Raw genomic sequence first — 457,502 nt, 5'->3', positions numbered from 1 at the left:
CCCGCGCACGTGCGGGCCACGGCGCGCAGCACCCACGTCTTCCCCTGCGTCTCCAGGAGCGAGTCCACGAGGTCGTCCATGGTGGGGAATCCGGTGAACATGTTGGCGAGCTGGCTGTGGTACTCACCGTCGAGGAAGATGACGTCGACGGGCATGCCGTCCAACCGGAGATCGACGCCGCCGCTCTCCGCTTCCCCGATGTGGACGTCCACCCCCCGGCTCATGTAGCGGCGGCTCTCTGGCCGCCGTGCATCACTGTTTGAGGGCACGAGGGACTCTCCTTTACCGGCCGTCCGGCCGTTGACGGGGACATGTCTCTGTCGTCACCATGCGTGATGATAGGTGACGCACTGTCATGGCGCACCGTCGGGCGCACAGGGATTCACCCGAGCGCGCGGTGGAGGGTGTCCAATCGGGGCACGGGGGATGGCAGGACCAATCCTGGGGTTCATCACTGCCGTGCCGTCTTCCTCAGCATCGCCTCGGCGACCCTCGGGTCCACCGGGGTGGTGGCGTTGTAGTCCAGGTAGACCGGGCCGTCGGCGAAGGCGGGCTGCGCGGGGATCATACGGCGGCCCCGCTGTCCACGGGCAGCTCGGCCAGTCGCCACTCCAGCATCCCGTCGGTCAGCCGGGCCGCCTTGCGGCCGTGGGCGTGCAGGAGGCGTGAGGCGTCGTGGGCGAGGACGCAGTAGGCCCCGCGACAGTATGAGACCACCTCGACGTCAGCGGGCAACTCTGCGATCCGCTCGGCGAGTTCCTCGACGGGAATGGACAGGGCTCCGGGGGCGTGCCCGGCCGCGTACTCCTCCGCTGGGCGGACGTCGAGGACGGCGACCTCCCCCGCCTCGGCGCGGGCCAGCAGTTGCTCGCGGTCGACCTCCTCCGCGTTGTCGGAGCCGAGGTAGGCGGTACGGGCGGGCTCGCAGCAGGGCGTACAGGGCGGCGACGTCGTTGCCGGCGAGGTGGTAGTGGATGAGTACACCGTCCTGGCGGGTTGCCACGAGCCCTGCCTGCTTGAGGGTCTGCAGGTGGGCGGAGGCGGTGGTCAGGTTGAGCCCGGCCGCCTTGGCGAGCGCGTCGACGGGGCGCTCGCCCTGCGCCAGCAGATCGAGCAGTTCCAGGCGCTTTCCACTGCTCAGCGCCTTGCCGGTCCGGGTGAAGGCGGTCTCGCACGAGAAGGCCGCGCCCGTCGCCCGCGCGGAACGAGACGACGGCTACGACCTTCTCGGTTTGTCTGTCAACAGCGCGTGCTGTGCGCGACGCAGACAGTCAGAGCGCTGTGCGCGGCGCTTCACGCGGCTTTGGACAGGGTGGACCGGTCCGTCCTGGGCGCGTGCCGGGCGGGTGTCGCGGGGCTGGTCATCGCTTCGCGTCCGTCGTGGCGCGGCCACAGGAGGAGGGCACCGATCGCTCCCACTCCGGCAAGGGCCACGAGGACGGACCAGGCAAGGGTGAAGCCGACGTTCGTGCCGAGCCATCCCGCGACGGGATAGGTGATCAGCCAGGCCAGGTGTGACAGAGAGAACTGGGCCGCGAATGCCTCGGGGATCGCGTTCCGTCCCACGGTGGCGCGCAGGACCTTGCCGGTCGGCGTGATGATCAGTGCCATACCGACACCGATCACGGTCCAGATGATCGCCGTACCGGTCCATGTGGTCAGGCCAGCCGCGATGAACGTCACCGCAGCGGTTGTGCCGCCGACGAGGACCCCGGCGCCGGTCATCATGACGGTGCGGGCGGCGATCCGGTCGAGAACGCGGGGCAGCACGAGGGCGGCCAGGAGGGTTCCGGTGCCGGAGGCGGCGAGCATCCAGGCGACGTCCGATTGCGAGCCGCCGAGCTCGTCACGGACGTAGTTGACGGTGTTGACGACGACGATCGACCCTGCCGCCGCAACCACGAGGTTGAGCGCCATGATGCCGCGGAGCCGCGGCGTCCTGAGGAAGGTCCTGATCCCCGCTGCCGCCTTGTCCCATGCCTTGGTGTGGGTACTGGGGCGGGCGTCGGGGATGCGCGTCGACAAGACGAGCAGGGCGGAGATGAGGAATCCGGCGGAGGTGCCCAGGAACAGCCAGTTGAAGCTCATGAACGTCAGGGCGACGGCTGCCAGCACGGGGCTGAGCAGGCTCTCCATGGTGGAGGCGACCTGGGACGCGGACAGCGCACGCGTGTAGTCGGACTCGCCGGTGACGATGTCGGGGATGACGGCCTGAAACGTCGGGGTGAACGCGGCGGAGCCGGCCTGGAGCAGGCCGATCAGGACGTAGATGTGCCAGACCTCGGAGACCAGCGGCAGTGCCAGGACCACCACGCCGCGGACCACGTCGAGGAGGACCAGAAGAGTTCTCCTGGGGAGCCGGTCGACGTACGCGGCAGCCAGAGGGGCTATGGCTACGTACATGACCATCTTGATGGTCAGGGCGGTGCCGAGGACCATGCCGGCGCGCCGTCCTGCGAGGTCGTAGGCGAGCAGCCCGAGGGCCACTGTGGTCAGCCCGGTACCGAACAGGGCGATGACCTGGGCGCTGAACAGATGGCGGTAGTCGCGGATGGCGAACAGACGCATGGCGGGTTCCTTCCGTGTCCATGCGGCGGGGCACGGCCCTGGGGTGGAGGCCGTGCCCCGCGAGTGCAGGCGGGGGTGTCTCTACGCACCGGTGTCGCTCCCCGGTGTGAGGCCGGCGAGCAGGTTGAAGGCGCCGGTGAGGATGTTGAGCGAGACGACGCCGACGACATCGGCTATCGCGCGGTCGCTGTAGCCGTGCTCACGCAGCGCGCTGACCTGTTCGTCGGTGATCGACGTCGGCTCGCGATAGACCTGGAGGGCGAGGGTGATGATCGCCGCGATCGCGGGATCGGCCGAGGTGCCCGCGTGGGCGCGCTCGATCTCTTCCTCGTCCACTCCCATGGAGCGGGCTGCACTGACGTGCGCGTCGAGGCAGAGCCCGCAGCCCTGGAGTGCCTGGACGGCGATCGAGATCCGTTCGCTGATTTTGCGGTCGAGTTTGGCTCGTCCCATGGCCCTGCTGAGCTGGAGGTATCCGCCCAGCACGGCCGGTGAGTGCGCCATCGTGGAGACCATGTCGCCGATCTGGCCATGGCGGGTGACCAGGTCGGCGAGGAGGTCGCGCGAGGCGCCGACGGCCGTGTCGGGCGTGAGTCGGGTCAGGCGGGGCATGACGCTCCTTCCGATGTGGCTGTGTTCATGCGGTCAGTGGTGTGCGTGGTGGCCGTGGTGGTGGCCGCTGTGCTCGGGTGCGGCCGGGGCTGTCGCGTCCAAGTGGGGAGCGGCCGTGGCGGTCCGCACCGTGAACTCGGCTGTCCGGACGACGTCGTTGTGCTGGAAGTCCAGGTACAGGCGGTAGGTGCCGGCCGACGGCGCGACGGCCATGAAGGCGATCTCGGGCCCCGGTGTGGTGGTGCCGTCACCGGGTTCGCCCTCCGGGTGGACGTGGAGGTAGCCCAGGTCTCCGACCCGCAGGGCCACCAGGTGTCCGTACGCGGCCAGGTAGGGCTGCAGGTCGGTGACGGGGCTGCCGTTCCTGCTGACTGTGAGGGTCAACGCCCTCGCCTCGCCGGGCACGAGCTCGCCGTCGAGTGCGACCGTGTACTCGCCGATCTGCGCGATCCCCGTGGGCTCGGGGAGTGGCCGCGGGTCGTACGGTCCGGCGACCGCGACGTCGATCCCCAGCGTCATGGTCCCGTCGTGGCCGGCCGGGTGGATGTCGGCGAAGAACTTCCAGTCGCCCGGCTCCAGGGCCAGTTCGGTGCTCCAAGTTCCCTTCTCGTCCCTCACCGGGTGCACGTGCTGGAACCCGGTCGTGTCACGCCGGACGGCGATGAAGTGCAGTTCCTTCTCGTGCTCAGGGGTGAACTCCGTCGCTGCCTGCCCGTCGGGGCCGATCACCCGGAAGCTGACCGGCTGCACGCCGGCGGTGAGGATCGTCGAGTCGATCTCGAGGGTGTACCCGTTCTCGGAGACCGACAGCCCACCGGGCTGGGCTCCGCCGTGGCCAACGTGGCCGCTGTGGACTCCGTGGTTGGTCTGGTCGTGGCTGGCGTGATTCCTCATGGCATCTCCACTGGTGTGATGCGCCTTCTGGTGTTGTCCGTTCAGGACGTTGATCAGAACCATATACCCCCCGGGGGTATTCCGGGTGCCCTCGATGGCGGAAGTCTGGCGAGGGGCATGCGAAGTCGATCTACCAGGTTGAGTCGCCCACCTGCCAAGCTCGTGGCACCGGTGTGTCGGCACGGCTGCCCCGGCGGTGGCTGCCGCGACCGCGCGGCGTGAACGGGTCAGTGCATCTGCCGATGCGGCAGGCGAACGGGCACCGCCGACGCGCAAGCCGGTACACGCGTCCGCGCCAAGGGGGCGAAGACGGGAACGTCGAGAGAAGGAAGTCGGGGACGCCGTCCCCCGCCTCGTGCGCTCGTGACGCGTGAATCCCATCCCGTTGTCCAACTGGCCACCCGGTGGACATCGCCGATGGGAAGGGAGGTGAGGTTGGGAACCCACAGGGCCACGTACGGATCCTGTTCGCCTGGGGCAGACAGGAAGGATCCAGGAAAGACTGGCCAACGGGTGCAGGGGCATGTCAACGTAGACGACCTTCCCGGAAAACCCACAGGTCAGTGAGGTGAAGGCCCATGACCGCGGCTCCTGTGAGCCCCGGATTCTCCACCACCATCCAGGCCCTGCGACTGCGCGAGTGGCAGCTCGGCCCGGGCCAGCCCATGTTCGTGATGGACCAATTCTCCGCGGCCGACTTTCACGTGGTCGTGGACGACCGGGCCGATGTGCACGTCAGCTCGAAGGACGGACGCTTCTACCTCGGCTGGTATCCGCTCGGTCGCCCCGGTACCGATGGGGAGGGATGGAAGATCGCCGTCACCGGAACCGCCAAGGTCCCCGGTTACAGCATCGCCTTCGACACCCAGACGCCGGCCGACGTTGTCGCCGCCGCTGTGGCTCGTGTGCTGGAGACGTCCCGGCCTCTGTGAGCGTGAGCCTCGAGTCCCCCGCACATCAGGCGGTTCGAGAGTCCGCCTTCCCCAAGACGCCCCTGAGCTCAAGGAGACTTCCCCCGTGGAGCGACCGGAGATGACCGTCGGCGACCTCATCAATCGCCTTTCCGCGTGTGATCACAGCGCGCCGTTGCTGCTGGCGATGAACCCCTTCTTCCCCATGGCCCACCGGGTATCGCGGATCGTCGAGGCCCTGGACGAGCAGGAGAAGCCCGTCGTCTACCTGGCCGAGGGGCGGGACGAGAGTAGCCAGTTGGGTCCTCTCCCGCCCGAGGTGGCCGTCGCTCTCACCTGGCAGGCACCCGTACTGGCGCCCCCGCGTCGCCCCCGCCGTTCTGCTTGCCGGTCCGGCGGGCAGTAGCCCCGTACACAGCCCTTGGAGGCGCCCCTGAACCGCAACTCCCCGCTCGATTCATCAACCCCTGGCAGCGCCCAGACCCGCTACTGGGTCGGCCCTCGCCACTTGGCCGGTGACGACGGTCGTCTCTACGACACCGTCGCGGACACGCTCGCCGCCCTCGGCTGGACGAGCCTCGCGATCGTTCGCGGACGCCAGGAGCCGGACGAGGCACCGGAGGACCGGCAGGTCCTGCGCAGCACCGTCCTTCACATCAGCCCCGACACCCTCCGGTGGGCCCAATGGGCCCTGCCGGACGAGCCGTTCCACCTGGGCGAGCTTCCGGTCGCCTGGCAGGTGTCCGCCCGCGCGGACACCGACAGTCCGCTCGCGCAGTGGTCGGCCTATTTCACCACCGACGTCCCGGGCGAAGTCCTGGCAGAATTCCTCGTCGCGCTCGACGCCCGAGAAGCAACCGCCACCGCGTTCACCGGGCCCGACCTGGTCCTCGACGCTGTCACGGCGCATGGCTGGCTTCGTGACATCGACCAGCCCGACGCAGGGGCGACGGACCCCACCTTCACCTCGCACCTCAGCCTCGGCGAGGTTCCGCCCCTCATCCAGGACGCCGACCCGCGGGCCCTGACTGCTGGGGCCGACGTCGCCGGTCCGGCCGGATGGCAGGCGTGGGCGGAACCCGCCCTTGGGGAGACCTGCCTGTGGGCCGCGTCCTTCAGCGCCAGCGTGCCGCACGACCTCGTCGCGCGCTTCGCCGCCTCGCTCAGCTCCACCGCACCAGTCCTGCGCGGCGTGCTCCCCGAAAGCACCCAGGACAGGCTCCTGCGCGCGCCGGCGGGCTGAACGCTTCCACATGGAACGAAGCCCGGACTCCCAATTCAGGGAGCCGGGCTCGTACCTCCCCGATCGCACCGACCTGTCCCCGCCAGACCCGCGAACAGCTCGCCGCGGTCGCCAACGAGCGCAACGGCCGGCTGCGGAAGACGCTCGGTTGGAGTCCTTACCGAGCGCTGTCCAGACCGCTCGCGGCGTGGCCGACAGAACGGTGGGCTCCGCGCCTCCAGGTACGAGGTGCGTCGCACCATCACCAATCCAGGATTCCCTGAATTCAGATTCCTGTGTACTGTCATGGTGTGCTGACTGTTGCCTCCGACATCGAGGTGCTGGCCCGGTTCGGCCGCGCGCTCGCCGACCCAATCCGTTGCCGCATCCTGCTCATCCTGCGCGATGCCCCTGCCTACCCGTCCGACCTCGCTGACGCTCTCGGCGTCTCTCGGACCCGTCTGTCGAACCACCTGGCATGCCTTCGTGACTGTGGTCTGGTCGTTACCGTGCCCAACGGCCGCCGCACCCTTTACGAGCTCGCGGACGAACGCCTCGGCCACGCGCTGGACGACCTGCGCACCGCCGTGGTGGCCGTGGAGACCGATCGGACCTGCATCGATGCCGACGAGAAGGGTTGCTGCTGACCATGACCGCCGAGATATCGATATCCCTCGGTCCCTCCCCGGCCCGCCGCGACGCACTCACCCGACGCATACGCCTGCTGGTCGCGGCCACGATCACCTACAACGTCATCGAGGCGATCGTCGCCCTCACCGCCGGCACGATCGCCTCCTCCACCGCCCTGATCGGCTTCGGCCTCGACTCCATCATCGAGGTCTCCTCCGCTGCCGCCGTCGCCTGGCAGTTCTCCGCCCGTGACCACGCCGTCCGGGAGGCACGCGAGCACCGCACCCTGCGGATCATCGCTGTCTCCTTCTTCGCGCTCGCCGCGTACGTCTCCTTCGACGCCGTTCGCGCGCTGACCGGCACCGGCGAGGCCGAACGCTCCATCCCCGGCATCGTCATCGCTGCCCTCTCGCTCGCGATCATGCCCTTCCTGTCCGCCGCCCAGCGTCGCGCGGGCCGCGAACTCGGCTCCGCCTCCGCGGTCGCCGATTCCAAGCAGACCCTGCTGTGCACCTACCTCTCGGCCGTGCTCCTGCTCGGCCTGGTGCTCAACGCCACCCTCGGCTGGTCCTGGGCCGACCCCATCGCCGCCCTCGTCATCGCCGCCATCGCCATGAAGGAAGGCCGCGACGCCTGGCAGGGGAAGGGCTGCTGCGCGCCCACGTCCACCACCCTGGCCCCGTCGTCGGCCGATGCCGAAGTGGACGCCTGCGGTTGCCGTCCTGGCTGCGACTGCTGCAACTGACCGCTGACAACGCGGAGCGGGCCCCGGCATCACACCGGGGCCCGCTCTTTCATGTTCACGATCTGGCACTTCGCGCCCATAGTCTTCCGCCACTCCCGAAGACCCGCTGAGCCCCATCCAGGCCGCTCGCTGTACGGCCAGATCAACTGCGATGTACCGACGACCCCTGGAATTCGCCCTCTGGCGGAGGGCAACGTTGTACGGAGAGCGAACGTCAGCGGGCGGATGTCACCTTGGAAAGCGCCTTGCTGACGTGTCGGTCGACGAGGGCCGGCGAGCCGGAGACGACCACCAAGACGGTCCCGGTGCGGATCGCGGTCTGCTTGACGACCGAGTCCCGTCCGCCGGCGGAGAAGGTCAGGAGCTGGCTCCACCGCTCGTCGCCGAACCGGGGCGCTGTCGCGATCTGCGTCGTGATGTCGACGGCGGTGCTGCCGGTGAGGACCTGGTACTCGGGGCAGCCGGTCATGGCGTCGAAGATCCGGCCGACGCTGTCCGACAGCTTGTCGGCCGAGTCGCTGTACAGCTCCTCGGACACTTCCGAGCCGCCGCCTGCGTAGGTGAAGGACGCCTTCGCCTTGTGGGGGAGGGCGAGCCAGCCGCCGGTGGCGGCCATGCCGCCGAGTTCGTCGAGGGCCGAGCAGCCCAGGACGGTCACGTCGTCGTAGCGGCTGGGCTGCTCGCTCTTGCGGGTGTAGTCGCTGCCGAGGTCGCCTTCGTCGAGCAGGAGCGGCTCCAGCGCCGCCGAGGGCAGCGGTGCCTCGCCGCTGGCCCGCGCACCGATGGGAGCGACGGTGGCGGAGGGAGACGCCGTGGGGTTGTGGGAGCTGCTGGAGCAGGCGGGCGTCGAGAGGACGGTGATGGCCGTGAGGCCGAGGATGGAGACGACGCGAACGCGCATGGGGACCCCTGTGTTGTCGGTGACAGGTCGAACAGTGCGGGCCAGCGGGCCCGGTGGGGTCGAAGGGAAAGAGGTCAGTGGCCGAGGTGCCGCAGGCAGTCCTCGAACGTGGCGTGCGTCGCGTCCGCGGGGCCGGCTGCGCGGTTGTACCAGGCGGTGTCGAGGCGAGGCTCGACCTGCTGGTGTCCGGCACGGCAGCGCAGCCAGATCTCGTCGTGGGTGGAGAGGATGAGCCAGTCCCGGTACTCCCCGCACTCTGCGCAGGCGACGACCTCATCCTCGATGACGAGGGGGTGAGGCCGGGGCATCATGCGGCCGTCGAGCTGATCGTGGCTGGGCACCCGGAGGTCCGCCGGCAGGAAGTCGTCCGCCGTGGCCGTCGGGCCGGTGACCGGGCCCGTGCAGGCCGCGGTCAGCTGGGAGGAGCCGACGGGCGGCACCTGGACGGCCAACCACGCCGCGATTCCTGCCTGCTGCCGCTGTATCGCGGTGATCTCCTGCTCCGTGCGGCGCCGGCGCATCCGGTGAAACACCCGTGATCCTCCCTCGTCTCGTCCTGCAGGCATCATGACCGTGCCACAAGCCCCTGACCAGGTTCTATTCACAGAGTCGATAGTCATTTCTTGCGGCGCGGAGCTCCCGACGGGCCGCGCGCCGATCCCTTCGTACGGTGCGCTGACGTCCCCTCGGCGTGACCGGCCGGCACCTGGTCGGTGGTGTCGGCCGGCAGGTCCGCGGAGCGGCGCAGGCGCCACACGAGCACGTCGCTGACCGATTCCGCGCTCGTCAGCTCCCGCCGCCCCGCGGCCTCGGTGAGCAAGGAGGCCCGGTCGTGGCCTACGGCCTCGGCGTCGTTGAGCGTGGCGGCGAGCGCGTACCAGCCGGGCTCGGAGAGGATCTGTTCGGCCAGTTCCGGCAGCGTCTTGCGCAGCAGCGTCGCCTGTCGCTGTCGCACGGGATGGGCGAGATGCCGGCCGCGCTGGTAGAGCGCGCCGAGGGGCTGGGTGGCTGCGGCCTCGTATGCGGCTCGCAGGTGAGCGGCGGCCTGGTGTGCGGCGGCGGCCTGTTGGGTGTGGTTCTTCCTCGCGTGCCAGTGAGCGGCGGCGGTGATCAGGAAGAACAGCATGTCGATGGCCATCGCCGTGGTCGCACCGTCTTCCCCGCGACCGAGGGCAGGGCCGCTGTGGACGAGCTCGCGGGCGGCTTGTCGCAGGGCGCGGTCGTGTCCGCGTTCGGCCCGGACGTGCGAGCGGGAGGCGCGCTCGAACGCGAAGGCTGCTTCGCACAGTTCGCTCCGGGTGTGTGCGGCGGAGGTCTTGGCGAGCGCGTCGAGGACCTCTCCGGCCGACGCGATGTGGGCGGCGGCGACCGTGTCGTCTCCGCCTTCGACGATCAGCATTGCCTGCCAGGCGGCCGAGGCTGTCTGCCGGCGAGCCGACGCCGGACCGCTCGCCACCGGGCTCTTCGACGGCTCCGCGCTCGCGGGCTCGGGGCCGAGAGGACCGGCGGCCCAGCGCTCACGGACGCGGGGCAGGGACAGATCCGGCGCGAGCCGAGCACCGGGGTAGAACACCGGCTCGTCTTGGGCGTTGCGGTCGTCGGGGAGAGCGACCTTGTACCCGAGCAGGTCCCCGGACGGGGCGATTCGCTTGCGGATCAGCAGGCCGGCGGAGGCCAGCCGGTCGAAGAACTCGGCCTCGCTCGTCGCTCCGGCGACCGATTGGCGCACGGTCTCGCGTAGTTCCTCCCGCGCGGTGCGCTCGCGCCCCTGACGCTCCGCCTTGTGGCGTTCTGCGCTGGTGGGCCGCTGCGCGGCGGTGCCGTCGCCCTTGTTGAGGCGGCGCAGCCCCAGCTCCACCTCCAGGGCTCGGGCGGTGGCCTGGACGCGGGACGCGTCGTTGTTGAGGTCGGGCTTGTAACCGTCCTCCCGGACGAGGGTGGCGACGATATGGATGTGATCATCGGCGTGCCGTACCGCTGCCCATCGGCATCCCACCCCGCCCCGTCCGGGGTCGTCGATTCCGGCGGCGGCGACCATGCGGTGGGCGATGGAGCCCCACTCCTCGTCCGAGAGGAGCCGATCCTCGGCCGCGTTACGAATGGACAGGTGCCACACGTGCCTCGTCGGTCGCTCGGAGGCATCGATGTTCTCCAGGGGCTGGTCCAAGAGCTGCTGGAGCTGCTTGAGGGTGGCGGCCTCGTGGCGCCCCGGGTCGGGGGCGTTGTCGTCCCAGGAAGCGACCAGGTGCGGGTCGGTGTGCTCCTCGTACTTGCCCGGCCCGTACAGGTAATACAGGAGGCCGAGGGTGCGCTGCCCGCGCTTCTGGATCCTGGGGATCATGCCTGTCGTGTGTTCCTAGTTCTGGGCGAGAAGCCGATCGGTGGCGTGCTGGACGCGCTGGACGGCCCGTTCGGTGACAGCGAGGACGGTGTCGAGCTCGGGCGGGTGCGCTCCGGCGTTGATCGCGCGGGTGAGCTGGTTCAGGTTGTTGCCGACGTGGCCGAGGTGTCGCCGGGCGGCGAAGAACTCGGCGATGACCTCTCGCTCTCCGGCGACCGCGCTGGCGGTTCGGTCGAGGTCGCGAGCGGCGCTGAGGGCTGCGCGGGCGAGGAAGCCGGCGACGGTGAGACCGGCGGCGCCAGCGCCGGCGGTAACCCGGGCGAGCTCGTCGTCGCTGAATCGCGTGTTGCGCACATGGGGACGCTGGCGGCGCTGGTATTTACGGCGACGGGTACGGGGTTTCGTCGGCGGGACGAGATCGGGCTCGGCACGGTCTGTGCCGCGTTCCTGTCCTCCTGGCTGCGATCCGCCCTCGGTCGCAGCTTCTTCGTCTGGCGTCCCCCGGCGCCGGACGTCCCCCTGCCCCGGAGGGGTCGCGGAACCCTTGGATACTCCGCTCAAGGCGGAGTATCCAAGGGGATAACTTGCTCGCCCCGAGACTGAGTTGTGGTTATGAACGGGACCCGGGGTGCTGTCGTTCTCGTACGGATGCGTCATCGGATTCAGTGCCTCGTGGAGCGGATACGGTGCTGAATCGAGGCGGCCAGCTCGACGACGTCGGCGGGTCCCGCGAGGACAAGAAGGGGACCGTCGGGCTCGTGCTGGACGAGCCACTGGCCGGTCGGGGCCTGGACTGCGGCGTGCAGAAACTGTCGGCGGACGAGTACGTCCGCCCAGGTGCTTGCCTCGGCGGTCGTGGCAGCGGAAGAGCGGTTGCGGAGTGCGTCGATGGGGGCCTCCGGAAGTGGGGCGGTGGCCCGGCGCGGTGCCGGGCCACCGGATCGGGATGGGGGCTGCGGGCTGCGGTTTCGCTGGGTCAGCCGCATTCGAGGCAACGCTCGACGTGGCTGCTCAGGGCTCTGGCCATGCGGGACTTCGCCGAGAGTGCGTGATGCGCACTGGACTTGGCAGATGGCCTGCCGGCATACCGCTGGGAGTGGGCGCTCAGGAAGCCGATCTCCCGCTCGTACCCCCTGCGGATGACGTCGAAGCGGTGGCAGGTCTTCATCGGGCGGTGCTCCTTGTAGTAGCGCTGCTCTCCTCACTCCGCAGTTGCTGGAGGACGAGGCTGAGTCGTTCGTTCCGGCCGCCCTGGAGGCCCTCACGGCGGAGGATCTCGCGCAGCTGGACTCGGGTGAGGGTTTCGTTGCCGTCCCGCGCCAGCAGGGCGGGGACGTGAGGCTGAACCTGCTTCACGAGCTGGTCGACAGCCACTTCCAGCTCGCGCGACGGGCGCTGGACCGGGCGGCTGCGGGTCCGGCCAACGCCGCTGCCTGTGGGCTTGGCCCTGGTGGTCGGCTTTCGCCGACGGGCGACCTTGTGTCCCCGGTCCCCGGGACTGGTCCCCGACTCGGCGTCGGTCGGTCCCCGGTCCCGGTGGTTGTCGGTCCCCGGCTCGGTGCCCGTCGGTCCCCGGTCCCCATGGGTGGCGGTCCCCGCTTCGGTGTCGGTCAGAACCCGGTCCCCGATCCGTTCGATGCCGGCGACCTGGCTGTGGTGCGGCGGGGACCAGGGGGAGGGGAGGGGGACCGTAGCGAGGGTGAGGGCGTGCCGGCGTGCGGCGAGCTGCTTGAGGAGGTCGGCCCGCTGCGCTGGGTCGGTGCCGACTGCGGAGCCGCCGATCGCCCTCGACAGACGCCGTGCGAGGCGCCGACCGTGCCGGCCTTGCTGCCGCTGGGGGGTGAGCTCGGCGAGGCGGGCGGCGAGGGTGACCGCGCGGGCCGTGGCTCGGTCACGGGTGATCTGTGCGGCGTCGCGGTCTCGCGCTGCGATGCCGAGACGGGACAGCAGCCGTTCCCGCACCTCTCGACCAAGAGTCGCGAGGAGACCGTGGGAGGCGGCACCAGGCGTGCGCAGGCGCAGCTCGATGCCCATGGCGAGGTGCCACAGCATCGCTGCCATGACCGGGCCGACGAAGGCCCGGACGGTGCCGCCCACGGGCCCGCTCTCGGCGTACGCCGGAATCACCTGGACTCCGGTGATGACCCAGACCAGGGTGCCCGGCAGGCCGGGCGCTCCCCGTGTGGCCAGGTTCTGCCGAGCCATCAGGGCTGTTGCGAACAGGGCGAGTTCGGCGGCGGCGAACATGCCAGCGCGCTCGGCGGTGCCGGCCATGTCGAGGTAGTCGGCGGCGAACCGCCAGCTCGTGTCCGCGCTGTAGGCGGTGCAGCCGAGGGCCGCGATGGCTGCGACCTTCACCGCGGGACTGCCGGACCGTCGGATCCGGCGCATGGAGCCCCGGCGCCGCATCCCCCAGCCCAGAGCGACGGCAGCGGCACCGGGAATGACGATCGCGAGGAGAAGGGGCAGGTCGGGGACGACGCCGAACGACAGATCGGGGCTCATGCGGCCTTTCCGAGCGAGGTGGTCAGGGAGGTTGTGCGGACCGACCGGGACACCGGCTGGATCGTCGCGGGTGAGCTGGTCTCGGGCTTGCGCGCCGCTCGCTTTTTCCGCGACTGGGGTACTTCGTGGTAGCGGTCGCGGTCGGCAACGGCGTTGGCGGCCTGAGTCAGTAGGTCGCGGGCATGCTGGTGGCTGACCTGCAGGGCCAATGCAAGGCGGTCTGCGCGCCAGCCCCGGGCGTAGGCGTGATTGACGACGACGTGGCGCTCGGCGGCTGTGAGGTGAACGTCGCGGCCGTGGAAGACGGCGATCACGCGGCTGTAGTCGATCCGCTGATGCAGGCCGTCGTGCCAGGGGCGGCGCTCCGACTCGGTCAGGCCGCCCCAGATGCCTTCCTTGAGGCTGTTCTCGAGGGCGTAGTTGAAGCAGTCGCGCAGCACTGGGCACTGTGCGCACAGGGTCTTGGCCTCGTCGATGGCCTCGCGATCCCGGGGCAGCGGGAAGAAGGTGGCGTCGGCGTCGTGAGGGTCCATGCCGTGGCACACGCCGCGCGTGTGCCAGCTGGTGTCGGCGATCCCGCGCAGGGAGGTCGCGGGTGCTTCGTGGGTGGTGATGGTGCGCAAGTTGAGTCTCCGAGGTCACTCGCGTCGGCCGGCGGGAGGCGGGGCCGAGGGTGGCCGGACGCGGTAATGAGGGCGGCTACGGCGTGCAGGGTGGCCGGATCCGCCCGGGTCGGGTGGAGGTTGGGGCAGCGGGCATCGCCGGGGGCGTCGTACGGCACCTGATCCGGCGCCTAGTGTGCCGCCGGTGGGCGGCTAGGCGACCACGGCCGGTTGCCGGGCCTGCATGGTTGCGAGCTCGATTCGGCTGGGGTGCGGCGTGGCGCGCGGGGCGTTGCCGCGTGCGCCTCCATCGGGGCCGACTCGCCGACTGCGGCAGAGTTCGCCCGCCTGTGCGTGGCACCAACTGCACCGGACACTGAGGTAGTCCGCGTGGCCTTGGGCGATGGCTGCCTCACGTGCTGCGCGGGCGGGCCGGTAAGGGGCCAGTTCCGTGCGGACGGCCGGTGGGATGCACGAGCCGATTGCGCGAAGCCGGGTCTCCAGGTCGGGCTGGACGCGACCGCTGGTGATCTGCTGGTGGGTCGAGGGCGCGGCGGTGCCGGTGGCAACGGCATCTCGACGGCCTGCGAGTTCAGCCCGCCAGGCGGAGACGTTGTCCGGATCCGTGGCCGGCGTCGGGTCGGTGTGCCGGCCGAGGCGGTCGCGTCGATGGGAGCGCCACTTGCGGGCGACGTCGACCGGGAGGATCGGAAACGGCGAGTCGAGGATGTGCGCCCTGATCGCGGCGCGGGCGTCCCACCCGTGCTCTGTGGCCAGGGGCACGTCGGCGAGCAGTTCGTGCCACTGCGCGATCTGATCTCGGGCCTCGCCGGTCTCGGTGCGGATGGTGCGGGGGTCGAGTCGGCCGATGTAGGCCAGGACTGCGGCGACTTCTCGTCGGTCCACGGGGTGCTACTCCGTTCCGGTCGGCTCTTCGAGGGCTGCGAGGAGGGCGGCGGTGTGAGCCTCCGCTCGGGTCATCCGGCCTGCTGGAGCGGGCCCGGCACCGCTCCCCGGCAGCGCGTAGAGGTTCGGGCGGCCCGAACGCTCCCGGGCGACCCAGGCCCGCCAGTCGGCGGCCCAGACATCCGCCGAACGGCGTGACCAGGCGGCTCGGTGCGCGCGCCACTTCTCGTCGGCCGCCTGCAGTCCGTGCTCGCCGAGTCGGGCGAGGTGGCCCTCCTGAAGAGCCCAGGTGTGCGAGGCGGGGTCGATCTGCCACTCGCCGGCCGTGGTGACGGCAGTGGAACTGCTGTTCCTAGGGTTTACCTTCGGTTCACTACGGTTCTGGGGGTCGGAATCCGTTCCTTCCGGGGGCCGGATTCCGACCCGTCGGGGGGTCGGTTTCCGGCTGGAGGGGGCGGAATCCGTACGTGCCGAGATCCGGGATGAGGGGTCGGAATCGGTCCCGTTCCTGGGCCGGATGCCGTACCGCCGGAGGGCCGAGAGGTGGAGGGGCCGCTCGGGGATCGCCTCGTCCGCAGGCAAGGCGTCGGCCATGGGCTCGCCCTGAGTCAGAGCCTTGGCCGCGAGAGGCAGGCGGTAGACGGTGCTCCGCTGCGGGCCTTCGAGGTCGACGAGCTCCTCCAGCTCGTCCCCGGCCAGGAGCCGGTCCAGGGCCTCCCGCACCGCAGTCCGCGAGGCGTTCGTACGCCTTACGAGGCTGGCCACGGAGGCGAAGGCGACACACTGCTCGTCGGCGACCCGGTCGCTGATCGAGAGGAGGACCAGACGCGCGGTGCCCTTGCTCTCGCTGCTCTCCCACACCCACTCGCGTGCTTCCCCGCTCATCGGCCGCTCCCGCGCGACGGGCGGGAGCATGCCGGCAGGCTGGCCGGGCCGCGGGTGGATCCAGGCCGTATGAGGCCCGGTGGGAAGGGGGTGGCCGCGCAGACCGGACTTTCGGGCCTTTCGCGCAGGGAAGAGGGCATGCCAGAATCTCCTTTGCAGTGTTGCCGTGCTGGCGCGCCCCGTCGGAAGGGACCAGCGCGGTGATGGTGGGCAATCTCCGCCCTTGCCGGGGCGGGTTTGCGCAGTGAGGCGTCCGGCGTCCGGGAGTTCCCGCTCCTGGACGCCGCCGCTGTTTGAGGACCTAAACTGTCCGGTTGCTGCTCACCCTGCTCCTCGTGCTCACTACTCCCGGTGCGGCCGCCGCGGGGACGATGAACATACGCAGGGGCCTCGTCAAGATCCAGACTTGGCTCAAGAACTCTCTACTAATCGCAACGCGCCTGCCGGGATATACGGCCTGCAACGTGACGCGGGATTGCGCCAGCGATGGAGCGGCAGTCGTGTGGCCGGTGCCACATTTTGATCAGACCCCTGTGTCGCGTGTCACGAACAAGCTGTTGAACTAGCTGGTCAGAAGGATTTAAGCCCTCCCGTCGCATCTCCGTCAACGAGCCAGACACAAGGGTGTGACGCGCGTAGAACGGGAGGAGTGAAGGGCCCACGTTCTCCTTCGCGTGCCCAACTCCGTTGACCCTGCTGGTGATGTGATGGGCCGTCTGAGATGGCGATGGGTGGTAGGAATCGGAAGCGCGGGGTCAGGTGTGTCCCAAGCGAAAAAGCGGCAATCTTTTTCCGGTTTCGAAACCGGAAATTATCTGCCGGTCGAATGCCCGATTCGCCGCGAAGGCGCACTCGTTGTGGTTTACCTGTAAACAACCTTCACTGGCGGAAGTGGCGCCCGCCACAGGGATTCGATCTTGGTCCAGCGGCCCGGAAATGATCACGTACTCTTGAGTAGGGAGATCGAGGGCGGGGTCGGCGCATATTGCGGCGGCCCCTTTTTGGTGCGCCTTGATCTAGGCAGTGTCGCCTTCTCGGACAAGTACACGTGTAGATGGAGAGGGGACAGCTCAGATGAGCACGAAGGGGAGCCGGTCCGGCGGCTACGGAGCCGAAAGCCAGGAGACCCCCCTCGGTGACGCGCAGGGAACGCCGACCGCCGGCCAGGTGATGGGGTTCGGTGGTCAGCTCCGCGCCTGGCGCAAGGCTGCCGGCCGACGGCGAGGGCGCGTCGTCACCCAGGAAGAGGTCGCCCGGGCGATCCTCAAGTCGGAGCGCTGGTACCGCGACCTGGAGCGAGGAGCCACCGCCCGCCGCTTGGACCGCGAGCAGTGCGACAACCTGGCTGACCTGCTGCAGCTCGACCGCGACGAGCATCACGCCCTGCTCCTGTACAACCAGCTCAACACCGCTGACCCGGACGCCGGCGGCGACTCCCGGGTGCGCAGCGCTCTGCGCCTGTTGGTGGACAAGCAGATGCCCGACCCCACCTACCTGTGCGACGCGAAGTGGAACATCCTTGCTTACAACCAAGCCATGGCTGAGTGGTGGCCCTGGGTGATGGAGCCGGGTGCGAACCTCATGCGCTGGGCTCTGACCAGCCAGGAGGCCCGTGTCCAGTACCACGACTGGCACCAGCACGTCGCCGCCTACGTACGCATGCTCAAGTACGCGCTCGCCGGGCACGGCGACGACCCGGAGCTGCTCGGGCTGATCGGCGACGTTTGCAAGGATGCTGACGTGGCGCGCATATGGGAGGGGGACGCCGGTCACTCCGTCAACCGGGACGGGCACGTATTCAAGATGTCTCTGCCCGCGCTCGGTTGGGAGACTGTCGACGTCGTCTCCCACGTCCTCTACCCGGCGAGTCTGCCCGACTGCCGACTCGTTGTGATCACGTGGTGGAGCGACGAGGGAGACACCGAGACGGACCCGCTTGGCGGGGCACGCAACGCTTGGACCGAGAACGCGAATCCTGAGATGCCCACCTCGACGCCGGCGGAGTCCCTTGACGACGCCTCCAGGCGCCGGATCGCCAACTCGCTGACCAAGAGGCCGTCGGTCGTCACCGCGGAAGAGGCAGCTGCTCTCGCAGGCGACGACGGAGTCCACCTTCCGGTGCTGAGCGCCATGATCGGCCCCGACACGCAGCTGACCCTCTCCCCGTCGACCCACTCCGTGATCTGGGCCGTCAGGGATGCCGACGGGCAGTGGGGGATCTCCGAGGTCGACGCTTACACCGTCATCGTGCGTGTGCCGCATGCAGCCATCAACAAGGACGCCAGGAGGGAGATGATGCTGCTGACACGCACTGTCCTCCCTGCCGAGCCGAAGGAAGCGATCGACCGGATTCAGCAACTGGTACCGCAGCTGAAGCAGCGCATCCAGCTGCTTGAGGCCATTCACCGGGACCTGTGGGAAGCCGACAACACCCTGCCGTACGTGTGGGATCCGACCGACGAGCTCTGACGGAGATTTCCGACTCGGTGCGTTGGGCGTAGCGCACCGAGCCGGACGCCGGCGGACGAAAGCCGATGCGGCTATGCGCCCTCAGCGGCACCGGCCGAGCCGGGCAGAAACTTCGCCGCCTTCCTCGCGAGTACGGCGGCGAAGTAGTCCGGGGCGTCGTCGGGACGCATGCGTGCCAGGGCGACCATGCCGGTGATCACGCAGTCGGTGACCTCTTCCTGCACGTCGTCCCAGGTGTGGCTGTGTCCTTTCCTGGGGTTGGTCGCCCGGGCGCCGATGACGGCCTGGGCGGCTTCACCGACCTCCTCGGAGATCTTCAGGACCTGCAGGGTCCACTGCTCTTCCGGAGTCATACCGCGTTCGCCGTCGAGCTGGGTGAAGAGCGCGGCAAGCGTGCGGATGGTGTTCCACGGGTCGTTGCTCATCAAGGTTCCTCATGTGCGTAGGGACTGGAGGATGGCGTCGGCCCTCACCAGATCCTCCGGCGTGTCGACCGCCACGCCGCCGTTCACGACGGCGACCATCTGTACGCCGTGGCCGTGCTCGACGAAGCGCAGCATTTCCACGCCTTCAGTTCGTTCGAGTGGCCCTTGCGGGAGGTGGCGGAAGAGACTGAGAGCCTCGCGCGTGAAGCCGTAGAGCCCCAGCTGACGGAGGTATGTCGGGCGGCCCGCTCGCGGGTAGGGGATCGCGTTCCGGGAGAACATCAGGGCGTTCCCGCCGGTCCCGACGACGACCTTGACGACGTTGTGGTCGAGCACGGCGCCGGTGCTGTCCAGCTGCGTGTACGCGTTCACCGCGAGTGTGTCAGGGGGCAGGTGGTCCAGCGCCTGGGAGACGGCGTCGATCGCGGCCGGGGCGATGAACGGCTCGTCGCCCTGGACGTTGATGTAGGCGTTGGCGGCCAGGTGTTCGGCGCACTCCGCGACGCGGTCGGTGCCGGTGAGGTGTTCTCCCGTGCGTACGCACTCGATGCCCAGCTGGTGGCACACCTCCTCGATGCGCTCGTCGTCCGTGGCGACCACCACGCCGTCGAGACGTTTCGCCTCCAAGCAGCGTTGGTGGACGTGCCAGAGCAGGGGCCTGCCTCCGAGTTGGGCCAGGGGCTTGCCCGGAAACCGGGAAGAGCCCCACCGGCAAGGGATGATGGCGATGTGGTGGCGTGGTGTCGTCTGCTGCGCTGTGGTGCCGGCCACGGCGATCTCCTTCTCCTTTTGGCTGGTTATGCCGCGCGGCCGTACACGGCCGGCTCGGCGGCGAGGGCCTGCATGTGGGAGCGCATGCCGCTGTGGAGGTCGACTTGTGGCTGCCACCCCAGGTCCTCGTGGGCGCGTCCGGGGTTGGCGCGGGTCGTGAGGACGTCGCCGCTGCGAGGGTTCTCCTGGTGCACCTCGATCTCGCGGCCGACGAGGCTTCGCGCGATGCCGATGACTTCGAGCAGTGAGGCGCTGGAGCCGCCGCCCACGTTGATCACGTCCCTCGCGTTCGACGTTGTGGCGGCCGCGATCGTGGCGGAGACCGCGTCGTCGATGTAGGTGAAGTCCCGGCGCTGGTGTCCGTCTCCGTACAGGCGCAGCGGCCGGCCGGTCAGGGCGGCCTGCAGGGCGCGGTGCGTGAACATGTCGGAGCGCTGCCGGGGGCCGTAGACGGTGAAGTACCGCAGGGCGACGACGCTTGTGGCGCAGTGGGCCTGCGCGGCGTGCGCCAGGCAGAGCTGCTCCTCGGCGAGCTTGGTGACCGCGTAGGGCGACGAGGGCCGCGGCTGATCCGTCTCCATGCTCGCACCGCCGCTGGTGGGGCCGTACACACTGGAGGAGGAGGCGACCACCAGTCGCGGCACGCCGATCCGTGTGGCGGCCTCCATCACGCGCTGGGTGGCCAGGATGTTGGAGGCGACGTACTCGCCGAACTGCGGTCCCCACGACGGGCGGACGCCGGGAATCCCGGCCAGATGGAAGACGACGTCCGCGTCGATCAGGAGCGGGTCGATGGCGCAGTTCAGCAGGTCGGCGGTGATGTGCACGTATCCGGGGATCCCGTGCAGCGGGACGAGGTTGGCGGCGGCCGTGTGGTCGACGGCCGGGTTCCGGCGGTCGACGCCGATGACGACGGTCCCCGCCTGGGCGAGGGCGTGGGCGAGGTGGGAGCCGATGAAGCCGGCGGCGCCGGTCACCACCGCTCGTCGTGGGAAGGCGGCGGCGACGTGGGGCAGGTGTTGTGACACGGAGGTCTCCTGAGTGAAGGGAGGGGGATGTCAGGTCAGCCGGGCCAGGACGGTGCGGCCGTGGGTGCTGAGGGCGAGGTCGTCTTGCTCGTGTCCGCGTACGAGGGAGGTGACCGCCTCGATGGCGCCGAACGACTCCAGCAGGCGCTGCTCGGTATCGGTCAGCGGAGTGCCGTAGCCGGCGAAGAACGCCTTCCGGAGCTGGGGCGCCGCTTGCCAGCGGCGGAACTCGAGCCGCGCGAAGTCGCGGATACGGGCGTCACGGCGCATGTGCTCGAAGTCGCAGAGCCCGAAGGCGGCACCGACGAGCCAGTTCCGGGGCTGGTAGTCGAGGTGGCACACCGCACTGTCCATGAGGGTGTTCGCCAGGACGTCCGCACTGTGACGCAGGCGGTTGTGCTCGGCCGCGGAGATGAGGTCGGCCCGGTCCGCCCGGGCGATCCACGAACCCAGACGCTGTGCCAGTTCCGCACCGATGGCACCGGTACGCGGGATCACGGTGGTGTGATGGAGAGTCCCCAGGACTCGCCCGGCCTCGTAGTGGGCTTGCTCCTCCTCGGGCGATCCCGGTGCCAGGGTGTCCGCACTCGCGCCGGGGAAGGCCGTGAGCAGCAGCGTGCACGTCGCGTCCCGGCGAGCGACCATCCTGGGAGCATGGCCGTTCAGGTAGGTCACCCACTCGCCGTAGGAGTGGACCTCCCGCAAGTAGCGCTCCCGCTCGCTGTGGTGCTTGGCGAAGAACTCTCGTCCGCGGGTGTCCGTCAGGCGAAGGAGGCGGGGTGGGAGCTTGGGGTCGGCGAGTACCCGGACGGCTCCGACCGTCTCGCGGGCCAGTTCGATGCGCGGGTCGTCGAAGGCCGCGATCACGAGTCGGTCTCCGCTGCGGTCAGAGTCGTCAGGTGCTCGATGTCGTTGTGCCGGTCGAGCATCCACCGCCATTGCCCCAGCCGGTTGAGATGACGCTGCCACCTCGTGATGGAGCCGTGGGACACGGCGAACCCCGCCGGCGAGCCGATCGGAACTCCCAGGAGCAGGGTATTCGCGGCGATCACCGTCTCGCCGTGGGCCGCGAACAGGACACGGTCGCCCTCATGCCGTTCGAGGAGTTGCTGGAGGAAGCCCCCGGCGCGCTCCAGATAGCCGTTCCAGGTGTCGGATCCCTCGGCCCACGGTGTGTCGGGGTGGGCATGAGGCCCGCCGTCGGCGGCGTTCTTCACCTCCCTCCAGGGCAGGCCGTCGGCGGCGCCGTGCACCGGGCCGTCGAGGTGCTCGTCCACGAGCATCGGGATCCGGAGGGCCTGACTGATGATCTCGGCGGTCTGGCGCAGGCGGATGCGCGGGCCGGCGTAGAGCGCGTCGAAGGGCCTCTCCCGGTGCTCGGCGACGAGCCGTAACGCGACCCGCTCGGCCTGTGCATAGCCGAGGTTGGTCAGTCCGGTGCACGTGCGCGGCCCTCCCACCACGCCATCGATGTTGCACTGGGCCTCGCCGTGGCGGACGAAGACGAGTTCGGTCGTGATCATGCGGAACCTCGGGGTCTGTGAATGCCGGGCAGCCAGCCGTGCTGGTAGCCGTTGAGCCCGGCGTACGGGGCTGTGAGGACGGCGTGCAGTGCGACGAAGTCGTCGAGCCGTTCACGGCCCGTCGCGCCGAGTCGGACGTCATGGCATGCGGCGGCTCGGTTGTAAGTCGCCAGGGCTTCGTCGACAGCACCCTCGGACAGCGGTCCGTACGTCGCGATCAACGTCACGATCAGTTTGGCCAGGTCGTACGCCAGCGGGGCGAGTGTGAGGTCGTCGGTGTCGACCGTGTAGACGGCACCGGTCTCCGTGATGAGGAAGTTCCGGGGGTTGCTGTCCTTGTAGAAGGAGGTGGGCCCCTCGGCGGTCTTCTCCAGCAGAGTGAGCATCCCGTGCAGGGCGAACTCGTCCGGCAGATACCCCTGCTCAAGCCGCCGCTGTAGGGCTGCTTGGCGGGGGCCCAGGTAGCCGTCGAGCGTGGTGCCGTCCTGGAAGTGGTGCGGCGCAGTCAGCGGGGCCGACCTGAGATCGCTGGTCCAAGCGGCCCCATGGGCATCGCCCAGCAGCTCCGCCAGAAGCGGCAGGTCCTCCGGCCTGGCCGGACGGCCCTCGACGCGCTCGAACGTCACGCTGGTCGACCCAACGGCAGTCACGGCCGGCTGCCGGAGCGGAGACGCGTGCTCGGCGATCCAGGCGTGGTGGCGGACAGCGGCGGTGACCCGTGCGGGAGTCTCGTAGTGCTTGATGAAGCAGCCGGCCGTCATGATCGGCCCCTCGTCGGCCGGGCCACGACGAACGTGACGACGGACCGTGTGGTCAGCGGCCGATCGGGCAGGACGTCGCGCAGAGCTGCCGCCACCGCACCCGGGTTGCCGTACAGACCACGAGGCAGGTGGTACTTCGGGTTGGTGGCGAGGTACTCGGCCACGTGGTCGTGGCCGTCGAAGGTGAAGCTGTGTTCCTCGTCCTCTGTGCGCAGGACGTCTAGCGACGGGGAGACCAGGTCGGCGAGGTTGCCGCTGTGCGCCGAGACGTAGAGGCTCTCGTGCCCGGTGGCCCGTAGATCGAGGCCGGCGGTGGCAACCAGCTCGTCCATCTCCCGGTAGCTGTGGAGGTCCTTCGTGACGAGCACGGCCAGACCCTCGGGGAGGAGAACCCGGTCCAGCTCCGCGATCACCGTCTCCGGGTGCGTCGAGTGGTATAGGCAGAACGCGGCGACGGCGAGATCGCACGAGCTGGTCGGCAGGGGGACCTGGTGGAAATCACCTCGGAGGAAGCTCAGTTGGAGGCCGGGCACGTGACGGGCGCGCCGGCGAGCCTGCTCGATCAGAGCCGGGGCGGCATCGAGCCCGATGACGTGCTGCGGCCGGAGCTGCTGGGCGAGGGCCATGCTGCTCGTGCCGCGGCCACAGCCGACGTCCAGCACCAGACCCAGACGATCCGGCCGATCGTGGTGCGCTCGTACCAGCTGGACGATCGCGTCCGGTACAGGTCGACCGGCGGTCTTGGCCCGCAGCAGGGCGTTGGATCGCCCGGCCAGGCGGGAGGCGTGGCCGTACAACTCCGCCTGACGGGTGGGGTCCAGGAAGGGGTTGGTGATGTTCACGCCGCACCCTCCCCTCGAGGGCGCGGAGTGCTCAGCGGTGCTCGGCGGCAACCTTCCGCAGCCAGCGCCGCGTCTGACCTCGACTGGTCAGCAGCACCACTTCGGCCCGGCCGGAGGCGAACTCCTCGATCTTGGACATGACGCGCGGGCGCATCTTGCTGCGGTACGTGGCCACGTACTTGATCACGCCCCAGTTGATGCGGTTGTGCACCCCGTTGCCCTTGTGCCCGGCCCCGTGCCGGATCTGCCGGGAGAAGATCCCGTACAGCGCCGCCACGGTCGACACGTCCATCAGGACGACGGTGTCGCACGCGTCGAGTCGGATCTGCAGCGTCGAGTTGTAGTTCCCGTCGATCACCCACCGCGGCTGCGCGACCAGCTCCCGCTGCAGGTCGGCGAACTTGTCCAAGGGCAGCGCGTTCCACTCGTCGTCGTAGAACGCGGCGTCCAGGTGCGTCACCGGGGCGTCGAGAATCCTGCCCAGCTCGCGAGCCAGGAACGACTTGCCGCTGCCTCCGCAGCCGACGATGGCGACCTTCTTCATGGTGCTCCAGCGTAGAGTCGATCGGATGCCCGGCCGGACCGCCCGGCGGGACACGTTCGGATGATCCAGGCGCCACGGCCTGGGTGGTCAGCCGCATTAGGCCGCTCCCCGCCCCACAGCGACGGGACCGACGGCCGTCTCCAGGACGGCCTCCAGAGCATCGACCTGCCTGCTCAGCCGGAACGGGTCCAGGCGGTCCAGACATGCAGCGATCAAGTCGGCGTGCTCCTGGGTGCCGGCGATCCGCCGCAGGTAGGACAGTCGCTCGATCGCTTCACGGCCCGACCTGACAATCAGCTCCGTGGGCACGAACCGATCGACGTGCAGGATGTCAGCCGGGGCGAGCGGGAGGCAGCCGGCGAGTACTGCCTCGAAGATGCGCTGTGTCATCTGCCCGACGGTGGTGTACCGCTCGGGAAGCATGAGCACCGTGGCCAGGGATCTGCCGTAGACGCCCTGAGCTGCCTCGAAGGGGATTCTGCCGAGGAAGCGGACGTGCGGCCAGCGGCTCGTCCTCGTCCATTTGCCGGCGACCAGGTGGTCGAAGCATGCGGCGGCGGGGGAGAAGAAGCGGTCGAAGTGCTGGTCCCGGTCGTACTGGTTGCCTACATACCCGAGCACGATGTCCCGGTGCTTCGATGCCAACGCGGTCGGATCCGCCTGCTCCAGGAGGCGGTCCTCGACCGGGAAGAGCAGACGGTGGGCGCCCGGCGCCGGTTCGAGGGCCGCTTCGCACACCGTGGTGCGCGGGGAACGGCGCCACATGCTGTCCGGCCGGAGCTTGCGGTCCTTGTCCCAGATCACGGTCGGAGTCCCGCGCTGCACGGTGTACCGCATGATGAGCTCGGCCTGGCGATGCAGGTCGCAGGTGTGGTCCTCGGCGTCGCAAGCGGTGGTGTTGCGGCCGTCGACGGCCCAGCGCCATTCCAGGAACAGGGCGTCGATGTCCGGCCGGCCGCTGTCGAAGGCGTAGGCGCCGCCGAGGTCGTCGCCGGCTTCGAGCAGGTCGCGGTTGGGCTGCAGGAAGACGATCTCGTGCCCGCGGTCGAGGAGGGCGTCGATCAGCGGGCGGCGGTGGCTGCGGCCCCCGTCCGGTGTGTCGGTGATCCCGTTGCCGAGGAAGCCCCAGAAGCTGTATCCGATCTTCACTTGGTGATCCACCGCCCTTCCAGCAGCAGGGCGTCCAGCCCGGAGTCGACCAGGCAGTCCAGGGCCATGGCCGGCGTCCCGCAGATCGGCTTGCCCTTGACGTTGAGCGAGGTGTTGATCAGCACCGGCACCCCGGTTCGGCGCGCGAAGGCGTTCAGGACCTCGTGCATGAACGGGTTCTGCGACCGGGTGACGATCTGAAGGCGCGAGGTGCCGTTGGCATGCACGATGGCGGGGACGTGTTCGCGCGCCTTGTCGGTCACGCCAGACGCCATCGACATGTACGGCGCCTCCTGGCCCAGGGTGAAGAACTCGGTGGCGCGTTCGGCCAGGACCATGGGGGCGAAGGGGCGGAACGGCTCCCGGAACTTCACGGTCGCGTTCAGCCGCTGGACGACCCCGGACTCCAGCGGAGAGGCAAGGATCGAACGGTTCCCTAGCGCGCGGGGTCCAGCCTCGACTCGGCCCTGGAAGAGTCCGACGATCATGCCGTGGGCGAGCTGGTCGGCGAGGAACTCGGCGGTCTCGACGCCCAGCGTCTTCTGCTGGAGCCCGGGCCACGGCGTGAGGTCGAGGGCCTGGTACTGGTACGACGGGCCTAGGTAGCAGGCCCCGGCGACACCGGACACCGGCCGTCGGCTCCGGCTGTCGGTGTGCACGGCGATCGCGGCCCCGATCGCGGTCCCGGCGTCACCGGGGGCCGGCGGGACGAAGACCTCGTCGAAGATGCCGGCTTCGATGATCCGGCCGATGCTCACGCAGTTCGTGGCGACTCCGCCGCCGACGCACAGACGGCGCGATCCGGTGATCATCCGCGCCCGGCGGGCAAGGCGCAGCATCACCTGCTCGGTGCGCTCCTGGAGGGCCGCGGCCAGATCGCGGTGGACGTCCAGGAGCGGCTCGCTCGGGTGGCGTTCGGCGCAGGTCTCGTCGACGAAACGGCGAGACGTCCTCGGGTAGCCGGACGTCAGCACGCGCGGGGGGAAGTAGGCCGGGTCCAGGAAGAAGCCGGTCGGCGTGGTGCGGACGGCCGACGCGAAAAGGGGCCGGAATCGCTCGGGATCGCCGAGGGCGGCGAGCGCCATCACGGTGCCCTCCTCGTCACCGCGGCGCCACCCCAGATGCTCGGTGACCGCGCCGTATACGTACCCCAGTGAGGCGGGATCGTTGATCGCTTCCAGGGTGCGAGTGGAAGGGCGGAGCACGTCGAGCCCGCGTGCGATGGTCGTGGTCTGCCGCTCGCCCAGGCTGTCCACGACGAGGACGGCGGACTCATCCCACCCGGACGCAGCGAAAGCCGCCAGCTGGTGGGCTCGGTGATGCAGGACGGGCGAGACGCGGGCGGTGGGGAACCGCCGGCCGAGGGCGCGCGTGCGCAGCTGGGTGCGCACGGCCACCCTGGCGAAGCCGCGAGCCCGCGGAAGCGCGCGGTCGCGCGTCGTCGCGGACAGTGCCAGGCGCAGCGCTGCCGGGGACTCGACGAGGTAGCGGGCGGGCTGGAAGTTGTACGCGATGGCGTCCACGTCGGCGGCGGAGAGCCCGGCCTCGCTCAGCAGCCATTCGACGGCGTGGCGCGGGTACTCCTTGGTGTGCTTCTGCTGGGAGAGCCGTTCCTCCTCGACGAAGCCGATCAGCTTCCCGTCCACCAGCAGGGCGGCGGAGGAGTCGTGCGTGTACGAGCACAGTCCGAGGATCACCGAGGGCACACGGGTGACGGCGGCCATCACCACGTCCCCGCCTTCTCGCGCGCAGGGGAGGTCCTGGTCCGGCTGCTCAGCTCGCCGTACCAAGCGGTCAGCGCCTGACCGAGAGGTCCCTCGATCTTGTCGGCCAGCCGTCCCGCGTCGTCACGTCGGCCGTCCTTCCAGAGCCGATAACTGCGCAGCGTCTCGGCCATCGTGTCCCAGCCAGGGTGGCCGGTCACGTCCCGGGCCCGGACCTGGTCGAGGAGGTCATCGAAGCCCTTCCACGGCGTGGTGAGGTCCGGCATCGACGCGCTCGCGGTGACGTCGGACAGCTCATCGGCCTGGTCGAGGTGGTTCTCGTAGATGTGCAGGGAACCGACGTGGTGGTGGAACTCGCCCAGCTCGGCGCCGAGCCAGCCGGCGACCAACTCGTGCAGCGTGGTGTAGAAGAACAGGTCGTACGGCATACCGATCCACACGTCCTGACCCCGCATCGTGGTCGACATGTGCAGGCGGCCGGCGCGCAGGTAGAAGCGGAAGCCGAGCGTGCAGGGCACGTCCTTGTGACCGGCGGCGTCCTGGGCCGGGTCGTAGAGCTGGATCAGGGCCCGGCGGGAGTCGGGGTCCTCCTTGAGGATCTCGACGACGCGGCGCAGCTGGTCGACCGTGCCGGCCCACCTCCGCATCCGCGGCCCGTACGCGCCGCGCAGGACACCGTCGTCGGCGTACTGCCGAAGGCGCGAGTTGTAGTCGAAGATCCACGGGGCATCCGAACCGGAGAGGTGCCAGACGGTCTCCGCCACCGCGAACGCGGGATTGATGACGCGCGCCGGAGGCGCGTAGAGCAGGCGGGCCCGCGGCTGCGTCAGGCGCATGTGGACGTCGAGGACCTCGCGGGTCGCCATGCCCCGCGGGCTGATTCGCTCGCCGGACTTGGCCAGGGCGACGGCACCGACGAAGAGCTCGGCGATGCTGTCGGCGGTCAGATGTGTCATCGGGCAGGAACTCCTTCGCCCCGCGGCACACCGGAATCGGTGCCGTGGGCCTCGTCGCGTACAGGGGTGTGGCGCATGGCGTGGCTGGCGCGGCGCAGGACGAGCTGTGCGACCTGAGCGGCGCTGTCGCCGCGCCAGCGGCACACGCCGTCCTTCGCCGCCTGAGTGGCCGGATGGTGCGGTTTCAGGAGCTCGGAGGCTGCGTCGGCGACGTCGTCGGCGCTGTTGCAGCGCCGCGCGAGGCCGTGCTCCGCGAGTCCGAGCGTGTGTTCTCCGGGCGAGCCGATTTCGAGGACGGGCACATCGAGCAGGGCGGCTTCGATGCCGCACGTCGAGTAGGTGCTCACCACAGCGTCGGCGCCGGCAAGAAGGTCTCGTGCACCGACCCTTGGATCGGCCACGGCCACGAGAGGCTTGCCGTCCCGACGGAGGAGTGAGGCGAATACATCGATGCTCTGAGCGGGATGCGGGGCGATGACGAGACCCCAATCGCCTTCGGCCCTCCACAGGCCGTCCAGGAGAAGGTCCGCCTGGGCCGAGAGCCGATCGGGTCCGAAGGGCTGGCAGGCCCACACCGCCACGTGGGCGGGGCGTTTGCCCGTTCCGGGGGCCAGCAGGTTCTCCAGATAACGCCGTTGAGCCTCTCGGTCGAGGCCGGCGAGCGCATCGAAGCGGGGCTGGCCCAGGACGTGGACCTCGGCATGCGGATGGCGTGCCCAGGCTTTCGCGAGGGGGACGTCACGCTTGCCCATGACGACGATGTCGCGGCTGTGCAGTGCCGGCCACGCGACCGACTCCGCCGTCCACGCGCCGTGCTGGACGTGGACCGTGTTGATGCCGTGGCGGCCTGCGGCATGCACGCCGACTGCACCCAGGGGGCTGGTGTCGTTGCTGACCAGCACCGTGTGCGGCCGGACCGTGGAGAGGACTCCGTCCAGCCACGTCTCCGTTCGGATGACCGAACGCCACGACGGCTGGGTGCATCCCCCGCTCGTCTCCAGGACTACCGACACGAGCCGGATCAGTCGCGCCAGCTGAACGCTGTGCTCCTCCACCTGGACGACGTGACCGTCGTCCGGGAGGCGAAGGTGGTCTACGTTGCCGGAGACGTTGAGGAGTGCGGCCGGGGGCGAGTAGAGGCTCACGCCCTTGGCTTCGGGCGCCGGACATCGTTCCGTGGGATCGGTGGCCAGGTCGATCACGAGACTCGTCCGGCCGGCGCGCGCCAGCTCATCGAGAACGGGCAGCAGGGTGCCCACGTGACGGGAGGACCACGACAAGGCGACGACGTCGCTCTCCGGAAGCCCCGAAGGTGGTGGACTCGGCGTCGTGGTGGCCAAGGAGACAGGTGGAAGGCCGCGTAACTGCGCTGAACGCAGCGGGTTGTACGGCGCCGCTGCTCCCAGTACGTACGCGACGCCGGACCACGTGACGGTGTAGGCCCGGTACTCCCGGGAGCTACTCGACCGCAATCCGACGAAACCCTCGTACGGTGCCAGCCCCAGCGGTCCCGGAGCCTTCGCGAAGGGCTCCCAGGTGCTGAGAGCCAGCAACTTGCGTACGAGCTGTGTCACCAGGCGCCGCGCCGGCACGTGCTGCGCGTACAACCACCCGGCACCGCCCGGTGTACTCGCGAGGTCGGCGCCGTACGCCTCAAGCTCCCTCATCACGTGGTCGACCAGCGTCTCCACGCGGTGCGCGTCGAGCGGCAGGGCCTCCAGATCACCCGTGGTGATTCCCTCGGCCCGCATGCTCCCGAGGGCACCCTCGCCGACCAGCGCCCACAGCGGCCGGCCACGGAACTCGGTGCGGACGATGCCGAGAGCGCTGCCTCCAGGAGTCTTCACAGCAGGCTCCCTTCGAGGAACGGAGCCCTGCGCCCGGCGGTTTCGAGGAACCGCAGCAGGTCCTCCGGGGATTCGGCGACCTCGGGGGTAGGGGTGCTCGGACGGCCGTAGCCCCAGCCCGCGTGCACGAACGCGACACCAGCGCGGTGGGCCGCTTCCTGGTCGACCGCCATGTCGCCCACGAACGTCGCGTCGGCCGGGTCGGCACCGAGGTCGATCAGAGCGAGCAGGATCGGATCCGGCGCGGGCTTGCCGCGCCCGACCCCGTTCGGCGTCCGCACCGTGGCGAACGGGACGCCGAGCTGGGCCAGGAGCGGGGCCGCGCGGTCCAGGGGCTTGGACGTGACGATCCCGAGCAGCCAGCCGGCGGCGGCGAAGGCGTGGAGTACCTCCGCGACGCCCTCGAACTGCCGGGCGAGGTGAGACGCAGCCGTGGATGCTTCTGCGTACGTCCGGTGAATCAGCTCGGCGTCCACGAGTCCGAGCTGCTCCATGATGTCGCCGAAGGGCCGGCCCAGGTGGCGCTCGTACGCCTCGAATGGCACGTCGAGGCCGTGAGCTTGCTGGACTCGGCGCCAGGCGCTCTCCATGACGGGGCGCGTGTCGACAAGCACACCGTCCAGGTCGAGCAGCAGCACGCGCGTTGCCTCGGAGCAGGGATTCGACGGCCCCCCACCGGCGTGAGGTGCGGTCGGGGGCGTAGGCCGTGATGGCATGACGAAGATCTCCAGGGGAGTGGGGTCAGGAAGTGACGGTGGCCTTGTGGCGCCGTACGAAGGCGATCACCCGCTTACCGCTGCCGTCCTTCTTGGGACAGGCGGTCCAGGCGTCGGCCGTCGCGGTGACCAGGCCCAGGCCGCGGCCGCTGGTCGCGTAGAGGGAGGGGATTCTCGGGGCCGGGGGCTCCGGGGAGTTGTCCTCCACCTCGATCCCCACGACGCCGGCCTGGACGGCGAGAGTCAGCGTGATCTCATCGGCCGCCTCGCCCTCCACCCCCGGTCGAACCTCGGCGTTCTCTGCCGGAGCTCGACCGTGGCGCTCGGCGTTGGTGGTGAGTTCGCTGACGATCAGCACGGCGTCGTCCATGAGGTCCTCCACCCCCCACGCCCTCAGCGTCTGGCGGGTGAACGATCGGGCCCTGCCGGGTGCGCGGTCGTTGGCGACCAGGGTCAAACTCTGCTGATGCTCAGGGGCGTTGATGACGCTTCCGAGGCTTTCGATGGGCTCCATGCTCGCCTTCTCACAGCTCGTGCCGGAGTCCCCGAAGGACTCGACCGGCGGTGGTGTCGGAGGTGTCGAAATGGCGGAAGTTCTCGACGAGCACGGCAGCCGCAGGAAGGTAGCCGGCGCTCGGCTCCTCGGATGCGGAGGAGCGGGAGCCGAGGCTGCCCGGAGCCGTCCGGGCCTCGGCGCGTGTCGAGTGGCTGGGAATCACCGGATTCCTCTCGGGCAGCGGCAGTTGGTGGTTTCGTTGACCACGAGCGAACCGTGAATCCCATGGAGGCGGTATCTCCGGACGGCGCCGGAGGCCGTCAAACCCGTCAAAGATCGTTTTGGTGAACCGAGGTAGACGATGGCGCGCGAGCGGAACGTGAAGCTGGCCGACGCGATTGCGGAAACGCGCTGGTCTCAGCCCAAGGTCGCGGCCGCCTTCGTGAGGGTGGCGGCCGAGGTCGGAGCACAGGAACTCTTGGGAACGAGCCGCTCGCACATCGCCATGTGGGTGGCAGGGACGCACCCTTCGGGCAGAGCGCCCGCTATCTTGTGCGAGACGTTGTCCCGACGACTTCAACGCCCCGTCACGCCGACCGAGATCGGACTCTCGACGCCCGGCGAAGGCGCGGCACAGGCATCCGAATGGCACGTGGATACGCTGAGCGCGCTGGTGGACCTTGGGAGGAGCGACGTGGACCTGGAACGCCGCCAACTGCTCGCAGGCGCTGCCTACTCTGTGGGCGGTCTGGCCTTGCCCGGACAGCAATGGTGGGACGAGGCCCCTCAGCGGGCGAGGTCTCGCCACAGTGCCACGGGTCGCAGAGTCGGCCTCGCCGAGGTCGGCAACGTCCGTGAGATGACGGAGTTCTTCTCCCGGCGAGACCAGCGACATGGAGGGATGGACGGCCGTACGGCTCTTCACCAGTACCTCGTGGACGACGTTGCGAGATACGCCGGCGGCGTCTTCACCAGTGAGGAGACGCGCCGTGACCTCCTGGCCGCCGCCTCCGAGGCGGTGTACGTTGCCGGCTGGATGAGCTTCGACGCCTCCCACCACGAGGCCGCGCGACGCTACTTCAGCCTGGCGCTCAAACTGGCGGCCGAAGCTGACGACGCCCCGCTGGCAGGACACATCCTGAGAGCGATGGCGCACCAGGCGACCGACCTCGGACACCCGCGAGCGGCCGTGGACCTCGCCACCGCTTCCGTGGAGCGCAAGCGGTACACCCTGGCAACGCCCCGCGAGCGGGCTCTGCTCTGCGTGGTGCAGGCGCGCAGCCTGGCCGCAAACGGGCAGAGGCAGGAAGCGATCGCCGCGCTCCTCCGGGCTGAGGACGACCTCGCTGCTGCGGCACCCGATGACGGAGACCCGCATCGGGTCTGGTTCTTCCAGCGAGCTTCCTTGGCCCACGAGACCGCCCGCACTCTGTGGACGCTGGGCGATCTCGAAGGGGCGCTCAGGGAGTTCGACAACAGCGTCCTGACCCGGAAGGCGGACACCTTCAGCCGAACCCACGCCGTGACGCTGGGGTACATGGGAACTGTCCAGGCCAGAAGGGGCAATGTGGAAGCCGCCTGCACCACGTGGGCACAGGCCCTGGACGCCATGGAAGGGGTTCAGTCGGGTCGAGCCCGCGACGCCGTCGTGAACATGCGTCGGGTGCTTTCCCCTTTCCGTCACCGCGGAATCAGCGCCGTGACGGAGATCGACGAGCGCGCCAAGGCCGTACTCGAACGAGTAGCCTGACGGCGTGATCGCGGCGAACCGAGGCATCGTACGAGTGCCCGAGTCGCCCTGCTGCGAGCCGAGAAGAGGGAGTCCGTGTCCACAGAGTCCATCGAGGTTCCGGTGATCGCCGATGTGGTCGGAGGTCACACAGGGAAACTCGACGACTTCAAGGGGGGAGTGGAGTCGATCATCCGGCTCCGCCCGGAGTTCCCGGTGGAGACGCTGCAGGGGATCGAGGAGTTCTCGCATCTCCAAGTCACCTGGTTCTTCAACCTGGGCTCGCCCGAGGACGTCGCACTGCACGCGCGCAGCCCACGCGACAATCCGGCGTGGCCGGCGACCGGCACCTTCGTGCACCACAATCACCGGCGCCCGGCGAGGCTCGGCGTCTCGTTCCCGCGGCTGCTCCGCGTGGACGGACGAGACCTGTACGTCACCGATCTGGACGCGGACGAGGGCACGCTCGTGATCGACCTGGTGGCCGTCTTCAAGGAGTTCCTCCCGCGCGGCCCCGTCACGCAGCCTTCGTGGCCCGGCGAGATGTTGACGGACTACTGGCGGGACTCCGGCGAGCGCTGACGAAGCACCGGAGCCTGGTCGGAGGCTTGCTGCGAGCAGCCAGGTCTTCATGGCGGTCGGTGCCGGCACGAGCTGGTTCTGGGAGGCGTTCACGACGAGGCACGCCCTGCGGCAGGTGCCGGCGCTGAACCACTCGTTGCCGTGGACTGAGCGCCCCGGACGAGGAGGATCTGAGCTCCCGCGGCGGCGAGTCGACTCCGACGGTCAGGCGCTATGTCCCTGGGCCCCAGGTGGGACGGTGCGGGGATCACGATGCCGTACGGTCGCGTGACCACGAGGGCGTCGAGCATCCCGACGAAGGCCGAGGACGTCGAAGAACAACGTTCCATGTATACGGCGGCCAGGGTCAGTTCGTGCCGACGACAGTAGTCGCTGACAGTCGTCGCCAGTGCCTGCTGCCGACGGGCGGAGACTCCCACGAGCCGGAGGAATCCGAACACGAGCGGCCCCGTGACGTTCCGCTGCTCCGTGAGGAGTTCCATGATCATGACCGTCCATCGGGCTCGGGTGAAGTGACACTCCGAGCCTGGCCGTGACGTGGCGATCGGGGAATCCACGCCCGTCCCACTTCTGTCCCACAACTGCCCCTCCCGCCGTGGCCCGCGTGCTTCGATGGCAACGGAAGGGAGAGGCATGTGGCGACCGTTCACGAATGGACCGGGCTGGAGGCGCTTGCCCTCCGCAAAGCCCTCCGGTTGAGCGTGCGCGCCTACTCCGAGCACCTGGGCGTTGCGGTCAACACGATCAGCAACTGGGAGAAGCACCGGGCGACGCGCCGCCCCAACACGGAGAGCCAGGCCATCCTCGACACCGCGCTCGCCCAGGCGGATGCCACGACTCATGTCCGATTCGAGACGGAGCTCGCGAATCTCGGCGAGGCAGGCGACCCCGCCGCGAGCGTCGCGCGAGTCACCATTCCCCGCCCGCGGGCATGGGAGTACGAGTCGTGGTCCGAGGACATCGAGCGCACCGTCGTCGCTCTGTCACACCAGAACTTCGCTTTCGCCACGGACCTGCTTCACCGGTGGACGTCTCGCTACAGCACGTCAGACCTTGATGAACGGGGTTTGTATCTCCTGGCCCGGGCTACTGCTCTCCAGGGCGACCTGAAACGGGACCAAGGCGCCGTGGTCGGGCCGCTCTCGGCCCAGCGCTCGTATGCCGGCGCCCGCTCGCTCTACACCCAGCTGCAGATTCCGCGCCGGGTGGCGCAGCTCGACCTCTCGCTCGCGGTGGTCACCGAGATGGCCGGCGATCTGGAGCCTGCGGCCCGTCAGTATGAGGACCTCTCCGGCGACGAACGCCTCGCTGCTCGCGACCGGGCCCGTGCCCGACTGTGGGTGGGTACGGCGCTGAGCAAGGACGGGCACCACGACTACGCGGCGCGCGTGATGGAAACGGCGATCCGCGAGTTCGAAGACCTCTCCGAGCAGGAGGACTGGTCGGTCGCACAGCAGAAGCTCGCACTCGCCCACCGCGGGTCCGGCAACCTCGACGCCGCGCTGCGCCTCATCGACGTCGCCCGCAGCACGGGCGTGACGGAATCCCCCATGCAGCGGGTACGTCTGGACACCGCGTACGGCCACATCCTGCTCTCCGACCCGGCCACCCTGGATGATGGGTTACACGTCCTCGATGACGCCGCCAAGCGGGCGGCCCAGTACGGGCTCACCCACCAGCTACGCAGCATCACGGAGATCCGGAGGACGGCCGACGGGGCATCCAGCCCCACACGACGGTGATCAGGGAGACGAGCGAGTGACCGACAACCAGCCGGCCATCAACGACGAGCAGATCCACAACGCCAAGCTGGTCTGGGACTTCCACCAGATGCGACACGACGTTCGCCCCGTCGACGTCGCGATCGGTCTCGGCAGCCACGACCTCGGCGTCGCCGCCTTCACAGCGGAGCTCTACCGTGCCGGCCTCTTTCCCACCGTGGTGTTCACCGGCGGCAACAGCCCCACCACTGCCAAGGTCTTCCCCCGCGGAGAAGCCGTCCACTTCCGCGAGCACGCCCTGACGCTCGGTGTCCCGGACAGCGCGATTCTGGTGGAGCCGAACGCCGGCAACACCGGCCAGAACATCGACTTCTCCCGGACGCTGCTCGCCGCCGACGGCATCCACCCGAAGTCCGTGCTCCTCGTCTCCAAGCCGTACATGGAGCGCCGCTCCTACGCCACGGCCCGCAAGCTATGGCCCGAGGTCGAGGTGCTCTGCGCCTCGGAGCCCATGGAGTTCGACGACTACCTCAAGAGCATCGGCGACGAGAAGCTCGTCATCGACATGCTCGTCGGCGACCTCCAACGCATCATCGAGTACCCGAAGCTCGGTTTCGCCATCGAGCAGCATGTCCCGGAGGACGTACATGCCGCGTACGAGTCCCTCGTCCACGCCGGCTTCACCAGCCGACTCATCGGCGCTTGACAAGCCTCCGTCGGGCGGCCTGTGCGCGATTCACCAGCCCAACTTCTTCCCACGGCTGAGCACCTTGGCCAAAATCTTCGCGGCGGACTACTGGATCGTCCTCGACGACGTCCAGTTCGCCCGCCGCGACTACCAGCACCGCGCCCGCCTGGGCAGCACGTCCGACCCCGTGCAGCACCAGTGGCTCTCGATCCCCACCCACCTCCCTCGCGGCCGTTCGACCCTGATGAGGGAAGCCGTGCTGGCCGACCCGGAGCGGTCCCGTCGGCGAGTCATGCTCCTGCTCGCGCAGCACTACGGGGACTGCCCCGACTGGCCGCTGTTCCGCCACGCGCTGGAATCCGTGCTCCTCCGATTCAGGCGGGCTGGCAGGACGGCCGATGTGGCCGAGGAGTCCACGCGGATGCTCCTCCGCCTCCTGGGGTGGAGGGGCCGCGTTCTGCACAGCAGCCGGCTCCCTGCGAGGGCCGAGCGATCGCAGCGTCTCGCCGACCTCACCGCCGTCACTGGCGCGAGCGGCTACCTCTGCGGCACTGGTGGCATGCGCTACCTCGAATTCGCGCCGTTCGCGGCCCGAGGAGTCGACGTCCTTCCCTTCAGTACGTCGACGGCCGGAATCTGGGAACACGGCCGAGAGGTGAGCGCCGTTCGCCCCATCATGACCTACGGCCTTCGGGCGGTATCGGAGGAGCTGCAAGCCGTCGCATCCCGGCATGAGATGACCACTCGCTGTGTGTAGAGCGCAGACGCAGTCCCCGTCAGTTGCCGGTCGGGCGTTTGGGGACCAAAGTTGGGGACCAGTGCGCACTACACCGATCTCAGGTGGAGTGTTCAAGTGCCGTCCGGAGAAGTTCGCTCTTGCGTGAGCCCCCACGCATCTGTGCAACAGTGCCCCGCCGGCTGTCACATCGAGGTCGACGGTCCTCAATTAATCGGACCAGGCGCTAACTTCATGCGAGTCTGAGCCCATGGGTACACCAGATACTGTCCGTAAGGGCATGGAGTTCGAAGCCGCCCACCTGGCGATCCAGGAACTGGTGCGGGCGTTCGAAGAGGTCGCAGGCTCGAGTGCTGAAGTGCGGGAGGAATACCGCGCGCTCTTCTGGGCCGCGTACGGCTGGTGGGCCAAGATCACTCGCACGAGTCAGGCCATCTCCATGATGACCAAGGCGGGCCTCGGAGTTGAGGCCGACCCTCTCGCCCGGGTTGTCATCGAACACACTCTGACCCTGCACTGGCTTGTCGACGAGGCGCCCGAGTCAATGGCCGCGCTGGAGGAGGAAGGAGCGGAGAGCAGGGACAAGCTTCGGACCGAAGCGATCGAGGCCGAGTGGAAGGTTCCGGCGGGGATCGAGGAGCCTGAGCTTCCGCCGAAGGGCGACGAGCATCCCTTGCGGGCCGACATCGTTACCTTCAAGGGGCTGACTCAGCTCTACGGCGAGAAGGACGACTATGTGGCGTACCGGATCTTGTCTGGCCACGTGCACGCGTCCGAACTCGGCTCGAAGGCGTACCTGGAGGCAGGCGATGATGGATCTGTCTCGCTGCGATCGTCTGCCGGGGGTGACGCCCTGGCCCCCCTCACCCACGCCGCTTACTGCCTCATTCAGGCGGCGAGGCTCGTGGAGGCCATGTTGATCAGCGATAGGTTGTCCCGCGCTGTGTCCAGGGCTCCAATCCTCTTGGGCCACAACCCTCCCCGGCCGCAGCTGACACGGAGGCCGCCGAAGGAGGAGAAGCCGCTGCCCCGCCTGACTCTTACAGCAGGAGAACTTGCAGATGCCGAGAGGCTTGCGGAGGTCGCCTGCGCCGCACTGCGAGATGCCGGGGCTACCTTGAGTACCCCGATGAAGTCCCAGAAAAGGCGGCGGGTCATGGTTGACGTGACGGCTATGCCCAGGCCGCCCGAGACTCACTCCTGACAAAGTGGGCGGCAAGCTCGGATCCTGGTCACCGGCCCCTTAGCGGCCCGGTTCCTCGGGCACTTCTTCCGTGATCCATTCGCGGGGTACAAGTGCGTCGCCGTTGCTGCGCCTCCAACGCGCTTGGACTGCACTGCGGAAGGGCTCGTCGTCGAGGTCGGCGTGTTCCATGACGATGACTTGGAAGTCGCTCTGCAAGGCGTCGACGGTCCGCTGGATCGTCTCGTACAGGTTCAGTAGGGCGGCCCGGTCGGTTACCGGCGTGCCGTCCTGGGCGTCCTCCGGGTAGTAGACCTGGGAGGGCTGGTCGAGAAAGAGGAAGCGGGGGACGGGCCTGCTCTGTTCGGAGAACCATTCGTGGAGGCTCAGCATGGTGGCCACGTGATAGCCCATGGCGTTCTCCCCGCCGCCGATGTCGGACAAGCGCATCGGCCTGCGAGGTGTATCCGCCACGATCGTCAGAGCGCGAGGATCCAGTCGGATCGGATCCTCACAATGGTCGAGTTCGAGCATGACGGCCTTGTCCTTGATCTTCGCGCTCACCAAGGAGATGAAGCTGCTCAACCGGTCGTCCTGGACGGCCGAGCCGAGTTGCTCCTCCAGTGCTGTGATCTGCGCGACGATGTCTTCCCGTCGGTCGACGACCTGAGGCACTTGCTCGTGCCGGACGAACGTCTCCAGGTAAAGACTGATACGACCTTGGACCAGGGCTGCCTGCCGCAGGGGATCTTCCTGCGTGGCGGCTACCCGTCGGCCCGCGGTGAGGACGTCGATCTCGTCCTGGTTGCCAGCAAGGGCGGTTCGGAGGTCTGCCAGGTGGTTCTGCTCCTCGGCGATCATCGCGTTGATGTCCGGCGTGCTGCTCCCGATGGAGGTCAACTCTGCATTGAGCCGGACCAGATCCTCTGTGATGACCTCGGCGATGCGGCCCGCATCAGGGGCGGCGCCGCCGCATACGGGGCAGTGTCGTGCGTGGGGGAGTTCGACATCTCCGGGATCCGGGAGAAGGCCGAGCGTGGCAAGGCGGGCTTGGTGTTGAGCAGCCTGGTCGAGGAACTCGTCATTTTCTCGCGCGGCCTGCTTGAGGTTGGAGATCCGCGCCCGGATACGAGCGTGGGCCTGGCGCAGCTGTCGGCGTGACTCGGTGAGAGCGGTGAGCGGATCCTCGAGCCCCTGGGTACCCGCTTCGACGGATCTGGTGAAGGCGGCTCGGCGTAGACCCGCGACGACTTCCTGGGCCGTCAGCTGCCGGCCGGTCGGCGGCATTGGCAGCAGGCCAGCTTCGATGGCCTCGGTGAGCAGTGCACGTGCCTGACCGGACGCGGTTCCCGTGATGCGTGCGGCGGCGAGAATGCTCTCCATTTCGGTCAGCTGTCGTCGCAACATCCGCAGCTGGTGCTCGCGAAGGGCTCGCTCGGGGTCAATCGCGCCCAGGAAGTACGGCAGCATCGCTCTCAGCGCCGTGCGGTGGAAGTCTTCGTTTTGTCCGTGGAAGAGCAGGTCCTCGTTGGCGACCTCGTTCTGTTTCTGGAGGCACAGGAACATGGCGTGGCGAACCGAGGGTGGAATGGGCTTGGCACTGCGTACCGCCGGGATCCGCAAGGTGTGATCGATGCCGGCGAAGTCGGAGAGCAGTCCCTTCGCTATGTCGAGAGGGGTGGTGAAGGTCAGAGCGTCGAGAGCCGGAGGCTGCGCACCGTGAGCCTGAGACACGACGCACATCGTGGTCGTCGTCGCTGCTTTGTCGGCGGGGGCCGGGCGAGCGACGAACAGCTGCTGCTGTCCCTTGACGAGGGTGATGGCGAAGACATGGACGAAGTTACGGAGAATGGCGCCCTTGATGACGTAGTCGTCGCTTGCGAGGCAATAGTCGACGATGTTCAACAGGGCGCTCTTCCCGAGCCGGGAGTCGCCGGTGATGATGTTCATCCGCCCGGGCCGGAGCGGCACAGTGCGGATCCGACCGTCTCGGTTGTAGATCGAGATGGCGCTGATCTGGAAGGTCACGGCCGAACTCCTAGCAGGGTCATCACTGTGCTCATGCTGCCGGTGCTGGGCAGCCATCGCCCCAGCATGTGGGCAGCCTTCTGGATGGCGACCACCTCTTCGGTCGGCCCTGTGATCACTTTCTTCAGCCGTCCGGTCGGCAGGTTGAGCAGCCCCTGATCTGTGCAGCTCAGCAGAGTGGTCTGCAGGGCGAACAGCAGGCCGGGCCGGACGACAGCGGCCAGTGCGGTGGCATTCTGCGTCATCGCCACCTTCACCGTCCGGTTTTCCTCGACCCAGCGGCTCACCCCCGCGTTGGTGTTCCTGGGCAGTCGGTCTCGAACGGCAGGCTGCAGCGCCATCACTGCTCCGAGCACGGCGAGCGCCACGGGACAAGGCTGACCGAACTGCGTCCGGTGCCCCTGAACCGTCCGGGCGGTGAGCACCGCCGTGAACGCCGGGTTGTACAGTGCCCGCTCCTCACGGCTCAGGTTCACGAATTCACTCACGGCGTTGTTGCCTCCGTGGGCTCCAGCATGGACATGAGCCGGGTCGTGAAGTCGATGTGCCAGCCGACCCTGTGATCGTCAGCCAGCATGTGGAAGGAACCCTTCACGACGAACGGCTCGTCGCAGTCCGGGCGGATCCGCCTCTGCACCTGGCTCATAGCCCATCGGTAGATGTCTCGTGCTGCAGCTACCTTGGCGACCTCTGCCGCTTCGTCGCCCAATTCCTCCCGCATCTCGTCGAAGAGTTCTCCCCACTCCTCGACGAGCCGTCGTTCGAAACGGCTGATCTCTCCGGGCAGCAGCAGGTTCTCGTCAGACCACCGTGATCGCTGGGTGAAGGCGCGCATGTAGTCCCGGACTGCCTTGCCGACCCTGGGGGCGCTGATGTTGAGCAGGTTCAATTGGCGTACGAAGGCGTGGTCGCTGTACGTGGCGAGGTTCGGTTCGAGGTCAGCAATGTCCTCGTCGATCGGGAGGTTTTCCGGGCGAAACTGATTGCGGTAGTCAGTGAAGACCTGATCGAACTCGTTCCCGCTGATCGCATCAACGTCCCGCGCTCGCAACTGCCGGATCGTGCGCTGGAAGAACCAGCCTTCAAGGCGAATCAAGAAGGGTTGCGCGTACGCGTGTCCGACCGCCGTGACCGCCCGCTCCAGCAGGAGGTCTCCCACAGCTTCTACATCGGGGGCACGGCCCAGCACCTGAATGCGGCTGACCATGCCCTGCCGTTGCTCTTCCGTGAGCGTGTCGAACGACGCGAAGGCTTTCTTGAGGTCCTTGTTTGTCGATGCTTTCCGGGCCTCTGTCAGAGCCTTCAGCGCGCCGGCTTCGTCTCTGCAGCCTGCGACCACCGGTTGCAACAAGCTGGCCGCGGAGCCGCTGGGGAGTTCGGCCGTCGTCATGAGGACCAGATCCGTCTCCTCCAGGTCCAGCTGATGGCCGGCGATGGCATGCGCCCAGATACGTAGCGTCTTCCACAGGTCCGTGCTGGCGTCCGTCAGGCTGACGCCCGGCGCCCTGTGCTTCAGCTGGTAGTAGACAGTGCTGTCCTTGTGGACCTCTTCGATGTCGTCCCCGGCTTCGATCGCCACCGACCAGTCGATGCCCTGCCCGTGGCGCTCGACGCAGAGGTGCAGCGCCTTACGCAGCTGGTACACGTAGCCGATCGCAGAGGCCGATGCCTCAAACGGGTCCGCTTTCTCTGCCACGACGCCCCCTGGTGCAGCGAAGCTCACTGAACGTGACCTCGATCTTGGCACGGCACATCCGGTCAGGACAGCCCCTTGGAGTGAATCGGCTTCCGGGCGAGTGCGTGCGAGTCGGTCCCCTGCCCGTGGTGCTGACCAGAAGCCGCAGAGGGATGATGATGGACACACTTCTACGACGTACTACGCAGGGGGAACGATGGGGCTTCCTGAGGTTGCCTTTTCGCGGATCCGTCCGCTGTCACCTGAAGGGCAGAGGTCGGGCTTCGAACAGTTCGTCTGCGAGCTGGCGGCTGAGGACCCTCCACACCCCGAAGCTGAGTTCGTGAGCCTTCATGGAGCGGGCGGGGACGGTGGAGTCGAGTGCTTCTGGCGATCGCCCGACGGAACAGAGGTGGGCTGGCAGGCGAAGTTTTGGCTCTCCAAGGAGCAGGTGGATGCCGCCAAGGGGCAGCTAGACAAGTCGGTGCAAGCAGCTCTGACACAGCACCCCACGCTGGTTCGGTATGTCGTTGCTCTGCCGCTTGATCCCACTGGCCCGACGGGTGGCAGGGGCATGTCTCTGTACGAGAAGGTCCTGGGTGAGGAGGGGTGGCGCGAGGGCTGGAGAAGGATCGCCGCTGAACGCGGCATGCAGGTCGACTTTCAGGTCGAGTGGGCAACGAACCTCATCACGCGCTTCAGGACCGTCGACACCACGGGTGTGCGGACCCGCTATTGGTTCGACGCGGAGGTTCTTGCCGACCAATGGTGGCAGCACCGTCTGGAGGAGGCCGTGCAGGCGGCACGTCCCCGCTACATGCCAGAGCTGAGTGTGCGCGTCCCGGTGACCCAGCATGCGTTGGGGGCACTGTGTGGTGACGACGAGTGGCACAGGCGCGTTGAAGCCGATATCTCCGAGCTCGAAGGGCTCCTCAAGAACTTGCGCGTGGACCCCTTCGGCAGTCAGCAACTGGCTGGCTCGCCATCTGCTGACCTCGAATCCGTACGTCAGCGGGGTGCGGACCTGGTGACCGCGCTGGCGCAGTGGCAGCACGGGCCGTGCGACGCTTCTATCGATGCGCTGCGCATCGCCTTGGCCGCAGTTCAGCAAGCAAGCAACGATGCCGAGGGCGCCGAGGCCGATGCCTTGACCGCAGCGCATGGGACGGGTTGGGACACACCCTCGTGGCGGCAGTGGCAGGCCGAGTACATGGTGTCGTTTCCATCAGCGGCCGCTGACGCCCTGCGCAAGTTGAACGGCCTTCTGGCAGACGTAGCGGCGTGGATCACGGGCCCTATGGAGCGCCTGCGCACCGCACATAGCGTCCTGCTTACCAGCGCCGCAGGTATGGGCAAGACGTTTGTCACCCTGGACTATGTGTCACAGCGTTTGCGATCCGGCTGCCCCAGTCTGTTGGTTCATGGTCGCCACTTCCGGGAAGGTCCCCTACTTGAACAACTCCGCGTCCGCCTGGACTTGCCGGCCGATCTCACCGGCGACGATTTTCTGGGCCTTCTCAATCAGGCAGGGCGCAGCGCCGGGAGCCCAGTGCTGCTGGTGATCGACGCGCTCAACGAGTCACGGCCACGGACCATTTGGCGTGACGAGCTTGATACGCTGATCACCAAGATCGGGCGGTTCGAGCACCTTCGTGTTGTGTTCACCTTCCGCTCTCACTATCGGTTTCAGGTCCTGCCCGACGAGGCTGACATGCCCGAGATCGTGCATCGCGGCTTCGAAGAAGTCGAGTACGACGCAATCCAGGAGTACGCCGACTTCTATCAGCTGGAACCACCGACCGCACCCCCTGTCCAAGCCGAGTTCAGCAGCCCGCTGTTCTTGCGACTCCTGTGTGAGGCCCTCAAAGATCAGGGACGCCGCTCCCTCGACAAGGCGTCCATGGGCCTAGACGACCTGGCGGACTTGCTCTTGGAGCAAACCAATCGTCGCATCAGCGCCCAGTTGAACGCCCCGGTCGCCGATCAAATCGTGCACCAAGCGATGTTGGGCATCGCCGAGCGAATGGGCGGCCACACCCGACCCTGGATCGACCGTGGCAGCGCCCACAACCTGCTAAGGGGCATCTGGCCCGACCGCAGCGCGGAGACGTCCCTGCTCGAAGCCTTGGTGGGCGAGGGCCTACTGGCAGAGGATATCGACCCAGCATCGACCGGGCCGCAGCGCCACGTCGTGGCGATGGCCTTCGAACGACTCGGCCAGCACCTCATCATCGTCGCCGCCACGTCCGCGCTCAACCGGAAGGACGATGTACGTCAGGCCCTCACATCAGGCTCGCTGAGGCAGCTCCTGGGCCTGGACGCCTTGCCCGACCCGGGTCTGCTGGAAGCACTCTCCGTCATCCTCGGCCACCGAGGCATGGAGCTGACCGACTTCCGGGATGAGATCGGCGATGAGCAAGCCATCGCCGCAGTCATCGCGGGCCTGCCTTGGCGATCGGACACGAGCATCAGCGCGGACACCGTCGACTGTGTGGACGACGCGCTGCGCGCGCAGGAGACCTTCGATGAGGCCATGAACATGCTCTTCCGGCTCGCGACGCGCCCTGACCATGCACTGAATGCCGATCACCTGGACGCCTTGCTTTCCGCGCGCCGGATGGCAGATATCGACGCCGTCCTCACACCGTGGCTCTACGCCACCCGGGATGAGGGCGGCGCAGCGCACCGACTGATCTCCTGGGCTCGAGAGCAAGACATCACCCACACCGGCCGAGAGACAAGCCGCTTGTGGGTGACCGCGCTGCTGTGGTGCACCGGTTGCTCGGATCGACGCGTGCGTGACGACGCTACCCTCGCAGCTGCTCGCCTGTTGACCGTCCATCCCGAGCACGCCCCGGCCATGCTGGCCCACTTCCTCGACGTTGAGGATGACTGGATCATCGAGCGGACGTGCTATGCCGCGTACACCGCGTTGCTGCGTTCGGGCTCGGTTGCCGATTGGCATGCGGCAGCTCAGGCTGCCTGGGAGGTGATGGCTTCTGAAGCGTCGCCTCTCAACGCCGCCCTGCGTGACGAGTTGCGCCGCATCGTTGAAGCTGCGGCCGAGCGGAAGGCCCTGCCGGCGGGCGTGGACCTAGATCGCGTCCGGCCGCCCTACAGCACCTCATGGCCCATCTCCTGGCCGAAACCCGAGGACGTGGAGCCCTACAAGGAGAATCGCGGCGACTATCCCAAGCTGCATTTCAGCTGCACGGCTGACGACTTTTTCACCTATGTAATCAAGTCGACGTTGCGTAAGCGGACCGGAATCGACCCGCAGGCAGCGGCCCGTCGTGTTCTCCTCGATGCGGTCCAACTCGGCTACTCACCTCACCTCCACGCGTCCTTCGACCAGCATGTCATGGACACCTACGGCGGCGGCCGGGGTAAACCCAAGTGGATCGAGCGAATTAGTAAGAAGTACCAGTGGATTGCTTTCGCCCGGGTGCTGGGACAGATCAATGATCACGTGTCTCAGGCATGCGGCCGGTGGGATCCGCCACCACCCTCCGTCCCTGGGCCGCAGGCAACTCAACTTCGTCAGATGGACCCCACGGTCTGCGACGCCCAGCCGGACGACACCGCCCTCGCCCGACCCCACGTGCCGAGCTACGACTGGGAATCCTTCGATCAGGCGGCGTCCCCCGGGGAGTGGATCGCCGACGAAGGTGATCTCCCCGAAATCCCCGTCGACGTCAATGCCAGCCTCACACCAAAGGTGGTCCTCGCAGGCACTTACGAGTGGCGGCGAGAAGGGGAGCCCAAGAACAACTGCCCCACGATCTGGGCCCACCTTGTGTCCCTTCTCGTCAAGAAGCAGGACCTCGACGTGCTCTTGGCCGAACTGACTGGAGAGGACTTGGCCGAGTACGTCAGCAGTGCGAGTGGGGCGATGTACACCGACGGATTCGTCGGCGAGTACCCCTTCGGGCAGCACTACGTGGCGGAGGCACACGTTCGCGCACACGAGCACGAAGAGCCCTTCAGCGTGGTTACGCTGCCCACTACTTTCGCTCTCCTCGGCGAGTACGAGTACTCACCCACGTCACAGATCTCGTTGATCGCCCCTTCGCCGCGTCTGTTTGGTCCGGCACCTGGGCAGCTGCGATGGGACGGCGCACGAACTTGGCGAGATGCCGCAGGCCAGAGCATTGCCACCGTGCGCAAGGTGTTCGGTGGCGGGCAAAACGAACTCCTCATCGATCGCGCATGGCTGGATGCGTGGCTGGGTGATCAGGACATGACCCTGGTCTGGCTTGAGCTCCTAGGTAAGGACATCCTGAGGACAAGCCTCAATGATGAGAGCCCTGGTCGACTCGTGCGCTCCCAAGCTCGTTATCGAACGGATGACGGCCAGGTCGATTTTCTCCCATCCTCCTACGATCGGATCGAGCCCTGGCCCTCGAACGGTGAACGCGGTGCTTCACGCACAATTGCTTGATCGACGATGGGGGAGCGGCTGGCCCCGGCACCGGAGCGCGACATGGATACCGTTGAAGACACAGGAAGTCGCGCCGCTGGTAAACGCCGCAGTTGAAGTGCCGGCTGTCGCGGGGTGGTGGGTGGTCCACTTGGCCACGCCGTTAATCCGACAGTGCCACGAACGGCGCGAGGGCCAGAACCATCGACCTGGCCCTCGGGCCGATTCGGTTGTTCAGCCGGATCCGGCCGCACCGGTCACCAGGCGGGCTCCCTACTCCCCGTCCCCCGGTGTGTTCTCGGGGAATGCCGCCTTCAGTAGGTCCGCCATGCGCCGGATCTCCGCAGGGTCCTCCGTCCCGGTGACGGTTATCCTCTGGGATCCCAGGCGAATGTCGACACCGTCCGTGGTACCGCGGGACCCGCACCATCGTCTGACAGCCTCGATCGCCGACGGCAGGGCGAGCGTGCTGGTCACCACCAGCGTCAGAACGTCGAGGGCGTCCCCGAGCGTGCCTTCCTTCGGTGCCTCCGAGGTCCACCGGGCCCGACCGACGCCGCGCAGTTCGGCGTCCCGGGTGAGGAAGGTCCGGAGTCCGTCCGGAACCTTCGCGCCAGTATCCGTGACGATGCGGAGTTGGACTTCGGTCATGACTGCCCCCATCTGTTGACCAAGAGTTCCATGTGGTCTCCGTCCCGCCCGATTTGTCGCGACGGGACGGGCCAGCCTCGTGCCAGGCAACTGGCCCGCACATGACGGAAGAGTGCGTCAGCGTTGATCACCGGCGGACCGCCCTCGATTCCGTCGGTAAGCGAGCGGATGATTTCGCCGGAGAAGCTCGTGAACTGGTCGCCTCGTGGAGCGCGTGACGCGTTGGTGGCGTCGGAGGACGTCATCACGTAGGTGCCCTCGATCCGTGAGGCACTGCTCAGACCCGCGGAGAGGGTGTCGAGCGCCGCCCCGCTGTAGCAGCTGTCGAGAACCAGCAGCCGCGAGCCGACCGGGGAGTCCGCGACCTGCTCGCGGATCCGGTCGAACTCCATGGCGGTCCATGCTTTCTGCTGGTTCGAGTCGACCAGACCGAGCAAGAGGCGTCCGTTCCGGGGATCGGTCCAGCCATGCCCGGCGTAGTAGATGAAGAGACCGCCGGAGAGAGGGTCGGCGGCCTCCATGGCGAGGTCGATCTTCTCGTGTACCTGCGCCGCCGACGTCGGATTCTCCACAGTGTGCACGTTGTCCGGCGGGATCCCGAGCGCCGTCAGGGCGACCTCGGTGAGCGCCGACAGATTGTTCTTGATGGAGGGCACGCAGGGCAGGTGCGTGTAGTCAGACACGCCGATCAGAACCGCAGCTCCGCTCCTCCACCGTTCTAGAGGGCCGAATCGCCGTATTTCCGCCGGAGCGGTACGCCCTTCCTCGAAGGCCAGTGCCGGGTCCTGAGGAGCCATCCCTTCGAGGAACTTGACGATGTATCGTCGGGTATCGCTTCGTGGCTCCGCGCGGCCCGTGATCCATGCGCTGACCGCGGCCCTGGTCAGGCCCAGCTCCGTAGCCAGATCCGACTGGGTCAGACCGGCCCGTCGCAACTGCCTGGCCAGCCAAGGCCCGAACGGGTCTATAGGTCCTGTTGACGGGCGGGGTGGGGTACCCGGGACGTCGCGCCTGGGCGCCCGCGGCGGGGGCGTGGAATTAATGCGCCTGGATGCTGGCGGTGGCGGCTTTGGGGTGCTGAGTCCGGACACCGGCGGCGTGGCAGTGGGGTCAACCGCCCTGACCACGGCGTCTTCCTCGGTACTCTCGCGCTGTGCTCGGTCCAGAAGACCCAGCCACTCCGACTCGTTCAGCTCCTCGCCCGCCCACTCCTTCCATACGGTGACCACGGTGAGCGCCTCGCGCGTACGGTCTCGTGGGGGAACGCGGTAGTCGGAGTACCGGGGAGGTGCCCAGTCCCGTATGCGGTGCGCCTTGAGGTCCCGTGCGCCGGGCAGGCTTCGGGCCAGGGCCTCGAGGGCCAGAGAGTCGAGGCCGACCAGTTCGCCATGACCGCGCCGAGCGCGTTCCGCTCGCTCCCGGAGTCCCCGCAATTCCGTGTACAGGTCAGCCCGTGCCGACACCCTCCACCCCCGTACCTTCGTGGCGTCTGATCTTCATTCTGCCACCGGGACGGACCTGCCCACGCCGCCGTCCGACCGAGTCAGTTGGTGGCCGACGGTCGATTGGCTACACCGACGTCTAGTTTGATGCCGGCTTCCAAATCGGCATCGCGACTGTCTACCGCTACCTACCTGATCGTCGGCATCGTCAAGGCCGTCCACATCCTTAACTACGCCTCAACCAGATTCTGAGAAAAGCTCGGTGTGCGCGGATCGCTGGCGTGGGTTGCGGAGCTTTTTCACCAGCTCGGCGCAGTGGTCGGGCCATCACGATGCCTACAGGCTGCCACGGCAGGGCACGAGAGGCGAGGGGCGTTTCGGCGGTCTTGTGGTCCCAACCGACCCGGCCGCGAGCTACTTCTTCCACAAGCAGAATCTCTCGCCGTGCGTCACGCGCCTTCGCTGGATGGGAGGTCGATCTGCCAGATCGAGGCTGCCGACCGCGGTCCCGCATGGGACCTTGTGGAATTGGCCTTTGCCTGGCGCCGCTTGCAAGCGGCCAGAACGGACGTGCGCAAGCAGGTGCCTGGCCGGCTAGCACCTGCCATTTGGGGACCAGTTGGGGACCACACGGTGTGCGCGATGGTGAACGACCTGGGCGTTCAGGCACAACTCGCGCCCATAATTAATCTGTTATGTCACGATAATATCCTTGCCCCCCACTCCTGGGGGTCAAGGGGTCGCAGGTTCAAATCCTGTCGTCCCGACTCGAAAGAGTCGCAGATCAAGGGGCCGTTTCAGAGCAATCTGAAACGGCCCCTTGATCGTTTTTGGGCACCGCTTGGGGACCGGCGCACTTGACGGACCGGAGCGCACCTTGACGGGGTCGAGGCGCGCTCCGGGAGGCGTGGCCGTTGGTGCCGCTCGGTTCTGCTGTGCCGCGGCGAGTTCGCGCTTGCCGATGTCGCCGGCGCGGAACCGGCCCTGCACGTCGATCGCCTCGGCCGCAGGTGGGGTCAGGGCTTCGGGACGGTGTTGATGTAGTCGGTGCCGGTGCTGTGGAAGCCGTCCACCGTCTTCTGGACGTCCGCCTGGGAGACGGCCTCGTCGGCCTTGTAGTAGACCCAGTCGACCTTCATGTCCCAGGTGCGCGGGCCGCCGGTGAAGGGGAGGTCGATGAGCCAGTTGCTGAAGTGGATGTCCATCTGCTCGCGCGGGACGTACTTGCCGGAGCTGGTGAAGAGCTCCTTGCCGTCCAGGGAGTAGGTGACCTTTCCGTCCATGGCGGTGATCATCATGGTGTGCCAGCCCTCGAGGCGCCGCTTGAGGGTGTTGTGCACCCGGTCCGGCGGGTCGGCCTTGTACCAGCTGACGTTGTCGAGCTGCGGACCCACCGAACCCCAGCCGCCGTTCGGCAGGTACTCGAAGTCGAGTTCGCTGTAGTTCTCCGAGGAGTCCGAGGGGGAGATCGGGAAGAAGGCCTGGACGACGTGGTCGCCGTCACGTCCGCTCGTCGGCTTGTCGCCGAGGTGGACCCGGGCGGCGAAGGTTCCCGTGAAGAAGTTCCGGCTCGTGGTCTGGACCTCGACCTGCGTGGTGCCCTGCTCGGTGCCGTCGGTGGAGGAGCGCAGTCGTAGGACCTTGCCCCCCTCGGCCGTCGGGTCGGAGGGGAAGGCCGCGCCGTCGGCGCTCCAGGTGTCCTTGATCCCGGGGCCGCCCCCGCCGGTACGGATCTCCCAGCCGTGCGCGGCGAGGGAAGGGTCGTCGGCGCCGGTGTAGTCGAAGTTGTCGAACAGGGTTCCCGGCGGTCCGGTGGGGGTCGGCGAGGCGTCCCGCGCGGGCCCGGCGGCGTCGTCGGCGCCCCCGCCGGCCGCGGGGTCGGCGGAACACGCGGCGAGGACGCACAGGAGGGCGGGCAGCGTGAGCGCGGTCCACGCTCGGCGACGAGAGGTGCGGCGGGGCTGGCTCACACAGGCTCCTTGGGGCGTAGAGGCGGTGACTGGACACGCCCGTTGCATGCGGATCAATCGCTGACGGCATGAATCGAGCGGTCATCCTAGCGAAGGATTCAAGCCATACCGCCCCGTGCTCACGACCCGGTCATCCAGGTGCCGGGAGGTGCCCGTTGGCATACCGATCCGGTTACGACGTGCGATCGGACTGTGCCAAATACGCACATCACACACCAATCGCTTCAGGTGATGCGCTACGGTCCGCTCTACGCTTCAGCGGTCTCCACACCCTGCACAAAAAGGCCACAAAAGATGCGGCAAGTCGCCACACCCTCCAGGCGCGGACCGGTCCACTCGGTACAGCCCGGCGTGGCTGAATCACCTCCCTGGGAGCCGGCTCCGGCACCGGTGTTCGTCGACCAGTCGGGTCTGCGCAGCCGTCTGCTGCGGCGCTTCGGCTGGCCGGTCTCCGTGGTCGGCGCGATCCTGGCGGCCGCCATGGGCAGCAGCCTGATCGGTATGCAGTCGGACGCCCCGGCGATGGAGATACCACCGAAGCCCTCGTACTTGCCCGCCAGGGGGCCCTTGTTGCCCTCCTGACCCTGGAGGGCGCGGTCTGCGACGCCTCACCCGGACGTTCGGCCATCACGCCGAGCACCGTGACATTCCCTGACATACCGCGGCCATCGTGCCGCCAGAGCAACGCCTGCGGGCCGGCCGAGCGTGGCTGATCGTCCGCACCACCCATCTCCAGGAGCGCCCTTGTCCCGCCACCAGCGTCGTCGGCAGTCCCTGCTGAGACCACGCCGACTGGCTGCGCCGCCGCTGCGCTTCTTCATGCCGCTGTCCCTGCTGGCCTGCTTGCTCGCGCTCCTCGTCCTCCGCGGCCTCGCCACCAACGAGGCGTTCCACGACACCCGGATCGCGACCTCGGTCGACAAGACGACCGTGCCGGAGAACCTTCTCAAGGGCGGCCCGATCATCGACGCGCGCGGCGACAAGAACGAGCGCCCCGTGAGCTATCGGATCCCCGACCGCACCGTGGTCCTGACCTTCGACGACGGCCCCTCGCCGGAGTGGACCCCGAAGATCCTGGACGTGCTCGCGGCCCACGACGTCCGCGCGGACTTCTTCGTGACCGGCGCGATGACCACGCGCCACCCGGAGCTGATCCGGCAGATCGTCGCGGGCGGCCACGAGATCGGCGTGCACAGCTTCACCCACCCCGATCTGGTGTACCAGTCCGAAGCCCGGATCAGCTGGGAGCTGGCGCAGACACAGCTGGCGCTGGCCGGCGTCGCAGGCGTCCACAGCGCGCTGTTCCGCCCGCCGTACTCCTCCGACGCCTCGGCGCTCGACGACTGGAACTACCCGGTGATCAAGTACGTGGGTTCCCACGGCTACCTCACCGCGTTCATCGACCGGGACACCCACGACTGGAAGCGTCCTGGCGTCGACGCGATCGTCAAGGCGGCGATGCCGCGCAAGCCCGGCGCGGGCGAGGTGATCCTGCTGCACGACGCGGGTGGCGACCGTACCGAGACCCTTGCCGCGCTCGAGCAGATCATCGTGAAGCTGAAGGGCGAGGGGTACCGCTTCGCCACCGTCTCCGAGGCGCTCGGCGCCACCGACGCCACCGTCCCGGTGCACGGCTACCAGCTGTGGGCGGGCAAGTGCTTCATCTGGGCCACCCAGGCGGCCGTGCTCACCCTGCCGGTTCTCGTCGCGCTGCTGGCTGTCGTCGGCTTCCTCAACTTCGGCCGGTTCGCGCTGATGCTCGTCCTCGCACCGCTCCACGCCCGACGCGCCCGGCGGCGGGACGCATGGGGACCACCCGTCACCGAGCCGGTCACCGTCCTCGTCCCGGCCTACAACGAACGCGAGTGCATCGCGAACACCCTCAACTCGCTGGCCGCCAGTGACTACCCGATCGAGGTCATCGTCATCGACGACGGCTCCACGGACGGCACGGCGGACATCGTCGAGGCGATGGCCATGCCGTTCGTCCGGCTGATCCGCCAGGCCAACGGCGGCAAGTCCACCGCGCTCAACACCGGTATCGCGGCCGCGTCGCACGACATCGTCGTGATGATGGACGGCGACACCGTCTTCGAGCCGTCCACCGTGCGCGAGCTGGTCCAGCCGTTCGGCGACGGGACGATCGGCGCGGTCGCGGGCAACGCCAAGGTCGGCAACCGCGAGAGCCTGATCGGCGCCTGGCAGCACATCGAGTACGTCCTCGGCCACAACCTGGACCGCCGGATGTACGACATGCTCAACGTCATCCCGACCATCCCCGGAGCGGTCGGCGCCTTCCGCAAGGAGGCCCTGCGGCGGGTCGGCGGGATGAGCGACGACACCCTCGCCGAGGACACCGACATCACCATGGCGGTGCTCTGCGACGGCTGGCGGATCGTCTACGCCGAGCGCGCCCGCGCCTGGACCGAGGCCCCCGCCAGCCTCCAGCAGCTCTGGTCCCAGCGGTACCGCTGGAGCTACGGCAGCATGCAGGCGATGTGGAAGCACCGCCGCGCCGTGACCTCCCGCGGCCCGGCCGGACGCTTCGGCCGGCTCGGGCTGCCGCTCGTCGTGATGTTCGGCGTGGTCGCCCCGCTGCTCGCGCCGCTGGTCGACATGTTCCTGCTGTACGGCGTGCTGTTCGGGGACGCCCCGATCACCCTCGCCAGCTGGGGCGGCTTCATCCTGCTCCAGGCCGTGCTGTCCTGGTACGCCTTCCGGCTCGACGGCGAGAAGCCCCTGCATCTGATCAGCCTGCCGATCCAGCAACTGGTCTACCGGCAGCTGATGTACATCGTCCTGTTGCAGTCCACGATCACGGCGCTGACCGGTGGCCGACTGCGCTGGCAGAAGCTCCGGCGCACCGGCGAGGTCGCCGCACCGGTGGAGGCCTGACCATGACCGCATCCTTCGAGTTCGGGGGAACCCAGGAGACCCTCAGGCTGAGGATCCCCGCCGCTCTGCGACGGGAGTCCCAGCCGGAGCCGGACCCTGAGCCGTCGACACCGGCCCCGCGCAAGGGCGGCCGAGACCGCTATCTCGACCTGCTGCGCGCGCTGGCACTGGTCCGTGTGGTGATCTACCACAACTTCGGCTGGTTCTGGCTGCCCGTCGTCTTCCCGTCGATGGGCGTGATGTTCGCGCTGGCCGGGGTGCTGATGGCACGCTCGCTCAGCCGTCCCGCCCTGGGTGTCATCCGGGGGCGTCTGCGCCGGCTGCTGCCGCCGATGTGGCTGTTCGGCGCGGTCATCCTCACCCTCGAGATCATCGACGGCTGGGGGCCCGACGCCGAGGGACATCCCCACTGGTGGTGGGGCAAGCTGCTCTTCTGGCTCGTGCCGCTGAGCACTCCGCCGTACGCCGAATCGCTGAACGGTTTCGACCACCTCGTGGGGCAGGGCTGGGCGGTGCAGGTCGTCGTCCCGCTCTGGTACCTCCGCGCGTACCTCTGGTACGTCCTGCTCTCCCCGTTGATGCTGTGGGCGCTGCGGCGGATGCCGGTGGTGACACTGTCCGTGCCGCTCGCGGTGACGATCGTGATGAACGCGTTCTTCATCGACCAGGAGTTCCTCTACGGCCGGGTCTGGGAGAACCTCAGCGACTTCGCCATGTTCGGCTCCTGCTGGATCCTCGGCATGGCTCACCAGGAGGGCCTGCTCAAGAAGATCCCGCAGTACGTCGTGCCGTCCGTCGCGCCGCTGATCATGGTGGCCGGCTGGTGGTACCTGCAGACCCGGCCGGTCGATCCGACCGTGCCCACCGACATCGAGAGCTGGCCGATCGCCCAGGCGCTGTGGTCCTTCGGCTTCGTCGCGATCCTGCTCCACGTCAGTCCCTCCTGGGAACAGTGGCCCCGACCGCTGGAACGCTGGAACGGCCTGATCAGCCTGCTCAACACACGGGCGGTCAGCGTCTACCTCTGGCACCAGGTTGCTTTGGTGGCCGCCATCCCGCTGATCGACCCCCTCTGGTCCGTCGGCTTCTTCTACGAGCACTTCCGGTGGCTGCTGGCCAGCCAGTGGTTTCCGCTGATGGTGGCGATCCCGCTGACCGGACTGCTGGTGCTGACCTTCGGCTGGATCGAGGACGTGGCCGCGAAGCGCTCTCCGCGGCTCTTCCCGTACCCGCGCCGCGTGCGGGGCAGGCGCCGGGCCGGCGCCTGACTTCGGGGGGCCGGGCGTTCGAGGCGCGATGTGCGCGAACCACTCGTCAGCGCGGGCATGGCCGTCCTTGCGCGTGCGACGGGAGCGGCAGCCCGTTCCGCCCCTGACCGGAGTCGGGGCGGATGGCTGCCGGCGGCCGAGTGGCTGATCGCACACTCATGGGCACGGGAGCGTGACAGTGTTGCTCCACAAGACGCCCGTGAGATCATTTTGGTCTGGTCGACCGTCAGTCGCCGAGACGTGCAACGCAAGGCCAGATATGCACGAGATGCTCTGACGCATATGCAGTTCGCCTCCAGAATCGGAGGTCTGCTGGAAGTTGAGTTCCGCAAGTGCGTTGTCGACCACCCTGACGGTCACGATGGCCTCGCTGACGAATCGAACGCCGTCGACGACGAAGACAGCGGAATCGCCGGACCCTTCAGACCGCACCGTGATTTCCGGCCTCGTGGCCGCCGGGGGCGGTTCTACCGGAGGATCCTGAGGATCTATGTGCAGACTGTCCAGGAACGCAATGAGGTGACGTGTGGAGATCGGTGCCTGCATATCCAGGCGACGTACGAGCTCACGTACATTTCCATCCGGCCTGTACTGAGGCAGCACGCCTCGATCGCGGGCACTGTGGATTGCCATTCGAAGTCTTGACATTGTCGGATGTCCCGTCCGTTCGACACGAATCCGTACACTCTCGCCCCAGGCTCTCGGCTCGACCGGGGCGCCCGGCGGCCCACTGTTCCGTTGGCGGGAAATCCGGGTCAGCCGAGGCCGACGAGGACGAGGACCAGTCCTGTGCCCGAAGCCAGTGGGGTCAGTGCTTTCCCCAGGACGGCGCCGAAGGCTGCGTCTCTGTCGACGGCGGCCATCGCGTGACCAGGAGTCGAGGACGTCGTGAGGAGGTTGCCGACACGGATGGGCCGAGCAGAGGCATCCGCCTGGCACCAGACCTTGCCTGTGACGGCGACAGCCGATCGGCAGGCTCCGTCGTTCTCTTCACGCGGGTGACGATCGAGAACGAGAGCCGGGGCGCGGTCCCCCGCGCCGGCGACGGCACCCGCGACGCTGGTGTCGTAGTCGTGTTCGCACGGGGCCAACGACCCACCACTGTCCAGGACCACCACCGTGCCGGGGCCGACCTCGGCAGGGCCGTCCGCTTGCTCGGAGACATCGAACTCTTCGGCTACGTCTCCACCCGTCAGGATCAAGTCGCCGGTGACCTCAACGTCTCCCTGGAATACACCGGCCTTTCCCCCGGGCGGGTTGGTCAGGGCTATTGCGACTATGCCGTTGTGGCCCCTGGCGTACATGCCGTTTCCGCCGTTGTCGTTCACTCCGGCGACGCCGGCCTTGGCGGAACTAGTCCCTACTCCCAGAACACCGTCTTCGGTATCGCTCACACCGTAGATACCGTTCCCGCTCTTGCCTTCTCCCGCTACGCCGACCCGGCCTCTGCCGTAAAGGCCGTTTCCGCCGTGGTCGTTCACTCCGGCTACGCCGGACTTGGCGGCGGTTTCGGTCAGTCCCAGGACACCGTCACCTCCCTTTCCGTGTCCCCAGAGGCCGTTGAGGCCACGGCCGTATATTCCGTTGCCGCCGTTTTCGCAGACTCCGGCGACGCCAGCCTTCCCCTGGGCCTGACTGACTCCGAGAACTCCGTCATCCGTGTCGCTCGTTCCGACTATCTTGGCCATGACTGCTCCCTGGTCCTGGTGCAGTTGCCGATTGCGTTCGTCAAGGGGGGTTCCCCGGGAGGACGAGGCGGACGGGCGCCCTCAGTTGTCGTGAGAGAGCCACCTGCGTCCAGTTCACGCCCGGCCGGCGAAGGGAACTGCCGCTTCTGCGTACTGAGCCGGGAAACGTGATGTATTTCCTCTCCCAATCCTTGTCCCCCAGCCCGGCAGGCGCAAGTTGGATGGCCAAGGTCACTGATATTGAACAGGTGGAGTCGTACGGGCTGACAGTTCGTGGGTTGTGCGGTAGCGCCATGGGCATGACGGTATCCACAGGGTGGCGGGCCGACCGCCGAACGGCAGAGGTTTCGCGAGGAGTTACGGCTTCAGACGGCCGAGGAGCTTGCCCGGGGTGAGGCGAGACCGCTGACAGCCGAGGAGTGCGGAAGACTCGCGGCAGCCCGCGGAGTCTTGCTCGTCTTCGAGGACGAAGCCGGATTCTCCATGCTGTCGCCGCACGCCAAGACCTGGTCGCAGAGAGGCCGCACGCCAGTGGTGCGGGTCCGTGGCCGTTCCCGCAGACGGACGTCCATCACCACGCTGACCTGCTACAAACCCGGCATCCTGCGGGAGTTCGCGGCGTCACGCGACTTTCCAGCGCCGCCTTCAGCCCCCCGAACACCTCGTCCAGCGCATCCGGCGCGGCTTACGGCCGATCCAGTACCGCAGCAACCTCAGAGACGGCTGCCTCGCCGCGACGGGCTTGACCGTCAACCCCTGACCGCAGCCACGAGTTCAGTCCCAGTCGCTGCGTGTGGTGCCGCCGTCGCGAGATGAAAGCCCGGGACGTGCGCACTGGCATACGAGGCAGATCCCAGGCCGGGGCGGTGCGCAGCATGAATCCCCGATGGCGGTGGCCGGCTGGACGCGCGGCTTGCCAGGTGCTATGCGAGCATGAAAGGAGGGGGAGTTGACAGTTCTGGTCGGGGGCGGCGTGTCCCCTACTGTCCATCCCTTCCGCCAAGTGGTCGTGTCCTCTCGCCGAGGGCCGACCGGACGCGAACGAGTCCGCGACCACTGGCGAGGGGAGCGAATGCCTTGCCGATTGTGGCGCCAACGCTGAGCAACAGATGAGGCAGACGACATGACTGGTCTACGGAGTGCAATCGATGGTGCTCGACAGAGCGGAGTACTCCCGGCCCACACGCCGGGAAGCACACGAGACCTGGCACGAAAGCTCGGCCTTGACGTTCCCGTTTCTGTACGGCGAATTATCAGGACACTCAACGAGTTGCACGTCCCCGGTCCCACGCTGGCGGAGTTCGGGCACGGAAGCATCCAGGTCTCCGGGCGCAAGGCGCTGGGGCCGCGCCCGCTGGTCGTCGTCCTGCTGGAGTGGGCCGACGACGGCGCAAACGGCTTTCCGGAGATCTCCTCCGTCCATCCGCTCGACTACTACGAGCAGTTGGCCTTCGGCCACCCGTCCCCGCCCTTCACCACCGACCCGGTCAACCCGGCGGGCCTGGCCGAGTACGTCCAGGAGTGCTCCAACGGGCGGTTCTGGTTCACCCGCGCCGGCGTGCTCGGGCCCGAGCCGATGGGGCTGTTCGGCAATCCCAGCGAGACGGAGCACATGGGGAAGGTGGCCGAGCGGATGGCCGGTCTCTTCCCGGACCTGCTCCACTCGATGGACGTGGACGTGGATTCGCTGATCACGGCCGACGAACTCGTCGTCCTCGTCGTGGAGAACCACCGCGACCGCTATCCGGCCAACCGCGGCACGCAGTCGGTTCCCGTCACCCTGGGGGACGTCACCAAGACCATGGACCTCCGGATCGCGTTCGCGGGACCATTCACGCCCTTCTACCAGATCGGCCACGAGGTGGCTCACTCGCTCGGTGCCGTGGACATGTACAACCCGGGCACCATGAACTACCTGCTCACGCTCATGAGCGCCTACTCCTTCACCGGCAACGACCAGGGCACGGTCCACCTGGACGCCTGGCACAAGATGGCCCTCGGCTGGTGTGAGCCGGGCCGGGTGCAGCTGTCGGCGGACGGCTCCGCTTCGGTCGTGGAGATCTCCGCCGAGCGCCCCGACGGCGCCGTGATCCTCTGGCATCCGAGTCGCGGTGCCACGGAGTACTTCCTCGTCGAGCGGCGCAACCGGGCGGGCGGCCGCAAGTACGACGTCGACTTCCCCGACGACGGTGTGCTCCTCTGGCACATCGACCCGTCGAGGGCGCCCATGAACCGAGGCGCCCCCGACCTCTCCCCGGGCTCCAGCGGCGTCTGGCGGGCCGGCATGCGGACGCCGCCACTGACGTGGACGGACGGCACGGTGGCCGTCGGCGGTATCGACATCACTACCGGTCCCGAACCGGGCTCGATCCGGCTCGACTGGTGACGAGCGCAACGCCAGCGTTTGCTGCACGTCATCGAGGGGCCGTTTCAGAGTGATCTGAAACGGCCCCTCGATCGCTCTTCGTTGTCCCCGCGCTGTTCGTGCGGCGGTGCGGGTCTCACCAGGTGGGGCCGAGGCGCAGGAGGTGGTCGCGGACCCGGGTGGTGTGCGGGTTGCCGGGGAGTCCCGGCCGCTGGACGAGGTAGGCGGTGTTGATGGGCGGGTCGTCGGTCTCGTGCAGGGTGACCAGTGCGCCGGAGGCCAGTTCGTCCTGGCAGAGGTAGCGGGGCAGGACCGTGAAGCCGGCGCCCGCGACGACCGCCGCCAGGACTCCGCGCAGGTCGGGCACGGTGACGGCGGCGCGGCGGGTCAGACGCCGGTCGAAGACGTGGCGCCAGTAGCGGCGGGCGATGGGGAGGTCCTCCGCGTACGTGACGAGGGGGACGGTGTGCAGGACGCCGGGGCCTTCCGTGGTCACCCGGCCGTCGAGGCGCTCGGCCCACGCGGGCGCGGCGACCAGGACGAACTCCTCGTCGAGCAGCGGTACGGCCGTCAGGGTCCGGCCGCGCGGGCGGCTGGTGGCGATGGCCAGGTCGTGGCGGCCGGCGCGGAGTTCGTCCAGGAGAGGCTCGGTCAGCCCGGTCGTCACCCGGAGCTGGACGCCGTCCGCCACGAGTGGCGCGAGGGCGGGGAGGACACGCGTGCACAGCAACTCGGCGGGGCCCGCCAGGTGTACGGGCGTCGCCGCGCCCTCCGCCGCCGGGCCGTGGCCGGTGGCCGCCATCAGGGCGTCGAGCGGGTCCATGACCCGTGCCGCCAGATCGTGCGCGTACTCCGTCGGGGTGACGCCCCGCGGCAGCCGGGCGAACAGCTCCCGGCCCGCCTGCCGCTCCAGCGTGCGGACCTGTGTGGTCACCGTGGGCTGCGAGATGCCGAGCAGCTGTCCGGCGGCGGTGAAGGAGCCGGAGCGGTAGACCGCGAGGAACGTGCGCACGAGGTTCAGGTCCAGTGGTGACGAGCGCGGGGGAGCGGAGGGGGAAGGAAGCGGATCCGACGCCGCCTCCTGGCCATCGGGATTCCTATGGTTCACGTGAGTGAGCATAGTCAGGGGAATGGCCTGAGGAGGGGCGGCGTGTTCGGGCGGTGGCGCGGTCAGGCCAGCTTCTTGAGGACCTCCGTCGCGAGCGGGGCGGAGGAGGACGGGTTCTGGCCGGTGACCAGGTTGCGGTCGACGACGATGTTCGGCACCCACGGTTCGCCGACCTGGACGTCCACTCCGGCCTCGACGAGGCGGGTCTCCAGGAGCCACTTGGCCTTGTCGGCGAAGCCGGCCTGGGTCTCCTCGGCGTTCGTGAAGGCGGCGACCTTGTAGCCGGCGAAGGCGTTGCTGCCGTCGTCCTTCGTGGCGGCGAGCATCGCGGCGGGCGCGTGGCAGACGACGGCGAGAGGCTTGCCCGAGGCGAGGGCGTCGACCAGGATCCGGCCGGAGACCGGGTCGACGGCGAGGTCCTCCATGGGGCCGTGGCCGCCGGGGTAGAAGACGGCCGCGTAGTCGTCGAGGCGCACGTCCTCCAGGGTGATCGGGTGCTTGATCTCGTCGATGGAGGCGAGGGTGGCGGCGATCTTGTCGGCGCCCTCCTGGCCGCCGTTGACCTCGGGGGCGAGGCTGCCCCGGTCGACCGTGGGGACGACGCCGCCGGGCGTGGCCACGACGACCTCGTGGCCGGCGGCCTTGAACACCTCGTACGGCGCCACGGCCTCTTCCGCCCAGAAGCCGGTGGGGTGCTTGGTGCCGTCGGCGAGCGTCCAGTGGTCGGCGCCGGTCATCACGAAAAGGATCTTGGACATGCGAGGGGCTCCCAGGGTCGTCGGTGCTGCGATGTCTTCGACGCTATGCCCGCCGCCGAGAGGTTTCCAATGGAGAATCCGATGTCCGGCATGGGAAGTCCGATGGCTCCGGGGGAATAGCCTCTCGGCGGCTCCGACCTGCGGATTCGTGCATCCCGTGGTGGGTCAGGGAGTGGTGGCCGGGGCGGTGAGCCCCGCGAGGGCCAGGGCCCTGGCGACTGCCGGGAGGTCGAGGGGTTCGCCGTCCGGGTCGGTGGGGCGCAGCCGCTCAAGGAGCAGGTCCGGCTCCAGCCGGTGCGCCTCGGCCGCGGCCAGGAGCGTGTCCGGGCCGGGTCCGTCGGTGGTGCCGTCGATGCGGTCGGAGAGGTCGGACACCACCCGGTCCCGGTCGACGAAGTCGCTCATGCCGCAGTCCAGGCCGTCGTCGCCGAGGTCGTCGGGGTACGCCGCGCGGGCCCAGGCCCCGTGCTCGTACCAGTAGACGCAGCCCAGCTCGTTGCCTTCGAGCCGGTCGTGCAGCTCGTCGTACGGGAGCCATTCGGGGCCGCCCGCGAGCATGTCGATCGGCGGCTCGTGCCACTTGACCTCGCTCGACTCGTCCTCGCCGTAGAGCACGAACCGGCCTTCGCCCATCCGGGACATGGTCCACCACGTGCAGCCGGCGTCGTCGTAGTGCAGGCCCTCGGCGTCGATCCAGACGCCGGTGCGGTAGCCGCTCCGGCGCTGCTCGTCCTCGGTGGTCGCGCCGACCGCGGCGAGCAGTGCCCACCGGGCCCACAGCGCCTCGCCCGTCGGAAGGTCCTCCGGCAGTCCCGGACGGTGAATGGTCATTTCTGCCCCCGTGTGTCGTCGTTGATCGGAGACCGTATCGGAGGGGTCCGACACGGTCTCCGATCACCTGGGGCGGTCCGTCAGTCCGTCGTGGCTGGAGCCGTGCGGGCGAAGTGGCGGGCCGTGGGGGTCAGTGCCGCCGCTGCCGGTACGAGGAAGCAGGCGGCGGCGCAGACGCCGAGCACGGGCGTGACCCCGAAGGCGTCGATGGCCGGGGCGATCAGTGCCAGGCCGACCGGTGCGAGGCCGTACGACACGAGGAAGTCCAGCGAGGAGACGCGGGCCAGCTTGTCCGGGGCGACCTCGCGCTGGGTGGCCGTGAACCAGGGCACGTTGAACAGCTCGATCCCGATCCCGGCTACGGCGTACGCGGCGACGACCACGAGCGGGTGCACGGGCAGCATCAGACTCAGCGGCGCGACGCCGTACGCGGCGAGGCCGGCGAAGGCGGCCCAGCCCTGCGAGCGCGGGCGCAGACGGGCGATGACCAGCGCTCCGGCGAGCGCGCCCACGGTGTACGCGGTCATGGCCGCGGCCAGCACCCACTGGGTGTCGTAGCGGTCCCTGCTGATCAGGGGCAGCGCGACGCTGGTGGCGGAGTAGCCGAGGGCGATGACCGCGACGAGGGCGGCCAGTCCGGCGAGGAACCACGGGTGGCGCCGCGCCTCGCGTATGCCCTCCAGGAACTCGGCGCGGAAGCCCGCGCGCGGCGCCGGTTCGGCGGCCGGGTCCGTCGTGGTCGCCGAGCCGGTCGCGGCGGCGCCCTTGCCGGGGACGAGTGCGGCGACCAGCCAGAGCAGGCCGATGCCGAGCAGCAGCGTCCCGATGTCCAGGAAGGCGGCGAGCAGTGCGGTCAGGGCGGGGCCGGCGAGGGTGGAACCGCGTACGGCCATGGTCATGGCGGCGTTGGCCTGCTGGCGCCGCTCGGGGTCGACGGTCTCGGCGGTGAGCGCCTGGAACGCCGGGCGGCACGCGCCCTGTCCGGCGCCCGCGAGGGCGGCGGCGGCCGTCATCAGTACGAGCGAGCGGCCGAGTCCGGCGGCGAGGAGAGGTGCGGCGGCCGCCGCCGCGAGGGCGGACCAGAGGACGACCGCGCGGCGGGAGTGCCGGTCGGCGAGCACACCGCCGACGGCGACGGCGGCGAGGAAGCCGGCGGTGCGTGCGGCGAGGACCAGGCCGAGACCGGCGGCGCCGAGGTCGCGGTGCAGCACGGCCAGCCCGAGGACGAAGGGCAGGGCCCAGGTCGCGAGCCCGGAGGCGGTCGTGCCCGCCCACAGACGCAGGAACGCGGCGTCGCGGAGGATCGAACGCGGGGGCAGGGTCTCGGACTTGGTCGCTGTGGGCGTGGGTGTGGTCGCCACGGTGTGGGTGCTCCTCGGAGGCAGGGATGGGTGGGTGCGGGGGCTGGAGCGCTCCGTGGAGCGCACCCCCGGGGTCGTTAATGAAAATGAATACCATTACAGTACCCTTCGAACGCGGCACTCCTGCCCGGTGCACGACAACACCCACGCCTTATCCAGGCCCCCGCAGACCGGAGACCTTCCATGCGCCACCCCACCCGCCTCGGCATCGCCCTGGCCGTCCTCCTCGCCACCGCGGGCTGCTCGACGGCGAGCGGCGACGGCTCCGCGCCGGGCGCCAAGCCCGCCGACGCCGCGTCCGCCGTGGCGAGTTCCGTCACCAGCTGCGGCCGCCAGATGTCCTTCTCCGAGCCGCCGAAGCGGGCCGTCGCCCTGGACCAGTCCTCGACCGAGACCCTGCTCGAACTCGGCCTCCAGGACCGGATGGCGGGAACGGCCAACCTCAAGACGAAGATCCCGGCGCGGTACCAGGCCGCGTACGCCGAGGTCCCCGTCATCGCCCCGAAGATCGCCACGGCCGAGCAACTCCGCGCGGCCACGCCCGACTTCGTCCTCGCCGGCTCCGCCGACCTGTTCACCAAGGACCGGGCCGGCACCCGGGAGGAGCTGGACGCCCTCAAGGTCCCGACCTTCGTCAGTGCCGTGGACTGCCCGGAGCGGAACCAGACCGGCAAGACCGCCTTCGAGCTTCTGTTCTCCGACTACGAGAACCTCGGCAAGGTCTTCGGGGCCGAGAAGCGGGCCGGCGCGCTCGCCGCCGGCCAGCGGGCCGCCGTCGCCAAGGCCGGGGCGACCGCCTCCAAGCTCCCCGAGGGCGCGGACCGGCCGACCGTCGTCTACCTCTACTCCGTCTTCAACGGCATGCCGTACGTGGCCGGCGGAACCGGCCTGCCCAGCGAGATGAGCCGGATCGTTGGCGCGAAGAACGCCTTCGACGACGTCGACGAGGACTGGCCGGAGGTCTCCTGGGAGGAAGTCGCCAAGCGCGACCCGGACTTCATCGTGATCGGCGACCTTTCCGAGCGCGGCCGGCCCGGCGACAGCGCCGCCGAGAAGCGCGCCTCGATGGCGGCGCACCCGGTGGTCTCGCGGCTGGCCGCCGTCCGCGACGACAAGATCCTCGAAGTGCCGGGCATCGAGCTGGATCCCTCGGTGCGCTCGGTGCACACCCTGGGACTGCTCGCGGACGGGATGAAGGACCTCGGGTATGCGCGCTGACCCGGTCGGTCGCGGGGAGGTGGCGGACCCCCTGGCCGTCGGGTCCGCGGAGCGGGACGGCGCTGCCGGCCACGTGGGCCACGTGGGCCGAGTCGGCACCGACAGACCTGTGGGGTCAGCCGGCTCCGCCGGTTCCGTCGGGTCCGTCCGGACCGCCCGTCGGTCCGTGGCTGCCCGGGTGGTGATCTCCCTCCTCGCCGCGGGCGTCCTCGTCGGCTCGGCGGCGGTCGCCGTTCGCATCGGCACCGCCGATGTGGGCTGGGCCGGCCTCGGTCGCGTCCTCGGTACCCGTCTCGGCCTGGACGTCGAGCCGTTGCCCCCGCTGATGGACTCCCTCGTCTGGGACCTGCGGCTGCCGCGCGTGCTGATGGCCGCCCTCGTCGGCGCCTCGCTCGCCGTGTGCGGCACGGTGCTCCAGGCGGTCACCCGCAACGCGCTCGCCGACCCCTACCTGCTCGGCGTCTCCTCGGGCGCCTCGACCGGAGCCGTCGCCGTCGTCGTCCTCGGCGTGGGCGCGAGCACGCTCGGGGTCACCGGCGGGGCCCTCGTCGGCGCCCTGCTGTCCTTCGCGCTGCTCCTCCTGCTGCTGCGCCGCAGCGGGCTGGACTCGGTCCGCATCGTCCTCACCGGTGTGGTCGTCGGCCAGCTGTTCACCGCCCTGACCTCCCTCGTCCTGATGGCCTCGGCGGACGCCGACACCACGCGGGCCGTCACCCACTGGCTGCTGGGCTCGATGGCCCCCGCCCGCTGGAACACCGTCGTGGTCTGCGCGATCGTCACCCCGCTCGGTCTCGCGGTCGCATGGCTCTGCTCCACCGCCCTCGACGGACTCTCCTTCGGAACCGACACCGCGGCCTCCCTGGGGATCGGCGTACGGCACACCCGGACGCTGCTCCTCGTGGTCACGGCCGCACTGACCGCCGTGGCGGTGGCCACCGTCGGAGCCATCGGCTTCGTCGGGCTGATCGTCCCGCACGGGGTGCGGTTCCTCGTCGGTCCCCTGCACCGGGTGCTCCTGCCCTGGGCGGCGCTCGCCGGAGCGGTGTTCCTGGTCTGGACGGACGCCCTGGCACGGATCGCCTTCGCGCCCCGCGAGGTTCCGGTGGGCGTCATCACCGCCCTCCTCGGCGTACCGCTCTTCCTCCTCGTCCTGCGCAGGAGGGGGGAGCTGTGAGGATCACCGCCGAAGCGCTCAGCTGGTCCGTGGGCGGCACGCCGGTCGTCCGCGAGGTCGGCGTGGACATCGCCCCCGGCGAGACCGTGGGACTGCTCGGCCCGAACGGCTCCGGCAAGTCGTCGCTGCTGCGCTGCCTGGCCGGCCTCCGGGTCCCCGACGCGGGCGCGGTCCGCTACGACGGGGAGTCCGTACGCGACTGGAGCGCGCGCCGCATCGCCCGCCGAGTCGCCTTCGTCGCACAGGACTCGGGCGCGGACACCGACCTGAGGGTCGGCGACGTCGTGGGCCTGGGGCGGACCCCGTACCGCGACCGCTGGAGTGGACCGGACGCCACCGACCGGGCCGTGATCGCCGCCGCGCTCGAACGGCTCGGACTCACCGCGCTCGCCGACCGCTCCTGGAAGGCCCTCTCGGGCGGCGAGCGGCAGCGCGCCCACATCGCCCGCGCGCTCGCCCAGCAGCCGCAGGCACTCCTGCTCGACGAGCCCACCAACCACCTCGACGTGAAGCACCAGTTGGAACTGATGGAGCTGCTGTCCGGCACCGGCCGGACGGTCCTCGTCGCGATGCACGACCTGTCGCTCGCCGCCCGGTACTGCGACCGGCTGCTGCTCCTGCACCACGGCCGGCTGATCGCCGCCGGCCCGCCCACCACCGTACTGACCGCCGACCGACTCGCCGAGGTCTTCGAGGTGGACGCCGAACTCACCGTCGACGCATGGGGGCAGCCCCACGTCGCGTACCGCGGACCGCTCAGCGCCGCGGTGCCCGCGCCGGCAATCGAACCCGTTCTCTGAAAAGGAAAGCCATGACCCGGACGATCCCCACCCCTTCCACCCCTTCCACCCCTTCCACCCCTTCCACCCCTTCCGCCCCTTCCGCCCCTTCCGCGTCTTTCGCGACGTCCGTCGACGGCCTCGTCGAGGCCGTCCTCGCCGGTGAGCACGGGCCGCTGCCCTCCCGGCTCGTCGCGACCAGCGTCTTCTGGATCCACCACGGCACCCGCCTCGCCGGCGGCGACACCACCTACCTCAACCAGTACGTCCTCGTCCGCCTCGGCGGCTCGTTCGGCGGCTGCGCCTTCGAGGCCGGGGAGATCGACCCGTCGATCTGCCGCGACTCCTCCGGCACCCCGCTCGACGTACTCCTCCGCGAGGCCCCGCGCCCGCTGCGGATCGCCGCCCTCGACGCCTACCTCTCCGAGGTACGCCCGCACCGGACGGCCGGCGAGGCGGGCGACGCCGAGCCGGTCACCCTCCCCGCCGGAACCCCTGAGGTCCGGGCGAAGGCCCGCGACGCGGCCATCGCCGGCCTGCTGGACATCGAGGAGGGCGCCGAGGTGGGCCTCATCGGCGTCGTCAACCCACTCGTCGCGGCGATCCGCGAGCGCGGCGGCCGGCCGCTGCCCTGCGACCTCAACCTCAGGACCACCCAGTGGGGCGACCCCGTCACCGCCGACATGCACGAGGTGCTCGACCGGGCCGAGGCCGTCGTCGCCACCGGAATGACCCTGAGCAACGGCTCGTTCGACACGATCCTCGACCGCTGCCGCTCCCGCGGCATCCCGCTCGTCGTCTACGCGCAGACCGGCAGCGCCGTCGCCCGGGCCTTCCTCGGCTCCGGCGTCACCGCGCTCTCCGCGGAGCCCTTCCCCTTCTCCCAGTTCAGCGCCGAGGAGACGGTCCTGTACCGCTACCGGACGGTGAGCGGCGCGTGATCCCCGGCCCCGGCCTCCGGTCCCGGGCCGGCGACACCGCCGTCACGGGCACCGGGGCCGCCCTCTGTCACCACGGCGAGATCCTCCAAGGAGTCTTCCTCGACGACGACGGGCGACGGTGCGCCGGACTGGTCACCCTCCCCATGGCCGGACCGGGCAGCAGCGCCGAGTTCGTCCGCGCCCCCGACACGCCGCCCGAGGCGCTCACCGTCGTCCCCGCAGGCCGGAGCAAGGCCGTGCGGGGCGCCGCCCTCGCCGTGGCCGCGTGCGCGGAACGGTCCGGACATCCGCCCTGCGGAGGCGAGTTGCGCCTCACCGGCGAGATACCGGTGGGTCTGGGCATGGGCAGCTCCACCAGCGACGTCATCGCAGCGATCCGCGCGGTCGCGGACTCGTACGGTACGCGCCTGACACCCGGAGCGGTCGCCCGGCTTGCGGTCCGCGCCGAGACGGCCTGCGATCCGCTGATGCTGGACGGCGGCGGCCCCGTGCTCTTCGCCCAGCGGGAGGGCCGGATCCTGGAAGTCCTCGGCCCCGCCCTTCCGCCGCTGGTCGTGGTGGGGTGCGTGCTCGGCGGCGGAGCGCCCGTGGACACGCTCGCCCTGCCCGCGTACGAGCCCGACGCCGGTGACGTGCGGACCTGTGAGCGGCTGCGCGCGCGGCTGCGCCTGGCCGTGGCGACCGGCGACGCCGCACTGCTGGGTGAGGTCGCCACCGCCAGCGCCCGGCGCGGCCAACAGGTTCTCGGGCACCCCGAGTTCGAGGCCCTGACCGGCATCGCCCGCCGGGTCGGAGCGGTGGGTGTGCAGATCGCGCACAGCGGCGCGGTGGCGGGCGTGCTCTTCGACCCGGCCTCGCCGGGCGTGCGGCACGGCGTCCGCGACTGCCTGCGCGCCCTGGAGGCCCACGGCATCCCCGCCACCTGGACCTTCACGACCCCTACGACCGTCACCACCACCAAGGAGCTCCGGAATGGACCAGCACGTCGCGGAGTCGATCGGCCGGCCGGACCTGATACGTCTCGACGACCGGCTCGTCTGCCTGCGCTTTGAGACGATGAAGGTGGTCTCCGCGCTCGCGGCGGTACGCCACCTCCTGGACACCGGCGCCGTACGCCGCGGGGACACCCTGCTGGACAGCTCCAGCGGCATCTACGCGTACGCCCTCGCCCTGGCCTGTCATCGGTACGGGATGCGCTGTCACATCGTCGGCTCGACCACCGTGGACCACACTCTGCGTACGCAACTCGCCGTGCTGGGGGCGACGTTGGAGCAGATGGAGCCGTGCAGCGACCTCAAGCTCGACCAGAAGCGACGCGTCGAGCGGATCCACGAGATCCTCGCCGAGCACCCCGAGTACCACTGGATGCGGCAGTACCACGACGACATCCACTACCTCGGCTACCGCGCGATCGCCGACCGGATCCGGGAGGCGATCGGAGCGGACGGCGTGGTCGGGGCTGACGGAGCGGAGGGCGCGGACGGAGCGGGCGGGCTCACCGTCGTCGGCGGGGTGGGGTCGGGCGCCTCGACCGGCGCCCTGGCCCGCTATCTGCGCGCGGCCCCGAGCGGCCCGGCCGACGTCCGGCTCGTCGGCGTCCAGCCGTACGGCAGTGTCACGTTCGGGGCCGAGCACGTCTCCGATCCCGAGATCATCATCGCCGGGATCGGCAGCTCCATCCCCTTCGGGAACGTCTCCCACGACCTGTACGACACCCTGCACTGGATCTCCTTCGACGCGGCCCTGGCCGGAAGCGTCGACCTGCTGCGCCGGCACGCGGTCTTCGCGGGCCTCTCGACCGGTGCCGGCTACCTCGCCGCCCGCCACGAACGCGAGCGCACCCCCGGCCGGACGGTCCTCTTCATCGCCGCCGACACCGGCCACCGCTACGTCGACACCGTCTACGCACGCCACCGCGAGGCGGTGCCCCTCGCGGCCCTCGCCCCGCGTGACGTGACCGACCGGAGCGAACTGGCGCTGCCGTGGTCGCGGATGGAGTGGAACCGCGCCCCCGCGGACGCCGGTGCGGTGGACTCGTACGTGCCAGCGAGATGATCACTCGTTGGTGAGTTCGTCCGCCCCGACCACCGGTCCGGCGCGAGCCTGGGGGGAGGAGTGGCAGTGATCGTGCGGCCGGGACGTGCCGCGGTCAGGGGAGCGGTGTGACGAGGGAAGCGGGATCGCGCGAGGGCCTGGACGAGCGGGCGGTGCTGCTGGCGGCGGGGCTCGCGGACCTGGCGGTGAGCACGCTGAGTACGGGACTCGGCCTCGTCCGGGGCCTGTTGAGGCGCTCGGACGTCGCCGAGGTGGCGGCGGGGGCCGAGCGGGACCTGGAGGCGCGCGGTCGCCTCCTCCTCGACAGGTACGCCTCGCCGCCACCGGCCCACCTGGAGGTCCTCGCCCGGCACGTGCTGGCCCGGCGGGCCGGCCATGACGTCTGACCGCTGGGAGCCGGCCGCCTTCAAGGCGCGGGTCGACGACGTACTCCGGCGGTACGTCTCCGAGGAGGCCGACCAGCTGGCGGCGGTCGATCCCGCGCTGGGCCCCGTGGCCCAGCAGCTGGAGACCGCGGTCGCGGACGGCAAGCGGCTGCGCGCGGCGTTCTGCTACTGGGGCTGGCGCGCGGTGGGACAGCCCGACAGCGAGGCGCTGCTGCGGGCGGCGGCCTCGATGGAGATCGTGCACGCGGCGGCTGTCGTCCACGACGACCTGATCGACGACAGCCCGCTGCGCCACGGCCGGCCCACCGCGCACTTGGCCCTGCGGGACGCGGTGGAGCACCACCCGCGGCCCGCCGCCGGCGCCCGGTCGCTGGCCATGCTCGTCGGCGACCTGCTCATGTCGCTCGCGGGCCAGCTGTTCGTCACCAGCGGGGTCCCGGCCGCCTACCTCGGCCGGGCCCGTCCGCTCTGGGCGGCCCTGGCCAGGGACCTGATCGCCGGCGAGTGCCTGGAGATCCTGCACACCGGCGCCGCCCCGGACACGGCGGCGTCGCTGAAGGTGATCCGCTACAAGACCGCCAAGTACACCGTCGAGCAGCCCCTGTTGATCGGCGGCGCCCTGGCCGGGGCCGGCCGTCGGCTGCGCGAGGGCTACTCCGCGTACGGGCTGCCGCTCGGGGAGGCGTTCCAGCTGCGGGACGACCTGCTCGGCCTCTTCGGGGACCCGGGGACCACCGGCAAGGCAGGCGCCGACGACGTCCACGGCCGGCGGCCCACGGCGCTGCTCGCGGAGACCTGGCGGCTCGCCGGGGACGAGGACCGTGCGCGCCTGCGCGACCTGCTCGGCCGGCCCGACCCCGACGGGGACGCGCTGGAGGCCGTACGCGCGCTGATGCGGCGGCTCAAGGCGCCCGACCGGGTCGAGGCGATGATCACCGTGCGGGTCGAGGAGTCCCTCCGCGCCCTCGACGCACTGAACCTGCCCGCGCCGCCCGCCGCCGCCCTCACCACCCTGGCGCACTCGGCGGCGGCCCGCCGTTCCTGACGGAGAACAAGGAGCCCTGCCCCATGACCCCGCCCGTGCCCCCGCCCCCGAATCGGCCCATGCCCCCGTCCCCGAATCGGCCCATGCCCCCGTCCCCGACCCCTTCCGTGCCCCGGACCGAGGCGTCGATGGACGCCCTGCGGCGGACCGGCGACGAACTCGCCGACGCCACGGTCGCCACCCTCTTCGAGCGGGGCGAGGTCGGCACGTTCAACACCCTGATGCGGTACGTCTCCACGGCCGGCGCCCCGCTCCCCGACGGGCTGCCCGACGTCGCCCGGGAGTACCTCCACGCCACGAGCACCCCGCCGTCCTGGGTGGACTGGGGGGAGATGGAGAAGGCCCGGCTGTTCTTCATCGACAACAACGTGCACATCTCCACCGCGCTGTCCTTCGCGTCCATGCCCGCCTGCTACCTCGTCCCGCACGTGGCGAAGCTGCTGTCGGCGACGCACGGTCTGAGCTACCCGTCCAAGCGCATGGCGGAGACCGGCCAGTTCACCGTCTACCTGATGCAGCCCGACGCCTTCGAGGCCGGCAGCCGTTTCATCCCCGCCGCGCAGAAGGTCCGCCTGCTGCACGCCTCCATCCGTCACCACCTCATCCGCGAGAACCGCTGGGACGCGGCGGCGCTGGGGGTGCCGATCTGTCAGGAGGACATGATCGGCGGGCAGATGTTCTTCTCGATGCTCGTCCTCGACAGCCTGCACCGCCTCGGCATCCACATGACCTCCGAGGGCGCGGACGCCTACTACTACGCCTGGCGCGTGGTCGGCGCCATGCTGGGCGTCGACCAGGACGCCGTACCGAAGAACCTCGGCGAGGCGCGGAGCTTCCTCGACCTTTACATGATCCGCCACATGGGGCCCTCCCCCGAGGGGTCCCATCTGACCCGGCAACTGATCGACCTCTACGAGGAGATCGTGCCCGGCACGCTCTTCGACCCGATCGTGTCCGCGCTCATCCGCTTCCTCGTCGGCGACACCTGCGCCGACTGGCTCGATGTGCCCCGCACCCGCTGGGACACCCTCGTCAAGTCGGTCCCCCACCTCCTCGGCGTCCTGGAGAGCATCGAGGACAGCTCCCCGCTCGGCGCCTGGGCCCTGGACCGCCTCGGCCACCTCACCACCGTCCTCGAACTGTCCTCCCTCACCCGCGGACGCGTCATGCACTACGCCATCCCCGAGCACCTCAGGAAGGACTACGGCCTCTCGTCCACCCCCGCCCGCACCCGCCGCTGGGCACCCCCGGCCGCCACGGTCTCCCCGTGACGGCCGGGTCGCGGTCACCTCGTCGTCAGGGAGCGAGGAGTTCGGACCGGACGGTGCGGGCCGCCGCCACCAGGTTCTCCAGTGACGTACGCGTCTCGGGCCAGCCGCGGGTCTTCAGACCGCAGTCGGGGTTGACCCAGAGCCGCTCGGCGGGGATGGCTTCGAGGCCCGTACGGAGCAGCTCCGCGGCCTCCGCGGCGCTCGGGACGCGCGGGGAGTGGATGTCGTAGACGCCGGGTCCCGCCTCGCGCGGGTAGCCGTGGGCCGCGAGCTCCCGGGCGACCTGCATGTGGGAGCGGGCGGCCTCCAGGCTGATGACGTCGGCGTCGAGGTCGTCGATGGCCCGGACGATGTCGCCGAACTCGGCGTAGCACATGTGGGTGTGGATCTGGGTCTCCGGCCGCACACCGGCGGTGGTGAGACGGAAGGCCTCCGTCGCCCAGGCCAGGTAGTCCGCGTGGTCGGCGGTGCGCAGAGGAAGGGTCTCGCGGAGGGCCGGCTCGTCCACCTGGATGACCGAAGTGCCCGCCGCCTCCAGGTCGTTCACCTCGTCGCGCAGGGCGAGCGCGAGCTGCCGGGCGGTGTCGGCGAGGGGCTGGTCGTCGCGGACGAACGACCAGGCGAGCATGGTGACGGGACCGGTGAGCATGCCCTTGACGGGCTTGGTGGTGAGGGACTGCGCGTACGTCGTCCAGCGGACCGTCATCGGCTCGGGCCGGGAGATGTCGCCCGCGAGGACGGGCGGCCGGACGTAGCGGGTGCCGTAGGACTGGACCCAGCCGTGCTGGGTGGCCAGATAGCCCGTGAGCCGTTCGGCGAAGTACTGGACCATGTCGTTGCGTTCGGGCTCGCCGTGGACGAGGACGTCCAGGCCGGCCTTCTCCTGGAAGGAGATCACCTCCTGGATCTCGGACCTGATGCGCTCCTCGTACCCGGCGGTGTCGATCCGGCCCGCCCGCAGGTCGGCCCGCGCGGTCCGCAGCTCCGCCGTCTGCGGGAACGAACCGATGGTCGTCGAGGGCAGCAACGGCAGTCGGAGAGAGGCGTGTTGGGTGACGGACCGGTCGGCATACGGCTGGGAGCGGCGGGTGTCGGAGGCGGAGACGGCGGACGCCCGGAAGCGCACGTCCGGGTCGTGGGTGAGGGGGGAGCGGGCGCGCGAGGCGAGGTCGGCGCGGTTGGCGGCCAGTTCGGCGGTGATGGCCCCGGTGCCCCGCGAGAGCCCCTTCGTGAGGGTGACGATCTCGGCGGTCTTCTGGCGGGCGAAGGCGAGCCAGCGCAGGATCTGCGGATCGGTGTCGCGTTCGGCCGCCGTGTCGAGCGGGACGTGCAGCAGGGAGCAGGAGGCCGCGACGTCGACGCGGTCGGCGAGGCCGAGGAGGGTGCCGAGCGTGGTGAGCGAGGCGGTCAGGTCGTTGACCCAGATGTTGCGGCCGTTGACCACCCCGGCGACGAGCCGCTTGCCCGGCAGGCCGCCGACGGCGGCGAGCGCGTCGAGATTGGCGGCCGCCCGCTCGGTGAAGTCGAGGGCAAGCCCCTCGACAGGGGTCTTGGCCAGCACCGGCAGGGCGTCGCCGAGCCGGTCGAAGTAGGAGGCGACCAGGAGCTTCGGCCGGTCAGTGAGCGCGCCGAGGTCGCGGTAGGCGCGGGCGGCGGCGTTCAGTTCGGCGGGGGTGCGGTCCTGGACGAGGGCGGGCTCGTCGAGCTGCGCCCACTCGGCTCCCGCCGCCCGGAGGTCGGCGAGGACCTCGGCGTACACGGGGAGGAGCCGGTCGAGGAGGGTGAGCGGATCGAAACCGGCCGCCACGCCGGGCGCGGGCTTGGCGAGCAGCAGGTAGGTGACGGGTCCGACCAGGACGGGGCGGGCGCCGAGCCCCTCGGCCAGGGCTTCGCCGAGGGCGGCGACCTGCCGGGAGGAGTCGGCCGTGAAGACCGTGTCGGGGCCCAACTCCGGGACGAGATAGTGGTAGTTGGTGTCGAACCACTTGGTCATCTCCAGCGGTGCCACGTCCTGGGTGCCGCGCGCCATGGCGAAGTACCCGTCGAGCGGATCCGCCGCGACGGCGGCGCGGTGGCGCTCGGGGATCGCGCCCACCATGACGGTGGTGTCGAGGACGTGGTCGTAGTACGAGAAGTCGCCGGTGGGGACCTCGTCGATGCCGGCGGCGGCGAGCTGCCGCCAGGTGGTACGGCGCAGGTCTGCTGCGGTGGCCCGGAGGGCGTCGGCGGTGACACGGCCCTTCCAGTAGCCCTCGACCGCCTTCTTCAGTTCCCGGTCGGGCCCCTGGCGGGGGTAGCCGTACAGGGTGGACTGCGCTGCCGCGGCTGCGGACTTGGTGGTCACGGAGATCTCCTTCGCGAGATGAATCCCTGAGATCCCGGAGACGGGACGGGGGCGAAGGGGTGACGGAACGGCCGGCGCGACCCGGCGCGGTGCCACGGGGTCGTCCGAGACGTTCTGTACGCCGACCCGCCCTCGAGGTCACCGGAATGTCCGCGCGCGGAATCGTCCGCGTGCGGGCAACGGGCAGGTCTTCGGACTCGCGGGCACGTCCTCAGGAAGGAGGACACCTAATGGCCGTCGCTTCCCAGACCCGTCCCGGGCCCAGTGCTGATGACGGCGGTCGTTCCCGCTCACCGCTGCGGGGCAGTCCCGGATTCCCACCGGGTTCCCTCTTACGACGCATCCCGTCCGGCTGACGGGGCGAACCAGCTGCACCGGCAGCGTAACCCGGCCTTACGGCTCTCCGCACGCAATGGGACTCCGGGACCCCACATGGCCCCGGAGTCCGTCATGTCACGAAGTCGCGGACTCAGGAGCCGCAGAAGGACGCGCTCCGCACGTAGCCGCCGAGGTTCTCGTCGTCCGTGCCCAGCAGGGTGTCCGCGGAGTCGGGGAGGCACTCCACCGCCTCGATCTTGTACTGGGGAAACGTCCCGAGCACGGCCGGGGAGGCCGCGAGCGCGACCCGTACCCGGCCCGCCGCCGAGACCGTCACGCGACCGGCGTCGCTCACCGCGGAGTCGAACGGGCCGTCGTCGCCGGCGTCCGCCGCCGAACCCACGACGATCCGGCCGGTGGCGGTCACCGCGAGGTCGGAGATGTGCCGCGTGCCGGCGTCGTCCGGGTACGTCTACCGGTAGGTCCGCTGAGTCACCGCGCCGAACAGCGGCTGGCCCCACGCGGCGAACGTCAGGGGCGCCGCGTACAGGGTGGCCGGACGGCCGGGGCCGGCGCCCCGGTCCGCCCAGAGGGCGGCGAGCTTTCCGTTCTGGGCGACGAGCGCGAAGCTCTCGAAGTCGTCACCCTCGCCGATCGCCGGCATCGGCGTGTAGTCGACGACCTTCGCCGACGTACCGGCGACCTTCAGACGGAAGAGGATGCCCCGGCTGGTGAGTGCCAGGTACTCGCCCGGCAGCCCCGGGATGGCCTCGACGGCCTCCAGGTCGACCGGCTCGGGTCCGTCCCACGTGAGCGGGGCGACGGTGACGGAGCCTTGCCGGTGGGTGATCCGGGACAAGCGCTGCTGACCGGACCGCTTGTTGTCGTGCACGGCCAGGACCTGCACGCCGGTCCCGTCCTCGGTGCGCCCCTCGTACGCGAGACCGCTGACACCGCTGCGGGCGTCGGTACCGACCTTCTGCCATGCGTCCGCGGCGCCTGCCGGTGCGGAGCCGAGGGTCGTCAGCAGTGCGGTCGCCGCGGTGAGCCCGGCCATGCGCCGCAGCATCGGATGTTTCACAGGATCGTCAGCCTTCTGTGTCCGGCAGACGCGAGGTCACGCGCCGGACGTCAGGCTATTGATCTTGGTCGGGACGCCCCCAGTGCCCGATGCCCCGTTCGCCGGAGCGCTCGGTCGGACGCGGACGGCGCACGCATCCTGGCGTACGCCCCCTCCCGGAGCGTTCCTCGTCGAGCGATCAGGAGCGGTCCGTCAGCTGCCGGTCGGGCTCGGCGGGGATTCCGGGGCCGGGGCCGGGAGGTCGTAGACGTTGTCCGGGGTCACGACGGTGGTGATGGCCTTCCCGAAGAGGGTGCTGGGTGCCGTGCCGTCCAGGGTGACGTCGGTGTTCATCAGGACGACGAGAGTCGCCTGCGCCTCGGGCAGATAGATCGTCAACGACTGGTATCCCGGCAGGGAGCCGTTGTGCCCGATCCAGCCCTGGATGTCGAAGATGCCGAGACCGTATCCCGAGCCGTCGGGGGAGCCCGGGGGGATCTTGAGGCGTTCGGCCTGGGTCTCGGGCGTGAGCAGTGTGCCCGTGGCGACGGTCCTGGCCCAGGAGCGCATGTCCTGGAGGTTCGAGATCATCGCGCCGGCCGCCCAGCCCCAGGACGGATTCCAGTCGGTGGCGTCCTCGACCCGGCCCGAAGCGGTCTGCTCGGTGTAGCCGTGGGCGTGCGGACGGGGGAAGGCGGCGTCCGTCGGGAAGCTGGTGTGCCGCAGGCCCGCGGGTTCCACGACGTTCTTCCCGATGTACTCGTGCAGGGGCATGCCCCCGACCTTCTCGATGACGAGACCGAGCAGGACCGTGTTCGTGTTGGAGTACTGGAACTCCTCGCCCGGCGGGAACTCCACCGGGTGCGCGAACGCGTGGTCCAGCAACTGCCGGGGGGTGAAGTGGCGTTCGGGATTCGTGGTGAGCGCCTTGTAGAAGTCCTCGTCCGCCGTGTAGTTGAACAGCCCGCTGCGCATGCCCGCGAGGTCGCGCAGGGTGATCGTGTCGCCGTTCGGCACGCCGTCGACGTAGTCGGAGATCGGGTCGTCCAGGCCGACCTTGCCGTCGTCGACGAGCTGGAGCACGGCGGTCACCGTGAACGTCTTGGTCTCGCTGCCGATCCGCATGTAGAGACTCGGGCTCATGGGTGTGCCGGTCCCGGTGTCCGCCTCGCCGAAGGCCCGGATGTACGTGCCCTTGTCCGGTGCCGACAGGGCGACCGTCACGCCCGGGACGTCCGCCTCCCGCATGACGTCGCGGATCGCCTTGTCCAGCTCGGCGGCCACGGCCGGGGTGAGCTCCGGGAACTCGGTATCCGCCGAAGCGGGCGGAGAGGACGTCACGAACACGGCCGGGCCCGGAGGCTCGGTGGCGACCGCGGTGCCCGCGCCCAGCGGGGCAGCGAAGATCCCGAGCGCCGCGAGGCCGGCGCACACACGCCGCCGACGGCTGGACGAGTACGTCACGGCGGGCCTCCTGCCGACCGGGGACAGCACACCACCTTCCAGGCTAGGTCCGGAGGGTCGGGCCCGCACGGTGGTGGTTCGGCGGGCGGCCCGGGCCCGCACGGTGATGGGTTCGGCGGGCGCCGGAGTGCCGGGGGCCGTCTGTTAGGTTCCGGAGGGCCAGGGGTTCCCGGACGGACGGGGACCGCGCGCCCCGGGCTCCCGTCGAGAGGAAGAGTCGCACGATGGCCGTCATCCACCACACCACGATGCAGCCCACCAAGCTGGAGCTGCTCGCCTCGTGGCTGCCCACCCGTGACTGGTACGCCGGCCGGGAGGGCGGGCCGAGCCCGGCCAAGGCGGGAGGCTTCCGGCTCGACGACCCGGCCGGTGAAGTGGGCATCGAGTTCATGGTGGTGACCGACGGCACCGAGCCGGGCGCCGCCGCCTATCTGGTGCCCATGACCTACCGCGGGGCCCCGCTGGAAGGCGCCGAGCACGCGCTCATCGGCACGTCCGAGCACGGGGTCCTGGGCACGCGCTGGATCTACGACGGCGCCCACGACCCCGTACTCGTCGGGGAGTTGCACGCCCTGCTGCGGGGGAACGCGGTGGCGCAGCACCAGTCCGTGGACGACACGCCGGACCCGACGGTCTCCGTCACCGCCCCGGCCGGGGACGGGGCCGCGGCAGGCGCGGAGCTCGTACGGGTCGTGGACGGGGCCGACCACACCGCTGTGGTCGTGCGGGCGGCCGGCGCGCCCGAGGAACTGACGCTGCGCGTACGGCGCGTCCTGCGGGCCGCCGAGGAGGGTGGCGCCCCGGGCGCGGGCCGGGTCACCGCCGAGTGGACGCTGCCGGACGGGAGCACCGCCCGCGGCCCGTACGTCACGGCGTAGGGCGCTCCTCAGACCCAGTTGACCTCGGCCTTGGCGAGCAGCGGGTCGTCGATCAGCTCCCACAGCGGGACCGCGAGGTTCCCGCTGCGGTAGCGGCCGCCGAAGTGCAGGCCGAGGACGCGGTGGTCGGTGAGGTCGAAGACGGGGGAGCCGCTGTTGCCGCCCAGCGTCGAGCAGTCGTGCTTCATCACCAGGCTGCCCGGGGTGAACTCGGTGGCCGCGCCCGGCTGGAGCCGCTTCACGTTGTACACGTCCATGAAGATCCGGCGCATCGACTCGGGCTCGTTGCGCCGGCCGTCCCAGGCCGGGTAGCCGACCACGTACACCGGGCGGCCCGGCAGGCTCGCGGGGGCGTCCGCGGCCACCGCGAGCGGAGTGGGCAGCCCGTCGGAGGCCGGGGGCTCGATCCGCAACAGGGCCATGTCGACGTCCGGGTGGATGCCGATGATCTCCGTGATCTCGTACGTGACCGAGGGCGGAGCCGCGACCGGGGCGTCGCCGTCCACGGGCAGCTCCTCCGCCGGGTCCACCCGTGCCGACATGCCGAACTCGAACGTCCAGCGGTCGCGGTCCGCCTCAAAACGGCTGAACTCCGCCGCCACGTGACGGTTCGTCATCACCGTGCGCGGTCCGACGAGGAACGCCGTGCCCACCCAGTCCAGACTGGGGTGGCCGGTCAGCTCGACCCGGCCCACTCGGGCCAAGGACTCCTTGATGGCGGCCCGTTGACCGTCGAGGACCGCCCACTCGTCCCGCTGCGAGGCGAAGTCCTGGCGCTGGACGAGGATCGCGGGGCGGCCCTGGAGGAGGACTATCGCCTCCACGCCGAAGTACTCGTCCTCGCCGATCTCGTCCTCGCGGTGCGCCGCCAGCTTCTCCAGACCGCTGACCCCCGCCTCCAGGACCCGTGCCCGCTCCTCGTGGGCGAAGCGGGAGATCTCGGCCGCGGGCGCCACGTCGGCGGGCAGTTCGAGCGCCGACTCGGCGATCTCCGCCTCCAGATCCGCCCGGACGCGGTCGGCGACCGCCCGCAGGTCCCCGAAGATCTGCTCGGCGCCGGTCGCGACCGGCGACCCGTTCCGTGCTCCGTTCGGCATGGTCACTCACCTCCGCTGCCCGTGCGTCCGCCCGGGGCGGGCCGCCCCGATTGGCCGGCCACGATCTCGTCGTACAACTCCGGTCGGGACTCCCGCAGATGGGACATGATGCTGCTCATCTGGGTGCCGACGTTCACGAACTTCGTCTTCTGGCCCTGGAATTCGACCTCGTCCACCTTCTTCGTGGCGCGGTGCAGTCCCACCACCGTCCAGTCGTCGAGGCAGACGGGCGAGCCGGACGAGCCGCCGCGCGTGTCGGTGAAGTACATGATGTCCCGCTCGTCCGCCCGGTAGACCAGGTTGTTGCGCAGGGCGACGCGCTTCGGCAGACCGCTCGGATGCTGGATGATGTTGACCGGTACGCGCTGGCGCTCCCGGACCAGCAGCGGCCGGGTGGCGACCTTGAGCGTCGGCCGCGGGGCCTGCTCGGCGGCGAGCCGCACGATGGCGTAGTCGAGCGACTCGTCCCAGGCGGCCAGTTCGCCGGCGGTCACCTCGGGGGAGGCCGTCGCGTTCTCGACGAAGTCGAAGCGGGAGCGGGACATCAGCGCCTGCAGCCGCAGGTCGTCGTCGCTCACGAACGGCCGCACCCCCGACTCCCACGAACGCGCCATCACCACATGGTGGTTGGTGATCAGCAGCCCGGGAGCGACCATCCACCCCGTGCCGCCGTGCGGGTACGACGGGAGGAGCGGCGACCCCGACTCGTACGGCGGGATCCTCAGCAGGGCGACGGAGGCCCCGGCCCGGATGCCACCTTGGAGGAACTCGTACGGCACGGTGTCGTCCTGGAGGACGATCTCCTCCTTGAACTCCCCGGGCATCATCTCCGGCGGCAGTGCCGCCTCGCCGGTGATCTCCCGGGCCACGGTGTCGAGCGCCCCCTGGAGGACGGCGCGCGGGCCCTGCTCGCGGGTCTGCTCGATCGCGTTGTGCAGCCAGATCTCCAGGGGCACGAGGCCGTCGATGAGGCGCTCGACCTGGTTCATCGCGTTCAGGTCGGCATGAGCCTGCTCCAGCGGGTCGTTGAGGGGCGGCAGAGTGGCCGTGAAGTGCGCGGGGATGCCCTTGAGCAGGGCGGGGCGCAGCGCCCGGTCGGCGAGCCCCGCCTCCATCGCGGCGGTGCGGACCCGGACGAGCTCCTCCTGGGCCAGGAAGGGCTCCTTGCGGAGTGCGGCACCCGCGGCGTCGGGCGGCGGCTGCGTCCACAGCCCGACGCCCCCGCGCCGGGGACGGCCGGCCGTGCGGGGAGTCGCCCAGGAGCGCGTCACGGAATCGGGGAGCGGGTGAGGAGTCGCGGCGTGGTGACCGGGAGGGGGAGGGGGCGGAGCGGGACGTGTACGGGTGGGGTCGCGCGGGTCGGGGGTGGTGACGGCGGCGTCGGGCGGGTCGGGCGGATACGGGGCGGGTTCGTACCAGCCCGGGGCATACGCGGTGGGGCCGGGCGTCGCCGGGCCGGCGTCCATGGCGGAGGCGACCCCGAGGAGCAGGTCCCCGCTGCCGTCGCGGAGCGTGAGCGCCTGGCGGGCGACGCTGTCCAGCGTCCCGCGCCGCCGTGCCTCCCGGAGCGCCCGCTCGATCCGCTCGCGCCCCATGCGGGTGGGCGCCGCCGTCGCCGGGGTGATGTCCGGTGGCTCGCCGGCCGCCGTGTCCAGGATGCGGGCCAGGGGCTCGCGCAGCCGGGGCTCGTCGGTCATCGTCGTATCGATCCAGTGGGCGAGCTCGCCCACGACCGCGTCCTCGTCCGCCGGGAGCCCCACCAGCCGCAGCGTGTGCTCCAGGAGCTGGGGGTCCGCACGGCAGGCCGTCGCCGCCGCCGTGCGGGCGAGGGACGGCTGCCGGGCCAGCTCCGCGTCGGGCATCCCGCGCAGAGTCCGGGCGAGCCGTGCCTCCGCCGGAGCGGCGTCGCCGTCCGCGAGGGCCGCGAGCCGGGACCGGGCGACCAGCACGCCCAGGGACTCGTACCGCAGGCCGAGACCGGCGGCGATCTCCTCGGCCTCCTGGAGGTCCCGGTCCGCGTCGGCGAAGTCGCCCGCGTCCTGCGCGAGCCGCGCCGACAGCTGGAGCAGTTCGAGCTGGGTCTCCGCGCAGCCCGCCTCCGCCGCCCCGGCCACGGCGCGCTCGGCGCCCTCGCGTGCCTCCGCGCTCCGCCCCGAGCGGGCGAGCGCCTCCGCGAGCAGGGCGTGGAGCCTGCTGCACGGCGTCCACGGCCGCCGCTCGGACAGCCGCTGCGCCGCCGCCTCCACGTACCCCTGGGTGAGCAGGTCCTCGACCTCGCGCGCGGCGATCCGCTCCCAGTCCTCCTGCTCGGCCTCCGTCATGATCTGGTCGGGGACGTGGCCGCCGATCAGGCCGAGGAGGAAGGCCGCCGACCGGTCCGGCATCTCGCGGTGGGTCGAGCCGCCCAGGTACGCGCTGACGCCCTGCTCCCAACGCGCCTCCACCGTACGGGGGTTCTCGCCGAGCCGGAGCCGGTGGTAGATCTCCTCGGCGCGGTCCCTCGGCCCCTCGCGGGCCGCGTAGTACGCGACGGCGCTCCGGTCCACGGCCCGCATCAGATCGGTGCGCGCACGGTCCGACAGGCGCAGCATGATGGCCCGCAGGTCGGTCCGGTGCCGGATGGCCTCGGGACCTGCCGACTCCATCAGGTCGACCCGGGAGGTGAGCAGCCCGTAGAGACGGCGGGCCTCCGCCGGTGTGTCGACCCGGAGCCCGGCCGGCCCTGCGAGGACGTGCCGGACCAGGTCCGGGGTGATGAAGCGGAGCGCGAGCCCCGCCTGCACCAGGGCCCGGACGTCGTCCTCCACGATGTGCTTGAGGATGCGGTCGTACAGCGTGCCCTGGATGAGCATCTGGTCGACCTGGCGGTCGAAGTAGCGGCGCCGGTACGGCAGTCCGCGCAGCAGCTCGCCGAGTGAGGCGGAGTCGCCGCCCAGGGCGACCGCGGTGCGCGCCGCCAGCTTCAGGCTCAGCGGATGGCCGCCGATCCGGTCCACGAGGCTCTCGGCGACCGCCTCGTCCTGCACCCCGGAGGACATCAGCAGCTCGACGGAGGCCTGTGGGTCCAGCTCGGTGAGCTCCATCGTCCGGGGGGTGAGGACGCGGGCCGGGTGGTCGACGGGCGCGCGTCCGGCGACGACGAAGCGCAGGCGCGAGTACGCGGCGCGCAGCGCCGTCCAGATCGCCCACATGCGGCCCATCACCGGCGAACCCCGGTACTGGGCCTCCTCGAAGGAGTCCATGACGATCAGGAAGGGCGGGGCCTGGGCCGCCCCGCCGTCCGGGGGCCGGACGGCATCGGCGACGAGAGCCGCGATCCGGCGGGCGAGCTCCTGCTCCCGGGCGCTGGCCCGGGCGTGGAAGTCCGCCGAGTAGTCGCGGCCGATCGTCGCCCGCGTGGTGGAGAGCTTGTAGAGATCGTCCAGTTCGTTGCGCTCGCCCCGCTGCACCGCCGCCGTCCGCTCGCACTCGTCCGCGAGGGCGTCGAAGGCGGCGCGGTGCCCGGGGTGCTGGATGCCGAGCTGGCGCGCCGTCTCCGCGATCACGGTGGCGGGTTCGTGGATGGAGAGCGTCGGCCGCTCGAAGTCGAGGTAGGCGAAGGGGAACCGGGTGGGGGCGTCGGCCAGCGCGTCGACGAGGAATCTGGCGAGCAGCATGCTCTTGCCGATGCCTCCCACGCCGTGGATGAGGACGGGGGGCTCCGCCGGCTCCTCGGGAAGCGCGAGATAGGCGTGCAGGGAGTCGAGTTCGGCGGCGCGGCCGTGGAAGGTCCCCTGCAGGAGGCGGTGCATCGGCTGCAGCAGCCGGGCCTCCTCCAGGCGGTGCTGGACGTCCTCGACCCGCGGGAGCCCCGTGACGCCGGGGACCCGGCCGAGCCAGAGGACGGCCTGGAGGGTGTCGCAGAGCTCGTCGACGTCCGGCCGGCCGGTGAGGGTGTCGAGGCCGGTGCCCGTGAGGAGGGCGAGGGCCGTGCGTTCGGGGCCGGCGCCCTCCGGGCGCAGGCCGATGTTGGTCCGCAGGGCGCGCAGTGCGGCGCCGGGACCCGCGAGGCCCGCGAGGGCCGTCTCGCGGATTTCGGGCTGCAGCGTCCAGAGCGTGGCCTCGGGGGAGGGCAGCGCCGTGCAGTCGTCGACGAGCTCCAGGACCGCCCGGCCGGTGGACCGCTCCTCGTCGGGCAGCCGCAGCAGCGCGGGGTCGAACTCCTGGAGGAGGCAGGCCGCTTCACGGTAGGACCTGCGCAGGTCGGGCAGGGCGGGGGCGGGCGCCGAGAGGCTCGTGCGCAGGGCGTCGCGCAGCTGATGTCCGGCGTCACCGGGCGAGGGAGGCAGCGGGGCGAACGCCCGGTGGAGCCGTACGACGTCCTCCACGGCCGTGCACAGCCGGCGCATGTAACTGTCCTCCGCGTCGGGGCGGTCGACGGCGCGCAGGACCTCGGAGACGGCAGTCTCCGTGAGGTCGTGGACCACCTCGTCGTCCTCGGCCTCCCGGTGCACGGCGGTGAACTCGCCGAAGAACTCCCGGAAGAACGCCCGGAGATCGTCCTCGTCCAGCAGGCGCGTGGTGTCACGGCACTCGTTCTTGCGCACCTCGTACGGGAGTTGACGCATCGTGGTGGAGTAGCCGAGGAGGACGAGGCGGGGCACGGTCTCCTTCCGTACCGGGGTGTGCTCGTAGACCGCGCGGGCGAGGACGCCGACGCAGTCCCACACGTCCGAGTTGGGGTCGAGCCGGTCGCAGTCGTCGAGGACGATCCAGAAGCTCTCCTCGGCGGCGGTCGCCCGGCTGACGATCCGGTGCGCGGCGTCCTCGAAGGACGGCAGTGGATCGTTCAACCGTGTCGGGTTCAACGACACTTCGTCCGCCCCGTGGCCCGCGACGAAGGCGGAGAGGCGCTCCATCAGCCGCGCCGCCGTCGACGTACGGGACAGCGTGACCCGTACCGGCCGGAAGCCGTAGTGCTGGCCGAGATGCCGGATGAACTCGTACGTGTAGGACCGGCCGCTGTCCGGGGGGCCGTCGACGACCATGACCGTCTGCTCCGGGTCGGCCAGGAAGCCCCGGAGCTTCTCGCGCAGCTCCGTGCGGCCGAGGAACGCCTCGGTGCCGTGCTTCAGGAGCATGCTGTCGAACGGGTCCCGCGGGGAGCGGTCGAGACGCTCGTCCTCCCGGAGCCGGGTGAGGAGGTTCCGCGCCTCCGCGCCCTGCTCGAAGGCGTGCGGATGGTCGATCGCGGCCAGCGCGTCGAGCCCGGAGAGGACCGCGAGCAGGCGGCGCTGATGGGCGATGTCCCGGCGGGCCGACCCGACCACGAGCAGCGCGTTGCGGTCGGGGTCCGGGGTGAGCGGCAGGTCCTGGACGAAGTCGGCGGGCAGCCCCGCGCGCAGCAGACTCTCCCGCGGCTCGGGTGTGTCCAGGAGATGGGCCCGTACCCAACTGGCGACGAGCCCCCACTCCGTCTCGGTGAGCGGCATACCGCACCTGTCCGGCGAACTGGCTGGTCCTTCTCATCGTTTCACCGGGCGGTAGCGGTCGCAATCGCTGGTCGGCTGCGCCGAGGCACCCCGCCGACCAGCCGAAGCACTCCCCGCCGATCAGCGGAAGCACCCACGCCGATCAGCCGAAGCTCCCCTGGCGATCAGCCGCCGCACCCCCGCTGATCAGGCGTGCAGCACGATGTCCCCGTACGACTCCAGGCGCCGCCAGCGGTCCTCGGGCCCCCGCGCCGGCGGCAGGACGTCCACGTCCGGCAGCGGCCCGAACTCCAGCTCGGTGATCTCCGCGACGTCGGAGACCGGGACCTGGTACGTACGGAAGGGACCCAGCGGCGGCGGCGCGCCGGCCTGCGCCCCCGCGAGCGCCCGCTCGGCGTCCCGGCTCAGGTCGGGGCTCTGGTCGAGGACGTACGCGGCGGCGGCGAGCGCCCCGTCCTGCATGAACGCCGCCACCTTCCAGAAGCGCATCGGCACCTGGATCCCCCGGTAGGGCGGGTCGGAGTCCTGGAGGACCGGGCCCGTGAGGACCGTCAGCTTCCGGTCGAATTCGGCGGCGTGGTCGAGAAGGTAGTTCTCCAGGCCCTGCCAGAGCTGCTTGCCCTGGTTGAAGACGTCCGCCTGCGGGGCGGCGTTGGTGAAGTGGAAGGTGTCGGTATTGGCCTGTGCCGCCACGGCCGACGGCCCCCAGACCGGGTCGAGGCGGCGGACCAGATGGCCGCGGTCGAGACTGTTGTTCCGGTAGACCGCGTCGCCGGCCTGCTGCTCCTCGGGCAGCCGGGGATCGAACTCCCAGACGTCGTCCCGGGGTACGTCCTCCTGGAGCTCCCGTCCCTCGATGCAGACCGCGGTCGAGGCGGCGAGCCGCCGGTCGGGCCGGAAGACGACCGTGAAGTGCGTGTACGGCAGGATCACCGTCGCGATCGTGTCCCTCACCGGGAGCGGGAGCGGTACGGCGGGGCCGAGGAAGGTCTCGTCGTAGCCGGCGCGGCCGGCGAGCGCGCCGCTGCGAGGACCGCCGGAGGAGGACGCGCCGGCTCCCGGAGTGCCTGCGGCGGAGGGCGGGGGATCGGAAGGGTTCATACGATGTAAGTACCGCGTGGAGCGTGTCGCGCTCGGCGCCGGACCGCAGGCCACTCGATCAGCCGCCTCGGCAGCCGCCCCCGGCAGCCGCACCGGCATCCTCTCCCGTGCCGGCCCCTCCCGTTCGATCCTCTCCTGTCCGACCCCCTCCCGTTCGATCCCCATCCATCCCTCCCTCCGCACCAGGAGGCACCCCATGGCCACCGGACTCTCCCTGCACGTAGGACTCAACGAGGTCGACCCCGCCCGCTACGAGGGCTGGGCGGGCACCCTGGTCGCCTGCGAGAACGACGCCCACGACATGGCGCGGATCGCCCGCACCGCCGGATTCGAGACCACCGTCCTCCTCACCCCGGACGGCACCGTCGCCAACGTCACCTCGGTCCTCGGCGAGGCCGCCTCCCGGCTCGGCCCCGGCGACATCCTGCTCTTCACCTATTCGGGCCACGGCGGGCAGGTGCCCGACGAGTCCGGTACGGACGACGAGCCGGACGCCCTCGACGAGACCCTGGTCCTCTACGACCGCCAGTTCCTCGATGACGAGGTGCAGCGGGCCTTCCGCGCCTTCGCCGACGACGTACGGATCGTCGCGCTCTTCGACTGCTGCCACAGCGGCAGCAGCATCGAGGTCCCCGGCGGCGCGGACGGCGACCGGGGCCGCTACCTGCCCGAACCGCAGCAGCGACAGCTGTACGACCGAGACCGGGACTTCCTGGACGAGCTGCGGCGCTCGCTCGCCGAGGACGCCCCCGAGAACGGGGCCGAGCCGGACGCCCTGCTCGTCGGGGCCTGCCAGGACAACCAGACCGCCTCCGACGGCGACGTCAACGGAGCCTTCACCGCGGCCCTGCTGGAGGTGTGGGACGGGGGCGCCTTCCAGGGCGGCTACCGGGAGTTCCACCGGGCGATCCAGCGCAGACTGCCCCCGACCCAGAGTCCGAACCTCCATCTGACCGGCTCGCCGGGCCCGGACTTCGTCAATCAGCGGCCGTTCACGGTCTGAGCGCCGTCGCCAGCTGGGCGCGCGAGCGCACGTCGAGCTTCTGGTAGATCCGGGTCAGCCGTGCCTCCACCGTCTTCACGCTCAGGTACAGCTTCGCCGCCGCCTCCTGGTTGCTGGCCCCCTGGCCCACCAGCCGGGCGAGCCGGAGCTCGGCCTCCGTGAGCGTGGAGAGCGCGGGCAGCGTCTCCTCGCCGCCCGAGCCGCCGCCGGGACTCTCGCCCGCCGCGCCCGCCGGGGTCTCGCCCGCCAGGGCCAGCCACGGCGCCGCTCCCGCCCGCTCGAACACCGAGGCGGCCTCGTGCAGGGCGCTCTGCGCCGCCGACCTGCGCCGTCTGCGGCGCTCCACCCGGGCCAGCGCGATCAGCGCCCGGCCGCGTTCCAGCGGAAGCCCGGCGCGGCCGAAGCGCTCGGCCGTCCCGGTGAGCAGCTCGGCCGCCGCGTCCGTACGCCCCTCCGCCGCGAGGCAGAGGGCGTGCACCCGGTCGCAGCCCAGGAGGACGGTGTCGCGCCCGAGCCGCTCCGCCACCGGGCGCACCTCGGCGAGGACCGCGAGGGCCTCGTCGACGGCGTCGGTGGCGAGCAGGGCCTCGGCCAGCTCCTCGTGCCAGCGCAGCATCGACGGGTCGACGGTCGACTGGGCGCGCTCGTCGGCCTGGACGCGTCGGAGGGTCTCCAGGGCGGCGGCCACGTCCCCGTTGACGAGCTGGACCCGGCCGAGCGCGTACCGGCTGCGGGAGAGGAAGACCCGGTCGCCCTCCTCCTCCGAGGCCTGCACGCTGCGGCGGGCATAGCTCGCCGCCCGCGCGAAGCTGCCGCCCGCGGTCTCCGCGAGCGCCAGCGCGTACCAGGCGGGACCGGGGGAGAGCCCCGCCTCCAGGGTGAGGGCGAGCGACTGCCCGGCGTGCGCCAGGGCCGCCGCGCACGGGCCGAGCCGGGACTCGATCTCGGCGAGGGTGCTGAGGAGCTCGATGGCGTCCTCCACCGTGCCGCGCCGCTGCACCAGCGGGAGGAGGGCGTTCAGCTCGTCACGGGCGTCCGTCAGCCGGCCGTCGAAGAGGGCGTGGCGGATCGTCAGGATCTGTGCGGCGTTGCGGATGCCGAGCGGCCGCTCGGCCAACTCCAGCGCCCGGGCCTGGGCGAGTACGGCATCGGTGTCCGGTGAGCCGAGCGCCCGCTCCATCCGCGCCTGCACGGTCAGCGCCTGCGCGGCCGTGCGCGGATCGCCCATCGAGGCGGCCAGCGCGGCCGATTCGGCGGCGGCCGTCCGTGAGCGCTCCGGATCGCCGTCCGCGAGCACGTACTTGACGGCGAGCCGGAGCTGTACGGCGGCCCGCAGCGCGGTGTCCCCCTCGGAGTCCTCCATGGCGTGCACGTACATCTCGTCGAGCCCGGTCAGCCCCTGGCCCGCCGTGTCGAGGACGGCGAGCCGTGCCCTCACCCGGTCGGCCGGTGCCGCGTCCCGGGCGAGGAGGTCGGTGGCGGCCCGCATCGCGAGGTCGGCGCGCGCCGCGCGGGCGGCCTCCTCGGCGGCGTCGACGAGCCGGGCGATCCGCCGCGTGCCGTGCCGGCCCGGCGTCGACTCGGCGGCGAGCAGGGCCAGTTCGGCGGCGAGCGCGCTGTTCCCGCGCCCCCGGGCCAGATCGGCGGCGGCGGCGACCTCGGCGGCGAGGTCCTCGTCGGGGCTGTCGGTCGCGAGGGCCCGGTGGCGTACGGCCTCCACCGGGTCGTCGACGACCTCGGCGAGAGCCGCGTGCCCGGCGCTCCGCTCCGCCCAGCAGGCGTCGTGCACCAGGGTCGAGGGCAGCAGCCCGGCGGTGAACGTCACCGAGCCGTCCTCGGCGAGCGACACCAGACCGGCCCGCTCCGCGGCCGTCAGGTCCGCCTCGGCGGTCGGCCGGCCGGCCCGGCGCACGAGGGTCGCCGAGGGGCGCAGCGCCAGCGCCGCGAGCAGCAGCGTCTCGCGTACGGGGAGGGGCGCGGCGCCCAGGAGCTGACGGGCCAGGTCGCGGGCGCGCCCGGACAGGGTGAGCGCCTCCGCGTGGTGGACCGGGGTACGGGCGTCGGCGAGGGAGCGGCCCACGGCGAGCGCGAGCCGCGGATTGCCGCCGCTGGCGCGGTGGATGCGGCCGGCCATCCGGGAGGGCAGGCGGTGGTGGATGAGGAGTTCGGCGATCTCGTCGGCGTGCAGCGGGGGGACGAGCAGGACGTCCGCCTCCGAGGGCACCCAGAGGTGCGTGGCGTGCGGGTCCTCGGGGCGGAAGGCCGCCCGATGGCTCTCGCCGTACGGCTCGTGGTCCCCGCCGTACGGCTCGGGCGTCTCGACGGCGACCACCCGCAGCGCGGGCGGGGCCAGATGGAGCGCGAAGCGCAGCAGGTCGGCGCTGTCCGCGTCGATGTACTGCACGCCGTCGACGACGAGCAGGACGGGCCCGCGGCAGGCGAGGGCGCGCAGGATCCGGGCGATGCCGAGGCGCAGGGCGATCGGGTCCCAGCCGCCCGCGTCGATCGGCGCCTCGCGGCAGAGCATGGCGACGGCGGTGCGCTGGGGTCCGGGCAGTTCGTCGAAGACGCCGGAGGCGAGCACGCCGGGCGAGAACCGTCCGGCGGGTGCCGAAGGATCCGACGTATCGAACTGATCGGGCCAGTCGGACCGGTCGGGGCGGTCGGACGGATCGGACGGCTCGGGTACGGGAGAGCCGAGGCCCGGCCAGTTCACCGTCGCCGCCACGGAGGCGACGAGCGCGGCGGCCGCTGCACCGGGTATCTCGCGGTCGGACGGCAGGGTCGCGAGCCACAGGACGGTCTCGCCGCGCGCCTCCGCGCGGGCGGCCTCGGCGAGCGCGAGCTCGGTCTTGCCGACGCCGGCGGGTCCGGTGAGCAGGGCGCGGCCCCGTGTATGCAGGACGCGTTCCAGCCGGGCGAGGAGTTCCTCGCGGCCCACGGGTGCCGGTGGTCCCCCCACGCCGGCGGGGCGCAGGGGGCGCTGCGGTGCTGTCGTCACTGTCCACACCTCCGGCGCTCGGGCCCCCGGCCCAAGAGCCCCGTGGGCAGAGGATACGGAGCCCCGCCGTGGAGTCCAGGCCCCTTGTCCGGCATACGGACACGGCGTCCCCGGCCGGTGAGGCCGCGACACGCCAGAACGCGCCCGTGGTATAGACCACGAGCGCGTCGCTGACCAGCAAGAATGCTGATGTGGGGGGTGGTTCGGAAGGGGATCCGTGCTACATCAGAAGGTGAGGTTCCACGAGTCGATGTAGCCGGTGTCACCCGAGGCCACATCGCGGACCTGAAGCTTCCAGGTGCCGTTCGCGACCTCGCTCGACGCGTCGACCGTGTAGGTCGCCACGACGTTGTCGGCGCTGTCCGAGGACGAGGACGCCTTCAGGTTGCGCACCGTGCCGTCGGGAGCGACCAGGTCGATGACCAGGTCCCCGCGCCAGGTGTGCTTGATGTCCACGCCGACCTTGAGGGCGGCGGGAGCGTTGCCGGTGCGGCCGGTGACGGCGATCGAGGACGACACGGTGGTGTTGTCGGAGATCGTCACGTTCGTCGCGTTCGTGAAGACGGTGCCGGTCGGCGGGGTGGTGGTGCCGGTGACGGCGTCCACGGTCTTCGCGGTGTCGGCGATGCCGGTGCCGCAGCCGCCGGTGCAGGTGCCGGGCAGCGGACGGGCGTTGGTCTTGATCGCGGACTCGATCTCGGCCGGGGTGAGGGTGCTCTTGGCCGACTTGAGCAGCGCGGCGAGGCCGGCGATGTGCGGCGCGGCCATCGAGGTGCCCTGGTAGGGCTTGTAGTTCTCGGCCGACTGGGTCGTCGTGCCCGAGTTCAGCGTGGAGTAGATGCCGTTCTCGGGGGTGGTGACGGTGCCGGGCGTGTCGGTGGCGCGGCGGGTCTCGCCACCGGGCGCGGCCACGTCGATGTTGGTGCCGAAGTTGGAGTAGTACGACCGGTTGCCCTCACGGCTGGTCGACGCCACGTTGATGACGTTCGAGCAGTTCGCGGGGGTGAAGCCGGAGGCGTTGGCGTTGCTGTTGCCCGCGGCGACGACGACGGTGGTACCGCGCGAGACGGCGCCGTTGATGGCGGTCTGGTAGACGCTCGGGCAGGTGGCGCTGGCGCCGCCCAGGCTGAGGTTGATGACCTTCGACGGGTTCGCGTTGGCCGGGACGCCCGGCACGCTGCCGCCGGAGGCCCAGGTGATGGCGTCGGCGATGTCGGCGGACGAGCCGCCGCACTTGCCGAGGACGCGGATGGGCTGGATCTTCGCGTTGTACGCGATGCCCGCGATGCCCTTGGTGTTGTTCGTGACGGCGCCGATGGTGCCGGCCACGTGGGTGCCGTGCCAGGAGGAGTTGGAGGCGCGCGAGCCGGTGCCGCACTCGCCGTCCGTGGCGTTCCAGTCGCCCTCGTCCTTCGGGTCCGCGTCGCGGCCGTTGCCGTCGCGGGCGTCGGCGGACGTGGAGATGAAGTCGTAACCGGAGACGATGTTGGTCGCCAGGTCCGAGTGGGCGGCGTAGCCGGTGTCGATGACGGCGACGGTGACGCCGGAGCCCGTGGTCTTGTCCCAGGCCGCAGGAACGTTCATGCCGCCGGTGGGCTCGAAGAGGTCCCACTGCTTGGCGTAGTCGGTGTCGTTCGGCGCGACGGCCATCGCGTAGGCACGGATGTCGGGCTCGACCGAGGCGACGGACGGGTCGGCGCGGAACGCGTCCATGACCTCCGTCACGTCCTGCTTGGTGGCGCTGTCGCCCAGGTCGACCAGGGCGCCACCGCCGGCGAGGCGGCGCTCGAAGGAGAGCGTCTCGCCCGTCTTCGCGGCCTTCTCGGCCGTGTCGCTCTTCGCGGCGGTGTTGGAACCGGCCTCGGCGGCCTGGCTCTTGTAGGTGACGATGACCTTCTCGACCGGGGCGCTCGGGAGCGCCCCCATCGTCTGCGAAGCCGGGGCCGGCTTCGGGGTGGCAGCGCCCGGGGCGGCGGCGAACGCCCCGGTGGTGGCAGCGGCGCCGAGGATCGCGGCGCTCGCGACCACGGATATGACTCTCCGCCTGGAACCGTTCAAGGTGTGGCCCTTTCGAGTACGACGTAACTGCGGAGCAGTGGCGGCGGCGCGGGACACACGGCGCGAAGTGGGGTCGCTGTCCGTCGGTCCCTGGGCTTGGGGAAGCCCGTGCGCCGCCACCGGCGCGACGGCCCGGGTCAAGGCCGTCCCCGGCGGACACCACCCTCCGCATGCACCTGTCAGGGTGCGGTCGGGGGATGATATCTGCCGGTGCGGAGGACAGTAGGGAACGGGGGAGTGAACCCGATACGGGGAAAACCCTTGTCACCCCTCACCGGGCGGCGGGGGGTCCGGGGGAGGGGGTCCGGGAGAGGGCGAGGGGGACCGGCGGGGCGGGCGCACGGCGGGTGCGCGTCAGGCCCTCCTCGGTACGACGTTTCCGCTGGTGGAGGCGGTGCGGACGCATCGGAGGACGCGCGCGCCGGGACGGCCGGCGCGGGCCGGGGAAGGCCGGTCCACCCCTTGGGGGTGGCCTGCGCATCACGGGGGCGAGCAGGGGCTGAGCGAGGGGCGAATGAGGGGTGAGCGAGGGGCGAGGGGCGAGGGGGAGCGAGCGGGGAGTGAGGGGCGAGCGGGGAGCGAGCGGGCTAGAGGCGTCAGCCGAGTTCGAGCGTCGTGACGCCGAAGACCCGCTCCCGCGCCACCGGCCGGACCGGCCCCGTGTACATCCTGGCCGTCTCGAACGTCGGCTCCAGACCCCGCTCCAGCGCCAGCCGCGCCGCCGCCGGGTTCGCCTCGGGCATGTCGACGGCGATCCGCGCCGCGCCGAAGTCCCGCGCCTCCGCGGCGAGCGCGTCGAGCAGGGCCGCCGCGTCCGCCGGGGTGTCGGCGAACAGCGGTCCGACGCGCGCCTCGTCCCGCGCGGGGCGGACGACCCCGTACCCCACGGGCCGGCCGTCGACGACCCGGACCAGCGCGCGGTGACCGGGCGTGGCGAGCCAGGCGGAGAGGAAACGCGGCCGGTCGGCATGGTGGCAGGCGCTGTCGTACGCGGCCAGGGCGGCCGGGTCGACCTGCTCGGCGGGCACCACTCCGGTCACCGGACGGTCGGGCGCCGGGACCTCGCCCACGAAGCGCGCCGTGCGGTACGCCGTGCTGAAGCCGGAGCGCCGGTAGTTGTCCTGCTGGGCCGGCACCCCGTCGAGCCCGACGGACCGGTCGCCGGCGTGGGCGAGGGCGGCCCGCCAGGTGGCCAGGCCGTGGCCGAGGCCGCGGAAACCGGGGCGGACGAGGTAGAAGCCGAGGAAGGCGTACGTGTCGCTGTAGTTGACGACCGAGATGGCGGACACCGGCTCCCCGTCGACGCGGCCGAGGAAGAAGCCGTCCGGATCCTGCGCGAAGAAGGCGGGGACGTCGGAGCGTCCGGGATTCCACCCCTCCTCGGCCGCCCAGGAGCACACGAGCGCCCAGTCCTCGGGCGTGGCGGGGGCGACGGACAGCGAACCGGAGGAGGCGGGTGCCATGGAGTTCCTTCGGGCAGCGGAGCCGGGTGAGCACCGGAGGCGGGCCAGGGGTGGGGCGAGCATAGTGCCGCCGTGAGGCTGCTCCGGCACGCGCCGATCGATTCCGGCCGCGCCCGGAGCGGTGGGTCGACGGACCGGCCGACTGCCGGGTCCGGCGCCCGTCAGCCCACGAGCCGGAGACGGTCCTCCGCAGCCGCGAGCCGGACCGTCTGGCCCCACGTCAGGTGCAGGGCGTCCGACTCGACGCCGTCGCCGAAGGCCACCAGGCGGTCCGACTCGACGGTGAGGCGCAGGCCCTGGCCCGCGTCGAGGAGACCCTCGACACGGCTCGTTCCGGTCGTCGGCGAGGGCCAGGCCTCGCGGACGAACCACGCCAGCCGGGCGTCGGCCGGCGCGGGCAGGACGAGCGCGCTGGACCGCTGCTCCCACAGGGAGCGCAGCCAGCCGGTGGCCCCGGTGCCGGTGCCGACGAGGACACCCGACGAGGCCTGCGCCTCGGACTCCTGAGCCTGGTCCTGGGCCTTCGGGCGGCCCTGGGTCTTCGGGCCGGTCTGTGTCTTCGGGCCGGCCGGGGTCTCCGGGCCGGTCTGTGTCTTCGGGCCGTCGAGCCCCAGGGTGTAGCGCGCGGTCTGGTGGCCGGGCGGGCCGACGTAGATCTCGTTCAGCGCGAGGAGCCGCTGCGCGTCGTCGGTCACCGCCTCCACCATCGTCAGCTCGTCGACCGCGGCCCCCGCCCCCACCGCGTACGGCAGCAGCCGCCGCGCCTGCGCCGCGCGGTGGCGGACCAGGACGCCCGCGTTTTGGCCGGGGTCCGCGTCGATGCCGATCACCGGCTGCCCCGTCAGGTACTTCGCCGCGTTGGCGACGAGACCGTCCTGGCCGACCACGACGACCACATCCTCGGGCCCGAAGAGGAACCGGTCCAGGTCGGCGCGTTCCACCCGGGTCTGCCGCCACGACAGCGGGACCGCGCCCGCCACTTCGGCGAGCGCCCGGTGGACGCGCTCGTGCCGTTCCCGTACCGCCTCGACCGAACGGCCGCGCGCGGAGAGGAAGAACGCCGCCTGGCCGTGCGTGCCGTGCCGGGCGAGCAGCTCCTCGTACTCCGTGGTCCGGTGCACGAGAACCGCGCGCGGCGCGAGGCTCACGACCGGGCCCCGCCCTCGCCGCCGGCCAGCTTCGCGAGGAGCCCGGTCAGCACGTCGGGGGAGAGCGTCAGGTGCTCGATGCGGGGCAGGTTCTCCGCGGCCCGGGTCACGGCCAGGGCGTGCAGCGTCGCCGGATCCGCCTCCCCGTGCGCCCGCAGCCACGCCGACTGCGCGCCCGCGCGCGCCTCGCCGACCACGCGCGCCGCCTCGGCCTCGGCCTGAGCGAGCCGGACCTGGCGTGCGGCCTCGGCCTCGGCCCGTACGGCGTCGGCGGCGGCGCTCTCCTCCGCCTCACGGCGTGCGTTGGTGCCACGCTGCTCGACGAGCCGCTCCTCCTGGCGGGCCAGCTCGATCTTGCTGGCGAGCTCGTTCTCGGCGATCGCGCGCTCGCGCTCGACCGCCACGGCCCGGCGCTCGTACGTCGCGCGGTCCGCCTCCTGCTGGATCTGCTCACGGGCGGGCGTGCGCAGGGCTCGCTCGACCTCCGGCTCGGGGCGGATCGCCACCACCCGGACCGCGACCAGTTCGATACCGGTGTCCGGCAGGCGCGGCTCGGCCGCGAGGCCCGCCGAGATCCGGTCGCGCACGGCCGCCACCCCGTCGACGAGCGCCGCCGCGAGGGTGGTGCGGGCGAGCACGTCGAGGGCGTGCTGCTGGGCGGTCTCGGTGAGGAGGGTGGCGATCTGCTCCAGCGGCGTGCCGCGCCAGGCGCCGGTGTCGGGGTCGATCGAGAAGTCGAGCCGGGTGGCCGCCGCGCCCGGGTCGCCGATCCGGTACGTGACGGTGGACTGCACGCTCACGTCCTGGAAGTCGGCCGTGCGGGCGTGGAAGGCCATCGCCAGCTCGCGGTCGTTCACGGGCACTTCGGAGAGGGCGGCGGTGCGCGGCCGGAACCAGAAGCTCAGCCCTTCGCCGTCGTGGACGAGCTGTCCGCGGCGCTGGTGGCGGATGTGGGCGGTGGGCGCGGAGCGCAGATGCCGCCAGCCGGACCGCCGGGTGATGTCAGCCATGGGAACCCCCTTGTCGTCATGCTGACGATAGGGGGTTCTCCGGCTTTTCGTCAATGTGACGTAAGCGAGGTCTCGGGGAGAGGTGACGGGAGGGGCGGGGGGAGAGGAAGGGGGAGAGGGGAGGGGAGGGCCGAGGGGAGTTCGGTGCCCCGGGGCGGCGGCACCGGCAGCGATCCCGCCACGACTGTGGACGGGGAGGCCGAGGGTGTCTCGGGGACGGGTGCGCCGCCCTTCGTCAGGAGCACCACGCCGCGCGCCGCGACCAGCGACGCCGCTGCCGCGACCGGCCAGCCCCAGGCGCCCGCCCGGAAGGTCTCGCCGAGCAGGGCCACCCCGATGATCGCGGCGGCCGCGGGATTGGAGAGGTTGACGACGGCCAGCGGCGCCGCGAGCCCGCCGCGGTAGGCGGCCTGGGAGAGCAGGAGGCCGCCCACGGCGAAGCCCGAGATGAGGACCGCGAGCAGCGCGGTCTGCCACCAGACCGGTTCCCGTCCGGGCAGTTCGAGCGCGAGCGCCGCCGTCAGGGTCTGCGTCAGGGCGGAGCCGACGCCGGACGCGATGCCGGAGGCCGTCGCGTGCCCGAGCCCGCGGCCCCGCCTTCCGCCTCCGCCTCCGACGGCGCCGGGTGCGCCGCCGCGGCCGGGGGGCAGCCGGCCCGAGGCCAGCGCGGTGATCAGGAGGGCCGTCGCCGCGGCGACGATCAGGGCCTCGCGCAGACTGAGGGCCTCGCCGGGCTCCGCCGGTCCGGTCATCGCGACCAGGCCGACGAGCCCGCCCAGGGTCAGCAGCGCGCCGCGCCACTCGGTCCGGGTCACGCGCCGGCGCGCGCAGTACGCGCCCAGCGGCAGCGCCGCCACGAGCGTCAGGGCGCCGAGCGGCTGGACCAGGGTCAGCGGCCCGTAGTGCAGGGCGGCCACATGGGCGAGGGCGCCGGCGGCGTTGAGCCCGACCGCCCACCACCACTGCCCGCGGGCGAGGAGTGCGCGGAGCGCCCCGCGTCCGTCCGGCGCCGAGGAGGCGGCCAGCCGGGACTGCGCAACGGCGGCGAGCGCGTATCCGGCGGCCGATACGAGGGAGAGGAGCACCGCGAGGACGGTGCCGGCGGCGGGGCTCATCGCAGGACTCCCGCCGGGAGGGCGGTCGTGTCGCGCTGCCGGGGCAGGGGTGGCGGCGCCGTCCTGCCGTGGCCCGGGGCCCGGACGGCGAACAGCGCGAGGCAGAGGAGCGCGGCGGCGGCCAGCGCGTCGAACCAGTAGTGGTTCGCGGTGCCGACGATGACGAGCAGGGTCAGCAGCGGGTGCAGCAGCCACAGCACGCGCCACCGGGAGCGGGTGGCGGCGATCAGGCCGATCGCGACCATCAGGGCCCAGCCGAAGTGCAGCGACGGCATGGCGGCGAACTGGTTCGCCATCGAGTCCGCCTCGGGAGTGGCCCCGTACACGGACGGGCCGTACACCCGCGCCGTGTCGACGAGGCCGGTGGCGGCGAGCATGCGCGGCGGGGCGAGCGGTATCAGCAGGTGCAGGGCGAGCGCGGCGCCGGTGAGGAGCGCGAGGGCGCGGCGCGACCACAGGTAGTGGGCGGGGCGGCGCCAGTACAGCCAGCCGAGGAAGGCGACGGTGGCGGGGAAGTGCACGGCCGCGTAGTAGGTGTTGGCGGCCCGGATCAACGGCTCGCCGTGCATCAGCAGCTGCTGGATCGTTCCCTCGCCAGGGAGGTGGAGCGCGCGCTCGGCGTCCCAGACGAGGTCGGCGTTGCGGAAGGCGCGGGCCTCGTGGCCGTTGGCGACGAGCCGGCCGAACTTGTAGACGAGGAAGAGGGCGGTGACGAGCACGAATTCGCGCAGGAGCGGCGGTCTGACGGCGGCTTCGCGGCCTTCGCCGTCTGCGCTGGGCTCGGGTCCCTCGGGTCCCTCGGGTTCATCGGGGCCGGGGGTAGCCGTCGTCCCCGGTCCTGGAGGACGTCGTCCTCGTGTCCCGCGTATCCCGGCAGCCATCGCGAGGCCCCTCTAATCCGTCAAATCGCCAGCAAACGGAGTGAGCCTAGATCCGAATTCATCGAGACGCAAGCGTCTCGATACGTTTGCGTCTCGATTGTGCACCCCCTACTCTCGTATGTGCAGAGAAAGAGGCGTCCGGGAGGATTCGATGTCCACACAGGCCGCGACCGCCGCAGCCCGTCGCAGCAAGATCACGCCGGAGCGTGAGACGGAGCTCTACGACGCGGTGATCTGCCTCCTCAGGGAGGGCGGCTACGACTCGGTGACCATGGAGGGCGTCGCGGCCCGCACCAAGTGCGGCAAGGCCACCCTCTACCGCCAGTGGGGCACGAAACCGCAGCTCGTCACCGCCGCCCTCGCCCAGCGCCGCTGCACCGTCTTCACCGGCATCGACACCGGCTCCCTCGCCGGGGACCTGCGCGAGGCCGCCCGTATCGCCGCCTCCCACCGCGAGCGCGACGCGGAGCTCATGGAGGCCGTCGCCCAGGCCTTCATCCAGCACCCCGACCTGCGCGCCGCGCTGCGCGAGACCGTCATCGCGCCCGAGGTAGCGGCCATCGACGCGGTCGTGGCGCGCGCGGTCGAGCGCGGCGAGGTCGCCGCCGACAACCCCGCCATCGCCTTCGTCGCGCCCTGCTTCATGGGCATGCTCCGCATCGAGCGGATCTTCGAGGAGCGGTTCGCCGAGTCCTCGACCATGAGTGGCTTCGTGGACGCCGTCCTCCTTCCGGCGCTGCGCGCCGAGAGGTGACCCACCGGTCCGTCCGGCACCCTGGAGGCATGCCTCCGAGCAACCCCCACGTCCACGTCCGCCGGATCTACGACACCCCGTCGCCGGACGACGGGGTGCGCGTCCTCGTCGACCGGCTCTGGCCCCGCGGGCTCGCCAAGACGGACGCCCACATCGACGAGTGGCCCAAGGCCCTGACGCCCTCCACCGAGCTGCGCCGCTGGTACCACGGGCCCGAGGGGGAGTACGTGGAGTTCTGCCGGCGGTACGAGGCCGAGCTCGCCGCCCCCGACGCCGCCGCGGCCCTCGACCGGCTCCGGGAGATCGCGGCCCGGGAGACCGTCACGCTGCTCACGGCCGCAAAGGACCCCTCGGCCAGCCACACGTCCGTACTGGAACGCGAACTCGCCGCGCGGGCAGGGGAGTAGCGGGTCTCAGGCGCCAGGTCTGCGCAACCGGGGCGCCTCGGCGGCGGCGTCGACCGCGACGGGGGACGCCTCGGCCCGACCGGCCAACTCCCGCGCCCACGCGACGAGTCCGCCGAGATCGATGCCGTACGGGGACTCGCCCGGACGTGAAGTCTCGTACGGGGCCTGGGTGTCGTACGGGCTCTCGTGCGCGGCCTCTTGCGACGCCGCTTTTCGCGACGCGGTCTCCTCCGCGGTCCCGTTGGTGGTGTCGTCCGCATCGGAAGCCCGCTCCCACGACCGGCTGGTGAGGCGGTCGGCGCCCCTGCGCAGCAACCGCGCCCCACCCTCCCGGTTCCCGCGCGCCGCGTGCGTCAGGCCGACGGCGAGCTGCGCGAGCCCCTGCCACAGATCGCGTTCCGCCGCCGGGCCCGACTTCCAGGCGTCCTCGAAGACCTCGTGGGCGTGGAAGGGCATCCCGGCGTCGAGGAGCCGCTGCGCCTCGCGCACGGTCTCCCCGGGGGTGCGCACGACGCCCTCGGGCTGCCGGGGCACTCCCTCGGCCCCGTACGGCAAGGGCCGGCCGAGCCCGTCACGGGGGCGGGCGCTCCGCGCCCGGCCCTCCTCGTCGCGATCCCGCGTCGTCCCGTCCACCCGCCCATTGTCGCCCCCGGGACGATCAGGAGCGGTAGGCTCGTCGGCCCGACGCTTCCCGGGGCCGTGCGGGTCGCACGGACCAGGCGGGCCGCGTCGTGACCGTAGCTCTTGTGGGGGGAGTGAGTCACCGGTGCCGTCGGAACCCGAACAGCCGCGGCCCGCAGGGTCGTCGGGGGCGTTCCCGGCCCTCGCCCGCCCGGAGCGGGGCGCCCTGCTCGAGCGCGGCCCGGAGCTCGCCGCCGCCCGTCACGCCGTCGACGCGCTCGTCGCCGCGGCCACGGCCGGCCGGCCCGCCGGGGGCGGCGTCCTCGTCCTCAGGGGCGACCCGGGCGTCGGGAAGACGACCCTCCTCGCCGAGATCCACCGCATGGCCCGGGACCGGTGCACGGTCCTCACCGCACGCGGCGGCGAGACCCTCACCCAGGTCCCCTTCCACCTCACCCGCCGGCTCCTCCAGCCCGCCCTGGACGGCTACGGCTCCGACGGCGTCCGGCACCTCTTCGGCGAGCACTTCGACCTCGTCGCCCCGGCTCTCGGCCTCGCCCCGCCACCCTCGCCGTCGGCCGCGCCGGCCGACCCGCAGGGCGTACGGGACGGACTGGTCCGGCTGCTCGACCGCCTCGCGGACGGCCTGCGGGACAGGCCCCCGGTCCTCCTCGTGGACGACGCGCACTGGGCCGACACCGAGACGCTGACCTGGCTCGACGCCTTCACGCGCACGCGACAGGACCACGGACTGCCGGTCCTGGTCGTCCTCGCCCACCGCCCGCTGCCGAGCGAAGCCGGCGACAGGGCGGACGGCACCGACCCGCTCGCCGCACTGGCGGACCGCGCCCTCCTGACGCTCGGCCTCTGCGCCCTCACCAGCGAGGCCACCGCGGAGCTCGCCCGCGAGACGCTCGGCGACCACGCGGACGAGCCGTTCTGCCAGGAGCTGTGGACGGTGACCGCGGGCAACCCGTACGAGACGGTCGAACTCCTCGCCAAGGTCCGCGACCGGACGCTCGAACCCGTCGCCGGCACGGCGGGCCTCCTCCGGGGCCTCGCCGCGGGCGCCCGGGGCGGCGGCCTCGTCGCCCGCCTCGAAGCGCTCGGCAGCGGCCCGACCCGCCTCGCCTGGGCGGTCGCCGTCCTCGGCGCGGACAGCACGCCGGAGCTCCTCGCGCAGCTCACCGGCATGGACGCGCGGGAGCTCGCCGACCACACGGAACGCCTCCGCGGGGCCAGGATCGTCACCGCGCCGCCCGCCCGGAACGCACCCGACGGCCGCCCGCTGGAGTTCGCGCACCCGCTCATCGCCAGCGCCGTCTACGGCTCGGTGCCGACGGGCGTCCGCACCGCCCTGCACGGGCGCGCCGCCTGGGCGCTCACCGAAGCGGGCCACGGACCGGTGGCCGCCTCCCGCCACCTCCTCGAAGTCCACCCGGACGACGACGAGGAGGTCGTCGACCGGCTCCGGGCAGCCGCCGTCGAGCACCTGGCCGTCGGTGCGCCCGACGCGGCCCGCCGCTGCCTGGAACGGGCCCTCGCCGAGCCGCCCGGCCCCGCCACGTACGCCAGGGTCCTGTACGAACTCGGCTGTGCGTCCCTCCTCACGGCACCGGCCGCGACCGTGCTGCACCTGCGCTCCGCGCTCGACCTGCCCGGCCTCGACGACACGCTGCGCACCGACGCGACGTACCGGCTCGCGCAGGCCCTCGCCCACAACAACCAGCTCCAGGACGCGGCGCGGGCCGTCGCCGCCGAGGCGGCCCGCACCCCGCCGGGCACCGGCCGGCGCCGCCTGCAGGCGGCCCACTTCATGTACGAGGGGTTCCAGGCCGCGGAAGAGGACGGCCCGGGCCGCTCCCGCCGCCTCGTCGAGCTCACCGCGGGCTTCACCGGCGCCGACAACTCCGAACGGGCGCTGCTCGCCGTCCGGGGCTTCGACGCGATGCTCCGCGGCGAGCCCGCCGCCGAGGTCGTACGCCTCTGCGACCGCGCCCTCGTCGACGGCCGGCCGGCCCGCGGCCTCGGCTGGACGGACCCCACCTGGGGCTTCGAGATCCCGGCCCTCACCGGCATCGCGTACGTGTTCGCCGACCGGCCCGACCGGGCACGGGCCCTCTTCACCGAGGCGGTCCGGGCCTTCGAGATCTCCGGCTGGAGCGGCGCCCACCTCGCCTTCGCCCACGCGCTCCTCGGCCTGGTCCACCGACGCCGCGGCGACCTGCCCCGCGCCCAGCACCACCTGGAGGAGGCGCTGCGCCTGGCCGACCGGGTCGGGGACGGCCTCCCCGTCCACTGGGACACCGCCTGCCTCCTGATCGACACCCTCCTCGCCCGCGGCCGCACCGCCGAGGCGCGGAGCGTGGCCGACCGCCACGCCTTCGGCCCGCCCTGGCCGGGCGCGATCGTGCTGCCCGACGGCCCCAGCGTCCTCGGCCGGCTGCTGCTCGCGGAGGGCCGCGCCGAGGAAGCCGTACGCACTCTCGAAGAGGCCGCGGAGGCACTGACCACCCGAGGCCGGCACCACGTCGTCTGGGCCCCCTGGCCCTTCGACCTCGCGAGGGCCCTCGCCCCGGTCGACCCGGCCCGCGCGGCCGGGATCGCCGCCGACGCCATGGCCCACGCCGAACGCCTCGGCACCCCCACGGCCCTCGGTGAGGCCCTGCGCTGCGCCGCCCTCTTCGCCGACCCACCGAAGGCCCGCGACCTCCTCACCCGCGCCGTCGCCCACCTCGCCGCCTCCCCGTCCCGCTACGAGGAGGCCCGCGCCCACCTCGACCTCGCCCACGCCACCGGCTCCCCCGCCGCCCTCGCCCGAGCGGCCACCCTGGCCGCCACCTGCGGCGCAGACACCCTCGCCGCGACAGGGGTGACAGCCCGTGCGTCAGCCCACCCCCCGGAGTGAGGTAGTGTTTCTCCTGCACGCCGACGCGGGGAAAACCCGCGGACGACGAGCACCGGGACGTGGCGCAGCTTGGTAGCGCACTTGACTGGGGGTCAAGGGGTCGCAGGTTCAAATCCTGTCGTCCCGACTCGAAAGAGTCGCAGGTCAGGGGCCGTTTCAGAGCAATCTGAAACGGCCCCTGACTCGTTTTTGGGGACCACTTGGGGTCCGACTCGCCTTCACCGGTCAGCGAGCGGCCGCGATCGGGCTAGGTAGCGTCCGGGGCCCGGGGCAGTCACCGGCCATCGGTGACGAGCCCCCCGGCCGAAGAGGCGGATCTGCCGTCCGCGACGGTCGCCGCCCGTCTGTCTGTGGCGCGGGTGGAGGGTCTGGCCGAGCCGACACCGTCGAGCCTGGCGGAGGGCGTGGTTCTGGGGTGCGGCTTGCGCGGGTTTACGCCAACCCCACTGATTCGAAGTCGAGTTGAGACGTTCTGACCTACGTTCTAGGGGCCCGTAGCGCTTCACGGTTCGCCCAGGAGGTCCGATTGCAGTCCAGACGCTTCCGCACCCTTGCCGGAGTGTTCCGCCGCTCTCCTCTGCTCATCGCCTTCGCCCTCGGCTCGCTGCTCGTCGGGCTCACCCCCTGGCTCGGAGTGGCGAGTACGGGGCCGGGCGGTCGCGGGCCGACGCCCCGGCCGGCGCCGGGGGCCTTCGAGCAGCAGACGGCGAAGGTGTCGCCGCACCACGGCGTGGCCCCGGCGAACGCCATGGAGCCGGCGGCGCCCGTGCTCGACCGGACCGGATGGACCGCCACGGCGAGCGACGAGGAGTCCGTCGGCGAGGACGGGCGCGCGGCCAACGTCCTCGACGGCAACCCGGCCACCATCTGGCACAGCAAGTGGACGGGCACCCCCGCCCCGCTGCCGCACAGCATCACCGTCGACATGCACCGCACGGCGGTGGTCTCGGCGCTCGTCTACCGGCCCCGCTCGGTCGGGGTCAACGGGCGCGTCGGGGAGTACCGCATCAGCGTGAGCGCCGACGGCCGGAACTGGGGCAGTCCGGTCGCCACCGGCACGCTCGCGGACGACGGCGGTGCCAAGACCCTCGGATTCGCCCCGCAGGGCGCGCGGTTCGTCCGGCTCACCGCCGTCACCGAGGCCGGCAACCGCGGACCGTGGAGCTCTGCCGCGGAACTCGACCTCCTCGGCGACCCCGGAACCCCGGCGGCCACCGTCGACCTGCCCCGGACAGGATGGACGGCCACGGCGAGCGACGAGGAGACCGTCAAGGAGAACGGACGCGCGGCCAACGTCCTCGACGGCGACGCCACCACCATCTGGCACAGCAGGTGGTCGGGGACGCCCCCGGCCCCGCTGCCGCACAGCATCACCATAGACATGCACCGCACGACGGCCGTCTCCGCTCTCGTCTACCAGCCCCGCAGGGATGGCATGAATGGGCGCGCAGGCGCGTACACCGTCACCACCAGCACCGACGGCACCACCTTCGGCGCACCGGTCTCCGTCGGTACCTGGCGCGATGACGACACCGTCAAGACCGCCACCTTCACCCGCACCGGCAGCGCCCGGTACATACGCCTGACCGTGACGGGCGAGGCCGGCAATCGTGGGCCCTGGGCCTCCGCCGCCGAAATACGGCTGAGCGGACCGGCCGACCCGGCCGCCCACGGTTCCTGGAGCCGGATCACCGGCTTCCCCCTGGTCCCGGTGGCCACCGCCGTCCTGCCGGGCGACAAACTCCTGGCCTGGTCGGCGTACGCGGTCGACCGCTTCGGCGGCAGCAACGGCTACACCCAGACCGCGATCCTGGACCTGAAGACGGGCAAGGTCACCCAGCGCCGCATCGACGACATCGGCCACGACATGTTCTGCCCGGGCATAGCGATGCTCGCCGACGGCCGGGTCCTGGTCACCGGCGGCAGCAACGCGGAGAAGGCGAGCATCTACGACCCGGCCACCGACGCCTGGTCCGTGACCACCAGCATGAACATCGCCCGCGGCTACCAGGCCATGACCCTGCTCTCCACCGGCGAGGCCTTCGTCCTCGGCGGATCCTGGAGCGGAGCCACGGGCGACAAGGCCGGCGAGGTCTGGTCCCCGGGCACCCGCACCTGGCGCAAGCTCCCCGGAGTCCCCGCCGGCCCGGCGCTGACGGCCGACCCGGCCGGCGCCTACCGCGCCGACAACCACATGTGGCTGTATGCCACCTCGGGCGGCAAGGTGCTCCAGCTGGGCCCGAGCAAGCAGATGAACTGGATCACGACCGGCGGGAACGGGAGCATCACCTCCGCCGGCACCCGGGCCGACAGCCAGGACGCCATGACCGGCAACGCCGTCGCGTACGACGTCGGCAAGCTGCTCACCCTGGGCGGTTCGCCCGCGTACGAGAGGACGCCCGCCACCCGGCGCGCGTACACCGTGAGCATCGACGGTGATCAGGTCCGGTCCCTGCGCACGGGTGACATGGACAACGCCCGCGCCTTCGGCAACAGCGTCGTCCTGCCCGACGGCAAGGTCGCGGTGTTCGGCGGGCAGTCGTACCCCGTGCCGTTCAGCGATGCCACGTCCGTGCTGACACCCGAGCTGTGGGACCCGGCGACCGGACGCTTCACCCCGCTCGCCACCATGGCCATCCCGCGCAACTACCACAGCGTGGCGAACCTGCTGCCCGACGGCCGGATCTTCTCCGGCGGCGGCGGCCTGTGCGGAGACTGCGCCACCAACCACGCCGACGGGTCCGTGTTCACACCGCCGTACCTGCTCAACGCGGACGGCTCGCCCAGGCCGCGTCCCGTCATCACCGGCGGCGTACCGCCACGGGCCGCCGCCGGTACCTCGCTCACCGTCGGTGCCGAGGGGCCGGTAGCCTCCTTCGTCCTGATGAGGGCCGCGGCCGCGACGCACTCCACGGACAACGACCAGCGGCGCGTCCCGCTGGTGTCCGAGGCCGCGGGGACCGGCACGTACACGGTGTCCATCCCGGCCGACAAGGGCGTGGTCCTGCCGGGCACCTACATGCTCTTCGCCCTGGATGCCCGAGGAGTGCCGAGCACCGCCCGGTTCATCACCGTCTCCTGACGACGCGACCTCGGCGTCCGCCACCGGCCCGGAGCGTGGGCCGGGGGCGGGCGCCCGCGGCCGGGCGCGACCCGTGGCGGCAGCCTGATGGCGATGTCGCCTGGCTTCCTTGGGCCCTCTCGCCCGGACGCCGAGAACGAAGGACACTTGCGTCGACCAGGCACTCGTCATGAATCGGGGGAGTCATGTCGCGCAGGCTCAGGTTCGGTCAGCAGGTGCGGCCCGGTCTGCTCGTCGGGCGCCGGCGCCCCGCTCCGCGGCCGCGGGCGGCCGACCTCCTGGTCGTCGGTGCCGGTGGCATGGGGCGCGCCATCGCCTCGTTGTGTGCCCAGGACGTCGACGAGGCGGGGCGTCGGCGGTGGAACGTGCTGGGCTTCATCGACGAGGACACGGCCCTCCACGGCTCGCTGGTCGACGGCCTGCCCGTCCTCGGATGTCTGCGGGCCGTCGACCGGTATCCCACGGCGCAGCTGGTCGTCTCGATCTGCCACATCGACCATCACGGAGCGCGCCGCAGAGTCGTGGAGGCGCTGGGGCTGGACGACCGTCGCTACGCGACGGTCGTCCACAGCACGGCGGTGATCGACCCCAGTTGCACGGTCGGGCGCGGCGCGGTCGTGATGCCCATGGTGTGCGCGCTCCCGGGGGTCTCCATCGGCGACCACGTGATCGTGCGGCCCCAGGCGATGATGGCCGCGGACGTCGGGCTGGGCGACTACTCCACCATCGGCGCCCAGGTGTTCCTCGGGCGCGGGGTGGTGGTGGCGGAGGACGGCTACGTCGGGGCCGGTGTCGAGGTGCGGGAGCGCACTCGTGTGGGACCGTCGGCCGTCGTCGGCATGGGATCACTCGTCCTGGACGATGTTCCGGGACATCAGATCTGGGCAGGCAGACCGCCGCGCTACCTGGGGCCGGCCCCCGTGGAGCGCCCGCGTGCGTGCTCCGGGGAGCCGGGGGAGGCGGCTGCCCGGTGAGTGATCGGCCGCGTCAGGGCCGGCCTGGCGGGGGCGGGCCCGTCACGCGCGCAACCCGCTCACAGGTTCCTGGCCGCGATGACTTCCTGTTCGGCCCTCTCGACCAGGAAGCGGGCGGCGGGGTCGCCCCCCTCGCGGCGTACGGCACCGCGGACCAGCGCGAGGTAGAAGAGGGCCGGTGCGCAGGGGGACCACCGGTCCTCCGGCTGGTCGGCGATGAAACCGAGTACGGAGACCGGGTCGGCGGGGACGAACTCGAAGCGGTCGTGCTCCCACTTGTCGGTGACGCCCCGCGTCCAGCGGAGCCGCAGGGCCTCCTCGTCGAGGTCGGGCAGCACCGCGCGGAAGAAGGCCGCCCACTGGTGGTTGTCCAGATCCAGGCCGAAGCCGAGGAGTTCGAGGTCGAGCGCGTCGGTGGCGTGGACGGCGAGTTCTTCCTGGAGGGCCCGCCGGGCCACGGCGTGGAGGCTGATCGGACGGGCGTCCTCGGGGAGGTCGTGCTTGCGGGCCAGGCCTTCGTTGGCGGAAGAGTTCCACCGCGAACTGTTAGGCCCGGCCACATGGCTGCTGCGACGGGAGAACAGCATCTTCCCGTCCTTGCCGGTCTCCACCGCCACGTTGACCCCGAAGCTGCAGTTCATCCAGGCCGGCGCGTGGACCGGGTCCTGGCTCTCCAGGTACTGCTCGCGCAGGGTCCGGCCGTTCTCCTGCCGGCGCCCGAGGTTGAGGGACGTGGTGAGGAAGTCGTAGTAGTCGGCGTCCTGGAGGGAGAGGGAGACCACGGCGACCTCCTCCACATGGGTCCGCGTCAGGACCACCCGCTCCACGGCGAATCGGTCGTTGTTCCAGCGATGCGGCAACCCGCGCGCGGCCTTGCGCAGTTCCTCCGCCTCGATGGCGTGCCGCCAGTCGGCGATCTCCACGGGGAACTCCACGCGCTGCGGCCGGTACTTGACGCGGACGTTCTCCTCCAGGATGGGACGGGTGCCGTCACCCTCGTAGATGTGACAGCCGGTCTCCCGGGAGACCACGGTGAACCTGTCCCTGTTCATCGTCAACTTCCCCTCAAGTAAGCTCCATTGGCACAGGCCAGAGCCATTGCCGCAGACACCTTCATGATACGGAGTGATGTGGGAACCCACCTGTCGATGGTCAAGTCCGCGCGCCGGCACGCGTCGTTGGTGGGCACCGTGGCGGTGTCCGCCTACGCGCATCCCGAGGAGGGCAGGCGGCAGGAGCTGGGGCGGCCGTATCTGGCGGACGTCCGCGACGAGTTCGCCGGCATCGCCCGTGAGCAGCTGGGCTTCGGGGACCACCTCGCCCTCGACCGGGGAGGGGCCACGCGTAGGCGACTCGGGGACGGTCTTGCGGACTTCCTCGCCCACGACGCCGAGCGCAAGATCCTCTACTGGACGGGCCACGGCGTCCACCGGGGACCCGGGGGGTACTTCCTCGCCTGCGCCGACAGCTGGGAGTCCGGCCGCTTCGATCCGGAACGGGCCCTGCCGCTCACCGATCTGGTGGACCGTCTGCTGCGTCCCGACTGCGAGACCGACACCCTGCTGATCATCGACGCCTGCTCCTCCCACGACAACCTCACCGCCGCTCTGCGTCACGCGCTCGGTCTGGAGCAGCGGAGCGTGAACTGGGCGCGGCAGCACCGGCAGGCCGGCTTCGCCGTCATCGGCACCTCGGGGTTCGATGCGCAGGTCGCCGAAGGCCGCTGGGTGAAGTGGCTGAAGGAGGCCCTGGTCAAGCCGGAGTTCGTCGCACCGGACCACGCCCGCCCCTTCGAGACCTCGGCCCTCTACCTGCCCCTGCCGTACCTGCGGGACGCGGTGGACGCCGAAGCGGCGGCCTCCGGCCTGGACGAGCCCGCGCAGCGCCCGGGCTTCACCGAGGTCCGCTCGCTCCCCAACAGCTTCCTCCTCAACCCGCACTTCCGGGACGGCGAGCGCCGCATCTACACCCCCGCGACGCTCGTGGGACGCAAACCCTGGGACGAGACCGACCAGTTCGGGCTCGGCGAGGACGGGCATCTCCGCCGCCACTTCGCGGGCAGGCAGCGCGCCCTGGCGCGGATCGTCCGGTGGATGGACACCCACCCGCAGGGGCTGCTCGCCGTGACGGGCCTGGCGGGGACGGGGAAGACCGCTCTGCTCGGGCGCATCGCCCTGACCTCGACGTCGGAACGGCGGGAGACCCTCGGTGCGGAGACCGATCCCGCGACCCTGCCGAGGACCGGCACGGTGCACGCCGCCCTGAGCTGCCGGGGCCGCTCGGTCCACTCGCTGACCACCGCCCTGTGGCAGGTGCTGTCGCACTTCGAGGAGATGGAGGCGCCACCGTCCTCGGAAGGGCCGGTCACCCCGGAGCAGTGCTGCCGCGCCGTCGACACCCTCGTGACCAGGGTCGGCTCCCTCAACCTGCTCTTCGACGCTCTCGACGAGGCGCTGCCGGACCAGGCGCACGAGATCGCCCGGCACCTGCTCAACCCGCTGGCAGGCCTCGCGGGCGTCCGCGTCGTCGTGGGCACCCGGGCGCAGCCCAGGAGACGTACCACCGCGCCCACCGACGAGGAGTCGCTCCTGGACACGCTGGACCAGAGCGTCGGCCCCGTGGTCCTCGGGGACGACGAGGAGGCACGCCGGAGCATCACCGACATGGCCCTGTCGGTGCTCGACACGGAAGGCTCCCCCTACCAGGGGCGCGACAGGACCGAGAGCAGGGACACGACCGCCCGGCTCATCGCCGACGGCAGCCACGGCTCGTTCCTCGTGGCACGGCTGGCCGCGGCGGAACTCGCCCGCCGGTCCCGGGCCGTCACCGAGCAGGAGGCGGCCTCCTGGATGAGGTCCGGCGGCATGGACCTGCACGAGCGGCTCACCGAGGAGGTGCGCCACCTCCAGGGGCAGCGGGGCGCGGGACGCGCGCACGAAGTCCTCCGCGCCCTGGCCGTGCTCCAAGGACCGGGCCTGCCACCGGGGCGGACCTGGCTGTCCATGGCCAACGCCCTGCGGGACCCGGACACTTCGGAGCTCACCCTCGGCGACCTGCGGGAGGTGTGCGGGAGAGCCGGCGGCGGCATCGTCACCGTACAGACGGCTCGGCACGGTGACAGCAGGGCGTACACGATCCATCAGCTGGCCCACCCGAGCTACGGTGAGTTCTTCCTCACCGGCGCGGGGCTCAGTACCAAGGAAGCCCACCGGAAGGTCCTTGAGGCACTGCGCGCCCAGGTCACGGGCGACTGGAGCGACGCGGACGCGTACACCGCCGCCTACCTGGGATCCCATGCCGCGCAGGCAGGGCCGGATGAGCTGTACGGCCTCTTCGAGGACGTGGACTTCCTGCTGCGGACCGACCCGGACGTGATGCTCCCCTTCGCGGCCGCCCTCGCCAGGGACTGCGACGAGGCCGCCCTCTACGGGCGGGTCGCCGGCTCCTTCGGCTCGTCGTCGTTCCCGCCCTCCCCGGACGCCCTGCTGGCCCGCAAGGCGCTGATGAGGGCCACCGCCTTCGTCAGCCATCGGGACGGGGCCTACCGGGCGCTGGCGGGGACCGACGGATTCCTCCCGTGGCAGGAGTACTGGACGGACCTGAGTCCCGAGCCGGTGGAATGGCGGCGCGCCGCTCCCCAGGGCGGGGCCGTGGCGCTGAGCTGGCGCGCCCGTACGGGGGCGGCCGACCCCCTGCTCGGGGACACGCTGACCGCGGGCGGACGCGGGGAACTCCTGGTCCTGCACCCGGAGACGGGCGCCCGGCTGATGACCCGCCGTGCCCGGGGACCGTCGGGCGAACGGGAGAGCGCCCTGACCGAGGCCCGGGAGGTGGGGACGGGACAGCACCGGACGACCGTCGCCCGGGACGCCGGGGCCGTCTACTTCTGGAGCTCCGGATCCCGGCTGCCCGACCACGTCTACCGCTGGGGCGGCGCGGTGGGAGCCCTGGCCGCCGGCGAGCGCGCTTCGGAGACCGTCGTCCTCGCGGCGGACGGGCGGCGGATGTGGATGTGGTCCTGGAAGAGCGACCTGCCCCGGCACGGCAGTCCCCTGACGGACATCCGCCACCTGGACGTCGACCGGCTCGCCGCCCTGCCCATGGGCTCCCGGCTGTTCGTCCTGGCCGCCGGAAGCGGCGCCGAGCTGTTCGAGGTGCAGCCGGCCGCCACGGGGGCCGACAGGCTCCTTCGGACACCGACGGATCTCGGGACACTCGACGCCCCCGCCCGGGCCGCCACGGCGTTCGCCGAGCCGTTGCCCTCCGGGGCAGGACACGGACCGTCGGCAGAACGGACTCACGGCGAGGCGCGGCGCGGCTGGATCGCGGTCGCCGACGGACGGCGCATACGGGTCTGGCGCTGCGAGACGGACCCGGCGGCGCCCCTCGCGCCACCCACGGTACGGCTCGTCCGGGAACTCGAATCCCCTGCCCGGGGGCTCGCCTTCGGGCGCCATGACGACGACCTCCTCATCGCCGGCTACGAGGAGGTGACCGTCCGCGTCTGGGCCGTCGGCGGGACGCGGCGGGAAGCCGCCTTCCAGCTGGCCGCGCCCCGCGACGGAGCCATGGCCTTCGAGCCCCACGGCCGGGGGCTTCTCGCCGTCGCCGACGGCCCCGACATCCGCATGCTCGACGTGGCCTCGGCGCTGGACACCGGCCACGGGACCCGGCGGCGCGCGAGCAACCAGAGACCGGCGGTCGTGCTGGCCGAGGCGCCGCACGGGCCACCGCTCCTGTGCCGCACCTGGGGCGACCGCGTCCTGGTGTCCCGTCCGGTCCCGGGCGCCCCGGCCGTCGCCCCCGTCACCACGCTCACCCACCAGAAGCTCGTGACGGCCGTGGCGGCGGTGCATACCGAGGGCGGGTGGGCGGTCGTCGCCGCCGCGGAGCGCACCGTGCGGATGTGGCGGCTGTCCGAGGTGGACCTGTCCGTCGAGGCCCGGTACGACCTCCGGCTCGGAGGGGACACCGGGGAGCAGGTGCGGTCCCTCGGGCTCGTCGTCGACCCCTCGTCGGCCAGGATCCGGCTCTGTGTCCCGGACGGAGGGAGCGTCGTCCACGCCCAGATGCCGGCGGACGGCTCCGGCGGCTGGAGCGACGGGAAACCGGCGTGGGTGGGGCTGCAGTGCGTCGGCGTCGACGCCGGAGTCATGCGGGACGGGACGTACTGGCTGGCCACCGACCTCAGCGACGGCCTGCGGCTGTGGAGGGACGGCGACGAGCGCCGTGCGACGGAGCATCCCCTCACGTCCATGCGCGAGGCCCATCTGACGCTGGGGGAGCGGTACGACCCCGAGGACGAGGAGTCGTTCCCCGTCCTGGCCTGGGCGGACGGCGGCGTCTACGTGAAGGACTGCTCGGCCGGATTCGGGCTGGCCCCCCTGCGGCTGCCGGGCGAGGTCTCCAAGGTGACGGCGCTGGCCTTCGCCGGGCCTCCGGAGCGCCCCGTCCTGCTGGTGTGCGACGAACGGACGGCCCTGCGGGTCTGGGACGTGACGACCCGGAGGTGGCTGCACGGGCAGACCGTCCCGTGGCGGGGATACACGGTGCACGCGGTGGACGCCGCCCTGGATGCCACGGGCCTGGTCGTCGCGCTCCAGGGCAGGGACCGCTGCGATCTGATCCGGCTGCCCGGCCCCCTGTTGCCCGGCTAGACCACCGCACCCGCACCGCACCCGTACCGCACACAGGATCGAGGAGGACACGTTGGAGCACGACCTCGTGGTTTTCGTACCGGGCTTTCTCGGCACCAGGCTGCGCAGGGACGGCAGGGACGTCTGGGGCGAGGGAGGTGACGCCCTGCTCGGTCCCGGAACTTCCGCGCCGGCCCTGGCCGAACTGGCCCTCCCCGCGGGCCTCGGCGACGCGCTGCCCGACGAGCGGTTCCGGCTGGCGGCGGACGAGCTGCTGACCGTACCGGACGCGATGCCCGGGCTCCTCTCCTGCATGGGGTATCCGGACCTGCGCGCCGCGCTCGGCGATCCCGTCGAGGACCAGTACGTCCCCTTCCCGTACGACTGGCGCCTGTCCCACCGCCTCGTCGCCGGGCTGCTGAGGACACGGGTCCAGCGGGAGCTCGCCCGATGGTGCGAGCAGGTCGACCGGTACTACCCGGACCGCCCGGACGACCCGAAGGTCCTGCTCGTCTGCCACTCCACGGGAGGGCTGATCGGACGCCACTACCTGGAGTGCGCGGGCGGGCGGGAGACCACCCGCGCACTGGTCACGCTGGGGACGCCCCAGCGGGGCCTGGCGCAGGCCGTCCGGCTCCTGACCGGCCACGCGGTCGGGGACGACGAGGCTCCGGGCGGGACTGCCGGACCGCTGAACGAGGCCTTGCGCGACCTCGCCCTCACGCTGCCGTCGGTGGCCCAGCTCCTGCCGGTCTACGAAGCGGTGCGCGTCGAAGGGAAGAGCCGGTCCCGCACCGTCGACGACCGGCGGTATCCCGTTCCCGATCTGCCCACCGCCCTGGTCGAGGACGCCCTGTCCCTGGACCGGCACTTCCGGGAGGCGCGCGAGGCGCATCGCCACACCGACACCGACGGCCGCCTCCCCTACGAGGTCCATGTGGTGGGCAGCCGGGCGTTCCCCACCGTACGGACCGTGCAACTCTCCTCCGACGGAGCACGGTTGGTCACACGGCCCGATGACACCCTCGTCGCGCCCGGCGACGGAACCGTTCCCGAGGATTCGGCCGTCGCGGACTGGGCCCTCCAGGACGAGACGGCCATGCGCTGGATCGAGTGCCGGCACGCCGACCTGGCGAGCGCCGCCGCTGTCGGGGAGATCCTCACCGCCATCCGGAAAGGCGATCCGCCGGGCGGCATGCTCGCCGGAGACGAACAGATCTCCCTCTTCGCCCCCGACACGGCACTCGCCGGCGAACCGTTCAAGGTCTCCGTCGTGGGCACCGGCCTCCAGGAGCGGAACGTGCGCGCGGAGTGGTGGCGCGTCGGGCGGCCGGGCAAGCAGCCGGTCGTCTTCACCGCGACCGGGTCGGACCTGTTCCGGGCGGAACTGGAAGCCGGCCCGGGGAAATGGGTGGTGCAGGCCATGGCGGACGGACCGCACCGGGCCGACCGCAAAGTCGTGACCCTCTTCGCCCGCTGAGTCGCCACCCGCAGCCGAAGGAGCGCAGACATCGCCACGCCACCCGACGCCACGCCGTCGATCGCCACGGCTCCGATCGCCACGGCTCCGAACGTCACGCCGTCGATTGCCATGCCGTCGAATGCCGCGGCGACCGAGGGGCCCGACTGGCCGCAGTGCGACCACCTCGACGCCACGGGCCGGTGCCGCGGACGCAGGACCGAACCCCACACGGCGTGCCTGGCGCACCTCGACGCCGCCCAGCGCGCAGCGCACCACGCCGCGCTGTCCCCCGGCGCGGACCTGGACCACCGGGGCACGCCCTTCACGCAGGCCCTTCTGGACGAACTCCTCGCCGCCCTTCGGGACCCGGCGAGCGGCCGGCACCTCGTGGGTCGTGCCGATTTCGACGAGGCGCAGTTCAGCGGGGACGTGCTGTTCGACCAGGTCGACTTCGCCGATGAGGCGTCCTTCGGAGGAGCGCGCTTCGACGGCGGCGTCTGCTTCCGTGCGACCCGCTTCGGGGCGGACGCCCGCTTCGGGGAGACGGTGGTCGCGGAAGACTTCCGGTTCGAAGGATCGGACATGCGTGCCGGAGTCTGGTTCCGCCGGGCCACCCTCGGTGCCGCCCTGCATTTCCAGGTGGCGGAGGTCGGCGGCCGCGCGGTCTTCGACGGGCTGACCACCGGCGGGAACGCCGAGTTCACCGGCGTCGCATTCCAGGAATTGGCCGGGTTCACCGGGGTGGACGTCGCGGGCGAAGGCTGGTTCGACGGGACGGTGTTCCACCGCGAGGTCTCGTTCGCGAAGGCGGGCATCGCCCGGAAGGCGTGGTTCGACGGGGCGGTGTTCCAGGACACCGCCGACTTCGGCGGGGCCAGGCTGGGGCAGGACGTCTCCTTCAACGACGCGCACTTCGAGCTCGGTGCGGGGTTCCGCGACGTGACGATCGGGGGAGACGCGGAGTTCCACCGGACGGAGATACTGGGTGACGTCGTCTTCCGGAAGGCGACCTTCCTGCGCACGGCGCAACTGGGACCTCTGGTCTTCCCGGGACTGCTCGACCTGTCCGAGGCCGTCTTCCAGTCCGCGGTGACGATCGAGGCGGCGACGAAGCATCTGCGCTGCCGCCGGACACGATGGGCATCCACGGCGGCGCTCCGGCTCCGTCATGCCGACGTGGACCTCGAGGACGCCGTCCTGGAGTTCCCGGTGAGCGTCGCGGGCCGTTCCCGGCCGTTCGTCACGGACGACGGCACACAGCCGGACGAGACCGGTCTCACCGCCTCCCGGGTGCGCGTCACCTCCCTCCGGGGGGCCGACGCCGCACACCTGCTGCTCGCGGACGTCGACCTGACCGACTGCCTGTTCGTGGAGACCGTGCACCTCGACCAGCTGAGACTGGAAGGGCATTGCCCCCTCCCCGAAGCGCCCCCGGGAGTACGCCTCCGTCGATGGCTGCCCGTGCACTGGACCCGCCGCAGGACCCTGATCGAGGAACACCACTGGCGCGCCGCCGAGCGGTACACGGGCGGCTGGACGTCGGCACCCGCGGGCACCGACGTACGCGAACCCGCGGCCCTGGCACCGGTCTACCGTCAGCTGCGCAAGGCCCTCGAGGACGGGAAGAACGAGCCCGGAGCGGCCGACTTCTACTACGGCGAGATGGAGATGCGGCGCCACGACCGCCGATCGCCCTGGGGCGAACGGGCCCTCCTGCTGCTGTACTGGGCGGCCTCCGGATACGGCCTGCGGGCGACTCGCGCCGTCTGCTGGCTGCTGCTGGCCATGACCGCGACCGTACTGGCGATGATGGTGTGGGGCGTACCGAAGAACGACCCCAAACCGCGGAGCACCGGGCAGGTCACCGGCACCAGCATCACCCTGACCGCGGACAAGGCGGAGCCCGTCAATCCGGAAGGCCCGTACCGCCGGCGCCTGTCGGACGAGCGGTTCGAGAAGGCCCTGAGGGTGGTCATCAATTCCGTCGTGTTCCGCTCCTCCGGCCAGGACCTGACCACCGCCGGAACGTACATCGAGATGAGCTCCCGCATCCTCGAACCCGCTTTGATCGGCCTCACGGTGCTCGCGGTCCGCAGCCGCGTGAAGCGGTAGAGCCGGGGCAGTGGCAGACGCCAGGGGGGGGCGAACCGGCGGAAGGGCAGCACGGCTGCGGTGTCAGACCGCTGGGCTATTCTTCCGGCCACCGCACACCGACTGTAGGGACCACGAGAATTGACCGGCCTGTCTGCTTTCCCGCTGCCCTTCCACACCTCCCGTACAGCGTTCGCGACACCTCGAACGCTGCGGGAGCTTCAGATGATGCAGTGCAGCGCGCACATCCGGGCGAAGCCGGGGTGGTTCGAGAAGATGAACGATGCCGACATCGCCGCCAGATGGACGGCGGAAGCGGTCGCCCAGGGCCTCACCGAGGCGCAGGTTCGCTATGTGCTCGCCGAACTCGTGCACTATGCCGCGCTGCGGGACGGCGACACGGGTGTCGAGGTGTCCGCCGTCGACGGGGTGTGGCAGTCGGACTCCCTGGTCGACGACAAGCTCACGTCCCGGCTGAGCGAGGCGGTCCGGGTTCTGGAAGAGGTCCCCGAAGCGGAGCGGGACTGGCATCCCGGATCCGGCGGTCAGGTGCTGGATCTGGTGCATCCGTCGCTGTTCTGCCTGGTGAGAGAGGTGAGCGGCGGGCCCGAGCGGGCTTGGAGCAACCAGGCGGACCGGTACGCGAAGTACGAGTTCTCGGAGAAGTTCCAGTGGCTGCCGACGGACGTCGACGTCAGTGACGACGGCGAGGTCGCCTTCCGTTCGTACGTCAACAACGTCCACCCCGAGAACCATCACGAACTGGCCGCCGTCCTCCCGGACTTGTTCGCGCGCATGCGCCCGCTGCTGGAGAACGTACTCACCGATCTGCGCCATCCGCGGCCCCTGCGGATCAAGGCCGATCCCTACGGGTGGTACGACTCGGAGCCGAAGTATCCGGAGAAGTCCTCCTTCAGCGACGAAGGGGCCTTCATGGAGGCCGTTCATCTCTGGGGAGAGGCCCAGGACGAATGGTGGGAGAACCGCCGTCCGGTCGTTCCGGACGCCCCGGTCTTCACCCCGCCCGAGTCGCCCGACGCATCCGCCCGGGTCGATCTGCGCGGCCGCGGGCTGCAGGTCATCGTCAAGCTCGCGACCATCCATCTCACCCCGGACAAGCCCGAGTACGCGGGCGGTTCCTGGCACGTCGAGGGGATGCTGAACGAGCGGATCGTGTCGACCGGCATCTACTACTGGGACAGCGAGAACATCACCGAGAGCCGGCTGAGCTTCCGGGCGGCGCTCGACGACCCGGACTACGAGCAGAACGACGACAACGGTCTGCGTGAGGTCTACGGCCTGGAGGACGAGGACGCGCTGAACCAGATGCTCGGCTCGGCGTCGACACCGGCGGGACGCTGCCTGGCGTTCCCGAACGTCCTGCAGCACCGCGTCGGCTCGTTCCGCCTCGTGGACCCCACCCGTTCGGGGCACCGCAAGATCCTCGCGTTCTTCCTGGTCGACCCGTCGGAGAAGATCGTCTCGACATCCGACGTGCCGCCGCAGCAGCCGTGGGCCGACACCTCGACCATGACGTTCGAGCAGGCCAAGGACTTCCGCGAACAGCTCATGCAGGAGCGCAAGTTCTTCGTCGACGAACACAACGAGCAGCTCTACGAGCGGGAATTCTCCCTCTGCGAGCACTGACCCGTTTCTGTCCGGCCGGGGCCGGGGCCGGGGGGCCGGGCCGGACCGTACCGGGGCCTTGGGTTCCGGACGATCATGAGTGGGTACGGGCGGTCCAATCTCGAACGTCTTTCCGTGACGGCGCAGGTCAGCGGATCGTTCGAGCTTGGACCGCCTGTGACGTCCGGGTCCAAGGGGGCGGGGTGAAGTGTCGCGGCACCGCCTCCCAACTGCCCGAACGACCAGTCGGTAGGGGCCTGTCGGGGGCCACGGCCGGAAAGGTGCGACCGCGTGTGCGATCACCCTCCGCGTCGACAAGACTCCGGTGCGCAGCCGATCGGCTCGCATCACCCCCGTCACCCGCGAAGGGACACCCCCGTGCGCTACTTCCGTACTCTCGGCGCCACCGCGTTCGCCACCGCGACCGGTCTCGCACTCGTCGGAGCCGCCTTCACCGGCACCGCCACGGCGGCGCCCGAGAGCCTCTACGCTCCGTCGGCGCTCGTGCTGACCATCGGCGAGGGCGCGGACACGTCGTCCGACACCGTCGTCCGCGCGGTCACCCTGACCTGCGCCCCGACCTCCTCCGGCAGTCACCCCGCGCCGGAGGCGGCCTGTGCGGAACTGGCGGCCGCGGACGGTGACTTCGCGCACCTGACGGACTTACGGGAAGGCCGCTCCTGTACGCGTGAGTGGAACCCGGTCACGGTCACCGGTGACGGGGTCTGGCAGGGCCGGCGCGTGAGCTGGTCGGCGACCTACGGCAACCCGTGCGAACTGCGGGCCCGCACGGCGGCGGGCGCGGTCTTCGCGTTCTGACGGAACCCCCGGGAACGGCCTTCCCCGGGGACGCCCACCCGCCGCCGTCATCGTGTCCTCTCCGCGAGGGCGAGGGCTGCTGCCCGTTCGGCAGGGAACCGTGGGCTCAAGCCACGTGCGTGTTCGAGGCGGAATAATTCAGGAACACGGTGGAATGAGTCCCCCGCTTCTCGTCTGAACAGCAGCGAACGGAGAACGCTCGTGATTGTCGGAGTCCTCAAGGAAGCGCGGGCAGGTGAGAATCGGGTGTCGGCGACGCCGGCCACGATCGAACAGATCCGCAAACTGGGGTACGACGTGGTCGTCGACCCGGGCGCGGGCGTCGCGGCCGGCTTCACCGACAGCGCCTACGAGGCCGCCGGTGCGACCATCGGCGACGCGGCGGCCGAGGACGTGGTGCTGGGGGTCAACGCCCCGGCCCCGGCCCAGCTCGACCGGGTGCGGCCGGAGGCGACGGTGATCGCCCTCTTCGCGCCGGCCTTCGACCCCGCGATGGTCGAGGAGCTGGGCCGGCGGCCCTTCACCGTGCTGTCGATGGACGCCGTGCCCCGTATCAGCCGGGCGCAGTCGATGGACGTCCTGTCGTCCATGGCGAACATCGCCGGATACCGGGCCGTCGTCGAGGCGGCGCACGAGTTCGGGCGGTTCTTCACCGGCCAGGTGACGGCGGCGGGCAAGGTGCCCCCGGCGAGGGTGCTCGTCGCGGGCGCCGGCGTCGCCGGTCTCGCGGCGATCGGCGCGGCGGGCTCGCTCGGCGCCATCGTGCGGGCGACCGACCCGCGGCCCGAGGTCGCCGACCAGGTCCGCTCGCTGGGCGGTGAGTACCTGTCGATCGAGTCCGCCGAGGTCGAGGTATCGAAGACCGGCTACGCCAAGGAGATGGGCGACGACTACAAGGCGCGCGAGGTGGAGCTGTACGCCGCGCAGTGCCGCGAGGTCGACATCGTCATCACCACCGCCCTGATCCCGGGCCGCCCCGCGCCGACGCTGGTCACCGCGGAGATGGTGGCGAGCATGAAACCGGGCTCGGTGATCGTCGACATGGCGGCCGCGAACGGCGGCAACGTCGTGGGCACGGTGAAGGGCGAGAAGACCGTCACGGAGAACGGCGTGACGATCATCGGCTACACCGACCTCGCGGGCCGGCTGCCCGCGCAGGCCTCGCAGATGTACGGCACGAACCTGGTCAACCTGCTGAAGCTGATGACACCGGACAAGGACGCCCGCCTCGTCCTCGACTGGGACGACCCGGTGCAGCGCTCGATCACCGTCGTGCGCAAGGGCGAGTCGGCCTGGCCGCCCCCGCCGGTCCAGGTCTCGGCCGCCCCGGCCACCGTACCCGCGACGGCCGTGCGCGAGCCGGCGCCGAAGAAGCCGCCCATGACGGCGAAGCAGAAGTTCGGCGGCGTGGCCGTCGCCGCCCTGGCGCTGTTCCTCGCCGCAGGGTTCGCGCCGGCGGCGCTGCTGCCGCATGTGACGGTCTTCGTCCTCGCGATCGTCATCGGCTACTACGTGATCGGCTATGTGCACCACGCGCTGCACACACCGCTGATGTCGGTGACGAACGCGATCTCCGGGATCATCGTCGTCGGCGCGCTGCTCCAGATCGGGCACGGAAGCGCGGCGGTCACGGTCCTGTCGGCCGTGGCGATCCTGCTGGCCAGTATCAATGTCTTCGGCGGCTTCGCGGTGACGCGTCGCATGCTCGCGATGTTCAACCGGAGCTGACATGTCTGCGACCATCGCCGCTCAGGCGGCCTACCTTGTCGCCGCGCTGCTGTTCATCCTGGCGCTGGCGGGACTCTCCAAGCACGAGACGGCACGCCTCGGCAACGCCTTCGGCATGCTCGGCATGGGCGTCGCGCTCGTCGCGACGGTCGTGCTCGCGGTCGACGGCGACGTCAGCACCGCCGGCCTCGCCCTGATGGGCGTCGCGATGCTGATCGGCGCGCTGATCGGCCTCCAGCGGGCCCGCGGCGTCGAGATGACCGGCATGCCCGAACTGATCGCGCTGCTGCACTCCTTCGTCGGTCTCGCGGCCGTCCTGGTCAGCTGGAACGGCTTCCTGGAGGTCGAGAACCACCCGGACGGCCACGAGGCCCGGGCCCTGGACGCGCTCGGCACCCTGGGCATCCACCACGCCGAGGTGTTCATCGGACTGTTCATCGGCGCCGTGACCTTCACCGGTTCCATCGTGGCGTACCTGAAGCTCGCCGCGAAGATCAGCTCCAAGCCGCTGATGCTGCCGGGCAAGAACGTCCTGAACCTCGGTGCGCTGGGCCTGTTCGTCGCCCTGACGGTGTGGTTCGTGATCACGCCGGAGCTGTGGCTGCTGATCACCGTGACCGTCGTGGCGCTGGCGCTCGGCTGGCACCTCGTGGCCTCGATCGGCGGCGGCGACATGCCGGTCGTCGTCTCCATGCTCAACAGCTACTCCGGCTGGGCCGCGGCCGCCTCGGGCTTCCTCCTCGGCAACGACCTGCTGATCATCACCGGCGCGCTGGTCGGCTCCTCCGGTGCCTACCTGAGCTACATCATGTGCAAGGCGATGAACCGCTCCTTCCTCTCCGTCATCGCCGGCGGCTTCGGTATCGAGGCGCCGTCGGGCTCGGACGTCGACTACGGCGAGCACACGGAGATCACCGCCGAGACCGCCGCCGAGCTGCTCGGGTCCGCCCGCACCGTGGTCATCACGCCCGGGTACGGCATGGCCGTCGCCCAGGCGCAGTACCCGGTCGCCGAACTCACCTCGAAGCTGCGCGCGAAGGGCGTCGACGTACGTTTCGGCATCCACCCGGTCGCCGGCCGCCTGCCCGGCCACATGAACGTCCTCCTCGCCGAGGCCAAGGTGCCGTACGACATCGTCCTGGAGATGGACGAGATCAACGACGACTTCGCCGAGACAGACGTCGTCCTCGTGATCGGAGCCAACGACACGGTCAACCCGGCCGGGGCGGAGGACCCGTCCAGCCCGCTCGCCGGCATGCCGGTGCTCACGGTCTGGGAGGCCGGCAAGGTCATCGTCTTCAAGCGGTCGATGGCCTCGGGTTACGCGGGCGTCCAGAACCCGCTGTTCTTCAAGGAGAACACCTCGATGCTCTTCGGCGACGCGAAGGCCCGCGTCGAGGACATCGTCGGAGCACTCTGAGCCCGTCGGCCCCGTCGGCCCCGTCGGCCCCGTCGGCCCGGTCGATTCGGGGGCGGACCGGGTCGACTCAGCGGAGCCCCTCCGCGGCGCAGGTGACGCGGACGCGGGGGCCCTGGGCGGGGTCGGCCGGGTCTCCGTACGGCGCGAGGAAGACGGTGGAAGGGCGCCTCCCGCCGGCTCGTCACCGGTCGCGCGGTACCGGCCCCGGATCAGGACGAAACCCTGCCGGCCGGTGATGCGACGGGTGCCGGCCGGTGCGCCGCGACGCCGGCGTATCGGTGAGATGACCGATGTGCCGGTCACCGGGTCGCGGCCATAGTCCTCGGGAGATCGTTTACGGGCCGCCCAGGTGCGCGCCCGGGTGGGAAAGGAACTTCTGTGGACACGTACGCGGATCTGGTGTTTGTCGGTGGACGGGTGGTCACGGTCGACGCGGAGTTCTCCGTCGCCTCGGCCCTGGCGGTGACCGGCGGGATCATCAGCGCCGTCGGCGGACGGGACGACATGGCGCCGTTCATCGGGCCCGCCACCCGCGTCGTCGACCTGCGGGGGGCGACGCTCCTTCCCGGGATCAACGACTCCCACCTGCACGGATGCGCCTTCGGCATGGCGAGCCCGCCGCTCTCCCTCGACGTCGCCCACCCCGCCGTGTCCTCCCTCGTGGATGTGGCCGAGGTCGTCCGCGAGGCCGTCGGACGGGTCCCGGACGGGCAGTGGATCACCGGGCACGGCTGGGACACCGGCTATCTCGACGAGTGCGTCACCGACCCCTCGCGGCAGCCCTCGCTCCACGACCTCGACGCCGTCAGCCCGGACCACCCCGTCGTCCTGTACTCCTTCTCCGGGCACGCCACCTGGGTCAACTCCAAGGCGCTGGACCTCATCGGGATCGACCGGGACACCGTCGCACCGCCCGGCGGGGCCATCGTCGTGGACGAGGCGGGGGAGCCGACCGGGCTGCTCCACGAGGGCGCCCAGGCCCTCGTCCAGAACGCGCTGCCGCCGCTCAGCCGCCAGGAGCGGACCGACGCGATCAGGTCGACCCTCGCCACGCTCGCCCGGCTCGGCGTGACCAGCTACACCGAGCCCGGGCTCGGCCCCGGCGGCGACGGCATCATGCGGGGCGCACTCGGCGGGGAGACCCTCGACGTCTACCGCCGACTGCTCGCAGACGGCGAACTGACCGCCCGCGTCGGCGTCCTGCTCCTGCCCACCGGCATGGCGAGCACGGCGGAGGAGTTCGCGCGAGGCCTCGACGCCCTCGGCGGTCCCGGCGGCCTCGCGGGCCCCGAAGCCTCCGGCGAGGCCGATCCGCGCCGCCTCACGATCCACGGCGTCAAGATCTTCGGCGACGGCATCGTCCCCAACAGGACGGCCTGGATGCACGAGCCGTACGTCGGCGGCGGCTGCGGCTCCCTCTGCGTCGGCGGCGAGACCGACGCCGAGCGGATCGCCGAGATCGGCGCCATGATCCGGTACGCCCACGCCGCCGGACACCAGCTCGGCGTCCACGTCACCGGCGACCGGGCCGGCGACACCGTCGTGGAGGCCTTCGCCGCGGCCGTGGCCGAGCACCCGAGGCCCGATGCCCGCCACTACGCCATCCACGGCGACTTCCTCACCGCCCACAGCATGAAGGTGCTCGCCGCGCACGGCTTCGGCGTCAACATGAACCCCACCATCAAGTGGACCGTCGCCGACATGGAGGAGGAGTTCGTCGGCACCGGACGCGCCGCCTACGCGTGGCCCTACCGAGACGCCCTCGACGCCGGCGTGCGCGTCGCGAGCGGCTCCGACGCCCCCGTCACCCACCCGGACTGGCGCCAGGGCGTCGCCACCATGATGCTGCGCGAGTCGAAGGCCACCGGCCGGGTCAGCGGCCCCGAGCAGCGCATCGGACTGGCCGAGGCGATCCGTACGTACACGATCGACGCCGCCTGGCAGGACTTCGCCGACGACTGGAAGGGCTCCCTGGAGCCGGGCAAGGCCGCCGACCTCTGCGTGCTCGACGGGGACCTGCTCACCGCCGACCCGCACGACATCCCCGGGATGCCCGTCGTCCTCACCGTCGTCGACGGACGTGTCGTGCACGACACCCTGCGCGATTGACGTATTCCGGGCGGATGATCATCCTGGAGGGATGGCAGCGGAACGGACCACGGCGGACATCCTGGACGCGGCCGTCCACGTCCGTGAGGCCGCGAGGAGCGCCACCAGCGGCGCGACCGGCGTCGACACGGTCCTGGCGGCCCTGTCCGAGGTGATGGAGTACGACCACGCCTCCCTGGCCCGGTGGGACCCCCTGCGCCGGCGCCACACCACCCTGGCCGGGAGCTACCCGGACGACGCCACGGTCTACATCGAGACCCGCCTCCACCGCGACCCGGTGTTCCCCGTGCTCCGCGGCCCGGACCGGGGCGGGCTCTGGCTCAGGGACGTGCCCCGGCAGCTCCTCGACGTGTCGCCGGGCTTCCAGGAGGTGCTGAGCCCCCTGGGGATCGAGGACGGCGTGGCCCAGTGCCTCTTCGCCGCCGACGGCCGGTACGTCGGCATGCTCAACGTCAGCACCCGTGGACCACGGCGCACGCCCGATCCGGCGCGCGCCGTGGTCACCCTGCTCACCGAGGCCCTCGCCGCCGCCGTCGACGCCCGCGACCGCCCGCGGTCGGGCGGGCTCTCCCCCCGGGAGCTCCAGGTGCTCGCCGAGCTGACCGCGGGCCGCACCAACCGGGAGATCGCCGAACGCCTGTTCATCACCCCGCGCACCGTGGGCACCCACATCGAGCACATCCTCGCCAAACTGGATCTCCCCAACCGCGCGGCCGCCGCGGCCCGGGCCGCCGCCTGGGGAATCGAACCCTCGACCTGACGCGGTCCCGCCTGGGCGGTGATGCGCTAACCTCCCGGCTGATCGTCCGGGCCGTGTACGGCCCGAAGAGGCAGCCGGGAGAGACAGTTGACGCAGTTCGAGGACCAAGTCCCCTTCGTGGCACGCCTGGACACCGAGGACCGGCACGCGCTCTTCCGCTGCGGCGGCCATCTCGCCTTCCCCGCACGGCAGGTGCTGCTCCGCGAGCACGAGCCCTCGACCCACGTCCTCGTGATCCTCTCGGGGTGGGCCAAGGTGACCTCGGCCGCGCCCAACGGATACGAGGCGCTCCTCGCGCTCCGGGGGCCCGGCGACATCGTCGGCGAACAGGCCCTCCTCAGCGGCCGGCCGCGCGGCGCGACCGTCACCGCGCTCGAAGCCGTCGAGGCACTCGCCGTCGATGCCGAGCGGTTCGGCGCCATGCTCGACGAACGGCCCTCCATCGCCCGTAAGTTGCTCGCGCTGACCGCCGACCGCACGCGCGACAGCGACCGGCGGCGCGTGCAGTTCGCCTCGCTCGCCGTGCAGGAGCGGCTCGCCCTGCTCCTCCTCGAACTGATCCGCACCCACGGCGAGGAGTCGGAGGACGGCGTCCAGCTCACCGCAGGGCTCAGCCAGAGTGAGCTCGCGGGCTCGGTCGGGGCCTCGCGCGAGGCGGTCGCGCGCCTGCTCAAGCAGTTACGGGAGCGGGGCATCGTGCGGACCGGACGGCGCGGGATCGTCGTCGTACGGCCGGACGCACTGCGGCAGATGGCGCGTTCGGGGAACGGCTGACCGGAGCCGACGGACCGGCCGGCGCGAGATCCGTTCTGTGTACACGGTCACATGGCGATTGTGCTAGGTTCCGTCGCCTCGAACCCCCCTCCCCTGACATCTTCTTGATGTCCAGAAGGCCCCGAGCGGGCCGAGCAACGAGCGGAAGGCGGCCATGCGCGAGCCTGTCAACCGGACCATCCTGCTGATCGACGTCGAGCGGTTCAGCCGTCGCGACGACGTGGTGCAGGCCGTCCTGCGGCGCACCTTCAACAAGATCGTGGACCAGACGCTCGAAGCCGCCGGCGTCGAGGCCACCCAGCAGTACCGCGAGGACCGGGGGGACGGTCTGATCGTGCTGCTCAGCGGGGACGTGGCGAAGACCGTGATCCTGCGGTCGCTGCTGACCACGACCCCCGAACTCCTGCACGAGCACAACCTGCTGGCCTCGGAGAGCGCCCAGATGCGGATGAGGATCGTCCTCGCCGCCGGCGAGGTCGCCCACGACCCGCACGCCGGGACGACCGGCGGACTCGTCGGCCACGACCTCAACCAGGCCTGTCGGCTGCTCGACGCGGACGTCCTGCGGTCCGCGCTCGCCGAGCGCGGGGACGAGCACTGCGTCCTCGCGGTGAGCGCACCGGTCTACGAGGGCGTGGTGCGGCACGGCCACCGAGGGGTACGACCGGAGCTCTTCCGGCGGGCGGACGTCATCGTGAAGGACGGGGTGCTGTCCGCCTGGATCCACCAGGGCGCCGCGCCGGGCCGGGGTGTCGAGGCCGCGGGGGCGGCCGAGCCCGCCGGGACCTCTCGGACCGCTCAGACGTCCCGGACAGCTCAGACCTCTCGGACCGCGGAGGCTCCCGCCGAACCCCCCGCCGCAGCTCCTGCCGCCGCTCCGCCCGCGGCTCCGGCTCCGCAGCAGCCGTCCGCCGGAGCCGTCTTCCACTTCCACGGCGGGGCGCCCGTGATCCACGGCTCCCTCGTCGGCGGCGACCAGCACGGCGTGAGCGGCGGTCAGGTCACCGGAGACGTCGTGCTCGGCGGCACCCGCGCCGCGGACGACACCGCCGACGGGAGCCGGTCGTGACCACACCCCAGGAGCACCAGGACGGCCCGGACGGTCAGGGGCCGTACCCCGAGCGGGCCGAGGCGGACCCGCACACCGCGGAGGGGACCGGCGACGCGGCCACCGCCACCGAGGACCCGGCGGACACCGAGAACGAGACGGAGTACGCCTGGGACTCCCGCCGTGACCTCTACCGGCACAGCCCCGGCATCATGCTCGGCCACTCCGCCCGCGTCGGCGGCTCCCTCGTCGGCGGCGACCAGCACGGCGTGAGCGGCGGCCAGGTCACCGGAGACGTCATCCTCGGCGGCAGCAAGGTGGAGTACCACCTCGGCGGCGACACCGAGGAACGCTCGGGAGAGATCCCCGTCTCCGAAGTCGAAGCGCTCGCACGGAACTTCGTCCACCCCGTGACCGCGGGGGAGCCGGGGGCGGCGTACGACGGTGCGGCCGCCCCGGGTGTCCCGGCCGGTGACGGCCACGACGGGGACTTACCCCACGAACCGTGGCAGCCCGGCAGCCCCTTCGCCCTCGCCCTCGCCGGACTCCGGGAACACCGCGTCGCCATCCTCTCCGGACCCGCCACCACGGGCCGCCGCGCCGCCGCCCTCATGCTGCTCCGCGCCGTCGGCTCCCGCTCCTACCGGGCCCTCGACCCGGCGCTCCCGCCGGGCCGGCTCGCCGGAGAGCTCCGCGAAGGCTGCGGACACCTCGTCGCCGACTTCGCCACCACCGCCGAACGCCCCCTGCGCGAGCACCACATCCGCGCCCTCAGCGAGCGGCTCCACGCCACCGGCGGCCACCTCGTCGTGGTCGTCGGACCCCATCCCGTCGTCCACGGCAGCCTGAGCCCGGTCCCCTGGGAGCCGCCCGAGCCCGCGGCCCTGCTCGCCGGACACCTCCGGCACAAGGACCTGGCAGGGCGGAGCGTCGACGAACTCCTCGCCCTCGCCGAGGTACGGGCCGTCCTCGCCCACCACCGGCCCGTCGCCGACACGGCCCGCTTCGCCGAACGCGTCGCCGGCCACGCGCGGGGCACCGTGTCCTTGGCCGAGCTCGGCGCGTTCGGCCACTACGCCGCCGAACGCCAGGTCAGGGAGTGGTTCGACAGCGCGGACCACAGCCTGCACGACAAGGCCTTCCTCATCGCCCTCGCCACCTTCGACGAGGCGCCCTACCCCCTCACCGCCGAACTGAGCGACGTCCTCTTCGCTCTCCTCCAGCGCATCGAGAACCCCGGGGAGCCGGCCCGCATCCCCGTCTTCGGCACCTCCAGCGCCCAGCGCGTCGAGCAGGCGCTCGCCGACCGCTACCAGGAGCCGGAGGAGACCGAGTGGGGTCCGGTGCTCCAGACGAAGGTGCAGTTCAGGGACCGGCTGACCGCCATCACCCTGCTGCGCGAGGTCTGGACGGGCCACCCCTCCGCCCGGCCCGCGCTCGTCGCGTGGCTCCGTCGCCTCGCCGACGACCCCCGGCCCGTCGTCCGCACCCGCGCCGCCGCCACCGCCGCCGTCATGGCCGCGGCCGACCTGCCGTCCGCGATGGCCCTCCTCATCCGCTCCTGGGCGGCGGACCGCCGGCTGCGCGCCCGCCTCGCGGCAGCCAACGCCCTGGCCCTCGCCCACCACTTGGGCGCCCCGCACGTCTCCCGCATCCTCGCGGAGTGGTGCGTCGCCCCCGACCACCGGCTCCGCTGGACGGCCGTACGCGGCTACGCCCTGGTCGGGGACGCCTTCCCCGAGGAGGCGCTCGCCGCGCTCACCGAGGCCGTACGGGGCCTGGAGGGCCGAGGCGGGCCCGGCCAGGGCTGGTCGAACGAACGCGACGACCTCGCCCAGTCGGCCGCGGCCCTGCTGCTCGCGGCGGGACAGGAGGCGGCAGCGCGAGACGACTGGGACACCGTCGCCCGCCTGTGGAGCGCGCTCCCGCCCCAACTGCGCGGCACGACGAGGGACTTCGTCCTGCGTGCCACGGTCCACGCCGGCGGACCCACCGACGGGCCCGCCGGCACGGGACGCGCCCTGCTGCTCGACCTGTTCGCCCGGGCCGATGCGACACCCGGCACGGACGGAGCGGTCCTGCGGCACGCCCTCGCCGCCCTGTTGCGCGGAGTCCTCAACGACCCCGTGTGCTCGGCGTCCGGGCTCAACACCCTGCGTCAATGGGTCCGTGCCGCCGAGGACGACCGGGGCGCCGAGGCCGCGCTGGCCGAGCTGCTGCCCCTGCTCGCGGTCTCCACCGAGGACCACAAGCGGCTCGTCTACCTTCTGGAGAACCTGCGGAGCGCGGGCGAATCGACCCCGCCCTCCGTCGCCCTCCGGTTGCGCGCCCTCGTCCTGGTGTCCGGGCCGCCGCTCGCGGACGCCCATGCCCGGCGTCCGTCCCCGGCGTAGTGCCCGGGCGCGGATCCCCGGCGCGCACCCGCCGCGTACACCACCGGTGCAAGCCACAGCCGTACACCACAGCCGTACACCACCGCCGTATACCCCCGGCGTGAGCTTCGTGCGCACGCCACCAGAACGGTCCCAAGGAGCCACGTCACCATGATGAGCCAGCCGCCCCAGTGGCAGCAGGACGCGAACCGCCACACCGCACTCGTCGACCCGGTGGTCACGATCCAGGAGCTGTCCCGCTTCAAGCCGCTGCGCGCCACGCGCATCGACCACGCCCTCGTGTTCACGACGGCCCAGGGAAGCCGCGACACCTATCTGCCGCCGAGCCGGCCGAGCCGTACGGAACTCGCCACCAAGCGCTGGACCAGCGTGTACGAGGTGGACATGGGCCGGCACGAGGCCGCCACCCTCCTCGCCGTCCCCAGCCGGCGCGACGCCTTCCTGTTCGAGGTGACCCTGAGCTGCACCTGGCAGGTCGTCGACCCGGCCGCCTTCGTGGCGAGCGGCGAGCGGAACGTCCCGGCCATGGTGCAGCGCCTCGTCGAGGACGCCGTCCGGCCCGTGCTCCGGGGCTTCGACATGGAGGAGAGCGCGGCGGCCGAGTCCCACGCCCGCAAGGCCGTCGAGGCCGCCGGGCCGCTGGGCGTACGAGCCGGACTCGACGTCCGCTGCGGCCTCCAGATCCGCCGGGACGAGGCGGCCCTCGAACAGGAACGCCAGATGCGCGAGATCGCGTTCGCGCGCGAGAAACTCGAACCGCAGCACGCCCTGCTCATGCGGGAGGACGAACTGGCCGCGGAGCGCGCGCTCGTCCAGGGCCGGCAGCAGCACCGCATCGACTTCCAGCAGCAGGAGCTCGACCACGAGCGCAACCTCGCCCGCGGGCGGCAGGAGCTGGAGCTCCAGGAGATCGAGGCCAAGAAGATCGAGTACTACGCCTACTACCTGGAGCGCGGCGGCCCGGCCGCGATGGCCTTCCAGCTGGCCCGGCACCCCGAGGACGCCCGGCTCGTGATGGAGAACCTGCGCCAGGACCAGTTGCTGGCGATGAAGAACCAGCTGACGGTCGCCATCCAGGCGCTCGGCGGCGGCCCGGGCGGGCTGGAGGAACACCAGATGGACGAGCCCCGCCGACTCGCGGCGAACGTCATCAAGGAGGTCCTGGGGGCGAAGCTGACCCCGGGCCCCGCACAGTCGCAGCCCGCGGTCGACGCGGCAGCGGTCGAGGGGGCCGGGGCCCCGGCCGCCGCCCCCGTCGAGGACCGGGTACCCGGGGCGCCCGAGACCGCGTCGGCCCCGCCCCCGCCGGAGGACGGGCCGGTCTTCGGCTACCGCACGCCTCCGCAGCCGCCCCGATGAGTACGCCGGCTCCCGAAGGGGGTACCGGAGCGGATCAGCGGGCCCCGCACCTGTCGCCGGGCGCGGCCGAGCGGCTCCTGGGCGAACTCCGGCAGGAGGCGGTCCGCGCCGACACCAAGGGCTCCATCCTGGTGGCGGCGCAGGGCATGGCCGCCGCCGCGCTCGTCGGCGTGCTCGCCGCGCGCGGCTGGCACCCCACCGACCTCTCGGGTCTCGGCCAGGTGCTGTGGTGGGCGGGGGCCGCGTGCTTCCTCGTCTCGCTCACGGCCCTGCTCATGGCCGTCGTACCCCGCTACCGGACCGTCGGCTGGCAGCCCGGCGACCCCCTCACCCACTTCGCGGACATCCGTGGCGCGGCCCGTCGAGGACAGGACGTCCTGGAGGAGGCGCTGCGGGAGACCGACCGTGCGCCGAGGGCCGCGGTCGTCGCCTCGCTCTTGGAGAACAGCCGGATCGTCTCGATCAAGTACGCCTGGCTGCGGGTGGGCATCGCCGGGTTCACGGTCGCCCTGGTCCTGCTGCCCGGCGCGCTGCTCGCCGGCTGAGACGGCGGCGCCGCCGCGCGGGCGGACGACGCCGTCGCCGATTCGTCACGCACAACCGTCAGGAGACACATCGCCATGCCCGACCACGAGGACGTCCCACCACCGCCGTACCCGGGGGAGGAAGTCCCGCCGCCTCCGTATCCGGGGGAGGAAGTCCCGCCACCGCACTACCCGGGGGAGGAGGTCCCGCCACCGCACTACCCGGGAGGGCAGGCCCCGCCCCCGTACCCGGGCGAGCGGGAATCAGCCCCGCCCTACCCGGGCGAGACCCCGGCATCGCCCACGCCGCCGGCGTACCCGGGGGAGACGGCTGCGCCGGCGCCCCCGGGGGATCCCATGGCTCCGGCCTCCCCCGGGGAGGTGACCGCGCCCGCGTATCCGGGCGAGCCCGGTCCGCCGGCCTACCCGGCAGAGACGGCCGCGCCCCCGTACCCAGGGGAGACTGCCCCGCCCGAGTACCCGCTGGACGGCGGCGCGCCCCCGTACCCGGGCGATCCCGCACCCGCGTACCCCGGTGAGTCCACGTCCGCCCCACTGAACGACGCTCCTCCCGCGTGCCCGGGAGAGATCCCCCCGCCCGCCTACCCGGGTGATGCGGCACCCCCCGCCTGCCCGGGCGACTCGGCACCCCCCGCCTATCCCGAGGCGGTCCCGCCCTCCGCCCCCGCGGGTGCCGCCGTGCCCTCGTACCCCGCGGACGTACGGACCGCCTTACGGGACGAGGCGCCGTCGCCGCACGGTGTCGAGGGCTTGTCGCCCGCGGTGCCCGCGCCCCGGTCAGGGGGAGACCTGGCGCCGGCCGCCGCCTCCCATGACGACCTGGCCCTGGACCAAGGTCGCCGGATGGTGAAGTCCGTACAGCGGGGGATCGACGGAGCCGCGTTGTCCCACCTTCTGGTGACGCTGCCCATCGGGGTCATCAGTCTGGGCGTCGTCGTCTTCCTGTCCGCCCTGGTCAACCCCGTCCTCGCGGTGGTCGTGCCGGTGGTCTGGCTGCTCTCCGGGCCGCTGGTCTTCCACCGCAAGGTCGAATCGGCCATCGCCCGGCGCCTGTTCGGCATGCGCAGGCCCACCCCCGAGGAGGAGCAGCGGCTGGACCTGGTGTGGGAGCAGGTGACGCGGCGCGCGGGCGTGGACCGGGAGACGTACGAGCTCTGGATCCAGGAGCGCACCGAGCTGAACGCGACGGCCGCCGCCGGGCACATCGTCGCCGTCACCCGGCACGCGATGGACCGGCTGCCCAACTCCCGTCTCGGTGCCGTGCTCGCGCACGAGCTCGGCCACCACGTGGGCGGTCACACCTGGGCGGCGATGCTGGCCGACTGGTACGCCCTGCCGGCTCGGGCGGCCGGACGGGCCATTGTCGTTCTTCTCTTCGTCCTCTTCCGGACGAAGCACTGGGCCGGCATCGCCTGCGGGGGCTGCCTCACCCTGATGATCGTCCAGTTCCTCTTCGTCTTCACGTTCGTGCAGGGGTACTGGTGGTTCGTCCTTCCGGTGGCGGCCGGTCCGCTGCTCGTCGCCTGGCTCCACCGCCGGGCCGAGTTCAAGGCCGACGCGTACGCCGTGGGGCTCGGATTCGGCCAGGCGCTGGAGACGGTCCTCGTGGAGGAGGCCCAGGCGGCGGTGCAGGGCCTTACGGCGCAGGTGCCCCCGTCGATGCCCGCGGCCGTGCCGACGGCTCTGCCTCCGGGGGCGCCGTTCCCCCAGCAGCACCCGGGACAGCAGTACCCCGGGCAGCAGTACCCCGGGTCGTACCTCCCGCAGCAGCCGTATCCCGGTCAGCCCCATCCCGTACCGCCGGGCCCCGGGGCCGAGAAGGCCGCGAGGGGCGGGCGCATCGCGGCCAGGGCCGCGCACACGAACACCGAGGCGCGCCTGCGGAACGTGCGGCTCGTCATGTCGCAGCAGGGCCGGCGCTCGGCCCCGTAGGACCCCGGGCTCAGCCCAGCTGGATGTCGTCGCCCGAGTGCGCCACGCGCAGGAGCGCCGTCGTGATCACGGCGGCCTCCTCGTCCGTGAGGTACCGGCCGAAGTGCTCCCGGATGCCGCGCATATAGGCCGGTGCGGTCGCGCGCAGGGCGGAGCGGCCCTCGTCGGTGATGACCGCCCAGGTCACGCGCTTGTCCGTGGCGTCGGGCTCCTTGGTCACGAGGCCGGAGCGGGCCATCTCGTCGACGAGCCGGCTCACCCGCGTCCTGCTGAGCACCACGCGCTCGGCGACCTCCTGCATGCGCAGGCCTTGCTCGCCGGCGCCGCGGAGCTCCAGGAGCACGTCGTACCAAGTGAGCGGAATCCGGCCGTTGCGCTGCACATCGCTCTCGATGGCGCGCACGGCGGCGTTGTGGGCCAGCAGCAGGGCTCGCCACGCTTCGACCCGGTACTCACCTTCTCTCATGACCATGACGAGAAGTATAGCTTGTGTGCGCACGCACGGACTATTAGAGTGTGTGCAGACGCACGGACTATTTCCTCATGAAGGAGAACAGCCATGGCTCAGCGGATCTCGCGTGACGAGCTCAAGAAGAAGATCGACGAGAACCTGGTGACGGTGCTCGAGGCGCTGCCGGCGCAGTACTACAACGACAAGCATCTGCCCGGAGCGCTCAACCTGCCGCACGACCAGGTGGACGAGCTCGCCCCGTCGCTGCTGCCGGACAAGGACGCCGAGATCGCCGTCTACTGCGCCAACAGCCCCTGCCCCAACTCGGGCATCGCGGCCGACCGTCTGGTCGAGCTGGGCTACACCAACGTGTACGAGTACTACGAGGGCAAGGACGACTGGGTCGAGGCGGGTCTGCCGACCGAGTCCGTCGCCTGACCGAAGGAGCGCACGGACATGACCACTGCACCGACCCGTACCGTCGACGGCGTGGAACTGCCCGCCGCCGGCCCGTGGAAGATCGACCCCGGTCACGCCGAGGTCGGCTTCGTCGGGCGTCACTTCATGCTGACGAAGGTCCGCGGGCGCTTCACCGGAGTCGAGGCCACCCTCGTCATCGGTGAGCGGCCGGAGGACAGCAAGGTCACCGCGGTCATCGACGTGGCGAGCGTCGACAGCGGTGACGCCACGCGCGACGAGCACCTGCGCTCCGCGGACCTCTTCGACGTGGAGAAGTACCCGAAGGCCACCTTCGCGTCCACCTCGGTGACGTGGGACGGCAAGCGCGGCACGCTCGTCGGGGACCTGACCATCAAGGACGTCACCCGTCCGGTGACACTCGCGGTGGACTACCTCGGCTACGCGCGCGACCCGTGGGGCAACGACCGCACGGTCTTCTCCGCCCACGGCAAGGTCAACCGTGAGGACTGGGGTCTGACCTGGAACATGGTCCTGGAATCCGGCGGCATCCTCGTCTCCAAGGAGATCGAGCTGTCCCTCGAGTTCGAGGCGATCAGGGAGAGCTGACCCGCTCTCACGGGAGCCCCGGTGCGGCGCACATGCCCGCACCGGGGCGCCTTCGGCGTACCCGGCGTGCGCAGGCGTGCGCGGTGTGACCCGGCGCGCACCGCTGCGCGCCGGGGCGCTTGCGCGCGCCCGCGCGTGGCCGCAGGGCCGTGTCAGCCGGCGATGACTCGTTTCACCAGCGTGAGCAGCGTGCTTCTGATGCGTTCGGGGCTGAACTGCCCCTGGCGCAGGGCGTGCTGGAGGTCGGAGTCCAGCGGCGCGAGCAGCAGGTGGGCCGTGCAGTCCGCGTCGAGGTCCGGGCAGGCCTCCCGGAGCATCAGTGCCAGGTGGACGCGCCAGAAGCCGTACGAACCTATCCGGTAGCGCGCGCCCGGCGCGGCCGTCTCGGAGAGCCTCAGCAGCTCCAGGTTGTCGTCCACGAGGTCCAGGTACGCGTCGAAGAACGCCAGGATCCGGTCGGCGGCCGGTGCGTCGGGGCCCAGCGGGGGCGGGCCGAAGAGGATGCGCTCCTGGAGCCGGCTGTCCTGGGTGTCCAGAAGGGCGGCCGCGAGGCCCGCCTTGCTCCCGAACCTGCGGAAGAGCGTGCCCTTGCCCACGCCCGCCTCCGCCGCGATGCGGTCCATGGACACACTCTCGACCCCGTGGGTGTCGAAGAGCGCCTGGGCCGCGGCCAGGATGCGCAGCCGGTTGCGTGCGGCGTCCGACCGCTCCGGTGGCGCCTCGGGGGCGGCGAGGGGACAGCTGTCCGGCGAAACGTGCTGCACCTGGGGGGCCTCTCGGTTCACGCTCCGTGGGGGTCCCGGTGGGGGGCCGGGTGGCGTCTGCGCAGTTTACGGGCAGGGGCCCTGATGCGGCCCTCGACGGCCGCGACATGCCCTGCTCTGGATCGCTTGTCCCGTCGCCGCCGCATGTGGCAGAGTCGCCCCCAATCGGACCGCAGTCCGTTTACGGGGGAGATACATGTCTGGAACTGGTTTCCGATATTGCATCGCAGCCGACGTTGAGCGCCTCGGCCACTGCCCGTAGAGGCAGTCCCCCCACCGTCGATCCGAGACGGTCTTCCGTGTGCCCTGGGGGCGCGGCCAGCCGCGGCGGCCCTCCGGGACACGTAGCAAAAGACGAGCAAAATCCGTGACGCCCACGCGTCACGCCGGCACTTCCGCACGCGCTCACCCGTATGCCCTTCGCATGGAGGAACCATGACCGCGCACGCCGGCACGACCCTGAGCAGCCAGGCACTCCTCGACCTGACGCAGCACGAGATCCAGGCCCTGCTCACCGAGTTCAACCTGGCCGACGCCCACACCCACCAGCGCCAGTCCGCCGCCCAGCACAAGATCGTCGAGCGGCTGCCCGAGCTCTGGTACGAGGCCGAAGAGGGCCTTCAGGCCACCTACGAGCAGCGGTTCATCGAGGCGTTCTTCCGCCTCCACCGCCAGCCCACGGCGCTCGCCAAGAACAAGACACTGCTGTCCTACGCGGCCTCCATCTCCACGATGGTCGTGGCGATGTACCTCAAGCAGCAGCGCATGGCCGTGACCCTCGTCGAGCCCTGCTTCGACAACCTGCACGACGTCCTGTCGAACATGGGCGTCCCGCTGTACCCCGTCGAGGAGTCGGCGCTGCACGACCCCGACCGGATCTACGCCGAGCTCAAGCGCCGGGTCCGCACCGACGCGCTCTTCCTCGTCGACCCCAACAACCCCACGGGGTTCAGCCTGATGCACTCCGGGCGCAAGGGCTTCGAGGAGGTCGTCCGGTTCTGCAAGGACCACAACAAGCTGCTGATCATCGACTTCTGCTTCGCCTCCTTCACCCTCTACGACCCGGAGCTCGCGCGGTTCGACGTATACGAACTGCTCGAGGAGTCCGGGGTGCGGTATCTGGCCATCGAGGACACCGGGAAGACCTGGCCGGTGCAGGACGCGAAGGCGGCCATGCTCACGGCCAGCGACGACATCAAGGAGGAGGTGTACAACCTCCACACCAGCGTCCTGCTGAACGTCTCGCCGTTCGTCCTCAACATGCTGACCCAGTACGTGGAGAACTCGGAGGCGGACGACCTCGCGTCCATCCGCGACGTCCTCGACGTCAACCGGGCGGCCGTCAAGGAGGCCCTCCAGGGCACGATCCTCGAATACCAGGAGCCGATCGCGAAGACCAGCGTGGCCTGGGCCAGGATCCAGCACCCCGACCTCACCGCGACCGAACTCCAGCGGGAACTGCGGGAGGTGGGCGTCTACGTCCTGCCGGGGCGGTTCTTCTACTGGAGCCAGCCGGGCCGCGGCGAGCCGTTCGTCCGGATGGCCCTCGCGCGCGAGCCGGAGATGTTCGCCGGCGCCATGAAGCGCCTTCGGGAGGTGCTGGACCGCCATGAGCGCTGACGACACCGGTACCGGCCGGGACGACTTCATCGACGCGGCGCTCTTCCTCGGCATGCACAGCGCCGACGACACCGTGCGCGTCGCCGCCAAGGCCTTCTTCGTACGGCGCCTCGACGGGCGCGTCGTGATGAGCCTGGAGCAGGTCGGCCGCTGCGACGACGTGATCTGGGGCTACTCGCGCGAACTCCAGGACCTCTACTACCCGTTCATGGACCACCTCCACACGGTCATGGACATCAGCCGGGAGGGGTACGACCCGGCGGACGTCCACCTGGCCCTCTCCGAGGCCGACACACCCCGGCACCTCCCCTTCGTCGACCGCCTGCTGCTCGGTCAGGTGATCAACCGGAAGGGACTGCTGCATACCGTCGGTCCCCGGTCGGACGCCTTCGACGGACTGTCCGTCCGCGCCGTGGCCGACTGGCCGGCCGGTCAGCCGGAACCAGCCTTCCCCGAGCCGCTGGAGCGGCTCTACCGTGAATCGCTCGCGCTGCGCCTGCCCGTCGGCGCCGGCGCCCTGTCCGAGGGAGCCTGAGTTGAACCAGGGAGTGATCGCGGCCCTGGTGACCCCCTTCTCGGAGACCGGCGAGGTCTCGGAGAGCGGAGTCGCCCGGCTGCTCGACACCCTCCGCCCCCACGTCGACGCCCTGCTGCCCAACCTCAGCACCGGCGAAGGACGTTGGCTCACGGACGGCCAGTGGGAGGCCATGCTCCGGGCCACCGTGAAGCACGCCGGCGAACTGCCCGTCCTCGCGGGCGTCCTGCGGCCCACCACGGAACAGGTCCTCGAACGGGCCCGGGTCGCGGCCGACCTCGGCGCCCACGGACTGGTCGCGACCAGCCCGTACGGCGCCGGAGTCACCCAGGGCGAGATCTACCGCCACTTCGCGGACCTCGCCGAGCAGAGCGGCCTGCCCGTGGTCGTCTACCACGGCACCGAAGTCTCCGGAAACGCCGCCGACTTCGACACGCTGCTCAGGATCTGCGAGCTGCCCTCGGTGGTGGGTGTCAAGGACTCCTCGGGCAGTGCCGACTTCACCCGGCGGCTCGTCGAGGCCCGCCCCGGCGCACGCGTCCTCGCCGGCCTCGAACACCTGCTGCTCGAATCCGGCCCGGTCGACGGGTACGTGGTCGCGCTCGCCAACGTCGAACCGGCGCTGTGCGCCGACCTGTTCGCCGGCCGTCTGACGGACCCGGAGGGCGCCCTCACCGAGGCCTGTGAGCGCTACGGCCTGGAGAAGGACGACTGGTACCGCTGGGTCAAGACCGAGCTGTTCCGCCGCGGAGTGCTGGAGACCGACAGGACAGTCGACACCGGGGAGGTTCCGTCGTGACCGCCGCGACGAGCACCGCGGTCCCCGCCGCCCGGACCGCGGGCACGCAGCCGGAGGCGGAGTCGGTGCACCGGGAGCTGTTCCGCCACAACCGCGGCCTCCTGGACTCCCGGCTGCTCGCCCGGGTCGAGGAGATCGAGCGGGGCTGGATCGTCCCGCTCGTGGACTCCCTCGACTCCACCGGCGAACCGGTCCCCGACCGGGCCGCCTGGCAGCGGCTCCTCGACGGCCTGCTGGCGGACGAGCGGGCCGGCAGCCCGTCCGGCGCCTATCTCGCCGACCATGCCAGCCGGGAGGAATTCACCTTCGTCGTGAGGGAGTTCGCGCTCGACGGGCTCACCGAGGCGCAGAACTTCTTCCCGGCCGTCCCCCGGCTCCCCATCAAGGCCCAGATGGCCGTGATGCGGGTCCTGATCGACGAGTTCGGCTGCGGCAACCTCCAGCAGGCGCACTCCCAGCTCTACCGGCTGCTCCTCGCCGAGCTGGGCCTGCCGCAGGAGCCCGAGGGCTTCCTCGACACCACCGGAGACGAGACCTTCCAGTTCCTGAACGTCTTCTACTGGCTCACCCAACGCGCCCCGCACGTCGAGTACTTCCTCGGCGCCCTCGCCTACCTGGAGGCGTCCATCCCGGACGCCTTCACCCACCAGGCGCGGGCCTGCGAGCGGCTCGGCATCCGGCAGGGCCGCTACTACACCGAGCACCTGCACATCGACACCTTCCACATGCAGGAGATGCAGCTGGCCATCAAGGAGTACGAGACGGCGCACGGCCTCGACCCGGCCCGGCTGTGGACCGGGGCCCGGCTCCTCTCCGCACTGATCGGCGACGCGTTCGACGCCGCCGTGGCGCGGGCCAGGGAACTCGCCGGCCGGGCGGCGGCATGACGGGCCGCGACCCCGCCGCCGAGCCGCCGTCCCTCACGGAGCTCCCCGGCGACCGGCTGCGCGTCCGCGCCGCCGGCCAGGAGTTCGTGATCGACGCCTCCTGCCCGCACCGCAAGGGGCGCCTCGTCCACGGCTACGTGAACCCCGGCACCCTGCGCATCAGCTGTCCGCTCCACCACAGCAGCTTCGATCTGGCGACCGGCTGCGCCGTCCGCGGCCCCGGCGACGACCCGCTGACCGTGTACCGGGCGGGCGTCTGGCCCGGCTACTACGGCTCCGAGCAGGTCTGGCTCCCCGCTTCCGAGCAACTGCTGGAATGGGGAGAGGAGTTCCACGAGCTGATGCTCGGCGACGAGCTCCGGATGACGGCCTTCAGGACCGCCATCGCCGAGGCTGTACGGCCCGGGGACGTCGTCCTCGACCTCGGCACCGGCACCGGCATCCTGGCCCGCTGGGCCCTGGAGGCCGGCGCGGCCCGGGTGTACGGGATCGACCTCAACGAGAAGGTGCTCGCCACGGCGGCCGAGCGCCTCGACGAAGCGGGCTTCGCCGACTGCTTCGTCCCGCTGTCCGGCCTCTCCTTCGACCTGGAGCTGCCCGAGCGCGTCGACATCGTGATCTCCGAGATCATGGGGAACCTCGCCGACAACGAGAACTTCTCCGCGATCCTCGACGACGCCCGCGAGCGCTTCCTGCGGCCCGGCGGCACGATGCTCCCCGGCCTGGTGGACAGCTTCCTGGTGCCGGTGACCGCCGAGACCGCCCACGCGCAGCTCAGCGGCGCGGGGCCCCGGGACGCCGGAGGCCCGGAGGCGTTCGCGGCGCTGCTCGCCGCCCGTGGCGCGAAGGACCCCTTCTCGCTGTACTACGACACCGTCCTCCCGATCGCGGGCCACCTCGCCTCGCCCCGGCTGATCCGGCGCTACGACCCGGCGCCGGCCGCGGCGGCCGGGACGGAGACCTCGTACCGCGTACCGCTGGCGTTCACGGCGCAGAGGGACGGCGTGTTCACCGGCTTCAAGGGCTACTTCGTCGCCCAGCTCTCGGAGTCCGTCGCCCTCGACATCTCCGGGGACGACATCGAGGGACGCACCACGTCCGACAGCTGGAAGCACTGCTACCTGCCGATAGAGCGGCCCGTACGGGTGCGGCGCGGCGACCGCATCGCGCTGACCTTCAGCCGCCGGGGCGGCCGCGACGGCAATCCCTTCGGCCAGACCTACAGCTGGGAGGGGCAGGTCCTCTCCGGCACCCGGGTGGTGGACCGGTTCGCCCACAGCACCGGTCCCGCCGCCGACTGATCCACCGCAACAGGAACCGATCGAGCACGGGGGAGTACAGCGATCATGAACAGCACCACAGTGTTACCGGCCGAGCGCCACGGCGACGGCAGGCCCGTCCGGACGTACGACGTCGTCGCGCTCCACGTACCCATCGCGTACAACGAGTTCGGCGACCACGACCGCAACGGCACCCTGTACGTCCTGGCCTCGGACGCGCCGGAACTGAGGGAGGTCGCGGCCACCTGGCCCCAGCCCTTCCCCAGCTATCTGGAGCACCCCGAGCTCGTACCGGGACCGAACCCGCTCGCCCGCCCGCTGGTCCTGCGGGTCCGGCGGGGCGAGCGGCTTCGGGTCCGGCTGACCAACGAGCTCGCGCGGCCCGTCGGCATCACCCTCCAGGGCGTCCGGTACGACGTCCGCACCATGGACGGACTCGCGGCGGGCGCCAACCCCGACAGCAGCGTCCCGCCGGGCGGCACCCGCGTCTACGAGTGGGTGTGCGAGCACGAGGGGGTGTTCCACTTCGGGGACATGTCCGACGCCCGGGGCGAGGGTTCGCAGAGCCACGGCATGGTCGGCGCGGTGGTCGTCGAGGAACCCGAGGCCACCTGGACCGACCCGGAGACCGGAGACCCGCTCGCGACGGGCCTGTACGCGGACATCCATCTGCCGGACCGCAGCTTCCGCGAGTTCGTGATCTTCATGATGGAGTACCCGAGCAACGACAACCCGGCGGTCCCGCCGCCGATGCCCGGCCACGGCCACGGCGGTGGACACGGCGCGGCCCACGGCGGCGCCCAGCCGGCCGCCGAGGCCGCGGCGGCCGGGATCCACCGGCCCACCGCCACCGCCTCCGCCACCGGCTCCCCGGCGGCCGGTCCCGGCACCTCGGACACCGTCGACGACCTGACACCGCCCAACATGGCGATGCTCCCGGTCAACCACCGCATCGAGCCCATGGAATGGCGGATGCACCGCTACCGGCAGCTCCTCGACGAGGGCCGCATCGACCCCGTACGGGACGCGGTCCTCGGCGAGGAGGTGCACCACAGCTCCTGGCTCTTCGGCGACCCCTCCACGCCCGTCCTGCGTGGCTACTCCGGCGACCCCACGGTCATCCGGCTCGTCCACGGCGGCATGCGCGACACCCATGTCTTCCACACCCACCTGCACCAGTGGCGGCTGCGGCCGGACGACGACAGCGCCCCGATCGTCGACTCCGTCAGCATCGGCCCGCAGGAGGCCATGACCCTCGAACTGATCGGCGGCCTCGGCTCCACGCAGGGCGCGGTCGGCGACTCCATCTGGCACTGCCACATGTACGTCCACTTCCACATGGGCATGTGGGGCATGTTCCGGATCTTCGACACCCTCCAGGACGGCACCGGCGGCTACCCCGACGGCCGGCCGATCCAGCGGCTCGTCCCGCTGCCGCACCGGGAGGCCCCGCCGGTCCCGACGCCCGAACGCCCCGGATTCCCGGGCTTCCTGGCCGAGGCGGCCACCTTCCCGCAGAAGAACCCCCGCCCGCCGCGGACCCCGCTCCAGCCGCCGGGCATGGGCCGCGAGCCCACCCCGCTGGAAGCGGCCGCCTTCGTGGACGACCCGCAGCCCGGCGAGGCCTTCATCAAGATCGCCCCGCCGGACGCGCCCGTACGCCGCTACGACCTGGTCGTCACCAACGGCACCCTGCACTACCACGGCGACCCGACCGACGAGCACGCCGCGACCTGGCACGACCACAACGCCCACTTCTACGTCCTCGCCGAGGAGATCGAGGAAGCGGGCGGCCTCGCGGAGTTCAAGCGCCGGCTGGCCAAGGGCGAGAGGAGCCTCGAACCCCTCGTCATCCGGGCCAACAAGGGGGAGGTGCTCGAACTCACCCTGACCAACTCCCTGCCGACCGGCCCCCAGAAGGAATCCGCCTTCGACCCGAAGCTCCCCTTCCAGCCCGAGTGCGGACTCCACACCCACCTCGTCAAGTACGACCCGCTCATCTCCGACGGCTCCGCCGTGGGCTGGAACTACCTGTCGGCGACCACCACCGCCGACCAGGGAGCCGAGGCGAACGGCCAGTACAACTCCTGGACTTACCGCTGGTACGTGGACGAGGACTTCGGCACCGTCCTCTTCCACGACCACCTCCTCGCCAACTACCGTCAGCGGCACGGCCTGTTCGGCGCTCTCATGACCGAACCGGAGGGCGCCGTCTGGGTGTCGCCGGAGGATCACACCAAGGAACTCCGGCGCGGCGCCCAGGCCGTCATCAAGACCGCCGACGGCAAGGCCCACCGCGAAATGGTCCTGGCCATCGGCGACTTCGTCCCCATGGTCAAGCACGGCCACCACGACCACGGCGGCCCCATCAACCCGCCGCCGTTCCCCGGAGCCCCCGACGACCAGGGCTCGATGGGCGTCAACTACCGCAGCGCACCGCTCTCCGAGCGGGGCGGCGACCCCGCCCACTGGTTCTCCAGCACCGTCCACGGCGACCCCGGGACCCCGCTGCTCCGCGGCTACCCCGGCGAGGACCTCCGGGTCCACGTCCTCCAGGGCTCCCACGACCTCCAGCACAGCTTCACGCTCTCGGGCGCCCGCTGGCGCGAGTGGCCCGACCGCGAGGACACCGCCTGGCGCAACCAGCAGACCCTCGGCATCTCCAACGTCGCCGAGCTCGCCCTCGCCCCCACCCTGGGGCCCGGCGACCACCTGTGGTCGTTCGGCGCGGGCAACGACCTGTGGCTCGGCTGCTGGGGACTGCTGCGGCTGTACGGCCGTCCGCAGGCCGACCTGCCGCCCCTGCCCGGAGGGACCCCGGACGCCCCGCCGAGGCCCCCGCGCCGCCGGGTCCGCCGGCACACCGTCCGCGCCCGCGCCGAGGTCGTCACGTACAGCCCGCTGCGCACCGACCCGTACGGTCTCGTCTTCACTGCCGACGGCGACGGCGGCCCCGAGGAAGGCCCGCTGGTCCTGCGCTGCCGGGCCGGTGAATGGGTGGAGGTCACCCTGATCAACGAGCTGGTCGGGCCGCCGCCCGCCAGCCCGCTGGACCCGCGGCTGATGAACGAGGCCGACAGCGGGGCCCGGACGATCTCCGGCCGCGTCTCCCTCCACCCCACCCTGCTCGACTTCGACGTCCGCACCGACGACGGCGCCCACGTCGGCCGCAACGCCGACACCACCGTCAAGCCGGGCGCCTCCCGCACGTACCGCTGGTTCGCGGCCGAGCCGGGCGTGGTGCTGCTGCGCTCCCACGCCGACGTGATCTCCCACCCGCGCCGCGGCCTGGCCGGCGTGCTCGTGGTGGAGGAGGCCGACGCCACCCCGTACGACCCCGACACCGGCCTGGAGCGGTGGACCGGCGAGCGGGCCGTGGTCCGCAGGCCGGACGCCGAGCCCGTACGGGAACTCGTCCTGGTCTCCCAGGACGGCCTGCGGCTCTACCACGACGGGGACCTGACCCAACCGGTCACCGACCTCTTCTCGGACAGCCCCGACGACGCCGGCCAGAAGGCCTACAACTACCGCAGCGCCGCCCTGCACCCGCTGGACCCGGTCCTTTCCGACCCGCAGCCGCCGACCCCGCTGCTCACCTGTCGCGCCGGCGACCAGGTGGCCGTCCACCTGGCCGTCGCCTCGCACCGGATGCGCAACCAGGGCTTCACCGTGCACGGCCAGGTATGGGACGCCTCGGAGACCGGCCTCGGCTGGTACGTGTCGACCCTCGGCGCCCTGGCCTCCGGAAGCACCCGGACGGTGCGCTTCCGCGCCCAGCACCCGGGCGACCACGTATACCGCACCGGGAACCTCCACTGGGGTGTCAGTGAGGGCTGGTGGGGACTGATCCGCGTCGAGGAGGCACCATGACCGACACGACCACCGACGGCACGGCCACGGAGCGGGGGACGGCAGCCGACCCCCGGCTGCCCGCCGCACCCGACACCATCGCCGTCTACACCGACCTCAACTGCTCCTTCGCTCACGTCGCCGTGCACCGCCTGCACGAGACCCGGCGCCGCCTCGGCCTCGAAGGGCGCGTCTGGTTCGACCTGCGGGCCTTCCCCCTGGAGCTGTTCAACCGGGAGGTCAACGCCCGCCCCGGGGTGGACTCGGAGATCTCCGTCCTCGGCGCCCTGGAGCCGGAGGCCGGCTGGCGGCTGTGGCAGGGCCCGGACTGGACCTACCCGGTGACCACCCTGCCGGCCCTGGAGGCGGTCCACGCCGCGAAGGACCAGAGCTGGCACGCCAGCGAACAGCTCGACCGGGCGCTGCGCCGCGCCTTCTGGGCCGAGGGCCGGTGCATCTCGCAGCGCCACGTGATCCTCGACGTGGCCGAGGAGACGGGCGCGGTCGACGTGGCGGCCCTCGCCGAGGCCTTCGACAGCGGCGCCGCCCGCCCGGCGGTCATGGCCCAGTACGCGTCGGCACGGGACGGCCGGGTCAACTGCAGCCCGCACCTCTTCCTGCACGACGGCACGGACAGCGCCAACCCGGGCATCCGGGCGCGCTGGGTCAACGGCGACTTCGGCACCGGCTTCCCCGTCATCGACGAGGACCGGCCGGAGATCTACGAGAAGCTGCTGACCCAGGCGGCGGACCTGCTCTAGCACCGGCCGGCGCCGGCGGTCCCGCGACCCGGGACCGCCGGCGCCCGCCTCTCCGCTCTCCGCCTTGTCCACAGGTTCCGGCGGACGGCGCCGAGGTGTCGGCGGGGGCCGCTAGGCTTCACGAATGGTCCTTTCCGACGAATCCGCCCAGCTCTCCGACGCCTCGGAGGTGCTCCACCGCGTCTTCGGGTACAGCTCCTTCCGCGGGGAGCAGCAGGAGATCATCGAGCAGGTCGTCGGCGGCGGCGACGCGCTCGTCCTGATGCCGACCGGCGGCGGCAAGTCGCTCTGCTACCAGATCCCCGCGCTCGTCAGGGACGGCACGGGCGTCGTGATCTCGCCGCTCATCGCGCTGATGCAGGACCAGGTGGACGCGCTCCGCGCCCTCGGCGTGCGAGCCGGATTCCTGAACTCGACGCAGGACCCGTACGAGCGGCAGTCCGTCGAGCAGGCCTTCCTCGCGGACGAGCTGGACCTCCTCTACCTGGCCCCCGAGCGGCTGCGCACCGAGGGCACGCAGCGGCTGCTCGACCGGGGCAAGGTGTCGCTCTTCGCGATCGACGAGGCGCACTGCGTCGCCCAGTGGGGCCACGACTTCCGGCCCGACTACCTGGCGCTCTCGATGCTCCACGAGCGCTGGCCCAAGGTGCCGCGGATCGCGCTCACCGCGACGGCCACCGAGGCCACCCACGCCGAGATCGCGGCCCGCCTGGGTCTGGAAGAGGCCAAGCACTTCGTCGCCGGCTTCGACCGGCCGAACATCCAGTACCGCATCGTCGGGAAGAACAACCCGCTCAAGCAGCTCCTGGAGCTGATCAGGACCGAGCACGACGGAGACGCCGGAGTCGTCTACTGCCTCTCGCGGTCCTCGGTGGAGAAGACCGCCGCGGCCCTCGTGGAGCAGGGCATCGACGCCGTGCCGTACCACGCGGGCATGGACGCCCGCGCGCGTGCCGCGAACCAGTCCCGGTTCCTCCGCGAGGACGGCGTCGTGGTGGTCGCGACGATCGCCTTCGGCATGGGCATCGACAAGCCCGACGTCCGCTTCGTGGCCCACCTCGACCTGCCGAAGTCGGTCGAGGGCTACTACCAGGAGACCGGCCGCGCAGGCCGTGACGGCGAACCGGCCACGGCCTGGCTGGCGTACGGCCTCCAGGACGTCGTCCAGCAGCGCAAGCTCATCGACGGCTCCGAGGGCGACGAGGCCCACCGCCGCTCCCTCGGCATGCACCTGGACGCGATGCTCGCGCTCTGCGAGACGGTCGACTGCCGCCGTGTCCGGCTCCTCGCCTATTTCGGGCAGTCGGGCGAGCCGTGCGGCAACTGCGACACCTGTCTGACCCCGGCCGAGTCCTGGGACGGCACGGTCGCCGCGCAGAAGCTGCTGTCCACGGTGTGGCGGCTGGCGAAGGAACGGCGCCAGAAGTTCGGCGCCGGCCAGATCATCGACATCCTCCAGGGCAAGAAGACGGCCAAGGTCATCCAGTTCGACCACGACGCCCTCTCGGTGTTCGGCGTCGGGTCGGACCTGGGGACCGCGGAGTGGCGCGGCGTCGTCCGGCAGCTCCTCGCCCAGGGCCTGCTCACGGTGGAGGGCGACTACGGCACGCTCGTCCTGACGGAGAACAGCGGCGAAGTGCTCGGTGGCCGGCGCGCCGTCCCGATGCGCAAGGAGAAGGCGCCCGCCGCCGCGTCCCGCAAGGAGTCCGGGGCGCGACCCGGTGCGCGCTCCGGGAAGGGTGCCCGCGTGCCGGTCGACCTGCCGGCCGCGGCCGTGCCGGTCTTCGAGGCCCTCAGGGCCTGGCGGGGGGCGACGGCCCGCGAGCAGGGCGTCCCGGCATACGTCGTCTTCCACGACGCGACCCTGCGCGAGATCGCGACGCTGTTCCCCACCACGGCCGAGGAGCTGGGCACGGTCGGCGGAGTCGGCGAGGCCAAGCTCACCAAGTACGCCGAGGGCGTCCTCGCCACCCTCGCGGAGTGCGGGGCCCCGGCCCCGGCTCCTGACCCGGCCCCGGCTCCTGACCCGGCCCCGGCTCCTGACCCGGCACCGGGCCAGGCCCCGGCGACCGGGACCGCCCCCGCGAGCTCCGCCGCGCCCGCACGAGCCGGCTCCGGCTTTGCCGGCCGGGCCCCCGCGCCCCGCGCGGCAGCGGCGGCCCCCCGGCAGTCGCCGTACGACGACGGACCGCCCTTCGACCTGGACGAGCCGCCCGCCGACATGGACGAGTTCGAGCCGCCCTGGGACGAGTGACGCCTTCCCCGGTTCCGGCGCCCGCGCGCCGGAACCGGGCTCACCCGCCGGGCAGTTCCTTCGCCCGGCGGGCGTAGCAGAAGACGTGCTCCTCCGGTCCCGCCTTCTCGTCGTCCGGCTGGAAGACGGAGACGGCGTGGTGCAGGACGTCGAGCCCGCACTCCTCGCGGACCTGGCGCACGTACTCCTCGGCGGAGAAGCTGGAGACCCTGACCCGGCGCCCCATCCACTCGATCTCCACGTCCTCGACGTCCGCCGGGACGGTGGCCGTCACCAGATAGCCGCCGGGCGCCAGCCAGCCGGCCATCCGCCGCAGCGCGGCGGACACCTCCGCCCGGCTCATGACGAGCAGCGGGAAGAACGCGCACACGGCGTCGAAGCTGCCCTCGGGCGCCTCGAAGTCGTTGACGCCACACTGCTCGAACCGGGCCCCCGGCACCTGGTCGCGGGCCAGCTCGACCATCGTCCGGGACACGTCGATCCCCGTCACGTCACAGCCGGACCTGACCAGCAGGTCGGCGACCGGCCGGCCGGTGCCACTGCCGACGTCCAGGACCCGCGCCCCCTCGCCCAGCCGGTCCGTGAGCCATCCGACCGCCTCCAGCTGTGCCGGCAGCCGCCCGAAGGCCCGCTCGTAGTCGATGCCCATGCCGTCGAACAGCTCCGCCGCCGACAAGGCCCGTCCCTCCGCCTCGTGTTCCCGCACGCCGCTTCCCTTCGCTCGCGCCCTCGGTCCCGCCGGACGGCCCGACACGAGGCCGTCCGGCGGACCCACTACCCTTCTGGGGCGATCCCTACCACCGGGACCGCCGGTGCCGACATCGGAGGCTGTGAATGACGGGGAACGGGCGAAGGGTCCTGCGAGGGATCGCCGCGACGGCGCTCGTCGGCGTCCTGGGCGCCGGAGCCGCCGCCTGCGGCGACGACTCGGCGGACTCGGCCGGCGGCTCGCCGACCGGACTCACCGCCGTGCTCGGGACCGTGCCCGAGGCGGACGCCGGCGCGGTCCTCACCTACACGGACGTGACGGCGACCCGACGGCTCGTGACGCAGGACAAGAAGCTGTACGGAGGCCTCTCCACGTACGGAATCCCCGAGGTGGCGCAGGCGGGATACGAGAACCGCCCCCTCAAGGACACCCACGGGTTCGACGAGAACGACGTGACCACCGCGCTCCAGATCGGCTCCGACCGGTGGCGGCTCACCGGCGGCTTCGACGTCGGCGCCGTCACCGGCGGCATGAAGAAGCTCGGCTTCACCGAGAGCGCGACCGACGGCGGAGCGCTCCTGAAGGACCCCGACGGCGGACAGGTCGCCGTCTCCGCGTCCGTGCGCTCCGTGTCCCTCTCGCCGGACACGCCCCCGCCCGCGCTCGCCGCGCCGAAGGAATCGGTCGCGGACGACCCCGCCTACCAGGCCGTCGCCCGCTGCATCGGCGACGCCACGTACTTCGCGACCTTCTTCGGCAAGAGCAGCGAGCGCCGGACGCCGGACGTCACGCTGTACGCCATCGGCGCCACCGAGGCGGACGGCACCTCGCGCGAGCGGCTCTGCGCGCTGACCGTCTCCGCCGACGGGGCCCGGCGCACGGCCGACAAGCTGCGGGCGGCCACCGCCTCCGGCGAGCGCTTCGCGGGAGCCACCGTCGACGCGGGCAGCGGCGACACCCCCATGGTCACGATGGAGTGGGCCAACGGTCCCCGGACGCTCCCCGGCGACCAGAACCGCACGATGCAGCTGCCGAAGCTGCTCATGAGCGGGCGGTGAGACGGGGATGACGACACTCGCGGAGGTCGACGCACTCGCTGCCCGCGCGCACGCCGGCCAGGTCGACCTGATCGGCGTCCCGTACGTCGAGCACGTCCGGGCCGTCGCCGCCGGACTCGAACCCTTCGGCGAGGAGCTGGTGATGGCCGGCCTCCTGCACGACGTCATCGAGGACACCGCGTGGACGGCCGAGCGGCTCAGGGCCGCCGGCATCCCGGACCGGGTCGTCGCCGTCGTCGAAGCCGTCACCAACCGGCCGGACCTGTCCTACGAGGCGAAGCTCCACCTCATCGCGCGGGACCCCGACGCCACCCTCGTCAAGATCGCCGACAACGCGCACAACAGCCGCCAGGACCGCGCCGCCGAGCTGCCGCCCGCCAGGCGCGAGCGGCTCGCCGCCAAGTACCGGGGCGCGCGGGACATCCTGTGGGCGGGCGTCGACGCCGAGCGCATCGCGACGATCCTGACCGTGGTCAACCCCGACCTCCTGACCGAACTGCGCGCCCGGACCGCCGACGGGATGTGACCCGGATCACGGGAACCCGCCCCGTGAGCCGGACAGACGACAGTCGTGAACACCGACACACGCGCACGGATCCGGGCCGGGGACCCCTCGGCCTTCGCCGAACTCTTCGACTCCCACGCCCGGAGCGTCTACAACCATGCCTTCCGGCTGACCGGCGACTGGTCGGTCGCCGAGGACGTCATGGCGGCGACCTACCTGGAGGCCTGGCGGCTGCGGCAGAAGGTCGACCCCGAAGGGGGCTCGCTCCGGCCCTGGCTCCTGGGCGTCGCCACCAATGTCGCCCGCAACCACTGCCGGGGCAACCGGCGCTACCGGCGGGCCGCCTCCGCGTACGCCGCGGCCGGCGCCGCCGAGGCGGCCATGCCCGACCACGCCTCCGAGGTCGCGGGCCGGCTCGACGACCGGCGCCGCATCGCGGCCACGCTGCGGGCGCTGGGCACGCTGCGCCGTACCGAACGCGAAGTCCTCGTGCTCTGCCTCTGGGAAGGCCTCGCCTACACCGAGGTCGCCGCCGCCCTCGGCGTCCCGGTCGGCACCGTCCGCTCCCGCCTCTCGCGCGCCCGCGCCAAGCTCCGTACCGGAGCGGAGGAGGAACTCGCCCGTGACATGGGGCAATCCGCCCGCGACACCCGGCAACCCGCCCGCGACATCAGGAAATCCGTCCCGGAAATCCGGGAACCCGCCCCTCGCACCCGACAGACAACAGGTGATCGCGTGAACGCGGTCCGGCCCGCACAGGAGGGAATCCGATGAACCCCGACCCGAACGACGCCCGCACGGCACCCCGGCACGAGGCCGGTGACCTTCCGGCGATCGAGGAGCGCGAACTTCCTCCGGGCCGTCACCAGTTCCACAAGGAGCGCCTGATGAGCCAGATCCACGACGACCGCCGCACCATCGCCGAGGAGCGCGCCGCGCACACCGCGCGCGCCCGCAACCCCTTCCTGCGGAAGGCGATCCTCCTGCCCGCCGTGACCGCCCTCGCGGGCGCGCTCGCGGCCGGCGCCCTCGTCCTCCTCCCGGGCGACCTCACCGGAACCGGGGAGGACCGTGCCACCGGCCCCGCGCTCACCACGCGGATCGGCGCCGTCGACCCGAAGGGAGCCCCTGAGCTCCTCGACCGCATCTCCCTGGCCGCCGCCGACGCGGACGCCCCGAAGCCCGCCGCGGCGGGGCAGTACGTCTACATCGAGTCCCGCTCCGCCGGCACGCACGTGCGGACCGACAGCGGCGTGAGCAGCCTCGTCAGCGTGCCCCTGCACACCCGGCAGGTCTGGAGGTCCCCCGACGGCAGCGACGGCTGGCTGATCGAACCGGGCAACACCGAGCCCGAGGGCATCACCCTCGCGGGCCCCGACGAGCAGGGCAACGACCCGAAGCCGCACCTGGGCGCGCCCTCGCACGACTACCTCGCCACGCTCCCCACCGACCCCGACGCCCTGCTGCGGAAGATCTACAAGGAGACCGAGGGACAGGGCAACGGCCCGGACCAGCAGGCCTTCACCACCATCGGCGACCTCCTCGTCGAGAGCTGGCCGTCGCCGCAGCTCACCGCCGCGCTCTACCGGGCCGCCGCGAAGATCCCGGGGGTGGTCACGGTGGACAGCGCCACCGACGCCGTCGGCCGCCAGGGCGTCGCGGTCGCGCGGCTCGACGAGGCCGGCGGCCAGCGCACCGAGTGGATCTTCGACCGCAAGACCCTCACCTTCCTGGGGGAGCGGTCGGTCCAGGTCAAGGGCGAAAGCGGTGAGGACGGACTGATCAAGCCCGGGACCGTCGTCTCCACCCGCGCGATCCTCGTCAGGGCCTTCGTCGACGACATGAAGGTCACCCCGTAGCAGCCGCGGGGGTCCTTCCCGCGAGCCAGCCGGTCAGCTCGGCCGGCCGGTTGGTGATGATCCCGTCCACACCGAGGGCGTCCAGTGCCTTCCAGCGGGCGGGACTGTCCACCGTCCAGACGTTCACGGCCACGCCCGCGGCGTGCAGGTCACGGACCAGCCCGGGCCGGGTGGCGAGCGCGGTGTCCGAGACGTTGTACGCCGTGAGGCCCAGGTCCTCGGCGAGCCCGACCGGGTCCGCGTCGAGCGTGGAGCGCAGCAGCCCGATCGGCAGCTCGGGCGCGAGGTCGCGGGTGTACTTGAGGGTCGGGATGTCGAAGCTCTGCACGAAGACCCGGCCGCTCATGGACTGCTCCCGGACGTCCCGGACGATCCGGGCCACCTCGGCGTGGCTGTGGCGGCCCTTGATCTCCAGGAGGAGGTTCCCGCCGCGCTCGCGCAGGTCCGCCAACTGCGCGGCCAGCGTCGGGACCCGGGCCCCGGCGTAGGCGGGGGCGAACCACGACCCGGCGTCCAGCTCGTCGAGCCGGGCGGAGGTGAGGGAGCGGATCGGGCCCGTACCGTCGGTCGTCCGGTCGACGGTCGCGTCGTGCAGGATGTACGGCACGCCGTCGCTGCTGGGCTGGACGTCGTTCTCGATCCACCTCGCCCCGCCCCGCCGGGCGACCTCGTCGGAGACCAGGGTGTTCTCGGGGGCGGCGGAGGAGGCGCCCCGATGGGCGATGACCGTCGGCGCGGCCCGGGCCGCCGTCTGTCCCTCGACCCGGGCCGCCGGATCGGCGAGGAGCGTGGAGGGAGCGGCCAGTACCAGCACGGTGGCGAGCGCCGCCGAGCCGTAGGTGACGCGTCCCGGGCGCCGGGACCGGAGCGCGTTCGATCGTCCGTCGTTCATGAACGCACAGCATAGATACGGAGGGTGACGCCCCAGGGACCACACACCGGCCCGCACGTGACGATTCGTCGACACCCGTCCGGCCCCGGCGGCAGGGCCGGGCACAAGGGTGGGGGCCGGGAGCTCACGGGCCGGGACCTCACCCCAGCTGTCGCAGATACGCCTCCAGCTCCGCCGCCCCGGTCAGCATCGCCCGCCCGCGGGCGGACAGCCGGCCCTGCCAGTCGCCCAGCGCCGCCTCCAGCGGCTCCGGACCGCCGGCCGCCCGCACCTGGGCGATCAGCGGGGCGATCCGCTCCAGCGGATAGCCGCCCCGCCTGAGCTGGTGCGCCAGTCGCGCGTCCCGCACGTCGGCCGCGTCGTAGACGCGGTAGCCGGTCAGCGGGTCGCGGCGTGGGCTCACCACACCGGCCCGCTCCCACGCGCGCAGCGTCGCGGGCCGGATGCCGAGCCTCCTCGCCAGCGACCCGATGAACGCACCCCCGGGACCGGAGGCCGTGACGGGCTCCGGGTCGTGGACGGCGGGCGCGAGGTCGCGGAGCGCGCTCTCCACGTCCTGGAGCGTCCGCCGGTCGTCGAGCAGCTGCAGGTGGCTCTCGTCGATGAGGCGCAACCCCTCGTCGACCGTGCCCTCGTTCACGGCCCGCATGACCGCCGCCGCCGTCCCGTGGCCGTGGCCGGGCACCAGGGCCAGGAACGCGCGCAGGGCCCCCGCGTGCAGCGGGGTGTACGTGCGGTAGCCGTGGGCCGTGCGGTCGGCGGCCGGGAGGATGCCGGCCTCCTCGTAGTTCCGGACGGCCTGCGTGGACAGACCGTGCCCGCGCGCCAGATCGACCGGCCTCAGCCGATCCCGGCTTTGAAGGTTTCTCCCCATGAGGCCGACGATATCGGGGAAAAGTCTCAACCGATGCTTCAACGATAGCGTTGAAGGCATGGCGACTGACATCACGGACGACATCAAGGGCACCATCCATCCCGTCGAGGCCGCCGCCGTCCTGCGGCTGCTCCCGAACCGGCCCCGGCTGCTCGCCCTGGGCGAGCCCACCCACGGCGAGGACACCCTCCTCGACCTCCGCAACGAACTCTTCCGGCAGCTCGTCGAGCAGGAGGGCTACCGGACCCTCGCGATCGAGACCGACTGCCTGGCGGGCCTCCTCGTGGACGAATACGTCACCTCGGGCACCGGCGGCACCCTCGACGAGGCCATGGAGCACGGATTCAGCCACGGCTGGGGTGCGTCCGCGGCCAACCGAGAGCTGATCCGCTGGATGCGTGCCCACAACGACGGCCGGCCCGCGTCCGAGCAGGTCCGCTTCGCCGGTTTCGACGGCCCGCTGGAGATCACCGCCGCCGCGAGCCCCCGGCAGGCCCTCACCGCACTCCACGCCTACCTCGCGGCCCGGCTCGACGCGGACCTGCTCCCCGGCACGGCGGAAACGCTCGACCGCCTGCTCGGCCCCGACGACCGCTGGACCGAACCCGCCGCGATGCGGGACCCCGCCCGGTCCGTGGGGCAGTCGGCCGAGGCCCGCGAACTGCGCCTGTTCGCCGACGACTCGGCGGCCCTCCTCGACGCCGGACGACCCCACTTGCTCGCGGTCTCCTCGCCGGAGGAGTGGGACAGGGCGTGCCTCTACGGGCGCACCGCCGTCGGCCTCCTGCGCTACCACCACTGGATGGCCGACACCTCTCCGGCCCGCCTGAGCCGACTGGCGGGCCTGCGGGACCAGATGATGGCCGACAACCTCCTCGCCCTCGCCGCCCGGGGCCCGGTGTTCGTCCACACCCACAACGCCCATCTCCAGCGGGAGAAGAGCTCGATGACCATGGGGGGCGAGCGGCTGGAGTGGTGGAGCGCCGGAGCGCTGGTGAGCGCCCGGCTCGGCGGGGAGTACGCCTTCGTGGCCACGGCCCTCGGCACCATCCGGCACCAGGGCGTCGGCACACCCCCGGCGGACACCGTCGAAGGGCTCCTGTACGCGCTCCCGGAGGACCGCTGCGTCGTCGACGCCCGGCGGCTCGCGGCCGTCCTCGGCGATCCGCCGCCCGTGCCGCGCGTCTCCCCCTGGTTCGGCTACGCCCCGCTCGACCCGGCGCACTTGGCGGGCAGCGACGGGCTCGTGTTCGTCAAGGACATGCCGTCGCCACAGAACTAGGCTGCTCCGGTGACATGCCGATCGGGCCGTGCCGGTGGTCCGGCAGGGCCCGATCGCGTTGTCGCCTCAGTCTCTACGGGGCGTGCAGCTCGCCCGTCCGCGCCACCCGCGCGTACCAGCGGGCGCTGGACTTCGGGGTGCGTTCCAGGGTGTCGTAGTCGACCCGGACCGCGCCGAACCGCTTCGCGTAGCCGTACGCCCACTCGAAGTTGTCGAGCAGCGACCACAGGAAGTAGCCGCGCACGTCCACCCCGTCCGCGAGCGCGCGGTGCACGGCCTCCAGATGCGCGTGCACATAGGCCGCGCGCTCCGGGTCGTGCACCGAGCCGTCCTCGCCGACCTCGTCCTCGTACGCGGCGCCGTTCTCGCTGATCACCAGCGGCAGGTCCGGGTACGCGGCGGAGACCCGGCTCAGCAGGTCGTACAGTGCGCTCGCGTCGACCGGCCAGCCCATCGCCGTCCGCTCGCCGGGCGCGCGGTGGAAGGCGACGGAGTCCGCGCCGGGCCACGGCGAGTGCTCGCTGTTGCCGTGCCCGTCGTCCTGAGGCTTCTCCGCGCCCGCCGGGACGTGCGAGACCAGCGTCGGCGTGTAGTAGTTGACGGCCAGCAGGTCCAGCGGCTGCCGTACCGCCACCGTGTCGCCGTCGCGGACGAAGGACCAGTCGGTGAGGTGCGCGGTGTCGGCGAGAAGGTCCTCGGGATAGGCGCCGTCCAGCATCGGGCCCAGCCAGATCCGGTTGCCGACGGCGTCGATGCGGCGGGCCGCGTCCCGGTCCTCGGCGGAGTCCGTCATCGGGCGCACCTCGTGGAGGTTGAGGGAGACCGCGAGCTGCCGGTCCGCCGGGAGGGCGGCCCGCAGGGCCTGGACGGCGAGGCCGTGCCCGAGGTTGAGGTGGTGGGCGGCCCGCAGGGAGTCGACCGGGTCCGTGCGGCCCGGGGCGTGGACGCCGGAGCCGTACCCCAGGAAGGCGCTGCACCAGGGTTCGTTCAGCGTGGTCCACCGGGTGACCCGGTCGCCGAGGGCGTCGGCGACGATCCCGGCGTACTCGGCGAACCGCTCGGCGGTCGCCCGCTCGGGCCAGCCGCCGGCGTCCTCCAGCTCCTGGGGCAGGTCCCAGTGGTAGAGCGTCAGGGCCGGCGCGATCCCGGCGGCGAGCAGCTCGTCGACGAGGGCCCGGTAGAAGTCCAGGCCCTTCTGGACGGCGGGCCCTCTGCCGGTGGGCTGGACGCGGGACCAGGAGACGGAGAACCGGTAGGCGTTCAGGCCCAGTTCGGACATGATGCCGACGTCCTCGCGGAACCGGTGGTAGTGGTCGACGGCCACATCGCCGGTGTGGCCCTCGAAGACCTTGCCGGGGGTGTGCGAGAAGGTGTCCCAGATGGACGGTGTGCGGCCGTCCGCCGCCGCCGCCCCTTCGATCTGGTACGCGGCGGTGGCGGCGCCCCAGAGGAAGTCGGACGGGAACGAGCGGGTGGCGGTGAGCGGCCGGGTTTCGGACGCGGTCATAGGAGAGCGCTCCCAACGCGGGTACGGGGTCGGTACGTTCGGAAAGTGCGGTGCGCAGCAGGTGCGGCTGCTCAGCTCTTGACGGCGCCTGCCGTGATGCCGCCGACGATGTGCTTGCCGAGGAAGGCGAAGACGAGCAGCAGCGGCACCGTGGATATGAGGGCGCCCGTCAGGACGACGGCGTGGTCCACGGTGTGGTTGCCCGCGCCGAGGCCGGCGAGGGCCACCTGGAGGGTGGGGTTGCCGTCCTGGGTCAGCGCGATGAACGGCCAGAAGAAGTCGTTCCACGCCTGGACGAAGACGAGCATGCCGAGCACGGCCATCGCGGGCCGGGCCACGGGGAAGACCACGTGCCAGATCACCCGGAGGCTGTGCGCGCCGTCCATGCGGGCCGCCTCGACCAGTTCGACGGGCAGGGCCTCGACGAGGAACTGGCGCATGAAGAACACGCCGAAGGCGGCGACGAGCGAGGGCAGGACGACGGACTGGAGCTGGTCGAACCAGCCGAGGTCGGTGATGATCTGGTACAGCGGGATGACGCTGAGCTGCGGCGGGATCGTCATGGTGGCGACCACGAGCGAGAGCAGCATGCCGCGGCCCCGGAACGGCAGCTTGGCGAAGGCGAAGCCGGCGAGCGTGGAGAAGACGACGGTGGACGCGGCCACCAGACCGGCGACGACGGTGGTGTTGATCAGCGCCTCGCCCATGTGGACCTGGTTCCAGGCGAAGCTGAGGTTGTCCAGGAGGCGGGGGCCGGGCAGGAGCGGCGCCGGCGCCTGGACGACGCGCTCACCGCTGTGCGAGGCGGCGACCAGGTTCCAGTACAGCGGGAAGAGCGAGACCACGGCGGCCACGGCCAGCAGGACGTAGGTCAGGGGGCCGGCGTGGTGCTGCCGGCCGGCCGTCTGGCGGAACCGGCGCCCGGACCGGGGCGCCTCCCTGTCGAGAGTGCGGGCCATGGGGTCAGCCTCCCAGCTTCTTGCGGTTGTGACGGGAGACGAGCGCCTGGACGCCGCCGACGATCAGGAGGAGCAGCAGCATGATCCAGGCGATGGCGGAGGCCTGGCCCAGCGCGTTGTTCACCCATCCCTTCTCGTACATCAGCAGGCTCAGCGTCTGGAACTGGTTGCCGCTGCCGCCGCTGATGCCGACGCTGCCGCCGTAGAGCATCGGCTCGCCGAAGAGCTGGGTGGCGCCGATGGTGGAGACGACGACGGTGAAGAGGATGGTCGGCCGGATCGACGGGATGGTGACGCTGATGAACTGGCGCCAGCGCGACGCCCCGTCGAGAGAGGCGGCCTCGTAGAGGTCCTGGGGCACGGCCTGCATGGCGGCCAGGTAGATCAGGGCGTTGTAGCCGGTCCAGCGCCAGGTGACGATCACGGAGATCGCGATCTGCGCCGGCCATTTGGAGGACTCCCACTGGACGGGGTCGAAGCCGGCCCAGCCGAGGACGGTGTTGATCATCCCGTAGTCGGTGTTGAAGAGCTGGGCGAAGACCAGGGTCGCCGCCGCGATCGACGTGGCGTACGGGGCGAGGACCGCGATCCGGAAGAAGCCGCGGCCGCGGAGCTTGTAGTTGAGCAGGTGTGCCAGGCCCAGGGCCATGAGCAGCTGGGGGACGGTCGAGATGACCCCGATGGTGAAGGTGTTGGCGAGGGCGTTCCAGAAGAACTCGCTGGTCGCGAGATCGGTGTAGTTCTCCAGGCCCTTCCACTGCGGGTCACCGCCGAGCTCCACCCGGTTGAGCGAGAGCCAGCCCGTGTAGATCAGCGGGAAGAGGCCGAAGGCGGCGAACGTGAGGAAGAAGGGGGCGATGAAGAGGTACGGGGTCGCCTTGATGTCCCAGCGGTAGAGGGTGCTGCGCCGGCGGCCGGGGGCGGAGCGGCGGCTCCGGGAGCCGGAGGAGGAGGGCGGTGCGGCGGGCGGCGGGGAGCCGTCAGGCCTCGCCCGAACGGAGGTGGCCACGGGGGCGTCCTTCCAGGTCGATGCGTGCGGTGGTGCGGACGGTGCCGGTCCGCGCCGCCCGCGGGCGGCGCGGACCGGCAGGCGCCCCCGCTACTGGTCGATCTTGTCGTCGACCAGCTTCTTGACGTTCTCCCAGGCCTTGGCCGGGTCGGTGCCGCGCTGCTCGATGTCGAGGATGCCGTTGTCGGTGAGGAAGGTCTTCACCTGACCGTCCCAGCGGCTGATGACGGCGGGCGTGATCCCGGCGGCGGCGGACGAGAAGATCTTGCCGACCGGGGTCTCGCCGAAGTACGGCAGCTTGGCGTCCTGGACCGCCGAGGAGGTGAGCGTGTCCTTGGACGAGGGGATGTTGCCGTTGACCGCGAAGACCTTGGCGTGCTGCTCGGGGGCGGTCAGCCAGGCGGCGAGCTCGGCCGCCTCCTTGGTGTGCTTCCCGGACTTCGGCACGGCGAGGAAGGCGCCGCCCCAGTTGCCGGAGACCGGCGGCGCGGCGATGTCCCACTTGCCCTGGTTGGCGGGGCCCGCCTGGTCCTTGATGATGCCGGTCATCCAGCTGGGGCAGGCGACCGTGGCGAACTTGGAGTTCTTGAAGGCGGCGTTCCAGGTGCCCTTCTCGTCGAACTGGCGGAGCTTGGCGGTGAGTCCGCCCTCGCTCGCCGCGACGGCGGTCTCCCAGGCCTTCTTCACGCCGGGGCTGTTCTCCCAGTCGAGCTTGCCGCTCGCGTCGGCGTACTGGACGGGGTCGCTGGAGACCACGGCGTTGAAGAGGCCGCTCGCCGAGTCGTGGAAGGCGGTGCCGGCGGGCGCGTTCTTCTTGTACGTGTTCCCGGTCTCGAGGAACTTGGACCAGTCGCCGGCCCACAGCCTGGCGACGGCGTCGCGCTCGGTCGGCAGCTTGGCCTTGGCGAAGAGCTCCTTGTTGTAGCAGACGGCCATGGGGCCGATGTCGGTGCCGAGGCCGATGACGCTGCCGCTCGCCGTCGTCGCCTGCTTGACCTTCCAGTCGAGGAAGGCGCCGATGTCCGCGCCGCCCTCCTTGCTCAGGTCGACCCACTTGTCCGCCATGGTCTCGCCGGTCGCCTCGGCGATGTAGCCGACCTCGACGGCCTGGATGTCGGCGAGACCGTTGTTCTGGGCGAGGCGCAGCTTCAGCGTGTCCCAGTACTTCTGGCCGTCGGAGACGTTCGTCTCCTCGATCTTGATGTTGGGGTGGGCCTTCTCGTACTCGGCGTAGAGCTTGGCGCCGGTCTTGTTGTCGTAGCCGAAGGAACCGAAGGTCCCGACCCGCAGGGTGATCTTGCCGCCGCCCTGGGCGTCGCCGCCCTTGTCGTCGCTGTCACTGCCGCAACCGGTGAGCAGGGTCGTACCGGTCACGACGACGGCGACCGCCGCGATCGCCGCACGGCGTCCGCGTCTGCTGCTGGAAGTGCGCATTCCACTCTCCTCGTCCCAAGGTGGTGCTCGTTGTGCGCCGAGAGGTCCGGCCGGCTGATCGCGGCTCGGCGGCTGCCCGCCAGGACCTGATGCAGGCTGTGTGCGCCCCGATGGGAGCGCTCCCACGTCGTTGCCGGAAGGTTGCTGCCTGGCGGGTGCGGGTGTCAAGACATGAACACGGATTCGTTACCGGAAGGTGCCCGGGGGGTTTCGCCGGGGCCGGGCGGGGGCGGGGCCGTCATCTCCTGAACGCATGCGCGTGGCGCGGAAGGAGGGCGGTGAACTAGTGTGGGAGCGCTCCCATTCCCGTAGTGGTCTTGGTGGGCTGCGCGATGTCCTACGAGGGGAGCTCGGCGATTGTGAACGGACGGCAGAACGGCAGACCGACCCTGGAACAGGTCGCGGCCAGGGCCGGCGTCGGCCGGGGCACGGTCTCCCGGGTGATCAACGGCTCCCCCCGGGTGAGCGAGCAGACCAGAACGGCCGTCGCCAGAGCCGTCGCCGAACTCGGCTACGTACCCAACCAGGCCGCCCGCGCTCTCGCCGGCAGCCGCACCGACGCCATCGCTCTCGTCATCCCCGAGGCCGAGGCCCGGCTCTTCGCGGAGCCGTACTTCCTCGACCTGATCCGCGGGGTCAGCGCCGCACTGGCCGACGCCGACAAGCAGCTGCTGCTCACGCTGGTCCGCAGCGAGCAGGAGCGCCAGCGCTTCGAGCAGTACCTCGCCGCGCAGCGCGTCGACGGCGTCCTGCTCGCCTCCGTCCACGGCGACGACCCGCTGCCCGACCGGATCCGCGAGCTCGGCCTGCCGGTCGTCATGAACGGGCGCCGCTCGGAGGCCGAGCCCGTGCCGTACGTCGACTCCGACAACATCGGGGCCGGGCGCGCGGCCGTCGCGCACCTCGTGGGCGGCGGCCGGAGCCGTATCGCGACCGTCACCGGGCCGCTCGACATGTACGTGGCCCGCGCCCGGCTCGGCGGATACCGCGCCGGGCTCGCCGAGGCGGGGCACGCGCCGGACGAGGCCCTCGTCTCCGCGGGCGACTTCACCGAGGAGGGCGGCCGGCGGGCCATGCGGGTGCTGCTCGACCGCAGGCCGGACCTGGACGCCGTCTTCGCCGCCTCCGACGTGATGGCGGCGGGGGCGCGCGGGGTGCTCCGGGAGGCCGGGCGGCGGGTGCCCGAGGACGTGGCACTGGTGGGGGTGGACGACTCGGCGGTGGCGCGGCTGATGGATCCGCCGCTGACGAGCGTGCGGCAGCCCATCGAGGAGATGGGGCGGACGATGGCGCGGATGCTGATCCGGGAGATCCAGGGGAGTGGGGCGGCGCCGGAGGAGCCGCGGCGGCACGTCCTGCCGACGGAGCTGATCGTGCGCGATTCCTGCTGAATCCCGTGCGCAGGGGGAGTCTCCCCGGCGTACGGGAAGACTCCTGCGGCCGGCCGGGACCCTGGGGATCCGGCCGGCCGCAGGCCTCGGGCGAGAGGTCTCGCGAGGGGTGTTACAGCGCCGGGTGGGCGTTCTTCAGGAGCTCCTGGAACTGGGCCGAGAACCACTTGCCCGCGAGCGGGGCGTCCGGCAGCGAGCCCGACATGCTGTTTCCGTTACGGATGTTGCCCGTGTACGTCGGGTCGCACATCCGGTCGAAGCCCTTGCCCTCGTCGTTCGGGATCTCCTTGGAAGCGCCGTCGGACTCGCCCGGGGGCTTCATCCAGACGTACGCGTCGATGCCCGCGGCGGGCGCCGCCTGGGGCCGTTCGCCGAGACCGGCACCGGACTGGTTGCACCAGTTGCCGGGGTTGAGGCGACGGTCGAAGCGGCCGCCGTTGACGTACGTGTCGACGTTGGTGAGCGCGCCGGGGCCGGTGGGCCGCTGGGTGCCGCCCCAGCCGTTGCGGGAGGTGTCGATCAGCATGCCGAGGTTGCTGTTGAAGCCGATGGAGACCAGCTTGGCGCGCATGGCCTGGGCGTAGGACAGCTCGTCGGTGTACCGGTTCCAGTCGATCCACTTCGACTGGCGCACGGAGGTGCCGTTGACGGAGTCCTCGATCTTGAAGTGGTCCTCCTTCAGGGCGCTGTAGTTGGCGGTGTTGACGATGAAGCCGTGCACGTTGTCGACCGTGGAGCCCTCGGCCGAGGCGGCCTGCTTGAACAGCTCCGCGGAGGGGCCGAAGTTGTCGTCCCAGCCCAGCCAGCCGTGGTGGCCGGCGTCGATGTAGTTGTAGACGTTGGCGATGGCGCCGAGCTTCTTGAGCGCGTAGCCGACACCGGTGATGTAGTTGCCGTTGGCCTTCATGACGTCGCAGTTGGGGGTGGCCGTCGGACGCCCGGAGACGTTGGTGACCAGGTTGGGCAGCGAGTCGATCTCGACCGTGGTGACGATCCGCAGGCCGGCGTACTTGGAGTCGGCGAGGATCGCCGCGAGCGGGTCGATGTACTCGGTCTTGTAGCGGCCGATCTCCGTCGGGCCGAGCTCGCCGTTGGAGGCGAGGGCGGCACAGTCGCGGCCGGGCAGGTTGTAGACGACCAGCTGGACGACGAGCTCTCCGGTGCCCTTCTGCTTCAGGGCCTCGTCGAGGTGGGCGCGCAGGCCCATGGAGGTGGCGGAGCCGTTGACGGCGGCGATGCGGTCCAGCCAGATGCCGGTGGGCTGGTTGGACACCTTGGAGCCGCCCGGCTCGGCCGCCGCCTTCGCGGACCACTCGGGGTTCACGTAGACCTTGGCGCCGGCGTACGGGTTGTCGGCCTTGGTCCCCGGCGGCGTGGTGGGAGGCGTGGTCGGGGGAGTCGTGGGCGGGGTGGTGGGCGGCGTCGTCGGGGTGGCGCCGTTGCAGACGACCCCGTTCAGCGTGAAGGTGGCCGGCACCGCGTTCGTACCGCTGTAGGAGCCGTTGAAGCCGAAGGAGGCGGAGCCGCCCGTGGCGAGCGTCCCGTTGTAGGAGACGTTCTTGGCGGTGACGGCGGCGCCGGACTGGGTGATGGTGGCGTTCCAGCCCTGCGTGACCTGCTGGTTGCCGGCGTAGGACCATTCGAGGGTCCAGGAGGACAACGCGTCACCGGTGTTGGTGACGGTCACGTTCGTGCCGAAGCCGGTGCTCCACTGGTTGGTGATCTGGTAGTCCACCTTGCAGCCGGGGGCTGCGGCGCCGGCGGTGGCGGTGCCGAGGACGGTGGCGGTCGCGCCGGTGGCCGTGATGAGGCCGAGTGCCGCCAGGAGGGCGGTACGGCTGGTGCTTCTGGTGCGGCTCATGCGGGTGGGGGTCCTTTCAGGGGGTGAGGCTGCGCAGGTGGTCGCGCAGCCCGGTGCCGAATGCGGTGGGAGTGCCGTCGTACGAACTGATCAGCGCGGGACCGGAGTTGCAGTTCCAGGTGTTCCAGGTCCAGCCCAGGTACGAGAGGCCGCGGTCGTCGAACCACTTCATGACGCGGTCGATGAATGCGTGTCCGCAGGTGTTCTCACCGATCTCGCCGGCGAGGAGAGGAACCTCGGCGGCCACGGGGGCGAGGGTGTTGTTCCAGCACGTCTCGTCGGCGCAGGTGTTGAAGTTGTAGACGTGCCAGGCGGCGGCCAGATTGCCCGCCGGGTCAGTGGGTTTGTACGCGCGCCACTGGCTCAGGTCGTTGGAGTACGCGATGCCCGGGACGAGAACGAGGTTCTTCGCCCCCGTGGCGCGGACCGCGTCCACCAGGGCCTGCATGCCGGCGACCTCGTAGCCGATGCCGGGGCAGGTGCCGCCGTCGCGCCAGCAGGACCAGGCCTGGGTCGCGGTGGAGGTCGCCCGGTCCGGATAGGGCTCGTTGAACAGGTCGAAGACGACCCGCTTGTCGTTCTTGAAGGTGTTCGCCACCGAGGTCCAGAACGCCGGCGTGTACCGGGCGCCCGGCATCGGCTTCTGGCAGGAGGCGTGCACGTCGGAGCAGCCCGCCGAGTTGCCCGTGTACTGGCCGTGCGTCCAGTGCAGTTCGACGACCGGGGTCATGCCGTGGGCGAGGACCTTGGTCACCAGGTCCTTGACCGCGTCGATGTAGTTCGTGCCCCGGTACTCGGGCTTGATGTTGTCCAGGCCGAGCCAGCATTCCTCGTTGAGGGGGATGCGGACCGTGTTGGCCTTCCAGTCGGCGATGGCCTTGACCGAGGCGTCGTCGACGGGACCGTCGAAGAAGCCGTGGCCCTGGACGCACATGAACTCGCCGCCGGAGCGGTTGACGCCGAGGAGGCGGCGGACCGCGCCGTTCTGGTCGGTGAACTTGTTTCCCGTGACGCCGAGTTCGGGCGCGCCGGTGACGGGAGTCGGCGGCGAGGTCGGGGGAGTGGTGGGCGGGGTGGTCGGGGGAGTGGTGGGCGGAGTCGTCGGGGCGGTAGGGGTCGGCGTCGGGGTCGACGGCGTGGGCGTCGGGGTCGGCGGCACGCCCGTGTCGCACGGCGTGCCGTTCAGCGTGAAGGCGGTGGGTGCCGTGTTGGCACCCGTCCAGGAGGCGATGAAGCCGCCCGTCACCTTGGCGCCCGTGCCGAGCGCCGCGTTCCAGCTCTCGTTCACGACCGTGACGGAGGCCCCGGACTGGGACCACTTGCCGCCCCAGCCCTGACTGACGGCCTGGCCGGCCGGGAAGTCGAAGCCGAGGCTCCAACTGCTCAGCGCAGCACTGTTGTTGGTGACAGTGACGGCGCCCTGGTAGCCGCCGCCCCACTGGCCGACGACCGAGTACTCCACTGTGCAGACGGATGCGGCCGCGGCTCCTGAGGCCGTACCCATGACGGCGAACGCGGTGCTCGCCATCGTGAGCGCCGCTCCTGCGAGCAGCGCGGAAAGACGTGGGGGATGTCGCATGAGCGAGTCCTCGCAGCGAGGGCACACCACGGGTGATGCGCCGGCCGGACGGATTCGCTCCCACTGGTCGGGCAGACCGTAGCGTCAACTGTCCCCAAGGAAAAGAGGGGTTGGGTAAATTTCCTCGTCATTCGCCTTCGACTCTTCGCACGTCTTGACGCCGATGCGGCCCAACTGCACAGTGGGAGCGCTCCCACTGGTTCAGGGCTTGTCCCTACAGGCCCATCCGCTCTTCGCACCCCCATCCTCCCGAGCCGCGAGGAGAACCACCCGCATGCATCGACTACGACCACGTCGGCCACTGACCGCGCTGGCCGCGGCCTTCTCCCTCCCCCTGGGTCTCACGGCCTTCGGCGCCGTCTCCACCGCCCAGGCCGCATCCGTGCAGTGCAGCGTCGACTACAGGACGAACGACTGGGGTTCGGGCTTCACCGCCGAACTCACGCTCACCAACCGGGCGGCCGAAGCCCTCAACGGCTGGACGCTGACCTACTCCTACGCCGGTGACCAGAAGCTCACCAACGGCTGGAGCGGCAACTGGTCCCAGTCCGGCAAGAACGTCACGGTGACCAACGCGTCCTGGAACGGAACCCTCGCCGCCGGCGCCGCCACCACCACCGGCGCCCAGTTCACCTACAGCGGTGCCAACGCCGCCCCCACCGCCTTCGCGGTCAACGGCACCCCCTGCACCGGCGCCCACCAGCCACCGGTCGCCGTCCTGACCAGCCCCACCGCGGGCGCCGTCTTCACCGCGGGCGACGCGGTCCCGCTGGCCGCCACCGCCGCGGCGGCCGACGGAGCCACCGTCGGCAAGGTGGAGTTCTACAGCGACACCACGCTCCTCGGTACGGACACCACCGCGCCGTTCACCTTCAGCGCGGCGGGTCTCGCCGCCGGCTCCCACTCCCTGTACGCCAAGGCCTACGACAGCCTCGGCGCCTCCGCCGAGTCGGCGCCCGTCGGCATCACCGTCGCCGCGGGGGCCGCGCTCGTCGCCTCCCCGAGCCAGCTCGGCGTCCGCCAGGGCGCGACCGGCACCTTCGACCTGAAGCTCTCCACCGCCCCCACCGCGAACGTCACGGTGAGTGTCGCCCGTACCTCCGGCAACACCAACCTCACCGCGACCCCCGCGACCCTCACCTTCACCCCGGCGAACTGGAACACCGCCCAGAAGGTGACCGTCGCCGCCGCGGCCACCGGCACCGGCTCGGCCGTCTTCACCGCGACCGCCCCCGGCCACGCCAAGGCCGAGGTCACCGTCGCCCAGCTGGCCGCGAACTCCACGTACGACGCCCGCTTCCTCGACCTCCACGGGAAGATCACCAACCCGGCCAACGGCTACTTCTCGCCCGAGGGCATCCCGTACCACTCCGTCGAGACCCTGATCGTCGAGGCCCCCGACCACGGGCACGAGACGACCTCGGAGGCGTACAGCTACCTCATCTGGCTCCAGGCCATGTACGGCAAGATCACCGGCGACTGGACCAAGTTCAACGGCGCCTGGGAGACCATGGAGAAATTCATGATCCCCACTCACGCCGACACGCCCACCACCGGTTCGTACAACGCCTCCAAGCCGGCGACCTACGCTCCCGAGTGGGACCTGCCCTCGCAGTACCCGGCCCGGCTCGACGGCGGCGTGACCTCGGGCTCCGACCCGATCGCCGGCGAGCTCAAGGGCGCCTACGGCACCGACGACATCTACGGCATGCACTGGATCCAGGACGTCGACAACGTCTACGGCTTCGGCAACGAGCCCGGGAAGTGCTCCGCCGGACCGACGGCGACCGGCCCCTCCTACATCAACACCTTCCAGCGCGGACCGCAGGAGTCCGTCTGGGAGACCGTCACCCACCCCACCTGCGACAACTTCTCCTACGGCGGGCGGAACGGCTATCTGGACCTCTTCACCGGGGACGCCTCCTACGCCAAGCAGTGGAAGTTCACCAACGCCCCCGACGCCGACGCCCGTGCCGTCCAGGCCGCCTACTGGGCCGACCTCTGGGCCAAGCAGCAGGGCAAGGGTGCCCAGGTGTCCGCGACCGTCGGCAAGGCCGCCAAGATGGGCGACTACCTGCGGTACGCGATGTTCGACAAGTACTTCAAGAAGGCCGGCAACTGCGTCGGACCGACCGCCTGCCCCGCGGGCACCGGCAAGGACAGCGCCACCTACCTGCTCTCCTGGTACTACGCCTGGGGCGGTGCCACCGACACCTCCGCCGGCTGGTCCTGGCGCATCGGCTCCAGCCACAACCACAGCGGCTACCAGAACCCGCTCGCCGCGTACGCTCTCAGCTCCTACGCCCCCCTCAAGCCCAAGTCCGCGACGGGCCAGGCCGACTGGGCGACCAGCCTCGACCGCCAGCTGGAGTTCTACCGCTGGCTCCAGTCCGACGAGGGCGCCATCGCCGGCGGTGCCACCAACAGCTGGCAGGGCCGCTACGCCACCCCGCCGGCCGGCACGCCCACCTTCCACGGCCTCTTCTACGACGAGAAGCCCGTCTACCACGACCCGGCGTCCAACCAGTGGTTCGGCTTCCAGGCCTGGTCCATGGAGCGGGTCGCCGAGTACTACCAGCAGACCGGTGACGCCGAGGCGAAGACCGTCCTCGACAAGTGGGTCTCCTGGGCGCTGTCCAAGACCACGATCAACCCGGACGGCACCTATCGCATCCCCTCCACCCTCCAGTGGTCCGGTGCGCCCGACACCTGGAACGCGGCGAACCCCGGCGCCAACGCCGGCCTGCACGTCACCGTCGCCGACTACACGAACGACGTCGGTGTCGCCGCCGCCTACGCCAAGACCCTCACCTACTACGCGGCCAAGTCCGGCCACGCCGAGGCCAAGCGCGTCGCCAAGGCCCTGCTCGACGGCATGTGGGACCACCACCAGGACCCGCTGGGCATCGCCGTCGAGGAGACCCGCGCCGACTACAACCGCTTCGACGACCCGGTGTTCGTCCCGAGCGGCTGGACAGGCGTCATGCCGAACGGCGACACGGTGAACGCCTCCTCCACCTTCGCCTCGATGCGCAGCTTCTACCAGGACGACCCGGCCTGGCCGAAGATCGAGGCCTACCTGGCGGGCGGCGCGGCCCCCGTCTTCACCTACCACCGGTTCTGGGCCCAGGCGGACATCGCCCTGGCCATGGGCTCGTACGCGGAGCTGCTCGAGTAGCAGCCCGCCCCGCATGGAGACGGCTCCGCGTGCGACGAGGCCGGGTGGACCCCGAGAGGGGGCCGCCCGGCCTTCACGCGTGCCCGGCCCCTTCGGTGATCCATTGACGCCCGAAGTCCCTGCTCCTACCTTCTCGTTCGGACACACGACCAGTGGTCGATATTTCGAACGAAAGGGATCCGCGTGTCACTCCCCGAGCGCACCGCCCGCTTCACCCTCGACCCCGACTTCACCGTCGCCCCCGTCGACCCCCGCCTCTTCGGCTCCTTCGTCGAGCACCTCGGGCGCTGCGTCTACACCGGCATCCACGAGCCCGGCCACCCGGCCGCCGACGAGGACGGTCTGCGCACCGACGTCCTGGAGCTCGTCCGTGAACTGGGCGTCACCGCGATCCGCTACCCCGGCGGCAACTTCGTCTCCGGCCACCGCTGGGAGGACGGCGTCGGCCCGGTCGACGAGCGGCCGCGCCGGCTCGACGTCGCCTGGCGGTCCACCGAGACCAACCGCTTCGGCCTGAGCGAGTTCATGACCTTCCTGCGGAAGGCCGGACCCCAGACCGAGCCGATGATGGCGATCAACCTCGGCACCCGCGGCATCACCGAGGCCATGGACCTCGTCGAGTACGCCAACCACCCCGGCGGCACCGAGCTCTCCGACCGCCGCGTCGCCCACGGCGACAAGGACCCCTTCGGCATCCGCCTGTGGTGCCTGGGCAACGAGATGGACGGCACCTGGCAGACCGGCCAGAAGACCGCCGAGGAGTACGGCAGGCTCGCCGCGCAGACCGCGCGCGCCCTGCGGAGCATCGACCCGGACCTCGAACTCGTCGCCTGCGGCAGCTCCGCGCGCGGGCTGCCGACCTTCGCCGCCTGGGAGGCGACGGTCCTGGCGGAGACGTACGAGGTCGTGGACCACGTCTCGCTGCACGCGTACTACGAGGAGGTGGACGGCGACCGCGACTCCTTCCTCGCCTCCGCCGTCGAGATGGAGGCCTTCATCGAGGAGGTTGTCGCGACCTGCGACCATGTCGGCGCCCGGCTGAAGTCCGCGAAGAAGCTGACGCTCTCCTTCGACGAGTGGAACGTCTGGTACCAGCGCCGGCCCAACCCGCACGCGGTGGAGGACTGGCAGGAGGCCCCACGGCTCCTGGAGGACGTCTACACCGTCGCCGACGCCGTCGTCCTCGGCAGCCTCGTCATCACGCTGCTGCGCCATGCCGACCGGGTCGCGGTGGCCTGCCTCGCCCAGCTCGTCAATGTGATCGCCCCGATCATGACCGAGCCCGGCGGCCCCGCCTGGCGGCAGACCACCTTCTTCCCCTTCGCCCAGGCCTCCCGGCACGGCCGGGGCACGGTCCTCGACGTCCGCGTGGACTCGCCCGCGTACCCCACGGCGAAGTACGGGGAGGTTCCCCTGCTCCACGCCACGGCGGTACGCGCCGAGGACGGCACCGTGACGGTCTTCGCCGTCAACCGCGACCGGGAATCGCCCCTGCCGCTGGAGGTGACCCTGCGCGGGCTAGGTCTCGACCGGGTCGTCGAGCACAGCGCGCTCGCCGACGCGGACCCCGAGGCCCGCAACACGGCGGCGGAACCGGAGCGGGTCCTGCCGCACACGGTGGACGGCTCGACGCTCGACGACGGGCTGCTGCGGGCGGTCCTGGAGCCGATGTCCTGGAACGTCATCCGGCTGGCCTGACAGAGCTCCTGTTGAATCCTTTCACAAGCGTCCTCACCTCGCTCGATTCGAAGCGCTTCGGAAGATCCGGTCGCAAGCGTTGACGTGGCTGGCCGGCGACCCTACTTTGTCCCAGCAAGCGCTTTCCTGAAACGTTCCATTAACGCGCGGAGGACGAACTGTGCGCACTCAAGGCACTGTTGACCGTCGGAGCATGCTGAAGGTCGCCGGCGGCTCCCTTGCGGCCCTCGGCCTGACCGCGGCGGGCTGTGGCACCGGCTCGGGCTCCGGAGACGGCACCGTCACCCTTCGGTACAGCTGGTGGGGCTCGGAGGACCGGGCCAAGCGGATCAACCAGTCGATCGCGCTCTTCGAGAAGAAGTTCCCGAAGATCAAGATCAAGACCGACTTCCAGCCCTACGCCGACTTCTGGAAGAAGTTCAACACCCAGGCGTCCGGCGGCAACGCGCCGGACGTCTTCCAGAACGCCATCGGCTTCCTGCGCAAGTACGACGCGAAGAACGTCCTTCTCGACCTGCGCGAGCAGGCCGGGGCGGGGAACCTCCGCCTCGACGGCTTCCGGGCCGGCCTGGAGAAGTTCGGCGAGGTCGACGGCAAGCTGCTCGGCGTCCCCGTCGGCAGCAACTCGATGGCCCTCGTCGTCGACCAGGCCGTCTTCACCAAGGCCGGGGTCAGCCCGAAGCCCGGCTGGACCTGGGACGAGTACCACGAGGCCCTCGCCAGGATCCGGCAGACCCAGGGCCGGGCCGGCGACGCGGGTCCGTACGGGATCATGTACCTGTACGACCTCTACCTGCGCCAGCAGGGCAAGGCCTTCTTCACCACCTCCGGCCTCGGCTTCACCGAGGCGGACCTGACGGACTGGTGGACCAAGGCCGCGGCGCGGGTGAAGTCCGGCGTCTACGCCGACCCGAAGAAGACCATCCCGGCCAAGCCCAAGTCGGCCGTGACCGCCGAACTCGCCGGCTGCGAGTTCACCTGGGACAACTTCGCCGTCCGCTACACCGCCGAGGGCAAGAGCCGGTACGGCCTGGCCCCCATCCCCACCACGGACGGCCGCAAGACCGGCCAGTACCTCGGCTCCCTCATGCTCAGCGCCTCCAAGCGCACCGAGCACCCCAAGGAGGCCGCCCAGTTCATCGACTTCATGGTCCACGACCCCGAGGTCGGGAAGATCATGGGGTACGACCGGGGCGTCCCGGCCACCGAGGCCCAGTACCAGGCGTACGTACCGACCGACGAGGTCGGCAAGCAGATCGCCGCGTACGAGAAGCAGCTCGTCGAGTCCCGCGTCCTGGAGCCGATCACACCGCACCCGGCCGGCGCCGACGTCTGCGAGGCCGCGTTCATGCGGCTCGCCGAGGAGATGTCCCTCGGGGAGCGGCCGGTCGCCGACGCGGTGAAGCAGTACTTCACCGAGGCGAAGACGGCGCTCTCCTCCTGATGGACGCCGCCGTGACCTCCGCACCGACCCCCGTGCCGGTGACCCGCACCGCCGGGGAAGCCGCCTCCGCGGACTCCCCGGCCGGCGGCGGGCGCCCGCCCCGGGCGGCGGGCCGCACGCCCCGCCCCCACCGGGCCCGCCGCGAGAACCTCGCGGGCTATCTCTTCATGTCCCCCTGGATCGCGGGCTTCCTCCTGCTCACCGCCGGTCCCATGGTGGCCTCGCTCTACTTCGCCTTCACCGACTACAACCTCTTCGACGCCCCGAAGTGGATCGGCCTCGACAACTTCACCGAGATGTTCGGCGACCCCCGCTGGCGCACCTCCGTCGAGATCACCGGCTGGTACGTGGTGATCGGCACCCCGCTGAAACTGGCCGCCGCGCTCGGCGTCGCCCTGCTGCTCAACCAGAGCCGGCGCGGACAGGGCTTCTACCGGGCCGCGTTCTACGCGCCCTCGCTCATCGGCGCGAGCGTCTCCATCGCCATCGTCTGGCGCGCGATCTTCTCCGACGGCGCCGCCGTCGACCGCGCCCAGCGGGTCTTCGGCCTGGACGCCGGCGGCTGGATCGGCGACCCCGACCGCATCATCTACGCCCTGGTCGCGCTGACCGTCTGGCAGTTCGGCGCCCCCATGGTCATCTTCCTGGCCGGACTCAAGCAGGTGCCAAGGGAGTTGTACGAGGCGGCACAGGTCGACGGGGCGAGCCCGTGGCGGAGGTTCTGGCACATCACGCTGCCGATGATCTCCCCGGTGCTCTTCTTCAACGTCCTCCTGGAGACCATCCACTCCTTCCAGATCTTCGGCTCCGCCTACATCATCGGCAGCCAGGGCAACGCCTGCGGGCCGGCCGACGGCACGCTCGTCTACACCTGCTACCTCTACATCCAGGGCTTCGAGAACAGCCGGATGGGTCTCGCCTCGGCGATGGCCTGGATGCTTCTGCTCGCCGTCGGCCTGGTCACCGCGGTGCTGTTCTGGTCCCAGCGGCGCTGGGTGCACTACGAGGAGGGGGCCCGATGAGCCTCACGCGCATCGACAAGGCCTCGGTCGCCTGGCACCTCGGGTCCCTGGCCGTGCTCGCCGTCATCCTCTACCCCGTGGTGTGGGTGATCGGTGGCTCCTTCAAGCCGAACGACGAGATCGTCGGCAGCCTGACCCTCTTCCCCGCCGACCCCATCACCGACAACTACCGGCGGCTCGCCGACGGCATCGCCGACATCCCCATCTCCACCTTCTTCGGCAACTCCCTCTTCCTGGCCGTCGGTTCGGTGGTGGGCGTGCTGATCTCCAGCTCGCTCGCCGCGTACGCCTTCGCCAAGATCGGCTTCGCCGGACGCGGAGTGCTCTTCACCCTGATGATCGGCACGCTGCTCCTGCCGTACCATGTGCTGCTCATCCCGCAGTACGTGCTCTTCCAGAAGCTCGAACTGATCAACACCTACACGCCGTTGCTGCTCGGCAAGTACCTGGCGACGGACGCCTTCTTCGTCTTCCTGATGCTCCAGTTCATGCGCGGACTGCCGAAGGAGCTCGACGAGGCCGCCCGCCTCGACGGCTGCGGGCACCTGCGGACGTACTGGTCGATCGTGCTGCCGCTGTGCCGGCCCGCCCTCATCACCAGCGCGATCTTCACGTTCATCAACGCGTGGAACGACTTCATGGGCCCGCTGATCTACCTCAACGAACCCGAGAAGTACACGGTCTCGCTCGGCCTGAAGATGTTCGTCGACCAGGACGGCGTCGCCAACTACGGCGGCATGATCGCGATGTCGCTGGTGGCGCTGCTCCCGGTGGTCGCCTTCTTCCTCGCCTTCCAGCGCTACCTCATCGACGGCATGGCCACGTCGGGCCTCAAGGGATGAGCGCGCGCGGCCGTGGTCCGAAGGGCCGGTTCCTGGCGGGGTTCGGGGTCTTCGCCGAGTGCCTCCTGGTGGGGGTGTGGATCGCCGTCGCCGCGCTGCCCCTGGTGACGCTGCCGGCTGCGCTCGCCGCCGGCGCGGGGCACCTGCGGCGCTGGACCGGCGACGAGCAGGCGGGCCTGCGGTTCTTCGCGGCCGATCTGCGGGCCGCCCTGCGGGGCGGGGGCTGGGCCGCGGGGGTCGCCTACGGGGCGGCGCTCGCCCTGGCGGGCGCCGACCTCGCTCTCGTACGGGCGCTGCCCGTGCCCGGGGGAAAGGCGGCCGGCACCCTCGCGATCCTCGCGGCGATCTGGCTGACGGTCACCGTCCTGCGGGCGGCAACGGCCTGGCGGCCGGGGCTGCGCTGGCGGGCCCTCCTCGGCCCGGCGGCCCGCCGGGCGTTGCGCGACCCCGCGGGCTCCCTGCTCGTGGTGTGCGGTCTGGCGGTGATCGCCGCGTCGGCCTGGTTCTCCGCCCCTCTGGCCCTGCCGGCCGTCGGCATCCTCGTCGCCGCCACGACGGCAGCCGAACACCGGAGGGCGGTCCCGGCCTGACCTCGACTCCAGGGGCCGCGACCCTTCCCGGTCGCGCCAGGCCGCGGCCCCGGTCCCTGGGTCCACCCCGGCACCAGTTCCGCCGGCTGGGAGCCCGCCCGCTGGGGCGGCACCCCACCCCCCCCCATTGTGGGCAGTCGTTCCGCGGGGTCGGGTCCCGCCCGCCACGGCGGTGCCCCACCCCCGTTGTGGGCAGTGTGCTGCCGGGTCGGGTCCCGTTCACTACGGCGGTGCCCCACCCCCGTTGTGGGCAGTCGTTCCGCTGGGGATGGGGTCCCCCCTCTGGGGGAGGGTGGGCACAACGGGACGGCGCCCCTGCCGGCGCCAGAGGCTTCCGCGCCTGGACCCGCACCCGGTGCTCGGCTCGCTGGTGGCGCGGGCCGGTGCAGGGGGCGGAGGCGCCCGCGAAGGGCGCCGTCCCGTGAGCCCACCCTCCCCCAGAGGGGACCCCCAGCCCCAGCGGGACGAATGCCCACACGGGGGCCCGCGTGTCCCGCCCGTGTGGGCCGGGTTCCCCGTGCTCGTACGGGGGTGGGCCCAGGTGTCCCCAGCTCCGCCGCCCCGTGCCGCCACGGCCGCGCCGTCCGAGGCGGCCCCCATCCCCCCGCTTCCGCAGGCACGCCCTCGGGCGTGCCCCTGAAAGGAGATTCCGTGTCCTCTCTACCTCGTCGCTCCCTCCTCAAGGCCGCCGCCGTCGCCGGTGCCGCCGCGCAGTTCAGTTGGGCTCTCGGGCGCGGGGACGCCCAGGCCGCCGCCGTGCCCGCCGAGACCCCCGCGGCCGACCGGCCCTCCACCGTCGCGTGGCTGGAGCCCGGTGGGCTCGGGGCGGCGGCCGGGTCGACCTTCGGGGCCGCCTGGCCCCAGGGCGTCCACCCCGGCGACCAGGCCTTCGCGCTCACCACCGCCGACGGCGCCGCCGTCCCCGTGCAGACCTGGACCACCGCCCGCTGGCCCGACGGCTCCCTCAAGTGGACCGCGCACGCCGTCGGGCCCGAGGCCGCCGGGGCCGAGCGGTTCACCCTCGCCCCCGGGACCCCCGCCACCGCCACGAAGACCGTCTCCGTCACCGAGACGGGTCGCCGGATCACCGTCGACACCGGCACCGTCCGGGCCGTCGTCTCCAAGGACGGCGGCAAGCTCGTCGAGTCCGTCACCCGCGACGGAGTGAAGATCGCCACCGACGGCCGGCTCGTCCTGCTCCGCCAGAGCGACCTCGACGACGGCGACCAGGGCAACGCCAAGTGGGAGCGGTTCGACGGCGAGATCTCCGGCGCCACCGTCGAGCAGAACGGTCCCGTCCGGGCCGTGGTCCGCATCGACGGCAAGCACCGCAAGGGCAGCCGCAGTTGGCTGCCGTTCTCCGTGCGCCTCTACTTCTACGCGGGCTCCGAGTCCTTCCGCATGGTCCACACCATCACCTACGACGGCGACCAGAACAAGGACTTCATCCGCGGGCTCGGCGTCCGCTTCACCGTCCCCATGCGCGACGCCGCCTACGACCGGCACGTCCGCCTCGCCGGCGAGGGCGCGGGCTTCCTCACCGAGGCCGTCCAGGGCATCACGGGCCTGCGCCGCGACCCCGGCGCCGCCGTCCGCACGGCCCAGGTCAAGGGCGAGAAGCTGCCCGACCCCGCCACCTGGGACCAGCGCGTCACGACCCGGATGCAGTACGTCCCCACCTGGGGCGACTACACCCTCTCGCAGCTCTCCGCCGACGGCTTCGCCCTGCGCAAGCGGACCAAGGCAGGACACGGCTGGATCCCGGCCGGCGGCGGCCGCCGAGCGAACGGCTTCGGCTACGTCGGCGGCGTGACCGGCGGACTCTCCTTCGGCCTGCGGGACTTCTGGCAGAAGCACCCCGCCCAGCTCGACATCCGGGGAGCCGCGGGGGACGAGGCCGAGGTCACCCTCTGGCTCTGGTCGCCCGAGGCCCAGCCCATGGACCTGCGCTTCTACCACGACGGCATGGGCCAGGACGCCTTCCCCGAGCAGCTCGAAGGGCTGAACATCACCTACGAGGACTACCAGCCCGGGTTCGGCACCCCGTACGGCATCGCCCGCACCAGCGAGCTCATGTTCTGGGCCAACGCCGCCACCCCCGCCGCCGAGACCCTCGTCGCCCAGTCCGCCGCCGTCGGCACCCCGCCGCAGCTCGCCGTCGCCCCCGAAGACCTCGTCCGCGCACGGGTGTTCGGCGGACTCTTCTCGCCCGTCGACCGCTCCACCCCCGCCAAGGCGAAGATCGAGGACCACCTCGACTACCTCTTCACCTACTACAAGGACCAGGCGGAGCAGCGCCGTTGGTACGGCTTCTGGGACTACGGCGACATCATGCACACCTACGACGAGGACCGGCACCAGTGGCGGTACGACGTCGGCGGCTACGCCTGGGACAACTCCGAGCTGTCGCCCGACCTCTGGCTCTGGTACGCCTACCTGCGCTCCGGCCGCGCCGACGTCTTCCGCTTCGCCGAGGCGATGACCCGCCACACCGGCGAGGTCGACGTCTACCACATCGGACAGTGGGCGGGACTCGGCACCCGCCACGGCGTCCAGCACTTCGCCTGCAGCGCCAAGCAGCAGCGCATCTCCACCGCCGTGTACCGGCGTCCGTACTACTTCCTCACCGCCGACGAACGCGTCGGCGACCTCATGCACGACCTCGTCGACTCCGACGAGACCTTCCTCGTCCTCGACCCCATCCGCAAGATCCGCACCGAGCCGTACACGCCCGACCGCCACGCCCTCTCCATCGGCTTCGGCACCGACTGGAGCGGTCTCGCCGCCGCCTGGCTCACCGAGTGGGAGCGGGGCGGCCCCAAGGCCGCCAAGGCCGAGGCCCGGCTGCGCTCCACCATGGAGACCATCGCCGCCCAGCCCAACGGCTTCGTCCAGGGCACCGGTCTCTACGACCTCGACACCGGCCGCTTCGCCGTCGCGACCGAACCCGTCGTCGGCGTCTCCCACCTCTCCGCCATGTTCGGCCTCGTCGAGATGTGCGCCGAGCTCATCGACCTCGTCGACATGCCGCAGTTCAAGGCCGCCTGGCTCGACTACTGCCGCTACTTCAACGCCTCCAAGACCGAACAGGCCGCCCGCTACGGCAAGAACTTCGGCACCCTCCTCCTCTTCCAGGGCCACTCACGCCAGGACGCCTACGCAGCAGCCCAGTTGGGCGATGCCAAGCTCGCCGCGCGCGCCTGGGCCAAGTTCGACAGGAGCGACGGCTACACGGCGGCCATGGTCTGGGACAAGACGCCCGTCCAGGGCTCCGCCGCACTCGAACCCGGCTACGAGAACCTGTGGATCAGCACCAACACCACGGCCCTGTACGGCCTGGCCGCCATCCAGAACCTCGCCCTGGTCGGCGACCACCTCCCCGCCTGAGACCCGAGAGGACCACCATGCGAAGGACCGCGCTCCTCGCCGCCGCCGCGACTCTCCTCGGGTCGCTCGCCGCCGCCCCCGCAGCCCACGCCGACGGCCCGTACGGCCAGGGCCTCGACCACTGCGCCGCCACCGCCACCGGCGCGCTCGCCTGCCACTTCGACGTCGCCCCCGGCACCTACGACGTCACCGTCACCCTCGGCGGCGGGACCGCCGGCTCCACCGCCGTCACCGGCGAGACCCGGCGCGCCCTGCTCGCCGAGACCGCCACCGCGGCGGGGGAGAGCGTCCGGCGCTCGTTCACCGTCGACGTCCGTGAGCCGGAGGGCGAGCCCACCGGGCCCGCCGGCAGCCCCGGCCTCGACCTGATCCTCGGCGGCGCCGCCCCGCGCGTCACCGCGCTCCGCGTCACCCCCGCCCCCGCCGCCCGGCGGCTCTTCCTCGTGGGCGACTCCACCGTCTGCGACCAGCCGGGCGACCCGTACACCGGCTGGGGGCAGCAGCTCCCCGTCCACCTGGGGCGCGGGATCGCCGTCGCCAACCACGCCGACTCCGGCGAGAGCACCGTCACCTTCCTGGCGAACCCGGCGCTCTTCGACACGGTCGAGGCGGCGGTCCGCCCCGGCGACCCCGTCCTGATCCAGCTCGCCCACAACGACAAGCAGACCGACGCGGCCACCTACCGCGCCCATCTGACGACCCTGGTCGAGCGGGTACGGGCCCGGGGCGGCGAACCCGTCCTGGTCACCCCGATCGTCCGCCGCTGGTTCAACTCCGACGGCACCCTGGACAACGGCATCGCGCTGCTCGTCAACGGCCTCGGCGTCGACCACCCGGCCGAGATCCGCGCCCTCGCGGCCTCCCTCGGCACCCCGCTGATCGACCTCACCGCCCTCACGAAGGCGCGGGTCGAGCAGCTGGGGCCCGAGGCCTCCAAGGCGCTCTACCTGACGGCCGAGAAGCGGGACAACACCCACACCTCGGTCCGCGGGGCCACGGAGTACGCGGCCCTCGTCGCCGAGGAGCTGCGGGTCCGGGACATCGTCCCGGACCGGCTGCTCCGCTGAGGTCTAACCGGCCAAGGGGGTGAAGGTCAGGGCGAACGTCGCCGCGGCCGCGTCCAGCCGGTACTCCGGCAGCACACCCGGTCCGCAGGACTGGGAGCCGATGCCGTGCTGGGCGTGGTCCAGGTGCAGCCAGAGCGTGTCGCCCGCGACCAGGTCGGTGTCGTGGGCGGCGGCGTCCAGCTGCTCGGTGGTCCAGCGGCGGGCGGTGAACGCGAAGGCGGGATCCCCCTCCACCCGTACGCCCCCCGTCGCCCCGTCGAGCTCCAGCCAACGGGTGTCGATCCGGGCCCCGTTCTCCTGCGGTCGCAGGTACGGGGTCCGGAGCGCGTCCACCGCGGACTCCCAGCGGCCGAGCCGCGCGGCGGCCCGGGTGTCGGGGTATGCCTCGCCCGGCCCGGCGCCGTACCAGACGGCCCGGTCCAGGGCGGCCGGCAGACCGAGCCGGACCCCGAGCCGGGGCAGCGGCACCCGCCACTCGCCCTCGGGGACGACCTCGACACCGAGCCGCAGCGCGGTGCCGTCCGAGGTCCAGCGGTACGTGGTGCGCAGCCCGACGTCCCGGGCGGCCGGCGCCACCCGTGTCCGTACGGTCAAGGAGTCGTCGTCCAGGGAGACTTCGTCGATGCGGTGCCGCATCCGGTGCAGCCCGAGCTCGCGCCAGAGCCGCCCGTGGCGCTCGTCCGGCTGCCAGGGCGCGCCCTCGTCGTTGTCCGTCGGTGCCCGCCACACGTCGAGGCGCGGCCCGGTGACGGGGAGGGGGCCCAGGGTGAGGGGCTCGCCGGTGCGGGCGTCGAAGACCGCGGGGCCGAGGGTGATCCGGTCGGCCGAGCGGGCGGGCCGTGCACGGGCCGCCTTCCGCGGCGAGGGGGCCGGCGCGGAGACGGGGATCTGCCCCCAGGCCACCTCGTGCCCGGCCGGCGCCCACGCCGTGTCGCGCGCGAGCAACACGCGGACGGCCCACAGGGTTTCGGCGCCCGCCGGGTGTGCGGGCGCGTCCGGCAGGGACACCCGCGCGCTCGCTCCGGCGGCGAGCGGCGGGACGTCGAGCGGGCCGGTGGCGAGGGTCTCGCCGTCGGCCAGGAAGGACCAGGTGAAGGCGAGATGCGCCAGATCGACGACGTCGTGGCCGTTGGCCACCCGCACCGAGTTCTCCGGGCCGGGGGTGATCCGTACCGGCTCGATCACCTTCTTGTACTCCACGAGCCCCGGCGACGGCGTCCGGTCGGGGAAGAGCAGCCCGTCGCAGACGAAGTTCCCGTCGTGCACCTCCTCCCCGAAGTCGCCGCCGTAGCCGTGGCCGTGCACCGGGTGGACGAGACCGTGGTCGATCCACTCCCAGACGAAGCCGCCCTGGCAGCGCTCGTAGGTCTCGAACAGCCGCTGGTACTCGGAGAGTCCGCCCGGGCCGTTGCCCATCGCGTGCGCGTACTCGCAGAGGATGAAGGGGAGTTCGCGCCGTTCCTCGGGTCCTTCGTCGGCCCGGCGGCCGATCTCGTCGACCTCCGCGTGCGTCGGGTACATCCGCGAGTAGAGGTCGGTGTCCGCGCAGGAGCGGTCGCCCTCGTAGTGGACGAGCCGGGACGGGTCGCGGTCGCGGATCCACCGGGCCGTCGCGGTCAGTCCCGCGCCGGTGCCGCATTCGTTGCCGAGCGACCAGACGATCACCGACGGGTGGTTCTTGTCCCGCTCGACGAGCCGGGCCGCCCGGTCGAGCAGGGCAGGGGTCCAGCGCTCGTCGTCGACCGGATTGCCCCGCCAGGCCAGGTCCTCGAAGCCGTGGGTCTCCAGGTCGCCCTCGTCGATCACCCACAGCCCGTACGTGTCGCACAGGTCGAGGAAGGCCGGGTGCGGCGGATAGTGGGACGTGCGGACGGCGTTGATGTTGTGACGCTTCATCAGCTCCACGTCCTCGCGCATGGTCGCGAGGTCCAGGCTCCGGCCGTGCTCCGGGTGGAACTCGTGGCGGTTCACGCCACGGAAGAGGATCCGGCGGCCGTTGACCTTCATGACGCCACCCTCCACGGCCACGGTCCGGAAGCCGATCCGCAGCGGGATCCGCTCCCCGCCGGCCGTGAGCACGCCCTCGTACAGCCGGGGCGCCTCGGCGCTCCACGGCTCGACCGGCACGTTCGCCGCCTCCCCGGTGGCGAGGTCGAGACCGAGCTCGGGCACGGTGACGCGGCCGGCCACGTCGCACTCGACGCGCAGGGTGCCGGTGCCGGTGGCGTGCTCGTACGAGGCGTGCGTGAAGAAGTCGCCGGGGGCGCCCGCCGGCCGGTGCAGCAGGGTCACGTCACGGAACACGCCCGGCAGCCACCACTGGTCCTGGTCCTCCAGGTAGGAGCCGGAGGACCACTGGTGGACGCGGAGTGCGAGGACGTTGTCCCGGTCCCTCAGGAGGTGTCCCACGGCGAACTCGTGGGCCAGCCGCGAGCCCTTGAACTCGCCGAGCTCCGTGCCGTTGAGCCAGACCCGGGCGCAGGACTCGACCCCGTCGAGGCGGAGGACGGCCCCGCCGCCCGCCGGCCAGTCCTCGGGCAGGTCGAAGCGGCGCAGATGGTCGCCGGTCGGGTTCTCGGTGGGGACACGGGGCGGGTCGACGGGGAAGGGGTACTGCACATTGGTGTACGCGGGACCGCCGTACTCCTTCTCCTTGCCCTGGAGCACCCAGTGGCCCGGGACGGTGATCGCGCTCCAGCCGCTCGCGTCGAAGTCCGGGGCGGCGAAGGAGTCGTCCTCGGCGTCGGCGGTGGGGGAGAGGCGGAAGCCCCAGGAACCGTTCAGGGAGAGGGTGGCGGCGTCGGAACCGGCGTACCAGGCGCGGGGCGGGAGCGTGCCGCGGCCGGGGGAGAGGTCTTCGTACCAGGGCAGGGCGTCCATGGTGCTCCTGACGGAGTGAGTGAGAGACGTGTGCGGGAGGGAAAAGAGAGGTCAGTGATGCAGAAAGCGCTTTCCGTCCGAGATCCATCCCATCGCGCTGCAGGCCGGCGCACAACCCCGCGCGGCCGTCGGGCCCTTGGACTCTTCACGACCCGCCTGGACAGCTCGTCGAGCAGCCGCTTAGGGTCGGGACCCGGATCAACGGGCGGCCGCCCGAAACCACCACCGTCGGGCGGATGCCCGGAACACCGGGAACTGCCGAGGAGCGCGCACGTGGTCACCCTCGCCGATGTCGCCCGCCATGCCGGGGTGTCGGCCAGCACCGTCAGCTACGTGCTCAGCGGCAAACGCTCCATATCCGCCCCCACGCGCGAGCGGATCCAGGACAGCATCGACGCCCTCGGCTACCGGCCGCACGCCGGCGCCCGCGCGCTCGCCAGCAGCCGGACCGGCATCCTCGCCCTGATGATGCCGCTCCGCACCGGCCTCTACGTGCCGGTGATGATGGAGATCGCGATGGCCGTCACCACCACCGCCCGCTCCCACGGCTACGACGTGCTGCTGCTCACCGGCGAGGAGGGCCCCGAGGCCGTCCGCCGGGTGGAGGGCAGCGCCATCGCCGACGCCATGATCGTCATGGACGTCGAACTCGACGACCCCCGGCTGCCCTGTCTCCAGGAGGCCGAGCGCCCCTCCGTCCTCATCGGGCTCCCCGCCGCGTCCGCCGACGCCTGCTCCTCGACCGGGCTCGACTGCGTCGACCTCGACTTCGAGGCGGCCGGCGCGCGCTGCGTCGAGCACCTAGCGGGCCTCGGCCACAGCGGCATCGCCGTCCTCGGCGAGCCGCCCGCCGTCTACGCGCGCGGCACCGGCTTCGCCGCCCGCACGCTCACCGGGCTGCAGGCCGCCGCCGACGCGCACGGCGTCGGACTGCTCCACCGGCCCGTCGAGGGCACCTACGCGGCCGTCGCCGCCGCCGTGACCCGGGTCTTCGAGGAACGCCCCGGCACCACGGCCCTCGTCGTCCAGAACGAGGCCGCCGTCGAACCGCTGCTCGCGCTCCTGCGCCACCAGGGCCGCGCGGTCCCCGAGGACGTCTCCGTCGCCGCCATCTGCCCCGACCAGGTCGCGGTCCACGCCTCCGTCCCGCTCACCGCCGTCTCCGTACCCGCCCAGGAGATGGGCCGGCTCGCCGTGGAACGGCTCGTCGCCCGCCTCGGGGGAGAGGCCGCGCGCGGTACGGAACTGATCCCGCCCCGCCTGACCCAGCGCGCGAGCACGGGGCCGTCCCCGGCCCACCGGTCCGCCGGGACCGAATCTCCGGTCGCTTCCGCCGAGGGCCGTCGTGGTCACGGTGGACGCTGACGCCGACGACAGCGCGACGGAGTTCCGGGCCTTCTTCGCGCGCCACTACGCCGAACTCGCCCGCCTCGCGCACCTGCTGACCGGCGAGACCGACGCGGCCGACGACCTCGCCGCCGACGCCATGCTCGCCCTGTGGCACCGCTGGGACCGGGTCCGCGCGGCCGACCACCCCGCCGCCTACGCCCGCGGTGTCGTCACCAACCTCGTCCGCACCCGGATCCGGGGCACCGTGCGCGAGCGGCGCCGGATCGCCGCCTTCTGGGACCGGCGCCCGGACCACGTCGAGGACCCCGACGTCCCGGCCGTCCTCGACGTGCGGACGGCGCTGCGCTCCCTGCCCTTCCGCAAGCGCGCCTGTGTGGTGCTGCGGCACGCCTTCGACCTCTCCGAGCGCGACACCGCGCTCGCCCTGGGGATCTCGGTCGGTACGGTCAAGAGCCAGACAGCCAAGGGGATGGCCGAGCTCCAGCGCCTCCTGGGCGACCGGGCCGCCGCCGAACTCGTCGCGGGGAGGCGTTGATGGACGAGGAGCAGCTGCGCCGCGAGCTGCGCGAGGCCGGGCTCGCCCACCAGCCCGACCACGCCCGCATGCTCGCCCGGGTGGAGCGGGGCCTCGCCGTCCCGTCGCGGGCGTCCCGGCGGCCCCGGGCGGCCGGCCCGAGGGCCGTCCCGTGGGGCGGCAGGCGCTGGACGGCCGCCGTGGCCGTGGCGGTGGCCGTCGCCGGGGTGGTGGGCGTCGGCGGACTCGCCGTGACCCAGCTGGACCGGGGGCCGGCCGCGCCCGCGTCGCCCTTGCTCGCTCCGGGGCCGGTGGCCGCCGCGGCGGGCACCATCGACCCCGGCAGCAACCGCTGGTGGGCGCAGGGCGATCTCGCCGTGACGACGGAGACGCCGGTGTCGGGCCTCGTCGTCGACGTGCGGGTCGCCCGCACGGCCGGCGTCGTGAGCACGGGCCACTGGCGTACGCGCCCGGCCGAGGACTTCACCGTCACGGTCACCGAGGAGCCGGGGGCCCTGCTCTACCGGTGGACCCTCAAGCCGGGCCGCACGGTCCCGCCGGGCCGCCACGTCTTCGCGGTCCAGTACAACCACGCCGAGGGGGTACGGGACGCCTCGGCCGACACGTACACCGTCGTCCTGACGGGCGGCGACGGCGGCCGGGCCACCCTCCGCGGCGGCTTCGGAGGCGCGACCCCCGCGAAGTGACGGCCCTTGCGAGGTCCCCTGCTCCTCCGGGCGTACCGCCGTCCCGGCCGTGCGGGGGAGCGGGTTCGGTCCGGGGTGTGATTCCCGGGCGGAGCCCGTCCGGGATCGTCGGGAGCGAACGGGCCGCCCGGCGGCCCACCGCCCCGGAGGGCCCGGCATGCAGCAGCAGCGAATCAGGCAACCCGAAGTGCCGTCCCCCGGCCACGCCGGCGACCCGGGCCGGTTCCGGGCCGCCTGGAGGTCGGCCCACGCGCCTGCGCCGGGGGTGTCCCGGCGGACGCGGCTCCTCGCCTGCGCCGTGCCGTTCACCGTCCTCCCGGCGAGCCTCTGGCGGCTCCCCGCGGCCTTCGACGCCGGGATCGGGATCGGGGAACGGCTGTACATCGTCTTCCTTTCCGTCTTCTCCGAGGCCGTCGCCTTCACCGCGATCGGGCTGATCGCCCGCTGGGGCGAAGTGGTCCCCGGCTGGGTCCCGTTCGTGCGGGGCCGCCGGATCCCCCCGGCTGCGGTGCTCGTCCCGGCGGCCCTCGGCGCCACGGCCCTCACGCTCCTGTGGACCGTGCTCACCGCCTTCACCGAGGTCATGGGCACCACGATCCGGGGCGACGCCCTCCCCGCGGACTTCCCGAGCGAGGCCGGCGGCTGGGAGGCCGCCTCCTACTACGTCTGCTACACCCCGCTCGTCCTGTGGGGCCCGCTGCTCGCCGTCCTCACCGTCGCGTACGGCAAGCGCCGGCTGCGGACCCGTGGGTGACGTGTGGCCCGGGGTCAGACGCCCGTCGTGGAGCCGGGGCGGACGATCATCAGGACGACCACGACCGCCCACAGGAGGTTGAACACCCCGGTGAGCATGGCCAGTCGGGTCGCCACCGGCCGGGCCTCCGCCTCGGGGGCCGCGCCCTCGGCCAGGGCGAGCAGACGCCGCTGGCCGGGCAGGACGGCCGTGCCCAGGAGGCCGGCGGCGAGCGTGGTCAGCACCATCGACACGATCAGCCAGGCATCGGTCAGGACGCCGAGCTGGGCGCCGGTCGCCACGCCGAAGACCGGGACGACGACACCGGCGACGGCGTATGCGGTGCAGACGCGGTGCAGGACCACGGCCGTCCCGGTTCCCCCGGACGGCCCCTCCTCCCGCTCCCCGCCGCCACAGGCCCGGAGCGCGACGCGGGGGAACATCGAGGCGGCCACGGTGATCGCCCCGACCGTGACGATCGCCACCAGGACGTGGACGGACAACAGGAATTCGGTCACGGCGCATGCCTCCGCACACAGGAGCTGGAGCTGGATGAGACCGGCAGTCGCCCGATATGTTGGCTGCCAATACGTTGACCCCCTATGCATACACTGCCTACCGGTCTCTTGGGTAGGCTGCCTACCTATGAAGGCGGATGCGGTACGAGGGCACCTGGACGGGCTGCTGCTCGCGGTGCTCGAAGAGGGCCCGCTGCACGGATACGCGATCATCTCCGCGGTCCAGCAGCGCAGCGGCGGCGTGCTCGAACTGCGTACGGGCACGATCTATCCGGCGCTCCAGCGGCTGGAGCGGCTCGGACTCCTCAGCAGCAGCTGGCAGTCCACCGGCGAGCGGCGCCGGCGCTGCTACGAGCTCACCGAGGCCGGCCGGGAGACCCTGGCGGGCGAGCGGACGGCGTGGAGCGAGTTCACCGCCGCCATCGGCTCGGTCCTGAACCCGACCACGCCGCCGCCCGGGCTCGCCACATGACCGCCCCCGGCACCGACCCGCGTGACCCGCTCGACCCGGGTGACCCGCTCCACGCGTACGCCGCCGAGCTCGCCGCCGCCCTGCACGGACCGGCCCGTGCGAAGGCCCGGCTGGTCGAGGAGATCCGCGGCGGACTCGCCGACACGGCGGACGCCCACGCCGAGCGGGGCGGCCCGTACCCGGACGCGGTCCGCGCGGCGGTGCGGGAGTTCGGGACGGTCGAGGAGCTCGTACCGAGCTGCCAGCGGGAGCTGACCCTCGCCCAGGCCCGCCACACCGCCCTGGCCGTCACGCTCACCGCGCCCTTCCTCATCGCCTGCCGGTACCTGGCCGTCACCCCCGCCGCCGACCCGACGGGGTTCGTCCCCCGCACCGCGCAGCTGCTCGCCGCACATCTGGCAGGAGTCGCGATCGGCGCCGCACTGCTCTCCGCCGCGACGCTGGCCGTCACCGGCACGCTCGCCCGCCGGCTGCCCACCCCGCCCCGGCTGCCGCTCCTCGTCGCCTGGGCCGGCACCACCGCCGGGGTCGCCATGGCCGTCACGACGCTCGCGCTCGCCGTCGCCTCCGCCCTCGCCACGAACTGGCCGCTGCTCGCCTGCGCCGGAGCTCTCGCGGCGGCCTCGCACGCGGTCGTGGCGACCTCGGCCCGCGCCTGCCGCCGTTGCGCCCGCCTCCCGGTCTCCCGGACGGCGCGCACCGCCTGACTCCGGCGTCGTACGGGGGCAACCCTTCCGCGGCCGGTGGCGACCTAGGGACAACCGGGAGCCGCCCCGTACCCCCTCGTACCGAAGGAGCCGCACGCCGATGCGCTCGTACGACGACACCACTTCCCCGCACCCCGTCCGCCGCCGCACCCTCCTCGGCGCAGCGGCCGCAGGCGCTGCCCTCTCCGCCGTCGAAGGCACCGCCGTGGCAGCGGGCTTCGGCTGGAGCGACGACGGCACGCAGTACATCGTCGACACCGGCGCCGGACTCGTCTTCAAGGTCTCGAAGTCGACCGGGGACCTCACGTCCCTCGTCTACAAGGGCACGGAGTACGAGGGCTACGGCGGCAAGCACTCGCACGTCGAGTCCGGCCTCGGCGCCTCCACCGTCACCCTCGCCCAGACCGGGTCGACCGTCCTCGTCACCGTCGTCCACGGCACGCTCCGCCACTACATCGCGGCCCGCTCCGGCCTGAACAACGTCTACCTGTGGACCGACAAGGCCGACACGTCCTTCACCGCGACCCGCTTCATCGCCCGCCTCAAGCCGGGGATCTTCCCCAACGCGGGCCCCGACTCCTGGGTCGAGGGCGCGGACACCGTCATCGAGGCGGGGGACGTCTGGCAGCGCGCCGACGGCCACACCCGCTCCAAGCACTACTCCGGCGTCCGGGTCATGGACTACGACACCGTCGGGTACACCACCGGCTCGGTCGGCCTCTGGATGGTCCGCTCCAACCACGAGAAGGCCTCGGGCGGCCCGTTCTACCGCTCCCTCCTCCGCCACTCCAACGAACTCGGCGTCGGCCTGTACGAGATCCTCCACTACAACCAGTCCCAGACGGAGGCGATGCGCTTCGGCCTCCAGGGCCCCTACCTGCTGGCCTTCACCGACGGGGGGACGCCCTCCCCGGCGCTCTTCGCCGCGAACCACGACACGTCCTGGGTCGACGACCTCGGCATCCCCGGCTGGGTCGGCGCCGCGGGCCGCGGCAGGGTCGCGGGCGTCGGCCTCGCCGGCATGGACGCGGACCACCCGTACACCGTCGGCTTCGCCAACGCCGCCGCCCAGTACTGGACCCGTGCCACCGCAGGCACCGGCGCCTTCTCCTGCCGGGGGATGCTCCCCGGCACCTACACCCTCACCGTCTACAAGGGCGAACTCGCCGTCCACACGGGCACGGTGACCGTCACCGCGGGCGCCGCCACGGCGCTCCACACCCTCACCCTCACCAACGACCCGAGCACCGCCCCCGCGATCTGGCGGATCGGCGACTGGGACGGCACACCAGGCGGGTTCAAGAACGCCGCCCTCATGACGTACGCCCACCCCGCGGACGTCCGGGCCGCCTCCTGGACCGGGAACGTCGTCCTGGGAGCCGGCGACGTCGCCGCCTCCTTCCCCTGCTACCTCTGGAAGGACGTCAACGACGGCCTACTCGTGTACTTCAGGCTCACCGCCGCCCAGGCAGCCGCCGCGCACACCCTCCGGATCGGCGTCACCACCGCCTTCCTCAACGGACGGCCCCAGGTCACCGTCAACGACTGGGTCTCCGCGATCCCCTCGCCCCCGGCCCAGCCGTCGACCCGCTCGCTGACCACCGGCTCGTACCGGGGCAACAACCACACCTTCACCTACGTCGTTCCGGCAAGCGCCTGGAAGACCGACCCGAGCCAGTACAACGTCCTCAGGCTGAGCGTCGTCAGCGGCTCCACCGGCACCGGCTTCCTGAGTGCGGGCACCGCGTTCGACTGCGTCGACCTGCTGCCCTGAGGAGCGGGCGCCCGCATTGACATCAGCGATGTGTGAATCGTCATGATCTTGGTGTTGGTGCGGGCGAGGGGCCGGATGACACGCTTGACCCATGGACATCTTCAAGACGACACACGGTGCGGTACGGGGCTTCCGGGCCTCCGCCGACGTCGTCGCCGTGCTCGGAATCCCCTACGCCGCACCGCCGTTCGGTACCCACCGGTTCCGGGAGCCGGCCCCGGCGGCCCCGTGGACCGGCGTACGGGACGGCACGGCCTTCGGCCCCGTCGCCCCCCAGTCGGCGGAACTGCCCGGCTCGCCCGTCTGGTCGCCGGGGGACGAGGACATCCTCACCGTCAACGTCTGGACCCCGGCGCCGGACGGCGGTTCCCTGCCCGTCCTCGTCTGGATCCACGGGGGCGCCTACACCTTCGGATCCTCGGCCCAGCCCGACTTCGACGGCGATGCCCTCGCCCGCGCCGGACTCGTCGTCGTGACCGTCAACTACCGGCTCGGCTTCGAGGGGTTCGGGCACGTCCCCGCCGCCGGCGGAACCGCCCACCCCGACAACCGGGGCCTGCTCGACCAGGTCGCGGCCCTGCGGTGGGTGCGGGAGAACATCGCCGCGTTCGGCGGCGACCCCGGCAACGTCACGGTCGCCGGCCACTCCTCCGGGGCAGCCTCGATCGCCTGCCTCATGGTGATGGACCGAGCACGCGGGCTGTTCCACCGCGCCGTCCTCCACAGCCCCGCCAGCCCCTGCTACACACCCGGCATCGCCGCCGCGACCACGCGCGAGGTCGCCGCCGCGGCGGGCCGCCCCGCCACCGCCGAGGGCCTGACGGCGGCGACGCCGCAGGACCTCGTCACCGCGTCCGACCGGGTGGTCGAGGACTACCGGCGCGATCCCGCCTCCGGGTCCCGCCACTACGACCCCTCGCTGTACGCCCCCGTCCTCGACGGGGACATCCTGCCCACCGACCCCCTCACCGGCATCGGGGAGGGCGTGGGCCGGGACGTGGACCTCCTCGTCTGCCACACCACGGAGGAGTACTGGCTGTTCGATGCCGTCGGCAGCTGCGCGAAGGTCACCACCGGAGAGCAACTGGACCGCTTCGCCGAGGACTTCGGCATACCCGCAGGACTGGTTGCCGGCTATCGCGCCGCGATGCCGGACGCGCCGGTGCTCGACGTCTACCTGACGGTCTTCGGCGACCTCCTGTTCGGGGAGTACGCCTGCCGGCTCGCCGAGCGGCACGCCCGGACCGGCGGCAGGACGTTCCTGGCACGCTTCGACCGCCGGCGCACCGGGCCCGGAGGAGCCGTCCGGGCCTGGCACTGCGCGGACGTCCCCTTCGCCTTCGGCGCCGTCGACAAGGACTGCGCGGCTTTCCTCATCGGCGGCGCCCCCACCTCCGCCGACCGCGACCTCGCGGACCGGATGGTGGGCGCCTGGGCCGGCTTCGCCGCGACCGGAGAGCCGGGCTGGCCGTTGTTCGACGGCTCCACCGGGCGGGCCGAGGTGTGGCGGACCGACGACACCGACGAAGGCGACGGGCCCGCCCCCCTTCGCACGCTCTGGGCCGGGGCGGACTTTCCCCTCCTGCGTCCGTGAACGACGAAGCACCCGGGCCCCGTCCGGGCCCGGGTGCTTCGCGTGTCCCCGTCAGGTGCGGGGCCTGCGGGGGATCCAGTCGCCCAGATACGTCTCCCGGGTCGCCGTCGCGGCCGCGACGGCGTCGAGCTGGGGGCGGTTCTCGGGGACGGTGACCGTCGCGCCCCGGCCGGTGTTGCGGTACTCGGCGAAGCGCTGCGCCTGCCACGGGTGGGCGTCGCGCATGTTCGCGTACGGGGCGACGGCGTCGATCCCGGGGCCGAGGACACTGTCCCGGACCACGAGCGACGGCCGGGCGGTCGTGTCCGAGCTCGGCACCCAGGGCCTGGCCAGCTTGTAGTAGCCGCCGGGTGCCTCGCTGGTGATCCGGCAGCGCGAGGCCAGGAAGCCGTACGGGTTGGGGCCCGCCGTCGACGGGGCGAACACGAAACCGTACGGGGCGCCCGCCAGATCGGTGCGGACCAGCGTACGGAAGTGGCAGTGCTCGAAGACCGCCCGGGCCCGTCCGAAGACGAAGTCGACGTCACCCTCGACGTAGCAGTGCGCGAAGTACTGCCGGGCGAAGGACGCCAGGGACGTCGAGTCCGCGTACAGCGTGTCCTGGTGGCCGAGGAACCGGCAGTGGAAGAACGCCGAGCGGTCGCCCTGCGCCTTCAGCGCGACGGCCTGTGTGCCGGCGTTCCCGGGGAGGTCGGTGCGGAGGAAGTCGTTGGCGAACGTCACGCCCTGGGCGGTGAAGCCGTCCGCCTGCACGGTGGTCGTCGCGGAGCCGCTCGTGCCGTAGGTGCCGCCCTCGGGGCGGGGCGTGCCCGCCGCGTTGTCGTACACCACGACGACGTCCCGGGGATCCCCGCTCGCGCCGATCCAGGTCATGCCGGTGCGGGCGGCGCTCACGAGGACCGTCTCCCGGTACGCCCCGGGCGCCAGGACCAGTGTCCAGCCGGCGCCGCTCGCGGCGGTGACCGCGGCCTGGACGGTGGTGTGGTCGCCGCTGCCGCCGGGGTGCACGTACAGCGTCCGCTCGGTGAGGCGGGCGGCGGGCGAACCGAAGCGGCCGAAGGGCCTGTTCGACGGCGGGGAGGCGCTCGCGGTCGTGGCGGGCAGGGCCAGGGCGACGGCGGCGCCGAGACCGGCGGTGAGCAGGGCGCGGCGGCCGGGGGCTGCGGTACCGGGGGCGGCGCTTTCGGGGGTGGCGCTTGCGGGGTGGTGCGAGGGCATGCGGGTGCTCCTTCGCGGTGCGGGAAGGGGAGGGGGCACAGGAGGAAGGAGGCCGGGGAGGCGCGTCGGCCCCGGCCCCCTTCCGCTCGGGGGTCAGCGCAGGCGGCCGGCGCCCGCGCGGTGGTCGACGAGGGCCGGGACGGCCCTGGGGTGGTCGACACGCGTGCGCAGCGCCGGCGTCCAGCCCGCGTCGCCGCGCAGGATCTCCCCGGGGAACTGCTCGTTGTGGACGGCGAGCAGGTCGACCGGGCGGCCGTCGACGTAGTTGCCGGAGGTCGTGACCGGTGCGTCCTTCCACTTCTTCAGGATCTGCCCGGCGGGCACGTCGGCGGCGAGCGTGAACGCGTTCTTCTCGGCGACGAGCTGGGACTCCTGGCCGATGCCGAGGCTGTAGACGTAGGGCGGGCCCGCCACCACGAAGTGGTTGTTGTAGGCGTCGACCTGACCGAAGCGCACCCGGGGCGCCCGCTCCACGACCTTGTCGAAGAGGTTGTGGTGGAGGGTGACGCGGAGCTTGCCGCGGTCCGTGGCGCCCGCGCTGTCGCTGTTGCCGATCATCAGGGTCTTGTCGTGGTCGGTGAAGACGTTCCACGAGGCCGTGACGAGGTCCGCGCCGCGCACGACGTCCAGCTCGCCGTCGTGCTGCTGGTAGACCTCCCCGTAGTACGAGGGCAGCGAACTGTCCGGGTGGGCCCCGTCGGTGAAGGTGTTGTGGTCGATCCAGACGTGTGTGGAGCCGTACACGACGAGGCTGTCGTACTCGGAGTTCCACGCCCCGGTCGCGCCGTCCGTCGGGTCCCACTGCGGGAAGCAGTCGAGGGGGCTCTCCAGGGTGAGGTTGCGGACGATGACGTTGTCCACGCCCTGCACCTGGAGGCTGCCGCCGGTGATCCCCGCGTGCCTCCCGACACCCACGATCGTGGTGTTCGCCGGCACCTTCACCTTGATCGCCTTGCCCTGCGCGGTGGCCGAGGCGGCCCGCAGGTCCTCCTGGGGGCCGGTGACCTCGTTCTCGTACCCCCAGACCGCCGGATCGTAGGCGGCGAGGTAGCGGGCGAAGTCGTAGCCGGGGGCCTCGAAGGCGGCGCAGCCGTCGGCGGTGGCGTTCAGCGTGCCCCGTACCTTCACGATCCGGGGCTCGGTGCCGGGCGCTTCGAGCGCGGTGCGGAACTCCGCCCAGGTGGTGACGGTGAAGACCCGGGACGCGTCGGCGGCGGACCCGCCGGTGGTGCCGGCGCCCTCGGCCGCCCAGCCGTCGCCGGCCGGCAGGGTCGCCCTGGCCGGGTCGACGGCGGGGCGGTGGCCGGTGTGGGCGCCGGCGGCGGGCGCGGTGACCGTCAGGGCGAGGGCGGTCGCGGCCACCACTCCCAGCTGCTTGCTTCGGTTCACGGTCAGCTCTCCTCGGAAACGGGCCAGGTGATCCGGTCGGTGGGGACGGAGTCGTCCAGGCGGCACGTCTCGCGCGGTGCGAGGACGTGTGTACGGAGCAGCTCGGCGGTGACGAGGCGGGCCACCTCGATCGCGCCGGGCGGGTTGAAGTGGGTGTTGTCCTGCTCGGTCGCGGTCCAGTTGAAGTAGGTCTTCGTGGCCTCGGGGCCGAGCTCCTGCCACAGGGCGAGGGACAGCGCCTCGATGTCGAGGAGCGGGACGTCCGACTCCACGGCGGCCTCCCGCATCGCCGCCGGATAGGCGCCGTGCGTGCGCAGCGCCGTGCCGTCGGCGGCGAACTTCCGCCGCTCGACGGAGGTCGCGAGCACCGGGAGGGCGCCCCTGGCCCGCGCGCCCTCGACGAAGACCCGCAGGTTGTCCTGGTAGGTGGTCCACGGCTCGGTGTAGCGGGTGGGGTCGGCGGTCTTGGCGTCGTTGTGGCCGAACTGGACCAGGAGCAGGTCGCCGGGGCGGATCGCCGTCAGGATCGCGTCGAGCCGGCCCTCGTCGAGGAAGCTCTTGGTGCTGCGTCCGTTGACCGCGTGGTTGGCGACGGTCATTCCCTTGTGCAGGAAGAAAGGGAGTGCCATGCCCCAGCCGGTCTCGGGCGCGGCGTCGGCGTACTTCTGGGCGGCCGTGGAGTCGCCCGCGAGGAACACGGTGCGCATACGGGGGCGTCCTTTGGGAGGGAGTCCTGGGTCAGGGAGTCCTTGGGAACGGGCGCTGGACGCCCCGGCCAGGGCGAGCGCGAGGCCCGCCCCGGCCGTGACCACCGCGCGGCGGCCGACGCTCACTTCTTCTGCTGCTTCCACTCGGCCTGGGCCGCGTTCAGCTGCTCGGCGAGACCGTCGAGGAACTCCTTGGCCGTGGCCTTCCCGAGCAGGACCTTCTGGAAGCCGGCCTCGTTGTCGGCCTTGGAGATGGTGTTCCAGTCGGGCAGGTAGTACGGCAGCTGCACGATCGCGGCCTTGCCGCTGAAGAGGACGTCGGCGGCGAGCTTGGTCGGCTCGGCCTCCTGGAGCCACGCGTCCTTCGCGGCCTCTGTGTTGGCGGGGATCGCGCCGGCCGACTTGTTCCACTTGCTGTTGGACTCGTGGGAGGCGGCGAACTCGATGAACTTCCAGGCGGCGGCCTTGTTCTTGCTGGACGAGAAGAGGCCGAGGCCGTCGACCGGGTTGGAGACCTGTACGCGGGTGCCGTCGTCCAGGGTCGGGTTCGGTATGCCCCGGAACTTCTCGGTGCCGAGGGCCTTCACGTGGTCCTGGTACGAGCCCAGATTGTGGTTCAGCATGCCGATCTCGCCGCTGTCCCACTGCGCGACCATCTTGGTGAAGTCGTTGTTGACGTCGGCGGCCGGCGTCGTCCTCTTGAACAGGCCGGCGTACTTCTCCAGGGCCGCGACGTTCTTCGGGTCGTTGACCGTGGTCCTGTCGCCGTTCCAGAAGTCCGTGATGCCGCTCTGGCCGTACATCGCGTCCAGGGCCTGCGCGATGGAGCCGGCGCCGCCGCGGATCGTGTAGCCGAAACGGTTCTTGTCCTTCTGCGTGAGCTTCTCCGCCGCCGCGTAGAACGCCGACCAGGTGGTGGGCTCGGCCAGGCCGGCCGCCTTGAACAGGTCGGTGCGGTAGTAGAGGACGCCGTTGCTGGCGGAGGTCGGGACGGTGAACAGCTTGTCCTGGCCGCCGGCGGCCTTGACGCTGTCGACCATGCCGGTGTTCAGCTTGCCCTTGAGCGCGCTGTCCTCGACCCGGGCGTCCAGCGGCTCCAGGGCGTCCTGGGCGGCGATCCCGGCGAGCATGGCCGCGCCGACGCCGCCGACGTCCGGCAGGGCGCCGCCCTGGATGGCGGTGTCGTACTTGGACTGCACCTCCTTGGAGGCCACGCCGACGTACTCGACGTCGATGTCCGGGTTCGCCTTCTCGAAGTCGGCGATGATCTCCTTCCAGACATCGGTGCGGACGCCGCCGTTGTTGTCCCAGAAGGTGATCTTGCCCTTGCCCGATCCCTCCGTGCCCTGGTCGCCGCCCGCGCCGCTGCCGTCGTCACCGCAGGCGGTGGCGGTCAGGGCGAGGACACCGGACAGGGCGAGGGAGACGGCGGCTCTGCGCCGTCCGCCGGGGAAGATGGTCATCGTCGGCTCTCTTCTCTCGGGGTCTTGCGGGGATGGGGATGTGGGGGAGCTCAGAGGGGGGCAGGGGGGTGTTCAGCCGGTGACGCGGAAGTCGGAGAAGACGGCCGTCCCGGCGTCTCCCGAGCCCTCAGGCGCGCCGGCGAACAGGCCGAGCAGCGCACCGACCCAGCGCCAGGGGGTGGCGGCGAACTCCGGGCCCAGCGGGACCGGACCGTCATCGGTGCCGTGGGAGGAGTACGAGAACCGGCAGCGCGCGTCCGCCGTGACCTCGATCCGCAGCAGGACCCGGTCCCCGGCCACCGGCCGGGAGCGGGCCGCGTCCCGCTCGCGGTCGGCGTTGGCCGGGGCGAAGCGGTGCGTCAGCCGGACCGTGCCGTCCGGGGCACGCTCCAGGCCGATCCAGGCGTACGCGTCGCCCAGGACCACGAGCCCCGCGCGGGCACCGGGGGCCTCGCCGTCCAGCCGCAGCCCGACCTCGACCGCGCACGCCCCGGCCGGCAGCCGCTGTGTGAGCACGTGCGGGACGCTCCGCAGGTCGTCGAGCCGATCCGTCCGCACACAGCCGAGGCGCAGGCCGTCGCCCGCGTGCTGGGTCGCCCAGCCCTCCTCCGGGTTGGCGGTCCACTGCCACTGGCGGCCGAACCGCCCGCCGGGGAAGGTGTCGTCGACCGCGGGCCGCGACGGCGGCTGCTCCGGCAGGGCCGGCTTGCGGTGGACGCGGACGGGTGCGCCGCCGTCGCCGAGCACCGGCCAGCCGTCCGCGCCCCAGCGCATCGGCTGGAGGTGGACGAGCCGGCCGTGCGCGCCCGACTGCTGGAAGTGAAGGAACCAGTCCTCGCCGTGCGGGGTGCGCACCCAGCCGCCCTGGTGGGGGCCGTTGACGTCGGTGTCGCCCTGAGCGAGGACGGTCCGCTCCTCGTACGGGCCGTGGAACGACCGCGACCGGAAGGCGCCCTGCCAGCCCGTCGCCACGCCCCCGGCCGGGGCGAGGATCCAGAACCAGCCGTCGTGCCGGTAGAGCTTCGGGCCCTCCAGGGTGAACCAGCCCGGGATCAGGTCGGCGTCGACGAGGACCCGGCCCTCGTCGAGGACCTTCGTGCCGTCGGGGCTCATCCGGTGCCCGGTGAGCCGGTTGTTGAACCCGGCCCGGGACTTCGCCCACCCGTGGACGAGGTACGCCTCGCCGGACTCCTCGTCCCACAGCGGGCAGGCGTCGATCAGTCCGAGCCCCGACTTCACCAGGTGCGGGGCGGTCCACGGCCCGCGTACCGAGGGGGCGTTGACCTGGTAGATCCCGTGGTCGGGATCGCCCCAGAAGATCCAGAACCGGCCGTCGTGGTGCCTGAGCGAGGGGGCCCACACCCCGCGGTCGTGCCGGGGCGCGGTGAACGCCGGCGCCGGTTCGAGCCGCTCCAGGGCGTGGCCCACGATCGTCCAGTTGACCAGGTCCCGGGAGTGCAGCAGCGGCAGACCGGGCGCGCGGCCGAAGCTGGACGCCGTCAGGTAGAAGTCCTCGCCGACGCGGACGACGTCCGGGTCCGACCAGTCGGCCGCCAGGACCGGATTGCGGTACGTGCCGTCGCCCAGGTCGCCCGTGGGGGCCGGGCCGGCCGGCCGGGTCACGAGGCCACCGCCTTGCGGATCAGGGCGGCCGCGCCGGACTTGTCGAGCCGGCCGTCGGCCACGACGGTCACCACGCGCCGTACGAAGGTCTCCCCGGCGGGCACCGGCAGCCGGCCGTCGTGGGCCAGGGACGAACCCACGCCCGGGTACTCGGCGGCCCGCACGAACCACGGGTCGCGCCGGGTCGTCTCCGTCGCCCCGGCGAAGACCAGGGTCCAGCCCTCGCCCGCGAGCGCCACCCAGTCGGCGCGGGCCCCGTGCACCGACTCCTCGTCGTCGGCGCCGGGGTCCGCGCCGAAGACCACGGGCGCCGCCGCCTCCTTGGGCGCGCGCCAGAAGAACCCGCCGTACGCGGCCCCCGGCCGGCCGTTCGTCGCGGGGCTGCCGACCGACAGGTCCCGCCCCGACACGTTCACGAGGGAGAAGGTGAGGTCGAGCGCCCAGGCGGTGTCCGTGAGGGCGACGGCCGCCACGGTCCGGTGCTCGCGCAGGAGCCGCTCACCCGCCGCCCACCAGGTCAGCTCCTCGACGAAGCCGTCCGGGTCGCACAGCTTGAACCCGTCGTGGCGCTGCACGCCGTGGTTGTCGAGCTCGACCGATCCGCGGCCCCGGACGAAGGTGCGCCCGCCCCAGAAGTTGTGGCCCGCCACGTCGGGGACGGCGACCCCCGCCCCCAGGTGGTGCGGATGGTCCTCGGGCGCGGTCTCGGTCACGACCCGCCCGCCGAGGGTCGTCACGGGGTGCAGGTACGGCCGGGGCGCGTGGTCGAGGGCCAGCGGGGGCCGGGTGGTGTAACGGGCGACGGTGCGGCCCGCGCAGCGCAGGAGGGTCGGCCGCTCGGTGCTCATCGGGCCCCCGCCCGGGCCGACGGCGCCCAGGCGGCGCCGAGTTCGGAGAAGAGCCTCAGCTCGTCGGCGCTGGCGTCGACCAGGGCGTCGATCCCGTCGACGACCCGGCGGGGCGCGCTCTCGCCGGGCTCGGCGTGCCAGTGCCCGGCGGGCACCTCCAGCGGATCCGGAGCGGTCCGAACCGCCTCGACGACCCGCATGAACGCACCGGTCTCCGCCGGGGGCACCCACAGCGGCTCGCCGTCCGTCACATGGGCGACGAGGTTCTCCAGGAGGTCGGTCCGCCCGTACTCGGTCTCCACGGGGCCGTGCCCCGCCCGCTGCACGAGGACCCGGTCCTGCCGGTACCAGAAGGTGATGCGGCCCTGGCTGCCGTGGACCACGACGTACGGCTCCGAGGACCGCTCGGCGCAGAGCGTCGCCGCCACGGTCACCTGGGTGCCGGCCGCCGTCACGACCCGTACGCAGGAGGTGTCGTCGGACTCGATCGCGTTGGCGTGGTGCAGTTCGGTCTCGATGTGCTCGACGTCCTCGGCCCGGGTGGAGCCGGAGAGCGCGAGCGCGGTGGCGACGGCGTGCGCGAGGGGGTTGGTGAGCGCCCCGTCGACGACGTCGACGCCGCCGAGGCGCCGGTGACCCGCCCAGGGCGCGCGCCGGAAGTAGGCCTCGTCGCGGACCCAGGCACCGGCGGCACCGACCCCGAGGAGTTCGCCGATAGCGCCCTCCTCGACCATCCGGCGGATCGCGGGCACCGCGTGCGAGCCGAGCGACTGGAAGCCGATCTGACAGGCCACCCCGGCCTCGGCGACCCCGTCGGCCATCCTGCGGAACTCCGCGAGCGACGGGGCGGGCGGCTTCTCCAGGAGGATGTGCGCCCCGTGCCGGGCGGCGGCGAGCGTCATGTCGGTGTGGGTCTGGATGGGCGTGCTGAGCACGGCCATCCGGGCGCCGGTCGAGGCGAGGAGCGCCTCGAAGTCGGCGGACTGCTCCGGGTCCCCGATGCCGTCCAGCTCGGCCGCGTCCAGCGGGCGCAGCTCGCAGACCCCGGCGAGGCGGACGAGGCCGCGCTCCTCGAGGCGGCGGATGTTGAGGAGGTGGCTGCGGCCGTGGCCGCGGGCGCCGGCGAGGACGACGGGCAACGGGGTACGTGCGGTGTTCATGTCTTCCTTGTGCGGGGTCGTGTGTATGCCGTTCATCCCTTCACCGCCCCGGCGCTGAAGCCGGTGACCAGCCACTTCTGGATGAAGGCGAAGACGATGACGACGGGGACGGCGGCGATGACCCCGCCCGCCGCGAGCGCGCCGAGGTCGACGCTGTCGGCGCCCATCAGGGTGTTGAGGCCGACCGGGATCGTCTGCTTGGACTGGCTGCTCAGGAACATCAGGGCGAAGAGGAAGTGGTTCCAGGCGTGGACGAAGGCGAAGGAGCCGACGGCGACGAGCCCGGGCCGCAGGAGCGGCAGGACGACGATCCGGAACGCGGAGAAGCGGTTGCAGCCGTCGACCCAGGCGGCCTCCTCCAGGGAGTACGGCACGTTCCTGATGAAGCCGCTGATGAGGATCATCGACAGCGGGAGCTGGAAGACGGTCTCGGCGATGATGACGGAGCCGAGGGAGTTGATCATCCGCAGCTCGGCGAAGATCTGGAAGAGCGGGACGAGCAGCAGGGCGCCCGGCACGAACTGCGAGCAGAGCAGGGCCAGCATGAAGCCCTTCTTGATCCGGAAGTCGAAGCGGGCGAGCGCGTAACCCCCGGCCAGGGCGACGACCGTGGTCATGACGAGCACCGCGATGCCGATGAGCAGGCTGTTCTGGAAGAAGACGCCGAAGCTGCGCTCCGTCCACACCTTCTCGAAGTGCGCGGTGGTCATCGGCCAGGGCAGGAGCGAGGTGGAACCGGCCGGCCGCACCGCGAACAGCAGGATCCAGTAGAAGGGGACCAGCGTGAAGACGAGGTAGATCCCGAGGGGCAGGTAGATCTGCCAGCGGGGGACCTCGTCCCAGGCCGGGCGGCGCTTGCGACCGGCCGCCGGCGGGGTCCGGTCGGGGGGCGGGGGGGCCTGCGCGGCCCCGGGGGCGGGGGCGGCGGTCAGGGTGGACTCGGCTGTCACTTGCCGTCGCCTCCGAACTTGCTCAGGCGCAGATAGACCATGGAGCAGAAGAGAAGGATCACGAACGCCACCGTGGTGAGGGCGGAGGCGTATCCGAAGTTGTGGGCGTCGACGCTGGTGTGGGCGATGTACAGGGGGAGGGTGGTCGTCTCGCCCGCGGGGCCGCCGCCGGTCAGCGTGTAGAGCAGGTCGACGTTGTTGAACTCCCATACCGCGCGCAGCAGCGTGGACAGCACGATCGCGTCCCGGATGTGGGGCAGCGTGATGTGCAGGAACTGGCGGATCCGGCCCGCCCCGTCGACCTCGGCCGCCTCGTACAGGTCCTTCGGTACGGACTGGAGGTCGGCCAGGATGAGGATGGCGAAGAAGGGCACCCCGCGCCAGAGGTCGGCGACGATCGCCGCGGGGAAGACGGTCGCGGTGTCGGAGAGCAGGGACGTGCCGTACTCGCCGATGCCCAGGTCCGCCAGGTAACGCGTGATGCCGGTCTGGGAGTTGTAGAGCAGCACCCAGATCGCGGAGGTGAGCACGCCGGAGACGGCCCACGGCGAGAAGACGAGGGCCCGGCCCAGGGCGCGGCCCACGAAGGTCTGGTTCACGATCAGGGCGAGGGCGAGGCCGAAGAGGAGCTGGAGCGTCACCTCGACCACGACCCACTTCAGGCTGAAGGACAGCGTCCCCCAGAAGTGCGGGTCGTCGGTGAAGATCCGGGTGAAGTTGTCGAGGCCGGCGAAGCCGTTCCGCCAGGGCTTGGTGGGGTTGTAGTGCTGGAGGCTGTAGTAGAAGACGCTGAGCACCGGGTAGGCGATGAAGCCCAGCATCAGCAGTCCGGCGGGGGCGATCAGGAGATACGGCAGTCGGCGGGGGGCCGCTCCCGTGCGGCGGCGCCTCCGTGCCGGATCGGCCTGGGGCGTTCCGGCCTGGGGCGGTGAGGTCACAGCTGAGGCCATGACGGCGGCTCCGTTCTCGGTGAAGCGCTTCGCGAACGACGTTCGAGATTTCGGACAGGTGGGGCGAGGGGGAGTTCCGGACGGGTCGGCGGGTGGGTGGCGCTGGTGCTCCGGGCGGCGGGCTCAGCCCGCGTACGGATCGGGGGTGGTCCCCGGCCTGGCCAGGAACGCGAAGTCGCAGCCGGTGTCGGCCTGGGAGATCTGCTCCATGTAGAGCGCGCCGTAGCCGCGCTCGTACCGGGCCGGAGGAGGCGTCCACGCGGCCCTGCGGCGGTCCATCTCCTCGTCCGTGACGTGCAGATGGAGGGAGCGTGCCGTGACGTCGAGGGTGATCGTATCGCCCGTACGGACGAGGGCAAGGGGTCCGCCGACATGGGACTCGGGCGCCACGTGCAGCACACACGCCCCGTAGCTCGTCCCGCTCATCCGGGCATCGGAGATCCGGACCATGTCCTTCACCCCCTGCTCCAGGAGGTACGAGGGGATCGGCAGCATCCCGTACTCCGGCATGCCGGGACCGCCCTTGGGGCCCGCCCCGCGCAGCACGAGCACATGGTCGGCGGTGATGCCGAGCGCCGGGTCGTCGATGGTCCGCTGCATGGTCCGGTAGTCGTCGAAGACGACCGCGGGGCCCGTGTGCTTCAGCAGCCGCGGCTCGGCCGCGATGTGCTTGATCACCGCACCGTCCGGACAGAGGTTGCCGCGCAGCACGGCCACCCCGCCCTCCGCGGCCAACGGCCTGCCCCGGTCCCGGATCACGTCCTCGTCGTGGACGAGCGCGCCGGCGAGCTGCTCGCGCAGGGTGGCGTGCGAGACCGTCGGACGGTCCAGGTGCAGCACGTCCGTGAGCCGCGACAGGAACCCCGGCATCCCGCCCGCGAAGTGGAAGTCCTCCATGAGGTACCGGCCGCCGGGCCGGAGGTTCGCCAGGACCGGGACGGTCCGCGCGATCCGGTCGAAGTCGTCGAGCGTGAGCTTCACCCCGGAGCGCCCCGCCATCGCGATCAGATGGATCACCGCGTTCGTCGAGCCACCGAGCGCCAGGACGGCGGCGACCGCGTCCTCGTACGCCTCCCGGGTCAGCAGCCGCGACAGCCGCAGGTCCTGCCGTACGAGCTCCACGATCCGCAGCCCCGAGGCCGCGGCCATCCGGTCGTGGCCCGAGTCCACCGCCGGCACCGAGGAGGCGCCCGGCACGGTCACGCCCAGGGTCTCCGCGGCGGCCGTGAGCGTGGAAGCCGTCCCCATCGTCATGCAGTGGCCCGGGGAGCGGGCCAGGCCGCTCTCCAGCTCGGCCATCTCGCAGTCGCCGATCCGCCCCGCCCGCTTCTCGTCCCAGTACTTCCACATGTCCGTACCGGAGCCGAGGGTCTCGCCTCGCCAGTGGCCGGGCAGCATCGGACCGGCCGGTACGAAGACGGTCGGCAGGTCGACGGAGGCGGCGCCCATGAGCAGCGCCGGGGTCGTCTTGTCGCAACCGCCCATCAGGACCGCCCCGTCCACCGGGTAGGAGCGGAGCAGCTCCTCCGTCTCCAGGGCGAGGAGATTGCGGTAGAGCATCGGCGTCGGCTTCTGGAAGGTCTCCGAGAGGGTGGAGACCGGGAACTCCAGCGGGAAGCCGCCCGCCTGCCACACCCCGCGCTTCACGGCCTGCGCGCGGTCGCGGAGGTGGACGTGACACGGATTGATGTCGGACCAGGTGTTGAGGATCGCGATCACCGGCTTGCCGAGGTGCTCCTCGGGCAGGTAGCCGAGCTGGCGGGTGCGGGCACGGTGGCTGAACGAGCGGAGCCCGTCCGTGCCGTACCACTGGTGGCTGCGCAGGTCCTCGGGACTCCGGCTCATACAGGCCACCCGGCGGCTATCGCGGCGACCTCGGCCCGCTCGCTCTCCGGGAGTTCCCGGCTCGGCGGGCGGATGTCGCGGCGGCACAGGCCGAGGGAGGCGAGGGCCTCCTTGACGACGGTCACGTTGTCGGCGCTGCCGTTCGCGGCGCGCAGCTCCTCGAAGCGGCGGATCCGCTCCCACACCTTCATCGCGGTCGGGTAGTCGCCCGCCCGCAGCGCGTGCAGCATCTCCAGGGAGAGCGCGGGGGAGACGTTGACGAGGCCGGAGGTGAAGCCGGTGGCGCCGCTCGCGAAGTACGAGGGGGCGTACGGCTCGGCGAGTCCCGCGACCCACACGAAGCGGTCGAGGCCCGCGTCCCGGGCGAAGCCGGCGAACCGGGACGCGTCCGGGACGGCGTACTTCACGCCGACGACGTTGGGGCAGGCCGCGCCGAGCTCGGCGAGCCGGGCGCCGGTCAGGAGCGGGTTGCGGATGTAGGGGACGACGCCGAGCTCCGGTACGGCCTCGGCGATGGCCCGGTGGTAGTCGACCCAGCCGCTCTCGGAGACGTACGGGTGCACGGGCTGGTGCACCATCACCATGTGGGCCCCGGCGGAGCGGGCGTGCCGGGCGGCCTCGACGGCCGTCGGCACGTCGTGGCCGACTCCGACCAGGATCACGGCGCGGTCGCCGGCCTCCTCGACGGTCGCCTCGGTGAGGGAGCGGCGCTCCTCGGGGGTCAGGGCGTAGAACTCGCCGGTGTTGCCGTTCGGCGTGAGGGTGCGGACGCCGCCGTCGAGAAGCCGGCGCAGCAGCGCCCGGTGGGCGACGGTGTCGACCGAGCCGTCCTCGGCGAACGGGGTGACGGGGATGGCCACCACGTCGGCGAGGGCGGCCCTCAGGGTCTCGGAATCCATGGTCACTCGCTGTTCGCTCATTCGCTGATCAGAGGGGAGTGGGGGAAGGCACGCTCGACGAACGAGGCGATGTGGTCGTGCACGGCCCGGCCGGCTCCCTCGACATCGCCCGCGGCGGCGAGCCGCAGGATCTCCTCGTGCTCGGAGGCCTCGCGCTCCCAGGAGGGGACGGAGGCCCAGGCGACGGTGGAGACCAGGGCGGCCTGGTCGCGGACCTCGTCGAGCATCCGGCCGAGCAGCGGATTGCCGCAGGGCAGGTAGAGCGCGCGGTGGAAGTCGCGGTTGGCCAGGGACCGTTCGGCCGGGTCCTCGGCCCCGGCGGCCCGGCGCAGCGCCTCGTGCGCCGCGTCGAGCGGGGCGGCGGAGGCGACGGCGCGACGGACCGCCTCGGGCTCCAGGAGCAGGCGCACGTCGTAGACCGCGCGGGCCATGTCCGCGTCGACCATCCGGACCGTGACGCCCTTGTACTGGCTCATCACCACGAGCCCGCTGCCCGCGAGGGTCTTGAGCGCCTCGCGCACCGGGGTCTTCGACACCCCGAAGCGCGCGGCGAGTTCGGTCTCCACGAGCGCCTGGCCGGGTCTGAGCCCTCCGGTGAGGATGTCGTGCTTGATCGCCTCCAGGACGTACTGGGTGCGGGACGGGATGGGGCTGGGGGCGAAGGCCATGGAGCACTCTCAGATCTCGTGTATCGCGTCTCATATATGACGTACGAAGTGCAACGGGCATGAAGCTAGGGGGGCGTTCGTGTTTCGTCAATGCTTCGCACAGGGTTCGTGAAAGCGTTTTCTACGCGAAGGGGCCGGCGGCCCGGCCTGCCGGCCCCCGGACCGGCAGTACATGCTCGGCAGTCCGCCCCGGTGCGGTCCTGCCCCTGGGCGCGGACGACGCCCGCCCGGACGACGCCCGCCCGGACGGCGACTGGCTCGACGGCGACGGCCGCGGGGACCGATCTGCCGTACGAGGTACGGATCCTGGGGCCGGGAGTATGGAGGACGGAAGCCGACCTGGATGCGGCCTAGCGTGGCCGCATGAGCGACGACACCACGCCCGCAACCCCCGTCCGGGCCGTCCCCGAGGGCTACACGACCGTGACGCCCTGGATCATCGGAGCCGACACCGCCGGTCTCATCGACTACCTGGAGCGGGCCTTCGGGGCCGAGGACCTGGGCCGGTTCGAGCTGGAGGACGGCACGATCGGCCACGCCGAACTGCGGATCGGCAACGGCCGGATCATGGCCTTCGACAGCCCGCCCGGCTGGGCGCCGACCCCGGCGTTCGTCCGGCTGTACGTGGACGACGCGCGCGCTGTCCACCGGCGCGCGGTCGAGGCGGGCGGCACCTCGGTCACCGAGGTCACCCACCTCTTCTTCGGCGACCTCGTCGGCCGCGTCCGCGACCCCTTCGGCAACCTCTGGTGGATCCAGACGCACATCGAGGACGTCGACGAGGCGGAGGCGGCCCGCCGCCTCACCGACCCCGTCTTCACGAAGGCCATGGAGTACGTCCAAGGGGCGCTGTACTCCCCTGGCCCCGGCGGCGGCGAACCCGATGCCTAGCCGGCCGGCCGCCGGCGGGCTCGTCGGGCGGGGTTCGCCGTACCTATGATCCGGCCATGACGACAGCGACGAACGCCACCCGCCCGTGCGCCTGCGGGAGTTACTCCTACCTGGTGCTCCTCCACGAGACGCCGCACGGCGACCGGACCTGGGAGCCCCGGACGACCCGCTGCACCAGCACGACCCAGTCCACGTACGCCCAGGGGCACGACGCGAAGCTGCGGAAGTTCCTCGTCGAGGCGGGGGTGGCCGGGGTGCAGGTCCGCAAGAGCGAGGAGAAGGTCGTCGTCGAGCGGGACGCGGTGCGGATCGCCGACGACCTCGGGTGGGGGGACGACGTCCGCAAGGCCGTCGAGAAGGGGCGGGGCGAGGCCTGAGCCTCGCGCCCGTACGGATGTGACAGGGGCCCGGCACCGCGGGAACGCGGTGCCGGGCCCCTCGGTACGTGCGCTCTCCGCAGCGCGGGGGATTTGACGTGTTCAGGTGGAGGGCGCGAGGGATGCCGAAGCGCTTCGGCGTCGGGATCACGCCTCCATCGATTGAACTGTTCAGTCTTGACAGTGAACTGATCGGTATAGTTCAGTGCTGCCGAGGGCGGTTCGATCGCCGTCGCCGTGACGAGAGAGGCGGAGCGATGTTCGCGTTGGTGTACCGGTGGCGGGTGCGACCGGGCAAGGAGCAGCTGCTCATCGACGGCTGGCACCGGGTGACCATGGCGATCCACCAGGAGTGCGGAAGCTACGGTTCCCGGCTCCACAAGGCGGACGACGGCACCTGGGTGGCGTACGCCCGCTGGCCCGACCGGGAGACCCGCGAGAAGTGCGGAACCCCCGACCCGGAGGGCGAGGCGATGATGCGCGAGGCGATCCTCGAGTACTTCCCCGAGACCCGCCTCACCATCGTCGACGACCTCCTCGCCGAGCCGGAGCCCGAGGTCGTCGGCTGAACGACGGGGCCTCAGACGGTGTCGGCCGGGAAGCGGACGAGCGGGCCCGGGCTCCTGGCGCCCAGGGGGGCCCAGGTCGTCCGGGCCTCGACGTGCAGGTCCAAGGGTGCCCGGCTGACCCGGTGGACGGGGACGTCCAGCCGCTCGCTCTCGGCGAGGACGGCGCCGAGCGCCTCGGGGCCCTCGAAGGAGGGCGGTTCGGTCCGCCAGGGCCCGCCGTCGGGGAAGGTGTGCGGGGAGGTGGCGGCGAGGCCGTCCGCCTGGACGGGGTGGCCGATGCGGCGGAGCGCGTCGCCGCCGGGACGTCGTGGTGCCGGGCGCGTGGTCATCGGGATCGATCCATTGGTCGGGAGGTCGGTGAGCTGCGGAGGAGGGGGCGTACGGGCCTGTCAGGGGTGCAGGAGGACCTTCCCGGTCCCCGGGGCGCCGCCGCCCACCAGGGCGAGCGCCTCGCCGAACCGCTCCAGCGGGAACACATGGGTGACGAGCGGCGCGGGGTCGAGCAGCCCGGCCGAGAAGGCGCGTACCGCGTCCGCCCAGGCGGCGGAGGGCGCGCCGAACACGGAGCGGAGCTCCAGCTGGCTCACCGACAGGTGGACCGGGTCGATCCCGGTGGCCCCCGCCGCGAACATGCCGGTCAGCACCACCCGGCCGCCCCGCCGCGCGAGCAGGCAGGAGGACGCCGCCGTCGTCGGCGCCCCGGCGGTCTCCACGACCAGGTCGTAGCGCCCGGAGGCACCGTCCGCCTCCGCAGGGGACAGCTCCCGGTCCGCGCCGAAGTCCAGGGCCTGCGCGGCCCGTTCCTTGCGCGGGTCGACGACGGCCAGCTCGGCGGGGGAGGAGGCCGCGAGCCACTGGACGGCGAGCAGCCCGAGCGTCCCGGCACCGACGACGGCGACCCGCTCGCCCGGGCGCGGCCGCCCGGCCCGTACCGCCGCGGCGACGACGGCGGCCGGTTCGAGGAGCGCCGCGGCCCGCAGGTCCACGCCCTCGGGGAGTGGGTGCAGCAGGCGCGCGGGCACCACCAGGTGGTCGGCGAAGGCGCCCGGCTCGGTGAAGCCGGTCTCCGCGTACCCGGCCGTGCAGAGGCTGGTCTCCCCGTACCGGCACCGCTCGCACGTGCCGCAGGACCGGAAGCCCTCGGCGACGCACGGCCGGCCGACGAGCCCGGGGTCTACCCCGGCGCCGACGGCCTCCACGGTGCCGGACCACTCGTGCCCGGGGACCACCGGGTAGCGGACGTAGCCCGGGGCACGATGGCCGTCGTACAGCTCGCGGTCGCTCATGCAGATCCCGGCGGCCGCGACCCGTACGCGTACCTCACCCGGCCCGGGTTCGGGCAACTCCCTTTCCATGAGACGGTGTTCACCGGGTCGTTCGACGACGATCGCGCGGCTTCGGCGCGCCGGACCGCCGCTCACCGGGGACGCCTCTTCTCCCAGTCCTCGGCCCACAGGTCGAACCGGGCGCGCTGCTGCGGGAATTCGGCCGCCGCGTCCACGTCGAGCTCGACGCCCAGGCCCGGAGCGTGCGAGACCGCGAAGCAGCCCGTCTCCGGATCGACCTCCGGAGCCCCGCGCACGACCTTCTTGATCTCGGCGTCCGCGAAGTCGTTGAAGTGCTCCAGAACCTTGAAGTTCGGGGTGCAGGCTGCGAGTTGGAGGGAGGCGGCGGTGAGGACGGAGCCGCCGACGTTGTGCGGGGCGACGAGCACGTCATGCGTCTCGGCGGTGGCGGCGAGCTTCCTGGCCTCCAGGATGCCGCCGATGTGGCCGACGTCGGGCTGGACGATGTCGGCGGCCTGCGACTCGAACAGCTCGCGGAACTCGATCCGGTCGTGGATCCGCTCCCCGGTGGCGATCGGCAGGTCGACCTTCTCTGCCACCTTCCGCAGGGCCTTGAGGTTCTCCGGCGGCACCGGCTCCTCCAGCCACGCGGGACGGAACGGCGCCAGGTCGTGGGCGAGCCGGACCGCGGTCGCGGGGGAGAAGCGGCCGTGCATCTCCACCATCAGCTCGGTGTCCGGGCCGATCGCGTCCCGTACGGCCTCGATGAGCGAGACCGCGTACCGCGACCGCTCGGCGTCCAGCTCGAACCGGCCGTTGCCGAACGGGTCGATCTTCAGCGCCCGGTAGCCGCGCGCCACGACCTCGCGGGCCGCCGCGTGGTAGGCCTCCGGGGTGCGCTCGGTGGTGTACCAGCCGTTCGCGTACGCCGGTACGCGGTCGGTCACCTGCCCGCCGAGCAGCTGCCACACGGGCACGCCGAGGGCCTTGCCCTTGATGTCCCAGCAGGCCGTCTCCACGACGGCGATGCCCGACATCACGATCTCGCCGGCCCGCCCGAAGTCGCCGTACTTCATGCGGCGGACGAGATCCTCGACGGCGAAGGGGTCGGAGCCGGCGATGTGGTTCGCCTCCGCCTCGCGGAGATAGCCGATCAGGGCGTCGGTGTGCCCGAGCATCCGGGTCTCGCCGACACCGGTCAGCCCCTCGTCGGTGTGGACCAGGACGTAGGTCAGATCGCGCCACGGCGTTCCGACGACATGCGTGGTGATTCCCGTGATGCGCACGATGGTTGCTCCCGGGGGCGCTGGCGTGATGTTCGGTATCTCGAATACTGTTCGGTGGACCGGCGAGACCGTAGGCAGCGGCCCGTCGGCATGTCAATGGGAGCGCGTCCCCGCCGCGGGGCCCCGGCCGGCCGTTGCCCGCCCCGTGGTCCACGGCTAGTCTCTGTCCGCGATTTCGGTCGTGGTACGGGATATCGAACGAGCAGAGGGTGGGGTGGGCCCCGTGGGACGACTCGTTCCGGCGGTGACCAGGGCATTCGACATACTGGAGCTCTTCCTCCAGGGCGACGGGACGCTCTCCGCGCCCGAGATCACCCGCAGGCTCCAGCTGCCGCGCACGACCACGCACGAGCTGGTCACGACCCTGACCGCCCGCAACTACCTCGTCCCGGTGCCGGAGCAGCCCGGCCGCTACCGGCTCGGCGTCCGCACGTACCAGCTCGGCAGCCGGTACGCGGAACAGCTCGACCTCGCGGCCGAGGGCCACCAGGTCGCCCGCGAGGTGGCCGACACCTGCGGCGAGACCGTCCATGTGGCCCTCCTGGAGGACATGGACGTCATCTACATCGCCAAGGTCGACTCGACGCACGCGGTACGGATGGTCTCCGCGACCGGGCGCCGCCTGCCCGCCCACTGCACCGCCGTCGGCAAGATGCTCCTCGCCTCCCTCCCCGCCGCCGAGCTCGAAGCACGGCTCGAAGAGCGCCTGGAGGAGGGGCCGTTGGAGGCGATGACGCCGAACAGCCTCAGTGACCCGGACGTGCTGCGGGCCGCGCTCGCCGAGATCCGGATCCTCGGCGTCGCCGTCGAACTCCAGGAGTCCAACCCGGACGTCAGCTGCGTCGCCGCGCCCGTGCGGGACCGGTCCGGCCGGGTCGTCGCGGCGCTGTCCGTCTCGGTGCCGGTCCACCGCTGGAGCGAGGACCGGGAGAACGAACTCACCGCCCTCGCCACGAAGGGCGCCGCCGAGCTCTCGGCCCGGCTGGGGCACCACGGCGGGCAACAGGGCGGACGCTGAGCACGGGGCGAGCGGCAGGGCGGGAGCCGAGTGCGGGTCAGGCAGCGGGCCGGGCGCTGAGCGCAGGTCAGGCGGCAGGGCGGGCGCGGGGCGCCCGTCACCCCTCCGCATCGGCGGGCCCGGCGCGGCGCCCGTCCCGGCGCTCCCGGGGCTGACGCATCCGGCTGACCGGCCCGAAGACCTCCCGGTCGTTGAGGAACCCTTCCAGTGCGAAGGTGGCGGCGCCCCGGGTCACCGCGTTGTGCGGGACCGCGCTGCGCCGCAGGGTCGCGGCCCGGTGCGGCAGCGGCAGGGCGTGCCGGGGCACGGCCTCGTACGCGGCGGTCAGCAGGCGCTCACCGAGCAGGTCCACGACCTCGTTGCCGAGGACGAGCACGCGCGGGTTGAACAGATTGACCAGATTGGCCACCGCCGCGCCCAGGTAGCGCCCGGTCGCGTCGATGACGGCGGCGGCCGTCGTGTCCCCCTCCGCCTCCGCGCGCGCCAGGGCCGCGACCGTCGCCGCGTCGTCCGCGCCCGCCGCCCGCTCGTCGCCCGGGGCCAGCTCGCGCCAGGTCTGCGCGATCCCCCGGGTGCTCACGTACGCCTCGACACAGCCCCGGTTGCCGCAGGTGCACAGGCGGCCGTCGAGGGCGAGGCAGGTGTGGCCCCATTCGCCCGCGCTGTTGGTGAAGCCCCGGTACAGCTGCCCGCCGATCGCGATCCCGGCGCCGACACCGGCCCGCAGCGTCAGCACCACCAGGTCGTCGGCCTCGCGCCCGGCGCCGAACCACAGCTCGGCGACCGTGCTGGCCCGCAGCGGGTTGTCGAGCCACAGGGGCAGTCCGAGACGCTCGTCGAGCAGGGCGCGCAGCGGTACCTCGTGCCAGGACCAGTACGGCGAGAAGGACGAGACGCCGCCCTCGCGCTCCACCATGCCCGGCACGCTGACCCCGGCACCGAGCACCCGCTCGCGGGGCGTGCCGGAGGCGGCCAGCAGCTCCTCCACGCAGCCGGCGAGGACGTCGACGACGTCGGAGGGACGGACCTCACCCGGCGGGAGGGGGCGCTCGACGGAGTGCCGGACCGCCAGGGCCAGGTCGAAGAGCTCGGCGTGCACCGAGGTCTCGGCGATGTCGACGCCGATCAGGGCGCCCCGCCCGGCGTTCACGGCGAGGCGCGCACGGGGGCGGCCGCCGCTGGAGTCCTCGTGGCCCGCCTCGACGAGCACCCCGGCCTCCAGGAGCTCGGAGGTGAGGTTGGCGACGGTGGCGAAGGAGAGCCCGGTCGCCGTCGCGATGTCCTGACGGCTCATCGCGCCGGGGCCCGCGTAGACCCGCCGCAGGACCTCGAAGCGGTTCAGGCGTCGGATGTCCTGCGACGTCCGCTTGATCATCTGTGCTGTCCTCCGGTCGGCCACGCTGTCCCGATGATGTTATTCGAAGGGTTGGAAGAAGGGGAGGGCGGGATATTTACAACCGTTAGACGAAGCCCTACTTTTTGAGGAGCCAACCGAGGAGGACAGATGCTTCACCTCAGGGCCGTGCCCTGCTCCCCCCTGCCCGGACGTCTCGCGGAAGGGCCCCTCTGGGACGACCGGCGCCAGGAGGTCCTCTGGGTGGACATCCCGGAAGGGCTGGTCCACCGGGCCGCCCTGACCGACGGAGCCGGCGGACCGGACCTCGCGCCCGTCGCCACCCTCCGCTTCGACCGCCCCGTCGGCGCTGTCGCCCTCTGCGCCTCCGGCGCCGTCCTCGCCGCCGCGGGCACCTCCGTCCTGCGCCTGGACGAGGGCCGCCCGGTCGCCGAGGCGGTCGAACTCGCCGCGCCCGCCCTCCCCGACGACGGCCTGCCGCGCCGGATGAACGACGCGGCCGTCGACCCAGCGGGCCGGCTCCTCGCCGGCACCATGGCGTACGACGAGAGCCCCGGCGCGGGCGCCCTCTACCGCCTCGACGGCGACCGGCTCGTCACCCTGATCGACTCCGTCGGCATCTCGAACGGCCTCGGCTGGAGCCTCGACGGCAGCCTCCTCTACTACGCCGACAGCCAGACCGGCCGCGTCGACGTCCTCGCCTACGACACGGAGAGCGGCGCCCTCGGTGACCGCCGCCCCTTCGCCGTGCTCGACCGGGGCGCCCCCGACGGGCTCACCGTCGACAGCGCGGGGCGCGTCTGGGTCGCGGTCTGGGGAGCCGGCGAGGTCCTCGCCTTCGAGCCCGACGGCACCCTCCACGCGCGCGTGGAGGTACCCGCCTCGCACGTGACGAGCTGCGCCTTCGCCGGGCCCGCGCGGGACGTCCTCGTCATCACCACGGCGACCGAGGGCCTCGACGAGGAACGGCGCCGCGCCGAGCCCGACGCGGGCCGCCTCTTCGTCTGCCGCCCCGGCGCCACGGGCCTGCCCACCCCGCTGTACGCCGACCGCTGACCGCTGAAACCCGCAGGCCGATCACCGACCCCGTAAGCCGATCACGGATCCCGATCACGGATCCCGAGCGCCGATCCCGTACGCCGATCACCGACCCGGTACGCCGCCGCCCTCCCGGCGGAACGCGCTCCGACCCGCAAGGAAGCCCCGCACCGTGACCACTCCGCACGAGACCGCCGCTCCGCCCACCCCCGGCACCGCCCACGCAGGGCTGTCCGCCGCACTGGCCGCCGCCCCCGTCATCGCGATCCTCCGTTCCACGGCCGCCACCCACTTCGCCGAAGTCACCGACACGCTCAGGGCGTCCGGCGTCCGCGCCGCCGAGTTCACCCTCACCACCCCCGGAGTCCTCGACGCGCTCCGCGAGTACGCCGCCGACGCCCCGCCCGGGCTCGCGCTCGGCGCGGGCACGGTGACCACGCCCGCCGAGGCCCACGCCGCCGTCGAGGCGGGAGCCACCTACCTCATCACCCCGACCACCTCCACCGAGGTCATCGCCGAAGCCGTGCGCCTGGACGTCCCGGTGCTCCCCGGCGCCTACACGCCCACCGAGATCCTCACCGCCTGGCGGGCCGGCGCCGCCATGGTCAAACTCTTCCCCGCCGCGACCGGCGGACCGGAGTACCTCCGCGCCGTACGTGCCCCGCTCCCCGACGTCCCCCTCGTCCCGACCGGGGGCATCGGCGCCGCCGACGCCCCCGCCTACCTCGCCGCGGGCGCCGCCGCCCTCGGCGTCGGCGGCCCCCTCGTCGGGGACGCCTGCGAGGGCGGCTCCCTGGCGGCCCTCGCCGAGCGGGCGGCCGCCTTCCTCGACGGGATACGGCGATGAACTCCCCGGCACCCGCCGCTCACCCCGAACTCGTCACCCTCGGCGAGGTCATGGCCGTCGCCGCCGCCACCACGCCCGGCCCGCTCGCCACGGGAGCACCCCTGCGCCTCGGCTGGGCGGGTGCCGAGGCGACCGTCGCCGTCGGCGTGAGCCGGCTCGGCCACAGCGCCGCCTGGACCGGCCGCGTCGGGGAGGACGCGACGGGTGCGATGGTCCTCGCCGGACTGCGCGCCGAGGGTGTCGACGTCTCCGGCGCCCGTATGGACCCGGCGGCCCCCACAGGCCTGATGCTCCGCGAACGGCGCACCGCCGACCGGCTCCGCGTCACCTACTACCGCGCCGGACTCGCAGGCTCCCGGCTCGCCCCCCAGGACCTGGACGAGGCGCGGATCGCCGGCGCCCGGATCCTTCATGTCACCGGCATCACCCCGGCGTTGAGCCCCACCGCCCGCGCCGCCGTCGAGCGCGCCGTCACGGTCGCCCGCGCCGCCGGCGTCACCGTCTCCTTCGACGTCAACCACCGCGAGCGCCTCTGGAGCCGCGCCGAGGCCGCCGACGTGCTCGGCCGCCTCCTCCCGTACGCCGACATCGTCTTCGCAGGCCCCGAGGAGGCGTCCCTCTTCGTGCCCGAGGACGAGCCGGAGCGGATGGCCCGCGTCCTCACCGGACTCGGCCCGGCACAGGCCGTCCTCAAGCTCGGCGCGGAGGGTGCCCTCGCGGTCGCCGACGGCGAGCTGCACCTCCGACCGGCCGTACGCGTCACCGCCGTCGACCCCGTCGGCGCGGGCGACGCCTTCGTCTCCGGCTACCTCGCCGCAGCCCTCGACGGCTCCCCGGTCCCGGACCGCCTCCGACTCGCCGCGCTCTGCGGCGCGTTCGCCGTCTCCGTCCCCGGCGACTGGGAGGGCCTCCCACGCCGCGCCGAACTCGGCCTGCTCGCCGCCCAGGACATCAGCCGCTGAGGCCACGAGCCCGGCAGCACCGTCTCCGTACCAGCACACAGGAACCCCGCCCATGAACCGATTCTCCGGACGGACCGCCGTCGTCACCGGCGCGGCCTCGGGCATCGGCGCCGCCAGCGCCGCCCGCCTCGCCGCCGAGGGCGCCTCGGTCCTCGTCTCCGACATCGCCGACGAGGCCGGCGAGGCCGTCGCCGCCGCGATCCGCGCCGACGGCGGCCGCGCCGCCTACGTCCACTGCGACGTCTCCTCCGAGGAGGACTGGACCGCCCTCCGCGAGGAGGCCCACGCCCGCTTCGGCCCGGTGGGCGTCCTCCACAGCAACGCCTTCACCCACACCGCCGGCGCCGCCCACGAACTCCCCGTCGCCACCTGGGACCGGGAGATGGCCGTCAACCTGCGGGCCCTCTACCTCGCCACCCGCACCTTCCTCGACGACCTGCGCGCCGAGCGCGGCAGCCTCGTCGCCACCTCCAGCGTGCACGCCGACTTCGGCCTGCCCGGCTACCCCGCGTACGCCGCAGCGAAGGGCGGAATGTGCGCCCTGGTAAGGCAGTTCGCCGTCGAGTACGGGCCAGACGTCCGCTTCAACTCCGTCCTGCCCGGACCGATCCTCACCGACGTGTGGAACGACGTCGACGAGGAAGGACGGCGGATCTCCGCCGACGCCACCGCCCTCGCCCGCCTCGGCCGCCCCGAGGAGGTGGCGTCCGCCGTCGCCTTCCTCGCCTCCGCCGACGCCACCTACATCACCGGAACGAACCTGGTCGTCGACGGCGGCTGGACCGTGAAGAAGGACTCCAAGTGAAGATCACCTCCCTGCGCACCCACCTCGTCGCCCCGCGCTGGTGCTTCCTGCGCATCGACACCGACGAGGGCATCACGGGCTGGGGCGAGCCCGTCGTCGAGGGCCGCGCCCACACCGTCGCCGCCGCGGTCGAGGAGCTCTCCGACTACCTGATCGGCCAGGACCCGATGAAGATCGAGGACCACTGGCAGGTCCTCACCAAGGGAGGCTTCTACCGCGGCGGCCCGGTCCTCTCCAGCGCCGTCGCCGGCATCGACCAGGCCCTCTGGGACATCACGGGCAAGGCCCTCGGCGTCCCCGTCTGGCAGCTCCTCGGCGGCAACGTCCGCGACCGGGTCCGCGTCTACAGCTGGATCGGCGGCGACCGGCCGGACGAGGTCGCCTCGGAGGCCCTGGCCCGCAGGAACGAGGGCTTCACCGCGATCAAGATGAACGCCTCCGCACAGCTGCGGCTCATCGACACCCCCGCCGCCACCCAGGCGATCGTGGACCGGGTCGCCTCCGTCCGGGAGGCCGTCGGCGACGAGTTCGACATCGCGATCGACTTCCACGGCCGCCTCACCGCGCCCATGGCCCGCCGGGTCCTGCCGCTCCTGGAGCCGTACCTGCCCTTCTTCGTGGAGGAGCCGGTCGTCCCGGAGATGAGCGACCACATCGGCGACATCGTGCGCTCCACGTCCATCCCCATCGCGACCGGCGAACGCCTCTACTCCCGCTGGGACTTCAAGAAGGTCCTCGACCAGGGCATCGCCGTCGCACAGCCCGACCTCTCGCACGCGGGAGGCATCTCGGAGGTGCGCAGGATCGCCGCGATGGCCGAGGCGTACGACGTCTCCCTCGCCCCGCACTGCCCGCTGGGCCCGATCGCGCTCGCCTCCTGCCTCCAGGTCGGCTTCGCCGCACCGAACCTGCTGATCCAGGAGCAGAGCCTCGGCATCCACTACAACACCGGCTCCGACCTGCTCGACTACCTCGTGGACCCGGCGGTCTTCCGGTACGAGGACGGGCACGTGGCCCTGCCGACCGGGCCGGGCCTCGGCATCGAGGTCGACGAGAAGGCGGTCGAGCGGGCCGCCGAGGTGGGCCACCGCTGGCGCAACCCGGCGTGGCGCCGGGACGACGGCTCCCTGGCCGAGTGGTGACCAGGACGCACGTAAGGGGCGGGCTCGTACACGAGCCCGCCCCTCGGGGTCACGCGCCGCCGTGGCCGGGATGCCTCCTTCGGACCGCCCTCAGGCGGCGGCCGCTTCGGCGCTCAGGGCGACCACGACCTCCTCGTCCTCGAAGTCGCCGGTGGGCGTGAACCCGAGAGCCGTGTACAGGGCGGCGGCGGGCTTGTTCTCCGGGTGGTACGAGAGCCGGATCTCCCGGCAGGAGGGCAGCGCGGCGAGACGTCGCAGCAGGGCGCGCATCGAGGCGCGGCCCACTCCCTTGCCCTGTTCGCCGGCATCGACGACCATGCCGCCGACCCAGTGGGTCCCGTCCTCCTCGTCGTACGCCCACATGACATGACCCACGATCTCGTCGCCGGCCCGGACGGCCAGGGAGTTCCAGAGCCCTCCGCGCATCGAGAGCAGCAGGTAGCGCGCACCGAGTGCGGCCACGAACCGGCGTTGGTCGTCGGCGGGGGCCACATCGGCGACGGCGCGCCAGTTCTCGTCCGTGATCTCCTCGAGCACCACGGGCCGGTCCTGGCGGTCGGTGTCTTCCTTCGGCATCGGTCCTGATCTCTCTTCTGCTGGTCGCGTCGGTCCCGCCGTGAAGGTATCCGCCCGCGCCGGCCGGCACGCGGCCGGGGCCCGACGAACGGGGCCCGGCCGACGACGCGCCGGACAGGTCCTAGCGGTGGGCCAGCCAGGCCGCCGCCGGGAGCAGCTTGCTGTCGTAGTCGAACAGGGCCTGGTTCTCCCAGCCGTTGCCGGAGGAGGAGTCCGTGGGATCCCAGCCGTTGCCGGTGACGGCGGTCCACGCCGGCTCCCAGTAGACGACCCCGAGACCGCGGCCGTTCGGCACGGCCTCGACGACGTTCATGATGTCCCGCAGCCAGGCCGACTGCCCGGCGCTGCTCGCCGGGTAGCCGGAGACCAGTTCGCTCGACAGGTCGATGATGTTCTCGTGGCTGTCCTCGCTGTCGAGGCGGAACGGGTAGGCGGTCTCCACGACCATGACCTTCTTGCCGTAACGGGCGGAGATGTCGTCGAGGTTGGTCTGCAGCGCGGAGAGAGCGCCGTGCCAGTAGCCGTAGAAGGACAGCGCGATGACGTCGTAACTCACGCCCTGCGCGGCGGCGTTGTCGAACCAGTTGCGGTAGAGGGCGTTGTCGCCGCCGTTGGCGAGGTGCAGCGCGATCTGCGTGCTCGACGACACGGCCTTGGCCGCCGAGATGCCGGACTTGAGCAGCCCCCCGAGCTGTGACCAGTTGGAGGTCGAGCCCTCGGGCCACAGCATGCCGGTGTTGATCTCGTTGCCGATCTGCACCATGTCGGCCGTGGTGCCCTGCGCCTTCAGGGCGTTGAGGACGTCGTAGGTGTGGTTGTAGACGTCCGTGGTGAGCTGGGAGTACGAGTGGCCCGACCAGGCCGCGGGCTTGCTCTGGGCGCCCGGGTCGGCCCAGATGTCGGAGTAGTGGAAGTCGACGAGGAGCTTCATGCCCTGGGCCTTGATGCGCTGGGCCGTGGCGAGGACGCGCGCCTTGGTGTTGTAGCCGTCGGCGGGGTTCACCCACACCTTGAGGCGGCCGTAGTTGGCGCCCGCGTTCTTCAGGATCGCGACCGGGTCACCGGTCGCGCCGGCACTCGTTCTGTACGTCCCGCCCAGGTCCTCGCTCTTCTTCAGCGCGGAGAGGTCGACGCCCTTGACCGCGAGCCCGGTCGAACCGGAGGTGAAGGTGAGGTCGTCGACGTTCAGCCAGTTGCCCGCGTTCGCATCGGAGTTGATGCTGATCGTGCAGGCACCCGAGGTGACGTTCACCGAGGTGACGAGGCGTATCCAGGAACCGTTGGACGTCACCGGCAGGTCGGTGCGCTGCTCGGCGGAGCCGCAGTTGCGCAGGGCCAGGTAGGCCGAGTTCTGCCCGCCGCCGGAGCGGACCCAGGCGCTGAGCGTGTACGTGCCGTTGGTGAGACCGGAGAGGTACTGGTACGTCTCCACCTTGTACGCGGAGGCCGACCAGTGGCTGAGGCGGTAGCTGCCGCCGTGGCCCCCCGCCTCGGTGAACGAGGCGGCGTTCTGGCCGGCGGCCGAGTAGGTGGACCAGCCGGCGGGGGTGGCGGTCCCGGCGCCGCCGCTCTCGAACCCGGCGTTGGTGAGGGTCGAGGCCGCCTCGGCCTGCGGGGCGGCGGGCAGCGGGGCCAGGAGCAGGGCGCCCAGCGCGGCGGCGATTGCCGCGGCCCGCAGGCGGATGCGGCTTCTGGTGGGGGTGAGGTGCATCGTCGAGTCCCTTCGACGGTGGCGGATGTGAGAAGTGGTGCGTTCCTAACGGGTGGTGCGGGTGGTGCGATTTCGTCCGGTGGTGCGATTTCGTCCGGTGGTGCGGGTGGTGCGGCTCACCCGGGGGCGGTGCAGCGGGGCGCGGCCGCCCCCGGGGAGATCGGGGGCCCCGGTGGCAGGCCGGGGGAGGGGGAGCGGTGTGGTGCGCGGGTGTTGCGGTCAGGCGTCGAGGCGGACGACCCTGACGGCACCGGCCGGGACGGTGAGCTTCCCGTCGACCGGCGTACCGCCGACAGGACCGCCCTCCGTGGCGCCCAGCAGCTCCGTCCCGGAGCCGTCGAGCGGCACCCCGGCGTCCTCGGCGGAGTGGTTGAGCGCGAAGAGGTACCGCCGCCCGCCGTCCCCGGCGCGGCGCACGACCTCCACGTCACGCGGGAGCGCGGCACGCTCCGCGACCCCCGCGTCCTCGCAGGCGGCGGCCACGATCGCGTCCAGCGAGGCCGCGTCGAGTCGGGTGGAGACGTACCAGGCGGAGCCCCGGCCGAGCCGGTGCCGGGTGACGGCGGGCCCGCCGGCGGCCGGTCCGTCGGCGTACGACCACACGGTCTCGGCGCCGCGCGGCCGGACGAACTCCGTCCACACGTCGCCGGTGAGCGAGGCGCCGTCCGGTCCCTCGATCCGTACGCGCTGCTCGTCGAGGAGCGGCGACCACTCCTCCACGGTCAGACCGAGGACGTCCCGCAGGGCGCCCGGGTAGGCGCCGGGGTGCACGGCGTCGTGCTCGTCGACGATCCCGGAGAAGTACGAGACGACGAGCGTGCCGCCGTTCTCGACGTACTCGCGGAGGTTCTGCCCGGCGGCCTCGGTCATGAGGTAGAGCGCGGGCACGACGACCAGCGGGTAGGCCGACAGGTCGGCCTCGGGGTGCGCGAAGTCGACGGTGAGGTGCCGGTCGTACAGGGTCTCGTAGAAGCTGTCGGCACGCTCGCGCGCGTCGTGGGCCTCGTTCGGCCGCCACTCCAGGCTCTGTGCCCACCAGGAGTGCCAGTCCCAGAGCACGGCGACGTCCGGGACGGTCCGGGTGCCGCGCACCTCCTCCAGGGCCTCCAGGCCGGCCCCGAGGGCGACGACCTCGCGCCAGACGCGGGTGTCGGTGCCGCCGTGCGGGACCATCGCGGAGTGGAACTTCTCGGCGCCGCGCCGGGACTGGCGCCACTGGAAGAACATGGCGCCCTCGGAGCCGCGGGCCACATGGGCGAGGGAGTTGCGGGCCATCTCGCCCGGCCGCTTGGCGGGGTTGCGGGCCTGCCAGTTCACGCCGGACGTGGAGTGCTCCAGGAGCAGCCAGGGCGCGCCGCCGGCGACGGAGCGGGTGAGGTCGGCGGCCATCGCGAGGTTGACATGGGTGCGGCGGCCGTCGGTCATCAGATAGTGGTCGTTGGTGACGAGGTCGACCTCGCGGCCCCAGGCCCAGTAGTCGATCGAGTCGCACTGGCTGAGTGCGGTCATGAAGTTGGTGGTGACGGGGATGCCGGGGGCCAGTTCGTGCAGGATGTCCCGCTCCATCCGGAAGTTCTCCCGGATGGTGGCGTCGGCGAAGCGCCGGTAGTCGAGCTGCTGGGCCGGGTTGCCGACGGTCGGGGTGACGCGGGGCGGGTCGATCTCCTCGTACGAGCCGTAGCGCTGGCCCCAGAAGGCCGTGCCCCAGGCCTCGTTGACGGCCTCCACCGACCCGTAGGTCTCGTGGAGCCAGCGGCGGAAGTGGGCGGCGCAGCCTTCGCAGTAGCAGGCGCTGACGGGTACGCCGTACTCGTTGTGGACGTGCCAGAGGGCGAGGGCCGGGTGGCTGCCGTAGCGGCGGGCGAGCTCGGTGGTGATGCCGGCGGCGGCCGCGCGGTACGCGGACGAACTGTGGCAGATCGCTCCACGTGAACCGTACGAGTAGCGCACGCCCTCGGCGGTGACGGGCAGTGCCTCGGGGTGGGCGCGGTAGAACCAGGCGGGCGGTGCCACGGTGGGCGTGCCCAGGTCCACCCGGATGCCGTGGGTGTGCAGCAGGTCGAGGAGCCGGTCCAGCCAGCCGAAGTCGTGGCGGCCGCTCTCGGGTTCCAGGAGGGCCCAGGAGAAGATCCCGACGCTCACCATGGTGACGCCGGCCTCTCGCATCAGCCGAACGTCCTCCTGCCAGACGCTTTCCGGCCATTGCTCGGGGTTGTAGTCGCCCCCGAACGCGAGCCGCTGCAGGCCCTTGGGAGTGGTCTGCGGCATGAGTCTCTCCTGAAAGCTCGGAAGATGGAAGCTTTGTTCGTTTGGGAACGTGCACACACTCGATCTCGATGTGGCAACGCAACATAAGCGCACACGAACAACCATTGACAAGTGTCCGGAACGTTTCTCTACTGTGAACGCTCACAGATGCATGGACGGCCTCTCCGTCTGAGAGAGAGGCCCCTTTCGGTCAGGGAGAAGTACCCCATGCCACACCTCACGCGCCGCAGCCTCGCCGCCGCCACCGCCGTGCTCCTCGGCGCCACCGCGCTCACCGCCTGTGGATCCGCCGACTCCGACTCCGGCGACAAGGCGGGCGCCGAGTCCGGCCCGGTCTCGCTCACCTACTGGGCCTGGGCGCCCGGCATGGACAAGGTCGCGGCCCTCTGGAACGCCAAGCACCCCGACATCAAGGTCACCGTGCAGAAGCAGGCGTCCGGCGACGACCTCGTCACCAAGATCATCACCGCGGCGAAGGCGCACAAGGCCCCCGACCTGGTCCAGGCCGAGTACCAGGCCCTGCCGACGCTCGTCAGCAACGACGCCCTCGCCGACATCGCCCAGGAGGTCCACGGCGTCAAGGGCAAGTTCGCGCCCGGCATCTGGCAGCAGACCACCTTCGGCGGCGAGGCCGTCTACGCCCTGCCGCAGGACTCGGGCCCGCTGATGTTCTTCTACCGCGAGGACCTCTTCAAGCAGTACGGCCTGACCGTCCCCACCACCTGGGACGAGTTCGCCGAGACCGCCCGCGCCGTCAAGAAGAAGTCTCCCAAGAAGTCCCTGACCACCTTCTCCGCCAACGACTCGGGCCTCTTCGCCGGCCTCTCCCAGCAGGCCGGCGCCAAGTGGTGGACCTTCGAGGGCGAAGCCTGGAAGGTCGCCATCGACGACGCCGCCACCAAGAAGGTCACCGACTTCTGGGGCGGCCTGGTCGCCGAGGGAGCCGTCGACAACCAGCCGATGTACACGCCCGCCTGGAACAAGGCGCTCAACACCGGCGAACAGCTCGCCTGGGTCAGCGCCGTCTGGGCGCCCGGCACCCTCACCACCGCCGCACCCGACACCAAGGGCAAGTGGGCCATGGCCCCCCTCCCGCAGTGGAACAAGGGCGAGAACGCCACCGGCAGCTGGGGCGGCTCCTCCACCGCCGTCACCACCGACTCGAAGCACAAGGCCGCCGCCGCCAAGTTCGCCACCTGGCTGAACACCGACCCGGAGGCCCTCGCCGCCCTCGTCAAGGAGAGCGGCATCTACCCCGCGGCCACCGCCGCCCAGACCAGCGGAGCCCTCGCCAAGGCCCCCGACTACTTCGCCAACCAGCCCGACTTCTACACCCGTGCCGCCCAGATAGCGAAGACCACCGCGCCCGCGGCCTGGGGCCCCAACGTGAACGTCGCCTACACCTCCTTCAAGGACCAGTTCGGCAAGGCCGCCAAGTCCAAGAGCGGCTTCCCCGCGGCCCTCACCGCCATGCAGGACGCCACCGTCGCGGACCTGAAGAAGCAGGGCTTCGAGGTCGCCAAGTGACGCAGCCCCCCAAGGGCGTGCGCCGGTCGTACGGGGTCAAGGCGGCCCCGTACGGCTTCCTCCTGCCCGCCGCCGTACTCTTCACCCTCTTCTTCGCCCTGCCCATCGGCTACGCGGTCTGGCTCAGCTTCCACAAGGTCCGGATCAAGGGTCTCGGCCTCGGCAAGGGCGCGAAGACCGAGGTCTGGGCCGGACTGGAGAACTACACCTCCGCCCTCGCCGACTCCGAACTCCTCGCGAGCGCCCTGCGCGTCCTCGGCTACGGCGCCATCGTCGTCCCCGTCATGCTCGGCCTCGCCCTCTTCTTCGCGCTCCTGCTCGACTCCGAGCGCGTCCGGGGCCGTTCCTTCGCCCGTCTCGCGATCTTCCTCCCGTACGCCGTCCCCGGCGTCATCGCGGCCGTCCTCTGGGGCTTTCTCTACCTCCCCGACGTCAGCCCCTTCCACTACCTCCTCGACAAGGCCGGCCTCCCGCAGCCCGACCTCATGGACGGCGGACCCCTCTACCTGGCGATGTCCAACATCGCCGTCTGGGGCGGAACCGGCTTCAACATGATCGTCATCTACACCGCGCTGCGCGCCCTGCCCGCCGAGGTGTACGAGGCGGCCAAGCTCGACGGCTGCTCCGAACTCCAGATCGCGCTCCGCATCAAGATCCCGATGGTGGTGCCCTCGCTGGTGCTCACCTTCTTCTTCTCGATCATCGCGACCCTCCAGGTCTTCAACGAGCCCATGACGCTCAAGCCGCTCACCAACGGCATCCCGTCCACCTGGAGCCCCCTCATGAAGGTCTACAGCGACGCCTTCACCGGCGGGAACATCCACGCGGCCTCGGCCACCGCCGTCGTGCTCGCCCTCGCCACCTTCGCGCTGTCCTTCGCGCTCCTCAGGATCTCCAACCGCCGCACCACACAAGGAGCAGGCCGATGACCGGGCTCGCCTCCCCCAGGCTCCGCAAAGCGGCCCCCGCGGCCGGCAGCACCCCCGGCACCTCCCAGGGGCCTCCCGCCGCCTCCCGAGGAGACATTCCCGGCGGTGGCACCGGCAGCCCCCGCCGCACCGCCCTGCTGCCGACGACCGCCCTCGTCCTCGGCGCGCTCTACTGCCTGCTGCCCGTCGCCTGGGTCCTCGTCGCCGCCACCAAGGCCGACGACGAACTCTTCTCCACCTTCACCTTCCTGCCCGGCAGCGGCCTCACCGACAACATCGGCGAGCTCACCGGATACCGCGACGGCATCTACTGGCGCTGGATGGCCAACTCCGTGCTGTACGCGGGCCTCGGCGGCGTCCTGTCCACGGTGGTCTCCGCGTTCGCCGGCTACGCCCTCGCCGTCTACCGCTTCCGCGGCCGCGAGGCGTTCTTCAACATCATGCTCGCGGGCGTCCTCATGCCCCCCGTCATCCTCGCCATCCCGCAGTACCTGCTGATGGCCGAGGCCGACCTCACGGACACATACGCCTCCGTCCTCCTGCCGCTGGTCCTCTCCCCGTACGGCGTCTACCTCGGCCGCATCTACGCCGAGGCCGCCGTCCCGATGGAGCTCGTCGAGGCCGGCCGCATGGACGGCGCCGGCGAGTGGCGGATCTTCCTCAGGATCGCCGTCCCCATGATGTCCCCGGGCCTGGTGACGATCTTCCTCTTCCAGTTCGTCGCGATCTGGAACAACTTCCTCCTGCCGTTCATCATGCTCGGCGACGACGAGAAGTTCCCGATGACCGTCGGCCTGTTCACCCTCCTCAAGCAGGGCGCGAGCCAGCCCGCCCTCTACACCCTGGTCATCACCGGCGCGCTCCTCGCGATCGTTCCGCTCATCGCCCTCTTCCTTCTCATCCAGCGCTTCTGGAGCCTCGATCTGCTCTCCGGCGCCGTAAAGTCCTGAACCACAGGGGATCGAGGGGAAACACACAGCATGGGCACAGCAACATGAGCACAGCAGCGGGAAGGCGCCGCCCTGCGACCATCCACGACGTGGCCCGCGAGGCCGGGGTCTCGCGCGGCACCGTCTCCCGTGTCCTCAACGGCGGCCACTACGTCAGCCCGTCGGCGAAGGCCGCCGTCGACGCGGCGATCCGCAGAACGGGATACGTCGTCAACCGGCACGCCCGCTCGCTGATCACCGGCAAGTCCGACTCGGTCGCCTTCCTCCTGACCGAGCCGCAGGAGCGGTTCTTCGAGGACCCCAACTTCAACGTCCTGCTGCGCGCCTGCACCCAGGCCCTCGCCGCCCAGGACATCCCGCTCCTCCTGATGATCGCGGGCACCGAGGACGAACGCCGCCGCAACCTCCGCTACATCGAGGCCGGCCACGTCGACGGCGTCCTCCTCGTCTCCAGCCACTCCGGCGACCCCGTCGTGGCCCGGCTGCACGAGGCCGGTGTGCCCGTCGTCGCCTGCGGAAAGCCGCTCGGCCAGACCGCCAAGATCGGCTACGTCGCCGCCGACGACCGTGACGGCGCCCGCGACATGGTGCGTCACCTCCACGCCTCGGGGCGGCGGCGGATCGCCACCGTCACCGGCCCGCTCGACACCCCGGGCGGCGTCGAGCGCCTCGCCGGCTACCGCGAGACGCTCGCCGAGGTCGGACTCCCCGTCGACGAGAACCTCGTCGCCACCGGCGACTACAGCCGGGCGAGCGGTGAGGACGCGGCCCGCGTCCTCCTGGAGCGCGCTCCCGACATCGACGCCGTCTTCGTCGCCTCCGACCTGATGGCGCAGGGCGTCCTCGACACCCTGGCCCGCGCGGGCCGGCGCGTCCCCGAGGACATCGCCGTGGGCGGCTTCGACGACTCCCCGGCGGCCCTCTCCAGCCGCCCCTCGCTCACCACGATCCGCCAGCCGTGGGACCGCATCAGCACCGAGATGGTGCGGACGCTCCTCGCCCGGATAGCGGGCGAGGAACCCGCGGCGGTCATCCTGCCCACGGAGCTCGTCCGCCGGGAATCGGCGTAGCGAACGGACGTGGAGAACGGGCGCGACGAACGGTCGTGGCGAACGGTCGTGGCGAACGGGAACGGCCTGGCTCCTTCGGGGGCCCGGCCGTTCGGCGTCAGTCGCCGGTCACCAGGATCACTTCCAGGGTGCGCGGGCCGTGGACGCCTTCGACCCGGTCGAGCTCGATGTCGCTCGTCGCGGACGGCCCGGAGATCCAGGTGAGCGGACGCCCCGGGTCGAGCCGGGGGAGCGCCAGCGGCACCGAGGCCACCACCTGCTCCGGCGCCAGGACCACGCAGACGTGCAGGTCGGGGACGAGGGTGAGGGCGCGGCGGCCCTGCCCGGGACCGCCGTCGAGGACGATCGTGCCGGTCTCGGCGATCGCCAGCGCGCAGCCCGTGACCACGGCGTCGACGCCGTCGAGTTCGTACGGGGTGAGCCGGGGCTCGTCGGGCCGCCGGACGGCGTCCGTGGCGGCGAGCCACGCCTCGGGCAGCCCGGGCGGGACGGCGATGCTCCGGGCACCGCGCTCCGCGAGCCGCTCGGCGACCAGGGCGGCGAGGTCGGCGGGGGCCGTGCGGTGGACGTGGGCGCGGTAGTCGGCGAGGTTCTCGTGGAGCAGGCCGAGGACGGCCGCGGGGTCGTCCGCGGTGTGGCTCGTCCGGTAGTCGCGGGCGACGGCGGGGGCCTCGGGCGCGTTCGCGACGGCCGCGCGGACCCGGGCGAGGATCCGCTCGCGTGCGGAGACGGCGTCGGTCATGAGCGGTTCTTCCTCCACCAGTCGCGGAACGGTTCGGCGGGCAGTTCGGGCAGGTCCCGGTGGTCGGACCACTGCCGGGCGCCGGGGCCCGGCAGGCGCTTCGGGTGGACCTTGCGGGTCGCGGACGCCAGCCGCTCACCGGCGGCCAGGACGTTCGGACGGTCGAGGATCCAGGAGGCGGCCTTGATCGCGGCCTTCTCCAGCCGGTGGCCGCTCCCGCCCTCCTCGGCGACCCGCTCGCGCAGGTGCACCAGGACCTCGGGGATGTCGATGGCGACCGGGCACACTTCGTAGCAGGCGCCGCACAGCGAGGAGGCGTACGGCAGTGACGCGTCGATCTCGCTGCTGGTGCCCCGGAGTTGGGGGGTGAGGATGGCGCCGATCGGCCCGGGGTAGACCGAGCCGTACGCGTGGCCGCCGGCCCGCTCGTACACCGGGCAGACGTTGAGGCAGGCCGAGCAGCGGATGCAGCGCAGCGCCTGGCGCCCCACCTCGTCGGCCAGGGCGTCCGTACGGCCGTTGTCGAGGAGCACCAGATGGAAGGCGCGCGGCCCGTCCTCGTCGGCCGTGCCGGTCCACATGCTGGTGTACGGGTTCATGCGCTCGGCCGTCGACGAGCGGGGCAGCGTCTGGAGGAACACCTCCAGGTCCCGCCAGGTCGGCACCACCTTCTCGATCCCGACGACGGAGATGAGGGTCTCGGGCAGGGTCAGGCACATGCGGCCGTTGCCCTCGGACTCGACGACGACCAGGGTGCCGGTCTCGGCGACCATGAAGTTCGCCCCCGAGATCCCCACCTTGGCCCGCAGGAACTTCTCCCGCAGGTGCAGGCGGGCCGCCTCCGCGAGCTCGGCCGGGGTGTCGCTCAGCCCCTCCGGTGCCGGGCGGCCCCAACTCCCCATCTTCTCCTTGAAGATGTCGCGGATCTCGCCACGGTTGCGGTGGATGGCCGGGACCAGGATGTGCGAGGGGCGGTCCTCGCCGAGCTGCACGATGAGCTCGGCGAGGTCCGTCTCGTAGGCGGCGATGCCCTCGGCCTCCAGGTGTTCGTTGAGCCGGATCTCCTGGGTGGCCATCGACTTGACCTTGACGACCTCCGTCTCGCCCGTGGCCCTGACCAGAGCGGCGACGATCCGGTTGGCCTCCGCCGCGTCCGCGGCCCAGTGCACGGTGCCGCCCGCGGCCGTCACCGCCGCCTCCAACCGGACCAGATACGTGTCCAGACGGCGGAGCGTCTCGTCCTTGATCCGCTTCCCTGCCTCCCGCAGCGCGGCCCAGTCGTCGAGCTCGGCCACTGCCCGCGCCCGCTTGTCCCGGATCGTGTGTGTCGCGTGCCGCAGGTTCGCGCGGAGGGTCGTGTCACCGACCGCGTCGTGCGCCGCCTTCGGAAAGGACGGCATCCCCATGAACGCCCTCCCGTCACCCGACCGCCGCCCCTCATCGAGCGCTGACGCGCGCACCTTCTTGTCACTCACCGCCAGGGCTCCTCTTCCGTGCTCGCCAGGATCTCCGCCAAGTGCAGGGCGCGCAGCGGGTCTTCCCGCCGTCTCAGCATGCCGCCGAGATGCAGCAGGCAGGAGTTGTCCGCGCCGCACAGCACCTCCGCCCCCGTGGACAGCGCGTTCGTGATCTTGTCGGCGCCCATGGCGGCCGACACGTCCGGGTTCTTCACCGCGAAGGTCCCGCCGAAGCCGCAGCACTCCTCCGCCCCCGGCAGCTCCACGAGCTCCAGACCCTTCACCGCCTCCAGGAGCCGCCGGGGCCGCTCGCCGAGCCCGAGCATCCGGAGCCCGTGACAGGACGGGTGGTACGTCACCTTGTGCGGGAAGTACGCGCCCACGTCCGTCACACCGAGCACGTCCACCAGGAACTCCGTCAGCTCGTACACGCGCGGACCGAGGGCCGCCGCCTCCGTGCCGAACGACGGGTAGTGGTGCCGCACCATCGCCGCGCAGGAGCCGGACGGGACGACGACGTACTCGTACCCCTCGAAGGCCCGGACCGTGCGCCGCACCAGCGGACCGGTCTCCTCCCGGTAGCCGGTGTTGAACTGCGGTTGCCCGCAACAGGTCTGCGCGGCGGGGAAGTCGACCTCCACGCCGAGCCGTTCGAGGAGCCGGACCGTCGCCACGCCCGTCGCGGGGAAGACGGCGTCGTTGACGCAGGTGACGAAGAGGGCGACGCGCATCACGGGTTCCTCGGGGACGGTTCGATTCGGGCGGCGGCCGCGTCCCAGGCGGCGCGGCCGGCGGGGTCCTTCCGCGGTACGTAGTGTCGCAGGGGCTGCGTCGCCGCGACGAGCCGACGCGTCGAGGGCAGGTCGCCGACGAGCCCCGCGGCCCGCGCCTGCACGAGGACGTTGCCGAGGGCCGTGGCCTCGACCGGGCCGGCGGCCACCGGCAGCCCGGTGGCGTCCGCCGTCCACTGGCACAGCAGCTCGTTGCGCGCCCCGCCGCCCACGAGATGGACCCGTGTGATCTCCCGGCCGGCCAGCTCGGCGGCCTGCCGCAGCGTCCTCCGGTGGGCCAGCGCCAGGCTCTCCAGGACGCAGCGGACCACCGCTCCCGGGCTCTCGGGTGCCCGCTGCCCGGACCCGCGGCAGTGGGCCCGTATCCGCTCCGGCATGTCGCCCGGGGCCAGGAACTCCGGTGCGTCCGGGTCGACGAGCGCCGCGAAAGGCTCCGCCCGCGCCGCCGCCGCGAGCAGGTCGGGCAGGCCGGATGGCGCCTGCCCCTGCCCCTGTGACGCCCACGCCCGGCGGCACTCCTCCAGGAGCCACAGGCCCATGATGTTCCGGAGGAATCGGACGGTGCCGTCGACACCGCGCTCGTTGGTGAAGTTGGCGGCCCGGGACTCCTCGGTGAGCACCGGGCCGTCCAGCTCCAGTCCCGCGAGCGACCAGGTGCCGCAGGACAGATAGGCGAAGTCCGGGGCGGTGGCCGGGACGGCGACCACGGCCGACGCCGTGTCGTGCGAAGCGACCGTCGTCACCCGGGTCCGGGCGTCGAGCCCGGTGAACTCTACGACGTGAGGGAGGAGTTCGCCCGCCGGGTCGCCGGGGGAGCGGAGCGGCGGCAGCAGCCCGGCATCCACCCCGAGCCTGCCGAGCAGCTCCGTGGACCAGGTGCCCGCGCGGGCGTCGAAGAGGCCCGTGGTGGAGGCGTTGGTCTCCTCGGCCCCGAGCGTCCCCGTCAGCCAGTGGACCATCAGGTCCGGCATCAGCAACAGCGTTCCCGCCGCCGCCAGTTGGGTGCTGCCGGTGGCGGCGGCGAGCTGGAAGACGGTGTTGAACGGCAGGTGCTGGAGGCCGGTGACCCGGTACATCTCCGCCGGGCCGACCCGCGCCCACACGGCCTCGGCGGCTCCCTCGGTGCGCGCGTCGCGGTAGTGGTACGGAACGCCGAGGAGGGCGCCGTCCGCGTCGAGGAGCCCGTAGTCCACGCCCCAGGTGTCGACGCCGACGGAGGCGACCCCGCCGGAGCGGGCGGCCGCGCGCAGTCCGTCCAGGACGCCCCGGTAGAGGCCGAGGACGTCCCAGCGCAGCCCGTCCGGCAGACGGACCGGCGTGTTGGGGAAGCGGTGCGCCTCGGTGAGGTCGAGGGTCCCGGGGCCGACGCGGCCGAGCATCACCCGCCCGCTGGTGGCCCCGAGATCCACGGCAGCGAAGACGTCGCGGGGCCGGGTGGTCGACCCGCTCACCGGAGGAACGCGGCGGCCACGCCCGCGTCCACCGGGACGTGCAGGCCGGTCGTATGGCTGAGGTCGCCGCCGGTGAGCGCGAACACCGCGTTGGCGACGTGCTCGGGCAGCACCTCCCGCTTCAGCAGCGTCCGCTGGGCGTAGAAGGCACCCAGATCCTCCTCCGCGATGCCGTACGTGGCGGCCCGCCGGGCTCCCCAGCCGCCGGCGAAGATGCCCGATCCGCGTACCACACCGTCCGGGTTGACGCCGTTGACCCGGATGCCGTGCTCACCCAGCTCGGCTGCCAGGAGCCGCACTTGATGGGCCTGGTCGGCCTTCGTGGCGGAGTAGGCGATGTTGTTCGGGCCGGCGAAGACCGCGTTCTTGGAGACGATGTAGACGATGTCGCCGCCCAGCCCCTGGGCCGTCATCACCCGTGCCGCCTCCCGGGAGACGAGGAACGAACCCCGCGCCATGACGTCGTGCTGGACGTCCCAGTCCTTCGCCGTCGTCTCCAGGAGCGACTTGGAGAGGGAGATGCCCGCGTTGTTCACGACCAGGTCCACCCCGCCGAAGGCGAGCAGCGCCGACCGGAAGGCCGCGCCGATCCGCTCCTCCGACGTCACGTCCACGGCGACCGCCACCGCCTTGTCCGGCCCGCCCAACTCCTCCGCCACGACAGCCGCGTTGGCGGCGTCGAGGTCGGCGACCACCACGCACGCGCCCTCCGCGACCAGCCGGTGTGCGATCGCCCGGCCGATGCCACTGCCCGCGCCCGTCACGAGCGCGACCCTGGTCGCGAGCGGCTTCGGTCGCGGCATCCTCCGCAGCTTCGCCTCCTCCAGCTCCCAGTACTCGATGCGGAACTTCTCCGACTCCTCGATCGGCGCGTACGCCGAGACCGCCTCCGCCCCGCGCATCACGTTGATCGCGTTGACGTAGAACTCGCCCGCCACCCGTGCCGTCTGCTTGTCGCGCCCGAAGGAGAACATGCCGACGCCCGGGACGAGGACGATCGCCGGGTCGGCGCCCCGCATGGCGGGGGAGTCCGCGGCGGCGTGGCGCGCGTAGTACGCCGCGTACTCCTCGCGATAGGCGGTGTGCAGCTCCCGCAGTCGCTCGACCGCCAGGTCGAGGGGCGCGTCGGCCGGCAGGTCGAGGACGAGCGGCCGGACCTTCGTCCGCAGGAAGTGGTCGGGGCAGGACGTGCCGAGGGCGGCGAGCCGCGGGTGCTCGGCACGGGCGAGGAAGTCGAGGACCGCGTCGGAGTCCGTGAAGTGCCCGACCTGCGGACGGTCCTGCGAGGCGAGCCCCCGGACGTACGGGGCGAGCGCGGCGGCCCGCTCCCGCCGCTCGGCCTCGGGCAGCGGCGCGTACCCCTCGACGGCCGGGCCGAAGGGCTCCGGGCGGCCCCGCTCGACGAGGAAGGCCTCGGCGGTGCGGATGATGTGCAGCGCGTTGCGCTCGCACTCCTCGGAGGTCTCGCCCCAGGCGGTGATGCCGTGGCCGCCGAGGACGACGCCGATCGCCGCCGGGTGGGCCGCCTTCACCGCGGCGATGTCCAGGCCCAGCTGGAATCCGGGGCGCCGCCACGGCACCCACACCACCGTGTCGCCGAAGCACTCGGCGGTCAGCTTCTCCCCGTCGGCCGCGCAGGCGAGCGCGATCCCCGCGTCCGGGTGGAGGTGGTCGACGTGGGCCGCGGGCACCAGGCCGTGCATGGCGGTGTCGATGGACGGGGCCGCGCCCCCCTTCCCGTACAGGCAGTGGTCGAAGGCGGCGACCATCTCGTCCTCGCGCTCGACGCCCGGGTAGACGTCGACGAGCGCGCGCAGCCGGTCGAGCCGCAGCACCGCGAGCCCGTCCTCGGTGAGCGTGCCCAGGTCGCCGCCGGATCCCTTGACCCACATGAGGTCGGTCGGGCCGCCGGTCACGGGATCGGTGACGGAGCCCTTCGCGGAGGCGTTGCCGCCGGCGTAGTTGGTGGTACGGGGGTCGGCGCCGAGCCGGTGCGCACGTCCCAGGAGAGAGGTGACGGCGAGGGGTGTGGCCGGGGTCATGTGGTCTTCCTTCGGGCGGGAGGTGAACGGAGAGCGAGGGGGGCTACGCGCCCCAGCCGGCCTGGTCCCCGCCGACGCGCTCGGCGGCGATCCGCTCCTGCCGTCCGGAGCGGAGGTAGGCGGCGACCGGGTCCGGGTCGAGGCCCCGCTCCTCGCGCAGCGCGCGCAGCAGGGGCCGTACGTCGGTGTCGTAGGCGTCCATCAGGACGGCGTTGGCGGCGAGCACGTCCCCGTCCCGCTGGGCGGCGGCCAGGGCGTCGCCGTCGACGAGCAGTGCCTTGGCCGTGGCCTCCTGGACGTTGGCCACCGAGCGGATCACCGCGGGCACCTTCGCCTCGATGTTGTGGCACTGGTCGAGCATGAAGGCGACGTTCGCCGCCGGTGCGAGGCCGCCGTTGCGGACGACCTCGTGCATGATCCGGAAGAGCTGGAAGGGGTCGGCCGCGCCGGCCATCAGGTCGTCGTCCGCGTAGAAGCGCGAGTTGAAGTCGAAGCCGCCGAGCCTCCCCTCCCGCAGCAGCAGGGCGACGATGAACTCGATGTTGGTGCCGGGCGCGTGGTGGCCGGTGTCCACGACCACCTGCGCCCTGGGACCCAGCTTGAGGCAGTGCGCGTAGGCCGTGCCCCAGTCCGGCACGTCGGTCGTGTAGAAGGCCGGCTCGAAGAACTTGTACTCCAGGAGCATCCGCTGCCCCTCGCCGAGCCGCTCGTACACCTCGGCGAGGCATTCCGCGAGCCGCTCCTGCCGGGCGGTGACGTCGTCCTGCCCGGGGTAGTTCGTGCCGTCCGCGAACCACAGCTTCAGATCGGCCGAGCCGGTCGCGTCCATGATGTCGACGCAGTCGAGGAGATGGTCCACGGCGCTGCGGCGCACGGCGGCGTCCGGGTGGCAGACACTGCCGAGCCTGTACGTGTCGTCCTGGAAGGTGTTGGAGTTGATCGCGCCCAGTTCGAGCCCGCGCTCCTTCGCGTACGAGGCGAGGGCCACGTAGTCGTCGACCCGGTCCCACGGGATGTGCAGCGACACCTTCGGGGCGACGCCCGTGAACGTCTGGACCTGGGCCGCGTCGTCGAGCTTCTCGTAAGGGGTCCGGGGCACGCCCGGCTGCGCGAAGACCTTGAACCGGGTCCCGGAGTTGCCGTAGCCCCAGGAGGGCGTTTCGATCCGCTGGGCGGCGAGTGCGGCCTTCACGGCAGCGATGTCGGGCATGTCCACCTCAGAGTCCTCGGAGCCATGAAATGAATCGATTCATTATGGGGGGGAAGCTAGCCATAGCCCGGTGTGTCGTCAAGACTCTTGACCATGGAGGCGCTCACGTCCTAGCGTCGCGATCCTGAGAAATGAAACATTTCAGTCACACGAGGAGCGGAGGGTGAACATGCAGCGGGTCTGTTTCCTGCTGAAGGTCCGGGCCGAGCGGGCGGACGAGTACCGCGCACGCCACGAGCACGTCTGGGCCGACATGCTCGCGGCGCTCTCCGCCGCCGGCTGGCACAACTACTCCCTCTTCCTGCGCGAGGACGGGCTGCTCGTCGGCTACCTGGAGACCCCGGACTTCGACCGGGCGCGCGCGGCGATGGAGGCCGCCGAGGTCAACGCCCGCTGGCAGGCCGAGATGGCGGAGTTCTTCGAGGAACCGGACGGGCGGGCGCCCGACGCGGCGATGCGCCCGCTGACCGAGGTCTTCCACCTCGCGTGAGCGGAGGGGGAGGGCGGGCAGGTGGGGCCGCATAGGATGAAACGCGGGGCGGAAGCCCACCCGGACCGGGTGGCGGCAGGGGCAGGACGGACCAGGTGGGACGGATGACGGACACCGCGCGGACGGTCGGGACCGTCGGCATCAAAGACGTGGCACGCGAGGCGGGCGTCTCCGTCGGCACCGTCTCCAATGTGATCAACCAGCCGGACCGGGTCTCGCCCGCGACGCTCCAGCACGTGCGGCGGGTCATCGCCCGCCTCGGCTACGTCCGCAGCGAGTCGGCCCGCCAGCTGCGCGCCGGGCGCAGCAGGATCATGGCCCTGCTCGTCCTCGACATGGGCAACCCCTTCTTCGTCGACATCGCCCGGGGAGCCGAGCGCACCGCCCGCGCCGCCGGCCTCGGCGTCATGGTCTGCAACAGCGACCAGAACCCGGCCGACGAGGCCGACTACCTCTCCCTCTTCGCCGAGCAGCGCGTCCGGGGCGTCCTCGTCACGCCCGCCGACCCCAGCGGCGCGAACCTCCGGGAGTTCCGCCGCCACGGCATCCCCTCCGTGCTCGTCGACCGCGTCGCGGGCGACGGCGCCGGCTGCTCGGTCTCCGTCGACGACGTCGTCGGCGGCACCCTCGCGATCCGCCACCTCGCGGCGGCGGGACACCGCTCCTTCGCCTATGTCAGCGGCCCGTCCCACCTCCAGCAGATCCGCGACCGGCGCGAGGGCGCCCTCCTCGCGCTCGCCGAGGCCGGCCTGCCCGCCTCGGCCCTCCGGGAGCTCCCGGCCGAGCGCCTCGACGTGGCCTCCGGGCGCGACGCCGGCGCCCGCCTGCTCGGCCTCTCCGAGCGGCCGACCGCCGTCTTCTGCGCCAACGACCTGCTGGCCCTCGGGGTCCTCCAGTCGCTGTACGCGGCCGGGGTCCGGGTCCCGGAGGACATGGCCATCGTCGGCTACGACGACATCGAGTTCGCGGCGGCCGCGACCGTACCCCTGACCTCCGTGCGGCAGCCGGCGGTCACCCTCGGGGCGAAGGCCGCCGAACTGCTCCTGGAGGAGACCGGCGAGCGGGCGGACGAGCACCGGCACGAACACGTGGTGCTCCAGCCGGAGCTGGTCGTCCGCCGCTCGACTCTCGCCACGCGCTGACGCCCGCCCGCTCCTCGGAGGCTCAGCGGACGCCGAGGAGGTGCTCCAGGGCCAGCTGGTCGAGGTGCTCGAAGGCCATCGAGCGGGCGGCCGCCGCGTCCGCGTCGAAGGTCTCGTACGCCGTGGGGTCGGCGAGCAGCGCGGCGAGGCCGTCGGCGGCCGTGGGCACGGCGAGCTCGGGCAGTCGTGAGGCGGTCAGCGCCCCCTGGACGTCGGGGTCGGCGCGGAAGGCGGCCGCGCGCTCCTTCAGGATCAGGTAGTTGCGCATGCAGTTCTTCGCGGACTCCCACACCCCGTCGAAGCCGTCCGTGCGGACGGGCTTGAAGTCGAAGTGGCGCGGGCCCGTGTACCCGGCCGTCTCCAGGAGGTCCACCAGCCAGAAGGCCTGGCGCAGATCGCCGGCCCCGAAGCGGAAGTCCTGGTCGTACTTGATGCCCGACTGGCCGTTGAGGTCGATGTGGAAGAGCTTGCCCGCCCACAGCGCCTGCGCGATGCCGTGCGGGAAGTTGAGCCCGGCCATCTGCTCGTGACCCGTCTCGGGGTTCACGCCGACGAGCTCGGGGCGCTCCAGGCGCTCGATGAAGGCGAGGGCGTGCCCGATGGTGGGCAGCAGGATGTCGCCGCGCGGCTCGTTCGGCTTGGGCTCGATCGCGAAGCGCAGGTCGTAGCCCTGCTCGGTGACGTACTCCCCGAGGAGGTCGAAGGCCTCCTTCATCCGGTCGAGCGCGACCCGGACGTCCTTGGCGGCACCGGACTCGGCGCCCTCCCGGCCGCCCCAGGCCACGTACACGGTCGCGCCGAGCTCGACGGCCAGGTCGATGTTGCGGAGGGTCTTGCGCAGGGCGAAGCGGCGCACGTCCCGGTCGTTGGCGGTGAAGGCGCCGTCCTTGAAGACGGGGTGGGTGAAGAGATTGGTCGTCGCCATGGGGACCGCGAGCCCGGTCCGCTCCAGCGCCGCGCGGAAACGCTTGACGGCGGTGTCGCGCTCATCCTCCGAGGCGCCGAAGGGGATGAGGTCGTCGTCGTGGAACGTGATGCCGTACGCGCCGAGGGCGGCGAGCCGTTCGACGGCCTCGACCGGGTCCAGGGCGGGGCGGGTGGCCTCGCCGAAGGGGTCGCGGCCCTGCCAGCCGACGGTCCAGAGGCCGAAGGTGAAGCGGTCCTCGGGGGTGGGGGAGAAGAGCTCCGGCACGATGTGTCCTTCCCTTGCTCTCGTGATTTGTTATCTGAGATAACTAATACGGGATGAGGGTGCCGCGACGCCAGACCCGCATCCGGGGCAATCAGCGAAAAACACGAGAAGACGACCCAGAGAGATGAGGTGAGGGCGTGCCCACGCGCACCAGCCGCTCCGTCGTGATCGGCGTGGACAGCTCGACGCAGTCCACCAAGGCCGTTGCCGTCGACACCGTGACCGGTGAGCTCCTCGCCGTCGGCCGCGCCCCGCACACCGTCACCGGGGAGGGCGGCGCGCGGGAGAGCGACCCCGAGGAGTGGTGGACCGCCCTCACGACGGCCGTCCGTGCGGCGGTACGGGACGCGGGCGTCCCGGCGTCCGCCGTCACCGGCATCGCGGTCGCCGGACAGCAGCACGGCCTCGTCACGCTCGGCGCCGACGGCCGGCCCCTGCGCCCGGCGCTGCTCTGGAACGACACCCGCTCCGCGCCGGAGGCCGCCGCCCTCGCCGCCGGGCTCGGCGGGCCGAAGTCCTGGCTGGAGCGCACCGGTTCGGTGCCCGTCGCCTCCATGACCGCCGCGAAGTGGCAGTGGCTGTGCGAGCACGAGCCGGCGCACGCCGCCGCGGCCACCGGGGTCCGCCTCCCGCACGACTACCTCACCGAACGCCTGACGGGCCACGCGGTCACGGACCCCGGGGACGCGTCGGGGACGTGCTGGTACGGAAGCGGTGGCGGCGCCGAAAGCGGCGGGGTCAGGGGAAGCGCCAGGGGCACAGGAAGCGGCGGCGGCTACGACCCCGAGATCCTGGACCTCCTCGCTCTCGACCCGGCCCTCCTGCCCGCCGTCGCCCCCTCCGGCGCCACCCGCGTCGGCACCCTCACCGCGGCCGCGGCGGAGGCCCTCGGACTGCCCCGTACGGTCGTCGTCGCCGCCGGCACCGGCGACAACATGGCGGCGGCCGTCGGCCTCGGCCTCGGCGGCGCGGGCCTGCTCGACCACCCGGTGGTCAGCCTCGGCACCTCCGGCACGGTCTTCGCCGCCACCCGCACCAGGCCGGCCGACCCCGGGCTGGCCGGCTTCGCAGCCACCGACGGCACGTACCTTCCGCTCGGCTGCACCCTCAACTGCACGCTCGCCGTCGACCGGTTCGCCGCCCTCTTCGGCCTCGACCGCGAGGACGCGGTGCCGGGCGGCGACGCGGGGGTCGTGGTCCTGCCGTACCTGGACGGCGAACGCACCCCCGACCTGCCGCACGCCGCCGGTCTCGTCACCGGCCTGCGCCACACCACCGACCCGCGCGCGATCCTCGGCGCCGCCTACGAGGGCGCGGCCTTCACCGTCCTGCGCGCCCTCGACGGACTCCTCGCCGCCTGCGGCCTCGACCTGACGGACTCCGCGGTACGTGACCGTCCGCTGCGCCTGATCGGGGGCGGCGCGCGCGGCAGGACCTGGACCGACACCGTACGCAGGCTCTCCGGGCGGCCCCTGGTCGTCCCCGCCGCCGAGGAACTCGTCGCCCTCGGCGCCGCCGCCCTGGCCGGGGGCGCGGTGACCGGCGAGGACCCTGTGGCTCTGGCCCACGCCTGGGGCACGGGCGCGGGTGAACTCCTGCCGCCGCTGGCACGCTCCGCGGAGACGTGGGACCGGATCGCCGGAGTCCTCACGGCGGCGAGCCCGGGCCCTCTGCGCTGACCTGCCGGGAACAGGAGTTCTGCAAGGTCGGCGGTTTCCACGATCAGCAGACCAAGGGGGAGTCGTATGTCCCAGTTCTCGGCACCGGGCGCGGTGGCGGTGGCCGTGGCCCTGGCCGTACTCGGTGTGGGCTGCGGTGCCGACGACGCGAGCGGCACGCGTGAGACGGCCCGCGCGGCCGGGTCGCCCGGGTCGGCCGGGACGACGGCTTCGGCTTCGGCTTCGGCCGACGAGGAGCCCGGCGCATCGCCCGCGGAGGGGTCCGGGTCCGGGACAGGTGCTCCGGACGCCTCCTCGACCCCCGGGGACACGCCCCCCCGAACGGGTCCGCGACGCCTTCGCCGGGCTCCAGGCGACCCTGAACGACTCGTGCGGCACCCCGGCAACTGCGAGTCCTTCCTGGGAAGGGTCCATGACGAACTCCACCGCCTGGACCGGGCCATGAAGGCGGACCCGAAGGGGCCCGGGCACTTCCCCGAGCCGATCGCGCTGATCGAGAAGCTCGACGGAGAGCTGGACGGCGACCGTTCCTTCGAGAACCTGAAGAAGCACCGGAGCCTGTTGACCGGCACGCGCGACCGGATCACCACCTGGATGCAGGACCACCCCGACGACTACCGCTGACGCCGGGCTGCGACGAGCCCTGAGAACGACGATCGGTGCCGACAATTCCACGGCCCTCTCCTTAGACTGACGGCATGGCATGCCGCATCAGCGAACTGGTCGTCGACTGCGTGGACCCGGCCCGGCTCGCCGTGTTCTGGAGCGAGGTCCTCGGCTACGTCGAACTCGGCCGGGAGGACGACGGAAGCATCGAGATCGGGCCGCCGGACACCGGCTTCGGGGGCCCGCAGCCCACCATGATCCTCAGCCCGAGCAGCGACCCGCGCACCGGGAAGCTCCGCCTGCACATCGACGTCAACCCCACGGACCGGGACCAGGACGCCGAGCTGGCGCGCCTGCTCGCGCTCGGCGCCAGACCCGCCGACGTGGGCCAGGACGGCACCGAGAACTGGCACGTCCTGGCCGACCCGGAAGGCAACGAGTTCTGTCTCCTGCGCGCCCGGATCCCGACCGTGTGACCACACCGGAGTCGCACCGAGCACTTGATCGTCGACTTCCCGACCTGCATGATCATCTGGCTCCGGCACGGCCGGACCCGAACCACCTTCCAGAACGGGGATCCCACACATGCGAGTCAAAGCCTTCGACCACCTCGTACTCAACGTGACCGACGTCGACAAGGCGCTCGACTTCTACACCGGTGCGCTGGGCCTCGCTCCCGAGCGGGTCGAGGAGTGGCGGGCCGGCAAGGTCCCCTTCCCGTCCGTGCGCATCGACGAGGGCACGGTCATCGACCTCTTCTCGCGTCCGCGCGGCGAGTCCAACGTCGACCACATCTGCCTGGTCGTGGATCCCCTTGACTGGCAGGAGGTCATCGACTCCGGGACGTTCGACGTCCTGGAGGGCCCCGTCCCGCGCTGGGGCGCGCGCGGTTCGGCCCAGTCGGTCTACGTGAAGGACCCGGACGGCAACACGGTCGAACTGCGCTGGTACCCGCAGGACGCCGAGGCCTGAGGGCCGGGCGAGACGGAAGCAGGCGGCTGCCACCTCGCCGGGGGACCGGCGAGGTGGCAGCGGTGCAAACGGCTGGACAGCGCGCGGGCGCCGAGGGCGCGCCCTACGACGCCTGCCGGCACCGGTCCCGGACCTCGGGGGCTTTGCGGAAGCCGGCCGACTCGTAGGTGGCGACGGCGCCGGTGTTCGCGCTCGGGGTGCAGACGAGCGCGGTCGACGCGCCCAGCTCCCGGAGGGCGGCCGCCGCGGCGAGGCTGATCGCCCGGCCGTGGCCGCGGCCCCGATGGGCCCGGTGCACGCCCAGCGGTTCGAGCAGTCCGGGCCTGCCCGGGCCGGCCGACCACACCGTCACCGCCGCCACGGCCTCTCCCTCGTCGTCGTACGCGACGAGGCACCGGGCGTCGGCGAACGGCAGTCCGGCCGCCATCGCGTGCCAACGGTCCTCCGTGAACGGCGACCCGTCGAACGCCGCCCGGTGGACGGCGGCGTACACGTGCGCCTGCTCCGGCCGGGCCACCTCGATCCGTACGCCCGGGTCGGGCACCCGTTCGGAGAGGTCACGGCGCAGGGGCGTCCACGGCTCGTCGGTGTTCCAGCCGCGTTCGGACAGCAGCTCCTGGACCAGGGCATCCGTCGGTGTGTCGATGCTCGCCCGCCCCTCGGGCAGTACCCCGCGCTCCGGCGCGGTCACGTCCTCGACCAGGCGCCGCGCCAGCTCCTCGTCCCGCCGTGCGTCCGGCGCGATCGTCAGGCGCAGCAGCCCGGGGCCGTCCAGCAGCCCGACGGCGAGAATCCGTCCGTCCCGGCTCCACGTCCTGACCGCGGCGGCGGTCGCTTCCCCACCCGACCGCCAGAACCAGCCCACGTCCCCCGGATGCAGCTGGAACGGCGCACCGTCGTCCTGCCATTCCCGCAGCGCGCCCACAGCGCGACCCAGTCCGTCGACTTCCGGCGTACCCGACACGATTCCCATGCCCCGATCACACCGCACGGCACCGTCGGTCCGCACCCCGGTTTCCGCCGGGCCGCCTCCGCGTGACGTTGCGTCCGAACGGCGTCAGGCGTCTGCCCCGCACGGGCGCGTCCGGCGTCGTGTGCGGAGTGTTCCGGCAGGCGCCGACCGTGATCCGGACATGGTGCGGCCCATGACACGCACCCCCTTCCGTACCCGGACGCTGCCCCGTACGCGTCCCCGGGCGGGCGCCCGCAGGGCCCTGCTCGGCGCCGCCCTCCTCGCCGTCACCGTCCAGACGACCGCCGCCGCGCCCGTGTCCGCCGAGGAGCCCGGCGGCCGTTCCGGACACGGTGGGCGCGACTGCGTGCGGACCGAGGACCCCCGCGACGACCGGGCCCGCCGGATCCTGGCCGTCACCCGCAAGGCCAAGAAGGACCTCCGCCTGAAGGCCGTGCAGCTGCGGGTCACCGTCGACGGGCGCGAGGTCGTCACCGACGCGCTGGGCGAGTCCATGACGGGTGTCCCGGCCGAGCCGGACATGCACTTCCGCGCCGGCTCCGTCGCCTTCGCCCACATCGGAACGGCCCTCCTCCGGCTCGTCGAGGAGAAGAGGGTCCGGCTCGACGACACCGTGGAGCGCTGGCTGCCCGACCTGCCCAAGGCCGACAGGATCACCCTGCGGATGCTGGCCACCAACACCACCGGCCTCCACGACTACGTCACGGACCCGGCCTTCCTCGCCGAACTGGAGGCCCACCCCTTCCGCGCCTGGACCCCGGAGGAGCTGGTCGCGTACCCCCTCCGCCACTCGTTCTGGTACGAGCCGGGGGCCAGTTGGAGCTACTCCCACGCCAACTACGTACTCCTGGTAGCCGCGTTGGAGAAGATCACCGGAGTACGGATCGACCGGCTCGTGAGGGAGAAGGTCACCGGCCCCCTCGAACTGCGCGACACGCAGAACAACTTCACCCCCGACACCCCGCGACCCGCCCTCCACGCCTTCACCTCGGACCGGGGCTTCTACGAGGAGTCCACCTTCTGGAACCCCTCGTGGACCACCGCGCCCGGCGCCGTCATCACCACCCACATCTGCGACCTGGCCCGCTCGGCCCAGGCCATCGGCAGCGGCGAGCTCCTCTCGCCCCGCTCCTACCGCACCCTGCTCGACCCCGGCACGGTCGGCCTCGGCGGCGCGACCGAGAAGTGCCCCGCCTCGATCTGCCTGAAGCAGACCGAGGCCAAGCACTTCGGCCTCGGCGTCATCGTGATCAACGGCTGGGTGATCCAGAACCCGTCCTTCTCGGGGTACGCGGCGATCCAGGCATACCTCCCGTCCGAACGTCTCGCCATCGCGGTCTCCGCCACGAAGACCGCGACCACGCCCGACGGCAACATGGCCCAGGCGGTCGCCGAGCTCATCGCGGCGGAACTCGCGCCGGGCACGCCGCTGGACGACCTCGCCTGACGGCGCGGCGCCCAGGCCGACGGGCCCGGCCCGTCGGCCTGGCCCGTCGGCCCGGGGATTCGGCCTACTGGCCGGCCGCCGACGCGCCGACCCGGCGCTGGTGGACCCGCAGGTGCAGGGTCGCCAGGTCGAGCAGCGGGGTCGCCACACCGAAGTCGCGCGCACGGCCGGTCAGATCGCCGAAGAGGTGCTCGACCTCGGTGGGGTGCCCCGCCGTCAGATCGCGGTAAAGGGACGGCACCATCGGCGAGCCCGGCGCGGACACCACGGCGAGCGTCGCCGCCCGCTCCGCCTCCGGTACGGGATGGCCCGCCGCGGCGGCGACCGCGGCGGCCTCGTCCAGGACCGCGGGTCCGAGCGCGGGCCCGCCCGGGGTGTCGTACACCTCGCCGACGGTGCCGCGCATCAGGCTCGTCACGGCGCCGAAGGTCGTGATGAAGACCCACTTGTGCCACATCGCCGTCACGACCCGCTCCGGCACCGGCGCGTCGATCCCCGCCGCTTCGAGGACGGCCCTGATCCGCTCCACGCGCGGGGAGACCGTGCCGTCCTGCTCACCGAAGGCCAGATGGGCGAGCGGGGCCAGCCGCCGGATGTCACCGGTCGCGTCGAGCGTCGTGACGACCTTGGCCACCCCGCCGAGGACGGCGGGCGCGCCGAACCGGGCGTTGAGGACGTCGATGTGGGCGAGGCCGTTGAGGAGCGGGACGACGGCGGTGTGGGGGCCGACGGCCGGCGCGACGTCCTCGACGGCCCGGTCGAGCCCGGTGGACTTCACCGAGAGCAGGACGAGGTCGTACGGGCCGGTCAGTTCGTCGGCCGTGACGAGCCGCGGAGCGACGACCCACTCCTCGTCCCTGCCGACGACCCGCAGCCCGCGCTCACGCAGCGCGGCGGCGCGGGCCGGGCGGACCAGGAAGGTGACGTCCTGCCCGGACCGGGCGAGCAGTGCGCCGAAGTAGCCACCGGTGGCACCGGCGCCGACGACCAGGATCTTCATGGGTGCGAACCTCTCGTGGTGCGCCGCTGGGGCGCGGTGGTGAGCAGGGGGGTGAGCAGCCGGTGCGGGCGGGCGAGCGCCGCCGTCACCGGGTCGGCGCCCTCGGCCGGGGGCGGGAGCCCCGGACCGGGGGCGACCAGGACGTCTCCGACGGGTACGGCCGTTCCGCAGCCGGTGCAGTGGCCCTCGGGGCCGATGGGGGCCTCGTCGCCGACGTGCCGGAAGACGCGGCGCGGGCCGCCCTCCGCCGCGTAGAACTCCTCGCCCCAGGCGGTGAGCGCGCGGACGGCCGGCCAGAGGGCGATCCCCTTGGGTGTCAGGACGTAGACCTCGCGGCGGCCGGCGCCCGTCTCGGGCCGCCGGTCCAGGACGCCTGCCTCGACGAGGGCGGCGAGCCGGTCGGTGAGGACGGCCCGGGGGACCGCGAGGTGCGCCGCGAACTCCCCGAACCTCCGGACCCCGTAGAAGGCGTCGCGCAGGATGAGCAGCGTCCAGCGCTCGCCGACGATCTCCATGGAGCGGGAGAGGGCGCAGGTCTGGCCGCGGTAGTCGCGCGGAAGCGTCATGGGGAGACCGTAACCGAAAACAGTTCGGTCACCGAACTGTTTTCGGGTGAGCGAAAGGGACGACTAGGCTTTTGCTCACCATGAACCAGCCCACGGAACCCAAGGCCGACAAGTCGGGAGTGCGCCGGCACAACCTGAGTCTCGTCCTGCGGACCGTCCACGAGGCGGGCGAGACGACCAGGGCCGCCGTCGCCGCCCGCGTCGGACTCACCCGGCCCGCGGTCTCCTCGCTCGTCGAGCAGCTCCTCGACCTCGGCTTCCTCGTCGAGTCGGGCAAGACGTTCAGCGGGCAGGCGGGCCGGCCGGGCACCGTGCTGAAACCGGCGGACACCGGTCCCGCGGGACTCGGCGTCGAGGTCAACATCGACTACGTGACGGTCTGCGTCGCCGACCTGACCGGCACCGACCGCGTCCGGCGCAGCGAGCGCCTCGACAACCGCGCGGCCGACGCGGCCGAGGTCCTGGACCGGGCCGCCCGCATCGCGGCGGAAGCCCTCGACGAGGCGGCAGCAGTGGGGCTGGTTCCGGCCGGAGCCGGGCTCGCCCTGCCCGGGCTCGTCACCCGCGGGACCGTCCGGCAGGCGCCCAACCTCGGCTGGAACGAGGTGGCCGCCGAGCGCCTCTTCGGCGAGGCCCTCGCCGCGCGGCGCCCCGGCACCGGCGGCCCGGCGGGCCTGGCCCTGACCTCCGACAACGAGGCCAACATGGCGGCCCTCGCCGAGCTGTGGTTCGGCGCGCTCGGCGACCTGCGGACCTTCCTGCACCTGACCGGCGAGATCGGCGTCGGCGGCGCGATCGTCGTCCGCGGTGAACTCCTGCGCGGCGCACACGGCTTCGCCGGCGAGATCGGCCACCTGGTCGTCGACGCCGAGGGCCCCCGCTGCCGCTGCGGATCACGCGGCTGCCTGGAGCAGTACGCGGGCCAGGCCGCGCTGCTGCGGGCGGCGGAGGCCTCCGACGTCGCGGAGCTCGTACGCCGTGCCGAGACCGGGGACCCGCGCACGCTCGGCGCGCTCGCCGAGGCGGGCCGCATGCTCGGCCGCGCCCTGTCGGGCGCCGTGAACCTCCTCGACCCCGAGGCCGTCGTCCTCGGCGGCATCTACCCGCTGCTCATGCCCTGGCTCGCCCCGGCCGTCGCCGAGGAACTCTCCGCCCGCGTCGTCTCGGGCCTCTGGCCCCCGGACTCCGCCCGCCTCCGCGCCGCCTCCCCGACGTCCGACGCGGCCCGGGGCGCGGCGGCCCTCGTCCTCCACGACGTCCTGTCGGACCCGCTCGCCTACGCCACGACGGTCGCCTGACGCTCCTCAAGGAGGGACTCGGCGGGTGACCGGGACACCGCCGGTGATCAGGACCCGGACGGTTCGACGAACGGGCGGGTCAGGTGGGCCGTCGCCAGCACCGCGCCGCGTTCGACGGCCCGCGCGAGCAGCTTCTCGCGGGAGGCCCGCGCCGTCGCGGGATCGCGTTCGTGGGCGTACGCGACGGCCGGTGCGGCGAGCTGGACGGCGTGGACGAGGAGGTCGCCGGTGACCAGGACGTCCCGGCCGTCGGCGTGCTCGACGAGGACCGACTGGTGGCCGGGTGTGTGCCCCGGCGTGGGCAGCAGCGTGACACCCGGGCGGAGCCGGTGCACGCCGTCGACCTCGTGCAACCGACCGGCGGCCCGCAGTGGTTCGACGACCCAGGACCACACCGGGTCGCTCCGGTCGAGCGCGGCCGTCTCCGCGCTCTGGACGACGTACCGGGCGTCCGGGAAGAAGGGCCGCCCCGAGGCCTCGGCGGCCCAGCCCGTGTGGTCCTCGTGCAGGTGCGTCAGGACCACGGTGTGGATGTCGCGCCGGTCGATCCCGGCCTCCGCGAGCAGGTCCGGCAGCCGGCCCGGGACGGGGCACCAGGGCGCTCCGGGACCCTCCGCGGGGCCCACGCCCGCGTCGATCAGGGTCCAGCCCGTGCCGCCAGGGTCGGCGACGGCGAAGCACCGGAAGTCCAGCCGCCAGGCTCCGTCGGGCCCGACCGAGCCCGGGTCCAGGGCGGCGGCGGCCGCCCAGTCGGCCGGGCGCGCCCCGGGGAACGCGTCCCGCGCCGGCTTGAAGAACATCCCGGTGGCGTCGAGCAGCGCGGTCACCGGACCCTGCCGTGCCGCGTCCGGCGGCACCGGCCGCATCGGACCCTCGTGCGCCGTTCCCGGCCTGACCGTTCCCCCGTTGTCGGACATGGCGCCGACTCTGCCACCGGGAGGTCCGGCCTGCCCAGGGAACCGGCCGATTCCCTGGGCAGGCCCACGAGGCTGACGTGCTCTCATCCGGCTCTCACGCGGGCCTTATCCCACCATCACACGCCGCTCCTACCTTCGCGCCATGTTCTTCACCTACCTCCGGCGCGAGCTGCGCCGCCGCAGAAAGGCGGCGCTCGTCGTCGCCTCCGGGCTCGCGCTCGGGATCGCGCTGGTCATCGTCGTCAACTCCGTCTCCTCCGGCATGAAGGTCGCCCAGGGCAAGGTGCTCGAGTCCCTGTACGGGCTCGGTACGGACCTGACGGTGACCAAGGCCCAGGAGCAGCTCCAGGAGGGAGCGCGGCCGCAGCGACCCCGGTTCGAGTTCGAGGGCCAGGAGGAGGGGGAGGAGAAGCAGAGCAGCGACCGCCTGATGGTCCAGGGCTTCCAGACCCTCGCGGACTCCACCGTCGCCACGGTCGCGAAGCAGCAGGGTGTCGACCGGGCGGTGGGCGGTCTGAGCCTCGTCAACCTCAAGATCGACGGCGAGTTCACGCGCGGCCGGATCCAGCGCGGCGAGCAGCAGCCCGGGCAGCAGGCGCAGCCCGCCCAGCCCGGCCCGTCCGTTCAGCCGGGTGATGCCACCGGCGGCGGCTCGGGCGGTCCCGGCGACACGGTCACCGGCGGCGGCGCCGCCTTCGACGTCGACTCCTTCACGATCTACGGCACCGACGTCACGGCCCCCGACCTCGGCCCCCTCACCACCTCCACCGTCTCCACGGGCCGCACCTTCAAGACCACCGAGACCGACGCGAAGGTCGCCGTCCTCGACAGTGCCTACGCCCAGCAGGAGGGGCTCGCGGTCGGCGGGAAGCTGGCGGTCAAGGGCGTGTCGTTCGAGATCATCGGGATCGCGACCGCCGACAGCGGCCAGTCGGCCGCCCAGGTCTACCTGCCCCTGAAGCAGGCGCAGACGCTCTCCGCCTCCACCGGCAAGATCACCACGATCTACGTGAAGGCCACGGATTCGACGAAGATCGAGGCGGTCAAGACGGCCATCCAGAAGAACGTCTCCGGCACGACCGTCACCACCTCGGCCGACCTCGCCCAGACGGTCTCCGGCTCCCTGGACACCGCCGCGAACCTCGCCTCCACCATGGGCAAGTGGCTCTCGTACGCGGTGCTCCTCGCCGCGGTCGTCGTCGCCGGCCTGCTCACCTCCTCGGCGGTCGGCCGCCGCGTCCGCGAGTTCGGCACGCTCAAGGCGCTCGGCTGGACGAGCGCCCGCGTCACGCGCCAGGTCGTCGGCGAGGCCCTCGTCAACGGCGTCGTCGGCGGCGCCCTCGGCATCGCGGCCGGCCTCGCCGGAGCGTACGCGGTCACCGCCGTCAGCCCGAACCTCACTGCCGAACTCGGCGCGAGCGTCGGCGGCTTCGCCGGGCGGGGCGGCGGCGGGATGGTCTTCGGCGGAGCCGCCGGCGGCCCCGGCGGAGCCCGTACGGCCGTCGGCAAGACCATCGACATCGCCCTCACCGCCCCCGTCGGCGTGGCCACCGTCGGTCTCGCCGTGCTCCTGGCCCTCGGCGGCGGTCTCGTCGCGGGCGGCTTCGGCGCGTGGCGCGCCTCGCGCCTGCGCCCCGCCGACGCGCTGCGCCGCGTCGAGTAGTCGCCCGCCCGCACCGCACCACCTCACACAGGAGTCCCACCATGTACGAACTCATCGGCGTCACCAAGCAGTACCGGCGCGGCCGGACCAGAGTCGACGCACTCGCCGGCGTCGACCTCGCCATCGGACAGGGGGACCGACTGGTCATCCAGGGCCCCACGGGCGGCGGCAAGTCCACCCTGCTCCAGATGCTCGGCGGCCTCGACCGCCCCACCTCCGGCAGCGTCCTCCTCGACGGCACCGACCTGGCGCAGCTCTCGGAGCGCCGCCTGACGGCCGTACGCGGCCAGAACATCGGCTTCGTCTTCCAGAGCTTCAACCTCATCCCCACCCTCACCGCCCTGGAGAACGTGGAGACCGCGCTGGTCCCGCTCGGTGTCAAGGCCGCCGACCGCCGCGACAGGGCGGCCGAGGCTCTGGACTCGGTCGGGCTCGGCGAGCGCCTCGGGCATCTGCCGTCCGAGCTCTCCGGCGGCCAGCAGCAGCGCGTGGCCATCGCCCGCGCCCTGGTGAAGCGGCCGAAGGTGCTGCTCGCCGACGAACCGACGGGCAATCTCGACGAGTCGATGCGCGACGAGATCGTCGACCTCCTCGAAGGGCTCTGCGAGGAGCACGGTCTGACCTTCGTCATGGTCACGCACGACAGCGCTGTCGCCCGCCGCGCGCCCCGCCTGGCCACGATCCGCAAGGGCCGGATCACCGTGAAGGAGAACCGCCCGGTGGGCCGAGCGGTGGAGTGACCGGGTGAGCGGCTGAGACGGGGATCACCCCACCGTAGCGGTGTTCGGCATTGCCGAACACCGTTACGGTGTCCGGGCGTCAGTGTCCGGAGTGCGCAGTCACGAGTCACACGGTCACGATTCACGAGTCACGCGTTTCGCGTTACGAGTCAGGAGCCGCGATGTTCACCTTCACCTCCCGCGACGGGATCGCCATCCACGTCCACACGTGGCTCCCCGAGGGGGAGGCGCGGGGCGTCGTGCAGATCGCGCACGGCATGGGCGAGCACGCCGCCCGTTACGCCCCGCTCGCCGAGCATCTCACCGGCCTCGGCTTCGTCGTCTACGCGGGGGACCACCGCGGCCACGGACTCTCGATGCACGCGGGCGCGGGCCACTTCGGCGAGGACGGCTGGAACCTCCTCGTCGAGGACATCGCCGCCCTCACCCGGATCGCGCGCGACCGGCACCCCGGGGTGCCGGTGATCCTCCTGGGACACAGCATGGGCTCCTTCGCCGCCCAGCAGTACCTCCTGGACCACGCCGCCCTCGTCGACGGCGTCGCCCTCTCCGGGACGACGGCCGTGGACGGGCTGCTCGCGGGACTCGCGGAGGCCGCCCGGCAGGCCGCGGAGGCGGGCGTCGATGGAGGCGGGGTCTTCGACGCCTTCAACGCCGCCTTCGCGCCCAACCGTACGGAGGCGGACTGGCTCAGCCGTGACGAGAAGCAGGTCGACGCGTACCTCGCCGACCCGCTCTGCGGCTTCGCCGCCGACGACCGGGGGATGGCCGACATGGGGGCCGCGGCGGGCCGGCTCGCCGTACCCGAGGGCATCCCGGCGGGCCTGCCGGTCTACGTACTGGTCGGCGACCACGACCCGCTCAACGCCCGCCTCGCCCTCTCCGACCTGCTGGTCGCCCGCTACCGCGAGGCCGGGCTCACCGACCTCACGTACCGCAGCTACGAGGGCGCACGCCACGAGGTCCTCAACGAGACCAACCGGGACGAGGTCGTCGCCGACCTCACCGCCTGGATCGAACGCGTGGCGGGCTGATCCCGCTTCTCGTCCTCCCGCAGCTCCCTATACGCGCACGCCGTGACCGCGCAGATAGGCCAGCGGGTTGACGTCCGAGCCGAAGTACGGCGTGGTCCGCACCTCGAAGTGGAGGTGCGGACCCGTCACCCGCCCCGTCCTCCCGGACCGCGCGATCCGCTGACCGGCCGACACGCTCTGCCGGGCGGACACGTCGATCCGTGAGAGATGGGCGTACTGGGTGTAACGGCCGTCGGGGTGGCGGATCACCACCTCGTAGCCGTACGAGCGGCTGTACTGGGCCGTCACCACGCGCCCCGGGCCGACCGAGCGGACCGTCGTCCCCGTCGGGACCGCGAGGTCCTGGCCCGTGTGATAGCCCCTCGACCAGGCGCCCGGCTGCCCGTAGTACCCCGTGAAGACGTACGAGGAGACCGGCGCCGTCCAGCCTCGCGAGGAGGGAGCGGTCGGGGTCGTGGGTCCGGCCGGCTTCGAGGTGTTCCCCGAGGTGCCCGTCCGCTGCTCGTACTTCGACCGGTGACCGGTCCAGTACCAGTGGCCGCGGGACTCGTACCAGTAGACGCGGTCCTGGGCGTCCCAGCCCTGCCGCCCCCGGAAGACGGGCTCGCCGGTGCGGCCACCGTCGGTGCCGCCCGTGCGCTGGACGTACGTGGAGTGATGGCTGGTCCAGCGCCACTCGCCCGCCGCGTTCCGGAACCAGTACTTCGAGCCGTCCCAGCCGGCGTGCGCCGGGGCCGGTTCGGCGAGCGCCGTTCCGCTTCCGGCGCCCACCAGGGCGACCGCGCCGACGGTCGCGACGACGGCACGGCGTACCCCGTGCAGGGCCGCCGCACCCGAGCGCACACCGTCCGCGCCCAGGATCCGGGCGGCTTCGGTGCAGCCCGCGCAGGCGCAGTCGAGAGGAATCTCGTCGGTGAAGCCGGGTGCAGGGAGTTCGGGTGCAGTGAGTTCGGGTGCGGTGAAGCCGGGGGTGTTCACGATCCTCGTCACTCCTGATCCTGTGGGGCCGGCCCGCCACGCCGGGTGTAGAAGGCCACGGTCAAGTCCTTGACCAGGGCCTGGCGTTCGAAGTCGTCGAGTTCGACGAGTCCGCGTGTGGTCAGCCGGGTCACCGTGTCGTCCACGGCGTCGATCACGCCGGTGAGGACGGTGTCCCGGTGCTTGGCGTCGAGTGCCGCGATCTGTCGCCGCTGCATCGCGGCGGCCACCTCGGGTGCGTACTCGATGTGTGTCGGCTGGGCGGAGAAGACCGCGATGCCGACCGGCCGGCACTCGGCCGCGAGCATGCGGGTGAGGGCGTCGCCGACGGCCTCGGCGTTCCGCAGGGTCGGTGCGTCACCGCGGAAGGCGTCGGCCGGCAGCTGGGAGAGGACACGAGCCGCTGCCGCCTCCACCTGCTCCCGCAGATAGCCGAGATGGTCGTCGACGGCGTAGAGCGCCCGGGCGGTGTCCCGAACCGACCAGACCACCAGGACCACGACGCGGAGCGCCGAACCCTCGGCGTCGACGACGGAGATCGGTTCGCTGCGCCAGTGCCGCAGCCTGATGTCGATCCGGCGGCGCAGCACGAACGGGCTGACCCAGGCGAGGCCGGTGCGCCGCACGGTGCCGCGGTAGCGGCCGAAGAGCGACAGCACCCAGGCGGAGCCCGTACGTCCGCGGGTCAGGCCGCCGAAGGCGACGACGGTGACGACGGCGCAGCCGGCGAGCACGGCCCACTGCCAGGGCGGCAGCTGCGCGCCGCCGAGGGGGCGGGCCCGCCACAGCGTCGCCGCGGCCCCGGCGAGCGCGGTGAGGCCGGCGAGCACGGCGAGCCAGCCGGGGACGGCGGGCCCGCGGCGCTCGACGAGATCGGGGTCGGGATCCGAGGGCGGCGGCCGCCGGGAGACGGCGACCGGTGGAACGGACTGCGGGGGCTGTGGTGCCTGCGGTGATTGCAGGGACTGCGGGGGCTGTGGGGACTCCAGCGCCTGCGGAGACGGAGGGGACTCCTGGGTGTGCACGGGTGTCCGTACGGCCGTGATCCGGCCGGTCCGTTCACCGGGCTCTGCCGGCTGTGTCCATGCTGCTGGTTCTGTCAGTTCCGCCGCCTCCGGCCGGTGGTCGGGCTTGAGCAGGGTGCCGGTCGGTCGCGCGGGATCCGACCGAAAGAGGTCGTCCATCGGTATGCCGTCGGGATGACGGCGCACTCGGACGGGCAGGGGCCGCTTCTGTGGCTCGGTCATGAGGCCCTTCCGGCCGTCGTCCGGAGATGACGGCACGTCGGATGATCTTCAAAGACCATCGTCACAGGGGTGAATGTCCGAAATGCCGCGACGAAGGTCCCGAATGTCGGGGACTTTGGTCCCTTGGCCAAGGGTTCACGGTGGGCGGTTGTCAGTGGCGGCGCCTACCGTTTTCGTATGACGACGACGAGCGGTGGGGGAACGTTCGAGGCGGCGACGGGTGACGGTCCGCCGCTGCCCGGGGCCGAGGCCGAGCAGCGTTCGCGGGAGGTCCGGGCGGCCAGGGACGGGCTGCTCCAGATCAGACGGCTGACGAACGGTCAGGGAGGCGACCCGAGGGCGGTACCCGCCGAGTGGGAGCGCGGCAGACCGGTCCGCGCGGTGGCCCTGGCCCTGGAGGCCGGCGGGCTCGCCCCCTCGTCCGTGGACGCCTCGGGCGCGCGCGTCGCCACCGGCTACCGGGTCCGGGCGGGGGACCGCCCGGCCACCGCCGTGGTGGAGTGGCTGGGCCCGCCGGGCTCGGGCGCCGCTCAGGAGGAACCGGAGGCGCTGGCCGCCTGCATGACCGCGCTCACCCGCCTGGGCTGGGACGCGCTGCTCTACCGGGGTCCGCGGGGCCGCCGCTTCCTGGAGGTGGAGCCCATGACCCCGTGACGGGAGCGGATGCGCCACCCGTCTTCGAGGCCGAGCGCCTCAAGGATGTGCGGCCAGGCCGCCGCTCCCAGAAGTGCGTCGGCTTCGGGCGTGCCTCCGTGGTGGAAGCGCGGGGAAGCAGGCGCCGGGCCCTCCCCCGGGAGACGGGGCCGGTGGCCGGCATCGTGGCGGGTGATCAGTCGCACCGGGGCACCGGCCGAACGCCGGCGTTCGGCCAACCGTTCGGCGAACGGCAGGGACGGCCACATCGCGTCGTCGCCGCCCGCGACGAGCAGCAGTTCGGCCCTGGTCTTCTCCACCGGTATCTCCGCCGGGGCAACCAGACGGCCGAAGGTGCTCTCGCTGAGTTCGTACCATCCACGGATGGCGACCGGACCGCTCGACGGCTGTGCGGCCGACCAGGAATCGTCCATCGGCACAAAGGGGAGCGGCCGTTCCCGCCACGTCCAGGACGATCGGTACGGCTGCTGTTCGCCGTCGCGGCCCGGTCCGACGTTGCACCAGACGTGCGAGGTCGGCGACAGCGCGATCACCACGTCCACGCGCGGATCGTGCACCGCGGTGAGCAGGGCCGCTTCGGCCCCCTTCGAGGCGCCGAGGATGCCGATGTGGACCGCCCCGCTCGCGCGGAGGAGATCGACGGCGGCGGTGAAGGTCTCCAAGGGGACCTCGCAGATTCCCGGAGACTGCCCGGGCCCGCCGAACCAGCGGATCGCCAGGGCCGCGACGCCCCGTCCGGCGAGAAGGCGCGCTCGCTCGCGTTCGATACGGCCGCTGGAGCCCGCCAGGACCAGCACGCCGACGTCGGTACCGCCGGCGGGAGCGATCAGAACGCCTTGCCACGGATCGGTCAGCTCACGCTCCGTCAGTTCCACGCGCTCTCCCGGTGATCCGTCTTCCTCCGCTGCCTCGGCGCGTGCCCCGTGCCGATCGAAAATCGCGAGGAGAGACCATCGGCGGCATGCCAGAATCCCGCGCATGCCGATCCGTTACCCCGCCCCCCTGCGCCCCGGTGACCGTATAGGTGTCACCTCCCCTTCCAGCGGAGTGCCGAAGAACATGCGGGCGCGCCTCGACGTGGCGATCCGTGACGTCGAGGCCCGGGGGTACGAGGTGGTCGTGGGCGACTGCATGGACGGCGAAGGTCACCTCAGTGCGCCCGTCGCCGACCGCGCGGCCGAGCTGATGGCGATGCTGACGGACCCCGGCATCAGAGCCGTCGTGCCGCCGTGGGGCGGCGAGACCGCCGTCGACCTGCTGCCGCACCTCGACTGGGACCGGCTGCGCGACGCCGAGCCGACCTGGCTCGTCGGGTTCTCCGACATGACGACGGTCCTCACGCCGCTGACGCTCCTCACCGGGACGGCGACCGTGCACGGCAACAACCTCATGGACACGCCCTACCGCGCGCCGGACGGGCTCCTGTCCTGGCTCGACATCGTCGCCGCCCCCCAAGGGCACCGGTTCACACAGGTCCCGCCGAACCGCTACCGAGCCGCCGGTTGGGACGACTACACCGTCCACTCCGAGGTGCGCGAGTTCACACTCGACACCCCGGGCCGGTGGACCCGCCTGGACGGCGACGGGGACGTGGACGTCGAGGGGCGCCTCATCGGGGGCTGCATCGAGATGCTGTGCAACCTCACCGGAACGCCCTACCTGGACGCCTCGGCATTCGCGCGGGCCGAGGCCCCCGAAGGACTCCTCGTCTACGTCGAGGCGTGCGGCGACGACTCGTTCGCCATCTGCCGGTACCTGCACGGCATGCGGATGGCGGGCTTCTTCGACGAGGCGAACGCGGTCCTCGTCGGACGGACATCGGCCCCCGGCCGCGAGTCGCTCAGCCAGCACGAGGCCGTGCTCGACGCGCTCGCGCCGCTGAACGTGCCGATCATCGCCGACGTCGAGTGCGGGCACGTGGCGCCCTACCTGCCGCTCGTCAACGGAGCGCGCGGCCGGGTCGTCCACACGGCGACGCACAGCGAACTGACCCAGTCGCTGGACTGAGACGCCCGGCGCTCGGACGGCGCCCAGCCCGGCGCGCGGCCTGACCGACGCACGGAGGACGCGGCCCGAATCGGGCCGCGTCCTCCGTGCGCGCACGACGACGGGCTTCAGGCGATCGAGGCCGAGAGGATCGCCGAGACCGCGAGGTTGCAGGAGGCCGTCACCCACACCGCCGGGTGCGGCTCCGGGTCGACGAGCGTCGCGCCGAGCTTGCCCGGCGTCACCAGGTCCAGGACGAGGAAGGCGATCGCCATCATCACGAGGCCGAGCAGGCCGAACGCGGCCGTGGAGACGAGGCCCTTGCCGAAGTTGTCGTACGTCGTCCAGATCGAGGTGAAGACGATGCCGCCTATGCCGAGGAGCGCGGAGCTCAGCAGGATCGCGGCGTTGCGGTTGCGCTCTTCCCAGATCTGTCGGCCGAGCTTCCCCGGCGTCAGCAGATCCACGAGCACGATGCCGAGGATCAGCAGGACCACGCCGAGGGCGCCGTAGGCACCTGCGCGGCCCAGACCGTTGACGATGTCGCTCATGGGATGCCGGCTCCGAAAGGTTGCGATCGCGGGGGATCGGTGGTCAAGGACCGGCAAAATGTAGCGCACAGGTCAAGTGCGCCCGCCGCCCGCCCGGGAAATCGGACGGACGGCGGGTGCGGCGGGACTGTGGTGAGGCGGGAGACAGGGGGCAGACGGGCGTTCCGTCAGGCCCCAGCCGGCAGGTTCCTGGCGCGCGAGCGGATCATGAAGGCGGTGACGACCTCGGCCACGCCGACCATGAGCAGCCAGATCCCGGCGAGGACGGTGAGGACCTCCGCCGACTCCAGCGGCGACACGATGAGCACCACACCGGCCACCGCGCTCACCGCGCCGAGGAAGATCTGCCAGCCGCGCGCCGGCATCGTGGGGTCGGACGCCGCGGCCACGGTCTGCGTGATGCCCCGGAAGAGCCAGCCGATGCCGATCCAGAGCGCGAGCAGCAGGGTCGACTGCATCGCGCCCCGGAAGCAGAACAGACCGAGCAGGATCGAGAGCGCGCCGCTGATGAAGGCCATGACCCGCAGCGCGGTCGTCGCGTGCGTACCGAAGGCCGCGACCAGCTGCATCACGCCGCTGAAGAGCAGGTAGAGGCCGAAGAGCACACCGGCCACGCGCAGGGAGGCATCGGGCCAGACGAGCACCATGATGCCCAGGGCCAGCGAGACGAGTCCGGCCACGAGCAGCGCCTGCCAGGCCGCGCCCGCCAGTACGCCGAGCGGACCGGGCGGCACGTCGTGCCGCGCGGGTCCGTCATGAGTCTGTGTCATGGAACCATCGGTCCCTTTCCGTTCGGGGGCTTCGGAGGCTTAAGGGCCGTCGGAGTCGTCGGAGTCGTCGGAGTCGTCGGAGTCGTCGCGGTCATCGGGCCGCCGACCCGTAGCCGCTCAGGAACAGCGCCTCGGCCAGCGCCATGTGCTCGATCTCCGAGGGGTCCACGCTCTCGTTGGGCGCGTGGATGAGGCAGCCGGGCTCCTCGACGCCGATCAGCGCGATCTCCGCCTCCGGGAAGTGGTCCGCGAGCACGTTGCACAGCGGGATCGACCCGCCCTGCCCCGACTGGACCATCTCCTTCCCGTACGCCTTGCGCAGCGCCGACGCCAGCGCCCGGTAGGCCGGGCCGTCGGTGCGCGCCCGGAAGGGCTGTCCGCCGCTCTCCGCGTCCACCTCGACCCGGGCGCCCCAGGGCGTGACCGCGAGGAGATGGTCGGTGAGCGCGCGGAGCGCGTCGTCCGCGTCGATGCCCGGCGGGACCCGCAGGCTGACCCTGGCCCGTACCTTCGCCTGGATCGCGGCCGAGGAGCCCACGACCGGGGGGCAGTCGATGCCGAGGACGGTGACGGCGGGCCGGGCCCAGAGCTCGTCGGCGACCGAGCCCGTACCGACGAGGGACACGCCGTCCAGGACGCCCACGTCGGTGCGGAACTGCTCGGCCGGGTAGTCCACACCGTCCCAGGAGCCGTCGCCCGGGAGGCCCTTGATCGCGGTGTTGCCGTCCTCGTCGCGCAGGCTGTCGAGGATCCGTACGAGCGCCGCCAGCGCGTCGGGTGCCGGGCCGCCGAACATGCCGGAGTGCATCTCGCCCTTGAGAGTGGAGACGGTGACCACCACATTGGTGAGCCCCCGCAGCGAGGTGGTCGCGGTGGGCAGCCCGAGCGCGAAGTTGCCGGTGTCGCAGATCAGCAGGGTGTCGGCGGCGAAGAGGTCGGGCTGGAGCGGCACCAGCTGTTCCAGGCCGCCCGTGCCCTGCTCCTCCGAACCCTCCGCCACGAACTTGATGTTCACGGGGAAGCCCTTGCCCTCCGGCCCGCCGAGCGCGCGCAGGGCCGTCAGGTGCATGGCGATGTTGCCCTTGCAGTCGGCGGAGCCCCGCCCGTACCAGCGGCCGTCGTGTTCGCTGAGCTCGAAGGGCGGTGTCCGCCAGGCCGCGTCGTCCAGCGGGGGCTGGACGTCGTAGTGGCAGTAGAGCAGCACCGTGGGCGCCCCTTCGGGACCCGGCGCGTGGCCGACGACCGCGTCCGTGCCGTCCGGGGTCGTGACCCGGCGCATGTCACGGAGCCCGGCCTCGGTGAAGGCCCGTACGAGGAAATCGGCGGTCCTCGCACACTCCTCGGGAGGGAACTGCCGGGGATCCGCGACGGAGCGCATCGCCACCAGCTCGGTGAGGTCCTCCTTCGCCCGGGGCATCAGGGTCCGGACCTTCTCCCGCAGAGCGGCGGTCTCGGGGGACTCGGCGGTCATGCGTACCCACTTTCATCGGGACGGCCACAGCCCCCTCACTTAAGCAACGGAGGACAAACGCCGCAAAAGATGACTCCGATGGAGCACTGGATCACGGTCCCGGGCGGCGCGTCCGGGTGAGGAGGCCGAGAGTGGACGGCGTACGAGCTCCCAAGGGCCCGTACGAGTCCGCTTCCCCGCACCACCCCCGCCCTGCACCACCCCCGCACGTTACGGAGACCTCCTCATGGCCGACCTCAACCGACGCGACCTCGGGCTGCTCGTGCTGCGGGTCGGCACCGGCGCCGTCCTCGCCGCGCACGGCACGCAGAAGCTCTTCGGCTGGTTCGGCGGCGGTGGCATCGAGGGCACCGCCAAGGGCATGGAGGCGATGGGCTTCTCGCCCGGCCGCCAGAGCGCGATCGCCGCCGGACTCGGCGAGGCGGGCGGCGGCGTCCTCCTCGCCCTCGGCCTCGCCACCCCGGCAGCCGGCGCCGCCGCGGCCGGTGCCATGACGGGAGCCGTCGCCGTGCACGCCCCGGCCGGCTTCTTCGCCCAGGCCGGCGGATACGAGTACCCGGCCTTCCTCGGCTTCACGGCCGCGGGGATCGGGATCGCGGGCGCCGGACGGTACTCCCTCGACCACGCCACCTGCCACGTCCTCGACCGGCCGTGGGTGGTGGCGACCGCCTTCATCGGCACGGCGCTCGCGGCGGCGGCCGTGGTCGGACGCCGGGCCCAGGACCAGAGGTCGCCGTCGGACGACGAACCGGCCGACACCGCGCCGGGCGAGGAGCGTTAGGCTCGCCGCAGAGGAAGGGACGGGCGCCGCGCATGAAGATCGATCTGACGGACACCAACTCCAGCAAGATCAACAAGGCGATCCTGGAGGGCCGGCGGGCCGTCGGCACACCCGCCGTCGGCGTCGTGCTCACCCTCCTCGTCGTCACCGACGAGGAGAACGCCTACGACGCGGTCAAGGCCGCCAACGAAGCCTCCCGGGAGCACCCCTCCCGGACCCTCGTCGTCATCAAGCGCCATGCCCGCACGCCCCGCGAGCGGCACGAGAACCGGCTCGACGCCGAGGTCAGGCTCGGCAGCGACGCCGGCTCGGGCGAGACGGTGCTGCTCCGCTTCCACGGCGAACTCGCCGCCCGCGCCGACTCCGTGGTCCTGCCGCTGCTCCTGCCGGACGCGCCGGTCGTCGTCTGGTGGCCCGTCGACGCCCCGGAGGTCCCCTCCCGGGACCCGCTCGGCGCCCTCGCGCAGCGCCGCATCACCGACATGTACGCGGTCGAGGACCCGCTCGCCGCGCTGGAGGCCCGCGCCGTCTCGTACGCCCCAGGCGACACGGACCTCGCCTGGACCAGGCTCACCCCCTGGCGCTCGATGCTGGCCGCCGCGCTCGACCAGGCCCCGTCGACCGTGACCTCCGCCGCCGTCGAGAGCGAGGCGGAGAACCCCAGCGCCGAACTCCTCGCCCGCTGGTTCGAGGTCAGGCTCGGCGTCCCCGTCGACCGCGTCGTCACCGACGGCCCGGTCGTCACGGCCGTCCGCATGGGCACGCCCGACGGGGAGATCCGCATCGACCGGCCGGAGGGCCCGGTGGCCCGGCTCGCCATCCCCGGCCAGCCCAGCCGGGTCCTCGCCCTCAAGGTCCGGACCACCGCCGAGCTGATCGCCGAGGAACTGCGCCGTCTCGACCCCGACGAGGCGTACGCGGCCGCCCTGCGCGGCAGCGCCTGACGGCCGGAGCGGCAGCACGTGAGCGGCCGGCCTGAGCGGACCTGAGCCGGCCTGAGCGGCCGGCCTGAGGCGACCTGAGCGGCCGCACCGACGCACTCCGGTCCGCGCTGGTTCAGCCCTCCGGAGTGAAGGCCACCGGCAGCGTCGCCATGCCCCGCAGGATGCCCTCGCGCCGCGACAGATCCGCGTCCGGGTCCGCGAGCCGCAGGTCCGGGAAGCGGCGGAGCAGGGTGCCGATGGCGATCCGGGCCTCCGCCCGGGCCAGCGGGGCACCCAGGCAGAAATGCACACCATGGCCGAAAGCGAGCTGTTGCGGCACCTCGCGGCGTGCCACGTCGAGGATGTCGGCGCGGTCGTAGCGGGCCGGGTCGCGGTTGGCCGCGGCGAGCCCGATGATGATCATCTCGCCCGCCGGGATGGTCACCCCGCCGATCTCGTACGTGTCGACGGTGAAGCGCGCGACACCCCGGCTCACGGGCCCCTCGTAGCGCAGCAGTTCCTCGATCGCCCCGGGCAGCAGCGAGGGGTCGTCGCGGAGCGCCGCGAACTGCTCCGGGTGGCGCAGGAGCGCATGGACGCCGTTGGCGATGAGGCTCGCCGTCGTCTCGTGTCCGGCCAGCGTGAGCAGGATCGTCATGGCCGTCAGCTCGCGGTCGCTGATCCGCTCCTCGGCCTGTGCGGCGCACAGCGCGCTCAGCAGGTCGTCCTTCGGGTCCGCCTTGCGCTGGGCGATCAACGGCTCGAAGAACTCGGTGAGTTCGGCCCGTGCCTGGGCCCCCTTGGCGAGGCGCTCGGGGGTGTTGGGCGGCATGATGAGGCCGACCGCGAGGCGGGCGAAGTCGGGCTGTCCCTCGGCCGGGATGCCGATGAGTTCGCTGAGTACGGCCATGGGCAGCGGGAGGGCGAACTCCGATACGAGATCGGCCGATCCGCGCGCCGCGAAGGCGTCGATGAAGGCGTCGGTGTGCGCCTGGACGCGGGGTGCCATCTGCTCCACGCGGCGGAAGGTGAAGGCCTTCGAGACGAGGTTGCGCAGCCGCGTGTGGTCCTCGCCGTTCGCGACGAGCATGCTGCCCATCAGGACGTTGGTGCGCTCCTGGTGGGCCATCTCCTCCTCAAGTCCGTTGACCCCGACCGGACTACTGCTGAGGCGGGGGTCGGTGAGCGCCGCCACCGCCTCGTCGTAGCCCGTCACCATCCAGACTTCAAGGGTGGGATTCAGCCGGACGCGCTGGACGACTCCGTGCTCGCGGATCCGCTCGAAGAGGGGGTAGGGGTTGGGCTGTTGGGCAACGTTCACGGGAACATCGTGAACAATCGTCTGGTCCTGGCCGGTCATCTTCCGTAACTCCCCGCAGCTTTGTGAAAGATCTGAGGCAGGTAGTCATACCAGCCACCTCAGTTGCGTGGTAGCGTCACCGGCGCTCGGCTCGAATGATGTACGGGGAGCGACCGGCAAACCGCCGGTGGCACACCAGCGAGACACTCCGCCCACCGGCGGATCGGCGTCTCGCACAGCTCGACTCGTCAGCAGGTAAGGCCTCGACCAGGCCCTGTGCGAAGGGGGAGATGTTTCGTGGAGCAAGCGGCAGGCGTGGACCCGATCCTGGACCTGGTCCGTCCGTCGAACCTGCGGAACCCGTACCCCGCCTACGCCCGGATGAGGGAGTCCGCCCCCGTCCTCTGGCACGAACTGCTCGGCTCCTGGGTGCTGACCCGGCATGCCGACTGCCTCGCCGTACTCACCGACAGTCATCGCTTCGCCTCCGACTGGCGCCGCGCCGGTGAGGACATCCCCGCGCCGCTGCTGAGCGTGCAGACCCTCGACCCGCCGGAGCACACGGCCATCCGGCACCTGCTCCTCGACGGTTTCCGGGCACAGGACCGGCGGGCGCTGCACGACGGTCTGGACCTCCAGATCGACGACCTGCTCGCGGAGCTGGCCGAGCGTCCTTCGTTCGACTTCGTCGGAGAGCTGGCCGAACCGGTCGCGCTGCGCTTCGTCACCGCCTTCCTCGGCGTCCCGGCCCCCGAGCTCGACTGGTTCGTGCCCATGTCCCGTACCGTCGTCGACGGCATGGACGCAGGCCTGTGGCCCGAGAAGCACGAGCCCGCCGTCGCCGCCCGGGCACGGCTCGCCGAGTACGCGGGCGGCTGGCTCGCGGATCCGCCGAAGGAAGGGCTCATCGCGTACGTCGCCGAGCACGCGGCGGACAGCGGCGTAGAGGAAACGATTCTTCGAAACAGTCTGCGCGCGGTCCTGCACGCCGGCTACGAATCCGCCTCACGGCTCCTCGGCAACGCCGCGGCGGCCCTCCTGACCACTCCCGGCGCGATGGCCGCCTTCCCGGCGAGCCCGGCCTCCGCCGTGGACGAACTCATCCGGTACGACGCACCAGTCCAGGCGGACGCCCGGGTCTGCGTCACCGACACCGAACTGGGTGGCGTCACGATGAGAGCGGGTGATCCGGTCACGCTCTTCCTGGGCGCGGCCAACCACGACCCGCTCCGCTTCGACCACCCCACAGAGCTGCGACTCGACCGCGCCCCGAACCCGCACCTCGGGTTCGGACGCGGGGCCCATGCCTGTCTGGGCGCGTCCATGGCGATCCGGCTCGCCGGATCGGTCCTGGGGGCCTTGGCCAGGGACTACCCGGACGCACGGGGAGTCGCGGAACCGGAACACCGGCGCAATCTGACACTCCGCGGTCTCGACCGCTTCGAGGTCACTCTGCGCCCGAGAGCGGGGGAGGGGGTACGACCATGAAGTACTGGCACTGAAACCAGTGAGCGGGGCGCCCGTCCGGGAGGCGCGCGCCACGCCTCGTGCACGACCGTGCACGACCTGAAGCCCGAGCCTGTTGTACGGCTCGGGCTTCAGCCCTGTCCGGACCGGGACGGAACGGACGGGGACGGGGCCGGAACGGCTTCGGTCCCGTCCCGTCCCAGGGCGCCGCCTCAGCCGCGACGCAGCCTCCCCGGCAGCCAGCGGAGCTGGGCCGCCTGCTGGAAGGAGCCGCCGCCCTCGTGGTCGTTGAAGTCGTAGACCTCGATCTCCTTGTCCTCCTCCGCGTACGCGTTGAAGGCCGCGAACACCGTGGACGGCGGGCACGTCAGGTCCTCGAGGGCCGTCGAGAACAGCGCCGGAGCGGTGGCGCGCGCGGCGAAGTGGACCCCGTCGAAGTACGCCAGGGTGTCCCGCGCCCGCTGGACTCGGCCCCGGTGGGCCTTGAGGTAGTTGCCGATCTCGCGGTACGGCATGCGGTCCGTGAGGGTCGTCGCGCGCGGGAAGTCGCAGAGGAACGGCACATCGGGGGCGACGGCCACCAGGTCCCGTACCAGCCCGGCCACCGCGAGGGTGATGCCGCCGCCCTGGCTCCCCCCGGTCACCGCCGTGCGGCTCGCGTCCACCAGCGGGTGCGAGCGCGCCGCCTCCACGGCGCGGACCGCGTCCGTGAAGAGCCGCCGGTAGTAGTAGGTGTCCGGATTCTCGATGCCCCGGGTCATGAAACCGGGGGCGGCGGGCGCGCTGCCGACCGGGTCGGGGGTGTCGCCGGTGGCCCATCCGCTGCCCTGCCCCCGGGTGTCCATCACGAATTGCCCGAAGCCCGCGGAGGCCCAGAGCAGGTGCGTGTGCGGCAGGCCGCGCCCGCCTCCGTACCCGAGGAACTCGACGACCACGGGCAGCGGTTCGGAGGTGCCCGCCGGCAGGGCGAGCCAGCCCTTGACCGGCTGGCCGTCGAACCCGGCGAACGTCACGTCGTACGTCTCCACCGTCGTGAGTCCCGTGGCGACGCGCTCGAAGCGCGCGTCGAGCGGGTGGGCGCGCGCCTCGTCGAGGGTCTTCGCCCAGAAGGCGTCGAAGTCCTCCGGCTCCACGGACGCGCTGCGGTACGTGCGGAGTTGGTCGACGGGAAGATCGAACTGGCTCATGAGAACCGCCTGGTGAGTGAGGGTCGCGTTCGAAATCTCGACCGGTCACCCCGGTCCTCCCCACCCTAGTCGGACCCCGCTGCCGATTCATATACGTGAATCCCGGGAGGAGGCCCTCGAACGGGGCCGCACCGACACATCACACGGAGCGAGCCACGAGAACGCCCACGGAGCGCTCCCCGTGGCATCCTCGGACGATGCCCCACCGCGTTCGGCTGCGGGCCTTCGTCGTCCTGCGCGGAGGAACACCATGCTCATCAGCCATACCGTTCGCCACCACGTCCTGCACGTGGCTCTCCACCGCGACCTGGACGTCACCAACAGGGCCGCGGCCGCCCTCCAGATCCAGGCCCTGGTCCAGACCCACAGCCCGACCCGCGTGGTCATCGCCCTCCCGGCGGCCGACCCCACCCCCGCCACCCTCAGCGCCCTCGCCCGCGCCCACCGCATGTGCGGAAGCCTCGGCATCCCCCTCACTCTGACGGGCGCGAGCACCCGCACGAGCCGGCTCCTGGAGGCGAACACCCCCTAGGGGGTGTCCGACGGATCATGGCCGGGGCCGGGGTGCCTCGGGAAGGCCGCCTGACCGCCGGTCGAACGGGGGCTACGCTCGCACCGTGACTGCCGCATGGGAACCCACGACCCCGGGCGTGATGCGCCTGCCCTCAGGCCGGCTGGTGCGCGGCCGGGGGCTGAACCGGCCACTCCCGCAGGGCCCGGAGCCCACCTTCGCGCTCTACCTGCTGGGCCACCGGCCACCGCCGGTAGCCTGGGAAAGCCGCTGGCTCCGCTGGCCCGATTTCCGGCTGCCGTCCGACCGCGCCACAGCCGCCGCCGCGCTGCGTGAGGCATGGACACGCGCCGAGGACGAACGCGTCGAGATCGCCTGCGCCGGTGGACGCGGACGAACCGGCACCGCACTGGCGTGCCTCGCCGTGCTCGACGGGGTGCCCCACCGAGAGGCCGTCGCCTACGTCCGGGAGCACTACGCTCCGCGCGCCGTCGAGACCCCCTGGCAACGCCGTTACGTCTCCCGCTTCCCGTAGCGCCCCGCTCATCCGCTGCACACATCGGCCGACGTGACCGACAGGCGGTAGGCGGAGCCCGAGGTGAGCTCGGGGCCGGGTTCGTGTTCCTCGTGGGCGAGGTTCTCGGCGGTCAGGAAGTAGACGTCCAGCCGCACCTCCTCCCCGCCTTCGGCACGCGTGAAGCACAGGCTTTCCGCCTGCCCGGGGGGTGGCACGGGAGCGGGGCCCGGGGGCACGTGCCAGCCGTCGCGCTCCGCCGCCGTCCGGTAGTGCCGGAGCACCTCGGCCCGGGTGCCGGGAAACGCGTACGTCCGGTCGGCGTACACCACGACGTCCCCGCTGTCCGACCAGCACCCTGCGTCGACGTTCTCGTAGTGAACGGGGCTGGTTGCCCCCACGGGCCGGGAGCCGAGGATCGCGAGCGACTCCAGTTCCCTCACACGCTCTTCCGTGCCCTCGCAGTCCGCGAAGAGATCGAACGCCGAGCAGCCGGTGAGGCTCCCGGCCGCGAGCACTGCCGACAACAGCAGAGCGGTCGGGCGGATCCGTATCGGCAACGTCGGCTCCCGGGCGTACGTCGAGGTCGGTGAGTGGCGCACGCCATCCGCCGAGCAGGCTATCCCCTTGCCCGCATGTGGGGCGGGCGTCGCTCATGACCGGTCGTCGGCGGTCCGGACGAGGTGGCGCTCGTATGCGGAGGGGGTGAAGAACGAGGGAAGGTGGGTCGCGAGCGTCGTCTCGGTCAACAGGTCCGTACCTCGTCGAGCGCGGCCCGAGGGAACTCGGCGCCGAGTGAGGCGAGTTCCTCCTCCAGGATCCGCAGGACGGTCTCCCGCTCCACCACCCGGTGGCGGAGCCACTGCCAGATCTGGACCCGGGCGATCTCGGCGGTGGCGGCCTGGGCCGCCCTGCCGCCGATGGCGTTCGCGCCGCGCTCGTGGCAGGTGCGGACGAGGAGTTCGGTCTACGCCCGGAGGAAGGGGGCCGGCATGGTGACCTCGGCCCGCCCGAGCTGGAGGAAGCGGGTTTGACGGCGGTGGAGACCAGGCCGAAAGTGGCCCGTACCGACCTCGTGTTGGCGGCTGACGGCGGTGAAGACCTGCGCCTGGCGGCGAACTCCCGCTCCTGTAGGTCCACATGGGCCGTCCCGTGGAAGCCGGCCAGCGTGATGAACGGGAACTTCTAGCCCCATGGCGCCGAGTCCACGCTGGAAGTGGCGATCCGGTCGTCGTCCAGGGCGCAGGTCAGACCGCGGGCGATGACGGGGCCCATGCCGTTGCGGACCCGGTGGAAGCCCTCGGCCGTGCGTTCTCCGGTGACGAACTCGGCGTCCCGCTCGTCGACGTCGCTCGTGAGCAACATGTCCAAGCGGCAGTCCGCCACCGGATTCCCCTTCTCCCGCGTCGTCGGCACCTGCCACCTGTGGAACGTGTACGAGCGAACGCCTCGACTGCACCCAGCGCGCGCTGCCGCCCGTGGGCCGCGCACTCGCCGTGGACGCGAACGTGGGCAGCTTCGTGCCGTACGTCGTGGAGGACACCCGGCCGGGGTGACGGACCGACCGCCTCGGGGAGGACCCTCAGGACAGGCCGGGCAGCACCACGTCGAGCGCCGGTACGGGCCGCGGGGTTCCGTCGGCGTCGATGGCGACGAAGGTGAGGAATGCCGAGGCGACCTCCGTGGCGGGGCCGGAGTGGTTCCACCGCTCGGCGGTGACCCGGACGCCGACCGTCATCGAGGTCCGCCCGGCGCGTTCGAGCCCGGCCTCGACGCTCAGCAGGTCCCCGGCACGTACCGGGGCGAGGAAGCTCATCCGGTCGACGGAGACGGTGACGGCGGGCCCGTCGGCGTGCCGCCCGGCAGCCGCGGCGGCGGCGTCGTCGATGAGCTTCATCATCACGCCGCCGTGGATGGTGCCGTAGAGGTTGGTGTCGTGCTCGCTCATGATGTGGGCGAGCACCACCCGGGAGTCGCCCGGCGTCTTGGCGGGGCGGGACACGGGGGCAGGGCTGGTGACGGTGGGATCGGCCACGTCAACTCTCCTTCGCGAGTCGCGGCAGGGCTTCTTCCGCGCGCACGGGATCCCGGGGCGCGGACAGCGGGCAGGTCTTCGGACTCGCGAGCACGCCACTCCCGACGGAGGGCTCCTACTGGCCGTCGCTTCCCAGGTCCTGTGCGTCGGACCCAGTGCGTATGACGGCGGTCGTTCCCGCTCACCGCTGCGGGGCAGTCCCGGATTCCCACCGGGTTCCCTCTTGCGACGCTCCCGCCTGGCGGGCGGGGCGTACCAGCTGCGTCGCCAGCCTACGCGGCGGGTACGTCGGCCCACCGGCCGGTATCGGGAGCGGAGGCGTCCCGGCTCGCTGACCGGGTGAGTGCCGCGGCGGGCATGGGCGCGGGTGCGCGGCTTCCCTTCGCCGGGTTCGCTGTGGGGCTCGGCATCTCGCCGACGTCATGAGGTCGTTCTTCAAGGCCGCCGCCGCGGCCCGCTCGGCCCGGTGCCTGCGGCGTACACATTCCGCTTCAGGACACGCTGTACCTGGGGAACGAGCTCCCCGATCACCTGAGGAATGCCATTCTGCCCTGCGCGAGCTGTTCCCACGGTCGGCCATGGTGTCCTCTGCCTGAGCCAGTGCATCCGGTACCCGTGGACACACGACGTGCCGACCGCCTTCCCTCAGGTCACCGGCGGCCACCGTGTCCGGCGCCGCCGCGCCGGTGCGTGAGGTCACCGAGACGGGGTAGGCGCACCTACCGGAACGACCCGGTGTCGTGGCGGGCGGCAGGAGCCCCGCACACGAGGAGGAGGGTGCGGAACGATGACCGGTGACGGCTCGTACGAGCGCGACCGCGCGTACATCACGACCCGGATCACGGCCGACGGGCGGGACGGTTATCCGGTGGAGCCCGGGCGTTACCGCCTGATCATCGCCCGCGCCTGCCCGTGGGCGAACCGGAGCGCGATCGTGCGACGCCTGATGGGACTGGACGGCGTGCTCTCGATGGGGATCGCCGGGCCCCTGCACGACGAGCGGAGCTGGTGCTTCCACCTCGACCCCGGAGGCCGGGATCCGGTCCTCGGGATCGAGTGGCTGAGGGACGCGTACGTGGCGCGCGAACCCGGCTACTCGAAGGGCATCACCGTGCCCGCGATCGTCGACGTCCCGACCGGCCGGGTGGTGACCAACGACTTCGAGCGGATCACGCTCGACCTGGGCGGCGAGTGGACGGCCCATCAGCGGGACGGGGCACCGGAGCTGTATCCGGAGAGGTGGCGCGAGGAGATCGACGACGTGGCCGGCAAGGTGTACCGGGACGTCAACAACGGCGTCTACCAGTGCGGGTTCGCCGGTGACCAGGCGGCGTACGACCGGGCGTACCGAAGCCTGTGGGCACGGATGGACTGGCTGGAGGAACGGCTCGGACGCCGGCGCTATCTGGTCGGCGACACCCTCACGGAGGCCGACGTCCGTCTGTTCCCGACCCTCGTGCGCTTCGACGCCGTCTACCACGGCCACTTCAAGTGCAACCGGCACAAGCTGAGCGAGCTGCCGGCCCTCTGGGCCTACGCGCGGGACCTGTTCCAGAGGCCCGGCTTCGGGGACACGATCGACTTCGCACAGATCAAGGCGCACTACTACGTCGTCCATCACGACATCAATCCGACCGGGATCGTCCCCCGGGGCCCGGACGCCCGCGGCTGGCTCGCGCCGCACCACCGGGAGGAACTCGGCGGCCGGCCGTTCGGCGACGGCACCCCGCCCGGGCCGCCGCGCCCGGCCGAGCGCGTGCCGCAGATCGTCCCGGAATTCGATACGGATTTCGATGTTTGAATGCGCGTCCATTGCGTAGAAGCACGTGCAGAAGACGTGATCAAGGGAAATCGACTTTGCGCTACCACCGCCCGCCGTTCTGTGACCGGGAGGAGATGGCCGTGACATTCGGTTCGCGCCGCCACGGTCGCTGGAGAAGGCGTCGGGTCTGGGCCCGACGGACTCCGAGCGCCCTCGTTCGCCGAGGTGTCGTGCGTGTGGCGAAATGGGAGCTCCGCCTGATGGCCTGGAGCGTCCGGAGGTCGTGCCGGGCGGCATTTCACGCCGCGCTGCCGCCGGCGGTCCGGCGCAGGGTGTAGGGCTCCGGATCGGACCCGGACGAACACAGCAGGATGCACGACACGGGACGGAACGGAGCAGACGCAGGGCCACGACGGCCACGAGTACGCGGGCGCCGGTGGTTCACCGGCGCTCGGGGTGCCATTCGGCGAGAAGGATGGTGGCGTCGTCGCTGAGACGCTGGTCCTGGTGCACGAGGATGTGCTGGACCAGGCGCCGCAGCGCCTCGGGCGCGGGAAGACCCTCGGCCAGCGAACGGACGACGATGTCGGCCAGGCGCCGCTCGCCGAAGAGCTCGCCGGTGGCGGAGCGCGCGTCGGTGACGCCGTCGGTGAAGAGCAGCAGTCGGTCGCCGGGCTCCAGCTGGGCCGAATGGACGGGCGGGGGACCGAAGCCGTAGCCGGTCAGTCCGAGGGGCGGTCGGGGGGTTCTGTCGAGCGCGCCGGTCACGATGCGCCGGTCGCGGATCAGCAGCGGGGCGGGATGGCCGCAGTTGATCCACTCCAGTCGGCCGGTGGCGGTGTCGAGGTCGCCGATCACGCAGGTCAGCAACCGTTCCGGGATCCAGCGCTCCAGAGTGCGGTCGATCTCCACCGCGATGTCCGCGAGGCCGCCGTCGGCGCGCCGGGTGGAGCGGCAGGCGGCCAGCGCCGCGGCGCTGCAGCCGCCGGACGCGAGATCGTGGCCCATGGCGTCCAGCAGCGTCAGATGCAGTACGTCTCCCGCCAGGCTGTGGTCGTACGCGTCCCCGCCGATGTCGTACGCGGGCTCCAGGACGGCGCTGGAGGTCACAGCCGCCGTGCCGACGGTGCGCGGCGGCAGGAAGGCCCACAGCAGCTCCGCCTGCAGGCTCATCGACCGGGTGCGCATGGTCCGGGCCAGGACGTCGCTGAACGGCTGCTTGGTGGCCACGATCATGGCGACCAGGCCGGCGAGGGCCTCGCACCGGTGCAGCAGTGGCCCGTCGATTTCCGGCGCGGTGACCCGCAGGACGCCCATCCGGCCGATGCCGTCCACGACCGGGATCCATCCCGTACGCTCCCCGCCGTCGGAGTCCGGCCGGCTCAGCCGCACCGACTCGGTGCGGTACGCGTGTCCCGCGAGGGAGTTGTCGACGGGCAGCGTCTCCAGATCCACGGTCCCGTCGCCGGCCGTGAGCCGGGACGCCTGCTCGGGGGTCGGCAGCGCCACCAGATTCTGTTGCTGCAGGTCGGCCACGTAGACCCGGGCCCCGGTCAGCCCCAGCCGCCGCCCGGCGTCCGCCACGAGCAGGGGGATCGCGCGAGGCGCGAGCCGGTGGGACGCGGCCAGGACGTCCGCCAGGACCGTGCCCAGGGTGTCGCCGTCCACAGGCACCGCCCTTCGCCGCCGGTCACCGGCGGACCCCGGTGACCCTCCCATCATGCGCCGGTGCGTGCTCGGGGGCCGTCTCGCCGTTGAGGGCGATGCGTGCGGTCACCCGCTCGCGGACGGCCTCCCGACCTCTGCCGGGCGGCCGGATGCGACCCCCGCTCTCTCGCCCCTGCTCTCATGTCCGCTCGCCTCGCATGCCGGCCCGGCCCGTCCTGGATGCCAGGTTTGCCTTCCTGGGTGAGGAGCACGCGGACCTCCATCGCGTGGCGGTGGTGCACGCGAAGGCGCCGTACGCACACCGACGCCCCGCGCGGTACCTCGCGCGGGGCGTCGGCGGTCCGGCTGTGAGGGCCGGGCCGGCGGGCGTCAGCGGTGGCGCAGCCTGCCGAGCAGGCGGCGTGCCTGGGTGCGCCTGCGCGGGTCGGCCGCGGCGCGGCGAAGGGACGCCGCCGCGCGACGGCCCTGGGGGCTGCGGGTGAATCGCTTGATGCGGTCCAGGAGTGCGGTCATGGGATTCTCCTCCGATGTCGAACGCGCGGGACGGCTGCCGAGAGGGCGCCGCCTACCGGAAGGACGTGAGGAGGAGGCCGGCGAACCGCCTCCGGTCCTGGCCTCCGGCAACGCCCCGCCTTCCTTCCATGTCCTGGAACTCCTTGTTGCCCCAAGCGGCCGTCTCACACCCCAAGGGGCCTGACTTCCGTCAGGTAATGGGTCGCTGGCGGTCGTTCATGCGGGGGAGTGGCGACGTCGGTGCGCTCGTCCGGGTCCCGTCCGCCGCCCCGTCCCGGGGTGGGGTCGCCGCTTCACCGGCGGGCGCGGTGCCCATCGAGCCGGTCGGCGTGAGCCCGAGCGTGACGAGGGTCGCCGCCACGGCCCGCCCGGCGGCGGGCCGCCCCGGCCGGGAGGCGGAGGTCCGGCGCGGCCGGGGCGACCGGTGTACCCCCGCCGCCCGGGAGCCGGGTGCGGCGGAGGGTGCGGAGGCGCGTCCCGCGGTCCGCGGGTCGGCGAGGATCCGGGCGCAGGCGGCAGCCTCCGGGCGGACCTCGGGGGAGCGGTCGGTCATCGCCGTGAGCAGGCGGGCGAGTTCCGCCGGGAGACCGGAAGGCAGCACCGGAGAGCGGTGCAGGTGCGCCAGCGCCGCCTCCAGCGGTGCTCCGCCGTACTCCGCCTCGCCCTTGAGGGTTTCGAGCAGCACCAGGCCGAGGCTGTACACGTCGGCCGCGGGCCCCGTCCTGCGGCCCAGGGCCTGCTCGGGCGCCATGTAGGAGGCGGTGCCGACGAGGGTGCCCGCGCCCTCGGGGGCGTCCTCCGCGGCCTCGACGCGACGGGAGATGCCGAAGTCCGTGAGGTGGGGGGTGTCCGACCGGTCCAGCAGGATGTTCGACGGCTTGACGTCGCGGTGGACGACGCCGTGGCCGTGCACATGGGCGAGGGCCGAGGCCAGGGCCGCCCCCGCCCGGCAGGTCTCGGCGGGCGTGAGGACCCCGCGGGTGATCCGCCGCCGCAGAGTGGTCCCCCGGACGAGCTGAAGCACCAGGAACGGCCGGCTCCCGTTGCGGCCCGTGTCGTAGAGGGTCACCAGGCCGGGATGGTGCATCCGGGCCAGCAACCGGGCCTCCTCCCCGCACTGGGTGTCGGTCCGGCGCGCGCCCGCGGGCCGGAAGACCTTCACTGCCACGGGGCGCCGCAGCCGCAGGTCCAGAGCCTCGTACACGTCCGCCGCGCCGCCCCGGCCCAGGAGACGGTCGAGCCGGTAGCGTCCGACGACGCTACGGGCCGTCCATGTGACGTCCGGATGTACGGGCCTCGCTCGGACCTGCATCGGGGCTCCCTGGGGGTGTGGCCGGCCCTCTGCCGACGGGCCGGGAGGCGGGTGCGGCGCCCGCCGGTGCGTGTGCGGGCCCGCGGCTGAACGCGTGCCCCGTCCGTCCATGAACATCCCCTGGAAGACGGCGAATCGACGGTTCCGGCGTGCTCACGGGGCCGGGAGGGACCCGGTCAGAACGTGTCCGAGGGCGGCGGAATGATCCCCGGAGACCCGGGTACGCGAACGCTGTCCGACCCGCAGGGGAGGAGCAGCCAGCCATGGGTCCGGGACCGTTCGTCATCGTGATCGCCGTCGGCGCCCACGATCACCGACGACGACCGTCGTGACCTGCTCCGAGGCGGCCCGCACGTCCGGCTGCCGCGCCCTGCTCGAACACAGCGACAGAGGAGTGACAGCGATGACCGACCATCTGTGGTCCTTCAGCACCGAGTCCGGCCACCTGGCGGGTACCGACCTCACCGGGTGGCGCGTCGAGGCCTCCGACGGGCACATCGGCAAGGTGGACAAGCACTCCGACGAGGTGGACGACTCCTACCTGGTCGTCGACACCGGCGTCTGGATCTTCGGCAAGGAGGTGCTCATCCCGGCGCGGGCGGTGACCCGCATCGACCTCGGGGAGCAGACCCTCCACCTCGCCCTGTCGAAGGAACAGGTGAAGGACTCGCCCGAGTTCGTCTCCGACAAGCACCTCGCGGACCGCCAGTACCGCGAGGAGATCGGCCAGTACTACCACACGTACTGGCCCTTCCGGGGAGGCATGGGTGGCCTCTGACGGGCCGCCGGTCCACCCCGGTACACACAGCGCAGCAGCACGTCCCCGACGGTGAGACGCCCCCCTCGTCCGAGGGAAAGGTGTCGCGCCGTTCAGGTGGAGGAGCCGGTCGAGGGCGATGCCCGCCGGGCGGGCGTCGTCACGTTCGTTCGTCGAGGAGCGCGGCAGGCCGCAGACAGGCGGCCGGCGCGGATCCGTCTGAGGCCCGGCGCCTGCGCGGCCCTTGGCAGGGGTGACAGGAGTCGAACCTGCGGCATCCGGTTTTGGAGACCGGCGCTCTGGCCAGCTGAGCTACACCCCTTCGGTGTGCGGGAAGCGTGCCATGCCGACGGGAGGCGGCGCCACCGGATATCGCGGCGCGGACGACACCGCGCGCCCGGTACCCGCCGGGTCGACCGTGGATCGGACGACCGCCGGCCGTCTCCGGACGCCCGGGGAGCGGCGCTGCCGGTTCCCCGGGCGGCAGGTCAGCTGCCCGGGCCCGCCCCGGGCGGAACCGGACCGGGTGGCATGGATCCCGGTCGGCGGGGCACCGAACCGGTAGGCACCGGAAGCAGGGTGACGGACAGTCGGCCCGCGGAACCCGCCCGGGAGGCGCTCATGTCGAACTCGGCCCGCGCCCTCGTGCGTGTGGCGCCGTGCGCCACGCCAGTGGGACCGACCCGGCCTCGCCGCCTCGCCCACCCCTCCAGTCCCGTCCGAGGACCCCAGTGCCTCGGGCCGGAACGGGGAGCGTCGTCCGTACGCTCCCGCCGTGACCCACGACGCGCCGCGCGGACGGGACGGGCAGGAGGGGCAGGAGGCGCTGAACGGGCGGGCCGCTGTCCCGCTGCCGGTGACCGCGGGCTGCCGCCCGGCGACGGCGGTAGCGCCCGTCGCGGACGGTGGCGGCATCACGCGCCCCCGCGAACGGCCGGTACGTCGCGGGCCTGACTCCGCACCGTGCCGCGCCGGACGGAAGCCCCCACGCTCGACCGGGGGCTTCCGCCGTGCCGGCCCCGCTCCAGGGCGCAGCACGTCGGTGCCGTGCCCCGAGACCCGGCGCAAGCCCCGCACCGCCTCGCGACTCGCCGAGTCGCCCGCGCGGTGCGGGTCCGCTCCTCACCACCACGGGAGAGCAGGATGCCCGCGAGGCCGGTGGCGAGCGCGGTGAGGACGGGACAGACCACGAGCAGTGACGTCACATGGAAGTCCGTCTGTCCCGGACGGGCGCCGTCAAGCGCGCGCGAGGGGAACGGGCCGGGCGGGACCGGCGGGACCGGCGGGAACGAGTCCACGATGTTTAGCATGCGGGAGTCCGGCGAGACGATGTCCATGAGTGCTTCGGAGAACAGCGAACGGAACCAGTTCCCCTGGACCGGCGGCCCCTACGCCGTCCCGGACCACCCCGACCTGACGCGGGTGGACGACCCCGACGTGGACGACCCGGATGTGGACGAGGGGTACGAGCCGGCCGCTCTCGGGGAACTGAGCTTCCTGCCCGCGCCGTTCGCCGAGAAGGCCCGCGCGGCCGGGTACGTGGCCCGCGGCGCCGGGAGCGAGCTGTGGGCCGCCGCGCGTGCGCACCGGACCGTGACGGCCGGTGCCGCCGCCGGCACGGCGGCCGCGCTCGCCCTCGTGTACGGGTGGGGACGCCGGGCCGGGCGCCGGGCCGCGCGGCGTGACCTCGGCCCGGTGGCCCTGCTCTTCGAACGCCGCGGCTGAGCGCGCGGCGCTGCCCACCTCCGCAGGCGGCCGGTGCGTGTGTGTGCGCCGTCCGGCCGTCCTCTTGCCTTCCGTCCACCTTCCTTGGGAGGTCGATCCGCATGGTCCCCCTGCTTCTCGTACTGCTGCTCGTCCTGCTCCTCTTCGGCGCCGGCTTCGCCGTCAAGGCGCTCTGGTGGATCGCTGTCCTCGTCCTCGTCCTGTGGCTGCTGGGCTTCGTGGCCCGGCCGAAGGGCGGCGCGGGCCGCTGGTACCGCTGGTAGGCGGCCTCCGCGGCGCGCGCCCGCCCATGGCCTGACCGAGCCCGGCACCTCCGTCGGAGAGTGCCGGGCCCGGCCGTGTGCTCAGGCGCTCAGCACCGAGTCGGCGGCGCCCACGATCAGGCGCTGGTCGTTGCCCTTCACGACCGTCCACGGAGCGTCGGCGGTATCGGTCGCGCGGAACATCTCGATCTTCGCGGCGGTGTACGAGTCCCACAGGTCCAGCGAGGCCGGATCCGTCGCCGACGGCTTCCCCTGGCGGACGGGGTCCACCTGCCGGATCGCGAACCGGTTGCGCTGCTCCGCGCGGGAGAGCGAGAACCAGAACTTGACCAGGATGATGCCGTCCTCGACCGGCATCGACTCGAAGGCCGGGCACTGCCGGAGGAAGAGCGCATGCTCCTCCGTGCAGAAGCCCGCGCTGGATCGTGCCGCCCTTGCCCGCGGTGTCCCGCCCCTCGCGGAGCACGACCAGCCGGGCTCCCGTCTCCTCGACCCAGCGCTGCAGCGTGAGCAGCTCGATCTGCAGGACCCGCTTGGTCCTTCGTACTCCCGTCGGCGGATCTTCCGGTCGTAGGGGTAGTGCTCATGCCAGGTCCGGATGGGTCCCCTCTGCGCGTCCATCAGGACGGGCTGCTCCGGCCGGCTGGTGTCCACCCTCAGCCCGGCCGGCAGGTCGTCGGCGTCGCTCACGTGCCGGCTCCCTCGGCCGGGGCGTGGTCGGGGTGGCCGGGAGTGCGGCGCTCCCTCTGGAGCCGGGCCTCGAAGCGGTGCTCGTGGCCGTCGGCCAGGGCCGAGACAGCGGCGCGCTCCAGTTCCCGGAACGGCTCGTAGTAGGTCGCGTTGTAGGCGTCGACGATCTCGTACGTCCAGTGGCCCGGCATGACGTCGCGCCCCAGGATCTCCGTCTCCACCCGGTTCGCCCAGGCGTGGTGCCCCGCCTTCCGCAGGAGCCCGACCGCCCGGTCGAGCTCGAAGTCCGCGGTGCCGGTCAGCTGGTGGAAGCCGTACAGATGGCCCCGGGCGCGCTCCACGGTCTCCAGGGCCTTGGACAGTGAACCGAGGGCCTCGACCGTGATGGCGTCCGGGGCGGCGGGACCGGGGCCGTCCCGGTCGTCGTCGTGAGTGCTCATAGGGGCCCCTTGCCCCGTCGGCGGACCGTCACGAGCCCGACAGCCGACACATCACCCGGACGGCGCGGTCGGGGTCGGGGGGCGCCCGCCCCGCGGAACGCGCTCCGGCCCGGCGGATCCGGCTCAGACGAAGGTCACGGTCACCCGCTCGAAGCCCAGTCCCCGCAGCAGTTCCCGCAGCATCGCGGCGGTGTTCCGTTCCGCCCGGGACGTCAGGTCGGACTCGCGGGCCGCGTCGCCGATGCGCCGGGCGGCGAGGACGTGGACGGCCTGCTCGCTCGCGGGATTGTCCGAGAAGACGTCGCCGATCCGGTCGAGCAGACCGCGCTGCTTCGACACGGCGTACGACCGCTCCGGATCGAGAGCCGGGGCGGCCAGCCGGGCGTGCGGCAGCCGGAGGGTGGCCTCGGTCCGGTCGGCGTCGACAGTCACGGCGTCGTCCTCGAGGCCGCCGAACTCGACGTAGGAGGCGACACTGCCGCTCGCCACGTACAGGGTGCGGGTGCCGCGGATCGCGTCCGGCAGGAACCGTGCGTCGTGCTCCAGGTCGACCACCACCTGGTAGGTCCCCGCCGCCCCCTCGTACCGGCTCAGGTCCTGGACGGACTGCAGGACGGCGGGGCCGGAGCGGTCCTTCACGTCCGTCCCGAAGACGTCCAGGCCGGGGATCCGGAGGAACTGGCCGATCAGCATGAGGGCGACGGCGAGCACGAGCAGGACGGCGGCGGCGAGGCGCCACCTCCCTCCCGGGCGCATCCACGAACGGCGGGCCGGCGCGGGTCGGTTCTCGGTCTCTTCTCCCATGCGGGCCGGATGCCCGAGTCCGCCGCTCCCACACACAACTCCCTTCGAATCGGACCCCATTGGGGTGAGAGGGGAGGGTGGTGCGGAGGTGAGCGCCCCAGGGGACCGCAGGGCATGCGGTCTCCCGGCGGGGGTACGCGGGATCCATTCGCTCCAGGACACCGAGGGAAGGAGACGGCTCATGTTCGGTCGGAGATCGTCGAAGCGCCGGGGCGGTGCGCCCGCCGGAGGGGGCGGTGGCGACGGGGGAGACGCGCGGGGTGCGGGCGGCGTGGCGCCGGCCGGCGGGAGCCCGGAACGGAAGGAGCCGGACGCCGCGGCGCCCCGGCCCGCGGTCCCGGTCCGGCGCGGCCCGGGCCGGCTCGTGCGGGCGTTCGTCGCGCTCACCGCCCTCGCGGGCATGGTGGCGTTCGCCGTGGTCCTCGCCCGGCTGACGCTGGAGGCCTCGCCGGCCTCCGTGCCCCTCACCCACAGCAACCTGACGCCCGGGCGCTCGATCGAGTCCTACCTCGGCCGGCCCCAGTTCGTGGACACCGTCAAGCAGCTCGGCGGCAACATCCTCCTCGGCGTCCCCTTCGGGATCCTGCTGCCGCTGCTGTCCCGCAAGGCCCGCGGCTTCCTCCGCGTCGCGCTCCTCACCGCGGCCACCATGCTGCTCGTGGAGCTGGTGCAGGGTGCGCTCGTCACGGGCCGCGCCTTCGACATCGACGACGTCCTCCTCAATACGACGGGAGCGCTGCTCGGCTACGTGACCATCGGCCGACGGCTGGGCCGGGCCGTGCACCCCCGCCCCCGCCCCCGCTGGTGGCAGCGCCGGCGCCCGGCCCGTACCGCGCCATGACAGCCGCGACGGCGGACTCCGGCGTAGGACCGGCCGAGGGTCGGTGCGAGTTCGCCTCGTACCACCGGGGCTACGGCACCATGGCCGGCGTCGCCGTCTTCCTTGTCGCGCCACCACGACGGAGGAGCACGGCTGCCCCCCCGGGCTTGTCAGGCCGCGCCCGCCCGCAGGTCGTCCAGGACCGCGCGAGCCGCCCGCGCGCCCGAGGCCAGCGCGCCCTGGACCGAACCGGTCGCCCGATGGTCCCCGCACACGTAGCGACCGGGTGCCCACCGCACGGACCGGGAGAGCGGCGTCGGGCCCGGCATCGCCGGCAGCGCGTCCGGGACCGTGACGCGGTGGACGGGCTCCCAGCCGCCCGTGTCCGCGCCGTACACCTCCCCCAGTGCCGCGAGCACCGCCGCCGTGTCCGACGGTCCGGGGGAGCCGAGCACCGACGTGGACACCAGCGCCCGGCCGTCGGCGGCGAACCCCGGCTGGACGGCGGTGAGGACACAGGTGTTGAGGAACCTGCGCGCGGAGTCGACGACCAGCACGGGCTCGTCCAGGGGAGGCCGGTCGGCCGCGTGGTACAGCGTGGTCACGGTCCGGCCGTCCGGGACGGGAAGTCCCGGCAGCAGCTCCGCCGCGACCCGCTGCCCGGTGGCGACGACGACCGCTCGGGAGCGCACCTCGCGCCCGTCCGCGAGGACCACGCCGTCCGGCCCCAGCGCGGACACCACGGTTCCGGTGCGCGGCACGTCCGGCGGCAGGCACGAGGCGAGCTGGGCGGGCACGGCGCCGATCCCCTCGGCCGGGAGGCACAGGGTGCCGCGCAGCATGCTCCGCCACACCAGATGGAAGAAGCGCGCCGAGGTCTCCAGCCGGTCCTCCAGGAACACGCCGGAGAGGAACGGCCGGAAGAACGTCTCCACGAGCCGCGGTGACACGCCCGCCGCGGCCAGCGCCTCGCGCGTGGTCCCGTCGGCGCCGCGCCGCAGCACGGACGCCGGCGCCAGCGCGTCCCGCGCCGACAGGAGGGAGAGCGCGAGAAGGTCGCGGCCCGACGCCAGCCGCCCCGGCAGCAGGTCCCGGGCCTCACGCGGGCGGCGGCTCGGATCCGTGAACCGGCGCGGCCCGCGCTCGGTGTGCACGAGCACCCCCGGCGTGAACGGCCGCAGCCTCAGGGGCCTCAGCCGCACCCGCCGTTTCACCTGCGGATACGAGGTGTTGAAGACCTGGAAGCCGCGGTCCAGGGTGAAGCCCGCCACCCGGTCGGTGCGCATCCGGCCGCCCACCGCGTCACCTGCCTCCAGCAGCAGCACCCGCAGGCCTGCCGCGCACAGGTCGGCGGCGCAGGCGAGGCCGGCGGCCCCCGCTCCGACGACCACCGCGTCGTACCGTGTGTCGTCCGTCGTCCTCTTCATGCCGTCCTCTCTCCACGTCCGCGAGGTCGCCCCCGCCCTGGTGCCGTGGCCGGCCGCGCGCCCCTCGGCGGGGCGGGCGAGCGGCGCGGGGCCCTCAGGGCGGGCCGGCGCCCCGCTTCCGCTCCTGTTCCAGGAGGGCGGGCAGGTCCCGCAGCCGGTCCAGTCCCGCCACCGGCCGGGACGTGCGGGGGTTCCGGCCGAGCCGGTCGCGGTGCCGGTGGAGGAAGGCCCCAGTAGCCGGCCGTGAAGGGGCAGGCTTCCTCGCCGACCCGCCGGCCGGGGCGGTAGCGGCACGGCCCGCACAGGTCGCTCATGCGGTCGATGTAGGCGCCGCCGGAGGTGTGCGGCTTGCTCGTCATCCGGCCGCCGTCGGCGTACTGGGACATGCCGACGACGTTGGGCAGCATCACCCAGTCGTAGCCGTCGGCGAAGCTGCGGTGGAACCAGTCGGTCACGGCGGCCGGGTCCCAGCCGCGCTGGAGCGCGTAGCTGCCGAGGACCATCAGGCGCGGGATGTGATGGGTCCAGCCCGTGTCCCTGACCTCGCGCAGGGCCGTCGCCAGGCACCGGGCCGACACGGCGTCCGCGTCCAGCTCCTCCCACCAGCCGGGGACCGCCCCGGTGTGCCCGAGGAGGTTGCTCGTCCGGTACTCCTCACCGAAGTGCCAGTAGAGGTGCCGGACGTACTCGCGCCAGCCGGCGATCTGCCGGACGAAGCCCTCCACGGACCGGAGCGGCGCCCCGCCCGCCCGCCAAACGGACTCCGCACCCTCCACGCACTCCGCCGGGTCGAGGAGTCCCAGGTTCAGGGAGGTCGACAGCAGACCGTGGCTCATCACGCCGTCGCCGGCCGGCATCGCGTCCTCGTACGCGCCGAACCCGGTGAGCCGGTGGTCCAGGAAGCGCCGCAGCGCGGCGAGCGCCTGCCGTCGGTCCGCCGGGAACGCACGGGGACCGTCCCGGCCGACGAAGGAGACGTCCCCGTCCCGTTCCCAGCGGTCCAGGTCGTGGCGGACCTCCTCGTCGATGCCGTCCTCCCGGGGCCGGTACGGCGCGGGCGCGTCCAGCGAGCGGGCTCCCCGCGGCGGGGGCTCGCGGTTCTCGCGGTCGAGGTTCCACAGCCCTCCGGCCGGGCCGTCCCCCTCCATCAGGAGGTCGTGGTCGCGGCGGACCCGCCGGTAGAAGTCCTCCATGCGGAGCGCGCGCCGCTCCTTCGCCCAGGCCGCGAACTCGTCCGGAGCGACGAGGAACCCGCGCGGCGGCAGCACCGTGACGTCGCCGAGCGAACGGACCAGACGCAGCGCCGCCCGGGAGGTGGGGTGGTGCACCGTCACCCGGCCGCGGCCGACGGCACGCCGCAGCCCTTCCCGGTAGGTGTCCGCCCGCACGTACGTCACCCGGTCGCCGAGCTCGGCGGCGCGGTGCCGTATGGCCGACAGGACGAGGCGCGCCTTCGCCCCGTGGAAACGTCGGCGGCGGAAGACGGAGCGAGCTTCGATCATCACCACGGGGGCGTCACGGGCGGGCCCCTCCTCGCCCGGCGCCAGGAAGGCAGGCCCCAGCTGGTCCCCGAAGAGCCAGTGCGTGTCCGTCATGCCTCATCCGTCCTCTCCGGGCCGTGCTCGACGACGTCCGGGCGGTGCCCGAGGCCGTCGGGCACTCCCCGACGACGTCCGGGCAGGCCCGACGACCGGCCGGCCCCGCACGCCCCGTCCTTTCTTCTTCGGCCCGAGCACGCCCGCCGGATGCATCGGTGCCCGGTTCGCAGCGCCCCGCCGCATCCGTCGCCCACTCGGCGGCCGAACTGGACACGAGTCCCTCGATCCCGCCGAAGAACCGGAGGCCCTCATGCCGCGCTCCTGGGAACTTGAAGGACGTATCGCCGTAGTCACGGGCGCGGCCCGCGGGCTGGGCGCCGGACTGGCCCACCGGCTCGCCGGGCGCGGGATGCGCGTGGCGCTGCTCGGGCGGGAGCACGCCACGCTCGCCGCCCTGACCGAGACGCTCGGCACGGAGAGCCACGCCGTCGAGGTCGACGTGACCGACGACGCGGCGATGGAGCGGGCCGCCGGGGAGGTGACCCGGGTCCTCGGCGCCCCGTCCGTCGTCGTCGCCAACGCGGGCGTCGCCGAGGGCGGGCCGTTCGAGACCTCCGACCCCGAGACCTGGCGCCGCGTCGTGGAGGTCAACCTCGTGGGCAGCGCGATCACCGCGCGCGCCTTCCTGCCCGGTCTGCGTTCCAGCGGCGGCTACTTCCTCCAGGTCGCTTCCACCGCCGCGTTCGGCGCGGCCCCGATGATGAGCGCGTACTGCGCCTCGAAGGCGGGCGCCGAGGCCTTCGCCCGCTCCCTGCGGGCCGAGGTGGCGCACCAGGGCGTCGGCGTGGGCGTGGCGTACCTGCACTGGACCGACACCGACATGGTCCGCGACGTCGACCGCCAGCCGGTGCTGCGCGAACTGCGCGGGCACATGCCCGGACCCGCCCGCCGCGTGTATCCGGTGGACCGGGTGGCGTCCTGGCTCGTGCGGGGAGTGGAACGGCGCTCCGCCTCCGTGTACGCCCCGCCCTGGCTGAGGCTCGCCCAGGCCGGCCGGCCGTTCTTCCCCCTCGCGGTGGACCTGCTCTCCCGGCGCGAACTGCCCCGTCTCATGCGGGCGCACTCGTTCGAGCAGACCGGTCTTCTCGGCGCGGGCGGCCACATCGAGGAGAGGCTGATCGACCGGGCCGCCCCGAGTCCCCTGCGAGGACGCGGGTCGCCTCCGCGGGCACGCGGAGGCGTGGAACCGCCGCAGGCCCCCCGAATTGACGGTGATCACGGAGCCCAGGGGTGAGCGCTTCACCGACACATGGCCTGGCGCCCGCGCCGCGCGCGCCGGTCACTCGTCGTCGTCCTCGTCGTACCAGCCTTCGACCATGCCGACGAGCCGTTCGTCGATCGGGTTGTCGAACTCGTCTTCGGTGACGAGGAGTCGGCGCAGCGTGTTCAGGGGGTACCAGTGCTCGCCGGGCTTGGCGTCGGGTGCGCCGACGCAGGGGGTGTCCAGGTATGCGGGGTCCGGGACCGCCGGATAGAACGCCGGGAGCAGGCCGAAGGTGACGTCCGGTTCGAACTTCCATACCCAGCCTTCGCGCCGTCGGCGCAGGGTCTCGCCGATGTACCACACGGCACCCTGGACGAAGGGGGAGCGGCGCTGTGCGGTGATCTCCTCCGACTCGGTGAACGACTCCTTGACGAGGTCTTCCAAGGCATCGAGGGAGGCGTCGGAGAAGTCGAACCGGTCGACGCCGCCGGCTTCCCGGGCCCATTGTTCGAAGGCGGCCTCGCGTTCGGTGAGCCAGACCAGGAGGTCGGGGTGGCGGGTGGAGTCGTAGTCGGAGTGGGGTGTGGTCATGGCCAGAACCTACCGAACCGCGCCGTCACCCACGCAGGATCTTCGCGGAGTCATCACACGCCACGTCAACAACGCCTTGTACGTGCTGAGTTGACGGCCTCTAGTGTGGTGGGTCGGCAGGAGCGGGCACGATACGGGGCCCCTTGTCCGGCCTGCCCTCGCAGTCTTGAGTCCCGAGGCCCCCACGACCAGGGACACTACGTGAGTACACCTATACGACAGCGCCTGAAAGGGCGCCTATCTGCCGCGCTGGCGGTCGTCTCCTCGGCGGCGGTGCTGCTGGTCGGCCTGCCGTCCGTGGCGTCGGCCGCGCCCGGGGACTACGCGAAGATCACCGGCGGCAAGCGGTGCGATCAGATGCACCTGAAGAGGACCGTCCCGCGTACGCCGAACAACTCGGGTGCACCGACGGGTCAGCACCAATGGACGAAGTCCGGGCCGGACGAGGAGTACTACTACAACAACGCGTTCAAGGGCTTCGAGAACGTTCCCGCGCCCACTGCGGCCGAGCTGGGGCAGGTCACCGGCAGCCGCGCGGACATCGACAAGTGGGACAAGGCGTATGCGGCCTCCAAGGACCCGGAGGACATGCGCAGGGCGATCTACTCCCGCTATCAGCGGCACCGGAACGAGTCGAACAACCCCAAGCCGTTCGGCAGCTGGAAGGTCAACCTGATCAGCGCGCAGGTCAGCAAGCAGAAGGGGGGCGTGTTCGAGGTCAAGGCGGTTCAGGACTTCAACATGGTCGGCCCCGACTGGCTGTGCGAGGTCACGATCGAGATCTTCGACAGGGACGGCAAGAAGATCGCCTCCCGGCGGTACGACTCCTACAACCAGCGCACCGGTGAGCTGGGGGAGTTCAAGTCCGACGGGAAGCGCAAGCCGGCCCAGCTCCGAGCCGACAGGATCATCCTGCGGCACAAGGACGCGAAGCACGACTTCACCCGGCACCGCCTGACGATGTTCACGTCGGAGAAGCCGAACGGGGCCACCCTCCGCGACTACAAGGCCGAGAACGACAAGCTGCGGGCGGAGCGGGGGACGGGGAACAACCCGATCCGGATCGCGGAGCGCCGGGCGACCGCGAAGGGCCTGTGGCCGCAGACGAAGTACACGAAGACGTACAACGTGTTCAACCCGCTGCCGAACCGCGGCACCCAGGGCCCGGGCGCCTCGGTGGCCTACGGGTCGGGACAGAACCCGGCCCAGGCCCGGCAGTTGCAGAACCAGTACCTGGCGGACAACGCCCGGTCCGCGCTCGGCCGGGGCCCGGGCGGGGTGGACTTCTCCACCCTGGAGCTCCAGTACGTCGGCAACCCGGTCAAGGGCAAGGCCCTGGACTACTCCATGAAGGCCGACCTCATGCCCGATGAGGACGACAACCCGGGCTGGGGCGGACAGGCGAAGCTCGAACTGGCCTCCGATGCCCTGTTCACGTGGCTGGCGCTCACCCCGGACCGGCAGTGGGTGAACCTCAACCCCGACCAGCCCGACACCATCATGGACAAGGCGTTCGGTGAAACCGACGCCGGCCGTGTCCTCCTCGTAGCCGACATGGAGATGAAGCGGGACTTCTCCCGCGCCATGGACCCCAAGAAGTCCCCGGGCAAGGAGTTCATGGACGCCACCCCCAAGGTCGACGGGGTGCCGTGCTGGGGATCGGGGCGCAACTGGATCGTTCCCGGCCGGGCGAAGGTCCGCGAGCAGGACGGCGGGATCTACATCCTCGACGCCCCGCTGGAGGTCAACCACGCGGCGATGGACTTCGACACCCCCGTACAGGGAGAGGACTGCTCGAAGAAGCTCAGCAAGGAGGAGAAGGAGCGCAGCCACCGGCTGATCTCCCAGTACCTCGTCCCTCACGTCGAGAAGCAGATCAACACCGAGCCCAAGTACGCCGACCTGCGCCGCGTCTACAAGTCCCGCGTCGCGGCCGAGTGGATCCGCCAGCAGGACGCGAAGAAGGCCACCGACTTCCGCTCCATCATCAACAGCAACAACCTGAAGCGGTGGCCGCTGCGCGGTGAGAACGCCGACTGGGACAAGCGGACCGTGTGGAAGGAGATGGTGAAGTCCTTCACCGAGGGCGACTTCACCTACGAATGGCCCCTCGGCGACGGCCGGATCTACACGTTCTTCGTCGGAGGCATCGACTTCGCCAAGGCCCCCAAGCGGAACATCACCGGCGTCGAGTTCACCGCCCAGCACCGCGAACTGCCCCGCACGACGAAGGACTCCGTCCGCACGGAGACGTCCGCCCGCGACAGCGACACCGCGTTCCTGGGCGGCAATGGCGCCGGCCTGACAGACGACGGGAAGCCCGACCCGACGCCGACGCCGACGCCGACGCCGACCGACCCGACGCCGACGCCAAAGCCGACGTCGACCGACCCGCCCACGTCGCCGGGCCCGGACCCGACCAAGCCCGGCAACGGCGACACCGGCGGCAGCGGGGGCGCAACGCCTCCGGCGAACCGACCGGACCCGGACGGCGGCCTCGCCGACACCGGATCGGACACCCCGATCGGCCTGATCTCCGGCATCGCCGCGGCGATCGCCGCCACCGGCGCGGCCCTGGTGTGGTGGACGCGGCGTCGCCGCACTGTCCAGGAGTAGCCTGAACGAGCAGCGCACCAGGAAGGCCCCACCCCGGTCCACCCGGGGTGGGGCCCTTCCCATGTGCACTGCCGGTGTGTCAGACCAGGTCGCCCGACCGTCCATGACCTCATCCGGTCCTGGTCGGTGGTGGGTGGGCGCACGTCATCCGTGTGCGGAGTGGTCTCCCGTATGCCCTGATGGGTCATCAGGCACGTCAGCCTCCGGTCGGCATGAGTCGGCGGGCGTTCCCGAGGGATTGCCCGTACAGGCGTCGGTGACGGCGTGAAGGCCCAGGCAGGAAGCCTTCCGGGTCCTGAAGACGAAAGCCGAAGCACCGCAAAGCGGGGGAGTTCCGGGAGGTGCCCCCGTACCCCGGTCGGTGCGGGAGGCGATCGAGCGGTACGAGGAGAAGCACGGCATCACCGACGTCGAGGAATGGATGGGCCACAAGTCCATCGAGGAGACCTACCGCACCTACCGGCACCTGATGCCGGGCAGCATCACCGAAGCCGCCCGGACCCTCGACGTCGGCCTCCGGGCAGCAGCCTGATCTCCGCCTTCGAGGAACAGCGGGTTGTTCGTCCGTCGCCGGCACCGGCCGGTCCGGGCGGCGAGATCATGAGGGCGCGTCAGGGCCAGCGAGCGTGGGCAGGGCCACGCGCCAGCCGCCGTACGCGGTGATCTCGCGGGCGCCGTCGAGGGCCTCGGGTTCGCAGAGGAAGCCGGGTACGGAGCTGCCGTCCGCGAGTTCCACGCTGCCGAGGGCCATCGGGCGGGGGAGGGCGGCCACCAGCGCGCCCAGCCCTTCGGCGGGGAGCCGCCACACCTCGGCCTCGATCGCCGCACCGCCTTCGCGGGCCCGGACCAGACCGGGTTTCGGGGGTGTCGTGTCCAGTGCGTACAGCCGGTAGACGGGCGCCGTCGTGGTCGTACGGACGAACCGGCCGCCGAGGGCGAGCAGTTGCCCGTTCAGCGGCTGCCCGGACAGGTGCGCGCCGACCACCGCGAGATGCAGGGGAGGGGAGGTGAGTAGGCGGGCGATCCGCGCGAGGCGTTCGTCGGTGTGGGCCGGGCCGATCAGCATGACGCCGAAGGGACGCCCGGCCACCTCGCCCGCCGGGACGGCGACCGCCGCCAGGCCGAACAGGTTGGTGGAGTTGGTGAACCGGCCGAGCCGCGCGTTCGTGCCCAGGGGGTCGGCCGCGACCTCGGCGAGAGTCGGGTGCCCCGGCGCGGTCGGCAGGAGCAGCGCGTCCGCGTCGCCGAGGGAGGCCAGGGCCCGGGTGCGGAGGGCGGCCAGCCTCTCCCGGTCCGCGTAGAGGCGGTGGGCCGGGATGTCGCGCGCCCCGGAGATGATCCCGGCCACCGTCGGGTCGAGGTCCGGTGCGCCGGCGTGCTTCTCGACGAACGCGCCGACGGCCCTGTACCGCTCGGCGACGAACGCCCCCGCGTACAGCATGGCAGCCGCCTCGGTGAAGGGTTCGAGGTCCACGGGCAGGAACTCGCCGCCCGCGTCGGCGAGTCGGGCCGCCGCCGCTCCGAACGCCTCCGCCCACCCCTCGTCCAGCTCGCCGAGCCGCGCGGTGCCGGGGACCGCGATCCGCCACGGGCCGGGGCGGCGCTGGTCCAGAGGCGGGAGCGCGCGTCCCGCCGGTGCCGCCATGACGGACAGCACCTGCTCGGCCTCCGTGAGCGTGCGGGCGAAGACCGTCACGCAGTCGAGCGACGCGCATGCCGGGACGACGCCTTCGGTGGGGACGAGGCCGGGGGTGGGCTTGATGCCGACGACGCCGTTGAAGGCGGCAGGCACCCGGCCGGAACCCGCGGTGTCCGTGCCGAGGGCGAGGTCCACGAGGCCCAGGGCGACCGCGACCGCCGAGCCGGACGAGGAGCCGCCGGAGACGTACGCCGGGTCGACCGCGTTCCGGACCGCTCCGTACGGACTGCGCGTGCCGACCAGACCGGTCGCGAACTGGTCCAGGTTGGTCGTGCCGAGGACCACGGATCCGGCCTCCCTCAGGCGCGCCACCGCCGGAGCGTCGGCCTCGGGCCGGTACGCGTACGAGGGGCAGCCGGCGGTGGTCGGGAGCCCGGCGACGTCGATGTTCCCCTTGACGGCGAAGACCGTTCCGGCCAGGGGCAGCCGTTCGCCGGCGGCGGTCCGTGCGTCGATCGCGGCGGCCTCGGCCTCCGTGTCCTCCCGTGGACGGAGGTCGATCCACACCTCGGGCCGGTCCACCCGGGCGATGCGGGCGTACGCGGCGCGCACCCGTTCCAGCGCGGTGCTCATACGGTCGCCTCCGCGGTCTCGACGGGAGCGAGGACGACGAGGGCGGTTCCCGCCTCGACCTGGCTTCCCGGCCTGATCAGGATCTCCGCGACGACGCCTTCGGCGGGGGCCGTCACGGGTGACTCCATCTTCATCGCCTCCAGGGCGACCAGCTGCTGACCCGCCGAGACCCGGTCGCCGACCTCGACGTTGACCTGCCAGACGCAGGCGGTGAAGTCGGCCTCGACGAGTCGGCCGCCCTCGGGCACCTCGATGTCGGTGACCGGCGGGACGGTCTCGGCCGCCGCCTCGGCGCGGGCGAACTCGCCGGCCGCCTCCCAGGCGTCGCGCTCGGCCCCGAAGGCCGCGCTCTGCCGGGCCCGGAAGGCGGCGATCGACGCGGCATTCGCCCGAAGGAAGTCCTGATACGCGGCGAGTGAGAACGTGCCTTCCTCGGTCCTCGGGACGAACCGGCCCGAGACGATGTCGGCGCGCAGTTCCAGGAGCTCCTCGGCCCCGACCGGGTACCACTTGATCCGGTCGAAGAAGCGCATGAGCCAGGGCTTCCCCGGTTCGAAGGCGCCGCGCTGCCGCCAGGGCGACCACACCTGGGTCGTGCGGCCGACGAACTGGTAGCCGCCTGGGCCCTCCATGCCGTAGACGCACAGGTAGGCGCCGCCGATGCCGACCGAGTTCTCGGCCGTCCAGGTGCGGGCCGGGTTGTACTTGGTGGTGACGAGGCGGTGCCGGGGGTCCAGCGGAGTGGCGACGGGGGCGCCGAGGTAGACGTCGCCGAGGCCGAGGACAAGGTACTCGGCGTCGAAGACCGTGCGGTACACGTCGTCGGCCGTGCCCAGGCCGTTGACCCGACGGATGAACTCGATGTTCGACGGGCACCAGGGGGCGTCGTCGCGCACGCCCGCGACGTAGCGGTCGATGGCCTCGCGGGTCGCCGGGTCGTCCCAGGACAGCGGCAGGTGCACGATCCGGCTGGGCACCACCAGGTCGTCGGTGGGCGGCAGTTCCTCCTCCACGCGCAGGACGGCGTCGAGCAGGTCGCGCTGGGGCAGCACGTCCGGGTCGGTCTGGATCTGGAGCGAGCGGATGCCCGGTGTGAGGTCGAGGACGCCGGGGAGCCCGCGGGCGGCCAGCGCCTCCGCGAGCGCGTGCACGCGCATGCGGAGCGCCAGGTCCAGCTGCATCGGCCCGTACTCGACGAGGAGGTTGTCGTCGCCGCTGCGCCGGTACGTGACCGACGGCCGGTCGCCGGTCTCCTCCAGGCGGGCGAGGACGCCCCCGTCGACGAGCGGCGGGCGGTCGGCGCGCGGCTCGGCGGCCGGTGCGCGGCGCAGTGCGGCGGCCGCCCCGGCGGTCACCGGCACGAAGCGGACGCTGTCGCCGGGCCGGAGCTGGCCCAGCTTCCAGCGCTGCCCGGTGACGACGGTCGCCGGGCAGACGAAGCCGCCGAGCGAGGGCCCGTCGGGACCCAGGAGGACCGGCATGTCGCCGGTGTAGTCGACAGCGCCGACGGAGTACGGCGTGTCGTGGATGTTGGACGGGTGCAGCCCTGCCTCGCCGCCGTCGGTCCGGGCCCAGCGCGGCTTGGGGCCCACGAGGCGGACCCCGGTGCGGGCCGAGTTGAAGTGGACCTTCCAGTCCGCGGCGTAGAAGTCGCGTATGTCGTCCTCGGTGAAGAACTCGGGTGCCGCGTGCGGACCCTCCACGGCGCCGACCTGCCACGAGGAGCCGAAGGCCGGACGTTCGTCGAGGGAGACGACGCGGGTGTCCGTACGGACCTCGCCGCCGTGCAGGACGTCACCGGAGCGCAGGGCGCGGCCGCCGTGCCCGCCGAACCGGCCGAGGGTGAAGGTGGCGGCGCTGCCCAGGAACTCCGGCACGTCGAGGCCGCCCGCGAACAGGACGTAGGTGCGCAGGCCGTGCTCGGCGGGCGCGCCGACGGCGAGGGTCTGTCCGGCGTCGACGGTCACCGGTTCCCACTGCGGCACGGCGGTGCCGTCTCTCGTCACGCGGGCCGGGGCGCCGGTGACACAGACCGTCGTGCGACGGGTGAACCGCAGGGAGGGGCCCTGGAGGGTGCACTCCAGGCCGGGGGCGCCCTCGTCGTTGCCGAGGGCGGTGTTGCCCAGCCGGAAGGAGAGGTCGTCCATCGGTCCGCCCGGGGGGACGCCGACCTGCCAGTAGCCGGTGCGTCCCGGCCAGTCCTGCACGGTGGTCAGGGTGCCCGCCGCGACGACCTCGACGCGCGGGGTCGGATCGGTGACTCCGGCGAGTGTCGCGGTGGAGTGGCCGGCGGCGCGGAAGCCGGCCTCCTGGAGGGCCGCGCGCACCAGGCCGAGGTTGGTCTCTATGCCGTCGACGCGGGTCGCGGCGAGCGCCGCGTCCAGCCGGTCGAGCGCCTCGGCCCGGTCGGCCCCGTGCGCGACGACCTTGGCGAGCATCGGGTCGTAGGCGGTGGTGACCTCGGTGCCGGTCTCCACCCAGGCGTCCACGCGGACGTCCTCCGGGAACGCGACCCGGGTCAGCAGGCCGGCGCTGGGGCGGTGGTCGCGGGAGGGGTCCTCCGCGTAGAGGCGGGCCTCGACGGCGTGTCCCCGGGGCGTCGGGGGCTCGGTGACGACGGCGGTGTCGCCCTGGGCGAGGCGCAGCATCCAGGCGACGAGGTCGACGCCGTGGATCGCCTCGGTGACCGGGTGCTCGACCTGGAGGCGGGTGTTGACCTCCAGGAAGTACGCCTCCTCGCGGGCGGCGTCGTACACGAACTCGACCGTGCCGGCGGAGCGGTAGTCCACCGACGCGCACAGGTCGCGGGCGGCCTCGGCGAGCCGGCGCCGGACGTGCTCGGGGAGGCCGGGTGCCGGGGCCTCCTCCAGGACTTTCTGGTTGCGGCGCTGGAGCGAGCAGTCCCGGTCGCCGAAGGTGACGACCCTGCCCTGCCCGTCGCCGAAGACCTGCACCTCGACGTGGCGGGCGCGTTCCACCAGGCGTTCCAGGAAGACCCCGGCGGAGGAGAAGGAGGCCGCGGCCACCCGCTGCACCCTGTCCCAGGCGTCGGCGAGTTCGGCGGGGCCGTGGCAGGCCCGCATGCCGATGCCGCCCCCGCCCCCGGTCGCCTTGAGCATCACCGGGTACCCGATCCCGTCGGCGGCGGCGAGGGCCGCGGCCACGTCCGGGAGGAGGCCGGTGCCGGGGGCGAGCGGGACGCCCGCCGCCTCGGCGGCGGCCCGGGCGGTGTGTTTGGCCCCGAAGAGCTCCAGCTGTTCGGGGGTGGGGCCGACGAAGACGATGCCGGCGTCGGCGCAGCGGCGTGCGAAGTCGGCATCCTCCGAGAGGAAGCCGTACCCGGGGTGAATGGCCCCCGCGCCGGTGTCCTTGGCGGCCTTCAGGACCAGGTCGGCGTCGAGGTAGGACTCCTTGGCGGGCGCTGGGCCGAGCCGGACGGCTTCGTCGGCCAGCCGGACGTGCTCGGTGCCGCGGTCGGCGTCGGAGTACACCGCGACGGTCCGTAGCCCGAGTGTCCGGGCGGTGCGGATGACGCGGGCCGCGATCTCGCCGCGGTTGGCGACCAGCAGGGTGTCGAACGTCATCGGGTGCCGTCCTCTTCGCTTCCGGCCGCGTCGGTGATCGTCATCCGGACGGCCGTCGGGTCGAATCCGTTGCAGGGGTTGTTGATCTGGGGGCAGTTGGAGAGCAGCGCGAGGACGTCGGTCTCGGCGCGGAGCACGACCTTCAGGCCGGGCGCCGAGATGCCGTCGACGATGCCGAGCGTGCCGTCCTTCTCGACCGGCACGTTCATGAACCAGTTGATGTTGGAGACCAGGTCGCGCTTGCCGAGGCCGTGTCGGGCGCCCTCGGAGAGGAAGTTCTCCACGCAGGCGTGCTGCGACCAGGTGTGATGGCCGTAGCGGAGGGTGTTGGACTCCTTGGAACAGGCGCCGCCGAGGGTGTCGTGCCGTCCGCAGGTGTCGTCGACGACGGTCATCAGCGGGGTGTGCTCGTTGGAGAGCAGGACCGAGCCGGTGGTCAGGAAGACGTTGCCCTGGGCCTGGACGGTGTCGGGGGCGCTGTAGCGCACGGAGGTGTCGTGCGCGTCGTAGACGAGGAAGTCGGCGGCCTGGTTGCCGTACAGGTCGGTGACGGTCAGCAGTTGTCCCCGGCGGACGAACCCGGACCATGCGGCGCGGGCGGGGACGGTCTCGTCGGAGACGACGCGGCCGGGAAGGGCGGTGACGGTCATGCGAGCCCCCGGGCGGTGAGGTGGTCGACGGTGTTGAGGAAGGCCCGGCGGCCTTCGGGGGCGGCGTCCCACAGGGCGTCGCCCGGAGCGGTCGGACGGGACCGGTACGCCAGCACCCGGAGGTTTCCGCACGTGTACTCCGGACGCGGGTCCAGCGGGTGCGGAACGTTGGCGAGGAGGACGGTGACGTCCTGTTCGGCGCGCAGCGTGACGGACGCGCCGGCGTCTGCCGATCCGATGAACTCGGTGGTGCCGTCCTCGGCGATCCGTACACCCTGGAAGAAGGAGACGGACGGCGGGAGGTCGCGCGGCGCGAGGCCGTTCTTGAGGGCGGCCAGCTTGAACAGCTCGCGCCCCGCCGGCGAGGCGGACTGCGGAGTACCGTCGCCGTACCGGGCGGTGTTGCGCGCGAGGGTGGACGTGCCGGTCAGGGCGTCGTGCCGACCGGAGGTGTCCTCGGTCACGGAGGCGAGCACCCGGCCCTGGTCGGAGAGGAGCAGGTGTCCCTTGCCGAGGTAGGCGTTCCAGAGCACCTTCACCGTGTCGGCCGTGTTCAGCCGCTCCCAGGGGCGGTCGGCGCTGTGGAGCAGCAGGTGCGCGCAGGCGTCACCCGTGAGGTCGGTCAGTCGCAGCTCGGTACCACGGGCGAGGACCTTGTGGGTGTAGCCGCCGCCCGCCACGGTCCCGGCCCACACGACGTCCCCGGCGGCCACGCCCTCGGGAGGCTCCGGCCAGTCGCTCGCGGGAACGACCGGCATGGCGTCGGCCGTCGTGCCGTCCTGGGCACGGGCGTGCTGGCGTGCGCCGTGCGTCGACGCGGTCGCTGACGGTGGCGCTGAGGGTGTCCCCATGGCTCGACCTCCGGTCCGGGGCTCATCTCGGATCTAATTTCTGTCGCTCGACAGAAATTAGGCAGCGGCCGCTTCCTTCCCATTGCCCGCGCGTTTCCGGTCGGTTACCGGAAACTCACCCCGGCCGCTCGGTCCGGAGGAACCGCGGGCGCTGTGCGAGGATCACGGAGTGAGCACGCCGAACACGCCCACCAGCAGGAGAGTCGGCCGCCCGCGGGCCCAGGAGCGCCCGGCCGGCGGCCCGGAGCCGCGCGACGAAGTCATCGCCGTGGCAGCCGAGTTGTTCACCACCCGCGGCTACACCGCGACCTCCACCCGGTCCATCGCCGAGCGCGCCGGGCTGCGGCAGGCGTCCCTCTACCACTACGTCGACGGCAAGGAAGCGATCCTCGCGGAGCTGCTGGAAGGGACCGTGCGTCCCTCCCTGGAGGTGGCGGCCCGGCTTGTCTCCCGCGCGGAGGCGCCCGCGGAGGCGCGCCTGTGGGCGCTGTGCCACTCCGACGCGGCGCTGCTGTGCGCAGGTCCGTACAACCTCGGCGCGCTCTACCTGCTGCCCGAGGTGCAGACGGAGCGCTTCGCCGTCTTCCACCGGCTCAGGGCCGAACTCAAGGACTCCTACGCGTCGTTGCTCGCAGCCACGGAGCCCGGTGCGGCCCTCGGCCCCGAGGAGCGGGCGCTCCGCGCCGACCTTCTCTTCGGTCTCACCGAGAGTGTGATCCTCATCCGGCGCGCCGACCCCGCCCGCGATCCCGCGGCCCTCGCGGCGGCGACGGCCGACGCCGCGCTGCGGGTGGCCGGCGTGCCGCAGCGCTCCCTGACACGACTGCGCCGCGAGGGGCGGGAGCTCCTCGCGGCACAGGTCTGACCCACGGCTTCCGGACGCCGTCCCGCCTCAGGCGCGTACGGCCTCCGGCTCCGGCGCCGCGGGGCCTCCGTGTCTCGTTCTGTCCGGCCGCCCCTCGGAGCCCTCCCGGCCGCGGTACCAGCGGTACGTCGCACCCGACGCGACCGTGGCCGCGAGGACCAGGACGGTGAACCACCGGAAGTACCAGTGGCCGCCCTCGGGGTCGTACACCTCGGCACGCGGCCAGGCGAGGTTGACCGTCATGAAGAGGCCGTAGGCGACCGCGAGCGCGTTGACCGGAAGTCCCCAGCGGCCGAGGGAGAACAGCGGACGCCCGAGTTCGTCGCGCCCACCGTCGTCCGGCCGCCACTCGCCCCGTAGCCGCCGGATCAGCATCGGACCGGTGACCATGGCGTAGGCCAGGTAGACCATGGCGATGCAGGTGGTGCCGATGGCGAGGAAGGCCTGCGGGGAGGCGAGGTTGAGCAGGAGCAGCAGTCCCGCGCCGACACCGACCACCACCGCCGCCGTGCCGGGCATTCCGGTCCTCCGGGGCACCCGCGCCAACGCCGCCGACCGGGGGAGGGCGCCGTCACGGGCCATGGAGAAGAGCATGCGGGTCGCGGAGGTCTGGATCGCGAGGGTGGCCGCGCAGATCGCCACGGCCACGTCGGCGAGCAGGACCCTGCCGAGGCCGTCGCCGAGGGTGCTGGTGAGCACGTACCCCAGGCCCTCCGTCGCGAGGCGCCCGTCGGTGAGGCTGGGAGCGGCGAGCAGTCCGCCGAGGAGCAGCAGCCCGCCGCAGACGCCGGAGGTGGTGAGCGCGGTGAGCGTCGTACGCGGCGCGGTGCGCCGGGGGTTGACGGTCTCCTCGCTCATCTCGCTCGCGCTCTCGAAACCGATCAGGACGTACGCGGCGGTGAACGAGCCCACCAGAAGCGCCGTGATCAGGCTGCCGTGACCGCCCGTGTGCAGGGTGATCCCGGGATCGCGCTCCGCGTGGGTGGCCAGGAGGGTGACGATCAGCGCGACACCGGCGATCTCGGCGGTGACGCCGATCGTGTTGACGGCCGACAGCGCCCGGTTGTCCAGGACGTTGAGCAGGGTGGTGAGCGCCAGCAGGGCCAGGCCGAGGAGGGCGGCGTTGACGGCTCCGCTGGTCGTCGTGGGCGACGGGTCGCCGCCGACGATCTGGAAGCCGGGCCAGACGGCGGGCAGGACGATCTGGAGGGCGAGCGCGGCGGCCGCCACCACCACGATCCGTCCGGTGACCATGATCCAGCCCGCGTACCAGCCGAAGGCGGGGCTGCCGAGCCGGCTCGCCCACTGGTAGATCGCCCCGGCGATGGGCAGCCGGGCGGCGAGCTCGGCGAAGCAGGCGGCGACGAGGAGCTGTCCGACGAGGACCGCGGGCCAGGTCCAGAAGAAGAGCGGCCCTCCGAAGGAGTAGCCGAGGGAGAAGAACTGGAAGACGGTGGTCAGCACGGAGATGAAGGAGAACCCGGCGGCGAAGGAGGCGTATCTGCCCATCCGCCTCCGCAGCTCCTGGGGATAGCCGAACGGGGCGAGAGCGTCCCCGCCGCCGGGTGGAGGGGGTGTCGGCGGTGCGGGATCGGTGGTCACGGTCATGGCGGTCCCCTGTCGCGGAGGTAAGTCGTCCCTGCGAATTCCTGTCGGTTGACAGAAATTAGGGACGGCCCGTTTCCGCCACGTGTCGCGGCCATGTCCCGTCCGTTAGTGACTGCTCTCCGAGCACGTGTGCCCGGAGTCCGGGGGAGCCTGGCGGCCGGTGCGCGAAGAGCCCCGTCGGCGCGGCGCGAGCCAGAAGAGCCCCGTCGGCGCGGCGCGAGCTACGGGAGTCAGCCGCTCGGGCGCACAAGGATCACTGGACTTGCGTGCCCTGGCGCTCGGCGGTCGCCCGTACGGGCCCTGCGCCACTCGCCACCGTCCACCCGCTGACGACCCGGGCCGCCATCGCGGTCGTCCGAACCACCCGAGAGAGATGTGACCCACGTCACGCGTGGCGCCTGTCAGGAATCGGGGCGCTGTTCCGCTCAAGTCACCGAGAACCAACCGAACCGACAGGAGCACCAGCATGAAGCACCGCATCGTCGTCCTCGGCGCCGGCTACGCAGGGGCCTACGCGGCCGGAACCCTGGCCCGTCGGCTGTCCCCGGCGGACACCGAGGTCACCGTGGTCAATGCCGAGCCGGACTTCGTCCAGCGGCTGCGGCTGCACCAGCTCGCGGCCGGCCAGGAGATCGAGGCTCCCCAGCTCACCGACGTCTTCGCCGGCACGGGGATACGGCTGCGCCTGGCCCGCGTCACGGCCGTCGATCCCGAGCGCCAGGTCGTCGCTGTGGCCGACGCCGACGGCGGCGGCGAACTCGGTTACGACACGCTTGTCTACGCGCTCGGCAGCCACGGTGACGACCACGGCGTCCCCGGCGTGGCCGAGCACGCCTTCGACGTCGCCGCCCGGCCCTCCGCGCTGCGCCTGCGCGAGCGCCTGGACAGCCTGGAGAAGCGGGGCGAAGGCGTGAATGTACTGGTCGTCGGCGACGGGCTGACCGGGATCGAGACCGCCACCGAGATCGCCGAATCCCGGCCCGGCCTGTCGGTGGCGCTGGCCGCCCGCGGAGAGCTGGGCGCCCAGCTCTCCGCCGGAGCCCGCGGCCACCTGCGCCAGGCCTGCGACCGGCTGGGCGTCACCGTCCTGGAGCACACCAGCGTCGAAGCCGTCGAAGCGACGCGGGTGCTGTGCGCCGACGGCACTGCTCTGGCGGCCGACGCGACCGTGTGGACGGCCGGATTCGCGGTCAGCTCCATCGCCGCAGCAGGCGGGCTCGAGGTCACCGAGAACGGGCGGATCGTGGTCGATCGCACCATGCGGTCGGTCTCGCACCCGAACGTCTACGCCGTCGGCGACAGCGGCTACGTCACCGGCGACAACGGTCGGCCGCTGCCGATGTCCTGCGCTTCGGCCGGCTACACCGGCCGGCAGGCGGTGGACGCGATCGTCGGACGTCTGACCGGCGGCAAGATCGCGAACACCAAGCTGGAGTACCTGGGCAACCACATCAGCATCGGGCGGCAGGACGGCATCCTGCAGATGGTCGACGACGGGGGGCAGGCGAAGCCGAAGTACGTGGGCGGCCGGAAGGCCGCCCGGATCAAGGCGGGCATCGTCTGGATGTCGTTGTGGGCCACCTCGAACCCGACCTTCGGCCTGCCCAAGCGCAAGCACCACCTGGCCGCCGCACCGAAGGCGTCCGACACCGAGAAGGCGGTCGCGTAGCCGCCAGGCCGCGCTGCACGATCTTGAGCCACTCGACGCCGTGGTCACCGGTGAATCCACCGTGGCAACCGGCAGACGGCTCCCGGCCCCCGCCTGTCCTGGCAGTCCGTGACGAGAAGCCCGCATCAGCGCTTCCGCCACGTCTGCAATCCGGCAAGAACTCACCCGCGTCGCGGCCGGAACCCCGCTCACCCGGCGATGAACTCCCTCCTCTGAAGGAGAAGACATGTCCACCCAGGCCGCGCCCCCAGTCGGCGCGTCGCCCTCCCCCTGGCCGGCCGTCGCCAAGGCAGTCGCCTTGCTCACAGTGGGCATCAGCCTGCTGCTCACCGCCTTCGCCTGGCCGTCGGTACGTTCATCGGTGCATGACGTGCCGATCGCCGTCGCCGGGCCCGCCCCCGCCGTCCAGCAGGTCACGCCCGTACTCGACCAACGGCTTCCCGACGGCTTCGAGGTCGTCGAGGTCGCCGACACCGCCGCCGCCGAAAGGCTGATCCGCGACCGTGAGGTGTACGGGGCGATCGACCTCAGCTCCGGCACCCCCCAGGTCATCACCGCGTCCGCCGGAAGCGCCGCCGTCGCCCAGACGCTGCACGGCATCGCGGCCGGCCTCGGCCAGGCGCGGGCCCCCGGCGCCGCGGTCGCCGCCCGCGACCTCGTTCCGCTGCCGGCCGACGACCCGCGCGGCGCCGGACTGGCCGCCGGGGCCCTGCCGTTGGTCATGGGTGGCCTGCTCGCCGCCCTGCTGTTGACCAGGCTCGTGCGCGGCGGCGTCCGCCGTGTCACCGGAGCGCTCGCTTTCGCCGTCACCGGCGGACTTGCCGTGGCGGCGATCCTGCAGTTCTGGTTCGGCTCGCTCGACGGCTCGTACGCCGCCAACACCGGGGCCATCGCCCTGACCGTCGCGGCCATCGCCCTGACCATCCTCGGTCTCGAGTCGCTGCTCGGGTACGTCGGCTTCGGCCTCGGCGCCGCCATCATGATGCTCATCGGCAACCCCCTGTCGGGCACCGCGACCGCACCCGAGATGCTGCCCGGCTGGTCCGGCACCCTCGGCCAGCTGCTACCCCCTGGGGCTGGTGGTCAACTGCTGCGCTCCACCGCGTTCTTCGACGGTCACGGTGCCACGCACTCCGCCACCGTCCTGGCGACGTGGCTCACGCTCGGTACGGTGCTGTGCCTGGCCGGCAGCCTGCGCCGACGCCCTATCGCCACCACCGAAGGCACGGTCGAAGGAGCGGCGGCCGCACAGCCGGCCACGCGCGCGACGGTCTGACCCCCGCACCCGACGACCCTCGCGGCGCGACCGCCCTCTTCCCCCACCGACTTGGCGCGCAACACCCCACCTCCACAGGGCAAACGCCCTGAGGCGAGCCTTCCGCCACACCACATAGGGTGGTCCGCATGGACAGCACCGCCATTGATCGCTTCGACACCAGCCGGTTCGAGGCGAGCCGGAACCGGCTGGCCTCGTTGGCGTACCGGCTGCTGGGTTCCGCCACCGACGCCGAAGACGCGGTGCAGGACGCGTTCCTGCACTGGCAGGCCGCGGACCGGCAGCGGATCAAGGTGCCGGAGGCATGGCTGACGAAGGTCGTCACCAACCTGTGCCTGGACCGGCTCCGCTCGGCACAGGCCCGCCGCGAACGCACCGCCGGGGCCTGGATGCCCGAACCGCTCCTCGACGGCGATGCGTTGCTCGGCCCGGCCGACACGTTCGAGCAGCGCGAATCGGTCTCCCTGGCCTTGCTGACGCTCATGGAGCGCTTGTCCCCCCTCGAGCGGGCCGTCTACGTCCTGCGCGAAGCGTTCTCCTACGGTCACGCCGAGATCGCCGAGATCCTCGACATCACCGAATCCGCAAGCCAGCAGCATCTCCACCGGGCCCGGCGCCGCATCACCGCCGCGCGCCGCGGCGAAAGCGAGGTCGACCCGGCATCCGCCCGCAGGATCGTCGAGGAGTTCCTCGCCGCCGCCGCCTCGGGTCGTACCGAAACGCTGGTGGCGCTGCTCACCGACGACGCGACCGCGATCTCGGACGGCGCCGGTGGCACGGCCGAGAAGCTGCTGCGGTTCGACACTCCGCAGCGCATCGCCGCTGTCGTACGGGCCGGCTTCAAGCCCACACCGGCGAAGAGGCGACTGGCCGGCGGCACACCGGCGATCCACTACGCGGTCGTCAACGGCGCCCCCGCCATCCTGTTCGTCCTCGTCGACCAGGTCATCGGCGCCGTGACGTTCGACATCGCAGGCGGCAGGATCGCGACGGTGCGCGGCATCGCCGCCCCCGCCCGCCTCGTCCGCCTCACCGAGGCCTGGCGGGAGCACGGACCGGACACGCCGCTCGTCGCCCAGTGGTGACCCGCCGCCGACCGTGCGGCCAGCGGCGGCACCCGGCGCTGCGAATCAATCCCCACAAGCGCCCGGGCCAGTTCGGCTGGCGAGCGTGGGCCGAGCCCGTCGTCGGGGACTGGTGTGTGTGATGCGCCAGCGTCCCGCCCGACCTGGTTGCGATCTCCGCTTCCTCGCTCGCCTCGCCTCGCTCCAGCCCGTGCCCCGCTCCACCCTGCCGGTCGAGTGAGGCAGAGCAGCGCGCCATGCCAAAACTTCGGGAGACCAGCAGAATCACGGCCAGGACAGGAGGCATCGCCACCGGCGTCAGCAGACGTTCCCCGGCGAGGAGGCTGTCGAGGCGCCGGGTACCCGCGGCGCCCTCGCCGGATCGGCTGACCCTCTGGCGTACTGGCGGCACTCGCCGGTGAAGACGGCGGCGAGTTCGGTCTCGAGCAGGGGTGCCACGAACGGGACCACGGCCGCTTCGGCGGCGCCCTCGGGCTCGCGGTAGACCTGGAGTGCGAGGCCCTCCATCACGGCGGCGAGGCGGACGGCCGCCCCCGACGGATCCACGTCCTCGTCGACCTCGCCGCACTCCTTACCGTTGTGGACCGCGCGGGCGATGTCCTCGCGCAGCTTTCGAGCGGCCTCGGTGTCGACGGCCGCGAGGGCGGGGGCGTCGAGGGCTCGGCCGGCGAACGCGCGGGTGACGCGGTATTCGGCGCGGCGGGCCTCGTCCAGGGGGATGTACTCGGTCATCACCTCCGCCATGACCCGTGCGATGGGCCGCCTGTGCTCGACCCCGTCCCTGATCCGCTCATCGACGCGCGCGCGGATGCGGGCCGAGACCTCGCGGAAGGCGTGGAGCAGCATCTCGTCCTTGGTGCGGAAGTAGTGCTGGACGAGCCCGACGGACATGCCCGCGGTGGCGGCCGTGCGGGCGACGGTGACGGCGTCCAGCCCGTGTGCGGTGATCAACTGGCTGACGGCGTCGGCGATCTGACGGCGGCGTTCTTCGTGGTCGGCGGTTCGCGGCACTTGATAACCGTACCAGCGTACGGTTATAACCGTATGGACATACGGTTATCCGCCGTGCTCCACGGAAGGACGACGCCCCATGCTCAACCCGCTCCGCCGCGCTGCCGCAGCGGCGACAGCCCTCCTGCTCGGTCTGCTTCCCTTAGGTCATGCGCCGGCCGCGGCCGACTCGCCCATCCCCACGGACCGCTTGGCGGCCGTGGACGCCTACGTGCACGACCGCATGGAGGCCACCCGTACGCCCGGGCTCTCCTACGCCGTCGTCGGACCCGACGGGCCGATCCACGCGCGCGCCAGGGGAACGGACGGACACGGCGAACCGGTCACGATCGAAACCCCCTTCCTTTGGGGCTCGGTCGCCAAACCGATCGCCGCGAGTGCCGTGATGACCCTCGTGCAGGAAGGGCGCCTCCGGCTCGACGACCCGGTCGTCGGCCACGTGCCCGACTTCCGCTTCGGCGGCTCCGGTCACGCTTCTCGCGTCACTGTCCGCCACCTGCTCCAGCAGACCGCCGGTCTGCCCGAGTCGGCCACCTTCGAGGTCGCCGACTGCGTCGACCCGGACTGCCCGGGAGCGGTGGAGCGCGTCGCCGAGCTGGACGACGTACACCCGCTCGGGCCGCCCGGCACCACGTACGCGTACAGCAGCGCCAACTACCTCGTGCTGGCCGCCGTCGTCGAGTCCGTGACCGGTCGCCCCTTCGCCGACCACCTTCGGGACAGCGTCCTGCGCCCGGCCGGCATGGACGGGGCGATCGCCGACCGGACATCCGCACGCGAGCGAAACCTTCCTCCCGGGCACCAGCTCCTCTGGGCCATACCGTCCGCGATCGCCGACGGCGTGGACGACGACGGCGCCGCCTACGGCTACACGGGCGGTGACCTGAACGACCTCGCCGCGTTCGCCTCCCTCCAGCTCCGGTCGGGGAGGACCGGCAACGGCACGACGATCCTGACGCCCGAGTCCGTCCGCCTGATGCGGCAATCCGGCCGACTCCAGCCGTCCGGCGCCGACACCGGATACGGACTCGGCTGGCGCGTCGGGGGCCTTGAGGCTCCCCTCGACAGAGCGATCTGGCACACCGGCGCCACCCCGGGCTACTCCGCGATGCTCTTCCTCCTGCCGGAGCGGAACATCGCCCTCGTCCTCCAGCAGAACCTCCACGGCCTTCTCCACGACGGTGCCGTCATGGAAGTCGGCTTCGGCGCCGCCCGCATCCTCGCCGGCGCCACCGCCCCCACCGACGCCCCCTCAGCCGCGACGTACCACGCCACGGTCTGGGGCCTCACCGCCCTGGCCCTCACCCTCCTCGCGGGCACCTTCCACTCCGCCCGCCTGCTCCGCCGACGGCCCGTGTCCCGCCGCGTCGTCCCCACCGTGCTGTGGTGTCTGGCCGGCGCCCTGCCCTGGATCGCCATGGCGGCAGCCCTCACCCTCATCGGGCCCAGGGCGCTGTGGACCTGGACACCCGACGCCTTCATCGCCCTCTGCACGGCAACCACCGCCGGGACCGCCACCATCGCCCTGCGGCTCACGAGGCCGGGCCCGGCGAGGCATCGGGGCGTCCGTCACCCTGAGTGGCCGGGCTCTGGAGGCGGCGGCTATCGGTGACCTGATAGGGGGCCTGCTGTTCCGCAGGGCCGTCGGACTGCCCGCCTCCGCCGCGAAGAAGCCTGCGGTCGGTTGTCTTGGCTCGGGCAGCCCAACGACGCGGATGTCAGACCGTCTGCGGACCCATGAGCCGGACGAGGAGGTCATCGAGGCTGACCAGGCCGGTGAGCGTCCCCTGTTCATCGCGTACGACGGCGAGGGAGGACCGGCGTCGGCGCAGGTGCTCGACGGCCTCGGACACCGTGGTGCCGGTGGCCAGTTCGGGTACGGGGCGGGCGAGGTCGCGGGCGGTGAGGGTCCGGCCGCGGGTGCGGGCGACCAGGGCGTCGCGGGCGTGGACGGAGCCGAGGATGCGGTCGCCGTCGCGGACCAGGAGGCGCGAGCGGTCGGCGTCGGAGGCGCGGGCCAGCAGCGTGTCCAGGTCGGCGTCGGCCGGGATCGTGACGATGTCCGCGGCCGGGGTCTGGAACTCCGCCACCGGGGTCTGGGGTTCGGTCAGGGAGCGGGTGATGAGCAGCGAGTCGGTCTTGTTGATCAGGCCGAGGCGCTCGGACTCCTCGACGAGGTGGGTGAGCTGTTCGCGGTTGTGGACGGCGGCCAGTTCGTCGCGGGGCTGGACGCGGCACATCCGTACGAGTGCGTTGCTGACCTTGTTGAGGACCCAGAGCAGCGGGCGCACGGTCTTGACCACGGCGCGGAAGGGCGGGGTGAGGAGCATCGCGGAGCGTTCGGGGTGGGCGATGGCCCAGGACTTGGGGGCCATCTCGCCGAGGACCATGTGGAGGAAGACCACGATGATCATGGCGACGGCGAAGGCGATGCCGTAGCTGAGCGCTGTGGGCAGGCCCAGCTTCACGAGCAGGGGGTCGAGCTCGTGGGAGATCGCCGGCTTGGAGATCGCGCCGAGGCCGAGGGTGCAGAGGGTGATGCCGAGCTGGGCGCCCGCGAGCATCAGCGACAGCTCGCGCATACCGGCGAGTGCGGCCTTGGCGCCGCGCTGCCCGTCGGCGACGGCCTTCTCGATGCGGTGCCGCTTGGCGGCGACGAGCGCGAACTCGGCGGCCACGAAGAAGCCGCTGCCGATCAGCAGCACGACGGTGACGAAGAGCGCCATGGGGAGGCTCATGCCTGTGCCTCCTCGGCGGCAGACGGGACGTGTTCGATGCGGACGCGTTCGGGGACGTGGCGGTCGAGGCTGAGGACCTCGATGCGAACGTCGTCGACGGTAAGGCGGTCCCCGATCGTGGGGAAGCGGCCGAGACGGTCGATGATGAGGCCGGCGACGGTGTCGTAGTCGTCCTCCTCGGGCAGCGTGATGCCGGTGGCATCCTCGATCTCGTCGAGGCGACGGCCGGCGTCGACCTTCCAGCCGTCGCCGTCCGGCGCGGCCACGGTGACGACGGTGTCGCTCTCGTCGGCGATGTCTCCGACGAGCTCCTCGGCGATGTCCTCGTACGTGACGATGCCGGCGACGCCGCCGTGCTCGTCGAGGACGACGGCGAACTCGTCGTCGCGCTCCCGCATCTGCGCGACGGCCTGCGGCAGCGGCAGCGTGTCGGGCAGCAGGAGAGGTCGCCGGGCGGCCTCGCCCGCGGTGGTGGTGCCGAAGGCGGTCGCGGGCAGGCGCATCAGCTCGTTCACGCCCAGGACACCGGCGACGTCGTCGGGGTGGTCGCCGAGGACGGGGTAGTTCGAGTGGCCGTACGTGGCGATCAGCTCCACGGCCTCGGTGAGGGTGGCGTCCTTGCGTACGAAGACGGCGTCCACGCGCGGCACCATCACCTCGTCCATGGTCCGCTCCGAGAACTCCAGCGCGTGGTCGAGCAGCTCGGCGGTGGCGGGCGGCAGCTCGCCCTGCTCGTGAGACTCACCGATCAGGTGGCTGAGCTCCTCCAGCGTCGCGCCGTGGTGCAGCTCTTCGACCGGCTCGATGCCGACCTTGCGCAGCAGCTTGTTCGCGGCGCCGTCGAAGACGCGGACCACCGGCCCGACGACCTTCAGGTAGACAAGGGTGGAGGACGCAAGCGACTTGGCGAGCCGCTCGGGGACCGCCAGAGCCAGGTTCTTCGGCGCGAGTTCCCCGAGCACCATCTGCAGGACCGTCGCCACCACGAAGGCGAGGACCACGGAGATCGCCGAGACGGCGCCGGCGGACAGCCCCGTCCCCTCAAGCGCGGGCTTCAGGAGCGCCGAGACGGACGGCTCGGCCAGGAATCCGACGACCAGACCGGTGACGGTGATGCCGAGCTGCGCGCCGGAGAGCATGAACGAGAGCCGTTCGAGGACCGTCAGCGCGCGGGCGGCCCGCTTGTCGCCCGCCTCGGCCTCGCGGGCGAGCGCGAGCCGGTCGGCGGCGACGTAGGCGAACTCCTGGGCGACGAAGTACCCGGTGCCGGCGGTCAGAACGAGGACGGCCAGCAGGCCGAGAGCGGCGTTCATCGACCGCACCCCTTCGAGGTGCGGGTGGACGTCGGTCTGGCGGACGCGGACAAGAAGTGGCTCCTTGCAGAAGGGACAGAGCGTTGGAAGGGAGTATCGGGGGGCGCGGGGACCGCCGTACCGCAGGCGGAAGGCCGGCCGGGTCACACGGCGGCGGCCGGTCCGACCAGCTCGTCGAGGACGTCTTCCATGGTCACGTAGCCGAGGACGGCCCCACTCTCACCGGTGACGGCGGCCAGGTGGCTGTCGGCGGCCCGCAGCGCGGTGAGCGTGTCGTCGAGCGGGGTGTCGACGCGGACCCGGGTCACCGCGTGCAGTGCGGTCCGCGGGAAGGGCCTGTCCCTGTCGGTGACGCCGAGGGTGTCCTTGATGTGCAGGTAGCCGAGCACGGCTCCCGCCGGACCGGTGACCGGGAAGCGTGAGTAGCCGGCCTCGGCTGCGGTCCGTTCCAGCCCGGCGGGGGTGATGCGGTGGTCGACGGTGATCATGCGGGCGGCGGGGACGAGGATCTCGCCGACGGGGCGGGTGCCCAGTTCCAGGGCGTCGCGCAGTCGCTCCCCGTCGGCAGGGGAGAGCAGTCCGGCCTGGCTGGTGTCGTGGACCATCCGGGCGAGTTCGTCGTCGGTGAAGACGGACGCGACCTCGTCCTTCGGCTCGACGCGCAGCAGCCGAAGGAGCGCGTTGGCGAAGGCGTTGATGCCGAAGACGACCGGCTTCAGGGCCCGGGTGAGAGCGACGAGCGGCGGGCCGAGGAGCAGCGCGGTCTTCACCGGGGCGGCGAGCGCGATGTTCTTCGGGACCATCTCGCCGATCAGCATGTGCGCGTACGTCGCCAGGGTGAGCGCGATGACGAACGCGATCGGGTGCACGAACCCGTGCGGGACGTGCATCGCCTCGAAGACGGGCTCGAGCAGGTGGGCGATGGCCGGTTCGGCGACCGCGCCCAGGACGAGGGAGGAGACGGTGATGCCGAGCTGGGCGGTGGCCAGCAGCGCGGAGATGTGTTCCAGGCCCCACAGCGTCATCCGGGCCCGTCGGTCGCCTTCCCGGGCCAGGGGCTCGATCTGGCTGCGGCGGACCGAGATCAGGGAGAACTCGCCGCCGACGAAGAAGGCGTTCGTCAGGAGTGTGAGGAAGCCGATGGTGAGCTGGACGGCGGTCATCGGGCCGCTCCGGCGTGCTGGTGCCGGCCCTGGTGAGCGGGCTCGGTGAGGTGGATGCGGTCCGCCCGGTGGTGCTCGATGTCGAGGACGTCGAGCCGCCAGCCGTCGAGCAGGATCGCGTCGCCCTGGGCGGGGATGCGGCCGAGGCGGGTGGCGATCAGACCGGCCACCGTCTCGTACGGGCCTTCCGGCGCGCGCAGCCCTATGCGGGCCAGCTCGTCGATCCGTACGCCTCCGTCGGCCTCCCAGGTGGCCCGGCCGTCCTCGGTGGGCGGCGCGGGCAGCAGGTCGGGGACCTCGACGGGGTCGTGCTCGTCGCGGACCTCGCCGACGACCTCCTCGACGATGTCCTCCACCGTCGCCACTCCGGCCATGCCGCCGTACTCGTCGATCACGACGGCCATGGTGCGGCTCGCCCGCAGCCGCTCCAGGAGCCGGTCGGCGGGCAGCGTCTCGGGCACCAGGAGGGGCTCGGTCACCAGTTGTGTGATCGGGGTGGCCGCTCGGGCGGCGGGTTCCAGGGCGAGGACGTCACGGATGTGGACGGTGCCGATCACGTCGTCCAGGGAGACCCGGTAGACCGGGAAGCGGGACAGGCCGGTGGCGTACGTGAGGTTGGCGGCGTCGGCGGCCGTGGCCTGGGCCTCAAGGGCTCGGACGTCGACACGCGGCGTCATGACGTTCTCCGCTGTCAGTTCGCTCAGGTGGAGCGTACGGACGAACAACTCGACGGAGTCCGCCTCGATGGCACCCTCGGCGGCCGAGTGCCGGGCAAGGGACGCCAGCTCGGCGGGGGTGCGGACGGAGTGCAGCTCCTCGGCCGGTTCCAGGCCGAAGCGCCGTACGAACCGGTTGGCGGTGTTGTTGAGGTGCCGGATGAACGGACCGAAAGCGGCGGTGAAGCCCCGCTGGGGGCCGGCCACGACCTTGGCGACGGCCAGCGGGCGCGAGATCGCCCAGTTCTTCGGGACGAGCTCGCCGACGACCATGAGTACGACGGTGGAGATCGCCACACCGAGAACGGTGGCGACGGAGGACGCCGCACCGCCCAGGCCGATCGCCTCCAGCGGGCCGCGCAGCAGCGCCGCGAGGGACGGCTCCGCGAGCATGCCGATCACCAGCGAGGTGACGGTGATACCGAGCTGGGCACCGGAGAGCTGCACGGTCAGCCGCCGGACGGCACGCAGCGCGCCTTCGGCGCCGCGCTCCTCGGCCTCGACAGCACGTTCCAGATCGCCGCGCTCGACGGTCGTCAGGGAGAATTCGGCGGCGACGAAGACGGCGCAGGCCAGGGTGAGTCCGAGGGCGAGGAACAACAGGAGGACTTCGGTCACCGTGCCACCCCCGCTCGCTCACCGAAGGTCAGCAGGCAGGATCCGGCGCGGCCGGTACTCGGAGGCTCCATCGCGGGCCCGTGGCTCCTTCTCATGAACGACGTGGGGAGGAGGTCGCGCCCCTCCCTGTACTTCTACACCCACTGTAAAGGACCCGGGTCCGGTGTCCACTGTTCACCCACTCACAGATTGCGCCGCCAGGAGTCGACCTCGGGGGTGCGTCCGGCCTGCACGATCGAGCCTCCGGCCGTGGCGTCCAGGGTCGGACGGAGGCTGTTTCCGGACTCTTTCTCGACGAACCTGCCGTCTTGGCGCCCTACTTCGCCGGGACGCCTCTATGCTCTACAGCTGTGTAGAGGACGTGCGTGGCGTGCGCACGTCCTTCGTCGACCCCAGGAGGGCTGCTTCCGTGGCTTCGATCGACCTCGACAAGGTGCTGGACAAGGCCTGGGCGGACAAGGAGCTGCCGGAGATCCTGGCCGCGCCGGTCGGGGCCCTCAAGGGCGTCTCCGACCGTGACGGTGAGCTGCTCCAGGAGGCGTTCGGGGTCAAGACGATCGCCGACCTCGCGGAGCTGAAGTACGTCCGCTGGGCGCAGACACTCGCCGCGCTCCACACCGCGACGAAGTAACCCACATACCGCCGTCGGCGCCCCACACCCCACCCGGGGCGCCGACGGCATCCGAACCGCAGGTGCGAACGAAGGAGTGAACGCCACGATGGTGTTCAAGAGGCTGCTCGGCTCGCTCGGGGTCGGCGGCCCGTCAGTGGACACGGTGCTCGCCCCGGGCGCGGTGACGCCGGGCGGAACGCTCAGCGGGCAGGTCCACCTCAAGGGTGGGGGTGCCGACTTCACCGTCGAGCACATCACCTTGGAGCTCGTGGCCCACGTCGAGGCCGAACACGACGGCGGGGAGTCCGAAGGGGCGGTGGTCTTCCACCGCCAGGTGGTGGGCGGAAACTTCCGCCTCGCGGAGGGCGAACAGCGCAGCGTCCCCTTCTCTTTCCCCCTTCCGTGGGAGACGCCGATCACCGAGCTGTACGGCCAGGGCCTCGGCATCGCCCTCGGCGTACGGACCGAACTCGGCATCGCCGGCGGGAAGGACAAGGGCGACCTCGACCCGCTCGCCGTACGCCCCCTGCCGGTCCAGGAAGCGATCCTCGAAGCCCTCGGCCAGCTCGGCTTCGGCTTCAAGTCGGCCGACCTGGAACTCGGGCACATCCGGGGCACGGGCCAGCGGCTGCCCTTCCACCAGGAGATCGAGGTCGCTCCCTCGCCCCGGTACGCGCACCAGGTCAACGAGATCGAAGTGACCTTCCTCGCCGGCCCCGCCGGAATGGAGGTCGTCCTGGAGGCGGACAAGCGCGGCGGATTCCTCTCCGAGGGCCACGACACCGTCGGTCGCTACACGGTCGGCCATCACGGCGTCGACCAGGCCGACTGGAACGCGGAGGTCGAGTCCTGGATGCGGCAGCTCGTCGAGCACCGCGCCTCGTACGGTTCACCCTCCCCGTACGGGTCCCACGGCGCCTACGGCCACGGGGCTCCGCATGCCGACAAGGAACACCACGGCCACCACGGTGACGAGCACGGTCGCCACTCCGGCGCGGGCACGGGCACCGCGGTCGCGGTGGGTGCGGCCGGGCTCGCCGTCGGTGTCGTCGGCGGCATGATCGCGGCCGAAGCCGTCGACGAGATCGGCGACCTCTTCGAAGGCGACGAGGAGGACGAGGAGGAAGAGGAAGAAGAGGAGGAAGGCGACGAGGGCTGACAGCCTTTCGGGCGCTCGCCCAGCCGTCGCCTCCTGGGCCCGCGACCGCATCCCGGTCGCGGGCCTTCCCGTGATCGGCCGGGATCCCCCCCCCGTACGGCCACACGGGCCATCCCGCGCGCGTCCCAGGGAGCCTCCACCCGGCATTTCCTCTACGGGACTGCAGATTCCGGACGCGGGGGGCCCAGGGACACCGCCTCTCCCCACAGGAGCCCGCCATGCGAGCCCGCCGCCCGCCGGGCAGGCGGCGGGCGGGGCGCGGCCCGGGGCCGTTCCGGGCATCCTGCGCTTCACCGGCACGGGACGGACGGCAGTTCCCACGAGGGTGCGCAGCTCGCGGGCAAGCCCACGGTTCTGTGGTTCTGGGAGCCGTCGTGCGCCAAGTGCCGCGCCCAGGGCCCCGAGGCCGCGGACCTGTACGAGGGGGATATGAACGTCGTCGGCATCGCGGGGGCGGGAGGTCCTGCCTTCCTGGACGAGTTCCTCACCCCCGCAGGTGCACGGCACCTGCGCCGGTTCGGGATCACCGGCCCCGGTACGTACGTTCTGCTCGACGAGGCGGGCGGGGTCGCCGTTCGCGGTGCGGACCTCGACGGGCGACTCGCCAAGGAAGCCGCCTCCCTTGTGGAGGGGCTCCGGAAGCGTTGACTGGAATGGCACCGACCGCACCACCACCTGATAGTTTCTACATCAATGTAGAAGTTGTGGGTGGTCCGGACCGTCCTCGTCCGGCCCGGACCGCCTCCGCCACGTAACGGAGGTCCGAAGATGGCCCTGTGGGACCGCTTCAAGGAGTCTGCGTCGACGATGCAGACGCAGCTGATGGCGAAGAAGAACGATCTGAAGAGCGGTGCGTTCCGTGACGCCAGCATGGCGATGTGCGCGCTCGTCGCCGCTGCCGACGGCAGCATCGACCCGTCCGAGCGCAGCAAGGTCGCCCAGCTCATCATGAGCAACGACGTACTGCAGAACTTCCCGGCGGACGATCTGCAGCGCCGCTTCGACGCCAACTGCGACAAGCTCACCGCCGACTTCGCGTTCGGCAAGGTCAGCGTCCTCCAGGAGGTCGCGAAGGCGAAGAAGAAGCCCGCCGAGGCCCGCGCCGTCATCCAGATCGGCATCATCATCGGTGGCGCCGACGGCGATTTCGACAAGGACGAGCAGGCGGTCGTACGGGAGGCGTGCTTCGCCCTCGACCTCCCCCCGCACGAGTTCGACCTGTAGCCCTTCCTTCGTCGGGGGAGGGGCTCGTACCGTCGCGCGGGCCCCTGCCTCCCTCTCAGGCCCGACCCGTCAGCTGCACCGCGAACACCTGGGACAGCTACTGCTGTCACGTGCACCGGCCGACCTCGTAACGGCTCGGCTTCTTGTGCGCGGCTTCAAGGACCGGACGCTCCTGCTTCACCGTCTCCAGCAGCTCCGTCTTGCGTTCGTGCCGGTGACGCGGCGCGGTCCGGGCGTTGTCGACCGCCCGTGCGAAGCCGCCCGTCCAGAACAGGCGACTGATCAACCGCGCTTGAACTCCGCCGGCCCGGCGTCCATCAGCACCGTGCCGTCGGTGTGCAGTACCGGCCGCTTCTCCGTGAACCGCTTGCTGTAGCGCTCGACATGGCTGACGGACACCCCCTTCGGATCCGTGAAGTCGACGAAGGCGATGGCCACCCAGTACGACGTGTTCGTGTCCTCGTAGAGCGGCACCGTTACCGTCGAGCCGCGCCCGTCCGTGACGACGACCCGGGCACCATAACTGCGGAAGCTGCCGACGCCGTTGCTCAGCGCGCTGTACGCGCAGATCAGCGCGTACCCCTGCTGGTCCGGGCGGAGGATGCTGATCGTCTCCTCGCCCGGCGCTTTCGCATCGCCGCTCAGCTGCATGTACGGCGGTTCCTGCAGGCTGCCGATGTTCTTGTGGTAGAGGGCCCGGCCCGCATCGGTACGGGGGGCGAGCTCCGCTTGCAGAGCCTTGGCCTCGTCCCTGTTCTTGTTGCGGAACAGGCCGCGCTGAATCCGCGGGAAGACATGCCCAGGTGCGTGGTCGGCGCTGCGTACGGCCACGTCAGCTGGCACGAACAGTGCGTAGAGATCAAGATCCGCACCCCGCGCACGGCGCTCTGCGCTGCCGCCGTTCCATTGCAGTGACGCCGTGACCGTCAGACCGCGGTCCTCCTTGTCGAGGGAGATCCGGGCCTGGCCACCCTTGGCGAGACTGACCTGCCCCGGCCGTTCTTCATTGAAGTCCACCCCCGGATTCAACCACCGAAGACCCTGGCTACTTCCGCTGCTCAGCGGACGTTCGTGGAGGGTCGTCCAGACCGATCGGGCCCCTCCACGAGGTCATGCTGAGCAGCATCGGAGCTAGGGGGTGTCCGGAAAGCAGCGCCGTCTGCCCGCAGGTCAGGCGGGACTTTCCGGACCCCCCTAGAGCGGCGTCGCCGCCTTCAGGATCAGAAACAGCGTGACGGCCGAGTTCGCCGAGGACAGTGCGGAGATCGTGGTGCCGGCCGCCGCCCCCCACGCGGCCAGGCCCGCGCTGGTGAACAAGGACGGCCACTGACGTGCGGCCGGAGCGGGGCCCAGCAGAGCGGCCACGCGGCGGGGCACGGGGCCGGCCGAGGCGAAGCCCGCGAGGGTCACCGCAGGTGCGCCACGAGAGAGCAGCGCGGCCTTGCCGACCGCCCGGGCCACGATCCGGCGGCTGCCGATCCGGGTGGCCGCCTCCTCGTCCGCCCAGCGCTCGGTGGTGTACGTGACCGCTGTGCACAGGGGCCGCAGGAACGGGTTGGCGCGTGCGGCGAGTTGCACGGTCAGCAGGAACCGGTGATGGCGGGCGGTCAGGTGGACGCGCTCGTGGGCGAACAGCGCACGGCGCTCCGGGCCGGTCAGGGTGGCGAGCATCGCGCTCGTGACCACGACACGGCCCTTCCGGCCCGGCAGGGCGTACGCGTACGGGTTCGCGTCGGGCAGCACCACGACCGACGTCGCGGGCATGCCCTGCAGCGCGCGGCCGGCACGGCGGCGTACGCGATGATGCCGCCACGCAGCCCGGGCGCAGGAGGCGAGAACGATGATCAGAGTGGGGATGGCGACCTTGCCCGCGACCTCGTCGTAGGGGACGGCCTCGCGGACCTCCGGGTCGGACCAGCCGTCCGGCAGCGGATTGCCTGGCAGTTGCGCGGTGCCGACCACCATCAGCAGCGCCAGGGACAGCGTGCTGCACACGGCAAGCACGCCGGAGACGCAGGTCAGCAGCCAGGTGGCCATCCGCGGATGCAAGTGGTGCTCGGCAAGGCGTGCGACCGGCCATGCCGTCAAGGGCAGGACCAGCGGCAGGAAGACGAAGACCCCCATGCGGTCAGTCTTCCCCTTCCGCGGGCTCCTGAGCCAGCAGATCGCGCAGCAGGCGCTCGTCGTGGGGTGAGAGGGCGGTCACAAAGCTGGCCAGCACGGCCCCCCGGTCCGCCTCGCCGTCCAGGACCTTCCGCATCCGCAGCGCTGCGAGCCCGGCCTCGTCCGCAACCGCCGTCCACTCGAACGACCGGCCCACCCGCTCTCTGCTCACCGCCCCTTTGACGTGCAGACGCGTCAGGATCGTGATGACGGTCGTGTAGGCGAGATCGCCGCCGAGACGCTCTTGTACCCAGCCGGCGGTGCGGGCGCCCGGCGCCTGCCGCAGGGCGGCAAGCACCTGCGCTTCGAGCTCGCCCTGGCCCCGCCGCCGGGGAGGCGTGTCGTGGCCCTCCCGCTTGGCCTTCGTCATTCCGCCGCCCTCCCGTCGACTCGTCCCGCCCGTGTGGGGCGGTTCATCGTACTGAGACGACACGCATCCGCTCGCTTCTGTTTCCGTGGTGTTGGTGGGCGACGCCGTCGGGGACCGGGGGAACCGCTCTCCACTCTTCCCGCTCCTTCTACATCACTGTAGATTTACAGGCTCCAGCACACTACGGCCCGGAAGGAAGACGACATGGGTGTGAGCCTCTCCAAGGGCGGCAACGTCTCGCTGACCAAGGAGGCACCGGGGCTGAACGCCGTCCTGGTCGGCCTGGGCTGGGACGTCCGCACGACCACCGGCAACGACTACGACCTCGACGCGAGCGCCCTGCTCCTGAACGAAACAGGGAAGGTCGCCTCCGACCGTCACTTCGTCTTCTACAACAACCTCACCAGCCCGGACGGTTCGGTCCAGCACACCGGCGACAACCTCACCGGCGAGGGCGACGGCGACGACGAGGCCATCAAGGTCGACCTGGCCGCCGTGCCCGCCGACATCACGAAGATCACCTTCCCGGTCTCCATCCACGACGCCGAGAACCGCGGCCAGAGCTTCGGCCAGGTCCGCAACGCCTTCATCCGCGTGGTCAACCAGGCCGACGGCGCCGAACTCGCCCGCTACGACCTCTCCGAGGACGCCGCCACCGAGACTGCGATGATCTTCGGCGAGCTCTACCGCCATGGCACCGAATGGAAGTTCCGGGCCGTGGGCCAGGGCTACGCCTCCGGACTCGCCGGCATCGCTGCCGACTTCGGCGTCAACGTCTGAGACCCCGAGCGAGACAGCCCCCTCCAGAGAACGGAACACCGTGTTCGGAATCAGCGAGATAGCGATCATCCTCATCGTGGTCATCCTGCTTCTCGGCGCCAAGAAGCTGCCCGACCTCGCCCGCAGCGCGGGCAAAGCGGCCCGCATTCTCAAGAGCGAGACCAAAGCGATGAAGGCCGACGGCACCCCGGACCAGCAGGCCACCTACCAGGTCACCGAGAACCGCCCCCACCAGGACCCGGCCGCCCAGCCCGACCATCGACGCCCCGAAGCCTCGCCCGGGCACACGCCGGGGAACACGCGCCCCTGAGGCCGAGAACGCCTCCGGGCGGGATGGATGTCGGCTCAGTCGAAGGCCGGCTCGCGGAAGGCGTTGCGTACGAACCCGCGCCGTAGGTTCGGGAATCGCCGCCGCACACACCAGGATGGGGCTCTCCCAAGGGGCCCTGGCAACTTTCGGCAGGGTGTTTGGTGGGGCATTTGCGGGCCCGGTCCCAGAAGCCGGTGTCACCCCTCGCGCGCTTACCGATGAGCCGGCAGTGGCCTGGACGAACCAGCGGTCGCGAGCCTCGACACAAGAGCCAGGGAAGGGCCGAGCTAACCGGTCTTGGGTGAGGCTCGATGGAGGTGGAGAGCTCGCAATGACGGCGAAAGGTGCTGTGTCCTCTCTCGCCGTCGAGGTGTAGAAGATCACGTGCCGTGCGTCGTTTCCCGCCGTCCATGACGGAGAGGGTCTCCGGTTCCACACCTCGCGCTACCAGGCGCTCGGCCGGCAGGCCAGCCTGCACGATTGCGGCGACCCTGTAAGGCGCCCCGGCGGGGCCTTCGTCCACACCGTCCGCCACACCGGCGACGCCCACTACGGCGCCGGCACAGCCCGCGGCGACGACATCAACGAACACGGCGGCTTCGCCGTGCACTTCTTCCCCCGCCACCTCGTCGACTCCCTCGCCGACGGCTGGACCCTCGACGAGGTCCACGCCTGTCACCGCCCGGTGCGCGGCTCGCCGGTTGGCTGTGACGGGGCTGCAAGGAGTTCGGCGAGGCCGCGGCGGGTGGCGGCGATGACGACGCGGTCGTCGGGGCGCAGGACGTAGCCGGGGTGGAGGTCCCACAGGAGTCGGGGGTGTTCGCCGTCGTCGTGGGTGTTGGCGAGGTCGGGCCGGCGGGTGGTGGGGGCGGCTGTGTCGAGGGCGAGGACCCGCCAGGCGCCCGGCCGGAAGGACTCGGTGACGGTGCGTCCTTCGAGCTGGGGGTGTCCGGCGACGACGAGCGCGGCGAAGAGGAGGACCTTGCGTTCGACGGGGATGGCGCCGAGGATCTGGCGGCCCATCATGGCGCCGGCGAACGCGGGGGCGGCGAGGTGGGTGACGCTGCGACTGCGGGTCAGGGCATCGGGGTGGGCCGTGCGCAGGGTGCGGTAGACGGCGGTGGCGAACTCGTCGTCGTACAGGCGCAGGGCGACGCGCAGGTCGGCCTGGACGGTACGGGCGTAGAGGACGGCTTCGAGGTTGGTGGTGTCGGAGCTGGTGAGGGCGAGCAGGGCGTGTGCTCGGTGGGTCTTGGCGGCCTCCAGGACGCCGTCGTCGGTGACGTCGCCGAGGACGACGGGGATCCCGAGGCTGCGGGCGAGCGGGATGCCGCGGGCGTCGGGGTCCTCCTCGACGCAGACGACGGGGATGTCGAGCTCGCGAAGCCGGGCGAGGACGCGGGTGCCGATCTTGCCGAGTCCGAGCAGGACGACATGGCCGGACAGGCCGCGGGGCGGGCGCCGCAGCGCGCCCGTGGCGCGGAAGGTACCCAGTGCTTCCAGTGCTCCGGCGACGAGGAGAGGGAGCAGGGCCAGGCCGACGAGGCCGGACAGCAGCTGGAGGACCTGGTGGGTGACCGGCGCGTCGAGCGCGGGGTCGTTGATGGAGAACAGGTCGAGCAGCGTGATGTAGGCGGCGTGCACGGGGTCGGCGTCGGTGAGCACGGTGGTGGTGAGGGTCAGACTCAGCACGGAGGCGGCGATACCGGCGAGCGCCCACCGCAGACGGCTGGAGAAGAGCTCGCCCAGTGGTGCCCCGCGACGGGCCAGGCGCCTCGAAGGCAGGGCGGGGCCGGCGTACCGGACGGTCTCGAGTACGACACTTCCTCGCCCGCTGCTGCCCGCCACGGCTCGGTCGTCGGGCAGGAGGAGGGGTCCCTGCGGGCCGCTGGCCTCCGAGCCCTCGGTGCCTGCCGGGTCGGTGGTGGTGGACGAGAGCAGTGCGAGAGTGCACAGGCCGGGGTCCGGTACCTCGCCGCGTCCGGGCGGGGTGCGTTCGGCGGCGCGCAGGAGCACGCCGTCGGCCTGCACGACCTTGCTCGTCCCGGCGATGGCGGTGGCGGCGAGCGCGGGGGCCGCGGTGTCCGCGTCGGACAGGACCGTGGTGGAGGCGTCCAGGACGCTTCGGTCGATGCCGGGGGAGTGTACGAGGGCGGCCTGGTCGAGCAGTTCCTCCAGGTGCTGCCCGAGCTTGCGGTTGTACATGCGGACCACGAGTCGCAGCCCGGGGCTGAGGCGGCGGGCGGCGATCGCGGCGCGCAGGTTCGTCTCGTCGTCCTCGTAGAGCAGGGCGAGGGCAGTGGCCCGATCCACACGGGCCCGCAGCAGCGTCTCCTCGCTGGGCGCCGATGCCACGACGTCCCGCAGCGGCGGAGGCGCGCTGCCGGTCACGGCTTCGGTGACCGGACCGCCAGACGGCCGCAGCAGCCGCGTGGCACGGGACAGCACGGTGGGCTGTTCGCCCACCGGTTCCCCGTCCAGGTCTCCTGGAGCGACGAGGACGACCCGCTGGCGGTAGACGTCCCGCAGCTCGGCGGCGAGCCGGTGCGCGAGTCCGTCGTCGCCGCAGACCACCATGTGGCCGCCGTCGCGTGGATCTCGGGTGTCCTGGTGCGGTAGCGCGATCACGATTCCCCCGGTGTCGGAGACGAACCCGCCTGAGAGTGCGGGCGGGTCAAGTGTCGGTCGCTGCGGCCTCGGCGTGTGTCGGACGCGGAGTGCGGGGGCGCGAGGCCAGGGTTCGAACCAGCAGGACAAGGCTCGCCACCGCGAGGATGCCGGCGCCGATCCGCACCCAGGTCGGGGTAACGCTGCTCATGGCCGTCCAGCCGTGCCACACGAGGCACAGGACCAGCCCGCCGGGGCTCTCAAGGAAATCCCTTCCGGCGTTTCGAGAGGGCACGGCAGTACTCCGTTGTTCTTGCTCGTGGTCGTCGTGACCGTCGTGGTCGGGTGTCGAGTGGCGGCTCATCGTCGCGCGCGGTGCCGCAGGTAGCGGCGGCGGAGGAAGGCGCCGGTTGCCATGGCGGCCGGAGTCCAGAGCGCGAGGAAGACGCCGAGGCTGCCGTCTCTGTCGTACAGGACCATCATCAGCGCGAAGGTGTACATGCCCAGGACGGCCGTCGCGGAGGCGTCGGCGGTGAGGTCCGTCCGGTGCGGGCGGGCGGAACACGCGTGAGTGTGAAGCCAGAACCACGAGACGTAGGTGACGAACGCGCCGCCCAGGGCGAGCAGGATTCCGGTTCCGGCGGTGAAGAGAGAGTCTCCGACCGGGTGGGAAACCGTTCTCTGTCCGGCAGAGCCGTTCGACAGCACGACGATCTCGCCACGCCAGATCGTCCCCGCGACGTGATCGCCGGGTCGCACGTTCTCCAGGAACTCCCCGAGTCCGCTGAACCGCGCCCGGACGGCGCCCTCTTCGGGCCCGGAGACGCGCACCCAGCCATCCGCCTGCTTGCCGCGCTGTACGTGGACGGCATCGACAGTGAACCAGGCCGAGCGCAGGCACTCCTCGGACGGTGCCTCCTGGCACGCGGATGCCGAGAGGAAGTCCCTTTCCTCTGCGAGGGCTCGTGGGAGCGTGACGACCAGCAGGGCGCCACCGGCGAGGAGGGCGATGAGCCCGGCGAGACCGACGAGGATGTCCTGTGCCCGGCGCCTGCGAGCGCCGTAGGGCTTGCCGTGGCGGGGGTCGGGCATCATGGCCGGTCGGCCCAGGAGTCCAGCTTGCCGAACAGGAGCGTCAGGCCGCCACCGCCCGCCGCGAAGAGCCCGAACGCCGCGAACGCGATTCGCTGCTCGTCCTTGCGCAGCTCCTCGTACTGGCTCCTGCTGATCGAGACGCGCCCGCGGTCGGGGTCGGAGGTGTCGATCGCGGAGTAGTGGCCCCGGACGGACTCGACGCGTTGGAGCCCCGAGTCGTCCCAGAACACTCCAGTGACCAGGAACGCCCCGGTGAGACCCGCACCCACGAGCGCTGCCTGGACTCGCCGGGGCAGGGCGCGCAGGGCACGCCACTGGTTCGCCTTGTTACTCGCGAAGCGCATGTCCCGGAGTCCGACGGCGACGGCGCGGACGAGCGTCGCCAGATGGAGGGGCACCAGCAGGGCGATGCCGATCCCGAGAAGGAGCCACTCGTTGGCGAACGGGGGCAGGAACGGGACGGCGGCGAGGACGGCGGCGAGAAGTCCCGCGAGGGGGAGGGCGAGTTGCGCCCCTGCGTGCATCGTGAAGCTGCTTCTCACCACGTCCCCCTGCTCTCGTCCTAGTCGGTGATCTCGATGGCGCCGTCGCCGGTCGGCACGGGCTGGGCCGGACCGGGGACCGGCTTCTTCTGGGTGATGCCCTGGAGCAGGGACGCGAGGTCGACTCCGGTGGTGGAGGAGAGGAGTTCCATGCCCTGGGCGACGTTGTCGGTGACGGTACGGGTCAGCTGGCTGGCGCCGTCGGTGGAGATGACGGTCATCTTGTCGATGGCGGACAGCGGCTCGGACGCCTTGGCGACGACCTGCGGAAGGACCTCGACGAGCATCTGGAGGACGGCCGCGTCCCCGTACTGCGCGAAGGCGTCCGCCTTTTTCCGCATCGCCTCGGCCTCCGCGGAGCCCCGCGCGGCGATGGCCGCGGCCTGCGCCTCGCCCTCGATGCGTACGGCGTCGGCGAGCGCGGCCCGGTGGGCCTTCTCGCCCTCACCGGTGAGCCGGGAGCGCTGCGCGTCGGCCTCCGCCTGCTTGACCAGGGCGATGCGGCGGGCCTCGGCCTCCTGCTCGGCCTGGTAGCGGGCGGCGTCTGCGGGCTTGCGGACCTGGGTGTCGAGCTGACGGTCGGTGAGGGCGGCCTGGCGTTCGGCGACCTTCTCCTGTTCGGTGAGGATCTGCTGCTGGCGGTCGGCTTCGGCGAGCGGGCCTGCGGCGTTGGCCTGGGCGGCGGCCTCGTCGGTCTGGGCCTTGATCTCGGCCTGCTTGAGGTAGAGGGTCCGCTGCGCGATCGCGATCTCCTCCTCCGCCTTCAGCCGGGCCTGCTCGGCGGCGCGTCGGGCGACGGCCTCGGCGATGTCCGCCTCCTGTTTGGCGCGGGCGGCCTCGGGGCGCCCGAGGTCCTCCAGGTAGGAGCCCTCGGTGGTGATGTCCTGGATCTGGAACGCGTCGAGGACCAGGCCCTGGCCGGACAGGCTGGCCTCCGCCTCCTCGGCGACCTGGCCGGCGAAGGCGGCGCGGTCCCGGATGATGTCCTCGACCGACATGCGGCCGACGATGGACCGCAGCGCGCCGGACAGCACTTCCTGGGTGAAGCCGACGATGCCGTCCTGCTGCATGAGGAACCGCTGGGCGGCCGCCCGGATCGAGTCCTCGGTGCCGCCGACCTTGACGATCGCGACACCTTCCAGGTTGGCCTTCACGCCGCGCAGGGTGACCGCGCCGCGCACCGCGACCGGGATGTGCCGGCTGGAGAGGTCGAGGGTGAACTTCTGCTGCACGAACGGCACGACGAAGACTCCGCCGCCGACCACGACCTTCTGGCCGCTGTTGTCGGTGAACACGCGCCCGGTGGCGGGATCGGTCGCCTGCTTGCCGCGCCGGCCCGTGATGATGAACGCCTCGCTGGGCCCGGCGACCTTGTAGCGGGTGATGACGGTGAGGCCGAGGAGCACGACGAGGACGACGATGCCCACCACAGCGGTGAGGACAGGGCTCATGAAGAAACCCCCTTCGATCAGAATGAAAAGGACAGAACGCGGCGCCCGATCAGTGCTCGACCGGGCGGACGGAGACGGCTGTCGATGAGAGCACGCACTCCACCCACACCTCGGTGCCCCGCGTGACGGGAGTCGCGGACTTCGCCGCGTACTTCACCGGCTGGCCCGCGAGATACAACAGGACCTCGCCGTAACCGCCCGCCGGGATCGCCGTCACCACCGAACCGCTCGTGCCGGTCAGGTCCTCGCCGCGCGGTGCGGGCGGGACGCCGTCGCGGAGCAGCGCCCGGCTGAACCGCCAGGTCCCCCACCCCACGACGCCCCCCGCGACCACGCCCGCACCGGTGGCGGCCCCCGCCCCCGTACCGGCGGCGCCCATCGTGATGGCGCCCGTGAATCCGAGCGTGGACACGAATCCGGCGATCACCGGCAACGACAGAATCCCGTCAAGGCCCCCGCCGATCGAGTCGAGGACCCCCTCAAGGACCCCGTCGAAGACCAGGGACAGGACGAGCAGCACGAGACCCGCGATGCCGAGACCAAGAAACCATCCCATGTACGCCACCTGCCCCGTGCCTTGCATCTCCCGTTGTCCAGGGATGGTTTCACGGAAGAGCGCAGTTGGTCATTGCCGGATTCCGGCAGCCTTTATGCGTTCTTAATGCCGTCCGCACGCGTCCGTGAACTCGGCTACGAGGGCGGCGACGCGCTCGGGGGACTCCTCCGGGAGGAGATGTCCGGCGCCGTCGAGAACGCGCAGGGCGGTGCCCAGCCGCTGCTCGGCCGCGGGGCCCAGACGGGCCGGGGGCAGGAAGACGTCGTGTGATCCCGCCACCACCATGCTCGGCACGTTCCGGGCGCGCGTCAGGACGGTGGACGGCAAGGGGGCGGGAGCGAGGCTGCTGCGGCAGGAAGCGCCCACCAACGCCATCCATCGGCTGAGCTCGTCCGATACCGGCGCACCGGGCGACAACATCCGCCGTACAAGCCGCTCGGCTCGCGGCACAGAGGGGCGGAGCAGCCATGGCACGGTCGCGCCCAGCACAGAAGCGCCGACGCGCAGCCGCACCAGTCCGGCGGTCGACACGAGCACACGACCGGAGATCAGAGGGGACCCGGAGGCGAGGGCGATCGCGCCGCCGAGCGAATGCCCTACGACCACAGCCGGTTCGGGCGTTACCTGTGCCATGGTCTCGGTGAGCCACCGCCCGTACCAGTCCATGCGGTTCCGGCGCGGGCGCTCGCCGGAGCTGAGGCCGGGCTGGCCCGGCACGTCGAGGACGATCAGGGGCGCGACCCGGGACAGTGCTTCCGCGAAGCCCAGGGACACGGCCGCGGTCATGTTGGTCCCGGGTATCAGGACGATCGCCGTTCGCCCCGTCCCTGGGCCGGGCTCTGTCCGGACCACGCTCGTCGGGCCGGCGGACGTCTCGACCTGCCTTCGGCTGTGGGGTACCGGCCAGGCGGCGAGGCGATCCTCGCACCAGTCCCGAACGCGTGCCCGCGCGGCCTGACTGCGGTAGATCGACGACGGCATGGCCGCATCGTAGGGCGGCATGCCGTCCTGGCACCGGAGGCACGGGTAGGGTGACGGCCGTTCTTGACGCGTCGCTGACGCGTCGTCGCCACGAGAGATGTGGCGTATCCGCTGGAGAGGGGCGTCGGAACCGTGGTCACCGTCGCACGGCACCGTGCGCGCTCGTTCTTCTCGGCGCACCCCGCCCGTACCGTCGTCCTCGCCTTCGCCGGTGTCGTGGTGCTGGGCACGGTCCTGTTGATGCTCCCGCTCGCAGCACAGGACGGTGGCGCCCCCAGCGTTCTGACCGCACTGTTCACCTCGACCTCCGCCGTCTGCGTGACCGGTCTCGCGGTCGTGGACACGGGTACGTGCTGGAGCGGCTTCGGCGAAGGCGTCATCCTGGCACTGATCCAGGTCGGCGGCTTCGGCATCATGACGATGGCCTCCCTCCTCGCCCTGCTGGTCTCGGGCCGGCTGCGGCTGCGGATGCAGCTGACGGCGCAGGCGGAGACGAAGAGCCTGGGCATCGGGGACGTACGCCGCGTGCTGCTCGGCGTCGCCGGCACCACGCTGATGGTCGAGCTCGCCGTGGGTGCCTTCCTGGCGCTGCGGTTCCGCTTCGGATACGGCTCCGGCTTCGGAGAGGCCGCCTATCTCGGCTTCTTCCACGCCGTGTCCGCCTTCAACAATGCGGGCTTCGGCCTGCACGCCGACAGCCTCACCCGCTACGCCCAGGACCCGTGGGTCACCCTGCCGATCGCCATCGCCGTCATCCTGGGCGGCATCGGCTTCCCGGTCCTGCTGGAGATGCTGCGCCACCGCAACCGCGCCCGCACCTCCGGCCGGAAGAACTGGACGCTGCACACCAGGCTCACGGTCATCACCACCGTGGTGCTGCTGGTGGTCGGCACGGTGCTCACGGGCCTGATGGAATGGACCAACCCGGCCACGCTCGGCGCGCACGACGTCCGGGGCAAGTTCCTCAACAGCTTCTTCCATTCCGCGATGAGCCGCACCGCGGGCTTCAACTCCCTCGACATCGGCGCCATGCATGCCTCCACCCTCCTGATGACGTGCATGCTGATGTTCATCGGCGGCGGCAGCGCGGGAACCGCCGGCGGCATCAAGGTCACCACCTTCGCCGTCCTGGCCGCCGCGATCCTCGCCGAAGTACGCGGCGAGCCGAACTCCGTCGTCCTCGGCCGCCGCCTCGCCCCGCACGTGCTGCGCCAGGCCCTGACGGTGGCGCTCCTCGGCGTGGGGCTGGTCATGAGCGCCACCCTCGCGCTGCTCTCGGTGAGCAGGGCGTCCTTCGAAGCCGTGCTGTTCGAGGTCGTGTCCGCCTTCGCTACGGTCGGCCTGTCCACCGGCATCACCGCCGACCTGCCGGCCGTGGGACAACTCATCCTCGTCGTCCTGATGTTCATCGGACGCATCGGCCCCATCACCCTGGTCTCCGCGCTCGCGCTGCGCGAACGCACACGACGCTACGAACTGCCCGAGGAGCGACCCGTCATTGGCTAACTACCTCCACAACCTGCGCAAGCGGCGCCGCCAGCGGCTCACCGAACAGCACCGGCCCGCGGGCGACCAGCGCGTCGCCGTCATCGGTCTCGGGCGCTTCGGAAGCTCGCTGGCCAACGAGCTGATGCGCCGGGGCTGGGACGTCCTGGGCATCGACACCGACGCCCGACTGGTCCAGAAGTACAGCGACAGCCTCACCCACGCCGCCACGGCGGACTGCACCGATCCCGACGTCCTGAATCAGCTCGGCGTCCACGACTTCTCCAGCGCCGTCGTGGGCATCGGCAGCGACATCGAGGCGAGCATCCTCATCAGCTCCAACCTGCTCGAAGCGGGCGTCCCCAACATCTGGGCCAAGGCCATCAGCCGCCAGCACGGCAAGATCCTCGAACGCCTCGGCGTCCACCACGTCGTGCTCCCCGAGCACGAGATGGGCGAACGTGTCGCCCACCTCGTCACAGGCCGCATGCTCGACTTCATCGAATTCGACGACGACTACGCCCTCGTCAAGACCGTCGCCCCCAAGGCCGCCACGGGACAGCCCCTGAGCCAGTCCAGAGTGCGCAGTGAGTACGGCATCACCGTCGTCGGCATCAAGCGCCCCGGCGAGGACTTCACCTACGCCACCGCCGACACGGTCGTCGAAAAGGGCGACATCATCGTCGTCACCGGCAAGACCAGCGCCGTGGAGACCTTCACCGAACTGCCCTGACCACTGGAATCAGCCATGGGTGAGCCGGGAAGCCTGGTCGGCACAGTCTTCCGCCTGCCCTGGAGCCCCCGGCCATGCCCCTCACCTCTGTCCTGCTCGCCCTGTGGGCGCTCGCCTTCCTCACGCTCAACACCGTGCTCAGCGTCCGGGTCTGGCGGATCCGTCAGCTACCACGCTGGCGACGGGCCCTGCCCGGGCTGCTGCTGTGCGCCGGGCTCGCGGCCATTCTCAGCCGGGGCACCGGAACCACCACTGTCGCCGAGACACTCGCCCTTCCCCTCTACGTGGCCACGGTGGCGATCAGCCTGTTCGAGCCCCGCCGCCACCTGGCCCGTTCTTCCCGCCCGGACGACGCCGGCGCTCTCGCATGAGTGCCTGGGTGAGCTGGACCCTGCTGGCCGGCGGTGCGGCGCTGCTCCTGGCACCGAGCATCGCCGTTCTCCGGGGCTGGAGGCCGAGCAGGCTTGCCCGGACGGGCGCGCCCACCCGCCTGCTCGGTGCCGCAGGCGTCCTGGTGTACGGGGCTGTGCCGACCAGCGAGGTGGCACGGCTGGCCGGGGCGACCGAAGGTGTACCGAAAGCGTGCTTCTACATCGCGCTGGGACTGATCGGGTGCTCGATCGTCCTCGTGGCCCTCTACGACTTCCTGGCGGAGCCCTCACGACGGAGACGCGGCTGATTCGCCGAGCGGCTGGTCGTCACGGTGAGCCTCCGCGGAGGCCCCGGCCGCTCAATGCCGCGCCCTGGCGGACACCACTACGGCAGCGGTGAACGCGAGCGCCAGCGCGCCGATTCCGCACAACGGAGACTGCAGCTGAGGCAAGAGGTACATCACGCTCCCGGCGGCTGTGAGCACCGAGCCGCCGGCCAGAAGCGGAGCGGACGGTCCGGTGTGCCGTTCGCGTCGCACGGGCCACCGCATACGGCTCTCTCCTTCGGTCGAGGCCAAGCGTACGGAGCTGTGGTCACGCCTGCCGGATGTCGCCACGCCACGGGGCCACTGCGAGCGCGTCCTGGTCTTCAGGTGCCCGGATGCCGCGCGTCGTACCGTTCCCGCCAGGTGTCGATCAGGGCGGCCATCTCCCTCTGCATGAAGGCGTAGAAGTCCTCCATCTCGTCGAGCCGCCGTCCGGCGGTGCTTTCCCGCCCCGCCGCCTTGATGCCCTCGGCCGCAGCGTCCCCCATGGTGGCCAGGAGCACGTTCTGGCTGCCCATCAGAGTGGCCCAGGCGTGCTCGCGGAACCGGTAGTGATCCCGACGGCTGCCCGGGGCGGGGACACGTTCGATGATGCCGGTAGGGATGAGCTGCTTGACGGCGCCGGAGACCGCGCCCGAGCTGATCTGCAGGACCTCGCAGAGGTCCGCGGCCGTCATGGTGTCGTCCTGACTGAACAGCAGCGCGGTCATCACGCGGGCCGTGGTCTTCTGCATCCCGCCCTGGGAGAGGGTGAGCGCGAGCTTCTCGGCCGCCTCGCGCAGCCGTACGTCCTTCTCGTCCATGCTTCCTCCTTGACGCCGCCGCCTCAGCATAGCCAGCTCTTGCAACACTCAGACCATTTACAGATCTCTGAACACTCGATATGTTCGGAGCTATGGAGAACGCGATCGAGCTCCACGAGCTCACCAAGCGATACGGGGCCCGACGGGGCCTGGCCGGCCTGACGCTCGAAGTGCGGACCGGCGAGGTCTTCGGCTTCCTCGGCCCCAATGGTGCGGGCAAGTCGACGACCATCCGGCTCCTGCTGGACCTGATCCGGCCCACCGGCGGCACGGCCACGGTGCTCGGGTTGTCGCCGCGTGCCCAGGGAACGGAACTGCGCGGCAGAGTGGGTTACCTCGCGGGCGACTTCGTCTGCGACGGACGCCAGAACGTCCGCGGCTACCTCCGCTTCCTCGGCGCACTGCGCGGCGGTGTGCCACAGCAGCACATCGACGATCTCGCCGACCGTCTCGGACTGGACCAGAGCACCCGGATCCGGAAGCTGTCCAAAGGCAACCGGCAGAAGGTCGGCCTCGTCCAGGCGTTCATGCACCGGCCCGAGCTGCTCGTCCTGGACGAGCCGACCTCAGGACTCGACCCCCTGGTGCAGCAGACCTTCCTCGACCTGGTCGGCGAGACGGCGGCGGACGGCCGGACGGTCTTCATGTCCAGCCATGTGATGAGCGAGGTCGAAGCGGTCGCCGACCGGGTCGGCATCATCCGCGACGGTCGACTCGCCGCCCTCGGCACCGTGGCCCATCTGCGGGCCGGCGCGGTCAGGGACGTCGAGGTCACCTTCGAGACGCCGGTGCCTCCGCACGCGTTCGCCGACCTGCCCGGTGCCGACCGGCTGCGCCTCGACACCACCCGCACCACCCTGAGCGGCCAGGTGATCGGCAGCCCCGACGCCCTGATCAAGACTCTCGCCGGGTATCCGGTGACCGGCCTGCGCGCGACCGAGCCCGCCCTCGAGGAGGTCTTCCACTCCTACTACGCCGGTGCGGAAGCGGCTCCCCGAACCTCTCCTTCCACCGCGGCCTGAGCCGTCCGCGCGACACCGGAAAGGCCCACCATGAACACCGCCGTCTTCACGAAGTCGCTCACCGACAGCCACCGCGCACTCGCCGGCTGGGCGCTCGGCACAGCCGCCGTCGGCATGACGTACGCGAGCGCCTACCCCTCCCAACGGGACAACACCGCGAACCTCCCCGAAGCGCTCCGTGAGGCGCTGCACATCGACGCCACAGCGGCCGGCTACCTGCACGCCAGCGTCTTCGGCGTCATCCTGCCGCTGCTCGCCATGATCTACGGGGTCACCACCGGCTCCCGCGCCCTCGCCGGGGACGAGGAGTCCGGCCGGCTCGACCTGCTCCTGGCCCATCCCGTGACGCGCACCAGCCTCGCTCTGCAGCGGTTCGCCGCGCTGACCGTGGGAGCGGGCGGAATCTCACTCCTCGTCTGGCTGGCCATGCTGGCCGTCCGCGAGAGCGCCGGGCTCACCGGCGTCACCCCCGCCGAGTTCCTCGCCCAATGCGTCAATTTGGCGCTTCTCGCCGTCACCTTCGGGGCCCTCGCCCTCGGCCTCGGCGCCGCCCTCGGCCGCAGGACTGTCGCCCTGGCCGCAACCGCGATCATCGGCGTGCTCTCGTACACCGCCCACGCGCTCGCCAGTCAGATCGGCGCGGACTGGCTCGCCTACGCGTCCCCGTTCCACTACTACATCGGCGGTGAGCCGCTGAAGAACGGCTTCCCATGGGGCGACGGAGCGGTCCTCGCCGTCACCGCCGTCGCTGTCCTGGCCGTAGGCGTCATGCGCTTCAACCGCCGGGACGTCGGCTGACCCGGCAGGGCGTGACGCGGGTGACCCGTCTTCCCCCGCGGGCGGATCGGGCGGGGCACCCAGAACAGCCGTGAGAATCAACGCCGGCACCGTGATGACGGACAGCACCACGGCGGCCACGACCCGACGGCTGCGGCGGACGGATCGGGCGGCCTCGGGCTGCGCGGATGTCTCCGGGAACTCAGAGTGTGCCCGCCCTGCCTTGTGCCCACCCTTTCGGGGTCACAGCGCCTGGTCGGGCCAGTCCAGGAGACGGGCGCCGACGACGGCCGTCTGGAGCGTGTAGCGCTGGACGGGATCGCCGGGATCCGACCCTGTCAGACGGTGGATGCGGTCGAGGCGGTACGTCATGGCCCGCACGCTGAGGCTGAGGCGACGGGCCGCCTGCGCGGTGACGCAGCCCGTGTCGAAGTATGCCGTGAGGGTGTCGAGCAGGGGCTTCGCGCCGCCGCGGGCCTGGTGGAGCGGGCCGAGGACGGTCTGGACGAGATCGGCCATGGCCTGCCGGTCACGGGTGAGGACCGGGTAGACGAGTAGGTCCGCGGCGTACAGGACTGGGTCGTCCAGGTCCATGCGGGCGGCGAGGTCGAGGGCGTTGAGGGCTTCCTCGTAGGAGTGGACGACGCCGCTGGTGCCGGGATGCGCTCTGCCGACGGCGACCTGACCGCCGTCGGTCGCCGCGTGGGCCTGTTTGGCGAAGTGGGCGAGTACTTCGGTTTCGTCGGCGGGCGCGACGCAGATCAGCCGCCCGTCCTTGGTGGTGAGCAGGATCCGGCGGTTGCCGAAGCGGGCGACGAGCGACGATTCGACGCTACGGGTCACCGCGTAGCCGTCGCTGTACGGTTCCGGGCCCTGGGCGACGGCCACGGCGTGGGCGTGGGACAGGAGCAGTCCGAAGCGCTCGGCGCGCTCGGCTATCCGGCCGAGATCGCTGCGGCCGTAGAGCAGGTCGTCGATGAACTCACGTCTCGCAGCCTCCTCCTGACGCATCAACAGGTGCTGCGCCCGCTCATGTCCTTCGGCGAAGGCGTCGACGGCCTGCTCGACCGCGCTCAGGAGGTGATCCGCAGTTGCCACCTGCAGACCAGAGTGGACCCGTTGAGCCTCGGCGAGGTGGGCCCGGACGAGGGCGCGCAGCCCGATGCCGGCCTCCGCCGCACGCTCCCCACGGGATCGCAGCGCCTCCCGTTCCTCACGGGTGAGCCTGCGGCGGGTCGCACACACGCCCGCCAGGACCTCGGCGTACCCCTCCAGATACTCCATGGCCGTCTCCAGCTCCGTCACTGCCCCTCCCGGCATTCCTGACGCGTCCTTGACGAGTTCCTGACGCGTGGGGACAAGAGTGGCACGTCGTTCGGCAGGGGCTGCTCACCGGCATCAAGGAGGCGTCAAAGTTTGCCTGGTTACGGCAATGCCGAAGGGATTGCCGATGCCTCAGAATGGTGCTGCGGCAGGACATCGACGTCGCCCCGATGCCGGGAGACAGAAAACATCGTCTGAGGGGGGACAGCCATGGACGAGCTTCTGAGCGCCGCCTTCGGCTTCCCCGTGCTGCTGTTCAGCGTGGCCGTCGTCGCTGCCGTGGGGTTCTGGCTGCTGGTGTTCTGCGGTGTCGTAGGGCTCGGCGCCTTCGACTCCGACGTGGACACCCAGGCGCTGCGCCTGGGCCGGGTTCCCGTCTCCGTGGCGGCGTCCGTGTTCCTCTTGGCCGGCTGGCTCCTGAGTCTCACCGGAGCCCTGCTGCGCGACCTCGCCGATCTGTCGCGTTCCTCGTCCTCCCTGCTCTCGCTCGCCCTCATGGTGCTCGCTCCCGCTGCCGCCTGGTGGGTGACCCGACGCCTCGTACGTCCCCTGGCGAAGCTGTTCCCCGATGAACCCGGACCGTCCCGACGGTCCGCCGCCACCCTCCCGTAACACCACCCGAGCCTGCGGCTCCCCATCACTTCCATCGACACGGGGTTTCTCATGGATGCCTTCACCGTGGGCATCGGCGTGCTCGTCGCCGTTGTCCTGCTCTTCGCCGTCGTCCTGCTGTTCGTGATCAGCCGGCTGTTCCGCAAGGTGGAACAGGGCAAGGCGCTGATCGTCTCGAAGATGCGGAAGGTCGACGTCACTTTCACCGGTCAGGTCGTTCTCCCCGTCCTGCACAAGGCCGAGGTCATGGACATCTCGGTGAAGACGATAGAGATCTCCCGCACCGGCCGGGACGGGCTGATCTGCCGGGACAACATCCGTGCCGACATCCGGATCTCGTTCTTCGTGAGGGTCAACAAGACCGTCGATGACGTCATCAAGGTCGCGCAAGCGATCGGCACGGCGCGGGCGAGCGACAAGGAGACGCTGCAGGAGCTGTTCAACGCCAAGTTCTCCGAGGCGCTGAAGACCGTCGGCAAGCAGCTCGACTTCACCGACCTCTACACCAAGCGCGAGGAGCTCCGCTTCCGGATCATCGAGATCATCGGCATCGACCTCAACGGCTACAGCCTGGAGGACGCGGCCATCGACTACCTGGAGCAGACGCCGCTCGCCCAGCTCGACCCCGGCAACATCCTCGACGCCCAGGGCATCCGCAAGATCACCGAGCTGACCGCCGTCGAGAACGTCCGGACGAACGAGTTCCGTCAGCACGAGCAGAAGGAGATCACCCGGCAGAACGTCGACGCCCGCGAAGCGATCCTGGAGCTGGAGCGGCGCCAGGCCGACGCGGAGATCAAGCAGAAGCGCGAGATCGACACCGTACGGGCGCGTGAGGAGGCCGAGACCGCGCGGGTCGTGGAGGAGGAGCGGCTGCGGGCCCAGAGCGCCTTCCTGAAGACGGAGGAGCAGCTCGGGATCCAGCGGGAGAACCAGGCCCGCGAGGTGGCGGTGGCGCAGAAGAACCGCGAGCGGGTCATCGCCGTGGAGAACGAGCGGATCGAGAAGGACCGCCTCCTCGAAGTCATCGCCCGCGACCGGGAGACCGAACTGACCCGCATCTCCGCCGAGAAGGAGGTGGAGTCGGAGCGCCGGGACATCGCCGAGGTGATCCGCGAGCGGATCGCGGTGGACCGTACGGTCGCCGAGCAGGAGGAGTCGATCAAGCGGCTGCGGACGGTCGAGGAGGCCGAGCGCACCCGGCAGGCCGTCGTCATCGCGGCCGAGGCCGAGGCACAGGAGAAGCTGGTCAAGGACATCAAGGCGGCCGAGGCCGCCGAGCAGGCCGCCGTGCACCGGGCCGCCGAGCAGCTCACCCTGGCCGAAGCCCGTAACAAGGCCGCCGACATGGACGCCCGCGCCAAGATCCGCCTCGCCGAGGGAGTGCAGGCCGAGGCGGCCGCCGAAGGCCTCGCAGCCGCGCAGGTGCGCGAGAAGGAGGCCGACGCGATCGAGAAGACGGGCCGCGCGGAGGCCGAGGCCACCGAGGCGCGACTGCGGGCCGAGGCCGAGGGACTGCGGGCCAAGGCGCTTGCCGAGGCCACGGCGATCGGCGAGAAGCTCAAGGCGGAGGCCGAGGGGCTCAATCAGAAGGCGATCGCCGTCGCCGCGTTCGACGAGGCCTCCCGCACCCACGAGGAGTACCGGCTCCGCCTGGAGGTGGAGAAGGAGGTCCGGCTCGCCGGCCTCGACGTGCAGCGCCAGGTGGCCGAGGCGCAGGCCACCGTGCTCGCCACCGGTCTGGAGAACGCCGACATCAACATCGTCGGCGGGGAGTCGGTCTTCCTCGACCGGCTCGTGCAGTCCATCGCGCTCGGGAAGTCCGTCGACGGCTTCATGGACCACTCCCGGACCGCGCAGACGCTGGCCGGCCCGTGGCTCAACGGCGAGGGTTCCTTCACCGAGGACCTCACCCGGGTGCTCGGCTCGCTCTCCAGCGGCGACGTGCAGAACCTCAGCGTCTCCGCGCTGCTGGCGAAGGTCATGAAGTCCGGTGTCCTCGACGCGCACGTCCCCGGCCCGGCCACCGAGGCCCCGGCCGAGACCGCCGCGCTGAACGGCGCCGCCAAGAGCTGACCGCCCGGGGGGAGCGGTCACAGAGGGTCCGGTGCCGGCGAACGGGGGAGTGGCCGGCACCGGACCCCGTATCCACCACGTCACAAGGAGCGGGACGGGATGAGCGCGGGAATCGACCAGGACACGTACGCGGTACTCCGGGACCGGCTCGCCGGGCAGGCGGCGGAGCTGGGCAGGCGTGCCGTGGCCCTCAACGAGGCCCGGATCGCGGCCTTCGGTTCCGGCGAGCTCGGCCTGAACGGCACCGGCCGGGTGCGCACCGAGCGCGCCTGCGTCCCCCGGGACGTCGTCGCCGTCGGCGACGACCTGCTGCTCCTCGGCTCCCACACGCCGTCTACGGGATCTTCCGAGACGGCGGTCGCCGATGTCTTCACCCTCTACGACCGCGACCTGAACGCGCTGCCCCAGGACGCGGTGCCCGGTCTGCTGGACGACCCCGGCTTCGTGCGGGAGTTTGCCGCGCTGCACCGCTACTTCCGGGGTGCGCGGCTGCTGCGGCTGTGCCGGGTGGAGGGCCGGCTCCTCGCCGTCTTCCGGACCGGGGAGCAGGACGACGACCTCCGTGTCCTGCGCTGGTCCGTCGATCCGGCCGGAGGGCCGCGGTTCCTCGACGCCCAGGGCGAGCGCGACCACGTCTTTCCGCCCGCCCACGACGTCGACTGGGTGGCGACGACCCGCGACGACCACGTCCTGGGCCGCCACCCGCATATCGCGCTCGACGGCCGGGTCTTCGTCTCCACGGTCGGCGGGGCGTTGACGGTCAAGACGGAGAACGACACCGAGACGACCGAGGGCGTCCACACGGAGCCGGTCGACGAGCCGTTGCAGTCGCTGGCCGACGCCGAGGTGGCCTACGCGGTGGTGGGCGCCCTGACTCTCGTGCGTGTTCGCCCGTACAAGGAGGAGGCCCCCCGTCACCTCGTGTTCAACGCACTGACCGGGAGCGTGGTCAGGCTCGACGGCATCGGTCAGTCGTGTCTGCGGCTGCCCGAGGACGAGGGGATCGTGTTCCCGGGCGGCTACTGTCTGGCCTCCGGCGCCGTGAAGACCTTCGACACCGGCGCGTCGGGGCTGACCTTCGACCGGGTGGTCCGCTCGCCCGACGGGGGGGACTTCCTCTTCGTCTTCCGCACCCGGACCGAGGGCCGCAGCCTGCTCCTCCCGTACAACCTGATCCGCAAGGAGATCGCGAACCCGCTCGCGTGCCGTGGCTACGCGCTGCTCGACGACGGGACGATGGCCGTGCTCCGCGGCGATTCCGCGGAGCCCGGCCGGGTACACCCGATGCAGATGTGGCGGACGCCGTACACGGCCGACACCTGCGTGACGTCCGTGGGGGATGGTCCGCTGGCCCGCATCGGCAACGTGGACCTCGTCCGGGGGATCGCCGACTGTCTGGCGATCGCCCGGCAGGCGACCGAGCTCACACCGGCCGGCGAGGTGTACGAAGCACTCGCCGCCGCGTGTGAGCGTGCGGGGGACGTCCACCACTGGCTCGGAGAACCGGAAGTCGGAGACCTGGGCGCTCCGCTGACCGGGATCCGGGGCACGCTCGCGCAGGTCCTCGACGAGTTCGAGACCGTGACGACCCTCTCCCGGCAGGCTGCGGAGGCACTGGCGGAGTCGGCCCGACGGATCAGCGGGCTGGTCCGGCGTGTTCGGGGTGAGGCGCCGGCCACGGCCGAGGACTGGATCTCCCGGATCACCGAACTTCGCCAGGCGCAAGGGCACTTGGTGACCCTGAAGGAGATGCGGTACGCCGACACGGCCGGCATCGACACCCTCGCCGGTGACGTCGAGGCCGACATCACCGCGGCCGCCCGGCGGGCCGTCGCCCACCTCCAGCGCGCGGACGCCTTCACCGCCCACCACTCCGACGCGGAACGGCTGGAGGAGGAGGCCGGCGCCATCACCACGGTCGCGGGCGCGGCCCCGATCGGCAAGCGGCTCGACGCGCACACGGCCGGTCTGCGGACCCTCAGCGAGATCATCGCCGGACTCGACATAGGCGACGCCACCGTACGCACGTCGATCCTGGAGCGCATCGCCGACGTCCTGAGCGCGCTGAACCGCGCCCGCGCCCTCCTTGCCGCCCGCCGCGCCGAGCTCCTGGACAAGGAGGGCCGGGCGGAGTTCGCCGCCGAGCTCGCCCTGCTCGGCCAGGCCGTCACGGGTGCGCTGGCAGCCGCCGAAACCCCCGACCGCTGCGACGACCAACTCGGCCGACTCCTGCTCCAGCTGGAGAACCTGGAGTCCCGCTTCGCCGAGCACGACGGTTTCCTCGCTGACATCGCCGAGAGGCGCACTGAGGTCCACGACGCCTTCACGGTGCGCAAGCAGTCCCTCCAGGACGCCCGCGCTCGCCGCGCGGAGCAGCTCGCCAGGTCGGCTGACCGGGTACTGGAGGCGATCGCCCGGCGAGCCTCGACCCTGGCCGATCTGGACGAGGTACACACCTACTTCGCCTCCGACCCCATGGTCGCCAAGGTCCGGCGCACCGGCTCCGAGCTGCGGGAACTGGGCGACCAGGTACGGGCGGAGGAGCTGGAGGGCCGGCTTGGCGCGGCCCGTCAGGAGGCTGGGCGGGCGCTGCGGGACCGCACCGAGCTGTTCTCCGACGGCGGCGACACCATCCGCCTCGGCCGGCACCGCTTCGCCGTCAACCGGCAGACACCCGAACTGACCCTCGTCCCGTACGAGGACACTCTCGCCCTCGCCCTGACCGGTACCGACTACCGCGCGCCCGTCACCGACCCGGACTTCGCTGCGACCCGGCCGTTCTGGGACCGGACCCTGCCCTCCGAGTCGCCGCAGGTCTACCGTGCCGAATACCTTGCCGCGCGCCTGTTGGCCGAGAACGGAGCGGACGGCCTGGCCGGCGCGGACCTTGGCGCACTCACGCGGAGGGTCGCCGAGGCCGCGTACGACGAGGGGTACGAGCGCGGTGTCCACGACCACGACGCGGCGGCGATCCTGGAGGTCGTCCTGCGGCTGCACGGAAGGGTCGGACTGCTCAGGTACCCGGCCCCGGCACGCGCGGCCGCCCAGATCTTCTGGGGCCACACCGCCACCGCCGACGCCCGTGACCAGTGGACCTGCCGGGCGGTCGCGCTGACCCGGGCCCGCGACCTCTTCGGTGCGGAGTCCGCCGTCGACGGCCTGCGACGGGAGCTGGCCGAGGAGATCGGCGACCCGACGGCCGCCGCGTACCTGGTCGAGGAACTGGCCTCCGGCGTGCCGGGCTTCGCCGTTTCCAGCGCGGCGCGGACACTCCTGGACAAGTTCCGCCGCGCAGTTGGTGCCTCCGCGTACGACGATGCCCTCGCCGCACTCACGGAGCAGAGTGCACGGCGCCAGCTCGTCGAGGCCTGGCTCACTGCCTACGCCTCGGCCTCGGGGGAACTGCCCGACGGGGACGTGGTCGCCGAGGCCGTCGCGGTCGAGCTGTGTCCAGGCCTCGACCGGTACGAGGTGGCTGCCCCGATGGCGGCGACGGTCACCGGTCTGCTGGGCAGCCATCCCCGGGTGGAGGGGCGCGCCCTGGAACTGCGGCTGGACGAGTTCCTGGACAGGACACGGGCCTTCGCCGAGGTGAGCGTGCCGGCCTTCCGTGCCTACCAGCGGCAGCGGGCGGCCCTCGTCGCCGCCGAGCACGCCCGGCTCCGCGTGGACGAGTACCGCCCCCGGGTGATGTCGTCCTTCGTTCGCAACCGGCTCGTCGACGACGTCTACCTCCCGCTGATCGGGGACAACCTCGCCAAGCAGCTCGGCGCCGCGGGGAACGCCAAGCGCAGCGACTCCCAGGGGCTGCTCCTGCTCCTCTCTCCGCCCGGCTACGGCAAGACCACGCTGATCGAATACGTCGCCGAGCGCCTCGGCCTGCTCCTGATCAAGGTCGACGGCCCCGCCCTCGGGCAGCGCACGACCTCCCTCGACCCTGCCGAAGCACCCGACGCCACCGCGCGCAGGGAGGTGGAGAAGATCGCCTTCGCCCTGGCAGCGGGCAACAACGTCCTGCTGTACGTCGACGACATCCAGCACACCTCGCCGGAGTTCCTGCAGAAGTTCATCTCGCTCTGCGACGCCACGCGGACCCTGAACGGGCACGACCTGCGGGGCAAGCGCTTCGCGGTGTGCATGGCCGGCAACCCGTACACCGAGTCGGGGCACGCCTTCCGTGTCCCGGACATGCTCGCCAATCGGGCCGACGTGTGGAACCTCGGAGAGGTGCTGACCGGCAAGGAGGAAGCCTTCGCTCTCAGCTTCGTGGAGAACGCCCTCACATCCCACCCGGTCCTCGCGCCCCTCGCCGGCCGTGAACGCTCCGACCTGGAGCTGCTGACCCGGCTGGCGGTCGGCGACCCGACGGCACGCCGCGACCGCCTCGCCCATCCCTACGTCCCGGCCGAGCTCGACCGGATCCTCGCCGTCCTCCGGCACCTCCTCACCGCCCGCGAGACCGTCCTCGCCGTCAACGAGGAGTACATCGCCTCGGCCGCCCGCGCCGACGCGGCCCGCACCGAGCCGCCCTTCCGGCTCCAGGGCTCGTACCGCACCATGAACAAGATCGCTGCCCGCATCACGTCCGCGATGAACGACGCCGAACTCGCCGCCGTGATCGACGACCACTACACGGCCGAGGCCCAGACCCTTACCACCGAGGCCGAGGCAAACCTCCTCAAACTCGCGGCGCTGCGTGGCACTCTCACCCCGGTGCAGGCCGAGCGCTGGGCCGAGGTGACCGCCGCTTACGCACGCACCCAGACGCTCGGCGGCTCCGGAGACGACCCGCTCGGCCGGGCGGTCGTCGCCCTCGGTCTGCTCGCCGACCGCATCACCGCCGTCGAGACGGCGATCACCCGCGCCACCGATCCGCGCCACCTCCTTGCGCGTCCGGCGGGACGTCACGCGTCACGGTCCGATGACGCCCCCGCCCCGGCGCGCCGCCAGACCTGACGCAGGCACGGGAGAGGGGCTGAGCGCCGGGAAGACAGGGGGGCTGCTCTCCGGTCACCGGGCCCTGGGCGCGGGTGGTCAGGTCTCACGAGAGCTCGGGCCAGGGCCGTGGCCGGCGCGTCGGCCGCGCGGACCTGGTCGAGGCGTGCCGACAGCCGTCCGTCCTCACCTGACTGCTCGGACCGTCATGGCGGGTGGGGTTCCCGAGGGCATGGAAGACGTCCCGGAGGACGACGAGGGTCAGGGGTGCGACGAGGAGTAGCGGAAGCCAGGGCATGCCCGCACCCCTGGCGCGGCGCGGATTGAGCCGACCGCCTCGGCCGTCGAGGGACAGGAGCAATTTGCGGCAGGCTCCTGATCAGCGGAAATAAGTGCACGGTGAACGGACTTGCCTGTCCGGATAACGGTCGCGTCACGGCTCCTGGGGTTTTCGAAGATCACCGTCCGTGATGTGATGTGCGTCACGCTGCACTGTCGGGGTGTCGTGGTAAGAATGCGCAACTCCGCAGGTGGCACCACCCTTCGCCCTCCCTGCGGGATGCCGGGCAGCTCCCGGCAGAACGACCGAGGTGATCACGCTCCGAGTCCGCGGACGTCGATTCCCCGGGTCGCCGACCGGACAACGGCGTTCGCTCAAAGACCGCACCCCCACCGGCGCTGCCTCCCGCTCGCCGGTCCTGCGCTTCCGAGGTCCCCACCGTGTCACTCGATTCCTTCACCCAGTCCGTCGACGAGGCGGTCAGCGGCTTCTTCGAGCCGATAGCCACTTGGCTCGGCGAGATCGTCTTCTACTCCGTGCCCGTCGGTGGCACCGAGCTGCCCCTGATCGTCGCCTGGCTCGTCGTCGCCGGTCTGGTGTTCACCGGCTGGTTCGGCTTCGTCCAGCTGCGCAAGTTCCGGCTCGCCGTGGACGTGGTGCGCGGAAAGTACGACGAGAAGGGATCGGCCGGCGAGGTCAACCACTTCCAGGCGCTGACCGCCGCCGTCTCCGGCACCGTCGGCCTCGGCAACATCGCCGGTGTGGCCGTCGCGGTCTCCATCGGAGGCCCCGGCGCCACGTTCTGGATGATCCTGTGTGGCCTGCTCGGCATGGCCACCAAGTTCGTCGAGGTCACCCTCGGTGTGAAGTACCGCGAGGTGCACGCCGACGGCACCGTCTCCGGCGGCCCCATGCACTACCTGCCCAAGGGCCTGGCCGAACGCTTCGGCAAGAACGGCAAGACGCTCGGCAAGGTCCTCGCCGTCCTCGCCTCCTTCATGATCCTTTTCTTCGGCCTCTTCGGCGGCAACCTCTTCCAGGTCAACCAGTCCTACGCGCAGCTCGTCTCCGTCACCGGTGGCGAGAACGGCGCCCTGGGCTCCTCGGCCGGCGCGCTGTTCTTCGGCATCCTGATCGCGGCCCTCGTCGGCATCGTGCTCCTCGGCGGCATCCGCTCCATCGCCTCCGTCACCAGCAAGCTGGTCCCCGCGATGGCCGGCATCTACATCGCCGCCTGCCTCGTCGTCATCGCCGTCAACGCCTCCGCCGTGCCCTCCGCGGTCTCCACGATCATCGAGGGAGCCTTCAACCCCGAGGGTGTCGCCGGCGGTGTCCTGGGCGCGCTGATCATCGGCTTCAAGCGGGCCGCGTTCTCCAACGAGGCCGGTCTGGGCTCCGCCCCGATCGCCCACTCCGCGGTGAAGACCAAGCACCCCGCGAGCGAGGGCCTGGTCGCGCTCCTGGAGCCGTTCATCGACACGGTCGTCATCTGCACCATGACCGCCCTGACCATCGTCATCGCCAACCCCGCCAGCTATGTCGAGCTCCGTGACGGCGGCGAGTCCATCGGAGGCGTCACCATCACCTCCGACGCCTTCGGCACGGTCATGCCCTGGTTCCCGTACATCCTCACCGTCGCGGTGATGCTGTTCGCGATCTCCACGGTGCTGACCTGGGGCTACTACTGCATGAAGGCGTGGACGCACCTGTTCGGCCGCAGCAGGACCAGTGAGCTGACCTTCAAGGTCCTCTACACCCTCTTCGCGGTCGCGGGCTCCCTGCTCACCCTGCAGACGCTGATCGACATGGCCGACGCGGTGCTCTTCATGCTCGCCGTCATCAACATCATCGGCCTCTACCTCCTCGCCCCCGTCGTCAAGCGCGAGCTGAACACCTTCCTCGCCTTCGTCAAGAAGCGCGACGCGGGTCTCGACACCGACGGCGAGACCGACCCCGACCAGGAGCCGGTGAAGACCACCGTCTGACCGCCCCCGGCGGCCCGGCTCCCGAAGGGCCCTGCCCTCACCTCGCGCCTTGGTGAGAAGCAGGGCCCTTCACCCCGTCTCGACAGCCGGGAGACGCCCTGGCGAGGCCCCCCGACGCCCGATAGGGTGTAAAGAACGCGTCAGGATGACGCTGGTGTGCCGGGAAGTCTGGTCGGCGTCCGAGGGGCCGTGTGCCCATCCACCGACCCCCCCCCGGGAGGGAATTCCCATGTCCCAGACGCGCCAGCGTAAAGTCGTCTTCGGACTGCTGCCCTGGCCCGAACGACAAGCGATCACCGAGGCGCTGCGCACCGAGACGGTCGGCGGTCTCGTTCTGCTCGCCGCAGCCGTCGTCGCCCTGGTCTGGGCCAACAGCCCCTGGAGTGAGGCGTACGCGAGCGTCCGCGACTTCCACTTCGGTATACCCGCCCTCGGGCTGGACCTGTCGGTCGGCCACTGGACAGCCGACGGTCTGCTCGCCGTCTTCTTCCTCGTCGCGGGCATCGAGCTGAAACGTGAACTCGTCGTCGGCGAGCTCCGCACGCCCGCGACGGCAGCGCTGCCCGTGGTCGCGGCGTTCTGCGGGATGGCCGTGCCCGCCGCGCTCTACGCCCTCACCGCGGCGGCGGGCGGCGGAAGCCTCGACGGCTGGGCCGTACCGATGGCCACCGACATCGCCTTCGCCCTCGCGGTCCTCGCGGTCATCAGCACCCATCTGCCTTCCGCGCTAAGGGCGTTCCTGCTCACCCTCGCGGTCGTCGACGACCTCGGTGCCATCCTCATCATCGCTGTCTTCTTCACCTCCGACCTCAACTTCTGGGCGCTCGGTGGGGCGTTCGGAGGTCTGGCCGTCTTCTACGCCCTCCAGCGCCTCCGTGTGCGCGGATGGTGGTGGTACGTGCCGCTCGGTCTCGCGACCTGGGCGCTGATGTACAACTCCGGCGTCCACGCCACCGTCGCCGGCGTCGCCATGGGCCTGATCCTGCGCACCACCCGCGACAAGGACGAGGAGCGCAGTCCGGCGGCCCGCGTCTCGCACCTGGTCCACCCCTTCTCCGCAGGAGTCGCCGTCCCGCTCTTCGCGCTCTTCGCCGCCGGGGTGAGCGTGTCCGGAGCGGCCTTGACCCACGTCTTCACCGACCCGGAGCCGCTCGCCGTCCTCGTCGGTCTGGTCGCGGGCAAGATCCTGGGCGTCTTCCTCGGCACCTACCTGGCCGCGCGCTTCACCCGCGCCCAGCTCAATCCTGACCTCGCCTGGGCGGACGTCCTCGGTCTCGCCGCCCTCGCCGGGATCGGGTTCACTGTCGCCCTCCTCATCGGCGAACTCGCCTTCCCGGCCGCGGCCGAGGCCGAGCACGTCAAGGCCGCGGTCCTCGTCGGCTCCCTCACCGCGGCCGCCCTCGCCGCCGTACTCCTGCGTCGCCGCAACCGCATCTACAAGCGGCTGTACGAGGAAGAGGAACGCGACGACGATGCCGACGGCATCCCCGACATCTACCGGACAGGCGCTCCGGGAACCGTCCGGTGACCGTGGCAGAGGCCCCGACCGCTCTCTTGGGCGCGGCCGTGATCGTGGCGCTCCTGGTCATCCGCACCGCCGTCCACGAACTCAGGGAACCGGGAAGCGCCCGCCGCGAATGGGCCTGCCTCCGGGACCGGCGGGCCGTGGTCCTCGGCACGGCCACGGTCCTGGTCCTCGGAGCCGTGGGGTGGACGTTCACCGGACCGGCAGCGGACGAACTCCTGCCGCTACGGATAGCCGGCGGCCCGCTCCTGGTTCTCGCTGCCGCGGCTCTCATGATGTCGGCTTCTTTCGCGGACCGTCGCGACAAGCAGTCCTGACATGCAAGAAGGGGGAACGCGATATGGCCGCATTGCACTGTTCGGCGCCTTCGGGGAATCGGTGCCGTGCTGCTGCGTCGGAGCGGTAGGCGTACGACGACGACCGACGGGCTGCTGATCGAGGGGGAGGCCCGCGCCCAGGCACAGATCGACCGTGTCTCGTGCAACGCCCGCGCGGTCCACAACCCCCTGCCCACGGCGAGCGACGCCTACCACCGCCGGAAGCTCGCTGAAAGGGGCGGACTCCGGCCCTCCTTGCCGGTGACGCGCAGGAGCCCGGCCGTGGCCTTCGTCGGGGGACGGCCCGTGTGGCCGATGAGTCCCCTGACGGATCTCACCGACGAGGAGGAACGCGCGGCGTTCACCCAGTACGTGACCGACCGTGTTCCCCCGGGTGTCACACTCGGCACCCCCGACACCACTGACTACCGGCTGGAACGTCCCGCGGACAGATAGCGCTCCAGACCCATCCTGCGCACCATCACCGCCGGCTGACCATGCGCGCGGACGATGGCGAACCGCGTCCCCTGGCCGCGCGCCCCACGTGCGGCCAGGAACAGCGGCAACACGGCCTCCGGCGACAGGTGAGTGACGCGGGAGAAGTCCACCTCAAGCACGCTCGGCGTGCCACGCAGTGCCGCGCGGAGCACACGGCTGATGTGCTTCACGGATGCGGTGCCGAGATCGCCCTTCAGACGGACCACCGACCTCTCCCGGCGGGGATGCAGCACGCGCAGCAACGTACGCGCGCCGCGTCTGAGAGGGCCGGCAGGTGAGGACAGAGGAGGCATCAACGACTCCGGGGCAGGCGGGATCTTCTGCCGACCAGGCTTCCCGGCGCACCTGAGGGGCAGAGTACGCGCGGACCAACCCGCCTGCCCGATGGCGCAATCAGGCATTCGGGCGGTGTCAGGACGGCACAGCGTCGGGCCACGTGTACATGCCGACCCTCGGCAGTCTCACTGCGCTCCGACTGCCCATCAAGAACCTGTCAATGCCGCGTAGGGAACGTGTAAGGTCCGTTGCGGAGTGCCGGGAAGTCTGGTCGGCGAACAAGGGACACGTGTCTTTTCTGCCGATCGGGGATTTCTGTCATGGTGCTCGTCGCCGTCTTCGGGGCCGCGCTGCTCGTCGCGGTCCTGCTGTCCGGGCTCGCCGCCCGCACCGTCCTGTCGACCTCGCTGCTCTTCCTCCTCGGCGGGGCGCTCGTCAGCGACGGGTTCCTCGGCCTGATCCACATCTCACCGCAGAGCGAGATCGTGTCGGTCACCGCCGATCTCGCCCTCTTCGCCGTGCTGTTCACCGACGGCATGCACGTGTCCTTCGCCAAGCTGCGGGCCAACTGGCGCAACCCCGCCCGCGCCCTCGGTCTCGGTATGCCGCTCGCATGCGTCGGCATGGCGCTGATCACGCATTATCTGGTCGGCCTGGACTGGACGACGTCGTTCCTCGTCGGCGCGGTCCTCGCCCCGACCGACCCGGTCTTCGCCTCCGCCGTCGTGGGCCGCAAGGAAGTCCCTGCGCGGCTGCGTGAACTCCTCAACGTGGAGAGCGGTATCAACGACGGACTCGCGCTGCCGGTGGTCCTGATCCTCATCGCCGCCGCCGGGCCGACCGCGGCAGGCGTAGAGGCGTCGTACGGGAACATCGCTCTGGAACTCGGCCTCGGCCTCGCCTTCGGTGTCCTGCTCCCGCTGCTCGTCACCGGGCTCGTACGGTTCCGGCTGCTGGGCGCCGAGCCCAAGCTCCAGCCGCTCCTGCCGCTGGCCACCGGGATCATCCTGTACGCCGCCTGCCACCTCACCCACGCCAACCCCTACCTCGCCGCGTTCTCCGCCGGCGCCGTCCTCGCGGCCGTCTCCCCGGAGTCCCACAAGGCGTTCGAGCCCCTGGGCGAGTCGCTCGCCGAACTCGCCAAGTTCGCCGCCCTCCTCGTCTTCGGCGCCCTCCTCACCCCCCAGCTCTTCGGAGACCTGTCCCTCGGCGGCTACGTCGCCGTGGTCCTGGCGATCGTCCTCATCCGGCCCGCGTCTCTGCTTCTCTCCCTGTGGGGCACCCGTATCGACCGTCGGGAGAAGCTCGTCGCCGCCTGGTTCGGCCCCAAGGGGTTCGCCTCCGTCGTCTACGGCCTCCTCGTCCTCCAGGCAGGAATCCCGCAGGGCCAGGAGGCGTACACCCTGATCGCGGTGTGCATCGCCTTCTCGATCGTCGCCCACAGCAGCACCGATGTACCCATCGCCCGCCTCTTCCACGTCGACGACCTCGTCGACACCGGCTCCGTACCCCGGACGCACACCGACGGCACCTCGACGAGCAAGGCACTTCCCCATGCGCGCACGTGACCTGACCTGGCCCTGCATCCCGGTCCGCCGGGACACCACCCTGCGCGAAGCAGCCGAACTCCTGGTCCGCGAACGTGCCCCGGTACTCGTCGTCGTGAGCGAGGACGGACACCCCTTGGCCCTCGTCCCCGCAACACGAGTCCTGGCCGCGGCCCTGCCCGACGCCGTACGGGCCGACCCGCTCCTCGCCGCCGTCGTGGGCGAGTCGCTCGATGCCGACGTCCGCGCACGCGCCGCCTCGCTCCGCCTTGCCGACGTACTGCCCAAGCGCCTGCCCGCGCCGGCCGTCGTCAGCCCCGACGCCTCACCGGTCCAGATGGCCTCGCTCATGGAACGCACCGGCCGCCCCGTCGTCCTGGTCGTCGACTACGACGGGGACGAGCCCCACCTGCTCGGCACCGTCGACGCGGCCACCCTGCTCCAGCACTACCTCTGACCAGCGCACCCGCTCTGCACTCAACGGTGCGACGACCGGAGTGCCCGCCCCTCATGAAAGCCGCAGGCGATGAACGGTGACGAGCCCGTCTTCAAGAAGAGCAAGTGGGGCACCAGCCGATACGTCTACAACCCCAACAACCCGGTCGGCCTTGCCCTGATCGTCGTCAGCAGCGTCATGGTGATCGTCATGCTCGTCCTCATGGAGAACCGGTCGGGTCCTTTCGCCCCGTCACCCTCTCCGACATGGAGCCCGCCGGCCTCGCAGGACCCGTGGCCCTTCCCCGCGACCACGCCGTGACGATGCGGCTCGGCCGCTCGGAGACAGGGCGAGGCCGCGGTGCCCGAACGGCATGCCGTTCGGTGAGGAAGAGGGAAGGAGGGGTGCACGAGGTGGAGCCGAGAGGCGAACGTGTGTGGGCGGCAGCCGATCTGTCCTTGCTGGTGGGGCCGCCGCCCGGGGCATTCTGGCCCGAGGGCCGGCCGGAAGATCTCTCGGGCCGGCACAGACCGCTCTTGAAGCCGGCGCTGCGGATAGTGAACTTCGCGACCGTCGTCCTCCGGCAGGCCCTCGGGGAGTCGGCGCTCCTCATGACGGCCGACTCCCGACTGACGTGTGGAGTGGTGGCCGTTCGTAGGGCGGGCCGACGTCGAGGCACAGGCCGGTCGTGGTGGTGACCTTGGGCTGGATCGGCGCGACGGATTTCCGGGAAGCTGCCCGTGGCTTCCGCACGTTGTCCCATGGTGCATCGGCGTTTCGGTCGTGGGCGCGGCTTCGTGAGCCGCGGATGCCGGCCAGGGAGCAACACTTGGAGTAGGCGGACGCCGTACTGATCCGATCATCGAGAGCGTTCCGATGGTCTGCGGGCTCGGGCGGATGACCGCCTGCTTGAGCCACGGGAGACGGCGATGAACGGCTCGGTTCGGATCGGACGGGTTCTCGGCGTGCCGCTGCTCGTTCACTGGACGGTGCCCCTGCTTGTGGTGCTCTTCGGATACAGCCTGGGCAGCCAGACACTCCCCGTCTGGCTACCGGGCCGGTCGAACGCGACGTACACGGTCGCGGGGCTGCTGGGGGCCCTGCTGCTCGTCGGCAGCCTGCTGGCTCATGAGGCCGCGCACGCGTTCATCGCCCGGAGGAAGGACATCCCCGTCCAGGACGTCACGCTCTGGGCCCTGGGCGGGATGACCCGGATGGGCAAGCCGCGCACGGCCGGCGCGGCCTTCCTCGTGGCCGTCGGCGGGCCGCTCGCCAGCCTCGTCGTGGGCGCGGCGGCGCTCGGGGCGGGCGTCGGACTGAACGCGTTGTTCGGCTGGGCGGTGCCGGCGGCCGTCCTGGTGTGGCTCGCGTGGGTGAACGTCCTGCTGGGGCTGTTCAACCTGCTGCCTGCCGCGCCGCTGGACGGCGGGCGTGTGCTGCAGTCGGTGATCTGGTGGCGTACCGGAGACCGGGACCGGGCCGAACGAGCGGCCGCGCGCTGCGGCCAGGTACTCGGCTTCCTGCTTGTCGCCGGCGGCTGGGTCTTGCTCCTGCGCGGCTCCTTGGGCGGTCTGTGGCTGATGGTCATCGGCTTCTTCGTCCTGGTCGTCGCCGGCGCGGAGCGACGGCAGGCCGGAATGGCCGCGGCCCTGCACGGGGTACGAGCGGCCGATGCCATGTCGAGCCCCGTGGAGACCTGTCCCGACTGGCTCACGGTGGAACGCTGCGTCGACGACGTGGCGATGCGGGCCCGCCATTCCGTCCTGCCCCTGATCGACTTCGAAGGCCGCCCCAGCGGCCTGGTCGACCTGACACGGTTCGCGGGAATCCCCGCGCCGCAGCGCAGGACCGTGCGCGTACGTGACGTGGCGACCCCGCTGTCGCAGTGCACGACCTGTGCGCCGGACGACCTCCTGGAAGGCGTATTGGAGGGGGCTCGCCCCAGCCGGAGCGGCATATGGATCCTCGTCACCGTCGGCCCGCTCCTGGTGGGCGTCGTCACCGCAGGCGACATCGCCCGTCTCGTCCAGCGCCACTCGCTGCGCGGTACGAAGGGCGTTCCGGACAGCGACGCGGACAACTGGTGAACCAGGGTGCTCGTCAATCGCCGGACGTCTGCCCCCGGCCCGGTACCTGGGCCGTCCTCGCGGCCTCGGCCTTCGCGTCGCTCACTACGGCGTCGGCCCGCTTCGCGACCTCGTCGGCGGCCGCGGCGGCGTCGAGCGAAAGGGGCGAACCTGTCTCGAGCTCCGTCGCCCCGCCCTCGACCGGCGCGCCGTCGGCATCGGTGGTGGTTGCTTCCTCCGGTTGGGCAGGCGCGGGGAGACCCATCGTCGACTGGTCTCCGAACGCGTGGGTGACGGCGCGGACGGCCTCGGTGAGCTCGCCCGGGATCACCCAGAACGTGTTGTTGTCGCTCTTCGCCAGGTGCGGGAGCGTTTCGAGATACTTGTAGGCCAGGATCTTCGGATCGGCATTGTTGCGATGGACGGCCTGGAAGACGAGCTCCACCGCCTTCGCCTCGCCGTCGGCTCGCAGGATCATGGCTTGCTGCGCGCCCTGTGCTTCCAGGATGTCCTTCTGCTTCGTGCCCTCCGCGGTGAGGATCTTGGCCTGCCGTTCCCCTTCGGCGTGCAGGACGGCCGCGCGCTTGTCACGCTCGGCCCGCATCTGCTTCTCCATCGCCTCTTGGATGGAGTGCGGCGGATCGATGGCCTTGATCTCGACGCGGTTGACCCGGATGCCCCACTTGCCGGTGGCGTCGTCGAGGACGGCGCGGAGCCTGGCGTTGATCTCTTCACGCGAGGTGAGCGTCTGCTCCAGGTCCATGGAGCCGATGACGTTCCGCAGGGTGGTCACGGTGAGCTGATCGATCGCCTGGAGGTAGTCGGCGACCTCGTAGGCCGCCGCCCGCGGGTCGGTGATCTGGTAGTAGAGCACGGTGTCGATGTTCACCACGAGGTTGTCCTCGGTGATCACCGGCTTGGGCGCGGACGAGTACACCTGCTCGCGTACGTCGAGTTTCGTGTTGACGCGGTCCGCCACCGGTACGACGAAGTTCAGGCCGGGTTGCAGCGTCCGCCGGTACCGGCCGAACCGCTCGATGTTGTAGCGGCGCGCCTGCGGGACGATCCGCACCGTGGCGGCCACGAGGAAGACGACGACGATCGCCGCCACGAGAATCGGGATGAGTACCGGATCCACAATTCCTCCGTTGCGAGATGTTCAGTCGTTCACGGAAGGAGCTCGCGGGGGTAGACGACCGCGGTGGCGCCTTCGATCTCCATGACGTCCACCAGCGCGCCCACCGGGATCACGAGGCTCTCGTCGAGAGCACGGGCGGACCATTCCTCACCAGAGATCTTGATCAGGCCGTGGCTCGCGGTGACCTCCTGCATCACCTCGGCACGCCTGCCGATCAGCGCGTCGCTGCCCTCACGCGTGAGGGGTGTCCGCGCCATCCGCACCGCGACGGGACGGACGATGAGGAGCCCCGCTGCCGCTGCCACTCCGAGCGCCACGAGCTGGCCGAGAAGGCCGATACCCACACCAGCGACGACAGCGGCGACCAGCGCAGCGCCCGCCAGCAACCCGAAAACCAGCGTCAGGGTGAAGAACTCCGCGACACCGAGCACCCCGGCGGCGAGCAGCCATACGAACCACGGCATCGTGCCAGCCTCCCTCGGGGGGACCTATCCACCACTTACCCACCCGAAAGCCGGACAGAACGGACTCTTCCCATCCGCTCTGCGATGAGGGGGCCCGCTGGGCGACCTGATCTCGGCCGGGCGACTGGTCAGGCGACGCAGTCGTCCTGCTCGACCAGGTTGTCGACAGCCTCCAGGATCACGGTCCGCGAGTCCTTGATCAGCGGCGTGTCGTCCCAGTTCCGCCCGACGAGGACCCCGGGCGAGACCTTGAGGGTGACGGTGACGTGCTGGGCGGTCGTCTTCATCTCCTTCGCGCATGCGGCTGGCAGCTGGACCTCGCTCTGCCGCGGGCCCACCCAGACCGTGAGGCCCTCCCGACCTGGGTAGCGTCCTTCACGAGGTCGCGGAGCGTGTCGGCAGGCCTTGCGTCCAGGGTGTACTGGAGCCGCGGGGCGTCCGCGCCGGCGCTCTCCCGACGGTCGAAGCAGGTGATCGAGGCCAAGTACGTCGACAACCCGAACAGGTCGTGCTACCACTCGCTCGACGAACTCAATACGAACCACCGGTGAGCTCGCGAAGTACGACGCCGCTCTCAACGACCCTCGGAACAAGGAGCCGAGAGGCGTCGAGACGGTCACCAACAACGCGGACTCCGCGGCCTACTGACGCGTCACGATGGCCGCCCACGGCGTCAAGGGCTAAGCCCGACACCTACCCTGACCAACCGCAGCGGCGCACGACGAGGGAGCGAACGCGTGGAAGTGTCCGAACTGGCCGGCCTCCGCACCATGTACGTCTTCGGTTCCGCCGAGGGCTCCACATGGGGCCTGACCTACGAGGGGATCGAGGCCGAGCTGTCCGGGGGGGGCATGGCCACCTGAGCGGCATGCGAAGGGCTTGGGCACCATGACGGAGAAGAACTCCCGCGCCTCGGGCGAAGAGGCCGTTCGCGGTGCCCGCCCAGTTGTGCTCCGGTCATCCTGAGGCTGCGGGGCTGGAGTGCCGAGGCCGGCGTCCGGCCGCGCCTGCACGCCGCCCGGCTGACCGAGCTCGGCGGGCTGGCGCCTGTGCGATCGTCCGTGGTCGGTGTGGTTGCTCAAGAGGCCTTCCCCGTGGGAGCAGGCAGGCATGGACCCGCTGTCAGTTCGTCGGAGTGACGGTGATCACGGATACCCGCGGGGGAGCGCTGCGTAGGCCTGCGAAGTCGTCTCGGTGGCGTTCTGGAGGGCGGCTATACCTTCCGCCGCTACCTGATGATGCGTCAGGAAGGTGGTAAGTGGTCAGCATGAGTCCTCAAGAACCTGGGGGCAGCTGCCTGAACTTGCGACTCGTCGTAGGATGTGGGAACAGCCCTTGACCTGCAAAAACGCAGGCAAGGAGCCTATGTCCAGGAGTACCTCGACGATACGTGCAATGTTCAAGTCCAAGATCTAGCATTTGGACGTCTGTACAGGTCAGGGGCATGGTAGAGGCCTCTCAGGTCAGCAAAAGGTCAGCATGCGTCGCAGCCTTGACTCCGCTTGCTGACCTTCAGGCGTTGTACGGCTCCTGATTCCTGCGTCGGCTCCGGCGCAGGTGTCACGGATCCCGGTGCCCGCCGGGTGGGGCTGCCCGGCTCTCGGCGGTGCCGGGTGGACCCGGTGAGGGCTCGCCCGCCGCGAGGTGCTCCAGGACCTCCGCCAGTTCCTGGCAGGCGCGGCGCACCGACCGGCGGGTCGCACGCTGCTCGGTGATGACGGAGGCGAGAAGCAGGGCGGTCAGGGCGGCGGAACCGTTGAACGCCTGGAGCTTGGCCATGATCTCGACGTCCGTCAGGTGGAGGAACGCGCCCCGCCCGGAGGTCGCCTCGAAGGTAGTGAGTACGGAGGCGAAGAGCGCGCACAGCATGCTTCCGGCGAGCTGGAAGCGGAGCGCTGCCCAGATCAGCAGGGGGAAGACGAGGAAGAGCATGCTCATCGGGCTGAGCACGGCCATGGGCATGAGGACCAGGGTCGTCAGCCCCAGAAAGGCCGCCTCCTTCCAGCGCCGTACCCGGAACCGTCCGGCCGGCCCCGCGAGGACGAGCAGGAGCGGGGCGACGAGCAGCACCCCCATCGTGTCGCCCACCCACCAGGCCAGCCAGACGGGCCAGAACTCGCTCTTGTCCAGGGAGCCCTTCGCCACCTGTAGTCCGACCCCCGCGGTCGCGCTGATCAGCATGGCGCCGAACCCACCGAGGAAGACCAGGGAGAGTCCGTCCCGCAGCCGCGCCATGTCGAGCCGGAAGCCGGCCCGTCTCAGCAGCAGGAAGGCGCAGAGAGGCGCGACGGTGTTGCTCACCACGGTGACCACTGTGGTGGGCCCCGGAGCGGTGAGGGAAGCGATGACGAGGAAGGAGCCGAGGGCGATCCCAGGCCAGACCCGCGCGCCGAACAGCAGCAGGGCGGCGACGGCGACGCCGGTGGGCGGCCAGATGGGGGTGACCACCACGCCTTCGACGACGAGGCGGCCCATCAGGCCGAGTCGTCCGGCCGCGTAGTAGCAAACCGTCACGGCCAGCGACATCAGAGCCGCCTCCGTAGAGGGCCGGAACTGCCGAGTGTCCAACACGTCAGCCATCAGACACCGGCCGGGCCGCCACGACCGGGCAAGGACCCCTGCGTGTCGGGCGCCGCCGTACGGCACGGGCCCGGGCCGGTCCGAGGACCGACCCGGCCCGAGGAGAGCCCCCCTTCACTCCTCGGCCGCCGACCGGGCCGGACCGCCGTCATGGCCGACGACCAGGACGGCCGCGTCGTCCTCGTGCCCCACCGTGGCCGCCAGCTTCATGACGGCGGTGGCGAGCGCGTCGACGTCCAGCCCGGCGACGGCGGTGATCCCGGCGAGCCGCGTCACCCGGTCCAGACCCTCGTCGACGTGGAGCGAGGGCCCCTCCACCACCCCGTCGGTCAGGAGGACGAAGACACCGTCGGCGGTGAGCCGGTGGCGCGTGGCCGGGTAGTCGACGCCGCGGAGCACACCGAGCGGAGGCCCGCCCTCGCTGTCGTCGATACCGGAGCGGCCGTCGGTGGTGGCCCAGATGTAGGGGATGTGACCGGCCCGGGCGCACTCCAGGGTGCCGGCGGCGGGGTCGAGCCGCAGGAAGGTGCAGGTGGCGAAGAGGTCGGCGCCCAGAGAGATCAGCAGGTCGTTGGTGCGACCGAGCAGCTCTCCCGGGTCTCCGGTGACGGAGGCCAGCGCGCGCAGTGCCACGCGGACCTGTCCCATGAAGGCGGCGGCCTCGATGTTGTGCCCCTGCACGTCACCGATGGACATGCCGATCTGCCCGCCGGGCAGGGAGAAGGCGTCGTACCAGTCACCGCCGACGTTGAGCCCGTGATTGGCGGGCTCATAGCGGACGGCCAGCCGGGCGCCCGGAAAACTGGGCAGGTCCGAGGGCAGCATGTCGCGCTGCAGGGCCACGGCGAGCTCGACACGGGAACGCTGCGTCTCGGCCAACTCCCGCGCCCTGGCGGTCAGCGACCCGAGCCGGACCAGAAGGTCCTCGCTGTTGTCGGCCGGCCGTCTGCGGAACATCGATCACTCCGACGTCACGACAATCCTCGCATCACTCCGTCCCGTCTCCAGCACGCGGGACCACAGGGGACCACCTCGGTACGAACAGGTCCTTCCCTACTCTGCCCGGAGGGGGCGGCGTTCGCATCTCATCGGCGGAGAACGCGGCGGATCCCAGCGGGGCCACCCCACACCACCGGAAACGGACAGCGGTTCGGCGAGATCGAAGGCATCGCCCCGTCCCTGACCTCCGTCCGGACCGGGCAGGCCGGCGCCGCGCGACTCGCCCGGAGGTCACCCGCCGCACCCGCCGTCCGGTGCCTGCCTGACCTCGCGGCAAGGCACCGACGGCCCCAAGGACGCCGGGCACGACCACGAACCACACCCTCGTCCCCCGGGCGCGAAGCGTTCTGCGCCGGTCCTCCTCGCCGCCGGCGCGGCCGTCGGCCTGCTCGGCGCGCTGCCGGGCACGCCGGCCGGTCTCGCGGGCGCCGTTCAGCGCACCTTCCGGTGGGGGATGCCTGGCAGGTACGTCCGCCACTCGGCGGGCGAGAGCGTCCCTCCGGCGCGGCGGCACACCTCGCCTGCATCACCCTCACGGACGTGACCGCGGACGAAGCCGGGGTCTTCGCTGTCTGGTTGCGTGGCTCCTTCGTCCGGCGCCGAACCTCTTACGCTTCGCCGGCAGCCGCGCCATGGCGAACGGCGAAGATACGCCCTTGCCGGCCGCCGGGGGTCGGGAAGACATCAGTGGCCAGCTGCGCCGACACCTCAAGACGTTCGATTACTGACCGGCGACCATCAAGCGGACTGCCCCGTCGATAGTGACCTGGAGGTTCGCTGACAACCGGTAGCTGCGAGAGGGTGCGCCGGTTCCGGTCACGGGCCGGGATCGAGGTGCCGTCCACGATCCACAACCGCTCGACCGTGTCAACGGGGCGGGCGGTCGAACAGTGGCGCGAGTTGCCGCACGGTGAGCTTTGCGCGGTGGTAGACTACCAGCAGCGCCCGGTCTACCAGCGGAAGGCACTGCGGAGGACTGCCGCCAGGCCTGGTTTATCCCTATGCGCGTACGGCTTCAGTAGCCGCTCGGGCTGCCGCATCCACTCGCGGAGCGAGGTGGAGCAATCTCGTCACGAGCGGCATCCCGTAGAAGGAGCCGTCCGGTGACTGCGCCCTCTCCCACTCTTCCAGCGTGCCGGCAGCAGCGGCAGGCCTAACGCGGCACCGGCGACAGCCTCGAAGGTGAGCGGCATGTCCCGTTGCCAAGGCTTGATCCGGAGCCGCGGCCGGGCCCGAGTGCGACGCGGGTCCGCTTCAGCAGGGCCGGCCATCCGCCCCGGCGCGCCGACCGGGCCTCTCAGGGCATCGAGGTGTAAGGCCCGCCGTTCCTGAAGTCTGCCTTGCTGCTCCCCGCGGGCGAAGACCGAGAAGATCATGTGACCTATGTGGACATCCGCGAAACGGCAGATCCAGCCGCCACGCCGGTGATCGGGCGGAGGACGGCGGAGGCATGGCTCCCGCGTTGCCTGAGACGGGACCCATGCGTCCGGATGGCAATCGTGGCCGCAGGCCGGCACCTGGACGCACCTCGCGCGCTTGTATGTAAATGGGACACCTCCTGCAGCCGATGAACCGAACGCCCTCCCCGCCCGGCGCCGTGCGCGGCCGGAGGACCAGATCAAGTGCCAGTGCGTCCCGCGCCGTGGCCGGCCCGAGACGTCGCGGCCCTGGTGGCGTTCCTCGTGGGCCCCTCCGCCTCGTTCATCACGGGGCAGTCCGTTCACCTCGACGGCGGCTGGCTGCTCCACTGAGACCGTCAACAAGCAAGGAGACGAACCGAAATGATCGAACGAGTCCGCGCCGTCCTCGTCACCGCCGACGACACGATGCTGGTCATCCGCCGCACCAGGCCCGGCATTCCCGAGTACTGGGTCCTGCCCGGCGGCGGTGTCGAGCCCAGCGACGAGTCCAGGGAAGCCGCCCTCCACCGGGAGATCCACGAGGAGATCGCGGGAAAGGCCGACATCATCCGCCTCCTCCACACGATGGAGGCCGACGGCGAGCGCCAGCTCTTCTACCTCGCCCGCATCGCGACCTGGTCCTTCGGCGACCGCACCGGCCCCGAGTTCAGCGCCGAGGGCCGCGGCGAGTATGCGCTGGAGGAGGTCCCGCTGACCTTGGAGGGGCTCGACGGCATCGACCTCAAGCCCGAGGAGATCGCCCACGTGCTGAGGGGAGCCATCGGCGCCGGAAGCCTCGGAGCCGAGGCGTCGCTCTGAGCCGGCGTGTACGTAGTCCTGCCGCAGGGATCGGCTCTGAGATGAGCTGGTCCCTGCAGCCTTCCGAGGTCAGCGCGGGGAGCCCGGACGCGGCTTCTCGTCCTGCCCCGGCAGCAGCCGCAAGGCGAGGACCGATCCGTCGGCATGGACGGAGACGGGGCCGCCCCAATCCTTGTCGAAGGTGAGGTGGGGGCGGACGCGGCGGCTCGCGTGGACGAGAGAGCGATATTCCTCGATGTCGCCTCTGGCGAGAAGCCGGAAGACCTCCTCGTCCACGCCGGAGAACGCCTCGACGCGAGGCCCGTTCAGGCGGAAGACGTGGTCAGTGCCGACGTACTCGTTGCCGAAGAGAGTGTGGGCGGCGTCCTGGATGCTCATGCTGGCTGCGTGCTCGAGACCGGTGAACCGCCTGCGGCCCTGCCGATCGGTCAGGTGCCGGGCGGTGGCGTGGCCGGATCCCGTGAAGGCCATGAGCCCGGCCGCCGTGGTGTGGGCCAGTGACTCCTGGAACCAGGCGTAGTCCTTCGCCTGCACGTGGCAGCCCCGTACGGGCTCCGGTGCCACCAGGCCCTCGGTCGGCGGGTGGATGTCAGGCATCACGTTCGCCTGGAACGGCGGGGCGTTCAGGTTCGCCTCCCGGCCTTCCGCCGGGGACAGCAGACCTCCGATGCCGAGTGCCTGGAGGGTGTGGACGGTCATCGCGCCGCCGTCCGTCGGGAGCTGCGTGCTGAACAGCAGGCCGGGGGTCTCGTTCCACGAGCCGATGTGGACCGCTTCGGCGTGGTCGGAGGCGGAGGCCAGCTGCTCGGCGGAGGTGGCGGAGTCGCTGTGGTTGCCCTTGCAAGCAAGGAGGAAGACGCGGGACGCCTCGCCCGGCCGCCAGACCTCGGCGAAGTAGTGGGGCCGGTAGCGGTACCTCACCTTCTCGCCCTTGTCCCTGCTGGTGAGGGCCCGGCCCGCGCGTAACGCCGTGTCGGCGGGGACGATCGTCACCGAATGGTCGGGGAAATGGCTGCGCAGCATGTGCTTGGCGAGGGTGAGGGCGCCACGACAGGGCCGTGGCCCGGGCGAGGGTGTGGAGGACGTCCCAGAGGGTCACTTCGAACTGCCGGGGCAGTTCCGTCTGCGGGATCGGGACGAGACCGGGCTTCCTGCGGAGCGGCTCGTCCTCGTTCTCCTTCCGCTTCTTGTCGTCCGCCGTGATGGCGGCATTCACCTTCCCGACGAGCGTGTCGTCGGAGTGGACGGAGACGTTCGAGGGCTGGGTCAGGTCCCGGAGCACTTCCTCGGTCGGCTTCAACAGCTCTCCTTCACGGTGTGCGAGGGCGGTTCACCATCGGTCGGACCGTACGAAAGGGAGGAGCGGCGCACGCAAGTGCGCAGGGGCGCGTGACCTGGGCTTCGGCCTGGGCGGGCCGGTGTCGGCACCTTGACCCCGCCTCGCTCGCGAGTTCCACGCCGCCGAGGGGCCCGGCGGGCAGCTGGCAGCGAGCCGGCTTCCAGGGCGGTCGAGTGCCGACCGACTGATGGCCAAACGGACCATGCTCCATGGACCAGAGTGATGTCGGTGCCCGACAGGTCGGTGGGGCGTGGACGCACGTCGTCCGTGTGTGCGGAGGGGGCTCCCGCATGTTTGATGGGCCATCAGGTAAGTCGGCGTTCGGTCAGTATGAGTCGCCGGGCGTTCCCTGTACAGGCGTCGGTGGCGGAGTGAAAGCCCAGGTAGGAAGCCGTCTAGCCCGACCAGAGCGATGTTCCTCACAAACCACGGACAGGGGCGTCGGTGTAAGGTCGGGGCCGCCCTTGACCTGCAGAAAGCAGGCAGGGAGCCGTCTTAGAGGAGTCCAAAGTGCTGCGCACTCTGTTCAAGTCCAAGATCCACCGGGCGACCGTGACCCAGGCCGATCTTCATTACGTCGGGTCGGTCACCGTCGACGCCGAGTTGATGGAGGCGGCCGATCTGCTGCCCGGCGAGCTCGTGCACATCGTCGACATCGACAACGGGGCCCGGCTGGAGACCTACGTCATCGAGGGCGAGCGCGGCTCCGGGGTCATCGGGATCAACGGCGCGGCCGCGCACCTCGTGCACCCCGGCGACCTCGTGATCCTCATCAGCTACGCGCAGGTCGAGGACGCCGAGGCGCGCTCGTTCACGCCGCGCGTCGTGCACGTCGACGCGGACAACCGCATCGTGGAGCTCGGGGAGGACGCCTCCGCGCCCGTGCCCGGGAGCGACACGGTCCGCGCCCCGCACGCCGTGCCCGCACAGATCTGAGCCGAGGGAGAGCCCGCCGCACGGCCGAGCTGAAGATCCGCGACGACCGGACGAACGGGCGCCTGGAGGCTTTCGAGGGGGACACCTGCGTCGGTGTCGTCGTCTACTTCGTCCTCGACGCCGAACCCCACGCCCTCGTGGCGGTCCACACCATCGTCGAGGACGGGCACGAGGGGAAGGGCATCGCCGGAGCGCTCGTGCGCGAGTTCTACACGATCGCCGCCGGCGAGAGTGTGCCCGTCGTGCCGCTCTGCCCGTACGCCGCCAAGTGGGCCGAGCGCCATCCGGACGAGGCCCCCGTCCCCCCGGCGGACGTCGTCCGCGCGGCGAAGCTCCAGCTCAAGGCCACCCCCGGCCTCTGGTGACCTTCGGGGTGGGACCCGTACCCACCCCGAAGGAAGGACCCGGCGGGCGCGAGCCCGTCCGCCGGGTCACCCTGGGGAGCGAGGATCCCGACGACCGAGAGGTCCGTGATGACGCACCCCTTCCCCGATCCGCAGCCCTCGCCGGTACCGACCCCCGTGCCCTCCCCGCCGCCGGTACCCCCGCCCAACCCCGTGCCGGTACCGCCGGACCCCGTGCCCAGCCCGGTGCCCGAGCCCGGCGGACCCGTTCCGGAACCGGAGCCTCAGCCCCAGCCGGGCCCCGCCGGGCTCCGCCCGTAGTCAACGGCAAGGTGACAGAAGGGGCTTGAGGTTCCGCCCGCGCCCTTGTCACGGAGCGTGCGCCACCCCTAACTTGGACGGCTGTCGCTGTGTTCCAAGGGGGGCCCATGGCCGTACGCGGACGTCACCGCCGCCACCAGCCGAGCCGGATCAACCGTGCCTCGCTCACCGTCACCGCCGGAAGCGCCGGCATGGCGCTCCCGCTGATCGGCGCGGGAGCCGTGCAGGCCGCCTCGCTGGACGTCTGGGAGAAGGTCGCTGCCTGCGAGTCCTCCTCCAGCTGGCACGTCAACACCGGGAACGGCTACTTCGGCGGCCTCCAGTTCAGCCAGTCCACCTGGGAGAGCTACGGCGGCACGCACTACGCGCCGCGCGCCGACCTCGCCTCCAAGGACCAGCAGATCGCGATCGCCGAGCGCGTCCTCAAGGGCCAGGGGCCCGGCGCCTGGCCCTCGTGCGGGCCGCGCGCCGGGCTCGCCCGGGGCGGTGAGGCCCCTGAGATCACGGCAAAGGCCTCGTCCACCGGCGCGAACGCGCCACGTACCGCCTCTCTGCCGGGCCAGCGCGCCTTATCCGAGAAGGCACCCGCCCGGCGCGCCGATCCCACCACCGTGCCCACGATCCGCGAGATGTACACGGTCACGCCCGGCGACTCCCTCTCGAAGATCGCCCGCGAGGAGCGCGTCCAGGGTGGCTGGAAGCGGCTGTACGAGTCGAACCGGCCGGTCGTCGGCGACGACCCCGACCTGATCCACCCCGGCCAGCGACTCACCCTGCGCATCGCCGCACCGAAGAAGCCGACCGGGCCTGCCGAGGCGGCCAAGACGGCTCCGCGCGTCGCGACGTCCCCGGCCGTGAAGGCCCCCACGCCGCCGGCACAGGCCGCCCCCTCGAAGCGCCCGGTCGCGAAGGCGCCTCCCGTGAAGACTCCCGCGGCGAAGGCGCCGGCCACCAAAGCCCCGGCTCCCCGGAGCACGGCCACCACCACGCCCAAGCCGGTCGTCAAGCCTTCCGCGAAGCCCGCGGCCAAGACGTCCGCCAAGCCGAAGCCGAAGCCGAAGCCCAAGCCCGTCGACCGGCCCGCCTCCAAGCCGCGGCCCGCCGCCGCGCCGGACAAGGACCGCTACTCCGCTCCCATCGCCGCCGGCATCGGCACCAGCTACGGAACCCGCGGCTCCTCCTGGTCCAGCGGCTACCACACCGGAGTCGACTTCCCCGTGCCCACCGGCACCTCGGTCAAGGCCGTCGCCGACGCGCGGGTCGTCTCCGCGGGGTGGGGCGGCGCGTACGGCTACCAGGTCGTCCTGCGCCACGAGGACGGCCGCTACAGCCAGTACGCGCACCTCTCCGCGCTCGCCGTCCGCGAGGGACAGCGGGTCCAGGGCGGCCAGCGCATCGGACGCTCAGGGTCGACCGGCAACAGCTCGGGACCGCATCTCCACTTCGAGGTACGGACGGGTCCCGGGTACGGCTCCGACATCGATCCGCTGGCCTACCTCAGGGCGCGGGGCGTCTCCATCTGACCTCGGCGCCGACGAGGGCGACCGCGAGGCGGATGACTCCGGATCCGGCACCGACCGGGCCTCCGGCGCCACCGTCATGCGGTCGAGGGTGAGCTGGACCAGGCCGCCCGCCGCGACCGCGCCGCAGATCAGCGCGGCGACGGTGCCCGCCGTGCCGTAGCGGAAGCTCTCGCCGAAGAGCGTGAGGCCCACGGCCGCCGCGACCACCGGGTTCACCACGGTGACCGTGGCGAGCGGGGCGGCCAGCCCCGCGCCCCGGTAGGAGGCCTGCGAGAGGAGCAGTCCGGTCACGGCGAGCGCCGAGAGCACGAGCAGGCCCGTCCATTCGGCGAGCGGGGCGCCGGAGGTCCACTCCTCGGCCACGGACTTGGTGAAGACCGAGGCCATGCCGAAGGAGACGCCGGCCGCGGCGGCCAGGATCACGCTGCGCAGCACGGACCGGCCCACCAGGTGCGCCGCCGCGAACAGGACGGCCACCACGGCGGACGTGCCCGCCGCGAGCAGCCACCGCTCCCCGTCGGCGAGCGACTGCGCGTCGGAGCCGTTCGTCAGGCTCAGCAGGCCGGCGAGGCCGACCGTGGCCATGAGGGCGCCGCGCCAGGCCCGCCGCCCGGCCCGGCGGCCGACGAAGAGGGCCGCCATGGGCAGCGCGAAGACGATCGTGAGGGCGCCCAGCGGCTGGACCAGGCTGAGCGGACCGTAGGCGAGCGCGGCCACGTGCAGGGTCGCGCCGAGACCGTTGAGCAGGACGGACACCCACCACGCCGGGCTGCGCAGCGGCGCGTAGCGCGGACCGGCGGCGGAGGCCGCGACCCGCTCCTGCACGATCGCGGCGGCAGCGTAGGCGAGCGCCGAGACCAGGGACAGGAGCACGGACAGCAGGAGTGGGCTCATACCTTCCACGATCTCTCTTCCGGGCGGATTCGGCGTCGTACCAGGGAACGCTTCGCGTGCTACCGCCGTCGCAGTACACGGCGCGCGCGTACGCCCGGAGAAGTACGCCCGCGCAGGTCGGAAGGGGTGGAACGGGATCATTCCGGCACCCTGTCCCCGGTGCGGAAGAATCATGGACGGGCGGGCAGGACCCGCCGCGGAGACGAGAAAGCTGGGGGCAGACGCGTGGGACCGGAGCTGGATCTCGTCGAGAGCGGGTCGGTGGGCGGATTCTTCGCGCTGCGGACCACCGCGCCGGAGACCGGAGGGGACCACCGCCCCCTCGCCCTGCTGTACGCGGGGGAGGACGGCCCCCTCGCCGCGCGCGTCGACCGGGTCGCCGCCCGGCTCCACGCCCCCGAGCGGCGGGTCGGGGCCTCCGTCGCCCACCTCGGCCTCGCGGCCAGGCTCTGGTCGACCGCGCTGGGGCCGGCCGCGCTGTACGGCGCCTTCCCCGGCCTCGCCCCCGGCGAGCTGTACTGGGACGGGGCCCTGACCTCCCCCGACGACCTGTGGTGGTCCGGTGCGGAGACCCGCCCCGCCACGGTCGACGCCCTCCGCGAGGCCGTCCAGGAGGCCCACCTCGTCCCGCTGCACGCGGCGCTGCGCCGCGACGGCCGGATCTCGCCCCGGCTCCTCTGGGGCAACGCCGGCTCGGCCCTCGCCGGCGCCCTGCGCGAGCTCACCCGCTGGGCGCGCGCGAGGGACCGGCCGGAGGTCGCCGAGCGGGCCGCCGCCCTCGTCTCCGGGCTCCTCGACCACCCGGACCTCGCCGGCACGGTCCGCGGCCCCCGGCTGCGCCGCTCCAGCTGCTGCCTCTACTACCGCTGTCCCGGCGGTGGACTGTGCGGGGACTGTGTCTTCGACCACGCCCCCCGAACGGGTTTGGAGGCGCGGCCCCCCGCTCCGTAAAGTTGGGTCTTTGAAAGCCCGCGAACGGCGACGTACGAGCGAACGAGGAACCCGAAGGCCATGACGGTGACCGAAGAATCCCAGGACTACGGGCCGGGCGTCGACCCCGAGCGCCTGGCCGTCTGCCTGAGCGTCCTCGACGAGCTCGACAAGCTGGACGTCGACCACCCGGACGCGATCATGGTCCGGCGCGCCACCGCCGGCATCTACCGGACGGTGAAGCAGCGCCGCCGCCAGGAGCGCCGGGCCGCCAAGACCGCCAACGACAAGGCGGTCACCGAGGCCACGGCCACCGGCTCCGCGCAGCGCATCGACGACGAGACCGAGGGCATCCTGCCCTCATCGATCACGGAGGAGGGGCGGATCGCGGGGATACTCCAGCGTCCGCGCTCCTGCTACGTCTGCAAGACGCGCTTCGTCGAGGTCGACTACTTCTACCACCAGCTCTGCCAGCCGTGTGCGACGCTCAACCGGGCCAAGCGGGACGCGAGCGCCGACCTCACCGGCAAGCGCGCGCTGCTCACCGGCGGCCGCGCCAAGATCGGCATGTACATCGCGCTGCGGCTGCTCCGCGACGGCGCCCACACGACGATCACCACACGCTTCCCCAAGGACGCCATCCGCCGCTTCAAGGCCATGGACGACTCCGCGGACTGGATCCACCGCCTGGAGGTCGTCGGCATCGACCTGCGCGACCCGGCCCAGGCCGTGGCGCTCGCCGACCAGATGGCCGAGGCCGGGCCCCTGGACATCCTGATCAACAACGCGACGCAGACCGTGCGCCGCCTGCCCTCCGCCTACGCCGCCCTGGTCGACGGCGAGAGCGCACCGCTGCCCGCGGGCGAGCTCCCCGCCCACCACGTCATCGGCGCCTTCAACTCCGGCGCGGTCGGCGAGCTCGTCAGCGGCTCGTCGCTGCCCGTCGGCGTGAGCGGCCTGGAGGCCCAGCAGGTCGCCGACCTCGCGCTCGTCGCGGGCAACGCCACCATCGCCAAGCACCTCGACGGCACCGCGATCGACGCCGGCGGCCTGGTGCCGGACGTCGTCGAGACCAACACGTGGGTGCAGAGCATCGAGCAGATCTCCCCGGTGGAGCTCCTGGAGACCCAGCTCTGCAACTACACGGCGCCGTTCATCCTGATCAGCAAGCTCCGCGCGGCGATGGCAGAGGCCGCGAAGAAGGCGGCCAGCGGGCGCGCCTACGTCGTCAACGTCTCGGCGATGGAGGGCGTCTTCAGCCGGGGTTACAAGGGCGCCGGGCACCCGAACACCAACGCGGCGAAGGCCGCGATGAACATGGTGACGCGGACCAGCGGCCAGGAGATGTTCCAGACCGACGGCATCCTCATGACCTCGGTCGACACCGGCTGGATCACCGACGAGCGTCCGCACTTCGACAAGCTGCGCCTGGCCGAGGAGGGCTTCCACGCCCCGCTCGACCTGGTCGACGGCGCGGCCCGTGTCTACGACCCGGTCGTCCGCGGCGAGGCGGGCGAGGACCTCTACGGCTGCTTCCTGAAGGACTACGCCCCCGCCAACTGGTAGGCCGAGGATCCCGTCCCCGGCAGTTCCGCGGCCCCGCGCCGTCCGGAAAGAGCGCTCTACCCCCTGGTAGAGCGCTCTTTCCGGCTTCATTCACTCGAACGCATCACACTTGTGAGCCCGGTAGAGCGCGGACGCGCTCATTTGGTTACTCTGATGTCCACGGTCGGCCACCGAGGAGACACACCCTCCCCACGGTCGGTCCGGGGACTGGCCTGCCACCAAGGCCGCGGTCCCGCCCGATGAACGGCGCCACCGCGACCGACGGCACCAAGTCCCATTGGTACGCGACACAAAGGAGTGCGCGGTGACACCCGAACTGACGAAGCAGGAACCGAGACCGGCCGAACCCCAGGACCGGCCCCGCCGGAACGGCGAGCTCGGGAGCCTCGAAGTGTGGGCCCACGCGGCCCCGATCCGGCTGGCGGGCTACGAGGACGACCTCGCCGAGCCCCACATCCTGCCCGGTATCGACTGAGCCTCCGGTGCCCTGACCGCTCCGACGTGACCCTTGCTCCACCGGTGCCCCCGACCGCCTTCCGGCCGGGGGCACCGGCGTGTCCCGTGCGGGGACGCGTCCGTCACCGGTCCGCCCGGTCCCGGAGCCGGATCGGCGGCAGGTACTCCCGGAGCAGCGTGCGGTGCCACCAGGCCCCGGTCGCGCGCAGCTCGCGCCAGGTCGAGTAGCGGTACCGGTACAGCCGGGCGCGGACGTGCGTCGGCGGGGCGTCGGGGAACGGATTGTGGGCGAGCAGCCGCAGGGTGTCGCGGTCGCCGTCGAGCAGCCGCTCCATGAAGGGCCCGAACCAGTCCCGCGCGTAGCCGGGGGAGAGGGCGGCGAACCACATCAGCCAGTCCAGGCGGAGGTGGTACGGGGCGAACTGGCGCGGCAGCCTGCGCGGATCGCCGGGCTTCCCCCGGAAGCCGTACTCACGCCACACCGTGCCCGCGTGCGGTGCCGGGTCGTCGGTGCCCTCGATGACGATCTCGTCCCGGACCCGCCCGACCGTGCCGAACGCGCCATAGGTGTTGACCAGGTGGAACGGGTCGTACGAGCGGTTCATGGCCTGGTCGCGGGAGAGCAGGTTCCGCACGGGGCGGTAGCTCCGGAACAGGACGAAGGCGGTCAGCGCGACGACCACGGCCACGTACCAGAGCGGCGGATCCGGCCGCGGGTGCTCACCGGTGAGCGCGGAGGCGTCCACGACCGAGACGGCGAGCACGATGGTCAGCCAGTTCAGCCAGGCGAAGTTCCCGGAGAGCACCAGCCACAGCTGCGTGGCGATCATGAGGCAGGCGGCGGCCGTGGCCACCGGCTGCGGGGTGAAGAGCAGGAACGGCACGAACAGCTGGACGACGTGGTTGGCCCCCGCCTCGACCCGGTGCAGGGGGCGCGGGAGGTGGTGGAAGAACCAGCTCAGCGGGCCGGGCATCGGCTGCGTCTCGTGGTGGTGGTAGAGACAGGTCAGGTTCCGCCAGCAGCGGTCGCCCCGGATCTTGATGAGACCCGCGCCGAACTCGACCCGGAAGAGCAGCCAGCGCAGCAGGAAGAGGACGAGCACGGGCGGTCCCGTGTCGTCGTTGCCGAGGAAGACCGCGAGGAACCCGGTCTCCAGGAGCAGCGACTCCCAGCCGAAGGAGTACCAGGTCTGGCCCACGTTCACGATCGACAGGTACAGCGCCCAGAGCACGAACCACAGCAGCATCGACACCGGCAGCGGCACCGCGTCACCGGCTCCCGCCACGAGGGCCAGGGAAATCGCGGCCCCGGTCCACGCGACGGTCGCGAACAGCCGGTCGGAGTAGCGCCAGTGGAAGAGCGAGGGGGAGCGGCGGGGCCGGGTCCGGCGCACGTACTCCGGTACGGGGAGCATGCCGCGCTCGCCCATCAGCGCCCGGAACTGGAGGGCGGCCGACAGGAAGGCCACGCAGTACAGCCCGGCGAGGCCCCGCTGGAACACGATCCGGCTCAGCCAGAGGTCGGGCGCGGTGAACCACTCCATCGCTTCCAGTATCGGCCCGGGATCACGCCCTGACGAGACGCCGGAGGGTCCGGCCGAGGTGGCGGGCGTACGTCCGCTGGAGCAGGGGGACCAGCGGGCCGGCGTGCCGGGTGTACCAGGCGGCGGGCCGGCTGAAGGCGGTGACCGTGAACCGGACCGTGCCGTCGGGTGCGAGGTCGACGACGAAGGACTCCTCACCGCTCTCCGGGTGCCCGGTGAGGGTGCCGTAGGCGAAGCCGGTCCGGTTCTCCTCGTATGCCGTCCAGATCACCGCGCAGGGGGCGCCGAGCCGGACACGGCCGATCCCGAGGGACACCTCCAGACGGACACCGGGCCAGGCGCGGGCCGCCTCGCTGCGGACGGTCGCTCCGGAGGCCCGGTGCGTGCGCCAGGTGGTCACGGCGGTCCCGGCGGCCTCGAAGGCGGCGCGGCCGTGGCCGACGACCTCGCTGTACCGCAGGTGGTGGTAGCCCTCGGGGAGGTCCTCGGGGGAGCGGGTGGCGCCGACTTCGCGGTAGCTGAGGCCCGGGCGGGGGCGGGCGGTGCGGGAGAGGCTGTTCGTGAGGCGGGTCATGCCGGGAGCTCCGTTCGCGGGTGGGTCGGGAGGGGCGGGAGGGGCTGGAGAGGCTGGAGGGGCTGGAGGGGCGGTGCGGGCCGGTCCGTCCGGTCGGTGCGGGCGGCGGGGTCGGTGTGGCCCATGTGGTCCGTGCTGCCTGTGTGGTCCGTGCGGTCGGTGCGGAGGCGGTGCCTGGCGAGGAGGGCGCAGACCGCGAAGCCGAGGGCGTTGCCCAGGCCGTGTGTCGCGGCCATCCAGGTCAGGTCGAGGTGCGGCAGGCCGGTGGCCTCGCCGAGCGCCCAGCTCAGCGCGAGCAGCATGGTGACGACGAGGACCAGGGCCGAGACGGCGAGTAGCGTGCGCGTGAACCGGTCGGCCGCGAGCTCGCGGCGCTCGCGCAGAGTCAGGACGGCGACCCCCGCCATCCCGGCCGTCAGGACGACCGCCCCGGCGAGCTCGGCCCAGTCGTCGACGAAGTAGCCGGCCAGGACGAGCAGCGTGCCGGCCGGGACGCTGAGCGCGGCGAAGCGGGCGGTGGGCCCGTCGTCGGTGCGGCAGACGAGGCCGGCGACCAGGGCGGCGGCGAAGCCCGCGAAATGAAAGTGCGGGACGGTCAGCGCGAGGATGTCCAGGTCGAAGCCGAAGAGCGGGTACGAGGCCCGCTCGGCGACGAGCGCCAGGCCGGCGACGGACGGGGCGACCAGCGCGGTGAGCACGGCGACCTCCCTGGGCCGCAGCGAGCGGGTGAGGACGAGACGGGCCGGCGCCTGGAGCGCCAGCGCCACGGCGGCCAGGGCGTAGACGGCGGCCAGCCCGGCCGCGACTCCGGAGCGGGGCAGCCACAGGGCAAGGGCTCCGGGGAGGGCGAGCAGCGGCCAGGCGCGTCGGAGCGGGTCGAGGCCTGGCGGCCTCGGTCCGTCCAGGAGCGCCAGCCCCGTCGGTACGACCCAGAACATCCCGATCATCACGACCGGGTTCACCAGGATCGACAGCGTGGTCACCGGAAACCCCCCGACTTGAACGTGTTCAACTGCCGGGTCGAGCCTAGGGCCTTTCTTGAACGCGTTCAAGCGGGGTGTTCGGCCGGCCGGGTGCCGACCGACCCGGTCGGCCTTCCTCCGCTTGCGGGGGCCCCGGCGCTGCGACAGACATGAGGGACTGGCCGGAACCGGGCGCCGCGCCCCGGATCGAGACGACGACCGAGACAACGGGAGAACCAGGTGCGCACACCTCAGCGGCGCCGGAGACGGCGAACCCCCACCGCGATCACCGCGACGCTCGCCTCCGCTCTCCTCGTCGCCGGCTGCACCTCCGACGAGCAGGGCGGCAGCCACGGCGAGCAGCCCGCGGCCGCCGCCGCCCAGGAGGTCCACCTCCAGCCGGTCACCGCACGGGGCCCCGACCCCTTCACCGCGTCCACCGCCCGGATCACCGGCCGCGCGGCCGTCCCGGAACGGGACCCGGCCGCCACCTCCTTCCAGCGGGTGCGAGAGATCACGGGCTCCACTCCCGGCCTCTACGGCGGCACCCGCTCGGAGGCCAGCTGCGACGTCGAGCAGCAGGTCACCTTCCTCTCCGGCGACCCGGCGAGGACGCGTGCCTTCGCCGAGGCCGCCGGCATCCCCGAGGCGAACGTCCCCGGCTGGCTGCGCGGGCTGACCCCCGTAGTCCTGCGCGCGGACACCCGGGTCACCAACCACGGCTACCGGGGCGGCCGCGCCGCCCCCTTCCAGTCCGTCCTCCAGTCCGGTACGGCGGTCCTCGTCGACCAGTACGGCTCCCCGCGCGTCCGCTGCGCCTGCGGCAACCCGCTCCGCAGCCCGGTCACGGCCCCGGGAGGCGTCCACCAGGGCGAGCCCTGGGAGAGCTTCGACCCCGAGTACGTCATCGTCGTCCGGCCGACCAGCACCGTCGTCACCAGCCTCGTCATCGTGAACGCCGCCGACAAGAGCTGGATCGAGCGCCGGACCGGCAGCGACGGGGCCGAGGACCGGAAGCCCGCCGTGGAGCCGGACTGCGACCCGGACGCGTGCCACCTGACCGGTACCGTCGCCCCGGAGGCGCCGGCGGCCCCCGACTCCGCGACCCCGGACTCCGTGGCGCCCGCCCCCGCGACCCCGGAGCCGTCGCGGCCCGAAACGGTCACGCCCTCCTCGCCGGACCCGACCGGTCCCGTTCCCGCGGACCCCGACCCGTCCGGGGACCCGACCCCCGACCAGCCCGCCGATCCGCCCGGAGACCCGTTCGCCGATCCGCCGTCCGACCCGTACGCGGATCCGCGCGAGGACCCGAACTCCGACCCGTACGGGGATCCCTACACCGACCCGTACACCGATCCGTACGCCGACCCCTACGCCGAGCCCCCCGTCTCCCCGGAAGGAGAGCTGCCGCTCCAGGAGCTCTTCCCGCCCGACACGGGGCAGGAGCAGCCCGAGACCTTCGAAGGATGAAGGGGGCGAAGGGGTGAAACGGATCTTCATGGTGCGCAGGAGCGGGGCTGCGCCTAGCGTGGCCCCATGAACGCGGGCAGAGGGGGCGGGGAGGCGGCCGAGCGGGCCGGAGCCCGGATCCTGCACGACTACGGCTCGGCCTTCCGGATGGGCGGCTTCGACTGGGACCTGCTCACGGGGACGATGAGCATGGACGACGCCGCGCTCGAGGTCTTCGACATGGACCGGGCCGACTACGACGGCCGGCCCGAGAGCCTCGGCTCCCGCGTCCTGCCCGACGAGGGCCGCCGCCTCGACACGCTGGTGGCCCAGGCGCTCAAGGAGGGCAGCGACCAGTACGGCGCGTACTTCCGGATCCGCCGCCGCGACGGCAGGCACCAGTGGACCCACACTCAGGGCTTGGTCCAGCGGGACGGCACGGGCCGTCCGGTGCGCATCGTGGGCGTCCTCCGCGACGCCACGCACGAGCTGACCGAATCCGCCGCCCGGCTCGGCCTCGACGAGGGGCGCCGGCAGCGCGCCGGTGTCGTCGAGGGCACCACGGCCGCCCTCGCCTACGCCCGGACCGTGCAGGACGTCATCGACCTCCTCAACGACTCGCACGCCCTCGAACACTTCGGTGCCGCCAGCCTCGTGATGGGCCTCCTCGAAGCGGGCCGCATCCATCTGGTCGCCGAGGGGCCCAACGGCGCCTTCGTGCCGGGCACCCGCTTCACCCGGGTGGACGAGCCGTACCCGATGAGCGAGGTGATCAGGACCCTGCGGCCCCGGTTCATCGACTCGGCCCGCGACTTCGCCGAGTCCTTCCCCGTGCTCTGGCCGCACATCAGCGGCCTCGGCATCACCGCCGCCGCCTATCTGCCGCTCATCGCGCAGGCCCGGCCCATCGGCGCGCTCGGCCTGCTCTACAGCGACAGGGCCGGCTTCAGCGAGGACGAGCGGACCCTGCTCGTCGCCCTCGGCAGCAGCATCGCCCAGAGCCTCCAGCGGGCCATGCTGTACGAGCAGGAGCATGACCTCGCCGAAGGGCTCCAGCAGGCGATGCTGCCCCGCCGGATCCCCGAGGTGCCCGGCGCGCAGACGGCCGTCCGCTACCGCTCGGCCCGCCTCGGCCGGGACATCGGCGGCGACTGGTACGACATCATCGCGCTCCCCGGAGGACGCGTCGGCGCCGTCATCGGCGACGTCCAGGGCCACGACACCCACGCGGCGGCCGTCATGGGCCAGCTGCGGATCGTGCTGCGCGCCTACGCCGCCGAGGGGCATCCCCCGGCCACCGTCATGGCCAGAGCCTCGGTCTTCCTGCACGAGCTCGACACCGAACGCTTCGCGACCTGCACGTACGCCGAGGTCGACCTCGGCACCGGCGTCGTCCAGATCGTCCGCGCGGGCCATGTCGACCCGCTGGTGAGGGAGATCGACGGCCGGTGCCGCAGGCTTCCCGTCGAGGGCGGGCTGCCGCTCGGGCTCTCCGCGGAGTTCGGCCGGCTCGACTACCCCGTGACCGCGATGGAGCTCGACCCCGGACAGACCCTGATGCTCTACACCGACGGTCTCGTGGAGAAGCCGGGCGCCGACCTCGACGAGGGCTTCCAGTGGCTGACATCCCTGGTCCGGCGCGGCCCCGCCGATCTCCAGCAGCTCGCCGACCACCTCTGCGACGTGGTCGCCGACCGCGGCGGCGAGGACGACGTGGCGATCCTGCTGCTGCGCCGTCAGGGCACCTTCGCGCCCCACGGGGCCGGGCGGTTCCAGCAGCACGTGGCCCAGAGCGACCCGGAGGCGCTCAGTTCGGCCCGGCACATGATCAGGGCCGCGGTGCGGGCCTGGGGTGCGGGGGAGCGCGCCGACGAGGTCGAGCTGGTCGCCGACGAGCTGATGACCAACGCGCTGATGCACACCGACGGCGGCGCGATCGTGACCCTGCGGGCCCTGAACGGCCCCGAGCGGCGGCTGCGCGTGGAGGTCGAGGACCGGTCCAGCGCGCTGCCCCGGCGCCGCGAGGCGGGGGAGGCGGGCGTCTCCGGACGGGGACTGCTCCTGGTCGACCAGCTCTCGGACGCGTGGGGTGTCGAGTCGAGGGGCGGCGGCAAGTGCGTCTGGTGCGAGTTCAAGGTGCCGGACAGCGCGAACCGAACGAGCTGAGCCTGCCGAGCGAGAGCGAACCGGACGAGCTGTGCCTGCCGAGCGAGAGCGAACCGAAGATGTTAACTTAGCGTGAAGTGATCGTACTTGACCGTAACTGTCGGTACGCGATTGACTTCGTTCTCCCGCCTCTCCGCGCAGGACGTGAGGACACCCTTGAGCAGCAGCACCGAGCTACTGGCACCCCTGGACCTGGCCTTCTGGCACCTGGAATCGCCCACCCACCCCCTGCACCTCGGAGCCCTCGCCCACTTCGGGCCCGTCCCCGCCGCCCCGGGCGACGAGCCGCCGCCGGACGTCCTGGACCTGCTCGCCCGCCGCGCCGCCGCCGTCCCCCGGCTCCGGATGCGCGTGCGCGACGTCCTGTTCCCCGTCGGCGGCGCAGCCTGGAGCGCCGACCCGGACTTCGACGTGAGCCGCCACGTCCGCGAGATCACCCTCCCCGGCGCCGACTTCCCCGCCGAGGCCACCCGGATCGCCGCCGAACTCATGGAGAGCCCCGTCGAACGCGGCCTGCCTCCCTGGGAGATGTACCTGCTCACCGGCGCCCCCGACGGCTCCTTCGCCGTCCTCGTCAAGCTCCACCACGCCCTGGCCGACGGCATGCGGGCCGTCGCCATCGGCGCCGGGATCTTCGACGAGATCGCCGCCGGCCGCCGGCCCGCGCGCCGCCCCCGCCCCGTACCCCCGCGCTCCTGGCTCCCCGACCCCGGCCGCCTCCTCGGCCTCGCCCGGGACCGGCTCGGCGACCTCGGGCGGGCCGTCGAGGTCGGGGCCTCGGTCGTCGGCGCATCCGTCGTCCGCGCCGGCCGCCTCGACGACCCCGCCACCGCGCTCACCGCCGAACCCAGCGGCACGCGCCGGCTCGCGACCGCGACCCTGCCCCTCGACCGCGTCCACCGGATCCGCCGCACCACCGGCGGCACCGCCAACGACGTCCTCCTCGCCGTCACCGCCGGAGCCCTGCGCCGCTGGTTCGACGGGCGTGGCCTGCCGCTGCCCGGCACCGACCCCCGGGCACTCGTGCCCGTCTCCCGCCGCCGCCCCGGTGCACCCGGCTCCACACCCGGCAACAGCCTCTCCGGATACCTCCTCGACCTGCCCGTCACCGAACCCGACCCGGCGACCCGGCTCGCCGCCGTACGGCACGCGATGGACCGGAACAAGGCCGCGGGCCCGGCCAGGGGAGCCGGCGCCGTCGCCCTCCTGGCCGACCGGTTGCCTCCGCTCGCCCACCGCTTCGGCGCGCCGCTGGCCTCCGGCGCCGCGTGGCTCCTCTTCGACCTCCTCGTCACGCAGGTGCCGCTGCCCCGCTCCGCGCTCTCCCTCGGCGGCGCCCCGCTGCGCGCGCTCTTCCCCATGGCGCCGCTGGCGCGCGGCCAGTCCCTCGCCGTCGCCATGTCCCCGTACGGCGGACAGGTCCACATCGGACTCGTCGCCGACGGCGAGGCCGTCCCCGACCTCGACGCGCTCGCCGCCGCGTTCACCGCCGAACTCGACCTCCTTGACCCGTGAACGTCACACCGTGAAGTTCACGCCATGAAGTTCACGCCGTGCACGTCGTGCCGGGCAGGACCTTCGTGAGGGAGATCAGGTACGCCTCGACCTTCCTGTCGACGCACTCGCTGCGGCCGTAGCCGGTGTGGCCGGGGGCGTCGAACGACAACAGCATCCCGCCGGGGAACTGGCGCGCCAGGCTCACGGCCTCCTCGTACGGTGTGGCCGGGTCGCCCGCCGTTCCCACGACCAGCACCGGAGGCACCCCCTCGGCCGTCACCCGGTGCGGGCGCCGGGGACCGGCCGGCAGGTCCGCGCAGACCAGTTCGCTCGTCACGCCGGTGGTGCCGTAGGCCCCCGCCGCGTTCTCCGCGGGGGCGAGGGCGTCCCAGTAGGCCCGGGGGTCGCGGGGGTGGGGGACGTCGAGGCAGTTGATCGCGATCAGGGCGGCGTCGGTGTTGTCCTCGGGCACGCCGTCGGTGCCGCTCTCGGCCGCTCCCTCGGACGCGTCGGCCTCAGCGGGTTCCCCGGACTCCTCCGCGTCGGGTTCGGGGGTCTCCTCCTCGCCCGCCGCCAGGGCCGCGAGCCGCGTCCCGTCCCCGTCCTCGGCCGCGACCAGCGCCTCGGACAGTGCCTGCCACTGCGCCTCCGGGGTGTACATGGACAGACTGAGCGCCGAGACCAGGGCCGGGGCGTCGAGACCGTACGCGGAGTCGTCGACCGGCAGCGGCTCACGTCCGGTCCGCTCCAGGAGACGGTCGATCAGCGCGCGTATCTCCTCGGGCGTCGAGCCGGGGCAGGCTTCGCCGACCACGTCGGCGCAGGACTCGGCGTACTCCTCCACGGCTTTCCGGAATCCCGTGGCCTGGCCCGTCATGCGCTGCCGCCAGTCGAGCGAGGGGTCGACGGCCCCGTCCAGGACCATCGCCCGCACGCGGCGCGGGAACTGCTCGGCGTACGAGGTGCCCAGGCTCGTGCCGTACGACCAGCCGACGTACGTCAGCCGCCGCTCGCCGAGGGCAGCCCGCAGCACGTCCAGGTCGCGTGCGGCGTCGTCCGTCCCGACGTGGGGGAGCAGCGGACCGCTGGCGGCGCGGCAGCCGGCGGCCGTCGCGCGGGCGCTCGCGAGGGCGTCGGCGCGTTCGGACGCGGTCCGGGGATGGAGGGGCACGACGGCGCCGGCGTCCTCGTCGTTCGGGGTCTCCGCGGAGCCGGCTGCGACCGTGCAGGTCAGGGCGGGCTTGCTCGCGCCGACTCCGCGCGGGTCGAAGGACACGATGTCGAACCGCTCGCGCACGTCCCGGCCGAGGTCCTCGGCGACGCCGTCCCTGATCAGCCGTACTCCGCGCTCGCCCGGTCCGCCTGGGTTGAGCACGAGCGAGCCGACGCGCTTCCCCGTGACCGCGGTGGCGGCCTTCGCCACCGGCAGGACGAAGGTCTTGCCGTCGCCGGGGCGGGAGTAGTCCCTCGGGACGGTGAGCGAGGCGCACCGGTGCTCGCCGCAGGGCCGCCAGTCGAGCTTCTGGCCGTAGAAGCGCCGCAGGTCGGGGCGGGAGGCTGGGTCGGCCGGTGTGGCGGCGGAGCTTCTCGGCCGTTTCCCGTCCGGCCCGGTGCCGGCCGTGCAGGCCGCGAGGGAGGTGGCGCCGAGGACGGCGAGAGCGAGGACGAGGGCCCTGCGGCGGCGGGTGGGGGCGGTGATCACGGAGTACTCCCATGGGTGGTCGGTCCAGGGAAGGATCACGCGAGGATGCTGAGGATTTGCTGAGGCCGGGAACGGCGAGGGGGCGGGCGGCGGGACTCAGTCCGCGGACGTCGGGAGCCGCAGCACGAATCGGGCACCGCCGCGCTCCCCGCGCCCGGCCGTGAGCGAGCCGCCGTGGGCGTGGGCGACCCAGGAGGCGATGGACAGGCCGAGGCCTGTGGACCCGGATCCGCTGCGGAAGCGTTCGAACAGGGCGTCGGCGACCTCCGGCGGCAGGCCGGGACCCGCGTCCTCGACCGTCAGCGTGCCGTCCCGGGCGACCGTGACCAGCACGTCCGCCGGAAGACCCGGCACGTGGCCGTGCGCGAGCGCGTTGCCCAGGAGGTTCCCGAACGCCCGGCGCACCAGATCGGGATCGGCGACCACGACCGTGTCCTCGGTCTCGACGCGGACGCGGTGTCCTGCCGCGGACGCGTCGGCGGCTTCCTCGACGACCGCCTCCACCAACTGGTCCAGGCGCAGCGGCTGGCGCGCCGGCGTGGCCGTGCCGGACATGAGCCGGGCCCGGGTGAGCAGCCCGTCGACCAGCCGGCCCATGCCCTCCGCGAGGCGCAGCGTGCGCCGGTGCACCTCCGTGCTGTCGGTCTCGCCGCGCAGCGCCGTCTCCGCGAGCGTCCGGAGCGAGGCGGCCGGGGTCCGCAGGTCGTGGGCCGCGTCCGCGAGGAACGCCTCCTGCTGGCCGAGCGCGGCGAGTGCGGGCCGGACCGCCCGCCCCGACAGCACGTGGCCGACGGCGGCGGACAGCAGCACGAGCACCGCGCAGCCGCCCGTCACGATCCACACGAGCCGCCGGTGGTCGTCCCGCTCGGCCGTCGCGTCGGCCGTCGTCACCAGGACGCCCTGCGGACCCTCGTCCTCCGCCGCCTCCGGCGCGTAGAAGGGCAGCGCGAACACCCGTACCGTCCCACCGTCCGTCGTCCGCCGGTCGAAGCCCCGCGCCTCCCCGGTCCGCACCGCCGCACTCCCGGCCTCCAGGACCACTCCGGGGCTCACCGACAGACACGGCGCGGACGGTGCGTGCTGGACGGTCAGGCCGCCGTCCGTAGGGGCCGGTTCGTCGCCGGCACGGTTCGGTTCCTCGCCGGTACCGTCCGGTTCGTCGCCGGTCACGAGGAGCACGGTCAGCGGCGGACAGCCGGTGTTCACCGTGTCGGCGAGGACGTCCGTGGCCAGCCGCCCGTTCTCGTCCGTCTCCAGGAGACCGAGGGCCCAGCTGGCGTCCGCGTCCATCGAGTGGTCGAGCTGCTCCCGCCAGCGGGCGCTGTCGCTCCGCACGGCGAGGGCGGCCATCGCGATCAGCCCCACGGCGCTGGTCAGCGCGAACAGCAGGCTGATCCGCCGACGCAGCCGCAGCACCCGCGCGGTCGGCGTGAGCGGAGGCGTCGGGCGCGCGCTGCGGTGGAGCTTCCGGAGCGGGTACGGGGGCTTCACCGGGCGTCGTCGGCCGCGAGCCGGTAGCCGACACCGCGCACGGTGTGGATCAGCGGCGGCGCCCCGAGCTTGCGGCGGAGCTGGGAGACGAGCACCTCCAGGACGTTCGACTGCGGCTCGGCCATCTCGTCCCAGCAGCTCTCGATCAGCTCGGAGCGGGAGACCGCCTGGTCGCCGCGGGCCGCGAGGACTTCGAGGACGGCGAACTCCCTGGTGGTGAGGGAGAGCAGCACCCCGGCCCGGCGGACGTGCCGGCGGGCGGTGTCGACCTCCAGGTCGGCGACGCGGTGCACCGGCGGGCGCACGGCGGCGGCGCGGCGGCACAGGCTGCGTACCCGCGCGACCAGTTCGGGCACGGCGAACGGCTTGACGAGATAGTCGTCGCCGCCGCTCGCGAAGCCCTCAACCCGGTCCGCGACGGTGTCGCGCGCCGTCAGGAACAGCACAGGCACGTCGCGTCCGCAGCGCCGCAGCTCCTCGACGTAGGCGGCGGCGTCCCCCGACGGCAGCATCCGGTCGAAGACCGCGCAGTCGTACGCGGTGACGAACAGGGCCTCGTCGGCCCGGGGCAGATCGGCCGCCTCGTCGACGGCGAGCCCGGCGGCCCGCAGAGCGGCGGCCACCCCGAACCGGAGGTCTTCGTCGTCCTCGACGAGCAATACGCGCACGTCACCACCCTAGGGGGTGGCACCGGCACGGTCGGAGCGAGAGGGGCCCGAGGCCGGCGGCCGTCTGGGCCAGCGCTCGGATGGTGGGGGCTGTGGGCGGTGGAGCGCCAGACGAGGGCCAGCCGGAGGTCGGCGGCGTCGTGGAGGGGCACGAAGGCGATGCCGGGGTGGCCGTTGTAGCGGGCGGCGAGCACGCCCGGCGGGTGGACGCAGAGTCCGGCGGCCACCAGGGACAGGATCTCGTGGAAGGTGTGCGCGGCGGGCCCGCGCGGGATGCGGCGGCCGAGCGGTGTCCGCGTGGGGACCATCGAGTCGCCCCAGTGCTCGGGGGCGTCGGGGCCGAGGTCGGCGACGTGGTTGTCGGCGAGGTCCTCCAGGGACACGGAGTGGCGCTCGGCCAGCGGATGGTCCACCGGCACCGCCAGGACGCGTCCTCCGGTGGCCACGGGTCGGGCCGACGGTGAGCACCGGTTCGGCGACGGGCAGCCACAGGACGTTCACGTCCGTCTCTCCGGTGCGCAGGGAGGCCAACGGATCGCTGCCCACGACTTCGGTGAACTGCACGTCTCCGCCCGGGGCCCCTGACCCGCGCCTGTCGGATCCCGGCCGGAGCAGCCGCGCCGGGGCGCCGCGCCGGACCGGCGCACCCGGCGCGCGGCCCCGCCACCCGTGCGGCAGGGTGGTGCCATGCCCGAACTGCCCGAGGTGGAAGCGCTGCGCGAGTTCCTCGACGCGCGCCTGGTCGGCAAGGAGATCGCCCGCGTCCTGCCCGTCGCGATCAGCGTCCTCAAGACGTACGACCCGCCCCTCACCGCCGTCGAGGGCGCCGAGGTCACCGCGGTCGGCCGGCACGGGAAGTTCCTCGATCTCACCACCACCGGCGCTGCCGGCGAGCTCCACCTCCTCGTCCACCTCGCCCGCGCGGGCTGGCTCCGCTGGCACGACCCGCTGCCCTCCGGGCCGCCGAAGCCCGGCAAGGGCCCGCTGGCGCTGCGTACCGCGCTCACCGGAGGCGACGGCTTCGACCTCACCGAGGCCGGCACCACCAAGCGCCTCGCCGTCCACCTGGTCCACGACCCGGGCGAGGTGCCGGGCGTCGCCCGGCTCGGCCCCGATCCGCTCGCCGAGGACTTCGGCCCCGAGGCCTTCGCGGCCCTCCTCGCGGGCGAACGGCGCCAGATCAAGGGCGCCCTGCGGGACCAGAGCCTCATCGCGGGCATCGGCAACGCCTACAGCGACGAGATCCTCCACGCCGCGAGGATGTCGCCCTTCAAGCCCACGCAGAACCTCACCCCGGAGGAGACGACCGCTCTCTGGACGGCCCTGCGGAACACCCTCCGTGAGGCCGTCGAGCGCTCCCACGGACTCGCCGCCGGCCGCCTCAAGGCCGAGAAGAAGAGCGGCCTGCGCGTCCACGGCCGCACCGGCGAGCCCTGCCCGGTGTGCGGGGACACCATCCGCGAAGTGAGCTTCAGCGACTCCTCCCTCCAGTACTGCCCGACCTGCCAGACCGGCGGCAGGCCGCTCGCCGACCGCCGGATGTCGAAGCTCCTCAAGTAGCCGCGCGGAGCCTCGCACTACACTCCGCCGCATGCTGCGCGTACTGGCCGTCGACGACGAGGAACCCGCCCTCGGGGAGCTGCTCTACCTGCTCCGCGCCGATCCCCGGGTGCGAACCGCCGAGGGCGCGGGCGACGCGACCGCGGCCCTGCGCAGGATCGGGCGCGCCCTGGAGACGGGGCCCGACGGGGACGACGGCATCGACGTCGTCTTCCTCGACATCCACATGCCCGGCCTCACCGGACTCGACGTGGCCAGGCTGCTCGCCGGCTTCGCCCGCCCGCCGCTCGTCGTCTTCGTCACCGCCCACGAGGGCTTCGCCCTCCAGGCCTTCGACCTGAAGGCGGTCGACTACGTCCTCAAGCCGGTCCGCCGCGAACGTCTCGCCGAGGCCGTCCGCCGTGTCCACGACCTGGTCCACGCCGCGGCCACCGCCCCGGCCGCGCCCGCGACCACCCCTGCCGCACCCGAGCAGATTCCCGTCGAACTGGGCGGGGTCACCCGCTTCGTCCCCGTCGACGACATCGCGTACGTCGAGGCCCACGGCGACTACGCCCGCCTCCACACCGACCACGGCAGCCACCTCGTCCGCATCCCGCTGTCCACCCTCGAAGAGCGGTGGGCCGCCCGGGGCTTCGTCCGCATCCACCGCAGCCATCTCGTCGCCCTCGACCGGATCGACGAACTCCGGCTCGACGGAGGCGCCACCTCGGTACGGCTCGGCGACACCGACCTCGCCGTCAGCCGCCGCCACGCCCGCCACCTCCGTGACCTGCTGATGCGCCGGGCCGGCGGCTGACCGGACACCCCTACCGGCGGCGGATGCCGTCTGCGTACACTCCACGCTCCAGCAGCCAGTCAGAGAGCGGACGCCGATGCCGGAGCCCCACCCGCCGCGCAGACCCCGGCGCGAGACCGTCACCTACGCCTCCGCCCACGGAGTCTCCGCCCACGCGGCCGTCCCCGGCCCCGCCCGGCGGCCCCCCGCGCACGCCCCGGCGCGCTCCGAGATCGACGAGCAGACCACCCTCGGGCACACCTACGTCCGCTCCCTGATGCGCAGCCAGCTGCGCGCCGCGCTCACCGCCCTCGGCGCGCTCGCGCTGCTCGTCGGCTCGCTGCCCCTGCTGCTCGCGCTGCCCGCGCCCGAGGCCCTCGTCTGGGCCGTGCTCGGCGTCGGGGTGTACCCGGTCATCTGGGGCACGGCCCACTGGTACGTCCGCCGCGCCGAACGCAACGAGCGCGACTTCACCGGCCTCGTCGAGCGGTGAAGCACCCCCCGTGAACCAGACATACGCCGTCGCGGCCGTCACCGCCGTCGTCCTCGCGACCGTCCTCATCGGCGCCCTCGGCCTGCGGATATCCCGCACCACCTCCGACTTCTACGTCGCCTCGCGGACCGTCGGACCGGGCCTCAACGCCGCCGCCATCAGCGGCGAGTACCTCTCCGCCGCCTCCTTCCTCGGCATCGCCGGACTCGTCCTCGTCCAGGGCCCCGCGATGCTCTGGTACCCGGTCGGCTACACCGCCGGATACCTCGTCCTGCTCGTCCTCGTCGCCGCCCCGCTGCGCCGCTCCGGCGCGTACACCCTCTCCGACTTCGCCGAGGCCCGCCTCGAATCCCGGCGGGCCCGCCGCCTCGCCAGCCTCTTCGTCGTCGGCATCGGCTGGCTCTACCTGCTGCCGCAGCTCCAGGGCGCCGGGCTCACCCTGGAGATCCTCACGGGCGCCCCCGACTGGGTCGGCGGGCTGCTCGTCGCCCTCGTCGTCACCGGCACCGTCGCGGCAGGCGGGATGCGCAGCATCACCTTCGTCCAGGCCTTCCAGTACTGGCTGAAGCTCACAGCCCTGCTCGTCCCCGCCCTCTTCCTCCTCGCCGCCTGGTACGGCGACGGAGCGCCCCGGGCCCGCTTCGACGCCCCCGCGGTCCTCCGCGAGCACACCGTCGTCCGGGTCGCCGACACGGTACGCATCGGCCTCGACGCCCCGCTGACCGCCACCGTCACCGGACGCGTCGACGACGTCCCGTACGAGCGGCGGACCGTCACCCTCGCCCCCGGGACCCACCACGTCCTCGCCGGTACCGAACTCGCCTTCGCACCGGGAGCGGTTCTCCCCGAGAGGGCCGCCACCGGCGCCGATCCCCTCGGCTGGTCCCAGCCGCTCGCCGGAGGGCACGACGGACACCAGCTGTACGCCACGTACGGACTGATCCTCGCGACCTTCCTCGGCACCATGGGCCTGCCGCACGTCGCCGTCCGCTTCTACACGAGCCCCCACGGCCGGGCGGCCCGCCGCACCACCCTCGTCGTGCTCGGCCTCGTCGGCGCCTTCTACCTGCTGCCGCCGCTCTACGGAGCCCTCGGCCGGATCTACGCCCCCGAGCTCGCCCTCACGGGCTCCGCCGACGCCGCCGTGCTCGTGCTGCCCGAGCGGATCCTCGGCGGACTCGCCGGCGACGTCCTCGGCGCGCTCCTGGCGGGCGGGGCCTTCGCCGCCTTCCTCTCCACCGCGTCCGGGCTCACCATGTCCGTCGCCGGCGTCCTCACCCAGGACGTCCTGCCCTCCCGGGGCGTACGCCACTTCCGCCTCGCGACCCTGCTGGCCACCGCCGTCCCGCTCGGTGTCGGCGTGGTCGCCTCCAAGGTGCCGGTCGCCGACGCCGTCGGCCTCGCCTTCGCGGTCTCCGCCTCCTCCTTCTGCCCGCTGCTCGTCCTCGGCATCTGGTGGAGGCGGCTCACGCCGCCCGGCGCCATGGCCGGGCTCCTGCTCGGCGGCGGCTCGGCCCTCGCGGCCGTGATGGCGACCCGGGCGGGCCTCGCGCCGGAGGGGTGGGCCCACACCCTGATGGCCTGGCCCGCCGTCTGGTCCGTCCCCCTCGGCTTCCTGACGATGGTCCTCGTCTCGCTCGCCACCCCGGGCCGCATCCCGCCCGGCACCCCGGCACTCCTCGCACGGCTCCATCTGCCGGAGGAGCTCACCGGCGCCGTCCCCGCCCAGGAGGTACGCCGATGACCGGCATCGCCCTCGCCGCCGCGGGCGCCGCCGGGGCGGTACTGCTCGCGGTCGGCTTCGTCCTCGGGAGGTTCACCGCCCGTCGCGGGGGCCGCACCGTCGATCCCGGCCTCGGGACGCCCGTCGAGCGGGCCACCTTCCACACCCTGCACACGGCCTCGCTCGCCGCGCCTCCGTTGCGCGCCGGACTCACCGAGGAGACCGCCCGCAAGGCGGCGAGCACGCTGCGCTCACTGCTCGGCACCGCGGCGCTCTGCCTCACCGACCGGGGCGCGGTCCTCGCCTGGGACGGACCCGGCGGGGAGCACCACCGGGCGCACGTCCCCGCGCTGGCCGCCGACACCCTCGACACCGGCCGCAGCCGGTCCGCGCACACCGACTGCGCCGACCCGGCCTGCCCGCTGCGCTGGGCGGTGATCGCCCCGCTCACGGGCGAGGACGGGGTCCTCGGCGCGCTCGTCGCCTACGGGTCACGGGAGTCGGCCGTCCTGGTGCGGGCCGCGACCGAGGTGGCCCGCTGGGTCTCCGTCCAGCTGGAGCTGGCCGAGCTCGACCGCTCGCGGACCAGGATCGTGGAGGCCGAGATCAGAGCGCTGCGGGCCCAGATCTCGCCGCACTTCATCTTCAACTCCCTCGCCGCCATAGCCTCGTTCGTCCGCACCGACCCCGAGCGCGCCAGGGAACTCCTCCTGGAGTTCGCCGACTTCACCCGGTACTCCTTCCGCAGGCACGGCGACTTCGCCCAGCTCGCCGACGAACTGCGCTCCATCGAGCAGTACTTGGCACTCGCGGGAGCACGGTTCGGGAACCGGCTGAAGGTGACGCTCCAGATCGCCCCCGAGGTGCTGCCGGTGACGCTGCCCTTCCTCTGCCTCCAGCCGCTCGTGGAGAACGCCGTCAAGCACGGCCTCCAGGAGCGCGAGCGGGGCTGCCGGGTGACGATCTCGGCCCGGGACGCGGGCGCCGAGGCCGTGGTGACCGTCGAGGACGACGGTGTCGGCATGGACCCGGAGCTGCTGCGGGCCGTCCTGCGCGGGGAGCACCCGGCGGGTTCCGGCATCGGTCTTTCCAACGTGGACGAGCGGCTGCGGCAGGTCTACGGGGCGGAGCACGGTCTCGTCATCGAGACCGGGGTCGGTGCGGGGATGAAGGTGACGGTCCGCATTCCCAAGTACCGCCCGGGCGTGCACCGTTCAGCATAGGTAGAGCGACAGGTGGGCGAGGGGCAGGCCCAGCTTCCAGGCGGGGAGCCAGACCTGGTCCTGTTCGTCGACCGTCGGCGCGGGAGCGTCCGCCGCCCCGGAGTCGCCGGTGGGCGGGCCGTCCAGGTCGGCGGCGCGCACCCAGGTGTCGCGCAGCCGCTGCCACGCGGTCAGGGCGAGGGCGAGGTCGGGGCCCTCTCCCTCCGTCGCGAGGCGCCCGGCCAGCCGCTCCTCGACCCAGGACGTCCAGGGCCGGTCGTGCGCGGTCCGGCGCAGCAGGGCCTCGATCCGTACGGGGCCACCGCGGCCGCGGGGCCCCTCGGCCCCGCCCGGCCCCCCGGCGCCGTCGGGGTCCTCCGACAGATGGACGGTGAGGGCCAGGGCCTGGAGGCCGGCCCGGTACTCCAGCGAGCCGGGCGCCACGAGGGCGGCGGTCCGCAGCACCTCGTCGGCCAGGTACTCGGCGCACAGCCAGGCCATCGGGACGGCGAGCCCGCCGCCACTCGTGCCGCCGGTGCCGTTCGTGCTCTCGGGCAGCAACGCTCCCACCTTCTTCTCCCGGACGTCGGGCCCCGGACGTCGGGGGCCCGGGGGAGAGCCTCCACCGTGAAGGGCCCCCGCGGGTCCCGCTTTGCTCAACTCGCCGGTGTGGTTTCGGATACGTTTCCCGGCCGGATCGGTGCCGGTGGGATTCCTGTTGCCACAGGTGGCAGGCGGGGGAGAAGTGCCGTGGGCGACCGGGTGCCGTGGCCGGTTCAGCCGAGCAGCGCGTACACCGCGGTGGCGTGGGCGGCGATCTCCTCCGAGCCGTCGGCGGTCATCGTGATGTCGGCGAAGGCCATCCGCTTGCCCGACTTGGTCAGCCGGGCCCGCACGAGGACGTCGCTGCCGACGACCGCCCGCTGGAAGGTGATGGACTGCTGGACGGTGGTCATCGGGACGAAGCCGCCGCGGGAGGCGGCGACCGCGATGACCGTCGCGGTGTCGGCCGTGGCCATCAGGGCCTGACCGGAGAGGCCGCCGCCCTCCCGGGCGAGCCGGTCGGACCAGGGGAGCCGGAGCACGGCCCCGGAGCCGTCGACCGAGGCCACCGATTCGATGGTGAGTCCCAGATCGAGTACCCAGGGGGCGAAGTTGTCGGCGAGGATCTTTTCGGCGGCGGCGGGAGTCAGGGCCACGGCGTCGGGAGTCGGCGTCACGGCGTCATTGTGGGGCCGCGGCACGCCGCCGGGCAACGCCCGCGCGGTGCGGGCGGTAGCCGGGCAGGGACCGGCCGAGCTGGCGCAGGGCGTAGTGCGAGCGGGACTTGACGGTCCCGGCGGGGATGCCGAGGTCGACGGCGGCCTCGTTGACGGTCAGGCCGTGGAAGTAGATCCGGACGAGCACCTCCCGGTGCTCGGGGCTCAGTTCGCGGACGGCGGCCCGGACGTCGAGCGCTGCCTCGGTGGAGGCGGTGGCGTCGGCGGGGTCGGGTGTCACCGCGAGGACTCCGTCGCCGATCTCGACGGGACGGGCGAGGCGTGAGCGGCGGGCGTCGATGGCCAGCCGGCGGGCCACGGTGAAGAGCCAGGGCCGCATCGACTCGTAGGGCCCCTCGAAGGCCTCGGGGTGGAGCCAGGCCCGTACGAGGGTCTCCTGGGCGAGGTCCTCGGCGCGCTGCCGGTCCCCGTAGGTCAGCCCGAGCAGGAAGGAGAGCAGCGCCGGGCCGTGGTCCCGCTGCAGCCCTTCCAGGTTGCGTTCGTCGGTCGTCGCCGTCGTCATCCTCCGCGCCTCTCCCTCGGCTCCTCGTCCCGGCGGTATACGAACGCATCCGGAAGAGGAGGGACAGGGAACGGACATCGGTATGCGGCGAACGGTCGCACGGAGCGGCGAATGGTACGGCGAACGGTCAGGCGGAGGAGTTGCGTCCGTTTCGGTGCGGTTCATGCGCTTGTGCGGCCTTGACCCTTGACTGCGGCTTTCCCGCGCGATCAATTCTTCAGAACAGGTGTTCATAGCAAGAGTTGAGCGGAGTGCCGTAGATGACCTCACGCACCACACCGGCAGCGGTGGCGGTCGCCGCCCTCCTCGTCGCGGCGGCCACGGGCTGCACCGCCGGGAGCGCCCCGGCCGGCGGCTCCCCGACCCCCGGGACCTCGGCCGGATCCGCCGCCGGACGGAGCGCCCCGCCGCCGTCCGCAGCCGCCGGCGGAGCCTCCGCGCCCACCGGATTCACCCTCGTCGCCTCGGGCGACGTCCTCCCGCACGACTCGATCATCCGCCGCGCGGCCCAGGACGCAGGCGGCGACGGCTACGACTTCGCCCCCATGCTCGCCGGGGCGAAGAGCGTCGTCGCCCCCGCCGACCTGGCCATCTGTCACATGGAGACCGTGTACGGGAAGGAGGGCGGTCCCTATACCGGCTACCCCGCCTTCAAGTCGCCGCCCGAGGTCGCCGCCGCCCTCAAGGCCACCGGGTACGACTCCTGCTCCACCGCCTCCAACCACACCCTCGACGACGGCGCGGCCGGACTGCGCCGCACCCTCGACGCCCTGGACGCGGCCGGGATCCGGCACGCCGGCTCCGCCCGTACCGCCGAGGAGGCGGCGCGGCCCACGCTGATGAAGGCGGGCGGCGCCACGGTCGCCCAGCTCGCCTACACCTACGACACCAACGGCTACCCGCTGCCCGAGGGGCAGCCCTGGGCCGTCAAGCTGCTCGACGAGGGCAAGGTGATCGCCGACGCGCGCGCCGCCCGCGCGGCCGGCGCCGACGTCGTCGTGGTCAGCGTCCACTGGGGCACCGAGTGGCAGACCGGCGCCGACCAGCGGCAGCTCTCCCTCGGCCGCGCGCTCACCGCCTCCACGAGCGGAGGCCGCCCCGACATCGACCTGATCATCGGCACGCACGCCCACGTCCCGCAGGCGTACGAGAAGGTCAACGGCACCTGGATCGTCTATGGGATGGGCGACCAGATCGCCGGGGACATGATCAACCACGAGGGGGCCTACGATCCCCGGGGCAACCAGGGCACCCTCGGTCGCTTCACCTTCACTCCGCCCAAGGCGCCCGGAGCGCGCTGGGAGGTCACCAAGGCCGAGTTCGTCCCGCAGTGGTTCGACACCGGCCGGGGCCGGGTCGTCAACCTCGGCGCGGCGGGCGACGGCGACCCGCGCCACACCTCGGTCCGCGAGACGATCCGGCAGGTGGTGCTCAGCAGGGGCGCCGAGAAGGACGGCCTGACGATGGGGAAGTAGGGCGGTATCGGCTCATCGGGTGCTTTCGGGCCGGGTGCCGGTGTCGGTGAGCAGGGTGGGGCTTCCCCCGGATGAACCATTAGTCATGAAAAAGGATCAGATGCCCAGTGGGCGCCGGGCGGTGCTGCGCCTCGCCGCGGCGCTCGGCGCGACGGCCACCGTCGGATACCTCGCGGCGGACCGGTTCGGTGAACCCGTCCGGGCCCCGGGCGCCGCCCCCGCGCCGCAGGGCCCGCCGGGGGCGGGGCCCGGAGCCGCGCCGGCCGCCGGCCCGCAGGCGGCGCGTGCGGCCCGGCTGCGCCCGTCCGCGTACCGGCTCCAGCCGATGACCGCGTACGCGCCCCCGGCCTTCCGGCGTGCGGTGCCGCCCGTGCGGCAGCGGCCCTTCCTCAGCATGTCCGGGGTCGGCCGCTCGATGGTGCTGTCCTTCGACGACGGCCCCGACCCCCGCTACACCCCCGCCATCCTGGAGACCCTGCGCCGGTACGAGTGCCGGGCGATGTTCTTCGTCTGCGGCGAGATGGCCGTCGAGAACCCGGACCTGCTGCGGGAGATGGCCGCCGACGGGCACGTCGTGGGCAACCACTCGTGGTCCCATCCCCTCATCCCCAGACTGCGGCCCTCCCGGATCCGCGACGAGCTCGGCTCCACCAGCGAGGTCGTCGAGCGGACCCTCGGGTCGGCGCCGCTCTGGTACCGCGCGCCCTACGGGGCCTGGAACCGGCACTCCTTCGAGATCGGCGCCGAGCTCGGCATGGAGCCGCTCGCCTGGACCGTCGACACCCTCGACTGGAAGGAGCCCGGCACGGGCACGATCGTCCGCCGCGTGCTCGACGGCGCCGCCCCCGGCGCCGTCGTCCTCTCCCACGACGCGGGCGGCGACCGTACCCAGAGCGTGGCCGCGCTCCGCCGCTACCTGCCCGAACTCCTCGACGCCGGCTACCACATCACCGTCCCGCGACGCTGACGAAGGGCGTACGCGAAGGGCCCCGGCACCTGTGGGTGCCGGGGCCCTTCGTCCGCCGGGAAGCTCAGCGGGAGCCGACCATGCGGGCGTACACGACGACGTTCCCGTCGTAGCCGCGCGCCCGTGTGTAGCCGCCGCCGCAGGTGATCACCCGGAGCTCGGGCTGCCCGGTGTCCGCGTAGACCTGCACGCCGGGGAAGTCGTTCTTCGCGTAGACCTCGACCCCGTAGATCTCGAAGACGCCGACCCGGCCGTCGTACCGCTCGACCTCGATGTGCTGTCCCTTCTCCAGCGAGCCGAGGCCGTAGAAGACCGCGGGGCCGCGCTCGTTGTCGACATGGCCGACGATGACCGAAGTGCCCCTCTGGCCGGGGGAGATGCCGTTCTGGTACCAGCCGGCGAGGTTGGCGTCCTGCGGGGGCGGCGCCGCCACCCAGCCGTCCGCGTCCAGGCCCACGTCCATGATCGGCGCGGCGACCCGGATCGCGGGGATCTTGATCCGGGAGGCCGGCGCGAAGGGCAGCGCCTCCAGACCGGTGGTCGCCTCCGCCGGCGGCGGCGGGACGACCGGCCGCGCCACGGGCCGTGCGGCGGCGGCGGGTTGGGGCGGACCGAGGACGACGTCGACCCCGTTGCGCATCATGGCGAGCCCGGACAGCATGGCGAGGGCCAGGACGCCCCAGGGTTGGCGTCTCCTGCGCTCGAAGACGCGGAAGTCCTTCGGGGGCATGGTTCTCCCTTCGTGGCGTCGTCAGAACGGTAAGTGCGGTGGGGCGGACCGTCGCCCTGGACGCGGCGAACGGGTGGGGGGCGCCGCCGGACGGGTGCCGGGGGCGCGGGGGAGCGGCGGGAGGACCGGCGGGCACGGACGGCCGGGGGTGCTCGGGGGGTGGCGGGCTCCCCGTGGGGACAGCCGGGTGACAAGGGGATGACCCATCCGAGTATTCGTCAGATAAGCACCCCGGAACGCTGTGACCTGCGGTTCCACCCCGTGCACGAGGCGGATTCCGGGCGTGTCGCCTCACCGGGGTGGACCAGTGCCGACATGCACAGCTCGCCCCGACTTGTGATGGTTCGTCATGGAAGGCGTACTCGTCGAATTTCCCGGAGCACCGCTTTGGGGCGTCTTCCACTGGAGGTTCAACCATGCGTGCTGCACGCACTCTGGCGGTGGCCGCCACCGCGTTCGCGGCGGTCGGGCTCGCCGCCCCTCTCGCCGCCGCCACCAACGGGCCGAGCAACGTTCAGGTCAACCCGTTCGACGTCCACGCGGGGTCGACGATCACGATCACCGCCAAGGGTTGCGGCCACGGCGGCACGGTCACGTCCAACGCGTTCCCGGAGACCAACCTTTCGGTCAACTCCAACGGGCTCTCCAGCGCCATCGCCCGTGTCCACAACAACGCCACCCCGGGCAGCTACAACCTGGCCGTCAAGTGCAGCGACAACTCGAGGGTCGTCACGCACCCGTTCCGCGTCCTCGCGGGCCGTGGTGCGCAGGGCGGTCTCGGCGGTTCGCTCGCACCCAGCTCCACCGAGATGGCCGTCGGCGGCAGCCTGGTCGCCGCCGCCGCGCTCGGCGGCGGACTCTTCATCGTCCGTCGTCGCCGTATGACCGGCGCGGGAGTCTGACCGGCCGAACCTCCCGGTCGGCCCGCTGTGCCCGTCGCCCCCGAGTCCCTGCCAGGACCCGGGGGCGACGGGCGTCCGGGGACGCCGGTCGCGGGTCCGGTCCGCGCCACGCTCCACCGCCCCCCCGTCAGTGGCGGCGGGAGGAGCCGGAGCGGCGACGGACCACGTACACGACGCCGGTGGCGGCGGCCAGCACCAGGGCCGAACCGGTCGCGAGCATTCCGGTGTCCACCTCGTCCACGGAGCCGCCGAGACCGCCCCGCACACCGCGCGGGGGAGTGAGCAGCGTCGCGCTGATGGTCGGGGTGGCCGTGGGCGTACCGCTGATCGTCAGGTCGACGGTGTCCTGCACTCCGCCGGTGCAGTTGAACGACACCGTGTACACCGCGCCGGGCCGGGCGTCGAAGTCCACGGTGGCGGTCGCCGCCGAGTTCGGGGCGATGACGACGGTGTCGAAGATGCCGGCCGAGGCCGTCGCCGTACTGGCGCAGCCGGGGGCGCTCAGCGTCACCCGGCCGCCCGGGGCGACGACCGAGGGGGACACGACGAAATCGCCCGGTGCCTTCGCTCCCGGTGCCCGCGGGTTGGTGGCGGGGGCACCCTCCGCCGCGAAAGCGACGGTGGCGGGGGCGGCCAGGGCGAGGGCGGCCGCCCCCAGCAGGGCAGTGGACGCGGCACGTATCGCGCGCATGGTGAATCCTCCGGGTCCCGAGGGGCAGCCGCGGAACGGGATTCCCGCGAAGGCTGCGTGCACCTCGATGCCCGAAACGCTAGGAGCGCACTACCACAGCCGCGATCCCAGACGTGCGAATGGGGCACGCGTGTCCCCCGTGCGGCCCATTCGCGGGCCCGGACTCACTCCGTGACCTGCGGGAACAGATCGGTGAACGGCGTGGCGGTGGCGGAGATGCCCCGGCCGAAGGGCGCGTCGAAGTCCCAGATGAGGAAGAGCAGGAACGCGATCAGCACGCTGAACAGCCCGGCGAGCAGCAACTCCCGTCCCGTCCTGCGGATCTGGAGCGTGAAGATCAGGCCGACGGTCACCAGGGCGCCGATGATCAGGCCGAACCAGACCACCCCCGGCATCGTCGCCCCGGCGTTCTGCCCGCGTGCGCCCCGGGCGTCGTCGGCGGCGGCCACCTGGTCGACCAGCGGCTGGTAGGCCTGCCCCTCGAAGTCGTCGGCGGGCTGGTAGTCGGTGACGCTGCGGCGCACCTTCTCCATGAGGGCGGTGCCCTCCTCGCTCAGCTCGCCGTTCTCGGACATGTACGCCCACTCCTCGTCGACCACGTACGCGACGTACGCGTCGACGTCGGCGCGGATCTTCGTGCGGACGTCCAGGGGGTAGACCTCGGCGCGGGCCGAGATCTCGTGCATCGCCTGGGCCTCCTGGCGCACGGTCTCCTGGGCGGCCCCGCGGGCCTCCCAGACGCCGGCGATGGCGAGACCGAGGACGATCGCGTAGATCACACCGATCATCATCGTCATGTACTCGATGACGTCGGGGGTCTCGCTGGGGTCGTCGTCCTCCGGGATACGACGGTGGTTGATGACGACGATGGTCAGGACGACGGCGCAGGCGGCGGCCATCGCGAGCGTGAGTACGAGCCATTCGGACATGGAGGGACCTCAGGGGGAGTTCAGCGGGAGCGGGGGCGCAGGATCGCGGTCGCGAGCACTGCGGGGGCGATGATCACCAGCGTCATCGTGACGACGGACGTGCCGCCCTTCGGCTGGGGCCGCGCGGCGCGGCGGTAGTGCGGGAGGGCGACGGGCCCGTGGGCCGATGGCCGGGGCCGCGCCGAGGGTGCGGGGGCCGGCGCGGGCGCCGGGGCGGGAGGTGGCGCGGGGGGCGCGGGCGCCGGAGTGCGCTCCGGCGGGACCGGGGTGGCCGGTGCGGGAGAGGCGGGCTCCGGGCGCGGTGCGGGGGTGGTCACCGGGGGAGGCGGCGTCGTCGTCCGTACGGGAGGCGGGGGTGGCGCCGGGACGGTCGGGGGCTGCGGCTGGGGCTGCGGCGTCGTGGGCCTGGGCGCCGGCTTCGTGGGCGGCGGAGGCGGTGGCGGAGCGGGGGAGGGTGAGCACGCGCCCGGGCCGATGACCGACACCGAGGTGTTCGAGCCGTCGGGGCCGGTCGTGGCGTAGGCGCAGGAGTCGGCGGTGGCGGGGACGGGTGCGGCGAGCAGCCACACCAGTCCGAGGGCCGCCAGCGACCGCGCGAGGAGTGATCCGTACAGAGACACGCCGTCGAGCTTGATCACAGACGCGGCGAACCGGGGCCGAATCGGCGGGGATTCGCCGGATGGTGGGGTTCTCGGGACGCGTGGTTTGACGTTTCGGCGGCCCGGAGGCGGATTCGGCGCAATGACCGGGTATCGCCGGGCCGTGCGATTCGCCGCCCGTGCTCCTCTCCGCTCCGGCGGGTCGGCGACCTGACTTAGTCAGGGTCCCGGCGGTACTCCGGCGGTGATCCGTGGCACTCCATGAGGGCTCCCGCGGAAGAAGTGTCCGGTTGTCGCCCTGCCGGGGGCCTCGGCCGGACATGCCTCCCGGGCCGTCGACGAGGCCCCGTCAGCAGCAACGACCGAGGTGCGCCAAGGGCCTGCGCCCCCGTAAGGTGCGGCTGACACCGGCCGGGAAGTCGACGCACACTCATATGCACGTGAATTTGCACGAGCTGAAGGCGTGAACTCTGCGCTTCACGAGCATGTGCCAATGTCGTGTGACCAAGAACGGACCGCTAATTTCCGTTTCTACTCGCTCTCCCGGCGGGCGATCAGTAGCCTCACCTCGAACACCGGCCGACGAACACATGGCCGCATCCCCCATGGCGACTTGTTGGAGACATTGATGGAGCGTCCCGCCTGGGCTCCGCCGGGTATCGACATTTCGGTGCCGAGCGTGTCCCGTATGTACGACTTCTATCTGGGCGGCTCGCACAATTTCGAAGTGGACCGGGAAGCGGCGCGCAGGGCCATGGAGTTCATGCCTGGCCTCCCCAAGATCATGCAGGCGAACCGTGCCTTCATGCGTCGCGCCGTCCGCCACGCCGTTGACAACGACGTCACCCAGTTCCTCGACATCGGCTCCGGCATACCCACCTTCGGCAATGTGCACGAGGTCGCCCGGGCCGCCGACCCCGCCGCACGAGTCGTCTACGTCGACCACGACCCGGTCGCCGTCGCCCACAGCCGCGCCGTCCTGGAGGGTGACGAGGCCGCCACGGTCGTCGCCGCAGACCTGCGCAAGCCGACCGACATCCTGCACAGCCCCGAGGTGGCCCGACTCCTCGACCTGGACCGGCCGGTGGCCCTGCTCCTCGTCGCCGTCCTCCACTTCCTGGAGGACGAGGACCGGCCCTACGAGGCCGTCGCCCAGCTGATCGACGCCCTCGCGCCCGGCAGCCTCCTCGTCGTCACCCACGCCTCGTACGAGGGCATCCCGCTCACGCAGGAGCAGGCGGGCGGCACCGTCGGCGTCTACCGGAACATCAGCAACCCCCTGGTGATGCGGTCGCGTGCCGAGATCGCCCGCTTCTTCGACGGCACCGAGATGGTCGAGCCCGGCCTCGTCCCGATGCCGGCCTGGCGACCGGACAGTCCGGTCGAGGAGGAGGATCCTTACGCCTTCTCCGGTTTCGCAGGGGTGGGGCGCAAGGCGTGAAGGTCCCGTCGCAGCCCGCCGGTTCCGTCGCCGAGGCGGACGGTCCGGAGGACAGACTCAGGCGGTTCGTCACCATCTGGAGCCGCGCGATCTTCCCGGTGACGGCCACCTCGCTGACCCGCACCGAGTTCGAGGGGCACCTGCTGCCGCTGGCCCGCACCCTGTGCGAGGCACTGCACGCCCGGCCCTTCGACACGGCCCCGGCCCAGCGCGCCGGGGCGGCCCTCGTCGCCGCCCACTGCACCGACCCCGACGCCCTCGGCCGCAGCCTCGGCGTCGTCGACTCGTACCTGGTCCTCTACTGCGGTACGGAGTCCGACGTCCCGGCCGAGGAGCTGCGCGCCCGCTGCGCCCGGCTCCAGCACGCCATGGCCACCGGCTACGCCCAGGCCCTGCGCGAGCGGACGCGCGCCGAGCAGGAGGCGATCGCCCGCTCCGCGCTCTCCGCGCGCAGCGCCGCCGAGATCGCCCTGCACGCCACCGAGAGCCGCTTCCGCGCGGTCTTCGACGGGGCGGCCATCGGTATCGGTATCGCCGACCTCGACGGCAACGTCCTGGAGGTCAACGAGACCCTCACCCGTATGTTCGGCGGGATGGAGGGCCCGGTCCGCAGCCGGAACGTCAGCGAGTGGGTCCACCCGGAGGACGGCCCGCACGTCTGGAAGCTGTACGAGGAGCTCGTCCGCGGCGAGCGCGAGTCCTACCGCGTCGAGAAGCCGTACTACCGAGGCGACGGAACGGTTCTCTGGACCAACCTCACCGTCTCGCTCCTCCGTGACACCGACGGACGGCCCCAGTACCAGCTCGCCCTGATGGAGGACACCACCGAGCGGCGCCTGCTCCACCTGCGCCTGCGGTACGAGGCCACCCACGACGCGCTCACCGGGCTGCCGAACCGGACCCTGTTCTTCGAACGCCTGGAGAAGGCGCTCGTCTCCGGCGACAACGCCCGCTTCGGCCTCTGCTACCTCGACCTCGACGGCTTCAAGGTCATCAACGACAGCCTCGGCCACTCCGCCGGCGACCGGCTGCTCGTCGAGGTCGCCGACCGGCTGCAGAGCTGCGTCACCGGCCCGGGCGAGATGGTGGCCCGGCTCGGCGGGGACGAGTTCGTCGCCCTCACCACCGGGTGCTCCGGCGAGCAGGACGTCACCGAACTCGCCGACCGCATCCTGGGCGCCCTCGCCACCCCCCTGCGCATCGACGGCCGCGAACTGACCGTCCGCGGCAGCCTCGGTGTCGTCGAGGGGCCGGCGGGGGAGCGGACCCCGGCCGAGGTGCTGCGCAGCGCCGACATCACCATGTACCGCGCCAAGTCGGCTGGCGGCAACCGCTTCGAGCTCGCCGACGCCGAGGCGGACGCCCGCGCCATCACCCGGCACGGTCTGACGACGGCGCTGCCCACGGCCCTGGAGCGCGGCGAGTTCTTCATCGAGTACCAGCCGCTCGTCCACCTCGGCGACGGCAGCGTGCACGGCGCGGAGGCGCTGGTCCGCTGGTGCCACCCGCAGCACGGCGTGCTCGGCCCCGACCGGTTCATCCCGCTCGCCGAGGACACCGGCCTCATCGTGCCGCTCGGCCGCTGGGTGCTCCAGGAGGCCGTGCGCCAGGCCCGCTTCTGGCAGGCGCGGCACTCCGACGGCGGCCCGCTGCGGATCAACGTCAACCTGTCCCCGACCCAGCTGCACCACCCGAGGCTGGTCGCCGACACCGTCGACGTCCTGGAGCGGTCCGGGCTGGAACCGGGCGCGCTCTGCCTGGAGGTGACGGAGTCGGCGCTGATCGGCGCCGACGAGGACCTGCTGAAGCCGCTGCGGCAGCTCGCCGAGATGGGCGTGGACATCGCGCTCGACGACTTCGGCACCGGCTACTCGAACCTCGCCAACCTGCGCCGCCTGCCGGTGAGCGTCCTCAAGCTCGACCGGTCCTTCACCCGCGGCATGCAGCAGCACCCGGTGGACCCGGTCGACCTCAAGATCGTCGAGGGGATCGTCTCGCTGGCGCACAGCCTGGAACTGGCCGTCACCGTCGAGGGCGTGGAGACCGGCGCCCAGGCCCGCCGGCTCCGTGACCTCGGCTGCGACACCGCCCAGGGCTGGTACTACGCCCGCCCCGGCGCCCCGGACCGCATCCACTCGCTGCTCCTGGCGGACGCGGTGTGAGTGGGGGGTGAGACTCAGTCCTCCGCGGAGAGCTGAGGAGTCCACTCGTACCGAGTGGTGCCGGGGACGTGGTCGCAGATCAGGAGGTACCCCTCGGGGCTGAACGCGACGGCGAACGCCTCGTCCGCCGTGCAGGCGGCGAAGACGGCGGGGCCGGAGGGGTCCGGCGGCCCCGACTCGGCCAGGGGCGGAACGGTACGGACCGGGGCCGGGGAGGACGTGGCCGGAGCGGCCCCGGGCCCGGTGTCCGAGGTGAGCGCGGCCGTCGCGGCGGCTGTGAGGACGACGGCGCCCAGGACGGCCGCCCCGAGGGCCACCCGCCCGTGGCGGCGGCGAGGCGCCGACGGCGGTGCCGGCGTGTCCGCCGGGCCGTCCGTGAACTGGTCAGGCACGAGGAAGGGTTCGCCCTCCCACAGGACCGGCCATCGCTCGGGTCCCAGGGCCGCCCGGCAGCGTGCCAGTCGGTCCCGGGCCTCGCGGGCAGTGGGCCGGTCTCCGGGATCCTCGGCGGTCATGGCGGCCACGAGCGAGGCCGGCGCCCCGAGTTCCCGGAGCACGAGCCCCGCCGCGTAGACGTCCTGCGCGGGTCCGCTCCCCGCCCCGTCCCGGACCTCGGGGGCCAGGTAGTACGGGGTTCCCGCGGCGAACGAGGATGCGGTGAGCCGCAGATGGGGCAGCACCCGGGCCACGCCGAAGTCGCTCAGGTACAGGTGCGGACGGCCCGTTCCCCTGGCCTCGAGGAGCAGGTTGGACGGCTTCACGTCGCGGTGCACCAGCTCCGCCGCATGCACGGCGACCAGCGCGTCCAAGAGCTGGTGGCCCATCAGCAGGGCGGCCTCCGGCGGCAGTTCGCCGTAGTCGGCGAGGAGTCCGGCGAGGGTGCCGCCGCGCACGAGCGGCAGCACCAGCCAGGCCTCGCCCTCGCGGACGAACCAGTCGAGGGGGGCCAGGACATGGGCGTGACCGAGGCGCACCGACTGCTCGCAGACCAGCCGCAGCAGCGACTCCAGGTCCGCACTCCCGGACACCTTGACGGCCACGTCCGTGCCGCCGTGGGTGTCGTGGGCCCGCCAGACCGTGCCCTGGGCCCCGCGCGCCACCGGTGCCACGAGGCGGTACCGCCCGGCGAGCATCCCCCCTGCTTCCATGTGCCGCAGAGTACCTCCGCTGCGCGGTGGGTCAGAGGGTCGCCAGCGTGAGGACGACGGTGTCGCCGCTGGTGGCGACCGAGACGGAGGTCTTGTCCGAGGTGGCGGTGAAGACGCCGGCGATGTCCACCACCGTGTACTGCGCGCCCTCCAGGGCCTTGCGGTACTCGCCGACGACGGCCTGCGGGTCCTGGGCGCTGTACGTCAGCACGTAGGCGCCGGCGCTGCCGGTGACCGACGTCAGCTCCCCGGACGGCAGCGGCAGGCCGGCGGGCAGGTCGTCCGGCTTCTCGACCCCGCCGGTGGTGGGCGCCTCCGAGGTCGCGGAGCCGCCCGAACCGTCCGCGGGCGCCTGGGTGGTGGCGGTGGCGGAGGGACCGGCCTTGGCGTCAGAACCCTCGGACTGGCAGGCGGTCAGCCCGAGTACGGCGAGAGCGGCGACAGTGGCGAGCGAAGTGGTGCGCTTCCAGGGCATGGTGACGTCCCATCAGTGAGGGTGGGTGAGGTCGTGCCTTCCGACGGGGAGATTGACACATGAAAACTCCCTTTGACAAGTGTCAATTCGACGGCCTAGCGTCCTGTTCATGGACGCGACCGCCATCGCCCGCAATCAAGAGCTTCAGCGCCAGTGGTACGGGGCCCCGCTCGGCGAACTGTGCCGGGACCTCTGCGACCGCTTCGGCATGACCCAGTCCGGACTCGCGGAGACGCTGGGGATCTCGCCCGCCATGCTCAGCCTCGTCATGCGGGGCCAGCGGGCCCGGATCGCCAACCCCGACGCGGCGGCCCGTCTCACGGCCGTCCTCCGCCTCGCCCAGGACGTCCGCGCCGGCACCGTGCCGGCCGGGGACGCCTCCCGGGTCCTCGCCGGGATCCGTACGAGCAGGACCCCCGGACAGGACTCGATGGGTGCCTCCGTGACCCGGCACCCCGCGGGCGAGGGCCACTCGACCGAGCCCGTGCCAGACTCCGGACCCGGACCCGGACCCGGACCGGGGTCCGACCCCGCCTCCGACGCCGATCTGCGCTTCGCCCTGCGCCTGCGCGACCTGCTCACCAGCCGTGCGAGCGCCGTCGACATCCTCGGCGCGGCGGCGGTCCTCGACGCCGGCCACCCCGGCCTCGCCGAGATCCTTCGCGTCTGCGGCGCGGGCCGCACGGACGAGGCCGTCGAGCTGGTCCGCGCCCTCGGCCCCCGGCGGTAGGAGGCGTCACATGCCCCGGCGGGAGGCGAGCAGGACCCGCTGGAGCTCCCGGGCCGCCCTCGGGGGCGCCACGTCGCTGCGGTGGGCGAGGGCGATCGTGCGCCGCAGGCCCGGGCGGGCGAGGGCGGTCACGCGGAGGTCCCGGCCCGCCCGGGCCGCCACCATCGCGGGGACGACCGCGAGCCCGAGCCCGGCCCGTACGAACCCGAGGACCGCGTCCAGCTCCCCGCCCTCGACCGTGAACGTCGGCTCGAAGCCTTCCGCCCGGCAGGCCGCCACGGTCAGCTCCCGCAGGTCGTAGCCGTGCCGGAACATCACGAGCGGCTGGTCCCGCAGGTCCTTGATCCGCACCGGCCGGGTCGGCGCGGGCGCCGAGGCCGAGGTGACCGCCACCAGGTCCTCCCGCAGCAGCTCGACCGTCGTGAGAGCCGGGGACGGGGACGGCAGCGGCAGCACCACGAGCGCCAGGTCGAGCGCCCCGCGCGCCAGCTCCCGTACGAGATCGTGCGAGCCGCCCTCCTCGATGAGGAGCTCGATCCCCGGGTGCAGGTCGTGGAAGGAGCGCAGCACGTCGGGAAGGAGCCCCGTGCACAGGCTCGGGGTCGCGCCGAGCCGCACCCGGCCCCGCTTGAGCTGCGCCAGCTCCTGCACCTCAAGGCGTGCCGTCTCCGTGTCGGCGAGGATCCGGCGGGCGAGCGGCAGCAGCGCCTCGCCCGCGTCGGTGAGCGTGATGTTCCCCCTGGCCCGGCTGAAGAGCTCCGCGCCCAACTCCTGTTCCAGGGCCTTGATCTGCTGGGAGAGCGAGGGCTGCGAGACGTGGACGCGCTCGGCCGCCCGCGTGAAGTGACGGGTCTCGGCGACGGCGACGAAATAGAGGAGCTGCTGGAACTGCATGACCCCAGCGTAGGCGACATGAATAGGTGATGCCTATCGAGATCAGCCGGACCATGTCTTGGACCTCTGGGGTCCTTCGCCCCTAGCGTCGTGGGCATGGCTCTGGCACCCACGAGGGACCGGACGACGGGCCGCCCGCCGTCCCCCACACCGTCACGCGGATTCCTGTCATCGACCCTCGGCAAGAAGACGGTCATGGCCGTCAGCGGGCTGCTCATGCTCGGCTATCTCGTCGCCCATGTCGCCGGAAACCTGAAGGTCTTCTTCGGCCCCGAGGAGTTCAACGCCTACGGCCACTGGCTGCGGGTGATGGGCGCCCCCGTCCTGCACCACGAGTGGGCACTCTGGCTCGTCCGGATCGTGCTCCTCGCCGCCGTCGGCGCCCACGCCGTCTCCGCGTACCAGCTCAGCCGGCGCGACGTGAAGGCCCGCCCCCTCGCGTACGTCCACCGCCGCAGGCGCGCCTCGTACGCGACCCGCACCATGCGCTGGGGCGGCATCATCCTCGCCCTCTTCATCGTCTGGCACATCCTCGACCTGACCACCGGCACCGTCCACCCCGGCGGCTTCGAGGAGGGCAAGCCCTACCAGAACGTGGTCGACACCTTCTCCACCTGGTACGGCAACGTCGTCTACATCGTCGCCATGCTCGCCGTCGGCCTCCACGTCCGCCACGGCTTCTGGAGCGCCGCCCAGACCCTGGGCGTCGGCAACGCCCGCCGCGAGCGACTCCTCAGGGCCCTCGCCAACACCCTCGCGCTCGTCCTGACCGCGGGATTCGTCTCCGTCCCCGTCGCCGTCATGACCGGAGTGGTGAGCTGACATGAACCCCACCGACTTCTCGGGCTACACCACCGGTGCCCCGCTCACCGACACCGCCGCCCCCGAGGGCCCGATCGCCGAGCGCTGGGACACCCGCCGCTTCCAGGCCAAGCTGGTCAACCCCGCCAACCGCCGCAAGCACCGGATCATCGTCGTCGGCACCGGCCTCGCGGGCGGCTCCGCCGGTGCCACCCTCGCCGAACAGGGCTACCAGGTCGTCCAGTTCTGTTTCCAGGACTCCCCGCGCCGGGCCCACTCCATCGCCGCCCAGGGTGGCATCAACGCCGCCAAGAACTACCGCAACGACGGCGACTCCGTCCACCGGCTCTTCTACGACACGGTCAAGGGCGGCGACTTCCGCGCCCGCGAGTCCAACGTCCACCGCCTCGCCCAGATCTCCGTCGAGATCATCGACCAGTGCGTCGCCCAGGGCGTCCCCTTCGCCCGCGAGTACGGCGGACTCCTCGACACCCGCTCCTTCGGCGGCGTCCAGGTCTCCCGTACCTTCTACGCCCGCGGCCAGACCGGCCAGCAGCTCCTCCTCGGCGCCTACCAGGCGCTGTCCCGGCAGATCGCCGCCGGGAACGTCGAGATGCACGCCCGCACGGAGATGCTCGACCTGATCGTCGTCGACGGGCGGGCCCGCGGCATCGTCGCCCGCGACCTGATCACGGGCGAGATCTCCACCCACTACGCGGACGCCGTCGTCCTCGCGAGCGGCGGCTACGGCAACGTCTTCTACCTGTCGACGAACGCCATGAACTCGAACGCCACCGCCGTCTGGCGTGCCCACCGGCGCGGCGCGTACTTCGCCAACCCCTGCTTCACCCAGATCCACCCCACCTGCATCCCGCGCACCGGCGACCACCAGTCCAAGCTGACCCTGATGAGCGAGTCGCTGCGCAACGACGGCCGCATCTGGGTCCCGAAGGCCAAGGGCGACACCCGTCCCGCCGCCGACATCCCCGAGGACGAGCGCGACTACTACCTGGAGCGGATCTACCCCTCCTTCGGCAACCTCGTCCCCCGTGACATCGCCTCCCGCGCCGCGAAGAACGTCTGCGACGAGGGCCGCGGCGTCGGCCCCGGCGGCCAGGGCGTCTACCTCGACTTCGCCGACGCCATCCGCCGCATGGGCAGGGGAGCGGTCGAGGAGAAGTACGGCAACCTCTTCGACATGTACGAGCGGATCACCGCCGAGAACCCGTACGAGGTCCCCATGCGGATCTACCCCGCCGTGCACTACACGATGGGCGGGCTCTGGGTCGACTACGACCTGCAGACGACCGTCCCCGGCCTCTTCGCGATCGGCGAGGCCAACTTCTCCGACCACGGGGCCAACCGGCTCGGCGCCTCCGCCCTCATGCAGGGCCTCGCCGACGGCTACTTCGTCCTCCCCGCCACCATCAACGACTACCTCGCCCGCCACCCCCACGCCGAACCCGTCACCGACGACCATCCGACGGTACGGGACGTCCTCGCCGAGACCGAGGACCGGCTGAACCTCCTCCTCGCCGTCGACGGCGACCGCACCCCCGACTCCTTCCACCGTGAACTCGGCGAACTCATGTGGGAGTTCTGCGGCATGGCCCGCACCGAGACGGGGCTGCGCAAGGCGCTCGCCCGCATCCCCCAGATCAGGGAGGAGTTCTGGCGCCGCGTCAAGGTTCCGGGCACGGGCCTGGAGTTCAACCAGTCGCTGGAGAAGGCCAACCGCATCGTCGACTACCTGGAACTCGCCGAGCTCATGTGCCTCGACGCGCTCCACCGGGCGGAGTCCTGCGGCGGCCACTTCCGCGAGGAGTCCCAGACGCCCGACGGCGAGGCGGCCCGCCACGACGAGGAGTTCGCGTACGCGGCGGCCTGGGAGTTCGGCGGCACCGGCACGGCCCCCGTCCTCCACAAGGAGGACCTCACCTTCGAGTACGTCCACCCCACCCAGCGGAGCTACGCATGAGGCTCACCCTGCGCGTCTGGCGCCAGCGCGACGCCGACACCCCAGGCGCCATGTCCACCTACGACGTCGACGGCATCTCCGCCGACATGTCGTTCCTGGAGATGCTCGACACCCTCAACGAAGCGCTCATCCTGCGCGGCGAGGACCCCGTCGCCTTCGACCACGACTGCCGCGAGGGCATCTGCGGAGCGTGCAGCCTCGTCATCAACGGCGACGCGCACGGCCCCGAGCGCACCACCACCTGCCAGCTCCACATGCGCTCCTTCCGCGACGGCGACACGATCGACATCGAGCCCTGGCGTGCGGCGGCCTTCCCCGTCGTGAAGGACCTCGTGGTCGACCGCTCCGCCTTCGACCGCGTCATCCAGTCCGGCGGCTACATCAGTGCCCCGACGGGCTCGGCACCCGATGCCCACGCGACCCCCGTCCCGAAGGCCGACGCGGACTCGGCCTTCGAGCACGCGGAGTGCATCGGCTGCGGGGCCTGTGTGGCCGCCTGCCCCAACGGCTCGGCGATGCTCTTCACCTCGGCGAAGATCAACCACCTGAACGTCCTCCCACAGGGCTCGCCCGAGCGCGAGACCCGCGTCCTCGACATGGTCGCCCAGATGGACTCCGAGGGATTCGGCGGCTGCACGCTGACGGGGGAGTGTGCGACGGCCTGCCCGAAGGGGATCCCGCTGCCGTCGATCACGGCGATGAACAGGGAGTGGTTGCGGGCGCGGCGCAAGGTCGCCCGAGGCTGAGGCCGGATCCGGCCAGTCTGACGGCGTGGGCCCCGCCACACATCGCACCCTGGAGCGAAAGATCGTTCACAAAACGATCACCTTCTCCGTAAGATCTTCGCTCCAGGGTGCCTCCGTCCGCCGGCACAGCAAGATCAACTCCGTTCAACTCTGTACATTTCGTGGCATGTTGTCCACTTCGTAGCCAACCGGCCGCCGGTGATTTCCGGCGCGCCGACACCCCCGGGTACTGATGAGGGCTGCCGGGGGCATATGACCAAACCCCCGGTCGCAGACCACTAGGGGGTTTCATGTCCAACATCACCCGTCGCCGGGCTCTCGGCGTCGCGGCAGGCGCCGCCGGCGCCGCCGCGGGCCTCGCCCTGGCCGGCTCCGCCGTCGCCGACTCTCCCCGGGCCGCCGCTCCCGCGGCCGGCCCGGTCCCGGCCTCCTCCTTCGACGAGGTCTACCTGGGCCGCCGCATCAAAGGCGGCGCCTCGCACGGCGGCGGTCACCACGGGGGACACCACGGCGGCGGCTACTCCGTGACGATCGACGGCGAGGAACTGCACGTCATGCGGAACGCCGACGGCACCTGGATCAGCGTGATCAACCACTACGAGCCGGTCGCCACGCCCAAGGCGCTGGCCCGCGCGGCCGTCCGGGAACTCCAGGGTGCCCCGCTCGTACCCCTCACCCTCGCCTGACCGATCCAGGAGCCGTACCACCCATGACCGTACGCAAGAACCAGGCCACCCTCACCGCCGACGAGAAGCGACGTTTCGTCAACGCCCTCCTGGAGCTCAAGCGCTCCGGGAGGTACGACACCTTCGTCACCACGCACAACGCCTTCATCATGAGCGACACCGACAACGGCGACCGCGTCGGCCACCGCTCGCCGTCGTTCCTGCCTTGGCACCGGCGCTTCCTCATAGAGTTCGAGCAGGCCCTGCAGTCCGTCGACCCGACCGTCAACCTCCCCTACTGGGACTGGACGGCCGACCGCACCTCCCGCTCCTCGCTCTGGGCGCCCGACTTCCTCGGCGGCACCGGGCGCGCCCGCGACGGGCAGGTGACGGACGGCCCGTTCGCCCGCAGCGGCAACCGCTGGACGATCAGCGTCCGTGTCGACGCGCGCGACTTCCTCCGGCGCGACCTCGGCGCGGGCGGCCGCCAGCTCCCCACCCGCGCCGAGGTGGACTCCGTCCTCGCCATGGAGACCTACGACACCGCCCCCTGGAACAGCTCATCGGACGGCTTCCGCAACCACCTGGAGGGCTGGCGCGGAGTCAACCTCCACAACCGCGTCCACGTCTGGGTCGGCGGACAGATGGGCACCGGAGTCTCCCCCAACGACCCGGTGTTCTGGCTGCACCACGCCTTCATCGACAAGCTGTGGGCCGACTGGCAGGCGCGCCATCCCAAGTCGACGTACCTGCCGGCCGCGGGCACCGCGAACGTCGTCGACCTCCGCGACACCATGCGCCCGTGGAACGACGTGACCCCCGCGGACATGCTGGACCACACCCCGCACTACACGTTCGACACGGCGGCCTGATCCGCCGGCGGGTCCCAGGGCTCGCCGGTGATCCCCAGGGACCGGGCCAGATACGGCGCGGTGCGGCTGCCGGCCGCCCGCGCCACCCGGTCCGGCGGCCCCGCCACCACCACCCGGCCGCCCTCGTCGCCGCCGCCCGGGCCCAGGTCGAGGACCCAGTCGGCGGTGGCGACCACATCCATGTCGTGCTCGACCACGATCACGGAGTGGCCCGCGTCCACGAGGCCGTGCAGCTGGCGCATCAGGACCTCGACGTCCGCCGGGTGCAGCCCCGTCGTCGGCTCGTCGAGCACGTACAGCGTGGCGGAGCGGCGCGGGCGCTGGAGCTCCGAGGCGAGCTTGATGCGCTGCGCCTCGCCGCCGGACAGCTCCGTCGCCGGCTGCCCGAGCCGCAGATAGCCGAGGCCCACGTCCAGCAGGGTCCGCAGGCTCCGGGCGGCGGCCGGGGTGTCGTCGAAGAACTCCGCGGCCGACTCGACGGTGAGGTCCAGGACCTCGGCGATGGTGAGCCCGCGCCACCGCACCTGAAGCGTCTCCGGGTTGTACCGGGCGCCGTGGCAGTCGGGGCAGGGCGCGTACGTGCTCGGCAGGAAGAGGAGCTCCACCGAGACGAAGCCCTCGCCCTGGCAGGTCTCGCAGCGGCCACCGGCGACGTTGAAGGAGAAGCGGCCCGCCTTGTAGCCGCGCGCCCGAGCCTCCGCCGTCTCGGTGAAGAGCTTCCGTACGACGTCGAAAAGACCCGTGTACGTGGCGAGGTTGGACCGCGGGGTCCGCCCGATCGGACGCTGGTCCACCGTCACCAGACGCCCCACTCCCGGGAGTTCCTCGGTCAGGGCGCCGACGAGCGTCGACTTGCCCGAACCCGACACTCCCGTCACGGCGGTGAGGACGCCGAGCGGGAAGGCCGCGTCGACCGCCCGCAGGTTGTGCCGGGTCACCGGCCCCGTACGCAGCCAGTCCACCGGGACCCGTACCGTCCGCGCGGGCGCCGCTTCCCGCTCGAAGAGGAAACGCCGGGTCGCGGACGCCTCGACGGACGCGAGCTTCTCCGGCGGACCGCTGTGCAGGACGCGCCCGCCGTGGACGCCCGCGCGCGGCCCGACGTCGACGAGCCAGTCGGCGTGCCGGACGACGTCGAGATGGTGTTCCACGACGAAGACCGAGTTCCCGGCCGCCTTCAGCCGGTCGAGGACCACGAGGAGCGCCTCGGTGTCGGCCGGGTGCAGACCGGCCGACGGCTCGTCGAGCACGTACACGACGCCGAAGAGCCCCGAACGCAACTGCGTCGCGAGCCGCAGCCGCTGGAGCTCGCCGTTGGAGAGGGTGGGGGTGGCGCGGTCCAGGCTGAGGTAGCCCAGACCGAGTTCGGTGACCGTCGCGATCCGGGCGACGAGATCCTCGGTGAGGACGCGCGCGGTCTCCGCGCCGTCCACCGGCGTCTCCGCGAGAAGCCCGGCCAGGACCGTCAGGGGAAGCGCGGCCAGCTCGGCGATCGTCCGCCCCGCGAAGGTCACCGCGAGCGCCTCCGGACGCAGCCGGCTGCCGCCGCACACCGGACACGGCGCACTCGTCAGGAACCGTTCCGCCTTCGCCCGCAGCGTCGCGCTCTTCGAGTCGGCGAAGGTGCGCAGCACGTACCGCCGGGCACTCATGTACGTTCCCTGGTAGGGGCGTTGGATGCGATCCGCCTCCCGCACCGGGTGCACCGTGACGACCGGCTGCTCCTCGGTGAAGAGGATCCACTCCCGGTCCTTCGCGGCCAGCTCGCGCCACGGCCGGTCGACGTCGTACCCGAGGGTGTCCAGGACGTCCCGCAGGTTCTTCCCCTGCCAGGCCCCCGGCCAGGCGGCGATGGCACCCTGCCGGATGGTCAGGTCACGGTCGGGGACGAGGAGTTCCTCGCTCGTCTCGTGGATGAGGCCGATGCCGTGACACGAAGGGCAGGCGCCCGCCGCCGTGTTGGGGGAGAAGGCGTCGGAGTCGAGCCGCTCCGCACCCTCCGGGTACCGGCCGGCCCGCGAGAACAGCATCCGCAGGGAGTTGGAGAGCGTCGTCACCGTACCGACGGAGGAGCGGGCGTTCGGCGAGGACCGGCTCTGCTCCAGGGAGACCGCCGGGGGCAGCCCGCTGATCTCGCCGACCGCGGGCGCCCCCACCTGATGGATCAGGCGCCGTGCGTACGGCGCGACCGATTCGAAGTAGCGCCGCTGAGCCTCCGCGTAGATCGTCCCGAAGGCGAGCGAGGACTTGCCCGAACCGGAGACGCCGGTGAAGGCGACGAGCGCGTCGCGTGGGATGTCGACGTCGACCCCGGCGAGGTTGTGCTCGCGGGCGCCGCGGACACGGACGTACGGGTCGTGGGGGCTGTCGTGCATGCGTCGATTTTAGCTACGGATTCCTGTTTGGCCCGGTCGGGTGGGTGGGGCCCGGATGAGCCGGGGCCCTGTCGGCGGCCCGCCCCCGCCCCCGGGCGGTCTCGCGGGGGCACGCGGGGCGTGTGAAGCGTCCGCATGGCGGACGGTGAATGGCGAAATGTGCGCGGACCGCACCACTTGACGGGCACGGCCACCGTCCATCGCGTCCCCGCGCGGGCGGGTTGGCCCGGCCGGCCGCGTGAGGGTGGACACCGTCACCCACCTCGGCTCGCGCTCCCGCCGCACCGCTCGGCGGACACCCGTCCGGCGGCGCGCCGGCGACTCTCCGGCCGGTCCTGACACGACGGAACAGGCAGTTGAAGTTTGACCGGTTCTGACAGGTCTCGGACGGACATCCTCCGGTGGATTCTGTAGCTCCGCGCAATCCAGGCTCGTAGGAGGAAACGCATGCCCGTCATTTCCGCCACCCGTACCGACGCGATCGTCACCGCCTGGCTCCAGGGCGCCGAGACGGCCTTCGGCGCCGACAACCCGGCCGGACCGCTCTACGTCGGCGGCGCGGCCGGAGAGGCCGCGCTGACCGATGCCACCGAGGCGCTGCTCACCGGGTGCAGCAGCTGTACCGGTTCGTGGCACAGCTACTGCTGCTGACGAACCGCCGTACGGCACAGCACCGCACGCGACACCCGGGGAGCCCGCACGGGCTCCCCGGCCCGCGTCACCACCGCAGGCCAGATCACGCGCACCAGGCGCCAGGAGAGGATGCAGCATGGGGGAACCGGTGGCAGCGGCCGGCCCGGCCGACGGAGCGCCGCCCGAGGGATGGTTCGCCGCACCGGTGAACACCTTCGCAGGCCCGCTGTTCGCGGAGCTGGACGACCGGATCCCGGAGGTCGCCGGGCTGGCCGCCGACGAGCGGGCGGTACTGCGCGAGGCGGCGCGCGAGGCCCTCGGCCGCACGCTGCAGCTCCGGCTCAACCGGGTGCTCCTGCTGGAGCTGCGGGCCGCCGCCCTGGCCGGCGAACTGCCCGGAGCGGACTCGGCCGCCCGCTGGGACTCCTTCCTCCGGCACGCCTCCGCCCCCGCGTTCACCGAGACCCTGCACCGGCGCTACCCGGCGCTGCTCGACCGGGCCTTCGCCGCCGGGCGCCTCCTGATCGAGGGCGCGCTGGAACTGGGCGCACGGCTCGCCGCGGACCGGGAGGCCGTCGCCGGCCTGCTCGGCGAGGACCCGGGCCCCCTGCGCGGCCTGGAGCTCGCCCGCGGGGACACGCACCACGGAGGGCGCGCGGTCGCCCGGGTGCTCTTCGAGACGGGCAGCGTCATGTACAAGCCGCGGCCGACGGAGGTGGACGCGGCGCTGCGCTCCTTCGTCGCCGCCGTCCCCGGCGCCGAGGACCTGGGGGTGCCGAGGGTCGTGGTCCGCGAAGGCTACGGCTGGGCCGAACACCTCGGTCACCACTACTGCCGGGACGAGGCGGAACTCGCCCGCTTCTACCGAGCCCTGGGCGGATGGCTCGCGGTGATGCGACTCCTCGGCGGGACCGACCTGCACGCCGAGAACCTGGTGGCCCACGGCCCCGTGCCCGCCGTGGTCGACGCCGAGGCGCTGTTCACCCCCGATGTCGAGGTTCCGCCGAGCGGGCGCGGCGACGCCGTCGACCAGGCGGCCCGGACGATCCGCAACACGGTGCTGCGCACCGGCATCCTGCCGCTCCGCACCGACGGCTACGCCCTCGCCGGCGTGGACCTCTCGGCCGCGGGCGGACTGCCCGGACAGCAGCCGCAGATCCGTGTCCCCGTCATCGCGGACGGAGGACTCGACACCGCCCGCATGGAGATCGGTGTGGTGGACCTGCCGCCGGCCGGCAACCACCCCAGCCCCGAGCCGGTGCTGATCCGTCACTGGGACCAGGTGCTCACCGGATTCGACAGGCTCACCGTGGCGCTCGCGAAACTCGACGCCGACGGTGAACTCGGCGCACTGATGACGGTGTTCGACGGCTGCCGGGTCCGCAGGATCCGACGGCCCACACAGACGTACACGGACATCGGCCGGATGCTCTGGCACCCGGCCTCGCTGCACGACCCCGAAGCCGCCCTGGCGCGGGCCCGGGACATCCTCCACCGCAACGCCCTCGCCGCCCCGGGCGCACCCCGCGAACCCGCGGTGATCGACGCGGAGATCGCGGACCTGCTGATCGGTGACGTCCCCGTGTTCGGCGAACGGGTGGACGGACAGCGGCTCGCCGCCTTCCTGACCGACTGGCGGCAGACGGACCTCACCCGCGAGCGCGACACCATCCGCAGCGCGCTGGTCGGTGCCTACCTGAACGAGCGGCAGCTCCCGGACCGCGTGCGGACGCCTGCCCGGTCGCCGGGCGCCGAGGACCTGGACCGGCGCCGCCGCTCCCTGGCGGCCGCGGCCGTGGACACGATCTGCGCGGCGGCCGTGCGCGGCAGCGACGCCACGGCGACCTGGATCAGTCCCGTACTGACGGACTACGGCTGGGCGGTCCGCCCGCTGGGCGCGGACCTCTACACCGGCCAGGGCGGCGTCGCCCTCGCCCTCGCCGAGTACCTGCGGGAGCAGCGGGCGGGCCGGGCCGACCCGGTGGCCGACGTCGAGCCGGTACTGGCCGGCACCCTGGAGGTGCTGGCCGCCACCGAGGACACCATGCCGACCAGCCGGCTCGGCGGGTTCACCGGGATCGCCTCGCAGGTGTGGACCTGGGCGGCCCTCCACCGTGTCCTCGGGACGCCGGGACCGCTCGACCGCGCCCGCGCCAGGGCCGCGCTGCTGACCCCGGAGGCCATCGCCGAGGACCGGGCGCTCGACGTGCTCGGTGGCGTGGCCGGGGTGATCGTCCCCCTGCTCGACCTCGCCGAACTCACCGACGAGGAAAGGTGGATGGACGTCGCCGCCGAGGCCGGGCGGCGGCTGGAAGGGACCGCGGTCGTCGACGACCGCGGAGCACGGTGGTCCACCGTGATGTTCCCGGAGGGCATCGGCGGATTCGCCCACGGCGCCACCGGCGCCGGCTGGGCGCTGACCAGGCTCGCCCTCTCCGCCGCCGGGAGCGCGGCCGACCGGCGCCGATGGTACGAACTCGGCGCTCTGGCGCATGACTTCGAAGAGTCCTTGTACGCGCCGGAGGTACGGGCCTGGGCCGACGCGCGGGTCGGAGGAGAGGTCGACCATCCGACCGCGTGGTGTCACGGCAGTACGGGCATCGGCCTGGCCGCCGTCGATCTCCACGGGCGCACCGGCGACCCCCGCCATCTGGACACCGCGCTCCGCTCGGGACCGGCGGGCCTGCGGGAGGGCTTCGGCTGGAGCCACACCCTCTGCCACGGCGACCTCGGACTCCGGGAGCTCCTCCACCGCCTGCGCGGCCTGAAGGGATACGAGGGCCCGTCCGCCGCGCAGGCCGACGCGGAGCTGCTCACCGGCATCGAGCAGCGCGGTCCGGTCGGCGGCCTCGCGAAGGAGGCGTTCGCACCGGGGCTGCTCCCGGGACTGTCCGGGGTGGTGCACCAGCTGCTGCGGATGCACCCGGACGCCAGGCTGAGCTCGCCGCTCCTCCTGGCCCTCCCGGCTCCTACGCTGGGGGCGTGACACGCGACAACCGGCCGCTGGCCGTCTTCGACCTGGACAACACCCTCTCCGCGACCGCCCATCGCCAGCACTTCCTGGAGGGCCGGCCCAAGAACTGGGACGGCTTCTTCGCGGCGGCGCCCGACGATCCGCCGCTGGAGGAGGGCGTCGCGCTGTGCCGGAAGGCGGCGGAGGAGTGCGAGGTGGTCTATCTGACCGGGCGGCCGGAGCGGTGCCGCCGGGCCACCCTGGCCTGGCTGGCCGCGCAGGGCCTGCCGGAGGGGCGGATCCACATGCGGAGCAACCGCGACTTCCGCCCGGCCCGGGTGACCAAGGTGGAGGTCCTGCGGCGGCTGGCCGCCGACCGCGAGGTCCGGATGCTCGTCGACGACGACGCGCTGGTGTGCGACGCGGCGGAGGCGGCGGGGTTCCGCGTCGTGCGCGCGGGCTGGGCGACTCCGTCGGAGGCGCTGACGGACGCCCAGGAGAAGGAGGGCCGGACCTGATCCCGGTGCTGACGGCCGGGCCGGCCGTGACCCGATGCCGGTTCTGATGCCCGGGCCGGCCGTGACCCGATTCCGGTCCTGATGCCCGGGCCTGACGCCGGATCTGGCCCAGGGCGGCATGGCCCCGGGCCGGGTTCCGGCCCCCGGTCAGGTCGTCTCGTCCTCCAGACGGAAGCCGACCTTCAGCCCGACCTGGTAATGCTCGATGGCGCCGTCGACGATGTGGCCGCGGACCTGCGTGACCTCGAACCAGTCGAGGCCGCGCAGCGTCTGGGAGGCGCGGTTGATGCCGTTGCGGATGGCTTCGTCGACGCCTTCGGTGGAGGTCCCGACGATCTCGGTGACGCGGTACGTGTGATTCGACATGGGGGCCGAACTCCTCTCGGTGCGTCCCTCCACCGTGCCCCAGGCCGCGTCGCCGCGCGACAGGACGGCCTCCGTACGACGCGCGGCCGATTACCGAGGGTAAGGATCAAGACCTCCCGTCCGGAGGCCGGAACGAGATGGTCAAGGACTTGACCACTTCGTTGGTCCAGACCAGAATCCAGGCCACATACCCGCGCGAACACCCCGTTCGGTCCCCCCACGTCGGGTCAGCCCCCAATGCCGCACGAACCTGTGCAGAACAGCAGAAGGTGACCTACGTGAAGAACCGCCATCTCGCCTGCCCCTTGGCAGTCGCCACCGCGCTCGCGCTCACCGGGTGCGGGATGCTGCCGGGCGGGGGCCAGACGAAGACCGTCAGCATCTGGCTCATGCGGGACAGCGCCAGCGAGGACTTCCTCACGCGTTTCACCGAGGCCTACGAGGAAGAGCACGACGGGGTCGAGCTCGACATCACGATCCAGGACTGGACCGGCATCGGGAAGAAGGTCACCGAGGCCATCGAGGGCTCCGGCGGACCCGACGTGATCGAGGTCGGCAACACCCAGGTCGCCCAGTACGCCGACACCGAGAAGCTCTACGACCTCACCCTGGAGTCCGTCCGCGACCTCGGCAGCGAGGACTGGCTCCCGGGTCTCGCCGAGCCGGGCAGCATCAACGGTTCCCAGTACGGCATCCCCTGGTACGCGGCCAACCGCATCGTCATCTACAACAAGGACCTGTTCCAGGACGCCGGGATCGACAAGCCCCCGGTCACCCAGGCCGAATGGCTCGCCGACACCGAGAAGCTCAACCGCGGCGGCGCCCAGGGCATCTACCTCGCAGGCCAGGACTGGTACACCCTCTCCGGCTTCATCTGGGACGAGGGCGGCGAACTCGCCGTCGACAAGGGCGGCGAGTGGACCGGCGCCCTCGGCAGCCCCGCGGCCCTGCGCGGCATGGACTTCTACAAGAAGCTCCAGTCCCTCGGCACCGGCCCCAAGAACGCCGACGAGCAGAACCCTCCGCAGGCCGACGTCTTCGCCAAGGGCGACGTCGCCCAGATCATCGCCACGCCCAGCGCCGTCGCGTCGATCCTCAAGGCCAACCCGGCCCTCAAGGACAAGCTCGGCTACTTCGCGATACCCGGCAAGAAGGCCGACCGGCCCTGCGTCGTCTTCACCGGCGGCTCCGACCTCATCATCCCGGAGAACGCGCCCCAGCGCGGCGCCGCCCTGGACGTCGTCAAGGCGCTCGCCGGCGAGAAGTGGCAGACCGAACTCGCCCGCGCCATGGGATACGTGCCCAACAAGAAGGGGCTCGCCTCCGTCGTCTCCGGCCAGGAGGCGACCGCCGTCATGGCGGCGGCCGCCGCACGCGGCCGGGCCACTCCCAACTCCCCGCAGTGGGCGAACGTCGAGGCCGACAACCCCATCAAGCCGTACATGACGGCCGTCCTCCAGGGCGAGGACCCGAAGGAGGCCGCCGAGAAGGCCTCGGCGGAGATCTCGGACACGCTCGCCGAATAGCATTCAGCGTTCGCACATCCGCGAGCCCCCGGACGGTCATGTCGAATCCAGCCGGTGACGGAAGAAGTAGGGAGCCGGGCCACCGCTCACGCGGCCCGGTCCCGCCCCTTCCCCTTCCGTCCGCCGGAGGAGCCCGACATGACCGCACCGTCGCCCACGCTCGCCGTCCCCGCCGGGACCGGGGCCCTCACCACCGGGGCCCTCACCACCGGGTCCGTTCCCGCCGGAACGGGATCCGTCCCCGCCCAGCCCCAGGCCCGCGCCGAGCAGCCCGCACCCCGGTACGTGGTCGGCCTCGCCCGTGACCAGGAGGACGTACGAGCCGCCCAGCGGCTGCGCCACCAGGTCTTCGCCGGCGAACTGGGCGCCCGGCTCGACGGACCCGAACCCGGCCTCGACTCCGACGCCTTCGACGCATACTGCGACCACCTGCTCGTACGGGACGAGGCCACCGGCGACGTCGTCGGCACCTACCGGATCCTGCCGCCCGAGCGGGCCGCCGTCGCCGGCCGCCTCTACTCCGAGAGCGAGTTCGACCTCACCCGGCTCGCCCCCGTCCGCCACGACCTCGTGGAGGTCGGCCGGTCCTGCGTGCACCCCGCCCACCGCAACGGCGCCGTCATCTCCCTCATCTGGGCCGGGCTCGCCCGCTACATGACCCGGACCGGCCACAACTGGCTCGCCGGCTGCTGTTCGATCCCCCTCGCCGACGGCGGCACCCTCGCCGCCGCCACCTGGGACGCCGTCAAGGCCAAGCACCTCGCCCCCGAGGAGTACTGGGTCACCCCGCACAGGCTCTGGAACGCCGACGGCGTCGCCCGCCCCGAAGGCCGCACCGAACTCCCGCCCCTGCTGCGCGGCTACCTCCGCCTCGGGGCCTGGGTCTGCGGCGCCCCCGCCCACGACCCCGACTTCGGCGTCGCCGACCTGTACGTCCTGCTCTCCCTGCGCCGCACCAACCCGCGCTACCTCAACCACTTCCTGTCGCTCGTCCCCGCCCCGTGACCGGCACCACGGCACTCTCGCCGTGGCTCCCCACGGCCCCCTGCACCCCTGCCCGCTGCGCCGCCCACCCGGACCCGGGCGCCGGCAGCACGGCCCGCGCGGCGGGCGCCGCCCTGGCCGCGGCGCGGCTGGCCGCCGGGATCGTCACGGTCCTCCTCGGCGTCCTGTGCGTACCGGCCGCCCGGGTCCTGCCGGCGCCGGCACGGCTCGCCCTCGTCCGGTACTGGGTACGGGCCGTCGTCCGCGCCTTCGGCGTGCGCGCCCGCTTCTCCGGGCTCCCCGCCCCTGCCGGACGGCCGCTCCTCGTCGTCGCCAACCACGTCTCCTGGCTGGACATCCCGCTTCTCGCGGCCGTCCTCCCCGGCCGGATGGTCGCCAAGACCGAGGTACGGCAGTGGCCGGTCCTCGGCGCGCTCGCCGTGCTCGGGGGGACCCTCTTCATCGACCGGGACCGGCTCAGGGCCCTGCCCGGCACCGTACGCGCGATGGCCGCGGTGCTCGCGGGCGGCGGCCGGGTGATCGTCTTCCCCGAGGGGTCGACCTGGTGCGGACGGGCCGGGGGCCGCTTCCGGCCGGCCGCCTTCCAGGCCGCGCTGGACGGCGGGGCCGACGTCCAGCCCGTACGGATCGACTACCGGCCCACCGATGCCGCCGCCTACGTCGGGGACGACCCGTTGGGCGCCTCCCTGTGGCGGCTCGTCGCCACCCGCGGGGTCACCGCCGACGTACGGCTGCTGGAACCGATACCGGCTGCCCGCCACCCGGACCGCCGCTCCCTGGCCGCCGCGGCCCAGCGGGCCGTCGCGGAGGCCGGGACCGCCGCCCCTCAGCGTGCCGTCCCTCAGCGCGCCGTCCTCCGTCGCGCCGCTCCGCGCGCTTCCGCTCCCCTCGTCGTCGCTCAGCGGGCCGTCGCGAGCGAGAGGGCGAACCTGCCCTCGTCGTCCGTCCACCAGCGGGAGAGATCGAGCCCCGCCTCCGCCAGCTCGTCCCGCACCCCCGCCTGACGGAACTTCGCCGACACCTCCGTCCGTACCTCCTCGCCCGCCGCGAAGGGCACCACGAGATCCAGTTCGGGGATCTTCACCGTGAGGGAGTGCCGCGCGCGCAGCCGCATCTCGATCCACTCGCGGTCCCGGTCCCAGAGCGCCACGTGGTCGAAGTCGCCCGGATCCGCGTCGGCGCCGAGCTCCCGGTCGATCACGGACAGCACGTTCTTGTTGAACGCGGCCGTCACCCCGGCCGCGTCGTCGTAGGCGGCGACGAGCGTCTGCTCGTCCTTCACCAGGTCCGTGCCGAGCAGCAGCGCGTCGCCCGGGGTGAGCATCGCCCGGACCGAGCGCAGGAAGGTCCGCCGCTCGGAGGGGAGCAGATTGCCGATCGTGCCGCCGAGGAACGCGACCAGGCGCGGGCCGGGTGTCCCCGGCAGCGCGAGCCCCCGGGTGAAGTCGGCGACCAGGGCGTGCACGCTCAGCTCCGGCCGGTCCGCGAGCAGGGACTCGGCCGCCCCGGTCAGCGCGGACTCGCTCACGTCCACGGGTACATAGCTGTCCAGACCGGGAAGGAGCGCGTCGATCAGGAACCGGGTCTTCTCGGAGGAGCCCGAGCCCAGCTCGACCAGGGTCCTGGCCCCGGTGGCCGCGGCGATCTCCGGCGCCCGGGCGATCAGGATCTCCCGCTCGGCCCGGGTCGGGTAGTACTCGGGCAGCCGGGTGATCTCCTCGAACAGCTCGCTGCCCCGGGCGTCGTAGAACCACTTCGGCGGCAGCGTCTTGGGGGAGCGGGTCAGCCCGTGCAGGACGTCGGTGCGCAGATCGGCGCCCGCGGCGTCGGGGGCGAGGGTACGGGTCAGCTGGAACGGGCTCACGCGGACGGCTCCTTGAGCGGGGTGAGGGTGACGTCGCCGCGGTCGGCGGTCACGAGCGTGTGCTCGGGGACCTCGCGCCACCGTGGATCGTCGTCGTACGGTTCGGAGGCCACGACCACACGGTCGGGGCCCGTCAGGTACCAGTGGCTGTTCCCCCAGGCCGCCGCGGTGACGGTGGTGCCGTCGGTGAGCAGCAGGTTCAGCGAGGAGCCGGGCGCCGCCCCGGCGACCTCCCGGACCGTGTCGGCGAGGGCCGTCCCCGGTGCGTCCCCGGCCCGCAGCCGGTGCAGGACGAGCGCCCAGATCAGCGCCGAGTCGCTGCGCGCCTCAAGACCCAGCAGCGCCTCGGCCGGGAGCGCGCCGGCCGTGGCGGCCAGGGAGCCGGGCCAGCCGCTGACGGCGCCGTTGTGGCTGAACAGCCAGGGGCCGGCGGTGAACGGAGCCGCCGCGGCCTCCCCGTCGGCGCCGGGCGAGGTGGCGCCCCGTACCGCCGCGAGCAGCGCCCCGGTGCGGACCACCCGGGCGAGGTCCGCGAAGGAGAGGTCGCTCCAGATGGGTCCCGCCCGCCGGTACCGCGCGGGCACCGGATCGCCCTCCGCGTACCAGCCCACCCCGAAGCCGTCGGCGTTCACGACACCGCTCGTCTGGTGACGAGGCTCCCAGGACTGGCGCAGCAGGGCGTGCTCCGGCCGGACCAGCAGCTCACCCAGCGTCACAGGCCCGCCCACGTACGCGAGATGACGGCACATCAGTCGAGCTCCGCGGTCCGCGCCGTACGGAAGCCCGAGAAGATCTGGCGCCGCACGGGCAGGTCCCAGTTGCGGAAGGTGCCCCGGCAGGCGACCGGGTCCACCGCGAACGACCCGCCCCGCAGGACCTTGTGCTCCGGTCCGAAGAAGACCTCCGAGTACTCCTTGTACGGGAAGGCCGTGAAGCCCGGGTACGGCAGGAAGTCGCTCGCCGTCCACTCCCACACGTCACCGATCAACTGCCTCACCCCGAGCGGCGATGCGCCCTCCGGGTAGCTGCCCGCGGCCGCCGGGCGCAGGTGCCGCTGCCCGAGGTTCGCGTGCTCGGGGCCGGGATCGGCGTCGCCCCAGGGGTAGCGGCGCGAGCGTCCCGAGACCGGGTCGTACCGGGCGGCCTTCTCCCACTCGGCCTCGGTGGGGAGCCGGCGTCCGGCCCAGCGCGCGCAGGCGTCCGCCTCGTACCAGCTCACGTGCAGGACCGGCTCGTCCAGGGGTACGGGCTCGGTCACCCCGAAGCGGCGGCGCAGCCACTGTCCGCCGTCCCGGCTCCAGAAGAGCGGCGCCCCGATGCCGTGCTCCCGGATCTGGGCCCAGCCCTCGGGCCGCCACCAGCGCCGGTCCGTGTAGCCGCCGTCCGCCATGAAGGCGAGATAGGCGCCGTTCGTGACGGGGGTGGTGTCGACGAAGAACGCCGGAACGATCCGGGCGTGGGCGGGACGCTCGTTGTCGAGGGCCCACGGCTCGTCCGAGGTGCCCATCGTGAACGGGCCGCCGGGGACGAGGACTTCGGGAGGGAGCGGACCGGAGCGCGAGACCGGCGGTGGGGGAGCGGTGAGTGCCGCCGGTCCCTTGCGCAGCTGATGAGTGATCAGCATGGTCTCGTCGTGCTGCTGTTCGTGCTGGGCGATCATGCCGAAGGCGAAGCCGTCGTCGAGCAGCGGCCGCCCCTCCAGTGGGGCGCTCTCCAGCACGTCGAGGATCCGCAGGCGCACGTCCGCCGCGTAGGCGCGGGCCTCGCCCGGCGGGAGCAGCGGCAGCGAGGGGCGGGAGGCGCGCGGGTGTTCGAAGGCGTCGTAGAGGGAGTCGATCTCCGGGCGCAGCGCGTCCCGCCCCGCGACGGCCCGCCACAGCCACTGCTCCTCCTGGTTGCCGATGTGCGCCAGGTCCCAGACCAGTGGCGACATCAACGGCGAGTGCTGGGCCGTGAGTTCGTCGTCCTCGACGCAGGACGTGAGGAGGGCCGTGCGCTCGCGCGCGAGCGTCAGGGCGTCCAGGGCCCGCGCGCGCAGTGCCTCCGGATCGATCCCCGGAGCGCGATCCGTCGTCCCGGTCATGACGTCACCACCTGCAGCTCGTCGGCGGGGCAGCCCCCAGGGATCACGTACCGCTCCTGGAAGGCGGCGACGGCCCGCCGTACCTTCTCGCTCGCCCCGATCCGGGGCAGTGCGTCGAGGGCAGCCGAGAAGACCGCGCGGGCGGCGGAGTGCAGCCCGGGGTCGGCGAGGCCGTCCCGCGCCGCCGCCAGCCACAGCGGATTGCGCGGCGCCGGCCCCGGCCCGGCCCGCTCCGCGAGGGGTTCGACCGCCCGGTGCACGGCCTCGGCCGCCTCCGGGTCCTCGAAGACGGCCGTCGTCACGGCCACCGGCACCATCCAGCCGTCCGGGCCGGGCTGCGCGTCGATCATCCGCAGCTCCAGATGGCCGCGCGGCCGGACCGGCGGGAAGAGCGTCGTCACGTGGTAGTTCAGGTCGTCGAGGCCCGCGGGGCGGGGGAGACCGGTGCGCAGCCACTCGCGGAAGGTCAGCCCCTCCGGTACCGCCCACGGTCCCTCGGCAGCCCGTACGCACATCACCGGGGTGTCCAGGACGTGCGCGGTCCACTCGTCGCGGGGCTTACCGTCCGCCAGGGGCGCGAGGGCCCGCCGCGGGTCGAGCTCCGTCCACAGCGCCTGCCGCGTCGAGCGCCAGCCGGTCCGACGGCCGCCGTGCTGCGGGGAGTTGGCGAAGACCGCGACGAGCACCGCGCCGAGGACATGGGCCAGCCGCCAGCGCCGGTGATAGCCGAGCGGACCCGGCTCGTCGAGACCGGCGTCGAGGCACACCTGCACGGAGGCCGAGTCGCACATCATCGCCCGGCCGGCCGGTCCCGTGCGGTCGAGTGCGATCTCCATGGCGTCGTACCGCGGCTCGTGGAGCACCCGGCCGCGCGGCGCGTGCCAGGGGTCCACCCCGTAACCGTTCAGGGTGAGACCGAGCGGTCCGAGCGCCTCCCGCACCGCACGCAGATCGGCGGCGAGCGAGTCGAGACACTCCATGAGCGATCCGGCCGGACGCGAACTGAGCTCCAGCTGACCGCCCGGTTCGAAGGTGAGCGACGAGACCAGCGGCAGGGACCGTACGGTGTCGAGCGCGGCGGCCAGCCTCGGCGGCCGTACGGGCAGACGCGGGTCGCGCAGATCATGGACGAGCCACTCCAGCTCCGCCCCCACCGTGCGGGGTGGACCTGTCTTGAAACAGATGCCGCGCAGTAGTTCCTCCGCCTCCGACTCGGTGAGTGCGGGGCCGCCACGCGGTGTGACACCTGCTGCCATCCGTGCACCTCCTGATCCACCGGACAGGCCCGGAAGGGCTGGCCCCGGATGCCGCTGCTTCCACCTAAAGCCACTGCCGACCCGCGTGCAAGAGCGCCCCACAGCGATCGCACGCGCCCCCTGTGCCCCCGTTGGACCGAAACTTCCCCCGGCGGCGGAAACCCCGGAAAATCCGTTGTCCCCGCCCAGGGGAAACGATCATGCTGGCGGTCATGAGCGCACGACTGCGCGAGATCGCGCGGCGGACCGAGGAGATCGTGGCCGCGGGCCGGTACCAGGCCCCCGACGGCCGGACCGTCTCCCTCACGGAAGACCTGACCGCAGCCCTGGCCGGAACCCGCCTCCACGGCCCCGAACCCGTCCCCGTCACCCCGAGCACCGATCGCACGGCCACCCTGGACGTCACGGGGGAGAGCAGCCTGGCCGCCGCGCGCCGGATGGTCTCCGCCGACCCCGCCCGCCCGGTCGCCGTCCTGAACTTCGCCTCCGCCCGCAACCCCGGCGGCGGCTACCTCAACGGCGCCCAGGCCCAGGAGGAGGCGCTCTGCCGGGCCTCCGCCCTCCACGCGACACTGCTGCGCGCCCCCGACTACTACGCCCACCACCGCGCGGACCCGGACGTGTTCTACACCGACCGGGTGATCCACTCGCCCCGCGTCCCGGTCTTCCGCGACGAACGCGGCGCGCTGCTCGACGAGCCGTTCACGGTCGGTTTCCTCACCTCGCCCGCACCCAACGCGGGCGTCGTCCGCCGCCGCACCCCCGAACGGGCCGGACAGCTCCCGGCGGCCCTGGCCGCCCGCGCCGAGCGGGTCCTGGAGACGGCGGCCGCGGCCGGCTACCGGCGGCTCGTGCTCGGAGCCTGGGGCTGTGGGGTGTTCAGGAACGACCCGGCGGTGGTCGCGGGCGCCTTCCGGGCACTGCTCATGGGCGAGGGCCGGTTCGCCGGCCACTTCGAGGAGATCGTCTTCGCCGTCCTGGACCGCTCCTCCGGCACACCGACGCTCGCCGCCTTCGCCCGGGTCTTCGACAGAACCGTCTGACATGCGGCTTTCGTCCTCCCGTGCGAGGCTGAGGGCATACGGACCACAGGTCCGAGACCCCTTCATGGGAGGCACGATCGTGGGCAAGAAACAGACCCGGACCAACCGAGGCGCCCGTACCGGAGGCCACGAGCACCGCACCGAGGCGGCCGCGAAGGAGAAGACCGCGGCAACCCCCACGAGAGAGCCGCAGATGCCGCTCGTGGAGCACGCGTCCCACCGCAAGGAGCGGAAGTTCGGCCACAACTGAGGCCCCGGCCCCGGCCCCGGCCGCAGCCGACGCCGACGCGCGGCTGACGCCGAAGGGCCACCGAGGCCAGGCCGGGCCACGCGTGCGGCCGAGAGGCGCACATGCGCCAGGCCATGCGTGAGACCGAGGCGCAAGGACGCCCGGCCTCCACCCCCAGGCCAGGGGATCGCACCAACGGGCCCGGCGCCGAAACGGCACCGGGCCCGTCGCGCGGGCCGACCGCGCCGGCCGACCCGCGCACCTCACTCGCCGCGTCGGCCTCACCCTGCCGGCCGCACCGCGGCTACCCCGTCGACTACTCCCCGTCGCCGACCGTGATCTCCACGCTCTCCTCCGGCCGCGGAGCCGGCGGCACCTTGCCCAGGTGCTCCGGCGCCCCCGGGTTCATCGTGGCGAGCAGCTGCCGGGCCAGACCGAGCCCGGTCCCGCCCATGGTCAGGGCCTTGGCGAAGACGTCCGCCATCCCGTCGGCGCCGTTCAGCAGCACCATCTGGTCGACGTTCCCGAAGGCGGACGCGCCGGCCGACACGATCTCCGGCCACTTCTCCGCCAGCTGCTGGGCGACGACGGCCTCCTGGTTCTCGGCGAGTGCCGCCGCACGGGCCTTGATCGACTCGGCCTCCGCCAGACCCTTCGCCCGCGTCGCCTCGGCGACGGCGAGCCCCTTCGCGTGCTGCGCCGCCGCCTCCGCCTCACCGGTGAGCCGGGTCGCCGTCGCCTTGGCCGCGCTCGCCAGCTCGGTCTCCTTCGCGTCGGCCTCGGCCGCCGAGATCCGGGCGTCACGCTCGGCCGCGGCCAGCGTCCGGGTCTCGTACGCCATGGCGTCGGCCGGCTTGCGGACCTCCGCCTGGAGCTGCTGCTCCTTGCGGTGGCCCTCCAGCTCGGCCACCCGGGTCTCCTGGACCACGACCTCCTGGCGCGAGGCCGCGTCGGCCAGCGGTCCGGCCTGCCGGGCCCGGGCCGAGGCCTGGTCCCGCTCGGCCTGGTAGCCCGCCTGGAGGATCTCGCTGTCCCGGGTCGCCTCCGACATGCGCGCCGCGGCCTGCTGCTCGGCCTCGGTCGCCCGCCGGTTCGCCTCCGCCTGCGCGATCCGCGCGTCCCGCTGGACGGCGGCGGCGTGCGGGGCGGCCAGGTTCTTGATGTAGCCGGTCGGGTCCTCGATCTCGTGGATCTGCAGCGAGTCGACGATCAGACCGAGCTTCTCCATCTCCGTGCCACAGGCCGAACGCGCCTGCCCGGTCAGCTTCTCCCGGTCACGGATCATGTCCTCCACGGTCAACCCGCCGACGATGGCGCGAAGATGACCGGCGAAGACGATGTGCACCCGCTCCGACATCAGCTTCTGCTGGTCGAGGAACCGGCGGGCGGCGTTGGCGATCGACACGAAGTCGTCACCCACCTTGAAGATCACCACACCGCGGACCTTGAGCGGAATGCCCTGGTGGGTGACGCACTCGACGGACAGCTGCGTCTCGTTGAGGTCGAGCGAGAGCTTGCGCACCGCCTGGACGCCGGGCATCACGAGGGTGCCGCGACCGGTGACGATCCGGAACCCCATCCCCGCGCCGAGGCCCTCGTTCTTGTGGTTGGAACCGGAGATGATCAGCGCCTCGTTGGGCTCCGCGACCCGCCACATCATCTTGAACACGACGATCAGAAGAGCGAAGGCGCCGACGACGACGCCCGCCAGAATGCCGATGCCCATGGGCAGTTCCCCCTTCACCGGAGCCGTGCGGATCCGGTGAAGGGAGTGTGCGCCCGTGACGGGCGCCACTCAACGGTTCGGTCAACTGTCGTACGCGGCTGTGACATAGACGGTGCGTGGAGGGAGATGTTCCATGACCATCACCACCGTCCCGGTCTCGATCCGCTCCTTCGGCGACGCGGGGTAGGCGAGGAAGTGCTCGGCCCCGCCCCGGATCCGGACGATCACCTCGCCGACGAGGCCGGGCCCGATCACGCCGGTCACCCGGCCCAGCAGGCCCACCATCGAGGAGTCCATCGACGCTTCGTCCATGGATCAACGGTACGTCAGATCCAGCCGTCCAGCGCGGACATGAACCCGTCGAGGTCGTCCCGGTGGATCGTGTGACCGGCGCCCGCGACGGTACGGACGGTGAAGCCGCGACCCTCCAGCATCGCGGCGTCCTCGGGCGAGATCAGCACGCTCGGATCGGCGAGCGTGACCAGGGACGGAACGGCGGGCCGGGCCGGCCACATGTCCGTACCGGTGACGTCGGCCAGGCCGTAAGCCGACCGCTCGTCCCAGACGCGTACCGACGCCAACTCGGTGTCGAGATCCTCGTCCGACCACCGCGGGTTGAACCCCCTCACGAGGTCCCGGGAGAAGGACTTGGCCCGGACGAAGAGCTCCGGCACGTACCCGTCGGGACCGCACTTCAGATGCCAGGCGGGATCCGAGTACACCGCGCGCGCCGGCGCGAGCCGCTCCACGGCCCGCGCCAGGGCGAGCCCGCCGAGCGAGTGCCCGACGGCCAGTTCGGCTCCGGCGGGTAGGCTCTCGACGAGGTCGTCGGCGTAGTCCTCGGGCCGGTACTCCCCGGGTCCCGCCGCCCGGGCGCTCGCCCCGTGCCCCCGCAGGTCCACGGCCACGACCCGGTAGCCCCGCGAGGCGAGGGCCGGTCCGACCCGCCGCCAGGTGCGGTGGTCGGCCATGAGGCCGTGGACGAGCAGGGCTGTCCGGTCACCGGATCCCCATGTGGTGGTGTGCAGGCGCACGGTGCTGCCTCTCCGAGTGGTGCGACGGGTACGGGGGCGCCCCGCGGATCAGGGGCGTCGGCACGCCCTGATCCGCCGGACACCCCCGGGCGGCACCGATCGTCGGTCAGCGCACGCCGCGGATGGGGCGCACGGCGAGCGCGCCGAGCACCGACAGTACGGCCGCCACGACGAACAGGGCCGTGTATCCGCCACCGCTCAGCGAGACGACGAGCGAGGCGACGAACGGGGCGATGACCTGCGGTCCGGCGTTGGCGATGTTGAGCACGCCCATGTCGCGGGCCGCGTCCTCGGCCTTGGGCAGCACCATCGTCACCAGCGCGGTGTCGACGGCCATGTAGCAGCCGAAGCCGAGACCGTTGACGACCGAGAAGGCGAGCATCGCGGTCCAGCTGGTCGAGACGGCCGGGATGACCAGGGCCACGGCGGCGAGTGCGGCCGAGGCGCCGACGAAGAGCTTGCGGCGGTCGTAGCGGTCGGACAGCCAGCCGCCGAGCACGGTCGAGACCACCATCGCGACCGAGTTGAGCGGCATGAGGATGGCCACGGCCTCCTCGGCGGAGAGCCCGGCGGGCAGCTCGGTGTGGTCCTTGAGGATGTACAGCTGGAATCCGGCCACGGCGAAGTAGCCGAGGACCAGCAGAGCCCGGCCGATGAAGGCCCATCGGAAGTCGTGGTCCTTGAGTGCGCTGCCGAAGGCCGCGATCTGCTGCCTGACCGGCAGAGGAGCCTTCGGGGGCATGCGCTGCTCGCGGGCGCAGGCGCTGAACAGCACGGCGGTGCCGGCGACGATCGCGCCGAAGACGAGGTAGCCGGTGCGGTAGTTCTCGGAGAAGGCAGCGCCGACGAGGGCGCCGATCGTCGAGCCGATCGGCAGACCGAGGCCCACGGCCGCCGAGGCCTTGCCGCGCGCGTCCATCGGGATCCGGTCGGGCACCACGGAGGTGATCGCCGCCTGGTAGATGTTCATGACGGCCTGGCCGAGACACCAGGCGATCGTGACCAGCAGGATCGTGTCGACGCTGCCGAGGAGCAGCATCACCGGCAGGGCGAGCAGACCGCCGCCCAGGATCCACGGGTTGCGCCGTCCGGACCGGTCCGAGAGCGCGCCCGCGACCGGGTTGAAGACGGTCGCGAAGATCGCGGATATACCGGCGACGAGGCCGAAGTTCGCCACCTTGTTCGCAGGGTCGATGTCCTCGATCTGGAGCGCGAGGAGCATCCCGCCGACGCCGATGTACAGGGTGTACATCGCCGAGTTCCCGGCGAGGAGCAGCGGCAGCAGGCCCCGCGTCGGCCTGCCGGTCGCGGGGGAGTCGGGGCCGGCCGTGCCGGATTCGGCGCCGCCGGTGCCGGTGCCGATGCCGGTTCCGGAGCCGGTTCCGGAGGAGGAAAGGGCCACAGTGCCCTCCTGGGAGAGATCGCCCGATGAGGGGGCGAGGAGCGGAATGAGCGGTAGAGTTACACGTGTCAGTGACACGTGTGAGCACTGTGTAGCACTCAAATCCGGCCATCCGCCAGACCCTGTGCCGGATTGTTCTGGAAAGATGCCGGAGCGATGAGCCACTCAACCGAACAGACCCCCGAACGCCCCACCGGCCAGGCGGTCCCCACCAGTGCCGACGTCGCGCGCCTCGCGGGCGTCTCGCGGGCCACCGTCTCGTACGTGCTGAACAACACCTCGGCCGTCCGGATCAGCGAGCCCACCCGGCGCCGGGTGCGCGAGGCGGCCGAGGAGCTGGGATACGTCCCCCACGCGGCGGCCCGCAGCCTGCGCGCCGGCCACAGCCGGATGGTGCTGCTGCCGAGCGCGCACATCCCGGTCGGACCGCTCTACAGCCAGTTCTTCAACGATCTCCAGTGGGAGCTGCGGCGCCTCGACTACACGGTGGTGCAGTACGGCAGCGTCGGCCTGAAGCCCGACGAGGCGGCCCGCGCCTGGGCCGAGCTGCGGCCGGTCGCCGTGGTCTCCCTCGGTGAGGTCGAGCTCACCGAGCAGGCGGTCGAGCTCCTCAAGCGCTCCGGGGCCCGTGCCGTGATCACGCTCGGCACGCAGCAGGTCCCGGGCACCCACTCCCTGGCCATGGACCAGGGCCGGATCGGCGAGGTCGCCGCCGCCCACCTGATCGAGAGCGGCCGGCGCCGGATCGGCGTCGTCGTCCCGGAGGAACCGGGCCTCGGGATGTTCTCGGGACCCCGGCTCGAAGGCGCCCGGCGCGCGGCCGAGGCCGCCGGCACCGCGGAGGCCGGCACCGCCGGCGCAGCAGGTGTCACCGTCGTACCCCTGCCCCTGCGGTACGACGAGGAGTCCGCGGGCGAACTGGCCGGACGGTGGCGCGAGCTCGGGCTCGACGCCGTGTTCGCCTACAACGACGAGTACGCGATGCTCCTGATGCGGGCGCTCCAGGACGCCGGGATCTCCGTACCGGAGGAGACCGCCGTCGTCGGTGCCGACGACCTGCTCCTCGGCCGGCTGCTGCGGCCGCGCCTGAGCACCGTCCACATCGACATGGTCCTCGGCCGCGAGCTGGCCGAGCTGGTCGACCGGGCCGTGCGGGACACGGACGTCCAGCCCCGCTCCCGCCGCCTCCTCGACTCGCGGGTCGTCCGGCGGGAGTCCAGTTGAGCGCTTAGCGTCGGTGCATGAGCACAGTTCCGAAGCGCTTCGAGATCCTGCTGGTGCCCGAGCACGTCGAGGACCGCGGCGGCGCGTCCGTGGAGGACAGCGCCGTCCGTACGGCCGTCGTCGAGGCCACCGGGCGGCGCGGCTCCTCCGGCTATCCGATCTACGAGGGACACGGCATCGTCGCCGACGTCGACCCGGAGACGCAGACGGTCGAGGCCCTGCTCGTCGACGGCCGCGAACTCGACTACGGCCTCACGGCCCTCGTCCGCCCGGCGGCGCGCGGCTGACGCGGCGCGCTCCCAGGGCGGCCCCGTCCTCGCGGCTGACCTGGCACTCTCCCGCGCGGGCCGGCTCCCGTCCGGCCGGAAGAGGCCCGTTGACACCGTGCGGCGACGGGCACAGACTCGGCGGCGCACGCCCGGAGACGAACGTCTCCGCACCAGGCGAACAGAGTCGTTCCGAAGGTCACGTGGGAGAGAACCGATGAGCATCCGCGACGTCTACATCGTCGACGCCGTCCGCACACCGATCGGGAAGTTCGGAGGCGCGCTCGCCGGGGTGCGCCCGGACGACCTCGCCGCCCACGTGGTGCGGTCCCTCGTCGACCGCTCGCCCGCGCTCGACCCGGCCCGCGTCGACGACGTCTACTTCGGCGACGCCAACGGCGCGGGCGAGGACAACCGCGACGTGGCCAGGATGGCCGTCCTGCTCGCCGGACTCCCCGTCAGCGTCCCCGGCGTCACCGTCAACCGCCTCTGCGGCTCCGGCATGGAGGCCGTCATCCAGGCGGCCCGCGCCATCGCGCTCGGCGACGCCTCCGTCGCCATCGCCGGCGGCGTCGAGTCCATGTCCCGCGCCCCGTGGGTCCTGCAGAAGCCGGAGCGGGCCTTTCCCGCCGGTCACCAGCAGCTCCACTCGACGACCCTCGGCTGGCGCATGACCAACCCTAGGATGCCGGCCGAGTGGACGGTCTCCCTCGGCGAGGGCGCGGAGCTCGTCGCCGACAAGCACGGCCTCACCCGCGACCAGCAGGACACCTTCGCGCTCGCCAGCCACCGCAAGGCGGCCGAGGCGTGGGCGAAGGGGCTGTACGACGACGAGGTCGTCCCGTACGCGGGCGTGGACCTGACCCGGGACGAGTGCATCCGCGACACGACCTCCATGGAGGCGCTCGCCAAGCTCAAGCCCTCCTTCCGCCCCACGGGCGGCACGGTCACGGCGGGCAACTCCTCCCCACTCAACGACGGCGCGGCGGCCCTGCTCCTGGTGGACGAGGACGGACTGCGCGAGACGGGCCGCGAGCCGCTCGCCCGCATCCGCACGTCGGCCGTCACCGGTATCGAGCCCCAGCTCTTCGGCCTCGGCCCGGTCGCGGCGGTCCGGCGGGCCCTGGAGAAGGCGGGACGTTCCTTCGGCGACCTCACGGCCTTCGAGCTCAACGAGGCCTTCGCGGCCCAGGCCCTCGGCTGCCTCGCCGAATGGCCGGAACTCGATCCCGAGATCGTGAACCCGCGCGGCGGCGCCGTCGCCATCGGCCACCCGCTGGGCGCCTCGGGCGCCCGGCTCGCCGGATCCGTGGCGCACCAGCTCGCCGCGGCCGGCTCGGGCACGGGCCTCGCGGCGCTCTGCATCGGCGTGGGCCAGGGCCTGGCACTGGTCCTGGAGCGCTGACCCCGCGCACGTCCGCCCGCGCACGTACGCGAGAGGGGTACGGGAGGCTCTCCCGTACCCCTCTCGACCCTTCGGCGTCACGGGGTCACTGCTGCTGAGCGGCCTCCACCGACTTGCGGACCTCGTCCATGTCCAGCCGGCGTGCCTGCCCGATGACGTCCTCCAGGGCGGCCTCCGGCAGGGCACCCGGCTGCGCGAAGATCGCCACGTTGTCACGGACGATCATCAGCGTCGGAATCGACTGGATCTCGAAGGCGGCGGCCAGCTCCTGCTGGGCCTCGGTGTCCACCTTCGCGAAGACCAGGTCCTGGTGCCGCTCGGAGGCGGCCTCGAAGACCGGGCCGAACTGACGGCAGGGACCGCACCACGAAGCCCAGAAGTCGATCAGGACGAATTCGTTCCCGCTGACGATCTCGTCGAAGTTGTCCTTGGTGAGCTCTACGGTGCTCATACCTGCCTACCTTTCGGGTCTCCTGGCGGTGTCCTCACGGTCCCCTGGGGACTCGCCCGGCACAACGGCGTATCGAGCCGCGCTATTCCGGGCCCCTGGCAGCAGACTGGGATCATGACGCGAGCGGTGGAAGAGAGCACGTACGACGTGGTGGTCCTCGGAGCCGGACCGGTGGGCGAGAACCTCGCCGACCGGGTGCGGGCGGCCGGGCTCACCGCAGCGATCGTCGAGAGCGAGCTGATCGGCGGCGAGTGCTCGTACTGGGCGTGCATGCCCAGCAAGGCGCTCCTGCGCCCCGCGCTCGCCCGCTCCGACGCCCGCAAGGTCGCCGGACTGCGCGAGTCGGTCTACGGCCCGCTCGACGCCCTTGAGGTCCTCCGCCACCGGGACACCGTCGTCGGGCACTGGAAGGACGACGGCCAGGTCGACTGGCTGGATTCGATCGGCGTACGGCTCTTCCGGGGCCACGGCCGCCTCGCCGGGCCCCGCCGGGTCGCCGTCGCGGGCCCCGAGGGGGACGAGCACGTCCTGACCGCCCGGCACGCGGTCGCCGTCTGCACCGGCAGCCGCGCCGTCCTCCCCGAACTGCCCGGCCTGCCCGGGGCCAGGCCCTGGACCAGCCGTGAGGCGACCAGCTCCGACCGGGTGCCCGCGCGGCTGACCGTGGTCGGCGGGGGAGTGGTCGGCGTGGAGATGGCCACGGCCTGGCAGGCCCTCGGGGCGAAGGTCACCCTGCTGGTACGGGGCGGGGGCCTGCTGCCCCGGATGGAGCCGTTCGTCGGCGAGCGGGTCGCCGCGGCCCTCACCACACGCGGGGCGGACATCCGCACGGGTGCCCGGGTCGCCGCGGTGGTACGCGACGGGGGCACCGGCCCGGTGACCGTGGTCCTGGAGGGCGGCGACCACGTCGAGGGCGACGAGGTGCTCTTCGCGACCGGCCGGGCCCCGCGCACCGAGGACCTCGGCCTGGAGACGGTCGGCCTGGCACCGGGCTCCTGGCTCGACGTCGACGACAGCCTCCGGGTCACCGGCAGCGACTGGCTCTACGCGGTCGGGGACGTCAACCACCGGGCGCTCCTGACCCACCAGGGCAAGTACCAGGCCCGGATCGCCGGCGCCGCCATCGCGGCCCGCGCGCGGGGCACCGAGCCGCTGGACGGAGGAAGCTGGAGCGCCCACACGGCCACCGCCGACCACGCCGCCGTGCCGCAGGTGGTGTTCTGCGACCCCGAGGCGGCGGCCGTCGGGCTCACCCTGGCCGCGGCCGAGCGGGCCGGTCACCGGGTCCGGGCCGTCGACGTCGACATGCGGCAGGTGGCCGGGGCCGGGCTCTACGCCCAGGGCTACGGGGGACAGGCGCGGATGGTCGTCGACCTCGACCGGGAGGTCGTCCTCGGCGCGTCCTTCGTCGGCCCGGGGATCGGTGAACTCCTCCACTCGGCGACGGTCGCCGTCGTGGGCGAGGTCCCGATCGCCCGGCTCTGGCACGCCGTACCGTCGTACCCGACCCTGAGCGAGGCGTGGCTGCGCCTCCTGGAGGCCTACCGGGGCTGACGAGCCATCACATCGCTTCTGTTCGCGGCGTGTCGGGGGCGTACGGGGCGACGAGCAGCCGTGCCGCCGCGCGTGCCGCCTCCAGCGCGGGCCGCGCGTCCCGGCCGGACTCCTGGCCCAGGACGACTCGGGTGCTCAACCCGTCGAGCAGGGCCAGGAGTTCGGAGGCCCGGGCGGTGGCGTCGAGCGGTGCGAAGCGCCGCCGGGCGACCCCCGCCGCGAGCAGGGTCTCCAGGTCCTCCTGCCAGCCCCGGTCCAGCGCTTCCTGGGCCTCGCGCAGCGCGGTGTTGCCGGGGGTGCGGGCCCAGAGCTCGATCCACAGCGTCCAGCGGGGGTCGCGGGGCCCGCGCGGCAGGTAGAGCCGCAGGAAGAGGTCGAGCTTGCGCTCGGCCGGGATCCGCCGGGCCAGCAGGGCGCCGCGCTCCCCGGTGAGTGCGGCCTCGCTCCAGCGGAGGGCGGCGAGCAGCAGCAGGTCCTTGCTGCCGAAGTAGTACAGGATGTGGCCGCCGCTCGTCCCGAGCCGCTCCGCGAGCGCGGACATGGTGAGCGAGGCGAGGCCCTCCTCGGCGATCACCGCCATGGCCTCCTCCAGCATCCGCTCCTGGGTGACGTTCCCGTCCCGCCGTCGTGCCGCCCCTGCCACCGCCGCCATCCCCCGATCCGGGTACTGATCCGCATGCCGATCCGCGTACCGATCCGTGTCCCATGGTCCCGCTGTCCGTGGGGTCGACCTTAACCGCAACCTGCGAAGGTCTTGACGTGGCCTGAATCCATCGCCCATCTTGAATGCCGTTCTAAGACTTAGAACGGCATTCAAGACAGGAGTGCGGTCGTGATCGGACACGAGACGGCGCCCGGGACCACGGGGACCACGGGCCGGGACGAGGTGTTCCAGATCGAGGAGCACGGGATCGACCCCATCCCCGACGCCGAACGGCACGGCAGCGCCAAGGACGTCTTCTGGCTCTGGTTCGGCTCGAACCTCACCTTCACGTACGTCATCAACGGCGCCCTCGCCGTCGCCTTCGGCCTCTCCTTCTGGCAGGCCACCGCCGTCGTCGTGCTCGGCGGCCTCTCCTTCCTCGCGATCGGCGCGGCCGGCCTCAGCGGCGTGCGCACCGGCACCGCGACCCTCGTGATCTCCCGGGCGGCCTTCGGCGTCCGCGGCAACTGGCCGGCCGGTCTGCTCAACTGGATCGTCAGCATCGGCTACACCGTCGTGAACACCGTGGTCGGCACCCTCGCACTCGAAGCCTTCTTCGCCGACCTCGGCTGGCACGGCGGACACCTCCCCCGGGCCCTGGCCCTCGCCGTCACCCTCACGCTGACCTTCGCCATCGCCCTCTGGGGCCACGCCACCGTCCAGTTCGCCGAACGCTGGATGGCGTACGTCCTCGCCGTCGGCTTCGCCGCGCTCCTCGTCCTCGTCCTGCCCGGCGCCGACACGTCGGCCCCCGCCGCCGCGCCCGGCGCCGCCGGCTGGAGCATCGCCTTCGTCGTCATGCTCGCCGGCCCCTTCTCGTACGTCCCCATGCCCGCCGACTACACCCGGTACCTGCCCCGCACCACCTCCCTGAAGGCCGTCACCCTCAGCGGCGCGCTCGGCGGCTTCCTCTCCTCCGTCGCCCTGGGCGTCGCCGGTGTGGCCGCCGCGACGCAGGTGGACATGACCGACGCGGTGGCGGGCACCGAGAGCCTGCTCCCCGGCTGGTTCCAGCCCCTCTTCCTCGCCCTCGTCCTCGGCGGCTCGGTCACCAACTCGATCATCACGCTCTACTCGTCGAGCCTGAACCTCCAGGTCCTCGGCATACCGTGGAGCCGCGCCCGCGCCATCGTCATCAGCGCCGCGGTGACCGCGGCCGGCTCCCTCGGCGCCCTCTTCCTCACCGACTTCACCACCTCGCTCCTCTCCTTCCTCTCCCTCCTGATCATCGTCTTCGCCCCCTGGGGCGGGGTCTTCCTCGCCGACATGGTGCTCCGCCGCTGCGCGTACGACTCCGCCGCGCTGCACCTGCGCGAGGGCGGCGCCTACTGGTACCGCTCCGGCTGGCACCCGGCCGGCATGACCGCGCTCCTCGCGGGCCTCCTCTTCTCCGCGCTCACCTGCGACTCGGAGCTCTGGACCGGCCCGCTCGTCGCCCCCCTCGGAGGCGCGGACCTCACCCTGCTCGGCGCGGTGGTCTCGGCCCTCGTGTACGTGCTCCTCGCGGGGAGGACCGTCGCGCCGGTACGCGGCGACTGAGCCCCGCCCGAACCCCTCGCAGATCCCTCGCACCCGCCCAGCGGTACGCACGTCACGGAGTCACCCCGCATGCACGACACCACGCCTTCGCCCGCCGATCTCGTCCTCACCGGCGCCCGGATCCACACCGTCGACCCCGCGCTCCCCGAGGCGCAGGCCCTCGCCGTCCGCGCCGGCCGCATCGTCTGGATCGGCTCCGACGCCGGAGCGGACTCCTGGACGGGCCCCGGCACCCGGGTGCTCGACGCCGCAGGGCGCCTCGTCCTGCCCGGCTTCGTCGACGCCCACAACCACGTCCGCCTCGGCTCGGACGACGCCTGCGTCCAGCTCGCGGGCGCCCGTACCCTCGACGCCGTCCACGCGCGCATCCGCACCTGGCACGAGGCGCACCCCGACGCCGAGTGGATCGAGGCCGAGGCCTTCGACTACTCGGCCGTCCCCGACGGGCGCATGCCCACCGCGGCCGACCTCGACCCGGCCACCGGCGACACCCCCGCCGTCGTCCTCAGCTACGACGTGCACACCGCCTGGCTCAACACCGCCGCCCTGCGGCGGCTCGGGGTCGACCGCGACCACACCGACCTGCCCTTCGGCCGGGCCGTGACCGACCCGGACACCGGCGAACCCACCGGATTCGTCAAGGACTTCGCGATCAAGGGCCTCTCCCGCGACGGCCACCGCGCGCTGCGCGAGCTCGGCGTGCCCTGGGCCTCGCCCGACCGGCAGTACGGCCGGCTCGCCAAGAGCCTGGACGACGCCATCGGCTACGGCATCACCACCGTCGTCGAGCCGCAGAACTCCCTCGACGACCTCGCCCTCTTCCAGCGAGCCCGCGCCGAGGGCCGGCTCCGCTCGCGGATCGTCGCCGCGCTCTTCCACCCGCGCGGCACGACCGACGAGGACCTGGACGCCTTCGAGACGGCGGCGAAGGAGTTCGCGGACGACCGGCTGCGCGTCGGCCCGCTCAAGCTGTACATCGACGACGTCGTCGAACCCCGCACGGCCGCCCTCCTGGAGCCGTACGCGGGCTGTGCCCACCACCGCGGCGACACCTTCTACCCGCCCGAGGAGTTCGCCGAGCTGCTCACCCGGCTGGACGCCCGCGGCTTCCAGTGCTTCGTCCACGCCACCGGCGACCGGGGCATCCGCACCGTCCTCGACGCCGTCGCCCGCGCCCGCGCCGCCAACGGTCCGCGCGACGCACGCCACCAGATCGTCCACGTCGAGTGCCTCGATCCGGCCGACACGCCCCGCTTCGCCGAGCTCGGCGTCGTCGCCTGCATGCAGCCCCGGCACGCCGCCCCCGACATCGCGGGCCCCGGCAAGGACTGGGCCGAGAACGTCGGCCCCGACCGCTGGCACAAGGCCTGGCCGCTGCGCAGCCTGCGCGACGCCAGGGCCGTCCTCGCGCTCTCCAGCGACTGGAACGTCGCCGAGATGGACCCCATGGTGGGCATCCACGCGGCCGTGACCCGCCGCCCGCCCGGCGGCGGGGAGAGCTGGACGGCGGGGGAGACGATCGACGTCGCCGCCGCCGTCGAGGGCTACACGATGGGCTCGGCGTACGCCAACTTCCTGGAGGACGAGCGGGGTTCGCTGACGGTGGGCAAGCTCGCCGACTTCGTCGTCCTCTCCCGGGACATCCTCCGCATCGCGCCCGAGGAGATCCCGGGCACGGTGGCGGAGACGGTCGTGGTGGGCGGCGAGGTGGTCGTGGAGCGACGCGCGGGGTGAGGCCCGCGCGGGGTCAGTGGCCTTCCTCCCCTCCGGTCACCGTGACCCGCCGCTCGAAGGTCCGCCCGCCGTCGCGCGACTCGTACACCCCGTCCTGGGTGGCGACGAGCAGCCGGCGGGCGTCCACGACGGTGAGCGCCTGCGGAGCCCCGCCCGGCACGGTCGAGACCCGGTCCCAGCGGATTCCGGAACCCGTCGCCGCACCCGGTGCTGCCCCAGCCCCAACCCCATTCCCCGTACCCGTACCCGTACCGCGGAAGAGGACCCCGCTCCGGTCGACGCCGAAGAGGGAGTCGGGGGCACCCCAGGAGACGTACGCGAGAACCTGACCCGTGCCGGGGGCGAAGGTCCTGCCACCGTCCGTGCTGCGGGCCACACCGGTCTCGGTGGTGGCGAGGACGGTGCCGGGGGCGGCGGGGGAGACGGCGATGTCGAGGGCGCGCAGCGCGGCCCGGTCCTCCCACGTGACGCCGTCGGGGCTGACCCGCAGGAGCCCGTTCGCGCTGTCGTATCCGTAGACCGTGGAGTCGGGCGCGGTGTCGAGGGAGTGGAAGTCCACCTCGCCGCCGAGCGACTTCTCGTGCCAGGTGCGTCCGGAGTCCGTCGACTCGATCAGGCCGAGGTCGGCGGGCCCGCCGGAGCCGGGGGCGGAGTGACCGCTCGCGAGGAAGGCGCCCGAGGAGGTGACCGTGAAGCCCATGAAGTCGTCCCTGCGGTCGCCGACCAGGGTCGGGCGCCCGGCCGAGTCCGGGGTGTGGACGCCGTCGTGGGTGGCGACGTAGAGGGTGTCGCCGCGCACCCCGAGTCCGTGGATGTGGCTCAGGGCGCCGGCGCCGGGGGAGTCGTCGGCGGCAGGGTCCTGCGAGCAGGCGGTCAGGGTGAGAGCGAGGGACAGGGCGAGCGCGGCGGCGGTGACGGTCGCGGCCGGGGGCCCGGAGAAGTACTTCTTCATCGTTCTTTCGCCGGAGGAGAGGAAGGGAGGAAGGCGCGGGGGCGGCGCGGCCGGCCCCGGTGGGGGACCGGCCGCGCCTCACGGACCGGGTCAGAGCCGGTCGAGGATCTTCCGCAGCTCGGCGATCTCGGTGGACTGGGTCCGGACGACGTCGTCGGCGAGCTTCTTCGCCGACGCGTTCCGCCCGTTCTTCTGCTCGTCCTCCGCCATCTCGACGGCACCGTCGTGATGGGCGATCATCAGCTCGGCGAACTTCCGGTCGAAGGCCTCGCCCTTGACGGCCGCCAGGTCCTTCATGTCCTGCTCGGACATCATCCCGGCCATGCCGTGACCGCTGCCGGAACCGTGACCGGCAGCGGCGGACTCAGGCTTGCCCCAGCCCTTGAGCCAGGCCTTCATCTTCTGGATCTCGGGGTCCTGCGCCTGCTCGATCGCGGCGACGAGCTTCTTGATCTGGGCGTCCTGGGCGCGGCCGTCGGCGAGCTTCGCCATCTCCAGGGCCTGCTCGTGGTGGGGGATCATCATCTGGGCGAACATGACGTCCGCGTCGTTGAAGGCCCCGGGGGCGGCGGCCTCGGCGGCGGCGGACGCGGTGGCAGGGGGCGTGGCGGAGGCCGTGGTGGGCTTCCCTCCGTGATCCATCCCGCTCATCCCGCCGTCCTCCGTGCCGCAGGCGGCGAGCAGGAGCGCGGTGGCGGTGACGGCGCCGGCGAGGGCGAACTTCTTGGCGGTGGCACGCGTGAAGGTGCGCATGGGAGTGATACCTCGTGTGCTGTCTGTCCGTACGGAACGGGTGCCCGTACAGGCGGAAAGGGGCAGGTCGAAGGCGTTCACGGGCAGCGCGGGGCGCCCGCGGTGGCGATACGGCCTAGATCCGCAGGATCGACAGCTGGGCGAGGTCGGGAGGTCTGCGCGGCGGCGCGTGGGGCCCGAGGGCGGGGACGAGCCGCGCGAGGACGACGGCGAGCCAGTCGGGACGTCGGGCCAGGGCGGCCCGGACGAGCCCGGCGAGGAGCCAGGCGCCGAGGACGGCCACGCACAGCGTGGTCATGTCCATCCCCGCACCGGGGTCGTGACGGGCGTCGGAGCCGCCGCCGTCGGAGACCGGCGCGCCGGTCTCCGGGGCGGTGTGGTGGGCGGCGGCGGAGGTCTCCGCCGTACCGCCCGAGCCCTCGGGGTGGCCGACCGCGTGCATCAGGAACACCCCGAGCGCGAGCACGACGACGAGCAGGAGGTGCGCGACGGCACCTCCTGCTCGCATGCCGCGCTTTCCGCGTGCTGCCCGACGTGTACGCAAGACCAGGACCTCCTGGCCCCGACCATACCGTGCCGGGGTATCAGAACCGCGTCAGTGCCGGCGCCGGTCGAGGGCGCCGGCATCGACCTCCGGAGGGGCAGGAGGGGGTCAGGAGGGGGTCTCGCCCGCCATCGCGGCGGCCATCCGCAGGTGCGGCGCGGCCTCGTCCGTGCGTCCCTGGCGCTCCAGGGTGCGCCCGAGCATCAGCCGGGCGTAGTGCTCGACCGGGTCGCGGTCCAGGACGGCCCGCAGCTCGGTCTCGGCCCGGGAGAGCTGCGCGGAGTGGTAGTAGGCCCGCGCGAGGAGCAGCCGCTGGGCCGTCTGCTCCGGGTGCTCGGCGACGAGGCCGCGCAGGATACGGACGGCGGTCGCGTACTCCTTCGCGTCGAAGAAGAACCGCGCGCGGTCCCAGCGTTCCCCGGCCGTTCCGAACTCGTAGTACGTGTCGCTCACTTGCTCTTCCCTTCCGGGTTCCCGGATCTGCCACTCTGTGTGACGGTCGACCAGGTCAACAAGCCTGGATGGTTGAACATTCCACTACGATTGGTTGAGCGTCATGAGCAATCTTGATCGTCAGGCCGCGTTGACGGTGTGCGGTGGCCGGGGCTTCGTCGTCGCCGAGCCGGTGCGGGAGCTGCTCAGCCCCCGCCGCGTCCAGCTCGGCGAGTCGACCGAGGTCCGCCGCCTCCTCCCCAACCTGGGCCGGCGCATGGTCGGAGCCTGGGCCTTCGTCGACCACTACGGCCCCGACGACATCGCCGACGAGCCGGGCATGCAGGTCCCGCCCCACCCGCACATGGGGCTCCAGACCGTGAGCTGGCTCCACGAGGGCGAGGTCCTGCACCGCGACTCCACCGGCAGCCTCCAGACGGTCCGCCCGCGCGAGCTCGGCCTGATGACCTCGGGCCGGGCGATCTCCCACTCGGAGGAGAGCCCCCGGCCGCACGCCCGCTTCCTCCACGGCGCGCAGCTCTGGGTCGCGCTCCCCGACGCGCACCGCCACGTGGAACCCCACTTCCAGCACCACGCCGAGCTGCCCCAGGTCACGGCCCCCGGCCTCACGGCCACGGTGATCCTCGGCGCCCTCGACGGCGCCGTCTCGCCAGGCACCACGTACTCCCCGCTGGTCGGCGCCGACCTCGCGCTGACGGCGGGCACCGAGACGAACCTCCCGCTGGACCCCGACTTCGAGTACGCGGTCCTGTCCATGTCGGGCGAGGCCGAGGTCGACGGCGTCCCTGTCCTGCCCGGCTCCATGCTGTACCTCGGCTGCGGCCGAACGGAGCTCCCCCTGCGCGCGGTGTCGGACGCGGGTCTGATGCTCCTCGGCGGCGAGCCGTTCGAGGAGGAGATCGTCATGTGGTGGAACTTCATCGGCCGTTCGAACGACGACATCGCACAGGCTCGTTCGGACTGGATGAACGGCTCCCGGTTCGGCGACGTGAAGGGCTACGACGGCGATCCGCTTCCGGCCCCCGACCTGCCCGCGACGCCGCTGAAGCCGCGGGGGAGGGTGCGCTGACGTGGGCTGATCCCTGGGCCGGAATGCGGTGCGGATGAAGTCTCGGGATTCCGTTCGGCGGACCCCGCCTCGCGGATCAAGCGGCGGGCCGGGCGGTGCGGGACCGGGTGGCCGTGCGCCCCGCGGCGAATTCACGCACGGTGGCCATGTCGCTGAAGGGCAGCAGTTCCTCGCCGACGATCTGGTGCGGCTCGCTGCCCTTTCCGGCGATCAGGACGGTGTCCTCCGGGGCCGCCGAGGACAGGGCGAACGAGATGGCCTCGCGGCGGTCGGCGATCCGCTCGAACGGTGTGCCGGTCGAGGCGAGGCCCGGCGCGATCTGGTCCAGGATGGCTTGCGGGTCTTCGGTGCGCGGGTTGTCCGAGGTGAGGACGCACAGATCGGAGTGCGCCCCGGCGATCCGCCCCATGTCGGCCCGCTTCGTCGTGTCCCGGTCGCCGCCGCAGCCGAAAACGGTGATCACCCGGCCTCGCGCGTAGCCGCGGATCGTGGTCAGTACCTTGTCCAGGGAGTCGGGGGAATGGGCGTAGTCCACGATCACGGAGGTACCGACCGGGGTCGTGAAGCGCTCGAACCGGCCGGGGACGGGCGGCATCCGGTCGAGTGCGGTGATCAGGCCGACCAGCTCGTGTCCGAGGACGTGGCAGGTGGCCAGGGTGGCGAGCGCGTTGGCCACCGAGAACCGACCCGGGACCGGGATCGAGGCCGGGTACGTACGCCCGCCGTGGTGGAGCGTGAACCGCGTGCCGGAAGCGCTGACGGCGAGGTCGGTCGCCCGGTAGTCCGCCGGTGCGTCGAGGGCGTACGTGGTCACCGCACCCGGCATCATCGCCGCGATCCCGGTGCCCACCGGGTCGTCGGCATTGACCACCGCGCGCCGGCACAGTCCCTGGAAGAGGCGGAGCTTGGCGTCCCGGTAGTTCTCCATCGTTCCGTGGTCGTCGAGGTGGTCCTGCGTCAGGTTGGTGAACACCCCCACGTCGATGAACGTCCGGTCCACCCGGTGCGTCAGCAGGCCCATCGACGTGGCCTCCAGCACCACACTGCTCGTCCCGCGGTCGCGCATGCGGCCCAGGAGGTACTGGAGGTCCGGCGACTCCGGGGTGGTCAGCACCGACGATGGCATCGGGATCAGCTCGTCGCCGATCCGGCTGCCGGCCGTCCCGATGACTCCCACTTTCGCGCCCTCGGAGATCCGCAGGGCGGACTCGACCATGTACGAGACCGATGTCTTGCCGTTGGTGCCGGTGATCGCCACCACGTCCATCTGCCGCCCCGGTTCGCCGAAGTAGCGGGAGGTCACGATCGCGGCCGCCCTCCGGATGTCCGGCACTCGCACGGCACACGTGCCCGGCGGCCACACCGACGCCGAGGGGGCCGGCTCCGTGCTGTCGACGAGCACGGCGGCAGCTCCCCGTGCGAGCGCGGACGCCACGGAGCCGGGCCCGCCCTCCCGATGCCCGGGCACGGCGACGAACAGGCAACCCGGCGTGACCCGATCCACGTCGAAGGTCGTCCCCTCGGTGATCAGCGCTCCGCTCGGGTCACCCTGGAGTACGTGGTGCTCCTGGCCGGCCAGCAACTCGCTCAGCTTCACAATGATCCCTTCGAGGTGGCTACGCCCCGGTCGTGCGGCCGTAGCCAGGCGGCAGCGCCGGCGAGTGCCGGAAGGCTGCTGTGGCGATGTGGAGCAAGGCCGGAGACCGCCCGGCGGTGGCAAGGCGAGGCGGGCTCGGCCCGGGACGGGGCCGGCGTACGGCGTACGGCGTCGAGAACGGCGCGCCAGGGGAGAGGATCGCTAGCCGTGGCCGTGCAGGGAGAGACGGCGCGTCCGGGGCGCCTCGTCAGAGGCGGCGGCCGGGTCGACGACGGCCGGACGCACTCCGGAGGCGGCCTGCCGCAGGCACTGCCCCGTCGAACTCCTGCGACCCATGGGGTGAGTGTACGGCCGTTGCGGCGGCCCGCCGCCCACATCGCGGGCCGCCGGGGGCCTTGCCCGGAGATCCGCTGTCGGTCGGGTCGATGCCGCCGAGCCGCCCGCCACGTACAGCAGCTCGTCGTTGCGGTGCCGGAACTCGCGATCCGCCTCGTGCTCGCCGCCGAACGCCAGCGCGTGCAGCTGATGGCGGCCGCGTACCACCGGCCGGACGCGCGCCTCCCGGTCGAGGCCGCTGCTCACCCCGGACCTGTACGCGGGATTCCCCGGCTGGGCCCCCGCACGATCCTGGGCAGCGGCGTCGTCGCCGGCACCCTGACGGCAGTCCTCCTCACGGCGCTGCTCGGCCGGTTCGGCCCCACGAGCCGTCACTCCGCCCCGCCGGGCCCGCGCGCACGGGAGTGACCGGCCGAGGGTCTCCGGGTCGACGGCCCCGGAGTGCTCGGGGATGTCCAGAGCCGCGACGCCCAGCAGTGTGCCCGGCGGTACCGGGGTGCCCCCGAGCTTCGTGGCTGCCCGGGCGATCCCGTCCATGAGCTGGGCGGCACGGGTCCAGGCGTCGGGAACCGTAGCCGGGCCGGGTCGCGGTGATCGTGCGCCCGGTCAAGGTGCGGCACATCGTCCGGGTGGAGCGGTTCCCGCCCGGAGGCCCCCTCCCCGCTCCCTGACCGGCAGGCACGCCCGTCGCGTCGCGAGGCGGCCGGGCGGAGAGCCGGCGTTCGCGCCGCAGCGTGCCACGGCCCCGCTCCCAGGTCGCATGCTTGATGCCGGCAACCTGCGGCCTCCTTCCGGGCGAGCACACACCCTTGCGATACTCCTCGCATACGGGAGCGGCGACGAGGTGCGCGAGAGGTGCGTCGTGGGGCGTGGTCTGAAGAAGCAGTGGTGGGCCGGCGCGTGCGTCCTGGCTGTGACGGTGCTTGCCGCCGGGCTCGTCTGGTTCAAGCCCTGGGCCCTGTGGGTGAACGAGACCGTGACCGAGGAACTGCCCTCCGCGGCGCCGTCCACGCGGGTGCCGTCCGGTGGAGCGACGGTCCGGCCCGAGCCGCCCGCCGCGCCGGTCACGGTCGCACAGGGGTCGTTCATCAGCCACGAGCACGCGACGACCGGCACGGCCAGGGTCCTGCGTCTTGCGGACGGCAGTCACACGCTCCGCCTCGAAGGGCTCGACACGAGCAGCGGGCCCGATCTGCGGGTGTGGCTGAGCGACGCGCCGGTCAGGGAAGGGCTCGCCGGCTGGCGCGTCTTCGACGACGGGAAGTACGTCGACCTCGCCAAGTTGAAGGGCAACAGGGGCGACCAGAACTACGCCCTGCCGGCCGGCTTGGACTGGTCCGCGTACGGCAGCGTCAGCATCTGGTGCGACCGGTTCGACGTCTCCTTCGGAGCGGCCCGCCTCGTGGGAGCCTGACGGTCCGGAATCGTCTTCGCCGCCCGGGTTCCGGCGGCCGGGACCACCGGTCGTGCAGGGTGTGCCGCCCACAGGACTCCACGTTCTCGCGGCGCGGGAGCGGAACCTGCGGGACGGCGAAGAACCGAGCCGGGTCCGCTGACCTGGGAGGGCGATCAGCGGCAACGGGGGGCCGTGGCCGTCTGGTTCACGCGGGCGACTGCCGGTCGGGCAGGGCGTGCGCGAGGAGGAATTCGGTCGCTGCCGCGATGGCCTCGGCGTAGGTGCTGTGGACGGCCTCGGACTCCTTGTCCTGCCGGTCCGCTGCGGTGGCCGTGTACCACCAGGCGTCCGCGTCGGCATCGTGGTGCACGACCGCGGTGCCACCCGCGTAGTGGAGCGGGATGGGCTCGCCGGCGGACTTCCTGACTACGGCGTGGGGCCACTTGAGGCGGGCGGACTGACGCTTGATGCCGCCCCAGGCGGCACCGAGCTGGGCGTAGTTCGCTCCGCTGCGGCCGGCGACGGTGGCGGCGCTCTCCGCCAGCCGGTCGACGGACTGCTTGGCTTCGTACAGAGCCCGCAGAAGTGCCAGCTGTACATCGGGCGCCGCCATGAGCACGGGGTCGAAGGCCTTGTCGGCGGCGCGGTAGGCCAGCGACCGGGTCGAGATCCGTTCGGCCAGGGCGCGGACCGCGTCGTGGACTCTCTCGTCCATGGTGAACGAGTCGTCGGTGGTGGGCTCGTTCCAGGGGGGCTCGACCAGGGTCGTGAAGGTGGTCCAGAAGGTCTCGTCGCTCTTGTCGGGAGTCGGGATCCCCGTCGCGTCATTCATGCGACAAGTTTACCTGTCGAGACACATCAATGACAAACATTCCTGTCGATGTCCTGGGGCTCGCCCGGCTTCGCGAAGCGAGCCCGCTGGTACTTGTCTGCCTGCTTGGACTACGACGCGACGGACGCGGTACTCCGGCCCGTCGCCGGTTCCCTGCGCTGGCCATGGCCACCTCGCACGGCGAGGGCGGCGGGTCGGTTTTCCGAACTCCCGGCCGGCCCGGGCCCTCCCCGGTACTCGCGTCGAACGTTGGGGGGACAAGTGACCACCCCCTCCTTATGGTGTAACTGCGCACCAGCGAGGGGGAACTGATGACGCAACAGATCTCTGCGGCGCTGCCGCAGTACCACGACGACGAGGCGACCCGGCTCATGTGCGGGTACGCGTACCTGAACACGGCCTTCACCGATGCCGTGCTCCAGGACCTCGTCTCCGAACGCCTCAGGGCGCACGGTCTGCCCCTGGGCATCGACCTCGTGGCGCTCGTCCGGCACGCCCGGGTCGCACGGCGCCTGCACGCGATCCGGGACGCCCTGCTCACGGCCTGCTTGCTGGTCCTGCTCTTCGCTCTGGTCGCCGCGTTCATCACGCTGTTCGGGCCGGAGAACGATCTGGACGAGCGGCTGAGCGACTGCGCGCGACTGGCGGCGTACGGGCTCCTGGGGGCGACCCTGGTGACGTTCGTCGCCGCCGTCGTCTGCCGGCGCGCGGCCCGCCGGGTCCACCGCGGCAAGGGCACGCCGCGCGAAGGGGCGCCGGCCGTCCGCTCCCGGATCGAGGAGGAGCTCGACGAGCGCGACGAGACCAATGTGGTGCCGTACGGCACGTCGGGAGAGAAGGAGCGGCCGTTCGTCGGCAACGGCGTGCGGATCAGCGAGACCGTGTGGGCCGGCATCGAGGTCGGCCGGCCCGCGCAGGACGACCAGGGCGCCGACCTGCCGATGACCCCGTTCTCGGCGGCCGATCTGCACACGCGCCTGATCGAGCGGCTGGCCGACACGTCGGGGATAGAGGAACTGCGCGCCCGCAACCGGCTGTACGTTCAGGGACACCAGGCGCACGGCCTGGGGGCGGAGCTGCTGCCGGACCCGCTGCGGCGGCCGCGCACCCACATCGATCCCGCGCTGGTGGAGGCCGGCATCGCGGAGAAGGACCGGGTGATGCGTACCTATCTCGCCCTGGACGTGGTCGGCGCCGGGGGCGCCTACGTGGTGACGATGTTCGTACGGGCCCGGCTCAGCCGGACGCTGCTGTCCTGGGAGGTCTCCGCCTACGTCCTGCCGCCGCTGCACGCGGTGTTCCGCGTGGTGTCGCAGCTGCCACGAGGACGGCTGGAGGAGCTCTGGCAGCTGTTCGGGGTCACCCTGTCGGGGCTGTGGAAGCTGCTGTCGAGGGCGCCGGCGCGGCTTGTGCGCCGGGGGACGCAGGGGGTGCGGAACGTCTGGCGGCTGTGGTGGGACCGGCGCCGCATCACCCACCGCAAGGGTCACTTCGACTACGGGACGGTCGGCAGCGTCCGCGCGTGGGCGGCGGACCTGGAACGGCTCGACTACCTCCAGCAGATGGACGTGCTGGACACCTTCCAGCGGCTCCAGCAGGGGGTGCTGCTCGTGACGGAGCAGTTCCTGAAGGACCACAACGTGGACACGTCCGATTTCGAGCGGGCCCGGACGCTCATCACTCACCACTCGTACACCTTCAAGGGCGCTGTCGTCGGACAGAACATCTTCGGGAGCGGCGGGACCAACGTCGCCACCGGGACGGTCGTCGGACTGCCGGCCGCCTCGGGCGCGGCTGCCGGCGGCGCGATGCCCCCGCCGGCGGCGAAGGCAGGCGGCACGACGGGATGACACGGAACGACCCTGGCCGGCACGCGGACGAGAGGGACGGCGCATGACGACGAACAACTTCAACGCACCCATCAGCGGACAGACCATCATCGGCGACCACGGCGTCAACCAGATCGTCCAGCAGGGGGCAGGCCCTGTCGACGTCGTCCAACTGGCCGGAGCGCTCGTGGCGTTGCTGCGCGCGGCAGGTCCCGAGCGAGAGGCGGCCGAACAGCTCCGTGGAGAGCTGGTGCGCGCCGGTGAGGACGGCCGCCCCGTGGACGGGGACCAGGCCCGGGGGTGGCTGGCCACCGTCCGTGACGGCGCCGCGGCGAGCAGCGGGGTGCTCGCGCTGGCGGAGACGCTGAGGCAGGCCCTGGGGCTTTAGAACCGCAACGGCCGGGTCTTCATCCGGATGCGAGGGGTGCGGCGCCGGTCGGCGGTGAGCGCCGCTCTCGCGGTCGGAACCGCGGGTCTGCTCGTGGGCGTCGACCGGAGCCGGGCGCGGATGCCGGGGAGAGGGGGAAGCGACCGAAGGCGGCCGGCTGCTTGCGCCGGCGGGCGACCTGGCGGACGAGGAAGCCCTCGGGCAGGCGGAAGCCGCCGAGCCCGACGGCTTCCGGGTCCACCGCGTGGAGGTGGCGAGGGTGTCCACGAGCGACGAGGGCGGCCGTGAGGGACTGGGGTCGGGCCCCGGCAAGGTCGTGTTCGCCGGCGGCCCGCCTTGGGCGGGTTGCGTCCGACCTCAGTGCGACAGGGCCTGTTCGGCCCAGATGGCCTTTCCCTCGCGGCTGTGCCGCGTGCCCCAGCGCTCGGCGAGCTGGGCCACGAGCAGCAGGCCGCGGCCGCCCTCGTCGAAGGCGCGGGCCCGGCGCAGGTGCGGCGCCGTGCTGCTCGCGTCGAAGACCTCGCGGGTCAGCGAGGACTGGCGGATCAGACGGAGCCGGATGGGGCTCTTGCCGTACCGGATCGCGTTCGTCACGAGCTCGCTGACGATGAGTCCGGTGGCGAAGGCCAGGTCGCCCAGCCCCCAGGCGGACAGTGTGTCGGAGGAGAACCGGCGGGCCCCGGAGACGGCCGCCGGATCCGACGGAAGGTCGAGGGTGGCGACGCGCCCGGGGGCGAGCGCCAGGGTGCGGGCGACCAGCAGGGCGACGTCGTCGGCGGGCCGGCCGGACAACAGTGCGGCGAGGAGGTGGTCGCAGACCTCGCCCGGTGAGCCGGTTGCCCCGGCGAGGGCGTCGCACAGGAGGGTACGGACGGCGTCCACGTCCTGCGTACGCCGCTGGATGAGGCCGTCGGTGTACAGGGCGAGCAGGCTGCCCTCCGCCAGCTCGAACTGTGCGGTCTCGAAGGGGAGCCCGCCCAGGCCGAGAGGCGGCCCGATCGGCATGTCCAGGAAGGCGGCCGACCGCGCCGGGCGGTCGTCACCGTCGGACCCCGGGAGGGTGGGCGTGGCCAGGGCCGGCAGTACGTGACCGGCGCTGGCCAGCGAGCAGAGGCGGGAGACCGGGCCGTAGACCGCGTAGAGGCAGGTGGCGCTCAGCTCGCCGTCCGGGTGTCTCGCCGCGTATGCGCTGCACCAGGGCCTCGGCGGACCGCCTCGTCCGCGGCCTGAGCTCTTGGGCCACACGAGCCAGGAGCGCGCCGGCATCGGTCCCCATAGGGAAATTGTGCGGAAGCGGGTGGGCGCCTGCCACCGGAAGACCGGAAGGGTGCGATCGAGGGGCGGCGGAGTTCCGGGGAGCGGGCCGGTTCCGTGCGACGTGAGGTGGCGGCGGGGATGCCGACAAGCCGGGGGAGGCGCAGTGTGGTGTATCGGAACGGGTGGAAAGCGGGAGGTCAAGGATGACGAGTCCCGGCGGGGACGCGGGGGCGCGACTGCTGGCGCGGCTGGGCGTCCTCGCGGCTGTCGGCGCCCTGGTCGTGCTGATCATCACGGTGGGGGAGGGCGGCCTCGTGGTCGTCGGGGCCGGCCTGCTCGGGCTGGTCCTCGGTGCCGCGGGCCTGTGGTGGTTCCTGGCCCACCGGGGCCTGGTACGCCTGCTCGGGGCGTTCGTCGCGGTCGCCGCTCCGGTCGGAGTCCTGGTGCTGTACGCGTTCGACGGCCTGTGGCGGACGGCGCTGGTGCTGATCCTGTGCTGGGGCGCGGCACTGGCCTGCGCCCGGGCCGCGCTGCGCCGGGCACGCCCCGAACGGTCGAAACGGGCGAGGCCCGCGGCCCGGCCGCAGCGGCCGTTCCTGATCATGAACCCGAAGTCGGGCGGCGGGAAGGTCGGCCGCTTCGGTCTCGTCGACCGGGCGGAAGCCCTGGGCGCGCGCGTCGTCCTGCTCGACCCGGCCGCCCCGGTCGACGTGTCCACGCTGGCCCGTGAGGCGGTGGCGGACGGCGCCGACCTGCTCGGTGTGGCCGGCGGCGACGGCACCCAGGCGCTGGTGGCGGCGGTGGCCGCCGAGCACGGCCTGCCGTTCCTCGTCATCTCCGCCGGCACCCGCAACCACTTCGCCCTGGACCTCGGCCTCGACCGCGCAGACCCGGCACGGTGCCTCGATGCGCTGACCGACGGCGAGGAGCTCCGGATCGATCTCGGCGACGTCGCCGGGCGGCCCTTCGTCAACACCGTGTCCTTCGGGGTGTACGCCGATGTCGTCCAGCGCCCGGAATACCGCGACGCCAAGGCCGGCACGATCCTGGCCCTCATGCCGGACCTGCTGGTCGGCGACGGCGTGCAGCGGGTCGACGCGCGGATCGACGGCACGGAGCTGTCCGCCCAGCAGGCCCTGCTGGTCAGCAACAACGCGTACGAGTCGCCGGACGAGCTCGGCAGCGGCGCCCGCAGGCCCAGTCTCGACGACGGCGAGCTGGGTGTGCTGGGGATCCGTGTGGAGGGGGCGGGGGAGGCAGCCGACCTGGCCGTGCGGGGTGCCGGCTCCACCGGGCTGACGGTCCGGACGGCGCGGCGGGTCGAGGTGACCTCCGAGGCGGCGGAGATCCCGGTCGCGGTGGACGGCGAGGCCCTGCGGATGACGACGCCCGTCGTGTGCACCCTGCGGCCGGGTGCCCTGCGAGTCCTCGTGCCCCGTGACCGCCCGGGCGTCCCCGCGCACGCGCCGCGGTTGGAGTGGCGGAAGGTGATCGACCTCGCGCTCGGTCGGTCCTGATGTGATCGACCGGGCGCAGGCCGAGCGCCTCCGTCGACCTGGAGGCGCTGGCCCGCCCGCCCACCCCTGCACCAGGTGCGGGGGTGGCGCGCTCACGTGCCCCGTGGAGGGCCCGCGACCGGATACGGTAGTTTGAACACGTTCAAGTCGTGTTGAAGTCGGGGGTGGGTCATGCAGGTCGCTGTACGAGAGGGTGTCCACCCGTGGCAGTTCGGCCTCGTGGTGCTCGCCGCGACGACTCCACTGATCCCGTTGATCTCCTGGTCGGGTCAGGGGTACGTCATTCTCTCCCTGGCGCTCGTGACTGCCGGAGTGGTCGCCGTCCCGCTGTTGCTCCATGCCCGGCCGTCAGGCTTCGGCTGGTCCATCGCATGCGTCTCTGTGCTGCTGCTGCCGTGGTCCTTCGTGGGCGCCATGGCCGGGATGTTCCTCTTCCTCCCTTCGGTGCTGCAGCTCTGGCTGGCCGCCGGGGCGGACCCGCGACGCCGGCCGACGGAGGCCAAGGTGATGGCCGGTGCCGGTCTCCTGCTGTCGTTGGTCGTGCTGGCCTACTTCTTCAGCGAATGAGCGAACGAGCGACTCCGGGAGGTTCCGGCGCGCCGCGTCGGCCATTCCTGCGCAGCGGCAGCAGCAAGTGGACGCTCGACCTGTCATCTGTCGTGACTGACAGAGGCGCCCGTGGGTAAAGGGACGGGCATGTCGTCGCAGAGCGAAGCACGTGCCTGGCTGCTGCTGTGTCCTGGGCTCAGACGGGGCGCAGGCGGTGCCGCCGGCGGCAAGCCGGGGCCGGTCACGTCGTCACTCATGGCCGCCTTCGCCGGGGAGCTCGGGCACCAGGCCGGGGTTGTCCACAGCAGTCAGCTGGTACTCGGCGTGGAACGCGGTCGGCTCACGCTCGCCGACACCGGCGGGCGACCCGTCCCCGCGCCCGCCGTGGCCTACGCCCGCCTGTCGACGCCTCGGGTGTCACCCGACAGGGAAGTCACCCTGCTGCGACACCTGGCCGCCATGGGTACGCAGCTGATCAACCCCGCCGAGGCGGTTCTGGCGTCGGTCAACAAGTTCTGGCACCTGCAACAGCTCGCTGCCGCAGGCATCCCCGTCCCCGACACCCGCACGCACACCGACGCGCCTTTGGAGGACGTACTCGACATCGGTGTGCCGCAGCCGTGCGTGGTCAAGGCCGTGCGCGGACACCGTGGCCGGCGGGTCTTCCTCGCCGCCGACGACAAGGCGCTGCGAGGTGTGGCCGGCAGTCTGGACGACCGGCACCCCTATCTCCTCCAGCGGTACGTCGCCCACTCCCACGGCCGGGACCTGCGCGTCATCGTGGTCGACCGTACGGCCGTGGCCGCCGCCGTGCGCACCGCGGGTGACGACCGCCTGGTCTCCAACCTGGCGCAGGGCGGGACCCACGCGGTCTGTACGGGCCGGTATCCGGACGCGGAGACGCTGGCCGTCGAAGCGGCGGACGCCATCGGCCTCGGCGTCGCCGGCGTCGATCTCCTCTTCGAGGCAGACGGTTCCTTCACCGTGTGCGAGGTGAACTGCAACCCCACCTGGCGGCCCGACATGCCCGGTGTCGCCGAAGCCGTCGCCGTCGCCTGCCGCAGCCGTCTCGAAGCCTCCGGCTGAGCGCGGAAGCGCGTCCTGCACCCGTTCTTGGCCCGGCCGCACCGGGATTCCCCGCGGGGCCTGGGGGTGAGCCGCGTCTCAGCGTGCCCTGTCGGCCTTGCTATGCAACTCGTTGCATAGCAAGATCGGGCGCATGGCGCTCGACCACGCGATCCTCGTGTCCCTGCTCGAGAAGCCCGGGTCCGGCTACGAGCTGGCCCGGCGCTTCGAGCGGTCCATCGGATACTTCTGGACCGCCACCCACCAGCAGATCTACCGCGTGCTCAAGCGCATGGAGAGCGACGGCTGGGTGGACGTCCGGGACGTGCCGCAGCAGGGGCGCCCGGACAAGAAGGAGTACTCCGTCGCCGGTCCCGGACGCGACGCGCTCTCCACGTGGCTGCACGAACCCATCGAGCCCGAGAGCGTGCGGCACGACCTCGCGGTGAAGATCAGAGGCGCCGCCTTCGACGATCCGGCCGCGCTGATCAGCGAGGTCCAGCGGCACCGGCAGGCCCACACGGAGCGCCTTGCCCACTATCTCGCAGGCGAGGAGCGGGACTTCGGGGAGCCGCCGGAGAGCGGTCCGCTCGACGCCGAGCGGGAGCTCCAGCACGTCGTGCTGCGCGGCGGCATCGCGTACGAGCGGATGATGATCACCTGGCTCGACGACGTCCTCGCCACGCTCGGCCGGTTCCCCGCAGGGCAGTGAACCGAGCCGAGCCGTACGACCAGGCCGGCATGGCCTCCACCTCGGCCTCCCCAGTACCACCACACCCAGTACCACCACACCCAGCACCACCACCCTCATCCCGAGCCGGAAAGGCGGACGTCATGGCCGACCCGCTGCTGTTCAACCCGCACACCCACGACCCCGCGCACTTCGACCCGGAGACCCGCCGGCTCCTGCGCGCCACGGTCGACTGGTTCGAGGCGCGCGGCAAGCGCCGGATCATCGAGGACTACCGGACCCGGGCCTGGCTCGGCGACTTCCTCGCCTTCGCCGCCGAGGAAGGGCTCTTCGCGACCTTCCTGACGCCGTCCTCCTCCGCCGGTGAGGACGAGAGCGACAAGCGCTGGGACACCGCCCGCATCGCCGCCCTCAACGAGATCCTCGGTTTCTACGGTCTCGACTACTGGTACGCCTGGCAGGTCACCATCCTCGGTCTCGGCCCGGTCTGGCAGAGCGACAACGCCGCCGCCCGGAACCGCGCCGCCGAACTCCTCTCCCAGGGCGAGGTGTTCGCCTTCGGTCTCTCCGAGAAGTCCCACGGCGCCGACATCTACTCCACCGACATGCTCCTGGAGCCGGACGGCGAGGGCGGTTTCCGCGCCACCGGCTCCAAGTACTACATCGGCAACGGCAACAAGGCCGGGCTCGTCTCCGTCTTCGGCCGCCGGACCGATGTCGAGGGCCCCGACGCGTACGTCTTCTTCGCCGCCGACAGCCGCCACCCGGCGTACCACCTCGTCAAGAACGTCGTCGACTCGTCGAAGTACGTCAGCGAATTCCGTCTGGAGGAGTACCCGGTCGCCGCCGAGGACGTCCTGCACACGGGTCGCGCCGCCTTCGACGCAGCCCTGAACACCGTGAACGTCGGCAAGTTCAACCTGTGCACCGCCTCGATCGGCATCTGCGAGCACGCGATGTACGAGGCCGTCACCCACGCGCAGAACCGCATCCTGTACGGCCGGCCGGTCACCGCATTCCCGCACGTGCGGCGCGAGTTGACCGACGCGTACGTCCGGCTCGTCGGCATGAAGCTGTTCAGCGACCGCGCCGTCGACTACTTCCGCACCGCGGGTCCCGACGACCGCCGCTACCTCCTCTTCAACCCGATGACGAAGATGAAGGTGACCACGGAGGGCGAGAAGGTCATCGACCTGATGTGGGACGTCATCGCCGCCAAGGGCTTCGAGAAGGACAACTACTTCGCCCAGGCGGCCGTGGAGATCCGCGGTCTGCCGAAGCTTGAGGGCACGGTCCACGTCAACCTGGCGCTGATCCTGAAGTTCATGCGCAACCACCTCCTCGACCCGGTCGCGTACGAGCCCGTCCCGACCCGTGTGGACGCGGCCGACGACACGTTCCTCTTCCGTCAGGGACCGGCCCGCGGCCTCGGATCGGTCCGCTTCCACGACTGGCGCCCGGCCTTCGACGCGTACGCCCACCTGTCCAACGTGGCCCGTTTCCGCGAACAGGCCGACGCCCTGTGCGAGTTCGTACTCAAGGCGGCCCCCGACGAGAAGCAGAGCCGCGACCTCGACCTCCTCCTCGCCGTCGGCCAGCTCTTCGCCCTCGTCGTCCACGGTCAGCTGGTCCTGGAGCAGGCCGCCCTGACCGGTCTCGACGAGGACGTGCTGGACGAGCTGTTCGCCGTCCTCGTCCGCGACTTCTCCGCGCACGCGGTCGAGCTGCACGGCAAGGACTCGGCGACCGAGCCGCAGCAGCTCTGGGCACTCGGCGCCGTCCGGCGGCCCGTCGTCGACGAGGCGCGGTCGGAGCGTGTCTGGCAGCGTGTCGAGGCGCTGTCGGGCGCGTACGAGATGACGCCCTGATCCCGGCGTCCTGAGGGTCGTCTCCCGGCGCCTGGACACAGGCACCGGGAGTCGGCCCAGGCCCCGGGAGTCGGCCCAGGCCCCGGAGCCGGCCCAGGCCCCGGGGCCGTTCGGGCGGCGAAGCGGGTGGACGCCGCACCCGGTCACGGATCAGCGGGCGGAGGCGTCCGTCGCGGTCTCCGCTCCGGTGAGACCGGCGCGTTCCGCGAGGGTGCCGGCCTGGAAACGGCTCTCCGCCCCCAACTCCTCCATGAGTTCGGCGATGTGACGGCGGCAGGTGCGCAGCGACATCCCCATGCGCCGGGCGATCACCTCGTCCTTGGCGCCCTCCGCGAGCAGCCCCACCAGCGCCCGCCGCAGGCTGTGGCCGACCTCCTTGTAGGCCGCCTCGCTGGTGCCCCGGAACGGGGCCGCCGCGGACCAGTGCTGCTCGAAGACCCTGCAGAGGTACGCCACCACGTCCGGGTCGCGGACGAGTACCGCCCCCTCGCCCGTACCGCCGTCGGCGCGCCGGGGCAGAAAGGCCACGGACCGGTCGAAGACCACGGCCCGGTCGGGCAGTTCGGCGGCGGTGCGGTACTCGGCGCCGGCCTCGGTGAGCCTCTCCACGTACCCCTGGGTGGACAGGCTGGCCCGCGCCGAGTGCTGGTACAGGGTGCGCATGCGCACACCGCGGCCGAGCATCGCCACATCCCGTTCGACGGCGTCCCCGAGGCGGTGAGGTGCCCGGCCGCCGCCGGGCTGGATGCTGAACACCTCCTCCCGGCAGCGGGCCGATTCCTCGGTGAGCATCGCGGAGGCGGAGGCCATGTCGGGCAGCACGTCGAAGCCCTCACGGCGGCCCTGCTCGCGCCGAGCGGCGCGGTAGTGCGGCATCAGGGACTGCAGTTCGTCGCGGAGCGACTGGGCCCGCACGGCGGCCCGCGCGAGCTCCGCCTCAAGAGGGCCGACCACTTCCGCAGCCGCGGCGTCCGGGCTGACCGGAATCAGTTCCTCGGGCCTGCCGGGAGCCGGTCTGAGGAGGCGTAAGCGCTGCAGGGTGCGGCAGGCCGCCTCCACCTCCTCCCGGCTCAGCCCGACAGCCGGAAGCACCTCGGGTGTCCGGGGCGCGAGACTGCCGCGCTCCAGTACGTACGCGAAAACGGCGACAGCCCTCGCGTCCAGTCGAGGTATTCCGTCCACATCCATCCCAGTAGTCACGTGTTTCCCCCGTGATGCGGCCCTGCTACTTCCGTGCCATGCAGGGTATTGCCAGGTCATGGCGCTGGACCAAGCGGGCTCGCCGGGATGAACTGGAGGCGTCCGGTCGAGGGAAACCCCATCAGACCGACATTCGACGTGAACCCGCCAGACGCGGATGTTCCCGCCTGCCAGCTCATCTCCCGAACCAGGAGCCGCGCCATGTCCGTTGCCGTCCGCTGCCTTCTTCTCCTCACGGTCCTGCTCGCCGGCGGCGGCGTCGTCGCCGGCGCCGCCACGGCGGACGGCGGACCGGGGACGACGCGGACGGTCGCCGGGAGCCCCCTGGACACCAGCTGGGGCGACGACTACGTCCGGCCCGTCGTCTAGGGCTCGTCCAGAGCTCATCGAGGGCTCGTCAAGCCCTCGTTCCCATGCGAAAGACGAGGACGTAGAGCGTGTCGTCACCCACTGTGAGTCCTTCCCCGTCCGGCCCCGGGCCCCGGCGGTCGCGCGCCGAGAGCCCGTCGGACCTCGCGCTGCTGCCCGACATCGTGCGCGCCGTGATCGCCCGGAGCGCACAGGGGACGGAGAGCGGCGGGCGGGGAACGGCAGGGGCCGGGCCGGTGGACTGGAGCGTCGAGCAGGGCGAGTTCTGGTGCCATGTCGTACCCGGCGAGTCCGTCGGGCGTGCCCAGGGCTGGAAGATCCACGTCCCGGCCACTCCGCTCTCGGCACCTCTGGTCCTGGCCCGGTCCGCCGAGGTGCTCGTCGCCCACCGCGCGGCCTTCAAGTTCGCGGGGAGCCCCGCCAGGATCGCCGCGCTGGTGTCCGGGCGCTTCGCGCGGGGCGGCGGCGGGAAGTTCCTCACGGTGTACCCGGCCGACGACGACCGGTTCAGGCTGCTCGCCGAGGAACTGCACCGGGCCACCGAGGGGCTGCCCGGCCCCGCGGTCCTCTCCGACCGGCGCTACCGGCCCGACAGCCAGGTCTTCTACCGGTACGGGGTGTTCAGGGGAGTCCGCGAGCTGACGGCCGACGGCGCCTTCGCCGCCCGCCTCACCGATCCCGAGGGCCGGCCGGTCGCCGACGAGCGCAACGCCTGGTTCACCCCGCCGGCCTGGGCCGGGGACCCGTTCCCCGACCGCCCGGCCGCCCCGGCCCGCAGCACGGCCACGGCCAGGCCCGTCCTCCTGAACGACCGCTTCCTGGTACGGGGCGCGATCCAGCACTCCAACAAGGGCGGCGTGTTCCGCGCCGAGGACACCCGGACCGGCGAGCAGGTCGTCGTCAAGCAGGCACGGCCCCACGTGGGAGCCGGCCTCGAAGGACTGGACGTCCGTGACCTGCTGCGGCGCGAGGCCGCACTGCTCGAACGGTTCGGCAGCGCGTGCCCCGACCGTGTCCCCGGGCTCGTCGAGGTGTTCGAGCAGCAGGGCAGCGTGTTCCTGGCCACCGCATCGGTACCGGGGGCGACACTGCGGCGCACCGTCGCCGAGCGACTGGCCAGGGACGGCAGCGGCTGCCCCGACGCCCGTACCGCCGACTCCCTGGTCCGGCAGCTCGTCGAGCTCGTCGCCGCCGCCCACGAACTGGGCATCACCCTGCACGACTTCAACCCCAACAACGTCATGGTCACCCCGGACGGACGGCTCGTCCTGATCGACCTGGAGATGGCGGCCCGGGAGGGGGAGCGGTGGGTCCTCGGTGCCACCCCCGGCTACACGGCCCCCGAGCTGCGCACCGTCGACCAGGTGGCACCGGCGTTGCCGCCGGCCGCCGACATGTACGCCCTCGGCGCGACGGTCCTGCACGCGGTGAGCGGTGCCGATCCGCTCTTCGCCGAGGACCTGCCGCGGGACACGGCCCGGCCGGACGAGCAGCGCCTGGCGCGCCTCGTGGAGCTGCTGGCCCGCGACCACGCGCTCGTACGCCGCTTCTCGCCGCTGATCCGGGGGTTGATGCGGGACGAGCCGGAGGACCGCTGGGCCCTGGAGCGGGCCCGGGAGTTCGTCAGGGGCGGCCAGGGAGAACCGACGTCGCCGGAGCGAGTGGACCACCAGGCCACGGCGGTCGATCCGGACCGGAGCCCTGGTCCGGTGCAGGAGAAGCACCCGGACGCCGAGGCCACACGCGCACGGCTCCTGCACGACGGCATCGCCCACCTGCTGGCCACGATGCGTCCGAACGACCCCGAACGGCTGTGGGCCTCGGACTCCTTCGGCGAGACCTGTGATCCGGTGGCCGTGCAGCACGGCTCGGCGGGCGGCGTCGCCCTGCTCGCCCGCGCCCTCGACCGATGGGCCGCCGGCACGACCGGGCCGTTCAGCGCCCCGGGGACCGGGGCGACGCCGCCCGTGACCCGCGAGGCGCTCGCCGAGGGCCTCCGCTCCGCCGCCCGCTGGACGGTGGGACGACAGGACGAGCTGCCGGGCAATCTGCCCGGTCTGCACTTCGGCCGCTCGGGTACTGCCTGGGCCCTGCTCGACGCCGCGCGGGCGCTGGACGACACCGCTCTTGCGGACCGCGCCGTCGCACTGGCGCTCGCCCTTCCCGTCCGCTGGCCCAACCCGGACGTCTGCCACGGAGCGGCCGGCTCCGGTCTGACCCAACTCCACTTCTGGCGCGCCACCGGGGATCCGCGGTTCCTGGACCGTGCCGTACAGGTCGCGGACGGGCTCCTGGACGCGGCTCGGCGTACGCCTGAAGGCGTGTTCTGGCCGGTGCCGGAGGACTTCGGGTCGGCTCTCGCGGGCGCCTGGCACTACGGCTTCGCGCACGGCGTCGCCGGGGTCGGCACCTTCCTCCTGCTCGCGGCGGAGGCCACGGGGAAAGGACGCTTCCTCGACGCGGCCACCGAAGCGGGAGCCACCCTGGTGGCCGCCGCCCGCAGCGGACCCGCCGGTGCGCTCTGGCCCGTCGACCGCGCCCGCCACCTCTCCGACTCCCCGGAGCTCGCCCGCCACTGGTGCAGCGGCTCGTCCGGCGTCGGGACCTTCCTGGTGCGGCTCTGGGCGGCCACCGGCGCGTCCGGAAAGGTCCTGCGCGACCTGGTGGACGGCGCGGCCCTCGCGGTACGGGCAGGCAGGGTGACCGACTCGCCGGCCACCTGCCACGGGCTCGCGGGCAACGCCGAGTTCCTGCTCGACACCGCCGTACGGACGGGCGACGAGAGCCACGGTGCCGCCGCCGACCTGCTGGTCGAGCACCTCGCCGCCCAGGCCGTGCTGCGTGACGGGCGCCTCCTGGTGCCCGACGAGAACCGCAGGACCGTACTCGCCGAGTACGCCACCGGCCTGGCAGGAAGCCTCTCCCTGCTGCTGCGCATGCGGTGCGGAGGCCCTCGCGCCTGGCTGCCCGAGGGCGGTCCGGCCCACCCCTGAGTGTCCGGTGGCCGCCGGCCACCGGCATCCCGTCGAAGCAACCAAGAAGGAGACCGTCATGACGGAGTACGACATCGATGCCCTGCAGGTTCTGCCGGAGGAGGTCCGCACCGAGGACGCCCGCGGCGAGGAGCACGCCGCCGCGCTGATCACCGCCTGCCGCTGGCTCACCAGCGGCTGCTGACCCACCCCGTGACCGGGCGGCGCACCCCCATGGCCGCCCAGGGTGGGGACCGGCGTGCGGCCGGCCCCCACCCGTCGGATCGGCCTGCCGGTTCGGTTCGGACCGCTCGGAGTGGGCGCTGGGCGATCGAGAGCCCGGCGAACAGGACGAGGTCGGGTTCCCGTTCGGCCGGGACGGCGGACCGGTGTCCCTCGAGTGGCGGCGCACCCTCGACGACCGGCTCGCCGCCATCGGGGCCGACATCTTCCAGGAGGTTCCGTTCCGGCTCGGCCTGATCGGCTTCGAGGTCTCCGGCGGAGCCTCCGCGGAACAGCTCGACGGCCACGCCCCCGAGGAGCGCTGGGAGGGGTACCTCCTACCGGCCGACGGACGACTCGGGTTCGACCGAGCCAACCGATGACACCGAATCCGTCGCCGGTTGCCGGGCCGCAAGCGGTAACGCGTACAGCCGGCTGCTCCATCTCACCGAGAAGTGAAGAATCCGCGAATGCGGTGTGAGAGGTTCCGGCTACCCTGCTTCTTTTCCGTCGGGAATTTCCTCATGAGCCTATGGCGAACGGCTCCGCATATCGCTCGAACTCGTCGGTAACTCGTCACGAGGTCCGAGTTCTCCGCCCGTGCGCCGTGCTGACCTGCATAAATGCAGCGGTGCCGTGACGACGTGGCGGATTAAGGGCCCGTTCATGAGTGCGTGCGGACGGAGGTATGGTCGACCCCGTTCGAACGTCCGGGTGCCGTGTCACGGGATTTCACATCTGAGGGAAACGCCGGGAATTCCGATACGGAGAGGGAGGCAGGGGTGCACTCGGACCCCACGTACGCAGACGATCGAAAGATGCTCGAGGCGAGGCAGACCGATGGATGCTCCGACCACTACGTCCGCCGGTGGCGACAGCCCCGGTGACAGCTCCGGCGGAGGCAGTCGGAGCGCCGGCTGGTTCGGCGCAGGCCCGCAGCGTCCCCGGGACGGGCAGCAGGGCGGGCAGCAGGACGCTCGGCAGGACGGGCACCGGGACGCCGAGGGCCGCATGGTCGGCCGGCCCTTCACTCGGATACACCTCGTGGGCGGCAGCGCCGACCGGAGCCGCACGGCACCCGGTCCACCCGCCCAGGTTCCGACTCAGCGGCAGGGTCCGACCCAGGCCACGGCCCCGGCTCCGACGCCGGCTCCGCCACTGGCCCCGGAAGACACGTCCGACGCAGGTCTCCTGCGGCGCACCATGGCCGAGATCGAGCCGATCGCCGACAAGGTCACCTCGCACTTCTACTCCCTGCTCTTCCTCCGTCACCCCGACCTGCGGGAGCTCTTCCCCGCCGCCATGGACATCCAGCGCGACCGCCTCTTCAAAGCGCTGCTCACCGCCGCGACCCACGCGGACGACACCGCCACCCTGGCCACGTACCTGTCCCGTCTGGGCCGCGGGCACCGGAAGTACGGCACCCTTCCCGAGCACTATCCCGCCGTCGGTGAATGCCTCATCGGCGCCCTCTCCCGCCACGCCCCGCGGAGCTGGGGGCCCAGGACCGAGTCCGCCTGGGTGGCCGCGTACACCGCGATCTCCCAGATCATGATCGACGCGGCGGCCGAGGACGCGCTGCGCGCCCCCGCCTGGTGGCGGGCGGAGGTCGTCGCCCATGACATGCGTACGCCCGACATCGCGGTCGTGACGGTCCGGCCCGACCAGCCGTACCCCTTCCTCGCCGGGCAGTACACCGCCCTGGAGACCCCCTGGTGGCCGCGCATCTGGCGGCACTACTCCTTCGCCGGCGCACCCCGCTCCGACGGCCTGCTCTCCTTCCACGTCAAGGCCGTGCCGGCGGGCTGGGTCTCCAACGCCCTCGTGCACCGCGCCCGCCCGGGCCACGTCATCCGGCTCGGTCCCCCCGCCGGATCCATGACCGTGGACCACAGCACCGACAACGGGCTGCTGTGCCTCGGCGGCGGCACCGGCATCGCGCCCATCAAGGCCCTGGTCGAGGACGTGGCCCAGCACGGCCGCCACCGCTCGGTCCAGGTGTTCTACGGAGCCCGCCGGGACCACGACCTGTACGACATCGAGACCATGCTCCGGATGCAGCAGTCGCATCCCTGGCTCTCCGTCCGGCCGGTCGTCGACGACGGCCCCGGCGGCGGCCTGGGCGCCCGGCTCCCGGAGGCCGTGTACGAGTACGGGCCGTGGCACACGTACGACGCGTACCTGTCGGGACCGCCCGGCATGATCCGCCGCGGCGTCGACACCCTGGTGGACATCGGCATCCCCGCGCACCGGATACGGCACGACTCCATCGAAGAACTGGTCGGGGCGAGGAATTGAGCACATACGAACGCGAACAGGCCGGGCTCCGGCAGGCGGCGCCGGTACGCACCACTCGCCCGGGGAGTAACGGCGAACATCGGGTCCAGCAGCGCATGGGCACCACCGAACGCGCCGACAGGTTCTACGCCGACCAGGTCCTCGACCGGCTCAACACCCGGATGCGGGAGTTCGCGGCACGGCAGGAGATGTTCTTCCTGGCGACCGCCGACCGGCACGGCGAATGCGACAACACCTTCCGGGCCGGGCCGCCCGGATTTCTCCACGTCCTGGACGACCGGACCCTCGCCTACCCCGAGTACCGGGGCAACGGCGTCCAGGCCAGCCTCGGCAACATCGAGGAGAACCCCCACGTCGGCATCCTGATGATGGACTTCCTCCAGGACCGCATCGGGCTCCACGTCAACGGCACGGCGCGGGTCGTGGCCGACGACGACATGCGCCGTACGCACTTCGGTCTCGCGTACGACCCCGTACCCGGCCGCCGTGCCCTGGTCTGGGTGGAGGTCGCCGTCGAGGAGGCGTACATCCACTGCGCCAAACACATTCCCCACCTGCGGAAGGCGCCCCCGCGCGAAGCCGGCCGCGCGTGGGGGACGGACGACTTCAAGCGCAAGGGCGGCGACTTCTTCGGAGCCGCCGCCGAAGCGGCCGAACGTGGCCCGTTCCTGCCGCCGCCCCGCGCGGACGCGGCCATCTGGCGGGCGGAGGCCGAAAGGATGCTGGAAAGGGCCGAGCGGCGAGCGTCGCCCGCGGCGAGGGAGCAGCAGTTCAGCGGCTGGTTCAACAGAAGCGTCTCCGCCTGACCCGCCCCTCCCTTATCGGTGCGGTGAGCTTGGCTCGGCAGCAGGACGACGTGGCCTGGGAAGTACGGAACGGCCCCACAGATCCCACAGATCCCGACGATCCCGCCGGCGCGGCAAGCCGAGCGCCGGGGTCCTGGGGCGCCGCCATTCGGTGATGCGGGCCATGAGCGCCGGGCGGTCGGGCTGCCTCGCGAGGGGCGGGATCGCGCCATGTGGGAATGGTGCCCGCGCTTGGCTTCCGGGACTCGGGGGACGGTCGTATGCTCCTGCGTCGGACGTAGGGTTACCGCTGGTAAAGGGGTTGGGGTATGGACCGTACGGGCACCTCACGACGCACCTTCGTGGCCGGCGTAGCCGCGACGACCGGAGCGGTCGCCGTCGGGGCGGTCGCTCCCGGCGCCGCACAGGCTGCCGCCGCCGAGCCGTCCGCGCCGCAGTCCGTGGCCGTTCTCGGCGGTGGGGTCGCGGGACTGACCGCCGCCCACGAACTGGCCGAGCGCGGCTTCCGCGTCACCGTCTACGAGCGCCGGGCGCTGGGTGGCAAAGCCCGCTCCATGGACGTACCGGACAGCGCGCGCGGCAGCCGGCGCCCGCTCCCCGCCGAGCACGGTTTCCGGTTCATCCCCGGCATCTACCACAACCTCCCCGACACGATGCGGCGCATCCCCTTCCCGGGGAACGCCAACGGAGTCTGGGACAACCTCGTCGCCCCGGCCGAGATGTCCTTCGCCCGCACCGGCGGCCGCGAGGACCTGCGCATTCCGCTCCCCTGGCCGGGCCACCGTCCCGCCGAACTCACCCTCGACGAGATCCGCGGCGCCCTGACAGCGCTCCTCGACACCGCCCGCTCCATCCCGCTCCACGAGGCCGCGTACTTCGTCAACCGCTTCCTCGTCTTCCTGACCAGCTGTGACGAGCGGCGCGACGAGGCGTGGGAGCGGACGCCCTGGTGGGAGTTCCTGCGGGCCGGGCGGATGAGCTACGACTACCAGCGCATCCTGGCCGTCGGACTGACCCGCAACATCGTCGCGACGAAGGCCGAGGAGGCCAGCACCCGTACGGTCGCCACCCTCCTGGAGGCCTTCGCCTTCAACGCCTTGGGGCGCGGCGCCGACGGGCCCCTCGACCGGATCCTGAACCTGCCCACCAACGAGGCCTGGATCGACCCCTGGGTGGCTCATCTGGCCAGCCTCGGAGTGGAGTTCCGCATCGGCTGGACCGTGAGGGAACTGGCCTACGACTCCGGCTCCGGGCGGATCGGCGCGGCCGTCATCGAAGATCCCCAGGGCGTCCGCCGCTCGGTGACCGCCGATCACTACGTCTCCGCGATGCCGGTGGAGCACGCCCGGAGGACCTGGAGTGCGGCCCTGCGGGCGGCGGACCCGCAGCTGGCGCGGTGCGACAAGCTGGAGACGGACTGGATGACGGGCATCCAGTTCTATCTCACCGAACACGCGCCGCTGCTCTCCGGACACGCCAACTGCATCGACTCCCCTTGGTCGTTGACGGCGATCCAGCAGGCGCGCCACTGGCCGTCCCGCGATTTCCCCGCCGACTACGGCGACGGAGCCGCCGTCGACTGTCTCTCGGTGGACATCTCGGAATGGGACCGGCCAGGCATCCTCTACGGCAAGACGGCCAAGCAGTGCACGCGCACGGAGGTCGCCCGGGAGGTCTGGGCGCAGTTGAAGGCCGCGTTCAACGACACCGGCCGCACGGTCCTGAAGGACAGCGCGCTGCACTCCTGGTTCCTGGACCCGGGCGTCGACGGCCTCGGCACGCCGAACCCGACCAACGAGGACCAGCTCCTCGTCCATCCGGTCGGCACCTTCCACCATCGGCCGCAGGCCGCGACCAAGATCCCCAACTTCTTCCTGGCCGGCGACTACGTGGCCGTCGACATCGACCTGGCGACGATGGAAGGCGCCAACGCCTCCGCCCGCCAAGCCGTCAACGCCCTGCTCGACCGGACGGGCTCGCCCGCCGCGCGCTGCACGGTGCGGCCGCTCTTCCGGGCTCCGGAGCTGGAAGGGCTCAAGCGCCACGACCGTCTGCGCTACCGACTCGGTCTGCGGAACGCGCTCGACGTGGGCTGAGGGCTGAGCGTTCCGGCGGCAGATCGCCGCGCGGCCCGATCAACCGAGCGCGGCGGGGCGGGTCCCTTTCGCACCCGGCCGGCACACCGAGGGGCCCCGGACGTCCGGGGCCCCTCCGCCCTGCTCAGCCCCGCAGCAGGCCCAGGACCTTGGCCCCGAGTTCCAGGGCCTCGTCAGGCGAGTCGACCGACTGCTGGAGGTCGACGAAGCACCCGTCGGCGCCCGTGTCCCGCACGCCCGCGAGCACGGTGGCGATCGCGTCCGCCGTGGCGCCGGGCGCGGGGTTGTGCCGGATCTGCCGACGCAGCGTCCCCGGGTCGCGGCCCGCCTCGTCGGCGGCTCGCCGCGCCACGTCCCAAAGGCCCTCGGCCGCCCCCGGAGGCAGGACGGCGCCGACCCAGCCGGCCGCCCGGCGGCCGACCCGGCGCAGGGCGGCCGGGCTGAAGCCGCCGAGAAGGACGGGCGGTCCCGCGGCCTGGGCGGGGCGCAGACCGACATGCGACACGGGGATCGTCCAGTGGGGCCCCTCGTGACCGAACTCCTCCTGGGTCCAGAAGCCGTGGAGGACGTCGAGCAGCTCGTCGAGGAGGGCGCCGCGCCGGCCGAAGTCGGCGCCGACCGCTGTGTACTCGTCCCGCAGCCAGCCGATGCCGAGACCGACGTCGAGGCGTCCGCCGCTGACCTGGTCGAGCGAGGTGAGGGAGCGGGCGAGCAGGACCGGCGGGTACCAGGGGCCGTTGAGGGTGCTCATGCCGAGCCGGGCGCGGGACGTCGCGCCCGCGGCGACGGTGAGCACGGTCAGCGGGTCGAGGAAGGTCTTGTACTGGTGGGGGTACGGGTTCTCCGGGGTGTGCCCCGGATAGAGATCGCTGGGGGCGACCGGGGTCAGGGCGCGGTCGCCGACCCAGAACGAGTCGAACCCGGCGTCCTCGGCGTCCCGCGCGAAGGCCGCGATGCGGTCGGCGCGGGCGTGGGTGCCGTACTGGGGCAGTGCGATGCCAATCTCCATGACCTCATCCTGGGCACCGGGACGGTCCGCGACACGAAGGGGTCGACGTGTGGCCCCCGACACATGCCTGCCGGCAGGCGCACCCGCCCCTCCTCCGTGTGTCTCCCGTCCGGAGCCGGTGAGTCCACCCTCGCGGGCCGGCTCGTCGGGTTCTGGCAGTGGGCCGACGTTCCTGATGCAGGGTCAGCCGACCTGGTTCGCTGCTGTCTCCGCCTCGGTTGCGCGAAGCTTGATCGCCTTATACTTCCGTGGCTCGACGGCTTCCGGGTTGTCGGGCCGCAGAGGTTACGGGGGCGTGATGGAGCTGCGGGACGTCGAGGTATTCCTGGTTCTGGCCGAGGAGTTGCACTTCGGCCGGAGCGCCGAGCGGCTCCTCGCCGGCCGCCCGAGGTGTCGCCGGCAGGCCCCGCGTCGGCTCACCACGCAGATATCACGGACGAAGCAGCAGGAGGAACGGATTCCATGACGACCCAGCAGATGTCCGATGCGGAACTCGCCGGACAGCCCGCCGCGTACTGGACCGGTGTCGCCTACGAGGCGCTGATCGCCTTCACCCGGGCCCGGCAGGTCGAGAAGGGCTACACCCAGCCGCAGTTCTGGCTGCTGCGCAACCTGTCGGTGAACGACATCTCGCCCGATGGCGAAGGGATGACCCTGACCGAGTTGCGGGAGGCGATGAAGCTGTACATCAGGCCCGAGGACGACCTGGCGGCAGAGTCGGCTGCCCTTGAGGAGCGCGGCTGGCTGAGGCGGGATGCCGAGGACCGGCTGTGGCTCACGGAGGAGGGGGAGCGGGCCCGGGTGGATCTCGCGCGCGATGCGCCCGCGATCCGGGCTGCGCTCCACGAGGGCATCGACGACGCGGACTACGTCGTCGCGCTGAAGGTGCTCCGTCAGCTGATCCTCAACGCGGGCGGGACGGCCCCCTGACAGGCCGACCGGCCCAGGGGGTGCCACCACGTCGTCAGCCACGTGCCGCGTTTCACGTCGGCTGGACAGGGGAGTCCTCGGAGCGCCGCGCATGCGGTGGCCGGCCGTGCGGGGCAGGGTGGAACGAGTGGGGGCGAGCGAGGAGAGCGAGCATGACGAACGAAGAGTCCTGGGGCTACCGCGCCGACTCCGGCTACGAGACGGGAAACGACCTGATCGGGTTCAAGGTCGAGGCAACCGACGGAAGCATCGGCAAGGTCGACGAGCACACGGACGAGGCCGGGCGGGGTTACATCGTCGTCGACATCGGCGTGTGGATCTTCGGCCGGCACGTACTGCTGCCCGCCAGCGTCATCCAGCGCGTCGACCGTGACGACGAAACGGTCTACGTCGACCGCACGAAGGACCAGATCAAGGACGCCCCCGATTTCGAGCGGGACAAGCAGCCCCGGGACCCCACCTATCTGGAGCAGTTCGCCAAGTACTACGGGATGCCGCACATGTGACCGGTTCCGGCTCGGGCAGCCTGCCCGCCCGGCCGATGCCGAGCGACTCCGTGCCGCGGCCGCCGTCCGCTTGGGCTCGACGGTCGCGCCCGTGGCCGTGTCCTGGGCCTCGGCCGGGCCGAGGGCCGACGTGGTGGCGGTGGGGGTGGCAGGGGTGCTCTCGGGTACGGCGATCGCCTGAACGGGGCAGGGAGTGGTTCACGTCAGGTGACGTGCGGACTCGGGTTCACCCGCTACGGCATTGACCCGACCGGGTCCTCCGTACGGGCGCCCCCGGTGTCGTCCCCACGGGCCGCCGACGTCCCGGTCAGGATCGACCCATGGGCGTCGTCCTGCCGGTCCTCTTCTCGCTGTTCGCCGCGCTGAGCAACGCGCTGGCCACGGTGCTCCAGCGGCGTGCCGCGCTCACCGTCCCGCAGTCCGACTCCTTCCGGCCCGGACTGATCCTCGACCTGCTGCACCGCCCCCTGTGGCTGGCCGGCATCCTCGCCGTCATCGCCGCCGGCGTCGGGCAGGCGGCGGCCCTCGCGACCGGGCCGCTGGCCCTCGTGCAGCCCCTGTTCGTCCTCGAACTGCCCCTCGCCCTGCTGATCGCCTCCCTCCTGACGCGCGAACGGCTGCCCGCCCGGCTCTGGGCGGCCGTGGCGGCGGTCGTGGCCGGACTCGGGGTGGCGCTCGTGGCCGCCTCGCCCACCGGCAACCGCACCCATGTGGAACTGGACCGCTGGGTTCCCGCGCTGGTGGTCTGTGCTGCCGTCGTGGTGGCGCTCGCCGCCACCGGTCTGCGCAGACCGCCGGGCCGCGCGAGGGCCGGCTGTCTCGGCGCCGCGACGGCGATCTGTTACGCGCTCACCGCCGCCCTCATGAAGACGTCCATGCACCTTCTCGCCGACGGCGGCATCGGCGCCTTCCTGACGGCCTGGCAGACCTACGCCTTCTGCGCGGCGGGCATCGCGGCCGTCCTGCTGCTCGAACACGCCATGCAGGGCGGTCCGCTCGTCGCCTCGCAGCCCGCCCTGACCCTCGGCGACGCCACCGTGAGCCTGAGCCTGGGCGTCCTGCTGTACGAGGAGCACGTACGGACGGGCTGGTGGCTGCTGCCCCAGGCGGCCGGCGTCGCACTGATCGTTTTCGGGGTGTTCGCGCTGGCCCGTAGCGGGGTCGGGACGTCGTCCTGACCCCTTCCTCCGTCGGAATGATGTGCTTGCTCAGGCGGTCGGCGGCAGCCCGGTGAGGAAGGTGCGGATCTCGTCGGCCTCGGGGACGGCGAGGGCGGTGTAGAGGTCGAGGGCCTGCCGGGCGTGGTCGTGGGCGAGATCGGTGCGGCCGAGGTCGCGGTGGAGGTGTGCCAGGCCGTGATGGGCGCGGGCCTGCTCGGGGCGGTAGCCGACCTCGCGCGCGAGGGTCAGCGCGGCGTCGTGTTCGGTCACCGCCCGGTCGAGGTCGCCCAGGGACCGGGCGGCCTCCGCGAGGGCGTTGAGCGACTCGGCCTCGTCCCCGGGGAAGTCGAAGCGGCGGCTCAGCTCCAGGGCGTCGAGGTGCTGCCGCCGGGCCTCGTCGTGGCGGCCCTGTCGTTGGAACAGCAGCCCGATGTTGTTCAGCACGATGGTCTCGCCGATGCGGGATCCCGTCTCTCGGTACACGTGCAGCGCCTGCCGGTGATGCTCGTGGGCGTCCTCGTACCGTCCTCGGCGTTCGTGGACGATGCCGAGGTCGGTCAGGCATCTGGCTTCGCCGCCGCGGTCGCCGAGCTCGCGGAAGAGCACGAGAGCCTGCGCGCAGTGGTCGTGGGCCTGGTCGTACTCCCGCCGCCGCGTGGTGAGGGTCCCGAGGTTCTGCAGTGCGCGGGCCTCGGCTCCCCGGTCGTCGATCCCGCGCGCGAGGTCCAGGGCCTGCCGGTAGTGCTCGGCCGCCTGCTCGTAGGCGCCGTGCCACCAGAAGTGCACCTCACCGAGATCGAGGAGCGTGCGTGCCTCGGCTGCCCTGTCGCCGCTTCGGCGGCCGGCTTGGAGTGCCAGGCCGTGGAGGGCCATCGCGTCGGCCTGGTGGGCGTGGCCCAGCAGGTAGCGGTGCAGGGTGGCGGCCAGTTGGCCGGTGTGCGGGCGCCAGTCGTGCTGGGCCGCGTACTGCCCGGACGCCATGAGGTTCGCGCGCTCGCCGTCCAGCCAGGCGATGGCCTCGGCCTCGTCCTGCGGGGGCGGGGCCGGAGCCGGGGTGTCCGGCGCGGGGATGCGCGGCCTGCGGTTCCTGCCCTCGGGGTAGAGGTGGTCGACGGCCGCGCTCGCGGTGTGGAGATAGTGGTGGAACAGCCGGCCGAGGGCCTCGCGACGGGCGTCGGGGGCCTCCTGGGCGGCCGCGGTGGCGAGGGCGTGCTCGCGCAGCAGGTCGTGGAAGGTGTAGCGGCCGAGCTGATGCTGGGTCAGGACGTGCGCGTCCAGGAGGTCTTCCAGGAGCGTCTCGGCCTGGTCGAGCGGGAGGGCGGCGAGCGCGGACGCCGCCTCGGGGCCGATGTCGCGGCCCGGCTGGAGCCCCAGGAGCCGGAACATGCGCTGCTGATCCGGAGTCAGCTGTTCGTAGGACAGTGTGAACGCCGCTGCCACCCCTCGCTCCGAGGTGGCCAGCTCGGAGAGTCTGCGGCGCTGGTCGCGGAGCCGGTCGGCCAGGTACGCGACGGTCCAGCGGGGCCGGTGGTGCAGGCGGGCGGCGGCGATACGGACGGCCAGCGGCAGGAATCCGCACAACTGCAGGACGTCGAGGACGGCCAGGGGCTCGGCGGACGCCCGCTCGCCGACGATCGCCGTGAACAACTCCACGGCGTCCGCGGCGGGCAGCACGTCCAAGGACAGGGCCTGTGCCCCGTCCAGGTCGGTCAGCCGGCGACGGCTGGTGACCAGGACGAGGGCGCGGGAGCCGCCGGGCAGCAACGGGCGCACCTGGTCGGTGCCGAGGGCGTTGTCCAGTACGGCCAGCACGCGACGGCCCGAGAGCTCGGACCGCCACAGCGCGGCGCGATCCGCGACCGACGCGGGTATCTGCTGGGCGGGTACGCCGAGTTGGCCCAGAAGGATTTCGAGCGCGGCACCCGCGTCGAGCGGCGACTGGCCGGCGGTGTGTGCCTGCAGGTCGACGAAGAGCTGTCCGTCCGGGAAGTGCTCCGCGAGGCGGTGCCCCGCGTGGACCGCGAGCGTCGTCTTGCCGACACCGGCCATCCCGTCGATCGCCGAGATCGTCACGACGCCGCCGTTGCTGCCCGACCACAGACGGATCAGCCCGTCGAGCTCGCCTTCGCGTCCGGTGAAGTCCGGGACGTCGTAGGGCAGGAAGCTGATCGCCTGCGGCTTCGACGGCGCGGTGGCCGGCGGCCGCAGATCGGGAGCGTCCCGCAGGATGTCCTGTTCGAGCTTGCCGAACGCATGGCCGGGGTCAAGGCCCTGCTCTTCGGCCAGGGTCGCCCGGAAGGTACGTGCCACCTCCAGCGCGTCGGTCTGGCGTCCCGCGCGGTGCAGGGCGAGCATCAGCTGGCAGCAGAGCCGTTCCCGCAGGGGGTTCGCCGCCGCGTGGACGGACAGCTCCTCGATGAGGTCGTCGTGCCGCCCCCGGGCCAGTTCCAGCTCGGCCAGACGCTCGACGGCGGTCAGCAGCTGCCCGTTCAGACGTGCTCTGGCGCTCTCGACGTAGGGGGCGGTGATGCCGGCCAGCGGCTCTCCCCGCCACAGCGCCAGCGCGGCACGTATCTGCTCCGCGGTGCCCCCGGGGTCGTCGGAGCCGGCCGGCGCCTTGGCCATCAGGCTGGTGAACTCGTCCAGATCGAGTTGTCCCGGCCCGGGCGTGATCACGTACCCGGCCGGCCGTGTGGCCAGCATCCCGTCGGCGTCCGAAGCGCGCAGCATCCGTCGGACCGCGGCGATCGTGGTCTGGATCTGCGCCCGGGCGGAATCCGGCGGCAGCGGCCCCCACATCGCGTCGATCAGGCGATCCGTGCTGATCGTGATCCCGGCGTGCAGCAACAGATAGGCGAGCACGGCGCGATGGCGGGGTGCCAGACCGGGCACGTCCGAGCCGGGAGCCACGGCCTCCACCGGGCCGAGGATCGTGAACCGCATGCCGTCACTCCAGGGGTCACCAGTGCGTGCATCGAAGAAGCATCGGGAATGTATCAAGATCAACCGGCAGGGTTACCGGCATGCCCCTCCACGCCGTCGAACCGGAGACCACCACCGATGAAGCCGCAGCGCTCTTCACCGCCACGCACCAGGCCCTGGGAGTCGTCCCCAACCTGGCCAGGGTGATGGCCAACAGCCCGGCCGTACTGAAGGGGTACCTGGGCGTCGTCACCACCCTGAGCGCCGAGGGAACCCTGTCTGCGGAGGTGCGGGAGAGCATCGCGTTGCTGGTGGCGCAGGAGAACGGGTCCGACTACTGCCTGTCCGTCCACGCGTTCCGCGGGACGAAGACGGCCGGGCTGACCGCGGCCGAGGCCACGCGCGCGCGCCGGGGCCGGTCCGACGACCCATGGGCGGCCGCCGTCCTGGACCTGGCCGCCGTGGTGGTCGGTGACCGCGGAACGGTCACCGACGAGCAGCTGGCCGCCGCCCGGCGCGCCGGTCTGTCCGACGGGCAGATCGTCGAGGTCGTCGCCCATGTCGCGCTCAACGTGTTCACCAACTACCTTGCCACGGCAGCCCGTGTCGACATCGACTGGCCGCTCGTGCGCCACACCGACTGAAAGCGCGCGCCCCCTCGTCCCGGAGCCCCGGCCGACGGGAGCACGCCCTCACGCTGGCCCGAAGTACGACCGAAGTACGAACGAAGCACGAACGAAGTCCGACCGACTCGACCACGAAGGCCATCACCTTGCCCACATCCGTACACGTCCATCCGCTCCGGAGCGTCTCGGCCGCCGAGGCCGCCGCCTGGCACCGGGTCCTCGTGGCCTCGACGGCCCACGACCTGCCCGGAGTACCGACCCCCGACCCCGGACAGATCCACGCCCAGCTCACCAAGCCCGCCCTGGGCAGCCACCGGCTGACCTGGCTGGCCACCGGTGCGGACGGCGCCCCGGTCGGAGTCGCCGGCCTGCGGGTGTTCACCTCCCCGGGCCAGGAGCACCTCGCCGAACTGGAACTCCACGTCGACCCCGCACACCGCCGCCGGGGAACCGGATCCCTCCTCCTGTCGGCGGTCGTGGCGGCCTGCCGCACCGAGAACCGGCGCAGCCTGATCGCCGAAGCCCCGGCCGACAGCCCCGGCGAGGCGTTCAGCGAACGCCACGGCTTCCGGCGGGCACTCACCCTGGACCACCTCATCCTGCGCCTCGGCGAGCTGAACGGGTCCGACCTCCTGCGGACAGCCGCTGCCGAGCACCCCGGCTACCGACTGACCGGCTGGACCGGAACGGTCCCCGACGACCTCGCCGGCGTCTTCGCCGCGGCCAAGAACGCGATGAACGACATGCCCGTCGGAGACCTGGACTACGGCAGTGTGGCCTGGGACGCCGACCGCGTCCGCGCCATGGGCCAGGTGGTCGCCGGCCGCGGGGACACCCTGCTGACCGTCGCAGCGGTCCACGACGACGGCGCCGTGGCCGGCTACACCGAGATCCTGATCCCCCGGGGCACCGCGCCCCGGGCACAGCAGTACGACACGGCAGTCGTGCCCGCGCACCGCGGCCACGGCCTCGGGCTGTGGGTCAAGGCGGCCATGGTGCGCCGGCTGCGCGCCGAGCACCCCGGCGTCGTCGAGGTCGAGACGGACAACGCCGACGACAACGTCCACATGCTGGCGGTCAACCACCGCCTGGGGTTCCGCTCCTACCGGCGCACGCGGGAGTTCCAGCTCGACGTGCCCACGACCTGATCCGTAGAAGCCACAGAAGTACAGAAGTCAGAGAAGTCACAGAGACAGGAGATGTGCGACATGCGTGTGCTGTTGTCGACGTACGGGTCGCGCGGGGACGTCGAACCGCTGGTGGGGCTCGCGGTGCGGTTGCGGGAACTCGGCGCCGAGGTGCGGGTGTGCGCGCCGCCGGACGAGGACTTCGCGGAGCGGCTGGCCGGGGCCGGCGTGTCCGTGGTGGGTGTCGGGCAGTCGGCACGCGCGCTGACGACCGGGGCTCCGCCGCCGTCGAGGCACAATCTGCCGCAGCGCGCCGCGGAACTGATCGCCGGCCAGTTCCAGGTGATGCCGGCCGCGGCAGAGGGGTGCGACGTACTGGTGGCGACGGGCGCGATGCCGGCCATCGCCGGTGCGCGGTCGGTGGCCGAGAAGCTGGGCATCGGCTACGTGTCCGCGATCTTCCAGCAGCTGACCCTGCCTTCGCCGCACCGCCCGCCGATGGCATACCCCGGGCGGCCCTTCCCGCCGGAGGTGACCGACAACCGGGCACTGTGGGAGCTGGACGCCGAGAGCATCGACGCGCTGTTCGCCGAGGCGCTGAACACCAGCCGGGCGTCGATCGGCCTGCCCCCGGTGGACAGCGTCCGCGACTACGCCTTCGGCGACCGGCCGTGGCTGGCGACGGACCCCGTCCTCGACCCGTGGCGGGAGACGCCGGACCTCGACGTCGTCCAGACCGGCGCGTGGGTGCTGCCCGACGAGCGGCCGCTCCCGGCGGATCTGGTGGCCTTCCTGGAGGCCGGCGCGCCGCCCGTGTACGTGGGGTTCGGCAGTATGGCCGTGCGCGCGGGTGAGGAAACGGCCCGGGCGGCCATCGAGGCGGTCCGCTCGAAGGGCCGCCGGGTGCTCGTCGGGCGCGGCTGGGCGGAACTGGGCCTCATCGACGACCGGGACGACTGCTTCGCCGTCGGCGAGGTCAACCATCAGAAGTTGTTCGGACGCGTGGCCGCCGTCGTGCACCACGGCGGTGCGGGTACGACGACGACGGCCGCGGGGGCCGGCGCTCCGCAGGTGGTGGTGCCCCAACTGGCGGACCAGCCGTACTGGGCCGCCCGGGTGGCCGAGCTGGGCATCGGCGTGGCCCACGACGGCCCGGTTCCCACCGCCGAGTCCCTGTCGACCGCGCTCGCGACCGCCCTGGACCCGGAGACCGGCGGCCGCGCGAAGACCGTGGCCGGCACGGTCCGCACCGACGGGGCGATGCGGGCGGCGAGGCTGCTCCTCGACACCGTCGGCTGAGGCCGCAGGGGGTTCAGCGGACGGGGTAGCCGTAGGTGCGGCCCTGCTCCTTGAGCAGGGGCAGGAGCCGGCGGAGGGCCTCGACGGTCTGGGAGCGGTCACCGCCGGCGTCGTGGAAGAGGAGTGTCGGCCCGTTGGGGAGCTCGCGTTCGACCGTGGCGACGATGGCGCCGGCGCCGGGGCGTTCGAAGTCCTTGGTGTCGACGTTCCAGCCGAGCGGGCGCATGCCGCGCGAGGCGGCGACGCTGCGGCTGTAGGGGGTGAACGCTCCGCCGGGTGCCCGGTAGTAGACGGGGCGTACTCCTCCGGACGCCTTGGTGATCATGCGTTCGGCGTCGAGGATCTGCTGCTTCTGGTAGGCCTCGGAGGCCTTGTCCATGGCGGTGTCGTGCGAGACGGAGTGGTTGCACAGCCGGTGTCCGGCCGCGACGACCTTCTTGACGAGGTCGGGGTGGGCCTGCGCCTGCGTCCCCACCATGCAGAACGTGGCCTTCACCCCGTACTCCCGGAGGACGTCGAGTACCTGAGGCGTCCACACGGGGTCGGGGCCGTCGTCGATGGTCAGGTTGACGCCCCGCGCGCCGGCCTCCGAGGCGTGCGCGATGGTCACCGAGACCGGCTTGACGACACTGCGCGGCGCGGCCGGCTTGCTCGCCTTCGGCGGCGCGTCGCTCGTGGGACCGGCCTGCGCCGTCCACACCGAGGCACCGGCGGCCAGCACCGTCACCCCCAGAGCCGCCCCGACCAGCTTGCCGTACCAGCTCCGCCCGCCACCGTGCCGTGCCATGTCCGCCCCCACTCTTCCGCGCTTCCCCACCGGCCCTGATCGCGATGCGACCACGTGTCAGGACGACGCTCGGCAGCCGGAGGATGCGTCCGTTACCGATCACGGACAATTCCGGGAGAGTTCACGGACAAACTCCCGCCGGCGGCGGCGGAGGCTCGGCGCCGACGAGCGCCTCGGGGCGCCCAAACCTAGCGTGGAAGGTGGGAACCGATCCGACGGAGGGACCACGGGCATGAGTGGCGCCATGGACAAGGCCAAGGGCAGGTTCAAGGAGATCGCCGGAAAGATCACCGG

Annotated in this window: 399 protein-coding genes, 2 tRNA genes, 12 pseudogenes and 2 riboswitches (2 of these 415 cut by a window edge); of the genes and pseudogenes, 220 read left to right on the top strand and 193 right to left on the bottom strand. The window is 72.0% G+C overall.

The window, feature by feature from the left end; all coding sequences use genetic code 11:
- The 6 genes and pseudogenes from DEJ46_RS05895 to DEJ46_RS05875 all read right to left on the bottom strand — a co-directional run.
- A protein-coding gene (locus DEJ46_RS05895; protein WP_150264503.1) for a hypothetical protein crosses the window boundary here: on the bottom strand, positions 1–224 show its 5' portion. Its footprint begins 109 nt before the window's first position; 224 of the gene's 333 nt are visible here — the first part of the coding sequence; it begins with the start codon at positions 222–224; its stop codon lies off the left edge, out of view.
- A 340-nt stretch (positions 225–564) separates the two neighbouring features.
- Positions 565–984, bottom strand: coding sequence for a rhodanese-like domain-containing protein (locus tag DEJ46_RS05890; protein ID WP_223834532.1), 420 nt, complete (start codon positions 982–984; stop codon positions 565–567).
- A gap of 13 nt (positions 985–997) precedes the next feature.
- Positions 998–1,105 (bottom strand): annotated as a pseudogene (locus tag DEJ46_RS39720) (helix-turn-helix domain-containing protein); the annotation flags it as partial.
- Between the two features lie 188 nt (positions 1,106–1,293).
- The gene (locus DEJ46_RS05885) at positions 1,294–2,568 is read right to left on the bottom strand and encodes an MFS transporter (protein ID WP_150264502.1); all 1,275 of its coding nucleotides are present in this window, start codon (positions 2,566–2,568) and stop codon (positions 1,294–1,296) included.
- 81 nt (positions 2,569–2,649) lie between these two features.
- The gene (locus tag DEJ46_RS05880; protein ID WP_150264501.1) at positions 2,650–3,180 is read right to left on the bottom strand and encodes a carboxymuconolactone decarboxylase family protein; all 531 of its coding nucleotides are present in this window, start codon (positions 3,178–3,180) and stop codon (positions 2,650–2,652) included.
- A gap of 33 nt (positions 3,181–3,213) precedes the next feature.
- Entirely contained in the window at positions 3,214–4,074 is an 861-nt protein-coding gene (locus DEJ46_RS05875; protein ID WP_150264500.1) for a hypothetical protein, read from the bottom strand.
- 578 nt (positions 4,075–4,652) lie between these two features.
- On the opposite strand from DEJ46_RS05875, the gene DEJ46_RS05870 reads away from it, so the two are divergent.
- The 5 genes from DEJ46_RS05870 (at position 4,653) to DEJ46_RS05850 (ending at position 7,582) form a co-directional block, all read left to right on the top strand.
- Positions 4,653–5,006 carry a DUF317 domain-containing protein gene (locus DEJ46_RS05870; protein ID WP_150264499.1) on the top strand — a complete coding sequence of 118 codons (354 nt, stop codon included), beginning with the start codon at positions 4,653–4,655 and terminating at the stop codon, positions 5,004–5,006.
- Between the two features lie 100 nt (positions 5,007–5,106).
- Entirely contained in the window at positions 5,107–5,391 is a 285-nt protein-coding gene (locus DEJ46_RS05865) for a hypothetical protein (RefSeq protein ID WP_411757812.1), read from the top strand.
- A 15-nt stretch (positions 5,392–5,406) separates the two neighbouring features.
- Positions 5,407–6,228: a DUF317 domain-containing protein gene (locus DEJ46_RS05860; RefSeq protein WP_150264497.1), complete on the top strand. Its 822-nt coding sequence runs from the start codon at positions 5,407–5,409 to the stop codon at positions 6,226–6,228.
- Between the two features lie 290 nt (positions 6,229–6,518).
- Positions 6,519–6,854, top strand: coding sequence for an ArsR/SmtB family transcription factor (locus tag DEJ46_RS05855; RefSeq protein ID WP_150264496.1), 336 nt, complete (start codon positions 6,519–6,521; stop codon positions 6,852–6,854).
- A gap of 2 nt (positions 6,855–6,856) precedes the next feature.
- Positions 6,857–7,582, top strand: a complete 726-nt coding sequence (locus DEJ46_RS05850) for a cation transporter (RefSeq protein ID WP_150264495.1) — start codon at positions 6,857–6,859, stop codon at positions 7,580–7,582.
- A gap of 214 nt (positions 7,583–7,796) precedes the next feature.
- Here DEJ46_RS05850 and DEJ46_RS05845 read toward each other — a convergent pair whose 3' ends face one another.
- The 9 genes from DEJ46_RS05845 to DEJ46_RS05800 all read right to left on the bottom strand — a co-directional run bounded on the left by DEJ46_RS05845 (position 7,797) and on the right by DEJ46_RS05800 (position 15,722).
- Positions 7,797–8,483: a hypothetical protein gene (locus DEJ46_RS05845; RefSeq protein WP_150264494.1), complete on the bottom strand. Its 687-nt coding sequence runs from the start codon at positions 8,481–8,483 to the stop codon at positions 7,797–7,799.
- Between the two features lie 74 nt (positions 8,484–8,557).
- Positions 8,558–9,016 (bottom strand): hypothetical protein, encoded by a 459-nt coding sequence (locus DEJ46_RS05840; RefSeq protein ID WP_150264493.1) that lies wholly within the window; start codon positions 9,014–9,016, stop codon positions 8,558–8,560.
- Positions 9,017–9,099: 83 nt separating this feature from the next.
- Positions 9,100–10,824, bottom strand: coding sequence for a relaxase/mobilization nuclease domain-containing protein (locus tag DEJ46_RS05835; RefSeq protein WP_150264492.1), 1,725 nt, complete (start codon positions 10,822–10,824; stop codon positions 9,100–9,102).
- A gap of 15 nt (positions 10,825–10,839) precedes the next feature.
- A complete protein-coding gene (locus DEJ46_RS40870) occupies positions 10,840–11,481 on the bottom strand; it encodes a plasmid mobilization protein (RefSeq protein WP_411757723.1) in 642 nt (213 codons plus the stop codon).
- A 319-nt stretch (positions 11,482–11,800) separates the two neighbouring features.
- Positions 11,801–11,992 (bottom strand): hypothetical protein, encoded by a 192-nt coding sequence (locus tag DEJ46_RS05820; protein WP_150264490.1) that lies wholly within the window; start codon positions 11,990–11,992, stop codon positions 11,801–11,803.
- Complete coding sequence (locus DEJ46_RS05815) at positions 11,989–13,329, bottom strand: hypothetical protein (protein WP_150264489.1); 1,341 nt, start codon at positions 13,327–13,329, stop codon at positions 11,989–11,991. The genes DEJ46_RS05820 and DEJ46_RS05815 overlap by 4 nt, the downstream gene beginning before the upstream one ends.
- Positions 13,326–13,952, bottom strand: coding sequence for a WhiB family transcriptional regulator (locus tag DEJ46_RS05810; protein WP_150264488.1), 627 nt, complete (start codon positions 13,950–13,952; stop codon positions 13,326–13,328). The genes DEJ46_RS05815 and DEJ46_RS05810 overlap by 4 nt, the downstream gene beginning before the upstream one ends.
- A 192-nt stretch (positions 13,953–14,144) precedes the next feature.
- On the bottom strand, positions 14,145–14,837 hold the full coding sequence (locus DEJ46_RS05805) for a hypothetical protein (protein ID WP_150264487.1): 693 nt from the start codon (positions 14,835–14,837) through the stop codon (positions 14,145–14,147).
- A 6-nt stretch (positions 14,838–14,843) separates the two neighbouring features.
- The gene (locus DEJ46_RS05800; protein ID WP_150264486.1) at positions 14,844–15,722 is read right to left on the bottom strand and encodes a helix-turn-helix domain-containing protein; all 879 of its coding nucleotides are present in this window, start codon (positions 15,720–15,722) and stop codon (positions 14,844–14,846) included.
- Between the two features lie 1,074 nt (positions 15,723–16,796).
- Between DEJ46_RS05800 and DEJ46_RS05795 the strand changes: the two genes are divergently transcribed.
- Entirely contained in the window at positions 16,797–18,191 is a 1,395-nt protein-coding gene (locus DEJ46_RS05795) for a helix-turn-helix transcriptional regulator (protein WP_150264485.1), read from the top strand.
- 71 nt (positions 18,192–18,262) lie between these two features.
- On the opposite strand, the gene DEJ46_RS05790 is transcribed toward DEJ46_RS05795, so the two are convergent.
- From DEJ46_RS05790 to DEJ46_RS05720, 15 genes are all read right to left on the bottom strand, one after another.
- Positions 18,263–18,616, bottom strand: coding sequence for a MazG-like family protein (locus DEJ46_RS05790; RefSeq protein ID WP_150264484.1), 354 nt, complete (start codon positions 18,614–18,616; stop codon positions 18,263–18,265).
- Between the two features lie 9 nt (positions 18,617–18,625).
- On the bottom strand, positions 18,626–19,387 hold the full coding sequence (locus DEJ46_RS05785; RefSeq protein WP_150264483.1) for a 3-deoxy-manno-octulosonate cytidylyltransferase: 762 nt from the start codon (positions 19,385–19,387) through the stop codon (positions 18,626–18,628).
- Between the two features lie 26 nt (positions 19,388–19,413).
- Complete coding sequence (locus DEJ46_RS05780) at positions 19,414–20,415, bottom strand: NAD-dependent epimerase/dehydratase family protein (protein WP_223834529.1); 1,002 nt, start codon at positions 20,413–20,415, stop codon at positions 19,414–19,416.
- Between the two features lie 30 nt (positions 20,416–20,445).
- Positions 20,446–21,282 (bottom strand): phosphotransferase, encoded by an 837-nt coding sequence (locus DEJ46_RS05775; RefSeq protein WP_150264482.1) that lies wholly within the window; start codon positions 21,280–21,282, stop codon positions 20,446–20,448.
- Positions 21,279–21,938: a histidine phosphatase family protein gene (locus DEJ46_RS05770; RefSeq protein ID WP_150264481.1), complete on the bottom strand. Its 660-nt coding sequence runs from the start codon at positions 21,936–21,938 to the stop codon at positions 21,279–21,281. The genes DEJ46_RS05775 and DEJ46_RS05770 overlap by 4 nt, the downstream gene beginning before the upstream one ends.
- Positions 21,935–22,699, bottom strand: coding sequence for a phosphotransferase (locus DEJ46_RS05765; protein ID WP_150264480.1), 765 nt, complete (start codon positions 22,697–22,699; stop codon positions 21,935–21,937). The genes DEJ46_RS05770 and DEJ46_RS05765 overlap by 4 nt, the downstream gene beginning before the upstream one ends.
- Entirely contained in the window at positions 22,696–23,541 is an 846-nt protein-coding gene (locus DEJ46_RS05760; RefSeq protein WP_150264479.1) for a class I SAM-dependent methyltransferase, read from the bottom strand. Before DEJ46_RS05760 ends, DEJ46_RS05765 begins: the two co-directional genes overlap by 4 nt.
- 31 nt (positions 23,542–23,572) lie before the next feature.
- Positions 23,573–24,085, bottom strand: a complete 513-nt coding sequence (locus tag DEJ46_RS05755) for a topology modulation protein (RefSeq protein ID WP_150264478.1) — start codon at positions 24,083–24,085, stop codon at positions 23,573–23,575.
- Positions 24,086–24,181: 96 nt separating this feature from the next.
- A complete protein-coding gene (locus DEJ46_RS05750) occupies positions 24,182–25,234 on the bottom strand; it encodes a hypothetical protein (RefSeq protein WP_190622459.1) in 1,053 nt (350 codons plus the stop codon).
- A complete protein-coding gene (locus DEJ46_RS05745; protein WP_150274146.1) occupies positions 25,231–26,958 on the bottom strand; it encodes a carbamoyltransferase in 1,728 nt (575 codons plus the stop codon). The genes DEJ46_RS05750 and DEJ46_RS05745 overlap by 4 nt, the downstream gene beginning before the upstream one ends.
- Positions 26,958–27,914, bottom strand: coding sequence for a thymidylate synthase (locus DEJ46_RS05740; protein ID WP_150264476.1), 957 nt, complete (start codon positions 27,912–27,914; stop codon positions 26,958–26,960). Before DEJ46_RS05740 ends, DEJ46_RS05745 begins: the two co-directional genes overlap by 1 nt.
- Complete coding sequence (locus DEJ46_RS05735) at positions 27,911–29,665, bottom strand: hypothetical protein (RefSeq protein ID WP_150264475.1); 1,755 nt, start codon at positions 29,663–29,665, stop codon at positions 27,911–27,913. The genes DEJ46_RS05740 and DEJ46_RS05735 overlap by 4 nt, the downstream gene beginning before the upstream one ends.
- Before the next feature lie 92 nt (positions 29,666–29,757).
- Positions 29,758–30,399: an HAD family hydrolase gene (locus DEJ46_RS05730; RefSeq protein WP_263411745.1), complete on the bottom strand. Its 642-nt coding sequence runs from the start codon at positions 30,397–30,399 to the stop codon at positions 29,758–29,760.
- A 103-nt stretch (positions 30,400–30,502) separates the two neighbouring features.
- A complete protein-coding gene (locus DEJ46_RS05725) occupies positions 30,503–30,991 on the bottom strand; it encodes an ATP-binding protein (RefSeq protein WP_150264473.1) in 489 nt (162 codons plus the stop codon).
- Positions 30,992–31,001: 10 nt separating this feature from the next.
- Complete coding sequence (locus DEJ46_RS05720) at positions 31,002–31,196, bottom strand: hypothetical protein (RefSeq protein WP_150264472.1); 195 nt, start codon at positions 31,194–31,196, stop codon at positions 31,002–31,004.
- A gap of 138 nt (positions 31,197–31,334) precedes the next feature.
- Between DEJ46_RS05720 and DEJ46_RS05715 the strand changes: the two genes are divergently transcribed.
- The 6 genes from DEJ46_RS05715 (at position 31,335) to DEJ46_RS05685 (ending at position 37,633) form a co-directional block, all read left to right on the top strand.
- Positions 31,335–32,723 carry a Tat pathway signal protein gene (locus DEJ46_RS05715; protein WP_150264471.1) on the top strand — a complete coding sequence of 463 codons (1,389 nt, stop codon included), beginning with the start codon at positions 31,335–31,337 and terminating at the stop codon, positions 32,721–32,723.
- Between the two features lie 75 nt (positions 32,724–32,798).
- Positions 32,799–33,284 carry a TrmO family methyltransferase gene (locus DEJ46_RS05710; RefSeq protein WP_150264470.1) on the top strand — a complete coding sequence of 162 codons (486 nt, stop codon included), beginning with the start codon at positions 32,799–32,801 and terminating at the stop codon, positions 33,282–33,284.
- A gap of 635 nt (positions 33,285–33,919) precedes the next feature.
- Positions 33,920–35,026, top strand: a complete 1,107-nt coding sequence (locus DEJ46_RS05700; protein ID WP_150264468.1) for a helix-turn-helix domain-containing protein — start codon at positions 33,920–33,922, stop codon at positions 35,024–35,026.
- A gap of 16 nt (positions 35,027–35,042) precedes the next feature.
- The gene (locus DEJ46_RS05695) at positions 35,043–35,711 is read left to right on the top strand and encodes a YdcF family protein (protein ID WP_150264467.1); all 669 of its coding nucleotides are present in this window, start codon (positions 35,043–35,045) and stop codon (positions 35,709–35,711) included.
- Positions 35,635–36,450, top strand: a complete 816-nt coding sequence (locus DEJ46_RS05690) for a WbqC family protein (RefSeq protein ID WP_317852166.1) — start codon at positions 35,635–35,637, stop codon at positions 36,448–36,450. Before DEJ46_RS05695 ends, DEJ46_RS05690 begins: the two co-directional genes overlap by 77 nt.
- Before the next feature lie 259 nt (positions 36,451–36,709).
- Positions 36,710–37,633 carry a DUF5677 domain-containing protein gene (locus DEJ46_RS05685; protein WP_150264465.1) on the top strand — a complete coding sequence of 308 codons (924 nt, stop codon included), beginning with the start codon at positions 36,710–36,712 and terminating at the stop codon, positions 37,631–37,633.
- A 39-nt stretch (positions 37,634–37,672) separates the two neighbouring features.
- Here the strand turns inward: DEJ46_RS05685 and DEJ46_RS05680 are convergent, their stop codons facing one another.
- From DEJ46_RS05680 to DEJ46_RS05670, 3 genes are read right to left on the bottom strand one after another with little or no spacing between them, the layout of a single operon-like run.
- The gene (locus DEJ46_RS05680; RefSeq protein ID WP_190622457.1) at positions 37,673–39,640 is read right to left on the bottom strand and encodes a DUF3732 domain-containing protein; all 1,968 of its coding nucleotides are present in this window, start codon (positions 39,638–39,640) and stop codon (positions 37,673–37,675) included.
- A complete protein-coding gene (locus DEJ46_RS05675; protein ID WP_150264463.1) occupies positions 39,637–40,128 on the bottom strand; it encodes a three component ABC system middle component in 492 nt (163 codons plus the stop codon). Before DEJ46_RS05675 ends, DEJ46_RS05680 begins: the two co-directional genes overlap by 4 nt.
- Positions 40,125–41,336, bottom strand: coding sequence for an ABC-three component system protein (locus DEJ46_RS05670; protein ID WP_150264462.1), 1,212 nt, complete (start codon positions 41,334–41,336; stop codon positions 40,125–40,127). The genes DEJ46_RS05675 and DEJ46_RS05670 overlap by 4 nt, the downstream gene beginning before the upstream one ends.
- Positions 41,337–41,727: 391 nt before the next feature.
- Here DEJ46_RS05670 and DEJ46_RS05665 point away from each other — a divergent pair, with 391 nt between their 5' ends.
- The gene (locus DEJ46_RS05665) at positions 41,728–45,756 is read left to right on the top strand and encodes a hypothetical protein (RefSeq protein WP_150264461.1); all 4,029 of its coding nucleotides are present in this window, start codon (positions 41,728–41,730) and stop codon (positions 45,754–45,756) included.
- Between the two features lie 252 nt (positions 45,757–46,008).
- On the opposite strand, the gene DEJ46_RS05660 is transcribed toward DEJ46_RS05665, so the two are convergent.
- From DEJ46_RS05660 to DEJ46_RS05650, 3 genes are all read right to left on the bottom strand, one after another.
- The gene (locus DEJ46_RS05660; RefSeq protein ID WP_150264460.1) at positions 46,009–46,386 is read right to left on the bottom strand and encodes an effector-associated constant component EACC1; all 378 of its coding nucleotides are present in this window, start codon (positions 46,384–46,386) and stop codon (positions 46,009–46,011) included.
- The gene (locus DEJ46_RS39705; RefSeq protein ID WP_411757811.1) at positions 46,383–47,477 is read right to left on the bottom strand and encodes a caspase, EACC1-associated type; all 1,095 of its coding nucleotides are present in this window, start codon (positions 47,475–47,477) and stop codon (positions 46,383–46,385) included. Before DEJ46_RS39705 ends, DEJ46_RS05660 begins: the two co-directional genes overlap by 4 nt.
- 1,367 nt (positions 47,478–48,844) lie before the next feature.
- Positions 48,845–49,798 carry a glycoside hydrolase family 16 protein gene (locus DEJ46_RS05650; protein WP_150264458.1) on the bottom strand — a complete coding sequence of 318 codons (954 nt, stop codon included), beginning with the start codon at positions 49,796–49,798 and terminating at the stop codon, positions 48,845–48,847.
- Positions 49,799–50,149: 351 nt separating this feature from the next.
- Here DEJ46_RS05650 and DEJ46_RS05645 point away from each other — a divergent pair, with 351 nt between their 5' ends.
- From DEJ46_RS05645 to DEJ46_RS05635, 3 genes are all read left to right on the top strand, one after another.
- On the top strand, positions 50,150–50,380 hold the full coding sequence (locus tag DEJ46_RS05645) for a hypothetical protein (protein WP_150264457.1): 231 nt from the start codon (positions 50,150–50,152) through the stop codon (positions 50,378–50,380).
- A 237-nt stretch (positions 50,381–50,617) separates the two neighbouring features.
- Positions 50,618–52,693 carry a bifunctional polysaccharide deacetylase/glycosyltransferase family 2 protein gene (locus tag DEJ46_RS05640; RefSeq protein WP_150274144.1) on the top strand — a complete coding sequence of 692 codons (2,076 nt, stop codon included), beginning with the start codon at positions 50,618–50,620 and terminating at the stop codon, positions 52,691–52,693.
- A 2-nt stretch (positions 52,694–52,695) separates the two neighbouring features.
- The gene (locus DEJ46_RS05635; RefSeq protein ID WP_150264456.1) at positions 52,696–53,961 is read left to right on the top strand and encodes an acyltransferase family protein; all 1,266 of its coding nucleotides are present in this window, start codon (positions 52,696–52,698) and stop codon (positions 53,959–53,961) included.
- Positions 53,962–54,716: 755 nt separating this feature from the next.
- Here DEJ46_RS05635 and DEJ46_RS05630 read toward each other — a convergent pair.
- A complete protein-coding gene (locus DEJ46_RS05630; protein WP_150264455.1) occupies positions 54,717–55,649 on the bottom strand; it encodes a hypothetical protein in 933 nt (310 codons plus the stop codon).
- A 483-nt stretch (positions 55,650–56,132) separates the two neighbouring features.
- Between DEJ46_RS05630 and DEJ46_RS39695 the strand changes: the two are divergent.
- Positions 56,133–56,409 (top strand): annotated as a pseudogene (locus DEJ46_RS39695) (hypothetical protein).
- Positions 56,410–56,919: 510 nt separating this feature from the next.
- Positions 56,920–58,035, top strand: a complete 1,116-nt coding sequence (locus tag DEJ46_RS05620; RefSeq protein ID WP_150264454.1) for a hypothetical protein — start codon at positions 56,920–56,922, stop codon at positions 58,033–58,035.
- 115 nt (positions 58,036–58,150) lie between these two features.
- Here the strand turns inward: DEJ46_RS05620 and DEJ46_RS05615 are convergent, their stop codons facing one another.
- The 4 genes from DEJ46_RS05615 to DEJ46_RS05600 form a co-directional block, all read right to left on the bottom strand.
- Entirely contained in the window at positions 58,151–59,122 is a 972-nt protein-coding gene (locus DEJ46_RS05615; protein ID WP_411757722.1) for a LysR family transcriptional regulator, read from the bottom strand.
- 62 nt (positions 59,123–59,184) lie between these two features.
- Positions 59,185–59,880 (bottom strand): type 1 glutamine amidotransferase domain-containing protein, encoded by a 696-nt coding sequence (locus DEJ46_RS05610; RefSeq protein WP_150264452.1) that lies wholly within the window; start codon positions 59,878–59,880, stop codon positions 59,185–59,187.
- 165 nt (positions 59,881–60,045) lie between these two features.
- A complete protein-coding gene (locus DEJ46_RS05605; protein WP_150264451.1) occupies positions 60,046–60,711 on the bottom strand; it encodes a hypothetical protein in 666 nt (221 codons plus the stop codon).
- Between the two features lie 80 nt (positions 60,712–60,791).
- Positions 60,792–62,072 carry an MFS transporter gene (locus tag DEJ46_RS05600; protein WP_150264450.1) on the bottom strand — a complete coding sequence of 427 codons (1,281 nt, stop codon included), beginning with the start codon at positions 62,070–62,072 and terminating at the stop codon, positions 60,792–60,794.
- Between the two features lie 183 nt (positions 62,073–62,255).
- Between DEJ46_RS05600 and DEJ46_RS05595 the strand changes: the two genes are divergently transcribed.
- The 9 genes from DEJ46_RS05595 to DEJ46_RS05555 all read left to right on the top strand — a co-directional run bounded on the left by DEJ46_RS05595 (position 62,256) and on the right by DEJ46_RS05555 (position 70,941).
- Entirely contained in the window at positions 62,256–63,290 is a 1,035-nt protein-coding gene (locus DEJ46_RS05595) for an ABC transporter substrate-binding protein (protein ID WP_150264449.1), read from the top strand.
- Positions 63,291–63,456: 166 nt separating this feature from the next.
- Positions 63,457–64,464: a FecCD family ABC transporter permease gene (locus tag DEJ46_RS05590; RefSeq protein WP_190622453.1), complete on the top strand. Its 1,008-nt coding sequence runs from the start codon at positions 63,457–63,459 to the stop codon at positions 64,462–64,464.
- On the top strand, positions 64,461–65,264 hold the full coding sequence (locus DEJ46_RS05585) for an ABC transporter ATP-binding protein (RefSeq protein WP_150264448.1): 804 nt from the start codon (positions 64,461–64,463) through the stop codon (positions 65,262–65,264). The genes DEJ46_RS05590 and DEJ46_RS05585 overlap by 4 nt, the downstream gene beginning before the upstream one ends.
- Before the next feature lie 11 nt (positions 65,265–65,275).
- On the top strand, positions 65,276–66,184 hold the full coding sequence (locus DEJ46_RS05580) for a Rossmann-like domain-containing protein (protein ID WP_150264447.1): 909 nt from the start codon (positions 65,276–65,278) through the stop codon (positions 66,182–66,184).
- Positions 66,181–67,236 carry a GHMP kinase gene (locus DEJ46_RS05575; protein WP_150264446.1) on the top strand — a complete coding sequence of 352 codons (1,056 nt, stop codon included), beginning with the start codon at positions 66,181–66,183 and terminating at the stop codon, positions 67,234–67,236. The genes DEJ46_RS05580 and DEJ46_RS05575 overlap by 4 nt, the downstream gene beginning before the upstream one ends.
- Complete coding sequence (locus tag DEJ46_RS05570) at positions 67,157–68,239, top strand: pyridoxal-phosphate dependent enzyme (RefSeq protein WP_150264445.1); 1,083 nt, start codon at positions 67,157–67,159, stop codon at positions 68,237–68,239. Before DEJ46_RS05575 ends, DEJ46_RS05570 begins: the two co-directional genes overlap by 80 nt.
- A gap of 107 nt (positions 68,240–68,346) precedes the next feature.
- The gene (locus DEJ46_RS05565; RefSeq protein WP_150264444.1) at positions 68,347–68,625 is read left to right on the top strand and encodes a polyprenyl synthetase; all 279 of its coding nucleotides are present in this window, start codon (positions 68,347–68,349) and stop codon (positions 68,623–68,625) included.
- Positions 68,615–69,670, top strand: a complete 1,056-nt coding sequence (locus tag DEJ46_RS05560) for a polyprenyl synthetase family protein (RefSeq protein ID WP_150264443.1) — start codon at positions 68,615–68,617, stop codon at positions 69,668–69,670. The genes DEJ46_RS05565 and DEJ46_RS05560 overlap by 11 nt, the downstream gene beginning before the upstream one ends.
- A 107-nt stretch (positions 69,671–69,777) precedes the next feature.
- Positions 69,778–70,941: an oxygenase MpaB family protein gene (locus DEJ46_RS05555; RefSeq protein ID WP_150274141.1), complete on the top strand. Its 1,164-nt coding sequence runs from the start codon at positions 69,778–69,780 to the stop codon at positions 70,939–70,941.
- 25 nt (positions 70,942–70,966) lie between these two features.
- On the opposite strand, the gene metE is transcribed toward DEJ46_RS05555, so the two are convergent.
- From metE to DEJ46_RS05540, 4 genes are all read right to left on the bottom strand, one after another.
- Positions 70,967–73,285 (bottom strand): 5-methyltetrahydropteroyltriglutamate--homocysteine S-methyltransferase, encoded by a 2,319-nt coding sequence (gene metE, locus DEJ46_RS05550; RefSeq protein ID WP_150264442.1) that lies wholly within the window; start codon positions 73,283–73,285, stop codon positions 70,967–70,969.
- A 164-nt stretch (positions 73,286–73,449) separates the two neighbouring features.
- A riboswitch (cobalamin riboswitch) is annotated at positions 73,450–73,670 on the bottom strand.
- Between the two features lie 84 nt (positions 73,671–73,754).
- The gene (locus tag DEJ46_RS39690) at positions 73,755–74,030 is read right to left on the bottom strand and encodes a hypothetical protein (RefSeq protein WP_223834528.1); all 276 of its coding nucleotides are present in this window, start codon (positions 74,028–74,030) and stop codon (positions 73,755–73,757) included.
- A 45-nt stretch (positions 74,031–74,075) separates the two neighbouring features.
- A complete protein-coding gene (locus DEJ46_RS39685; protein WP_223834527.1) occupies positions 74,076–74,660 on the bottom strand; it encodes a hypothetical protein in 585 nt (194 codons plus the stop codon).
- Positions 74,661–74,876: 216 nt separating this feature from the next.
- Positions 74,877–76,127 carry a serine hydrolase domain-containing protein gene (locus DEJ46_RS05540; protein WP_223834526.1) on the bottom strand — a complete coding sequence of 417 codons (1,251 nt, stop codon included), beginning with the start codon at positions 76,125–76,127 and terminating at the stop codon, positions 74,877–74,879.
- Positions 76,128–76,351: 224 nt separating this feature from the next.
- On the opposite strand from DEJ46_RS05540, the gene DEJ46_RS05535 reads away from it, so the two are divergent.
- Positions 76,352–77,005: a maltokinase N-terminal cap-like domain-containing protein gene (locus DEJ46_RS05535; RefSeq protein ID WP_150264441.1), complete on the top strand. Its 654-nt coding sequence runs from the start codon at positions 76,352–76,354 to the stop codon at positions 77,003–77,005.
- A gap of 8 nt (positions 77,006–77,013) precedes the next feature.
- Here the strand turns inward: DEJ46_RS05535 and DEJ46_RS05530 are convergent, their stop codons facing one another.
- The 3 genes from DEJ46_RS05530 to DEJ46_RS05515 all read right to left on the bottom strand — a co-directional run bounded on the left by DEJ46_RS05530 (position 77,014) and on the right by DEJ46_RS05515 (position 84,674).
- Complete coding sequence (locus DEJ46_RS05530; protein WP_150264440.1) at positions 77,014–78,102, bottom strand: trypsin-like serine peptidase; 1,089 nt, start codon at positions 78,100–78,102, stop codon at positions 77,014–77,016.
- A 2-nt stretch (positions 78,103–78,104) separates the two neighbouring features.
- Complete coding sequence (locus tag DEJ46_RS05520; protein ID WP_223834525.1) at positions 78,105–83,573, bottom strand: trypsin-like peptidase domain-containing protein; 5,469 nt, start codon at positions 83,571–83,573, stop codon at positions 78,105–78,107.
- Positions 83,574–83,759: 186 nt separating this feature from the next.
- Positions 83,760–84,674, bottom strand: a complete 915-nt coding sequence (locus DEJ46_RS05515) for a DNA/RNA non-specific endonuclease (RefSeq protein ID WP_150264439.1) — start codon at positions 84,672–84,674, stop codon at positions 83,760–83,762.
- A 196-nt stretch (positions 84,675–84,870) separates the two neighbouring features.
- Here DEJ46_RS05515 and DEJ46_RS05510 point away from each other — a divergent pair, with 196 nt between their 5' ends.
- Entirely contained in the window at positions 84,871–85,677 is an 807-nt protein-coding gene (locus DEJ46_RS05510; protein WP_150264438.1) for a caspase domain-containing protein, read from the top strand.
- Here the strand turns inward: DEJ46_RS05510 and DEJ46_RS05505 are convergent.
- The 7 genes from DEJ46_RS05505 to DEJ46_RS05470 form a co-directional block, all read right to left on the bottom strand.
- On the bottom strand, positions 85,667–88,678 hold the full coding sequence (locus DEJ46_RS05505) for a helix-turn-helix transcriptional regulator (RefSeq protein WP_150264437.1): 3,012 nt from the start codon (positions 88,676–88,678) through the stop codon (positions 85,667–85,669). The two genes, DEJ46_RS05510 and DEJ46_RS05505, sit on opposite strands and share 11 nt — an antisense overlap.
- A gap of 225 nt (positions 88,679–88,903) precedes the next feature.
- The gene (locus DEJ46_RS05500) at positions 88,904–90,604 is read right to left on the bottom strand and encodes a S8 family serine peptidase (protein WP_150264436.1); all 1,701 of its coding nucleotides are present in this window, start codon (positions 90,602–90,604) and stop codon (positions 88,904–88,906) included.
- 728 nt (positions 90,605–91,332) lie between these two features.
- Positions 91,333–92,199: a GNAT family N-acetyltransferase gene (locus DEJ46_RS05490; RefSeq protein WP_150264435.1), complete on the bottom strand. Its 867-nt coding sequence runs from the start codon at positions 92,197–92,199 to the stop codon at positions 91,333–91,335.
- A gap of 161 nt (positions 92,200–92,360) precedes the next feature.
- Positions 92,361–93,347 carry a hypothetical protein gene (locus DEJ46_RS05485; RefSeq protein ID WP_150264434.1) on the bottom strand — a complete coding sequence of 329 codons (987 nt, stop codon included), beginning with the start codon at positions 93,345–93,347 and terminating at the stop codon, positions 92,361–92,363.
- The gene (locus tag DEJ46_RS05480; protein WP_150264433.1) at positions 93,344–94,357 is read right to left on the bottom strand and encodes an SPFH domain-containing protein; all 1,014 of its coding nucleotides are present in this window, start codon (positions 94,355–94,357) and stop codon (positions 93,344–93,346) included. Before DEJ46_RS05480 ends, DEJ46_RS05485 begins: the two co-directional genes overlap by 4 nt.
- 50 nt (positions 94,358–94,407) lie before the next feature.
- Positions 94,408–95,472 carry a DMT family transporter gene (locus tag DEJ46_RS05475; RefSeq protein ID WP_150264432.1) on the bottom strand — a complete coding sequence of 355 codons (1,065 nt, stop codon included), beginning with the start codon at positions 95,470–95,472 and terminating at the stop codon, positions 94,408–94,410.
- Positions 95,469–96,191: a phosphatase PAP2 family protein gene (locus tag DEJ46_RS05470; RefSeq protein ID WP_411757721.1), complete on the bottom strand. Its 723-nt coding sequence runs from the start codon at positions 96,189–96,191 to the stop codon at positions 95,469–95,471. Before DEJ46_RS05470 ends, DEJ46_RS05475 begins: the two co-directional genes overlap by 4 nt.
- Positions 96,192–96,504: 313 nt before the next feature.
- Between DEJ46_RS05470 and DEJ46_RS05465 the strand changes: the two genes are divergently transcribed.
- Together DEJ46_RS05465 and DEJ46_RS05460 are read left to right on the top strand one after the other, a co-directional pair.
- Positions 96,505–97,107: a TetR/AcrR family transcriptional regulator gene (locus DEJ46_RS05465; protein WP_150264430.1), complete on the top strand. Its 603-nt coding sequence runs from the start codon at positions 96,505–96,507 to the stop codon at positions 97,105–97,107.
- A 29-nt stretch (positions 97,108–97,136) separates the two neighbouring features.
- Complete coding sequence (locus DEJ46_RS05460; RefSeq protein ID WP_150264429.1) at positions 97,137–97,514, top strand: DUF488 domain-containing protein; 378 nt, start codon at positions 97,137–97,139, stop codon at positions 97,512–97,514.
- Between the two features lie 6 nt (positions 97,515–97,520).
- Here DEJ46_RS05460 and DEJ46_RS39680 read toward each other — a convergent pair whose 3' ends face one another.
- Positions 97,521–98,147: a DUF309 domain-containing protein gene (locus DEJ46_RS39680; protein WP_223834524.1), complete on the bottom strand. Its 627-nt coding sequence runs from the start codon at positions 98,145–98,147 to the stop codon at positions 97,521–97,523.
- A gap of 214 nt (positions 98,148–98,361) precedes the next feature.
- Between DEJ46_RS39680 and DEJ46_RS05450 the strand changes: the two genes are divergently transcribed.
- From DEJ46_RS05450 to DEJ46_RS05435, 4 genes are all read left to right on the top strand, one after another.
- Positions 98,362–101,043 carry an ATP-binding protein gene (locus DEJ46_RS05450; protein ID WP_150274136.1) on the top strand — a complete coding sequence of 894 codons (2,682 nt, stop codon included), beginning with the start codon at positions 98,362–98,364 and terminating at the stop codon, positions 101,041–101,043.
- Between the two features lie 53 nt (positions 101,044–101,096).
- Positions 101,097–101,170: transfer RNA gene (locus DEJ46_RS05445), tRNA-Pro, on the top strand.
- Between the two features lie 399 nt (positions 101,171–101,569).
- Positions 101,570–104,125 carry a discoidin domain-containing protein gene (locus DEJ46_RS05440; protein ID WP_223834523.1) on the top strand — a complete coding sequence of 852 codons (2,556 nt, stop codon included), beginning with the start codon at positions 101,570–101,572 and terminating at the stop codon, positions 104,123–104,125.
- A gap of 185 nt (positions 104,126–104,310) precedes the next feature.
- A complete protein-coding gene (locus DEJ46_RS05435) occupies positions 104,311–105,099 on the top strand; it encodes a NeuD/PglB/VioB family sugar acetyltransferase (RefSeq protein ID WP_223834522.1) in 789 nt (262 codons plus the stop codon).
- A 59-nt stretch (positions 105,100–105,158) separates the two neighbouring features.
- Here DEJ46_RS05435 and DEJ46_RS05430 read toward each other — a convergent pair whose 3' ends face one another.
- The gene (locus DEJ46_RS05430; RefSeq protein ID WP_150264428.1) at positions 105,159–106,151 is read right to left on the bottom strand and encodes a translation initiation factor 2; all 993 of its coding nucleotides are present in this window, start codon (positions 106,149–106,151) and stop codon (positions 105,159–105,161) included.
- A gap of 78 nt (positions 106,152–106,229) precedes the next feature.
- Here DEJ46_RS05430 and DEJ46_RS05425 point away from each other — a divergent pair, with 78 nt between their 5' ends.
- From DEJ46_RS05425 to DEJ46_RS39025, 15 genes are all read left to right on the top strand, one after another.
- Positions 106,230–110,756 (top strand): ATP-binding protein, encoded by a 4,527-nt coding sequence (locus DEJ46_RS05425; RefSeq protein ID WP_223834521.1) that lies wholly within the window; start codon positions 106,230–106,232, stop codon positions 110,754–110,756.
- A gap of 52 nt (positions 110,757–110,808) precedes the next feature.
- Entirely contained in the window at positions 110,809–112,215 is a 1,407-nt protein-coding gene (locus DEJ46_RS05420; protein ID WP_150264426.1) for a hypothetical protein, read from the top strand.
- A gap of 111 nt (positions 112,216–112,326) precedes the next feature.
- Positions 112,327–114,309 carry a pentapeptide repeat-containing protein gene (locus tag DEJ46_RS05415; RefSeq protein ID WP_150264425.1) on the top strand — a complete coding sequence of 661 codons (1,983 nt, stop codon included), beginning with the start codon at positions 112,327–112,329 and terminating at the stop codon, positions 114,307–114,309.
- A gap of 120 nt (positions 114,310–114,429) precedes the next feature.
- Entirely contained in the window at positions 114,430–115,935 is a 1,506-nt protein-coding gene (locus DEJ46_RS05410) for a DUF4246 domain-containing protein (protein WP_150264424.1), read from the top strand.
- A gap of 357 nt (positions 115,936–116,292) precedes the next feature.
- Positions 116,293–116,733 carry a subtilase-type protease inhibitor gene (locus DEJ46_RS05405; protein ID WP_150264423.1) on the top strand — a complete coding sequence of 147 codons (441 nt, stop codon included), beginning with the start codon at positions 116,293–116,295 and terminating at the stop codon, positions 116,731–116,733.
- 201 nt (positions 116,734–116,934) lie between these two features.
- Entirely contained in the window at positions 116,935–118,461 is a 1,527-nt protein-coding gene (locus DEJ46_RS05400; protein WP_150264422.1) for a Re/Si-specific NAD(P)(+) transhydrogenase subunit alpha, read from the top strand.
- Between the two features lies 1 nt (position 118,462).
- Complete coding sequence (gene pntB / locus DEJ46_RS05395) at positions 118,463–119,881, top strand: Re/Si-specific NAD(P)(+) transhydrogenase subunit beta (RefSeq protein WP_150264421.1); 1,419 nt, start codon at positions 118,463–118,465, stop codon at positions 119,879–119,881.
- Positions 119,882–120,259: 378 nt separating this feature from the next.
- Complete coding sequence (locus tag DEJ46_RS05390) at positions 120,260–121,990, top strand: amidohydrolase (protein ID WP_150264420.1); 1,731 nt, start codon at positions 120,260–120,262, stop codon at positions 121,988–121,990.
- Positions 121,991–122,021: 31 nt separating this feature from the next.
- Positions 122,022–122,750 carry a helix-turn-helix transcriptional regulator gene (locus DEJ46_RS05385; RefSeq protein ID WP_150264419.1) on the top strand — a complete coding sequence of 243 codons (729 nt, stop codon included), beginning with the start codon at positions 122,022–122,024 and terminating at the stop codon, positions 122,748–122,750.
- Between the two features lie 87 nt (positions 122,751–122,837).
- Positions 122,838–123,524, top strand: a complete 687-nt coding sequence (locus tag DEJ46_RS05380; protein ID WP_150264418.1) for a Crp/Fnr family transcriptional regulator — start codon at positions 122,838–122,840, stop codon at positions 123,522–123,524.
- A 154-nt stretch (positions 123,525–123,678) separates the two neighbouring features.
- Positions 123,679–124,593, top strand: coding sequence for a hypothetical protein (locus DEJ46_RS05375; protein WP_150264417.1), 915 nt, complete (start codon positions 123,679–123,681; stop codon positions 124,591–124,593).
- The gene (locus DEJ46_RS05370; protein ID WP_150264416.1) at positions 124,590–126,965 is read left to right on the top strand and encodes a hypothetical protein; all 2,376 of its coding nucleotides are present in this window, start codon (positions 124,590–124,592) and stop codon (positions 126,963–126,965) included. Before DEJ46_RS05375 ends, DEJ46_RS05370 begins: the two co-directional genes overlap by 4 nt.
- Before the next feature lie 150 nt (positions 126,966–127,115).
- Positions 127,116–128,324: a PE-PGRS family protein gene (locus DEJ46_RS05365; RefSeq protein ID WP_150264415.1), complete on the top strand. Its 1,209-nt coding sequence runs from the start codon at positions 127,116–127,118 to the stop codon at positions 128,322–128,324.
- A complete protein-coding gene (locus tag DEJ46_RS05360; RefSeq protein WP_223834520.1) occupies positions 128,321–128,869 on the top strand; it encodes a Pycsar system effector family protein in 549 nt (182 codons plus the stop codon). Before DEJ46_RS05365 ends, DEJ46_RS05360 begins: the two co-directional genes overlap by 4 nt.
- Before the next feature lie 678 nt (positions 128,870–129,547).
- A complete protein-coding gene (locus DEJ46_RS39025) occupies positions 129,548–130,801 on the top strand; it encodes a M48 family metalloprotease (protein ID WP_190622448.1) in 1,254 nt (417 codons plus the stop codon).
- 10 nt (positions 130,802–130,811) lie between these two features.
- Here the strand turns inward: DEJ46_RS39025 and DEJ46_RS05350 are convergent, their stop codons facing one another.
- Positions 130,812–131,273 carry a MarR family winged helix-turn-helix transcriptional regulator gene (locus tag DEJ46_RS05350; protein ID WP_150264414.1) on the bottom strand — a complete coding sequence of 154 codons (462 nt, stop codon included), beginning with the start codon at positions 131,271–131,273 and terminating at the stop codon, positions 130,812–130,814.
- 87 nt (positions 131,274–131,360) lie between these two features.
- On the opposite strand from DEJ46_RS05350, the gene DEJ46_RS05345 reads away from it, so the two are divergent.
- On the top strand, positions 131,361–131,690 hold the full coding sequence (locus tag DEJ46_RS05345; RefSeq protein WP_150264413.1) for a rhodanese-like domain-containing protein: 330 nt from the start codon (positions 131,361–131,363) through the stop codon (positions 131,688–131,690).
- 18 nt (positions 131,691–131,708) lie between these two features.
- A complete protein-coding gene (locus DEJ46_RS05340; RefSeq protein WP_150264412.1) occupies positions 131,709–132,278 on the top strand; it encodes a YceI family protein in 570 nt (189 codons plus the stop codon).
- Positions 132,279–132,430: 152 nt separating this feature from the next.
- Here DEJ46_RS05340 and DEJ46_RS05335 read toward each other — a convergent pair whose 3' ends face one another.
- Positions 132,431–133,042, bottom strand: coding sequence for a TetR/AcrR family transcriptional regulator (locus DEJ46_RS05335; RefSeq protein WP_150264411.1), 612 nt, complete (start codon positions 133,040–133,042; stop codon positions 132,431–132,433).
- A gap of 435 nt (positions 133,043–133,477) precedes the next feature.
- Here DEJ46_RS05335 and DEJ46_RS05330 point away from each other — a divergent pair, with 435 nt between their 5' ends.
- From DEJ46_RS05330 to recQ, 8 genes are all read left to right on the top strand, one after another.
- Positions 133,478–134,662: an aminotransferase class I/II-fold pyridoxal phosphate-dependent enzyme gene (locus DEJ46_RS05330; protein WP_150264410.1), complete on the top strand. Its 1,185-nt coding sequence runs from the start codon at positions 133,478–133,480 to the stop codon at positions 134,660–134,662.
- A complete protein-coding gene (locus tag DEJ46_RS05325) occupies positions 134,652–135,197 on the top strand; it encodes a DUF6190 family protein (protein ID WP_150264409.1) in 546 nt (181 codons plus the stop codon). Before DEJ46_RS05330 ends, DEJ46_RS05325 begins: the two co-directional genes overlap by 11 nt.
- A 1-nt stretch (position 135,198) precedes the next feature.
- A complete protein-coding gene (locus tag DEJ46_RS05320) occupies positions 135,199–135,996 on the top strand; it encodes a dihydrodipicolinate synthase family protein (protein ID WP_150264408.1) in 798 nt (265 codons plus the stop codon).
- The gene (locus DEJ46_RS05315; RefSeq protein ID WP_150264407.1) at positions 135,993–136,883 is read left to right on the top strand and encodes an iron-containing redox enzyme family protein; all 891 of its coding nucleotides are present in this window, start codon (positions 135,993–135,995) and stop codon (positions 136,881–136,883) included. Before DEJ46_RS05320 ends, DEJ46_RS05315 begins: the two co-directional genes overlap by 4 nt.
- Entirely contained in the window at positions 136,880–138,184 is a 1,305-nt protein-coding gene (locus DEJ46_RS05305) for a methyltransferase domain-containing protein (protein ID WP_223834519.1), read from the top strand. Before DEJ46_RS05315 ends, DEJ46_RS05305 begins: the two co-directional genes overlap by 4 nt.
- A 45-nt stretch (positions 138,185–138,229) precedes the next feature.
- Entirely contained in the window at positions 138,230–142,033 is a 3,804-nt protein-coding gene (locus DEJ46_RS05300; RefSeq protein ID WP_150264406.1) for a multicopper oxidase domain-containing protein, read from the top strand.
- On the top strand, positions 142,030–142,773 hold the full coding sequence (locus tag DEJ46_RS05295; RefSeq protein ID WP_150264405.1) for a DsbA family protein: 744 nt from the start codon (positions 142,030–142,032) through the stop codon (positions 142,771–142,773). Before DEJ46_RS05300 ends, DEJ46_RS05295 begins: the two co-directional genes overlap by 4 nt.
- 124 nt (positions 142,774–142,897) lie before the next feature.
- The gene (gene recQ / locus DEJ46_RS05290; RefSeq protein ID WP_150264404.1) at positions 142,898–145,027 is read left to right on the top strand and encodes a DNA helicase RecQ; all 2,130 of its coding nucleotides are present in this window, start codon (positions 142,898–142,900) and stop codon (positions 145,025–145,027) included.
- Between the two features lie 40 nt (positions 145,028–145,067).
- Here the strand turns inward: recQ and DEJ46_RS05285 are convergent, their stop codons facing one another.
- Positions 145,068–145,733 (bottom strand): class I SAM-dependent methyltransferase, encoded by a 666-nt coding sequence (locus DEJ46_RS05285; RefSeq protein WP_223834518.1) that lies wholly within the window; start codon positions 145,731–145,733, stop codon positions 145,068–145,070.
- Between the two features lie 128 nt (positions 145,734–145,861).
- Here DEJ46_RS05285 and DEJ46_RS05280 point away from each other — a divergent pair, with 128 nt between their 5' ends.
- The 4 genes from DEJ46_RS05280 to DEJ46_RS05265 are packed head-to-tail and all read left to right on the top strand — an operon-like array spanning position 145,862 to position 149,158.
- Positions 145,862–146,794 carry a hypothetical protein gene (locus DEJ46_RS05280; protein ID WP_150264403.1) on the top strand — a complete coding sequence of 311 codons (933 nt, stop codon included), beginning with the start codon at positions 145,862–145,864 and terminating at the stop codon, positions 146,792–146,794.
- A gap of 7 nt (positions 146,795–146,801) precedes the next feature.
- A complete protein-coding gene (locus DEJ46_RS05275; protein WP_150264402.1) occupies positions 146,802–147,320 on the top strand; it encodes an HD domain-containing protein in 519 nt (172 codons plus the stop codon).
- A gap of 45 nt (positions 147,321–147,365) precedes the next feature.
- The gene (locus DEJ46_RS05270) at positions 147,366–148,073 is read left to right on the top strand and encodes an RNA polymerase sigma factor (protein ID WP_150264401.1); all 708 of its coding nucleotides are present in this window, start codon (positions 147,366–147,368) and stop codon (positions 148,071–148,073) included.
- Positions 148,070–149,158 (top strand): CU044_5270 family protein, encoded by a 1,089-nt coding sequence (locus tag DEJ46_RS05265; protein ID WP_150264400.1) that lies wholly within the window; start codon positions 148,070–148,072, stop codon positions 149,156–149,158. Before DEJ46_RS05270 ends, DEJ46_RS05265 begins: the two co-directional genes overlap by 4 nt.
- Here DEJ46_RS05265 and DEJ46_RS05260 read toward each other — a convergent pair.
- Positions 149,148–150,050 (bottom strand): glycerophosphodiester phosphodiesterase, encoded by a 903-nt coding sequence (locus DEJ46_RS05260; RefSeq protein WP_150264399.1) that lies wholly within the window; start codon positions 150,048–150,050, stop codon positions 149,148–149,150. The genes DEJ46_RS05265 and DEJ46_RS05260 overlap by 11 nt on opposite strands.
- Positions 150,051–150,189: 139 nt before the next feature.
- On the bottom strand, positions 150,190–150,924 hold the full coding sequence (locus DEJ46_RS05255) for a TioE family transcriptional regulator (RefSeq protein WP_150264398.1): 735 nt from the start codon (positions 150,922–150,924) through the stop codon (positions 150,190–150,192).
- 58 nt (positions 150,925–150,982) lie between these two features.
- Between DEJ46_RS05255 and DEJ46_RS05250 the strand changes: the two genes are divergently transcribed.
- Positions 150,983–152,206, top strand: coding sequence for an erythromycin esterase family protein (locus DEJ46_RS05250; RefSeq protein ID WP_150264397.1), 1,224 nt, complete (start codon positions 150,983–150,985; stop codon positions 152,204–152,206).
- A 73-nt stretch (positions 152,207–152,279) separates the two neighbouring features.
- Here DEJ46_RS05250 and DEJ46_RS05245 read toward each other — a convergent pair whose 3' ends face one another.
- The 4 genes from DEJ46_RS05245 to DEJ46_RS05230 form a co-directional block, all read right to left on the bottom strand.
- Positions 152,280–153,713, bottom strand: coding sequence for a GH1 family beta-glucosidase (locus DEJ46_RS05245; RefSeq protein WP_150264396.1), 1,434 nt, complete (start codon positions 153,711–153,713; stop codon positions 152,280–152,282).
- Between the two features lie 71 nt (positions 153,714–153,784).
- Positions 153,785–154,672, bottom strand: a complete 888-nt coding sequence (locus DEJ46_RS05240) for a carbohydrate ABC transporter permease (RefSeq protein ID WP_150264395.1) — start codon at positions 154,670–154,672, stop codon at positions 153,785–153,787.
- A gap of 4 nt (positions 154,673–154,676) precedes the next feature.
- Positions 154,677–155,681 carry a carbohydrate ABC transporter permease gene (locus DEJ46_RS05235; protein ID WP_150264394.1) on the bottom strand — a complete coding sequence of 335 codons (1,005 nt, stop codon included), beginning with the start codon at positions 155,679–155,681 and terminating at the stop codon, positions 154,677–154,679.
- A 90-nt stretch (positions 155,682–155,771) separates the two neighbouring features.
- On the bottom strand, positions 155,772–157,115 hold the full coding sequence (locus DEJ46_RS05230; protein ID WP_150264393.1) for an ABC transporter substrate-binding protein: 1,344 nt from the start codon (positions 157,113–157,115) through the stop codon (positions 155,772–155,774).
- A 359-nt stretch (positions 157,116–157,474) separates the two neighbouring features.
- On the opposite strand from DEJ46_RS05230, the gene DEJ46_RS05225 reads away from it, so the two are divergent.
- A complete protein-coding gene (locus DEJ46_RS05225; RefSeq protein ID WP_411757720.1) occupies positions 157,475–158,506 on the top strand; it encodes a LacI family DNA-binding transcriptional regulator in 1,032 nt (343 codons plus the stop codon).
- 112 nt (positions 158,507–158,618) lie between these two features.
- Here the strand turns inward: DEJ46_RS05225 and DEJ46_RS05220 are convergent, their stop codons facing one another.
- Both DEJ46_RS05220 and DEJ46_RS05215 read right to left on the bottom strand, forming a co-directional pair.
- On the bottom strand, positions 158,619–160,367 hold the full coding sequence (locus DEJ46_RS05220) for a glycoside hydrolase family 6 protein (RefSeq protein WP_150264391.1): 1,749 nt from the start codon (positions 160,365–160,367) through the stop codon (positions 158,619–158,621).
- Between the two features lie 16 nt (positions 160,368–160,383).
- The gene (locus tag DEJ46_RS05215; RefSeq protein WP_190622447.1) at positions 160,384–161,946 is read right to left on the bottom strand and encodes a cellulase family glycosylhydrolase; all 1,563 of its coding nucleotides are present in this window, start codon (positions 161,944–161,946) and stop codon (positions 160,384–160,386) included.
- Between the two features lie 274 nt (positions 161,947–162,220).
- Here DEJ46_RS05215 and DEJ46_RS05210 point away from each other — a divergent pair, with 274 nt between their 5' ends.
- The 8 genes from DEJ46_RS05210 (at position 162,221) to DEJ46_RS05175 (ending at position 175,174) form a co-directional block, all read left to right on the top strand.
- Positions 162,221–165,124 (top strand): glycoside hydrolase family 48 protein, encoded by a 2,904-nt coding sequence (locus DEJ46_RS05210; RefSeq protein WP_150264390.1) that lies wholly within the window; start codon positions 162,221–162,223, stop codon positions 165,122–165,124.
- A gap of 183 nt (positions 165,125–165,307) precedes the next feature.
- Positions 165,308–166,822, top strand: coding sequence for an alpha-N-arabinofuranosidase (locus tag DEJ46_RS05205; RefSeq protein WP_150264389.1), 1,515 nt, complete (start codon positions 165,308–165,310; stop codon positions 166,820–166,822).
- A 193-nt stretch (positions 166,823–167,015) separates the two neighbouring features.
- Positions 167,016–168,266 (top strand): ABC transporter substrate-binding protein, encoded by a 1,251-nt coding sequence (locus DEJ46_RS05200; protein ID WP_150264388.1) that lies wholly within the window; start codon positions 167,016–167,018, stop codon positions 168,264–168,266.
- A complete protein-coding gene (locus DEJ46_RS05195) occupies positions 168,266–169,288 on the top strand; it encodes a carbohydrate ABC transporter permease (protein WP_411757719.1) in 1,023 nt (340 codons plus the stop codon). The genes DEJ46_RS05200 and DEJ46_RS05195 overlap by 1 nt, the downstream gene beginning before the upstream one ends.
- Positions 169,285–170,130 (top strand): carbohydrate ABC transporter permease, encoded by an 846-nt coding sequence (locus DEJ46_RS05190; protein WP_223834516.1) that lies wholly within the window; start codon positions 169,285–169,287, stop codon positions 170,128–170,130. The genes DEJ46_RS05195 and DEJ46_RS05190 overlap by 4 nt, the downstream gene beginning before the upstream one ends.
- Positions 170,127–170,720, top strand: coding sequence for a hypothetical protein (locus DEJ46_RS05185; RefSeq protein ID WP_150264387.1), 594 nt, complete (start codon positions 170,127–170,129; stop codon positions 170,718–170,720). Before DEJ46_RS05190 ends, DEJ46_RS05185 begins: the two co-directional genes overlap by 4 nt.
- 651 nt (positions 170,721–171,371) lie before the next feature.
- Positions 171,372–174,107 carry a Tat pathway signal sequence domain protein gene (locus DEJ46_RS05180; RefSeq protein WP_150264386.1) on the top strand — a complete coding sequence of 912 codons (2,736 nt, stop codon included), beginning with the start codon at positions 171,372–171,374 and terminating at the stop codon, positions 174,105–174,107.
- Between the two features lie 17 nt (positions 174,108–174,124).
- Positions 174,125–175,174, top strand: a complete 1,050-nt coding sequence (locus DEJ46_RS05175) for a rhamnogalacturonan acetylesterase (RefSeq protein WP_150264385.1) — start codon at positions 174,125–174,127, stop codon at positions 175,172–175,174.
- A gap of 3 nt (positions 175,175–175,177) precedes the next feature.
- Here the strand turns inward: DEJ46_RS05175 and DEJ46_RS05170 are convergent, their stop codons facing one another.
- Positions 175,178–178,054, bottom strand: coding sequence for a glycoside hydrolase family 2 TIM barrel-domain containing protein (locus DEJ46_RS05170; RefSeq protein ID WP_150264384.1), 2,877 nt, complete (start codon positions 178,052–178,054; stop codon positions 175,178–175,180).
- A 273-nt stretch (positions 178,055–178,327) separates the two neighbouring features.
- Here DEJ46_RS05170 and DEJ46_RS05165 point away from each other — a divergent pair, with 273 nt between their 5' ends.
- The 4 genes from DEJ46_RS05165 (at position 178,328) to DEJ46_RS05150 (ending at position 181,379) form a co-directional block, all read left to right on the top strand.
- Positions 178,328–179,419, top strand: a complete 1,092-nt coding sequence (locus DEJ46_RS05165; RefSeq protein WP_223834515.1) for a LacI family DNA-binding transcriptional regulator — start codon at positions 178,328–178,330, stop codon at positions 179,417–179,419.
- Positions 179,400–179,939, top strand: a complete 540-nt coding sequence (locus DEJ46_RS05160; protein WP_150264383.1) for a SigE family RNA polymerase sigma factor — start codon at positions 179,400–179,402, stop codon at positions 179,937–179,939. Before DEJ46_RS05165 ends, DEJ46_RS05160 begins: the two co-directional genes overlap by 20 nt.
- On the top strand, positions 179,939–180,625 hold the full coding sequence (locus DEJ46_RS05155) for a hypothetical protein (RefSeq protein ID WP_150264382.1): 687 nt from the start codon (positions 179,939–179,941) through the stop codon (positions 180,623–180,625). The genes DEJ46_RS05160 and DEJ46_RS05155 overlap by 1 nt, the downstream gene beginning before the upstream one ends.
- A 157-nt stretch (positions 180,626–180,782) precedes the next feature.
- Positions 180,783–181,379, top strand: coding sequence for a hypothetical protein (locus DEJ46_RS05150; RefSeq protein WP_150264381.1), 597 nt, complete (start codon positions 180,783–180,785; stop codon positions 181,377–181,379).
- A gap of 14 nt (positions 181,380–181,393) precedes the next feature.
- Here DEJ46_RS05150 and DEJ46_RS05145 read toward each other — a convergent pair whose 3' ends face one another.
- A complete protein-coding gene (locus tag DEJ46_RS05145) occupies positions 181,394–181,876 on the bottom strand; it encodes a hypothetical protein (RefSeq protein ID WP_150264380.1) in 483 nt (160 codons plus the stop codon).
- Between the two features lie 127 nt (positions 181,877–182,003).
- On the opposite strand from DEJ46_RS05145, the gene DEJ46_RS05140 reads away from it, so the two are divergent.
- From DEJ46_RS05140 to DEJ46_RS05125, 4 genes are all read left to right on the top strand, one after another.
- Complete coding sequence (locus DEJ46_RS05140) at positions 182,004–182,348, top strand: PadR family transcriptional regulator (protein WP_150264379.1); 345 nt, start codon at positions 182,004–182,006, stop codon at positions 182,346–182,348.
- Positions 182,345–183,055, top strand: coding sequence for a permease prefix domain 1-containing protein (locus DEJ46_RS05135; protein ID WP_150264378.1), 711 nt, complete (start codon positions 182,345–182,347; stop codon positions 183,053–183,055). Before DEJ46_RS05140 ends, DEJ46_RS05135 begins: the two co-directional genes overlap by 4 nt.
- 100 nt (positions 183,056–183,155) lie before the next feature.
- Entirely contained in the window at positions 183,156–184,829 is a 1,674-nt protein-coding gene (locus tag DEJ46_RS05130) for a rhamnogalacturonan lyase B N-terminal domain-containing protein (RefSeq protein ID WP_150264377.1), read from the top strand.
- A 91-nt stretch (positions 184,830–184,920) separates the two neighbouring features.
- On the top strand, positions 184,921–186,423 hold the full coding sequence (locus DEJ46_RS05125) for a carboxylesterase/lipase family protein (protein WP_150264376.1): 1,503 nt from the start codon (positions 184,921–184,923) through the stop codon (positions 186,421–186,423).
- Positions 186,424–186,474: 51 nt separating this feature from the next.
- On the opposite strand, the gene DEJ46_RS05120 is transcribed toward DEJ46_RS05125, so the two are convergent.
- From DEJ46_RS05120 to DEJ46_RS05065, 12 genes are all read right to left on the bottom strand, one after another.
- Positions 186,475–187,641: a pectinesterase family protein gene (locus DEJ46_RS05120; protein WP_150264375.1), complete on the bottom strand. Its 1,167-nt coding sequence runs from the start codon at positions 187,639–187,641 to the stop codon at positions 186,475–186,477.
- Between the two features lie 93 nt (positions 187,642–187,734).
- A complete protein-coding gene (locus tag DEJ46_RS05115) occupies positions 187,735–189,030 on the bottom strand; it encodes a polysaccharide lyase family 1 protein (RefSeq protein WP_150264374.1) in 1,296 nt (431 codons plus the stop codon).
- A gap of 2 nt (positions 189,031–189,032) precedes the next feature.
- Entirely contained in the window at positions 189,033–189,863 is an 831-nt protein-coding gene (locus tag DEJ46_RS05110; protein WP_190622445.1) for a rhamnogalacturonan acetylesterase, read from the bottom strand.
- Positions 189,860–191,200, bottom strand: coding sequence for an ABC transporter substrate-binding protein (locus DEJ46_RS05105; protein WP_150264372.1), 1,341 nt, complete (start codon positions 191,198–191,200; stop codon positions 189,860–189,862). The genes DEJ46_RS05110 and DEJ46_RS05105 overlap by 4 nt, the downstream gene beginning before the upstream one ends.
- 72 nt (positions 191,201–191,272) lie before the next feature.
- The gene (locus DEJ46_RS05100; RefSeq protein WP_223834514.1) at positions 191,273–192,823 is read right to left on the bottom strand and encodes a glycoside hydrolase 43 family protein; all 1,551 of its coding nucleotides are present in this window, start codon (positions 192,821–192,823) and stop codon (positions 191,273–191,275) included.
- Positions 192,820–193,671: a PmoA family protein gene (locus DEJ46_RS05095; protein ID WP_150264371.1), complete on the bottom strand. Its 852-nt coding sequence runs from the start codon at positions 193,669–193,671 to the stop codon at positions 192,820–192,822. Before DEJ46_RS05095 ends, DEJ46_RS05100 begins: the two co-directional genes overlap by 4 nt.
- Complete coding sequence (locus tag DEJ46_RS05090; protein ID WP_150264370.1) at positions 193,668–194,831, bottom strand: Gfo/Idh/MocA family protein; 1,164 nt, start codon at positions 194,829–194,831, stop codon at positions 193,668–193,670. The genes DEJ46_RS05095 and DEJ46_RS05090 overlap by 4 nt, the downstream gene beginning before the upstream one ends.
- Positions 194,832–194,863: 32 nt before the next feature.
- Positions 194,864–195,763, bottom strand: a complete 900-nt coding sequence (locus DEJ46_RS05085; protein WP_150274119.1) for a carbohydrate ABC transporter permease — start codon at positions 195,761–195,763, stop codon at positions 194,864–194,866.
- 14 nt (positions 195,764–195,777) lie between these two features.
- Complete coding sequence (locus DEJ46_RS05080; RefSeq protein WP_150264369.1) at positions 195,778–196,731, bottom strand: carbohydrate ABC transporter permease; 954 nt, start codon at positions 196,729–196,731, stop codon at positions 195,778–195,780.
- Between the two features lie 123 nt (positions 196,732–196,854).
- A complete protein-coding gene (gene araD, locus DEJ46_RS05075; RefSeq protein WP_150264368.1) occupies positions 196,855–198,576 on the bottom strand; it encodes an L-arabinonate dehydratase in 1,722 nt (573 codons plus the stop codon).
- Complete coding sequence (locus DEJ46_RS05070) at positions 198,573–199,496, bottom strand: dihydrodipicolinate synthase family protein (protein WP_223834513.1); 924 nt, start codon at positions 199,494–199,496, stop codon at positions 198,573–198,575. The genes araD and DEJ46_RS05070 overlap by 4 nt, the downstream gene beginning before the upstream one ends.
- Complete coding sequence (locus DEJ46_RS05065; RefSeq protein WP_150264367.1) at positions 199,493–200,143, bottom strand: GntR family transcriptional regulator; 651 nt, start codon at positions 200,141–200,143, stop codon at positions 199,493–199,495. Before DEJ46_RS05065 ends, DEJ46_RS05070 begins: the two co-directional genes overlap by 4 nt.
- A gap of 363 nt (positions 200,144–200,506) precedes the next feature.
- Between DEJ46_RS05065 and DEJ46_RS05060 the strand changes: the two genes are divergently transcribed.
- From DEJ46_RS05060 to DEJ46_RS05050, 3 genes are all read left to right on the top strand, one after another.
- Positions 200,507–201,034 carry a VOC family protein gene (locus DEJ46_RS05060; RefSeq protein WP_150264366.1) on the top strand — a complete coding sequence of 176 codons (528 nt, stop codon included), beginning with the start codon at positions 200,507–200,509 and terminating at the stop codon, positions 201,032–201,034.
- A 56-nt stretch (positions 201,035–201,090) separates the two neighbouring features.
- Positions 201,091–201,411 (top strand): hypothetical protein, encoded by a 321-nt coding sequence (locus tag DEJ46_RS05055; protein WP_223834512.1) that lies wholly within the window; start codon positions 201,091–201,093, stop codon positions 201,409–201,411.
- Between the two features lie 257 nt (positions 201,412–201,668).
- A complete protein-coding gene (locus DEJ46_RS05050) occupies positions 201,669–201,980 on the top strand; it encodes an antibiotic biosynthesis monooxygenase (RefSeq protein WP_150264365.1) in 312 nt (103 codons plus the stop codon).
- 11 nt (positions 201,981–201,991) lie between these two features.
- Here DEJ46_RS05050 and DEJ46_RS05045 read toward each other — a convergent pair whose 3' ends face one another.
- The 3 genes from DEJ46_RS05045 to DEJ46_RS05035 all read right to left on the bottom strand — a co-directional run bounded on the left by DEJ46_RS05045 (position 201,992) and on the right by DEJ46_RS05035 (position 204,552).
- Positions 201,992–202,309 carry a hypothetical protein gene (locus DEJ46_RS05045; RefSeq protein WP_150264364.1) on the bottom strand — a complete coding sequence of 106 codons (318 nt, stop codon included), beginning with the start codon at positions 202,307–202,309 and terminating at the stop codon, positions 201,992–201,994.
- A 60-nt stretch (positions 202,310–202,369) separates the two neighbouring features.
- Positions 202,370–203,335 (bottom strand): zinc-dependent alcohol dehydrogenase, encoded by a 966-nt coding sequence (locus DEJ46_RS05040; RefSeq protein ID WP_150264363.1) that lies wholly within the window; start codon positions 203,333–203,335, stop codon positions 202,370–202,372.
- A gap of 62 nt (positions 203,336–203,397) precedes the next feature.
- A complete protein-coding gene (locus DEJ46_RS05035) occupies positions 203,398–204,552 on the bottom strand; it encodes a mandelate racemase/muconate lactonizing enzyme family protein (RefSeq protein ID WP_150264362.1) in 1,155 nt (384 codons plus the stop codon).
- Between the two features lie 223 nt (positions 204,553–204,775).
- On the opposite strand from DEJ46_RS05035, the gene DEJ46_RS05030 reads away from it, so the two are divergent.
- Positions 204,776–205,570: an IclR family transcriptional regulator gene (locus DEJ46_RS05030; RefSeq protein WP_150264361.1), complete on the top strand. Its 795-nt coding sequence runs from the start codon at positions 204,776–204,778 to the stop codon at positions 205,568–205,570.
- 97 nt (positions 205,571–205,667) lie between these two features.
- On the opposite strand, the gene DEJ46_RS05025 is transcribed toward DEJ46_RS05030, so the two are convergent.
- Complete coding sequence (locus DEJ46_RS05025) at positions 205,668–206,945, bottom strand: ROK family transcriptional regulator (protein WP_150264360.1); 1,278 nt, start codon at positions 206,943–206,945, stop codon at positions 205,668–205,670.
- Positions 206,946–207,074: 129 nt separating this feature from the next.
- On the opposite strand from DEJ46_RS05025, the gene DEJ46_RS05020 reads away from it, so the two are divergent.
- The 5 genes from DEJ46_RS05020 to dgoD all read left to right on the top strand — a co-directional run bounded on the left by DEJ46_RS05020 (position 207,075) and on the right by dgoD (position 211,718).
- Positions 207,075–207,980: an SMP-30/gluconolactonase/LRE family protein gene (locus DEJ46_RS05020; protein ID WP_150264359.1), complete on the top strand. Its 906-nt coding sequence runs from the start codon at positions 207,075–207,077 to the stop codon at positions 207,978–207,980.
- A gap of 154 nt (positions 207,981–208,134) precedes the next feature.
- Positions 208,135–208,809 (top strand): bifunctional 4-hydroxy-2-oxoglutarate aldolase/2-dehydro-3-deoxy-phosphogluconate aldolase, encoded by a 675-nt coding sequence (locus tag DEJ46_RS05015; RefSeq protein WP_223834511.1) that lies wholly within the window; start codon positions 208,135–208,137, stop codon positions 208,807–208,809.
- Positions 208,806–209,771: a sugar kinase gene (locus tag DEJ46_RS05010; protein WP_150264358.1), complete on the top strand. Its 966-nt coding sequence runs from the start codon at positions 208,806–208,808 to the stop codon at positions 209,769–209,771. Before DEJ46_RS05015 ends, DEJ46_RS05010 begins: the two co-directional genes overlap by 4 nt.
- 52 nt (positions 209,772–209,823) lie before the next feature.
- Entirely contained in the window at positions 209,824–210,576 is a 753-nt protein-coding gene (locus DEJ46_RS05005; protein ID WP_150264357.1) for an SDR family NAD(P)-dependent oxidoreductase, read from the top strand.
- On the top strand, positions 210,573–211,718 hold the full coding sequence (dgoD, locus tag DEJ46_RS05000) for a galactonate dehydratase (RefSeq protein WP_150264356.1): 1,146 nt from the start codon (positions 210,573–210,575) through the stop codon (positions 211,716–211,718). The genes DEJ46_RS05005 and dgoD overlap by 4 nt, the downstream gene beginning before the upstream one ends.
- Positions 211,719–211,808: 90 nt before the next feature.
- Here the strand turns inward: dgoD and DEJ46_RS04995 are convergent, their stop codons facing one another.
- From DEJ46_RS04995 to DEJ46_RS04985, 3 genes are all read right to left on the bottom strand, one after another.
- Complete coding sequence (locus DEJ46_RS04995; RefSeq protein ID WP_150264355.1) at positions 211,809–212,294, bottom strand: GNAT family N-acetyltransferase; 486 nt, start codon at positions 212,292–212,294, stop codon at positions 211,809–211,811.
- Positions 212,295–212,415: 121 nt separating this feature from the next.
- Positions 212,416–214,005 (bottom strand): arabinogalactan endo-beta-1,4-galactanase, encoded by a 1,590-nt coding sequence (locus DEJ46_RS04990; protein WP_150264354.1) that lies wholly within the window; start codon positions 214,003–214,005, stop codon positions 212,416–212,418.
- Positions 214,006–214,224: 219 nt separating this feature from the next.
- Positions 214,225–216,273, bottom strand: a complete 2,049-nt coding sequence (locus DEJ46_RS04985; RefSeq protein WP_150264353.1) for a beta-galactosidase — start codon at positions 216,271–216,273, stop codon at positions 214,225–214,227.
- A gap of 207 nt (positions 216,274–216,480) precedes the next feature.
- On the opposite strand from DEJ46_RS04985, the gene DEJ46_RS04980 reads away from it, so the two are divergent.
- Genes DEJ46_RS04980 through DEJ46_RS04965 form a run of 4 tightly spaced genes read left to right on the top strand, consistent with a single transcriptional unit; the run spans position 216,481 to position 220,749 of the window.
- Positions 216,481–217,800, top strand: coding sequence for an ABC transporter substrate-binding protein (locus tag DEJ46_RS04980; protein WP_150264352.1), 1,320 nt, complete (start codon positions 216,481–216,483; stop codon positions 217,798–217,800).
- Positions 217,797–218,729, top strand: coding sequence for a carbohydrate ABC transporter permease (locus DEJ46_RS04975; protein WP_150264351.1), 933 nt, complete (start codon positions 217,797–217,799; stop codon positions 218,727–218,729). Before DEJ46_RS04980 ends, DEJ46_RS04975 begins: the two co-directional genes overlap by 4 nt.
- Entirely contained in the window at positions 218,726–219,679 is a 954-nt protein-coding gene (locus DEJ46_RS04970; RefSeq protein WP_150264350.1) for a carbohydrate ABC transporter permease, read from the top strand. The genes DEJ46_RS04975 and DEJ46_RS04970 overlap by 4 nt, the downstream gene beginning before the upstream one ends.
- Positions 219,680–219,723: 44 nt before the next feature.
- Positions 219,724–220,749: a LacI family DNA-binding transcriptional regulator gene (locus DEJ46_RS04965; protein WP_150264349.1), complete on the top strand. Its 1,026-nt coding sequence runs from the start codon at positions 219,724–219,726 to the stop codon at positions 220,747–220,749.
- A 97-nt stretch (positions 220,750–220,846) separates the two neighbouring features.
- On the opposite strand, the gene DEJ46_RS04960 is transcribed toward DEJ46_RS04965, so the two are convergent.
- The 6 genes from DEJ46_RS04960 to rhaI all read right to left on the bottom strand — a co-directional run bounded on the left by DEJ46_RS04960 (position 220,847) and on the right by rhaI (position 228,442).
- On the bottom strand, positions 220,847–221,491 hold the full coding sequence (locus tag DEJ46_RS04960; protein WP_150264348.1) for a lactate utilization protein C: 645 nt from the start codon (positions 221,489–221,491) through the stop codon (positions 220,847–220,849).
- A complete protein-coding gene (locus DEJ46_RS04955; RefSeq protein ID WP_150274113.1) occupies positions 221,488–222,897 on the bottom strand; it encodes a LutB/LldF family L-lactate oxidation iron-sulfur protein in 1,410 nt (469 codons plus the stop codon). The genes DEJ46_RS04960 and DEJ46_RS04955 overlap by 4 nt, the downstream gene beginning before the upstream one ends.
- 65 nt (positions 222,898–222,962) lie before the next feature.
- Entirely contained in the window at positions 222,963–223,679 is a 717-nt protein-coding gene (locus DEJ46_RS04950) for a (Fe-S)-binding protein (RefSeq protein WP_150264347.1), read from the bottom strand.
- The gene (locus tag DEJ46_RS04945) at positions 223,679–225,118 is read right to left on the bottom strand and encodes a rhamnulokinase (protein WP_150274112.1); all 1,440 of its coding nucleotides are present in this window, start codon (positions 225,116–225,118) and stop codon (positions 223,679–223,681) included. Before DEJ46_RS04945 ends, DEJ46_RS04950 begins: the two co-directional genes overlap by 1 nt.
- A 68-nt stretch (positions 225,119–225,186) precedes the next feature.
- Entirely contained in the window at positions 225,187–227,232 is a 2,046-nt protein-coding gene (locus tag DEJ46_RS04940; RefSeq protein WP_150264346.1) for a bifunctional aldolase/short-chain dehydrogenase, read from the bottom strand.
- Positions 227,233–227,275: 43 nt separating this feature from the next.
- Positions 227,276–228,442, bottom strand: a complete 1,167-nt coding sequence (gene rhaI / locus DEJ46_RS04935) for an L-rhamnose isomerase (protein ID WP_150264345.1) — start codon at positions 228,440–228,442, stop codon at positions 227,276–227,278.
- A 169-nt stretch (positions 228,443–228,611) separates the two neighbouring features.
- Here rhaI and DEJ46_RS04930 point away from each other — a divergent pair, with 169 nt between their 5' ends.
- Complete coding sequence (locus DEJ46_RS04930; RefSeq protein ID WP_150274110.1) at positions 228,612–228,932, top strand: L-rhamnose mutarotase; 321 nt, start codon at positions 228,612–228,614, stop codon at positions 228,930–228,932.
- Positions 228,933–229,036: 104 nt separating this feature from the next.
- Positions 229,037–230,074, top strand: coding sequence for a LacI family DNA-binding transcriptional regulator (locus DEJ46_RS04925; RefSeq protein WP_150264344.1), 1,038 nt, complete (start codon positions 229,037–229,039; stop codon positions 230,072–230,074).
- Between the two features lie 22 nt (positions 230,075–230,096).
- Here the strand turns inward: DEJ46_RS04925 and xylA are convergent, their stop codons facing one another.
- Entirely contained in the window at positions 230,097–231,266 is a 1,170-nt protein-coding gene (gene xylA, locus DEJ46_RS04920; protein ID WP_150264343.1) for a xylose isomerase, read from the bottom strand.
- Positions 231,267–231,403: 137 nt separating this feature from the next.
- On the opposite strand from xylA, the gene xylB reads away from it, so the two are divergent.
- The 4 genes from xylB to DEJ46_RS04900 all read left to right on the top strand — a co-directional run bounded on the left by xylB (position 231,404) and on the right by DEJ46_RS04900 (position 234,523).
- Positions 231,404–232,945 (top strand): xylulokinase, encoded by a 1,542-nt coding sequence (xylB, locus tag DEJ46_RS04915; RefSeq protein ID WP_150264342.1) that lies wholly within the window; start codon positions 231,404–231,406, stop codon positions 232,943–232,945.
- Between the two features lie 369 nt (positions 232,946–233,314).
- Positions 233,315–233,569, top strand: coding sequence for a hypothetical protein (locus DEJ46_RS39675; protein ID WP_223834510.1), 255 nt, complete (start codon positions 233,315–233,317; stop codon positions 233,567–233,569).
- Positions 233,570–233,643: 74 nt separating this feature from the next.
- Positions 233,644–234,027, top strand: coding sequence for a VOC family protein (locus DEJ46_RS04905; protein ID WP_150264341.1), 384 nt, complete (start codon positions 233,644–233,646; stop codon positions 234,025–234,027).
- Positions 234,028–234,136: 109 nt separating this feature from the next.
- On the top strand, positions 234,137–234,523 hold the full coding sequence (locus tag DEJ46_RS04900) for a VOC family protein (RefSeq protein WP_150264340.1): 387 nt from the start codon (positions 234,137–234,139) through the stop codon (positions 234,521–234,523).
- Positions 234,524–234,626: 103 nt separating this feature from the next.
- Here the strand turns inward: DEJ46_RS04900 and DEJ46_RS04895 are convergent, their stop codons facing one another.
- A complete protein-coding gene (locus DEJ46_RS04895) occupies positions 234,627–235,496 on the bottom strand; it encodes a GNAT family N-acetyltransferase (protein WP_150264339.1) in 870 nt (289 codons plus the stop codon).
- Positions 235,497–235,668: 172 nt separating this feature from the next.
- Here DEJ46_RS04895 and DEJ46_RS04890 point away from each other — a divergent pair, with 172 nt between their 5' ends.
- Positions 235,669–236,943, top strand: coding sequence for a serine hydrolase domain-containing protein (locus DEJ46_RS04890; protein WP_190622443.1), 1,275 nt, complete (start codon positions 235,669–235,671; stop codon positions 236,941–236,943).
- 64 nt (positions 236,944–237,007) lie between these two features.
- On the opposite strand, the gene DEJ46_RS04885 is transcribed toward DEJ46_RS04890, so the two are convergent.
- Together DEJ46_RS04885 and DEJ46_RS04880 are read right to left on the bottom strand one after the other, a co-directional pair.
- On the bottom strand, positions 237,008–237,943 hold the full coding sequence (locus DEJ46_RS04885; RefSeq protein WP_150264338.1) for a ketopantoate reductase family protein: 936 nt from the start codon (positions 237,941–237,943) through the stop codon (positions 237,008–237,010).
- Positions 237,940–238,509, bottom strand: a complete 570-nt coding sequence (locus tag DEJ46_RS04880) for a winged helix-turn-helix transcriptional regulator (RefSeq protein ID WP_150264337.1) — start codon at positions 238,507–238,509, stop codon at positions 237,940–237,942. Before DEJ46_RS04880 ends, DEJ46_RS04885 begins: the two co-directional genes overlap by 4 nt.
- An 80-nt stretch (positions 238,510–238,589) precedes the next feature.
- On the opposite strand from DEJ46_RS04880, the gene DEJ46_RS04875 reads away from it, so the two are divergent.
- Complete coding sequence (locus tag DEJ46_RS04875; RefSeq protein ID WP_150264336.1) at positions 238,590–239,807, top strand: ROK family transcriptional regulator; 1,218 nt, start codon at positions 238,590–238,592, stop codon at positions 239,805–239,807.
- A 47-nt stretch (positions 239,808–239,854) separates the two neighbouring features.
- On the opposite strand, the gene DEJ46_RS04870 is transcribed toward DEJ46_RS04875, so the two are convergent.
- The gene (locus tag DEJ46_RS04870) at positions 239,855–240,673 is read right to left on the bottom strand and encodes an MBL fold metallo-hydrolase (protein ID WP_150274106.1); all 819 of its coding nucleotides are present in this window, start codon (positions 240,671–240,673) and stop codon (positions 239,855–239,857) included.
- Between the two features lie 193 nt (positions 240,674–240,866).
- On the opposite strand from DEJ46_RS04870, the gene DEJ46_RS04865 reads away from it, so the two are divergent.
- From DEJ46_RS04865 to DEJ46_RS04855, 3 genes are all read left to right on the top strand, one after another.
- Entirely contained in the window at positions 240,867–242,387 is a 1,521-nt protein-coding gene (locus tag DEJ46_RS04865) for an ABC transporter permease (RefSeq protein ID WP_150264335.1), read from the top strand.
- A gap of 41 nt (positions 242,388–242,428) precedes the next feature.
- On the top strand, positions 242,429–243,127 hold the full coding sequence (locus tag DEJ46_RS04860) for an ABC transporter ATP-binding protein (RefSeq protein ID WP_150264334.1): 699 nt from the start codon (positions 242,429–242,431) through the stop codon (positions 243,125–243,127).
- Positions 243,128–243,288: 161 nt separating this feature from the next.
- Positions 243,289–244,161, top strand: coding sequence for an alpha/beta fold hydrolase (locus tag DEJ46_RS04855; RefSeq protein ID WP_150264333.1), 873 nt, complete (start codon positions 243,289–243,291; stop codon positions 244,159–244,161).
- A 27-nt stretch (positions 244,162–244,188) separates the two neighbouring features.
- Here the strand turns inward: DEJ46_RS04855 and DEJ46_RS04850 are convergent, their stop codons facing one another.
- Together DEJ46_RS04850 and DEJ46_RS04845 are read right to left on the bottom strand one after the other, a co-directional pair.
- Positions 244,189–245,151, bottom strand: coding sequence for a M23 family metallopeptidase (locus DEJ46_RS04850; RefSeq protein ID WP_223834509.1), 963 nt, complete (start codon positions 245,149–245,151; stop codon positions 244,189–244,191).
- Positions 245,148–246,323 (bottom strand): SPFH domain-containing protein, encoded by a 1,176-nt coding sequence (locus DEJ46_RS04845; protein ID WP_411757718.1) that lies wholly within the window; start codon positions 246,321–246,323, stop codon positions 245,148–245,150. Before DEJ46_RS04845 ends, DEJ46_RS04850 begins: the two co-directional genes overlap by 4 nt.
- Positions 246,324–246,563: 240 nt before the next feature.
- On the opposite strand from DEJ46_RS04845, the gene DEJ46_RS04840 reads away from it, so the two are divergent.
- Positions 246,564–247,040 (top strand): hypothetical protein, encoded by a 477-nt coding sequence (locus DEJ46_RS04840; protein WP_150264331.1) that lies wholly within the window; start codon positions 246,564–246,566, stop codon positions 247,038–247,040.
- On the opposite strand, the gene DEJ46_RS04835 is transcribed toward DEJ46_RS04840, so the two are convergent.
- Positions 246,986–247,915 (bottom strand): acyl-CoA thioester hydrolase/BAAT C-terminal domain-containing protein, encoded by a 930-nt coding sequence (locus tag DEJ46_RS04835; RefSeq protein ID WP_150264330.1) that lies wholly within the window; start codon positions 247,913–247,915, stop codon positions 246,986–246,988. The genes DEJ46_RS04840 and DEJ46_RS04835 overlap by 55 nt on opposite strands.
- A gap of 103 nt (positions 247,916–248,018) precedes the next feature.
- On the opposite strand from DEJ46_RS04835, the gene DEJ46_RS04830 reads away from it, so the two are divergent.
- Complete coding sequence (locus DEJ46_RS04830) at positions 248,019–249,047, top strand: S66 peptidase family protein (protein WP_150264329.1); 1,029 nt, start codon at positions 248,019–248,021, stop codon at positions 249,045–249,047.
- Between the two features lie 107 nt (positions 249,048–249,154).
- On the opposite strand, the gene DEJ46_RS04825 is transcribed toward DEJ46_RS04830, so the two are convergent.
- The 3 genes from DEJ46_RS04825 to DEJ46_RS04815 all read right to left on the bottom strand — a co-directional run bounded on the left by DEJ46_RS04825 (position 249,155) and on the right by DEJ46_RS04815 (position 251,818).
- The gene (locus DEJ46_RS04825) at positions 249,155–249,577 is read right to left on the bottom strand and encodes a DUF350 domain-containing protein (RefSeq protein ID WP_150264328.1); all 423 of its coding nucleotides are present in this window, start codon (positions 249,575–249,577) and stop codon (positions 249,155–249,157) included.
- 167 nt (positions 249,578–249,744) lie between these two features.
- Entirely contained in the window at positions 249,745–250,347 is a 603-nt protein-coding gene (locus DEJ46_RS04820; RefSeq protein ID WP_150264327.1) for an HdeD family acid-resistance protein, read from the bottom strand.
- A 91-nt stretch (positions 250,348–250,438) separates the two neighbouring features.
- Entirely contained in the window at positions 250,439–251,818 is a 1,380-nt protein-coding gene (locus DEJ46_RS04815) for a dipeptidase (RefSeq protein ID WP_150264326.1), read from the bottom strand.
- Between the two features lie 226 nt (positions 251,819–252,044).
- Here DEJ46_RS04815 and DEJ46_RS04810 point away from each other — a divergent pair, with 226 nt between their 5' ends.
- Together DEJ46_RS04810 and opcA are read left to right on the top strand one after the other, a co-directional pair.
- Positions 252,045–252,599, top strand: a complete 555-nt coding sequence (locus DEJ46_RS04810) for a DoxX family membrane protein (protein WP_150264325.1) — start codon at positions 252,045–252,047, stop codon at positions 252,597–252,599.
- 32 nt (positions 252,600–252,631) lie between these two features.
- Positions 252,632–253,543 carry a glucose-6-phosphate dehydrogenase assembly protein OpcA gene (gene opcA, locus DEJ46_RS04805; protein ID WP_150264324.1) on the top strand — a complete coding sequence of 304 codons (912 nt, stop codon included), beginning with the start codon at positions 252,632–252,634 and terminating at the stop codon, positions 253,541–253,543.
- A 112-nt stretch (positions 253,544–253,655) separates the two neighbouring features.
- On the opposite strand, the gene DEJ46_RS04800 is transcribed toward opcA, so the two are convergent.
- The gene (locus tag DEJ46_RS04800; protein WP_223834508.1) at positions 253,656–254,843 is read right to left on the bottom strand and encodes a cytochrome P450 family protein; all 1,188 of its coding nucleotides are present in this window, start codon (positions 254,841–254,843) and stop codon (positions 253,656–253,658) included.
- A 276-nt stretch (positions 254,844–255,119) separates the two neighbouring features.
- Here DEJ46_RS04800 and DEJ46_RS04795 point away from each other — a divergent pair, with 276 nt between their 5' ends.
- The gene (locus DEJ46_RS04795; protein ID WP_150264322.1) at positions 255,120–256,310 is read left to right on the top strand and encodes a cytochrome P450; all 1,191 of its coding nucleotides are present in this window, start codon (positions 255,120–255,122) and stop codon (positions 256,308–256,310) included.
- A gap of 191 nt (positions 256,311–256,501) precedes the next feature.
- Here DEJ46_RS04795 and DEJ46_RS04790 read toward each other — a convergent pair whose 3' ends face one another.
- On the bottom strand, positions 256,502–257,476 hold the full coding sequence (locus DEJ46_RS04790) for an acetylxylan esterase (RefSeq protein ID WP_150264321.1): 975 nt from the start codon (positions 257,474–257,476) through the stop codon (positions 256,502–256,504).
- Between the two features lie 250 nt (positions 257,477–257,726).
- On the opposite strand from DEJ46_RS04790, the gene DEJ46_RS04785 reads away from it, so the two are divergent.
- Both DEJ46_RS04785 and DEJ46_RS04780 read left to right on the top strand, forming a co-directional pair.
- A complete protein-coding gene (locus DEJ46_RS04785) occupies positions 257,727–258,008 on the top strand; it encodes a hypothetical protein (RefSeq protein ID WP_150264320.1) in 282 nt (93 codons plus the stop codon).
- An 85-nt stretch (positions 258,009–258,093) separates the two neighbouring features.
- On the top strand, positions 258,094–258,522 hold the full coding sequence (locus DEJ46_RS04780) for a protein-tyrosine phosphatase family protein (RefSeq protein ID WP_150264319.1): 429 nt from the start codon (positions 258,094–258,096) through the stop codon (positions 258,520–258,522).
- A gap of 8 nt (positions 258,523–258,530) precedes the next feature.
- Here the strand turns inward: DEJ46_RS04780 and DEJ46_RS04775 are convergent, their stop codons facing one another.
- Both DEJ46_RS04775 and DEJ46_RS39670 read right to left on the bottom strand, forming a co-directional pair.
- A complete protein-coding gene (locus DEJ46_RS04775) occupies positions 258,531–259,103 on the bottom strand; it encodes a hypothetical protein (protein WP_223834507.1) in 573 nt (190 codons plus the stop codon).
- A gap of 409 nt (positions 259,104–259,512) precedes the next feature.
- Positions 259,513–259,863, bottom strand: a pseudogene (locus DEJ46_RS39670) (isocitrate lyase); the annotation flags it as partial.
- On the opposite strand from DEJ46_RS39670, the pseudogene DEJ46_RS04760 reads away from it, so the two are divergent.
- Positions 259,862–260,057: pseudogene (locus tag DEJ46_RS04760) on the top strand (short-chain fatty acyl-CoA regulator family protein); the annotation flags it as partial. The pseudogenes DEJ46_RS39670 and DEJ46_RS04760 sit on opposite strands and share 2 nt — an antisense overlap.
- 59 nt (positions 260,058–260,116) lie before the next feature.
- Here the strand turns inward: DEJ46_RS04760 and DEJ46_RS04755 are convergent.
- Positions 260,117–260,449 (bottom strand): annotated as a pseudogene (locus DEJ46_RS04755) (acyl-CoA thioesterase); the annotation flags it as partial.
- Positions 260,450–260,608: 159 nt separating this feature from the next.
- Positions 260,609–260,761: riboswitch (cobalamin riboswitch) on the bottom strand.
- Between the two features lie 313 nt (positions 260,762–261,074).
- Between DEJ46_RS04755 and DEJ46_RS39665 the strand changes: the two are divergent.
- Together DEJ46_RS39665 and DEJ46_RS04750 are read left to right on the top strand one after the other, a co-directional pair.
- Entirely contained in the window at positions 261,075–261,230 is a 156-nt protein-coding gene (locus tag DEJ46_RS39665) for a DUF6193 family natural product biosynthesis protein (protein WP_223834506.1), read from the top strand.
- A gap of 93 nt (positions 261,231–261,323) precedes the next feature.
- Entirely contained in the window at positions 261,324–262,337 is a 1,014-nt protein-coding gene (locus tag DEJ46_RS04750; RefSeq protein WP_150264316.1) for a glutathione S-transferase family protein, read from the top strand.
- A gap of 402 nt (positions 262,338–262,739) precedes the next feature.
- Here DEJ46_RS04750 and DEJ46_RS04745 read toward each other — a convergent pair whose 3' ends face one another.
- The 3 genes from DEJ46_RS04745 to DEJ46_RS04735 form a co-directional block, all read right to left on the bottom strand.
- Positions 262,740–263,966: a PP2C family protein-serine/threonine phosphatase gene (locus DEJ46_RS04745; protein WP_223834505.1), complete on the bottom strand. Its 1,227-nt coding sequence runs from the start codon at positions 263,964–263,966 to the stop codon at positions 262,740–262,742.
- A gap of 369 nt (positions 263,967–264,335) precedes the next feature.
- A complete protein-coding gene (locus tag DEJ46_RS39020; RefSeq protein ID WP_190622440.1) occupies positions 264,336–264,479 on the bottom strand; it encodes a hypothetical protein in 144 nt (47 codons plus the stop codon).
- Between the two features lie 190 nt (positions 264,480–264,669).
- Complete coding sequence (locus DEJ46_RS04735; RefSeq protein WP_150264314.1) at positions 264,670–265,791, bottom strand: serine/threonine-protein kinase; 1,122 nt, start codon at positions 265,789–265,791, stop codon at positions 264,670–264,672.
- Between the two features lie 403 nt (positions 265,792–266,194).
- On the opposite strand from DEJ46_RS04735, the gene DEJ46_RS04730 reads away from it, so the two are divergent.
- Positions 266,195–266,569: a PRC-barrel domain-containing protein gene (locus tag DEJ46_RS04730; protein WP_150264313.1), complete on the top strand. Its 375-nt coding sequence runs from the start codon at positions 266,195–266,197 to the stop codon at positions 266,567–266,569.
- 224 nt (positions 266,570–266,793) lie between these two features.
- Here DEJ46_RS04730 and DEJ46_RS04725 read toward each other — a convergent pair.
- Positions 266,794–266,870, bottom strand: a tRNA-Trp gene (locus DEJ46_RS04725).
- A 986-nt stretch (positions 266,871–267,856) separates the two neighbouring features.
- Here DEJ46_RS04725 and DEJ46_RS04720 point away from each other — a divergent pair.
- Entirely contained in the window at positions 267,857–268,273 is a 417-nt protein-coding gene (locus DEJ46_RS04720; RefSeq protein ID WP_150264312.1) for a hypothetical protein, read from the top strand.
- 101 nt (positions 268,274–268,374) lie between these two features.
- Positions 268,375–268,536, top strand: a complete 162-nt coding sequence (locus DEJ46_RS04715) for a hydrophobic protein (protein WP_150264311.1) — start codon at positions 268,375–268,377, stop codon at positions 268,534–268,536.
- 120 nt (positions 268,537–268,656) lie between these two features.
- Here the strand turns inward: DEJ46_RS04715 and DEJ46_RS04710 are convergent.
- The 3 genes and pseudogenes from DEJ46_RS04710 to DEJ46_RS04700 form a co-directional block, all read right to left on the bottom strand.
- Positions 268,657–269,226 (bottom strand): annotated as a pseudogene (locus DEJ46_RS04710) (polyphosphate kinase 2 family protein); the annotation flags it as partial.
- The gene (locus tag DEJ46_RS04705) at positions 269,223–269,666 is read right to left on the bottom strand and encodes a hypothetical protein (RefSeq protein WP_150264310.1); all 444 of its coding nucleotides are present in this window, start codon (positions 269,664–269,666) and stop codon (positions 269,223–269,225) included. The pseudogene DEJ46_RS04710 and the gene DEJ46_RS04705, both read right to left, overlap by 4 nt.
- Positions 269,667–269,789: 123 nt before the next feature.
- Positions 269,790–270,470, bottom strand: coding sequence for a DUF4230 domain-containing protein (locus DEJ46_RS04700; RefSeq protein WP_411757717.1), 681 nt, complete (start codon positions 270,468–270,470; stop codon positions 269,790–269,792).
- A gap of 181 nt (positions 270,471–270,651) precedes the next feature.
- On the opposite strand from DEJ46_RS04700, the gene DEJ46_RS04695 reads away from it, so the two are divergent.
- Positions 270,652–271,311: a VanZ family protein gene (locus DEJ46_RS04695; RefSeq protein WP_411757716.1), complete on the top strand. Its 660-nt coding sequence runs from the start codon at positions 270,652–270,654 to the stop codon at positions 271,309–271,311.
- Between the two features lie 149 nt (positions 271,312–271,460).
- Here DEJ46_RS04695 and DEJ46_RS04690 read toward each other — a convergent pair whose 3' ends face one another.
- Both DEJ46_RS04690 and DEJ46_RS04685 read right to left on the bottom strand, forming a co-directional pair.
- Positions 271,461–272,717 carry an NAD(P)/FAD-dependent oxidoreductase gene (locus DEJ46_RS04690; protein WP_150264309.1) on the bottom strand — a complete coding sequence of 419 codons (1,257 nt, stop codon included), beginning with the start codon at positions 272,715–272,717 and terminating at the stop codon, positions 271,461–271,463.
- 94 nt (positions 272,718–272,811) lie between these two features.
- Positions 272,812–274,312, bottom strand: a pseudogene (locus DEJ46_RS04685) (cryptochrome/photolyase family protein).
- Between the two features lie 253 nt (positions 274,313–274,565).
- Here DEJ46_RS04685 and DEJ46_RS04680 point away from each other — a divergent pair.
- Positions 274,566–275,549, top strand: coding sequence for an SDR family oxidoreductase (locus DEJ46_RS04680; protein WP_150264308.1), 984 nt, complete (start codon positions 274,566–274,568; stop codon positions 275,547–275,549).
- 45 nt (positions 275,550–275,594) lie between these two features.
- On the opposite strand, the gene DEJ46_RS04675 is transcribed toward DEJ46_RS04680, so the two are convergent.
- Positions 275,595–276,110, bottom strand: a complete 516-nt coding sequence (locus DEJ46_RS04675) for a hypothetical protein (RefSeq protein ID WP_150264307.1) — start codon at positions 276,108–276,110, stop codon at positions 275,595–275,597.
- Between the two features lie 201 nt (positions 276,111–276,311).
- Between DEJ46_RS04675 and DEJ46_RS04670 the strand changes: the two genes are divergently transcribed.
- Together DEJ46_RS04670 and DEJ46_RS39015 are read left to right on the top strand one after the other, a co-directional pair.
- Positions 276,312–278,726, top strand: coding sequence for a hypothetical protein (locus tag DEJ46_RS04670; protein WP_150264306.1), 2,415 nt, complete (start codon positions 276,312–276,314; stop codon positions 278,724–278,726).
- A gap of 305 nt (positions 278,727–279,031) precedes the next feature.
- A pseudogene (locus DEJ46_RS39015) lies at positions 279,032–279,258 on the top strand (integrase); the annotation flags it as partial.
- 66 nt (positions 279,259–279,324) lie between these two features.
- Here the strand turns inward: DEJ46_RS39015 and atzF are convergent.
- Genes atzF through DEJ46_RS04650 form a run of 4 tightly spaced genes read right to left on the bottom strand, consistent with a single transcriptional unit; the run spans position 279,325 to position 286,083 of the window.
- Complete coding sequence (gene atzF, locus DEJ46_RS04665) at positions 279,325–280,998, bottom strand: allophanate hydrolase (RefSeq protein WP_150264305.1); 1,674 nt, start codon at positions 280,996–280,998, stop codon at positions 279,325–279,327.
- Positions 280,995–284,582, bottom strand: a complete 3,588-nt coding sequence (uca, locus tag DEJ46_RS04660; RefSeq protein ID WP_150264304.1) for an urea carboxylase — start codon at positions 284,580–284,582, stop codon at positions 280,995–280,997. The genes atzF and uca overlap by 4 nt, the downstream gene beginning before the upstream one ends.
- A complete protein-coding gene (locus tag DEJ46_RS04655) occupies positions 284,579–285,232 on the bottom strand; it encodes an urea amidolyase associated protein UAAP2 (RefSeq protein WP_150264303.1) in 654 nt (217 codons plus the stop codon). The genes uca and DEJ46_RS04655 overlap by 4 nt, the downstream gene beginning before the upstream one ends.
- Positions 285,229–286,083: an urea amidolyase associated protein UAAP1 gene (locus tag DEJ46_RS04650; protein WP_223834504.1), complete on the bottom strand. Its 855-nt coding sequence runs from the start codon at positions 286,081–286,083 to the stop codon at positions 285,229–285,231. Before DEJ46_RS04650 ends, DEJ46_RS04655 begins: the two co-directional genes overlap by 4 nt.
- A 169-nt stretch (positions 286,084–286,252) precedes the next feature.
- Here DEJ46_RS04650 and DEJ46_RS04645 point away from each other — a divergent pair, with 169 nt between their 5' ends.
- Positions 286,253–286,948 (top strand): TetR/AcrR family transcriptional regulator, encoded by a 696-nt coding sequence (locus DEJ46_RS04645; protein ID WP_150264302.1) that lies wholly within the window; start codon positions 286,253–286,255, stop codon positions 286,946–286,948.
- A 27-nt stretch (positions 286,949–286,975) separates the two neighbouring features.
- On the opposite strand, the gene DEJ46_RS04640 is transcribed toward DEJ46_RS04645, so the two are convergent.
- Positions 286,976–288,556 (bottom strand): amino acid permease, encoded by a 1,581-nt coding sequence (locus DEJ46_RS04640; RefSeq protein WP_150264301.1) that lies wholly within the window; start codon positions 288,554–288,556, stop codon positions 286,976–286,978.
- Between the two features lie 466 nt (positions 288,557–289,022).
- Between DEJ46_RS04640 and DEJ46_RS04635 the strand changes: the two genes are divergently transcribed.
- The 3 genes from DEJ46_RS04635 (at position 289,023) to DEJ46_RS04625 (ending at position 292,586) form a co-directional block, all read left to right on the top strand.
- The gene (locus DEJ46_RS04635) at positions 289,023–290,225 is read left to right on the top strand and encodes an NAD(P)/FAD-dependent oxidoreductase (RefSeq protein WP_150274094.1); all 1,203 of its coding nucleotides are present in this window, start codon (positions 289,023–289,025) and stop codon (positions 290,223–290,225) included.
- A 226-nt stretch (positions 290,226–290,451) separates the two neighbouring features.
- On the top strand, positions 290,452–291,501 hold the full coding sequence (locus DEJ46_RS04630) for a hypothetical protein (RefSeq protein WP_150264300.1): 1,050 nt from the start codon (positions 290,452–290,454) through the stop codon (positions 291,499–291,501).
- 128 nt (positions 291,502–291,629) lie between these two features.
- Positions 291,630–292,586, top strand: a complete 957-nt coding sequence (locus DEJ46_RS04625) for a sigma-70 family RNA polymerase sigma factor (protein WP_190622438.1) — start codon at positions 291,630–291,632, stop codon at positions 292,584–292,586.
- Between the two features lie 297 nt (positions 292,587–292,883).
- Here DEJ46_RS04625 and DEJ46_RS04620 read toward each other — a convergent pair whose 3' ends face one another.
- The gene (locus DEJ46_RS04620; RefSeq protein ID WP_150264298.1) at positions 292,884–293,597 is read right to left on the bottom strand and encodes a TetR/AcrR family transcriptional regulator; all 714 of its coding nucleotides are present in this window, start codon (positions 293,595–293,597) and stop codon (positions 292,884–292,886) included.
- Between the two features lie 79 nt (positions 293,598–293,676).
- Between DEJ46_RS04620 and DEJ46_RS04615 the strand changes: the two genes are divergently transcribed.
- Complete coding sequence (locus DEJ46_RS04615; protein WP_150264297.1) at positions 293,677–295,209, top strand: serine hydrolase domain-containing protein; 1,533 nt, start codon at positions 293,677–293,679, stop codon at positions 295,207–295,209.
- A 106-nt stretch (positions 295,210–295,315) separates the two neighbouring features.
- Here DEJ46_RS04615 and DEJ46_RS04610 read toward each other — a convergent pair whose 3' ends face one another.
- From DEJ46_RS04610 to DEJ46_RS04595, 4 genes are all read right to left on the bottom strand, one after another.
- The gene (locus DEJ46_RS04610) at positions 295,316–296,335 is read right to left on the bottom strand and encodes a hemolysin family protein (RefSeq protein WP_150264296.1); all 1,020 of its coding nucleotides are present in this window, start codon (positions 296,333–296,335) and stop codon (positions 295,316–295,318) included.
- Positions 296,332–297,648, bottom strand: coding sequence for a hemolysin family protein (locus DEJ46_RS04605; protein ID WP_411757715.1), 1,317 nt, complete (start codon positions 297,646–297,648; stop codon positions 296,332–296,334). Before DEJ46_RS04605 ends, DEJ46_RS04610 begins: the two co-directional genes overlap by 4 nt.
- Positions 297,649–297,791: 143 nt before the next feature.
- Positions 297,792–298,811: a hemolysin family protein gene (locus DEJ46_RS04600; protein WP_150264294.1), complete on the bottom strand. Its 1,020-nt coding sequence runs from the start codon at positions 298,809–298,811 to the stop codon at positions 297,792–297,794.
- Entirely contained in the window at positions 298,808–300,145 is a 1,338-nt protein-coding gene (locus DEJ46_RS04595; protein WP_150264293.1) for a hemolysin family protein, read from the bottom strand. Before DEJ46_RS04595 ends, DEJ46_RS04600 begins: the two co-directional genes overlap by 4 nt.
- 409 nt (positions 300,146–300,554) lie before the next feature.
- Between DEJ46_RS04595 and DEJ46_RS04590 the strand changes: the two genes are divergently transcribed.
- From DEJ46_RS04590 to DEJ46_RS04575, 4 genes are all read left to right on the top strand, one after another.
- Complete coding sequence (locus DEJ46_RS04590; protein WP_030211971.1) at positions 300,555–300,776, top strand: hypothetical protein; 222 nt, start codon at positions 300,555–300,557, stop codon at positions 300,774–300,776.
- Positions 300,777–300,864: 88 nt separating this feature from the next.
- Positions 300,865–301,917 (top strand): sporulation protein, encoded by a 1,053-nt coding sequence (locus DEJ46_RS04585; RefSeq protein WP_150264292.1) that lies wholly within the window; start codon positions 300,865–300,867, stop codon positions 301,915–301,917.
- A 429-nt stretch (positions 301,918–302,346) separates the two neighbouring features.
- Positions 302,347–302,565: a hypothetical protein gene (locus DEJ46_RS04580; protein ID WP_150264291.1), complete on the top strand. Its 219-nt coding sequence runs from the start codon at positions 302,347–302,349 to the stop codon at positions 302,563–302,565.
- 120 nt (positions 302,566–302,685) lie between these two features.
- Positions 302,686–303,141, top strand: coding sequence for a tellurite resistance TerB family protein (locus tag DEJ46_RS04575; RefSeq protein ID WP_150264290.1), 456 nt, complete (start codon positions 302,686–302,688; stop codon positions 303,139–303,141).
- A gap of 106 nt (positions 303,142–303,247) precedes the next feature.
- Here the strand turns inward: DEJ46_RS04575 and DEJ46_RS04570 are convergent, their stop codons facing one another.
- The 4 genes from DEJ46_RS04570 to DEJ46_RS04555 form a co-directional block, all read right to left on the bottom strand.
- Positions 303,248–303,427 carry a hypothetical protein gene (locus tag DEJ46_RS04570; protein ID WP_150264289.1) on the bottom strand — a complete coding sequence of 60 codons (180 nt, stop codon included), beginning with the start codon at positions 303,425–303,427 and terminating at the stop codon, positions 303,248–303,250.
- Positions 303,424–304,158 carry a hypothetical protein gene (locus DEJ46_RS04565; RefSeq protein WP_150264288.1) on the bottom strand — a complete coding sequence of 245 codons (735 nt, stop codon included), beginning with the start codon at positions 304,156–304,158 and terminating at the stop codon, positions 303,424–303,426. The genes DEJ46_RS04570 and DEJ46_RS04565 overlap by 4 nt, the downstream gene beginning before the upstream one ends.
- A 177-nt stretch (positions 304,159–304,335) precedes the next feature.
- Complete coding sequence (locus DEJ46_RS04560; RefSeq protein WP_150264287.1) at positions 304,336–305,265, bottom strand: M56 family metallopeptidase; 930 nt, start codon at positions 305,263–305,265, stop codon at positions 304,336–304,338.
- Between the two features lie 4 nt (positions 305,266–305,269).
- Positions 305,270–305,674 carry a BlaI/MecI/CopY family transcriptional regulator gene (locus DEJ46_RS04555; protein WP_150264286.1) on the bottom strand — a complete coding sequence of 135 codons (405 nt, stop codon included), beginning with the start codon at positions 305,672–305,674 and terminating at the stop codon, positions 305,270–305,272.
- Between the two features lie 204 nt (positions 305,675–305,878).
- On the opposite strand from DEJ46_RS04555, the gene DEJ46_RS04550 reads away from it, so the two are divergent.
- A complete protein-coding gene (locus tag DEJ46_RS04550; protein ID WP_150264285.1) occupies positions 305,879–306,454 on the top strand; it encodes a TerD family protein in 576 nt (191 codons plus the stop codon).
- Between the two features lie 40 nt (positions 306,455–306,494).
- Positions 306,495–306,764, top strand: a complete 270-nt coding sequence (gene tatA, locus DEJ46_RS04545) for a Sec-independent protein translocase subunit TatA (RefSeq protein WP_150264284.1) — start codon at positions 306,495–306,497, stop codon at positions 306,762–306,764.
- Between the two features lie 675 nt (positions 306,765–307,439).
- Here the strand turns inward: tatA and DEJ46_RS04535 are convergent.
- The 6 genes from DEJ46_RS04535 to DEJ46_RS04510 form a co-directional block, all read right to left on the bottom strand.
- Complete coding sequence (locus tag DEJ46_RS04535) at positions 307,440–309,341, bottom strand: NAD-binding protein (RefSeq protein ID WP_150274092.1); 1,902 nt, start codon at positions 309,339–309,341, stop codon at positions 307,440–307,442.
- A 390-nt stretch (positions 309,342–309,731) separates the two neighbouring features.
- Positions 309,732–310,466, bottom strand: coding sequence for a hypothetical protein (locus DEJ46_RS04530; RefSeq protein ID WP_150264283.1), 735 nt, complete (start codon positions 310,464–310,466; stop codon positions 309,732–309,734).
- Positions 310,463–311,008 (bottom strand): hypothetical protein, encoded by a 546-nt coding sequence (locus tag DEJ46_RS04525; RefSeq protein ID WP_150264282.1) that lies wholly within the window; start codon positions 311,006–311,008, stop codon positions 310,463–310,465. The genes DEJ46_RS04530 and DEJ46_RS04525 overlap by 4 nt, the downstream gene beginning before the upstream one ends.
- 20 nt (positions 311,009–311,028) lie before the next feature.
- Positions 311,029–312,459, bottom strand: a complete 1,431-nt coding sequence (locus tag DEJ46_RS04520) for a flotillin family protein (RefSeq protein WP_150264281.1) — start codon at positions 312,457–312,459, stop codon at positions 311,029–311,031.
- A gap of 49 nt (positions 312,460–312,508) precedes the next feature.
- A complete protein-coding gene (locus DEJ46_RS04515) occupies positions 312,509–313,015 on the bottom strand; it encodes a hypothetical protein (RefSeq protein WP_150264280.1) in 507 nt (168 codons plus the stop codon).
- A gap of 102 nt (positions 313,016–313,117) precedes the next feature.
- Positions 313,118–313,996, bottom strand: coding sequence for an alpha/beta fold hydrolase (locus tag DEJ46_RS04510; protein ID WP_223834503.1), 879 nt, complete (start codon positions 313,994–313,996; stop codon positions 313,118–313,120).
- Positions 313,997–314,128: 132 nt separating this feature from the next.
- On the opposite strand from DEJ46_RS04510, the gene DEJ46_RS04505 reads away from it, so the two are divergent.
- The 4 genes from DEJ46_RS04505 (at position 314,129) to DEJ46_RS04490 (ending at position 316,893) form a co-directional block, all read left to right on the top strand.
- Positions 314,129–315,502 carry a TrkH family potassium uptake protein gene (locus tag DEJ46_RS04505; RefSeq protein ID WP_150264278.1) on the top strand — a complete coding sequence of 458 codons (1,374 nt, stop codon included), beginning with the start codon at positions 314,129–314,131 and terminating at the stop codon, positions 315,500–315,502.
- Positions 315,495–316,214 carry a potassium channel family protein gene (locus DEJ46_RS04500; protein WP_150264277.1) on the top strand — a complete coding sequence of 240 codons (720 nt, stop codon included), beginning with the start codon at positions 315,495–315,497 and terminating at the stop codon, positions 316,212–316,214. Before DEJ46_RS04505 ends, DEJ46_RS04500 begins: the two co-directional genes overlap by 8 nt.
- 74 nt (positions 316,215–316,288) lie before the next feature.
- Positions 316,289–316,585 (top strand): hypothetical protein, encoded by a 297-nt coding sequence (locus DEJ46_RS04495; RefSeq protein ID WP_150264276.1) that lies wholly within the window; start codon positions 316,289–316,291, stop codon positions 316,583–316,585.
- A gap of 8 nt (positions 316,586–316,593) precedes the next feature.
- Positions 316,594–316,893: a hypothetical protein gene (locus DEJ46_RS04490; protein WP_150264275.1), complete on the top strand. Its 300-nt coding sequence runs from the start codon at positions 316,594–316,596 to the stop codon at positions 316,891–316,893.
- A 341-nt stretch (positions 316,894–317,234) separates the two neighbouring features.
- Here DEJ46_RS04490 and DEJ46_RS04485 read toward each other — a convergent pair whose 3' ends face one another.
- Positions 317,235–317,714: a GbsR/MarR family transcriptional regulator gene (locus DEJ46_RS04485; RefSeq protein WP_150264274.1), complete on the bottom strand. Its 480-nt coding sequence runs from the start codon at positions 317,712–317,714 to the stop codon at positions 317,235–317,237.
- 92 nt (positions 317,715–317,806) lie between these two features.
- Between DEJ46_RS04485 and DEJ46_RS04480 the strand changes: the two genes are divergently transcribed.
- Positions 317,807–318,736: an ABC transporter ATP-binding protein gene (locus tag DEJ46_RS04480; protein WP_150264273.1), complete on the top strand. Its 930-nt coding sequence runs from the start codon at positions 317,807–317,809 to the stop codon at positions 318,734–318,736.
- 30 nt (positions 318,737–318,766) lie between these two features.
- A complete protein-coding gene (locus tag DEJ46_RS04475) occupies positions 318,767–319,534 on the top strand; it encodes an ABC transporter permease subunit (RefSeq protein WP_150264272.1) in 768 nt (255 codons plus the stop codon).
- A 222-nt stretch (positions 319,535–319,756) separates the two neighbouring features.
- On the opposite strand, the gene DEJ46_RS04470 is transcribed toward DEJ46_RS04475, so the two are convergent.
- The gene (locus tag DEJ46_RS04470; protein ID WP_223835436.1) at positions 319,757–320,797 is read right to left on the bottom strand and encodes a PucR family transcriptional regulator; all 1,041 of its coding nucleotides are present in this window, start codon (positions 320,795–320,797) and stop codon (positions 319,757–319,759) included.
- A gap of 249 nt (positions 320,798–321,046) precedes the next feature.
- On the opposite strand from DEJ46_RS04470, the gene DEJ46_RS04465 reads away from it, so the two are divergent.
- From DEJ46_RS04465 to DEJ46_RS39010, 7 genes are all read left to right on the top strand, one after another.
- Positions 321,047–321,448, top strand: a complete 402-nt coding sequence (locus DEJ46_RS04465) for a hypothetical protein (RefSeq protein WP_150264270.1) — start codon at positions 321,047–321,049, stop codon at positions 321,446–321,448.
- 51 nt (positions 321,449–321,499) lie between these two features.
- A complete protein-coding gene (locus tag DEJ46_RS04460; protein ID WP_223834502.1) occupies positions 321,500–323,524 on the top strand; it encodes a flotillin family protein in 2,025 nt (674 codons plus the stop codon).
- Positions 323,525–323,623: 99 nt separating this feature from the next.
- Positions 323,624–328,480: a DNA repair ATPase gene (locus DEJ46_RS04455; RefSeq protein WP_150264269.1), complete on the top strand. Its 4,857-nt coding sequence runs from the start codon at positions 323,624–323,626 to the stop codon at positions 328,478–328,480.
- A 699-nt stretch (positions 328,481–329,179) separates the two neighbouring features.
- Positions 329,180–330,724, top strand: a complete 1,545-nt coding sequence (locus DEJ46_RS04450) for an alanine/glycine:cation symporter family protein (RefSeq protein ID WP_150264268.1) — start codon at positions 329,180–329,182, stop codon at positions 330,722–330,724.
- Between the two features lie 229 nt (positions 330,725–330,953).
- Positions 330,954–332,252 (top strand): Na+/H+ antiporter NhaA, encoded by a 1,299-nt coding sequence (gene nhaA / locus DEJ46_RS04445; RefSeq protein WP_150264267.1) that lies wholly within the window; start codon positions 330,954–330,956, stop codon positions 332,250–332,252.
- Complete coding sequence (locus DEJ46_RS04440; RefSeq protein ID WP_150264266.1) at positions 332,249–332,566, top strand: hypothetical protein; 318 nt, start codon at positions 332,249–332,251, stop codon at positions 332,564–332,566. Before nhaA ends, DEJ46_RS04440 begins: the two co-directional genes overlap by 4 nt.
- A 66-nt stretch (positions 332,567–332,632) precedes the next feature.
- Positions 332,633–333,022, top strand: a complete 390-nt coding sequence (locus tag DEJ46_RS39010; RefSeq protein ID WP_190622433.1) for a hypothetical protein — start codon at positions 332,633–332,635, stop codon at positions 333,020–333,022.
- Here DEJ46_RS39010 and DEJ46_RS39005 read toward each other — a convergent pair.
- Positions 332,992–333,297 carry an STAS domain-containing protein gene (locus DEJ46_RS39005; RefSeq protein ID WP_190622431.1) on the bottom strand — a complete coding sequence of 102 codons (306 nt, stop codon included), beginning with the start codon at positions 333,295–333,297 and terminating at the stop codon, positions 332,992–332,994. The genes DEJ46_RS39010 and DEJ46_RS39005 overlap by 31 nt on opposite strands.
- A 363-nt stretch (positions 333,298–333,660) precedes the next feature.
- On the opposite strand from DEJ46_RS39005, the gene DEJ46_RS04425 reads away from it, so the two are divergent.
- The 4 genes from DEJ46_RS04425 to DEJ46_RS04410 all read left to right on the top strand — a co-directional run bounded on the left by DEJ46_RS04425 (position 333,661) and on the right by DEJ46_RS04410 (position 337,410).
- Positions 333,661–334,908 (top strand): cation:proton antiporter, encoded by a 1,248-nt coding sequence (locus DEJ46_RS04425; protein WP_150264264.1) that lies wholly within the window; start codon positions 333,661–333,663, stop codon positions 334,906–334,908.
- Positions 334,895–335,344, top strand: coding sequence for a CBS domain-containing protein (locus DEJ46_RS04420; RefSeq protein WP_190622429.1), 450 nt, complete (start codon positions 334,895–334,897; stop codon positions 335,342–335,344). The genes DEJ46_RS04425 and DEJ46_RS04420 overlap by 14 nt, the downstream gene beginning before the upstream one ends.
- 69 nt (positions 335,345–335,413) lie before the next feature.
- Entirely contained in the window at positions 335,414–335,644 is a 231-nt protein-coding gene (locus DEJ46_RS04415; protein ID WP_055640086.1) for a hypothetical protein, read from the top strand.
- Positions 335,645–336,252: 608 nt separating this feature from the next.
- Positions 336,253–337,410: a site-2 protease family protein gene (locus DEJ46_RS04410; protein WP_150264262.1), complete on the top strand. Its 1,158-nt coding sequence runs from the start codon at positions 336,253–336,255 to the stop codon at positions 337,408–337,410.
- 13 nt (positions 337,411–337,423) lie between these two features.
- On the opposite strand, the gene DEJ46_RS04405 is transcribed toward DEJ46_RS04410, so the two are convergent.
- The 3 genes from DEJ46_RS04405 to DEJ46_RS39000 form a co-directional block, all read right to left on the bottom strand.
- Positions 337,424–338,527 carry an SPFH domain-containing protein gene (locus DEJ46_RS04405; protein ID WP_150264261.1) on the bottom strand — a complete coding sequence of 368 codons (1,104 nt, stop codon included), beginning with the start codon at positions 338,525–338,527 and terminating at the stop codon, positions 337,424–337,426.
- A gap of 29 nt (positions 338,528–338,556) precedes the next feature.
- Positions 338,557–338,991 (bottom strand): NfeD family protein, encoded by a 435-nt coding sequence (locus DEJ46_RS04400; protein ID WP_150264260.1) that lies wholly within the window; start codon positions 338,989–338,991, stop codon positions 338,557–338,559.
- Between the two features lie 128 nt (positions 338,992–339,119).
- Positions 339,120–339,278 (bottom strand): hypothetical protein, encoded by a 159-nt coding sequence (locus DEJ46_RS39000; RefSeq protein WP_190622427.1) that lies wholly within the window; start codon positions 339,276–339,278, stop codon positions 339,120–339,122.
- A 105-nt stretch (positions 339,279–339,383) separates the two neighbouring features.
- Here DEJ46_RS39000 and DEJ46_RS38995 point away from each other — a divergent pair, with 105 nt between their 5' ends.
- The 3 genes from DEJ46_RS38995 to DEJ46_RS40455 all read left to right on the top strand — a co-directional run bounded on the left by DEJ46_RS38995 (position 339,384) and on the right by DEJ46_RS40455 (position 339,854).
- Entirely contained in the window at positions 339,384–339,542 is a 159-nt protein-coding gene (locus DEJ46_RS38995) for a restriction endonuclease fold toxin-2 domain-containing protein (protein WP_190623342.1), read from the top strand.
- A complete protein-coding gene (locus DEJ46_RS40865; RefSeq protein ID WP_359683907.1) occupies positions 339,526–339,639 on the top strand; it encodes a restriction endonuclease fold toxin-2 domain-containing protein in 114 nt (37 codons plus the stop codon). The genes DEJ46_RS38995 and DEJ46_RS40865 overlap by 17 nt, the downstream gene beginning before the upstream one ends.
- An 89-nt stretch (positions 339,640–339,728) precedes the next feature.
- Positions 339,729–339,854, top strand: coding sequence for a hypothetical protein (locus tag DEJ46_RS40455; protein ID WP_263411744.1), 126 nt, complete (start codon positions 339,729–339,731; stop codon positions 339,852–339,854).
- A 697-nt stretch (positions 339,855–340,551) separates the two neighbouring features.
- Here the strand turns inward: DEJ46_RS40455 and DEJ46_RS04395 are convergent.
- Together DEJ46_RS04395 and DEJ46_RS04390 are read right to left on the bottom strand one after the other, a co-directional pair.
- Positions 340,552–341,571: an MASE1 domain-containing protein gene (locus DEJ46_RS04395; protein ID WP_150264259.1), complete on the bottom strand. Its 1,020-nt coding sequence runs from the start codon at positions 341,569–341,571 to the stop codon at positions 340,552–340,554.
- Positions 341,572–341,685: 114 nt separating this feature from the next.
- The gene (locus DEJ46_RS04390; protein WP_141293870.1) at positions 341,686–342,528 is read right to left on the bottom strand and encodes a PP2C family protein-serine/threonine phosphatase; all 843 of its coding nucleotides are present in this window, start codon (positions 342,526–342,528) and stop codon (positions 341,686–341,688) included.
- A gap of 1,664 nt (positions 342,529–344,192) precedes the next feature.
- Here DEJ46_RS04390 and DEJ46_RS04385 point away from each other — a divergent pair.
- Together DEJ46_RS04385 and DEJ46_RS04380 are read left to right on the top strand one after the other, a co-directional pair.
- Complete coding sequence (locus DEJ46_RS04385) at positions 344,193–344,321, top strand: SDR family oxidoreductase (protein ID WP_223834500.1); 129 nt, start codon at positions 344,193–344,195, stop codon at positions 344,319–344,321.
- 30 nt (positions 344,322–344,351) lie between these two features.
- Entirely contained in the window at positions 344,352–344,789 is a 438-nt protein-coding gene (locus tag DEJ46_RS04380; protein WP_150264258.1) for an NUDIX hydrolase, read from the top strand.
- Positions 344,790–344,858: 69 nt separating this feature from the next.
- On the opposite strand, the gene DEJ46_RS04375 is transcribed toward DEJ46_RS04380, so the two are convergent.
- Entirely contained in the window at positions 344,859–345,812 is a 954-nt protein-coding gene (locus tag DEJ46_RS04375) for a hypothetical protein (protein ID WP_223834499.1), read from the bottom strand.
- 826 nt (positions 345,813–346,638) lie between these two features.
- Here DEJ46_RS04375 and panD point away from each other — a divergent pair.
- The 3 genes from panD to DEJ46_RS04360 all read left to right on the top strand — a co-directional run bounded on the left by panD (position 346,639) and on the right by DEJ46_RS04360 (position 349,252).
- Entirely contained in the window at positions 346,639–347,064 is a 426-nt protein-coding gene (panD, locus tag DEJ46_RS04370) for an aspartate 1-decarboxylase (RefSeq protein WP_150264257.1), read from the top strand.
- Positions 347,061–347,429 carry a GNAT family N-acetyltransferase gene (locus DEJ46_RS04365; RefSeq protein ID WP_411757810.1) on the top strand — a complete coding sequence of 123 codons (369 nt, stop codon included), beginning with the start codon at positions 347,061–347,063 and terminating at the stop codon, positions 347,427–347,429. Before panD ends, DEJ46_RS04365 begins: the two co-directional genes overlap by 4 nt.
- Positions 347,430–347,836: 407 nt before the next feature.
- The gene (locus DEJ46_RS04360; protein ID WP_150264256.1) at positions 347,837–349,252 is read left to right on the top strand and encodes a transglycosylase family protein; all 1,416 of its coding nucleotides are present in this window, start codon (positions 347,837–347,839) and stop codon (positions 349,250–349,252) included.
- Here DEJ46_RS04360 and DEJ46_RS04355 read toward each other — a convergent pair.
- Positions 349,133–350,146, bottom strand: coding sequence for a DMT family transporter (locus DEJ46_RS04355; RefSeq protein ID WP_150264255.1), 1,014 nt, complete (start codon positions 350,144–350,146; stop codon positions 349,133–349,135). The genes DEJ46_RS04360 and DEJ46_RS04355 overlap by 120 nt on opposite strands.
- Before the next feature lie 237 nt (positions 350,147–350,383).
- Between DEJ46_RS04355 and DEJ46_RS04350 the strand changes: the two genes are divergently transcribed.
- The 3 genes from DEJ46_RS04350 to DEJ46_RS38990 all read left to right on the top strand — a co-directional run bounded on the left by DEJ46_RS04350 (position 350,384) and on the right by DEJ46_RS38990 (position 353,117).
- Complete coding sequence (locus DEJ46_RS04350) at positions 350,384–351,097, top strand: (2Fe-2S)-binding protein (protein WP_150274088.1); 714 nt, start codon at positions 350,384–350,386, stop codon at positions 351,095–351,097.
- Positions 351,098–351,157: 60 nt separating this feature from the next.
- Positions 351,158–352,642, top strand: coding sequence for an SDR family NAD(P)-dependent oxidoreductase (locus tag DEJ46_RS04345; protein WP_150264254.1), 1,485 nt, complete (start codon positions 351,158–351,160; stop codon positions 352,640–352,642).
- 304 nt (positions 352,643–352,946) lie between these two features.
- Positions 352,947–353,117, top strand: a complete 171-nt coding sequence (locus tag DEJ46_RS38990; RefSeq protein WP_190622425.1) for a hypothetical protein — start codon at positions 352,947–352,949, stop codon at positions 353,115–353,117.
- 103 nt (positions 353,118–353,220) lie between these two features.
- On the opposite strand, the gene DEJ46_RS04340 is transcribed toward DEJ46_RS38990, so the two are convergent.
- Genes DEJ46_RS04340 through DEJ46_RS04330 form a run of 3 tightly spaced genes read right to left on the bottom strand, consistent with a single transcriptional unit; the run spans position 353,221 to position 356,190 of the window.
- Positions 353,221–354,642, bottom strand: coding sequence for a lipase maturation factor family protein (locus DEJ46_RS04340; RefSeq protein ID WP_150264253.1), 1,422 nt, complete (start codon positions 354,640–354,642; stop codon positions 353,221–353,223).
- Between the two features lie 22 nt (positions 354,643–354,664).
- Entirely contained in the window at positions 354,665–355,216 is a 552-nt protein-coding gene (locus DEJ46_RS04335) for a DUF1990 family protein (RefSeq protein ID WP_150264252.1), read from the bottom strand.
- Complete coding sequence (locus DEJ46_RS04330) at positions 355,213–356,190, bottom strand: YndJ family protein (RefSeq protein WP_150274084.1); 978 nt, start codon at positions 356,188–356,190, stop codon at positions 355,213–355,215. Before DEJ46_RS04330 ends, DEJ46_RS04335 begins: the two co-directional genes overlap by 4 nt.
- A 228-nt stretch (positions 356,191–356,418) precedes the next feature.
- Between DEJ46_RS04330 and DEJ46_RS04325 the strand changes: the two genes are divergently transcribed.
- The 3 genes from DEJ46_RS04325 to DEJ46_RS04315 all read left to right on the top strand — a co-directional run bounded on the left by DEJ46_RS04325 (position 356,419) and on the right by DEJ46_RS04315 (position 361,308).
- Positions 356,419–357,648, top strand: a complete 1,230-nt coding sequence (locus DEJ46_RS04325) for a DUF6777 domain-containing protein (protein WP_150264251.1) — start codon at positions 356,419–356,421, stop codon at positions 357,646–357,648.
- A 66-nt stretch (positions 357,649–357,714) separates the two neighbouring features.
- Complete coding sequence (locus DEJ46_RS04320) at positions 357,715–359,793, top strand: SpoIIE family protein phosphatase (protein ID WP_150264250.1); 2,079 nt, start codon at positions 357,715–357,717, stop codon at positions 359,791–359,793.
- Positions 359,794–359,949: 156 nt separating this feature from the next.
- Positions 359,950–361,308 carry a wax ester/triacylglycerol synthase family O-acyltransferase gene (locus DEJ46_RS04315; RefSeq protein ID WP_223834498.1) on the top strand — a complete coding sequence of 453 codons (1,359 nt, stop codon included), beginning with the start codon at positions 359,950–359,952 and terminating at the stop codon, positions 361,306–361,308.
- Positions 361,309–361,339: 31 nt separating this feature from the next.
- Here the strand turns inward: DEJ46_RS04315 and DEJ46_RS04310 are convergent, their stop codons facing one another.
- The 4 genes and pseudogenes from DEJ46_RS04310 to DEJ46_RS40860 all read right to left on the bottom strand — a co-directional run.
- Positions 361,340–363,031: an alpha/beta fold hydrolase gene (locus DEJ46_RS04310; protein ID WP_223834497.1), complete on the bottom strand. Its 1,692-nt coding sequence runs from the start codon at positions 363,029–363,031 to the stop codon at positions 361,340–361,342.
- A gap of 57 nt (positions 363,032–363,088) precedes the next feature.
- Positions 363,089–364,483, bottom strand: coding sequence for a sensor histidine kinase (locus DEJ46_RS04305; RefSeq protein ID WP_223834496.1), 1,395 nt, complete (start codon positions 364,481–364,483; stop codon positions 363,089–363,091).
- Positions 364,480–365,151 carry a response regulator transcription factor gene (locus DEJ46_RS04300; protein WP_150264248.1) on the bottom strand — a complete coding sequence of 224 codons (672 nt, stop codon included), beginning with the start codon at positions 365,149–365,151 and terminating at the stop codon, positions 364,480–364,482. The genes DEJ46_RS04305 and DEJ46_RS04300 overlap by 4 nt, the downstream gene beginning before the upstream one ends.
- Before the next feature lie 98 nt (positions 365,152–365,249).
- Positions 365,250–365,597 (bottom strand): annotated as a pseudogene (locus DEJ46_RS40860) (LysR substrate-binding domain-containing protein); the annotation flags it as partial.
- Positions 365,598–365,838: 241 nt separating this feature from the next.
- On the opposite strand from DEJ46_RS40860, the gene DEJ46_RS04290 reads away from it, so the two are divergent.
- The 5 genes from DEJ46_RS04290 to DEJ46_RS04270 all read left to right on the top strand — a co-directional run bounded on the left by DEJ46_RS04290 (position 365,839) and on the right by DEJ46_RS04270 (position 370,928).
- Positions 365,839–366,711, top strand: a complete 873-nt coding sequence (locus DEJ46_RS04290) for an Fpg/Nei family DNA glycosylase (RefSeq protein ID WP_150264246.1) — start codon at positions 365,839–365,841, stop codon at positions 366,709–366,711.
- A 31-nt stretch (positions 366,712–366,742) separates the two neighbouring features.
- Positions 366,743–367,510, top strand: coding sequence for a LytR/AlgR family response regulator transcription factor (locus tag DEJ46_RS04285; RefSeq protein ID WP_150264245.1), 768 nt, complete (start codon positions 366,743–366,745; stop codon positions 367,508–367,510).
- A 76-nt stretch (positions 367,511–367,586) separates the two neighbouring features.
- On the top strand, positions 367,587–367,982 hold the full coding sequence (locus DEJ46_RS04280; protein ID WP_190622423.1) for a hypothetical protein: 396 nt from the start codon (positions 367,587–367,589) through the stop codon (positions 367,980–367,982).
- A 10-nt stretch (positions 367,983–367,992) separates the two neighbouring features.
- The gene (locus DEJ46_RS04275) at positions 367,993–369,726 is read left to right on the top strand and encodes a cation acetate symporter (RefSeq protein ID WP_150264244.1); all 1,734 of its coding nucleotides are present in this window, start codon (positions 367,993–367,995) and stop codon (positions 369,724–369,726) included.
- The gene (locus DEJ46_RS04270; RefSeq protein ID WP_150264243.1) at positions 369,723–370,928 is read left to right on the top strand and encodes a sensor histidine kinase; all 1,206 of its coding nucleotides are present in this window, start codon (positions 369,723–369,725) and stop codon (positions 370,926–370,928) included. The genes DEJ46_RS04275 and DEJ46_RS04270 overlap by 4 nt, the downstream gene beginning before the upstream one ends.
- On the opposite strand, the gene DEJ46_RS04265 is transcribed toward DEJ46_RS04270, so the two are convergent.
- The 3 genes from DEJ46_RS04265 to DEJ46_RS04255 all read right to left on the bottom strand — a co-directional run bounded on the left by DEJ46_RS04265 (position 370,920) and on the right by DEJ46_RS04255 (position 372,689).
- Positions 370,920–371,468 (bottom strand): hypothetical protein, encoded by a 549-nt coding sequence (locus tag DEJ46_RS04265; RefSeq protein WP_150264242.1) that lies wholly within the window; start codon positions 371,466–371,468, stop codon positions 370,920–370,922. The two genes, DEJ46_RS04270 and DEJ46_RS04265, sit on opposite strands and share 9 nt — an antisense overlap.
- A gap of 215 nt (positions 371,469–371,683) precedes the next feature.
- On the bottom strand, positions 371,684–372,106 hold the full coding sequence (locus DEJ46_RS04260; RefSeq protein ID WP_150274077.1) for a PaaI family thioesterase: 423 nt from the start codon (positions 372,104–372,106) through the stop codon (positions 371,684–371,686).
- A gap of 25 nt (positions 372,107–372,131) precedes the next feature.
- Entirely contained in the window at positions 372,132–372,689 is a 558-nt protein-coding gene (locus DEJ46_RS04255) for a sigma-70 family RNA polymerase sigma factor (protein ID WP_150264241.1), read from the bottom strand.
- Positions 372,690–372,949: 260 nt separating this feature from the next.
- On the opposite strand from DEJ46_RS04255, the gene DEJ46_RS04250 reads away from it, so the two are divergent.
- Positions 372,950–374,164 (top strand): CapA family protein, encoded by a 1,215-nt coding sequence (locus DEJ46_RS04250; RefSeq protein WP_150264240.1) that lies wholly within the window; start codon positions 372,950–372,952, stop codon positions 374,162–374,164.
- Positions 374,165–374,249: 85 nt separating this feature from the next.
- Positions 374,250–375,131 carry a polysaccharide deacetylase family protein gene (locus DEJ46_RS04245; RefSeq protein WP_150264239.1) on the top strand — a complete coding sequence of 294 codons (882 nt, stop codon included), beginning with the start codon at positions 374,250–374,252 and terminating at the stop codon, positions 375,129–375,131.
- A 64-nt stretch (positions 375,132–375,195) separates the two neighbouring features.
- Here the strand turns inward: DEJ46_RS04245 and DEJ46_RS04240 are convergent, their stop codons facing one another.
- Complete coding sequence (locus DEJ46_RS04240; protein WP_150264238.1) at positions 375,196–375,861, bottom strand: class F sortase; 666 nt, start codon at positions 375,859–375,861, stop codon at positions 375,196–375,198.
- Positions 375,862–376,277: 416 nt separating this feature from the next.
- Between DEJ46_RS04240 and DEJ46_RS04235 the strand changes: the two genes are divergently transcribed.
- Positions 376,278–376,763 (top strand): hypothetical protein, encoded by a 486-nt coding sequence (locus tag DEJ46_RS04235; RefSeq protein WP_150264237.1) that lies wholly within the window; start codon positions 376,278–376,280, stop codon positions 376,761–376,763.
- A 127-nt stretch (positions 376,764–376,890) separates the two neighbouring features.
- On the opposite strand, the gene DEJ46_RS04230 is transcribed toward DEJ46_RS04235, so the two are convergent.
- The 3 genes from DEJ46_RS04230 to DEJ46_RS04220 all read right to left on the bottom strand — a co-directional run bounded on the left by DEJ46_RS04230 (position 376,891) and on the right by DEJ46_RS04220 (position 379,003).
- Positions 376,891–377,454: a hypothetical protein gene (locus DEJ46_RS04230; RefSeq protein WP_150264236.1), complete on the bottom strand. Its 564-nt coding sequence runs from the start codon at positions 377,452–377,454 to the stop codon at positions 376,891–376,893.
- Positions 377,455–377,618: 164 nt separating this feature from the next.
- Positions 377,619–378,383 (bottom strand): DUF4239 domain-containing protein, encoded by a 765-nt coding sequence (locus DEJ46_RS04225; protein WP_150264235.1) that lies wholly within the window; start codon positions 378,381–378,383, stop codon positions 377,619–377,621.
- 20 nt (positions 378,384–378,403) lie between these two features.
- Positions 378,404–379,003, bottom strand: coding sequence for a hypothetical protein (locus DEJ46_RS04220; protein ID WP_223834494.1), 600 nt, complete (start codon positions 379,001–379,003; stop codon positions 378,404–378,406).
- 607 nt (positions 379,004–379,610) lie between these two features.
- Between DEJ46_RS04220 and DEJ46_RS04215 the strand changes: the two genes are divergently transcribed.
- Both DEJ46_RS04215 and DEJ46_RS04210 read left to right on the top strand, forming a co-directional pair.
- Positions 379,611–380,423, top strand: a complete 813-nt coding sequence (locus DEJ46_RS04215; protein WP_150264233.1) for an SAM-dependent methyltransferase — start codon at positions 379,611–379,613, stop codon at positions 380,421–380,423.
- Positions 380,420–382,585 carry a putative bifunctional diguanylate cyclase/phosphodiesterase gene (locus DEJ46_RS04210; RefSeq protein ID WP_150264232.1) on the top strand — a complete coding sequence of 722 codons (2,166 nt, stop codon included), beginning with the start codon at positions 380,420–380,422 and terminating at the stop codon, positions 382,583–382,585. Before DEJ46_RS04215 ends, DEJ46_RS04210 begins: the two co-directional genes overlap by 4 nt.
- Before the next feature lie 14 nt (positions 382,586–382,599).
- Here the strand turns inward: DEJ46_RS04210 and DEJ46_RS04205 are convergent, their stop codons facing one another.
- Together DEJ46_RS04205 and DEJ46_RS04200 are read right to left on the bottom strand one after the other, a co-directional pair.
- Complete coding sequence (locus DEJ46_RS04205) at positions 382,600–383,733, bottom strand: serine/threonine-protein kinase (protein ID WP_150264231.1); 1,134 nt, start codon at positions 383,731–383,733, stop codon at positions 382,600–382,602.
- 31 nt (positions 383,734–383,764) lie between these two features.
- Entirely contained in the window at positions 383,765–384,208 is a 444-nt protein-coding gene (locus tag DEJ46_RS04200; RefSeq protein WP_150264230.1) for a hypothetical protein, read from the bottom strand.
- A gap of 109 nt (positions 384,209–384,317) precedes the next feature.
- Between DEJ46_RS04200 and DEJ46_RS04195 the strand changes: the two genes are divergently transcribed.
- Positions 384,318–384,938, top strand: a complete 621-nt coding sequence (locus DEJ46_RS04195; RefSeq protein ID WP_150264229.1) for a helix-turn-helix domain-containing protein — start codon at positions 384,318–384,320, stop codon at positions 384,936–384,938.
- Positions 384,939–384,944: 6 nt separating this feature from the next.
- On the opposite strand, the gene DEJ46_RS04190 is transcribed toward DEJ46_RS04195, so the two are convergent.
- A complete protein-coding gene (locus tag DEJ46_RS04190) occupies positions 384,945–385,832 on the bottom strand; it encodes a LysR family transcriptional regulator (protein WP_150264228.1) in 888 nt (295 codons plus the stop codon).
- 96 nt (positions 385,833–385,928) lie between these two features.
- On the opposite strand from DEJ46_RS04190, the gene DEJ46_RS04185 reads away from it, so the two are divergent.
- The 5 genes from DEJ46_RS04185 (at position 385,929) to melC2 (ending at position 390,894) form a co-directional block, all read left to right on the top strand.
- Positions 385,929–386,654 carry a succinate dehydrogenase gene (locus DEJ46_RS04185; RefSeq protein WP_150264227.1) on the top strand — a complete coding sequence of 242 codons (726 nt, stop codon included), beginning with the start codon at positions 385,929–385,931 and terminating at the stop codon, positions 386,652–386,654.
- Position 386,655: 1 nt separating this feature from the next.
- Entirely contained in the window at positions 386,656–388,611 is a 1,956-nt protein-coding gene (locus DEJ46_RS04180) for a fumarate reductase/succinate dehydrogenase flavoprotein subunit (RefSeq protein ID WP_150264226.1), read from the top strand.
- Positions 388,608–389,357 (top strand): succinate dehydrogenase/fumarate reductase iron-sulfur subunit, encoded by a 750-nt coding sequence (locus DEJ46_RS04175; RefSeq protein WP_150264225.1) that lies wholly within the window; start codon positions 388,608–388,610, stop codon positions 389,355–389,357. Before DEJ46_RS04180 ends, DEJ46_RS04175 begins: the two co-directional genes overlap by 4 nt.
- 290 nt (positions 389,358–389,647) lie before the next feature.
- Positions 389,648–390,043, top strand: a complete 396-nt coding sequence (gene melC1, locus DEJ46_RS04170; protein WP_150264224.1) for an apotyrosinase chaperone MelC1 — start codon at positions 389,648–389,650, stop codon at positions 390,041–390,043.
- 23 nt (positions 390,044–390,066) lie between these two features.
- The gene (gene melC2, locus DEJ46_RS04165) at positions 390,067–390,894 is read left to right on the top strand and encodes a tyrosinase MelC2 (RefSeq protein ID WP_150264223.1); all 828 of its coding nucleotides are present in this window, start codon (positions 390,067–390,069) and stop codon (positions 390,892–390,894) included.
- Here melC2 and DEJ46_RS04160 read toward each other — a convergent pair.
- Positions 390,870–393,269, bottom strand: coding sequence for an ATP-binding cassette domain-containing protein (locus tag DEJ46_RS04160; protein ID WP_150264222.1), 2,400 nt, complete (start codon positions 393,267–393,269; stop codon positions 390,870–390,872). The genes melC2 and DEJ46_RS04160 overlap by 25 nt on opposite strands.
- Positions 393,270–393,716: 447 nt before the next feature.
- Between DEJ46_RS04160 and DEJ46_RS04155 the strand changes: the two genes are divergently transcribed.
- From DEJ46_RS04155 to DEJ46_RS04145, 3 genes are all read left to right on the top strand, one after another.
- On the top strand, positions 393,717–393,920 hold the full coding sequence (locus DEJ46_RS04155; protein ID WP_055639995.1) for a DUF6229 family protein: 204 nt from the start codon (positions 393,717–393,719) through the stop codon (positions 393,918–393,920).
- 118 nt (positions 393,921–394,038) lie between these two features.
- Complete coding sequence (locus tag DEJ46_RS04150; protein ID WP_150264221.1) at positions 394,039–396,888, top strand: type 2 lanthipeptide synthetase LanM family protein; 2,850 nt, start codon at positions 394,039–394,041, stop codon at positions 396,886–396,888.
- Entirely contained in the window at positions 396,885–397,373 is a 489-nt protein-coding gene (locus DEJ46_RS04145; RefSeq protein ID WP_150264220.1) for a hypothetical protein, read from the top strand. The genes DEJ46_RS04150 and DEJ46_RS04145 overlap by 4 nt, the downstream gene beginning before the upstream one ends.
- Positions 397,374–397,520: 147 nt before the next feature.
- Here the strand turns inward: DEJ46_RS04145 and DEJ46_RS04140 are convergent, their stop codons facing one another.
- Entirely contained in the window at positions 397,521–397,739 is a 219-nt protein-coding gene (locus tag DEJ46_RS04140) for a dodecin (protein ID WP_150264219.1), read from the bottom strand.
- 278 nt (positions 397,740–398,017) lie between these two features.
- Between DEJ46_RS04140 and DEJ46_RS04135 the strand changes: the two genes are divergently transcribed.
- The 3 genes from DEJ46_RS04135 (at position 398,018) to DEJ46_RS04125 (ending at position 401,274) form a co-directional block, all read left to right on the top strand.
- A complete protein-coding gene (locus DEJ46_RS04135; protein ID WP_150264218.1) occupies positions 398,018–399,265 on the top strand; it encodes an extracellular solute-binding protein in 1,248 nt (415 codons plus the stop codon).
- Between the two features lie 138 nt (positions 399,266–399,403).
- Complete coding sequence (locus tag DEJ46_RS04130; RefSeq protein WP_150264217.1) at positions 399,404–400,270, top strand: GNAT family N-acetyltransferase; 867 nt, start codon at positions 399,404–399,406, stop codon at positions 400,268–400,270.
- Positions 400,267–401,274 carry a lysophospholipid acyltransferase family protein gene (locus DEJ46_RS04125; protein ID WP_150264216.1) on the top strand — a complete coding sequence of 336 codons (1,008 nt, stop codon included), beginning with the start codon at positions 400,267–400,269 and terminating at the stop codon, positions 401,272–401,274. The genes DEJ46_RS04130 and DEJ46_RS04125 overlap by 4 nt, the downstream gene beginning before the upstream one ends.
- On the opposite strand, the gene egtD is transcribed toward DEJ46_RS04125, so the two are convergent.
- The 4 genes from egtD to egtA are packed head-to-tail and all read right to left on the bottom strand — an operon-like array spanning position 401,169 to position 405,473.
- Positions 401,169–402,134 carry an L-histidine N(alpha)-methyltransferase gene (egtD, locus tag DEJ46_RS04120; protein ID WP_150264215.1) on the bottom strand — a complete coding sequence of 322 codons (966 nt, stop codon included), beginning with the start codon at positions 402,132–402,134 and terminating at the stop codon, positions 401,169–401,171. The genes DEJ46_RS04125 and egtD overlap by 106 nt on opposite strands.
- Positions 402,131–402,883: an ergothioneine biosynthesis protein EgtC gene (egtC, locus tag DEJ46_RS04115; RefSeq protein WP_150264214.1), complete on the bottom strand. Its 753-nt coding sequence runs from the start codon at positions 402,881–402,883 to the stop codon at positions 402,131–402,133. The genes egtD and egtC overlap by 4 nt, the downstream gene beginning before the upstream one ends.
- Positions 402,883–404,217, bottom strand: coding sequence for an ergothioneine biosynthesis protein EgtB (gene egtB / locus DEJ46_RS04110; RefSeq protein WP_150264213.1), 1,335 nt, complete (start codon positions 404,215–404,217; stop codon positions 402,883–402,885). Before egtB ends, egtC begins: the two co-directional genes overlap by 1 nt.
- Complete coding sequence (gene egtA / locus DEJ46_RS04105; RefSeq protein WP_150264212.1) at positions 404,214–405,473, bottom strand: ergothioneine biosynthesis glutamate--cysteine ligase EgtA; 1,260 nt, start codon at positions 405,471–405,473, stop codon at positions 404,214–404,216. Before egtA ends, egtB begins: the two co-directional genes overlap by 4 nt.
- 212 nt (positions 405,474–405,685) lie before the next feature.
- Between egtA and DEJ46_RS04100 the strand changes: the two genes are divergently transcribed.
- Together DEJ46_RS04100 and DEJ46_RS04095 are read left to right on the top strand one after the other, a co-directional pair.
- Positions 405,686–406,516: a TIGR02452 family protein gene (locus DEJ46_RS04100; RefSeq protein ID WP_150264211.1), complete on the top strand. Its 831-nt coding sequence runs from the start codon at positions 405,686–405,688 to the stop codon at positions 406,514–406,516.
- 79 nt (positions 406,517–406,595) lie between these two features.
- Positions 406,596–406,766, top strand: coding sequence for a hypothetical protein (locus DEJ46_RS04095; protein WP_223834493.1), 171 nt, complete (start codon positions 406,596–406,598; stop codon positions 406,764–406,766).
- A 295-nt stretch (positions 406,767–407,061) separates the two neighbouring features.
- Here the strand turns inward: DEJ46_RS04095 and DEJ46_RS04090 are convergent, their stop codons facing one another.
- The 4 genes from DEJ46_RS04090 to DEJ46_RS04075 form a co-directional block, all read right to left on the bottom strand.
- The gene (locus DEJ46_RS04090) at positions 407,062–408,471 is read right to left on the bottom strand and encodes a flotillin family protein (protein WP_150264210.1); all 1,410 of its coding nucleotides are present in this window, start codon (positions 408,469–408,471) and stop codon (positions 407,062–407,064) included.
- 81 nt (positions 408,472–408,552) lie between these two features.
- Entirely contained in the window at positions 408,553–408,783 is a 231-nt protein-coding gene (locus tag DEJ46_RS04085) for a hypothetical protein (protein ID WP_141294039.1), read from the bottom strand.
- 14 nt (positions 408,784–408,797) lie between these two features.
- Complete coding sequence (locus DEJ46_RS04080; protein ID WP_150264209.1) at positions 408,798–409,505, bottom strand: alpha/beta fold hydrolase; 708 nt, start codon at positions 409,503–409,505, stop codon at positions 408,798–408,800.
- 106 nt (positions 409,506–409,611) lie between these two features.
- Positions 409,612–410,907: an MFS transporter gene (locus tag DEJ46_RS04075; RefSeq protein ID WP_223834492.1), complete on the bottom strand. Its 1,296-nt coding sequence runs from the start codon at positions 410,905–410,907 to the stop codon at positions 409,612–409,614.
- Positions 410,908–411,063: 156 nt separating this feature from the next.
- Here DEJ46_RS04075 and DEJ46_RS04070 point away from each other — a divergent pair, with 156 nt between their 5' ends.
- The 3 genes from DEJ46_RS04070 to DEJ46_RS04060 all read left to right on the top strand — a co-directional run bounded on the left by DEJ46_RS04070 (position 411,064) and on the right by DEJ46_RS04060 (position 413,802).
- Entirely contained in the window at positions 411,064–412,131 is a 1,068-nt protein-coding gene (locus tag DEJ46_RS04070) for a LacI family DNA-binding transcriptional regulator (RefSeq protein ID WP_150264208.1), read from the top strand.
- Positions 412,132–412,148: 17 nt separating this feature from the next.
- Positions 412,149–412,418, top strand: a complete 270-nt coding sequence (locus DEJ46_RS04065; RefSeq protein WP_150264207.1) for a hypothetical protein — start codon at positions 412,149–412,151, stop codon at positions 412,416–412,418.
- Between the two features lie 196 nt (positions 412,419–412,614).
- Positions 412,615–413,802, top strand: coding sequence for a thiolase family protein (locus tag DEJ46_RS04060; protein WP_150264206.1), 1,188 nt, complete (start codon positions 412,615–412,617; stop codon positions 413,800–413,802).
- An 85-nt stretch (positions 413,803–413,887) separates the two neighbouring features.
- Here the strand turns inward: DEJ46_RS04060 and trxA are convergent, their stop codons facing one another.
- Entirely contained in the window at positions 413,888–414,253 is a 366-nt protein-coding gene (gene trxA, locus DEJ46_RS04055; protein WP_150264205.1) for a thioredoxin, read from the bottom strand.
- A gap of 114 nt (positions 414,254–414,367) precedes the next feature.
- On the opposite strand from trxA, the gene DEJ46_RS04050 reads away from it, so the two are divergent.
- Positions 414,368–415,807, top strand: coding sequence for a dihydrolipoyl dehydrogenase family protein (locus tag DEJ46_RS04050; RefSeq protein WP_150264204.1), 1,440 nt, complete (start codon positions 414,368–414,370; stop codon positions 415,805–415,807).
- A 7-nt stretch (positions 415,808–415,814) separates the two neighbouring features.
- Here DEJ46_RS04050 and DEJ46_RS04045 read toward each other — a convergent pair whose 3' ends face one another.
- Entirely contained in the window at positions 415,815–416,450 is a 636-nt protein-coding gene (locus DEJ46_RS04045; protein ID WP_150274073.1) for a TetR/AcrR family transcriptional regulator, read from the bottom strand.
- Positions 416,451–416,639: 189 nt separating this feature from the next.
- Between DEJ46_RS04045 and DEJ46_RS04040 the strand changes: the two genes are divergently transcribed.
- Entirely contained in the window at positions 416,640–418,049 is a 1,410-nt protein-coding gene (locus tag DEJ46_RS04040; protein ID WP_150264203.1) for a purine-cytosine permease family protein, read from the top strand.
- A 69-nt stretch (positions 418,050–418,118) separates the two neighbouring features.
- Positions 418,119–419,783 carry an amidohydrolase gene (locus DEJ46_RS04035; RefSeq protein WP_150264202.1) on the top strand — a complete coding sequence of 555 codons (1,665 nt, stop codon included), beginning with the start codon at positions 418,119–418,121 and terminating at the stop codon, positions 419,781–419,783.
- A gap of 13 nt (positions 419,784–419,796) precedes the next feature.
- Here DEJ46_RS04035 and DEJ46_RS04030 read toward each other — a convergent pair whose 3' ends face one another.
- The 4 genes from DEJ46_RS04030 to DEJ46_RS04015 form a co-directional block, all read right to left on the bottom strand.
- The gene (locus DEJ46_RS04030) at positions 419,797–420,735 is read right to left on the bottom strand and encodes a F510_1955 family glycosylhydrolase (RefSeq protein ID WP_150264201.1); all 939 of its coding nucleotides are present in this window, start codon (positions 420,733–420,735) and stop codon (positions 419,797–419,799) included.
- 90 nt (positions 420,736–420,825) lie between these two features.
- Complete coding sequence (locus DEJ46_RS04025) at positions 420,826–421,488, bottom strand: DUF305 domain-containing protein (protein WP_150264200.1); 663 nt, start codon at positions 421,486–421,488, stop codon at positions 420,826–420,828.
- A 115-nt stretch (positions 421,489–421,603) separates the two neighbouring features.
- Positions 421,604–421,996: a DUF6153 family protein gene (locus DEJ46_RS04020; RefSeq protein ID WP_150264199.1), complete on the bottom strand. Its 393-nt coding sequence runs from the start codon at positions 421,994–421,996 to the stop codon at positions 421,604–421,606.
- 144 nt (positions 421,997–422,140) lie between these two features.
- Positions 422,141–422,512: a tetratricopeptide repeat protein gene (locus DEJ46_RS04015; RefSeq protein ID WP_411757809.1), complete on the bottom strand. Its 372-nt coding sequence runs from the start codon at positions 422,510–422,512 to the stop codon at positions 422,141–422,143.
- A gap of 76 nt (positions 422,513–422,588) precedes the next feature.
- Between DEJ46_RS04015 and DEJ46_RS04010 the strand changes: the two genes are divergently transcribed.
- A complete protein-coding gene (locus tag DEJ46_RS04010; RefSeq protein WP_150264197.1) occupies positions 422,589–423,554 on the top strand; it encodes a pirin family protein in 966 nt (321 codons plus the stop codon).
- A 76-nt stretch (positions 423,555–423,630) separates the two neighbouring features.
- On the opposite strand, the gene DEJ46_RS04005 is transcribed toward DEJ46_RS04010, so the two are convergent.
- On the bottom strand, positions 423,631–425,151 hold the full coding sequence (locus DEJ46_RS04005) for a UDP-N-acetylmuramoyl-L-alanyl-D-glutamate--2,6-diaminopimelate ligase (RefSeq protein ID WP_150264196.1): 1,521 nt from the start codon (positions 425,149–425,151) through the stop codon (positions 423,631–423,633).
- Positions 425,152–425,352: 201 nt separating this feature from the next.
- The gene (locus DEJ46_RS40450; RefSeq protein ID WP_263411793.1) at positions 425,353–425,487 is read right to left on the bottom strand and encodes a hypothetical protein; all 135 of its coding nucleotides are present in this window, start codon (positions 425,485–425,487) and stop codon (positions 425,353–425,355) included.
- A 132-nt stretch (positions 425,488–425,619) separates the two neighbouring features.
- Between DEJ46_RS40450 and DEJ46_RS38985 the strand changes: the two genes are divergently transcribed.
- Entirely contained in the window at positions 425,620–425,895 is a 276-nt protein-coding gene (locus DEJ46_RS38985; RefSeq protein ID WP_190622421.1) for a hypothetical protein, read from the top strand.
- Positions 425,896–425,928: 33 nt separating this feature from the next.
- On the opposite strand, the pseudogene DEJ46_RS39655 reads toward DEJ46_RS38985, so the two are convergent.
- Positions 425,929–426,027, bottom strand: a pseudogene (locus DEJ46_RS39655) (RidA family protein); the annotation flags it as partial.
- A 322-nt stretch (positions 426,028–426,349) separates the two neighbouring features.
- Here DEJ46_RS39655 and DEJ46_RS03990 point away from each other — a divergent pair.
- Positions 426,350–426,901, top strand: coding sequence for a DM13 domain-containing protein (locus DEJ46_RS03990; RefSeq protein WP_223834491.1), 552 nt, complete (start codon positions 426,350–426,352; stop codon positions 426,899–426,901).
- A 187-nt stretch (positions 426,902–427,088) separates the two neighbouring features.
- Here DEJ46_RS03990 and DEJ46_RS03985 read toward each other — a convergent pair whose 3' ends face one another.
- Entirely contained in the window at positions 427,089–427,715 is a 627-nt protein-coding gene (locus tag DEJ46_RS03985) for a hypothetical protein (protein WP_150264194.1), read from the bottom strand.
- A gap of 311 nt (positions 427,716–428,026) precedes the next feature.
- Here DEJ46_RS03985 and DEJ46_RS03980 point away from each other — a divergent pair, with 311 nt between their 5' ends.
- A complete protein-coding gene (locus DEJ46_RS03980) occupies positions 428,027–429,565 on the top strand; it encodes a hypothetical protein (RefSeq protein WP_150264193.1) in 1,539 nt (512 codons plus the stop codon).
- A 43-nt stretch (positions 429,566–429,608) separates the two neighbouring features.
- A complete protein-coding gene (locus DEJ46_RS03975; RefSeq protein WP_150264192.1) occupies positions 429,609–429,932 on the top strand; it encodes a hypothetical protein in 324 nt (107 codons plus the stop codon).
- A 357-nt stretch (positions 429,933–430,289) separates the two neighbouring features.
- Here the strand turns inward: DEJ46_RS03975 and DEJ46_RS03970 are convergent.
- Positions 430,290–431,102: pseudogene (locus DEJ46_RS03970) on the bottom strand (SpoIIE family protein phosphatase); the annotation flags it as partial.
- Between the two features lie 290 nt (positions 431,103–431,392).
- Here DEJ46_RS03970 and DEJ46_RS03965 point away from each other — a divergent pair.
- From DEJ46_RS03965 to DEJ46_RS03945, 5 genes are all read left to right on the top strand, one after another.
- Complete coding sequence (locus DEJ46_RS03965) at positions 431,393–432,706, top strand: diacylglycerol/lipid kinase family protein (RefSeq protein ID WP_150264190.1); 1,314 nt, start codon at positions 431,393–431,395, stop codon at positions 432,704–432,706.
- A 171-nt stretch (positions 432,707–432,877) separates the two neighbouring features.
- Positions 432,878–433,273: a hypothetical protein gene (locus tag DEJ46_RS03960; protein ID WP_150264189.1), complete on the top strand. Its 396-nt coding sequence runs from the start codon at positions 432,878–432,880 to the stop codon at positions 433,271–433,273.
- A 237-nt stretch (positions 433,274–433,510) separates the two neighbouring features.
- Positions 433,511–434,341: a RimK family alpha-L-glutamate ligase gene (locus tag DEJ46_RS03955; protein ID WP_190622419.1), complete on the top strand. Its 831-nt coding sequence runs from the start codon at positions 433,511–433,513 to the stop codon at positions 434,339–434,341.
- A gap of 133 nt (positions 434,342–434,474) precedes the next feature.
- Complete coding sequence (locus DEJ46_RS03950; RefSeq protein ID WP_150264187.1) at positions 434,475–435,032, top strand: PadR family transcriptional regulator; 558 nt, start codon at positions 434,475–434,477, stop codon at positions 435,030–435,032.
- Between the two features lie 122 nt (positions 435,033–435,154).
- Positions 435,155–436,879: an acyl-CoA dehydrogenase family protein gene (locus DEJ46_RS03945; RefSeq protein ID WP_150264186.1), complete on the top strand. Its 1,725-nt coding sequence runs from the start codon at positions 435,155–435,157 to the stop codon at positions 436,877–436,879.
- A 150-nt stretch (positions 436,880–437,029) separates the two neighbouring features.
- On the opposite strand, the gene DEJ46_RS03940 is transcribed toward DEJ46_RS03945, so the two are convergent.
- Entirely contained in the window at positions 437,030–438,061 is a 1,032-nt protein-coding gene (locus DEJ46_RS03940; RefSeq protein ID WP_150264185.1) for a LuxR C-terminal-related transcriptional regulator, read from the bottom strand.
- A 219-nt stretch (positions 438,062–438,280) separates the two neighbouring features.
- On the opposite strand from DEJ46_RS03940, the gene DEJ46_RS38980 reads away from it, so the two are divergent.
- The 7 genes from DEJ46_RS38980 (at position 438,281) to DEJ46_RS03915 (ending at position 446,842) form a co-directional block, all read left to right on the top strand.
- Entirely contained in the window at positions 438,281–438,448 is a 168-nt protein-coding gene (locus tag DEJ46_RS38980) for a hypothetical protein (RefSeq protein WP_190622417.1), read from the top strand.
- Positions 438,449–438,516: 68 nt separating this feature from the next.
- Entirely contained in the window at positions 438,517–441,441 is a 2,925-nt protein-coding gene (gene lanL / locus DEJ46_RS03935) for a class IV lanthionine synthetase LanL (RefSeq protein WP_150264184.1), read from the top strand.
- A 58-nt stretch (positions 441,442–441,499) separates the two neighbouring features.
- Positions 441,500–441,625 (top strand): hypothetical protein, encoded by a 126-nt coding sequence (locus DEJ46_RS40445; protein WP_255325155.1) that lies wholly within the window; start codon positions 441,500–441,502, stop codon positions 441,623–441,625.
- A 184-nt stretch (positions 441,626–441,809) separates the two neighbouring features.
- A complete protein-coding gene (locus DEJ46_RS03930) occupies positions 441,810–442,025 on the top strand; it encodes a hypothetical protein (protein WP_150264183.1) in 216 nt (71 codons plus the stop codon).
- Positions 442,026–442,845: 820 nt separating this feature from the next.
- On the top strand, positions 442,846–443,940 hold the full coding sequence (locus tag DEJ46_RS03925; RefSeq protein WP_411757714.1) for a globin domain-containing protein: 1,095 nt from the start codon (positions 442,846–442,848) through the stop codon (positions 443,938–443,940).
- 95 nt (positions 443,941–444,035) lie between these two features.
- A complete protein-coding gene (locus DEJ46_RS03920) occupies positions 444,036–444,746 on the top strand; it encodes a pyridoxamine 5'-phosphate oxidase family protein (RefSeq protein WP_150264181.1) in 711 nt (236 codons plus the stop codon).
- Between the two features lie 308 nt (positions 444,747–445,054).
- On the top strand, positions 445,055–446,842 hold the full coding sequence (locus tag DEJ46_RS03915; protein WP_150264180.1) for an FAD-dependent oxidoreductase: 1,788 nt from the start codon (positions 445,055–445,057) through the stop codon (positions 446,840–446,842).
- Between the two features lie 124 nt (positions 446,843–446,966).
- Here DEJ46_RS03915 and DEJ46_RS03910 read toward each other — a convergent pair whose 3' ends face one another.
- Complete coding sequence (locus DEJ46_RS03910) at positions 446,967–447,851, bottom strand: TIGR03619 family F420-dependent LLM class oxidoreductase (RefSeq protein ID WP_150264179.1); 885 nt, start codon at positions 447,849–447,851, stop codon at positions 446,967–446,969.
- 298 nt (positions 447,852–448,149) lie between these two features.
- Between DEJ46_RS03910 and DEJ46_RS40855 the strand changes: the two are divergent.
- The 4 genes and pseudogenes from DEJ46_RS40855 to DEJ46_RS03895 all read left to right on the top strand — a co-directional run.
- Positions 448,150–448,242, top strand: a pseudogene (locus tag DEJ46_RS40855) (LysR family transcriptional regulator); the annotation flags it as partial.
- A gap of 71 nt (positions 448,243–448,313) precedes the next feature.
- On the top strand, positions 448,314–448,781 hold the full coding sequence (locus DEJ46_RS03905; RefSeq protein WP_150264178.1) for a MarR family transcriptional regulator: 468 nt from the start codon (positions 448,314–448,316) through the stop codon (positions 448,779–448,781).
- 152 nt (positions 448,782–448,933) lie between these two features.
- On the top strand, positions 448,934–449,287 hold the full coding sequence (locus DEJ46_RS03900; protein ID WP_150264177.1) for a PRC-barrel domain-containing protein: 354 nt from the start codon (positions 448,934–448,936) through the stop codon (positions 449,285–449,287).
- Between the two features lie 320 nt (positions 449,288–449,607).
- Entirely contained in the window at positions 449,608–450,465 is an 858-nt protein-coding gene (locus DEJ46_RS03895; RefSeq protein WP_150264176.1) for a DMT family transporter, read from the top strand.
- A 30-nt stretch (positions 450,466–450,495) separates the two neighbouring features.
- On the opposite strand, the gene DEJ46_RS03890 is transcribed toward DEJ46_RS03895, so the two are convergent.
- Positions 450,496–453,390: an AfsR/SARP family transcriptional regulator gene (locus DEJ46_RS03890; protein WP_150264175.1), complete on the bottom strand. Its 2,895-nt coding sequence runs from the start codon at positions 453,388–453,390 to the stop codon at positions 450,496–450,498.
- Positions 453,391–453,470: 80 nt separating this feature from the next.
- Here DEJ46_RS03890 and DEJ46_RS03885 point away from each other — a divergent pair, with 80 nt between their 5' ends.
- The 3 genes from DEJ46_RS03885 to DEJ46_RS03875 all read left to right on the top strand — a co-directional run bounded on the left by DEJ46_RS03885 (position 453,471) and on the right by DEJ46_RS03875 (position 456,421).
- Positions 453,471–454,013: a carboxymuconolactone decarboxylase family protein gene (locus DEJ46_RS03885; protein ID WP_150264174.1), complete on the top strand. Its 543-nt coding sequence runs from the start codon at positions 453,471–453,473 to the stop codon at positions 454,011–454,013.
- 128 nt (positions 454,014–454,141) lie between these two features.
- Positions 454,142–455,143 carry a GNAT family N-acetyltransferase gene (locus DEJ46_RS03880; RefSeq protein ID WP_150264173.1) on the top strand — a complete coding sequence of 334 codons (1,002 nt, stop codon included), beginning with the start codon at positions 454,142–454,144 and terminating at the stop codon, positions 455,141–455,143.
- A gap of 60 nt (positions 455,144–455,203) precedes the next feature.
- On the top strand, positions 455,204–456,421 hold the full coding sequence (locus DEJ46_RS03875) for a glycosyltransferase (RefSeq protein WP_150264172.1): 1,218 nt from the start codon (positions 455,204–455,206) through the stop codon (positions 456,419–456,421).
- A 13-nt stretch (positions 456,422–456,434) separates the two neighbouring features.
- Here the strand turns inward: DEJ46_RS03875 and DEJ46_RS03870 are convergent, their stop codons facing one another.
- On the bottom strand, positions 456,435–457,208 hold the full coding sequence (locus DEJ46_RS03870; RefSeq protein ID WP_150264171.1) for a polysaccharide deacetylase family protein: 774 nt from the start codon (positions 457,206–457,208) through the stop codon (positions 456,435–456,437).
- Between the two features lie 232 nt (positions 457,209–457,440).
- On the opposite strand from DEJ46_RS03870, the gene DEJ46_RS03865 reads away from it, so the two are divergent.
- A protein-coding gene (locus tag DEJ46_RS03865) for a CsbD family protein (protein ID WP_150264170.1) crosses the window boundary here: on the top strand, positions 457,441–457,502 show its start. The gene runs 121 nt beyond the window's last position; only the first 62 of its 183 coding nucleotides appear in the window; it begins with the start codon at positions 457,441–457,443; the stop codon falls past the right edge of the window.

The sequence above is a fragment of the Streptomyces venezuelae genome, assembly GCF_008642375.1.
GTDB classification, from domain to species: domain Bacteria; phylum Actinomycetota; class Actinomycetes; order Streptomycetales; family Streptomycetaceae; genus Streptomyces; species Streptomyces venezuelae_G.
Note: the sequence above shows the minus strand (reverse complement) of the source record. Positions and strands in the feature narration are given on the sequence as shown.

Excerpts from the sequence above, each read along its gene's own strand:
- DEJ46_RS05200 (WP_150264388.1), top strand. The coding sequence starts at position 167,016 with ATGCTGAAGGTCGCCGGCGGCTCCCTTGCGGCCCTCGGCCTGACCGCG.
- DEJ46_RS03905 (WP_150264178.1), top strand. The coding sequence starts at position 448,314 with ATGACGACCCAGCAGATGTCCGATGCGGAACTCGCCGGACAGCCCGCC.
- DEJ46_RS05630 (WP_150264455.1), bottom strand. The coding sequence starts at position 55,649 with ATGGCCAAGATAGTCGGAACGAGCGACACGGATGACGGAGTTCTCGGA.
- DEJ46_RS04600 (WP_150264294.1), bottom strand. The coding sequence starts at position 298,811 with ATGACCGCCGTCCAGCTCACCATCGGCTTCCTCACACTCCTGACGAAC.
- DEJ46_RS05510 (WP_150264438.1), top strand. The coding sequence starts at position 84,871 with ATGGCCACCGGACTCTCCCTGCACGTAGGACTCAACGAGGTCGACCCC.
- DEJ46_RS05295 (WP_150264405.1), top strand. The coding sequence starts at position 142,030 with ATGACCGACACGACCACCGACGGCACGGCCACGGAGCGGGGGACGGCA.
- opcA (WP_150264324.1), top strand. The coding sequence starts at position 252,632 with ATGAAGATCGATCTGACGGACACCAACTCCAGCAAGATCAACAAGGCG.
- DEJ46_RS05155 (WP_150264382.1), top strand. The coding sequence starts at position 179,939 with ATGGACGAGGAGCAGCTGCGCCGCGAGCTGCGCGAGGCCGGGCTCGCC.
- DEJ46_RS04750 (WP_150264316.1), top strand. The coding sequence starts at position 261,324 with ATGACCGGTGACGGCTCGTACGAGCGCGACCGCGCGTACATCACGACC.
- DEJ46_RS04690 (WP_150264309.1), bottom strand. The coding sequence starts at position 272,717 with ATGAAGAGGACGACGGACGACACACGGTACGACGCGGTGGTCGTCGGA.
- DEJ46_RS05350 (WP_150264414.1), bottom strand. The coding sequence starts at position 131,273 with ATGGTCATGAGAGAAGGTGAGTACCGGGTCGAAGCGTGGCGAGCCCTG.
- DEJ46_RS04290 (WP_150264246.1), top strand. The coding sequence starts at position 365,839 with ATGCCCGAACTGCCCGAGGTGGAAGCGCTGCGCGAGTTCCTCGACGCG.
- DEJ46_RS05020 (WP_150264359.1), top strand. The coding sequence starts at position 207,075 with ATGCTTCACCTCAGGGCCGTGCCCTGCTCCCCCCTGCCCGGACGTCTC.
- DEJ46_RS04555 (WP_150264286.1), bottom strand. The coding sequence starts at position 305,674 with ATGACGAAGGCCAAGCGGGAGGGCCACGACACGCCTCCCCGGCGGCGG.
- DEJ46_RS04085 (WP_141294039.1), bottom strand. The coding sequence starts at position 408,783 with ATGGACGAAGCGTCGATGGACTCCTCGATGGTGGGCCTGCTGGGCCGG.
- DEJ46_RS05435 (WP_223834522.1), top strand. The coding sequence starts at position 104,311 with ATGTCGCGCAGGCTCAGGTTCGGTCAGCAGGTGCGGCCCGGTCTGCTC.
- DEJ46_RS04020 (WP_150264199.1), bottom strand. The coding sequence starts at position 421,996 with ATGCGAGCAGGAGGTGCCGTCGCGCACCTCCTGCTCGTCGTCGTGCTC.
- pntB (WP_150264421.1), top strand. The coding sequence starts at position 118,463 with ATGTCTGCGACCATCGCCGCTCAGGCGGCCTACCTTGTCGCCGCGCTG.
- DEJ46_RS05065 (WP_150264367.1), bottom strand. The coding sequence starts at position 200,143 with ATGGCCTTCGCCCCCAGCCCCATCCCGTCCCGCACCCAGTACGTCCTG.
- DEJ46_RS04705 (WP_150264310.1), bottom strand. The coding sequence starts at position 269,666 with ATGAGCACTCACGACGACGACCGGGACGGCCCCGGTCCCGCCGCCCCG.
- DEJ46_RS04065 (WP_150264207.1), top strand. The coding sequence starts at position 412,149 with ATGAGCACAGTTCCGAAGCGCTTCGAGATCCTGCTGGTGCCCGAGCAC.
- uca (WP_150264304.1), bottom strand. The coding sequence starts at position 284,582 with ATGACGTTCGACACCCTGCTGGTCGCCAACCGCGGCGAGATCGCGGCC.
- DEJ46_RS05885 (WP_150264502.1), bottom strand. The coding sequence starts at position 2,568 with ATGCGTCTGTTCGCCATCCGCGACTACCGCCATCTGTTCAGCGCCCAG.
- DEJ46_RS04875 (WP_150264336.1), top strand. The coding sequence starts at position 238,590 with ATGAACCAGCCCACGGAACCCAAGGCCGACAAGTCGGGAGTGCGCCGG.
- DEJ46_RS04060 (WP_150264206.1), top strand. The coding sequence starts at position 412,615 with ATGAGCATCCGCGACGTCTACATCGTCGACGCCGTCCGCACACCGATC.
- DEJ46_RS04250 (WP_150264240.1), top strand. The coding sequence starts at position 372,950 with ATGACCTCACGCACCACACCGGCAGCGGTGGCGGTCGCCGCCCTCCTC.
- DEJ46_RS04585 (WP_150264292.1), top strand. The coding sequence starts at position 300,865 with ATGGTGTTCAAGAGGCTGCTCGGCTCGCTCGGGGTCGGCGGCCCGTCA.
- DEJ46_RS05120 (WP_150264375.1), bottom strand. The coding sequence starts at position 187,641 with ATGCCCTCGCACCACCCCGCAAGCGCCACCCCCGAAAGCGCCGCCCCC.
- DEJ46_RS05365 (WP_150264415.1), top strand. The coding sequence starts at position 127,116 with ATGATGAGCCAGCCGCCCCAGTGGCAGCAGGACGCGAACCGCCACACC.
- DEJ46_RS05005 (WP_150264357.1), top strand. The coding sequence starts at position 209,824 with ATGAACCGATTCTCCGGACGGACCGCCGTCGTCACCGGCGCGGCCTCG.
- DEJ46_RS05305 (WP_223834519.1), top strand. The coding sequence starts at position 136,880 with ATGACGGGCCGCGACCCCGCCGCCGAGCCGCCGTCCCTCACGGAGCTC.
- DEJ46_RS05245 (WP_150264396.1), bottom strand. The coding sequence starts at position 153,713 with ATGACCGCGTCCGAAACCCGGCCGCTCACCGCCACCCGCTCGTTCCCG.
- DEJ46_RS03975 (WP_150264192.1), top strand. The coding sequence starts at position 429,609 with ATGACGACGAACAACTTCAACGCACCCATCAGCGGACAGACCATCATC.
- DEJ46_RS04785 (WP_150264320.1), top strand. The coding sequence starts at position 257,727 with ATGCTCATCAGCCATACCGTTCGCCACCACGTCCTGCACGTGGCTCTC.
- DEJ46_RS04455 (WP_150264269.1), top strand. The coding sequence starts at position 323,624 with ATGAGCGCGGGAATCGACCAGGACACGTACGCGGTACTCCGGGACCGG.
- DEJ46_RS04965 (WP_150264349.1), top strand. The coding sequence starts at position 219,724 with ATGAGCACAGCAGCGGGAAGGCGCCGCCCTGCGACCATCCACGACGTG.
- DEJ46_RS03955 (WP_190622419.1), top strand. The coding sequence starts at position 433,511 with ATGGCCGCCTTCGCCGGGGAGCTCGGGCACCAGGCCGGGGTTGTCCAC.
- DEJ46_RS04715 (WP_150264311.1), top strand. The coding sequence starts at position 268,375 with ATGGTCCCCCTGCTTCTCGTACTGCTGCTCGTCCTGCTCCTCTTCGGC.
- DEJ46_RS05230 (WP_150264393.1), bottom strand. The coding sequence starts at position 157,115 with ATGCGCACTTCCAGCAGCAGACGCGGACGCCGTGCGGCGATCGCGGCG.
- DEJ46_RS04560 (WP_150264287.1), bottom strand. The coding sequence starts at position 305,265 with ATGGGGGTCTTCGTCTTCCTGCCGCTGGTCCTGCCCTTGACGGCATGG.
- DEJ46_RS04320 (WP_150264250.1), top strand. The coding sequence starts at position 357,715 with ATGAACGCGGGCAGAGGGGGCGGGGAGGCGGCCGAGCGGGCCGGAGCC.
- DEJ46_RS04815 (WP_150264326.1), bottom strand. The coding sequence starts at position 251,818 with ATGACCGCCGAGTCCCCCGAGACCGCCGCTCTGCGGGAGAAGGTCCGG.
- DEJ46_RS04580 (WP_150264291.1), top strand. The coding sequence starts at position 302,347 with ATGAACGTCGTCGGCATCGCGGGGGCGGGAGGTCCTGCCTTCCTGGAC.
- DEJ46_RS04240 (WP_150264238.1), bottom strand. The coding sequence starts at position 375,861 with ATGCCCCCGAAGGACTTCCGCGTCTTCGAGCGCAGGAGACGCCAACCC.
- DEJ46_RS04155 (WP_055639995.1), top strand. The coding sequence starts at position 393,717 with ATGCCCGTCATTTCCGCCACCCGTACCGACGCGATCGTCACCGCCTGG.
- DEJ46_RS05755 (WP_150264478.1), bottom strand. The coding sequence starts at position 24,085 with ATGAAGAAGGTCGCCATCGTCGGCTGCGGAGGCAGCGGCAAGTCGTTC.
- DEJ46_RS05185 (WP_150264387.1), top strand. The coding sequence starts at position 170,127 with ATGAGCGCGCGCGGCCGTGGTCCGAAGGGCCGGTTCCTGGCGGGGTTC.
- DEJ46_RS03885 (WP_150264174.1), top strand. The coding sequence starts at position 453,471 with ATGCCCCTCCACGCCGTCGAACCGGAGACCACCACCGATGAAGCCGCA.
- DEJ46_RS05460 (WP_150264429.1), top strand. The coding sequence starts at position 97,137 with ATGCCTCCGAGCAACCCCCACGTCCACGTCCGCCGGATCTACGACACC.
- DEJ46_RS04535 (WP_150274092.1), bottom strand. The coding sequence starts at position 309,341 with ATGGTGGTCTGCGGCGACGACGGACTCGCGCACCGGCTCGCCGCCGAG.
- DEJ46_RS05875 (WP_150264500.1), bottom strand. The coding sequence starts at position 4,074 with ATGAGGAATCACGCCAGCCACGACCAGACCAACCACGGAGTCCACAGC.
- DEJ46_RS04940 (WP_150264346.1), bottom strand. The coding sequence starts at position 227,232 with ATGACCCCGGCCACACCCCTCGCCGTCACCTCTCTCCTGGGACGTGCG.
- DEJ46_RS03925 (WP_411757714.1), top strand. The coding sequence starts at position 442,846 with ATGGCCGAGATCGAGCCGATCGCCGACAAGGTCACCTCGCACTTCTAC.
- DEJ46_RS03980 (WP_150264193.1), top strand. The coding sequence starts at position 428,027 with ATGACGCAACAGATCTCTGCGGCGCTGCCGCAGTACCACGACGACGAG.
- DEJ46_RS03910 (WP_150264179.1), bottom strand. The coding sequence starts at position 447,851 with ATGGAGATTGGCATCGCACTGCCCCAGTACGGCACCCACGCCCGCGCC.
- DEJ46_RS04955 (WP_150274113.1), bottom strand. The coding sequence starts at position 222,897 with ATGGGGATGCCGTCCTTTCCGAAGGCGGCGCACGACGCGGTCGGTGAC.
- DEJ46_RS03895 (WP_150264176.1), top strand. The coding sequence starts at position 449,608 with ATGGGCGTCGTCCTGCCGGTCCTCTTCTCGCTGTTCGCCGCGCTGAGC.
- DEJ46_RS05690 (WP_317852166.1), top strand. The coding sequence starts at position 35,635 with ATGTCCCGGAGGACGTACATGCCGCGTACGAGTCCCTCGTCCACGCCG.
- DEJ46_RS05140 (WP_150264379.1), top strand. The coding sequence starts at position 182,004 with ATGAAGGCGGATGCGGTACGAGGGCACCTGGACGGGCTGCTGCTCGCG.
- DEJ46_RS04735 (WP_150264314.1), bottom strand. The coding sequence starts at position 265,791 with ATGCAGGTCCGAGCGAGGCCCGTACATCCGGACGTCACATGGACGGCC.
- DEJ46_RS04810 (WP_150264325.1), top strand. The coding sequence starts at position 252,045 with ATGGCCGACCTCAACCGACGCGACCTCGGGCTGCTCGTGCTGCGGGTC.
- DEJ46_RS05170 (WP_150264384.1), bottom strand. The coding sequence starts at position 178,054 with ATGGACGCCCTGCCCTGGTACGAAGACCTCTCCCCCGGCCGCGGCACG.
- DEJ46_RS05385 (WP_150264419.1), top strand. The coding sequence starts at position 122,022 with ATGGCAGCGGAACGGACCACGGCGGACATCCTGGACGCGGCCGTCCAC.
- DEJ46_RS05490 (WP_150264435.1), bottom strand. The coding sequence starts at position 92,199 with ATGGCACCCGCCTCCTCCGGTTCGCTGTCCGTCGCCCCCGCCACGCCC.
- DEJ46_RS04255 (WP_150264241.1), bottom strand. The coding sequence starts at position 372,689 with ATGACGACGGCGACGACCGACGAACGCAACCTGGAAGGGCTGCAGCGG.
- DEJ46_RS04475 (WP_150264272.1), top strand. The coding sequence starts at position 318,767 with ATGAACACCGCCGTCTTCACGAAGTCGCTCACCGACAGCCACCGCGCA.
- DEJ46_RS04180 (WP_150264226.1), top strand. The coding sequence starts at position 386,656 with ATGAACCCCACCGACTTCTCGGGCTACACCACCGGTGCCCCGCTCACC.
- DEJ46_RS04820 (WP_150264327.1), bottom strand. The coding sequence starts at position 250,347 with ATGACACAGACTCATGACGGACCCGCGCGGCACGACGTGCCGCCCGGT.
- DEJ46_RS04420 (WP_190622429.1), top strand. The coding sequence starts at position 334,895 with ATGCGCGCACGTGACCTGACCTGGCCCTGCATCCCGGTCCGCCGGGAC.
- DEJ46_RS05815 (WP_150264489.1), bottom strand. The coding sequence starts at position 13,329 with ATGAGCCCCGATCTGTCGTTCGGCGTCGTCCCCGACCTGCCCCTTCTC.
- DEJ46_RS05515 (WP_150264439.1), bottom strand. The coding sequence starts at position 84,674 with ATGAACCCTTCCGATCCCCCGCCCTCCGCCGCAGGCACTCCGGGAGCC.
- DEJ46_RS04830 (WP_150264329.1), top strand. The coding sequence starts at position 248,019 with ATGCCGATCCGTTACCCCGCCCCCCTGCGCCCCGGTGACCGTATAGGT.
- DEJ46_RS04160 (WP_150264222.1), bottom strand. The coding sequence starts at position 393,269 with ATGCACGACAGCCCCCACGACCCGTACGTCCGTGTCCGCGGCGCCCGC.
- DEJ46_RS05685 (WP_150264465.1), top strand. The coding sequence starts at position 36,710 with ATGGAGTTCGAAGCCGCCCACCTGGCGATCCAGGAACTGGTGCGGGCG.
- DEJ46_RS05105 (WP_150264372.1), bottom strand. The coding sequence starts at position 191,200 with ATGACCATCTTCCCCGGCGGACGGCGCAGAGCCGCCGTCTCCCTCGCC.
- DEJ46_RS04355 (WP_150264255.1), bottom strand. The coding sequence starts at position 350,146 with ATGAGCCCACTCCTGCTGTCCGTGCTCCTGTCCCTGGTCTCGGCGCTC.
- DEJ46_RS04185 (WP_150264227.1), top strand. The coding sequence starts at position 385,929 with ATGGCTCTGGCACCCACGAGGGACCGGACGACGGGCCGCCCGCCGTCC.
- DEJ46_RS04790 (WP_150264321.1), bottom strand. The coding sequence starts at position 257,476 with ATGAGCCAGTTCGATCTTCCCGTCGACCAACTCCGCACGTACCGCAGC.
- DEJ46_RS04945 (WP_150274112.1), bottom strand. The coding sequence starts at position 225,118 with ATGCTCGGCCGCGTCGGCCCCGGGACCCTCGACCTCACCGAGGCGCAC.
- DEJ46_RS05255 (WP_150264398.1), bottom strand. The coding sequence starts at position 150,924 with ATGGGGAGAAACCTTCAAAGCCGGGATCGGCTGAGGCCGGTCGATCTG.
- DEJ46_RS04340 (WP_150264253.1), bottom strand. The coding sequence starts at position 354,642 with ATGGAGTGGTTCACCGCGCCCGACCTCTGGCTGAGCCGGATCGTGTTC.
- DEJ46_RS05265 (WP_150264400.1), top strand. The coding sequence starts at position 148,070 with ATGAACCCCGACCCGAACGACGCCCGCACGGCACCCCGGCACGAGGCC.
- DEJ46_RS04400 (WP_150264260.1), bottom strand. The coding sequence starts at position 338,991 with ATGCCGTGGTTCGTATGGCTGCTCGCCGCCGGGGTGCTCGGTGTCGCG.
- egtA (WP_150264212.1), bottom strand. The coding sequence starts at position 405,473 with ATGGCAGCAGGTGTCACACCGCGTGGCGGCCCCGCACTCACCGAGTCG.
- DEJ46_RS04550 (WP_150264285.1), top strand. The coding sequence starts at position 305,879 with ATGGGTGTGAGCCTCTCCAAGGGCGGCAACGTCTCGCTGACCAAGGAG.
- DEJ46_RS39665 (WP_223834506.1), top strand. The coding sequence starts at position 261,075 with ATGCCATTCTGCCCTGCGCGAGCTGTTCCCACGGTCGGCCATGGTGTC.
- DEJ46_RS04870 (WP_150274106.1), bottom strand. The coding sequence starts at position 240,673 with ATGCGGCCGGTGCCGCCGGACGCGGCACGGCAGGGTCCGGTGACCGCG.
- DEJ46_RS04495 (WP_150264276.1), top strand. The coding sequence starts at position 316,289 with ATGCCCCTCACCTCTGTCCTGCTCGCCCTGTGGGCGCTCGCCTTCCTC.
- DEJ46_RS05055 (WP_223834512.1), top strand. The coding sequence starts at position 201,091 with ATGACGACAGCGACGAACGCCACCCGCCCGTGCGCCTGCGGGAGTTAC.
- DEJ46_RS04395 (WP_150264259.1), bottom strand. The coding sequence starts at position 341,571 with ATGGCTGACGTGTTGGACACTCGGCAGTTCCGGCCCTCTACGGAGGCG.
- DEJ46_RS03945 (WP_150264186.1), top strand. The coding sequence starts at position 435,155 with ATGGCCGACCCGCTGCTGTTCAACCCGCACACCCACGACCCCGCGCAC.
- DEJ46_RS04010 (WP_150264197.1), top strand. The coding sequence starts at position 422,589 with ATGAGCAATCTTGATCGTCAGGCCGCGTTGACGGTGTGCGGTGGCCGG.
- DEJ46_RS04695 (WP_411757716.1), top strand. The coding sequence starts at position 270,652 with ATGTTCGGTCGGAGATCGTCGAAGCGCCGGGGCGGTGCGCCCGCCGGA.
- DEJ46_RS04635 (WP_150274094.1), top strand. The coding sequence starts at position 289,023 with ATGAAGCACCGCATCGTCGTCCTCGGCGCCGGCTACGCAGGGGCCTAC.
- DEJ46_RS04610 (WP_150264296.1), bottom strand. The coding sequence starts at position 296,335 with ATGAGCCTCCCCATGGCGCTCTTCGTCACCGTCGTGCTGCTGATCGGC.
- DEJ46_RS04880 (WP_150264337.1), bottom strand. The coding sequence starts at position 238,509 with ATGACGCTTCCGCGCGACTACCGCGGCCAGACCTGCGCCCTCTCCCGC.
- DEJ46_RS05745 (WP_150274146.1), bottom strand. The coding sequence starts at position 26,958 with ATGGCCGCCGTCACCCGTGTGCCCTCGGTGATCCTCGGACTGTGCTCG.
- DEJ46_RS04480 (WP_150264273.1), top strand. The coding sequence starts at position 317,807 with ATGGAGAACGCGATCGAGCTCCACGAGCTCACCAAGCGATACGGGGCC.
- DEJ46_RS04270 (WP_150264243.1), top strand. The coding sequence starts at position 369,723 with ATGACCGGCATCGCCCTCGCCGCCGCGGGCGCCGCCGGGGCGGTACTG.
- DEJ46_RS05605 (WP_150264451.1), bottom strand. The coding sequence starts at position 60,711 with ATGACCATTCACCGTCCGGGACTGCCGGAGGACCTTCCGACGGGCGAG.
- DEJ46_RS05520 (WP_223834525.1), bottom strand. The coding sequence starts at position 83,573 with ATGCCGCTCACCGAGACGGAGTGGGGGCTCGTCGCCAGTTGGGTACGG.
- DEJ46_RS05820 (WP_150264490.1), bottom strand. The coding sequence starts at position 11,992 with ATGAAGACCTGCCACCGCTTCGACGTCATCCGCAGGGGGTACGAGCGG.
- DEJ46_RS04470 (WP_223835436.1), bottom strand. The coding sequence starts at position 320,797 with ATGGAGTATCTGGAGGGGTACGCCGAGGTCCTGGCGGGCGTGTGTGCG.
- DEJ46_RS04280 (WP_190622423.1), top strand. The coding sequence starts at position 367,587 with ATGCCGGAGCCCCACCCGCCGCGCAGACCCCGGCGCGAGACCGTCACC.
- DEJ46_RS04895 (WP_150264339.1), bottom strand. The coding sequence starts at position 235,496 with ATGGGAATCGTGTCGGGTACGCCGGAAGTCGACGGACTGGGTCGCGCT.
- DEJ46_RS40445 (WP_255325155.1), top strand. The coding sequence starts at position 441,500 with ATGACGGAGTACGACATCGATGCCCTGCAGGTTCTGCCGGAGGAGGTC.
- DEJ46_RS04575 (WP_150264290.1), top strand. The coding sequence starts at position 302,686 with ATGGCCCTGTGGGACCGCTTCAAGGAGTCTGCGTCGACGATGCAGACG.
- DEJ46_RS04070 (WP_150264208.1), top strand. The coding sequence starts at position 411,064 with ATGAGCCACTCAACCGAACAGACCCCCGAACGCCCCACCGGCCAGGCG.
- DEJ46_RS03870 (WP_150264171.1), bottom strand. The coding sequence starts at position 457,208 with ATGGCACGGCACGGTGGCGGGCGGAGCTGGTACGGCAAGCTGGTCGGG.
- DEJ46_RS04425 (WP_150264264.1), top strand. The coding sequence starts at position 333,661 with ATGGTGCTCGTCGCCGTCTTCGGGGCCGCGCTGCTCGTCGCGGTCCTG.
- DEJ46_RS39020 (WP_190622440.1), bottom strand. The coding sequence starts at position 264,479 with ATGACCGCACTCCTGGACCGCATCAAGCGATTCACCCGCAGCCCCCAG.
- DEJ46_RS05595 (WP_150264449.1), top strand. The coding sequence starts at position 62,256 with ATGCGCCACCCCACCCGCCTCGGCATCGCCCTGGCCGTCCTCCTCGCC.
- DEJ46_RS05280 (WP_150264403.1), top strand. The coding sequence starts at position 145,862 with ATGACGGGGAACGGGCGAAGGGTCCTGCGAGGGATCGCCGCGACGGCG.
- DEJ46_RS04390 (WP_141293870.1), bottom strand. The coding sequence starts at position 342,528 with ATGTTCCGCAGACGGCCGGCCGACAACAGCGAGGACCTTCTGGTCCGG.
- DEJ46_RS04905 (WP_150264341.1), top strand. The coding sequence starts at position 233,644 with ATGGCATGCCGCATCAGCGAACTGGTCGTCGACTGCGTGGACCCGGCC.
- DEJ46_RS05340 (WP_150264412.1), top strand. The coding sequence starts at position 131,709 with ATGACCACTGCACCGACCCGTACCGTCGACGGCGTGGAACTGCCCGCC.
- DEJ46_RS05800 (WP_150264486.1), bottom strand. The coding sequence starts at position 15,722 with ATGAGCGGGGAAGCACGCGAGTGGGTGTGGGAGAGCAGCGAGAGCAAG.
- DEJ46_RS05880 (WP_150264501.1), bottom strand. The coding sequence starts at position 3,180 with ATGCCCCGCCTGACCCGACTCACGCCCGACACGGCCGTCGGCGCCTCG.
- DEJ46_RS05740 (WP_150264476.1), bottom strand. The coding sequence starts at position 27,914 with ATGACACATCTGACCGCCGACAGCATCGCCGAGCTCTTCGTCGGTGCC.
- DEJ46_RS05010 (WP_150264358.1), top strand. The coding sequence starts at position 208,806 with ATGAACTCCCCGGCACCCGCCGCTCACCCCGAACTCGTCACCCTCGGC.
- DEJ46_RS05050 (WP_150264365.1), top strand. The coding sequence starts at position 201,669 with ATGTTCGCGTTGGTGTACCGGTGGCGGGTGCGACCGGGCAAGGAGCAG.
- DEJ46_RS04990 (WP_150264354.1), bottom strand. The coding sequence starts at position 214,005 with ATGCACCTCACCCCCACCAGAAGCCGCATCCGCCTGCGGGCCGCGGCA.
- DEJ46_RS05080 (WP_150264369.1), bottom strand. The coding sequence starts at position 196,731 with ATGGCCTCAGCTGTGACCTCACCGCCCCAGGCCGGAACGCCCCAGGCC.
- DEJ46_RS05795 (WP_150264485.1), top strand. The coding sequence starts at position 16,797 with ATGAGCACGAAGGGGAGCCGGTCCGGCGGCTACGGAGCCGAAAGCCAG.
- DEJ46_RS40450 (WP_263411793.1), bottom strand. The coding sequence starts at position 425,487 with ATGGGTCGCAGGAGTTCGACGGGGCAGTGCCTGCGGCAGGCCGCCTCC.
- DEJ46_RS05715 (WP_150264471.1), top strand. The coding sequence starts at position 31,335 with ATGGCGCGCGAGCGGAACGTGAAGCTGGCCGACGCGATTGCGGAAACG.
- DEJ46_RS05220 (WP_150264391.1), bottom strand. The coding sequence starts at position 160,367 with ATGAGCCGCACCAGAAGCACCAGCCGTACCGCCCTCCTGGCGGCACTC.
- DEJ46_RS04730 (WP_150264313.1), top strand. The coding sequence starts at position 266,195 with ATGACCGACCATCTGTGGTCCTTCAGCACCGAGTCCGGCCACCTGGCG.
- DEJ46_RS05835 (WP_150264492.1), bottom strand. The coding sequence starts at position 10,824 with ATGATCCCCAGGATCCAGAAGCGCGGGCAGCGCACCCTCGGCCTCCTG.
- DEJ46_RS40870 (WP_411757723.1), bottom strand. The coding sequence starts at position 11,481 with ATGACGCATCCGTACGAGAACGACAGCACCCCGGGTCCCGTTCATAAC.
- recQ (WP_150264404.1), top strand. The coding sequence starts at position 142,898 with ATGGTCCTTTCCGACGAATCCGCCCAGCTCTCCGACGCCTCGGAGGTG.
- DEJ46_RS04890 (WP_190622443.1), top strand. The coding sequence starts at position 235,669 with ATGACACGCACCCCCTTCCGTACCCGGACGCTGCCCCGTACGCGTCCC.
- DEJ46_RS05870 (WP_150264499.1), top strand. The coding sequence starts at position 4,653 with ATGACCGCGGCTCCTGTGAGCCCCGGATTCTCCACCACCATCCAGGCC.
- DEJ46_RS04465 (WP_150264270.1), top strand. The coding sequence starts at position 321,047 with ATGGACGAGCTTCTGAGCGCCGCCTTCGGCTTCCCCGTGCTGCTGTTC.
- rhaI (WP_150264345.1), bottom strand. The coding sequence starts at position 228,442 with ATGCCCGACATCGCTGCCGTGAAGGCCGCACTCGCCGCCCAGCGGATC.
- DEJ46_RS05580 (WP_150264447.1), top strand. The coding sequence starts at position 65,276 with ATGACCCGGACGATCCCCACCCCTTCCACCCCTTCCACCCCTTCCACC.
- DEJ46_RS05765 (WP_150264480.1), bottom strand. The coding sequence starts at position 22,699 with ATGACGGCCGGCTGCTTCATCAAGCACTACGAGACTCCCGCACGGGTC.
- DEJ46_RS04980 (WP_150264352.1), top strand. The coding sequence starts at position 216,481 with ATGCCACACCTCACGCGCCGCAGCCTCGCCGCCGCCACCGCCGTGCTC.
- DEJ46_RS04605 (WP_411757715.1), bottom strand. The coding sequence starts at position 297,648 with ATGAACGCCGCTCTCGGCCTGCTGGCCGTCCTCGTTCTGACCGCCGGC.
- DEJ46_RS03920 (WP_150264181.1), top strand. The coding sequence starts at position 444,036 with ATGGGCACCACCGAACGCGCCGACAGGTTCTACGCCGACCAGGTCCTC.
- DEJ46_RS05770 (WP_150264481.1), bottom strand. The coding sequence starts at position 21,938 with ATGATCACGACCGAACTCGTCTTCGTCCGCCACGGCGAGGCCCAGTGC.
- DEJ46_RS05725 (WP_150264473.1), bottom strand. The coding sequence starts at position 30,991 with ATGGAGCCCATCGAAAGCCTCGGAAGCGTCATCAACGCCCCTGAGCAT.
- DEJ46_RS04865 (WP_150264335.1), top strand. The coding sequence starts at position 240,867 with ATGTTCTTCACCTACCTCCGGCGCGAGCTGCGCCGCCGCAGAAAGGCG.
- DEJ46_RS05325 (WP_150264409.1), top strand. The coding sequence starts at position 134,652 with ATGAGCGCTGACGACACCGGTACCGGCCGGGACGACTTCATCGACGCG.
- DEJ46_RS05850 (WP_150264495.1), top strand. The coding sequence starts at position 6,857 with ATGACCGCCGAGATATCGATATCCCTCGGTCCCTCCCCGGCCCGCCGC.
- DEJ46_RS04215 (WP_150264233.1), top strand. The coding sequence starts at position 379,611 with ATGGAGCGTCCCGCCTGGGCTCCGCCGGGTATCGACATTTCGGTGCCG.
- DEJ46_RS05430 (WP_150264428.1), bottom strand. The coding sequence starts at position 106,151 with ATGAACAGGGACAGGTTCACCGTGGTCTCCCGGGAGACCGGCTGTCAC.
- DEJ46_RS05040 (WP_150264363.1), bottom strand. The coding sequence starts at position 203,335 with ATGGAAAGGGAGTTGCCCGAACCCGGGCCGGGTGAGGTACGCGTACGG.
- DEJ46_RS04930 (WP_150274110.1), top strand. The coding sequence starts at position 228,612 with ATGCAGCGGGTCTGTTTCCTGCTGAAGGTCCGGGCCGAGCGGGCGGAC.
- DEJ46_RS04415 (WP_055640086.1), top strand. The coding sequence starts at position 335,414 with ATGAACGGTGACGAGCCCGTCTTCAAGAAGAGCAAGTGGGGCACCAGC.
- DEJ46_RS05240 (WP_150264395.1), bottom strand. The coding sequence starts at position 154,672 with ATGGCCCGCACTCTCGACAGGGAGGCGCCCCGGTCCGGGCGCCGGTTC.
- DEJ46_RS04840 (WP_150264331.1), top strand. The coding sequence starts at position 246,564 with ATGACGACGACGAGCGGTGGGGGAACGTTCGAGGCGGCGACGGGTGAC.
- DEJ46_RS04625 (WP_190622438.1), top strand. The coding sequence starts at position 291,630 with ATGGACAGCACCGCCATTGATCGCTTCGACACCAGCCGGTTCGAGGCG.
- atzF (WP_150264305.1), bottom strand. The coding sequence starts at position 280,998 with ATGAGCACCGCGCTGGAACGGGTGCGCGCCGCGTACGCCCGCATCGCC.
- DEJ46_RS04655 (WP_150264303.1), bottom strand. The coding sequence starts at position 285,232 with ATGACCGTCACCGCCCTTCCCGGCCGCGTCGTCTCCGACGAGACCGTC.
- DEJ46_RS04960 (WP_150264348.1), bottom strand. The coding sequence starts at position 221,491 with ATGACCGACGCCGTCTCCGCACGCGAGCGGATCCTCGCCCGGGTCCGC.
- DEJ46_RS03875 (WP_150264172.1), top strand. The coding sequence starts at position 455,204 with ATGCGTGTGCTGTTGTCGACGTACGGGTCGCGCGGGGACGTCGAACCG.
- DEJ46_RS04640 (WP_150264301.1), bottom strand. The coding sequence starts at position 288,556 with ATGACCGTGACCACCGATCCCGCACCGCCGACACCCCCTCCACCCGGC.
- DEJ46_RS04100 (WP_150264211.1), top strand. The coding sequence starts at position 405,686 with ATGAGCGCACGACTGCGCGAGATCGCGCGGCGGACCGAGGAGATCGTG.
- DEJ46_RS05045 (WP_150264364.1), bottom strand. The coding sequence starts at position 202,309 with ATGACCACGCGCCCGGCACCACGACGTCCCGGCGGCGACGCGCTCCGC.
- DEJ46_RS04825 (WP_150264328.1), bottom strand. The coding sequence starts at position 249,577 with ATGAGCGACATCGTCAACGGTCTGGGCCGCGCAGGTGCCTACGGCGCC.
- DEJ46_RS04410 (WP_150264262.1), top strand. The coding sequence starts at position 336,253 with ATGAACGGCTCGGTTCGGATCGGACGGGTTCTCGGCGTGCCGCTGCTC.
- DEJ46_RS05250 (WP_150264397.1), top strand. The coding sequence starts at position 150,983 with ATGGCGACTGACATCACGGACGACATCAAGGGCACCATCCATCCCGTC.
- trxA (WP_150264205.1), bottom strand. The coding sequence starts at position 414,253 with ATGAGCACCGTAGAGCTCACCAAGGACAACTTCGACGAGATCGTCAGC.
- DEJ46_RS05275 (WP_150264402.1), top strand. The coding sequence starts at position 146,802 with ATGACGACACTCGCGGAGGTCGACGCACTCGCTGCCCGCGCGCACGCC.
- DEJ46_RS05260 (WP_150264399.1), bottom strand. The coding sequence starts at position 150,050 with ATGAACGACGGACGATCGAACGCGCTCCGGTCCCGGCGCCCGGGACGC.
- DEJ46_RS05210 (WP_150264390.1), top strand. The coding sequence starts at position 162,221 with ATGCATCGACTACGACCACGTCGGCCACTGACCGCGCTGGCCGCGGCC.
- DEJ46_RS05660 (WP_150264460.1), bottom strand. The coding sequence starts at position 46,386 with ATGACCGAAGTCCAACTCCGCATCGTCACGGATACTGGCGCGAAGGTT.
- DEJ46_RS39000 (WP_190622427.1), bottom strand. The coding sequence starts at position 339,278 with ATGAAGACGACCGCCCAGCACGTCACCGTCACCCTCAAGGTCTCGCCC.
- DEJ46_RS04700 (WP_411757717.1), bottom strand. The coding sequence starts at position 270,470 with ATGGGAGAAGAGACCGAGAACCGACCCGCGCCGGCCCGCCGTTCGTGG.
- DEJ46_RS04985 (WP_150264353.1), bottom strand. The coding sequence starts at position 216,273 with ATGCCGCAGACCACTCCCAAGGGCCTGCAGCGGCTCGCGTTCGGGGGC.
- DEJ46_RS05570 (WP_150264445.1), top strand. The coding sequence starts at position 67,157 with ATGGACCAGCACGTCGCGGAGTCGATCGGCCGGCCGGACCTGATACGT.
- nhaA (WP_150264267.1), top strand. The coding sequence starts at position 330,954 with ATGTCCCAGACGCGCCAGCGTAAAGTCGTCTTCGGACTGCTGCCCTGG.
- DEJ46_RS04515 (WP_150264280.1), bottom strand. The coding sequence starts at position 313,015 with ATGGGATGGTTTCTTGGTCTCGGCATCGCGGGTCTCGTGCTGCTCGTC.
- DEJ46_RS04970 (WP_150264350.1), top strand. The coding sequence starts at position 218,726 with ATGACCGGGCTCGCCTCCCCCAGGCTCCGCAAAGCGGCCCCCGCGGCC.
- DEJ46_RS05330 (WP_150264410.1), top strand. The coding sequence starts at position 133,478 with ATGACCGCGCACGCCGGCACGACCCTGAGCAGCCAGGCACTCCTCGAC.
- DEJ46_RS05560 (WP_150264443.1), top strand. The coding sequence starts at position 68,615 with ATGACGTCTGACCGCTGGGAGCCGGCCGCCTTCAAGGCGCGGGTCGAC.
- DEJ46_RS05480 (WP_150264433.1), bottom strand. The coding sequence starts at position 94,357 with ATGGCTGACATCACCCGGCGGTCCGGCTGGCGGCATCTGCGCTCCGCG.
- DEJ46_RS04035 (WP_150264202.1), top strand. The coding sequence starts at position 418,119 with ATGCACGACACCACGCCTTCGCCCGCCGATCTCGTCCTCACCGGCGCC.
- DEJ46_RS04380 (WP_150264258.1), top strand. The coding sequence starts at position 344,352 with ATGATCGAACGAGTCCGCGCCGTCCTCGTCACCGCCGACGACACGATG.
- DEJ46_RS05535 (WP_150264441.1), top strand. The coding sequence starts at position 76,352 with ATGGCCGTCATCCACCACACCACGATGCAGCCCACCAAGCTGGAGCTG.
- DEJ46_RS04285 (WP_150264245.1), top strand. The coding sequence starts at position 366,743 with ATGCTGCGCGTACTGGCCGTCGACGACGAGGAACCCGCCCTCGGGGAG.
- DEJ46_RS05790 (WP_150264484.1), bottom strand. The coding sequence starts at position 18,616 with ATGAGCAACGACCCGTGGAACACCATCCGCACGCTTGCCGCGCTCTTC.
- DEJ46_RS03915 (WP_150264180.1), top strand. The coding sequence starts at position 445,055 with ATGGACCGTACGGGCACCTCACGACGCACCTTCGTGGCCGGCGTAGCC.
- DEJ46_RS04615 (WP_150264297.1), top strand. The coding sequence starts at position 293,677 with ATGCTCAACCCGCTCCGCCGCGCTGCCGCAGCGGCGACAGCCCTCCTG.
- DEJ46_RS04530 (WP_150264283.1), bottom strand. The coding sequence starts at position 310,466 with ATGATGCCCGACCCCCGCCACGGCAAGCCCTACGGCGCTCGCAGGCGC.
- DEJ46_RS04845 (WP_411757718.1), bottom strand. The coding sequence starts at position 246,323 with ATGGACGACCTCTTTCGGTCGGATCCCGCGCGACCGACCGGCACCCTG.
- DEJ46_RS05060 (WP_150264366.1), top strand. The coding sequence starts at position 200,507 with ATGAGCGACGACACCACGCCCGCAACCCCCGTCCGGGCCGTCCCCGAG.
- DEJ46_RS04510 (WP_223834503.1), bottom strand. The coding sequence starts at position 313,996 with ATGCCGTCGTCGATCTACCGCAGTCAGGCCGCGCGGGCACGCGTTCGG.
- DEJ46_RS05845 (WP_150264494.1), bottom strand. The coding sequence starts at position 8,483 with ATGCGCGTTCGCGTCGTCTCCATCCTCGGCCTCACGGCCATCACCGTC.
- egtC (WP_150264214.1), bottom strand. The coding sequence starts at position 402,883 with ATGTGCCGTCATCTCGCGTACGTGGGCGGGCCTGTGACGCTGGGTGAG.
- DEJ46_RS04375 (WP_223834499.1), bottom strand. The coding sequence starts at position 345,812 with ATGCTGCGCAGCCATTTCCCCGACCATTCGGTGACGATCGTCCCCGCC.
- DEJ46_RS05500 (WP_150264436.1), bottom strand. The coding sequence starts at position 90,604 with ATGGGGGCGCTCCCGAGCGCCCCGGTCGAGAAGGTCATCGTCACCTAC.
- DEJ46_RS04195 (WP_150264229.1), top strand. The coding sequence starts at position 384,318 with ATGGACGCGACCGCCATCGCCCGCAATCAAGAGCTTCAGCGCCAGTGG.
- DEJ46_RS05175 (WP_150264385.1), top strand. The coding sequence starts at position 174,125 with ATGCGAAGGACCGCGCTCCTCGCCGCCGCCGCGACTCTCCTCGGGTCG.
- DEJ46_RS38980 (WP_190622417.1), top strand. The coding sequence starts at position 438,281 with ATGTCCGTTGCCGTCCGCTGCCTTCTTCTCCTCACGGTCCTGCTCGCC.
- DEJ46_RS04680 (WP_150264308.1), top strand. The coding sequence starts at position 274,566 with ATGCCGCGCTCCTGGGAACTTGAAGGACGTATCGCCGTAGTCACGGGC.
- egtB (WP_150264213.1), bottom strand. The coding sequence starts at position 404,217 with ATGACCGGGACGACGGATCGCGCTCCGGGGATCGATCCGGAGGCACTG.
- DEJ46_RS05150 (WP_150264381.1), top strand. The coding sequence starts at position 180,783 with ATGCAGCAGCAGCGAATCAGGCAACCCGAAGTGCCGTCCCCCGGCCAC.
- DEJ46_RS04345 (WP_150264254.1), top strand. The coding sequence starts at position 351,158 with ATGACGGTGACCGAAGAATCCCAGGACTACGGGCCGGGCGTCGACCCC.
- melC1 (WP_150264224.1), top strand. The coding sequence starts at position 389,648 with ATGTCCAACATCACCCGTCGCCGGGCTCTCGGCGTCGCGGCAGGCGCC.
- DEJ46_RS05345 (WP_150264413.1), top strand. The coding sequence starts at position 131,361 with ATGGCTCAGCGGATCTCGCGTGACGAGCTCAAGAAGAAGATCGACGAG.
- DEJ46_RS05090 (WP_150264370.1), bottom strand. The coding sequence starts at position 194,831 with ATGAACACCGCACGTACCCCGTTGCCCGTCGTCCTCGCCGGCGCCCGC.
- DEJ46_RS05300 (WP_150264406.1), top strand. The coding sequence starts at position 138,230 with ATGAACAGCACCACAGTGTTACCGGCCGAGCGCCACGGCGACGGCAGG.
- DEJ46_RS05635 (WP_150264456.1), top strand. The coding sequence starts at position 52,696 with ATGACCGCATCCTTCGAGTTCGGGGGAACCCAGGAGACCCTCAGGCTG.
- DEJ46_RS05195 (WP_411757719.1), top strand. The coding sequence starts at position 168,266 with ATGGACGCCGCCGTGACCTCCGCACCGACCCCCGTGCCGGTGACCCGC.
- DEJ46_RS04175 (WP_150264225.1), top strand. The coding sequence starts at position 388,608 with ATGAGGCTCACCCTGCGCGTCTGGCGCCAGCGCGACGCCGACACCCCA.
- DEJ46_RS05025 (WP_150264360.1), bottom strand. The coding sequence starts at position 206,945 with ATGATCAAGCGGACGTCGCAGGACATCCGACGCCTGAACCGCTTCGAG.
- DEJ46_RS04090 (WP_150264210.1), bottom strand. The coding sequence starts at position 408,471 with ATGGGCATCGGCATTCTGGCGGGCGTCGTCGTCGGCGCCTTCGCTCTT.
- DEJ46_RS03965 (WP_150264190.1), top strand. The coding sequence starts at position 431,393 with ATGACGAGTCCCGGCGGGGACGCGGGGGCGCGACTGCTGGCGCGGCTG.
- DEJ46_RS04235 (WP_150264237.1), top strand. The coding sequence starts at position 376,278 with ATGCGTGCTGCACGCACTCTGGCGGTGGCCGCCACCGCGTTCGCGGCG.
- DEJ46_RS05215 (WP_190622447.1), bottom strand. The coding sequence starts at position 161,946 with ATGCGACATCCCCCACGTCTTTCCGCGCTGCTCGCAGGAGCGGCGCTC.
- DEJ46_RS05640 (WP_150274144.1), top strand. The coding sequence starts at position 50,618 with ATGCCGCTGTCCCTGCTGGCCTGCTTGCTCGCGCTCCTCGTCCTCCGC.
- DEJ46_RS05865 (WP_411757812.1), top strand. The coding sequence starts at position 5,107 with ATGACCGTCGGCGACCTCATCAATCGCCTTTCCGCGTGTGATCACAGC.
- DEJ46_RS05475 (WP_150264432.1), bottom strand. The coding sequence starts at position 95,472 with ATGAGCCCCGCCGCCGGCACCGTCCTCGCGGTGCTCCTCTCCCTCGTA.
- DEJ46_RS03985 (WP_150264194.1), bottom strand. The coding sequence starts at position 427,715 with ATGAATGACGCGACGGGGATCCCGACTCCCGACAAGAGCGACGAGACC.
- DEJ46_RS04485 (WP_150264274.1), bottom strand. The coding sequence starts at position 317,714 with ATGGACGAGAAGGACGTACGGCTGCGCGAGGCGGCCGAGAAGCTCGCG.
- DEJ46_RS04860 (WP_150264334.1), top strand. The coding sequence starts at position 242,429 with ATGTACGAACTCATCGGCGTCACCAAGCAGTACCGGCGCGGCCGGACC.
- DEJ46_RS05360 (WP_223834520.1), top strand. The coding sequence starts at position 128,321 with ATGAGTACGCCGGCTCCCGAAGGGGGTACCGGAGCGGATCAGCGGGCC.
- DEJ46_RS04950 (WP_150264347.1), bottom strand. The coding sequence starts at position 223,679 with ATGCGCGTCGCCCTCTTCGTCACCTGCGTCAACGACGCCGTCTTCCCC.
- DEJ46_RS04230 (WP_150264236.1), bottom strand. The coding sequence starts at position 377,454 with ATGCGCGCGATACGTGCCGCGTCCACTGCCCTGCTGGGGGCGGCCGCC.
- DEJ46_RS05375 (WP_150264417.1), top strand. The coding sequence starts at position 123,679 with ATGCGCGAGCCTGTCAACCGGACCATCCTGCTGATCGACGTCGAGCGG.
- DEJ46_RS04335 (WP_150264252.1), bottom strand. The coding sequence starts at position 355,216 with ATGACCCGCCTCACGAACAGCCTCTCCCGCACCGCCCGCCCCCGCCCG.
- DEJ46_RS03890 (WP_150264175.1), bottom strand. The coding sequence starts at position 453,390 with ATGCGGTTCACGATCCTCGGCCCGGTGGAGGCCGTGGCTCCCGGCTCG.
- DEJ46_RS04190 (WP_150264228.1), bottom strand. The coding sequence starts at position 385,832 with ATGCAGTTCCAGCAGCTCCTCTATTTCGTCGCCGTCGCCGAGACCCGT.
- DEJ46_RS04225 (WP_150264235.1), bottom strand. The coding sequence starts at position 378,383 with ATGTCCGAATGGCTCGTACTCACGCTCGCGATGGCCGCCGCCTGCGCC.
- DEJ46_RS04460 (WP_223834502.1), top strand. The coding sequence starts at position 321,500 with ATGGATGCCTTCACCGTGGGCATCGGCGTGCTCGTCGCCGTTGTCCTG.
- DEJ46_RS05070 (WP_223834513.1), bottom strand. The coding sequence starts at position 199,496 with ATGAGCGAACAGCGAGTGACCATGGATTCCGAGACCCTGAGGGCCGCC.
- DEJ46_RS04360 (WP_150264256.1), top strand. The coding sequence starts at position 347,837 with ATGGCCGTACGCGGACGTCACCGCCGCCACCAGCCGAGCCGGATCAAC.
- DEJ46_RS05465 (WP_150264430.1), top strand. The coding sequence starts at position 96,505 with ATGTCCACACAGGCCGCGACCGCCGCAGCCCGTCGCAGCAAGATCACG.
- DEJ46_RS05135 (WP_150264378.1), top strand. The coding sequence starts at position 182,345 with ATGACCGCCCCCGGCACCGACCCGCGTGACCCGCTCGACCCGGGTGAC.
- DEJ46_RS05190 (WP_223834516.1), top strand. The coding sequence starts at position 169,285 with ATGAGCCTCACGCGCATCGACAAGGCCTCGGTCGCCTGGCACCTCGGG.
- DEJ46_RS04205 (WP_150264231.1), bottom strand. The coding sequence starts at position 383,733 with ATGGAAGCAGGGGGGATGCTCGCCGGGCGGTACCGCCTCGTGGCACCG.
- melC2 (WP_150264223.1), top strand. The coding sequence starts at position 390,067 with ATGACCGTACGCAAGAACCAGGCCACCCTCACCGCCGACGAGAAGCGA.
- DEJ46_RS39685 (WP_223834527.1), bottom strand. The coding sequence starts at position 74,660 with ATGGCCGGGCTCACCGCGGCGACCGCACTGCTGACGACCCTCGGCTCC.
- DEJ46_RS04885 (WP_150264338.1), bottom strand. The coding sequence starts at position 237,943 with ATGAAGATCCTGGTCGTCGGCGCCGGTGCCACCGGTGGCTACTTCGGC.
- DEJ46_RS05130 (WP_150264377.1), top strand. The coding sequence starts at position 183,156 with ATGCGCTCGTACGACGACACCACTTCCCCGCACCCCGTCCGCCGCCGC.
- DEJ46_RS04630 (WP_150264300.1), top strand. The coding sequence starts at position 290,452 with ATGTCCACCCAGGCCGCGCCCCCAGTCGGCGCGTCGCCCTCCCCCTGG.
- DEJ46_RS04925 (WP_150264344.1), top strand. The coding sequence starts at position 229,037 with ATGACGGACACCGCGCGGACGGTCGGGACCGTCGGCATCAAAGACGTG.
- DEJ46_RS03960 (WP_150264189.1), top strand. The coding sequence starts at position 432,878 with ATGCAGGTCGCTGTACGAGAGGGTGTCCACCCGTGGCAGTTCGGCCTC.
- DEJ46_RS03950 (WP_150264187.1), top strand. The coding sequence starts at position 434,475 with ATGGCGCTCGACCACGCGATCCTCGTGTCCCTGCTCGAGAAGCCCGGG.
- DEJ46_RS04140 (WP_150264219.1), bottom strand. The coding sequence starts at position 397,739 with ATGTCGAATCACACGTACCGCGTCACCGAGATCGTCGGGACCTCCACC.
- DEJ46_RS04050 (WP_150264204.1), top strand. The coding sequence starts at position 414,368 with ATGACGCGAGCGGTGGAAGAGAGCACGTACGACGTGGTGGTCCTCGGA.
- DEJ46_RS04650 (WP_223834504.1), bottom strand. The coding sequence starts at position 286,083 with ATGGGGACACCCTCAGCGCCACCGTCAGCGACCGCGTCGACGCACGGC.
- DEJ46_RS05095 (WP_150264371.1), bottom strand. The coding sequence starts at position 193,671 with ATGAGCACCGAGCGGCCGACCCTCCTGCGCTGCGCGGGCCGCACCGTC.
- DEJ46_RS05530 (WP_150264440.1), bottom strand. The coding sequence starts at position 78,102 with ATGCCGAACGGAGCACGGAACGGGTCGCCGGTCGCGACCGGCGCCGAG.
- DEJ46_RS04130 (WP_150264217.1), top strand. The coding sequence starts at position 399,404 with ATGACCGCACCGTCGCCCACGCTCGCCGTCCCCGCCGGGACCGGGGCC.
- araD (WP_150264368.1), bottom strand. The coding sequence starts at position 198,576 with ATGAGCCGGAGTCCCGAGGACCTGCGCAGCCACCAGTGGTACGGCACG.
- DEJ46_RS04245 (WP_150264239.1), top strand. The coding sequence starts at position 374,250 with ATGAAAAAGGATCAGATGCCCAGTGGGCGCCGGGCGGTGCTGCGCCTC.
- DEJ46_RS05125 (WP_150264376.1), top strand. The coding sequence starts at position 184,921 with ATGGACATCTTCAAGACGACACACGGTGCGGTACGGGGCTTCCGGGCC.
- DEJ46_RS05415 (WP_150264425.1), top strand. The coding sequence starts at position 112,327 with ATGCCGTCGAATGCCGCGGCGACCGAGGGGCCCGACTGGCCGCAGTGC.
- DEJ46_RS03900 (WP_150264177.1), top strand. The coding sequence starts at position 448,934 with ATGACGAACGAAGAGTCCTGGGGCTACCGCGCCGACTCCGGCTACGAG.
- DEJ46_RS04520 (WP_150264281.1), bottom strand. The coding sequence starts at position 312,459 with ATGAGCCCTGTCCTCACCGCTGTGGTGGGCATCGTCGTCCTCGTCGTG.
- DEJ46_RS04855 (WP_150264333.1), top strand. The coding sequence starts at position 243,289 with ATGTTCACCTTCACCTCCCGCGACGGGATCGCCATCCACGTCCACACG.
- DEJ46_RS05610 (WP_150264452.1), bottom strand. The coding sequence starts at position 59,880 with ATGTCCAAGATCCTTTTCGTGATGACCGGCGCCGACCACTGGACGCTC.
- DEJ46_RS04030 (WP_150264201.1), bottom strand. The coding sequence starts at position 420,735 with ATGAAGAAGTACTTCTCCGGGCCCCCGGCCGCGACCGTCACCGCCGCC.
- DEJ46_RS04995 (WP_150264355.1), bottom strand. The coding sequence starts at position 212,294 with ATGCCGAAGGAAGACACCGACCGCCAGGACCGGCCCGTGGTGCTCGAG.
- DEJ46_RS04150 (WP_150264221.1), top strand. The coding sequence starts at position 394,039 with ATGGGGGAACCGGTGGCAGCGGCCGGCCCGGCCGACGGAGCGCCGCCC.
- DEJ46_RS04900 (WP_150264340.1), top strand. The coding sequence starts at position 234,137 with ATGCGAGTCAAAGCCTTCGACCACCTCGTACTCAACGTGACCGACGTC.
- DEJ46_RS04200 (WP_150264230.1), bottom strand. The coding sequence starts at position 384,208 with ATGCCCTGGAAGCGCACCACTTCGCTCGCCACTGTCGCCGCTCTCGCC.
- DEJ46_RS04025 (WP_150264200.1), bottom strand. The coding sequence starts at position 421,488 with ATGCGCACCTTCACGCGTGCCACCGCCAAGAAGTTCGCCCTCGCCGGC.
- DEJ46_RS04675 (WP_150264307.1), bottom strand. The coding sequence starts at position 276,110 with ATGACCACACCCCACTCCGACTACGACTCCACCCGCCACCCCGACCTC.
- DEJ46_RS05735 (WP_150264475.1), bottom strand. The coding sequence starts at position 29,665 with ATGCGGGCCGAGGGAATCACCACGGGTGATCTGGAGGCCCTGCCGCTC.
- DEJ46_RS04720 (WP_150264312.1), top strand. The coding sequence starts at position 267,857 with ATGCGGGAGTCCGGCGAGACGATGTCCATGAGTGCTTCGGAGAACAGC.